Consider the following 456422-nt stretch of genomic DNA (forward strand, 5'->3'; position numbering starts at 1 on the left):
GGAAAAGGAGGGAGCCTGACATGGAAAACCTCTGGGTCCAGATCGGCAACTATGGCTTCCCCATGGTCATCGCCTTTTACCTCTTAGTCAGGGTGGAGAAAAAACTCGACGACCTGACGGCGGCCATCCAAGCCCTGGCCCAATCTTTGAACAGGGCCGCGCCGGGCTAAAGCCGCTGCCGGGGCCGTAAACTGAAGCCCCAGCCGGTGCCGCAGGCCGGCTGCTGCCGTTATGTCGATTCGTGATTAATGGCCGTCTTGATGGGCGAACTTCTGTTCGTTTATAATATAACTTAGGCAGGAGGTGGTATATTTGGCAGCCAGCTGGATACAGAAAGGTCTGTGGCAAAATCTTAATTGCCTGGTGCCGGTCTACGGCACAGGCGACGACTGCGGTAACTACACTGAGGTCTGGCTGGATGACGGCCAAAAAATCCTGGACCGCCGTCGGACAAAGACCGTCCTGAAGGCCCTGGCCTCTCATCTGGGGGTTTCCTGGCGGCAGGAGTATACCGCCTGGTCCAGGGAAGGCCGCAGTCACCTGGCCCCCATTGTCCTGGGGCCGGAAATGGTCCTGGTACCTTTACGCCTGCGCCGGCCCCGCTGCCGCGATGAGGGCGGGACAGGCTATGTGGTCGGTAGCAAAGTAAAAAGTTTTGAGCCTTACGTCGAGGGCTTCTTTCGCACCCGGCTGATCCTGGCCGGCAACCAGGTCCTGCCCTGCCTTTTAAATATGGATACCCTGGCCCTGCGCCTGCTGGACGGAGAAAGGGCCCTCCAGCGCCGCCGGGAAACCTTTTGTAAACTTTCCGCCCGCGGTACCGTCTGCCGTGAAAAAAACAGCTGCTACCTGCTGGTAGAGCCCGGCGGCAGTACTGTCGCCGCACAGCTCATCGATCGCAAGGGTGACGTCATAATCCTCCGCCGGGAAGATAAATTGAGCCCCCTGTGACTGCTGGGGACTGCTTTCATTGCGGGGACCCATCATGCTATCTGCTTTTTTGCCTATAATGTATCACACTACTTAACAAGTTTAAAGCTCATTATAATATTACAGAGGAAAGGGGCTGCACGACTGGCTTTCGTGACAGCCCCGCTTTTTGGATTTGTGCCCTCTCAAAAAATTAAGGTTCGATAATTACGAACCGGACCTCACTCCTGGGAACTTGATCTGTTTCCCTGTTTCTCCACTTTTACATCTCAAAGGGGTCTCTCCATCTCCAGGCCAGCACATTCCCCCCGGTATAAATCAAATCGATAACACCGGTATCGAAAACCCTGACGTCGTTCATTTCCAGATCATATGCTTGGACCTCCTCCCGAACATTCCACATCCAGGTTATGAATTTATTTCCAATAGTTGGTGTAGTGCTGTATCGATGGGCACTATTATTGGTGATCTGGATAGATTCATCAGTATCTAAATTATATTTGACAATTTCGCCGTATTTACCCACTCTTGTGTCTCTGGCCAGCCAGGTAACATTCCTGCCATTTATCCGGGGTGCAAAGCTGCAATGGTTGGATGTTAGGCGAAACTTTTTTCCGGTGACTAAATCTTTAAAGAACACATCGCTTTCCGCCCGTATTTCTTCATATACGAAACGCGCCTGGGACCAAACCAGCTTATTGTCATATATGTCCGGACTGTTTAATATAACTCGTGGAGCGCCGGGCAACTCCTCGATTGCTTCTAGACGCCCTTGGTCGAGGTTATAGATATATATGACGCTTGTCAAATTCCCGTCTATAATTTCATATTGTGCCCATGTAATTTTATTGCCAAATATAGATAGATCCCCGGGTTCATAGCGAATACCAGAAGGCCCGGGGCCTTCGATCTTAATTTCCTCAACCCTGTTCTTGCTGATTTCGATTATCTTGCCGGTAGGGAGGTGTTTGGCTGCCAGGAGCCAATCTTCGGATTCAAAATCGGTAGTCCCTTCAATCCAGGCCACCCAGGGTCCATATTTGCATATAGAATGAATCTTCCTTTTTGAACTTAAGGGACTGGCCAGCTCATAAAGCTTTTGCTCATATGGATCGAAACAATAGTAGGTTAATGATATATCCCCGGGGTTATGGGGATGGGGTAGAGTTACAATAATCTCTCCTTCATGGTTCACGCCAGCGACAGTGATAGCATGGGGTACTGTTTTATAGGGAATCGTTTCTTTCTCCTCAGGGTTTTCTTTTTGGTCTTTACTTTCCGGGGGCTTTATACTTGCCCTTCCTTTTGACTGCTCCCGGGCAACATCACCGTTGTTCGTTGTTGTTCCAGATAATATAAATTTTGACCCCGTCCCCAAAACTAATAGGCCGATGACCAGAAGAGCGATTAATTTCAACTTAGACATATCGATCTCTCCTATTTTGCAACTTCATATAAGTGAAAAGAAAATATAGAGAGGACAAAGGGTGTTTTTAAATTATTACCCTTTGTCCTCTTAATATTATACTAATAGGTCATTCCCCGATCTACAAGCACATCACTCATCACGCTGGCTTTGACCCAATGATTACCATAAGCCTCAGGATTGTTCTCATAAGTATCCCAGTAATTTATTTCATCAGGATCTCCATCGCCCCCTGTTATATACCCCCCGCCTGCCAGGTAATGCCAAACCTCTTTGCCTTCCCATCCAGGTAGATAACCATTCTCTGAACTTGTGTGGGCATCATAATTCACAGGGTAATTTAAATCAACGTTCAGTTTCGTATAATCATGAACTTGCTGGGCAGTTGGAGCCCATTTATTTACATACCATTGTCGTCCCCACCAATCATTTAAGCATACCGGAATCTTGTTGAAATCTGTACCCTGTGTGTTTGTTCCCATATACTTTGCCAGGTTACTCTGAGTTAAAGGTTGGTCTTCAGGACCATTGGTGACACCAAGGTAATCTAGCATCATATATACAGTAGCGGGACCGCAATAATAATTCGTTTCCTGGGGTACTAAGTCTAACACAAGCGCTTTTCCTGAACCGCCCTGGATTGAAATATCCTTGGTAGTTCCTTTGGGACTGGGAAGGTATTTTTCCGAACGCAGTTCCTCTAAGGCTTTATGGTAAGAACCTTTTGGTAACTCACCGCGCTCCTCTTTATAGAAAATGTCCATAATCCGTTTAGTAATAGCTTCTTTTTGCCTTTCCCGCTCTATTTGAGCTTTAGTGCGTTCGCTCAATGGTTGTGTATAATTTGGATCCGTAACGGGACCATCCGCATGCGCAATAAAGGGGAATATTACCATAAATGTAATTAGAATAATTATCTTATTGCGATATAATCTCATGATTTTGCCCCCCTGCTTTGATTTTATTCTCCTTTTTTCCTTACCAAACTACCAGAACGGCACCTACTCTTTAGCTTTTCTGGCTCACAATCACGCTTTAGTCAATTTAATGCCCTCAATAAATCATCCCCCTTTTCATTTTCTGCTTCCATTTTATCATCATTTTACCCAATCCGATCTTTTTTTGGGATATAATGTGGTTTTTAGCGGATATAATGCGGTTTTTGCCAGACGAAATCAGCAGTGCCGGTTCAGGGGTCTTTGACAAATTTTAAAGGGGCAGGTTTCTTCCCTGTCCCCCTTAGTAATTTATTTCAGCAATTCCCGGGGAGCTTCCGGCTGGTACCAGGCCAGCCAGCTGGTCGGCCGGACCCCCAACAGGGCGACAAATATCGCTAAGTTAGCCACTAGGGTAAATAAAAAGCGTCTCCTCATCCGGATCACCTCCCCCCTTTAGTAATAGAGCTGGTAACTTTTATTAATAACATGTCATAATGGTGCATCAATTTATAACCTGCCGGCAGTAGCGTGAATAGCTGCAACAGTAGCCCTAAGGAAGCCGCGAAAATCAAATCGCTTGTAAGAGGCAGTATGTTTACCAACATAAAGTAGGCAAAAGGGTAATAAAAAACCGCCTGACAGCAACGCGTCAGCGTTAGCAATAGAATTGAGTTCACCTGAACCCACTATTCCCTCAGGCTGCCGGCGAAAGCATAAGTGGTATGTCCATTTGCATCTGTCCGTGGTAGTAATCCCATAGTAACGATGAGTGAACGATCTGACCGTTAAGGATCATCCAATCCGGTTCCGGTGTACAACGTCGTCCACCTGCGGGGGGTCTCACAGCGTACTGTTTATTATTTTACGTTAAGTTCAGGTTCAATTAGACTGGGGTCGTATCTAAATAAAGATCTCGCATACGATACGTTAGAGTCGAAAACAATTTTTTTATTAAAACAACGGTTCTTTTGATCCCAGTAATAGTCAGCCAATTGAATATTACTAGTATGCATCACATAAATATGCCTTTCTAAATCCCCGGCGTCAGGGCTAATAATGCGAGATTTGTTAAAGATACCTATCCAGAATTCAATTTGTCCCAACTGCACATAATCGTTAAACAGGGGAAATATTTTCCCTTCTTTTCTTACAAGTAAAAGCCATCGTTGACCATCATCCCACCCCATTAAGCCATCCGGACCCCTTTGGGCTGAGGTATACAATTCGACGCTTTCATCCTTGCCATCACTATCTACGTCCTCATACACTCTTTCAAGGAGGGTAAGGTTTTTAGTCGTAATTGTTCCCTCTGCTGCCGCCTGGATTGTCTCGACTTTTTGTTTCTTGAGGGTTAATTCAATTACTACTAACAGACAAGCGACGGAAAATAGACCCAAGAATATAAATATGAGATATTTATTTCGGTTCATCATGCTACCTGCCTTTTGGCCTATAATGTATCACAATAATTAACGAGTCTTGTGATAAAGATAACGCTGGATCAAATTTCAATATTAGTCAAAAACGAAGAAGGGATATTGTTAGACCTATCCCTTCGGATTTGCTTTCTCTATATTACTTCTATCGCTTGAGTTCACATGAACCCAATCTATCCCCTCAAGTTGCCGGCGAAAGTACAAGTGGCATGTCCATTTGCATCTGTCCGTGGTAGTAATCCCACAGTAACGATGAGTGAACGACCTGACTATTAAGGATCATCCAATCCGGTTCCGGTGTGCAGCGTCGTCCACCTGTGGGGGTAGTCTCACAGCGTACTGCTGGATACAGGATATCTTCACTGCCATCGGCGAAACGAATATACAACATTTCCCTGTGCGGTGGTGCAACCGGGAGATCGCCTACCCCGGACGGTGGTTCTAATTTTTCTACACTGCGTAAGGCCATTACCAAGCGGTTCAGCGCCGGCCAGTCTTCCTTATTATCGCCATTTAAAGTACGCGGCGATTTTCCTGCAGCCGGAGGCCAGCTTTGACGTGCTTCCATAATACGACCACGTTCTGGCATTACGGGCTCGTTAATCTCGGGATGCTGGGTTGACAGGGATGCTATCGGCTGCAAGCGCTGTAGCATCGCGACCATTTGTCCTCTGGTTACGATTTCATTGCCACCGAATCTCCCATCCGGGAAGCCACTGATCAGCCCTGATTTAATCCCTTGCATAACATAGCTTCTTACTTTTTCTGCTACCGTATCCCGGAATGGCCAGCGGATGTTTTCTAATCCCGTGAGCACAGCCGCTTGGGCCTCCGCCGACCATCCTTCCCTTTGGCGCTCTTCTTTAATGCGACGACGCGCCTCCAGGGCGGGGTTTACGGCCCGGGCCAGCCATATGACAGCCTCTAGCCGGGTCGCAGGGGCATCGGGCTCAAACCGGTTGCCCGCCCGGGCATCTTCGGTGGTTACCAGGGAGGCTGAAAAGGCAAGGGGTAAGGAGCCTTTTTGCCCGGCCCAGTGGTCCCGAGTATCCGGGAAATATTCGGCCATCATATCCGGCGGCAAGTTAATATCTGGTAGGTACTGTACCCGCTGCAGAGCTTTCACGATAAAGGTGACCGCCTCGGCCCGGGTGACCGGATTATCAGGACGAAAAGTACCATCCGGGTAGCCGTGCACATAGCCAACGGACGCCGCTGCTTGAATTACGGTCTCCGCCCAATGACCCTGGATATCTGTAAAAGCCGGTGCTGAATTGCCAGTTTCGTTACTCCTTTGGTCGCCAGGGTTCTGCCCAAGTGCTTGCCCTGTGGACAGTGGCACCTGTGTCCAAAGGATTAGCGAGAATAACAGGGTGATGGCAAGCTTGCAAGCCCACCCGATGAACCCGGGCACTTGTGACATTATTTCTTCCTCCTTTTGGCAGAGAAGGAAAGTTGGAATTAATACATAACTCGATCCAATTAGGTTCCCGGTCACCCAGGGTCCATATTTGCTCACCCTTTATAAAACTATTGACTTTGCCACATCTTATTTCCTTTATCATCCAATCCTAGCACGCGTATTTTTTCACCCCTGTTTAGGTAAAACCCTTCCCTAACTACTAAAAATCCTTCACCATTAACCATTTCTTTCATTATTACGCTGTCAGGAAAATGGATCTCTATTACAAATATATTTGGATTATATACAGTTCCATACACTAGAGTATAAGATTTTGCTTCATCTTCACTTTTATACGTATCAATTCCTACATTCATATTGTCAGACGCAGACAGCATTGAAGAAGAAGAAGATATGCCGGGAACTACAACCCAACCGTTTCCTTTATGTTCCACTCGTACTATATAATCATTGTTTTTTTCTTTAGCAAAAAAGATAAAATCGTTTCCTAAAGGTTTTTTGTCAATTATACGCATCCCTTGATTGATAGAGAACAATGCTTCTTCAGGCGTCAAAAAAACCTTGGTCTCTTTATAAAGGCATCCCACTATAATAATTAGAAATACCAATATCAACCCCATAGCAAGTAATTGCCACTTTATATGGGAACGGTTATTATAAAGCATTTTGATCAACTCCCATTGCGGTAAAAATAGGTTTGAGCCCACTTTACATTCGTTGTAAAAGCTCAGACCTAAGGAATAGGTATTCTGTTTACATTAATATATTGAATAAAAATCGATCCACCAATCGTCATATAATAATTGTCCGTTTACATACAGGTCAGAGCCCACTCTGGTGCCCCACGCTCCTGGAGGATCCTTTTGGGTAAAAGGGAAGTCCCAGGTATTATTTGAATAAACTGCAGTTTTGGTACCGTAAGTATTCCAAATTGGCTCGCCTATATCATACTGATAGTTATTTCCTTAGTTAAAGCCTGATTGAGTTTATTTTGTAAGAAGGCAGCAATCACCGGTTGCTCCAACCGTATCAGGTGGCTGGTATTGCCCGCAATTTGCACTAAATGCGAGGCGTACTCCCGGGCCGGGACTTCTTTTCCCAAGGAAAGCAGGGCATAGACAGTGTCAAGATGGTTAATGATATCGTGCCTTTGGGCGCGTACGGTGCGCAAGAGGCTCTGAACGCTGTCCAGCTCCGTTTCTTTTCGCTCCAGGACTTGCTGTTGCTGCTTTAATTCCGATATTTTTTTAATCAATAAGAGAACCATAAGGTAAAATGACAGGCTAACAAGGTTCGCTCCTATGACTATCGGTTTATAGTAGGTATATTGGGAAAGCTGCAGGCTCTGGACAGCAATGTTTATTAGTAAGGACTGACCTAGCAAGGCCGCGATTAACCAGTAACTATGATTTGCGGTAGCCATTCACAAATCTCCTTTAAAACAGCGGTTATCCCTATATAGTAAATATGTTATTAATAATAGAATTATCAATTCCGGTATGGCCATAAGCAGGCGCAATTTGGGATCAGGCCAGGCGTCACTAAACCGGCTTAATCCTAATAAATGACTCTCCACTGGCAGTAAAATTATTTCAATAGCGCCAAGGGTGGCCAGGGTTGCCAGCGATGCTACCAAACTTTGATTGAAATCCAAATTGAATATTAGCCAAAATATTAGAGTTAAAACCGCAACCCCTATCAGGGCATGAACGCCATAAGGAAAAGGCAATCTCCTGATAAAATAGGAAATTATGGAGGAAAGGGCCGCCCCAATTAGTAGCCTGTAAATGCTGGGACAACGTTTAAATAGGCCTGAGCCAAAAAGCAATAACAGGATACTTTCCGGGAATGACTGTAAGGCCAAATTTATTAACGGCATTTTATCCATATTTTTTACCTCCAAGATATTCTTGGACCGGCTTCTCTTTCCTCCCGAATTAGGGCAAAATGCGGTTTTAGAAGGATATGATGCGGTATTTGGCGGATGAAATGCATGGCTTTATGTCTCAGCCTTTCGGACCGGTTTTCCCTACACTGTATTTAATGTCATTATTCGCCATAAACCTAAATTTTCCTGTCATAGAATGGCACTCCGCGGCTGGTTCTATATCGCCAGGAAGGGTAATAAAAAACCGCCTGGCAACAACGCGCCGGGCGGTAGCAATAAAGAACGTGTTTTAGCTAACATTTAACTTATGCTTGAAATGCTTTTCCGGAGCACCATCAGGCTATCAGATCATATGCCCTCCTCCAGGCTGCTCGAAATCGCACTTTAGTACAAAATTTTCCCTTTATAAGGCGCTGTTCGCCAGCTAGACGCACAGCGCCCTCTATTTTTTCCCGATTCATAAGTTGTTCAGTCGGTTTACTGCTTTTAAGTGTGAGGGGTTATTTCTCCTTAATCCTGTTCGTAACCTCTTTAGATATTCTGTCCAATTTTATGGTTATTTCTTCTTGCATTTTCTTCAATCTAAGCAATAAAACAATAATCGTCGTTAATAAGATCCCAAAAACAATTATAATCACTATAGGAATTAGCAATAGGAAGGAGTTGTAGAAACCGGCATACCATGGTGCCTCTGGAGGCATTAGCATATAGACCCCCCGTTAGGTTAAACTAATAATATATCCATTCTTCAGCCCAATTGAGAGAGGGATCAAAGTATCCATAAGCGTTTATTTTTACTGTTTGGCTTGCCCCCATATTTGTTGACCAAATACCCCTACCAGTAACACCAACTGCGTAAGGGCCAACATCGGTTAACACATCTGTTCCAAGCGGATTCACCTGATTACCATAAATAGCAGACCCAGTATCCCATTTTTCCTTGAGAATGGGATTGTTTATAATGGACCCATAGGTTAAGACACAAAAACAAAAAAATTAAGCTATAATGGTGACATGGAAAAGAGAAAAAAATTTACAGCTGAACAAAAAGCAAACATCGTGTTGGAAATGCTCCGTGGGGAGAAGACAGTAGCCGAGATCGCTGCTCAATACGAAGTCCACCCCACCCAACTACACCGATGGAAGGCTGAGGCCATAGAGAACCTCCCTTCCCTTTTCACCCGCGGCGCCAGCGAACTGGAAAAGATGAGAAAGCAGTATGAAGCCGAGAAGGAGGAACTGATCAAGCAGATCGGCCAGTTGACCATAGAGGTCAATTGGTTGAAAAAAATCTGCCGAACTCAACGAGCGCCGTCAAAAGACGTGAAATGGTGGAGCGTCATCACCCCGAAATCTCAGTAAAGAGGCAGGCGGAACTTTTAGACCAACCGCACCTGCATATACTACAAAGGGATATAGGCTATGTAGTCAATAAAAAGCGCGTTCTGACCGGTTTTCCCTATACTGTTTTTTATGTCATTATTCGCCATAAACCTAAATTTCCCTGTCATAGATAGGCATTCCGCAGCTAGTTCATATCGCCAGGAAGGTAATAAAAAACCGCCTGGCAACAACGCGCCGGGCGGTAGAAAAAAAGCTAAAAGGGATATGGTTAGACCTATCCCTTAGGATTTACCATCTCAATATGAATTTTTCTACTGCTAGAGTTCACATGAACCCAATATATCCCCTCAAGTTGCTGTCAAAAGTATAAGTGGGATATCCATAGTCATTTGTTCGTGATAGGTATCCTAGAATAACGATGCCTGGTTCTGATCATCTCTTTGTTTCAACCGGAAACCGAGCATGTTTGTCATATCAAACCATAAAAATTAGCTACAGGAGTTCATATAATCGTTAAGATACAAATAAAATGTCTGCAGTATTTTTTCCTTTGTATTCCTCTCGTTTTCTTAGTCAATCTACCCTGTAGCCTTTCCAAAATAATATCAGAAGGATATATTTGCTTGTCCGCGTGGAGAAAAAACTCGATGACCTGACGGCGGCTATAAACGAGCTGGTCTGAACCCTGAAACCCCCCGGCTGAATTGCCGCTATCCCGAACCGTGATAAATTCCCTTCTTGATTGCCGAGATAAAAGGCCGCTAGAATTGACCTATGACAGCTAGATTACCGCTCGACCACGAGAAAAGCCAAATTTAACATGGCATTTATGAGGTTTTTATTCTTCTCTTTCTAATCCTTATCTTCCGGGGTTCTATTACGACAATATTCCTTACAATATCAACTTCCCTCAAAATACGGAGGGAAGATAACAAAAGCTCGTTAGTTTGAGTTATTGTAAATTCGTTTGGTATTCTAAGTAGAATTTGTTCTTCCACCAGTACATTAGCTGCGTAGCGCAGTGCCGCCAGGATATCTTCTTTTTTGAGGTCGTATTCTGCCATAATTTCTTCATAAGTAAGGCCCCCGGCTAATTTGCCTACGATAAGTTCAACCGGTACGCGCGTACCCTTTATTACCGGCTTACCCCCTTTAATTAATGGGTCAACAATGATGCCTGGCATTACTTCCTGCATCTTTGCCACCTCCCGTTAACTATTCTACCACAACAATATTATTTGATAAGATACTACTTAGCATTTTATTAAGACCTGTTATTACTTAACCAGTTCCTCGATAAACTTCTCCAATTCTTCCCTGCGCCTGGAAACCAGTTTATAGGCCAGCATTCCTTCGCGTTCAGCTATGCCGGCTATGATGACGACCTCTATTACCTGCAGTTCCGTAACCTTCCATATAATCCGGAGCGACCTGTTATCTACATAAACGCTCCGGTATCCTGCCAGGGGCCTGCCGGCCTGGTTTTCCAATTCTTTGCCAAATGCAGAGGGAGCCCGGGATATTTTTTGCAAGGCTTTAATTACTTTTATCTGCCTGCTTTTATCCAATCCCAGGAAATCTGCTTCAGCCGCGGGAAAAAACTTTACATTGGCCGGTACAAGATCAATCATTTTCGAGGTCGACATCAGGAGCAGCCTCCAGATCCTCCGCGGTTATACCGGCCTTTTTAATTACTTCAGCAAGGGGCACCAAAGCCTGGCCGCCCTTTTCATTTTCGAGGATACGGCACAGTAGTTCCAATTTTAGTTCCAGTTCCGCGGCTTCAGTAACCTTTTCCCAGAGTTTTTTAAAATTATCATAGCTTAAAATAGTTGCCCTGGGTTCGGAACCGGAAAACATCATTAAAAAGGGCATCTCATGCAATTTTGGTTCTACGACACTGCGCCATTTGCGCTGTAAATCGCTGATGTTAACAATCTGGTCGCTGGAGAAAAGCGGCTTACCTTTCATAGCCGGTACGAAGCCTCCCACTGAAAAATCCTCCTTTCTATATGATATGCCTTTACGCGTAAATAAATACGTTATTATTTTCGTTTAAATTATCGCGTATTTGGACGTGAAAGTCAAGAACAATTAATATTAAAGTAATCCGCCTGGTACGATATTCCTGCTTTCGTTTTTCTGCTTTATTGGCTTTCCTTAGCAGCCGGTATTAGCGGTTAACGACAGGTTCTGGCTCGTAATTGTATGCAAACATTAGTTCGTTTTTGCAGGCAACCATGCTATGATGTAGCCGTCCGAAGGGAGGTGAAACAAATGGCTGTGATCAGTACCCCGCTGGCCACCACTTTACGCCTGCAGGTGCAGACCGGGACCGACGCCAACGGGCAGCCCGTTTACCGGGTGCGCTCCTACAGCCGCGTCAAACCTTCTGCCAGCGACCAGGATGTCTACGACGTCGCCCAGGCCATTGGCAGCTTGCAGGTACATCCCGTTAACGCCGTCAGCCGCGTTAACGAGAACGACCTCAGTGCCGGCGCCTAAGTAAATCTATAGGAGGTGAACAGTTATGCTTACCAAACGCCTGGAATTGATCTTCCAGAATGCCGCCGGCCGCCGCACCACCCTGGCCGTCCAGGACCCACGCGACAACCTGACCGAAGCTGAAGTCCGGGCCGTCATGGACCTCATCCTGGCCAGGAACATCTTTACCTCGCCCGGCGGCGACTTGACGGCTATCGTCGGGGCCCGTATCGTCACCAGGGATGTCACCGACATCATCGCTGTTTAAGCTTTGCGGTTAGTTATTCCAGGATGGGGTGAGCGGGTTGAGGTACTCGCAGCTCACCCCATCCCCTTAATTTAGCAGGAACCGTTCAAGGTGGCTTTGGAGGAGCCGCTCATGGCGACATACCGCCACCATCGAATGGTGGAAATAAGAAGAGGAGGCTCCTGGTATGCTGCAGGTCAAATTTAGTTATTTCGCCCGGCCCCGGCGGGGACGCTGCAACTGCTGCGACCGCCAGCAGACCCTGGAAGGTAAAATCCTGCTCCTGGAGGATACTGCCCTCATCGGCGACCTTATTCTCTGCGGCGAATGCGTGGCCGCCTGGGGGGAACTCCTGGGCCAGGGCCGGGAAAAGGTAGTCCAGGAGTGGAACTTCAGCGAGGAAAAGGAGGGAGCCTGACATGGAAAACCTCTGGGTCCAGATCGGCAACTATGGCTTCCCCATGGTCATCGCCTTTTACCTCTTAGTCAGGGTGGAGAAAAAACTCGACGACCTGACGGCGGCCATTCACGACCTGGCCCAAACCCTGGGCAGAACCGCGCCCGGCTAAGGATCTACCGGGGAAATAACCTGCGCAACGCTGCTATCCGAGCGATGTTAAAAATCGTACCCATCGTGGCTAGTCAATATAACATTTTGTATCTTTCTTTTACCCCGGGCTTTACGTAGATCAGGCGGCCGACGATAAAAGATCGTTAAAGTACCGCCGGCGATTAACCGGTCCGGCAGGACGATGATACCGTCCTGCAAGGAAAAGTCTCTGGCCGTCGTCATGCTGGACAGCGCCTCCGGCCTTTTCCCGGTCTAAAAACCTGCCGGCGACACCGAGCCGTGATTGGCAGCGCGGATGGCTACCACCCGGCCCAGCTTACCGGCCTGGATTTCCTGGCGCAGCCGTCGCGCCGCCAGGTGAAAGCGGCAGGGAAAGGCAATGCCCACCTTGTTTTCCCGGCAGGCAGCGATCATGCGGGTGGCATCTTCGACGGTGGTAGCAATGGCTTTGTCGCATAGGATATGCTTGCCATGGGCTGCTTCGTCCAGGGTCAGGCGGGCGTGTTCGGCATTGGCGGAACAGATGATAACCCCGTCGATATCTGTTTCTAGGAGGGTGTCAATCGTAGGGAAGTAACGAGTGCCAAACTGCCCGGCGGCAGCGCGGCCCCGCCCGGCGTCGTCGTCCGCTAGGCCAGCGAACTCCACCCAGGCAGGCGGGTAAGGGCGCCGGCGTAACTGTAGGCATGCATATGGGCAAAACTAAAGATCCTTATCTTCATCCCTTCATCTCCTTGACTACGCTAAAGTAAAAACTTATGTAATTCTCTTATATCTGTTATTAAGTTTTAGCAGCACCCCGCTAGTTTAACACCTTCTTACATAGTCAAGAATAATATACCTGTATGAGGCAAATTATACCAGGTGATTTTATATGACTGATGATATAAACAAAATTCTCGGCTCTCTTTCTTACCTCTTAGGGACTGTAGTTGTAATCGAATGTTTCGCGAAATTATTAAGTGGCCGTTCCCGGATACCGCTATATATTGCCCTGGCAATAATTATCGTCGGCCCCGTCGAGGACCTGATAAACGCCTTTATCGAAAAAAATAAAATATGGCGCCAGGAGCGTAAGTTTTATAAGGAATTGGTTAACCAGATCACCAGTATCGCCTTTTTGATTTTAATGGAGCTTTCAATAAGTGAAGCTTAATCTTTTATTTCACTAGCTAAATAGTTGTCCTGGGCTCATATACCCTTTTTCATTTTCATGTTTTATTAACCATCCTTAGCGCCCGGTATAAGCCCTTTTCGGCAAAAAACACCCCCCTCAATGCAGGGGGGTGATTACCTTTGTGCTTCTTTTTTAACGGTAAAGGCGTACTTCATAGTCATTAAGTATCAAATGGTAATCAGTTGACTGAGCTATCATGGGAACCGGCATATATAGGATGCTATCTCGCAACAAGCCCTCACTCGTTGCTTTAATAACTATATCTTTATCTTCTAATTTAACCCAAGCTAAGCGTTGTTCATTATCCCAAGCGACTGTTCCGCCCATTCTGGTGAAAACTTCTCTGACAGGCAGGTATACAACGTCATTAATGGCAAAGGGAGTATGTTTTAAATTAACCTCAGAACCGTCAATGAAAACTTTGAAGTTAGGTGTTAAATCCTGCAAATTCTTTGTTTTTGCTATGGCTTTAATCACTTGCAAGACATATTCCTGGCAATAGGCCCCTGCCTTGGGATCCCAGTTTTCATTTTGGGGTTCGCTATTTGATAAGATGCGAATACCAAGAAAAGGTATATTGTATGCCCGGGCAACTTGAGCCGCCGATGCTGTTTCCATTTCTTCTACTGAAGTACCAAGTCGTTCATGCGCCCATTTTATACGATCTAGTTCCCGGTTCCATTCATCTGCAGTGCCAATTACTCCCCTGACAACCCGACCGTATTGATAGCTACTGGCTACACTTTCGGCTATCTTCAATAATTCCTGGTCGCCCTCAAAACCGTGAAAACTTATCCTCTTGCCATCCAAATTCAATTTTACATCTTCTGGTATCCACTCCAGAGGATTAGTGCCCTGCCCATAATCCCGGTGGTTAGACTTGAACTTTCCGTAATTAATGGCCTTTTCTCCTAAGACAATATCAAAACGGTGTAAAGAAGGGTCGTGGCCCCCTGATGTTCCCTGGTTGATTATAGCCCAAGGATGAAATTTCTCAATAGCCAAGAGCGTAGCGGCGGCAGCGTTAGTAATACCTACTTCAGTACGGGAAACAACAACTGGAAGATTGTCAATCGTTCCTTGCCAAAAAGTCCAGCTGCCAAAGGTTATTTCTTTGGGGTTATCCAATGCTTTCACCAGTTCTTGTATCTCCAGATCCATCGCTCCCTGGACTACAAGCGGTCTGGCATCGATGTCTGCCGCTACCGCATTTGCCCCACCCAGGGCTATAAAGAAGAACAACGCAAACACGAGGAAAAAATACTTTTTGATCATAAAAAACCTCCTTTAAGAGATTTATTTAAAATATTCTTTCCTCATTTGGAAAATCCTTCTGTTAAAATTTCGATTTTTGCCCTCCAGCGCCGCCGGGAAACCTTTTGTAAACTTTCCGCCCGCGGTACTGTCTGCCGTGAAAAAAACAGCTGCTACCTGCTGGTAGAGCCAGGCGGCAGTACTGTCGCCGCACAGCTCATCGATCGCAAGGGTGACGTCATAATCCTCCGCCGGGAAGATAAATTGAGCCCCCTGTGACTGCAGGGGGCTTTTTAAGTCTACTCGTACCGCAGGGCTTCGATGGGGTTGGAAGTTGCGGCTTTGCGGGCCGGGTAGTAGCCGAAGAATATCCCCACCAGGGCCGAAAAACCGATGGCCAGCAGGATGGAGGCCGGGGCGATGACTGCCGGCCAGCCGGCCAGAACGGCTACCAGGCGGCTGCCGGCGAGGCCGGCCAGCATCCCGATCACGCCGCCGGCCAGGCTCAATACCAGGGCTTCGATGAGAAACTGGGTGAGGATGGCCCCGCTGGTGGCACCGACGGCCATGCGGATGCCGATCTCCCGGGTGCGCTCGGTGACGGACACCAGCATGATGTTCATGATGCCGATGCCGCCCACCAGCAGGGATACCGCCGCCACGCCGGCCAGCAGCAGGGTCATGGTTTTGGTGGTGTCGGCTACCGTCTCCATGATGGCCGTCATGTTCTGGATGTTGAAGTCGTCTTCCTGCTGGCTGCTGAGGCGGTGCCGCTGCCGCAGCAGGGCGGCGATTTCTTCCTGCACCGTATTGAGGCTTGCAGCATCCCGGGCCTGGACGTTGATGACCTGGACGTTCTGCCTGCCGGTGAAGCGCTGCTGGGCGGTGGTGATGGGAATGTAGATCATGTCGTCCTGATCCTGGCCTCCCATGCCGCCGCCCTGCTCCGCCAGCACACCGATTACGGTAAATCTTAGATTATTGAGGGTGATGGTCCGGCCGACGGCGCTGCTGCCGTCTGGAAAGAGGTTTGCCTCTACTGTCGGCCCTAACACGGCTACCAGGGCGGCTCGTTCGGTGTCTTCGGGGGTGAAAAAGGAGCCGACTGCTGTCTCCAGGTTTCTTATTTCCGGGTAAGAAGCGCTGGTGCCTTTGACGGTGGTGCTCCAGGTCTGGCTGCCGGCGGCGGCCGTCACCTGCTGGTTGAGTTCCGGGGCGACGTTCCGCACCAGGGGCAGCGCGGCTATGGCCGTGGCGTCGTCCAGGGTAAGGCTTTCGATCCCGGCGGCGCCGCGCACCGGTCCAAACCCCAGCCCCGGCCGCACCATCAATATGTTGGAACCCATGCGGGCTATCCTTTCTGTTACCTGGGCCGTTGCCCCCTGGCCGATGCTGACCATGACGATTACTGCCGCTACGCCGATGATGATGCCCAGCATGGTCAGTAAGGAGCGCATCTTGTTGGCCAGCAGCCCGCGCCAGGCTACGGCCAGCGCCGCCCTGAGATTCATCCTTTCCCCTCCCCTGCCGGCACTGCCGCCAGCTCTTTTTCCGCCTGCCGCGGCTGTTCTATGACCTCATCGGCGACGATCAGGCCGTCCCGTACTCGTACCAGCCGCCGGCAGTAGGCGGCGATGTCGGGCTCATGGGTGACGATGACGACCGTCAGGCCGCGCTCGCGGTGCAGGCGCTGGAAAATGGCCATTACCTCGACGCTCGTCCGGGTATCTAGCGCGCCGGTGGGCTCGTCGGCCAGGATGATGGCCGGATCGTTCACCAGGGCGCGGGCGATGGCTACCCGCTGCTGCTGGCCTCCGGACAGCTGGGACGGCAGGTGGTTTTCTCGCCCTTCCAGCCCTACCTGCCGCAGGGCGGTAAGTGCCCTGGCCTGCATTTCTCGCCGGGGGACGCCGGCGTAGATTAGGGGCAGGGCGACGTTTTCCCAGGCCGTCATGTTGCCGATGAGGTTGAAGCTCTGGAAGACGAAACCAATCTGCCGATTGCGGATGTAGGCCAGCTGGTCCGGTGCCAGCCTGGTGACGTCCTGGCCGTGGAGCAGGTAGCGTCCGCTGGTGGGTTTGTCCAGGCAGCCCAGGATGTGCATGAGGGTGGATTTGCCTGACCCGGAGGCGCCCATGACGGCTACCATCTCCCCGGCGGCGATTTCTAAATCGATCCCCCGCAGGGCGTGCACGCGGTTTTCACCGTTGGCGTAGATCCTGGTTACCCCCTGCAGCTGGATTACTGGCGCGCCCACGCCGGTTACCTCCCCTGGGTCGTCCGGGCCGGCTGCCGGTTCTGCATGGGTGCGGGGCCGAAGAACGACCTGGTCTGGGTGCCGGTGGACGATCTGGCGGATGTGCTGGTGCCGATGATTACCGCCTCGCCGGGCTGCAGCCCGCTCACGACTTCCACGCTGCTCTCGTCGCTCAGGCCGGTGACGATCTGGCGGGGTACCGGGCGGCCGTTTTCCAGGACCAGCACCGTGGCCCGGCTGGCGCCGGGTTCTTCAGCGCTTACCTCGCTCTTCCCCGTACCGGTACCGCCGCCGGAAGATGTGCCACCCTGCCCGCCGCGCTGGCCTGCCGCGCTGCCAAAGCTACCCGCCGCTGTGCTGTTGGCAGGGCTGCCGTTTTTACTGCTGCTGTTCTGGTAGCTGCTGGCAAAAGATAGGGCCGCCCTGGGCACGGTGAGGACGTTGTCCTTGCGGGCGATGATGACATCGACGCTGGCCGTCATGCCGGCCTTCAGGGGCAGACCCTCGTCTATGGATATAACCACGTCATAGAGTTGGACGTTGGATACGGTCTCGGCCTGGGGGGCGATCCAGGCCACCTGCCCGGACATCTCCCGGCCGGGCACGGCGTTGACGGTGAAGGTTACCTTCTGGCCGATCTTTACTTTGTTGATGTCGGCCTCGTTCACCTGGGCCCGCAGCTGCAGGGCCGGGGTAATCATGGTAATAAAACTGGAGCTGGTGTTGTCCGTGCTGCTGCCCACGCGGTAGCCCACCTCGCCGTTGACGGCACTGACGATGCCGTCCCAGGGGGCGCGGAGCTGGGCGCTGTCAAGGTTACTCTGGGCCAGGGTCACCTGCACCCGGGCGGCCTCCACCTGCGCCCGCGCCGCGGCGATGTCTTCCGGCCGGCTGCCGTTCTTCAAAGCTTCCAGGGCCGCCTCAGCCTGGCGCAGCTTGGCGGCGGCGGAATCGCGGTTGGTGATGGCGCTGTCCAGCTCTGCTTTGGACAGCGCCCCGGCCTCGTACAGGGCCTGATTGCGCTCTACCGTGGCCTGGGCGTTGTTATATGCCGCCCGGGCGGCTTCCACGTTGGCCTCCGCCTGGGCGATGTCCGTGGGCAGGGGGCCGGCTTCGAGTTCCTGCAGGTTGGCCAGGGCGCTATTGAGATTGGCCCGGGCCTGGGCCAGCTGCGCCTCCAGGTCGGTGGTGTCCTGGCTGGCCAGGACCTGGCCCGCTTTCACGACGTCTCCGGGCTTGACGTAGATGGCTTTGATGATGCCGCTGTTTTTAAAGCCCAGGTTCACGCTCTTGACCGGCTCGATGGTGCCGGTGGCGTTGATGGTGTTGACGATGCTGCCCTGACTGGCGGGCAATGTTATGTATGTCACCTGCACCCGGCGCCCGTGCTGCCACCACAGAAAGGCGCCGCCCAGAAGCAAAAATAAACAAACCCCCAGCAGCCACTTGAGCTTTTTGGGACGGGGGGGCGCTACAGGGACTGCACCTGCTGTCATGTCAATCTCCTCTCCTGCTGCCGCGCTGCCGGTATATCTAATTTCCAATTATAGCAGGAAGCCGGTGGTCAAACCTTAAAAATTTCTAAGAATTGTTAGGGGCGATCTCCATTTAATAAACGAACCCTACTTTTCCCCAGCCTCATCATCGGTCCAAGGAAATGTCTTGTTGTTATCGCGGATTCAGGGTATAGTTAGAGCTGAGGAGTATGGAATATAATCCAGGGTGGTGAGGGCAACATGGAGCCCATTGATTTTATGGCTATGCGCCGGATGGTTATGGCCGAGGATCAGTTATTGGCCAGTCAGCGGCAGGCGGAAGCCCAGGCCAGGGCCCGGGCCGTGGCTAAATGGCTTAAGGAAAAGTATGGTGTTGACGAGGTATATTTATTCGGCTCTCTTGCCTGGGGCGGCTTTAACAGCCATTCCGATATTGACATGCTGATACGGGGTTTTAAAGATAAGGAACACTACTGGCAAATGCAGGTTCAGGCTGAAAACATAGCCGGTCCTTTCGAGTTGAACCTGCTCTGCGAGGAAGAGGCACCGGAATCCCTGCGCCGGAAAGTTGCTGAAAAGGGGGTGAAATTGGCATGAAATTGCGGGATCTGCTCATCCTGGAGGCAAGGCTTAATGAAGAAAAAGAAAACCTGGAGCGGCTAAAGAAAACCTTACAGGCCAGGGGATTCTGGGCCACACCACAGCAGGAGATAAGCCTACGGCAGGCGGATGAGTTTACTTTGCGAGCCCTGGCTTCGGTCCTACTTGACTACTATACCGGTATTGAAAATATGTTTGAGGAAATCGCTAAGGCGGTAGACGGCAGCCTGCCCTCCGGTCAGGAATGGCATAAGGATTTGCTCCGGCAGATGAAGCTGGATATAAACGGTATCAGGCCGGCCGTAATCACCCGGACGACTTTTGCTTTACTTGATGAATACCGTAAATTCCGGCACCTGGTTCGCAATATCTATGGTTTTAATTTAATACCGGAAAGGCTGGAACCGCTGCTCAACAGGTTGCCCGAAGTGGACCAGCGTTTGAAGAACGAGGTTGACGGTTTTATCAAGCAGATGTACGAGATTATCCGGCGAAGCGTTAATTAAGGATGCCTGTGGCCGGCAAGGGGATAAGACGGCGTAAAAGAAAGGCTGTCGACCTGTTGCCTGGCCAACAGCCTGAAACCCGCTTGGGCCCTTACACCGCGTTTAAGGTTCGCCGCAAGCGAAAACTTAAGAAGCCTCCTGCCGGATACCGGCCATAAGGAGCCCTAATGAGCGTTCGTCGGCGTCTCCCGCGTCCATGACCCTCATGAGCTGTCCCTCATATATTACGGCAATGCGGTCGGATAAGGTCATAATTTCTTCCAGGTCCTCAGAAATGAGGAGTACCCCCATTCCCTTGTCCCTGGCTTCCATGAGCTTCAGGCGGACGTATTCGGTAGCTCCTATATCCAGCCCCCGGGCGGGATAGGCCGCCACCAGTACGGAAGGATTACGCGTAATCTCTCGCGCCAAGATTACCCGCTGGATATTACCCCCGGAAAGGCGGCCGGTCGGGGTATCCAGGCCGGGGGTTTTGACGCCAAAGCTCTCCACCAGCGCAGCGGCCCGCGATCTTATACCCTGGTTATGCAGGAAAATCCCTTTGGCATAAGGCGGCCGGCAGTGGTCTTTGAGGATCAGGTTTTCCCACACGGCAAAGGAAGGTATGGTACCTACATGCATTCTATCCTCAGGGATATATCCCAGCCCCTGCTTGATTATCTTCTCCGGAGGCCAATTGGTGATATCCTTCCCGTCCAAAAGGATCCGGCCTTTAGTTGCTTTTCTCAGGCCGCTTATAACTTCCGCCAGTTCCTTTTGCCCGTTGCCGGAGACCCCCGCCAGGCCCAGGATTTCTCCCTGCCTGACTTCTAAAAATATCCCCCGCAGGGCCGGAGTCCCTTTATCGCCGTTGGCCCAGACTTCCTTAAGCTCCAGGACGGTTTTCCCCGGAGGACGCCGCTTCCTGGCTGCCGGAGGAGTCATATCCCGTCCTACCATGAGCCGGGCCAGCTCCTGGGGCGAGGTTGCACAAGTCTTCCGCACGGCTGCTACCCTGCCGTCCCGCAGCACCGTTACTCTATCGCTGACGGCCATGACTTCATTTAACTTATGGCTGATAAATACTACCGGCCGCCCCTGCCTGGCCATATTTTTCAGCAGCGCGATCAATTCGCCGGCTTCCTGCGGGGTGAGCACCGCCGTAGGCTCGTCCAGGATGAGCAGGCTGGCCCCGCGGTAAAGCACCTTGACTATCTCCACCCGCTGCTGTTCGCCTACACTCAGCTGCCAGACGTAAGCGTCCGGGTTGACGGCCAGGCCGTAGGTGTTGGAAATTTCCTTGATCTTCCGGCTGACCGCCTTGAGATCCAGGAAAGCCCCTTTAGGAGACGGCAGGCCCAGGGCCACGTTTTCGGCCACCGTAAGGGTGGGCACCAGCATAAAATGCTGGTGCACCATCCCGATGCCGAGCTCCAGGGCCACCCGGGGAGAAGTTATCTTTACCGGCCGGCCGTTGACCAGGATTTCGCCCTCATCCGGCTGGTAAAGGCCGTAAAGGATGCTCATCAAGGTGCTCTTGCCGGCCCCATTCTCCCCTAAAAGGGCCAGTACCTCCCCGGCTCGTATTTCCAGGTCGACATGATCGTTGGCCAGTACCCCGGGAAACCTTTTGGTAATCCCGCGCATTGCCAGATGCCTGATTTCTCCTGCCATCCGGTTTCCCCTTTACTTTTTCTGCTGTTCTTCCTTCTTGGGCTGTTCCTTGGGAAGCTCTATTTTCAGGCTACCGCTGGCAATGGCCTGCCGGGCTTTTTCCACGGCGTCTTTGGCTTCCTGCGGTATCTTATCGGCCAGCTTGGGGTTATATTTAAGCTCTAAAGTGCCGTCGGCGATGGACAGCGCCAGGTGCTGGCCGCCCAGAACCCCCTGCTGCCTTAAATCTATCATTTTGGTGACTACCTTTTCCCATTGATAAACCTGGGCGGCCAGGACCGTATCAGGGGCTATGCTGGATTGATCCATATCGGTGGACAGCCAGTACTTGCCGCTGCGCCCGGCCACCGCCCGGATGGCGCCCACGGCCTGCTGGGAAGAACCCGTCAGAATATCCGCGCCGGCATCCATATGCACCTTGGCCAGTTCTCCCGCGCCTACGATATCGTTAAAGGAACCGGTGTAGGCGATGCGGACTTTGACTTCAGGTTTGGCGGCCGCCACGCCCTGCTGGAAACCGTAGTTGTACTTGATGGCATCCCCGGATTCTACCGGGCCGACAATTCCCGTAATCCCGGATTTGGTCATCTTGGCCGCCAGTATCCCCAGCAGATACCCGCCTTCCTGGGCCTGGGGATCGTAGGCAAAGATGTTGGGTGCCGTCTGGTATCCGGTGCCGTAGGCAAAGGTGGTCTTGGGAAAATCGGCCGCGATCTCCTGCAGCACGCTCTGGTACTGGGCGCCGTGGGCGATCACAATGTCATACCCCTGGCTGGCATACTGGCGTATGGCCGCCCCGGCGTCGACGGCGTTGCCCAGCCTTTCGCTCACAGCAATCTCCACCTTATCTTTACCCATCTTCTCCTGCACAGCTTTCAGGCCTTCATACATAGACTGGCTCCAGGCCATATCGTCCACCGTGCTGGGCAGGACCAGGGCGATGCGCACCTTCTCCGGATTCTTTTCCTGCCCTTCTTTCGCCGTGTCGGCCGCAGGTTTGCCGCCGCAGGCGGACAGCGCGGCCAGCAGCACGACAGCCGCCAGGATAGTTAAGATTCGCTTCCATTTCTTCATGCCATAAATCCCCCTTCTTATTACCAAGCTAAAATAATGCTTTTACCCCCGGGTCCCGCGTTCGTAGGGCCTGCCCAGGGCCGCAGGCGCCCAGACGCGGCCGAAGGATACAGCCAGGGCCATTATTGTGATTACATACGGCAGGATTACCGCCAGCTCGTAGGGCACGCTGATGCCCAGCACCTGCACCCACTGCTGGAAGGAATCCGCCATGCTGAAAAGCAGCGAGCCGGCCAGGATGCCAAAGGGGCTCCAGCGGCCGAAGTAAACCAGGGCTACGGCAATAAACCCCCTGCCGGCAGTTATATAGTCGGCATACATGTTGGCCTGGCCCACCGTGAGATAGGCTCCTGCAAGGCCCGCCAGCATGCTCCCCAGGATCAGGCACTGGTAACGGATGCCGTCTACGCTGACACCCAGGGTATCGGCCGCTTCCGGGGTGGTACCTACTGCCCTGACTTTCAGCCCCCAGGTGGTTTTATAGAGTACAAGCCAGGATATGGGGACCAGAATATAAGCCAGGTACACAAGCCAGTTGTGGTTGAAAAATATGGTCCCAATATAGGGGATATCTCCCAACCCGGGAATTTTGACAGGCCGCAAACCCTCAATGGTGGTTATGGCCCCTACGTACAGCCGGAAGAGCAGCCCGGATAGCCCCCAGCCGAACATGTATAAGCCGATGCCGCTTATACCCTGTTCAGCCTTGAAAGTTATGCTTACTATACCCATGAGCAGGCCCATCAGGGCGCCGACGATTAAGCTGATCAGGATGCCGAGATAAATATTGCCGGTGCGCCAGGTTACGAAAAATCCCATAAAGGCTCCCATGAGCATAATGCCTTCAATACCGAGGTTGTACACTCCTGAGCGCTGGGTAAACATTTCACCCAGGGCTGCCAGTAAAAAGGGGGTAGCCAGGCGAATCCCCGTAGCCAGTATGCCAACTATTAGTCCTTGACTGATGACGTCTTCCATTATAATCCGGTGCCTGCCTCCTCCTTTGCCTGTTTGGAACTGGGAAAAATATGGCGGGTAAATATACGTGCCAGCAGTTCGGGTTTCCGCAGCAGGAGGTCGCTGGATACGACAAACAGGATGACGAGGCCCTGGATGGCCATAACTATGGCTGCCGGCACGTGAACGGCCCGCTGCATCATGTCGGCCCCTAAAATAAGGGCGCCTATCAGGATGGCGGCCGGTATTGTGCCCAGGGGATGGAGGCGTCCGAAAAGGGCTGCTACGATCCCGCTGAACCCGTACCCGGCCGAAAGGGACTCCAGGGCGCGATGGTGGACTCCCAGCACTTCCACCGCCCCTGCCAGGCCGGCCAGGGCGCCGGCCAGGGCGATAGCCAAAATAAGGTAAAATTCTACCCTGATGCCGCCGTAACGCGCGGCCTCCGGCCCCGCGCCGACGGCCCGCATGCGGTAGCCGATGGTTGTGCGCCAGAGAAAAATATACACCAGGACGGCCAGGACAAGCGCCAGGATAAAGCCCGTATGCAAGCGCATACCCGGTATTAAACGGGCCAGCCAAACCTGCCTGGGCACCAGGCCTGTCTGCGGCACGCCGGTACCATAGGCCACCTCCTGGGGATCGATCAACGGTCCCCTTATCAGGTAAAGGTAGAGCTGCAGGGCGATTTGGTTTAGCATGACGGTGCTCAAAATCTCGTTTACCGCCAGGCGGGCTTTTAACCAGCCGGCGATGCCGCCCCAGATACCGCCGGCCACACAGCCGGCCAGCAAAACAAGGGGTAAAAGGATAACCTTAGGCCAGTCGGGGAGGGCCAGGGCTACGGCGGCGGCCGTTACAGCTCCAACGAGTATTTGCCCCTCCCCGCCGATGTTGAGGATACCGCTGCGGAAAGATATGACTATACCCAGCCCCACTAAAAGCAAGGGAGTAGCGCGTACCAGGGTTTCCGTGATGCCGAATTGGCTGCCGATGGGGCCGGCGAACATAACGCTGTAAGCCTTTATGGGGTCCGACCCGGCTATAATCAGAAGCACAGCGCCCACCAGCAGGGCGCCTGCTAAAGCACCTAGCAGGATTAATGTTTGTATAAGCCACGATTTAGATGTTTGATTATTCACACGTCCACTCCCCATTAATAATGGTTAAAATTTTAATGTTAGTGTTAATGTATTCTACTTACTTATCTTTATTCCTGCTAAACCAGGGTGGGGTTTAAAATAATTTTTCAGCTGCGCCTTTATCGCAGGCAGCCCGTTCCAATTTTGAAGGAGGGGTGCCGGGAAACCGCCTTCACTTTCCTTAGTAACGGCAAAAATAAAGCCATCTATCTTGGAATAGATGGCCCCTTTGCCTGTAAGCTTCTTTGCTTACCCCTCAGGTGCGGTTTTATTATAACTTCCCGCGATTCTTATGTCAATAGACGGAAAACCGTAGTTAAATGGCTACTTATGAGCGACCAACACCCTTCAAAGACTGCTGCGAGCACCCAGAGAACTTTCACGGTGAAAGGGTCATCCACCGGACGGCGTTCCTTCCAAAGGCGAATCTCCTCTCCGGGCAGGGCTGAGGTCTGGTACTGGAAGCGGATAGGAGATAGACCTTGCCCAGGCAAGGGAGGGAAAAATATTGCCATTACTCCAGTAAAGTTTTATACTGAAAACAAATTTTATCCAAAAAGAGGAGATGAATACGGTGTTCTCTTCCCGGCGTCCCCTTGCTGAAGTTACCCGGGAACTGGTGGCTGCAGCTACCGGGAAAATCCCGGCCGATACCGTCATTAAAAACGGTAAAGTCGTCAATGTCTTTACGGGCGAGATCCTGCCCTGGGATATTGCCATTAAGGATGGCCGGATAGCCAGCGTCGGCGATGTCAGCCGCAGCATCGGCCCGGCAACGGCAATAATCGATGCCTCCGGTTACTACCTCTGTCCCGGTTTTATGGACGGCCATGTTCATGTGGAAAGCAGTATGGTGACGGTAACCCAGTTTGCCCGCGCCGTCCTTCCCGGCGGCACAACGGCGATATTCATGGATCCCCATGAGATCGCCAATGTCCTGGGGCTGGAAGGGGTAAAGTTAATGGTGGACGAAGGCCGGGACCTCCCTTTAAAGGTTTTCGCCACCATGCCCTCCTGTGTCCCCGCTGCCCCGGGCTTCGAGGACGCCGGTGCCGCCTTCGGCCCGGCGGAAGTAGCCAGCGCCATGGGGTGGCCCGGCGTCTGCGGCCTGGGGGAAATGATGAACTTCCCCGGCGTCCTGGCCGGCGATCCCGGTGTGCACGGCGAGCTGGAGGCCACCTTAAAGGCCGGCAAACCCGTTACCGGCCACTTCGCGCTGCCGGGTGATTTCCAGGCCCTGGCCGCCTATACTGCCGCCGGCATCTCTTCCTGCCACGAATCTACCTCTAGTGAAGACGCCCTGAACCGGCTGCGCCTGGGCATGTACGCCATGATGCGGGAAGGTTCGGCCTGGCACGATATTAAGGCCACGATTAAAAGCCTGACGGAAACCAGAATCGACAGCCGCCGTGCCGTCCTGGTCAGCGATGATACCCACCCGGAAACCCTGCTTTCGGCAGGGCACTTAAACCATGTGTTGCGGCGGGCTATAGAGGAGGGGCTTGATCCCGTCCGGGCCATCCAGGCAGTAACTATTAATACCGCCGAATGCTTTGGTGTCGCCCAGGACCTGGGGGCCATTGCTCCCGGCCGCTGTGCCGATATCCTCTTCCTGAAGGACCTGGCCGGTGTGGAGGTAGATAAAGTCATGGTCGACGGCCGGATAGTTGCCGCCGGCGGCCGGTTGTTAATCGAGCTCCCCGCCGTCACTTATCCCGACCGGGTGCGTCATTCGGTCCACTTAAAGGAACCCCTGGCAGCCGCCCACTTCCGCCTGCCGGCCCCGGCAGGCAAGAGCCAGGTCCGCGTCCGGGTGATAGAAATTATCGAGGCTAATGTCACTACCCGCCACCTCACCACCACCGTACCGGTTGCTGACGGACAGCTCCAGGCCTCCCCTACCGGGGACCTGGCTAAAGTAGCCGTTGTTGAGCGCCACGGCGGTAACGGCAGCATTGGCCTGGGCTTTGTCCGGGGCTTCGGCTTTCAAGGCGGGGCCGTCGCTTCCACGGTCGCCCACGACAGTCACAATCTCCTCATTGTCGGCATGAACGATGCCGACATGGCCCTGGCCGGTAATACCCTGGCCCAGTGCGGCGGCGGTATGGTAGCCGTTCGGGACGGCAAAATCCTGGCCCTCCTGCCTCTGCCCATCGCCGGGCTCATGTCAGACCGGCCGGTGGAAGAAGTAGCCGGAGAGCTTACCGCCGTCCAGCGGGCCTGGCAGGAGCTGGGCTGCCGCCTGGTATCGCCTTTTATGACCATGGCCCTCCTCTCTCTGCCGGTCCTCCCGGAACTGCGCCTGACCAACCGCGGCCTGGTGGACACCCTGGAGTTTAAATTTGTGGACCTGATTATTGACTAAATGGACTTTGGTTCTCACCATAAAGCTCTTTCATGAGGCGCTCGCGTACTGTGGCTATTTGTTGTAGGCTGCGAACGAGATATAGCAGCGAGCAGATATATACTGCTGTAGAGGGATTCAATTCCTCATAGGTAGGCTGCGAACTTATGGGCTAATTTTAGGCTAATCGTTTGCAAAAATAGTTTCAATTCCTCATAGGTAGGCTGCGAACAAAGCCCCTGCCGTTCTGGCAGAGTGCGGATTTATTGAGTTTCAATTCCTCATAGGTAGGCTGCGAACAGCTATCGCCCAAAGAGTATCTCCGGGCTTAACTGTAGTTTCAATTCCTCATAGGTAGGCTGCGAACTTATTAGGTTTTTACGGCTTTTGTTAGTTACTTGTGTTTCAATTCCTCATAGGTAGGCTGCGAACGGCGAACCCCGGAAGCATTGGGATTATTACTTCTGGGTTTCAATTCCTCATAGGTAGGCTGCGAACTTTCATCTTCTCACCCCTAAATCAAAAAAGGCCGGGGTTTCAATTCCTCATAGGTAGGCTGCGAACGTATAGAGGGCCTGCAATGGCGACTGATGTTCCAGGTTTCAATTCCTCATAGGTAGGCTGCGAACCTTACCGCCAACCAGGGCCGGCATGTTGGCCAGAGGTTTCAATTCCTCATAGGTAGGCTGCGAACGAACGATACCCTGCGCTTGGTAGCCGAAGACATTGCCCAGTTTCAATTCCTCATAGGTAGGCTGCGAACGCTGGCCGCCGCGGCCAGCATCATCCTGCGACACGCGTTTCAATTCCTCATAGGTAGGCTGCGAACTTGCGATAATATACGGCGACTATAGTGAACGCGAGGGGTTTCAATTCCTCATAGGTAGGCTGCGAACTCAATTAACGGCTGTTTCTGTGGATCAGTCAGTTCCGGTTTCAATTCCTCATAGGTAGGCTGCGAACTTACGCCGAAGAGGCGTATATTTTTTTGGGGTTATTGTTTCAATTCCTCATAGGTAGGCTGCGAACTGTCGTTGACGAGGCCGCTCTTGAGGCGGCGGTATCGGTTTCAATTCCTCATAGGTAGGCTGCGAACTGTCGTTGACGAGGCCGCTCTTGAGGCGGCGGTATCGGTTTCAATTCCTCATAGGTAGGCTGCGAACCACCCGCCGGGACCAGGGTTACCGGAACAGGCCCCATGTTTCAATTCCTCATAGGTAGGCTGCGAACCAGAATGACCGCACAATGGTCGTCACGCATCTTAGCGGTTTCAATTCCTCATAGGTAGGCTGCGAACCGGTGCATGTAGCTGTCAAGTATGGCTGTAGCCCTATGTTTCAATTCCTCATAGGTAGGCTGCGAACTCTTTTCTACATCTCCACCATTCCCACATTACTTTTCGGTTTCAATTCCTCATAGGTAGGCTGCGAACTCGTCGTAAAGGGCGACAGCATGATTGACGCCCGTAGTTTCAATTCCTCATAGGTAGGCTGCGAACTCGTGGGTACAATCAAAATTTTTACAAGGTGATAAGTTTCAATTCCTCATAGGTAGGCTGCGAACTAATGAAGCCCCATCCGTGTCCTCGATGTGGAGGCAGTTTCAATTCCTCATAGGTAGGCTGCGAACTACGCTGCTCCATGCCTTCATAGAGCCGGGCTGCACGTTTCAATTCCTCATAGGTAGGCTGCGAACCGAAGCACCCAGGGCCACAATCACCTGCGGCCTGAGTTTCAATTCCTCATAGGTAGGCTGCGAACCAGTTCGTCTGGATCGACCGGTTTGTAAAACGCGAGTTTCAATTCCTCATAGGTAGGCTGCGAACCCATTTATATACTAGTTTGGCTGCTTTTTTATTATAGCATATTTCCAGCAAAAACTTAATCTAAAGTAAAGGATACAGTAAATTCAAGGATTTTTTGATATCTTCACTGTCGTCGATCCCCAGGGATTTTTACATTATTCAAGGTCGACGACATTTTTCCTGCTTAAATTACAGGTTCCAGCATACCAAAACCCTGGGAATTTTTGGCGCCGATACCCACACTAAAGACCAGGCGAATTAACTGCAGATCACCTGTTAGCATATATTTACCCAACCAGCCTTTGATTACTGTATCCTTATAATAAACTACTTTCATGTCGCTCCCCTTTACGTTATGTAATTCTAGGGGTATATCCGGCGGCAAGTTTATTCCCAGGACTGCAGCCTTCTTGAGAAGATTATTTTTTATCTGCTGGCGGAATTTTTTTCTATAGGATGATAGTAATATGTCTTCTTTTTTCCATCAGGTGCCTGCAGGGTGGAATGTCTGAAACTCTGCCTCCTGTTTGCCGTATGAATAGTTAAGCTTGTTTTTGCCCCACCTTAGATAATAGGTGGGGGGTATTTTACGCTTACAAAACCTTTGTCAGATAACCATACCCTTTTCTCCTATAGAACTATAAATTTAATTATAGTATACCCAGAATAACCCATATGTATTATTTTGGCCGAAAAATTGATTAATCCGCTCCACTGATAATAGTTACAGCCAGATAGAAGGCTCTTGCTCCTTTAAACCGGCTTTGGCTTTAGAATGCGTTCCTGTTATTATGATTATCTGAGGGAGTTTTTTATTACAGCCCGTTAAAAAAGATTATCACCTCTTCCTGGGTCTAAAAATGTGACCCCTAAGAAGAGGTGATAACCCATAAGTCCAGTAAAAGGTCTTTTGAGTAAACCTGTAAGCCGAGTTCTGTCTTGGATGGTCATCTATCTAGGACGCCAGTTGCCTGGCGCCTCCAGCGACCTTACCCGGGGACGGGGCGGGCCACCCCTTTTGTCCCCCTATTCGGTCTTGCTCCAGGTGGGGTTTACCGAGCCGGTTAGTCGCCTAACCGCTGGTGAGCTCTTACCTCACCTTTCCACCCTTGCCCAGCACTCAACTCGACAGATGAAAACTTTTATATACAAACCTGAATTTAAAACATCAGGTTCGCTTATAGTGAAAGAGGTCCAACTGTCGAGTTGAGTGCTGGGCGGTCTGTTTCTGTGGCACTTTCCTTGGAGTCGCCTCCACTGGACGTTATCCAGCACCCTGCCCTGCGGAGCTCGGACTTTCCTCAGGCGATAGGCGCGCCAGGCGCTTATCGCCCGCGACCATCCGGTTTACTCAAAAGCACTTATCCACTTTTCTTCAGCGGATTTAAATATAACACCCTTTATACTATCCTGTCAGGGACGAACGTGGCAACGTGGCCGTGGCTTTATAATAAAGAGAACACGAGGAACCTTCCTAATGATAGCTCCCAAACTCTTTTGCGGATTCTATTAAGGCGTGCAGATTTTCCGGCTTAATATTGTCGATTGCGGCCCCGTTACTAAGAATAAATCCGCCATCTTTACCCGCAGTTTTTATAAGCTTTCTGCAATAATCTTTTATTTCTTCCGGTTGACCAAAAGTCAATAAAGTAATGGGCACATTGCCGGCTATGCAGGCTACATCTCCCAGTATATCCTTGGCTTTTGCCATGTCGGTCTGATCAAAAAGCCATATCGTCTTACCCTTCGGTATATCACGGATGACTTCTAAGCGAGAATTATAGCCCCCTTCGGCAAATAAGTAGGGCACCAATCCTTCTTCAACCAAACCCAAAATGACTTTTCTCAAGGTTGGCCAGTAAAAAGTCCGGAACTGATTGTCTGAAAGGAAACCATCAGCTCCTTTATGCAAAGCAATGAAGACGATGGGGTGGCCGGAAACCCTGGCGGAATATATACCCATCCTTATAGCCAGGTGGGTCATCACCTCCAGGGCCGCCAACAATTTTTCAGGCTGCCTGTACATGTCAACCATAATTCCAATGGTACCCCTGAGGCTATCGCCGATCATATCAAAGGGGGCAAGACTTATTCCTCCAAAAAAGCTAGGATATCCCTTCGCTTGAAGCTCCTGTCCCGCAGCACCAATCACACTCGCCCATTGTAAAAGCTCTTCTCCCGCCTTTAAAAGGTTTTTCATGGCCGCCTGTACCTCCGGTAAACCAAAGGGCACTAAAAAAGGTATGGCAATAGGATCAGTGAGAGGGGCTAGTTTTTGAAAAGGCTTAAGTGCCCCGAAGATCCGTGGAAAATACACCCTAAACCAGAAATCAGTGGGATCCTGGATTAGAGCATCGTACTCATTGGCTTTCATATACTCCCCTTCGACAAATTGGTAAGGAGTATCTGCAGAAAGATTATAGCCAGGCCATTTCAACAATTTATATCTAAGAATTTCCAGGACTTTGCCAGGCCAAACAAAACCCGGGCTCGATGAAACGTCCGGTTCAAAATCCAGAACGTATTTTTTCCAAGCAGCCACCGCTTTTTCATATTCGTACATGGCTTCTTTCATAGTTATCCCCGTATAGTAAATTGGGAAAAATCCAATACCTGGACAGACTGGTACCCGGTCCGGTGTTTTTTGCAATTGAATGGCATCTATTAGTCGGGTTATTCTTTCTTTATATGACTTTTCCGCTTCCTCGTTTTCAAATTTTACCTCTTGCCCTGAAAGCCATTTAGCAAACATTTCTTCTTGTTTTTCGTCCATCGTCATTGTTAAACCTCCTTGTTTCCGAAAGTCAATCTCCGTATAACCGCCTCCATCGTCCAAGATGGTAATTGCACCCATAGCTTTTCACACGTCTGTCCCGTATTCTTTGGTAGCGTCCACCCACACTTTGACAAGCTCAGGATCGCACTCGTCCATTACGGTGCTGGTGGACATGATGAAACCGCCGTTCTTGCCGAGAACCTTGCACATCTTTCTGGTGTGCTCACGGACTTCTTCGGGGGTTCCACCCTCAAGGAGCGACACCGGGAACCCACCTATTATCGTCATCACGTCGCCCAGTACTTCCTTTACCTTGAACATGTTGCTGTTCTGGAACATGCCTGCGGTCTTGCCCATGGGCAGTTCGCGCAGGTACTCAAGGCGCTGATCCCAGACGCCTTCGTAGAACGGACATGGCTTCAGTCCTGCATCAATGATTTCCAACATCATCGCCTTGAGTTGCGGCCAGTAGAAGGTCTCGAACTGCTCGAGGGACATGAACCCATCAGACCCGCGGTGTAACGGGATAAAGACAAATTTTAACCCCGTCATCCGGGCGGTCTGGAGAACATCTTTAACTGTGAAACGCCGGATTTTTTCTTCCGCCGCCAGCAACTTGTCCGGGCAGCGGTACATATCGAAAAATATCCCCCGCATGCCGCGCAAGGTGTCGCCCAGAAGGTCAAAAGGTGCGAGAGCAGTCACCCCGAACATAAGCACATCCGATGGAAAGCCCAATGTTTCCATCCGGCGAGCATACTCGGCCATCTTGGGCATTATCCGGGAGTACCATTCCGCTGTTTTAAATAAAGCGTCCAATGCCGAACGAACCGGCGGTGCGTTGAGAACAGTAAGGTTTCCAAGAGCCACATATCCTCCCAACATAGACGTAAGCGCCGGTAGTGAAGTGAACCCTTCCAGGGCGCCGTAAATACGGGGTAAAAATTTCCGCAGGGTGAAGTCGGTCGGGTCTTCGATGAACTCGTCGTATTCTTCGACTTTCATGTGCTCGTCTTCAACAAACTGAAACGGCTCGTTCGGCCCCAGGCCATAGCCTGGCCACTTGATCTGCCGGTCATTAAGGATCCGGCTGGGTTCCGGGCCACCAAATCCCACCAAGCCAAAGGCCGCGTCCGGCTGATAGTAAAGGGCCCATTTCTCAAGAAGTTCCTGCGCCTTATCAGGGTTTTCGTGCAGTTCCTGCTTGGTGACGCCACCAAGACGAGCCAGCATGTAACTAAAATTCAACATAATAGGAACCCTATCTGGCACCTGCATTGCGTATGCGTCCAGGAAACGCTTACGGCGTTCTTCAAGAAGTTTTTCAGGAGATCCGGACATCCTATTTCACCCCCGTCCATTGCCTTGCCAACGAGACAGCCGCCATGGCATCGGGTCCATACGCATCGGCACCCGCGAAAACCCGCACATGCTCGTCTATCGAGCCGCCGCCTACCATGATCTTGACCCTCTCCCTTAACCCGGCAGCTTTAATAGCCTCCACCGTCTCCTTCATAGTAGTATGGGCCACCGTCAGGAGACCGCTCAAGGCCACAATATCGGGTTCAAAGGACCTTATATGCTCTACAAAGGTCTCCGGTGGTACATCCACCCCTATATCCCTGACGTCGAAACCGTTTACATCCAACATAAAAGTTACGATGTTCTTACCGATGTCGTGAATATCCCCTTTTACAGTCCCTATCAGGATTTTGCCGCCTTTCTTGCCTTCCGCTTCGGCCGTGTTTATGTAGGGCTTGACTTCGGCCGAAACCTGCCTCATTATTTCACCTGCGTAAATCAGGTCAGGTAAAAAGTACACACCCTTCTTGAACCGTTCTCCTACCATTTCCATAGCATCCCGGCATCCCTCCAAGAGTACCATCGGGTCGGTACCGGTTGCCAGCATCTCTTTGACCAGCGCCAGCGCTTCCCCCTCACGTAGATTGGCAATGTTATCTACTAGTTTATTCGTCATTCTGCTCCCTCCACTAGCTTAGTCTTTTATTTCATAATAAACCGTCAATTTCTGCATTGCCCGTCCACCATATCTCCCCCAACAAACTTAAGATATCACCAGTGACAGCCCCTTGTACCTTTAAAGGGCTGCTGGTGCACTAGCACCAGGAACAGTTAGAGGGACTGTGAAGGACCTGAAGGCTTAACAATAGCTTTCCTACCTAATTCAGGAAGGAATAAAGATACTATTCCCAGCAAAAAGATGCTCATGCCGGCCAATCCGAACATCATGTAGTAGTTGTGGCCGGCCAGTGGCGCAATGATAAAGGTAGGAATGGCTACAGCGCCGATTAATTGCAGCGTAGCCATGAGGCCGCCAGCGCTCCCGGCATAAACGGGGCCTATTTCCGGAAGCAGCATGGGGAAGGACATAAGTATCGGTCCGGCAGCCCCTGCCAGCACTCCGCTCAAGATAAGCATCATCCATATCCATGCTCCCAGAGGCGCCTGCCAGGAATAGAAGATAGTGACTGCTCCCAAAGCTCCTGCAGAGAACAAGAATCGCCTCATGTAACCAATACGGTCGCAAATAATCGGGCCCAAAATGCTGCCTAAAAGGGTCCCAATGGTTCCCATGGATGCCAGGAAACCCGCGGTAACCGGGTCTATTCCTCTTACTGAGTGGAGGGCATCGGGGAGAAAACCGGAAAAAGCCATTGCACCGCCCATCATGAACAAGAGAGCCAAGCCGACTAACCAGACGTTTTTGCTTCTAGCAGCTACGCCCAGGTACTGAGCGACCGGCATGGCCGGCAGCTCCGGCGCGCCTTCGGGTTTGTCTTTGGCAAGTGCCACCCATATGACAGCTGTGAGTATGCAGCCTATTCCCGCTGTGATGAAGGCCGCCTTAATAGAGGAAAACATCGCAGTAGTAGCCATGCCAACGCTCATGGCAAACGTAGGTGAAGTAATGTAAATCCCCATAGCCTTGCTGAGCTGTTCCGGGGGAAACCACGCACCTAGAATTTTCGCGATATTAGCATTTAAGAATGCCGAGCTGGTCCCCGCCAGGGCCATCAAAATCAACATCTGCCAGTAGTTTGTGGCGACATAGCGGAAAAAAATTCCCACCGTCGCAAAGATGAAACCCACCGTAACGACCCTCTTTACCCCAAAGCGGTCCGCCAGGGTCCCTGCCACGATGCTGAAGAAAACAGCCGGGAGCATCGGAGCAGTCAGGATACTCGCGTACTGGCTAGGCGTTAAATTTAGTTCAGGCATAAGCTTATACGCCAGCGGGGGTAGTTGAAACTGGGCATAACTTCCTATAAACGCGCCGAGCCACACAACAACTAGAATTATCCAGCGGTACGGCAAAAGAGAAGGTTTGAAGTTGTTATCCATTAGATATTGCCCTCCCGAATTATTTATGGTCATGCTCCAAAGATTTCCGCTGCCACCTTCAGTCCATCAGTAGCCGCAGTGGCAAAATAGTCTGCTCCTGCAAAATTCTTGATGGTTTCATCAATATAATTGCCGCCAATGATAACCTTTGTATCCAAACCTGCTCCCCGGATAGCATCGATGACCTCTTTAAGTGCTCCCTGGCAGCTGGTTAGAAGCACGCTCATACCCACTAAAGGCGCATTTGTTTCCTTAATAGCTTCGACAAACCTTTCTTTGGGCACATCCACTCCCAGGTCGACAACTTTATAGCCGGCGCCCTTCAACAGCATAATAACGATATTCTTGCCCAGGTCATGGATGTCCCCCTTGACAGTGCCGATAACAACGGTTCCTTTATGTTCACCACTTTCCCCGCTTAGCAGAGGCTCTAGTATATCCATAGCACCTCTCATGATTTCACCGGCCATAATTAATTCGCTTAAGAAATAATCGCCGCGCTCAAACCGATTGCCGACTTCCAGCATACCTTCCTGTAATAACTTGACAATCTCTAACGGGGCAACTCCACTTCCCAACAATTCCTTTACTTGTGCAAGAACCTGATCCCTTCTAGTTCAGCCATGGCTTTTGATAATGTAACTGTTGACATTAAAATTTCTCCTCTCTCTATATTCTAATTAGACAGAAATTAGCGCTGTACCCAGAACCAAATAAACGCATATGCAAAAGTATCAAGCTTTTCCCATTCGCCTTTAACGATTTCCTCATTGCCGAGCAGATCACCGAATTCTTCCTTTTTAATCCTCCATGGAACACAAGTTCCCGGGGCTGGAACAAACGCCTTTACCTTACTCCCGCCCATCAATCTTCGCCCCCTTATTGTTAATAAACTCCATATTTTCTCCCTGCTTCGATCATGGCAAAGAGATTTTCCTTTTTAGCGTCTCCCATAACAACCCCGCCAGGAGCGAGGATATAACCTCCATCGCAGGCCAACTCACCTATCAGGCGCTTGACACACTCTTTTACTTGTTCCGGTGTGCCATAGGTCAAGAGCGTCGTGGAAACACCGCCATACAGACAGAACCTGCCGCCAAGGACTTCCTTGGCCTTCTTGGCATCAGTGGTGTCAATGATAAAAACGATACTCTTGTCAGGCAGTTCGGCTATCTTTTCCAGATAAGGTGTCCAATCACCTTCGGCAAAGAAGGTCATCCTCTTGCCTTGAGCCCAGAGACCTTCGATAACTGCTTTCAGGGACGGCCAGTAGAATTTTTCCCATTGCTGCAAGCTCAGGAATGGGTAAGCACCGCGGTGGAGAGGCGCAATACAGGGTAATGTGGTATCGCCACGGGCACCTATCATAGCGTACGCAATATTGTGAGGAACAATGGCGTCACACGCTGCCAAAACCTTATCAGGCCGTCGCCGGAGGTCTAGGAGTATTCCCTTCATCCCCCGCAGGGCATCACCAAGGGTGTCAAAAGGTGCCTTGGTAAAACCACTTGAGCTAGGGACAAAGCCATACTCTTTTGTCCACTTTTCCCAGGCCTTGCCCATCATATCACCGGACATGGCATAAGCAGCCGCACTCTTGATTAATGCTACAGTTGCTCTATACGACTCCGGTTCGGCAAACTCCTCATTGATAGTAGGTAAGTATTTGGTAGCCAACCATTCCGTGGGATTGGCAATAAAAGCGTCATAGTCTTCCGGTTTCATGTATTCTTCTTCTACGTACTGAAAAGTAGACGTTTCTTCTAAATAAATACCGGGAAACTTGTATAACTTAGAACCCATGGCATCAAACATGGGGGGCCACCACAAACCCGGACCGCCACCGAAAATATCGAAATCGAGATCAGGCAAAATCTCATCCAGGACTTGATTGGTTAACCTGGTAGACGTTTCCTGGTTGTAGTATACTTCTTGCAATGTATTGACGGTGTAATTAACAGCCCACTCACCAACTGAAAAGGATATGGGAACCTTATCCGGTTTGCCGCAGTCTAGTGCTGTTAGGTAACGGTTTAATCGTTCCTGAAAAAGCTTTTCCTTGTCACCCATTCGTCCATCTCCCCCGTCTTTTTCTTATAAATTACCAATTCCCTGAGATGTGTATAATCTTCACGCGTGCTTGCTATGCTCACCACCTTCCTTTATTTTTGATCACTCTAATCCTACAGCTCACCCCTCCTAAATGCCTTTAACATGGTGGCATTGTTATGGCTTACAGTCAGAGGGAGTACTAACAATCTTGTATAGTTATATATTCTATGTTTGTTGAAATATTCCTTCTTCTATTATAAAAAATTTGGTTATCGCTAAATGGCTATATCCATCCTTTTTCTCCCCTTTAGCCGTTCGCCAAACATTCCGGGTGTCTGTTTTATCCAAGCCCTCATCACCCAGCCCGGCAGCAAACAGTAGTCGATGGCAAAGGCATTCCAGCCCCAGGAATTAGTTTTAATCGAAGTAGAATATGAAATAAATAGCAAAAGCCGGTACAAACGTGGCTTTGCCCCGGCCAGGCAAAAGGTAAAATTATTGCTATTACCCTACCTCAGGGGACCTGGCTAAAGTAGCCGTTGTCGAGCGCCACGGAGGTAACGGCAGCATCGGCCTGGGCTTTGTCCGGGGCTTCGGCTTTCAAGGCGGGGCCGTCGCTTCCACGGTCGCCCACGACAGTCACAATCTCCTCATTGTCGGCATGAACGATGCCGACATAGCCCTGGCCGGTAATACCCTGGCCCAGTGCGGCGGCGGTATGGTAGTCGTCCGGGACGGCAAAATCCTGGCCCTCCTGCCTCTGCCCATTGCCGGGCTCATGTCGGACCGGCCGGTGGAAGAAGTCGCCGGAGAGCTTACCGCCGTCCAGCGGGCCTGGCAGGAGCTGGGCTGCCGCCTGGTATCGCCTTTTATGACCATGGCCCTCCTCTCTCTGCCGGTCCTGCCGGAACTGCGTCTGACCAACCGCGGCCTGGTGGACACCCTGGAGTTTAAATTTGTGGACCTGATTATTGACTAAATGGACTTTTTTCCTGCTTCAGCCCTAACGGCTACCTTTTTAACAGCCCCGGATCGCGAACCTTGAAAAACTCTTGTACAAGTACCAGTTTTAATTCTCCCGGGGGCAGGCTGTCAAGCGCAGTATATTACTTATCTCGGAGCGCTCTAGTGGGGCGCAGCAATTTTTAAGGGCTCCACCCTACGGCCAGGCGACCGGGTACCAACCCTTGGGTCCATCCGTATCGCAGGTGAGGCCCTTGTTAGCACATCTTCTTTGAGCTTCTTTCACCTTAAACTTATGCACTAAATTTTACCGGTGCTGATTCTCTGGCGTTTCTTCCCATGCCCCATATCAGTGCGATAATGCCCATTATCCCGAACAGAATTGCGCCGGTTATAAAAGCGAACATATTGATATCAGAACTCATTAAAGCCGATATGGGGGTTATGATGTACGGGCATAAAAACGAACCCAGGTTCTGGCCGGCCACCACAATGGAAGTAGCCAGGGGTACGGCAACCGGCTTAACAGACATGGATGTTCCAACCATAATGCTGGCGAAAACAGTGGTCACCGAGAAACCGTATATCAGGCTTCCCAGATACACCAGGAATATATTTGGCGCAAAAGCTACCATCAGATAAGCTATTACTCCCATGAATAACCCCGCTGCAAGACTGTTATTTCTGGTGAACTGGGCTAATTTGCCGTAGATAAGGCCCATCAAAAATCCGCCGATAGCGAAAATCATGGTTGCCTGTCCGGCTTGAGCGGCAGTTCCAAGATTGTGTGCGGTTACCAGGAAGGCCAGATACGTAGCCAGAATCATCCCGCCTATAAAGAATATGAGCATGGTGATCGCCCATCCAAAGGCGGCCCCTGTAAGCTGAACCTTTTCGGCTGGTCCGCCTTCTGCGGCGACAGCCTTGATCGGCTTTGTATACGGTAAAAACGCCGCAACGCATATCAGAGAAATAAGGGAGATAAGGTGCACATAGAATGTTATATTCCAGCCAACCAGGGCCAAATATCCGCTAACAAAAACCATTATGGCACACCCTATCATCTGAGCCGAAGTCAGCTGGCCCATGACATTTGAACGCTCGTCGCCTTCAAAGTATGCTGCAACCAGAGCCGGGGAAAGCACCTGTACCGTTCCCACACCAACACCCAATATACCTCTGAATACAAGTATCATCGGGAAGGAGGTAAGGAAAGCGGGTACAACTCCTCCTACCAGGAAGCACAGTATACCGAACAAAACCAGAGTCTTCATTGAAATGTATTCCTGCAGCTTGCCTACTATGGGGGTAACCACAATAATAATAATGCAGGGAAGGGTTATGAGCAGCTGGATGGAGAGCTGGGATACATCGGTGAAATGCTGGGCAATTACCGAAAGCCCGCTCGCAATACCTATTACGCCCATCATCAATATACCAATACTCAATATGGCCAACTTGATTTTGCCCTCTGCCTGTTTCACAATAATCACTCCTTTCCCTATTTTAAATTGTCGAATCGAAAATAATTTTGGCACCCGGCAGGAAGGGTGGTCCGATCCCCGCGTCAGTGCAGATGGCTCAATACCCTCGATTACCCTTCCCAGCAGAAGAACGGTGGAACTGGGCACGAGGGTGTCGTAACACATCCCAGGATACTGCATCCCACGCCCAAAAATCCCTGGCTAAATATAATGCCCATACACTGCCTATGCTTTACGCATGATAAAAATACACCTCCCAAAGAATTTTTGTGTTTTATAAAAGCTGCGGCCAGCCTCAAGGCATTTTCAGGAGGCCACTGCTTGCGGACCGCAGCATTTGAACCATCTACCCTCCTGCGGCAGGGGGGATGACCAACACGGTGTCCCCCTCCACCAAAGGAGTATCCAGCCCCTGCAGGCCAACTATATCCCTTCCGTTCACCATAAACCTGAAATAAGGGTACGGTTCACATGTATCAGTACGTATAAGCTTCTTTTTTAACGTTTCACCGTACCTGTCTGTCAAGTACCTTACCAGTGTGCGCAGGGTCGACTCTTCAGGAACTTCCACTTCAATTTCTCGCTGTCCTAATACCTGGGCCAGGTCAAGTATTACCTCCACCTTTATCTTCATTTGGTGCCAGACCCACCCTTATAGGCGGCCCTGGCCTTCTCCACTGCCGCTACCGTATCCGCTAAGCCCAGCTCCACCAACTTTTCACTGGACGGCAGCCCCGTCTCCTTATCCCAACCTCTAGCCTCATAATACTCGTCGAGCATTTTATCCAGGTCTTCCCTGGAAATGCGCTGGCCTGCTGAGTTGCCGGTTTTAATGGGCTCTTCCATAAGCCTGGGCGGCAGGGTATCGTCGGCACGGCTAAAACCTTCTCGAGCATTGAATACCCGGGCCAGATTGATTATCCTTTCCCCTGCTTGCCATATATCTTCCGCAGTCAGGGAAAGCCCCGAGGCGGCGTTTATTAGCCCGGACACGATTCTTGGTCCTTCAACGGCCAGGGCCGAATTGAGGAAATTGCAGAAGGTCGGGGAGTCAAAGCAGGATACGGCAAAATCCTGGTTCCACTTGGTGAGTTTGCCCTTGCCTTTTATCTCCAGCCGGTCTACGGGTTCAGGCAGGGGAACGCCAAAAATTTCCTGGAACGCGTAGCCGCGGTTGTGGTCGGCTCCTGTGTAAGAGGTGATATAATTGAGACCATGAGCCTTGGCGCCGCGGATATCATAAGCAGGAAGCTCCAGACCCTTTATGTGGATGGCGTATCTGTCCGCTCCCCTGCCGATACGCTGGGCGGCCAGGCGCGAACCGTCGGCCAGCAGGTCGCCGACACCTTCCCGGGTGGCCATCTTGCGAATGAGTTCCAGGACGCTCTCATAACTGCCAAAGCGCAGTTCCAGCCCGTCGACTTCTTCTTTGCTGATCATGCCCCGCTCATAAAGCTCCATGGCAAGGCTTATGGTGACCCCTGTGGATATGGAATCCAACCCGTACTCATCACACAGGCGGTCGGCTGCTATGACTGCCGGGGCGTAATCTACGCCCACATTGCTGCCCAGGGAATAAATAGTCTCAAACTCCGGTCCCTCGGTTAGCACGTTGGCATACGAGCCATCTTTTGCAATCCTTACCTGGCTGCAACCTACCGGGCACCGGTAGCAAGGATTACGCCTTATGGTAAAGGTGTCCAGGGGCTGGCTGCCCAACTTTTCGGCCGGGCAGAAGACGCCAGTATCCATCCAGTTCTTCGCCGACCAGATGCCCATGGCCGAGGTGACGTCAACTGCAAGGGAGGTGCCGAACTTACCAAGCCCGGGATAAAGGGCGGGATCGTCACGCATCAGCTTATGCAGGTCCTTTAATATCTGAGAAAAAGCCTGGGGATCTTGTACCGGTACCTTATTCGTACCGCGTACGGCGATTGCCTTGAGGTTTTTACTACCCATCACCGCACCGACGCCTTTACGTCCCGCAGCCCTGCGCTCGTTTATGATACAGGCTATCCGGGAAAGCTTTTCGCCGGCCGGTCCTATACAGGCCACACGTAGGTTATGGTCACCCAATTCCTCCTTAATGAAAAGCTGGGTGTCAGTGGTCATCATTCCCCAGAGCCGCTCTGCATTCCTGAACTGCACATCTCCATCCTTTATATATAGATACACAGGGCTCTCGGCCTTGCCCTCAATAATAACTACATCATAGCCGGCAAATTTCAATTCCGCGGGAAAATGGCCCGCGCTCAAGGCCATGGCCACTCCGCCTGTTAAGGGAGAATGCGAAACAACTGCCATGCGGCTGGCGCAAGGAGCATCCGTTCCTGTCATAGGACCCGTAGTAATTACCAACACGTTCTCCGGGCTTAAAGGGTCCACACCCGGTCCTAAGGCATCGTAAAGCAGTTTTATGCCCAGACCGGCGCCACCCAGGTATGAGGCCGCTATTGCCGGGTCCAGATCTTCGACATTCCATTTTTTGTTAGTAAGATTGATCTTAAGAATTTTTCCCCAGTAACCACCTTTCAGGGTAGCCATTACTTTAACCCTCCTCAAAGGTCTTTTATTTGCTATCTATTTTTGGCGGTCCTCCAGGGCATTGCGGCCTGGAGGACCGTCTTCCTTTTATTCCTTGCCTTTAAGCATACATCTCGCTTAACAGCTTGCGCGCTTCCTCGACGGTGATCTTCTTCGGTCCAAAGGCCGCACAGTCATCGGTCAATACGTCCGCAGCTATGGCCTCCAGATCCGTCTTTGCGATCCCTACATCTTTAAGGGTCTTCATACCTATCCGGGCGGTAAAGGCCTGGATAGCCTCCCGGACCTTGCGCCCTATTTCCTGTGGCGACATAGCGTCGCTTACCTCTACTCCCATACACTTGGCTATAATCTTAACCTTCTCGGGGAGTACATCGGCAACAAATTCCAAAACTACCGGCAAAGCTAACCCGCATACCATACCATGATGCACATGGAAGCGGGCCCCCGCCGTATGAGCTATAGCATGCCCGTAGTGCGGCAGGGCATCGTTAAAGGCTATACCGGCCAGCAATGAGGCCAGGGATAGATTAATTCTCGCCTCCATGTCCGCACCGTTTTCGACAGCTACGGGGAGATACTTGTAAATAAGTTCTACGGCCCTTTCGGCTAGGATATCGGAGATAGGATTGGCAAAGCCGGAAGTCAAGGCTTCCGCCGCATGGGAAAAAGCGTCCATACCTGTGCCCGCTGTCAGCGACGGGGGCATCTTGACCGTCAAAGCCGGGTCGACTATGGCCACTGTAGCCATGCAGTAAGGACCTATTACCCCGCTCTTCTTTTGAGTGCGGCTGTTGGTAACCACCGAAATGGCCGTCACTTCGCTCCCCGTGCCGGAGGTAGTCGGAAGGAGAATAAGTACTTTTCCGAGATTCTTAGCCGTAAAAACGCCGTAATAGTTGGTGATTGGAGGGGGATTGGTCAGTAAAACGTTAACACCTTTGGCTGCATCTAGAACGCTGCCGCCGCCTACACCCACAACCCCGTCTACCTGTTCACGCCTGGCAATTTCGGCAGCCTCTTCTATGATGTTGTCCGGCGGATCGGAGGGTACCTTGTCATACTCCACTACTCCCACGCCGGCGGCCTCCAGGTGTTTCCGCACCTCAGCGGCAATACCGGCATTCTTTATGCCCGCGTCGGTAACCAGCATGACTTTGTGGCAGCCATGCTCCTTTGCCTTGGTTCCCACCTGTTCCACCGCGCCCACACCGAAAATGATGGGCGAGGTGCGGGAAATGTTATACACCATAAAACTCTCCCCCTTGTTTAATAATATTTTTTAATTGTTTTCCTCTTCCATTACTTTGGCCGCCGTATCCCCCCTTCTTTCTCCCTCTCACCCCCAAGAGCCCTATTCTTTAAGAAATCTCTCCTAAAATTTCCGGCTGGAGCCACAAAGGGCGTCTTTGGGAGACATTCGCCCTGTTACAAACAACCACCTTTGGCTACTTCTTCAATTTCCGCCACATTCTCGTTGACCACAGCCACCATACTGCTTATCTCTTGCGATGCGGCAGCCTGTTGCTCGCTCATCTGGCCCAGGTTGTTAATCCTTTCCATAACTGACTGCATTACCGCTTTCATGTGTTTGATCCGGCCTTCCATCTGGGATGCGTTCTGTTTGGTTTTTTCTGCCAGATTCCTCACCTCGGCAGCCACCACTCCAAACCCGCGGCCATGTTCTGCAGCCCTGGCGGCTTCAATGGCTGCATTTAAGCTCAAAAGATGCGTCCTCTCCGCCACCTCGCGCACCAGTTTGATAACTTCCTCTAACACCTGTATACCGGAATGCAGTTCGGTGGAAAGCTCCACCATCTCCTGGGCTGAAGAAGCCAACTCACCAGACGCTTGGGCAACACTATCTACAGCTTTTCTGACTTCCGTAGAGACTCTCAATAACTCACCGGCAATGTCTCGTAATCTATCCTGGGTGGCGGTAGGTAAGATCAAATTCAGAGCTCCAGCTACCTGGTTCCCGTCGATTATGGGGATAGCCATCCCGTAGTAACCAACACCGAAACGAGAGTTTTCTTTTGAAACCTGACGTTCTGCCCTTCCCCCGGTCCGGAGGGCTTCCCACGTAACCGTACCCTCCTGCACAGGATGACCGGGTTTAACACCTACGCTCACCGGTGAGCCAGAAGGCTCCTTTATCCACACATACTTGGTAGTATCTGTTACCCCTACTACTCCCCTCGCACCTAAAAGTTCATAAAAGAGAGAACCTGCTGCAGCGACGTGTTCCAGAATATCCTTTGGTCGTCTTTCGTCATATTCCTGGTAGTCGAGGTCCTCCAATTTGACAAGGCTGTATTTAGCGCCACCAGCCAAAATTACCACCCGATTCTTTGTTAATTTTTCTTGGCTTGTACATATTTTTTTACTCTTATTCTATTAGCAACTTTCATGCCGATCCCTTGATTACAAGCCCGGGCTACTTCTTTATGCTATGTCGAGTTGTCTATGGTACTTTTTTTGTAACATTTTGTTATTATATAAACAAAAGACTGTACCTTGTAAGGTACAGTCCCCTTCTTAAGTTTCCCTTCCCGCTAGGGAGGCCCAGGGAATCCTAACCGCCGCTGTTCCGAAAGGTGATCATCAGCTCCAGACAAGCCTTTATCCATAGCTTCTCCGGGACCCCTGCCTTAACCTTTTTTCTCCTTGTAGGACTTAAGCTTCCTGTACAGAATGGTGCGAGATATTCCCAGCCTTTCCGCAGCCTTGCCGATTTTTCCGCCGCATTCGTCCAGGACGTACTTTATATATTGTTTTTCCATCTGCTGCATAACTTCCTTCAAGGTACCTTTCAAGCTTAACAGTTTAAAAATCTTATAAGATACCGTCTGAGAACCATCACTTTCAGCTCCGGGCCTGACGTAAGGCAGGCCTTCTATAGTGGAATTGATCACCATGCGTTCTATAACATTACTCAGCTCACGAACGTTGCCCGGCCAGTCATAAGTCAGAAGCGACTGCAGAGCCTGGTAATCCAATTCACAGTTTGTCCCATAGCTCTTATTGAATTCATCTAAGAAACTGAAGGATAAGGCCAATATATCCTCCGGTCTTTCCCTTAGCGGAGGCAATTTTATGGGAAAAACGCTTAATCTATAATAGAGGTCGCTGCGGAAAATACCTTGACGGACCATCTCCTGCAGATCTTTGTTGGTAGCAGCAATGATCCTTACATCTACCTCTCTTACCCGGTTGCTGCCCAGCCTCCTGACCTCGCCCGTCTCCAGCACACGAAGCAACTTTCCCTGAAGATAAAAGGGCAGCTCTCCTATCTCATCCAGGAATAAAGTACCCTTATGGGCACATTCAAACAATCCCGGTTTACCCTCGGGTTTGGCACCCGTAAAAGCACCTCTTTCGTATCCAAATAATTCCGACTCCACCAGATGCTCAGGCAAAGCTGCGCAGTTGACAGTAACAAAAGCCTCATGGGCCCGCCTACTATGGCCGTGTATATACCTGGCCAGCACTTCTTTCCCCGTTCCCGTCTCTCCGGTGAGTAGGACCGTAGTATCCGTCTGAGCCACTCTGAGGGCTTTGAGCAAAACCTGACGCATGGCGCGGCTTTCAGCTATGACTACTTGTGGTCCTTCGATGTCGTGAGGAAGGTTTAACAAATCACGGCTCTGCTTAGCCCCTTCGCCAGGCCTCTTTACCAGTTTATCTTCCAAGTCTAAAAACTTGCCAGTGATTAGGATGAGCTTCACTTCACCATGCTCGTCCAATATAGGAGTGCTCGTGCTTAGATAAGTAAGATTGAGCCGCGTTTTTATCAGCCCGCCTACCGGACATTTTTTCTTGGCGGCCTCCAGAGCATAGGATTTGTTGTAGCAACCTCTTTCTACCAAGTCTTTCACATTGGAACCGATCAACTGGTCCAGAGATATGCCAAGGGTCAAGGCAGTTGTCGAGTTGGAGAGCAAGACATTGCCCTGAGGATCCGTAACGAATATAGCATCCGGCAGACTGTCAAATAACTGCCTGAGGCTTTGTTTGTTGAGCTCAATATTGCAACCTCCTTTCTGCTTGATAACAGGCAACATCTAATCCTCCCCCTTCCCCAAAATACTATAATGAACCCAAAAACCAGACACAAAAACAGGGGGGGCCTAAACGTCTGACGTCCTTTTTCAGTGATGAGCAAAAAATCTTGAAAACAGACTTTTATGCCGAGGACGGGTAACTCAAACACGAAAGTGAACACCTTCACTTTCGCGACTAAAAAATCGTCTCCTGCACACAATGGTACGAAATAGCTATGTACGGCTTTATGGGATTCTGGTAATCAATTATATCACATGCTTTTTAAACATTCTACGCATAGGTCATCTCATATGGTAAGGCGGCCACCTTGGTGAGAATGCCCGGATATAAATCCTTCCCGCCGAAGGTGGCCAGTTTTATTTCATCAGGCCAGTTCCGCCAGGACCGGCCTGTAGGTATAGTTACCTGGCCGCGTTCAGTCGGTTTGATAAATTGTTCTTCCATAGGTAAGCCCCCCGCGCCCTGCGCCGGGGTTCATTTCCAGGCTTGCATAATGGGAGGACATAAAATACTATGGCAGTAAAGTGGAGCGATATAAGGAGAATGGCTCACTTAAGTGAGACATAACTCCACTCAGTGAGCCATAACTCCGGCCAGCAGTCTATAAGCCATAAAAAATATGCTTTTGAGTAAACCTGTAAGCCGAGTTCTGTCTTGGATGGTCATCTATCTAGGACGCCAGTTGCCTGGCGCCTCCAGCGACCTTACCCGGGGACGGGGCGGGCCACCCCTTTTGTCCCCCTATTCGGTCTTGCTCCAGGTGGGGTTTACCGAGCCGGTTAGTCGCCTAACCGCTGGTGAGCTCTTACCTCACCTTTCCACCCTTGCCCAGCACTCAACTCGACAGATGAAAACTTTTATATACAAACCTGAATTTAAAACATCAGGTTCGCTTATAGTGAAAGAGGTCCAACTGTCGAGTTGAGTGCTGGGCGGTCTGTTTCTGTGGCACTTTCCTTGGAGTCGCCTCCACTGGACGTTATCCAGCACCCTGCCCTGCGGAGCTCGGACTTTCCTCAGGCGACAGGCGCGCCAGGCGCTTATCGCCCGCGACCATCCGGTTTACTCAAAAGCACTTATCCACTTTTCTTCAGCGGATTTAAATATAACACCCTTTATAGCAATCTGTCAAGGAGGACGGGTAATCCCCATGTTTATTTAGAGTACGTACCACGGTTCCTGCTCTTTCTGGGAGGCCAGGACCATCACTTCCCGCTCCTGCAATTGGTCCTGCAGGTAGGTCACCAGGGCCGGGACGATCAGCCTCTCGGTGGCAAAGTGGCCGGCGTCGATTACTGCCAGGCCTAAACTCTCGGCGGCCCGGGCTTCGTGGAACTTTAAATCCCCGGTGACCAGAACGTCGGCCCCGGCAGCCCGGGCGGTGGTCATGACATCGCTGCCGGCACCGCCGCAGACGGCCACCTTCTTTACCTTGCGTTCCCTGTCCCCCACCACGTTGACCCGGGCCGCCCCCAGGGTTTCCTTCACCTGCAGGGCAAATTCCTGCAGGGGCACGGCCTGGGATAAAACCCCCAGGCGGCCGATACCTGAAGCCGGGCCTTCGTTGGCCAGGGGGTAGATGTCGTAAGCTACTTCCTCGTAAGGGTGGGCCTGCAGCAGGGCCTGGAGGACTTCTTTCAGCCTGCCGGTGGGGACAATGGTCTCCAGGCGGTATTCTTTGACCTCTGTAACCTCCCCTTCCTGGCCTATATAGGGCCGGGTGCCGGCCAGGGGCAGGAAGGTACCGGTGCCGGCCACCCGGAAAGTGCAGTCGGAATAATTGCCGATCCAGCCGGCCCCGGCGCGGGTAATGGCTTCCCGCACGATCTTTTCATGGTCTTCCGGCACAAAGGTCACCAGCTTATAATACTTCTCCCGGCGGGTGGGAAGGAGGACCTGGATATCTTCCAGTTCCAGCTTTACCGCCAGGTGATAGCTGACGCCCAAATCGGCGCTGTCTAAATTGGTATGGGCCGAGTAGACCATGATGTTGTCCTGGATGAGGCGCCGGACCAGATCGCCCGGGGCTTTGTCAAAACGTAAGGATTTAAGGGGGCGAAAAAATAAGGGGTGATGGCTGATGATGAGATTGGCCCCCCGGGCGGCAGCTTCCGCGGCTACCGCCATGGTAACGTCCAGGCAGACCAGGATCCGGCGGACTTCCGCTTCCGGCGAACCCAGCATGAGGCCGACGTTATCCCATTCCGCCGCCAGTTCCGGCGGGGCCAGGGCTTCCATAACGGCTATGATTTCGCTGCACCTGGCAACCATGCTAGCACCTCCCGTATCTCTTCCAGCTGCCGGCTTAAATCCATGAGCCTTTCTTTCGCGCGCTCTCCCCGGCCGGCGGCCAGCTGCCGGACGGCTGCTGTTAGCTTTTCCATCTTGTGCAGGAGATAATCCCGCAGCAGGGGGTGACGGCGCTGCAGCAGGAGGGGCCCTATCCTCCACTCCAGGTCGCTGTAAGTCGGGCTTGTACCCTGGCTGGCGGCCAGGATGATATAATAGTGGCCAGCCTCGTAAACCAGATCTTCGTTATATAAATACCAGCCGGTGGCGGCGAGATAGCGGCGCAAAGGCCCGGCTTCCCCCTGGGGCTGGAGGATCAGGCGTTTTAACTCCTGCCGCACCTCCCGCCCCGCCTCCAGGATCCCCTGCTGGGTCAGGGCGCCCAGGCCGGCCATGGTTACTGTGTCTACTTCCCCCGGCTGCAGGGGCGCAAGGCCTTCTCCCAGGCGCACTTCCACCCGCTCCTGGAGGCCGGCGGCCGCCACGGCGGCCACGGCGCGCCGGTAAGGACCCGGCGCCGCTTCCACGGCAATCACCCGCGGGCAGCGGCCGCTGCCGGCCAGGTACAGGGGAAGATAGGCGTGGTCGGTGCCGATATCGGCAACACGGCTGCCCGGCGGCACCATGCCGGCTACGGCCTGCAGGCGGGCCGGGAGCCTGATACCGGCGGCCTTCCCGGCTGCCGCCCTGCCGCTATATGCGTTTTGGCGGTAATTAAAAAAGGCCAGCACTTCACGGTCACCTCCTGACCTCCGCTGCTGGCCTTATTTTCTTTTTTGGTGGGCCCACCCGGATTCGAACCAGGAACCAACCGGTTATGAGCCGGCAGCTCTACCGTTGAGCTATGGGCCCTTTCTGGCTCCCCGGGCAGGACTCGAACCTGCAACCACCCGGTTAACAGCCGGGCGCTCTACCATTGAGCTACCGAGGAAAGCCAACGATTATATTATACCCAGAAATGCCGCCCCGGTCAACAGTCAGATGCTAAATCGGGAACCGACTCCCGCTATTCCAGGTAGTCCTTCAGTTTCTTGCTGCGGCTGGGATGGCGCAGCTTTCTCAGCGCCTTGGCTTCGATCTGGCGAATGCGTTCCCTGGTGACGCCAAATTCCTGGCCCACTTCTTCCAGGGTGCGTGCCCGCCCGTCATCCAGGCCGAAACGCAGGCGTAAAACCCGCTTTTCCCTGGGTGTCAGGGAATCCAGGACTTCCTCCAGCTGCTCCCGGAGGAGCATAAAGGAAGCGGCCTCGGCCGGCGCCTGGGCATCCTCGTCTTCGATGAAGTCCCCCAGGTGGCTGTCTTCTTCTTCCCCGATCGGCGTCTCCAGGGATACCGGTTCCTGGGCGATCTTCATGATTTCCCGTACCCGCTCTACGGGGACATCCATTTCCTTGGCGATTTCTTCGGGCGTCGGGTCCCGGCCCAGTTCTTGAAGCAGCTGGCGCTGCACCCGGATCAATTTGTTGATGGTCTCCACCATGTGCACCGGGATCCTGATGGTCCGCGCCTGGTCGGCAATGGCGCGGGTAATGGCCTGGCGGATCCACCAGGTGGCGTAGGTGCTGAACTTGTAGCCCTTACGGTAATCGAATTTCTCTACCGCCTTGATTAAACCCAGGTTGCCTTCCTGGATAAGGTCCAAAAACAGCATACCGCGGCCGACATAGCGTTTGGCGATGCTGACCACCAGGCGTAAGTTTGCTTCGGCCAGGCGGCGTTTGGCTTCTTCGTCGCCCTGCTCCATCCTCTTGGCCAGCTCGATTTCTTCTTCCGGCGTCAGCAGGGGCACCCGGCCAATCTCCTTAAGGTACATGCGCACCGGGTCGTCAATGGCCACGTTTTCAGGAATCGAAAGATCGAGGTCGGTATCGACGGTTTCGCCCTCTTCTTTTTCCAGTGCTTCCAGTTCTACCGATTCGGGCACGACCTCAATCCCCATTTGGTTGAGCTGCTCGTAAATATCGTCAATCTGTTCGGGGGAGAGTTCGATTCCCTCAAGGGCATCCATAATCTCGCGATAGGTTAAGGCGCCCTGGCTCTTGCCCTTTTCAATCAGCTCCTTGACTTTTTGCCTTTGCTGTTCTTCTTTCACCGCTACTCCCCCCTTCCGGATTTTATCGCTTTTATCGTTTGCTGCAGGTGAAAGATTTGCTCCTGGAGTTCCTGGACCCGGCCGGTGGCGCCGCTGTTTTCCGCCCGGGCCAAAGCAATTCTTATTTCCCTTTCCTGTTTTTGCAGGCGCTGGAGCTTGTAGAGGAGGATTGCTTTCTTGACGGCCTGCTCCTGGACGGGCCCCAGGCCATCGGCCAGGGTAAGCCGGGCAATAAGGGCATCCCACTCCGGCACCCCCCGGCCGGTTAAAACACGGGCCAGGGACGGGCCGGCCAGTTCCGGTGCTTCCCGGCGCTTTTCCCGGACGAAGGCGGTGAGGCTCTGGATCGCCGGGCTGTCACCCCAGTCTTCCCCCAGCTCGCCGTCAATGCCGGCAGCCAGCCCAGGGCTGCTTAAATACGCCTGGAGTAAAAATAGCTCTCCCGGGTTCCCGGCCCGTTTTCCCGGCGCGGGGTCTTCTTTCCGGCCCTCTTTTTCTATGGCTTTTCCTGTCCTCCCGTGCCTGGCCGGCGGCTGGCTCAGGGCTTTCAGGATGGCGGCCTCGGATATCCCTGTATGACGGCTCAACAGCCGGACATAGGCTTCCTGCTCGACGACGTCCTTTACTTGTTGAAGGCTGGGAAGAACTGCGGCCATAATGGCTTTCCTGCCCAGGGGCCGGGTGGGGTCATGGGCGGCTACGGCTTTATTGATGCGAAATTCCATCAGGCTCTGGCTGGTCTCTACCAGCTCTTGAAAAGCCGCTGCTCCCCGGGCGGCCAAAAATTCATCAGGGTCTTTTCCTTCCGGGAGCTGCAGGACGCGCACCTGGAGGCCGGCAGCGGCCAGGATGTCCAGGCCCCTTAAAGTGGCGGCTTCCCCCGCGCTGTCGGCGTCGTAGGCGATGATCACTTCCCGGGCGTATTTTTTTAGCTCCCGGGCCTGCTCAGGAGTTAAGGCCGTCCCCAGGGAGGCGACTACATTATCAATACCGTGCTGCCAGGCGGCGATCATATCCATATACCCTTCGACCAGGATGGCCTGGCCTTTCCGGCGAATACCCGGCAGGGCCAGGTGCAGCCCGTAAAGGTGGCGGCCCTTGTGAAATAAAACTGTTTCGGGGGAATTTAAATACTTGGGCTGCCCCCCGCTTAAAGTCCGGCCGCCAAAGCCAATCACCCGGCCGCGGCTGTCTTTTATGGGAAACATGAGCCGCCCCCGGAAGCGGTCGGCCGTCCCCAGGGGGGGGCGGGAGGCGCTCAGGCCCGCCTGGTCAATGTCACGAGGAGTAAAACCCTGGCGCCGCAGGTAATCTACCAGGGCCGTCCCCGTATCCGGGGCATATCCCAATTCAAAGAGTCGCGCCGTTTCTCCTTTTACCCCCCGCTGCTGGAGATATAAGCGGGCCGCGGCTCCTACGGGGTGGCGCATGAGAAGGCGATAATAAAAGCTGGCAGCTATTGCCCCCAGCTGGTACAGGCGTTCCTTCCATTCCCTCTGGCGCTTGGCAGCAGGCGATTCTTCAGCGCCGGTCAGGTCAATCCCCACCCTGGCGGCCAGGGTTTTTACTGCTTCGGGAAAGCTGAGGCCATCTTGCTTCATCAAAAAAGCGAGAACATCGCCTCCTGCACCGCAGCCAAAACAGTAAAACATCTGCTTATCAGGGCTGACGGTGAAGGAGGGCGTCTTTTCTTTATGAAAAGGGCAAAGACCGACGTAATTGCGGCCGCTTTTTTTTAGCCGGACATAGCTGCCGATGATTTCGACGATGTCTACCCTGTCCTTTACCTCATCGATCACTTCCTGGCTGAAGGCGGCTGTCATGGACACCACCTCCCGGGACCCCGTGTGCTAATACAATTCGCTATTAGAATGAAATATCCTCTTTTTGGGGCCTTATTTTCGCTTTTTCCTATTATTTGTCCCGCTTTACCAGATTATACCTTGACCGGGCTGCATACAGCTTGATGGCAGGCGGTAAACTGAAAACATAAAGAGCACCGGAACTCCGCACCAACCTGTATAAACTAAAGGGCAGGCGCAAAATAAGATTAACAGGAGGTGGGAAAGTGGGCAAGGCAGTGGCTTTAATTTTAATCGCCCTCATTGGCGGCGGCGCCCTCTATGTCCTTTACCGGGGGGTTATCCTGGCTATCTTCCAGCCCTATTTTAAAACCCGGCAGTAGGTGCCCGGCAGCGGCGCGTGTCCTGGCGCTATATCTTTGTTGCGGTGCAGCCATGGTACCGGGGTGCTGACTTTTATATATTTCTATGCTATGCTATATGTTGAAGGGCAACCTTCATCCTTTTCTAAACCTCCCTTTTTACTCTTTTTCTCAAGGAGTACCGTTAAGGTATTCCTTTTTTTGCTCTGTATATAATTCGTATGGTATGGTTAAAATATTATCCGGAAGGTGAAAGGAATCCTGCCGCCGTTTCGTCAACGAGCGGATAGCCTGACGAGCGAAGAGATTCCCGCCACCTTCCCATTTTTATGCCCCGAAAGCCGCTTTGCCGTTTGGTAGAACCAGTTATTTGGCTCGCCCGGCTTTCTCCCTGCTTTCAGGAAGGAAAACCGGAGGGAACAAAGATCCGGGCATACTGGAGGATGGCAAAACGGTCGGTCATCCCGGCAATATAGTCACAGGCCCGCCGGGCCAGGTCGTCACCGGCGTGGACGGGCGGGGGCAGGGCTTTCGGGTGCTCCAGGTAGTAAAAGTAGAGCTGTTTTAAGAGATTTTTGGCCTTGCCTTCCTCCACCTTGGCCGGGGAGCCGATATAGACATTTTTAAAAAGAAATTCGCGTAATTTATCCGTGGCCTGCTGGACCGCCGGGCTCATGGCAATGCGGCCGTGCTCCCAGCTGTAGCGGATTATATCCGTCACCATGGTGTCGATGCGCTGGCGGTGGGTGCTTCCCAGGATTTTTAAACAATCAGCCGGAAGCTGCTCCGGGGTAATGATGCCGGCCCGCAGGGCATCGTCAATGTCATGGTTAATGTAGGCGATGCGGTCGGCATAACAGATAATCTGGCCTTCCAGGGTCTGGGGTTTGACCGGCCCGGTATGGTGGGCAATGCCGTCCCGGACTTCCCAGGTGAGGTTAAGACCGCGGCCGCCTTCCAGGACTTCTACTACCCTCAGGCTCTGAAGGTTGTGTTTAAAGCCCCCCGGCACTACTTCGTTTAGGGCTTCCTCACCGGAGTGGCCGAAAGGGGTATGGCCCAGGTCGTGGCCCAGGGCAATGGCCTCAGCCAGGTCTTCATTGAGGCGCAGGGCACGGGCAATGGTACGGCTGATCTGGGCTACCTCCAGGGTGTGGGTGAGGCGGGTGCGGTAATGGTCCCCTTCCGGGGCGATAAAAACCTGGGTTTTATGCTTCAGGCGCCGGAAGGCTTTAGAGTGGATAATCCGGTCGCGGTCACGCTGGTATTCGGTACGAATGGGGCAGGGCTCCTCCGGTACTTGACGGCCCCTGGTACGGCTGCTTAAACTCGCCAGGGGACTCAAGATAGCTTCTTCCCGCTTTTCAGCTTCTACCCGCAGGAGCATACCCTCACCCCCTAACCGCGGTGACGGCGTAAGGTCATGGTGGCCGCAGCTACCTCGGCCAGGCGCTTACCCGTGAGGCGGACCCTGGCGACGGCAAAATCGTCGTTCCCGGCCGGGGCCTGGCCGCAGCTGCCCTGATGGCCGCAGTCGGCCTCGAAGAAGCCGTCGCCGACAATCATCATGCCCTGGATAAGCATCATGTCAAAAAGGGCTTTGAGGGTCGTTTCCTGGCCGCCAAAGCGGCTGCCGCCCACAGTAACCCCGGCGCCAACGACGTTATACAGGGCTTTTTCTTTGCGTAAGATACGGCCTTTATCCCAGAAGGCCTTGAGCTGGGCCGAGACACTGCCGAAGTAAACCGGGCTGCCTATGAGGACCCCGTCGGCCCGCCGCAGGAGGTCGAAGGCTTCACCCAGGCGGTTATTGCGGGAACAGGCTCCCTGGCAGGGGCTGCTGCACTGGGTGCAGTAAGGGATTTTCTGGTCGGCAAGGGCATCGGCAATGTGGATAAGGGCCGTCTCCGCCCCGGCGGCAGCGGCCGCCGCCAGCCCTTCCCGCACCAGGAAGGCGGTATTGCCTTCTTTCTTAGGGCTGCCGTTAATACCGACAATTAACATAACCAATTTCCCCTTTGCTGGATATTCCTTGCCTTAGTGTGCTCCTTCAGTTCCACTACCCCGGGCAGTTTATATTTTGTTCGCCGCCAAAGCCCCTTCTCCTGCTTAATCTGGTGCCAAAACTGGAGCCCGGTGTTTGCGGACGGCAATAAAGCCGTCCTGATATATTTAAAGCGGCGCTGGCAGCGCCGCCCGTAACCTGCTACAGGGGTTCAAAGTTCTCTTTGCCCAGGCCGCAGTTAGGGCAGGCCCAGTCCCCCGGCAAGTCTTCAAAGGCCGTCCCCGGGGCAATGCCGCCGGCCGGGTCCCCTTCCTGGGGGTCATAGACATAGCCGCAGGCTAAACAGGACCATTTGGCCATTAGAGGCCCTCCTTTCATATACTCGCAGTCACAGGTAAAAGACCAGCAGGCGCCTTGCCCGGAGTGAACAGGCAACGCCAGGGGCGCCGGCGAGAATTAATATGACTATTATTATTCGCTATCAAGATGGAATTTCCTGCTTCAGTAGCCGCCTAATTGCGGCCCGGGCCAGTTCGTCGCAGCGGTTGTTTTCGGCATTGTCGCTGTGGCCCTTCACCTTTAACCATTCCACCTGGTGCCGGGACGCCAGCTGCAGCAGCTCCCGCCACAGGTCCTGGTTTTCCACCGGTTCTTTTTTGGCCGTCAGCCAGCCGTTCCTCTGCCAGCGATCCAGCCACCCCTGGCGAAAGGCGTTGACGAGATAGGCGCTGTCGCTGTAAAGGAGCACCCGGCAGGGCTCCTTTAGAGCCTTCAAAGCGGCGATGGCCGCGCTGATCTCCATGCGCTGGTTGGTGGTATGGGCCTCGGCCCCGGAAATCTCTTTACGTTTATCGCCGTAGATCAGGACGGCGCCCCATCCCCCGGGGCCGGGGTTGCCGGAACAGGCGCCGTCGGTGTAGATGGTAACTTCTTTCATTGATTATTTCAGCCTCACGGATTACTCCAGCCTCACGGCCGTGCCGGCGGCGGTAACCATAAGCATACCTTCCCTTACTACCTCATAGTCGATGTCGACGCCCACCACGGCATCCCCGCCCAGGCGTCTGGCCTTGTCGGCCATTTCCCTTAAGGCGATTTCCCTGGCCTGGGCCAGCTTTTCTTCATAGGCTCCCGAGCGGCCGCCCACAATATCGGTAATGCTGGCAAAAAGATCGCGGACGATATTGGCTCCCATAATGGCCTCGCCGGCCACTATCCCCAAGTATTCCCGAATCTGGTGACCTTCAATTGTATTTGTTGTCGTAATGATCATAACTGCTTCCTCCCTTCAGGCATTGATATCATTTTACCATATATTGCTTATGGTGTAAGCCGGCAATTTGACTTGTACCTTAGAATACAGTTAAAATTGACAGCGGGTGATGTTTCGTGGAAAAGATCCTGGTCAGTGCCTGCCTGGCGGGCGAGAAGTGTAAATACAGCGGCGGCCACAACCTGGTCCCGGCCATCGCCGAGCTGGTGCGCCGGGGCAAGGCCGTGCCTGCCTGCCCGGAAGCCCTGGGAGGCTTAACCATCCCCCGGTCGCCGGCAGAAATCCGGGGCGGTGACGGGTATGATGTCCTGGCCGGCAGGGCTCGGGTGGTGGATAAAGAGGGCCGGGATGTGACGGCTGCCTTCCTCCGCGGCGCGGCAGCCACCCTGACAAAGGCCCGGGAAATCGGGGCGGAACTGGTGGTGTTAAAAGAAAAGAGCCCCTCGTGCGGCAGCAAATTAATCTATGACGGCACCTTTACCGGCACTACCCGTCCCGGCCCCGGTGTTACAACGGCGCTCCTCCGGGAGCAGGGGTTCAGGGTGATCAGTGAGGGGGAGTTTGCTTCTAAAGTTAAGAAATGCGGTAGTGGGGACATTATTCCATGACTGGTACAGCTTTTTCCTTTACCAGCTCTTAATCAGGAGTTGTTCAAAGGGATAGTGTTTTGTATTTCGCGTAACCAAAACTAGCTTCCTCGAAATGGCCAGAGCAGCGTTAGTTACGTCGGCGATGGATAGAGAGTACCCTTTATGAATAACCTTTAAAGGTAATCTTACAGCTGTCATTTTGGAAACCCTGCCGGAAATACTATCCATGACCTACCACTCCTTTCTTGTATTACATATAGTATAACAACTCACGGGTTAAGGAGCAACGATGGTGTTTTTCATCTCCCGGCGGGAAATACTATCTTTGACCCCGCCTTGGGAGGGCGATACCCATGGGAAGGGCCGAGCGGCTGCCGCTTTTAGAACAGATCGAAGCTGAGCGCCAGGCGGCCATTATCTGCTATTTTACCGGCGACCGGGAAAACCTGGGCACCCGCATAGCTCCCGACGTTATCCGGGTTTTTTACCGCCACCTCCTGGCTCTGGGGCCGCGGCCCCGGCTTGATCTCTTCCTCTATACCCGCGGCGGCGATGTCCTGACCCCCTGGCGCTTGGTGAACCTGCTGCGGGAGTTTACTCCCCACCTTAGCGTCCTGGTGCCCTTCCGCGCCGCCAGCGCCGGCACCCTCCTCTGCCTGGGGGCCGATGAGATTCTCATGGGGCCCCTGGGCGAGCTGGGACCCATCGACCCCAGCGTGGCCAATGCCTTTAACCCGGAGGACCCGGCCAATCCGGTCGCCCGCCTGCCGGTCAGCGTGGAAGACGTCATGGCCTACTTTTCCCTGGCCCGGGAGATTGCCGGCCTGGAAAGTGAAGGGAGCCTGTCTGTGGTATTTAACCGCCTGGTGGACAAAGTTCATCCCCTGGCCCTGGGCAACGTGCACCGCAACTACGCCCTGATCCGCTCTCTGGCCAGGAAGCTGCTGGAGCTGCACATGCCGGTAGATGAGCGCGACCGCGTAGAGGATATCATCAAGAACCTTACGGAGAGGCTCTATGCCCACAACCACATGATCTCCCGGCGGGAGGCCGTAGAGGACATTAAGCTTCATGTCACCCGGCCCTCGCCAGGGCTGGAAATGCTCATGTGGCAGCTCTACCTGGATTATGAAGCTGATTTAAAGCTCCTGGAACCCTTTAACCCGGCCGCCCTCTTAAAACCCCAGGAATACTCGGTGGAGTTTGAGGCCACCGGCGGCATTATTGAAAGTATCCCCTGCCTGGATGCCTTCGTTTTTAACGGCACCATCACCAGGGAAAGCCAGCCCCGGGAAGGAGCACCGCCGGTCAACGTCACCTTTTCCCGCCAGGGCTGGCGCCAGCTGATTTGAAAGGAAGTGTAAAGAAGAGGCAATGGCCGGACTAGATTCCTTAACTTCCCCGGAGCCCATCCGGGCCCGCCCCAATATCCGCTTCATTCCGGCCCGCAATCCCTACCGCGCCCTGACGACCTCTTCAGCTTACCCGGCCGCCTTCGGGGCTCCTGCCGGAGACAGCTACCTGGTCGTCCGGGACGACCAGGAAAACAGCAGCAGCTGGCCTTTTTAGACCAGCTGCTGCTGTTTTTATAATGTGAGAAGTGAGAGTTGGGACGTGGGAGCTGCGGTAGACGTACCGGCCGCCATCAGGCAGGGAAGCTTTGCCTTCAATTTCCAGGGCCTGCTGGCGGATCTCTACCCGGACATCTTCCGGCCGGGTTCCGGGGACGGCAAAGGGGTTTTATGCTTTGGAAGCATGATTTATAATTGAAGGGGTAGGTGGTATACTAGCATGGCTGGCTGCCAGGCCTGTGTTTTAACCTGCATGGATTTCCGCATTCAGGCTGCTGTTGCTGATTGGTTGCGGGAAAAAGGGTTGACCGGGAAGTATGATTATCTGTCCCTTCCCGGCGCCAGCCGCAATTTCCTCAGTGAGGGTAAAATAAATCTGGTCGAGGATTCTTACCGGCTCCATCACATAAAAGAAGTATATTTAATTCACCATGAAGACTGCGGCGCTTACAATTTGGGCCACCTGCCCGTAGAAGAGCAGCTGGCCCGCCAGCGCCGGGATATGGAAGCGGCTGCCAGGATATTAAAAGAACGCCACCCGGAACTGAAAGTATACCTTGCCTTTCTCTACCTGGACGGCCGTATGGTGGAATTGGACGGGTGACACTCCACCTGGGCCAGTTTCTCATAAAAGCGGATGATGGCGCCATGGTCGGCATCACCCAGGCCGTCGACCTTGAGGGCCTGGAGGATTTCCATGACTGCCGCGGTCAGGGGCAGGGGTACTCCGACCTCGTGCCCGGCAGCCAGGGCGTTGGCCAGGTCTTTGATGTGCAGGTTGATCCGGAAACCGGGATTAAATTTTCTTGCCATTACCAGGGGGGCTTTGGCATCCAGGACGGTACTCCCCGCCAGCCCGCCGCGGATAGCCTGGTAGACGAGGTCCGGGTCCACTCCGGCTTTGGTGGCCAGGACCAGGGCCTCGGACATGGCGGCAATGTTCAGGGCAACAATGATCTGGTTGGCCAGTTTGGTTACATTACCGGCGCCGATATCGCCGACCCTTACCACCGAGGCCCCCATGGCCTTTAAAATATCATAGCATTCATCAAAATCTTCCTGCCGTCCTCCCACCATAATCGACAAAGTGCCGTCTATGGCTTTCGGCTCGCCCCCGCTGACCGGTGCATCCAGCATCCTTATGCCTTTTTCCTTTAACCTGGCGGCAATTTCCCTGGTAACCATGGGGTCTATGGAGCTCATATCGATAAGGATAGAACCCGGCCGCGCGCTTTCGATTATCCCGTTGTCTCCCAGGGCCACTTCCTTTACCTGGGGCGAATTAGGGAGCATGGTAATAAATTTGTCGCAGCGTTCAGCTACCTCCCGGGGAGAACCGGCGGGTTCCGCCCCGGCTGCAACTACCTCGGCGACGGCCTCTTCAACGATGTCATAAACAACCAGCTGGTAGCCTGCCCTGATGAGGTTTTTGCTCATGGGCTTGCCCATTATACCGAGACCAATAAACCCGATTTTGCTCATTACTCTCTACCCCTTTTTTCAAAAATTTACTCCAAGTTGTACCCATAAGCTGTGATCCAGCCTAAAGAATTTAGAGTATCCGGCTCGGGAATATATTCCAGGGATACGTAGCCTTCATACCCCAGGTTATCAATTTCTCGCAGCAAGAATGGATAATTTATTTCGCCGGTACCGGGTTGATGCCTGCCGGGATTGTCGGCTATCTGGATGTGTCCTACCCTTTGAATGTTTTCGCGCAAGGTAACCGTTAAATTACCTTCTTCCTTCTGAGCATGGTAAAGGTCATATTGCAGGTAGACATTGGGCATGTTTACTTCATTGATCAGTTGCAGGGCCTGGCGCGTGGTATTAAGGAAAAAGCCTGGAACGTCATAATGATTGATGGGTTCTATCATCAGCTTTAAATCGTTTCCGGCCAGGGCCTGCGCTGCATAGCGGACGTTTTCTATCAGCGTCTGCCAGTGCTCTTCCCGGGAAAAAGCCTGGTTCATTTTGCCTGCCAGGCAGTTCAAACGCGGGACATTGAGTTGGTCGGCCCACTCGACTGCCTGCCTGACGCCGGCGCGGAACTCTTCCTTGCGCCCGGGGTCGGCGGCAATGCCCCGCTCCCCGGCTGCCCAATCGCCGGCGGGAAGGTTGAAAAGTACCGCCTGGAGGTTATTTTCGATAAGTAAACTTTTGATGTCGTTTATGGCATATTCATAGGGGAAAAGGAACTCCACCGCTCTAAACCCGGCTTTACGGGCAGCATTAAAGCGTTCCAGGAAGGGCAGTTCGGTAAACAGCATCGTTAAATTGGCGGCGAACTTCGGCATAAAAACATTCCTCCTGTGCAAAGTAACTTTTACAATATAACGGCCGGTGTACCCGTATTATTTCCCGGACGATCACCTCCCGGCTGTTTATTATTCGTATTCCTGGATGGCGTCAATGCTGGTACCCATGGAGCAAAGTGTTGTTCTCTCTACAATTATATCAAGCACATAAGGTATGTCGGCGTGCATTGCCCTTTCCAGCGCCGGTTTTATCTCCTCCGGTCGCGTTACCCTCTCTCCCCTGGCACCGTATCCTTCCGCAACCCGGACAAAATCTATTTTCCCGTCGCCGTACCACAGGTCTACGGCATATTCATAGCCATAATTCTGGGCCTGGTTCTGGCGGATAAGGCCCAGGTAGCCGTTGTTCACTATTACGACTATAATTGGAACACCATACTGGCAGGCCATGGCCAGGGCTTCGCCCTGAAAGGTAAAGCCGCCGTCACCTACGATGGCACAAACCCGGGCATCAGGATTCGCTATTTTGGCACCTACGGCCGCCGGGATTTCATAACCCAGCGTCCCCGCTCCCCCCGAGGGGAGGTAGTACCTGGGCCGCCATATTTTCTGGAATTGCCCCGACCATATCTGAACAACGCCGCAGCCGACCGTAAAAATCGTGTCTTCGCCCAACAATTCGTTTATTTCGTGAAACACCCTCTGAGGCTTAATGGGAACATTATCGAATTGCAGCCGGCGCTCGGTTTGTGCCCTGAGCTCCGGTATCCCGGCTACCCAGCCCCGGGGAATTCTTTTCCTGGTTTTCGCTTTCGCAACTTCCAGCAGCGCCGCCAGTGCCAACCTGGCATCTGCGACTATGCCCAGATCGGTGCTGACGATGCGCCCTATCTGGGTTGGTTCTATATCGATATGGATAAACTTTCGCCCCCGGGTATAGATATCAACGTTACCTGTATGCCGGTCATTAAACCTGCACCCGATGCCCAAAACCAGGTCAGATTCCAGGAAGGCTTTGTTGCCGAACGGTGTATTGCACTGGATCCCTACCTGGCCGCAGTAAAGAGGGTGGTCCGGAGGCATGCTGCCCTTGCCCATATAGGTAGTTACAACTGGCAAAGAAAGGTACTCGGCTAACTCTAAAAGCTCCCTGGTAGCTCCTGCTATGATCACCCCGCCGCCGGCAAGGATAATGGGGGATTTGCTGGCTAAAATCATCTCTACAGCCTTTTCAATCTGTCTGGGATGCGGTTTAGGCTTATCCCATGGCAGGGGAGCGTCCAGCTCCGGATCATATGGTATATCAGTTGTCTGAACATCCAGGGGTAAGTCGATAAGGACAGGACCCGGCCTACCCGACCTGGCGACGCGGAAAGCCTCTCTGATGATACCCGGCGCCCTGGCCGGTTCGGTAATGCACCAGGCGCCTTTAACATAAGGCCGTACCGTACTTACTATATCGACGCACTGGAAAGCCTCTTTACCAAGCTGGGAACGGGTATTCTGGCCGGTGATCGCCACCATGGGTATGGAATCTATTTGTGCGTTGTACAGCCCTGTAACCAGGTTGGTCGCCCCGGGTCCTGAGGTAACAATACAGCAGGCGATCTTCCCGCTGGCCCTGGTGTAGCCGTCGGCGGCATGGGCTGCACCCTCTTCATGTCTTGCCGTGTAATGCCTTATTTTTTCAGACCGGGCCAAATACTTATACACCGGCGTAATGCTGGCACCCGGTATCCCAAAAGCGGCCTCAACGCCTTCGCTTTCCAATATTTTTATGAGAACTTCAGCCACAAGCATTACACTTACCCCCCATCCGTATACTACCCTCTTGAGCCTCTATTTTAAATGGTATACCATAAAAAATAAAGGCTTTGGCCGCCAAAAGTCATCCTGGCCGTTTGAAAGCGTGCCTGGCTTGCTTTAAGCGGCAGGAAGGGAACGGAGGGGTATAAGGAATACAATTTATCCTCAAAATCCGTCTTTTCATCGCCCCGGTCAGACCGGTTAGTTGTTAAAATTTGCACATTATGGGTTACTTTTTCACGCATGTGTTCAAGAATGGTTGACAATATTTACCATATGCATTCATAAAATTTAGATGGAATGGATAAAGATTTAGCGGCAATGCTGGACCCTTTAAATCCTGGGGGTACTGGCTGTTTTAACGGCAGCCCTTAAACCTTTAGTTATAAAAACCATTCTGGTAGGCGGGCGGGCGCTGGAATTTTACACTTTAGGTAGATATGCAACCAAAGACATGGACCTGGTCATCAACGGCAGGGAGCAGGCCAGGGCTGTTCTTGCAAGAATGGGTTTTTACACCGGCCCGGTGAGCGGCACTGGTATCACGAAGAGCTGGACCTGGCACTGGAAATACCCGACGAATACCTGGACGGTTCTTTAGATAAGTTGACGACGGTGGAAATAAACGGCCTGGAGGTTTATATAATCGGGGTAGAAGACTTGATAATTGACCGGTTAGCAGCAGCAGAATTCTGGAAGAGCCCTGCCGACGCTTTTTCTAAACCTGGCCAAGAATTTTTTCAAATTCCTCCAGGGAATTCACCTTGAGGCTCATTTTGAATAATGACTTCAGTGCAGCCGAATCATCTATTTCCTCCAGCTTCTTGCCAATACCAGATCGCAGGACGCCAAAACGTTCTTCCAGGACCTCAAGGATACTATCCCTTAATGCCTCAATCCTGCCCTTTTCCAGGCCCTTTACCAATCCTTTTTCGAGGCCTCTTTCCAGCCCTCTTTCCAGGCCTTCTGCTAAACCTTTTTCCATGCCATCCCTAAGGCCTTTTTGTAAGCCTTCATTATACCATTCCTGGACAAAGCTGGATTCTTTGAGCAGCATTTTAAATTCCTCCCGGAAGATATTGAGCAAAATTTCCCTATCAAAATAACGTTCCGCGACTGATATGGCTACCGACAGGCTGTCGGCTCGCCGTTTGATGTCTTTTTCCTCAAGAATCAATTTCCTGGTATACTCAAGAAGAGCCAGGTCTCTATTAACTGGAATTTCAGGTGCAGGATCTCACCAACCGTTATTACCTTAGGCATTGATTTTTGGTTTTTATGGCGCCTGCCGCCTTCTCCTAGATTTTTGATTAAACGCTTGTAGTTAAAATAGTAGCTGCTACAAAGAGTATTTGTAGCCGGACTTTAGCCAGACCGAAGGAGCGGGCTTTACGGACCCCCATGGAGCACCATCTAGGCTTGCTTTCGTTCTATGGCCGGACGATGCCGGCGGTATTCGCCTTTTAGAGAAGTCAAAGGCTTTGAGCTCATTGGTTTTGTGGTTGCGGCGTACTTTTACGGCTTGATGCCCGGGCAGACAGGGCAGGTTTGGACTTTTAGGTCTATCTAGAAATCGCTCTTTTTGAGAAATCCTTTGGGGGTTTCTGGCTTCGACCACCGGGGATATTACTTCAACGTTTCTATGTCTTGACTGACGGGGCCGGTACCGTAGCAGCTATCTACCAGCATGCCACATCTTCATTCCTCACTTCTTGCGGGTATTTATTTTATCCAGTATTACGGCAATCATAATGATTAAACCCATGGTAATGGATTGCCAATAGGAAGATATGCGCAGCAGGCTTAAACCGTTATTAATCACACCAATAGTCATAATACCGATAATGGTTTTGCCAATACCGCCTTTACCTCCCGAAAGACTGGTACCTCCCAGAACAACCGCTGCAATAGCATTTAATTCATAGCCGCTGGCAGCAGCTGGTTGCCCTGTTGCTAAACGCGATGCCAGAACAACTCCGCCCAGGGAAGAAAGGACGCCACTGATTACATAAACAATAAACTTCACCCGAGCAACATTAATACCGCATAATTTAGCAACTTCTTCGTTGCTACCAATGGCATAAATATAACGTCCAAAACAGGTTTTTGATAAGACAATATGGGCTATAGCCAGACAAAAAATCATAATCAACACGATAACCGGGATAGGGCCAATATATCCCTGCCCAATCCAGTTAAAACTTTGAGGGAGGCCAAAAATAGGTTTACTCTGGGTGTAAACGAAAGCAAACCCCCTTGCTATACTCAACATAGCAAGCGTAATGCCAGCACCATCCTTAAGCAACAATTACCTGGATGCCCCGTCGGGTGAGTTCTTCTATAAAGTCACGAGGAGCATTACTGTCGGTAATTAGAGTATTAACTGCAGAAATAGGTGCAAAGCGTGATAAAGTTACCCGGCCAATTTTTGAATGATCGGCCAGTACTATCACCTGGTCAGCAGCAGCAACCATTAAGCTATTTGTATGGGCCTCGGTCATATTGGGTGTTGTAAGGCCATGCTCGATACTTATGCCATTAACACCCAAAAAAGCCTTCTGGACATGGATTTCACGCAGTACTCTTTCAGTGAGGGAACCCACCATGGCATAAGATTTAGTACGCATATTCCCACCTGTTAGCACAAGGTTGATGCCCTCACTATGCGCCAGTTCCATAGCAATATTGACAGTATTGGTTACAACAGTAAGGTTATGGCGATCTTTTAGTAGTTGAGCTAGGGCAGTAATGGTAGTACCTGCATTAAGTAGAATAGTATCCCCATCTACAATAAGCTCAGCAGCTTTACGGGCAATTGCTAACTTTTCAGCCGGAAATTTATTGACTTTCTCTATGAATGAAGGTTCTTCAGCACTTCCGCCACGAACAGGTACCGCCCCTCCATGGGTGCGGGTGAGGAGGCCCTCTTTTTCCAGGCTGCTAAGATCCCGGCGGATGGTCATTGGCGATACGCCCAGTTCCCGGCTGAGCTCGCTTACGCTTAAGGGCATGCCTGAGTTAATTTTATCGATAATGATTTTACGGCGCTGGATGGAAATCATAAAGCCTCCATGATGTGCTATTTTGTTTGATATCGTTCTTTTGTTATAACATATTCGCCAAACTTCGAACATCTCCTGCTGGTTCATAAAATTTTTTTTAAAAAATTTAGGCTCAGGCTAAGGTGCGAAAAAAGGCTGCCGACCGGTGTAAAGTCAGCAGCCTGTAATTTTACTATATTACCTTTCCTACTATTCTCCCTTTTGTTCCAGTTAGTCCTTCTTTTCCTTCAACGCGGCCTGAGCGGCGGCGAGTCTCGCTACCGGCACCCGGAAGGGTGAGCAGCTGACGTAGTTCAGGCCGATCTGGTGGCAGAACTCCACCGAGCTGGGTTCGCCGCCGTGCTCGCCGCAGATGCCGACTTCCAGCTTGGGATTGGTGCTGCGGCCCAGTTCGACGGCCATCTTCATGAATTTGCCCACCCCGTCGCAGTCGAGGACGATGAAGGGATCCTCTTTCAGGATCTTCTCGTCCACATACTGGTGCAGGAACTTGCCTTCGGCGTCGTCACGGCTGAAGCCGAAGGTGGTCTGGGTGAGGTCGTTGGTGCCGAAGGAGAAGAACTCGGCTTCCCTGGCGATTTCATCGGCTGTGGCGCAGGCGCGCGGCATTTCGATCATGGTGCCGACCTTGTACTCGAAGTCAACGCCCGTCTCCTTCTTGACAGCCGCGGCCACTTCATCCACCAGTTCGTGGAGGCGCTTTAACTCGTTGACATGGATGACCAGGGGGATCTCCACTTCCGGCAGAACCTTGATCCCTTCCTTTACCAGCTGGGCGACAGCCTGGAAAATGGCCCGGGCCTGCATGGCGTAGATTTCCGGGTAGGTGATCCCCAGGCGGCAGCCGCGGTGGCCCAGCATGGGGTTAAATTCGTGCCGCGCCCGCACCTCGCGCAGGAGGGCCTGTTTTTCTTCCAGCTCTTTGGGATCGCCGTTTGTCGCTTGCAGCCGGGTGACATCCACCAGCAGCTCTTCAATATTGGGCAGGAACTCGTGCAGGGGCGGGTCGAGGAGCCGGATGGTCACCGGCAGGCCCTCCATGGCCTTCAAGATGCCGTAGAAGTCGCCCTGCTGCATGGGCAGGAGCTTGGCCAGGGCCGCTTCTCGTTCTTCTTTGGTCTTAGCCAGGATCATCTCCTGGACAACGGGCAGCCGGTCGACCTGCATGAACATGTGCTCGGTACGGGTGAGGCCAATGCCCTCGGCGCCGAACTCCCGGGCCCTCTTGGCGTCTTCCGGCGTGTCGGCATTGGCGCGAACTTTGAGCCGGCGGAAAGAATCGGCCCACTCCAGGATGGTTTCAAATTCACCGGTCAGCTGCGGGTCTATCAGGGGGACCTCACCCAGCATGACGTTACCGGTGGAACCGTCGATGGAGATGAGATCGCCTTCTTTAACCACCAGGTCGCCGATAAAGAAGCGCTTGTTTTCTACGTCAATTTTAATAGCGTCGCAGCCGGTGACGGCCGGTTTGCCCATGCCCCGGGCCACCACGGCTGCATGGCTGGTCATGCCGCCCCGGGCCGTGAGCACGCCCTGGGCCTGGACGATGCCGTGGATATCGTCCGGGGTGGTTTCGGTACGCACCAGGATGACCTTCTGACCGTCGAGGCCCATCTTTTCGGCTTCATCGGCGTCGAAGACCACTTGGCCGCAGGCGGCGCCAGGAGAAGCCGGCAGGCCTTTGGCCACCACTTCGAGTTTCGCCTTCGGGTCGATGCGGCGATGCATGAGCTGGCCTAATTGATCGGCGTCGACGCGGAGGACCGCTTCTTCTTTGGTAATCAGGCCTTCGTTCACCATATCGACGGCGATTTTAACGGCCGCGGCCGCCGTACGCTTACCGTTGCGGGTCTGGAGGATATAGAGCTTGCCTTTCTCAATGGTAAATTCGATATCCTGCATGTCGCGGTAGTGTTTCTCCAGGAGCTGGCAGATATCTTCAAACTGGCGGTAAACTTCCGGCATCTCTTCTTTCAGGGTGCTGATGGGTTTGGGAGTGCGGATGCCGGCCACCACGTCCTCGCCCTGGGCATTGATGAGGTATTCGCCGTAGACGCCCTTCTCGCCCGTGGCCGGGTTGCGGGTAAAGGCCACGCCGGTACCGCTGGTGGAACCCATGTTGCCGAAGACCATGGTCTGGATGTTGACGGCGGTGCCCAGGTCATCGGCAATCTTATTGATTTTGCGATAGACGATGGCCCGCGGATTGTTCCAGGAGTTGAAGACGGCACGGATGGCCATGTAGAGCTGTTCCCGGGGGTCCTGGGGGAAGTCGCGGCCGCTTTGGCTCTTGACGACATCCTTGTACTCGGCAATAACTCCCCGCAACGCTTCCGGGGTCAGCTCGTTGTCGAATTTGACGCCCAGGCGCTCTTTATGTTTTTCCAGGACAGCTTCAAAATTGTTATGTTCGATTCCCAGAACCACATTGCCAAACATCTGGATGAAGCGGCGGTAACAGTCCAGGGCAAAGCGCTCGTCACCCGTCTGGGCGGCCAGGCCCTTAACCGACTCGTCGTTTAAACCCAGATTCAGGATGGTGTCCATCATGCCGGGCATGGATACGGGCGCCCCGGAACGGACGGAGACGAGCAGGGGATTCTCGGGGTCGCCGAGCTTTTTGCCGTTGATGGCCTCGAGGTCTTTAAGGCGGGCGGCAACTTCCTCCTCCAGACCGGGCGGGAACTGCTGGCCCAGGCGGTTGTATTCATTGCAGGCCTCGCAGGTGATGGTAATCCCCTGAGGCACAGGCAGGCCGATGTTGGTCATCTCGGCGAGATTGGCGCCTTTACCGCCGAGGAGGCGCCGCATGTCGGCCCTACCCTCGCTGAACAGGTAGACATACTTTTTACTTGCCATAACCTTCCCTCCGATAATAAATTTGGAGTATTTTACCGGCCGTCTCTTCAACGGCCTTATTGGTAACATCAATCACCGGGCAGCCCAGCTGGTCCATGACTTTACGGGCATAGGCCAGTTCCTGTTCAATACGACTCCGGGTGGCGTAGTCGGCCTGCCCCGGCAAACCCAAGGTTTTCAAGCGTTCCTGGCGAATCTGGTACAGTTTTTCGGCATCTATGGTCAGCCCTATTATCTTTTCCGCTGGGAGGGAAAGCAATTCTTCGGGCAGGGGCACCTCGGGCACCAGGGCGAGATTGGCGGCCCGCAGGCGCTTGTGGGCCAGGTACATACACACCGGCGTCTTGGAAGTCCGGGAAACGCCGATAAGCACCAGGTCGGCATGGCAGAGGCCCCGGGTATCCTTGCCGTTGTCATATTTAACAGCAAAATCGATGGCCTCCATCTTGCGGAAATAATCCTCGTCCAGACGACGGATGAGGCCCGGCTCCAGCCGCGGCTGCACCCCCGTCGCCCGGGCAATGGCATCCATCAGGGGGCCGAGCAGGTCTACGGCCGTCAGACCCCGCTCTGCCGCCAGTTCCAGCAGCCGCTTTTTCAGTTCTGGCAGGACCAGGGTAAAGGCAATAACGCCCTGTTCCTGTGCCGCTTCGTTGATGACCTCTTCCAGGTGCTCGGCGTCGGTCACATAGGGTACCCGGCGGATGTCTAGCTCGCCGCCGTCAAACTGGCTGGCCGCCGCCCGGGCCACATATTCGGCCGTTTCCCCTAACGAATCGGAAATGACGTAGATAACGCCGATGGTAAACCCTCCTTTCCTAGCGGCCGCCTTCACCCAGTTCGACAAACAGCCTGGTAATGGTCGTCTTGGTCAGGCGGCCTATTACCTCTAATTTTTTCCCCTGCCCATCCACCGGGCGGACCACCGGCAGGGCATCGACCTCATGTTCAATTATTTTGCGAGCTGCTGTCAGGACGGTTTCTTCCGGTGTGGTGCAGATAATGTTGGGCATCCGCGTCATAACTACCGAGACCGGCATCTTTTGCAGGTCACCGCCGCCAATGGCGGCTTTCAGCAAATCCTTGCGGGAGATGACCCCCTCCAGGTGACCTTCTTCGTCGACCACCATCAGGGTACCGACGTCTTCGATAAACATGTTTACGATGGCATCATAGACCGAGGCATTGGCCCTGATGACCCGCGGCAGCCCCTTGACGTCGCCCACTTTAATCTTTTTGATCTCTTCAGCCACCAGGGCCTGGGAAGGCTTAGTACTTAAAAAATAGCCTACCCGCGGACGGGCTTCCAGGATGCCGGACATGGTGAGGACGGCCAGGTCCGGACGCAGGGCAGCGCGGGTCAGGTTTAACTCCTCGGCAATCTGCTGGCTGGTAATGGGCCCGGAACGTTTAACTATGGCCACTATCTGCTGTTGCCGCGGGGAAAGCTGCACCTTTTACCCCTCCTCCCGGCCCCCAGCCTGTATACTTTGTAATGTATACCACATGCCCGGTCATTTTCCTTCTTGCTTATCTAAAAATTTTTGCTAGGATACCAGGCGGGAAAAGTCGGCCACCTGGAAGACCAGGTCCACTACCTCCTGAAGCAGGGCCAGGCGGTTGTTGCGAACTTCTTTTTCCGGAGCCATGACCAGGACGCCGTCAAAGAAGGCGTCAATGGGTTCCCGCAGAGGGGTCATGGCCTTTAAAGCTTCCAGGTAATTGCCTGCCTTAAGCTTTGGTTCCGCCTGCTGTCGTACCTTTTCCAGGGCCCGGTAAAGATCGATTTCCACTTTTTCTTTCAATGCATCCGGCTGCAGGACATACCTTTCCCCGGCCTTACGGGCCAGGTTGAAGGCGCGGGTGAAGGCCGTCTGCAGGGCGGCAAAACCTTCTTCTTCCCGGAAGGCGTTTAAATCCCGGGCGCGGTGGAAGACGCCGGCCAGGTCGTCGCTGCCGGCGGCCAGGCAGGCCTGGATGACATCAAAACGAATGCCCTTTTCGGCCAGGAGATGCTCCAGCCGCTGGCGGCAGAACCCGGCCAGCTGCTCCCGGACGGCGGTTAAATCCTGGGCCAGCCGGATGCCGGCCTCCGTATAGCCTTCATAGGCGGCGGCAATGACCCCGGCCAGGGAAAATTGCAAATCGAGCTCCACGGCCATGGTTACCAGACCTGCGGCCTGGCGGCGCAGGGCGTAGGGGTCCTGGGAGCCGGTAGGAATTAACCCGGCGCCGAAGCAGCCCACCAGGGTGTCCAGGCGGTCGGCCAGGCCCACGACCATACCCGTCAGGGAATCGGGCAGGCGGTCGCCGGCAAAGCGCGGCCAGTAGTGCTGGCGGATGCCCTGGCAGACTTCGGGGGCCTCGCCGTCGTGGGCGGCGTAATAGGAGCCCATAATCCCCTGGAGCTCGGGGAATTCATAAACCATGGAGGTTACCAGGTCGGCCTTGGCCAGCTCCGCCGTGCGCTCGACAACCGGGACCAGCTCCCCCGGCAGGTCCAGGGCCTGGACCAGCATCCGGCTCAATCGCTTGATGCGCCGGGTCTTGGCCAGCATGGTCCCCAGGCTCTCCTGGAAAACAATCTCTTCCAGTTTGTTCACCCTGTCTGCAAGAGGAATTTTCCGGTCTTCCCGGTAAAAGAAAGCGGCGTCGGCGAGCCTTGCGGCCAGCACCCTTTCATTGCCGCGGCTGATGGTATCCAGGTGGGCGGCCGTGCCATTGTGGACGGTTATAAACAGGGGAAGGAGCTCGCCCCGGTCATTCCACACGGGAAAATAGCGCTGGTGGTCGCGCATGGGGGTAATGACTACTTCCCGGGGGAGCTTCAGGTATTCCGGGTTAAAACGGCCGGTTAGGGCCGTGGGGTATTCCAGCAGGTAATTGATCTCTTCCAGTAAGTCGGGGTCTTCCTCCACCCGGCCTCCTTCCCGGGCGGCAAGTTGTGTAACCTGCTCCCAGATGAGCCGCCGGCGGCGGTGCTGGTCGGCTAGGACGTAGTTTTTCTCCAGAACCTGGAGGTAGGCGGGAGCAGCCGGTACTTCATGGGGACCGGGGGCCAGGAAACGGTGGCCGTAGGTTAGGCGGCCCGAAGCGAGGCCGGCCAGCTCCAGGGGAACGACTTCCTCCCCGAAGAGGGCCAGGACCCAGCGAATGGGGCGGGCGAAACGCATATCAAGGGATCCCCAACGCATGGGCTTGGGAAAACTTAAACCATCGACTACGGCCAGAAGCAGGTCCGGCAGGACCTCCAGGGCCGGCCGCCCGGCTTCTTTCTTGACGGCAAAGACATACTCCCCGCCGTTAATTTTACGGGTGACCAGTTCCTCTACCTTTACGCCGTTGTTCCTGGCAAATCCCAGGGCGGCCTTCGTGGGCTGGCCGTCGGCAGTAAAGGCTACCTTTACCGGCGGTCCCTTGATTTCCTGCACCAGTTCCTCCTGCTCTTCGGCCAGGCCGCTTATGTAAAGGGCCAGCCGCCGGGGGGTGCCGTAGGTTGTCACCTGCTGGTATTTTAAGCGGTATTCCTCTAAAAGCTGCCCGGCAAGGGTCGCCATTTGTTCTAATGCCCCGGGCATAAAGCGGGCGGGAATCTCTTCGGTACCTATTTCAAATACAAGATCGCGGGCCACGGGCTATCCCTCCTTGACATCGTAGGCGTCTTTACGGTCCTGGCCGGAGACTACAGCTGCAGGAGAAGGGGTTAGCAGGGGATAGCCCAGTTTTTGCCGCTGCTCTAGATACGCGGCGGCGCACAGGCGTGCCAGGTGGCGTACCCTGCCGATATAGGCCGTACGCTCGGTAACGCTGATGGCTCCCCGGGCATCCAGGAGGTTAAAGGTGTGGGAACACTTGAGGACGTAATCGTAGGCCGGCTGGACCAGGCCCTGTTCTACTACCCGCCTGGCTTCAGCCTCGTAGGCATTAAAAAGGGCGGTAAGCATGCTGGTATCGGCAGCATTAAAGTTGTAGTGGGAGTAGTCAACCTCTGCCTGGTGGTGGATGTCACCGTAGGTGATACCGTCTACCCATTCAATGTCATAGACGCTGTTCACCTGCTGGATGTACATGGCCAGCCGTTCCAGGCCGTAAGTAATCTCGGCGCTCACCGGCCGGCAGTCAAACCCGCCGCACTGCTGGAAGTAGGTGAACTGGGTGATCTCCATGCCGTCCAGCCACACTTCCCACCCCAGGCCCCAGGCGCCGAGGGTAGGGGATTCCCAGTTATCCTCGACAAAGCGGATGTCATGCTCGTGGGGATTGATGCCGATGGCTTCCAGGCTCTTTAAGTATAAATCCTGGACATTGTCGGGGGAAGGCTTTAAGATGACCTGGTACTGATAGTAGTGCTGGAGGCGGTTGGGGTTTTCACCGTAGCGGCCGTCGGTGGGCCGGCGGGAGGGTTCGACATAGGCTACCCGCCAGGGCTCCGGTCCCAGCACCCGTAAAAAGGTCGCCGGGTGCATGGTTCCGGCTCCTTTTTCCAGGTCGTAGGGCTGCTGGATAACACAGCCCTGGGCCGCCCAGTACTGCTGCAGGGTCATGATGAGTTCCTGGAAATTCAAGTGCAATTACTCCCCTCTTAATAAAAGAAGCCCCGCCCTGCCAGGGACGGGAGCTAACTTTTCGTGGCAACATAGCGGCCGGCCCCTGGCCAGCCTCACATAACAATAATTTAGCAAAAACCTCCTCTACTTGTCAACTTGGTTCTCCACATCCAGGGTATGTTCTTCCACCCTGCCGTCGGGCCGCTCTACTTCCAGGGTATAGCGGTTAAAGAGGGCCGCCACCGTACTTAAGCCGGCCAGAATGGCCAGCTCGCTGCTGGCCAGGATACCCATGATCCCCAGGGCCCCGACGGTTGCCGGTATTTCAGCCACGGTTTTGCCATCCTTTTTTACTTTAATCCGCGTCACATTGCCATGGCGCAGGATGCTGCGAATGCGCTCCATGAGTTTCTCGCTCCAGCCGGCCAGTTCCTTCTGGAAGCCTTCCTTGGCGCTTTCTTCATACTGGATGAGGGCCTCCAGGACATCACCGCCGGCCCGCTCCAGGGCCTCCCTTGCTTCACGGTAGCTAATCCCTAAGCGCTCGCGCAGCTGGTCGATCTTTTCCAGTTCCGTCATCTTCATTGCCCCCCTATTTCATTAATCAAAGCACGGGATTTAAGTTTCCTGTCTAAATAGTATTCCAAAAAGGCGGGCATAATTTCCTCCAGATCGTTGGCCAGGTAAGGGCTAATCCGTAGTCGCCGGAGATGCCGCCAGTTCATATGATTTAACTGTTGCCAGATCTTTATACTACCCGGCCTTACCTGGTACTCCGGGCCCTCCCGCCCGCGGCATTGCGGGCAAATGGTGCCGCCGGCCGCCGGGGCTACGGTTACCCGCTCGGCACTCCTTAAAGCCCCCCCGCATGAGGCGCAGCGGTCCAGGCGCGGCTCCAGGCCCAGGATTTTTAACGTCCGGGCTTCAAAGGCGCGGGCCACCAGGGCCGGCGGCGCCACGGCCAGCTGCTCCAGCCCCTGCTTCAAAAGGTTGTACATAGCGGGATTCACCTGGCCGGGCATGACGACGCTGTCGGCTATCTCTACCAGGTAGCAGGCATAGGCCAGGCGTCGCAAGTCCTGGCGTAAAGGGGCAAAGATCGATTGCACCTCACACTGGGTGACGGTGGCCAGGCTTTTGCCCGCGTAAAATAAAAAGCGGGACCGGCAGAGCTGCTGGGTACCGCTGCGCAGGCTGCTTTTGGGTTTACGCACTCCTTTGACGATGGCGTCTATCTTGCCGTGGTTGGGGGTCAGAATGGTCAGCAGCTGGTCCGTTTCCTGATAGTCCCTGCTTTTCAGGACTATACCTTCGGCCCGGAAATAACCCGCCATTTCTATGCCTCCGGAAAAAATTTCCCTCCCGCCTAAATTTTAATCCCCGGCCCCGCAGCCGGCCCCTTGCCCGGCCGGAAGCTAACTCTAACCTTGCTGCGGGCTGCCGGCGGGGAGGATTCAACCGGTTCCAGGATGCCACGGTAAAGGAGATAGGCCTCGATACTGCCCGTCAGGGTAAACAGGTGCCACCATGCTTCGTTTAATGTCATAAGTGTCATCCTTTCCGGGTTTCTCCTACTGGTCAGGCACTTATTAGGCTAGCCTGAATGCCGGGTCTTATACCAGGTTTCTACTGGATGAGCCGGCGGTCATATCCCAGCTGCCTTAGAGCCAGTTCCTGCTGGCGCCAGTTTTTCTTTACCCGCACCCTTAAATTTAAAAAAATTTTGCTGCCCAAAAGGGCTTCCATTTCCAGGCGGGCCCCGGTGCCAATCTCTTTCAGCCGCTGCCCTCCCTGGCCGATGATAATACCTTTTTGGGAATCCCTTTCCACGTAAATCACGGCGTCGACGTAGAGGTAGTCATTGGGGCGCTCGGCTATTTCCTCCACCACCACGGCCACCGCATGGGGAACTTCTTCCCGGGTCACCCGGAGGACCTGTTCCCGGATGAGCTCGGCCATGACAAATTTCTCCGGCTGGTCGGTGACCATTTCCGGGGGGTAATACTGGGGTCCCGGTGGCAGGAAATGGCTGATTAAATCGGGCAGGGCGGCCACATTGGTACCTGCCAGGGCCGACACTGCCTGGACAGCTTTAAAATCCAGGCGGGCCCGGAAAAAGTCCTCCCGCTGCTGCAGGGTGGCGGCATCCACCAGGTCAATTTTATTGAGAATCAAGATTACTGGGGTAGCCACCCCTTTTAATTGCTCAATGATATATTCCTCACCGGCCCCCGGGGCGACGGCAGCGTCAACCACATAAAGGATGACATCGACTTCGGCCAGGGTGTTCCGGGCCACAGCTACCATATACTCCCCCAGCTGGTGCTGGGGCTTATGGATACCGGGGGTATCTAAAAAAACGATCTGGCAACTATCTGTCGTCAGCACCCCTAAAATCTTATTGCGCGTCGTCTGGGGCTTATCGGACATGATAGCAATTTTCCGGCCCACCAGCTGGTTTAAAAGGGTCGATTTACCGGCATTGGGCCGGCCTATAAGCCCGGCAAATCCGGAAACATACTCCTCGGCCAAGGAACAGGCACCTCATTTCAAGGTAAAGGTATCCGGTAACAGTTCCTTTAAAAAGCGGCGATGAACGGGTCCACCGGGCTGGCCGGTGATGATTTCCAGGTCGGGAGCAAATTCGGCCAGCACCTGGCGGCAGGCGCCGCAGGGAAAACAGGCTGTGAGTTCCCCGCCGACTACGGCCAGGGCGACAAACTCCCGTTCGCCGGCAGCCACGGCCTGAAACAGGGCCACCCGCTCGGCGCAGATGGTCAAACTGTAGGAGGCATTTTCAATATTGCAGCCGGTATAGACCCTATCCCCGGCCGTAAGCAGGGCCGCGCCCACCTTAAAGCGAGAGTAAGGCGCGTAAGCTTTCTCTTTCGCTCCGGCCGCCGCTGCGATTAGATCTTCGGGATTACAGGCCACCGCAGGTACCTCCCCGATCTAATTTTACCATTCAGTTAAGCAGGCGGTCAATTTTAACGCCCCCTGGCCCCGTCCTCTACCCCTGGGATATAATATTGGCGGGGGTGTTTTGCCATGCCTATGGAACGGAGTTATCCCCTCCACCCAATTGTAGGGGTAGGGGCGGTGGTCATCAAGGAAGGGAACATCCTGCTGGTCCGCCGGGGGACGCCGCCGGCGGCAGGTTTATGGAGCCTGCCCGGCGGCGCCCAGGAAACAGGGGAAACGGCCCGGGAGGCTGTGGAACGTGAAGTTTTCGAAGAGTGTGGCATCAAGGTGGCTGCCGGACCGCCCATCGCCGTCCTGGACAGCATCCATACCGATGACAACGGCCGGATTAAGTACCATTACGTCCTGATTGATTTCTGGGCGGAATACCGGGGTGGGAGCTTATGCCCGGCCACCGATGCTGCTGCCGCCGGCTGGATACCCCTGCATGAAGTAACTGCTTATCCCCTCAGCAGGGGGTTAAAGGAACTCCTGGCTGCCTGGAATCTACTTGATGGTACCCCGCCGGCCGGAATCCTCTACCGCACCATCCACCACCAGGCTTTTTAAAATATGCTGCGCCCGGGTAAGCCGCCTAAAAACCCAGGCGCGGGCCAAAAATGATGTACGCCACGGCTACCGCCCCCAGGGCAGTAATTAAAACGGCCCCGGCGGCGACGTCTTTGGCGATGCGCGCCAGGGGATGGTATTTACTCGTATAAAGGTTTACGGTTACTTCTAGAGCTGTATTGAAGGCTTCAGCAGCCAGGACCATGGTGATGGCTATGGCCAGCGCTACCCATTCCCATGGCCGCACGTGGAAATACCAGCCGGCCCCTATGACGGCCATCATTGCTGCCAGGTGAATGACCATATTGATCTGCGTCCGCAGGCAGTAGACAACCCCGGCCAGAGCGGCCCGGAATTTGGCCGGCATTACCGCTTCAGCCCCACCCGGGCAAGTATATCTTCCTGGCGCGCCTCCATCCTGGCGGCTGCATCTTCCGTGCCGTGGTCATAGCCGAGGAGGTGCAGGAAACCGTGGACGGTAAGAAAAGCCAGTTCCCTGGCCAGGGAGTGGCCGTAGTTTTGCGCCTGGCGGGCGGCCGTGGGTACCGAAACAACGATATCCCCCAGGAGCCTGTCCACCCGCGGGTCAAAATGAGCAGGTTCCTCGGGACTTGTTTCTTCTAAAGCAAAGGAAAGGACGTCGGTAGGGGCATCAATACCTCGGTAGGTCCGGTTGAGGTCCCGGATGGCAGCGTCATCGACCAGGGTCAGGCCCACTTCGGCTCCCGGGTCCACTCCCTCCACAGCAGCGGCCTCCTGGAGGACCTTTTCCAGTAAGGATATCAGTTCTTCCCCCAGAGGGTAATCATCCTGCTGATTGTTTATGGAGCACTCCATTACGGTTTTTTCTCCTTTCCATTTCCTTGAGGACAACTTCCGGGTACTCCACCCGGGTGTGAAAGATGCCGTTTAAGACGCGCATAAAGGCCTCAGCGATAACAGCCAGTTCCCTAAACGTTAAATCGCTGGCTTCCAGCTGGCCGTCATCCAGCTTTTCCCGGATAATCTTGCGCACAAAACCCTCCATGCGGCCGGGTGTGGGCCTGGGCAGGGAACGGATGCCGGCTTCGACGCTGTCGGCCAGCATGACTATGGCAGCTTCTTTGCTCCGGGGGATCGGCCCTTCATAGCGAAAGTCGTTTTCATTTACACTGTCGCCCCGACTGTTTTCCCGGGCTTTGTGGTAGAAATAGGTCATCAAAGTAGCCCCGTGGTGCTGGGCAATAATATCCTGGATTACCTGGGGCAGGCGATATTCCCGCGCCATTTCCAGGCCGTCTTTGACATGGCAGGAAATGATGAGGGTACTTAAAGTCGGGGCCAGCCGGTCATGGGGGTTTTCGGCCGTCACCTGGTTTTCAATGAAAAAGTAGGGCCGCTTTAGCTTCCCGATATCATGGTAATAGGCTCCTACCCGGGCCAGGAGGGAATCGGCCCCCACGGCATCGGCTGCCGCCTCGGCCAGGTTCCCCACCAGGATGCTGTGGTGGTAGGTGCCCGGAGCTTCCAGGAGCAGGCGCTTTAACAAAGGGTGATTGGGATTGGAAAGCTCCAGGAGCTTTACCGCCGTGGTTATACCGAAACTGTTCTCCAGAAAGGGCAAAAAGCCGATGGTTAAGACCGTGGAAAGCAGTCCGTTGGCCAGGGCCAGGACCGCGGCGACGCTCAGCTGGGACAGAGTGGACTTGAGCATCAGTCCCAGCGCGATAACACTTAACAGGTTGGCCAGCATTAAAAAGAGGCTGGACCGGGCGAGATCCGAACGTTGACTTAAATGGGTGACACAGTAAATACCCACCAGGCCGCTGACGGCACCCATGGCCGTAAACTGGTAGAGATTACCGCCGATGATCCCGGCCTCCAGGGCCAGGAAGACGGTAAAAATTACAGCCACCTGGGCATCCATGAGGATGGCTACCAGCATGGAACCGGCGGCTACCGGCATGAGATATCCTACCAGGCGGGTAAATTCTGCCCGGCCACCCAGGCTGATGGCGGCCACAACCCGGGAAAAAATAAGGAAAATCAACCATAATAGACCCAGCAACAGTAACAGTTGGTTGTTGTTATAAATATCCGGTTTAAAAAAGCGTAAATACAGGAGCAGCAGGGCTACCAGAAGGGCCTGGAAAAAGATAAGGCCAAATAGCGCTCCCCAGGAAGCCCCGGAGCGCAGGAGGCCCAGTTTTTGCAGGGCTTCGATATCTTCCGCCGTTACCAGTTCCCCGTCGCTGACGATTTTTTCATTCTGGCGGATGGTTACCTGGACCGGGCTCACCTCGGCGGCAGCTTTCTCCCGCTTTTGCATGGTGGCGGCAACGTCATAGATGAGATTGGGCTTTAATTCCAGGTTCTGGATAATGGCTACCACTGCAGGTTTATACCTGGCCTCTATTCCCGCCGTCTCAACGGCTGCCAGCATCTTGTCCCTGGCGGTACTCACGGCATCCTGGGGTACGGCCTCATTCATTACCTGGCTGACAATATTCTTGGTCATGCCGGCCAGGTTATTGAGGGTAGTGGCATCGGCTGCCGCCAGGGCCTGGAGGGTGGGAGCAGTTAATTTTAACTGGCTTAACCGGTCCTTTAAACGTGCCACCCGTTCGCTGCTGTTACCTGTACTATTATTAATCTCCCTTATCGCCTGGAAAATATTATCTACCTGATCTGTTAAAGTAGTTACTACCGAGCTGTCCACCCGGTAAACGGGAGTTACCTGCCGGGCCGCTTCTTCCCTGGCCTTTTGGGTTAAAACCTCACTTTCGTAAACAATGCCCTGGGGCGCCTTGAAATCCTGGGGGCTGGGCTGCCCCACCTTTAAATCCAGCTTTTGCGGCAGGTAATCCAGGGCCATAATGGTTACGGCAACGGCAAACAGGGCCATTCCACAGATGACCCTGGTTCGCAAAAATTTAGGACCAAGCCGGGCCAGCAGCGGGTGCATTAACCCTTTTAGCCGCTGCCATGGCACATCCGGTCACTCCTCTCATAGGCCTTGATGATCTCCTGGACGAGGGGATGGCGGACAACGTCAGCCTCGGTTAGATACTCGATGGCAATGCCCTCAATACCCCTTAAGATTTGCTGGGCTTCTACCAGGCCGGAAGTCGTATCCCGGGGCAGGTCCACCTGGGTAACGTCGCCGGTAATGACGGCCCGGGAGCCAAAGCCTATACGGGTGAGGAACATCTTCATCTGTTCGGAAGTAGTGTTTTGGGCTTCATCCAGGATAATGAAGGCGTCATCCAGGGTACGCCCCCGCATATAGGCCAGAGGCGCTACTTCTATAATATTTTTTTCCATATACTTTTGTGCCGTTTCCATACCTAAAATATCATAAAGGCCGTCATAAAGGGGCCGTAGATAGGGGTTAACCTTTTCCTGCAGGTCGCCGGGCAGGAAGCCCAGCTTTTCCCCGGCCTCAACTGCCGGCCGGGCGAGTATTATCCGTTCCACACTGCGGGACCGGAGGGCATTGACGGCCATAACTACGGCCAGGTAGGTTTTCCCTGTCCCGGCCGGGCCAATGCCAAAGACAATATCATAACGGCGCATAGCCTGGACATAGCGTAGCTGCCCCAGGGTTTTGGGGCGAATCTGTTTACCCCGGGGAGTAACGTAAAGTACTTCCCCCAGGGCCTGGGCCAGGTCGGTCTGGCCCGCCATGTCATTCTGGTGCCGGACCAGGTTCCACGTGTAGTTAATGATTGCTGTATTAATGGTCATGCCGGAATGGGCCAGTTTAATCAACTGTCGGAAAAGTCTTTCCAGTTCCTCGACTTCCTGGCGCGTCCCGCTTAAAGTCAGTTCATTCCCGCGCGCTACGATCCGGGCTGAAGTATGGCTCTCAATAAATTTCAGGTTTTCATCCTGATGACCGAAAAGATTGACAGCCTCGCCGTTGCTGCCAACTGTCAGCCGGGTTTCGTAATTGTTGGTCAAGGTTTTATCCATCAGCTCCTTGTATAATCTTAATCATTTTATTTTAGCATATACAGCAGCCAGGGTAAATGCCGCCGCCTTGTTTCGGCCTCTTAACCATTGCCGCTAAGGGGAACAACTTGCCCGATGTCCTCTTCCGTTTCCACCCAGGCCCGGACACGCACTACCTCATCTTCGGGTTTGCTTAAGGGAACTATCTTCTGACCCGTAATGCCGGCTCCAGGTGGTAATTTTTCCTTGAGTTCCGCCAGGGCCTGTTCGCCGGCAGCCCTTACTGCATCTTCAAAAGAAAGCTGCCGGTACCGGACCTGGACTTCATAATAGGTCGTAATAATGAGTTCGACGGGCAGGGTAAAATTCCTCCAGGATGGCAAAGCCATAACTTTATTTTCCTTGCGGTAATTGGTATAGGAAGGCCGTTCCGGTCCTTTCAAGATATAGCGGTGGCCGGGAACCTGCACCATTATCGTCGTTTGCTGCCGGCCGGTTGGCACTTCCTGGACCTGCCGGCGACTGATCTCTTTTTCCCCTTCATACCAGACCCGGGCGCGCACAATACCCCGCGCCCGAACCAGCCGAGGTGGGGAGAGGGGCTGCTCAGGAGAAGCTGCCTCGCCCGGCTTTTTTTCCGGCGGGGGGGGTAAAATGAGGCCTGAAATCAGTATTTCTCCCTGTCGGACCGTATCACCGGCCTTTACCCTGCCCTCGCCGTTGATGACCAAGATATCCTTTATTACCCCGTCTTTGGCGGCAATAATACTGGCCGGCCGGTCAGAGGCTTCCTCCCCGGGAGGGGCTGCCTTTTCTACCACGGTGATCTCGGCCCTGGTACCCTGGAAGCGGATACCTACCCAGGCTACCTGAGGCAGACGGCGCTCCAGGGCGTGCTCCAGGACGCGGATATCGAGAGCGCTTTTCCTGGCACCGGGCTTTAAGCCTTCCGCCCTAGCCGCGGCCAGGACCTGGGCCGGCGTTACCCGGCGTAGCGGCCCGCTTTCCGGCCTGACTTCCACCACCCAGATAAAGGTGGACAGGAGGTAGATAGCCAGTAAAAAGAAAATACTACCCAGGAGCAGCACCTGCCGCCCCCGCAGGCGGCGGCTGAAAAAGGGCCAGCCCCGCTTGTCCACAATACGGACCCGGCAGTGGCTCTGCCGGGCCAGGGAGCGCAGGGCGCGGTATTCGCCGGCCTTCATTTTAGCCTGGATACTGCCGTTCCTGTTAATGGTAATATCCCAGAAGCTGATGTTCCTGGCCAGGGCCAGATTGAGAAAGCCTTCCGGGTCGTCACCGCTGATGGTAAGTACCAGATAGCCCTCCACGTAAGTCAGCCAGCTGCGCCAGGCCACCGGTTTCTTCCTCCCCTGTGGAAATAATTACAAAAATCTTAGGGACTGGATGGTACCTTCCAGGGCGATGGCATCCGGCTTGATTTCCCGCAGGATTATGCCTGTCCCCTTGATCTCCAGCTCGCCGGTACTGAGTCTCAGGCGTACCAGGTCCGGCTGGTACTCGCTGATGCCCCGATGGTTTTCCACTACCAGCCGGCTGTTGCCTACCAGGGTCAGGCGCGGCAGGTCCAGGACGGCGTCTGCCGGTAACTCTAAATATTCGGTAACAGCCTTTTCCAGCCGCCGGGCTCTGTCCATTACATTGCGCCGGGAACGATTTTTCCCCATCCTGTCCCCTCCTGCCAATACTTTATGCAAAGGCAGGGCAAAAAAGACCGTAAAAAAGCCCGGTCCTGCCGGACCGGGCCTGTATTTCTAGGAAAGCTGGCCACCGGGAAAATTATTCGCCAGAGGGAGGCAACATACTCTGTTTCATCAGTGCCAGCGACGTTTGCGAGCCGCTTCGGATTTTTTTTTGCGCCTGACGCTGGGTTTTTCGTAGTGTTCCCGGCGCCGGGCTTCTGAAAGAATACCTGCCTTCTGACAGATACGCTTGAACCGCTTTAAAGCGGCATCAATGGATTCATTTTTGCCAATTCTAACCTCGCTCAACCCTTGCTTCCCTCCCCCCGCCACCCGGTGGATGCTACCCTCAAAAGCTCAGCATGATTTTAATTATACTCTATCCTTTCTTGGGCGTCAACCCAGGATTCTCAGCTGCCGGCCTCCCAGAAGATGGAAATGGAGGTGGTAAATAACCTGCCCGCCCTCTTCTTTACAATTATTTACCAGGCGGAAACCGCGCTCGGCCAGGCCCAGCTCGCGGGCAATTTGCACCGCCACCAGGTGGATGTGGCCGAGCAGTTCTTTATCTTCCGGGGTAATGGCCGTGAGATCGGGTATATGCTTCCTGGGGATAATTAAAATATGTACCGGGGCTACCGGTCGGATGTCTTTAAAGGCTACCACCTGCTCATCCTGGTAAACCACCTCGGCCGGGAGCTGACCCCCGGCTATTTTACAAAAGATACATTCCTCGGCCACGTGATTTACTCCCTTCTCAATGCTGTACTAAATCTTTATTTCTCTCTCCAGGGCCATTTTCCTGCTTCTCCTTAACATCTTTTTCTAATCTGCCCCAGATTAAACCTCCCTGTAATTCCTTAAGCCTTACCGTGACAAGTTGTCCTGTCAAATCCATTTCCGCCGGAAAGGCTACGTTCAGGTAATTGTCGGTATGGCCTTCATAAACCCCCGGTTGCCCGGGCAAAGGTCTTTCCACCAGGACCGCCATGGTTTCGTTTAAAAACTCCCGGGCATACTGGCGGGCCAGGCGGCGCCCCAGCTGCAGGAGCCGCCGTTCCCGCTCCTTTTTTACCTCAGGGGCTACTTGTTCAGGCATGGCCGCCGCCGGCGTACCCCGGCGCGGGGAATAAGGAAAAACATGGATCGCAGCCAGGGCTGCCTCCTTGACTAACGCCATGGTATTTTGAAACTGCTCTTCTGTTTCCCCTGGAAAGCCGACCATGACGTCGCTGGTAAAGGCCGCCCGGGGCCGCCTGGAGCGCAAGGAAGCGATTAACTCCAGGTAGTAATGGCTGCTGTAATGGCGTCCCATTCTTTGCAGGATGGTATCATCCCCACTCTGGAGGGGGATATGGTAATGGGGACAGATGACCTCTTCCCCTGTCAGCACGGCCTTCAATTCGGGGGTAAAATCCAGGGGATCAATGGAGCTGATGCGAAGGCGTTGCAGCCCGGGGATCTGGACGATTTTTTTCAGAAGGCCGGCCAGGTCTATCCCTCCGGGAAGGTCGCGGCCATAGGCGCCGGTGTGGACGCCGGTGAGGACTATTTCCAGGTAACCCTCAGCTACCAGGCGCTCCACCTCGGCCAGAATCGCTTCTGGTGCCCGGCTGCGTAAGGGCCCGCGGGCATAAGGGACAATGCAGTATGTACAGAATTCCTCGCAACCTTCCTGAATCTTCAGGAAAGCCCGCGCCCTGCTCACCTCTACCAGAGGCAATTCCTCAAAGGCTTCGCCGGGCTCATGGGCGCGGACGGCGTTAATCGGAGCACCTTCTTCGCGTGCTTTTTCTACTAATTCTACCAGCCGGTGCCGATCCCGGGTACCGACTATTACATCGACGCCGGGGATAGCCAGCACCTCCCCCGGAGCTACCTGGGCATAGCAGCCGGTAACGGCCACTACTGCTTCCGGGTTGGCCCGGAGGGCGCGGCGGATAAGCTGCCGCGACTTGCGGTCGCTGATGTGGGTGACCGTGCAGGTGTGAACGACGTAGACGTCGGCCTTTTCCGGGAAGGGTACGATCTCGTAGCCGGCCTCCCGGAAGAGGTGCCTCATGGCTTCCAGTTCGTTCTGGTTGACTTTGCAGCCCAGGCTCACCAGGGCCACTCGGGATGAGGGCACGAGTTTCACCTCTGATCTACCCTGAAAATAATTTTATCACAGGCTGGCATTGTCTCGCTCGCTCCATGGCCCTTGTGGAGCGCCCAGCACTCAACTCGTTTGTAATAGGTGTCTCTTCGCGAACAAAACCGTTGCGAGTTGAGTGCTGGGTCAGCCAGGGCTTAAGGCGGGGTTCCCGACCTATTGGGCATCCTTGCCTTTAGAATCCGGCCGAAGGCCTCGCTGTCCTCGGCCCCGCTTATCATCCATCCCTCAGCTTCGCCTGGGCCGCTTCACCACTCGGTAGAAGCTCGCTCGCTCCCGACAAATGCCAGCTTGTTGTTTTCAGCCATCTGCTGGTGCCGCGCCAGCGGCACAGGTATCTTGTCTTGCTTGCCTCAATAGCGGGGTTTATGACAGTTCCCCAAGGGCATACATGATGGCAGCCAGGCAGACCAGGCCGGCCGTTTCCGTCCTCAAGATGCGGGGGCCGAGGGTTACGGGTAAACCACCAAATTTACGGGCCAGTTCGACTTCCGCCCGGCTCAAGCCCCCTTCGGGGCCAATAAGCAAGGCCAGTTCCTGTTCTTCCGGGACTGCGGTGAGTATGGACTTGAGGTCACAGGAGCGTTCTTCTTCCCAGGGGACCAGCAACAAGGTGCCGGGTTTAAGCCCTGCCAGGGCTGCCTGTAGCTCCAGGGGGCCGTCCACCGCGGGGATCAGGTGCCGGCGGCTCTGGCGGGCTGCTGCCCGGGCCTTCTGCTGCCAGCGTTCCCGCCGCCGGGCACAGGCCACCTGGTCCGGCCGGGGGATGGAACGTTCCGTATTGAGGACGACAATCCTGGCTACCCCTAATTCTGTACATTTTTCGATGATAAAATCCATTTTATCGCCCTTGGGCCAGCCCTGGTAGAGGGTGACTTTTACCCGCGGCTCGGAGCTCTCCAGGGGGGCTTTGACGGCAGCGACCACCCGGTCTTTGTGGATGGCGATGATTTCCGCCAGGTACCCCTGACCCTGGCTGTCGGCCAGGGAGATGGTCTCTCCCACCCGCAGGCGCAGGACGCGGAGGGCGTGATGGGCGTTTTCCCCTTCCAGGACGGCCGGTTCGCCGGGAACAACAGGCCCGGGCAGAAAAAAATGGTGGGCCATATCGGCTCACCCTCCCACAGGGTAGCTGAACATAACCTTACCAGCCACCAGGGACAGGGCTTTAGCCCATAAAGGCGTCTCTTACTTTCTTAAAGAAACCTTTATCCTGTTCCCTGGTGCCTTTGGGCTCCCAGCCATACAGGCGGGCAAACTCCCGCAACAGTTCCTTCTGTTTTTCATTAAGGTTGGTAGGCGTCTCGACATGAATCCGGACATGCTGATCGCCCCGGCCGGCGCCGTTCAAGCGGGGGATGCCCTTGCCCTTCAGCCTGAAGGTGGCCCCGCTCTGGGTGCCGGCGGGAATATTCAGTTCTACTTTACCGTCCAGGGTGGGCACCAAGATCCTGTCCCCCAGGGCCGCCTGGACCATGGTTACCGGTACCTCGCAGAGGACGTCATATCCTTCCCGCCGGAAAAAGGGATGGGGCCGGACATTAATATAGACATAGAGGTCGCCCGGCGGCCCGCCGCGGATACCGCTCTCGCCTTCGCCGGCCATACGCAGACGGGCACCAGTGTCCACCCCCGCGGGAATTTTGATCTTTATCTTACGGGTGCGCTGGACTACACCCCGGCCGCGGCAGGTGGGACAGGGCGTTTCAATAATGGTCCCCTGGCCGTGGCAGTGGTGGCAGGTGCGTATCGTCTGGAAGTGGCCCAGGGGCGTGCTCTGGGAGATGCGGATCTGCCCGCTGCCGTGGCAGGTGGGGCAGGTCCTGGGCCTGGTACCGGGCGCCGCGCCGCTGCCGTCACAGGCCGGGCACTTTTCCTGGCGCGGTACGCCGATTTCCTTTTCCCCGCCAAAGGCGGCTTCTTCAAAGGAAATTTCTATATCCAGGCGCAGGTCATCGCCCCGCTGGGGACCTTGACGCCTGGCCGTGCGGCCAAAACCGCCGCCAAAGAACATGTCAAAGATGTCGCCAAAGGTGCCGAAATCGGCACCGGCGCCGCCGAAATCAAAACCGCCGAAGCCGGGCCCGCCCGTCTCCATACCGGCATGGCCGAACTGGTCGTAGCGGGCCCTCTTCTCCGGATCGCTCAAGACTTCGTAGGCTTCCTGGACTTCTTTGAACTTTTCTTCGGCCTCTTTATTCCCCGGGTTCATATCCGGGTGGTACTTGCGCGCCAGCTGGCGGTAAGCCTTCTTGATTTCCGCCTCGGAGGCATCCCGGGAAACCCCCAGGATCTCATAATAATCGCGCTTGGCCATGGCTGGTCACCGGCTTTTATTTCTTGTCGTCATCGACGATTTTGTAGTCGGCATCGTAGACATTGCCGTCCTGTTTGGCCTCGCCGGTAGAACCGCTGCCACCTTGGGCCCCGCCGGCCTGGGCACCGGCCTGCTGGTACACCTTCGTGGTCAGGGTATAGAGGGCCTGGGAAAGGGCTTCCATCTTTTCTTTGATCTTAGCCGTATTCTTGCTGTCCATGACGTCCTGGAGTTCTTTCTTGGCCTGTTCGATGCGGTCCACATCGGCCTTGTCTGCTTTGTCTTTAAATTCCTTCAAGGTGCGGTCGGCCTGGTAGATGAGGGAGTCCGCCTGGTTCCTGGTTTCAATTTCCTCCTTGCGCTTGCGGTCGCTCTCGGCATATGCTTCGGCGTCCTTTACCATACGCTGGATCTCTTCTTCCGTGAGGCCGCTGGATGAAGTAATGGTTATGGCCTGCTGTTTGCCGGTGGCCAGGTCTTTGGCCGAGACGTGGACGATGCCGTTGGCGTCGATATCAAATTTGACTTCGATCTGGGGCACGCCCCGGGGCGCCGGTGGGATACCCGTCAGCTGGAAGCGGCCCAGGGTTTTATTGTCGGCGGCCATGGCCCGCTCGCCCTGGAGGACGTGAATTTCCACCGTGGTCTGGTTGTCGGCGGCGGTGGAAAAGATCTGGCTCTTGGACGTCGGAATGGTGGTGTTGCGTTCAATTATCTTCGTGAACACGCCGCCCAGGGTTTCAATGCCGAGGGACAGCGGGGTAACATCCAGGAGCAGGACGTCCTTGACCTCGCCGGCCAGGACCCCGGCCTGGATGGCGGCACCCAGGGCAACGCACTCATCCGGGTTGATGCCCTTGTGAGGCTCTTTGCCCAGGATCTTGCGCACCGTCTCCTGGACCAGGGGCACCCTGGTGGAGCCGCCTACCAGTAACACCTTGTCAATATCCTTGGGCTCCAGCCCGGCGTCGGCCAGGGCCTGCCTGGTGGGACCGACGGTCTTTTCTACCAGGTCGGCTATCAGTTCTTCAAACTTGGCCCGGGTTAAGTTGACATCCAGGTGGATGGGACCGTTAGGCGTCGCTGAGATGAAGGGCAGGTTAATGTTGGTGCTGGTCATGCTGGAAAGCTCGATCTTAGCTTTTTCCGCCGCTTCCTTCAGGCGCTGCATGGCCATTTTATCCTGCCTCAGGTCCACCCCGTGCTCCCGGCGGCAGATGTCTACCAGATAGTCCATAATCCGCTGGTCAAAGTCATCACCGCCCAGGCGGTTATTACCGCTGGTAGCTTTGACTTCAAAGACGCCATCCCCCAGTTCCAGGATGGAAACGTCAAAAGTGCCGCCGCCCAGGTCATAAACAAGGATGGTCTGGTCTTCTTCTTTGTCCAGGCCGTAGGCCAGGGACGCGGCCGTAGGCTCGTTGATAATCCTTAAAACCTCCAGGCCGGCAATGCGGCCGGCGTCTTTAGTAGCCTGGCGCTGGCTGTCAGTAAAGTAGGCCGGTACCGTTATGACCGCCTGGGTCACCTTTTCGCCCAGGTAGGCCTCTGCGTCGGCCTTCAGCTTTTGCAGGATCATGGCCGATATTTCCTGCGGCGTGTATTCCTTATCATCGATTTTTACTTTATAATTGGTGCCCATATGGCGTTTAATGGACATGACGGTCCGGTCGGGATTGGTGATGGCCTGGCGTTTGGCCACCTGGCCGACAACCCGCTCCCCGTCTTTGGTAAAAGCTACAACGGAAGGTGTGGTACGGCCGCCTTCCGCATTGGGGATGACTACTGCTTCCCCGCCTTCCATGACGGCTACGCAGGAGTTAGTTGTACCCAGATCGATACCGATTACTTTACCCATTGTGATCTACCTCCTGTTCTCCAGCTTCTACCCTGAAAATAACTTCGCTCAAGGCTGGCATTGTTTTTGCTCGCTCCAAACAAATGCCAGCCACTTATTTTCATCCTTCTGCTGGTGCCGAGTTAGCGGCATGAGGGTCTTGTTTGTTTTCCTGTTCGGTGGCACCGGCCGCTACCGCCACTTTGACCATGGCCGGCCGCAGGAGCTTGCCATGTAAAGTATAACCCCGGCGCAATTCTTCCACCACCAGGTTTATTTTATCCGGCTCCGGTGTTTCTTCCCGCGCCACTGCTTCATGGAGCTCAGGGTTAAAGGGCTGACCCAAAGCAGCTACGGGCATTAACCCTTCCCGGGCCAAGATTTCCTGTAATTGCCGCAGAGTCATTTCTACCCCCGTCTCCAGGGCCTGCTTTTCTGCCCCCGCAGCTGCTGCCAGGGCCAGTTCCAGGTTATCCAGGATGGGCAAGAGGCTCTCAATGAGCCGGGCATTGGCCAGCCTGGTCAGTTCCTCGTACTCGCGGCGGGTACGCTTGCGGTAGTTGTCAAAATCGGCCTGCAGGCGCAAATAGCGTTGCTGCAGCTCCGCTAAAGCCTCCGTTTTAGCGGCCAGCTCCCCCTGAAGGCGGTTTAATACTTCCTGGCTGGCTTCTCCGACCGTTTCGTTACTTTCCTCGACCGGCTCTGCTCCAGCCCCGGCCGGGCTGCTAGTTTCCTGCCCTGTTCCTTCCCCTGCCTCTCCGGCAGGCGCTTCTCCCGGGCTGGTCAGCCTTTCTTCCATTTCCCCACTTGCCGTTCCATTATTCATTTTATTGTCCTGACTGGCATCCATAACTTCTTATGGTCACTCCCTTTCGTAAAAAAGGCCAGCACCTAAAGGCACCGGCCTTGTCCAGGTGGCCCTCTAACTTTAGCGGTAAAATTGCTCCAAAGCGCGGGACAAACTATCAGCTACACACTGGAGAACCGATATAACCCGGGAATAGTGCATCCGCGTTGGTCCGAGTAAGCCCACTTTCCCCATTATTTTCCCTTCAACGGCATAGCTAATGGTTACTACGCTGCATTTATCAATACCTTCTTCTTTATTCTCCTGCCCGATCCTTATAGTAAGGCCGCTTCCAGGAGCAGCATTAAAAATACGCCTCAACGCCTCTTCCCGCTCAAGAAAAGCCAAGATATCCTTGACCTTCTCTAAATTTTTAAACTCTGGCTGGCTTAGAATATTGAGGATGCCTTCCAGGTAAACTTTCTCCCCGCCTTCCAGGGCCAGAATTTGCTGTAAAAGGTCAATCACCTGTTTGATTAAACCCCGGTGCTCGGCTACTTCCCGGTAAATATCCCTCAATACCGCCTGACGCAGCTCTTCCAGAGCTATTCCCTGCAGACTGGCATTGAGAACCCTGGAGATACGGGTTAGATCCTCCGGCGTTACGTCTTCCGGAATGACAAAAATCCGGTGTTCGACCATACCGGTACTGGTGATTGCTACCAGCAGGGCCTTGTTGGCTGAATGGACAGGTAGAATTTGCACCTGTTCCAGAATGGCATTATTTTGATAGGGACCCAGGGCTACTGCCGTATAGGCGGTCATCTCGGACAGTAAACGGGCCGTTTCCTCCAGGACCTGCTCAATTTCCAGCATTTTTTGGTTGTAACGCCGGCGCACGTATTCCTCTTCTGCCGGGGTTAATTTTTCCGGCGCCATGAGGCAGTCAACGTAGTAACGGTAACCGTAATCCGAAGGTATACGGCCGGCCGAGGTATGGGGTTGCTCCAGCAAGCCCATTTCTTCCAGGTCGGCCATCTCATTCCGGATGGTGGCTGGACTTACTCCCAGGTTGTACCGCCGGGCAATGGTGCGTGAGCCTACCGGTTCGCCAGTAAGGATATAATCCTGAACAACGGCGGCCAGGACCTTTTTTTTCCGCTCATCCATCCGCATGATCTCACCTTCTTATTAGCACTCTTAAGGCCAGAGTGCTAAGAGCTTACTTAAAACATACCACCGGCCTTTCGTTTTGTCAAGGGAAAGTAAAGGCTAGACAAACTGCATAAAAACTTCATTGGCCAGGGGTAAACCCTTTTCGGTGAGCCTTAAATGGCCGTCCTTTTCCTCCACCAGTCCCGCCCGGTAAAGACCGGCCAGTTCCCGGGCATAAACTTCCCGGGCGTCAACGCCGAAACGCTGCCGGAAGTCCTCCAAGTCTACACCGGCCATCAGGCGCAGGCCCATGAACATGGTTTCAGCCATCTGCTGGTGAGGCGTTAAGGTTTCTATTTCCGCCCGGGGCAGCCGGCCGCGGGATAAGACGTGCCGGTACCGGTGCAGCTCGCTATAATTTTGCCAGCGCCGGCCCCGCCAGTAAGAGGCCGCCGCCGCCCCAAGGCCCAGATAGGGCTGGTTTAACCAGTAAGTGAGGTTGTGGCGGCACTGGTACCCCGGCCGAGCGAAGTTGGATATTTCATATTGCTGATAACCGACGGCGGCGAGCATTTGCCGGGCTTCCTGGTACATGGCCAGTTCCAGTTCTTCCCCGGGCAGGGGTAACTCGCCGGCAGCCGCCAGTTTTCCCCAGGGCGTACCTTCCTCCACCTGGAGGCTGTAAGCGGCAATATGCTCGGGCTGCAGGGCAATGGCTTCCTTTAAGGTAGCCCGCCAGCCGTCCAGGGTCTGGCCCGGCAGGCCGAAGATGAGGTCCAGGTTGATGTTGCTAAAGCCAGCCCGGCGCGCCTGATCAAAGGCCTCGTAGATGTCCCGGCGCCGGTGGATGCGGCCCATGGCCGCCAGTAGGTCGTCGTCGAGGGATTGGACCCCCAGGGAAAGGCGGTTAACCCCGGCGGCCAGCAGGACCCGGAGTTTAGCGTCATCCACCGTGCCGGGGTTGGCTTCTACGGTGACCTCCGCCCCCGGCTGCCGGCCGAAGAAGCGGTCCACGGCGTCCAGGACCTGCTCCAAATTACGGGCCGGGAGCAGGGTCGGGGTACCGCCGCCGATATAAACGGTGGCCGCCGGTCCCGGCTGCCATTTCCCGGCAACCAGGTCCATTTCCCGCTCCAGGGCGCGGCAGTAGGCGGCCATTTCCTCCGGCGGCCGGCCGGGATAGGAGACGAAATCGCAGTAATGGCACTTGCGGATGCAGAAGGGGATATGGATGTAAATGGAGCTGGCTTTGTTTTCGCTCGCTCCCTGGCCCTTGCGGATTGGCCTACGGTTCCAGCCGTAAGGCTTAAGGCGCCCAGCACTCACTAAACTCAGGTGCCTCCAAAGGTAGTGCGACTGCATAAACCGAAGAACTGGTTACTGTAACTTGGTTACTGTGAGTGCTGGGCGGCCTATTCGGCGTCCTTGCCTCAAAGGCCGGCCTCGGACCTCCTGTCCTCGGCCCCGCCTTCGCTCTTCGGCTTCACCAAGGCCAATTCGCCGCTCGGAGAAGCTCGCTCGCTCCAAACTAAAGCCAGTCTCAGATACTATCATCAAAGCCTACGACTTCCCTACCTTCAGCACGGCCATAAAGGCCTCCTGGGGGATGTCCACCGTGCCCACCTGTTTCATGCGCTTTTTACCTTCCTTTTGTTTCTCCAGGAGCTTGCGCTTCCGCGTCACATCACCGCCATAACACTTGGCCAGGACGTTTTTGCGCAGCGCCGGGATGGTTTCCCGGGCGATGACCCGGCTGCCGATGGCGGCCTGGATGGGCACGTCAAAGAGCTGGCGGGGTATCAGCTGGCGCAGGCGTTCCACCAGGGCGCGGCCGCGGTGGTAGGCCTGGTCCCGGTGGGTGATCACCGACAGGGCATCCACCACTTCATTATTAATAAGGATATCCATCTTTACCAGTTCCGCCGGCCGGTAGCCCTTGACTTCATAATCCAGGGAAGCGTAACCCCGCGTCCGGCTTTTAAGCTGGTCAAAGAAGTCATAGATTATTTCCGCCAGGGGCAGGTCGTACTTTAAAGCCACCCTTTTCTCCGAAAGGTAATCCATATTAAGGAAAGTGCCGCGTTTCTCCTGGCAGAGTTCCATTACCGGACCTACATATTCTTTGGGTGTCATAATGGTGGCCTCGACGTAGGGTTCTTCAATATGGTCTATCAGGTTAGGTGCCGGCAGGGCGGTGGGATTGTCAACCATCTCCACCCGCCCGTCAGTGCGCACCACCCGGTAGACTACGCTGGGCGCGGTAGTTATGAGTTCCAGGCCGTACTCCCTTTCCAACCGCTCCTGAATAATCTCCATGTGCAGGAGTCCCAGGAAACCGCAGCGAAAGCCGAATCCTAAGGCCACCGATGTTTCCGGCTCAAAACTTAGTGAGGCGTCATTTAACTGCAGCTTTTCCAGGGCGTCCCGCAGGCTGTCAAATTGTTCCGAGTCCACCGGGAACAGGCCGCAGTAAACCATGGGCATTACCCTGCGGTAGCCCGGCAGGGGCTCCCCGGCCGGCCGGGTAGCGCTGGTAATGGTGTCGCCGACGCGGGTATCCTTGACATTTTTTATACTGGCGGAAAGAAAGCCTACCTCCCCGGCGGCTAGTGCTGTAACCTGCCGCGGCGCCGGGGTGAAAATGCCCACCTCATTGACTTCAAATTCGGCCCCCGTGGCCATGAAACGGATGCGGTCGCCTTTCTGCACCCGGCCCTCGACAACCCTGATATAGGGGATAGCCCCCCGGTAGCTGTCAAAGATGGAATCAAAAATCAGCGCCTTCAGCGGCGCTTCTCTGTCGCCCCGGGGCGGGGGAATGCGCCGGACAATGGCCTCCAGGATCTCTTCCGTTCCCACCCCGGTCTTGGCCGAGGCCAGGATGGCTTCACCGGCGTCCAGGCCGATGACGTCCTCTATCTCGCGGCGTACCCGTTCCGGCTCGGCATTGGGCAGGTCGATTTTATTGATGACCGGGATAATTTCCAGGTTGTGTTCCAGGGCGAGGTAAACATTGGCCAGGGTCTGGGCCTCAATGCCCTGGGCCGCGTCAATTACGAGCAGCGCTCCTTCACAGGCAGCCAGGCTCCGGGATACTTCATAGGTAAAGTCCACGTGCCCCGGAGTGTCAATCAAGTTTAGCACATATTCCTGGCCGTCCCGGGCGCGATAATTCAGGCGGACCGCCTGGAGCTTGATGGTGATGCCTCGCTCCCGTTCCAATTCCAGAGTATCCAGGACCTGATCCACCATCTCCCGCTTGCTCAAAGCGCCGGTATACTCCAGGAGGCGGTCGGCCAGGGTAGACTTGCCGTGGTCAATATGGGCAATGATGCAGAAATTACGGATATTTTTCAGCTCCGTCACTAAACAACTTCCTCCCCCACAAAATGGAAGTCAGAAGCAGGAAGTGCCATCCTGTCATCTATACGGGAACATGAGTAACTCCACTAGAACCGGCTCTATTATAGCAGAAAGCGGGCCGGGCTAAAAGCCCGGCCCGCCCCGGCAGTCTATTTCCTAGCGCAGCTCGGTAGGAACAAAGGCATCAATTACACCGATAACTAGAGCCGCCAGTAAAGCACCCAGGATGTTCACGCTTAAGTAGGCGGGGACAATAAATTGAGCAAGATAGATTACAATTGCCGCGACGATAAAGCCGACAATGCCGCGACCATGGGGGGAAATCCGTTTGCCAAGGACGGCTTCTGCCAGCCAGCCCAGGATGGCTATAACCACAGCTGCAATCAGGGCACCGGTGAAACCTGCTACTCTAATGCCGGGAAGGATAAAACCTACCAGCATCAGTACCAGGGCCGAGACAACAAAGCGGACAACAGTACCCACCCAATTGGTCATATTTATCACCTCCTTCGGGTTCGCCTATAGCATTGCCCAAAAAGGAGGTAAATTATACTTTTTTCAGGCGGGTAATGGCCGTGGCCAGGGCGGCAGCGCCAAAACCGTTGTCAATATTAACGACGCCGATGCCGGCAGCACAGCTGTTGAGCATGGTCAGCAGGGCGGCCAGCCCGCCGAAACTCGCACCGTAACCGATGCTTGTCGGCACGGCAATTACCGGCCGGTCCACCAGGCCGGCCACAACGCTGGCCAGGGCGCCTTCCATGCCTGCCACGACAATGACCACATCAGCCCGGCGTACCAGCTCCACCCGCCCCAGCAGGCGGTGAATGCCGGCCACACCGACATCGTAAATTCTCTCAACCTCATTACCCATTACCGCCGCCGTCACCGCTGCTTCTTCAGCCACAGGCAGGTCGGCCGTCCCGGCACTTAAAACCGCCACTCTACCACCGGTAGGCTTGATCTCCCCGGCAGCAACCACGATGGTCCGGGCCAGTTCGTTAAATTCAGCCGCCGGCAGGCGGGCGGCAACCTCCTGGTATGCTTCCCTGGTAGTCCTGGTTACCAGGACCGTTGAGCCGGCGGCCGCCAGGCGGGAGGCAATGGCCGCCACATGTTCCTTTGTTTTTCCCTGGCCGAAAATAACCTCCGGAAAGCCGTTCCTTAAGGCACGGTGATGATCGACCTTGGCAAAGCCCAGGTCTTCTTCCTTTAAAGTTTTTAAATGCCCCATAACCGTGTCCAGGTCAACCTGTCCGGCTTTATAGGCCTGCAAAAGATCCTTGAGTTGGGCCTCAGTCACTGCTCAGCCTCCTCCGGAAATAACTCTATCGCAGGCTGGCATTGTCACGCTCGCTCCATGGCCCTTGTGGAGCGGCCTACGGCTCAGCCTCGGGCTCGGGCGGGGTTCCCGGCCTATTCGGCGTCCTTGCCTCAGAGGCCGGCCTCGGACATCCTGTCCTCGGCCCCGCCCTCGCTCCTCAGCTTCGCCTGGGCCGCTTCGCCACTCGGGCCAAGTCGCTCGCTTCCGACAAATGCCAGCCAGGCATTTTTCATTCCCTCGCTGGTGGCAGCGTACCGCCATGAGGGGCTCCTAAACATTGCCCCTCGTGGTCCCTCCCCAGGTCTAAATTATCCCGCGGAGGAATAAAATGGCTACCAGCAAGGGGGCGGAAAGGTTGCGGATTCACGTTATTACCCGCTGGCAGGCCAGACTCTTTCTATCCCGCCTGGTAAAAGTTCTCGTGGCAGTGGTGGTTATTTTTTCCCTGGCTACCGGTACCTGGCGTTTGATTAAAGCCGGCCGCCAGCTATCCCTGGGAGTACCCGGTTATTCTGCCTGGTTACCACTGCCCCTGCTGGAAGGCATTTTAAGCGAGGGCCTGCCGACCCTTGCTTTACGCGCGGCCAGCAGCCCGCAGGATAATTCCAGTGAAGCCCTGGCGGCTGCCGTCCAGGTCCTGGCCTCACCCCTGGTAGTTTTCCCCGGTAGCGCTGAATCAACACGCCTCTTAACCACCGAAGAAGAGTATGTATTACCCCAGCCCCTGCCGGAGGAAAGTGTACCGCCAGCGCCATCAGAAATGGAGCTCCCCAGCGCCGGAAACCCCCTGGTAGCTATATACAACACCCACAATGCGGAATCCTACCAGCCGAGTGAGGGACAGGCTAAATTTCCCGGGAAAAACGGCGGCGTCAGCCAGGTGGCGGCGGTCCTGGCCGAAGCTTTAAGTAAAGACTACGGTGTCCCGGTAGTACGTTCAACTACCATCCACGATTATCCCGACTTCACCAGGTCCTATGCCAATTCCGAAAAAACCCTGAAAAGAATGCTGGCGGAAAACCCTTCCGTCCTGGTAGCCCTGGATATCCACCGCAACGCCGGCCTGCCGGCACCACCGGTAGTGGAAATCAACAACCAGAAAGTCGCCCAGGTGCTCATTATCGTAGGCAGCAATGCCCGCCTGGAACACCCCAACTGGCGCCAGAATGAAGCCTTTGCCCAGCGGGTGGCGAAAAAAATGGACGAATTTTATCCCGGTTTATGCCTGGGTGTCCGGGTCCAGGAAGGACGCTACAACCAGCACCTCCTGCCCCGGGCCCTGCTCTTCGAAATCGGCAGCGATAATAATACCCTGGAAGAAGCTGAACGCTCCGCCCGCCTGGTCGCCAGGGTTCTGGCCGCAGTTATCGAAGAGCTACGGCGGGAAAACCCGGCTCAATCTGGTTAAATATTGCTTTTACCAGGTTGCCATGATAAAATAAGGCGGGAGGTGAGCTGGGATGCCCAACATTAAGTCGGCCATCAAACGCGTAGAGCTGACCCGCATTCGTACCGAACGCAACAAGGCCGTCAAATCCCGCGTGAAAACGGCCATCAAAAAATTCCGGGCCTCCCTGGAACAGGGAGATAGTACCGCTGCTGAAAAACTGCGCCAGGCCATTCGCACCATCGACAAAGCCGTTACCAAAGGCGTTCTCCACCCTAACACTGCCGCCCGGAAAAAATCAAGACTACAGCGCCTGTTTAACAAAACATCTGCTTAATCCTACGGCTTAATTTGAGCAGCATAACCCCCGCCTATACAGGGGGTTTTTAATTTGACAGCATAAGGGAATGGTCCCAGTTGCAGGCCGGTATTTTCCCCCCTTCAACATGCCATAATAAAAACAGGCTTTAAGAAGGGAGGGACTTTAATTTATGCCGGAAAAACCTGGTGCCGCCAAAGAGCGCCCGGAAAAAGAAGCCACCCGGAAGGGCCTTGCTACCGAAGGTACCCGCGGTACCGCCTATGAATTTGGTACCGAAATTGCGACTCCCGGTACTAATACACCCGGTACTGCCAGGGGTACTGCCGGAGCAGTCCGGGGAAGGGACCAGAAGCGACCCGCTGGTGAAGAGTAAAGCTGGGGGAGCATTAATGCTCCCCTTTAATAATAGTCCAGATGGCTTTTTCCAGCAGGGAACCGGCTCCGCCCTGCCCGGTTTTGATTCCGGTATCTACCTTTAATAATTCCTCCAGGGCCCGCGCGGCAGCAGACAGGGAAAAATTGCGGGCCTGGGCAGCAACTTTCTGCACGACAAAGGGCCTTACTCCCAGCCTGGCGGCCAGCTCGCGTTTATCCGCCGCCAGGTGATACTGGTAAATTAGCCGCAGCTGCCGGGCCAGCATAGCCAGGATACCTAACGGGGCTTCGCCTTTTTCCAGCAGTTGGCGCAGGGAGCTGATGGCCAGGGCGGCATTGCGGTTCCCCAGGGCGTCTACTAACTGGAAAATTGTGGTTTGCGCAGCCGCGGCCGGCACCAGGACCTCAACATCTGCCGGTGTAATGGTACCCGGCTGCCCGGTAAAGGTCATTACTTTATATAATTCATTCATGGCCAGGCGCAGGTCTCCCCTGCTGGCCTGGACCAGGGCCCGGGCTGCCGCCGGAGGTAATATATAACCCTCCTCGCGGGCCTCACGCTGCAGCCATTTTTCCAAGTCCGCCGCCTTAAGGGGTAAAAATTCTACCACCCGGCCGGTCTGCTGGATTAGCCTGACAAGCTTTAAGCGTTTGTCAATACTACCATTAACTGCCAGGATCAGGCAGGTTGTCGGAGCCGGGTTTTCCAGATAGGCCAAGAGTTCTCCCGCCCCGGCCTGCAATATTTCCGGGGCTGGATCTTTTACTACCACCAGCCGTCTGGGCGCCAGGGCCGGCAGGGTAGCGGCCACGAGGACTATCGTTCCGGCTGTCAGCTCCCGGCCGTCCAATTCCTGGTAATCAAAGGCCGCTACTTCCCCCGGGACCAGTTTTTCCTGGAGGGTTTTTAAAGCCCGTTCCAGGAGATAACTTTCGTTACCATAAAAGAGATATACCGGGGCTATCTTACCTTGTTCCAGTTCCCTGTCCAGTTCCTGCCAGTCCAAATGATAAGTCCTCCCTGGCACGAGTCCCTATGGGGGAACCTTTGCTAGGGGCGCTGGCCCCCAAAAGGTTCTCCCTTCATTTTAGCACTTTTCTACCGGCTTGCCCAGGTACTCCCCCACCAGGCGCATGGCACAAAAATCGCCGCACATAGAACAGGTAACGGCGGCAGCTTCGTTGCGGTTCTGGCGGTACTGCCGCGCCTTTTTGGGGTCAATGGCTAGCTCCAGCTGGCGCTCCCAATCCAGGGCTTTTCGGGCGCGGGCCATCTCCCGGTCCCATTCCCAGGCCCCGGAAATACCCTTGACCAGGTCGGCAGCATGACCGGCAATACGGGCGGCAATTACCCCTTCCCGCACGTCAGCCAGGGTGGGGAGGCCCAGGTGCTCGGCCGGGGTAACATAACAGATGAAGTCCGCTCCCGCCGCTGCTGCCAGGGCACCGCCAATAGCCGCCGTTATATGATCGTAGCCCGGGGCGACATCGGTTACCAGGGGACCGAGGACATAAAAGGGCGCCTCATGGCACAGCCTCTTCTCCAGCAGGATGTTGGCCTGCACCTGGTTTAAGGGCACGTGTCCCGGCCCTTCGACCATGGCCTGGACGCCAGCTTCGCGGGCCCGGTCTACCAGTTCACCCAGAATAATCAATTCCTGGATCTGGGCCCGGTCAGTAGCATCGGCCAGGCAGCCGGGCCGGAGGCCGTCGCCCAGGCTCAAGGTGACATCATAACGGCGGGCGATCTCCAGCAGGCGGTCGTACTGGGCATAGAGGGGATTCTCCTCCCCATGGTGCAGCATCCACCCTGTCAGGAAAGAACCACCCCGGCTGACAATGTCAGCCAGGCGCCCCTCCCGCCGCAGGCGGTCGACTACTTCCAGGGTAACGCCGCAGTGGACGGTGATGAAGTCCACCCCGTCTTCAGCCTGCTTTTCGATTACTCTAAATAAGTCCTCGGCGGTCATCTCCACCAGGGCACCGTATTTTTCCTGGGCCTCCACCGTGGCCTGGTAGATGGGCACCGTGCCGACGGCAACCGGGGAATGGGCAATAATCTGGCGCCGGCACGCATCGATATCGCCGCCGGTGCTTAAGTCCATGACGGCATCGGCCCCGGCGTCCAGGGCTTCTCTAAGCTTTTCCAGTTCCGGCTCAATATCCGGGTAGGCCGTGGAAGTCCCCAGGTTGGCATTGACCTTGGTCCTTAAACCTTTGCCAATGCCGCAGGGTTCCAGGTTGCGGTGATTTTTATTGGCCGGGATCACCACCCGGCCGGCCGCCACCGCCGCCATCAGGTCTTCTACCCGGATGCCTTCCTTTGCCGCCACCTTTTCCATGGCCCGCGTTACCTGTCCCACCCGGGCCGCCTCTATTTGCGTCATTTGCGTTTACCCCCTTTTTAATAAAAAACACCTGCGGCAAGCAGGTGATCTTGACATACCTTTGACCCCACTTCCCTACGCTGGTATGACCCAGATCAGGTTCCAAGGGTTAGTGCACGGTTAGCACCTCTCAGCCCTCACGGGCACCCCCGGGGTGAGTATGCAGTTTTCCAGCTATTGCCTGTGCACCAGGTAAGATAGGGTGCTGTAATAAAATATTCGCCCTTAGTTAACTATTTCCTTCTGCACGCCATGGTTCTTTTTAGCAACCAGGTAAATACCGTCAGGGGATGGTGGTATCAACCTGCCAGCGTTCCCCGTCGCTCTTGATTATAATCGCCCCCTGCCTGTCGGTGCGGTAAACGGGGACGCCCTGCTCCTGCCAGTAACTTAAAATTTCCGGCGCCGGGTGGCCGAAATTATTCTTCTCGCCGACGGGAATCACCACCACCTGCGGGGCCACCTGTTTTAAAAACTCCCGTTCCAGGCCGTAGCGGCTGCCGTGGTGAGGCACTTTGAAAACGGTGCTGCGGACGTCTGCCCCGCTGGCCTTAAGATCGGCCATGGCTTCGGCCTCGATATCGGCACTCAGGAGCAAGCTGAACTGCCGGTAAATTACCTTCAGCACCAGGGAGTTGTTATTGCTGTCGGAGTTGCTGCCGCTGATTCCCCGGCCGGGGTGCAGGACCTGGATATTGAGAGCCGGGTCCAGGGCCAGAGTATCGCCGCGGCCGGCTTCCTGCCAGGGGACCCCCCTGGCCTGGAGTTCGGCCAGGAAGGGACGGTAGGCGTCCAGCATGGCCCCGCGGAGGGGCGGGACCACCACCAGGGATACCGGCATTTCCCGGACTACAGCCGTGAGGCCGCCGATATGATCGGCATCAGGGTGGGTGCTGACCACCACATCCAGGCGCCGTACCCCCTGGCGGTGGAGAAAAGGTACCACCACCCTTTCCCCGACGTCAAAATCGCCCTGGCCGTAGGGCCGGCCGCCGCCGTCAACCAGGAGGTGCCGGCCGGCAGGGGTGGCCAGGTAAATAGCGTCCCCCTGGCCGACGTCAATAAAGGTTACCTTGAGTTCCTCCTGCCGTCCTGGATGATAATGAAAAATCAGGAGGGTGGCCAGGGTAAGGATGGCCAGCAGGCCCAGCTCGCGGCGGTGCCACTGCCACAGAGCCTGCCAGCGGGGTTCATGGCGGCGCAGCCAGAATTCCCGCCAAAGGATTAGGGCCAGGTAATAACCGGCCACGGCCAGGGGCGAAGGTGTCGCTAAAGGTAAAGTTATGCTCGGGAGGCCGGCCAGGCGGTTCAGGAAGGCCAGGAGGAGGTTTACCAGGGGTCCCAGGGCGGCAAATATTATGACTGCCGGGGCCGTTGTGATGAGGGCCAGGGTAGAGGCAGCCAGCCCCAGGGTGACAATGACCCCTACCAGGCCGGCGGTAACAAGGTTGGCCGGAAGGCTCAAGAGGGAAACAAAGTTAAAGTAATAGGCCACCAGGGGCAGGGTGGATGCTTGCGCTGCCAGGGGGACCACCAGGTAAGACCGCCAGGGCGGGAGCCAGGCCAGGAGATCATCCAGCAAAGGATAAAAATAAACAATGCCCCAGGCGGCGGCAAAGGACAGCTGGAAGCCGCTGTCATACAGGGAACGGGGGCGGAAGAGCAAGATTACCAGGGCCGCCAGGGACAGGGCGGTGTAAAAGTCACGCCGCTCCCGGCGAAGATAGGCTATCAACCCCAGGCCGGCCATGATGCCGGCCCGGCTGACAGATGGGGTAAAGCCGGTGACGGCGGCATAAAAGATAAGCCCGGCAAGCCCCAGGAATACTGCCCAGCTGCGTTCAAGTCCCAGGAAGCCGGCGATGGCCATCAGTATAAGTAAAACAATGGCCGTGTTGGACCCGCTGACGGCAAAGAAATGAAAGACTCCCAGGTTTTTGAAGGTATCGCTGTCAGTATCTGTTAACTCGTTAACATCCCCAAAAAGGAGGGCCGCCAGGATCCCTGCCTGGCGCGGCGGCAGGGCGGCGGTGATGGCCGTTTTTACCCTGGCTTTAGCTGCCAGGGCCAGGCGCACCAGGGGATGGCCCGGCATGGTTCCCAGCTTGATTATGGCCCGCGGGTCACTTATTACCATCCGGTTATAAATATACTGCCGTGCCAGGTAAGCGCGGTAGTCCAATTCACCGGGATTGCGGGCCGCCGGCGGGGCCGCCAGCTGGCCGTGGACGCGAAGGACATCACCGTAACGGTAAAGTACAGGTTCCCCGCCCTCTACCGGCCGGTAAAGAACAACCTGTACCTTTTCTTTTACCCTTTTATGGTAGTCTCCCTGCCTTATCTCCCGGGCCGCCAGGGTATAGACGACCCGGTTGGCGTAAACCCGGGGTTCCTCTATTACCACACCGGTCAGGTCGAGGAAGGTCTCGCGGTCGCCTGTAAGCTGGCTCTGGTGATGGCTGCTATCCCAGGTGCTAATCAAGAAGCCCAGGGCCATAAAACCGGCCAGGAGAAATACCTGCCACTCTGCCCGCCGCGGCGGCTGCCGGAAAAGGTAAGCCAGAGCCAGGAGGATTACAGCCAGGGCAAGGGACCAGGCTGGCCCCACTGTTATTCGTGAGGCCAGGAGCAACCCGCATATATATGCCAGGGTAGCCCGGACTAAAGGTGCATCAATCATAAGGCAAATTTCGCCAGGATAGGTTAAAATTCCTGCCGGCATTTATCGTTCCACAGCTTGAACTTTATGGTATACTAAAGTTCAACGAGGTAAAAAGTGCCTTGAAAGGAAGGGGATTATGAACTGGGGAGAACAGGTAGCTGCGAGACGGCAAAGGGTATATGAAGAACGGCCATTAGTACATCATATTACCAATCTAGTGGTAACCAATCTTACGGCTAATGTTACGCTGGCGGTTGGCGCCTCGCCGGTCATGGCCTATGCCGGGGAAGAAGTAGCTGATATGGCCCGCCTGGCCCAGGCGGTAGTACTGAATATGGGAACCTTGACGGGAGAGGTAGTAGAAGCCATGCTCCTGGCGGGTAAAGCAGCCAATAAGGCCGGTATCCCTGTAGTTTTCGATCCTGTAGGAGCCGGGGCAACGCCTTTCCGCACCCGGACGGCGCAAAAAATTATCAAGGAACTGCATATCGATATCCTGCGCGGCAATGCCTCGGAGATAGCCAGCATAGGTGGTTTTGGCGGGCATACAAAAGGAGTAGATGCCGCAGGGGCTCCTGCCCAGGTGGCAGACATGGTCAAGCAAGTAGCCAGGGATTTAAATACTGTGGTAGCGGTTACGGGAGCCACCGATTACATCAGTGACGGGGAACGCTTGCTGGCAGTGGACAACGGGCACCCGCTGCTGACTTTTGTTACCGGTACCGGCTGTTCTGCCACCTCCATAATCGCCGCTTTCCGGGCCGTGGAAGATGATGGTGTAACGGCCAGTACCGCGGCCCTCGCCTATTATGGGCTGGCGGCTGAAAGGGCGGCGGCAGTTAGCCAGGGGCCGGCCAGCTTCCAGGTAGCCCTCCTGGATACGCTTTATAATTTAACCGGCGCAGACCTCGCCCGGGGAGTAAAAATACGCGCCTTGTAAACTAATAATCATAGCTATATAAAGTATTCAATAGTCGCCCGGGGTAGATAAGTAGCTACCATTTCTTTGAAAAACGATTCTATCTCTGTTTTTACCTTAGCGGGGTAAACATATTTACCGTAACCGAACTGGCCGTATTTGAAAGTACGGTTCTCTTCATCGAGAGGCAATTCTGTCTTTGGAAATAAAGTTTCTATCGTGGTCTTCGCCTTTTTTGTGAAGCGATGGGTTATCAATTCCAGGGTCAGATCGTTTTGTTCTGCCAATAAAGGTTGCCGGGCAATTTCTTGAAAAAGAGCCCGGTATTGCTCTTGCCAGCCGTCCAGGTAAAAAATGGGGGCTATGATAAAACCCGGAAGGTAACCGGCCTTTACAATTTTAAGGGCTGCTGCCAGCCGCTCTGCCAGCGGCGGCGTACCATGCTCAAAACGCTTAATTATATTTGCGGCGTTAATACTAAAACGAAAGCGGGTATGACCCCGGTGGTCTAATCCCAAAAGGTTGGCTACATCGGTAAATTTGGTGACAACGCGCAAGCGTCCCAGGGGTTGATTACCCATAAATTCAATGGTACGGGCCAGGTTACCGGTATATTTTTCTACCGGAAGGGGGTCTGAAGTAGCTGCCGCTTCAAAAACCGTAACCTCTGGTTTTCTGCGCTCAATATATTCCCCGGCCAGTTCCAGAATCTCGCTCAGATTTACATAAACTCTCTGGTAAGGCCTGCGTCCAAAATGAGTAAACAGGTAACAGTACTCACACATGGCCGGGCAGCTGGTAGCCAGGGGCAACTGGTAGTGGGCCGAAGGTTTGCAGGTTTCTAAATGCCTGCTTCGTCTTACCCCCACCACCAGGGTTCGTTTGGCTTCTATGAAACTTTCTTGCACTGATCTACCCGGGACGCAGGTTACCCGGTTGTGGGATGGAGTAAAGAGTATCTCGAGCCCTTTTTGACGGAAAGCATGATATAGTTTTTTACCCAGGGGATAATTGAGGGCTGCCGGCTCAAAAACAACCCGTTTGATATCCATGCTCGTTTTTATCACCTGCCTGGCCCTAGTCTGTCCAGTTCCAGGCGCGGTAATGAGCGGAGAATATATTTTTCGCCTTTAAGGAGATACTGATAATACATTATCCACAAGGGAACGGAGCGTCAGATGGGTAATAGAAAAGCCGGAAGTACCGATCTCTGGAAAGTGGCCCTGGGTTCGGCGGGCCTCACCTTTTTGGGGCTATGGCTTTTCAGCCGTCCCCTCCTGAACCGCCTGCACGATTCTTTTCTTAAAATAGTGATGACCGATCCGTATGAGGAAAATTTCTGGGAGTTTGTCTCGGCCGCCGCCCGTACCGGTCTCCAGAAAATTGTGGAGACCAATTTGCGCGCCCAGCAGGGGAAGCTCATCCACCGTCCTTTCGGCAGCCCCTGGCGTTCCCCCGGTACGGACGGCCTCATTTTTAACCTGGCGCAGCTGGCCAGGCTTCCTGTTGAGGAAAACGTTCCCGTTGATACAAAGGTAACCCTGGGGCCCCGGGCGGCCAGGCCCCTGAAAATAAGCATGCCCATCATCGTTTCCGGCATGGCCTACGGGCTGGCCTTAAGCGAAAAGGCCAAGATAGCCCTGGCCAGGGGGGCCAGCCTGGCCGGCACTGCCACCAATACCGGGGAGGGGCCTTTCTTGCCTTCCGAGAGAGAGGCTGCCAGACACCTCATCCTCCAGTACACCCGCGGCGGCTGGAATCATCACCCGGACATACTAAAACAGGCCGATATGATAGAGATCCAGTTCGGCCAGGCAGCCATCGGCGGCCTGGGCCACAGCAGCAATTATGAAGAGATACCTCCCCGGGGACACCGCCTCCTGGGGCTCAAGCCCGGCCAGGCGGCTGTTACCCATGCCCGTATGCCCGGCATTAAAGATCCGCAAAAAGACCTGCCGCCCCTGGTCACCAGGTTACGCCACCTGACCGGCGGTGTCCCCATCGGCGCTAAAATCGGTGCCGGCAACGACCTGGAGCAGGACCTGGCCATCCTCCTGGAAGCAGGCGTCGACTTTATTGCCATCGATGGAGCCGGGGCGGCCAGCAAGGGCTCGCCACCCATCGTCCAAGATGACTTTGGCGTGCCCACGGTTTACGCCGTCAACCGCGCGGCCACTTTTCTAAAAAAACAGGGGGTAAAAGACAAAGTAAGCCTCATCGCCGGCGGTGGGCTGGTTACCCCGGGCGACTTTTTAAAAATCCTGGCCCTGGGGGCTGACGCCGTATATATCGGTACCATCGCCCTCTTCGCCCTCACCCACACCCAGGTCTTGAAAGCCATGCCCTGGGAACCTCCGGTCGAGGTGGTTTTTGCCCGGGGGCGCTATCAGGACCGGCTGGATGTAGACAAGGCGGCCCATAATCTGGCCAATTTTTTACGGGCGTGCAACGCCGAGATCATGGAAGGAGTGCGGGCCCTGGGCAAGAAATCCGTCCGCCAGGTCAACAAGACCGACCTGGCTGCCCTGGACCCGGTATCGGCCAGAGCCCTGGGCATTCCCCTGGCTATCCGGCCCGGAAGCAACTTCCTCTCCTGATATGTCCGGGTAGCAGTACGTCCAGCAGGGGCTGGCTGCGGCCGGGCGGCCTTAATGGGCTCAGGGGTAATCGCTGAAAACCCGGCTCCGGAAGACCCGCCGGCGCTGCCGCTTAACCTGCGCCTGGCGGTATAAAAGGAAGAACGCCCCCATTACCAGACTCAGCCGCAGCCACCAATCGCTGAGGCTAAGGGAACGGGCCGGGATGGGCTGGCGGTTGATGATATCGACGCGGCCTATTACTTCCCCATCCTGCCGGAAAACCATCTCCCCTACTCGCTTACCTGCAGGTAGAGGCCCTTTCAGGGAAGATAACTCCAGCTGGCCGGTAGGGGGGCTGCTGTTATCATTTTTGCGGACTACAGCCAGGTCACCGGCGGCGGCCAGTTCTATCTTTTTTCCGTTGCCCGTGTCCACTACGGCTACTATCTCACCCTGCCGGACCAGCTGAAAAGAACGAAACTCCTTAAAGCCGTAGTCCAGGAGGGCAGCCACGTCCTCCTCGGCCGCCCGGGCACTGGGCTCGTCGAGAACAACGGCAATAAGGCTCTGCCCCTCCCGGGTAGCCGAACCTACTAGAGTAAAGTGGGCCTCGGAAGTATACCCGTTTTTGACGCCGTCGGCACCTTCATAGTTCCAGAGGAGTTTGTTCTGGTTGACCAGGGTTGTTTCCCATTCCTGGCCGTGCCAGGGCCGGGTTCTGGTAGCTACTATGCGGCGAAAGGTTTCATTCTGCATGGCGGCCCGGGCGATGATGGCCAGATCCCGGGCGGTGGTATAATGGTTAGGGTCCGACAGACCACTGGGCGTAACAAAGTGGGAATTCAAGGCGCCCAGGGAAGCGGCCTTTTCATTCATCAGCCGGGCAAAGCCTTCCTGGGAACCGCCGTAATGTTCGGCTATAGCCAGGGCGGCATCGTTACCGGAATTAAGGAGCATGGCGTAAAGGAGGTTTTCCAGGGTGACTTTCTCCCCTTCCACCAGGTAGACCCGGGTCCCATCCACCCGGGGCGGGTTTGGTCCCACAGTGATCACATCATTTAAATGGCCTTTTTCCAGGGCAATCATGGCGGTGAGGATTTTCGTGGTACTGGCCGGAGCCTTGCGTTCGTCGGGATTTTTCGCGAAGAGCACCTTTCCCGTAGCTCTATCCATCAGTACCGCTGCCGCAGCCGTAAGCTCGGGAGGGCCGGCGGTACTTGCAGCCAGTGCGGGTACTGGGCTGTTTAAAAGGAGGAGCAAGCTGGTAATGATCAGAAGAGAAACTTTTTTTACTTTGTCTGCAGGTGGCATTTATCCTGGTAAATCCCCTTTCTATGTGATCTCCATCATAGCTGCCTGGAAGCCTGTGTATTAGTATGCAGGTAACATTTTTGAAGGGGGGACCCAAAAATGAGCCTAGGACGCTGCCCCGGCCAGGACCGGCGCTACTGGAAGCCCGACGATATTTTCGAGGAACCCTGCCCCCACTGCGGCGGGCTGATTGAGTTCTGGAAAGACGACGTAAACTTACGCTGTCCCCACTGCCGCAAGCTGGTAACCAATCCCCGCTTTGATCCCGGCTGTGCCGCCTGGTGTTCCTACGCCAGCAAGTGCCTGGGCGAAATGGCCGCTGTTTACCAGCGCCAGCCCCGGGTGATCCGCGATAAGCTGGAAGTGGAAGCCCGGAAAAATCTTTTCCACCACCGGGAATTGCTCAACCTGGCTTTAAAGGCCGCCGGCTTTGCCGAAAAAATAGCCAGGGAAGAAGGCGTGCAGCCCCTGGTGGCCATCGCCGCCTGCCTCTTCTACGACCTGGGTGCAGCCGGAGAAAAAGCAAGCAGCACTGCCCTGGCCAGGGAGATCATGACCAGGGTTGGCCTCGAACCAGAGATTATCGACCAGGTGGTGAAGATTATCGCCGCCAGGGACACAGTCCTGGACGACCCCGCCTGGCAGGTCGTCCAGGAGGCCCGACGCCTGGCAAAAACAGTGGTCGAAAGCCAGAGGCCGGGGCGTCAAGTTATAGCCGCTGCCATGGACAGAGGAGATATTCAAGGAAATTAAGCATCATGTACAGCACCAACCCCATGCCGGCCATGGCTAGTATCCCGGCAAACATGGCGCCGTAGTCGGCCCGGAACAGGCCGTCCAGGATAAAATAGCCCAGGCCGCTGTTCCCAGCAATGGTCTCACTTAAAAATAGAACGGATATAGCACTGCCAAGGGATATGCGGCTGGCAGTAATGATCTCCGGCAGGCAGGCAGGTATTATTACCTGGCGGTAGAGGCTGATTTTCCCGGCCCCCAGGGAAGCAACGGACAGCAGCAGCTGGGGCGGGATCTGCCGGGCCGCGTCCCGGGTTGTAATCAAGATCTGGTTGACAATGACCAGGAAAATGACCAGCATCTTGGTGGTGTCACCAATGCCTAAGAGGACCATGGCTACAGGTAAAAGGGCTACCTTGGGAACCGGGTAAAGCAGATAGACCAGGGGCGCCAGGAAGGAATCGAAGGCCCGGTGGCGGCCGGCCAGGAGGCCTAAAGGTACTCCAATTATAAGGGCCAGAGCCAGGCTTCCCAGTACCCGATAGGTGCTGATATAAAAGTGCCGGGCCAGTTCCGGCCCTCCCGCCTTAACCAGGCTCCGGAGGGCCGACAAGGGACCCGGCAAGCCCGGGTTGTTGATCCATACGGCCACAAGCCACCAGAGGCTAAATAAAAAAAGAATGGACGCCAGGTAGGATAGGGCCCGGCGGGAATCCGGCACGGGACTATACACCTCCCCGCGACACGGTGCTAATATTAGGTGCTACATTTATTTTCGCAGGAGCTGGCGCACGCGGGAGCAAAGTTGATGGAATTCAGGGGTAAAACGGTAATCCTCCCTTCCCGCCCCCGGGTTGGCCAGGACCGCCTTTACCTGTCCCGGCGCTCCTGTCAGGACAATAATTTGCTGTCCCAGAAAAGCGGCTTCCTCGATGTTATGGGTAACCAGCACGGTAGTCAGCCGGCGCTGGTTTTGTATTTCTACCAGGGTCTGCTGCAGGCTCTCCCGGGTCAGGGCATCCAGGGCGGAAAAGGGCTCGTCCATCAGCAGGACATCCGGTTCCAGGGAGAGGGCTCTGGCAATAGCCACCCGTTGTTTCTGTCCCCCGCTCAGCTGGGCCGGATAGCGTTTTTCCAGGCCGGCCAGCCCCAGACCGGCCAGCAGAGGCTGCAGGCGCTCCTGCTGCTGGCGAGCGGTGAACTTCCGCAGGGCCAGGCCCAGGGCCGCGTTCTCCCACACCGTTTTCCAGGGCAGGAGGCCATAATCCTGGAGAATAATCGCCGTCCGCTGCCGCGGCTTTTTTATTCTTTCCCCGCCGATCCATATTTCCCCCCCGGCGGGCTGCAAAAGACCGGCCAGCAGGTAGAGCAGGGTTGTTTTACCGCAACCCGAAGGGCCTATGAGGACACAGGTCTGCCCCGCCGGTACGGTGAGGTTGATGTCAACCAGCGCCGGTACGGCCCCCCCGCCGGTGTAATAGGTGTAATCAAGATTAAAAACCCGGATCACTTATTCTCCCTGCCAGCAGGGACAAAGGTGGGGTCCACCAGTTCTTCGTAGCTGTATGCCGCCGGCAGTAATTTTTTAGCCACCATCCACTCCTGGACATCGGCTACCTCGGTTTTTGCCGGCACCCCTGGTGATGAAAATTTGGGTGACAGGTACGTATCTTTGAGCTCTGCGGGAATCCTGGCCCTGGTAATAAATAGCTCCCGGTACTTATCCGGATGGCTGCTTACCAGACCGGCTGCCTCGGCATAAACCTGCAGCAGCTTCTTGATGGCGGGCCCTTTCTCCTTGATGGTTTCTTCCCGGAAGATAAGGACCACCTGGGACAAATTGCGGTCAATTTTCGTATCGTCCAGGATGACCCGGCCGCCTTTTTTCTCGGCCAGGGTGGCAAAGGGATCGGGCAGCAGGGCTGCTTCCAGCCTGCCCCCCAGGAGCAGCTGCAGGCGTTCCGGGATCTGGGGCACGGCCACCTTCTGCACGCTGCCGGGTTCTACCCCCGCGCCCTGCAGAAGCCTGTCGGCGACATATTCAATGATGGTATTTTCCGAAATGCCCACGGTTGCTCCCCTGAGCTGTTCCGGGCGGCTGACAGCGGAGCCCGGCCGGGTAACCAGGGCGAAGCGTCCTTCGGACGGTGTTGCCCCCATGGTCAGGGAGACGATTTTGACCGGCGTCCCGCCTTTCCGCAGGAGGGCCGTGGCCACAATGTCCGCCACTTCCCCGTCAATGCTTTTGGCCTGCAGGGCCAGGTCGCGCTCCCGGGCGCTGTTGAAGGGTACTAACTCGACCTTCAGCCCGGCCCTGGCAAAAAGGCCTTCCTGCTCGGCGACAAAAAAGGGGAAGTTGTCTTCTACCGGGATCAGGCCCAGCTTCAGGCTTTCCTTTCCCCTGGCCTTACCTCCCGGTGCCCTGCAGCCGGCTGCCATTAAAACCATAAGCAAGGTTAGCAAAAAGAAGATTAAGCGTTTCCCGCGCATTTTTTCACTCCTTTTTCCAGTAACCCTTTACCGCCAGGTTAACGCCAGAAAGGTAAAAACAAACATGAGTACGCTTAAATAGCCATTCAAGTTTAAAAAGGCCAGATTTAAGCGCGACAGGTCTTCCGGGGAAACTATGCGGTGCTCATAGATTAAGATAGCCGCCGCCAGCAATACCCCCAGGAAATAGATTAAACCCAGGTGCAGGAGCACGCCCACCAGGGCGAGCATCAGGATGGCGAAGGCATGCAGGCAGCGGGCGATAATCAGGGCCCGGGCCTTGCCAAAACGGGCTGGTATAGAATGAATGCCGTACTCCCGGTCAAAATCGTAATCCTGGCAGGCGTAGATAATATCAAACCCCGCCACCCAGCTCCCCATGCCCAGGCCCAGGACTATGGCCGGCAGGTCCATGGTCGCCCGGACAGCCACCCACGCTCCCACGGGAGCCAGGGCATCGGCCAGCCCCAGGACCAGATGGCAGGCCCAGGTCCAGCGTTTGGTATAAGAATAAATAACCAGGACAAAAACGGCAATGGGCAGCAGCTGCACACAGAGCCAGTTTAACTGCATGGCGGCATAAAATAAAAGGCCAAAGGAAAGAAGGGTATACAGCCACACTTCGGCTACGGACAAAAGCCCCCGGGGCAGGGCCCGGCCGGCCGTGCGCGGGTTCAAGGCATCAATATGGCGGTCAATGAGGCGGTTTAACGACATAGCTGCCGTCCGCGCCCCGATCATGGCCAAGGTAATCCAGCCAAGCTGGGCCGGAGTCGGCCGGCCGCCGGCCGCCAGGAAAGCACCCAGGTAAGCAAAGGGGAGGGCAAAAATGGTATGCTCAAACTTGATCATTTCCAGGAAGATCTTCAGCTTACGGCAGGCCATAATCGTGCCACTTCCTGTCGATGCGTTCCAAAATCTCCCGGCTCATGCGCGCTTCCCGGGGCCAGGGCCGCGGGTACCCTTCTTCCGGCAGCTTCCGGGTAGCATCCAGCCCCATCTTGCTGCCGTAACCTGTATAGGCGGAGGCATGATCGAGGATGTCCACCGGCCCGTCCACGATTACCGTATCCCGTCGGGGTTCAATGTTGCCTAGAACACGCCAGCGCACTTCTTGAAGATCATGCACATTCACGTCGTCGTCAACGACAATGATCAGCCGGGTAAACATCATCTGCCCCATGCCCCAGAGGGCGTGCATGACTTTACGCGCCTGGCCGGGGTAACTTTTGCGGATGGAGACGATGACACAGTTGTGGAATACCCCCTCGGCCGGGAAGTTAATGTCCACAACCTCCGGCAGCTGGAGCTGGATCAGGGGCAAAAAGAGCCGTTCCGTTACTTTGCCTAAATAGACATCTTCCATGGGCGGCGGCCCCACCACCGTGGCCGGGTAAACGGCGCGGCGCCGCATTGTCAGGCAGGTAAGGTGGAAAACCGGGTAATAGTCGGCCGGCGAGTAGTAGCCTGTATGGTCGCCGAAGGGGCCTTCCAGCCGCCTTTCATGGACGTCCACATAACCTTCCAGGATGATTTCCGCCCGGGCCGGCACTTCGACATTCACCGTTAAGGCCGGGACCATCTCCACCGGTTCCCGGCGTAAGAACCCGGCGAAAAGCATTTCATCAAATCCCGGCGGCAGGGGAGCAGTCGCGGCATAAATCACGGCCGGGTCGGCCCCCAGGGCTACGGCTACTTCCAGGCGGCCTTGGCTTTTGCGCAGGTGCTCCGCCCCGTCCTTGTGGAGCTGCCAGTGCATGCCGGTGGTGCGGTCATCAAATACCTGCATGCGGTACATGCCTACATTGCGACGGCCGGTGACCGGGTCGTGGGTGAAAACCAGGGGCAGGGTAATAAAGCGACCGCCATCTTCCGGCCAGAGCTGCAGTACCGGCAGTTCCGCCAGGGAAGGAGGGTCAACCCGCACCTCCTGGCAGGGGGCGGTTTTGACCCGGCGCGGAAGAAAACGGCCCAGTTCGGCCAGGCGCGGCAGGCTTTTCAATTTCTCCAGCCAGCCGCCGGCCTTTCCAGGTAAATCGAGTAAAGCCCTCAATCGCGCAGCCGGTTCTTCCAGGTCGGCGATCTGCAGGGCCGCTTTCACCAGCTCCTCACTACCGAAAAGATTGGTGACTACAGGTAAAGGTGAGCCCTTTACCCGTTCAAAGAGGAGGGCCGGCCCCCCTTTTTTCACTACCCGGTCGGTTATGGCGGCAATTTCCAGCACCGGGTCGACTTCTACCTTCACCCGGTGGAGCAGTCTTTTTTGTTCCAGGCAGGCAAGATAAGCCTGCAGATCCTCATGGGGCAACTCTTTCTCACTTCTCCTTTTGCTGCATTCTGGCCAGGATGCGGTGGTTCTCCTGGACCTTCTGGGTGATATCTTTGGCCGATTGGGAAGTCCGGGCCGCCAGGTCCCGTACCGCCTGGGCCACCACCGTGAAGGTGCGGCCGTGCTCCCCGGCCCGGGCCGCTTCGATGGAGGCATTGAGGGACAGGATCTTCGTCTGCTCGGCGATATCGCCGATAATCCTGGCTACGGCAGCGATTTCATCATGGAAACGGGTCAGGTGCTGGAGCTGGTCAATAATATAGCTTTCAATGGCCAGCTGCATGTCAAAGACAATCCTTTTGGTAAAGGCCTCCAGCAAGCGCAGGGCCAGATCGGGATCATCGCCATGGTAGTGCCAGATAATGCGGTGAAGCTCACTGAAGTAAAGGCGATAGGACCCCAGGTACCACTTGGGATAGAGGCCGATTTCCTGGTGCTTCTTACCAATGTGCAGGCGCCAGGATATGTATTCTTCATCTATGACCGGCGAAGTAAGGCTGATAAAATAAGCTTTCTGGGTCTTTGATAGTCGTTCTATCGTACTGTGGTTTTTAATTAAAGCATCCAGGTACGGATACTGAACAAGCTGGTCATAAAAGTTTTTAACTACAGTATCAGCTTCTTTCATAAATATATCTCTTTCTGCGTGCATCAGGGCCAACTCCGCCTCGCCAATACCCAAAAAACGCAATTGCTCGGCATAGGTAGCCGCAATGGCCATATTTCCACCCCCGCATTCTCCTGATGAAACATATTTCGCTTTTGAAAACCATATTCCTTCTCCATAGAATTGACTGGCCGTAAGATATATGTTTTAATGACAAAAAACAATGGTAATTCGCCGGGGAGGAAGAATTATGGATAAAGAAAAAATCCGCCAGGCGGTAAGGATGCTCATCGAGGCCGTAGGTGAAGACCCGGAGCGGGAAGGCTTGAGGGAAACGCCGCGTCGTATTGCCGATATGTACGCCGAGATCTTTGCCGGTATCAACCGCGACCCGGGGGAAGAACTGACGGTAGTCTTTGATGAGCACCATGAAGAAATGGTGCTGGTCAAGGATATCCCCCTCTATTCCATCTGCGAGCACCATTTTCTCCCCTTCCTTGGGAAAGCCCATGTTGCCTATATACCGCGTGGTAAGATTACGGGCCTCTCCAAGCTGGCGCGGGTAGTGGACATTGCCGCCCGGCGGCCCCAGGTCCAGGAGCGTTTAACGTCGCAAATCGCCGATATTATCATGGAGAAGCTGGACCCTTACGGCGTGGTAGTAGTCATTGAAGCCGAGCATTTATGCATGAGTATGCGGGGGGTCAAAAAGCCCGGGCACCTGACCATCACCTCCGCCGTCCGCGGCCTTTTCCGCCGTGACCAGGCCGCCCGGGCCGAGGCTATGGCGCTGATCCGGGGCAAATAACTGGCTAAACCTTTCTCCATGGAGGGCTTTATGGTTAAAGATAAAATAATCCTGGACGGGCTGGAATTCTATGCCTTCCACGGCTGCCACCCTGCCGAGGCAGAGCTCGGCCAGCCCTTCATCGTCGATGCCGAACTCTACCTGGACCTCGCCCCGGCCGGGCAGGCTGATGACCTGCAGGCCACGGTTAATTACGATGCGGTTTATCGCCTGATTCGGGAGACCGTCACCGGGCAACGCTTTAAACTCCTGGAAGCCCTGGCGGAAGCTGTAGCGCAAAAAATCCTCACCAGCTTCCCGGTAGAAGAGGTGCTGGTGCGGGTAAAAAAACCCCGGGCACCCCTGCCCGGGACCTTCAATTACGCCGCCGTAGAAATCCGGCGCCGCCGGAAAGGCCCTTAGCCTTCCAGGCAGGCCACCCTTTTGGGTTCCCTTTCCTCATAACGGGCGCAGGTTAGGCCGGATTTTAAGAGGGGAAGCAGCTCCTGCCTGGCTTCTTCCAGGGTTAGGGGTAAGTTTACAGGTATACCCTCCCGGGAAAGATGGGCAAAGAGCTCCACCAGGAGGGGAGGTTCCAGGTTGGCCTGGCGTAAGATATCCAGCCGGGCAAAGACCTCACGCGGGCTGCCCTGCATCAGGATCACGCCCTCGCTGATTACATATATCCGGTCGGCGACCAAGGGCACCAGGTTGATATCATGGTTGGTCATCACTATGGTGGTGCCGAACTGGTGGTTAAATCGATCCAGCAGATGGATTATTTCCCTTTTCGACCGGGGATCCAGGCCGTCGAAGGGCTCATCCAGAAGAAGCAATTCGGGCCGCATGACCATGGCCCCCGCCAGGGCCACTTTCTTTTTCTCACCCCCGCTCAGGTAATGGGGGATTTTATCTTTCAGGTGATAAATGTCCATGGCCTGGAGGATGTTCTCCACCAGTTCCCTGACTTCACCGGGCTTTAAACCGCTGTTCCTGGGAGCCAAGGCGATGTCGTCCCAGACCGTAGGCCCGATAATCTGTTCATCCACGTTTTGGAAGACCACCCCCACCCGCCGCCTCAAGGAAGCAAATTCCCTGACCGGGTCTACCCCCAGGACCTGGACCTCGCCTTCAACAGGTTTAAGCAGGCCGGTAAGGTGAGCCAGGAGAGTAGTTTTTCCCGAACCGTTGGGACCAAGAATCATTACTCTCTCCCCGGCCCGGACCACAAAATCCAGCCCGCAAAATCTCACCTCCGTTTTGTCCGGGTAGACATGGCGCAGGCATTTAACCCTGACCACTTCCGTCATAGCATCACCACCCAGAGAAGGACAGCCAGCCCGGCCAGCAAGGGGCCCAGATCATACCAGGTAGGCTGGTACCATTTACCTTCATAAAAACTCCCCGGCCGGTAGCCCCGCAGGGCCAGTACGTGATACATCCGCTCACTGGTATCCAGGGAATGGATTAGCAGCACCCCCAGGGCAGCGGCCGCATTGCGCATGTTGACTATTAATTTGAGGGGGTTATAGCCGCCCTTAACCTTCAGGGCCGTCAGAAAATTATCAAGCCGGTCTAAGAGAATAAAGAAGGAACGGTAGGTCAAAAAGAGGGCGTCGGCGATGAACGGCGGTAGCCATCTCCGCAAACAGGCAAAGATAGCGGGGACACCGGTAGTGGTTAACAACAGGACCATGGAAGTGGCAGCAGTGATTGCTTTAAGAATTACCAGAACCGGCCCCGTCCAGCCGTTACCCGGCAGGCTCATGGCAAAAACGCCGGCCAAAAAGGCCGGGTAGAAAAGTATGTGTACAAAGCGGCGCAGGGGTATACCGGCCGTGATCAGCAGGGCCAGCAGCAAAACCAGGGTTAAGACAAGGGGTAAAAGCTTGCTGCTCAGTACCACGGCAGCAATTACTGCGATGGTAAAAAGTATCTTGGCCGTGGCCGAAGCCCGGTGCCAGAAACTATGGCCCCGGAAAGCCAGGTAGTCAATATCCGCCAGGTGCATTTTTTCGCCCTCTCTCGAAAAATCTATTCCGTAGCCACCGGTGGAGCCGGGCCGTCGATTAAACCGGGTCTTACTTTTAATAAGTAACCTATGATCAGGGCCGTTACCACAGACTCAACAATTATACCTGCCAGGCTGATAGGCAGGACGACCCGGAGCAGGCGCGCCAGGGATATCCCAGGTTCGTTGTGCATTTCATTCCCGGCAGCGGCTATGTCCGGTCCGCTGGCTTCTACTACCTGTTCTTCATGATGGTCTTCGTAGAAGACCAGGACCGGGTCTATCCGGGTAAGGCCCAGCGTAGCAAACATCAGGGAAAGGGAAAAAACCAGGGCCAGGGAGGTGGCGGCCGCTGCTGCCGTTACCGGGCGGAATCGTTGCCTGAAAGCGAAGAATAAGTAATAACCCATAATCGCCTCACTGCCGACCACCAGGGTATTCAGGCCCACAACAGTAATTCCACCGTGGCCCGTGAGGGCCAGGATGAGATTGACTATAAAAACCGCCACCAGACCCAGCCAGGGCCCCAAGAGAATGCCCGCCAGGACCGTTAAATTCAGGTGCACCGGGAGTAATCCCAGGGGTACGTTCATGGCCAGGAGCATAAAGGCGCTGACGAATCCCAGGCGGGGTAGTTTCTTCCTGAGGTCTTCCCTACCGGCTTGCCTGACAGCCAGGGCTAAAGCAAGGGCCGTAACGGCATAACCCACGACCAGCCAGGCAGGAGCGATGACCCCGTCGGGAATATGGAGGTGACTCATGGCTCTAGGACCCTCCTTTGCACTTCTCACAGTCCAGGCAGTAGCCGTAGGCTTCAAACTGGTGCCCGGTTACCAGGAAGCGGTGCTTCCTGGCCAGACTCTCATCTAGCTGCACCGGACAGGAAGAAAGTTCTATGACCCGGCCGCACCTAAGGCAGAAGAGGTGGTGATGATGTTCGGCCCGGGCTTCAAAGCGGGCGCGGCCGTCGCCAAAATCCACCCGACCAATAAGTTTTAAGTCGGCTAACAGGTTCAGATTGCGGTAAACCGTGGCCAGGTTCAGCTCCGGGCACGTCATTTGTACCCGCTGATGCACCTCTTCGGCGGTAAGGTGCTCTCCGGTTGTGGCCAGGGCCGCCAGTATTGCCTTTCGCTGCCTGGTCAGCTTGTAACCGCTTCCGGCAAGGGTTTCCTCGAGATTATTCCTCCCAGCCATGAATGCACCGCCTAAATGCAAACGATTTGCATCTATAAGATAGCACAATAAGTCCATGAAGGCAAGGGTTTCCCGTCCATTAATGCAAATCCATTGCATTTAACTGCAATAAATATATGCCCGGCTGCACCTGTTTATACCTGCGTCCCGGCGTCAAAGGCAGCTACTCTAGCGGCCGGTAGCGGCTGACGATGGCTTCAGCTACCTTAAGGCCGTCGACAGCGGCGGAGACAATACCTCCAGCATACCCCGCCCCTTCGCCCGCCGGGTAAAGGCCCCCTATGCTGGCCTCAAAGCGTTCATCGCGCCAGATGCGTACCGGAGAAGAACTGCGGGTTTCCACCCCGGTCAGCACCGCCTCCGGCAGGGCAAAGCCGTAAACCTTGCGGTCAAAAACGGTTATGGCTTCCCTTAAAGTGGCCACTACATAATCAGGCAGGCATTTTTTTAGCTCCTGGAGGGTTACCCCCGGGCGATAGGTAGGCCTAACTTTGCCCAGTTGTTCAGAAGGCCGCCCAGCCAGGAAGTCGCTCACCATCTGGGCCGGGGCATGATAATTTTCCCCTCCCAGCTGGAAAGCCAGGCGTTCCCAGCGGCGCTGGAACTCGACCCCGGCCAGGGGGTGATCGCTGCCAAAATCCTCCGGCGTTACTCCCACTAAGAGGGCGCTGTTGGCATTCTCCCCATCCCGGGCGTAGGTGCTCATGCCGTTGGTCACCACACCGCCGGGTTCCGAGGCGGCAGCCACCACGGTGCCCCCGGGGCACATGCAGAAGGTATAGGCCGAGCGGCCGTTAGGTGCGTGGTAGGCCAGTTTATAGTCGGCCGGTCCCAGTCCCTCCAGGCCGGCAAATTGCTTGTACTGGGCAACATTAATCAGGTCCTGGGGATGTTCAATGCGTACCCCGATAGAAAAGGGTTTGGGGCCCACCTGCACCCCTCGCTCTACCAGCAATTTAAAAGTATCCCTGGCACTGTGGCCACAGGCGAGAACGGCCACCGTTGCCGGCAGCTTTTCCGTACCATTTATAACCAGGCCCTGGAGGTGGTTGTCCCCTATTTCGATACCGGTAACCTGGGCGTTAAAACAAACCTCGCCTCCCAGGCGAATTATTTCATTACGCAAATTTTTAACTACATACCGCAGAATATCGGTGCCGATATGGGGCCGGTAATAATACAGAATTTCCTCCGGTGCCCCGCACCGTACCAATTCCTCCAGGACGAAACGGCAGCGGTGATCGTTAATTAAAGTCGTCAGCTTGCCGTCAGAAAAAGTACCAGCCCCGCCCTCACCGAACTGAACATTGCAGCCGGGATCCAGGTGACCTTCCTGCCAGAAGCGGGCTACCACCCTGGTCCGGGTGTCCACATCAGCACCCCTTTCCAGGAGGAGAGGCCGGTAACCCTGGCGGGCTAAAAGCAGCCCGGCAAAAAGTCCGGCCGGCCCGGTACCGATAATTACGGGACGGTGTGCAAGTTTTTCCTCGCCCGGTTTGACGAATTGATAGACCGGGTAGGTAGCCCGGGAGATGGTTTTATCGCCGGCATGTTTCTTTAACAGGCGGCTTTCATTCTTAACCCTGGCATCCAGGGTATAGACCCAGTAGATCATCTCCCGGGAACGGGCATCCAGGGACTGGCGGTAAATGGTAAAACCCTGTAAATCCCGGGCCGGTATGCCGAGCTTTTGCAAAAGGGCGGCCTGCAGATCCGGCACTTTATCTGTTACGGGTATCTTGATACCTGTGACTCTGAGCACTGCTTCACCTTCTTTAATTTATACGGTTATGATTTTATTTTACCATTTGAGCCAGGCTTAAATATCCGGGCAGGGATAAAAAAAGACGGTCCGGCTCCCTCGTCGAAGGGATAACCAAAGACCGCTGGCAAAAGTAAAACGTTACTCCAGCTCACGGGCAAGCTTCTGCCTTAAATAGCTGCTTCACCCATTTCACCGGTACGAATACGGATGGCATTTTCTATATTATATATAAAGATTTTACCATCGCCGATGGAACCGGTACGGGCTTCCCTCAAGATAAGGTTAATCGCCTCATCTACGTCTTTATCCAGGACAACAATTTCTACCTTAACTTTAGGTAACAAGTCAATTGTATACTGGCTGCCGCGGTAAACTTCAGTTTTGCCCTTTTGCAGGCCGCAACCGGTAACATGGGTTACGGTCATCCCATTGATGCCGTATTTACCCAGGGCCTCTTTCACAGCTTCCAGCCTGGCCGGCCGGATAATGGCCTCGATCTTTTTCATTTTTTCCCCGCCTTTCCATTGAACTACGGTATCCTGCCTCAGTGAACTTGCGTACCACGCATGACGAAATCACCGTAGGCCTGGATACCGTGCTCGTAAATATCCAACCCTTCGCTTTCCTCTTCCTCAGATACCCGCAAACCTACAGTAACTTTGATGATAGCAAAAAGGATGGCTGCTGTAAGTACAGTCCAGGCAAAAACTGCTGCCACGCCAATTAACTGGGTGATCAACAGGGAGACGCCGCCGCCGTAGAAAAGGCCTCCCTCGACGGCAAAAAGACCGACCATAATGGTTCCAAAAGCACCGCTAAAACCGTGAACTGAAACGGCGCCAACAGGGTCATCAACCTTTAAAACCTTATCCATAAATTCCACTCCCAGGGCCGTTACGCAGCCCGACAGGAAGCCGATAATCACAGCTCCCAGGGGACTGACGGCAGCCGTCCCGGCCGTAATGCCCACCAGTCCACCCAGGGTACCGTTCAGAGTCAAACTGACATCGGGTTTCCCAAAACGCAGCCAGGGCAGAATGAGGCCGCCAAAGGCCCCTGCCGCCGCAGCCAGGTTAGTCGTGACGGCGATGCGGGCAATGTCCGGTGTGGTACCGGAAAGGGTGCTGCCCGGGTTAAAACCGAACCAGCCGAACCAGAGTAAGAAGACGCCCAGGGCTCCCAGGGTAATGCTGTGGCCGGGAATAGCCCTCACACTACCGTCAGGACCAAACTTGCCGCGCCGGGGACCCACCATGGCCGCGCCTACCAGGGCCGTCCAGCCCCCGACCGAGTGGACTACAGTGGAACCGGCAAAATCGATGAAGCCGCGCTGGGATAGCCAGCCGCCGCCCCAGGCCCAGTGGCCAACTACAGGGTAGATGACGGCACTGATAAAGATGCTGTAAATCAGGTAAGCAACAAACTTCGTCCTTTCAGCCATAGCGCCGGAAACGATGGTAGCTGCTGTAGCGCAGAAGACTGTCTGGAAAATCAGGAAAGCGTAGAGGGGGATCTCCAGTCCCAGGTGTTCGAAGGTGCCTGTTGTTCCCCAGCCGGTGGTCCCGATAAAGCCGCCGGCATCAACGCCAAACATGATGGCAAAGCCAACCAGCCAGTAGATGATGGAACCGGAACAAAAGTCGATGAGGTTCTTCATGACAATATTGGCTGCATTTTTGGCCTGGGTAAAGCCGGTTTCGACCATGGCAAAGCCCGCCTGCATAATGAAAACTAGAAAAGCAGCTATTAAAGTCCAGACGGTATCAAGGGCAGTCGCGTTGCTGGCAGCCGTCGGCTCCCCGGCCCAGGCCACAGAAGGGAGAAATAACATAACGCTTACAAAGAGAAGAACCAGACCGATTCTGCATCTTGAAATTTGCATGGTTTTACCTCCCCCAAACTTTTTTAAACGAAATTACCATCTCTTCCTGACCTGTTTGCCCATGGCTACCCCCTCCCTGGTGTTAAAGAATTAAAAAGTAAAAGGCGCTACCCCAGGGGGCTTTCAATCCACCCTGATTAGCGCCTTTACTTGCTCCCAACATTAGGATAATAATAAAGCCGCTATCTTAAAAATGATAGCGGCTTCATCGCCTTGTAAGCACCATTGCTTACGTTATTTTATTTTGTTTTTATTATAATTACCTGGAACCCCAATGTCAATAAATAAAATTTCTTAGCTATTTTAGCGGCGTAACCATAAAACAGCTACCACCAAGGCGGCCAGGCAAATACGGTACCAGGTAAATAGGAGGTAACTGCCGTGGCGCAAGTACTGGAGCAAAAACTTGATGGCTAAAAAGCCGACGACGGCTGCCGTCAGAACCCCCAAGATAAAGGGCAGGTTGATAGCAGCCAGGGTTAATTCCTTTAACTGCAGCAGGGCTGCCCCGGCAATAATCGGCACCGACATGAGGAAGGAAAAGCGGGCTGCCGTCTCGCGCTGCATCCCGGTAAGGAGCCCGGCGGACATGGTAATCCCGGAACGAGAGACGCCGGGGATTATGGCCAGTGCCTGGGAAATACCAACAATAATGCTGTCAGCCAGGGTAATATCATCCATTTGCCGGGTCTTTCGACCCACCCGGTCGGCCCACCACAGGCCAATACCCATCAAGGTAAGGGTTAAAGCAATGAGCTGGGGCGAGCGGAAAACCGTCGCGGCCTGGTCTTCCAGGAGATAACCAAAGATGGCCCCCGGGATGGAGGCAACAACCAGGTACCAGAAGAGGCGGCCGTCCTGGCTCCTGGGTTGAAACAAGCCGCAAACAACCAATTCTATAAGGTCTCGCCAGAAATAAGCTACCACGGCAATCAGCGTACCCAGGTGCAAGGCGACATCAAAGGTTAAGCCCGGGTCGGGCCAGCGGAAAAACCAGGGAAGCAAAACCAGATGGGCAGAACTGGAGATAGGCAAAAACTCGCCAAGGCCCTGGACCAGGCCCAGGACAATGGCCTGGATGTAGTTCATTCTCATACTCTCCTTAGAATTTAGTCACATAGCAAGTTTATCTTCACCTTCCCCCCGTGTCAAGTATTGCCGTCCTGTTACCCGTGTGTCAAGAATCAACACAGGTGGTCAATAAACAGTTATCAAATCCTTGAGGTCGTTGAACCTGCCCGGCCCGATACCGGAGACATTCTGCAGGTCTTCAATGGTCCGGAAGGGGCCTTTCTGGTTCCGGTAGTCGATGATGCGCTGGGCCAGGGTAGGGCCTATACCAGGTAAACTATCCAGCTCCGCCATGGTGGCGGTGTTAATATTTACCTTACCGCCTGTCTTAGCAGTATCGCCGGCAGTGCCTCCCCCAGAAGTTACCGGGCCGGAAAAATTGCTACTACCACCTGCCGGCCCTGCCTCGCCCTGGCGGGGAACAATCACCTGCTGGCCGTCATTTAAAGGCGCGGCCAGGTTCAGGGCATTAGGATTGGCCTCCGGTAATAACCCTGCCAGGCTGACTGCTTCGTTGACTCTGGCTCCGGCCTTGAGCTCGTAGACACCGGGCCTCTGCACCGCCCCGGCTACATGGACCTGGATGGTCGGTGGTTTGGAACCGTTAGCCCCCTGGTCCTCAGCGGCAGGTTTGTCCCCGGTAAGAGCCGCCGCGGCTTTATCTCCCGGCACAACCCGGGGCAGCTCTTTTGCCGCTTGCCGTTCCTGCCAGCGGCCGTACTGGAGACCGGCGCCGAAGAGGAGGGCCGCCACCAGGGCTGCGGCCAGCCAGCGCACGCGGCCGTCCCATTCCCACACTTCCTATCACCCCGGTAAAAGTTCTTACTCAATTAAAAATACGACTAGAATCGTCTTTTTCCTGCCATTGGCGCCATATTCTACCACTAATAGATATCAAAAGTCCCCTCGCAGGGGTACGAAGCTGCCAGTAACCACCATCTGCTAACGTGGTACCGTCAGGGGAAGTAAATGGATAAAGCCGGTGCTGGAGCACCGGCTTTATCCATAAAAGCTATTACCTGCATGGCAATCCTGTTAAGGGTTAACGGAAAAAGAGGAGGGTGTCCAGGATAAACAGGGGAATTAAAATACCCATCGACCAGGCCATATAGCCGAAGAAGCTCGGCATGCGGATGGCATTCTCTTCCGCTATGGAGCGCACCATAAAGTTGGGAGCATTACCGATATAAGTATTGGCCCCCATAAACACCGCCCCACAGGATACGGCCAGCAACATCTTGGGAGCTACTATCCCTACAGTGGTCGGCACGCCGCTGGCGGCTCCCAGGCTAGCGGCAGTGGTCAAAAACACCAGGTACGTGGGAGCGTTATCCAGGAAGCTGGAAAGGGCCCCCGTGGCCCAGAAAAACTGCGCCGGGTGGGTTAAGCCCAATTCCGCACCACGGGCGTGGAGGATGGCCAGGGCCGGGATCATGGTCATGAAGATACCGGCAAAAAGGGTGGCCACTTCCTTGATGGGGCCCCAGGTGAAGCGATTATCTTTGCGAATAAGCTGGGGAGTAGTTTTTAGAGACAAGAAGGCTGCCAGGAGAATGGCCAGGTCGCGGATTATATTGGTGTAAGGCAGTACCACTGCTTCTTCCCCATGCCTAAACAGGGTGATGCCGTAAAGGGTACCTGTTTTCAGATCGGCAAAGGCAGGGTTCTTGGCCAGGATGCCGCTGGTAATAACCGCAGCAAGAACGATGCCGAGATAAATAAGATTGTGTAACCCATCTACACGCAAGGGTTCCCGCTCGTTCTTCAGTTCCGGGACGCTTTCTTTACGGTAAAAGTAACTATCCAGGATATAATATAAGGCCAGGAGGATAATTACATTAAATCCCATAGGAACAATTAATCGCATTGTCCAGAAGAAGGGAACGCCCCTTAAATACCCGAGGAACAGGGGCGGGTCACCCACGGGTGTCAGGGAGCCGCCGATATTGGATACAAGGAAGATAAAGAAGATAATTATATGGGCCTTATAACGCCGCCACTCGTTGGCCCGGATCACCGGCCGGATCAGGAGCATGCTGGCTCCCGTCGTTCCCACCCAGCTGGCCAGGGCGGTGCCTACCAGGAGGAGCAATACGTTAACGGCCGGAGTTCCCTGCAAGGTCCCGCGAAGGATAATTCCTCCCGAGACTACAAATAGGCCAAAGAGGAGAATGATAAAGGGCAGGTAATCAAGCAGGTATACTTCCAGGGCCTGGAAAAAAGCAGTCCCGCTGCCGAAGGCGATTAAAAAGGGAATAAAGAAAACCAGGGCCCAGAACGCGCTTACCTTACCCATGTTGTGCTCCCACCAGTGGACGTTAACCAGGGGGAAGATAGCAATGGACAGCAACATACCTACAAATGGCAGTACGCTCCACCAGGGTAAAAGATGGCCCAATTCATTTCCTCCAGATGCCCAGGCCACATCGCTCAAGGCGAGAAAAGAACCGAACACCAGCAGCACTAACTGTAGAATTCGTTTAAGAGACATCCCATCCATCCTTTCTCCAGTTTCCCTCGCTACGCGCAACATTTTAACCTAACTAGAGCCATTTTTCCAGCCTTTTTGACGAAAACAGGGCAGGAACCGTTGATACCTTCTTTTACCCATGGGGTGGGATACCGCCTTTTATAATCACGCCCTGTGCTGGAAGCCGGGAGGGTCGCAGGTAGACCTGTGACTGCCCTCCCGGAGCCTACCAACCTTGATGGCCGGATCGCTTTCAACTCGCCCGGCGGGCTACGACATTGACCAGCTTATCCGGCACCACAATAACTTTAACCACTTGCTGGCCGGCAAGCAGGCTGGCCACTTTTTCCCTTTTTAAAACAAGCTTCTTAACTTCTTCTTCAGGCAGCCCCGCAGGAACCTGCACCCGGTCCCTAACTTTACCGTTGATCTGCACCACCAGGGTTACCTCTTCCTCCACCAGGGCATCAGGGTCAAAGGCAGGCCACGATTCCAGGTGGACGCTCTCCCGCCCTCCCAGGCCCTGCCATAGCTCCTCGGCAATGTGGGGAGCAAAGGGGGCCAGCAAGGTTATTAACTTCCGCAAAACCTCACCCATCAGCGGCAGGTTTTGTTCATTTGCAGCAACGGTGTCCTGGTAACGGTAGCAACCGTTGACCAGTTCCATAATGGCGCTGATGGCCGTGTTAAAGTTAAAGCGCTGCTCGATATCCTCGGTAACCTTCTTGATGGTGGCGTGGAGGAGCCGCCAGAGCTCGCGGTCGGCAGGAGTTTTCACCGCGGGGGTGCCGCCAGCCCGGCGGACGGCATCGGCGTAAGCAGCAACCAGACGCCAGACCCGGTTTAAAAAGCGGTAGCAACCTTCCACCCCCTGGTCGCTCCACTCCAGGTCCCGCTCCGGAGGGGCGGCAAAGAGGATAAAGAGGCGGGCGGTATCGGCGCCATAGCGCTCTATTATTTCTTCCGGGCTGACAACATTCCCTTTGGATTTGGACATCTTGCTGCCGTCCTTTAAGACCATCCCCTGGGTCAGGAGGTTCTGGAAGGGCTCCTCAACCCCTATCAGGCCAAAGTCGTACAGGGCCTTGGTAAAAAAGCGGGCATACATGAGATGGAGGATGGCATGCTCCACCCCGCCGATATACTGATCCACGTTCATCCAGTAATCAACCTTATCCCGTTCAAAAGCCCGCTCCTGGCTGCGGGGGCTGGTGTAGCGCAGGAAATACCAGGAGGAGCAGACAAAGGTATCCATGGTGTCCGTCTCCCGCCGCGCCGGGCCGCCGCACCGGGGACAGGTGGTGTTGACAAACTCGGGGCAGTTCTTTAACGGCGATTCCCCTGTCGGTTTAAACTCCACTCCCTCGGGCAGGATGACCGGCAGATCTTCTTCGGGTACGGGTACCAGGCCGCAGCTGTCGCAGTAAATCATGGGTATGGGCGCGCCCCAGTAACGCTGGCGGGAAATCAGCCAGTCCCGCAGGCGGTAGTTCACCCGCGCCCTGCCTTTACCTGTACTCTCCAGGTATTCAGTAACCTTATGAATGCCCTCCCGGTTAGGCAATCCGCTGAAGGGACCGGAATTGACCATGATGCCGTCCTCGACGTAGGCGGCTGTCATGGTAGCGCCGTCAATTTCCTGCCCCTGGGGCTGAATAACTACCTTGACCGGCAGGTTGTACTTGCGGGCAAATTCGAAGTCCCGCTGGTCATGGGCCGGCACCCCCATGACCGCCCCGGTACCGTATTCCATGAGGACGTAGTTGGCAATCCAGATGGGCACCCGCTCGTTATTGACCGGGTTTATGGCATAAGCACCGGTAAAGACGCCTTCCTTTTCCTTCTCGGTAGCCGTCCGGTCCAGATCGCTCAAATAGCGGGCCGCCTGGACAAATTGGTCTACTTCCTTTTCCTGGGGTTTCCCCGCTGCCAGTTTCGTCACCAGGGGATGTTCGGGAGCCAGGACCATATAAGTAACGCCGTAAAGGGTATCCGGGCGGGTAGTAAATACCGGTATTTCCTCGCCACTGCCTTCCACCCGGAAAATAACCTCGGCACCGGTACTCTTGCCGATCCAGTTTTCCTGCATGATTTTAACTTTTTCCGGCCAGCCGGGCAGCTTTTGCAGATCATTCAAGAGCCGCTCGGCATAAGCAGTGATGCGGAAAAACCATTGTTCCAGGTCTTTGCGCATGACAGGGGTATGACAGCGCTCGCAGGCGCCGTCAACTACCTGCTCATTGGCCAGGACCGTGGCGCAGGAAGGGCACCAGTTGACGGCGGCTTTTTTACGGTAGGCCAGGCCGTGCTTGTACATCTGCAGGAAGAGCCACTGGGTCCAGCGGTAGTAGCTGGGATGGCAGGTAGCTACCTCCCGGTCCCAGTCGTAGCTGATACCCATGGCATGGAGCTGGCGGCGCATGTTGGCAATATTGCTCCAGGTCCACTCCGCCGGCGGAATCCCACGGTGGATGGCCGCGTTTTCCGCCGGCAGGCCAAAGGCATCCCAGCCCATGGGATGGAGGACGTTGTAGCCCCGCATGCGTTTAAAACGGGCGACAACATCACCAATGGAATAATTGCGTACATGCCCCATGTGTAAATTTCCGGATGGGTAAGGGAACATCTCCAGGCAATAATACTTGGGTTTGCTGCTATCTTCCGTTACCCGGTAAAGGTCGCTTGCTTCCCAGCGGCGCTGCCATTTGGGTTCAATTTCCTTGAAATTATACCTTGCTTCCATAACCAGTCACTCCCAAAGTTTACCCTAAAATAACTGCGCACCAAACTGGCATTGCTCGCTCCAAACAAATGCCAGCCCTTTATTTTAATCCTTTCTGCTGGGTACCGCAAAAGCGGCATAGCTATCTTGTGCTAAACGGCATCTATTTTAATCACCCTGGCATCCCGCCAGAGGCGTTCCAGGTCGTAGAAACGGCGCTCTTCTTCCTGGAAGATATGTACCACCACCGCGCCAAAATCGAGTAAGATCCAGCGGGCGGCATCCCAGCCTTCCCGGTGCAGGAGCTTTACCCCGTTTTCCCCCAGGAGTTCCTCTACCCGGCCGGCAATGGCCTGAACCTGAGTTGCCGATGTACCGCTGGTGATAACAAAGTAATCGGCAATGAGGGTAATACCTCTAAGGTCCAGGATTACCGGTTCCAGTCCCTTTTTTTCAACTATTGCCCTGGCCGCCAGCTCAGCTACCCGGGCTGCATCCATTAATTAATAACCTCCCCTGGCCAGTAAAATGTAGTTGCGCGCCTCCACCGTGGCCGGATGGAGGGGCTGCTCTTTATCCAGGATGTAAATAATACTCGCTTCAAAGGCTTTCAACAAAGCTGCCTCCAGGTCAGTTGCTGCTATTTTGCGAAGAGCATTGACACCGGCAAACTGGCGCCCGGGTTCAATGACATCCGCCAGGTATATAATTTTATCCAGCGGTGTCATGGCCGGTGCCCCTACTGTGTGTCGGGCCACCGCCTGGAGAATGGCTTTATCGGTTATCCCCAGCTCCCGCTCCAGGAGCATGGCTCCCACGGGGCCGTGGAGTAAAACGGGCAGTCGCCTTTCCAGATCACAGGTTATGAGCCCCGCAGTCCCGGCCAGGTCCAGGAGCTGTTCCGGCGGTAAATCTCGAGCATAATCATGTAACAGGCCCGCCAGGCGGGCCTGTTCCGGGTCAATACCATTTTTTACTGCCAGTCCGGCTGCGGTATCAGCTACACCCAGGCTGTGGCGGTAACGCCCTGCGGGCAGCCGAGCTGCTAGAAGCTGCAGGTATTTTTTCACTTTTTTAACCTCCGCCTGGCAGCTAACAAAAACCCCCTATTTTTTTAAAAATAGGAGGTTAAACTCAATCCGGGTCTTACGAACGGGCCCGGGCTTCGTTGACGGTTAAGACGCGATTACCAAGTTCGGTACCATTCATGGCAGCGATCATGCGGTCGGCATCGGCATCGTTAACTTCAACGAAACCGAAACCCCGGGACCGGCCCGTCTGGCGGTCGGTAATAATCCGCGCGCTCAACACTTCGCCGTGGGCCGCAAACGCCCTGGCCAGTTCTTCCTCAGTTGTGGCCCAGGGAAGGTTGCCCACATACAGGGTACGCACCAATGCACTTCACCTCTTCTTCGATGTTAGTAGTAGTATATAGTCCTAGCTCTTTTCATATACGCCACTGTTCCGGGGCCGGTACAACCCCTGGCAGTGGATATATTCTTCTACCGCCTCCGGGAGCAGGTATTTAATCGGTTTTTTATTTTGTACCCGCCAGCGGATATCAGTAGAAGAAATGGCCAGAGCCGGGACTTCGATGAGATGAATACGGTGCCTACCCTCAACCGGTAACATGGGTCTGGACTCCCCTGGCCGGCTCAACTGAAAACCGGGACGCGTGGCGGCAATAAAATGGCACTCTTGGAGGAGCCTGTCGACATCCTTCCACGTCAAGATCTCCAGGATGGCATCGGCACCGGTAATAAAGAAAAGCTGGACCTCAGGGCCGTAAAAGCGGCGAAACTCAAGAACTGTATCGATGGTATAAGAATAGCCCTCCCGGTCAATCTCGCTCCGGGATACTTCAAAGTATGGGTTGCTGGCCGTAGCCAGGACCGTCATCTGGTAGCGGTGCTCCGAATCGGTGACCGGGTAGTCCTTTTTATGGGGAGGTCGCCCGGAAGGGACAAACACCACTTTTTCCAGGGCAAATTCCCAGCGGGCGGCTTCGGCCGTTACCAGGTGACCGAAATGAATGGGGTCAAAAGTCCCCCCCATAATACCTACCCGCCGGTTGTTGTTAAATGTCTTCATAGCTCCCTCCCGGTTCCCTATGTTGTTATTTTAACAATTACTGACGAATCTGTCCACTACCAAAGATAATATACTTAAAAGTTGTTAGCTGCTCCGGACCCATGGGACCCCGGGCATGGAGCTTCTGGGTGCTGATGCCGATTTCCGCCCCGAAACCGAATTCATAACCATCGGTAAAGCGGGTGGAAGCATTGACGTAAACGGCGGCGGCGTCAACCCGGGCCAGGAATTCCCGTGCTGTCTGGTAATTGCTGGTGACAATGGCTTCCGAATGTTTGGTGCCGTAGGTATGGATATGCTCCAGGGCCGCTTCCAGGCTGTCGACCACCCGGACGGCCAGGATCAAATCCAGGTATTCGGTAGCCCAGTCTTCTTCGGTAGCCGCTTCCGCCCAGGGGACAAGTTCCCGGGTGCGTTCGCACCCCCGCAAAACAACCCCCTTTTCCTTCAGGGCCTCCGCCAGGGAAGGCAGGAATTCTGCCGCCACCTTTTCGTGGACCAGCAGGGTCTCCATGGCGTTGCAGACGCCGGGGCGCTGGGTCTTGGCATTGATAACGATGTTTCTGGCCATCTCCAGGTCGGCTGCGGCATCGACGTAGACATGGCAGTTGCCTACACCCGTCTCAATCACCGGCACCGTTGCATTCTCCACCACCGTCCGGATGAGGCCGGCGCCTCCCCGAGGAATCAGGACATCCAGGTATTCATTGGCCCGGAGCAACAGGTTGACAGCTTCGCGGTCAGTAGTCTCAATTAACTGGATGGCCCCCTCCGGTATGCCGGCGGCCGTTGCCGCCCGGCTGATGACCTGGGTCAGGGCCCGGTTGGAATTAAAAGCCTCGGAGCCGCCGCGCAGGATAACGGCATTACCGGTTTTCAGGCACAGGCCCGCCGCATCTACCGTCACGTTGGGCCGGGCTTCATAGATAATGCCGATCACCCCCAGGGGTACCCGTACGCGGCCGATCTGCAGGCCGTTGGGCCGCGTCCACATGGAAGTAACTTCGCCCACCGGGTCGGGCAAAGCTACCAGTTCCCGCAAACTCACGGCCATATCTTTGATGCGCTTCTCGTTTAAAAGGAGGCGGTCCAGCAGGGCCCGGGAAAGCCCCTTTTCTCTGCCGGCAGCCATATCCCGGGCATTGGCCTCCAGGATAAAATCCTGTTCCTCCTCCAGGGCCCGGGCCATGGCCAGCAGGGCTTCATTTTTTATACTGGTGTTCAGGTTAGCCAGTATGCGCGCCGCTTCCTTGGCCAGCTTACCCTTAGCCTGCACTTCTGCGGCTACATTCATGGCAGCCACTCCTTTGTATATGAGATGTAAGTTCAAACCAGGACTATCATGTTATCCCGGTGTACGATCTCATCGTAATCTTTATAGCCTAAGATTTCGACAATCTCCTTCGTTTTCCTGCCCTGGATGCGGCGAATGGCCTCGGCCGCATAGTTGGACATACCGCGGGCAATTTCCTTGCCGTCCGGATCGATTATGCTGATAATGGCTCCCTGGTCAAAGTCGCCGTAAACGGCCACCACACCCCCCGGTAAAAGGCTTTTTCCCCCCCCGCATATGGCCCTGACGGCCCCGGCATCCACCTGGACCTGGCCCTGGATCCCCGGGCCGTAGGCCAGCCAGCGCTTACGGGTATGGGTGCGGTGTTCCCGGGGGATAAAGATGGTACCCACTTCTTCCCCCCGCAGGACGGCGCTGATTCTTCCACCCTCCAGGCCGCTGGTGATCACTACCGGGATGCCGAAGCTGGTGGCCAGCCGCGCGGCCTGGAGCTTGGTGGCCATGCCGCCGGTGGACCAGGTAGAACCGGCCCCCCCGGCCAGGGCTTCAATCTCCGGCGTAATTTCTGTAACACACCGGAGTAAAGTGGCATCCCTATCAGTCAAGGGGTTAGAGGAAAAAAGGCCGCCGATATCCGTCAACAGGATTAAAATATCGGCGTCAACCAGGCCGGCCACCAGGGCCGCCAGGGTATCATTATCACCAACCCGGATTTCGTCCACGGCCACGGTATCATTTTCATTGACTATGGGTACCACGCCCAGGTGTAACAGGGTGGCCAGGGTGTGGCGGGAATTGAGGTAACGGCGGCGGTCGGCCAGATCGTCCCGGGTTAAAAGGATCTGGGCTACAAGCAGCCCGTAATCGCTGAACAATTTTTCATACATATGCATGAGCAAGCCCTGGCCCACGGCGGCAGCGGCCTGTTTTTCCGGCAGTGTCCGGGGTTTTTCCTTCAATCCCAGGCGACCCATGCCGGCCCCCACGGCCCCGGAAGTAACCAGCACAACCTGGCGGCCGGCATTGACCTGGTCTACCAGTTCCCGGACCAGGCGCTCCATGCGTTCGAGGTTTAATTTGCCTGTTTTATGGGTCAGGGTGCTGGTGCCTACTTTAACTACCAGCCTGCGGGCCTGTTGTAGAGCCTCGCGGCACTCCCTCTCCGTCAAACCCGTCACTCCTACTAAAATAAGGTTCTATCAAAAACGGCGATTGCTGGTTGATCTGTACTCCAGCTTTTTGGGGTGTGGGGGTACAGGCTTCAGGCTCCGGTGGTTCTCGGCTAGCAAACTTTACGCTCAGCCTTGCTCGGCGGCGGGGGTGGCCTGGCTTTATCTCTTTGCACAATCATTACGGGGCGTGGTACTTCTCATCCTTGAAGCTACGTTACGATCCCCATCCCGTTCACCGCCGCCTCGCTGCGGCTTTGCGTAAGTATCTTACGCCTCGAACCAAGTCGCCTTCCGCCTGTACCCACCACCCCCTTGCCTGGCATTATCCCCCTCGCTTCCGCCAGATACCATCTTTATTCATACCTTTTGGGCATTCAGTACCTTTATTCCTCTTCCCTGTACTCAAATTCATATTTACCTATTCTTACCGTAGCGCCGGGGAAGACGCCAGCCTGGCGCAGGGCGGCTTCGAGGCCCTTCTGCTGCAGGTAGACCTGCAGGCGGCGCACGGCTTCGTCGTTATCCAGGTAAGTCATGGCTACCCGGCGCTCGATTTCTCTATTTTTAACCAGGAAGACGCTCCCTTCCCTGGTGATTGTTATCTCTTCCGGGGCAAAGGTTGTCACCTTTTCTTCCCCTGGTTCCAGCAAAGGTGCCGGCGGTGGCAGGTTTTTGAGCATGCCTGCCAGGTGGTAAAGGAGGGCCTCAAGGCCGGCACCGGTAGCGGCGGCAATGGGAAAAATAGGGTAAGCATCGCTTAAGCGCTCTTTAAGGTAAGCCACTTTTGCTTCCCCGCCTGGGATGTCCATTTTGTTGGCGGCTATTAACTGGGGCCGCCGGGCCAGTTCCGGGTTATAGTGTTCCAGCTCTTTATTGACAGTTCGCCAGTTATCCAGGACTTCTTCGGCCGGTAAAGATACGTCGAGGACGTGGACCAGGACCCTGGTGCGCTCGATGTGGCGTAAAAACTTTAACCCCAGGCCGGCGCCCTGGTGGGCACCTTCAATAAGGCCGGGTATGTCGGCCACCACAAAGGAGTTTTCATCATCTACCCGAACCACACCGAGAACGGGAGTCAGGGTGGTAAAGGGGTAGTCGGCAATCTTGGGCCGGGCGGCGGATATACGGGAAAGCAGGGTTGACTTGCCGGCATTGGGCATGCCGATGAGGCCGACATCGGCCAGCAGCTTTAATTCCAGGAGCAGCCAGCGTTCCTCCCCGGGTTCGCCCTTCTCGGCATAGGTAGGTGCCCGGTCTGTCGGTGAAACAAAGCGGGCATTCCCCCGGCCGCCGCGGCCGCCGGCCGCCACCACGACGCGCTGGCCGTGCTCTACCAGATCGGCAAGGACCTGTCCGGTAGCGGCATCCCGGACTACCACCCCTACCGGCACCCGGAGGATGAGATCCGGGGCACTGCGGCCGTGTTTATTTTTCCCTTGACCGTGCTGGCCCCGCTCGGCCCGGTAGTGGGAGCGATAGCGGAAATCGACCAGGGTTCTTAAAGACGCATCGGCTTCCAGGATTACGCTGCCGCCGCGGCCGCCGTCACCGCCGCTGGGGCCGCCGCGGGGGACATATTTCTCCCGCCGGAAGGCGACGACACCATTGCCGCCGTCGCCGCCGCGCACGTAAATTTTGGCTTCGTCGTAAAACAAGGGGATAGCGCTCCTCCGAAAATAACTCTATCGCAGGCTGGCATTGTCTTGCTCGCTCCTGACAAAAGCCAGCCCGCTTGCTTTTTCATTAATTGCCAAAAACAGCGAGTAACGTCATGGGCTACTCCGGCCCCTCACTACCCGCTCCTCAAAAGCAGTCCCATTTCTCCGGTTTCCGGTTGCCAGGTGAAGGGTACCTGGTGGCTACCGGCCAGGTCGGCCAGGTGTTTTACGGTTCCGGCAGGGACTGCTGCCGGAACTCCGACTTTAAAGGATAGGTAATAGCCTTCCTCCTGCTCAATAAGGCTAACCTGAAGGGTATTCCCTTCACCGGCCAGGGCCAGGGCCAGGTCCCAGGCTGCCTCCCAGAGGGCGAGGGCTACATTATTATCCATGGTCAGGTTCTCCATCATGGTATGTACTGCTATTGTCAGGGTTATACCCCTGGCAGCTACCTGTTCCATTTTAAGAAGGCTTAGCAGGGCCAGATCGGGTTGTTTCAGGCGCATGAGCCGGCCTAACTGCTCCAGCTCTGCATTAACCTCTTGCAAATATGTTAAAGCCCGGTCATATTTTTGTAACTGGAGATAGCCGGATATTACCTGCAGGTGGTTCAAGATATCGTGTCTTTGCGAGCGTAGCAAAGATATTACTTCTGCGGCCTGCCAGGTCATGCCAGACACCTCGCCCCTTATTATTTTCGCACATTCACCTGCCGTGGTCCCAGGCGCTGACGGGCCGGTCCATAGCAGAAACCCCTGGAAATTTCCAGGGGTTCTTTTTAACTGGCATAAACGCTTACTTGTTTCTTCTCGCGGCCTTTACGCTCAAAACGGACTATGCCGTCAATCAGAGCAAAAAGGGTATCGTCTTTGCCAATTCCAACGTTCAGGCCCGGGTGGATCTTGGTACCGCGCTGGCGCACCAGGATGTTGCCGGCCTTAACAAACTGGCCGTCCTGTCTCTTTACTCCCAGGCGTTTGGCCTCACTATCGCGGCCGTTCCGGGAACTACCTACACCTTTTTTATGGGCAAAAAGCTGTAAATCCATCATCATCTCGCCCACCCCCTTAGATTTCGGAAGTCAGATGTTTTTATATTCTAATGCTACATACTGCCTGTAATCGCTGGCTATAGCCTTCAGCCCCAGTTCTATAGTTTTGAGAATCACCCGGGCTTTCTCCTGGTCGGCGGGGTTTAAGCTAGCCGGCAAGCGGCACTCCAGAAAACCTTCCCGGATGCTTACCCCGGGTTCCTCTTCCAGATGGTCCTTCAGGCTAAAAACTGCCGTCTGGGCCAGGGCCGATACAGCGGCACAGACGATATCCTCGCCTTTAGGACGGTAACCGGCATGGCCGGTAACGGTGAAGCCCGTAAGGCTCCCGCCCCTTTCCTGCCAGAAGACAATCCTTATCATTGCACCTCAATTTTTTCAATCCGCAACCGGGTATAGGGCTGGCGATGACCCTGCTTGCGCCGGTAGTTTTTCTTGGGCTTATACTTGAAAACAATTATCTTTTTGCCCTTACCATGGGCCTCTACGGCAGCGGTAACCCTGGCGCCGTTCACGTAAGGGGTGCCTACCTGCAGGTCAGCCCCTTCGCCGACGGCCAGCACCTTATCCAGGACTACCTTTTCGCCTTCGGCAACCGGCAGCTTTTCTACCCGGATGACGTCGCCTTCGCTAACCCGGTACTGTTTGCCTCCGGTCATAATAATGGCGTACACCTGAAATCCCCCCAAGCTAAGACTCGCCACCGTCAGGCACCTTATTAAAAAGGTTTTAAAACCTGCGGCGAGCGGTTTAAAACTCTGGTGCGGCTTTTTGCAGTGTAACACATCTTCCCAGCACCTGTCAAGCATCGTTTAAGAGCCGCGCCCGGGCAAAAGTGCGGTAAACCCGGGTAACCTCTACCGTAACTTCCTGGCCGAGGTAAGAGGCGCCGCCGGGTATATCCAGGACAAAGCCGTCCACCCTGGCGATACCGTCACCGTTGTTGGTCGTATGTGCCCCTTCGATGGTAACTTTCAGAATCTGGCCTGCTTTGACGGGGGCGGCATTGTTGATTTCGTCCAGGTCGAAGAGCTCCCGCAGGTTTACTTCTTCCAGGTGAAGATTTTCAGCGCCCTTGATGATCAGCTGTTTCCCGGCCCGCCGCTCCAGGAGGCGCAAGTGGGCTCCCCCTGAGCCAATAAGCAAAGAAGCTACAGACGGATTGGCCTCCACCAGCAGGGCCCTGGCCCGGCTCTCCCCGGCCAGTTGCAGGATTTTTTTCCTGGCCTGGAGGGCCACCGTTTCTTCCGACAGGACCTTGCCCGTACCGTGGCAGTAGGGGCAGTCCTGCTGCAGCACACTCCCCAGTTCCTGCTGGTCTTTTTTCCGCGTCATTTCCAGGAGCCCCAGGCGGGTAAAACCCAGGATCTGGGTTTTCGTTTTATCCCGGGCCAGTTCTCTTTGCAGGACTTTTATTACCTGCTCCTGGTGGGCGGGATTTTCCATATCGATGAAGTCGACGACAATGATACCGCCGATGTTGCGCAGGCGGAGTTGCCTGGCTACTTCCACCGCTGCTTCCAGGTTGGTCGTCAGGATTGTGTCGGCCAGGTTATGGCGGCCGACAAATTTACCCGTATTAACATCAATGGCCGTCAGGGCCTCCATCTGGTCAATAACCAGGTAACCGCCGCATTTAAGCCAGACCTTGCGCTTCAGAGCCTGCTCTATCTGGTTTTGCACGCCGTAGAGGGCAAAAAGGTCGGCACCTTCCCTTAACACCACCCGCCGCCGCAGCTCCGGCGAACGCCCGGCCAGGATGCCTACAACCGTGTCGTAGGTATCCCGGGAATTGACCAGGAGCCTATCGACATCTTCCGTGTATAAATCCCTTAAAATACGTAAAGAGAGTTCCACATCATGGTGAAGCAGCCGCGGGGCCTTGCTCCGCCTGGCCAGCTCACGAATACGTTTCCAGACCCGGCTCAAGGCCCTGCTGTCTTCCCGGAGTTCTTCCAGCCCGGCGCCGGCGGCCGCCGTCCGGACGATTAACCCCATGCGGCGCGGTTTAACCGCTCGCGCCAGAGTTTTCAACCGCTCCCTTTCCTCCTCACTGCCGATGCGGCGGGAGATGCCGATATAGTTAACTGTAGGCATGAGGACGAGATAACGCCCCGGCAGAGTAATCTGGGTGGTGACCCGGGCACCCTTGCTCCCCTGGGGTTCTTTGACCACCTGGACCAGGATCTCCTGGCCTTCCTGGACAACATCACTGATGCGTCTCCGGCTGCGGCCGGGCATCTCTCCCTCCAGGGCTTCCAGGCCGGTGGTATCATCAACAAAAAGGAAGGCGTTCTTCTCCAGACCGATATCCACAAAGGCCGCCTGCATACCGGGTAAAACGTTGGCCACCCGGCCTTTATAAATGTTACCCACCAGATGCGCTTTTGTAACCCTCTCCAGGTATATCTCCATTAAACGGCCGTCCTCCAGGACGGCCACTGCCGTCTCTTCGGCATCTGCCTGGATTAAGATTTCCTTGTTCACCCATCTCTACCTTCTCATAAAACGCTGCATTTTCGCCCCCGGGCCGGAAACTGCGGGTCAACATACTCTTCCGGGGTCAGCAACCTGCCGTCCCGGCGGATAAACAGGCCGGTACGAATCACCCGGGAGGGTCCCTCCAGGGCCATGGCGCCAACCACTTCTTCCGGGCGGACAACCCCCCGGGAACTGCACTCGAGGAGCATTTCCAGGGTGGCTCCGGGTTTAACGGCCAGCTGGAAAACACCCGGCCGGATATCCTTGACCCGGGCGCCTTCTTTGCCCGGCCGGCTCACCCGGACCACCTGCTGAGAAAGAAAGGTTTCCGCTTTTTCCTGAAGGATTTTGGGGTCGGGAGGCTCCTCCCAGGCAACGCGGTAAGCAGCAGTATTAATAATGGCCGTCAGGGCCGGGGCCTGGTCGGAAATGGCAAAGACCAGCAAGATTTCCAAACCTGCCGGCAACTCGGCCTGTAACCTCTCTTTGACCTCAACCGGGTCGAGGGGTGCCGTTAATTCCATGTCCAGGTATTCCGCCAGGCTCTCTATCCCTACCGCCAGGGCCGGACCGAAGGCCAGGCGCGGGTGGGGGTTAAAGCCGTGGCTGTAGGCCAGGGGAAGCCCCGCCCGGCGCATGGCCCGTTGCCACAGGCGGAGCATCTCCAAGTGGCCCAGGAAAACCGCCTGGCCGCCCTTGCTATATTTTATCCTAAGTCGCACTGTCCCGGGGCCCTCCTTTCAGGATCAGGTCAACCCCCAGGCCAGGACAGACGCCACAGCCTGTGCAGCGACCCGAGCGGCAGTCAGCCGTGACTAGGCCCTCCCAGGCCCGCCGGCGTTCCCTTTTTAAGAAGTCCTTAGCTATGCCAAAGTCCAGGTGGTCCCAGGGAAATATTTCTTCTTCCCGGCGCGAACGGTAGGCATAAAAGGCCGGATCAAGGCCTGTCTCCCGGAAAGCCTCCTCCCAGCAGCTGTAATTAAAGTATTCCGACCAGCCCTCTAATCTAGCTCCCCGGCGCCAGGCCGCTACAATCGCCCTGCTCAAACGCCGGTCGCCCCGGGAGAGAACCGCTTCGATAAAGCTGACCTCGGCCTCATGCCAGTTAAAACGCAGACCCGGGCCTTTAAGGTGGGTGCGCAGCAGCTTCTGCTTTTCTTTGATTGCTTCCACCCGGTCCTGGGGTTCCCACTGGAAGGCCGTCCAGGGTTTGGGGACAAAGGAAGAAACGCTGACGGTGACCGTCGGTTTTCCCCCGGGTGCCAGTTTCCTACCCTGATCGAGAATGCGCCGCGCCAGATCAACAATGCCCAGGAGGTCTTCTTCCCTTTCCGTAGGTAAACCAAGCATAAAGTAAAGTTTAATGGCCTGCCAGCCGGCCCGGAAAGCCTCGCCGGTGGCCGTCAGGATGTCTTCCTCGTTTACGCCTTTATTAATCACATCCCGCAGACGCTGGCTGCCCGCCTCGGGAGCAAAAGTGAGGGTGCTTTTACGTACCCGCTGGACGGCTTCCGCCAGGCGCACGCTGAAGGCGTCCACCCGTAAAGAGGGCAGGGAAATGCTGACGCCTCGATCGGCATAGGCAGCTGCCAGGGCCCGCGCCAGCTCCTCCACCCGGGAGTAGTCGGCCGTGCTTAAAGAGGTAAGGGATATCTCTTCGTGGCCGGTATGGCGCACCAGCTCTTCCGCCTGGCGCAGGAGGATGGATAGGTCCCGTTCCCTTACCGGACGATAAATGGCCCCGGCCTGACAAAAACGACAGCCATGGGTGCAACCCCGCATGACTTCCAGCATCATGCGGTCATGAATTACCTCCAGGAAGGGAACAATAGGTTGGGTGGGAAAATAGGCTGCATCCAGGTCAGGGATGACCCGTTTGACTACGCGCTCGGGTACGCCCTCCTCCCGGGGGACAACCGCGGCCACGGTACCGTCGTTGTTGTATTCCACTTCATACAGGGAAGGAACATAAAAACCGGGCATGCTGGCTATGGCCTTTAAAACCCGGCGGCGGTCGTTAATTGCCCCTTCTTTTTTTAAACTGCCCACCATTGCCAGCAGCTCGGGCAATGCCTCCTCGCCATCACCCAGGAGGAAAGCATCAAAAAAGGGAGCCACCGGCTCCGGGTTGGCCACTCCCGGTCCCCCGCCGATAACTAGAGGATGGCCCGCGGACCGCTCCGAAGCCATAAGAGGTATGCCGGCCAGGTCGAGGATATTAAGAATTGTAGTATAACTCATTTCATACTGGAGGGTAAAGCCCAGGACATCAAATTCAGTTAAAGGCCGGTGAGATTCCAGGCTGAAGAGGGGAAGATGGTTTTCCCGGAGCAGTCCCTCCAGGTCCGGTCCGGGGGCAAAGGCTCGCTCCATGAGCATACCGGGCCGCTCATTGACGACGCCGTAAAGTATGGCCAGACCCAGATGGGACATGCCTACTTCGTAAAGGTCGGGATAAACAAAAGCCATGCGCACCGGGTTTTCTTCCCAGGCCTTGTGAATGGCATTCCACTCCGTGCCCAGGTAACGGGCCGGTTTGCTAACCTTGGTCAATAACTTTTCCAACTCAATACCTTGCAATTTCTTCGCCTCGCGCTACTCAATTTCCTGGTCATTAGTATAACAGGAAATCAAAAAAAAATATACCCCGAAGGTTTTTATAGCCATCCCTTCCATTCATCAGGGAACGAAAATTGTATCCAAAGAAAAAGGCGGGGCGAGTCTGCCCTACCTCCGCAACAGGACATCCAGGGTATTATTTCCTCCTTCCAGGAGCTCCTGCATGATTTCCGTTTCCGTTAGGATACCTTCCAGCCGTCCCCCTTTACCGATGACGGCTACCAGGTTGAAAGATCGAGGAGAAAAGGAGCGCGCCACCCTGGCCAGAGTGAGACCCGGGCCGGCCGCCAGCCAAAAGACCCTGGTGGTTTTAAACTGATCCCCTTTAACAGCTTCCTTACCCCGCTGCCGCCAGAAATCCTGCCAGAACATATAGGGTGCCACCTCCCCTTCTCGCCTGGCGGCGTAATAGATAAACAAGGCCAGGGCCAGGCCCTGGAGATCCGCCAGCCGGAAGATAAAACCGCCAATACTCCCCAGGCCCAGGAGGAGAGCCAGGACCTGGCCGCCGTAAACTCCTTCCAAAGTTGCCCGGTACAGCCCGGTATGCTTCGCCCTCAAGGCCCGGTAGATACGTCCCCCGTCCAGGGGAAGGCCCGGCCAGAGGTTAAAAAGGGCCAGGATAAGGTTGACCTGGCGAAAAAAAAGGAGCCAGGCCGGCGTTAAGTTAAGCAACAGGTCAAAAAGGGTTATCCCCAGCGCCAGGAAAAAACTGGCCGCGGGGCCGGCCAGGGCTATCAGAGCTTCGTCCGTAAAATCCCGCCCCTGCGGCCGCCGGAGGCGTGCCACCCCACCAAAGGGAAAGAGTTCCACGCTCTTCACTTTCCAGCCGAGACGGGAGGCTGCCAGGACATGGCAGCCTTCATGCCAGGCCACAGCCGTAAACAAAAGTAAGGCCTGGGGTAAAACCCCCACGAGAAAATAAAGGCCCAGGAGAAGCAGAAAATAATCGTTGAAAATTATTTCTGCCGTTCCCACTCGACCAGCGCGCATGGTTTACATCTTACCTGGGGGAGTTAATAAAGCTGTAGGGTCCACCGGCCGGCCATCCTGCCGCACTTCAAAATGGAGCTGGGCCACCGGGCCTTGAGCCAGGGTAGCAATCACGTTTCCCTTTTCCACTGCCTGCCCCTGGCTGACCTTGACCTGGCCCAGGGTGCCGTATACCGTAACCAGGCCCCGGCCGTGATCGATTTCCACGACCAGCCCCAGGACGGGGTCCTCCCCGGTCCTGATGACCTTACCCGCCAGGGCGGCCCGGACAGTTGAACCCCCTGGTGCCTGGATATCGATGCCATTATGGAAATATTGCTGGCCGTCGGCAACCATCCAACCGTAAGGGCGGCTGATATCCCCGGAAAGGGGTACAGCCATGGCTGGCAAAGCCTGGCCGGCAGTCACCGGGACTGCCTCTGCTCCCGGCTTGAAAAAATGGAAAACCCAGCGGTCGTAAGCATCCAGCCACATCCCTGAACGTACCAGTTGAGCTACGGCCGGGGTAAAGTCGGCCGCCGGGTCGGCCAGGTAATGACGCAGGCCCATTTGCAGGGGCTGGACCACAGGGCCGTCCAGGCGAAAAAGTATGGTTATGGCCAGCCATAACAGGCCGGCAATGATCCCCTGCCGCAGCCAGCGGCGTCGAAACCGTGACGGCGGTACGGTCCGCCCCGGCCCAGCCCAGCCACCCAGGGGAGCCCCTTTAACTTCCTCCCAGTCCCAGCTATCCCGCACCTTGCGTCCCCCCGGACAAGCATATTTCTTTATTTATGTATATGCCCGGACCGGGGAGGTATGACTAATGAAAGTGTTAGAAATGTAAATCTATCTCTCCATGGCGGGTTTGTTCCAGGCGCTTCATGATCTCCTCCCGCAAGTTGCTATCAGCAATGGTAGCTATGGCCGCAGCAATAACCCTTTCCCCTGCAGCCTTTAGCTCCGACGGCGCTTTTGTCACCAGGTACTCCTGAAAACTCAAGATGGCGTTGGGCAGGCAGAAACGCCGGATGTCACCTTCCCGCGCCAGGGCGGTAAAACGTTTACCGGTACGGCCAGAGCGGTAACAGGCGGTACAAAAACTGGGCAGGTGGCCATGTTGCAGCAGCATGGCTACCATGGCGCTCAAAGGCCGGTGGTCGCCCACTTCAAACTGGGCGGCCGGGTCTTCAGGTTCAGCGTAGCCGCCCGGGCTGACACAGGAACCGGCGGAAATCTGAGAAACACCCATATCCACCAGCTCATCCCGTAGTTCCGGCCGCTCCCTGGTAGTGAGCACCAGGCCGACATATGGTAAGGCCAGGCGGTAAACGGCTATAACCTTGCGGAAATCGGTATCGCTTAAAGTATAGGGTACCTCAGTTAAAGCCGCCCCCAGGGCCGGCCGCAGGCGCGGCACCGACATGGTATGGGGACCGGCGCCGAACGCCTCCTCCAGGCTGCGGGCATGGCTGATGGCCGCCAGGACCTCAAAACGGTAATCATACAGGCCCAGGAGCGGCCCCATGCCTACGTCGCCAAATCCGGCGGCCATGGCCCGGTGCATGACCGTCAGGCGCCAGCCGTAGTCGGCCTTGATGCCGGCAGGATGCATTACCCGGTAAGTAGCAGGATGGTAGGTTTCCTGGAAACACTGGTAAACGCCGGCACCGGCCTGCTTCAAGCGGCGAAATCCGGCCACCGTCTGGGGAGCAACGTTAAGGTGGACAATACGCAGGGGCGAATAGCGGTAAACCGCCTCGACGGCCTGGCAGAGGTAATCAACATCGGCACCCGGCCGGCCTTCCCCGGCGACCAGGAGGACACGCTGGAAGCCCTGCTCAGCCAGGGCCCGGGCTTCTTTACCAATCTCTTCCGGACTTAGCAGCCTGCGTTTAAGGTCCCTGTTATCGCGGCGAAAACCGCAGTAGAGACAGTTATTGCTGCAGCGATTGCTGATATACAGGGGAGCAAAAAGAACTATTCTCCGGCCATAAACCCGCTCTTTAACCTCGGCTGCCGCCCGGTAAACCTTTGGCAGCAAAGCGTCATCATTTAAATTAAGGATAGCGGCTGCTTCTTCCAGGCTTAACCCCTTTAAAGAGCGGGCCTTACGTAAAATGGCATCCAGGGCCGCTCCTCCGGGGGGCGGCGTTGCCAGGAGGGCCTCGATGGCTTCGGCATCAACTATCGCCTTCAGCTCACCGTCGTATTCATAAGCCGGCACGTTCATATACAAACACCTCCGAATAGGAAATGTGACGGGGCCCCCGCCCCTCGGCTCGTTGGGAAAGGGTGTCTTTCCTAGCCGCGGCCGATCATGCCCTCGGTGGGACTGCTGGGGCTGGCATAGGTTTTCTTGGGTATCCTGCCGGCGAGGTACCCTAGCCGCCCGGCAATTACTGCCTCACGCATAGCTGTGGCCATGAGGACAGGATCGCGAGCTTCAGCAATGGCTGTATTGATCAGGCAGGCCGAAGCGCCGATTTCCATAGCCAGGGCGGCGTCGGAGGGAGCACCGATGCCGGCATCAACTATCACCGGGACATTAACGCGGTCGATGATGAGCCTGATGGCATCAAAGTTGGGCAACCCTTGCCCCGAGCCGATGGGCGAACCCAGGGGCATAACTGTAGCCGCCCCGGCTTCCACCAGGCGCCGGGCCACAACTACGTCCTGGGTGGTGTAGGGTAAAACAATAAAGCCTTCCTTGACGAGGATGCGAGTAGCCTCAATGGTAGCCACAGGGTCAGGTAAAAGGGTTTCCTGGTCGCCGATAACCTCTAGTTTGACCATGTCGGAAAGGCCTGCTTCCCGGGCCAGGCGGGCCAGACGCACCGCTTCATCAACGGTAGTGGCACCGGCGGTATTGGGTAAGAGGGTTATCTTCTTCAGGTCCAGGTAATCCAGGAGGGATGGGCCCGGAGACTGAAGATTGATCCTGCGCACAGCTACCGTCACTATCTCCGCCCCTGAGGCAGCAATAGCCTGCTGCATGAGCTCCATGGTGGCGTACTTGCCGGTCCCGACCATCAGGCGGGAATTGAACTCCCGGCCGGCGATGACCAGTTTATCATTCATAAAAGATTCCTCCCTGTAGCAATTTGAACTTTTGTATATAGCTGGCATTTGCCTGCACCAGCGACCCGGCCTCAACAGCAAGGTGACTTCGGCCGGCATCAGCCTCCCCCGACAAAACGTATGATTTCCAGTTCATCACCTTCCTCAAGAACAGTTGTTGCGTAGTCCTGCCGGGGTACAACCTGCCGGTTGCGTTCCAGGGCCATGTAACGGCCGTCGATCCCCAGCTCCTGCAGCAGTTCGGCAACCGTCAGCCCGGCCGCTACATCCCGCTCTTCGCCATTCACCTTCAGGCGCATAATAATATTGCCTCCCCCCAAACAACTCTGTCGTAGGCTGGCATTGTCTCGCTCGGCAGAAGCTTGCTCGCTGCCGACAAATGCCAGCCCGGTATTTCCATGTACTTTACCCTCCCGTTTCCCACCTCCCACTCCTCACCTCTTATTCAGGGTCTGCTTTAATTCAGCAACAGCCCGGGCCGGGTCGGGAGCAGCCATGACGGCTGACATCACGGCCACACCCCTGGCCCCGGCGGCAAGGCATTGGCGGGCATTGGCGGTATTGATGCCGCCCAGGGCGATAATTGGTATACCAACACTGGCAACGACTTCCCGCAAGCTTCCCACCCCCCTGGGGGGGATTCCCTCCTTGGAAGCCGTCGGGAATATGTGGCCGAACAGCAGGTAATCTGCACCGGCCTTCTCCGCCTCCCGGGCGGCCGTCACGCTGTGGACGGATACCCCCATGATTTTCTCAGGCCCTAAAAGCCTGCGGGCCACGGCCGGCGGCAGTGAGTTTTCGCCCAGATGCACCCCGTCGGCTCCGGCGGCCAGGGCCACATCCAGCCGGTCATTGATCAGCAGCCGTGTTCCCGGCGGCAGGACCTGCTTTATATCCAGGGCCAGATGGTAAAGTTCCCTACCGGTTAAATCCTTTTCTCGCAGCTGTAGGTAATCTACTCCTTCCAGCTTTGCAGCCAGGTCTACCAGAGACCTGGCACCAGCAAGGCGACGGCTGGTGATGACATAAAGCCAGGCCAGGGTCAACACCTCCGTATATGAGAGGTGCGAAGTGGGAGGTTAGAGGTGGGATTTCTGTGGAAACTGGCCACGCCAGTTTCAGATCTACTTATCTCTCATTTTCTTCGTTCGCCGGTGCAGGGTGCCTTCATGAGAACCTCTGCCAGTAAAAAAACCGGTGTGCTCCTTTGGAGGAGGACACCGGTCGTAAACGTTCACTCTCCCTCCGCAGGCATTACCCTGATCAGGTCAAAGGGTCAGGTGCTCACTAGCCCTTTCTCAGCCCCTAACAGGAGCTCCCCTCCATATTAATTTTGCTATAATTTTACTATTCATAGTTTCTTAACGCAAGGGCTATTTAAGATTATATAAGCCATATTTTCACATTTAACGCCGGCCTGTAGCTCCTGGCAGCAATTTTCACCCGCCTTTATATTTATTTAATTAAAAAGGGGGTAGAAAAAAGAACCTGGAGGACATAACCTCCAGGCCCTTTTCTACTTTAATAATCCATACCGCCGGGCGGCATGGGAGGATTCTTTTCTTCCTTGGGTATCTCGGCAACCAGGGCTTCGGTGGTCAGCAGCATGGCAGCAATGCTGGCCGCATTCTGCAGGGCGCTGCGGGTAACCTTGGCCGGGTCAACAATACCGGCTTTCACCATGTCAACATACTGCTCGGAGACAGCATCGAAGCCGATGCCGGGCTTTTCGTTGCGTACCCGTTCTACAATAACCGAACCTTCCAGGCCGGCGTTGGCTGCAATCTGGCGCAGGGGTTCTTCCAGGGCCCGTTTGATGATCCGGACACCCACAGCCTCATCGCCCTCGGCCTGGAGCTTTTCTACCGCCGGGATGCAGTGGACCAGGGTGGCACCGCCGCCGGGGACAATACCTTCCTCAACAGCAGCCCGCGTAGCGGCCAGAGCGTCTTCCACCCGGTGTTTCTTCTCTTTCAGTTCGGTTTCGGTAGCCGCACCGACACGGATGACGGCTACGCCGCCGGCCATCTTGGCCAGGCGTTCCTGTAGCTTCTCGCGGTCGTAATCGGAATCGGTCTCTTCAATCTGCTTCTTAATCTGGGCTATGCGGCCGTCAATAGCATCTTTCTTACCGTAACCTTCGACAATGGTGGTCTTTTCCTTGGCAATCTTGACCTTCTTGGCCCGGCCCAGCATGTGGAGGTCAACATTCTCCAGCTTGACACCCAGGTCCTCGGAGATAAAGGTGCCACCAGTCAGGATAGCGATATCCTCCATCATGGCTTTACGGCGGTCGCCAAAGCCGGGAGCCTTGACGGCAGCGCAGTTCAGGGTGCCGCGCAGCTTGTTAACCACCAGGGTGGCCAGGGCTTCGCCCTCCACATCCTCGGCTATGATAACCAGGGGTTTACCCGTACGAACTACCTTTTCCAGCAGGGGTAGCAGGTCATTGATAGCCGAGATCTTCTTTTCATGGATAAGTATATAGGGTTCTTCAAATTCGGCTTCCATGGCCTCGGCGTTGGTAACAAAATACGGCGATACATACCCGCGGTCGAATTCCATACCTTCCACTACTTCTACAGTAGTGGCCGTACCTTTGGATTCTTCCACTGTGATGACGCCGTCTTTACCAACCTTCTCCATGGCATCGGCAATGAGCTCGCCAATCTCGCGCTCATTGGCGGCAATGGAGGCTACATGGGCTATGCTCTCCTTGGATTCCACCGGGATGCTTATCTTCTTGATTTCTTCCACCACAGCTTCCACAGCCCGGTCAATGCCCTTCTTGATGAAGACGGGATTGGCCCCGGCGGCCACATTCTTCAAGCCTTCCAGGACAATGGCCTGGGCGAGAACGGTGGCAGTGGTTGTTCCATCACCGGCGACATCGTTGGTCTTAGAAGCGACTTCCCGGCAGAGCTGGGCACCCATGTTTTCATAGGGATCTTGCAGCTCAATTTCTTTAGCTACGGTAACCCCGTCCTTGGTGATGACCGGGGAACCGAATTTGCGTTCTATGACCACATTGCGGCCCTTCGGTCCCAGGGTGACTTTCACCGCTTGGGCAACAGCGCTGACACCTCTTTCCAGGGCGCGCCTGGCTTCCGTATCAAAGGCCAGCTGTTTGGCAGCCATGATTTCTACCTCCTTTAAATTCCTTTATTTTTCCTTAATGGCCAGGATGTCGCTGTCACGGATAATCAGATATTCCTGGCCTTCATATTTGACTTCAGTACCACTGTATTTGGCAAAGACTACTATGTCGCCAACCTTAACTTCCGGCGCTACCCGGGTACCGTTTTCCAGGATCTTGCCCGGTCCGACGGCCACTACTTCCCCTTCCTGGGGCTTTTCCTTGGCAGTATCCGGTAAAACAATACCCCCCTGGGTTTTTTCTTCGCCGGTCAGGACCTTAAGTACTACCCTGTCGGCAAGCGGTTTAAGCATGAAAACTCCTCCTTTCACAGCATTTAGGAGTTGTTAGCACTCACCTGAGCTTAGTGCTAACAGCCAATTACTAATATACACAAGGGGTTACCCCTTGTCAATAGGAACAACTCTAAAAAAGAATTTTTTGCCGCCTGAGGTTAACATTGAGAACCAACCCCAGGGCCAGCATATTGGCCAGCATAGCGCTCCCCCCGTAGCTAAAAAGGGGCAGAGGTATCCCCGTCACCGGCATAATACCTATGGTCATGCCCACATTAACCAAAATATGAAAGGTAAACATGGAGACTACGCCACCCACCAGCAAAGCGCCAAACATGTCCTTGGCCTGGGCAGCAATCCGAATCATGCGGTAGAGGAGCAAGAAATAAAGGGCAAGAATACCCACAGTACGAACGAATCCCAGCTCTTCCCCGACTACCGAGAAGATAAAGTCGGTATGGTGTTCCGGCAGGAAATTGAGCTGCACCTGGGAACCCTGGCGAAAGCCGACCCCCCACCACCCGCCGGAGCCGATGGCGATCTGGGACTGGATGACATGGTAACCGGCACCGGTACCGCCCTGGCCGTCGTTATAGGGATTGAGGACTACCACCAACCGGCGCAGCTGGTAATCCTGCAGGGGCAGGGGCAGGCCGAAATGGAAGTGGGCGTAAAGGGCCAGTCCGACCAGGAGGAGGCCGCCGCCGGAGATTAATAATAACAGCCTGGGGTTGGCCCCTCCTATATACAACATGCCAAAAAGGATGGCCAGCAAAACCAGGGCCGTACCCAGGTCGGGCTGTTTTAAAATTAGCAGCATGGGTACAGCTACATAGGCGAAGGGTACGATTAAATCCTGCCAGCGGTTAAGTTTGCCCCGGCGTTTATCCAGGAAGCAGGCCAGGGTAATGACCGTTATGGTCTTGGCAAATTCGGAAGGCTGCAGGAGAAAAGGGCCCAGGTTGATCCAGCGCTGGGCTCCCTTAGCTTCATGGCCAATGAAGAAAACCGCGGACAATAAAATTAGATTCAAGATATACAGGGGATACTGATAGCGTTTCAGTTGCCCGTAATCGATAAGTAATACTGCGGTCAACCCTGCTAGGCCAACAAAAATCCATATCAGTTGTTTTTTAACATAATAATAGGGATCTGTTGCTACGTTGGCCGCAGCGCTGCTAAGAACAGCCAGGCTAATTAATAACAGGGTGATAATGCTACCCACAAAATAATAATCGAGATTACGCCAGAGGCGGCGCTCCAACATTATTTCCCCTGCCCTTCACGGGAGTCAATGATAGTCATGATAATAAGGGGCCGTAATTATTATATAACAGCAAGCATGGCCGGGCTATAACAAAATAGCGGTAAAAGGAAATCCCCCGGCAAAATCCGGGGGATACTTTTATGCTTTAACGGCGGTCTCCGGACTGGTTTTAAAGGTGCGCTTGACCCTGAGGATGGGGATATTGGCCACCAGGGCCACGGAATCATTTTCGTGATTTAAGCTAACCTCCAGCCCCGTAGTATCGATATCAAGGTATTCGGAAATGACGTTGATTAAATCGTTTTTCAGGGCTTCCAGCAGGTGAGGGGAAACACCGGCCCGGTCATGAACCAGCACCAGGCGCAGGCGTTCCTTGGCAACCTTTTTGCTGGCTGTAATATCTCGCCCGAAAAAACGCAGCAAAAATTCCAGCACCCCGCGTGCCCCCTTCCTAACCCAGGCCAATCAGTCTGCGGAGCCTGGCCATGATGCCGCTCCCCGCGTCCCAGTTCAAGAAGGGAACTTCTTCTCCTAAAAGACGGCGGGCGATATTACGGTAGGCCTGGCCGGCCCGGGAATGCTTATCCAGAACTGCCGGTTCGCCGCGATTGGTGGAAATAACGATATACTCGTCTTCCGGCACCACGCCGATGAGATCAATAGCCAGGATCTCCAGCATATCCTCGATGTCCATCATGTCGCCCTTGCGCACCATATCCGGCCGCAGGCGATTGATAATCAAGCGCGGAGCCTCCATTTCGGCTGCTTCTAAGAGCCCGATAATGCGGTCGGCATCTCGGACGGCGGCAACTTCCGGTGTGGTAACCACCAGGGCCTTTTCCGCCCCGGCGATGGCATTTTTAAAGCCCATTTCAATTCCGGCCGGGCAGTCGATTAACACAAATTCATATTCCTCGCGTAACTGGGCCACCAGGTCAATCATCTGCTGGCGGCTGACGGCTGTCTTGTCCCTGGTCTGGTTGGCTGGTAAAAGGTAGAGGTTTTCCAGCCTTTTATCCTTAATTAAAGCCTGCTTTAAGCGGCAACGGCCCTCGACGACATCAAGAAGATCATACACAATCCGGTTTTCCAGGCCCATGACCACATCCAGATTTCTTAAACCAATATCCGTATCAACTAAAACAACTTTCTTACCCAGACTGGCCAGGCCGGTACCGAGGTTGGCCGTGGTAGTTGTTTTGCCAACCCCGCCCTTACCGGAAGTGATGACAATCACTTCACCCATTTTGTTCCTCCTCTTCCTCAATCATGCTCCTGCTTAACCATCGCTTTTCGCCGCCGGGCTGGTATTTTTCAATGACGACTGCTTCATCCTGGATGCGGGCGATCTCCGGTTCTCCCATGACATCCTGGACCTCATCATCGGGAGCCCTGGTAATGTAGCCGGCAATCCGCAGCTGAGTGGGCTGGAGCCGGAAGGCCATGACCACAGCCTTTTCATTGCCTTCAGCCCCGGCATGGACTACTCCCTTTAAGGTGCCCATGACAATAACATGGCCGCTGGCCACTATTTCCCCGCCAGGATGAACGTCGCCCATAACTACCACATTTCCGGGGTACTCTAACCTCTGGCCGGAACGCACTGTGCGGCAGACCAGAAAGGTATGGTTGTCCGACCCCGGTTTTCCCCTGGCAGCCGGCATCGTTATCCCCTGCTGGGTGCCTGCCCCGGTGTCACTACCAGTTGAAGAAAACACGCCTCTTCTCCTCCTTGATACCGGGCGGCAGAATCCGCTTCGGCTTTATTAATTTTCTACACCAGTGAGGTAAATCCTGCCGCAGCAGGAAAAAAGATGGGGTCTTTTTTCCCCATCTTCTCAGCAAAAAGAGACGCTAGCTGACATTATTCCACGGAAACGCCGTTAAAAGGCTTATTTAAGATATCCGTCAGGCCAAAGTACTGGGCCAGGACTGCCCGGGCCACCACACCGGCGGAATCACCGCCGTGCTGGGCGTATTCGATGATAACCGCGATAGCAATCTGCGGGTCATCGAAGGGAGCAAAGGCCACAAAGAGCCCGTAAAAATCGCTATTTCTGTCGTCACCGGCCAGCCCTGTCTGGGCGGTGCCGGTCTTGGCCGCCACCTGAAGTTCGGGCGGGAAATCGCGAAAGAGGAAACTGGCAGTACCATCACTCGCCCGGGTCACTTCCAGCATGGCCTGCCGTACCTGGGCCATAGCTTCTTGAGAGATCGTAACCCTCCCGGCCACCTCGGGGTGGTATTGTTTTTTTAACGAGCCGTCGGCGCCAATTACCTTATCTACCAGGTAGGGGCGCCAGCGGGTACCGCCGTTGGCCAGAGTGGCTATATAGTTGGCCAGCTGGATGATGGTGTAATTATTATCGCCCTGGCCTATGGAGGTGTTATAGGTATTAAAGGGCTGCCAGGTAGTATTAAAGTTATAGTTTATCTGGTACTCGGCCTTAACCTGCTTTAGTTCCCTTTCCTTCTGCTCAAGCAGCTTGCTTTTTTCCTCTGGGGCGGCTGCCGCAAGTAAACCGGCATACTTCTTTTCGATGCGGTCTTCTTGATTTTTTAACCACCGGTCCCAGTATGGGGCATTAATCTCTTTTTTCCATTCTGGTGAAGGCAGGATGCCCGCTGCTTCACCCCGGAGGCCGATAACCCCGGTAGGTTCTCCCAGGCCGAATTGCCGCGCCACCTCGTCGATTTTATCGATTCCGGCCAGTTCCCCGGCCCACTGGAAATAGGTGTTGCAGGAGACGGCCATGCCCCGGTATAAATTAACATTGCCGTGAACCGCCCAGCAGGTAATGCCACCCGGTTTCCAGTAACGGCCGCTGTCGTAAATGGTATCCTGAGGCTTAACCACGCCGGCATCCAGGGCCGCCATGGCCGTAATAGGCTTAAAGGTCGAACCCGGCGGGTAAATCCCCTGAATGGCCCGGTTGAAAAGGGGTTTCAGGCGCGGGTTGTTATAATAGCCCTGCTTCCTGGTATAGTTGCCGTTAACAAAGTCATTGGGATCCATATCGGGCTTGCTGGCCATAGCGAGGATCGCCCCGGTCTTGACATCCAGGACTACCGCCGCCCCGCCGCCGGCCTTGGGGTTCTTTTTCTTTGTAGCAGCAATCACCTGGTCCATGGCCTTTTCCAGTGTTTGCTGGAGCTTCAAGTCAATGGTGAGCTGAACAGTATCGCCCGGTGTGGGCGGCAGAGTTACCAGGTCCCGGACCTTACGGTTATAGGCGTCAACCTCCACCTGCTCGGCGCCTTTCTTGCCGCGCAGGCCTATTTCCCGGCCGCCCTCGTTACTGTATTCCAGGAAGGCTTCAATACCGCTCTTGCCTATTTTATCGTTGAGGCCGTAATTTTCTTCTTTCCTGTCTTCTAGTTCCTGCTGGGTTATCTGGCCGACGTAACCCAGGAGATGGCCGGCCAGGGGTCCATAGGGGTAATAACGCTGGGGTTCCTCAATAATATTTACCCCCGGCAGGTCCTGGCGGTGCTCCTCGAGTCTGGTCACAGTGGCAATGGCCACCGGGTCGCTGGCCGGGAGCCTTTTGATCTCCGTCGACCGGTAACGGATAGGGTTATTTTTGATCAATTCTTTAATAGCCGCCGGTGTCAACTCCGGGTCCTCCAGCAGGGCGGAGAGGTTGTTAATGACTCCATCCAGATCCTGGTTGGGCATGCTGCGAATGGTCACCACATATACCGGCTGGCTGGTGGCCAGGACCTGGCCGTTCCTATCCAGGATATCGCCCCGGCGGGCTTCAATGGGGTTTATGCGGATGCGATTCTCGGCCGACTGTTTGCTGAATTCCTGGGCATTGACAATCTGGAGAAAAAACAGGCGGGAGGTCAAGAGGATAAAGATAAAGATAAGAATTACCAGGTAGCCATTGAGGCGCCTGGAGAGTTTCAGCTTCCAGTTTTCCTTTTCCTGGTCCCCCATGCTGCTCCCCCTTGATATAAACTGTATCCCAACAGAGCCAGGCTGCCGTTATAAAAGGCCATAGGCAAAACGACGGTTAACATCCCGGCCAGCCAGGGATATTTAAATCCAGCAAGATGCCCCACCAGTAAAAATAAAAACCCCTGACCAATGGTCGCTAGAAAAGTGAGGATACCGGGACCCAGCAGGTTATCATGGTTTAACCAGTCTTTACTTAAACCCACCAGGTAACCGGTAGCCATCCTGGTCAGGGCATTGAGGCCTAAGAATTTAGCCAGATAAAAGTCTTCCAACAGCCCATAGATAAAACCCATGGCAGCTCCCCGGGGTGCCCCTTTAAGGAAGGCAAAAATGGTCAGGAAAACAGTTAGCAGGTCGGCCTTAACTCCTGCCATCTTAAAGGCCGGTAGCAGGGTTGCCTCCAGGATAAGTCCTGCCAGCCCCAGAAGCACCAGCCCCAGGAACTGCATCTTCAATGCCCCCCTTGACCCGCGTAATGACCAGGACTTCTTCCAGCCGGTCAAAATCTACCGATGGTTCGATAATGGCCCGTTTCATAAGCCCGTCGGGCTCGGGCAAAACTTTGACCACCGTTCCCAGGAGTAAGCCCTTGGGGAAAATACCGCCCAGGCCGGAAGTGACGACTACCTGATTTTCCATTACCGGGGCATCGCGGGCGATATGAATCATTTGCAGGTAGCCGCGGTAATCAGGGCTCCCCTCGACGATGCCTGGCGTCCGGTTAACCTGGATCATACCACCCAGGGCTCCTTCACGGTCCAGGATGAGCAAGACTTCCGCCGTCCGGGGTGTGACGGCAACGATCCGGCCGACCACTCCCTGGGAGGTGACTACCACCTGGTCTTTTTGCAATCCTGCCCTGGAGCCAAGGCCCAGGGTAAGGGTATGGTACCAGTTGGAAGGGTTGCGGCCGATGACCGGGGCCACGGTAAAGTCAAAGGCATTGCGGTTTACTTCCGTAAATTTAAGGAGGTTGCGCAGGCGGTTGTTTTCCTGGCGGTATTCTTCCAGCTGGATGTTAGCCGCCTTTAAAGCAGCTATTTCCTGCTTCAAGGCCTGGTTCTCGGCCTGGAGGCGGCTGTAATTCTTGATTGCCGCCAGCCACCCCTCGGTTTTGTTTACCACCAGGGTAATACCCCTTTCGGCCGGAGCCAGGGCATCCCGCAAGCCTCCTTCTAAAATGCTTAAGCGCCCCCGTTCCAGGGCCGTCCAGCGCATGATGAAATAAATACTTAAGGCAGCCAGGATCAAGATGAGAGGGGTAATGAGCTTCCGCCGATAAGGGCCCAAAGCTCCTCCCTCCCTTTAACCTACGCGCTGCGCCGGTAAAAGCACTCGTTTCAGTACTTCAATATTTTCCAGGACCTTACCCGTACCTATAGCCACGGCTGTCAAGGGGTCTTCGGCCATATTCACAGGCATGCCTGTTTCCTGGCTCACCAGGCGGTCCAGACCCCAGAGCAGGGAACCGCCGCCGGCCAGGACGATGCCCCGGTCCATAAGGTCGGCAGCAAGCTCGGGGGGCGTCCTTTCCAGGCAGACCTTAATGGCCTCCAGGATGGCGGCCACCGGTTCCGCCAGGGCTTCCTGGACTTCAGTTGCCGTAATCTCAATGGTCTTGGGTAGCCCGGTGACCAGATCCCGGCCGCGGACGGCATAGGTGCGATCTTTGCGGGCGCTGTCCTCTTCAGTATCACCAAAAAAGGCCGCTCCCAGCTCAATCTTGATCTCCTCCGCCGTCCGCTCGCCGATCATCAAGTTGTAGGTACGCTTGATATACTGAGTGATGGCCTCATCCATTTCATCGCCGCCAATGCGAATGGAACGGCTGGTGACAATACCTCCCAGGGAGATAACGGCTACCTCGGTGGTACCGCCGCCAATATCAACAATCATGTTGCCCGTCGGCTCGTAAACCGGCAATCCGGCACCGATGGCTGCCGCCATAGGTTCCTCAATCAGGTAGGCTTCCTTGGCCCCGGCCTGGAAGGCAGCTTCCCGGACGGCCCGCGCTTCCACAGCCGTAACGCCGGAAGGAACACCTACCACTACCCGCGGCCGAACCAGGAATCCCTTGGAAATGGATTTCTCAATAAAATACCGCAGCATGCTCTGGGTAACATCGAAATCGGCAATGACACCGTCCTTTAAAGGGCGGATGGCAACAATATTACCAGGGGTCCGGCCAATCATCCGCTTGGCTTCTTCACCAACGGCCAGGACATTCCCCGTTCCCCGCTGGATGGCGACCACCGATGGTTCCCGGAGAACAATGCCCTTGTTGCGGACATGAACCAGGGTATTGGCCGTCCCCAGGTCAATCCCGAGATCCCGGGCGAAAAGCATACCTTTAGCTCCTTCCTGCTTAATTCGCACCCATTATAGTACATGATAAATGTAAGGGCAACAGGTTAATAATAGAATTGTAGCGGGTGTACACTATAGTAAATTTCGTTCCTTTAAGCTAATAAAGCGACCGTCGCCGATAATTAGATGATCCAGCACCTCAATCCCCAAAATCTGGCCGGCCTCCACCAGGCGCCGGGTAACCAGCAGGTCTTCCTGGCTGGGAGTGGGGTCGCCGCTGGGATGATTATGGACCAGGATAATGGCCGCAGCACTGCGCCGGATGGGGTCTTTAAAGACCTCCCGCGGATGGGCCGGGGAAGAATTAAGGCTTCCTACAGAGACACTATCTATCCCTATTACCTGGTTTTTAGTATTCAGGGAAACGGTACGGAAATTTTCCCGGTCCAGGTAGCGCATTTCGTCCATGAGGAGGCCGGCTACATCCCACGGGTTCTTAATCACCGTCCGGGATAGGTTAAAGGCGGCCAGGCGCCGGCCAAGTTCCAGGGCGGCTTTCAGCTCGGCTGCTTTGGCCAGCCCAATACCTTTTTCTTTTTGTAACTCTTCCAGGGAAGCAGCGGCCAGGTACTGGAGCCCTTCGGGCCGGGAGAGCAGGCGTCTTGCTACGTCGATGGCCGTCTCGGTCCTGGTGCCCGTCCGAATGAGGATGGCCAAAAGCTCGGCGTTGGACAGGGCCTGGGGCCCGGAAGTCAAAAGCCGTTCCCGGGGCCGCAAATCGGCCGGCATCTCTTTAATGGTCGTCCCTTTCGCTGCTTCCCCGGTCATTCTCTCTCTCTCCTCCCCACACATCCACGCCGAACTCTTCCAGGAGCTCCACCACTTTCACCAGGGGCAGGCCGACGACGTTAAAGTAGTCGCCGTTGATCCTTTCAACCAGCAGGGCGCCGCGTTCCTGGATGCCGTAGGCCCCGGCTTTATCCAGGGGTTCCCCTGTGGCTACGTAGGCAGAAATTACGGCCGGGTCCAGGTGGCGGAAGGTTACTTCGGTGCGCGAGTGGGTAAACTTTTCCTCGCCGCCCGGGGCTCTGACTACCGCCACTCCGGTATAAACGGTATGGGTGCGGCCGCTTAAAAAAGAAAGCATCGCCGCGGCTTCTGCCGCTGAAGCCGGTTTACCCAGAACCTGCCCCCGGCAGACGACAATGGTATCGGCACCGATTACCAGGCCTTCTTTACATGCATGAGCCACGGCCCGGGCCTTGGCCAGGGCCAAGCGCTCTACCCGGGGCGCCGGCGGCAGGTCTCTGAAGTTATTTTCATCCACCTGACTGGGGCGGACTTCGAAGTTTAAACCTATGCGCCTCAAAAGTTCCCTTCGTCGCGGTGAGGCCGAAGCCAGAATTAACCTATTCACTGGAAAATTCTTCCTTTTTCCTTCTTTATACCACACGGCACTCCGTCGCAGCTGGCTTTGTCTCGCTCGCTCCATGGTCCTTACGGAGCGGTCTATGGCTCAGCCTCGGGCTCGGACGGGGTTCACGGCCTATTCGGCATCCTTGCCTCAAAGGCCGTCCTCGGACATCCTGTCCTCGGCCCCGTCCTCGCTCCTCGGCTTCGCCGAGACCGCTTCGCCGTTCGGACCAAGTCGCTCGCTTCCGACAAATGCCAGCCCTAAATTTTCCTGCCATCGCTGGTGGCAGCTCGCCGTCATTACCTGGTACCTGGTTCTCGTGAAGCGGCGGGTTTATCTCACGCCCTTCATACTCCGGCGCAGGGCCAGGTTAAAGGTTAGGAGTTCCAGGTTGACGGAAAGGTCAACATTACGGAGTTCAATATGCTCCGGTACATTGAGCACGCGAGGAGCAAAGTTTAATATCCCTTGAATGTTTGTCCCGGCCAGCTGGTCGGCGACATCCTGGGCATACTCTGCCGGTACGGCAATGATGGCGATCTGGGCCTTTTCCCGTTCGATAATTTCCTTCAAGCGCTCCATAGGGTAGACTTCAACGCCGTTCAAACGGTAGCCAATTTTATGGGGAGAATTATCAAAAATTCCCACCACTTTAAAACCGCGCTCCCGGAAGCCGCCATACATGGAGAGGGCCGTACCCAGGTTGCCGGCACCGATGATGACCACCGACCAGGTGGTATTGAGGCCCAGGATCTTGATGATATGCCAGTAGAGATCCTTTACATTATACCCTACACCGCGGGTACCAAATTCGCCAAAATAGGCCAGGTCCTTACGTACCTGGGCCGGACTAACGCCAACGCCGTCGGCTATTTCCCCCGAAGAGATAGTTGTCACTCCCCGCCGGTCCACCTGGGCCAGGTAACGGGAATAAACCGAGAGCCGGATAATGGTAGCTTCGGGAATTTTGAGGGTTTTCACCTGAATCTGCCCCCTTGATGGCTCAATATGGCCTTGCACAAATAATCTTTAAAAGATATTCGCTACCGGCAGATAGAATCCTCTTTTTTAAGCTTCTTAAGCCATTCTCTGGCATCTGCCACCATGTACAATGATCCTGTTACACAGATGAGGTCAGACGGACCGGCAATATTCAAGGCGCGGTCCAGGGCTTCAGGAATTTCTTCAATAACTTCTACCTGTTCTCCATACCGGCGCACAAAGCCCGCCAGGGACTGCCAGTTCCCAGCACGGGGATTATTGGGCCGGGTAACAATTACCACTGCGGACTTCGGGGCCAGCTCGGCCACTACCTTTTCGCGCTCCTTGTCAGCCAGCATGCCAAGCACCAGGATCAGCCGCCGGTAAGAGAATAATTCTTCCAGGGCCCGACGGAGAGTCCTGGCCCCATCAACATTATGGGCGCCATCGATGACTACCATGGGCTCCCGGTGCATAATTTCCAGCCGCCCCGGCCAGGAGGCCTGCACCAGGCCATGGCGGATATGCTCTTCTGTAACCCCAAGGCCATGGTGGCGCACGGCAGCTTCAACCACAGTAACGGCTGTAGCGGCATTTTCCAGCTGGTGACTGCCCAGCAGGGAGATTTTAAGGCCCTCATAAGTTCCCAGCAGGCCCTGCAGGTCAAACTCACCCCCGGCCAGGGAGAAGCGGCGTTCCTGCCAGGTGACATCCCGGCCCACGCAGTAAAGGGTGGCTCCCTTTTCCCGGCAGGTACGGCTGATTTCTTCCAGGGCCGCGGGGCGACGGGCCGCAGTCACCACGACGCCGCCGTCTTTGATGATACCGGCCTTGACCCTGGCGATCTCAGCTATATTGTTCCCCAGGTACTCCATGTGATCCATACCTACATTGGTGATGCAACTTACCAGGGCTGAAGATATAACATTGGTAGAATCAATAGCCCCCCCTAAACCGACCTCCAGGACTGCCGGGTCAACACCCTCTTCGGCAAAATATTTCAGCGCCACCGCCGTACTTACTTCAAATTCCGTCGGGTGTTCATAACCTGCGGCCACCATGGCCTCTAATACCGGCTTAAACCATGTCAGGAGGGCTGCCAGGCGCTCTTCGGGGATAGGCACGCCATTAATCCGCATCCGTTCGGTATAGGAATGCAGGTGGGGTGAAGTAAAAAGACCTACCCGGTAACCGGCCTCCTTCAGGATACTGGCAACCATGGCGGCTACCGAACCCTTGCCGTTGGTCCCGCCAATGTGGATAAAACGCAACCGTTCCTGAGGCGCACCGCAGCGGCGGGTGAGTTCTCTAATCCGCTCCAGGCCCAGATTAAAGCCAAATTTTGTCAGCCGCCTCAAAAATTCAAGGGCTTCTTTATAATCCACCCCTTCGCCTCCTAACCCTTTAGGAAGCTCAGGCGCTGGCTCAAAGCCGCTATCTTGCTCTTTAATTCCGCCGCCCGGGCTTCTTCCTTGGCTACAATGGCCGCCGGGGCTTTGGTGCGGAAGTCTACCCTGGCCAGCTTCTTTTCCACCTTCTCCAGCTCGGCCCGGGTATTCTTGAGTTCCTTCTCCAGGCGGGCCTGTTCCTTTTCCAGGTCAATCAGGCCGGCCAGGGGCAGGAACACCTGGACGCCGCCGGTGACCGCCGTTGCCGCCCGGGCGGGTGGCTGGGATAAAGCAGCCTTCACCTGCACCGGGCTGGCCGCCGCCAGCACTTCCAGGTAAAGGGAGGCCTGCTGCAATATCTGTCGATCTTCCTCCGCTTCTGCCACCAGGATGACCTCGGCCGGCCGTCCCGGGGGTACATTCATTTCGCTGCGCAGGTTGCGGATGGCCCTGATGACAGCCATTACGAGTTCCATGGCCTTCTCTGCGTCATCGTCATCCCGCTCCGGCAAAGCCCGGGGCCAGGAGCTGATCATGATGCTCTCCCTTTTTCCCGGTAAATGCTGCCATATTTCTTCGGTAATAAAGGGCATAAAGGGATGGAGGAGCAGCAGGCTTTTACCCAGGACTTCCACGAGGACTCCCTGGGCCACCTGCCGGGCTTTTTGATCCTTGCCGTACAGGCGGGGTTTGATTAGTTCAATATACCAGTCGCAAAATTCACCCCAGAAAAAGTCATAAAGGAGCCGGGCCACTTCACCGATTTCATAGGCCTCGAGGCCCTCCGTGACCTCGCGAATAAGCCGGTTCAAACGGCTTAAAATCCAGCGGTCGGGCAGGGCCAGCTCTTTTGCCTCAAGGGGAACGGGTTTAAAGTCCTCTAGATTCAAGAGGGCAAAGCGGGCCGCATTCCAGATTTTATTGGTGAAATTGCGGGTGCCCTCCAGGCGTTCGGGATGAAAACGGAGATCGTTCCCTGGCGTGTTGCCGGTAACCAGCATAAAGCGCAGGCAGTCGGCGCCGTATTTTTCGATAACCTCCATGGGATCGACGCCGTTTCCCAGGGATTTGCTCATCTTGCGCCCCTGCGCGTCCAGGACGAGGCCGTGGATAAGAACCTCCCGGAAGGGCACCTGGCCCATGAACTCCAGGCCCATGAAAAGCATCCTGGCGACCCAGAAAAAGATGATATCCCGGCCTGTTACCAGGACGGAAGTAGGATAGAAGGTTTTCAGTTCCGGCGTATCTTCCGGCCATCCCAGGGTGGAAAAAGGCCAGAGGGCGGAGCTGAACCATGTATCCAGGACATCGGGATCCTGTTCCAGGGCCGTACTGCCGCAGGCCGGGCACTCCACAGGATCTTCTACGGCGCATATTTCTTCACCGCACTGCTGGCAGTACCAGACGGGAATGCGGTGGCCCCACCAGAGCTGGCGGGATATGCACCAGTCGCGAATATTCTCCAGCCAGTTCAGATATATTTTCGTGAAGCGTTCCGGGATAAATCGTACCTTGCCTTCTTTCGCTGCCCGGATGGCCGGTGCCGCCAGCGGAGCCATGCGCACGAACCACTGGGGTGAGACCAGGGGCTCAATCACAGTACCACAGCGATAACAGTGCCCCACGGCATGGGTGTGGTCTTCCACCTTGACCAGGAAGTCCTGGGTTTTCAGGTCACTAACTATTTTCTCGCGGCAGGCGTAGCGGTCCATACCCGCGTAGGGACCTGCTTCTTCCGTCATCACCGCGTCCTTGCCGATGACGGTAATGGCGGGGAGATTATGCCGGGCTGCCACTTCAAAGTCATTGGGATCATGGGCCGGCGTTATTTTGACGGCCCCGGTGCCGAAAGAAGGATCGACGTAGCTGTCGGCGATCAGGGGGATTTCCCGGTTGACCAGGGGGAGGATCAGGGTTTTCCCGATTAAGTCCCGGTAACGTTCGTCCTCCGGGTTCACGGCTACGGCCGTATCGCCCAGCATGGTTTCCGGTCGGGTGGTGGCCACGGTGATACTGCCGCTACCGTCTTTAAAGGGATAGCGGATATACCAGAGGCGGCCGTCCTCTTCCTCGTGTTCCACCTCGATATCGGAAATGGTGGTCTGGCAGCGGGGACACCAGTTAATAATATAGTTGCCCCGGTATATAAGGCCCTTTTCGTAGAGGCGGACAAAGACCTCGCGCACGGCCCGGGAGCAGCCCTCGTCCATGGTAAAACGCTCCCGGCTCCAGTCGCAGGAGGTACCTAAGAGGCGCAGCTGCCTGGTAATGCGGTCACCGTACTCGTTCTTCCAGGCCCAGACTCGCTCCAGGAACTTCTCCCGGCCCAGGTCATATTTGCTCAAACCTTCCTTGGCCAGCTCTTCTTCCACCCGGGCCTGGGTGGCTATACCGGCATGGTCGGTACCCGGCACCCACAGGGTGGCATCCCCCCGCATACGGTGCCAGCGGGTAAGGATGTCTTGCAAGGTATTATCCAGGGCATGTCCCAGGTGCAGGCTCCCGGTAACGTTGGGCGGGGGCATAACTATGCTGAAGGGTTGCTGGCCCGCTGCCGGCAGGGGACCGCGGAAATAGCCTGCTTCAGTCCAGTAGCGGTACCATTTTTCTTCTACGGCTTTAGGATCGTAGACCTTGTCTAGCGCAGCCAAAACGCTTGCCTCCTTACCTACAAAAAACCCCCATCCGCCCGGACGGACGAGGGGAGATAAGCCTTAATGGCGCTCTCTACGGTACTATCTTACTGATTTCTGCCTCTTGCTGTCAAGTATTGTCTGTTATTCTTCTTTCCTCACCAGGGCTTCCTTGAGGACTTCATCCATATGCTCCACCAGGATGAAGTTGAGCTTGCGCCGGATATTGGCCGGGATGTCCTCCAGGTTCTTTTCATTCTCCCGGGGAAGAATGATGTTTTTCACCCCTGCCCGGTGAGCAGCCAGGATCTTTTCTTTAATACCGCCTACCGGCAGCACCCGGCCCCGGAGGGTAATCTCGCCCGTCATGGCCACATCACCTTTCACCGGTACCCCCATAAGGGCCGAGGCCATGGCCGTGGCCATGGTGATTCCGGCAGAGGGCCCGTCCTTGGGGATGGCACCCTCGGGCACATGGATGTGCAGGTCATGCTTCTCATGGAAGTCGGCTTCCAGCCCCAGGGTGTCTGCCCGGGAGCGAATATAGCTGAAGCCGGCGTAGGCCGATTCTTTCATGACGTCACCAAGTTTCCCCGTCAGGGTAAGGTTACCCTTGCCTTTCATGACGGAAACTTCTACATTGAGCACCTCGCCTCCGGCCTCAGTCCAGGCCAGCCCGTTGGCCACCCCTACCATCTCATTCTGGAAAGCTTCTGTGTGCCGGTAACGGGGTATACCCAGGTAATCTTCTACATTACCGGCGGTAATTCTAACTGCTTTAGTTTTACCGCTGACAATATCCCGGGCCGTTTTACGGCAAATGGTGGCAATCTGCCGTTCCAAGTTGCGCACCCCGGCTTCCCGGGTGTATTCCCGTACAATCCGGCGCAGGGCATTTTCTGATATTTCCAGTTGGTCCTTTTTCAGGCCGTGTTCCTTGATCTGTTTGGGCACCAGGTGCAGGGCGGCGATTTTAACTTTTTCCTCTTCGGTATAACCCGGGATGCGGATAACCTCCATCCTGTCAAGGAGCGGCCGCGGGATGGAGTATTCGACGTTGGCCGTGGTAATAAACATTACCCTGGAGAGATCAAAGGGAGCTTCAATATAGTGATCGCTAAACATATAGTTCTGTTCCGGGTCCAGGACTTCCAGCAGGGCGGAAGCCGGGTCGCCGCGAAAGTCGCTGCTCAGTTTATCGATTTCATCCAGTAAAAAGACCGGGTTCCTGGTACCTGCCTGCTTCATACCCTGGATTATCCGCCCCGGCAGGGCGCCCACATAGGTGCGCCGGTGGCCCCGGATCTCGGCTTCATCCCGAACCCCGCCTAAAGATATGCGCACAAACTTGCGCTGCAGGGCCCGGGCAATGGATTTGGCCAGGGATGTCTTGCCTACCCCCGGCGGCCCGACAAAGCAGATGATGGGGCCTTTCATCTTCCTGGCCAGCTGGCGGATGGCCAGGTATTCCAGGATGCGGTCCTTGACTTCCTGTAAGCCATAGTGATCCTCATCCAGGATGCGCTCGGCCACTTTTATATCGAGGCGGTCCCGGGTTTGCTTGTTCCACGGTAAACTCAAAAGCCAGTCCAGGTAGTTGCGGACAACCGTAGCCTCGGCAACCATGGGCGGCATTTTTTCCAGACGCTCAACTTCTTTTAAAGCCCGCTCCCGCACCTCTTTGGGCAACCTGGCTGCTTCAATTTTTTGCCGCAATTCCTCAACTTCGGCTGCCCTTTCATCCTTTTCCCCCAGCTCTTTCTGGATGGCTTTCATCTGCTCGCGCAGGTAGTACTCTTTCTGGGTCTTTTCCATCTGCTTGCGGACGCGCAAGTTGATCTTGCGTTCCAGTTCCAGAATTTCCTTTTCCTTGGCCAGGATCTCGCACAAGAGGTTCAGGCGTTCCTTAATATCTACCGCTTCCAGGACGGCCTGTTTATCCGTCAGTTTAAGGTTAAGGTGGGAAGCTACCACATCGGCCAGCCGTCCCGGTTCCTCCAGGCTAACGACAGCCACTACCGTCTCCGGGGGGATTCTTTTGGACATCTTTACATAGGTCTCAAATTCATCGATCAGGCAGCGCATGAGGGCTTCGATTTCGCTGGAAGTTTCGGCAGGCTCCGGAGCCTCCTCAACTTCGACTTTAAGGAAGGGATCATGGCTCAAATATTCCTTAATCTTTCCCCGCCGGATACCCTCAACCAGGATACGAATGGTGCCGCCGGGTAATTTTAATAATTGCTTTATCTCAGCTATCGTCCCGGTAGTATATATATCATCTTCCCCGGGATCGTCATCCTGGGCCTCCTTCTGCATGGCCAGGAAAATAACCCGGTCCCTTAGCATTGCCTCCTCAATGGCACTGACCGAACGTTCCCTCCCGACATCCAGGTGAATTACCGTGTAAGGAAAAACAATAACCCCTCGCAGGGGCAACAGGGGAAGGATCCGGCTCAAACTTTACACCTCCACGGTGCTCCCTTGTATATACTTTTATCTGTCCAGGTAATTATTCTAATATATTCTACGGCATTATTCGTCTTATTGCAATAGCTTTAGCAGCTTAAAGGATGAGACGGCAAAGGCGTTGCGCTTAAAACCTGGGGACGGGATTTGAAACTTTCATGGCTGCTAGACTTTGTCCGCGGCATTAAGGCCTGTTCCAGGACCTCATTGACTGTTTGAACGGGTATTACCTGGATATCCGTAAAAGAGCGATATATTTCCTGCCAGTTATCTTTTGGAATGAGCACTTTTTTCGCCCCGGCCAGGCGGGCCGCTTCTACCTTGGCCACCACGCCGCCCACCGGCCGGACAGTGCCCCGGATAGAAACTTCCCCGGTCATGGCTACCAGGTTGTTAACCGGTATATCCGTAAAGGCGGAATAAACAGCCGTTAACATGCTGATACCGGCGGAAGGGCCATCTACCGGTACTCCCCCGGGAAAATTGAGGTGAATATCATAATCCCGCACATCTACCGGTAAGAGCTTGCGCAGGACGGTCAATACATTATCCACCGCATTGCGGGCCATGCTCCGGCGCCGCATTCGGCGGCCGTCGCTACTTCCGCTTTCTTCTTCCTCGATGACGCCCGTAACGGTAACCTGGCCGCGGCGGTGGCCGGCAAAATTGACGCTGGCCTCCATCTCTACTAAAAGGCCCATACTGGGACCGTAGACGGCCAGGGCGTTGACCACGCCCACCTGGGGCTCAGATGAAACCCGGCCGTCCTGGCGGGGGGTATAATGGCAGCTGGTTACCACCCATTCCACATCTTCGCGGGTAATCTCCTGGCGCTTTTCCGTCAGGGCCAGGCCGGCTGCCAGCTGCACCATGTTAACGGCTTCGCGGCCGTTGGTGGCATACTGTTTGATTATTTCTACGGCGGCTGTGGAAATGGTTAAGTTTATCTTCCTGGCCGCATTGCGGACAATGATGCCGATTTCTTCTGCCTGCAGGGGGCGGAAAAAAACTTCCAGGCAGCGCGACCGGATGGCGGCCGGGATTTCCTGGGGCAAGCGGGTCGTCGCTCCTACCAGGCGAAAATCGGCCGGCAAGCCGTTCCGGAAAATGTCATGAATATGGCTGGGGATGTTGCTGTCTTCCGTGCTGTAGTAAGCGCTCTCCAGGATCACCTTCCGGTCTTCCAGGACTTTGAGGAGCTTGTTAATCTGGATGGGATGCAGCTCGCCAATTTCATCTATAAACAGGATGCCGCCATGGGCGCGGGTAACGGCACCGGGTTTGGGCTGGGGAATACCGGCCATGCCTAAGGGACCGGCACCCTGGTAGATGGGGTCATGCACGGAACCTATCAGGGGATCGGCAATGCCTCGTTCATCAAAACGCGAGGTCGCCCCGTCCACTTCGACAAACCGGGCTGTCTCTTTAAAGGGGGAAAGGGGGTTTTTTTTGGCTTCTTCCAGAACCAGGCGGGCGGCCGCCGTCTTGCCTACCCCTGGGGGTCCGTAGATAATAACGTGCTGGGGGTTGGGGCCGCAGAGGGCGGCCCTGAGGGCTTTCAGGCCTTCTTCCTGGCCGATTATTTCCTCAAAAGCGGTGGGACGCGTCTTTTCCGCCAGGGGCTCCGACAGGGATATTTCCCGCATACGCTGGAGTTTCTCCAGTTCTTTACGGGATTCCTTCTCGACAGCGACCCGGTTGCCCTGCTGGTTGCGCAAAAGGTTCCAGAAATAGAGGCCGATTACCACGGCAAAAAATATCTGGATAAAACTTAATACTCCTCCCAGACCTTGACCCCATTCATACATTGGTCTTTTACTCCTTTCCGGATATCTCGATTACCTAAAGTTTTATCCGGAAAGGAAGATTTTATCCAAAAAGGCGGTAGCTTTCCCGCTACCGCCTTTATCATCCTTTATCATCAAGCTGTTTCTTCTTTTTTCTTCTTCCTTTCTACCGTCAAAAGCAGGGGCTCTTCCTTGCGCATGACCACATCTTTAGTGACGATACACTTGGTGATGTTGTTCCGCGAAGGTATTTCATACATTACGTCAAGCATTATCTCTTCCAGGATGGCCCTTAAGCCCCGGGCGCCGGTTTCTCGTTTCAGGGCTTCCTTAGCAATGGCCCGCAGGGCATCTTCTTTAAACTCAAGGGTGACTCCGTCCATTTCAAACAGCTTCTGGTACTGCTTCACCAGGGCGTTGCGGGGTTCTGTCAGGACCCGGACCAGGGCATCTTCGTCCAAGGCATCCAGGGTGACGATAACCGGCAGGCGGCCGACAAACTCGGGGATCAAACCGTACTTCAATAGGTCGACCGGCTGGACCTGCTTTAAGATATCGCCTACCTGGATGTCTTTTTTACCGTGAATTTCGGCACCAAAGCCCATGGTCTTCTGGGAGATGCGGTTTTTGATGATCTTATCCAGGCCGTCGAAGGCGCCGCCGCAGATGAAGAGGATATTGGTGGTATCCAGCTGGATGAATTCTTGATGGGGATGCTTGCGCCCTCCCTGGGGAGGTACACTGGCGATGGTCCCTTCCAGGATTTTGAGGAGGGCCTGCTGGACACCTTCGCCCGATACGTCCCGGGTAATGGACGGATTTTCCGACTTGCGGGCGATTTTATCTATTTCATCGATATAGACGATACCCTTTTCCGCCTTCTCCACATCGTAGTCGGCCGCCTGAATTAGCTTTAACAGGATGTTCTCCACATCCTCGCCTACATAACCGGCTTCCGTAAGGGAAGTGGCGTCGGCAATGGCAAAGGGTACATTCAGGATCTTGGCCAGGGTCTGAGCCAGGAGTGTTTTACCGCTGCCGGTGGGCCCGAGCATGATGATGTTACTCTTCTGGAGCTCGACGTCATCCATCTTCATGCCCAGGTTGATGCGCTTGTAGTGGTTGTAAACGGCTACCGCCATGGCTTTCTTGGCTTTATCCTGGCCGATGACATACTGGTCGAGGATTTCCCGGATCTCTTTGGGTTTTGGCAGTTCGCCCATTTCCAGGTTCAGATCCTCGCTCAGTTCTTCTTCGATTATCTCATTGCACAGCTCAATACATTCGTCGCAGATATAGACGCCAGGACCGGCGACCAGCTTTTTGACTTGGTCCTGAAGTTTACCACAAAAAGAACACTTCAGCTGGCCCTTATCGTCCGTGTATTTATACATGGTTTTAGTTCACCTCGCTGTCCCTATTTACCGGGCAACTCGCGCTTGGTGATCACCTCATCAATTAAACCGTACTCCTTCGCTTCCTGGGCGGTCATGAAATGATCGCGGTCGGTGTCCCTGGCAATCTGTTCCACCGGTTTACCGGTGATATCGCTTAAAATACGGTTTAATGTATCCCGGATGGCCAGGATACGCCTGGCATGAATCTCGATATCCACCGCCTGCCCCTGGGTGCCACCCATGGGCTGGTGAATCATAATTTCACTGTGGGGCAGGGCAAAACGCTTGCCTTTAGCACCGGCAGCCAGGAGAAAAGCGCCCATGCTGGCTGCCAGGCCGACACAGATGGTGGAAACATCGGGCCGGATATACTGCATGGTATCAAAGATAGCCATCCCGGCTGAGATGGAACCACCAGGACTGTTGATATACAGGTGGATATCTTTATCGGGATCTTCTGCCTCCAGGAATAGCATCTGGGCAATCACCAGATTGGCTACATGATCGTCAATGGCGCTTCCCAGGAAGATAATCCGGTCTTTCAGCAAGCGGGAATAAATGTCGTAGGCCCGCTCGCCCCTGTTGGTCTGCTCAACTACTACCGGTACCAGGATTGACACTCCTTACCCCACCTCCATGGTAAAAATTCCTTCCACAACCGCTTCTACTCCTTTTAGCCTTCCGTCGCAGCAGTTTCTCCTGTCTCCCCTTCTCCGCCTTCCCGGGGAGGTACGGCCACACTGTGCTCGACCAGAAAATCTATGGTCTTTTTAATCATTATATCGTATTTCAGGAGGGACAAGTCGCCCAGATTCTTCCGTACTTCGGCTGCATCCTGGCGGAAGATCCTGGCCATCTTCTCAATTTCCGCCTCAATGTCTTCTTCCGTGGCCGCAATATTTTCGGCCTTGGCAATGGCTTCCAGCACCAGTTCGGTCTTTACATCCCTTTCCGCCCCGGGCTGGAATTCTTTCTCTAAATCATCCATAGTCTTACCAGTATTATTTAAGAACTCCCCCAGGGTTATTTTCCTGGCATGCAGGTTGCGTTCCAGTTCCCTGAGCCGGGATTCGATCCGCCGTTTAACCATGATTTCCGGTAAATCCACCGTGGCTGCCGCTACGGCCTTGGCCACTACAGCTTGCCTTACGGCAGCGTCAATCTCTTGCCGCTGTCTCTCTTCCAGCCGGCGGCGGATATCCTGGCGCAGTTCGGCTAGAGTCTCGCACTCGCTGACGTCTTTGGCAAATTCATCATCCAGAGGGGCCAGCTCTTTTCGTTTAATGCCCCGGATGGCAACCTGGAAGACGGCTTCCTTGCCCGCCAGGTCTTCTTTGTGGTAGTCGGCAGGGAAGGTAACGGTAACGGTACGTTCCTCGTTTAGACGGGCACCTACCAGTTGTTCCTCAAAGCCGGGGACAAAGGTACCCGACCCCAATTCCAGATGATAATTATTTCCTTCTAAACCTGGATAAGGCTGGCCTTCTACCGTCCCTTTAAAATCAATGACGACAATATCCCCCGCAGCCGCCGGTTCATCTTCGATGTTCTTGATGGTAGCATAACGCTCCTGTAAGCTTTTCAGATAGGCGTCGATATCCTCCTCGCTAACTTTTACTTCCGGCCGTTCCACTTCCAAGCCTTTGTAGGTGCCGAGGTGGACTTCCGGCTTGACTTCTACTCTGGCCTTGAAGATTAAAGGCTCGCCCTCTTCCACCTTGACTATTTCCACTTCAGGGTGATCGATGGGTTCCAGCTGGTGCTCGGCTACTGCTTCTTTATAGGCCGGTGGAATAACAATTTCTACCGCCTCATTATAGATAGGCTCTTTGCCGATATACCGTTCCAGGATAAAACGCGGTGCCTTGCCTTTCCTGAAACCCGGGATGTTTACCCGCTTTACCAGGCGGCGGTAAGCTTGATCCAGGGCTTTCTGTACCCTGGGTGCTTCAACTTCAATTTCCAGAAGTACCTGATGCTTATCTAACTTCTCGACGGTAGCCTTCATTACCTACTTGCTCCTCCCTGCTCCCGACTACTGGACGCCATTCATTATGACCATCCATTTAGCATAAAATACTATCAGCAATTTTATTTCGCCGCTTTGTCTACCTTTTCCTGCCGCGCCTACTAAAAAACAAGCTAGTAGAATAACACCTCGGACAGGTAAAAACCCGATCCGAGGTCCCCCCAAGCCAAAAATATGGAGCGGAAGACGGGATTTGAACCCGCGACCCTCGCCTTGGCAAGGCGATGCTCTACCGCTGAGCTACTTCCGCCCGTTATTCAGGCACTACCACGCTTTCCGTAGCGATATATTAACAGATAGCTCCGGTTCTGTCAAGTTTTCTGCCCACCGGGCTGTGACAATTTAACGCAGCGGCCAGGTTCATTAACGCCCTCGCCATCAACCATTTGTAAAAGATTGTGAACGAGTATGTTAACCTGGCCTTCGATTAACCTCAAAAGATAGTTTTTATAGGTTGCCGGCAAAGTCTTACGGCGCAGGTAATCGTCCAGGAGGGCTTCCAGTACTTCCTGGTTAACGAGTTTATCCCGGCAGGCCATCGGACAATAACCCTATGGTTTTATTCATTAATTTTACCCCTTCCCGGCAATGATCACATGCGCGAAGCAACCCTCATGGAAGACAAAAAATAAAGGACAGCCTCATCGCCAAAGGCCGCCCCTGTCTTCATGCTTAAAAATTGCAGCAGCATCAAAGTACCGGCAGCCTGGCGATCTTAGCTCGTAAAAGCCTTAGACCCATGGCTTTGCGTCCCCCCCTTTCGGTGGGGTTTGCCTTTAGCGGTAACCCTTTACGCTATTCGACATTAATGCTTTTTTTCCTGCAAAATATACCACTTTTTGGGGCAATAAAAAAACAACCCGGGCAATCCGGGTGTGGTAGGGTATATATTAAAAAGGAGGTCAGAGGGCTTTGCTCGCTTTTATAATAGCACGCCAGGGTTATAATTGTATTAAGCCCTCTTTAAAAATGAATTAAATTTATACTCCGGTTTGATTAAGTAACGCATCTTAACGATCATCAATTTGCTTACCCCCGGCCAGGCTCTCCAAAAGCTTCACCCGTCCGGAGACGTTGTCGAGGTGCTCCAGCATGGCATTGCGCGCTTCTCGCGGTCGTCTCTTGCGGATGTTCTCCAATATTTTCCGGTGTTCAGTCACCACCAATTCCCGGTGCCAGGGCAAGGTCCTGCCGTAGCGTAAACTCAAATGAAAATACTGCCGAATAATATGCTCTATAGTGGTAGAAGTCTGGATAAATATAGGATTCTTGGTGGCTAAAGCTATGCTGTTGTGAAACTGGTAGTCAGGTTCGATGGTGATTTCTCCCCTGGTTATCTCCTCTTCCAGCCTTATTTCTGCCGCTTCCATGGCCTCTAAATCCGCCTCGTCGCTCCTTTCGGCGGCCAGGGCAGCAGCCTCGGCTTCCAGCGCCCGGCGAAACTCAACCCAGGAGAGCAACTGCTGGTATTCTACCTCGTTTAATTTGGCCATCAGGTCCTCTGGTTCCAAGGGAAAGCGCTTGACATAAATGCCATTACCGTGCCTTATCTCCAGGATGCCGCTGGAGGCCAGGACAGAGAGGCCTTCCCTTAAAGTGGGGGTACCGACACCGAACATTTCGCTCAATTCTTGAACGGGCGGCAAGCGGTCCCCCACTTTATACTCCCCGCTCTTAATCAACCGGGTAATGCGTTCCACCACTTCTTCATACATTTTCTTCTTGCGGATGATTAGCCCGTCTTTCATGGTTATTCACGCACCTATACCAAAATGTTTCCACTAAGACCTCGCTGTCCTATTGCCCCTCTGGCACCGCTCAAGTTCGGATCATTCTCCACATCATGCCCTTTCAAGTTTTTGGCATAAAGGTCCAGGCGGCTTACAGGCAGCCTGGACCTCGCAAAGGGGGACCACTAATGCTTTCTTGCCTCAACTTGTGCCAGTTTTTCGTAAAAGCGAATGATGGCTCCGTGGTCGGCGTCACCCAAGCCATCAACCTTTAAGGCTTGCAGAATTTCCATAACAACAGAGGTTAGCGGCAGGGGAACTCCCACCTCATGCCCGGCAGCCATGGCATTGGCCAGGTCTTTAATATGCAAGTTAATCCGGAAACCGGGCTTAAACTGACCGGCCAGCACCAGGGGCGCCTTGGCGTCCAGGACCGTACTCCCGGCCAGGCCGCCGCGGATGGCCTGGTAGACCAGTTCCGGGTCAACGCCGGCTTTGGTGGCCAGGACCAGGGCCTCGGACATGGCGGCAATGTTCAGGGCGACAATAATTTGGTTCGCCAGTTTGGTCACATTACCGGCGCCGATGTCACCGACGCGGACCACGGAAGATCCCATGGCCTTTAATATATTATAACATTCATCAAAGTCTTCCTGTTTGCCTCCGACCATTATCGACAAAGTTCCGTCGATGGCCTTGGGTTCGCCGCCGCTCACCGGCGCATCCAGCATACGCACGCCCTTTTCAGCCAGCTTCCCGGCTATTTCCCTGCTAACCATAGGGTCAATGGAGCTCATATCAATAAGGATTGAACCAGGCCGGGCACCCTCAAGCAAACCATTCGGCCCCAGGACAGCCTCCTTGACGTGGGGGGAATTGGGCAGCATGGTGATAAACTTATCGCAGCGTTCGCCCACCTCCCGGCAGGAACCGGCCGGTTCCGCGCCGGCGGCCACTACATCGTCTACTGCTTCTTTAATAATATCATATACGACCAGCTCATAGCCAGCCTTCAGCAGGTTTTTACTCATGGGCTTGCCCATGATGCCCAGTCCTATGAAGCCAATTTTACTCATCTTTTTCTTTTTACCCCTTTCGCCAAAATTTTTACCTGGTTTTAATGTGCCGCCCAAGCGGCATACTCCTTTTATCGGGGCTAACGCACTCCCCAAATTAATCTAGCCTGTACCCGTACGCTGCCACCCAGTCTAAAGACCGGCGAGTGTCCGGTACCGGAATGTATTCCAGAGACACATAACCCTTATAACCGACGTTGTCCAGCTCCCGCAACAAGAAAGGATAATTAATCTCGCCCGTTCCCGGCTGGTGCCGGCCGGGGTTGTCGGCGATCTGGATGTGGCCGATCTTTGGCAGATGCTCGCGCAGGATAGCCGTCAGATTTCCTTCTACTTTCTGGGCGTGATAAATGTCGTACTGTAAATAAACGTTGGGCATATCAACCTCGGCAAGCAGTTGCAAAACCTGTCCGGTCGTGTTAAGTAAGAAACCCGGTACGTCGTAATGGTTTAAGGGTTCCACCATGAGGTTTAAGCCATGTTCTCCCAGAACTCCAGCCGCATAGCGGACGTTGTCCACCAGCGCCTGCCACTGCTCTTCAAAAGTGAAGGCGTCTAACCTCTTGCCGGCCAGGCAGTTCAACCGCGGCACGCCCAGGGCGCGGGCCCAGGCCACTGCCTGCTTAACTCCTTCACGGAATTCTTCCCTCCGCTGCGGGTTGGCGGCAATGCCGCGCTCACCCGCCGCCCAGTCGCCGGCAGGTAGGTTAAAAAGCACCACCTGGAGATTGTTTTCTTCTACCGCGCCCTTTATCGCGTCCATGCTGTATTCATACGGGAAAAGAAACTCCACCGCTTTGAAACCCGCTTCCCGCGCGGCCTGAAAGCGCTCCAGGAAAGGCACTTCGGTAAACAGCATGGTTAAGTTGGCGGCGAATTTTGGCATATTTTTAACGCCTCCTTTTAGATTATATCTCGTCCATTTGATATGGTTCTTTACGACATTTGCTTAACCCCCCCTTTCACTGAAAACCAGGAACCAAACGGGTATAAAAAACCCTGGTAGGGAAGTTAGCTATTCAAAATAAACACCGTACCGCAGTATTGCTCCGTTTAAAGCTAATATATTTTCCGCCTTGCAGTATTCTGTCAAGCCATTAGAACTGGAAATAATATAGCCCCCTCCCTTGCCCACCTTTTCGAGCTTCTCTTTGGCCTCTAATACCGTCTCTTCGGGAGTACCCATTGTTAAGGTATAATGCAGGTCCATGTTGCCAATGAGGCAGAGCTTATCTCCCCATTCTTCCTTCACCTGGAAAATATCAACGGCACCATGCTCTAGATTGGCAATGGCGCAGATGTTTAGCTCTTCCACCAGATCTTTAAGCATGGGCAGGGGATTGCCATCAGTATGGTATATCCTGGGAATAGCTATGTGATCAACTACCTTTTTCATATGGGGCAGCATATATTTCCGGAAGTGTTCCGGAGAAAACATCGGTCCCCATTTAAAAGCTATGTCCTCGGAAATATAGGCTGCATCGAAACCTAAATCATTTACCCGCTCAATAACCTTAATACACCACTCGCCGATCAATTCCATACTTTCTTCAATAAAACCGGGGTCGTCATAAAGGGCGTAGGAGAAGTTTTCATACCCCATGCTGTTGTACGTGTTGCTCAACCCCACCCTGATACCAGCAATGGCCGCCAGGCCGTTTTGCCGGGCAAAGGATAAAAGTTCTTCGGCGCCCCTGTAAAAATCCGGATTCTCAGGATCGGGTAGAAACTCCTTTAAAGCCTTTAAGTCGTCCCTGGTCTTGAGCAGGCCTTCCTTCAATTGTTCTACGTCGCCGTTCTTCTCCATGATGGCATAAAAGGGGGGCCTGAAGTTATACGTTATGGTATCAAGGCAGAGAATTTTATATAAGTCCGGTGGGGTACGCCAGCCCGGCGGCAAATCGGTCTTGCGCCCGACAATCCTGTCGGCGAGACCTCGGTGGACGTAACTCTCAAACCACGGCACCCGGTCGGGCTGCTGTTTTTTCAATGCAGTAAGGAATCTTTCTCGGGAGGACATGGGCTTCATGGAAATATCTCCTTTCAAAAAGTAAAGCTATCTACGGGAAGGGAAGGGTTACAACCTTTTATTGCAATGTTATATTCAGGTCTTTAATCAGCTTGCCGAAATAGTCATAGGCCTCTTTGAAGAATTTCTGAAATTCTTCGGGACCCATATAAAGGATGGGCTGATGGAGATTCTTCATTGACTCTTTAAACTCGGGATCTTCGCTTACCTTTTTCAGTACGTCGGCTAGATAATCAACCACTTCTTTAGGAGTTCCGGCCGGAGCGGCAATACCTTTAACCGATCCCCAGCTGTAGAAATTAATGCCCTGCTCTTTTAAAGTCGGTACATCCGGGAAGGCGGGATCGCGCTCCGGTAGATCTACAGCCAGAGGACGCAGCCTGCCGGCCTGAATATGGGGCGCCACTTCGTTGCCGGAACCGCCGCCCACGATGGCATGCCCGCCGATCAGGTCGGTAATAGCTTGGGCGCCACCCTGATGGGGTATGGGAACGATGTTAATGCCAGTAACTTTGCCGATCCCGCGCATGGTGATATTGACGTTGCCCGTAGCCGTCGATACGCTGGCGGTGACGGGCTGATTACTAGTTTTAGCCCAATCAATAAGCTCCTTCATTGATTTAAACTGGGAGTTGCCAGGAACACAAATAATGGTTGAGTGGATCGACATCCTGGCAATAGGCGTGAAATCCTTCAGAGGATCGTAGGGTACTTTTTGCAACTGGGGACCGATTAGGTCTTCCCCTGAACCGTAGCCTATCATTAAGGTGTAACCGTCGGGCTTGGAAGTTTTGACAAATTCCCGACCTACAACAGCACCAGCGCCCGGTTTGTTAACAATCATGACGGGCTGCGGGCAGTATTTGGTCCAAACCTTTTCAATGGCCCTGGCCAAGGCATCGGTAGAACCGCCTGCCGCATAAGGAACGATAATGGTGATGGGTTTTTCTGGATATTTACTGCTTGTTGCCGCAGCCCCTTCGTTCTTCTCTTGAGAAGGGGTATTGTCCTGAGTAGCAGATTTACCGCCGCAGCCGCTGGCAATAAGGAGCACCAGCAGGGCGACCATCAACAGACCCAATATTCTCCAGGCTTTCTTACGATACATCTTAATTATCTACCCCTTTCCATTAAGTTTATTTCCCGTAGATAGCTTTACGAAGGCTGTATTAAACTTCGCCGGTGCTCATTCCCGGCGAAACCTTCGACCTTTTTCGCTGACATAACGATTGCAGACCTTGTGCAATCACCAGAGCTATAAAGATAGCGAACAAAGTCGCCGCTATTGGCCGGGTAAAAAAGATGGCCATACTGCCGCCCGACATCAAAAGAGACTGCCTTAAAGAATTCTCAATTATGGGGGCAAGTACGAAGGCTAAAGGTAACGGACCCGGCTCAAAATCAAGTTTGCGCATAAAATAGCCCAGGAGGCCGAAGAACAGTAAGGCATATATATTGAAGGTATCGTTGGCGATGCTGTAGACGCCTACACAGGTGAACAATACCACCGCCGGTGCCAGAATCCCAAAAGGAACCTTCAAAAGTTGAACCCAGAGACCCACAAGGGGTAGATTGAGGGCCAACAACATCAGATTGCCTATATACATCGAAGCGATAACTCCCCAAAAGACATCGGCGTGCTCTTTTACAAGGAAAGGTCCGGGTGTTACCCCCTGGATCATTAGCGCTGCAAAAATCATGGCGATAGAGGCATTACCGGGGATACCCAACGTAAGGAGAGGTATAAAAGAGGCACTGGAGGCGGCATTGTTCGCCGATTCCGGGCCAGCAACGCCGCATATGGCCCCATGTCCGAATTCTTCCGGTTTCTTGGAGCACCTTTTTTCCACGGCGTAGGACGCCAAGGAAGCAATTACGGCCCCGCCGCCGGGAAGGATGCCAACGAAAAAGCCGATTAACGAACCGCGAATAATCGCCCATTTCGCTTCTATGAAATCTTTTATGGTAGGAAAAACTTTGCCGATTTTTGTAGTTACAATCTCACCTTTAATGTTTTGTTCGAGGCTATATAAAATCTCACCGATGCCGAATACCCCCATGGCCAGAGTTACAAAATCAAAACCGCCTTGAAGGCCTATAATTCCACCGGTAAAACGGACCTTACCGGTAATGGGATCAAGACCGACGCTCGCCAGCAAAAGGCCGATGAGTAAGGCAATAAGCCCCTTTACTATGGACGATCCCGAAAGAAATACCGCCAGCAAAAGCCCCACAAGGGTGAGGGCAAAGTACTCCGGGGGCCCAAAGCGCAGGGCAAATTCGGCCAGGGGAGGGGCGACTATGCTCAAACCAATCACCCCGATAGTGCCGGCGATAAAAGAGCCAATGGCGGCAATTCCCAACGCCGCTCCTGCCCGACCTTTCAAAGCCATTTTATAGCCATCTATCGCGGTAACTACCGATGCCGCCTCACCCGGCAAGTTAAGGAGAATCGAAGTCGTCGACCCGCCGTACATCGAACCGTAATAAATTCCGGCCAAAAAAATTATTGATGTCGCCGGTGAACTCATTTTATAAACTACCGGTAAGAGTAGTGATATTGTAGCCGCCGGGCCGAGGCCGGGAAGGACACCGATGGCCGTGCCGAGCAAGCAGCCTATAAAGGCAAATAAAAGGTTGTAGCCCTGCAGGGCAATGGAAAATCCGTTAAAAAGACCTTCAAAAATACCCATTACTTGCCCCCCTATAGAGCGAAAATGCCTGCCGGAAGCGGGACTCCCAGCATATGCTCAAAAATTAAATATAATGAAATGGTCCCGAAGACGGAAATAACTAATGTTTTCAACCATTTTTCATGCTCCAAAAGCTTTTCCCATACCAGAAGAAATATAAAAGTAGCGAGTAAATATCCTAATTTTTCCATAATAAAACCGTATAATCCTATAATTATGACAGCTATTAAGGGATTTACCCATTGCAGGGATTCCCAAAAAGGTTGCGGCCGGTCATCAGCACCCAAATTACTGATTACCAGCACCAGGCTGAATATTACCATCAGTAAACTGTACCAAAAGGGCAAAAAGCCAGAATCCGGATTATGATAATTTCCAAGTTTAAGCACCATAACAGAGTCGACCATTATAGCCACGCCAACGATGATTAAAAAGACGCCCGTCGTCCTTATATGTTTCTTCACCGCCACCACCCCCGGCTAGATAAAATTATAAGTGTTGCTGTTTTCGCAAAATGGGCAAAGTAAGAAGGGCATCCGGGATTATAATTACCCTCACACCGGTTCTACCCGCAATTTCCCTGTTCACTGCCTCCTGCAAAGTAGGCATGGCTTCTAAATATACCTTTTTTAATTCTCCTGCAGGAATTTCACAATCGGTCACAACCACCCGCGCCTGTTTTAGAATCCAAGCCAAAATTAGTGCTTTTTGATCCCCGGGGGCAAAACCCTCCTTCGCGGCATGTTCAATAATGTCGTCGGGCCCACCGGACGCGGCCATCCAGTCTACGTAGCCGGGGTGGCCGAAGCCGTCTTCGCAGCTGGCCGGAATAATGATTACCCCGCCTTTTTTCACCACCGGCCGGGGACCGAAGATAGAGGTGTTGGCCGCCCTGGTAGCCTGGTAAAGGTCGCGGTTTTTGGGGTAACCTACGCCGGCAATGACAATATCCGCCTGATGATCAATCTCCACCTCATACATGGCCCGCGCCGTCTTGACGCCTTCCAGGAAAGCCGCCACCGGGTGCCCGGCCACCACCCGGACCAATTCTTTATTGCCGGTCTGGACTACGTTGACGATAAAGTCCAGGCCTATAGCCATAGCGGCCTCGGTCAAGAAATCCCGGAAGGTGTTACCCTCAATCACCCCCAGCCGTGTTTCTGCCATCACCTGGTAATTGTGGGTCGCTGCTATAGTCTCCGCCCCCGCTACCCCGACAGCCACGCTTTTTACGCCGCCGCTGTAGCCGGCCAGGAGGTGGGTCTCGATAACCCCGGTGGAGATTTTAATATCTGCTGCCGCCACATATTTATTGACTACCAGCGGTATGCCTCTTTGAGATTTGCCTAAATAAACCAGTCCTTCTTTATCCCAGGCGTTGTGGTTGACGAAGCGCAGGCGGGTGACGTTTTCCTCACCAAACATATCAACTAACTCTTTGCGGCTATTGGGCCTGTGGGTCCCGGTAGCCACCACTACGGTAATATCATTCACGCAGATACCGCCGGCCAGCAGTTCCTCTATTAAAACCGACAGGATAATGTCCTCCGGTAGTTTCCGGGTAATATCGGTAACGATTATAGCCACCTTCTGCCCCGGTTGCACCATAGCCCGCAGACGCCGGCTGCCAATAGGGTTGGCGACAGCCTCCCTTATCGCCCGTTCCGCGTCGGGAAGGACGGGAAGTTTCCGGGACTCAACGACGGTCACATCTACTCCATCCGGTATCTCAAATTCCACCATTTTTTTACCATTGGGGACGGAATACCTGGCCACTAATAAATTCCCCCTTGCAGTCGACCCGCCACGTCCTATTTTGTCCTGCAAGCAACCCCCTTAAGGCCCTTTGCTTAGCAGGTAAATGTTTTACTACTATTGCTTTAAAACTTCCGTGTTAACCACAAATTGTGGCCTTTTACCAGTAAGTACATCTACTACCCCCCGGGCCGCGCCGGTGGCCATCCTGACCACGCATTCCTGAGTCAGGGCCGCGCTATGGGGAGAAAGCAGCACATTATCGAGCTCAAATAACGGATGATTTCGTGAGGGGGGCTCTTCCTCGAAAACATCCAGGGCGGCGCCGGCAATAACTCCATCTTTAAGAGCGCGATACAGAGCCTCCTCGTCCACCACGCCACCGCGGGAGAAGTTCACCAGGAAAGCCGAAGATTTCATCAGGGCCAGCCTGGCCTCATTTACCAGGCCCCTGGTCTCAGCCGTGAGGGGAGTGTGAATGGATATAACATCGGCTTCCCGGAAGATGCGGTCCAAATCTTCATATAATACAACTCCATTTTTCGCCGCCACTTCGGGCCGCACATAAGGGTCGTACGCGATTACCTCCATGTTAAAGGCGGCGGCAGCCTTCCTGGCCACCATGCTCCCGATCCTGCCCATACCTATCAGACCCAGCACCTTGCCGTCCAGGTCCACGGCCTTGTATTCATTCCTGGCTTCCCAGTCGCCCCGGCGGGTGGCCCGGTCCATAGGGAGCACCCTCTTGGCCAGGGCACCTATGGCGGTAAGGGTATGCTCGGCAACGGAAACGGCATTGGCATCCGGCGTATTGAGTACCAGGATACCCCTTTCCGTAGCCGCCCGAAGATCAATGTTATCCACGCCCACACCATGGCGGGCAATGACTTTCAAGCTGTCGGCAGCCGCAATTATTTCCCGGGTAAAAGGTGCCGTGCGCACGATAACGCCTTCCACACCTTTGATCTCACGTTTAACTGTTTCTACCGACGGGTCGGGAGCGACCCGCACCTCGAACCGGTCGTCAAACACCTTCAGGCCGCTTTCGTGGATCGGCTGGACGATCAAGACTTTCTTCTTCATTTGACTTCCCGCACCACCCTATGCTTTTACTACGCCCATATCCTGCAAGACCTGCCGCAGGCGAGCCCGGTTTTCTTCCGTCAGGGGACCAACGGGCCGGATGGCCTTACCCGCGTCGATGCCGATCATATTCAAGGCTTCCTTGATTACCACGGGAAAGGTGCCCAGTTCAAAGGCCAGGCGCAGCGGTGCCAGGCGGTACTGGGCCTCCAGGGCGCGCCGGTGATCGCCGGCCATAAAGGCTTCATAAATTTCTACTGCTATGCGGGGTTCCACGTTGGCCGTAGCCGTAATGGAGCCTGTGCCGCCGTAGCAGAGGGTGGCATAGATCAGGGTGTCCCGGCCGGCCAGGACAGAAAAATCCATATCCCGCGTGACCCTGATGTATTCGGCCGTAAGGGTCATGTCGCCGCTGGAGTCCTTGATGCCGACAATGTTGTCTACTGCAGCCAGCTCTTTGACGGTTTCTACCGCAATAGGCACCTTGGTCCTGCCCGGATTGGAGTAAAGCAATACCGGCAGGTCGGGGACGGCCCGGGCTATGTCCAGGTAAAACCCGATAACCTCCTTCTGGCTCAGGTTGGTGAAAAAGGGCGTCAGGATGGATACGGCATCAACACCCAGGTCGCGGGCCATTTTAGTAGTTTCTATGGCTTCCTTCGTTGTCAGAGCCGCCGTGCCGGCGTAAACAGGAACGCGGCCCCGGGTTTCGTCAATAACTATCTCAATCACTTTTTTCTTTTGCTCAAATGTCAGGGCAAAAAACTCGCCCTGGCTGCCTACCGGGAAAAGGCCGTGTACCCCGCCCTCAATTAAATGATTGACCAGCTTGCGCAGCGCGCTCTCATTAATATTGCCCCATTCGTCGGTGGGTGTGGCCATGGCCGGGATAATGCCCCTGGGTACAAATTTTGCCATTGCATTTACCCCCATAATTTAGCATCGTAACTAGCACTTTGAGGCTACATATTCTTTTAATTCGGCAGTATACCTGCGGCCTGTATCCACGATCATGCTGATATCGTTGGAGTAGGCTATCAGCCTCATACCAGCGTCGATCCACCTTTTAGCGCTATCCATGTCATAGACGTGAATGCCCGGCGCCACGCCGTGATCATTGCAAACGCGGATAAAACGTTCAAGGGCGGCGGTAATCCGCGGGTCTCCTGTCTGGCCCGGTATGCCGTAGGACTGGGTAAGGTCAGCAGGCCCGATAAAGGCCGCATCCACTCCTTGTACACTTACGAGCTTTTCCAGGTCGCGGATGGCCGTCTCGCTTTCAATCTGGATGACTATTAAAGTTTGTTCATTGGCCAGCTTAATATAGTCGGCCGTTTTCACCGGGGCAAAGTTGGAATGGGCGCGCCGCAGGGCCATACCGCGCTCCCCCAAGGGGTAATACTTGGTGTACTCAACAATTTTCTTTACTTCTTCTTCGCTCTCTACCTGGGGGATTAAGAGCCCCTCCGCCCCGGCATCGAGGGGCCGGGATAAGGCCAGCCGCGACAAACCCGGCGTCCTGACAATTGTCACGATATCTGTGGCTTTGGAGACGGCTATCATGTCGGCCACGGTTTCGATGCTGTAAGAGGAATGTTCCATGTCAATATAGACGAAATCATAGCCGGCCGTAGCCAGCATGGTGATAATACCCGGCCCCCTGACCTCGGAGATCATGGTGCCGATAACTACTTCGCCATCGGCCAGGGCTTTTTTTACTTTGTTCTCCCGCACAAAGGTCAGCTCCTTACTATGAGATCACTTTGTTATTTTGTGATCTGATGTGTCTGTCTATTTTATTTATTCGCCATTGATGGCAAAATTCCTTCTTGACCGGAAAAATATTTTTATTTTATGGCCTGTTAATAGGCATAAAAAATAAAACGAAAAGTGGCCGTTGCTTTTACCTGCACGGCCACAGTTCTGTAAAGGTCGGCTATGCCGCCGCTTAGCAAATTAAACTCCAGTAGAAGCTCCCAACGCTTTTTTAATTAAAGCTAGATCCTTTTGACATGTAAATTACTTTTGCCCTGCTGCTGGTAATATACTTCCGGGTTCAGGCACTGAGGCGGCAGTTCACCCCGCAGGGCAGCCAGCAGGTTGTTTGCGGCCATAAGGGCCATTCTGGTCCGGGTTTCCCAGGTGGCGCTGGCAATATGGGGGCAGAGGACGACGTTATCGAGTTCGGCCAGGCCCGGGGTTAGCTCCGGTTCGTTTTCGAAAACATCCAGACCGGCACCCCAGATTTCCTTTTCTTTGAGGGCTTGGACTAGAGCCTTTTCATCCACTACCGGGCCCCGCGAGGTATTAACAAGGATGGCAGTCTTCTTCATCAGTTTGAGTTCAGGAGTGCTGATCAGATGCCTGGTAGAAGGCATTAAGGGGACATGCAAGGAAATAAAGTCGGCTTCCTTAAGGAGGGTCTCCTTGTCTACATAGGTGCCGCCGGTGGCTGCTTCAAAGGCTTCACTCCTCCGGACATCATGGTAGAGGATCCTCATGTCAAACCCTTTAGCTTTCCGTGCAAAGGCAGTGCCGATGCGGCCTGCGCCTATAACTCCCAGGGTTTTGCCGGTGATTTCCTGGCCCAGCATTAGAAGGGGACCCCAGCCCTTATACTTGCCGGCGCGGGTAAACCTGTCGCCCTCTACTACCCGCCGGGCGACGGCAAAGAGGAGGGCCCAGGCCATATCGGCAGTGGCTTCGGTGAGGACCCCTGGGGTGTTGCTGATCATGATGCCATGACGGGTAGCCGCTTCCAGGTCGACGTTATTAAAACCTACAGCCACATTGGCGAAGATCTTAGCTCCTTTAGCCGCCTTAAAGACCTCGTCATCCAGGATGTCCGTAAGTAAGCAGAGGACACCGTCTCGTCCCCTGACTTTTTCTAGGAGTTCCGCCCGGGTTAATACTCGGTCTTCAGGGTTGATTTCCAGGTCGCAGTACTCCGCCAGGAGATCCAAGGCCGGCTGCGGTACCAGGCGGGTTACGTAAACGTTCCATTTAGCCAATATAAATCCCTCCCACAGATGATTAAAAGTTAAATATGATTTAATTTCCAGCCAATATAATAACTACAAGGGCATAAGTTATATCGCTAAGGTAACTTGCATCACTTTCCAAAACCTTTTTTGATTTGATGCGTCTATTTATAAAACATTGATACGAAAAGTTCCTCTTCGCATGTAAAAATTTTTCTTTAATTGTATCTTGAGCCGCCAGAAGTTGCGGGTTCTCCTATCTCAACAAGCACCCAGATAAGGTTAATGAAAAGAAGGCTGGCGGCCACATAAAAAACTGACCGAAGGCCAAAGTGGGCGGACCAGAAACCGGCAACAAAAGGCCCGGAAAAATTGCCGAAGAAGAAGGCACTGGAGGTTAGACCATAAACACTGCCCCTCTTTTCTGTCGAGGTAAGCAAACCGATTAACGCGTTGACCAGGGGCAACAGCCCGCCCAAGAAAAAGCCCTGGATAAAGCGCAGGGCCATCAACAGCCAGATGTTTATGACCAGGCCCTGGGGTAGATAAAACAAGGCCGCACCGAATAAATTAAAAATCAGCAACCTCTTGTATCCCATCCGAGGGGCCAGCCTCCCAGTCCAAGCGGCGCCCAAGATCGAAGATATACCCTGGACCGCAACTACTAAACCGGAAAAAGTATTTAGGGCCGTGGAGTTACCTACCAAGTTTCGTACATAAAGGGGTAAAAGGGGCTCCACACCCCGGGTGGCAAACTGGGAAAGGAAAATCACCGTGAACATTACGTAGATGTAAGATGGCCAGGAGAAAACGGAAGAAGCCCTGACCCCCTTTTGATCTTTAAATTGCCCGGGTTCGAAACGCTCATGAATGCAATAACTGGCGAAGAGGGTCGCTATAACCGCCATGAGGCTGCCCAGTTGCAGAACGCGACGGTACGGCAGAAAGTCGGAGAGTATGCCCCCTACCAATGGTCCCAGAAGAAACCCCATCACCTGACCAGCCTGCAATAATCCCAATGAGTAGCCTAAATAGTTCTCCGGTACGCTGGTGGCTATAAGGGACATGGCGGCGGGTGAAAAACCGCTGAAGGACCCTTGAAGAATGCGAAAAAGCAAAACTTGATAGACGTTGGTTGCCAGGCTGGTGCAAAAGGTAAAAAGGGCAATGCTGCCGGCCGAACGGATAAGCATGGGCTTGCGCCCGTAGCGGTCGGAGAGATTGCCCCAAAAAGGCGAAAGGAGCCCGGTAAAGAGGGAGGTTATACCTAATAAAAAACCGCTCCACCTGCTCAAAAACCGCGCCTCGGTAACACCCAGTTCGGCGATATAAAAGGGTAAAAATGGGGTAACGATATGGAAAGAGGCCGTCACCATCACCTGGACGGTCACGGCGCTGTATAAATTGGCTCTCCAATTATTCATAAAGCGGGCCCCTTCAATCAACCGGGCTTCCATTTGTCGTGCGCAGTAACATTTTCAAGGAATTCGGTATTACTCGCGATAGATTTCCGGGTTGACTAAATGTTCCGGCCGCTGTCCCTGCAGGACAGCGATAACTCCCCGCACGGCAGCGGTGGCCATGCGGATCATGGCGTCTTCGCTCACCGCCCCCATATGGGGACTTACTACTATGTTATCCAGCTCAAGTAAGGGCTCCTCGGCCGGCGGCGGTTCCACCGGGAAGACATCCAGGCCGGCACCGGCAATCCAGCCCTCTTTTAATGCCTGATAGAGGGCGGGTCCGTCAATAACCGGCCCCCGGGCTGTATTGACTAGGATGGCCGTCTTTTTCATCCGGCGCAACCGCTCGCTATTAATCAGGCCCCGAGTTTCCGGCGTCAAGGGACAGTGGATAGAAATAAAATCGGCCGCCCCCAATAATTCTTCCAGCGTTGCCACCTGCCGCCCCCAGCCAGCGATCAGGTTCTGGTCACTTAGGTAAGGGTCGTATACTAAGACCTCCATATTAAATCCGTAATGACCGATCCGTCCCACCATGCTGCCGATACGTCCACTGCCGATCAATCCCAGAACTTTTCCTGATAACTCCACTGTATGCAGGGAATCCCTGAAATAGTAGTTATTCTTTCTTACTTCGGCATCACAGCGAATAATCTTCTTGGCCACTGCCAACATCAGGGCTATGGCCTGCTCGGCAACCGCGCTGGTTGCGGCACCTGGTGTAAATATCACCGGTATCTTCTTGCTCGTAGCCCACTGAACATCGATGTTATCCACCCCGACACCGTGCTTGGCGATTACCTTCAATTTTTTACAGCGCTCCAGGACCTCGACCCGCAGGGGATAAGTCCGGACGATTATCCCCTCTCCTTCCAATAATAAAGACTCTATTTCCGCAGGTTCCGGGTAACGCTGCGGCAATAGCACTTCCATTCCTGCCGCTAACAGGACTTTTATCCCTGCTTCATGGATGGGATCGACTACTACGACTTTAGCCATAACCGGGTCCTCCTTGCTAACTTTCGCTTGCCAGGACTGGTACCAACCTGTGAGAATTTTTTACTACCAGGATGCTGGCCTGGGTACCATGCTTAGCCAGGGCGTATTCCAGGGCTGCCGCCACAGTGGCCATGGGCTTGATGTGCACCTTGTGCGCAATTTCCGGGTCCAACTGCGTTTCCGCAAAGATGACCTCGTGATCGCACAAGATTTGCGCCGTGGCGTAGGCGCGGTGCATCCCCGGCCGGTCTATTTTCGCCGTCTTAAGTTCCCTTACCACTTCTGACGGTATCGCTTTACTCAAACATTCAAACATCGTTTCATTATATATACCTTCTGCCATAGGAGATACGACGATTATCGTACCCCCCTTCTTAACGCAGGGGTGTTGGACGCCGTTGCCGGCAACTACACCTAAAGCCTCGGCCGCCACATGATAAAGGTTGTTATCTTTGGGATGACCGGCAGAAACTATCACAATGTCTGCCGGTGCGGAAAAAGAGGCTTCATAAACCCTGCGTGCCGTACGCTCGATCAGAGTTCGATGGGCCAGCTCCACCTCGCCGCAGATGACGTCAATAATCTCTTCTTTTTCATTAACTACGGCGTTGATTAACAAATCCAGGCCCGCCAGCCGGGCGGCGTCATAGCCGAACTGGATAAAGAGGTTGCCCTCTACCTTGCCCAGGCCGGTGCGTGGGTCGTCCAGGGTGGCCGGGGTATGGATGCTGCTGATAGTTTTGCTTGATGAAAGCCCTACGGCTATGGCCTTGCCGCCGCCGCTGTAACCGGCTATGGGGTGCGGTAAAATCGTGCCTAGGGCGATTTTGAGATCGGCTTCATAAAAATAGCGATTTACCAGGGCCGGGTAACCGCCCGATGTCCGGCCCAGGTCGACTAACGGACTGGTATCGGAAAAGTGATTGATGACGCGCACACTGTTAACTTTGTCCCCCACCATGGCAGCAATCTCTTCTGTAGTAGCCGGCCGGTGGGAACCCGTGCCTACAATAACCGTAATGTCTTCGTCTTTAATTCCGGCTTCGTTTAACTCCCTGAATACGTGCGGTAAGATCCATTTTTCAATATTGGGGCGGGAAGCGTCGGAAATGGCGATGCTTACTTTCATCCCCGGGCGGGCCAGTTCGCTCAAGGTGCGGGTACCCACGGGGTTTGCCAGCGCGGCTTTAATGGCTGCGCTGGGATCGGCTAAAGGAGGAAAAGAAGGCGGTTCTAGGATGCCTATGATATTTTGTTGCGGGACTTCTATAGCTAGAAAATCACTTCCGTAAGGCATTGGGATTTTCATAATTACCCCTCACTTATGATGGTTTACATGGTTTCTTGCAGGTAGTAACGTTAGGTTGCTATAAAACATACGCGCGGCACTTTTTTACCGGGAGTGGACCCCCGTTTAAGGGATATTGGTGTTATCATCCTTTCTACCTTTACCTTGGGCATTATTGCAGAAGCTTCTATCTCAATCAAATAAGCCTTCATCAGGAGAAAATCAGCTTTTTCTAGCGTCGCTGTCGGAACTGAGAAGGACAGAGCAAGCTCCAAAAGTCTCCTCTCATTACTAAGCGTCCATGCCATCACTTGTTTCTGTAGGAATGTTCTGGTTGCGACGAAAACGCTCCATCAATATTGGCGACAGCAGCGACAGAAGGATCAAAGCTATTAAGATATCACTGAGCGGGCTTGTCAGGAAATATCTAAAAGGATTGCCCTGAGCAAGCTGGAGAGCTGTGCGTAAACCTTTTTCGGCCATTGGCCCTAAAATTATTCCCAGTACTACTGGTGCCGGATGAAAACCGTTTTTTTTCATGTAATACCCTAAAAGTCCGAAGAAAAACATCACGCCAACATCAAACAGACTAAGATTTATAGCATAAGAACCGATAACGCATAAAGCAATAATGATCGGTGCTAGATACTTGGACGGAACGCGGGTAATTATGGGGAGATACCTCGCCGCAGCCAGGCCAACAATGACTAAAACAAGTTGTGCAAGAATAAAGCCAATAATCAACATATAAGTCACATCAGCATATTTAGTGAAAAGTTCACGCCCCGGAATAAGTCCCTGAATCATGATGCCACCAAGCATTACTGCAGTGGTTGCGCTTCCTGGTATCCCCAGGGTTAGAAGAGGAATCAGCGCGCCGCCGCATACAGCATTATTAGCGGCCTCGGAAGCGGCAACTCCTTCAGGATTTCCGGTACCGAACTTATGAGGTTCTTTAGAAAAGCGCTTAGCCTCGTTATAACCCACCCAGGATGCAATATCACCACCCGCTCCGGGCAACATTCCAACGATAATGCCAATTATCGAAGAACGCAAAATGGTTATCCATAAATTTTTTAGTTCTTTTAAGGTAGGGGTAACACGTACATTACCAAGAGAGCCAATCTCAACCGCGTTCGCACTTTTATTCTGGGCACTAAGGGTAAGTACCTGCGACATGGAAAAAAGTCCAATTAAAGCCGGAATAAAACTGATCCCCGATTCAAGAGGGGTCAATCCAAAGGTAAAACGGGGATAACCGCTTATTATATCCACCCCAACTGAACCTACAAGGAGCCCAATGACACCTGATATTAACCCCTTTACTACGGAATCTCCAACAAGGCTGCCAATAATAGTCAAGCCAAAAACAGCTAACAAGAAGTATTCTGCCGGCCCGAACATCAACGAAATCTTTGATAACGGAGGTGCTATAAGGAGCAAGGCTAACCCGCTAATGAAACCCCCTATACCTGAAGAAACTGTGGATACTCCCAGAGCTTTGCCTCCAAGTCCCTTTTTTGTCATAGCATAGCCGTCAATAGCAGTAGCAGCTGATGCCGGTGTCCCAGGTGTATGAATTAAAATTGCCGAAATTGACCCACCGTACACAGCACCAGCATAAATAGAGGCCAGCATAATTAGAGCTTGAGCTGGATTCATGGTAAACGTCAAAGGTATCAGGAGTGCCACACCCATAGTTGCACTAAGCCCGGGCAATGCGCCAATGACTATGCCACCGATAGTTCCCCCTACCAGAGCTATTATCGTTTGCAGATTAAATAAATTAAATAGCGCCTGGAAAATCAAAAACACTCACCCCTTTTTAGATTACGTACGTTCTCGGAAACTTCCAAACGTTGGTGCTTAAACCCTTCAGAAAGGTTTATTTTTTCTCCCCAGCTCCTATGGGGTATAGGGATAAATAGGTGCCGAAAATAGGCGTTTGAGTTAGTACGTGTCCTGTTATCCTGTTATTCTTCTTTTGGCCGCCCGGCTGAGTACGAGCCGGTTAACTTGCTGCGTTCTTTGTTATTGATGACTAATTTGAAGATCGCTGGTATTTCGCAATGGGTCTCGATGCTCAAACGGGATAAGGTCCTGGCTATCCTTTCGGATTTCGAACCGCATAAGACGCCTGGCGTCGGTACTTTTTATGATTTCTTCCACCGCTGTTAGCTGAAGGATAGCACGAAAATTCGTGACCGCCGCCTTAAGCTGTGTCCTTTTATGGCGAAACCTAAGGATAGACTTAAGTCTGGTCAGAAGCTTGCCCCGAAACACCCAGGTGTCGTGGGGAGATTGATGCAGCAAGCTATTAAGGGCCGGTCCTTTAGCCTCAGACCGGAGAGATTGATCCAACTCATCTTTTCCATAGCTAGTGTGGACCGCTCCGTGGCCCTGGGCCTTGTTCCTGACCCTGCGGCTTTAATGATCGCCGGGGATGGTTCTCCTTTGCGCACGGGCACCAGCCTGGCTGGCGTGAAGGTATGCCGTTGCCGCGAACAGAGGGCTTCCGCTGTTCCTGCCTCCGCCGTTACACAGACCCCGACGCCATTTGGGTTAGGACAGCTACCGGAGTACTTATTTCTACGGTTATACTCTTTATGAGTTAACCGCTGCCGATAGCCGCTATGAGTTGCCTCTTTATTGTTACCCTGTCGCCATGACTCGGTCCTAGGACAGAAAGCGTGTTAAACGGGAGATTAATTGTCCTCGTCCTTGCTCGCCTTCGCCTTATTATGGCCGTACTGTTCATACTAAGCCCCATGATGAACGGTGCCTCTTTACGCAAACGCCGCGTCATTCTTTAGCCTGGAAGAAAGTCTACGTCAACCGTTCCGCTGCCGAACGTTCTTTTAAGCGCGCCAAGGTTGATTATGAGCTGGAACGTTGTCGCGTTAGGTGCAAGGAGGCTTAGTTCTGGCGCAGCCATCTGGTGGCCTTGAACCAGCACCTAGGATGCCTGGATTGCTGAGGCTTCAGCTCAAGGCTGGGACATCTTGGCTGAGGTCCTGGGCCAGCCCCTGGCGGCTTAGTCGTCCGGCATAACTTATATTTTTTAGAATCACTTACCTTCGATTGGTTATTTCCCTACTTTTTCCTGGGGTTTTCTAGAGGTTTACGAGTGCCTACATTACCAGTCCTGACGGCATAACTACTTTAAGTTGCAAAACAAAGATAAAGTATATAAAAACTTCAACAGCGACTGTCGTTACCAGAATAATCTTCCAATCTCTTGCGCCCATTACATACATTAGGACGGGAAGAAAAATCAGGGTAGCTGGTAGGAAACTGAATAAAAAGATTAAACCATAATAGCCAAGCGATATGAGAAAGGTAATTATCGCTCGCCAGGGGTTTTCATCAGAACTTTCCCCTGTTTTTGCTTTTGAAGAGTTAAATAACATAATTAACGATAAAAAAACCATCATAACAAGTAAAATGCGCGGGTATTTAGCAGCTTCGGGAATAAAACCGTAGGTATAATAATATAGATAAGCCGCTATCAAGATTAAGAAAATTGCCCAGAGACGGTCTCTACTCAAAACCGCTACCTCCCTCGAGGTTAATATGGAGGAGAGACGGGATGGCCTCCCGTCTCCTTCCTATTACCAACCCATATATTTCTTAACATCCGCTTCGTCCTTTTTAAGTAATTTCATGTATTCATCACCTTTAATCGGAATAACTGCCAGTCCTTGCTGTGCCATCTTTTTAATGTGTTCTGGATTTTTAATTGCTTTTTCCAATTTATCTTGTAAGAAATCAATAATTTCCTGTGGAGTTCCAGCAGGTGCGGCTATACCCCTGGCTGAAGCGCTCACGATATCATAACCGATTTCTTTTAAAGTTGGAACGTCGGGCAGAAACTCGGAACGTTTCTCGCTCATTACAGCCAGAACTCTCAACTGTCCCTCTTTATGAAGAGTGGTAACCTCACCAACATTAGCAAAGAGAATATCAACGTGTCCTCCTAGAACTTGAGCCCTGCTGTCAGCTGCACCGTTGAGATGAATAATCTCAAACTTGCTGCCAATGGCTTCGGCTAATTTTAAAGCTGCTATATGGTCGTCGCTGCCGTATCCAGTCGATGTTACACTAAGTTTTCCAGGATTCTCTTTAGCATACTTAATGACATCCTGGATGGTCTTAAACTTACTATCTGGCCTTACAGCAATAGCACCATAGTCGGTAACCTGATTAATGATTGGGATAAAGCTGTTTAAATTTTCTTTGCGTTTCAATTTAGGATCAAGATATCCCGCCATTAAATTTGGGGTATTAATAAAACCGATAGTATAGCCATCGGGCTTGGCCTTGGCCAATTCACTCCAACCTACCCAACCACCACCGCCGGGCTTGTTGACGATAACTAACGAAGTCCCCAATTCTTTTTCGGCGAAAGGCTGAAGAATACGAGCACCGACATCCGTACCACCACCAGCAGCATAAGACACGATAACAGTGATCGGTCCTTCCGGATACTTCGAGTTGGCCTGTTCGGATTTACCCTTTTCCGACTCAGATACTGGCTTTTCCTGGCCTGAACAGCCGACCAGTGTAAAGGTAAAGATCACCATCATAGCCAACAAAATCGCCATAATTTTAAACCTCTTCAACTTCAACATATCATATGTCCCTCCTTAGTTTTTAATATTCTTGCTGCAGGTAATTTGTTCCAAAACCCTTTTTACCCCATAATGGGCACCTATCCTTTTCAGTTCCTCGAAAACTTCTAGACTCAAGGGTATTCCGTTGGCTAACCGTTCAGCTTTCTTACGCCTCTCCGGTTCACCAGGAAGCATGACCTCATCAAATCCTGACGCAGGCGGGAGAGCTTTGATTTCGGCGATGGCTTGCTTAATTCGAGCGTTATATAATTCGAGATCGATAAAGAGGCTCGGTCGCATAGCAAGGAAAAAATGCCCTACATCCTGCTTGCCATGCGGGTTATCATAGAGCGGCCCCACGTGCGGTCCGAAGGAGGCTCCGGTAATAATTCCGGAAAGAAATTCCACCATGAGCGCCAGACCTGAACCTTTCGGCCCGCTCATAGGAAGCACCATCCCAGCTAGAGCCGCTGCCGGATCAGTGGTGGGTTGACCATCCGGATCGAGGGCCCACCCTTCGGGAATGGGTTTCTTATTTTTGTGGGCAAGGATAATTTTTCCCCTGGCAACTATAGAGGTGGCCATATCAAAAACGATAGGGTCATCCCCTGCAACCGGAAAAGCATAGGAGAAAGGGTTTGTCCCGAACCAGGGCTTACGTGCGCCCCAAGGCACCATAGTCGTCGGAGCGTTGGTCATGGCAAAGCCGATAAGACCTTCGTCTGCTGCTTTGGCGGTATAATAGGCCAGCGTGCCGCAATGGTTTGAATTCTTGACTCCGACCACTCCAATGCCGTTTTCCTTGGCTTTGTGCATAGCCAGCTCCATGGCTTTCAATGCTATGACCCCTCCCGAACCGTTGCCGCCGTCGACCAATGCACTTATACTCGTCTCGCGCTCGATCCTGATTTTGGTTACACCATCCACGAGGCCCTTGGCAATCCGCTCACTGTAGATACCAAGCCGACTTATGCCATGGGAATCAACACCCCGCAGGCTGGCATCAAGCATCAGATCGCTAACGACTTTGGCGTCATATTCCCCACAGCCGGCTGCCATCATTACCTCTTCGGCAAAGAGGCGCAGCTGTTCGGCATCAACCCTTACGGAGCCCTCAGCCAATTATATTGCACCCCCTTTCCATCAAATGATTATTTTACATCCCTTTGCCTGCAAGATTTTATCGACCCAGGTACGATCGACAGTACCTGCGGCGATCTGTTTAAAGATCTCAGCTTCTTCGACAGCTTTTTCTTTCGCCTTAACTAATACCTCTTCCGCTTGTTCCTTAGGAATCACCACCACACCATCGTCATCTCCAACCAGGATATCGCCTGGGTGGACAACCGCACCGGCGCAGCAAATGGGGACATTAATTTCCCCAGGGCCTTCTTTAAAAGGCCCTGCCGGATTGATACCCTTGGCATAAACTGGGAAATCCAGATTTCTGATGCCAGCGGCATCGCGGATCGCTCCATCAACCACAAAACCCGCCAAGCCCCGGGCCTGGGCCATGCGGCACATAATCTCACCCAGTAGGGCCCTACTAATATTACCTTCTCCCTCTATAACAATTACGTCCCCGGGTTCCGCCATGTTTATGGCTTTATGGATCATCAGGTTATCTGACGCAGTAGTCCTTACAGTAAAAGCTGTACCCACCATGTGCAAACCAGGGTTGTTGAAATGCCTAAGGCCTATCGTAGTGTGAAATCTACCCAGCACGTCAGCTATGTTACCTGTACAAAGGCCGCGGAAACCTTCAATGAGTTCTTTAGAAGCCCTTTCAATATTAGCGATGATGCGAAAACCATACATGAAAATCCTCCTTCATTTAATTGAGCAAGGTTAGAAACAATAAAATACTTGTTTGCACGTTTTATTGCATACCCCACATTTAATCGGTTTTACTTTAAGCCGCCAGCTTGTTGAAAAAGCCTGTCCGCTCCAGGATACCCCGCAGTTCTTCCCTTTCAGCCGCTCCCAGGGGCAGCAGGGGCGGACGCGGATCGCCGCCGTAGAGGCCCACCATATCCATGGCAGCTTTCAGACCGGCCACTCCATAACGGGAAGTAACGGCGGCGTTGATCTCGAGAAGCTTCAATTGCAAATCGCAGGCCGCCGCTAATTGACCGGCTTCGTACAGTTCCTGCACCTCGGCACACTGATCGGGTAGAATGTTGGCCAGGGCCAAGGTACCACCCTTAGCTCCCAGGAGCAGACTGGGCAGCAAAAAGCTGGCCGAACCGGCAAAAACGGCAAAGTCTGGCGGTGCATTCTTGATAATTTCCGCAATCTGGACAATATTACCCCCGCTGTCTTTGATACCGATGATATTGGGATGTCCGGCTAGTTCGGCGACAAGCTTCGCCGAGGTATTCACACCCGTGTTGCGTGGCATGTTGTAAATAATAACGGGTACCGGCGAAGCATCCGCCACGTCAAAATAATATTTCTTTAAGGCAGCCTCATTCATGCTTCCCTTGTAATAATTGGGCGTGACCACCAGAACGGCATCAACGCCGGCGGCAGCCGCCGCTTTACTTAAACTGATTGTCTCCCTCGTGGACTCTGCTCCCGTTCCAGCAATGACGGCTTTTTTCCCGGCCGCCTTCTCGCAGCAGAAATTGATCAGCCTCTCTTTTTCTTCCCTGCCGAGAAGGACAAATTCGCCGTTTGATCCCATTACTACGATGCCAGCCATTTTTGATTTCAACCAGAACTCCATGTTATGCTCCAGTTTTTCATAGGCAATTGCATCGCCGTCGAAGGGTGTGGCAATGGGTGCGTAAATTCCGTAAAGACGAAACATGTTTAGCAACCTCCCGGTAAATTTTTTACACTGACGGGTGAAAAATGGGTTTTCTTTTTCCCTGCCTTCAACCACCTCCTCTAAATTTCCGGCTTATATGTCCCCACATTCAGTTATATGATACGCCGGCAGTATAATCACGGGTTATGCAGAACAGTTCATCATGGTACCCAAGTTCGGCTCTGGTAGGTTCTCCGGATGCTACCCGGATCACCTTTTCTAAAAGTTCTGCTCCCACCTCTTCGAGGCGCGCTCCTTCAATGATCGTACCGGCGTTAAAGTCGATGTTTGTCTGCATCCGCTGAAAGGTGGCCGAATTACCGGTCATTTTAACTACGGGTACTCCCGGGAAGCCGGTCGGCGTACCGCGTCCGGTAGTAAAGACCACCACCTGGCAGCCGGAGGCCACCAGCCCGGTGACGGCCTCACCATCATGGCCGACGCAATCCAGTAAATAGAGCCCCGAGCCGGGAACTTCCTGCCCATAGGCCAACACGCCGCTGATAGGTGCACTTCCTGCCTTATAAATCCCTCCCAAAGCTTTTTCTACGACCGTCGTCACCCCGCCGTCTTCATTGCCCGGCGAAATGAGGGCCGAGCGATGTTGTAGTTCCTGCCACCCGGTGGCGGTCCGGAGACGGCCTTCCATGTTGCTGATCACTGTCCGAATTGCTTCGGCTACATCTCGATTAACCGCCCGTCGCGCCAAAATATCTTCAGCGCCGAGCAATTCTGTGACTTCGGTAAAGATCGCCGCTCCCCCGGCTTCGATAAGGCGGTCGGTGACCCAACCCAGGGCCGGGTTGGCCGCCAGTCCTGAAGTGGCGTCGGTACCACCGCACTTAAGGCCGAGGCAGAGCTGGGAGAGGGGAAGTTCTTGCCGTGATTGGCGCGCCGCCTCGCTTACCAGCCTGCCTGCCAATCGAGTGCCGCGCTCAACGGCTTTTAAAGTATCACCTTCCTTCTGGATAATCACCATCTCTACCGGCTTGCCTGCTTCAGCTATAGCGGCGGCGAGTTCCTCAGCCCGAAACCGCTCGCAGCCCAAACCCACTACGACAACTCCGTAAAAGTTGGGATGGCGCCCCACCCCCTTCAACGCCCGCGCCGTCAATTCCAGGTCCCACCCCACCTGGCTGCAACCTACCGGGTGACACAGGGCCACGGTCCCGGCCACCTGCTCGGCAATACGCCTGGCTACGACATTGGCGCAAAATACGGAGGGTATAACGGCGACAAGGTTACGCGTACCCGGCAACCCCCGTTCCCGTGGGTAGCCGAGAAAATGTCTGTTGCTCATAATTTCCCCCCGTTGATGCCATTGACTGGTTTTTTTGATGTATAAGCATATTCCATTTATTTTTCTTATTGATATGCATATTATAGTTTATAATACTTCTTTTCCGCGTTCGCAGTAGACGTTATGAAGATGTACCCAGCTTCCGGGAAGGATAGGTATTCTGGCTTTGCCGATTTCTTCCCCGTATTTAATAATCGCCCCATTTGCTTCTAAAAATAGCAACGCTATCTTGTGGCCGAAGGGAATGTCTTCCTTTGCGGTAAGTTTTAATGTTTCCCGCCCGATAACTTTTACTTCTTCCCCTCCCCGAACATTGCTTAAAACTACCGCCACGTTGTCACGTGGATTTAACTGCAGCGCTTCTGCCATATCTCGCTCCCCTCCGCCGGTATCACTGCTCCAGGATGGCCGGATTTAAAAGGGCCCCTTTATCGGCCTGCCCCACATGCCGGCAATATAATCCCAGGTACCCTTCCTCGACCGGTGCTTCCCGGGGGGACCAACGGCTCAGGCGGGCAGCAATTTCGGCCTCGTCAACCAGCAAATTGAGCCTTTTACGGGCGATATCGATTTCAATCAGGTCGCCATCCTGGACGATGGCTATCGGCCCGCCAACCTGGGCTTCCGGAGTTACGTGGCCGATGCAAAAGCCGCGGCTGGCTCCGGAAAAACGGCCGTCGGTGATCATGGCCACCTTGTCTCCCAGCCCCATTCCGGTAAGTAGGGCGGCGGGAATGGACATTTCCCGCATGCCCGGACCGCCCCGGGGACCTTCGTAACGGATCACCAGGACGTCACCGGCCTTAACCTGCTTGTTTGCTATATGCCGCATCAGATCTTCTTCAGATTCAAAGGTCTTGGCCGTACCTACAAATCGTCGTGGCGCATCCTGAACGCCGCTGATCTTAATTACGGCGCCGTCGGGTGCCAGGTTGCCCCTGAGGATGACAATCCCCCCTCGGGGTTGCACGGGATCCGCCAACGGCCTTATTACCTCCCGCCGCTTTACCGGACGGAAATAAGTACTGATTTTGTCTCCCACGACAGTAGGAAAATCCTTATTAAGGAGTGGCGCCAGTTCATTTAAAACAGCCCCCACCCCGCCGGCCTCATAAAAGTCCCACAGGGTATACTTGCTGGACGGCTTAAATTTAGCCAGGCAAGGTGTACTTTCCGACAGGGTGTCGATATCGTCTAAAGTGAGGCTTATACCGGCTTCGTAGGCAATGGCCGGCAGGTGCAGCACGGCATTGGTGGAACCGCCGGTAGCCATAACAAAGCGTACGGCGTTATGGAAATTGGCCTCAGTCAGAATCTGCCGCGGCCGCAACCCTTCCCGTACCATGGCGACAATGCGTTCACCTGTAAGTTTGGCCAGGCGCCGTTTACCCGCGAAGACGGACGGGACCGTAGCTGCACCGGGCAGGCACATCCCCAGGGCTTCAATCACACATCCCATGGTGTTGCCGGTCCCCATCATGGCGCAGACGCCGGTCGTCGGGCAGGTGTCCTCCTCAATGGCAGCAAAGTCTTCGGCGGAAATTTTATTATCTTCTAATGCGCCCATAGCCTCTTTTATATCTGACATAACACGTTGTTCGCTATTATTAAAATAAGGTAACATTGGTCCCGGCGGCAAAAAAATGGTTGGGATATTTAGCCGCGCTGCGGCCATTAGCATCCCCACCGGCGACTTGTCGCAGGAAGGCAAGAGCACCAGTCCGTCAAAACCCCCGGCGCCGACCATCACCTCTATTTCGGCGGCGACAATTTCCCGGCTGGGTAGGGAGAAATGCATGCCTGCACCTTGGGCAATGGCGTCGCAGACGGCAATAGTATGAAATTCTACCGGCGTACCGCCGGCGGCCCAGATCCCGGCCTTTACGAACTGGGCCAGCTCCTTGTTGGGATAACTGCCCGGATGCATTTCCGACCAGGAGCTGACCACGCCGATTAGCGGTTTTCTAAGCTCTTCTCTGTGATAGCCCGTTGCCTTAAACATGGCCCGAGGATAGGCGCCTTTAACACCTGCAAACAGCTCTGCGGAGTTACGTATTTTTTTCATCTTCTACCTTTCCTTCTTCTTTGTTGCTTTTGTTGCCGCTCATCCCTTCCAGCAACTGAACTTTCCTTATTACATTGGTAATATGCTCCAACATGGCCCGGCGGGCCTCATGTGGTCGACCCTTTTTTATACTATCTATTATTTCCCTATGCTCTTCGATTACCAATTCCCGGCGCCAGGGGGTAGCCAAGGATTGGCGTAAGCTCAGTTCAAAATACTGCTGCAGCATGGGCTCGTTGGTCATGCTGATCTGGGTAAAAATCGGGTTATGGGTGGCCTGGGCGATACGGTAATGAAAAAGATAATCCTCCCGGGAAGCTACTTTACCCTGCCGAATGCCCTCCTCCATCCGGCCCTCGGCCTCCTCGATAGCCCGTATGTCGTTTTCATCCCGGCGTTCCGCGGCCAGGCGCGCCGCCTCTACCTCCACCGCCCGGCGGAATTCCAACCAGTACAGCAGCTTTTCATTATCGACCTCGCCCAGGCGGCTCAAAATTTCATAATGCGGCTTCAGGGGCAGACGTTTGATAAAAATACCGCTGCCGTGCCGGATCTCCAGGGTACCGATGGCAGCCAGCACACTCAAGGCCTCACGCAGGGTGGGTTTGCCTACGGCAAACATCTCGCTCAATTCCTGCAGGGAGGGGAGACGGTCACCGACATTGTAATTGCCGCTTTCAATAAGCCTGGATATTTGTTCCATTACTTCTTCATACAGTTTTTTCTTGCGCACAGCGAATGAATTCTCCACCCGACTTGCCCGCCCCCCAGATTTCAACTCAGTGATTGAGATACTCACCAGATGTGTCAGTCTATATTTACTATTCGCTGTCGCCACGAAAATTCCTGCTGCCGATCTATTTTTTCGGCAAAAATTTATTAACACCTTATCTCCGGGCAAACAAAAAAAGCTGCCCGGCCGGCAGCCTGTCATAAATGCTAATTGGTAGAACCCAGATGCGCTGGTAGCTTTTGCAGGAAAGAAGCGAAGATACTAAGGCCTTTCCGGGCCTCCGGATTGTTTAATTGCCGCAGCAGACTCAATACGCCTTGCGGGGATTTATCCTTATTCTCCTGAACGGCTTCTTGCATAGCGGCGATCATACCTGTCATGAGCCTGTCACCCTTAAGTGTTTGAATCTGGTCCATCATGAATACGGTATTAACTATCTGTTGTAAAGCTCCTGTGACTACTCCCGCTGTTAACGAATCTTTCATTGCCTGGACCACTCTCCCAAGCTCCAGCAAGGTAGTCATCGTCCCCGTCTCCTGCAGATCTCTTATTTCTGCAATTAAGCTGCGAAGGTTGCTGCCGGCCCTGGCGACCTCCCGGAAAAGATCCAGCATTTCCGGGCGGTTGAATTCATCGGCCATTTCACCAAGCCGGACCAAATTGCCAACCATATTCTGGATAACAGGCGGTTCCAGGGAATCCATACCGGCACTGATAAGATCCAAAACTTCCCGCGAGCGTCCGGATAGTTCCGGCTCCGTACTGGTAGTTCCCATTATTTTCCTGGCAGGTTGGGCCATCCTTCCTCACTCCCCCCTTATAAAATCCCCCGGGCAGACAGCCAGTACATTTCATTGTAAGAGAGCTTGAACCAGTGCAGCATCTCTGAAGGCGGCACCGGCTGCGGCGGTTGCTTGTAGTTAAAGGTGATATACGTAGCCTCATTTAACCCGGTTTCAATGAAACAAAACGCCTTGCCGTTATAACGATGGGTGGCCGGCAATCCCTTTAATTCACTGATTAAATTTTTCACGACTACGTCGGCTTCATAATGGGCGGTTGATCCTGCTTTGCTGACAGGCAGGTCGGTGGCATCGCCGATCACATAGACACAATCCTGCCCTTCCATCTTTAAACTGTAACGGTCGGTGGGGATAAAGCTGTCTTCATCGCCCAGCCCGGAATCTTGAATTACTCTAGCTCCCCGGTGGGCCGGGATAGCAATCAGCAAATCATAGGGGTGCTCGGAACCGTCCATGTTGTAAGCAATTCTCTTTTCGGGATCAACCTTTTCCAGATTAAAAAAGGTTTCATATTCAATACCACGCTTTTCGAATTCCTTTACGGCCCATTTAGCAACAGGCTCCAGGGAATGAACGCGGCCGATGGGGTAGGTGTACTTTAACTGCACTTTGTTACGGATACCGGCTTCCCGGTAGTAATCATCGGCCATAAAAATGAACTCCAGGGGTGCCACCGGGCACTTATGGGGCACGTCGATGGTTACCAGCAGGGTGCCGCCTTGGAAATTCAGCATTTCATACCGTAGTTTCTCGGCGCCTTCTGGTGTATAGAAAGTGTGGCCGCCTGCCGCCAGGCCGGGTACTGAATCCATATCGGGGTACGACCCCGTGGCTATAACCAGGAAGTCGTAGTCAAAGGACTGCTTGCCGGTAATAACCCTTTTCCTGTCAACATCGATATGGCGCGCTGCGTCCATAACGAAATTTACTTTGGGATGCAGCAGGTATTTCTCTTCCCTGGCAAACTGCTCCAGGAAGCCTTCATTGAAGGCCATGAACAGGAAGCCCGGCTGGTAAATATGCTTGCCTGTATCACCAATCAATACTATTTCCAGCTCGCCGTTATAAACTTCGGTTTCCATAGATTTTGCCAGCCGGTTGGCCACCATGGTACCGGCCACGCCACCGCCGACAATGATGATGCGCCTGGTCACGTACGACACTCCCTTAAACAGTAAGCTTTAGTAAAGACCCGGCAGGGCGGGCGCAGGGAATTAAACTTTGAGTTTACCTGCGCCCCCTCCGGCCGTTAACATCCGGCCAGCAGCTATTTTGTTTTCTTGACAGCAATGCGCCAGAAATCTCCATCTTTCCGGCAGTATACAAGCTCGTGTCCCATTTTGTTGACCCATTCCGGCACATCTTTGGCCGAACCGTTATCACTGGACAACAATTCATATACGTCCCCTATTTGACCGCGCTTAATCGCTTTTACCAGTTCCATCAACGGTCCTGGACAATAAGAGCCCCGGGCGTCAATAGTTTTCGTGATATTTACTTCGGACATGTTATCCCTCCAAGAATCTAACTTACATTACAATGACCTGGCTGCCGGCTGCTTTACCCAGGAATGCCGTAACGCCGATTACGTCATCAAAAATATCTATGAGGTCTTCCTTCTTCCACTCCATCAAATCCATGGCCATGGCGCAGCCGTATACCTTCAGGTTACCCATGTCTTTCGCGTTTTCTAGTAGCTGGTAGAACAGGTCGACTTTCTTATTGAGCATTTCCCGGCCTATCTCACCGGCGGTTTTAAACTCCCTGGCATTGATTACATCTTTACGAAAAGCTTTTAATGCCTCCATAGTTACGAAAACGTTGACTTCCATCCCCGACATGGAAGCTACTGAGCTTACCAGACACCCTGCTTGTAATTTTTCCAGTTCTCCCGAGAGGAGGATAACGGACAGTTTGGGTTGTTCCATGGATAATTCTCCTTTCTATTTTGTTTATACCCGGTCTTGAACTAGTTGTTATTTTTGCAAACTAACCTTTTACCATCCCATCACAACCACCTCCAGTAAATAATATTCGCCAGGAAAGAAAAATTTCCTCCCATGCTTTATGATTTCTTCGCAAAAAATATTTTCGGCGAAGAAAGAGGCAAAAAAATTACTCCAGCTGGGCCTGTTTAAATACCTCTATAAATTTCAAGAGAAAGCGCAGTTGTTTTTCATTTAAATAACAGATCTGCCTGAGTACTGCCTGCACATTCTCGTTCAGCAGCAGTTCCCTTAAATCCGGGCCCATGGAAGCCAGCATTTCTTCCAGCTGGTCACGGGCTATAAGCAGGTAGCAAGGGGAAATTCCCAGGGCTCTGGCTATTTTTTCTATAGTATTAAGGGAGGGCTGCACTTTTCCTGCTTCAATCTGCCCGATCATTGCCGGCGAGAGGCCGGCCTGGGCTGCCAGGGCGCTCTGGGTAAGCCCTAGGGATTCGCGGACATCTTTGAGTTTTTTCCCGATCCAGTTTTCTGTATGGCTTACCAGCAGGGAGAGGGGGACTTCCAGGGCGGACGCAATCTTACTCAAAGTATCGGCGGCGGGATGCAGGACACCCCTTTCAATTTCGCTTAAATAAGTGAAAGAAATACCTGTTTTTGCGCTCAGGTCCTTGAGGGAAAGACCTTTTTCCTGGCGCACCATCCGGATTTTATCTCCCAGACCGACCCTGTTTTCGGCGGGTATAAGGTTTTCCCGGGGAATATTGAGGGCAGTGCAAATTTTATCCAGGGTTTTGAGGGAGGGGCGCTTATGACCTCTTTCGATTTCACTTAAATATGAGGGGGAAATCCCCGCCCTGCCCGCCAGGTCGTCCAGGGTATAGCCCCTTTCTTCACGGAAATGCCTGATGGTAGAACCTATTTCCATGGTAATTGCTCCTTTGGTGGTAACCGCCTTAGATTTTTTACCAAACCCCATATTAAGAGATGCGTTTAAGCCTCAAAAGAAGTTATTCCATTTTACGCTAATAACCTCTCGGGTTTTACGCTCTCATTTGAACCTTACGCAAATATTATATCGCAATCTGGGAGGTATACAATATGGCAAAGCACGAAGAGAGCTAAGGTTATCTGCACAGCGGTATAGTTCTGTTCCCAGAAGAACTGGGCGCGGTAATCAGGCGCGAGACGTCGTCGATAAAGACGATAAGGTAAGGGCCGTACATGATATCCCCCTACCAGAGCTCATTCGCTCACTGGTAGGCAAAGCACTTGATTTCCTTTTCCCCGGCATCGGCCGCGGAAGATACCGCCAGGTCCGGCTGGGCCAGATAGCGGTAAAAGGTGGATAGAGAAACCTTATCAGGGACAAACACTCGCTATTACGGGCTGGAAGGTACTACCTGTGGTGCAATAGTGGTACAAGAATAAACTCACCGGATCGCCGGCTCTCCGCCAGGCCAGCTTTTCCCCTAGGTCGGTAACGGCCAGGGATCTCTTGGCTAGCAGACGAGTGCTGCCCCACCTGCAGTGGCCTTTCACCACTAAGTTAACGCTCAAGCTGGGCACGAAAAACACGCCTGGTTGGACCGGCCTTACGCCCAATTGAAAAATCGTTTCAGGAAAAAAGCCATCTTCCAGGCGACATCCCTCACTGTCCCAAAAATATGATATAATTACATCTGGAAGAAGGTGTTCCTGTGCCGGAAAATGAATGGAAGCCCCGGTCTTCCCACCACCCCCACGACAGGGTTACAGGCAGCTCCTGACCGACAAAAGGGTATTCCTAGAACTGCTGAAGACCTTCGTCCGGGAAGACTGGGTGGCGGCCATTGACGCAGACTACCTTATCCTGGTGAATAAGTCCTACGTCCTCCAGGATTTCAGCGAGAAAGAAGCCGATATTGTTTATAAGCTTAAGACCAGGGATAAAAACGTCATCTTTTATATCCTGCTGGAGCTGCAGTCAACGGTAGACTACCTGATACCTTTCCGCCTTTTGCTCTATATGGTCGAGATCTGGCGAGAAATCTACAACAACCCGCAGAACTAGCGGGAAAGCAAGAATTTCCGCCTGCCGCCCATCATCTCGGGGGTGCTCTACAACGGGGCTAACAACTGGACAGCAGCCAGCACCTTCAAAGAAATGATAAGCAGTTACCAGGAGTTTGCCGGGTATATTCTGGACTTTAGTTACATACTGTTTGATGTCAATCGCTACAGCGAAGAAGACCTTGTCAAAGCTGCCAATGTAATCGCTAGCATATTTTTACTGGACCAAAAAGCCAGGCCGGAAACGCTGGTAATGCGCCTCCAAAAACTGGCTGAAGCAATAAAGACCATGACTCCCGATGAGTTCCGTCATATAACAACCTGGCTGAAGCACATTATCAAACCTAAAATGCCTTCCGGCGTACAGGCAAAAGTGGACTCCATCCTGGAGGCCAACAATCCCATGGAGGTGGAACAGATGATTAGCAACCTGGAAATAGCTCTGGATGAAATGAAGCAAGAAACTCTATTGCAAGGAAAGTTAGAAGGAAAGTTAGAAGTAGCCAAAAACTTACTCCTGCTTAACGTCGACGTCAACACCATTATCAGGGCCACGGGGCTGAATCTGGAAGAGATAAACACCCTAAAAAGACAACTGGAACATTGATCTTTTCTAGGTTCTTAACTATTGCCGGCAACATCCCCCTGGAGTTTGCCATGAGTTAGGCGGCCCATGCCACTCACCCCAAATCCTGGCGGCAAAGGGGAAGAACCTGGACCCCCGCCATTACCTGAAGGCTCTAAAACGAAGCCGCGCAAGTCTATCGCGCATAGGTAAAGAAAAAATCCGGGCTTTAAACCCGGAAAGCCTTGAATTTATTTTATTAGGTTTGGTGCGGGCGAGAGGACTTGAACCTCCACGGGTGAACCCCACCAGATCCTAAGTCTGGCGCGTCTGCCGTTCCGCCACGCCCGCAAAAAAAATGGTGAGCCATCGGGGAGTCGAACCCCGGACACCCTGATTAAAAGTCAGGTGCTCTACCTACTGAGCTAATGGCTCATAGATACTGGCTGGGGCGGCTGGATTCGAACCAACGAAATGACGGATCCAAAGTCCGTTGCCTTACCGCTTGGCTACGCCCCAGCATGGATAAAAAAATGGGGTGGGAGATGGGACTCGAACCCACGACCCCCAGGGCCACAACCTGGTGCTCTAACCAACTGAGCTACACCCACCATATCTTCCTATCTTTTTTGGCGCGCCTGGCAGGGTTCGAACCTGCGGCCCGCGGCTTAGAAGGCCGCTGCTCTATCCAGCTGAGCTACAGGCGCTTGTTGCTGGAGCGGGTGATGGGAATCGAACCCACGCAACCAGCTTGGAAGGCTGGGGCTCTACCATTGAGCTACACCCGCATGCAAAGCATATTATACCGTAAAAAATGCTTGAAGTCAAAAACAGTTTTTGCCACTAACGGGCAAATTCATTAATATTTTTCCCCTGCGGGGCAATATTTATTATAATCGGCCCTTAGCGCCCTGCAGGGCGTGCTTGAGCCGGCTCTTGCGGTCAAAGCTTTTATCCCCCTGCTTTATCGCCCGGCCACAGCCGGCTTAAAACCGGCCAGAGGTTCTGGACGGCCCGGGCACGGTGGCTGAAGTTGTTTTTTATTTCCTCCCCAAGTTCGGAGAGGGTTTTACCATATTCAGCCAAATAAAACAGGGGGTCATACCCGAAACCATAATCACCTTTTGGTTCATAAGCAATGGAGCCCTCCACTGTACCTTCAGCCAGGTAAATGTCCCCTTCCGGAATAACAAGGGCCAGGGCACAGCGAAAACGGGCCGTACGCTTTTCCCAAGGTACACCGGCTAAAAGCTGTAACAGCTTAGTGTTATTTCGCCGGTCATCAGATGGTTCGCCGGCAAAGCGGGCGGAATAAACCCCCGGCGCCCCTTTAAGGAAATCTACTTCCAGGCCGGAATCGTCCCCCAGGGACGGCAGCCCGGTGCTTTCTGCCACTATCCGCGCCTTTAGAATGGCATTTTCGGCAAAGGTATTGCCCGTTTCCTCGGGAAGGGCCAACCCGGGAAAATCCCTTAAAGTTGCCACAGCAACATTCAGTCCCCGCAGGAGCTCCCGAAATTCCCTGGCTTTCCCTTCGTTACCCGTAGCTACAACTATCCTACTCATAGCCTGTCCCCACCTGGTCCGCCAGGGGCCCCAGGACCTGGCGCTGGATAGCAATCAACCGCGCTATCCCTTCCCCGGCCAGGTCGAGCATGGCAGCCATTTCTTCCCGGCTGAAGGGTTGTTTTTCCGCTGTTCCCTGGACCTCTACCAGCTGCCCGGAACCGGTCATAACTACATTCATATCAATACTGGCATGGGAATCTTCCTCAAAGTCCAGGTCCAGCAGCAGTTCGCCATCGACCAGCCCCACACTGATAGCCGCCAGGAAATCCTGAAGGGGTAACCGGGGTATGGTCCCGGCCGCCACCAGCCCGGCCAGGGCGTCGGCCAGGGCTACGAAACTGCCGGTAATGGCTGCCGTCCGGGTACCGCCGTCGGCCTGGAGGACGTCGCAATCAAGCCAGATGGTTCTTTCACCTAAAACCGCCGTATCGACGACACTGCGTAAAGCCCGGCCGATCAGGCGCTGGATTTCCTGGGTGCGGCCGCTGGGGCGGCCCCGGGTCGCTTCCCGCACAGTCCGCTCCCGGGTCGACCGGGGCAGCAGGGCATATTCGGCCGTAATCCAGCCCCTGCCGCTGTTGCGTAAAAAGGGTGGTACTTTTTCCTCCACGGTGGCACTACAGATGACCCGCGTATCACCTATGCTGATCAGCACCGAACCCTCGGCGTACTTAAGATAATGCCGTTCTATCGTCACCGGGCGTAACTCCCGCGGACTACGCCCCTTTACTCTGGTCAAGGCCATGGTCGCTACTCCTTAATCCAGTTTCAGTTTTCTGGTGCCTTTAAGCTCCGGCCAGCCGACCAATTGCATCCCCACATTACTAAATAATTGGGCATCACCGCTGACAAAAAAACTGTGGGCCTGGGAGCAGTGGGCGCCCCTTAGGCCGCCGCCCGCAGCCAGCACCTCCTTTAACTCCCGTACCGTAGCTGCCGCCGGATCGATTAGAGTTACCCCCGGGCCGGCCACCTCCTGGATAACTGGAGCCAGAAAGGGATAATGGGTACACCCCAGAATCAGGGTATCAATTCCCGCCTCAACCAGGGGTTCCACGTACTCCGCCACTGCCACCTCTACCTCGGGACCGGAAACCAGCCCGGCCTCTACCAGGGGTACCAGTTTGGGACACGCCCGGACAAAAACCTGGACTTTTCCGGAACGGGCGAGGATGGCTTTCCGATGGGCATTACTGGCCACTGTAGCTTCAGTGGCGATGACGCCAATGCGGCCATTTTGCGTGGCCCGCAGTGCCTCTATTACTCCGGGCTCAATTACCCCAATAATCGGGACATGATATTTTTTTTGCAGGTAAGGCAGGGCCACAGCGGAAGTAGTGTTGCAGGCATCAACAATGGCCTTGGCTCCTTTTGCAATTAAAAAGCCGGCTATGGCATCGGCAAAACCTATCAGTTCGTCTACAGTCCGGGAACCGTAGGGTACGTGGGCCGTATCACCATAGTAAATAATGGTCTCTGCCGGCAGCTGCCGGGTAATCTCCCGGGCTACCGTCAACCCCCCAACTCCGGAATCAAAAACCCCCACTGGCTGGACGGGCTGCACCGTCCTCAACTCCTTATCGAGGTCGTTATCTTAATATTAAAGAGCAGTACCTCATATTATATGCTTAAAGGTATACCGTTAATGTCTATTTCCCTTTGCGCCGGTAATGGCAAAAACCACCATAAGTTGTTCTTACTTCATGGACAACCACAAAAGCTTCCGGATCCCACTTGTTTACCATTTGCTGGATGACATTTAGCTGCCTGCGGGGAAAACTAAGGTTTAAAATGGGATGGCAACCGTCCCGGCCCTGCCCCTCGGTTACAGTAACGCCAAAGCCGGCAGCTCGTAAAGTGCCGGCCAGCTCCAGGGGGTTGTGGAGGGTGATTACTTGAGCCGTCACCTGCCCCAGGGCCACCTTTTCTTCAATGAGACTACCGACTATATTGCCTGTGGCAAAGCCCATGGCGTAAAAAACAAGGCTCGCCGGATCGTTTAAGCGGTCAACTACATATTTTAAAGTCACCACAAAGATGGAAACTTCAAAGAACCCGATACCGGCAGCATAAAAGCGTTTGCCCCTGACTAAAAGGAGCATTCTCAAAGTAGCCATGCTGACGTCGGTTACCCGGGCCAAAAAAATTAAAAAGTATCCTCCTACCAGGGCCAGCACCGGTATCCCTCCCCCAGGTTGCTGCTCCCCCATTGTAACAAAGAAGCAGGGAGCCCGCAAGTCACTGCAGGCTCCTCTACGTGGCCAACTGGCGGTAAAATTAATTATCGGCAAAGTAGGTGCTGATCCCGTTAAAAATGCCCTCCGCTACTCTGGCTTGGAAAGCCGGGCTGTTCAAGAGCTGTTCCTCGGTGGGGTTGGAGATAAAAGCCGTCTCTACCAGCACCGAGGGCATGTTGGTATTGCGTAAGACAGAGAAATTGGCTTCCAGGACACCGAGGTCTTTCCTTTCGATGGCTGCCACCAGGGCGGCCTGGATGGCGGTAGCCAGACGCCGGCGCTCTTCCCTCTGCTCCCCGAGAGGCGTACCCGGCGGGGCATAGAAATAGGTGGATGTGCCGGAAGCGTCGGAGCTATAGGAAGCATTAGAATGGATGCTGATAAAAAGGTCGGCACCCACATCATTGGCAAAATAGGCCCGGCCCGCCAGGGTATAGGGACAGTTCTCGCCATTGCGGGTAAGGTAAACGCTGGCCCCCGCCTTCCGGAGCAGGCTGGCAAGTTTCTGGGCTATAGCCAGATTGACGTCCTTTTCTTTAACCCCGGTAGGGCCAATGGCCCCGGGGTCGGGCCCTTCCGGATCGGTGCCATGGCCGGGATCGATGACAATCTTACTGCCCTTAAGGGAAGACTTTTCTAAAAGAAAGATCATCCCGCTTTTGTCAGCAGCCGGCCGGGCGTTCATCCGTGCGGCTCCGTTAAGGTCAAAGACGATGCGAACGGTATCCGCCGTAAACTGCCCCAGGCGCACCCTGGCCACGGGAGGCCGGTTTACTTCCACTGTTTTCTGCCCTTCCGATACGGCCAGGAGGGCGCCAGGAACATCAACAATCAGGCGATTGTCCCAGCGGGAAGTTTTATAATTAAAAACCTCAGTGGCTTTAACGGTAACCTGGATGGCATCACCTGCGGGCGCTACTGTTACCCCGGTAATCTGGAGGCCGGGCGTCCGGCCATCAGGCTCACTTCCCGACGGTTCGTAGGGCGCAAAGGAGGCCAGGGCTCTAGCCAGCCAGCCGCGCCGGCCGTTAGTCATTTCCACCTGCCACCAGTCACCCTTTTGCTGCCAGATGGGCAGTTTACTGCCGGCAGTGGCCGTACCCACCTGCTTTTCCACCGGGCTGGGACCGGCCAAAATTGCTACCGGCCGGCTGCCGATAACCGCCAGGCCCAGGGGTTGTCCGGTCGGCGGCTGGTCGTCGCCGGGCAAGGTGGTCTCGTCCGAGGGCTGAGTTCCGCCCGTAGGCGGGTTTTCACCGGGCGTCCCGCCGTTCCCCGGCAGATTATTATCATAAACCGGTTGGGCATAGGCTGCTGCAACCCACCCCTGCCGGCCATCATTTAACTGGACTTTGTACCAGTCGGGCATCTCCCCTAGCTTTCTTAGCACCGTCCCCCGGGGGAGGACATCGATGATACTGTAATCCAGACCTGGGCCGGAGCGGATATTAACATAACTGCCCGTCAGGCGCACCTGGTTGGCGCCCTTGACTGTTCCCAGGGTGATCCTGACTGTCTGAGAGGCAGCATTCCAGTCCACCTGGCCGCCAAAGGCCTGGGAGATGAAACGGATCGGCACCATGGTCGTATTACCCTTTAATACCGGCGTGGTATCAAGCAGGATGCCCTGTCCATTTACATAGGCCTGGCGGCTGCCAATCCACATTTTTAAAATTGTTGCCCCCCGGTTAACGACAATACCCTGTTCTTTTTCTACCCAATCCACCCTCGCACCCATATACTCCATAACGAAGCGCAAGGGTACCATGGTGCGGCCGTTGTCGTCAATATAAGGCGGTACCGCCGGGTCAACCCGGTTACCGTTAAGGATGAGGGTAACACCGGGGCCAGCTGTGGCCGGTAGGGCCTTTAAGCCCAGCGTTAATATGTACATTAACACTAGTAGTAACAATAAAAGACCCCACCGGCCCGTACGTATGCGCTTGTCCATCACCCTTCCTTTCTCCTTTCATTTTTGCAGCTACCATAACTATTCGCTGTGCCGCAACTCTTTCCTTCCTTCATCGCCATTTTTTGTTGCAAAAACAAAAATGGTGCCCCGATAAGGCACCTCATATTTGTCATTTTTAGACAAATAATTACTGCGCTTCCTTTTTGATGAGGCTTTCATTGCGGCTTATAGCCGCCGAAACATCGACATGTCCGGCAATAGTTTTAACAAATTGGCCGTCGACCAGGAACTGGACCTGTTTGACCGAGGGAAACTGGGTCAGGGTATTGACGATGGAATAGACGGTTAAACTTTCCCCCAGGGAACCACCGCTGTGGTTGGCCACCAGTTCTTTACTGAAATCTACCCTGCACAGGCCATCGGGGCGGATGTTTATATCTTTCAGGACCGTCCCCTTGGGAATAGTCGGCAGGAGCTGCGAACCCGGCCCCGGTCCTTTAATGAGTTCCTCAATGGCTGCCCGGGCAATACCCTCTACCAGCGGGATGGTGCGTTGCTCGGCCACCAGGTAATTCCCGGTGGGGTCGCTGAAATAGAGGACAACCTGGGTAGTTTTGGTGCTTTCTTTCTTTTCTTCGGCCCCGGTTGCCGGCGTGCTGGTTTCCGGCGGCGGCAACTGGATCTGGACCTGGGACCGGGACTTACCCGTCAACCTATCTATTAAACCGCACCCGCTCGCCAAAGCAACTACAAGCAACAAGCTCACTGCAACTGCCAAGTATTTTCTTGCCCGCAAAAAAATCCCTCCTTTCAATCCTGCTATAACATAAATATCAAGGAAAGGAGGGATATATTCCTGATTTTTACGCCCGACCCAAAACTTCCCGTAAGGCTTTGATAAAGCGTTCATTCTGCCGCGGTGTACCTATGGTCACCCGCAGGTAAGTATCATAGCCAAAGATATCGCCGGTACGGACAATCACACCTCTTTTTAAAAGCTCCTGGAAAACGGTGCGGCTGTCCCGCTGGATGTCGACAAAGATGAAATTGGCCTCTGTAGGAACATACTGCAGACCCAGGGCTGCAAACTGTTCGTAGAGGTACTGTTTGCCTTCTATATTTACTTCCCGGCTCTTCTTGTAATGGGCCTCATCCTTGAGGGCAGCAATGGCCGCCGCCTGAGCTAAGAGATTGACGTTAAAGGGCTCCCGCACCCGGTTCAAGTTCCTGATAATTTCCGGCACAGCCACGCCGTATCCCACGCGCAGGCCCGCCAAGCCGTAAATTTTGGAAAAAGTACGCAGGACAATGACGTTGGCCCGTCCGTGGCGGATATAGGCCAGGCTGTCAGGATAGTGCTCGGCCGTTACGTAATCGGCATAGGCTTCATCCAGCACCACCAGGACGGAAGGAGGTACTTCCTTTAAAAAGCTGTCCAGGACCATCTGGCCGACAATGGTCCCCGTGGGGTTGTTGGGATTACAGATGAAGACCATCCGTGTCCGGGGCGTTATCCTGGCGGCCATGGCCTTCAAGTCGTGACGGAAACTACGGCAGGGTACCTTGATGGCCCGACCGGCCATGACCTGGGCGGCAAACTCATACTCGGAAAAAGTAGGATCAGCGACAACTATTTCATCTCCGGGGTTGAGGTAAGTCTCGGCCAGCATTTTTATTATCTCATCAGTTCCATTACCCACAATGAGATTCTCCGGGGAAACACCCAGTTTTTCCGCCAGGGCATTTTTCAAGTAATAGCAGTTCCCGTCGGGGTACAGGTAAACCCTCTCGCTGGCCTCTTGTAAAGCCTGGACGGCATCCGGCGATGGGCCCAGGGGATTCTCATTAGATGCCAGTTTAATTACATCCTTAACCCCCAGTTCCCGCTGGACTTCTTCAATGGGTTTACCAGGTACGTAGGGCTTAATGGTCAGGATGGCTTCCCGGCATTGAGGTGCAGTGGCCACTTGGTTTCATCTCCTTCATAATACTGGGAGGGAGAGGTGGGATCTTCAGAGGCGGTAGATCCTTTCACCCTCCACAATAGTAATTCCCTTATCCTGGAGAATCGTAATAGCTTTATCCAGCTCTTCGACGCGGAAAATCACCAGGGCACCGTTATCGCCCTTACCGATAAAGGCATAGAGGTATTCGATGTTGATGCCGGCTTCTTCAAGGATAGAAAGGATGTTACTCAAACCCCCGGGCCGGTCCGGCATTTCCACCCCCAGGACCTCGGTGAGGCTGACGGTGAAACCCGCTTCCTTCAGGGCGCGGTAGGCCTGTTCAGGATCGTTGACGATGAGGCGTAAAATGCCAAAGTCAGAAGTGTCGGCAATGGACAGGGCGCGGATGTTGATCCCCTGCCCGGCCAGCAGGCGCGTTACTGCTGCCAGCCGGCCCGACTTGTTCTCCAGGAAAACCGAGAGCTGCTTGATTTTCATAGTCTCGCCCCTCTCATATCTTCCGCTTGTCAATTACCCTGACGGCCTTGCCTTCGCTGCGATCGATGGTTTTAGGCTCCACCAGGGTAACTTTCACGCTGATGCCCAGGGTGCTTTCCAGCTCACTGACCAGGCGTTTTTCCAGTTCTTCCAGGCCCCGGACTTTATCGGAGAAAAGGGAATCCGAAACCTCTACCTTGACCTCCAGGGTGTCCAGGGCTCCCTGGCGGTCGACAATGAGGAGGTAATGGGGCTCGGTACCGCCCATTTCCAGGAGGACGCTCTCCACCTGGGAGGGGAAGATATTAACCCCGCGGATAATGAGCATGTCGTCCGTCCGGCCGGTGAAGCGGGCCACCCGGGCGTAAGTACGGCCGCAGGAGCACGTCCCGGGGATTAGAGTGGTGATGTCCCTCGTCCGGTAGCGAATGACCGGCAGGGCCTCTTTCGTGAGGGACGTAATGACCAGCTCGCCCAGCTGTCCCGGCGGTACCGGCTTCTCCGTTACCGGGTCAATGACTTCTACCAGGAAGTGATCGCCAAAAACATGCAGGCCGTTCTTCTCCTGGCACTCAATACCTACGCCGGGACCGATAACTTCGCTCAGGCCGTAGATATCAACAGCGCTGATCCCCAGCCGCTTCTCGATCTCCTGGCGCATGTTTTCCGACCAAGGTTCGGCACCAAAAATACCGCACCGGAGTTTTAATTCCTCCGGGCTGATGCCCATCTCAGCCATTACCTCGGCAATGTGCAGGGCATAGGAGGGAGTACAGGTAAGAACCGTACTGCCGTAATCCTTCATGATCATTACCTGGCGCTTGGTATTGCCGCCGGAGATGGGGATAACAGACGCGCCCAGGCGCTCCGCGCCGTAATGAATCCCCAAGCCGCCGGTAAAGAGGCCGTAACCATAGGCGTTCTGGATAATATCGTGACGGGTTGTCCCGCCGCAGACCAGGGCCCGGGCCATGAGCTCGGCCCAGACGTCAATATCATGGCGGGTATAACCGACCACCGTCGGCTTGCCGGTCGTACCCGATGAAGAGTGGATGCGTACCACTTCGCTCATAGGTACGGCAAACATGCCAAAGGGATAATTGTCCCGTAAATCCTGTTTGGTGGTAAAGGGCAATTTCTGGAGATCATCCAGGCTTTTAATATCGCCCGGTTCCAGGCCGATGGCCTGGAAAGCTTTGCGGTAAAAGGGGACGTTGAAAAAGGCCCTTTTGACCGTTGCCTGGAGGCGTTCCAGCTGGAGTTCCCTTAACTCTTCCTCCGGCATACACTCGTATCTTTCGTTCCAGTACAACCATACTCCCCCCATACTTAGAAGTCAGTGACAAGAAATCTGAGAGCAAAATATTTATTTCTCCAGCCGTACATAATTAAAGATATTTCCACATTAAAAAAGGAAATCCTGCCTGGAAATCAGCGACGGCTATTTTTCTTGCCGTCATAACTAAAAACAGCCTTCTTGCCGTCAATGACGGTTTCCAGGTGGACCGGCCGGCCCCACAACAGGTAAACGTAGGGCAGGGTCTTTTCCAGGTAAGGGACATCCAGTTCCAGGTCTTCATAGCAATGCTTGAGATAGAGCTCGCCCCGGCGCTGGTAGTCGCCATCCTCAACAACGATATAGGGAAAACCGCAGTTGGTGAGGCGGCTGACTAGGCCGTCCCGCACTTTTTCCCAGTCCTTCTCCACAACTACCCATTCCGACCCTACCTTCTGGTAAAGAAAGAGATCCAGCTCTTCCACCAGTTCCCGGGTCAGGTAGTTGCGCAGGAAAGAGATGTCGTTTTCACAGCTGCGGACTTCAAAAATCTTGGCCCGGCCCTCCCCACCCTGGCGGCCGTAGCGTTCTCTTTCTTCCTGGGAGGGTTTATCCCAGCGCTTTTCAATATCCTCAAAGATCTTGCTGCCCACATAATAGGGGTTGATCTGCATTTTACCCGGCTGGGTGACGCTGGCATGGAGGTGGGCAAATTCAATGGTTTCTTCTTCTGTTAAATCAAGTTCCCGCATAATGCGGGCGTGCCAGTAGGTGGCCCAGCCTTCATTTATGATTTTCGTCTCCATCTGGGGCCAGAAATACCGCATTTCTTCCCGGACTATAGCCAGGATGTCCCGCTGCCAGTCCTCCAGCTCGGGGCTGTGTTTCATGATAAAGGCCAGCATATCCTTTGTTGGCCGCGGGGGTATTTTGCGGGTACGTTCCCTGGGCTGTTCCTTCGGTTTGCCGTCCAGGGCCCACAGGTCATCATAGGGTGTCTCCGGAGGGTGGTGATGCCCCGTGTCCTTTTCCCCCTCCTCTTCCGCTACCGGAAAAATGGCCGGGGGCTCGATATGCTCCTGGATGGACAGGGCGGCGTCGAGGAAAATCTCTACCTCCCGGCGGCCGTATTTAAACTCGTACTCTCTTATTTTTGCTGCATGGGCGGCCATGGTTTCCACCATGTGGCGGGAAGTAGGAGCAAAGTGAATATTATTCTTAAAAAAATCGCTATGAGCGAAGACGTGGGCAATGACCAGTTTATTCTGGATCAGGTCATTGCCCTCCAGTAAAAAGGCATAGCAGGGGTCGGAATTGATGACCAATTCGTAAATCCGGCTCAGGTTGAAGTCATACTGGAGCTTCATTTTATAGAAATGCTTGCCAAAGGTCCAGTGGGTAAACCTGGTGGGCATGCCATAGGCGCCAAAGGCATAGATTACATCGGCCGGGCAGAGTTCAAAACGCATGGGAAAAAAGTCCAGGCCAAATTGCCTGGCTTGGTCGTGAATGACTTCGATGGCTCTGGCAAGGGCCTTATATTCTTGTTTCACCGGGCTCCCTCCCTTTTGAGCCAGCAAAAAATTGGCGCAGGGCCTGGTAAACCTCACTTTTATCTTTGATGGCCACTGTCACCAGGCGTTCATCCTTGATGCGTTTCAGGACATTCATCAGGGTGCTGGTGCGGTAATAAGGGTTGACAATTTCCCCGTAGCCCAGGAGATTTACTTTGGGCAAGAGCTGCTGCACGGCCTCCAGGCAGGCCTCATTGTCGCTGGGAAGATTATCGCCGTCGGTAAAATGAAAGGGGTAGATATTATAATCCGCCGGGGGATAGCGCTTATCAATAATCTCCAGGGCCAGCTGGTAGGCCGAGGAACAGCGGGTGCCGCCGCTTTCGCCCCTGGCAAAGAATTCTTCTTCAGAGACTTCCCTGGCCTGGGTGTGGTGGGCGATAAAGACAATTTCCACTTGCTGGTACCTGGTGCGCAGAAAACGCACCATCCAGAAAAAGAAAGTCCGGGCGATATACTTCTCATAGGTCCCCATGCTGCCGGAGGTATCCATCATGGCAAATACCACGGCACTGGTCTCATAACGCATTTTTTCCTCCCAGGTTTTAAACCGCAGGTCTTCCGGGGTGATGCCGCCGATGCAGAGCTTCCCCTTCATGGCATTGCGTTTGAGATTCTCCAGGAGGGTGCGTTTTTTGTCTAGGTTACCCATGAGACCTTTGCGGCGGACGTCGCGAAATTCATAGGTGGGCGAAGCCAGGATGGGTTTTTTCTTTTCCTGAAGATTGGGAAGCTCCAGGTCCCGGAAAAGCATTTCCTGGACTTCCTCCAGGGTGACCTCGGCTTCGTAATAGTCAATCCCCGGCTGATCGCCCGCTCCCGATCCTTTACCGGCACCCTCAGGGGCCTCGCGGCCGATGACCGTTCCCTTCCGGGTACCGCCGCTGCCCTGGCCAACGTTCCGGCCCTGGTTATAATTGAAACGAAAGTGATACTCCTCCAGGCTCCTGATGGGTATCCTGACCACCTTTTTGCCCTTGCCCATGATAATACTTTCTTCGGTAATAATCTGGGGTAGATTTTTCCTGATGGCTTCGCGCACCTTTTCCTGGTGCCGCTGCTGGTCCAGATAGCCTTTCCGGTGCAGGGACCAGTCTTCCCGCGAAAGGATGTACTGGGTATCCATGGTCATCACCCCGGGTCTAGCGGTTTAAGAGGCTGCCGGTGTATTTCAACAGCTCGTTGGCGCAGACCGGGCAATAGCCGTGCTGGGAAATGAGGCGGTCGACAACGGCGTTAATGCGCTTCAACTGCTCCGGGTCCGGCGTCCGGGTGGAAGTGGTAATCTTGATAATATCCTTCATATCGGCAAAAAGCTTTTTCTCAATGGCCTCCCGCAGGCGCTCGTGAGAGTTATAGTCAAAGGTCTTGCCCTTACGCGCATAGGAAGAAAGGCGGATGAGGATCTCTTCCCGGAAGGCCTTCTTGGCGTTCTCAGTAACGCCGATTTGTTCTTCAATAGAGCGCATGAGCTTTTCATCAGGATCCATCTCTTCATCGGTAATGGGATCGCGGACTTTGGTCTTGTTGACATAGGCCTCCACATTATCCAGGTAGTTGTTAAACAGGGCCCGGGCCGATTCTTCATAGGAGTAAACAAAGGCCCGCTGGACTTCCTTTTTGGCGTATTCGTCGTATTCCTGGCGCGCCATGGCAATGAAATTGATGAAGCGTTCCTTATCTTCTTTAGTTATGGAAGGATGCTGATCCAGGCCGTCCTTCAAAGCCCTCAGGATATCCAGGGCATTGATGCAGCGGGTGTCGGCAGTTATCAGGGCGCTGGAAATGCGGTTGATGACATAGCGGGGGTCGACACCGCTCATCCCCTCCCCCTCGACTTCATTCATGAGTTCCAGGACGTCCTTTTGCTTAAAGCCCTCAACATCCTCGCCGTCATAAAGCTTCATCTTCTTCAAGAGGTCCATACCCTGTTTTTTCGATTCCTTTAAGCGTGACAGGATGGAGAAAATGGCTGCCGCATGAAGGGCAAAGGGGGCAATGTGGACGGTAATATCGCTCTGGCGGATCAGTTTTTGATAAATCTTTACCTCATCCCGCACCTTCAGGTTATAGGGAATAGCAATAACCATAATCCTTGACTGCAGGGCTTCATTCTTGGGGTTGCTGATAAAGGCCCGGTATTCTGCTTCATTGGTGTGGGCAATTATTACCTCATCCGCTGAGATCAAAGCAAAACGGCCGGCTTTAAAGTTGCCCTCCTGGGAGAGGCTGAGGAGATTATACAGAAATTTCTCATCACATTTTAGCATTTCCTGTTAGTCTTAGAACCATACAACGCCATTTCCGAGCCTGGCCCAAACCTGTACTGGATGACCACCTTGGACCGGCGCTTCCCATCTTCCTCGATAGTATAAACGTCAATTCGTTTAACCAGGGCCTGTATAATCTCTCCCCTTTGCTCATCAGTAACGTCCTGCAGACGTTTCGCCAGGTCCTCCATAAGAACCTGGGCGGTGAGGGCTTCAGTCTCAAACTGCTGGGCCGATTGCTGCTTGCTGAAAAGAAAATCTCGCCTGGCTACCAGGGTCTCAATCTCACGGCCCAGGTTTTTTAATTCCTCCTCGGCTTCTTGGTCCGAGATTACACCCCGGGCACAGAATGATAGCACCTTGCCCCTGGCCGCCTGTTTCTCGAGGATTGCTTTCTCCAGCCCCGCCAGCTCATCTTTTACCGGGTCCAATTCCTGCTTGTTCTCTTTAATTTTAGCCTCCATAATTTCCCGGACTTTTCCCGGATCCTTAGCAAACTCCTCAATATCCTGCCAAACGGCTTGTTCAATGTCCCTGGCCCGGATCATCTTCGCGTTGCATAGCCGGCCAGCACCTGTGTTTATGGCGCCGGTACAGCGATAGTAAACCCGCCCCTCTTTACTCATGCCTGAACTGCCGACCATCCGCCGGCCGCAGTTGCCGCAGAAGATAAGTCCCCGAAGCAGGTAGTTACGCCCCCGGCTCCCCCGGGCGGCGTCGGCGTTTTCTATAAGCTTGGCCTGAACCGTAACAAAGTCTTTTTCGGACACAATGGCCGGTACTGGTATTTCAATAGTATCCTTCCGGCGTTTAGACCGCTTTAAGTAGGTATAGGTACCCGTATAGGCTTCGGTCCGGAGAATGATAGAGATATGCCCGGCGTGCCACTTCCCAGTACTCTTGTTTTTTGTCCGTTTGGATTTGGCCGGGGTAGGGATGCCGCGGGCATTGAGATATTTGGCGATGTCAATGGTACTCATGCCATCAAGGTAGAGGCGGAAAATCAACCGGACCGTCTCGGCCTCTTCCTTGTAGACCTCCAGGGACCCGTCGGCCCCGATCCGGTACCCGAAGGGAGGCATTCCCGTGACCCATTTCCCCTGGCGCGCCTTTCGGTCTTTGCCCATCTGGGTGCGTTCCAGGATAGTATCCCGCTCCAGGGCTGCTATGCTGGCGAGAAGGGTCATGAAGAACTTCCCAGTCGGGGTGCCGGTATCGAAGGCCTCGGTCATACTTTTGAGGGCGATACCCTGCTTCTCAAGAAGATCATATGTATCCAATACATGCTTTACACTCCGGGCCAGGCGGTCCAGCCGGTAAACGTAGAGCACCTGAAACTTTCCGGCCCGGGCATCGGCCACCAGGCGGGCGCCGGCCGGCCGGTCGGGGAGGGCTACAGTGCCGGAAACTCCTTCATCAAGGTAGAATTCCCATTCTGTTATTCCGGCCTCCGGCCCATGGAGGTCCAGGTATTTTTTTGCATATTGGACCTGGCCTTCAATTGTCCCTCTCTCGGCTTGTTCCTCCGAAGATACCCGGCAGTAGATAGCTGCTTTAGCCATCCCGGTGCCCTCCCGTTACCATTTTATGCCTGTTTTTGGACAACTCATGCCTTGAATATATTATACCAATCCGGCACCGGGGAGGGTGGCCTCATGGAGATGGAAATAGAGAGGATTTATTCTGACGATCCGGCTGATTGGGAAATTGTAGCAGAATTTATTATAAGGTTTCTTAGGCAATTATTGAAAGCCGGGGCATAAACCCCGGCTAGTTTTTAATTAAAAAACAAAACCCCCGGCCGTCCTGGCCGGGGTGGAACCGTGGATAATAGTGCATAACTTGTAGATAACCTCACCGGGGGCTTCCCCGGCGTCGACCTTTATCGTTATATTCTACGCGGCAGGTTTAACTCCTGCCGCTTTTTTATGCAATACTCTCCCACTTCCGATTTCCGCACTCCGGGCAAACCGCTCCCCATCCCCGCGCCTCCAGCTGCGCCCCGCACTCCGGGCACACTGCCGGCTCGGCCAGGCCGGCGGCGATCCACTCGGCAGCGGTATTTTTGTCCACCTCGACCAACTCACCGGCATAATAGAGGTCGCGGCTAGTTTTCATCTGGAGTAGCACCAGCCGCCACCTCCTGCAAGGCTTGATCGAGCTGGCAGTCAGGGCATAGCTCCCCGCCGGAGCCCCCCCACTCGCTACCACAAATCGGGCAAACGTTATTCGCCAGAGCTATTGTCACTACCTGCACTTCCTTCGCTGGTGGAATTATCCCCTTTTGCCCGGGCCACATCCACAACTGCCTCGCCAAAAGTGTATCCCAAGGCCAAAGCTACAAGCTTCCAATAGAGGTCTTTATCAATGTTTAGCCCTAACCCCTCGGAAAGAACAATAAAGACCGCCGTGGCTACGGCAGCCCAGAATTTCCTTGATGTTAGTTTTTGCTTAAGCATTATATGCCGCCCCTTTCATAATTACTGTTATCACTTTCCACCTCTTTCTTTTTAATGCCGGCCAAGAACCATAATTCCCCCGTCGTAAAAGCAAACCATGCTGCTATTAAGGCTGTCGGTTCGGCACCAACTTTCATAAAAGCATACAAAAAAGCCAGCGTGAAAATTATGTTTAATAGTACCACAAGAGTGACGATAAACTTGGAAAACTTCATTTTATCACTTCCCGGGCTTTGTAGTTCACGATTCTACTCAACATAATCCAAAACAAATAGGCAGGCACAGACTTCGCCAGCTCTTCTTCGGAACTCCACCGTTCCGGGTTTGCAATAAGCCCTTTGGCCGCCAGATCTTTTATTGCGGCTTGCCCACCCTCAATCATCCATTTTTCTAGAGCCACGTCAATCGCCCCCATCCGTAAATCGTTAAACAGCCTGTCCCAGGGAAATTTAGGCCCTGGGCAGTTAGGCCGATTAACGCTGTCTATACGGTAATGTCCTATGATGTGCTCAGTGTCTATTGGTATCGAGTACTTATTAATCAGATCACGGTGTAACCACAAGGTTGCTTGATATTGCGCTTCGGTAAGCTCTTCATCCGGATAACCCTCGTGTTCTATGCCTATGGTATAGCAGTTGGGGTTCGTGCCGTCATATAACGACCAGGACGGCTTATTTACCGCTCCGGCGTGCCAGGCGGCGTATTCTTCCTTTACAAGCTGGTAGATTTCGCCATTCCTGGTGACTAGGTAATGGGCACTTGCCTGGGCTTTAGGGTTCTGCATCCAACTTAAGCACCCAGGCATCAGTCCAGCGGTGATATGGTCAACTATGGTAACAATTTTTCTCCCATTGCGGCTACTATAGTTTGGCGAACCTACCCATTTGATTTTGGCCATGCTCTCACCCCTTTTTTCACCGCCTGGCCCGCTCGAGCAGCTCGTCTATCTTAGCCTCCTGCCGGGCTAACGCCACCTGGATCAAGGTAGTTAACTGCTCTAAGGCCTTGGTATTGTTTTGGACCACCTCGGCTAACTCCTGGTCACTCTTTTGCTTGAACCACTGGGCTACCAGGAAAACCAAACCTGCCACCGTGAAGAATGCAATACCATATTGCGCGAGATCAGGCCCAGGCATGGGCCTCACCTCCTGGCCAGGTTATCATCGTTTTTCTCACCGGCATCCCCTCCTCGTACAAAAACAAGGTCGTCAAACAACTTCTTTCGCAGCTTGTAGCTGTTGCAATGCTTGAGCAGCCCGAGGTAGGACTGCACGCTGGCGTTCACCTCGTCAAAGCTGACCTCGCCCCGGGCATAAGCCCTCTGAAGGTATTTCAGGCGCCGCTTCATTTTAAGGGCCGTCCTCTTGCGGAGCTTGCGGTGGGTGGGCCATATCCGGTAGCCACAGAAGTCAATCCCCTGGTCCGCCGTCCGGACGGTAGTCTTGTCGTTGAGCACCAGGTGCAAATGGTCCTGCAGAAAAGCGCCGATCTCTTCCTTGAGCCGCCAGAGATATTTCTTGTCCGGGTGCAAAATGATCACATCGTCCATGTAGCGGATATAATACCGGACTTTCAGGATGTGCTTGGCGTACTGGTCCAGCTCGTTCAGATAAAGGTTGGCAAACATTTGACTTGTTAGGTTGCCAATAGGCATCCCGACCCCCTCGACCCTCTCGCACTCGAAGCCGTGGTCGCCCAGGGGGATGCCAAATTTGGTGTCCTCTGACCGAACGATGGTCTCTAGCAGCCAGAGCATGTCCTCGTCGGCTATTATCCGCCGTAAGATCCCCATGAGAACGTCGTGGTCTACCCGGTAGAAATACTTGCTTATGTCCAGCTTAAGGACGTATACCCTGGGGTATCTTCTGGCCAGATACCGGAGCCAGTATTGAAGTCTGTCCGCTGCCCGGTGGGTCCCGTAACCCACCCTGCAGGCGTAACTGTCCGAGATATAGCGCCGCTCCAAAAGCGGGTTAAGCACCCTGTAGATGGCCCACTGGACCACCCGGTCCTTAAATGGCAATGCCATAATCAGCCGTTTCTTCGGGTCGTAGACGAAAAATTCCCTGTATCGGCCTACCTTGTAGGTTTTCCAGATCAGCTCGTTCTGGATGCTGATCAGGTTTTCCTCGAGGTTGCGGGTAAACGCCAGGACTTCGTCCTGAAACCTTTTGCATTTACGGGCCTCCTTGTAGGCCTCCAGAAGGTTCTCGAAATCGTAGACCTTGGGATATAGCCCCTTAAGTTTCTTCATGTCATCACCTCTAAAAAGAGGCGCCGGGCGTGGCACCCTTCGCCCTCACGGGTTACTAACTGCCTTCCCGGCAATTCAGTTTTTTGCCGGTCCCGAGCTTTGGCGGGAGCGCGGCAGGGAAGAAAGCCCCTTTACCCCTGCGCGCTGGAGGCCGGCCCGTGAGCCGGCCACTTCTGGCTACAGGGCGAAGCCGCGCGGAAGCCGATGTTGTTGTCCGAGTTCGAGCGGGCGTTGTTCAGGTTCAGGGCGAAGACCCCCGCATTGGACCCATTGTCCCAATTCCCGCCCCGGATCGGGAGGCGCTTTGGCTTTCTCCCCAAAATGATTAACGGGCTGACTTAAGCCAGCCGCCAATCATTTTCCCTATTTCTGTGGTCATCTTAGACCAGTTCTCGTACTTTTTGATGGGTAGAAACTCCAGGTCCTTTGCAAGCCGTATATAATGGCGGAGGATTTCTAACTGGACGTCAGCCTCCTGGATTGCGTTCTTCTTGTAGTATCGCCTATTGGCCATGATGATGGCCTTTAGCAACTCAAACATGGCCCGCTTGGTCTCGGCCGCCAAAGTGTGTTTCTCGCTTTTGGGGTACTGCCGCAGGCAAATGTATCCGTACTGGATCATGTCGTAGGTTTTTTGTAGAACCTTCAACTCCTCAGCCAAGGCTTTTACCCCCGTGTTCAAGAACTGGGAGAGCGGGCTGTCGCCCGCCCAGCAGATTTCAGGTTTCAGAACCCAGATTACACGGGAATAAAAGCCGCGCGGAAGCCGAGGCTGTAGCCCGAGTCCGAGCGGCGAAGTTCAGGGACAGGGCGAAGACCCCCGCAGAGGACCCATCGCCCCAATGCCCGCCCCGGATCGGGAGGCGCTCGCCGTAGTTACGCACCCAGAGGCCGTCGCCGCCATGGTTGCCAGCATCGGCTGGGAATATTGCCAAGTATTTAAGAAGATCCGGCACTGTGACGTCTGCTTCTGCAGTTAGCGCCTCAAAATTAACATAACTGTAACCGTAGTAGTCGTTTACATCGCCGCCTGTATACATCGGGTTGGTGCGATCGCTAGAAAGAATGGGGTCACCGCCAACGTCGTGGCTCGTAGTATCTGCGTCACCAGCTGTGGTGTTATCGAAATAGAGCAACATATCCACCCAGCCGTCCACATTCCCCTCACTATTGCCGGTGTCGTAATCGTTGTCATTGTGGACGTAAATCTTGCCGTTTACCAGCTTGAGCCCGTCCACCCACTCCCAGACGTTGCCGCACAGGTCCGCGATGCCTTCTGGCGTACCGTCATGATTCCAGGTCGCGGGCCCGGATCCAGTCAGCGTCCGGTAAGCACCACTTTCATTGGTTGAAGCTAGCACTCCGCGCTCATAGGGTGCATCGGAGGATGCCCCGTTACTCGTATTGCCCCTAGGCATTAATCCAGCCTTTCTGCACCAGAGAGCGATGGCTGCCCACTCGGCGTTGGTCATAAGGTGCCAGCCGGGACCTTTAGCAAAGCAGTAGTTCCTGGCAGTGTCGAAGTTTACGTAATGTGCCGGGTCCTGGCCGGGCAGGGAATATGCACGGCCGTTGTGCACTACATTGAGGTATTTCGAGATCCAGATCTCGGACTTCTCGATGCCGTTAACAATAAACGCCGGGTGCACCTGGTGCGGAGCGCCGGCAATCACTTCATCGAGATAAAACTTAGGTATCCGCACCATGATAGACGGATACCCCTGATCATCATACATAACGGTACATTTTCCTCCGGTGGCCGCCTCCACGGCCTGGCGGTAGGAGTCTTTAATGCTAAACACGAACGGCATATTCTCTACCTCCTTGGTTTATTGCCTGGGCAACGCCCACAGGCGTAGTTCGACTTTGTTCATATCTAACGGCTTCGGTTCTGGCGTCATAACCGGGTTCCCGTTTTCATCCACCTGCCCGGTATCTACTAGGTCGTACTCCCGGGGCGGAATAACTATGGTGGCTACGTACCAGGCCCCCGTTCCTTCAGCAGCCGTCGCAAAATCGGAGCCGAGGCTGATGTCTATCACCGTTTGGACATCTCTCTGCCTGGCCGCCAGGTCCACGGAAACTCCGTGCACCGTTAGAACCGTACCGTTAAGGCTGTATTCCGCCTTCGGGCCTTCGTTTAAGTGCGTAATTATCACTGAGTCCACCTCCTACCTACTACCTAATGGATGGGTTGATGATAGTCCATATAAATGTTACACTTTCCGCGGAACCGGTCATCTTGACCTTAAACCCGTTCTGCGCCTTGTCATAAACGATCAGCTCGCCTATCGCTCCCCAGTCACTGGCACTGATGGGCGTGATTAGCACATCATAGTTCGGCGCGTTCAACTGCGCCAGGGCATCCGTGGGCAAACTCACAGTCACGAACGGCTCGGAATCGACGAAATATTCTCCACCAGATCCAGTAATAGTGGCCTGACCCTGGATGAACCTCTGGCGCTTATACTTGTCCAATTCGCTCAATAGGCTTCTGACCAGGGCGGCCATGCAACCTGCCAGGGAGCCAATGTCCAAATGCGCTAGTAGTAAGGCTGATTCGATGTTGTTTAAATTTACCTCGTTCACCGGCGTGCCCTCTACCAGAACCTCGCCGCTTACCTGGTCGACTACCCGGTCCTCCCACTCAGTGGGTTCATATGCGTGGTTGCGCAGGTCGGCTATAGGCATTCATTCCACCTCCTTAAGCTTCGGAAATAGTAAACCTAAACTCTAAAAGAAGTCCTTTGCCTTCTTCATGCTCTTGCTGGTCAGTTCTTTCTGCCACCACCTGGCCGTCGGCATCTAGGAGCCTGGCTCGCGTTACAGTGCCAACCGGGTCCTCCTGGGTCAGGTAGATATGCTTGCGTACCGTAGTTCCAGAAACTATCGAGCGCCGTATTTTAGTCTGATACGTCTGACCGCCAATTGTGTAGTCAGCCGATGCGACCAGGTCGTCAAGCGCCTTGGCCAAGGCCTCCAGCGCGTGGGATGTAAGCACCTATGCCACCTCCTCCCCGGCATGGTATGGGCCGCACGGGAATGTATAACCTTGCCCGGCTTGGGCGGAGCCAGAAGCAACCGTTCCCGCTGGCGCTAGGGCTCCCCGGGAAGAAACAAAAGGCATCGTTCCCGCCCGAGGAGGATTAGCTTCCCCGGCCGACATGGCTGGCGAAGCCCTAGCAAATACCGAAATCATACTCCCATTGCTATCAGCCCAGGGTACTGTGCCCGCATAAAGCGCATGGAAATACATCAGGCCGCCTCCCCGGCGTGAATGGTACCGCAGGGATATGTGGCACCCCAGCCTGTTGCACCCAATCCGGCAATGCTGGCCGCTCGGGCTGCCAATGCCCCTGCAGCCGCAATTATTGGTAGCTCCGCAGCTCTATACTGTCCTGATCGCGGGAAAATTGCCCCGCCTACACCTACGACTGCGGGTAAGATTACGTCGGAAACCCCCATGCTTCCAATGCTTACTCCTGCCATTGGAAAGAGGCACTCACCGGTGATCGCGGCCGCCCGAGCAGTCACGCTTCCAGTCTTGGCCTGGCCCGCCGTATTCCACCGCGGCCACCTGCCGGCATAAACCGCCCCGGCCTCGGGCTGGAAAGCCACTTTCCCCCGCCCGGCAGCGTGATTGCCGTATATGACATAGCCGCTGGCCTGGTCAGGCGGCAGGAGTTGAAAAGTATAAGCCTTATGGGCCGGCTTGTGAATTTCCAGGGTGGGCACCAAAAGCCCAAAATCGTATTCGCTGGCATTGTGCTCGATGGGACGCACGAAAGGGATAACGTCCCCGCCAAACCGAGCCTCAAGCTCAGGGGCAATCGCCTGCAAAATGACTAGGAGTGGCTGGGCTACCCCCCGACGCTTCGCCAATATCTGCCGGCGTCGCTCATCCACCGGCAAGGTCTCGTTTACTGGTAAACCCAGTAACTCTCCCCAATACCTTAGCCCCCAGGTTGCGCTGACTACAAAAAACTGCTCTAGGGTCTGATCTAACGCTTCAAACAGCTTGTCTATCTCCTGCCCCTGGGCCGATAAAATAGCCTCCATTACTTTAGAGGTTCGGTAGTACAACGGCAGGTATTCAATCATCCGGTCTTTGGCTGGCTCTCGGCTCATGTGTAGATCACTCCCGCCAAAGTTGCCTTTTCATCAACCGCCAGTTCCACGTTTTGTCTGATCCCGTTAATTAGGATGTCGCCGAAGTCAAGCACGCCTGGAGCATTGGCAATTACTGCCTCCAGGTCTTTGACGCGCACTATTCCCCCGGGGGAAACGCTCAGGATGTAAGCCTTGGCCGCCGCCTCCAGATTGGCCTTGACCTGATCCACCGTGTAACCGCTCTCCACGGCCAGGGTCGGAACGGTGATCGTTAAGTTGACTTCCATAGGCGCTTCCACAGTCACCTTGGCCCCAATTGGCGCCTTGCCCATCCCTATACCCTGGCCGCCAGGGTCCAGGTATTCCTGCACCGCGGCCACAAGATCGGGGCTTGGGATATTTCCATCCTGATCAAGGATGACCACCCGTACCGTCCCCGGTCCCCGCCAGAGGGGTTCCACCAGCACGTAGCCGACACCGCTCACCTCTTTGGCCCAGATTTCGTAATCTGCCTTATTGCCATCGCCTTCGTCTTTGTGGGCCAGTTCGAGAATCCTGGCCCGCAGGCTGTCATCACTTTCTTCTTCGAGGCCGCCAGTCGTGGCTGAGGTATTTGTTACTGAGGTGATACCGGCTACTGGCTCTACCAAAAGAATGATAGACCCGGGGGCGACGTTGCCATTGCTGCCAGGTTCTTCTGCAACAACTGGTACATCTATGCTACCGCTTTCGCTTATTACAGCTTCCTCAGTGGTAGAAAAGACAACAGCGGGCGCTGCTTCGGTGCTGACAGTGCTTACCCGTGTACCTTTTGGGATCACCGTTCCGGTTGTACCGGTAAATGTTACGGTTCCAGTAGCTGCGACTGCCGGCCGCCTGGTGACGCCGTATTCCTCTGCCCGTAGGTCCAGGTACTCGCCAAACGTGGTCTGCACAAATCCGCGCCGCAGGACCTCCTGCGTCCAGATAGCGGCAAGGGCCAGTTCGATAGCCGCCGGGGAAAGGGCGTCCCAAATAAAACTGCCTTCCGATTTGTCCAGATCAGAAGGCAGAGCATCAAGCATGCGCTGGAGAATGGTTTCATACGTCTGGTTTTCAAGATAGAGCGGTAGTTGGGCCACTTATACCACCCCCGTATAACCGCTCAAATACTCTGCGCTTCCGTTCTAGCCATCTCGTGGCGTTATTATATAGCCACTGATAGATCAACAAAACCTGGTTTCGTCCTGAAAAACGAACATACCATATATCTCTTTTCACATGCTTAGTTATTGTGCCGCCTAAGATTCCAACAGACGAACGTACAAGATTAAGCATCCACTCTGCAAATGCTCTACTTCCGGCTACGCTTATTGTGGGATCCAGTTTTCTATCCGGTCGAATGTAAATATTCCCATCGCCATCAAAAACACCACGTAAGTAATGATTAGCCAATCCATCATCAATTATAGGGAAAGTACCTAATTCAGTTTTATTAGGTTTAATACCCAACCGCATCAAATCACCAACAAGCTGGCTGGATACCAACTCGCAGGTTGAACGAGCAACTGGTTTCTCATAACAACGTGGAGGCTTATTAGCATTAATATCAAACAAAAACTGCCTAAGATGGTTAATATCCTTCAATGCAACTGTAATGGTTAACGATTGACATCGTGGCTTGATATTAATGCATCCGTCTGCCTGAATAAAACCAAGCCAATAGGCTGATTCTGGGGTTAGATCGCCCGAGAAATACTTTTCATTAAAAAATAGTCGTCTGCTTTTAGGTCCATTTCGCTGTCCATTAATTTTGCCATAAATTGCCGCTACTTCTCTAGCAATAATTGCTAGTTGTTCTCGACGCCACTCCGGATCTTTTTTAAGGTTGTACCGGCGAGCAACGGAACGTATAGCTGTTTCCGATACCCCAAACATTAAAGCCAATTCTGCATTAGGTTTAGTCGGGTACAGGTTACGCAATGTAGCTAAACGCTCGGGTACCCACCTAGTACCACGTCTATCTTTGTAGACATCGGCTAACCAGAGCTCAGCCACTTATCTTCACCTCCAGCCTTTCGGGCGTCCCAATTACCGGAACTACCGTAAAGGCCACTATTACTTCATCTCCTTGCCATGCAAAAGAAAAATCCCGGACCATCTCTGTCCTGGGATCTGCAAGCAAGGCCTCAGTAATTACCCGCTCCAACTCCGCTTCAACCGCCTGGCGCGATGGTTGCCCCCTGGCCTGCTCCAACTCGCAGCCATAACCGGGGCCGTACACCAAATAGCCAAACCGCTCTGTGAGGACGGCCTTGACGCACCAGTGAGCCCAGGCAGTATGGCCGTCGGTCTGCGCCACCCGGCCGGCGCCGTCTACAACGAAGTCCCCCTTCTCAAAATCAAAGAACCAGCTCTTGCCATATCGGGGAGCTGGCTCGGTTTGTTGCTGTTCTACCAGAGGCGGTGTCTCGAAAGCAGGGTATAAGCTCGGCATCACGTCACCACCTTACACAGCACCACCGGGTCAGTACCGTCGTTCACCCAGGCCACCAGCACCCGGTCGCCCGCTTTTATACTCGCTTTCAAATTTAAATGGACCTCCTGCACCTGCCCAGGGTCCCAGGCCTGAAAATCTAGCCGCTGCAGGTTAGAGTAAGTAGTCGTCCCCGGAATATCAGTCCCGTCAGTATTAACCGGAGAAGCCGTTTTTATAACCCGGGAAGCCTGCGGGATTTCCAGGCGCATCTCCCAATCAGCTATAAGGTAATCCCCCGCCGGTATTGGCACCGGGAACCGGTCTAACAGCAGGCTCATATCGGCCTGGATAGCACCTAACTCCAAGACATCCGGCTTCTGTACTTGCTGGCTTATCCTTGATGCTATCACCTGGGCCAGCTTGCTTACCCCGCTGTTAGCCAACGTCCTCGACCTCCAGGCTCATGGTCCGGTCATTTGCGTTGTGTACTACCCCGGCAACCAGGTAATACCCGATTAGTGTCCCGGCTGCAATATGCACTTTATCCCCGCGGCGGAGAAAGGGTAAGTCAGGGGCCGTAATGCGCCGTTTCTTTCTCGGCTGTCCCCGTTCGGCTAGTATATCCTGGGCCGCCGCTTTTGCGGCCGCCAGGTTGTCATATTGCTCCTTGTAGACCAGGTCCTGGAGCACTCCAAACTCAGTTCGCCCGTCTAGCGTAGCCACTACCGGAGCCCGGCCCTCTTTATCTTCTGCACCTACAATTTTTACTCTGGTGACCAGATCTTCTATATCTTGCTGGTCCTCTACTTGCGCTACGCTGTCATCCGCCCCAAAATGATAGACCGGGCTGTTCTGGCCCGGCCTCACTATGTCGATCTTCCCTTGTTTGCTCCGTACTATCCACTTTCCAGCACCGCGCTTTTTCGCCTGGTCAAGCACATCGAAAATCATATCAGCCAGGGTACGGCCACGGAATACCTGTTTGGCCAGTCCTATATCCGGACCTTCTACTGTTCCAAGGGGTATTTGCCAGGCTTTAGCTATGTCTTCAATTATTACCCTGGCCAGGGTCCCAGAAGAGTAGTACCGGTCATCCTTGCTCTTGGCCAGGTAAATCAGGGGGTCATAAGCGGTTATGGTGAAGTGTCCCAGAGGATCCGTCCGGTAATGCCAGTTAAACACTGTGCCCCTGAAAATCTCCTGCCGGTCGGCGCCCCAATCGGCGTACAGGAATACCTGCCCGCCCAAAGGGAGCTGTTGGTGAAGCCATCTCCCGCTGGGGAGCTGCTGGTTTTGCAGTTCGGCCTCCAGCCGGACGGCCAGTTCGCCGGGATTTTCTTCCCAGGTCAGGTTTCGCAAAACCTCGTTAAGGTGGAGTGTTTGCCCTTGCGGCGTAATCGCAACCAGGTCGTAATTAATCTTCGCTGTATCTATCATGCCATAACACTCCCGCTGGTGGCTCCTGGTATCCTTAACACCTGCCCTGGCCGAATAAGATTAGGATCTTTGCCTATCACCGCAGTATTCGCCTGGTAAATCTCCCGCCACCTGCTCCCATCGCCCAGGGTACGCTTGGCTATAGCCCAAAGAGTATCGCCCGGTTTAACCGTATAAGTCCGGGGAGGCGGAGGAGCTGGCCGGGTTGCCGCCGCCAGGACTATCGCGCTTGCCTGCTGCGCCCCTCTATTGGCCCACTCTGCTTCGGTATACACCTTTAAGTCCCTGGCCTGGACCAGCTCAATACGGTATTGTGCATCACCATAGCCACCGCCCCAGGTATGCTCAAAGGTTTCAATGTAGCAGTCATGGTTAATTGGCGTTTCCGTCACCAGCAGGCGCACTTTCTCCCCACTGGCACGGATGGCTGATATGTCCCCTATAATTTCTTTAGGCGGCCGCCAGGACTTGATAAAGGGGAGATTCTTTCTCGCTTCTCCCGGGAAAAAACCCTCCCAGGAAAAGCGGGTTGGAACTATGCCGCGTGGAAGGGCAATGTCACCCAGGGCGATAACCTCGAATGTCTGTATTTTGCTTCCGGTCTGGGCGGTAATACGTTCGGGGTTGATAGGGAAATGAATAAAGCGCCCGGAGGGCGCTATGAGGTAAAAGTCCATGGCGATCACCTGCTATCCTTTTTGCCGGCCTGCCACCATGCTTTAAGTAGAGATTTTAGAGAGGTGTCCTCTGTATAGATCTCTCATTTTCTTCTATTTTTACCTTTTTTGTTTACATCCCACCGAGATTACCCTTTAATCATTTTTAAATAATCGATTTTCCAATACCCCACCATTTGGTTTTCTTTATCTTCTAATTCATAGACAAGTGGAATGAATAACGTCTCTACCAAAGTTGGCTTGATAAAAACAACCTCAGATTTACCAATATTAGGTATCAATTTTACTCTTTTGTGCAAAGCATCATCTTGGATAATTTTTTCGCTAATACCTACATTATTCAAGAAGTTTTCTCCCAGTGAAGCTCTAATAGTTTTCAAAACCGCCTTCAGCTGCTCTTTTATAAAGAAATTCTCTTCGCTAAGACCCTTAAGTTCTTCAAGGGTAAATATTCCTTTCCCATACCAGAGCCCCTTGAAAAATCCTCGCCCCTCCGAGCTTAGGAGCCTCCAAAAAGCACCAACATCATCTTGATATATCGCTTCAAGAAAAGCTATTGCAGTGATATGCTCAGGAGTTTCCAAGCGTTTATCCAAAATTTTCCCTCCTTATCAAGAACCGATGAGGTAGAAATCCATGAGGATCACCCGCTTATGTTTTCACTCAAACGCTTTAGCAGATAAGCTTTATCTGCATTTTTGCCGCACATTATTAGTCGCCCCCTAAATTGTGGTCATCCTTTTTCCCGGCCTGCCACCATGCTTTGAACAGGGATTTAAGCGAAGTGTCTTCAGTATAAACCTCCTCATTTTCTTCTATTTCTACGTTTCGATTCTCTTGCTTTGCCTCTATAAGACTAAATATTCCAGCCAAGATTAAAAAAACAGAACTGATCCCTATAGTAACGTTAACGACACCAAAAAGAAAAACCACTGCGGCTGGTATTATCATAGCCCAACCAGCTATTTTAGGTTTACTTAAGGCAAATGCCGCGCCAACTACAGATACAACAAAGCAAATCATCGTAATCCATCCCAAAGCCTCAATAGTGCCTGGGTCGGTAATTCCGACTAGTCCCCAGTTTTCTGTAAAGTTTACACCCGTCGCTTGTGCCCAGCTTTTAGCTATGCTAATAACATTTGCTACTAAATAACTAGATATCAAACCCAGCAAGCTGCCGATTAGTCCTAAAATCAAAGCAGCAACCCGCATGTTACTAAAGCCACCTCCATAAAAACTTTAAATGGAGGAATTAGCCAAAGAGACAGGAAAATCCTTCTTTTATTTTGGCATATTTTGATAGCTACTCTTTACCCCCTCCGCTATTACTTCCGCGACTTCATTCGCGATTACCCTATAATTTGCCCTAATAACCTGGAGTACATCCTGCCCTTCTGAAGCAGTTACATTTAGCGTTACATTGATTGGCCCAGTAATTATTCTGCCAAAGCCGCCGACGTTCGCAGTAGCAGGAACCGCTACTGGCATTGGCCCAGCAAAACCACTCATGTTGGGCGACATCGGCAGGGTCCCTAATATAGACCCAACTCTATACCATAAATCTATTCCTCTGTTTCTCATACGACCAGAAAGAGGAATTAAAGCTTCTGGGCCAGCTTCGGCGAATAAACCTATATGGGGCCTACTATATATCCCACCAAAGGCATGAGCCGGAACTATGCTTTGCCCCCCAAACAAAGGCTCTGCCTTAGGTGCTGTAGCTCTCCGTTTCTCAAACGTTTCCCAGGCCTCGAGTTGTTGTCTGATTTTAGGCTCTGGATTTAAAGGACTTCTTTCAGCAAGCCAATTAAGTATTTTTAATACCTCTCCTGCTGCCAATAAACTTAACGCAACGGTTATTTTCACCGTAAGAGGTCCTGGCGTAGCTAAGCCAAGGTATCCCCCAACCAACAGAGCAAGCAAAGGATGATTGAGAACTGCCTCTAAAGCAGCTTTACCCATAGAGTTTATAAAACTCGATCCTAATTTACTTCCTAAATCCCTAACCTTTGCCCCTCCCGGGCCGTTCCACCAGGTGTCAAAAACGGCCGTAAGGTCGTCTATGACAAAATTAACCTTCCCCGCAAAATCCAACTGCTGAAACTCAGGGTTATCCAGGTAACGCGCCCGGATATACCCAAATGCACTTTCCAGGTTTCGCATAAGCGCCTCGCCGGCTTCCCTGGCAGTCCGTTCAAGGGTATTACCCCATCGCTCTACGGTATCCCCATTCTGCTCAAACCATTCCACCAGGCGCAGGACCCTAGGCTGAATAGCCTGGCGCAGGCCTTCGCCCCACCGGTATAAAATCTGCATGTTGAAGATGTCTTTAATGGTGCTCCCCAGGCCAAAGAGAGACACACTCTGGTTTTTCATCATGTCCTTGAAACGTTCATTCATGCCTTCCACAAGGGCCTTAATCGCGGCATCAGCGCTAATACCAGCTTTACCTAGATTATCCATCTGTTTTGCGCTGAGGCCGAACTTTTTCTGCAATATATCATAAGCCGGGATGCCTATTTCCGTCAGCTGCATAATCTCCTCAGCGCTAACTTTGCCCTTGGCCCTCATCTGCCCCAGGGCTCTAACAGCCCGGTCAATGCCTTCGGCACCTACTCCCAACCCTGCGGCGGCGTTACCTATAGCTGTCATCATCGGCAGTACATCCTCGGCCGCAAATCCGAAGGCCAGTAGCAGACGACTGCTTTCTTGCAACTGTGGGAACTCAAACGGCGTTTTGGCGGCAAAGAGTTGAAGGTCTTTGACGAATGCTGTTGCTTTCTCGGCGCTGCCAAGCATGGTAGTAAAGCCGATCCGCGCTTGCTCCATATTGCCGGCCAGTTCCAGGGGGGCTTTAATTAGTCCAGTAATTGCAGCGGCCCCTCCAACCCCGACGCCCAGCAACCCCAGGGGTGACGTTATTATGCTGGTAAGCCGCCTGACGGCACCCAGGGCGGTATCTTTAATTCCCAGGGTTATGTTCCAGGCCCGAGACGTTAAACCCCGCAGAACGCTCATTATCTCTCGCGCTTTAGTAATGACCCGCTCTCGCAGGTTCGCCTGCGGTTCCGCTCTTACCTGGTCGAGCTGCCGAGCCACGGCCATCGCCCTGGTAAGCTGCGCAAACAATTTTCCGCGCAGTTCCGCAACCGGCGCGGACTGGACCTTGCTCAAAGCCACCAGCGCGGTCCTGGCCTCGTTGATTTCCTCTATAAGCGGCCCCTTCATGTCGGCCAGCACGTCAACTTTGTTTTTCTCCAGGGCGTCAATTAGCTGGTTAACCCGTAGCACTACGGCAGAAACTTTGTCCTGGGCGGCGAGGACGGGGGCGGCCTGTTCTGCCCCGAGCATCTTAACAAGCCTGTCCGCCTTGAGCACGCCCGCCGTGAGTTTGTCCCTTATCCGCATCACCGGTTCGATTTTAAGTCTGGCTACGTTTTCAAAATGCTTGCGGATCATTTCGTTGCGCTTTCTTGCCTCTTTTTCGAGGCGGCTCACCCGCTCGCGGGCACGTTCAAGCGGCGCTTCGCTCTGGTCGTCTACAATGATGGGTATCTCTACCCTGTAAACTTCACTGGCCACCGCCCCTCGCCCTCCTTTCTATCTCCCGGCGTTCCTCTTCTTCGGCCTCAAGTTGTACCTGCATGGAGGCCAGCATGAAGGACCTCACCTTGTAGGGTTTTGCGTAGAATTCATCGGGGGTAATACTGAGCCGCTGAAAGAGGTGGTGAAGCAAAGCGGCCCGGCCCCCAGCCTTTATGAGTTTTTTAAGGTTTCCTCAAGGTTCTCTTGTTCTTCTGTCCCGTATCCGCTCAAACGCTCTATTAACTCTATAACCGCTTCTTTCTCGCCGCGCCGCAAAACCTTATCTACTACCTGCCATCCAGAAGTAGCGTTAGCCTTTTGCCATAGATCCTTGTTATCCCAAAGCCACTTCCGGTCGTCCGGGTGGGTAGCAGCGTATATCATAAGCGAATTATACTTGGCTGCATTAAAATCTCCAGGCATAGTTAGGCCACCCAGGCGACGGTTTTTAACAACTTTGGTGGCCTGGTCCCGGCATTTCTCCATCTCTTCATCGTCAAGGCCCCGCACCCGGAAAGAGAATAGCTTTTTACCCTCCCGGATTACCTCATAGACTTCGTAATGGGTAATCGTCTCCATAGCCTCCAAGACACCAGCTACGTCCTGGAGGATAGTGTGCTCAGCAGCAAGCAGTTCTTCGCGCCTATCTTCGTTCATTTAGCTGGCCTCCTTTTAAGCATGGCTCCGCAACACGCCCATAAAGTTCAGTACGACATCCGGTTGGCCTTTCTTCAGCCCGGCAATAACCTTCTGGAGCAGCGTGGCGTCGCGGATAACCGTCTCGGTGAAAGTCAGGGTGACGGTGTAGCTTTGTGGTATGGCCCAGCTAATTTTCTGCCCTGCGGCCTGGTAGTCGGTATTAGTAAAGTTGATCTGGGCCTGCCAGGAATTCACCTCGGCCAAAAAGTTGCCGTCGCCGTCGTAAAGTTCACCATCGTAACCCCTTAAAATATTTCGGGGGTCTAGACTTCCACTATCAAGCAACTCCTGGATATCCGGGGGTTCATTCACCCGGAAAGACCAGGCGCGGTTGATTACGTCGCCAGGTGCTACATTAGCTATATCAATAGCCCCATCAGGCACGCAAGAGCGGAAAACATAACGCCCGTCAGACATTTATCCCACCTCCGTTAGCTCTGGGTATCAGGCGAGAAGCGGAACGCAAATGTGATATAAACTTTTTCGGCGCTGTCTAAATCATCAACCTGTACGACAAACCAGGCACTATCGCCGGCGGGCGGGTTGTTTGGATCTTCATAAATCGTCCCCTGGAGCAACGCACCCTCGGCAATCATCTTGTTGATAACGCCCTGGGCAGCGGCAATAAGCGTAGCCCGCCCATCCGGGCTGTTATTAATCTTACCGATGAGCGGATCCCAGATGGCCGCAATGCGGTCCATCAGGTTGTCCCTGGTCCTCACACGGCGGATCTTCTTCCAGCCGGCGTCCATGGTGGCGGTAACGGTGATAAAGGTGTTGATGCCGTACTCGATCTGTACCTGCTTCTGGGCGCTCATGGTAAATACCAGGGCGCCGGACTGGATGGCCTGTTCGATATCGGCATTGGTAAGGGCGCCGACAAGTTCAGTGGCATTTCGTACCACCGCATGAGTAAGGCTTTCCGTGATGCTGGCCGCCGCAATCATACCCGCTACCCTGGCCGCAGCCTTGTAGCCTTCCCGGATCACGCCGTCGGAACCTTTGAAGCCGTTGGCCACGTAGACAATAGCCGGGTCGTTGAAGGCTTTGGCGTTGGTAAGCCTGGTGGAAAGCTGCACGCTGGTCGGCTCACCAACGACAGCGATAACCCGCTTGCCTTCATTACGCACCCTGTCGATGTAGGTCTGCACCGCTACATGAGTTACCGGGTCCTCGCTGTCCACGGCCAGCACGTTCCAGTCGATGGCTTCGATAGCCAAAAGCCCTGCGCTGTAGCTTGCACCGTCTACGGTCGGGTCCTGGCCGCCGGTGAGTGCCTGCTGGGTAACGGCAGCCAGAATACCGTTCCCATCCGCCACCTTTGCAGCGGTAATGTACGGGCTGTTGGAGGCATTAACTGCATCAACCAGGGCCTGCGGCTCTCCGGTACCTTTCGCGAAGGTAACCACCTGCAGCAGCGTTACTCCTTCGTAAAGCAGGAGTTCCCGCTTGGTCGTATCGGTGAGAGAATCCCTCACGGTTACCTTAAAATCGTTACCACGCACGCCCTCGTATTTTGCCGTGATAGTCACTACATCTGCTGGAGTAGCAGCGGTATCTTTAAGAGTAATTGCAGCCTTTGCGCCCCCACTACCCAGGCGGTAGCCAACAACTCTGCGGCAGCCGCCACGGAAGGCCTCAAGCGCTGTGTCAATTGTGCCGGCAGAACCAAAAGTCGCAGTAACCGCGTCCGCATTTTCAAGGTAAGTCACCTGTGCCAGTGGCCCCCAGGAGGCCCGGAATAAAGCCGCTACTATTCCCTGCGGAACAATCGCCTCCGGCGGCTCGCCAATGTTTGTCACTCGGACGTACACTCCGGGGCGTATTTTTTGTTCGCCTACCTGAAATACAGCACCAGCCATCTACCTACACCTTCCTTTCCAAGAATGCTTTAATCGCCTTTTCGGCCTCCGTTCTCGTCATGCTGTCCTTGCCGGCCAGCCGTAAAGCTCCAGCAACTACTTCCGGCTTCACGCCAAAAGAAACAGCCGCGGCAATAAGTTCGTCGCGGCTGTAAACGGACTCTTGTAGCTGTTCAACAACGGTTTTCTTCGCTTCAGCCAAACTACGTCACCTCCCCGGTAAGCGCACCGCCAACAACAGCCCTGCTCAGAAGTACAGCCTGGACAGCAGGCTGCAGCACTCCGAATCTTGCCGTCAGCTGTACCTGCCCCTGCCTCATCGGGTCGGCTTCGCTGTCAGCGGCAACTCTCAGCAGTTCCAGAGGCCCTCCGTCTAGCATTTTAAGCCTGCGCTGTTTCACTATGCCTTCTGTAATCTTCCGCACCCAGGACAGCCGCACCGCCGGGCTTGGTGCCAGGACGTGGCCCGTTATCTGCGCTTCAATCCAGTTCACCGCCTGCGTTTGCGATACCGGTGTTAGCCGCACCAGCCTCCAGTAAACTCCAGGCGCTGTATCTGCAGGGGACCATGTAGCCGGGTCCGTCTGCACTTCCGGCCAGGTCGCCGCAGTCCAGCTGCGCATTACAGACACCGGGTCCGGGTCGTAGGTGAGGCCGTTGAGCCAACCTAAAGCAAAAACCCGGAACCGAAGGCCCCGGGTGATAGCATCCCAATCATCGTCAGCAAAGTCCTGGCCGACGGTGCCCAGGTAATCTATCAAATACTGCTCCCCGCTGTCGGTAAAGCGGGCTCTGTGCAATACGTTAATTACTGCTCCGGCCAGAGCATCAACCTGTTGGAACGTCGTGCGGTCAACATACGGCCATACCTCAACGACGGTTGAAAAAGCGGCCCAGTCGGCGCCCCGGTCCTGAACTCCTTCCCTGACAACGAGGAACGGTTTTCCTGCACCCGGATTGGCAACGTGGGGTTCGTAAACCCGCCCCTGCACCTGGGGTACTTTTTCTATGAGCATCTGCCTGATTGTAGCGCGCATTTTAATCGCCCCAGTAGTCGAGTATATCCCTTGTAATACGGCCGATGTTCGCGTCAACAGTCGGTACGAGCACGGCGTATGACTTTATACCCGGATGCCTGATTTTCCCGGCGAGAGGATGCTCCGTCCCTGCCCAGGACAGGGCCTTTTTGACATCCGGTTCTATTTCATGCGGTTGTGTCCCTTTTTCGAGGAAGCGGGCATACCACGTGGTATGTTCCAGATAAAGGATAAAACCGCCCCTTCTCGTCTTTACCCCAGCGCGTATACCTTTTCTGGCCTCCCCTGTCCGGTCCATCCAGGCAGCATGGGCCTGCGCGTATTCCTGCAGGTCGGCTGCCTCTTCTTCCAGCAGTCCCCACATGCCGGCCATTTTGTTCCGTATGTACTGCCGCGTCTGGTCGCCCAGGGCCATTTACCTCACCTCGGCGCACATGATCTGCATGGACCTCCTGCGACCGTCGGGATCGAGGATAGCTTTTATATCAAAAAACCGACCACCAAACTTCACGCGCATATGCGGATCTATTTCGGGCCGCCACCTGACCGTTATCCTGGATGTCACCAAAGAGGCTTCGCCCAACATTTGCGCCTGAAAGTAGTCGCGCCCGGAGAGGTCTTCTACTTTAGCCCACACCGTCACATAATCTACCCAGCCGGTCAGGCCGCCTGTCGTGGGGTCAATGCCGCGTTTCTGGAATGTCACACGGTGCCTCAGTTCCCCGGCATTCATAGCGGCACCACCCGTTCCTGCCAGAGCAAAGCGTTAACGGTAAACGGTACTTCTGCCGTTACATGCCCTACTGCAGCAATTTCTCTTGTGTCGTACCAGTGGCTTATCAAGAGTAGCATCGCCTGCTTCACCCGCCGGGGCACCTTGTCGGCGCCGCCGTAGCCGGCCACAAACTCGACGCACACCGCATTTGCAGGCCGCAAGGCGACCGACGGCCAGCTTTTTCCGTAGGCCAGGACAATGCGCCCAGGTTCGCCCGCACTATCAACGATGTATTCAGACGGCGGCAGAACGTATTCGGCATTGTCGGCGCCGTAATACTTGACACTGTTCACCGCCTGAAGTGGAGGGCGGGGTATCTTGATTTCGCTGCCATTCGGCCAGGCGTCCAGCCACAATTGCCAGGTCTGGGTGATGTAGGCCCTGTTCTGGAAGGCCTCGCAGTATTCGCGGGCGGCGATAATCAAGGCCGAAATTAAGCCGTCGTCATCCGCGACGTCTACTCGCAGGTGGTTTTTTGCTTCCGCCAGACTGACTGGTTCCTCTGTTGGTGGAGACACAAGCACGAGCCCCCGGAACAAGGCCTACCACCCCCTCCATTTGTCTACTTCGCTTTGGCCTTTGCTTTGACGGGCTTTTCTTCCTCGGGCACGACGCTTAGCTGCTCTTCTGCCGTTGCCTGCGGCTGTCCGTTGCCCTCTTGTTCCGCGCTATCTTCCTGAGCGGCTTCCTGGACGTTTGTTTCTACGGGTTCCGGGTCAATCACGCCGATGCCCGCCAGCTTATTAACTCTCGCAGACGAAGTTATGTCCACTACTTCTCCCGGAAAGCAGCGCCGGCCGGTTTCCTTATCAATAAACTCGGCTATCACTCGATAGCTAGGCATCTGTCCTTACCCCCTAGCCGCGGAAAGCCAGGTCACCGAAAATCAGGATCGCCGCTCCGTTTACAGCCGTGGCGTTGTCGCTGCTTACCTGGACCGCAACATGTGTGTATCCGTTAGCTAGATCAAGTTCGGACGCCTTGGCTTCCGCTGTAAGGAAAATTGCCTCACCAGCCGCGTCAGCAACAACTTTTTCTACGGCGCTTCCGAGGACTTTTGCGCCAGTGCCAGCAGCATCTTTGGCCTGCATAAGCTGGATAGTTGCTTTCTTGGTTTGGGCAATCGTACCAGTAGTAAGCGCAGCAAGGACCCGCCCAATGCCGGTCATGCTGTAGTAAGCGCTGGTCTTGCCGCCGACGATATCCTGGGGGACAACGGCCTGTTTAACCTGGACCAGTTCGGAAAGCTTCATGCTCGTCATTAAACATCTCTCCTTTCAAATGTTGAGGGGAGGGTTTATCCCTCCCCAGTTAGTTTGTTAATTGTTAACTTTAGGCCGCCGGTACGTCCAGCACCACATAGGGGCTAACCTTGGTGATGCCATCTTCCAGCGTGAGCGGTTCATTCACCCAGCCTTTGCCGTCAACGTTCCAGAACACTTTGATAACCGTTTTGTTCTGCTTGAAGTAGACGTGCTCGGAAGCCGCAACGAATGGACCGCTGCCGTCTTTGATCAGGTAGTACGTGAAGTCTACCAGGATTAAGTCGCCCTTCTGGCCCAGTGCAGGGGTCTTGCCAGTAAACCTGATGGGAATGCCCAGCAAGGTGTCAGGAATCCCTCGCGTAGCATCGCCCTTGATGAAGATGTAATTACCCGCAGCGTCCTGCAAGGTGGCAATCTGCGGCAGGGCGCTCTGGTTGGCAATCCATACAGCCCGCTGCTTGGATTCGGGCAGGAGTTTGGCAAGCATGTTGATAACGTCATTGGAGGTTATCTGACCGGCAACAGCCCGGTTCACGGCTATCGTCCCGGCACCGTTCAGGACGCCGATAGGTTTCGCCACGCCGTTACCGCGCAGGAAGGCCATGTCCTCGGCAGCCACGACCGCGCTGCGCAGCAAAGTGGAAATAAAGCTGGAAGCGGCCTGCCAGTTGCGGAGCAGCTTGTCGGTAACCACCGTGTGGGCGGCCACTTCATGCGGCTGCAGGGAAACTTCTCGGAGGCCGGCCCCGGTTTCGGGTTTTTCTTCACCCTCGCCGACCCAGTATACTTCCACGCCGCCAAACACGCCTTTAGCGCCCTGGTCGAAGGCCGGAATGGTAATCATCCCGTCGGGCGGATCGCCGGCAGGAATGACGGTAGCCCTGGGCCGCACGATAGCCTCTTCCGGCCGCAACATCAACATGTCATCGCGGAACTGGGTCGGTACGGCAAAGCCGCCGCTGGCGCCTTCGTCCATCCGCCACTCCGCCTTAAACCGCCAGGGCATGATCTGCGCTTTGAAAGCGTCGGGCACTTCAATACCGCCACCCTGGCCCTGGCCCCGGGGCAGGTTATCTAAGCGTCCTTTCGGGTCACCGAAGCGCACGGCGTGAATAAATTCGCCCAGGCTTTTGAAGCCACCGTCGTCGAGTTTGTCCTGCTGCCTGTATCCAGCGTCAATCCTGGGGTCAAGCGCCGGACGGAAAGGTTTGTCGGCAGGTTCGTTCAGTTTATCCGCCCGCGCCTGGACCGCTTCTGCCGCCTTAATGGTTTCGTTTAATCCGTCAATCTGCGCTTGAAGGTTGTCAAATTGCTTCTTCTCTTCTTCCGTCAGGGCACGGCCCTCGGAAACAGCCTTGTCAACAATCGCCTGCTGCTGGTCGCACAGATTACCGAGTTTTTGCCTGAGTTCCTGTAAATTCATCTTTTTCTACCTCCCGATTTTGTTTTTGTTAATTTGGATTTGCAGCTGTAATAAAGACAGCGGCGGTTGCCGCTGGTTCAAACTGGCATCGGCGTCATTGTTTTGATCGTCGTTATCAGTCGCCAGCTGGTTGAGCACATCATCCAGCAGGTCCCTCGCCTGTCTGATCCGCTGCTCGTTGGCCGCCGACAGAACACGGCCCGCATCTCTGAATTCCGGGAACAGAGACTCACGGAGAGCCAGCCATCTCGCAGCCAGGTCAAAATCGAGATCAGTATGGTCCCGCAAAATACGGCTTACCTGGACATACTCCCGCCAGGCGTCCTCCTGCTCTTCCCAGGGAGGAGTGCGGTCAAATTGCCGGTAGTGGCTGCCGAGATGGGCCTGTACCTTGCCCACGTCCTCATCCGGTATGTCCGACTGCGGCAACCTCGCTGCGGCATTGGCTACCCCCCGCCATACCACGGCGCCGTCAGAGGGACGGTGGTGCGGCAATTTAAGGTCACCAAAGTTTTCAGGCGGCATGGCGGCGGCCCAGGCATAGTGGCCGGCAATGCGGCGCTTTTCGGCGTCGGACAGGTCGCCCCAGGATTCATTTGTGAAATCGGAGAGCGTCGGGGCCTCCCATGGCTCGTTCTCCGGCGCTTTTTTCCGGGATACGTCATTGGGGACCACGCCAGCCTTAAACTTCGGCAGGAAATCCATCTGTGGCGGGTTCTTGAACCGCCGCAGGTCAAACTCCTGGCCGTTTATGATCAGCCGGTCGCCTCTTATTGACGCCGCAACCTGCTTAGCCTGCTCGATTTCGTCAGCAAAACCAAGTTCAACCGCTTCTTCGGCGGTCATCCAGGTTTCGGCGTCCATCATCTCGATGATCTTTTCCCGGTCAAGACCGCTCTTGTCCTGGTAGGCCACTATAAGAGATTCTCTGATTTTGTCCATGTCGTCGGCTAACTTGCGGAAATCGTCGGCTGTACCCAAGGCTATTGTCCAGGGGTTGTGGATCATCATCATGGCGTTTTTCGGCATATAGACCGTATCCCCGGCCATAGCGATTACGGAAGCTATAGAGGCGGCTAGACCGTCCACGTAAACCGTAATTTTGGCCTTGTGCCGCTTCAGCATGCTGTAGATCGCCTGCCCGGCGAATACGTCACCGCCGTCGCTGTTTATGAATACTTTTATTTCATCAACGTCGCCTAGCGCATCAAGGTCGGCCTTGAACTGCTTTGGCGAAACTTCATCTTCCCACCAGCTGCTGTCGCTGATGACGCCATACAGGAGAAGCTCGCCGACATTGGGTTCATCGGCTGCGGCCCGGAACTGCCAGAACTTTCTCTTCACGCTAAATCACCTGCCTTTCCATAGTATTTTTCTAAGCGGCTTCAGTTCGTTTGCCGGCTCTGCCGGCTCCTGGCCGCTCTTTGCCTCGTCCTGTCCGGCAGAACTGACGGGAATCATATTCCCGTTGATAAGGTAAACCTTCCCGCTGCCGTCTTCAATCGGGTTCATTTCCTCCATCTCCCGCCACTCGTCGGCGTTGATTACGCCGTCCTGCCGCATGATGTGCAGAGCCTCGGCCCGGCTCTTGGCATCGCCCCGGAGCAGGCCGGACAGGTTAAACTTAGCATAATAACCCTGCTCGCGTTCCTGTTTAGTAAATAACTTCCAGTTAATTGTCTGCTCCCAGCGCTTCACCCAGGGGAGCATAGTATACATAACAAATTCCAGGGACATATGTTCAATATTACTGAACGTCGCGCGTTCCAGGTTTGCAATCATATGCGGTGGTACCCGGAATAGACCGCAGATCTCATCCCGGTTCAGCTTCCGGGTTTCCACGAACTGCGCGTCTGTCAGAGGCATCGGAATACGGTTGAACTTCATGCCTTCTTCCAGGATGATTGGGCGCCAGGCATTTTTCAGACCCGACCAGCTTTTTTCAACATCCCGTTGCAGGCGCTCGTAAGCCTTGTCACTCAATTGGCCCGGGTGTTCCAGGATGCCGCCTATATTCATGCCCTGGGCGTAGAACCGCGCCGCAAACTCGGTTGCCGCAAGCCCCAATCCGATTGCTTCCTGGGCCATGCGGATCGGGGAATACCCCCTGATGCCGTCGTAACCCAGACCGGGGATATGGAAAACCCTCTCAGCGGGGAAAACTTCGATTTTTCCCCGGTCGTTAATGTGATACTCGATTTTCCCTGTCTCCTGGTTTCTCACCGGTTCGACCAAATGCCAGCCTACGGGGTAAAGGTCCACCGGCTGGCCGCGGCGGTTGGGGGTGATAATCGAGTAACAGTTGCCGGACAGCGCCAGGTGACCCATCTGCGCTTCCCGCCAGGTGAGGGACGTCATCTCGTCGTTCGGCAGGTCGTGCAACAGGCCATAAACCGGGTGATCGCGGGCCTTGTCGCTCCCTCCATCGGAACGCCTCCGGTACACAAACAACGGGAGCGAGGCCAGTGTCTCTGCCAGTACGCGGACGCAGGAATAGACTGTGATATAACGCATTGCCGTCTGTTCGTTCACTCTTACACCGGCCATAGTGGGTTGGCCCGCACCGAACCAGGCTTTTACGTCCCGGTCGAAGTCCTCCATGGTGTAGTTTTTGAACAGCAGTCTTGAAAGCAATCCCATATCACTGCCCACCCTTCGGCGGCTTCGGCGGCATTCCCAGCCATACAAGAATTAAGCCGCCCACAATCCAGGCGGCCGGCTGATAGATTTGCCAGATGCCATATGTCAGCAAACAAAAGCCCGCCAGCAGGCAGGCTTCGCGAATGTGGTCGTCTGTTATTTTGAGTTTCATAAAGAACGCAGCCCCCGCTCTTCATATACCGATTGCTTCGGCTGTTCGTTCAACATTGCCCGGACAAAGGCGTTGATTAATGCCGACATCAGGTCAATCCTCTGGCTGTCGTCTTTATGTTTCTTGGACAGCTTTATATTACCGTCGCTGTCGCTGGTTTCCACGGCATTTGATAGGCACCAGGTTAACAGCGGGCTACCGTCGTGGACGATTTTGCCTTTGAGTGTCAATTCCCGGAATTTCTTGGTCGGCTCTGACAGGATGCCTCTGCGCTGCGGTATCTCAACGCAGGTGTATCCTTTCTTGGTCATGTCGTTTGCAAACTGCCTGGCCCCGTAGGGGTCAAAGCAGATTTCTTTAATTTTCCACTCCTCATCAAACTCTTTTTCGTGGATGTAATTCTTGATGAACTCATCATCTGTTACATCGCCTTCAGTAAGCGTGCACCAACCTTGCTGTGCCCAGGCTTTGTAAGGCACGCGGTCGGTGTGTTCGTGCTTTGTGGCCGCGTTTTCGGGTATAAATCCGTGGGCGGTTACGGCATAGCGACCGTCATCAAGTCGAAAGACAAAACCTGCCGCCGTAAGGTCTATAGCCTTTGAAAGGTCGATTCCGCACCAGCATTCGCGGCCATGGACAAGCCGCAGGAATTCACCTCTCGGTACGGCAAGGGCTTTCCATTTGTCCATGCAGCCGGAGAAGTATTTATTTTCGCTGTCAGCCTGCCACAAATTACACCGTTTGGTCAGAAACTCCCTGATTTTATCCGGATCACCGCTGCCGTAAGCCAGATTGTGTTCGGCCCGGATCTGTTCAAGCAGTATCCTGGAATATTCGTTGTCTTCCTGCAGGACCGGGTTGGCTTTTACCCACTTGCTTTCATCGTGCGGGTCGTCGCCTTTGTCCAGTTCCCGGATCATTACGAAGTAGGTTTCATCAATCAGAGCGCCGTCGAGGATTTTGCAACAGATGTCGTACTCCTTCTTGCAGGGACTGTTTTCAGCGTCCTTGCCGGCAGTGGTGATGATGCACATCAGGGACTGCTGGCGTTTTCCGAAACCGGAGTATAGAACGTCATGAATATCTGATGTTGGGTGCGCGTGGTACTCGTCGATTATCACTATGCACGGGGCACCACTATCCTTGTTCTTTGTGTCCTTCGACAGCGGCCTCAGCCAACCGCCCCGGCTCTGGTGCTCGACGTATGTCCGCCTGATCCGCAATCGCTTCAGAATGTCGGGGCTGGCCTCACCCATCCTCTTGGCATCCAGCCAGATCCGCTTGGCCTGTTCCCGGTCCACAGCGGCGCATTCAACTTCCGGGCTGTCCTCGTACTGCTTCAATTCCGGGTGCCCTGGCGGATATACGCAGTCGCCGCACATGCCGTAAAGGGCAATGCCTGACATCTCGGTGGATTTGACATTGCCCCGGGCACGCATGTTGAAAGACTTCTTAAACCTGCGGCGGCCCGTGTCTTTGTGAACCCAGCCGAACAGACAGCCCAGGTCAAACTTTTGAAAGGCCTGCAACTTAATGAGTTGCCCGGCAAACGGCCCCCTTACATGCCGGCAACATCTCTCGAACCAGTCAAATATGCGGTTAGCCCGGCTCTCATCAAAAACAAAAGGGAACTCGTCGGTTCCCTGCCTTTGCAAGTCTTTAAGGTGTCGCTCGCAGGCCTGCCATTCCCGCTTGCAGGCAGGACGCAGCCCGGATACCACTTCAACGGCGTAACGGGTTGTCGGGTGGAGTTTTTCAAGCTCATTCAAAGAGGTCCGCATTCGGGTCTACTTCCTCGTCGGCGCGTTTCTTGGCCAGCCTGGCACGGGCCTCTGGGGTTAGTCCCAGCGCTTTAGCGTATGTCAAGGACGTCTTGGCAAGGCGGTCGAACAGAGCTACGTTGCCTTCTTGGATAGCCCTCTCTTTTTCCACTTCCAGCTTGCAGTAGGTAGCCAGGGTGTTGGCGTCCAGGGCGTCCAGCAGGTCTAACTCCTTCGCATCCCGGATTACCCTCTGCCAGATGGCATAAACTTCCGGATCGTTGACAACCTTGCCGCGCTTAATCCAGGCTGGCGGCTTGGGTGCTTTCGGCTTTTGACGGGTAATAAGCTGAGCGGCTGCCTTCCGGCGTTCGACCTCTGCCTTCGTCCAGTGTTTGCCATTGCCCTTGCGTCCTACCTGCATTTTGTCAAATGTTACCACGTTTGCTGGCAATCCGCTCACCTCCCTTAAGCATCATCGGGGACATTTTCTCGCAAACGAGCGGGCGCGCGGTCTTGGAGTGAAAAGTAGTAACGATTGGAAGCCCCCTGGTACTTATTTCCACTTCATAAAGATGGTATTTTTCCCTTGCCCTCTGTCTTTCTTTTTCTTTTCTACATTCATCTGAGCAGTATTTTGCTCCAGTTTTTCCTCTAAATAACTTGCCGCAGACTATACACTTAATCTCCCGGTTATTCGCCTTCTCTTTGCATTCATCTGAACAATAATCGCTTTGACTTCCGGTTATCACTTTCCCACAAGTTCTACATTTCTTAGCTTTAGCGGCAAAAGCACATTCCCTTGAGCAGTAAGTCGTTCGATTGGCCTCTTTCGGAATAAACTTCTTACCGCAATACTTACAAACAACTGGTGGATATTTTGGGTTTTCGTAGTCCCATTTGTCCTTGCATTTTTTAGAACAAAACCTTTGCCTACCTCCAGCGTACTTAGAAGGCACAAACTCGTTTCCGCAATACTGGCATATAGCCATAGCCATTCCTCCCTCAAATGGCTTCTCCCAAAATAAAAACCCGCTCAAGCAGGGGTGGGAGTTCCCTTTTCGCTGGCCAAGCTAGCTTGAGCAGGCAATTTTAGCTTTTCTTCGAGTGAATTCTATCATGGCACGCTCTGCACACAGCCATCAGATTCTCCATGTTCAGTACCTCACCACCATGCCTTATCGGTTGCTTGTGGTGTACCATCGTTGCTGGTGTAACCCGGCCCTCTCTCTCGCACATCTCACACAACGGATGCTGACGCAGGTACATTTCCCGCACCTTCTGCCAGCGGGCATCGTAGCCACGCTGGGCGGCTGTACCACGGCGTTCATTCTGCCGACGGTAGTGCTGCGTTTTGTGCTCCGGGCAGTATCGCTCCCCAGGCTCCACAAGATTTGGGCAACCCGGATAATTGCATGGTGTAGGAAGTCGCTTCGGCATAGTCTCACCCCAGCGGATACTCGCATCCTACCCAGGATGTCGTTTCCTCGGGTAAAGGCTTATTGAGCTCGACTGGGCCGATAAAGTAGCGTTCGTTCTTGCATGCAGCAACCGCTGCTTCTTTGGTGGTGAAGATACCTTGTAATTCCCAAACAATGCCTTCTTCTAGCTCAGCCACATTCTTCCCGCATACCCACAGAACCATGATCGTACCGCCACTCCTTTCACCCCCGGCCCCCGCCCCTGGCCAAAGTACGGGGTGTACTGACCCGCCTCGTCGGCTACCGGTTTTTCCGCAAACTAAAAGCCGCCCTCCCGGACGGCTCTCTGGTACCATATTACCACGGCTTGCTTCTTTTAGGCTTGCAAAAAACTTGCAGGTTATCTATTCATTAATTCAATTTTACTTTCAATCTGTTGGGCATAGACTCCAAATATTCGACGAGTTTTCCTAATGGCATGTTAGCCCATTGTTCAGGATTTAGGCCATAGGCCCGGCAGGCCTGATCCGCTACAGCGCAAATCAAACTAGCAAAGTCAACATAGTTTGCAGCATCTCTAACGAGTTTTTTTCATAAGTTCAGCTCCCTTTCTCAGGCCAACAAAGGAGCCTGTGATTATTAAACCTTTCGAAACGTGAGTCCTGCTTTATCACCAGCAAAATACAGTTCTTGTATGGAGGCCGAATAATCGACCTCCTTCTTTTTAGCAAAGTCATCGAAACACGCCAGGCAAACCACTCGGTTTTGGTACTTCGGCGGCACTACAGCCTGCCAAACCTCATCAGGAACGTCAAAATCGAACTTGTCCCGGCACCCGCAAACCTTGCACCTTTGTCTTAATTCGCGCCAATTGCGGTAATGTATTCTGAACCACCTAACGGGGAGAACAAAAAAGTGCTCTGCCCATTTAGCAATATATTCAATCACAATAGATCACGCTCCGGAATGAGTGCCACTTATTTTTTTCTAACAAAAAAGGAACCGCCCTCCCGGACGGCTCCACTGTAGTCATCATAGCAGAATTTAGCTCCTATACTCGGAAAAAATTCGGGAAAAATTCGGGAAAGGCATCATGCGAAACCCGGCCCCTGGGCTATCAAATACCACTGGCCATCCTCTTTGTTATACTCATATGTTTCATCATGCAACGGGCAGTCAAATTTTAGCGTAACGCACTCAGCCGACTGCAATATCTTTTTAAACTTTCTTTCCAGCCACCTGACAGTTTTATCGCCATGCTGCTCACTTATCGTATACCAGACTATTTGCCCATCGGCCTCAAGCTCAATGCTTCCAAACCCTACCCCTAGCTGTGTATTCTTGGGCAACCTTACCTTAGGTAACGTGCCGCACGTCGCGCAACCGTAAAATTTAGGTTCCCTGATGATTTCATGTTTCATATTGTCGCTCCCCCTTTAAGGTTTCACTCTCAGCCACCTGGCCACCTTCTCCACAATCACCTGCCGCCGGTATCTCACAGTACTCTCATCCATCCCCAGGGCCATACCTATCTGCAGGTTGCTACGCCGGTACAGGTATTTCTGCTCCACTATTTGCCGCTCCTCCGGCTCCAGCAAGCCTATCGCAAATTCAATCCCTTCCGTCTCGGTCTCCAGGGTCATTATCCGCAGCTTCAGGCTTATCCGCCGCTTCCCCAGCCGGGCCAGTTCGGCCGCCAGCCGTTCAACCGAGTAAGTATAGGCATCGTATGCCCTGGCTGTATGGTCCGCCGGCGGGCCGTCAGATTTACCTCCTACCACGGCCAGATAATTACCCACCAGGCCAAAGGACGGGATGAAGTCGTCTGCCTCGGCCAGGAGTTTCCTTATTTCTGTGATCCGTTTCTCCGTCCCGGCCAGGGCCTTCTTCTTTCGCTCCAGGTCCTGCAACTTGCGGTAGTATCTATATAGCATGCTCTCTACCTTGCAAAACAGCGCCTCGTCCACCTTGCCACCCCCACCGGAGTATGAGATAATATATTTGCAGAGCGCTTTCCTAACCCTGGTGGGGGTTATTTTTTTATACCGCCTTCTCACCTGGCAATAACCCACCACGCCCCGGCTTGGGCCGCTCCTGCATCAGCATGGCCCACCAGCGCAACGAGTGCCGTTCCACCCGGCGCCAACCCTCCAGTATAGCCAATATTCTCGGCTGCCTCCAGGCCACATAATCCGCCACGGTAATCATTCGTCCCCCTCCCGGCTACGCACTTTCTTTGGAATGTGTAGTTATTTGAAGTCAATAGTTATTGGCTCACCGTTTGATATAGCATTTTTTACCAAGTTATCAAAGCAATTAAGGCAGTATCGTTTACCGGTTTTTCCTTTCTGCAAATAAACCGTATCTTTCGTGCCAAACCTAATATCCCTACCACAAATATCACAACTTACCCAACTACGGGTTATTCTTTTTGTATATATTGCCTCTCCAATAGTTATCTGGTATATTTCGCCAGATGTAATTCTTTTAAAAAGAGCTATAGGGTCAATGATTGTAACCGCCCCCTTTTATTACGCATTCTAAACATTATCCGTAATACGGATCCCCACTGACCCGCCGAACTCTTATTTCCTCTCCCGGAGCCACTGATATCACCATCAACCCAGGTCCCCAGCTCCTTAACCGCGGTATCTTTCTTCCCATCTGCCGGATGCAATCCCTGCCCCATTTGACCCGGCACCGCGGGTAATCCCGGCAATTAGCCATGAGGCACTGTCTGACGCGCTCCTTCTCCCTGTTCACTCCTCCCCGCCTCCTCGAAAAAATAACCTGTCCACTATGGCAAGATAGTCCAGGGCGATCTGGCCCCCCCGACGGACCTCCCACTCGTGTTGCATCTGCTTCACCGATATAGATGCTGGGCCATGCTCATATCGCCATCTCAGAAGACCTTCCCGCCATACCTCCCAGGGCACCACAAAAAACCGTTGCATCCCGAACCCTACCAGGATAAAACTGATGCCCTCGTCTCTGGCCCAGTCCTCGAGAAACTGGGCCTGGTGGTCCTCTACCCGGTCCCACCTGATGCGATCCCCGGAACAATGTTTCGCGTCAAAAGCGAGAGGCCAGCCGCGGTAGGTCCCTAAGAAATCTACCACGGCCTTTTCTTCCACCTTGGCGTTTACTACCCGGCCCCGGCTATCCCGGAGCGGTATCCAGGCTGTAGGTACTTTGTGGATTACCGCCAGGTGTTGCGTCCGGTACTGGCGGTTAGCAAGGATGATCAACTCCTCCAGGGGGCGGCCCCGGTTGGCCTGGGCGCTAATCATTCTGTTGCCTCCTTACTCTCCATCTCGGTAAAAAGCCTTATCTCCAGTTCCTCATGTAAGCAGCCCCTCCGCCTCTAAACTAACTTGCTTCACGGATAACCCCTTCTTTCTTTGCCAGCCTGATTAGCGCGTCATACCTCTTTTCGGCCGCCATCAGCCTATATACCGCCGCCTCCACAAACTCGGGCTCGGCCATCTCGAGTCCCTGCTGCGCCCTCAGCCATTCCGCCCGGGCTTCGTTTAACTCTTTCAAGGTCACCATAAAGCTTTATCCCCCTCTCTTTTAGATAGGCTAGGGCCTGCCCCAGGTCCTCATACCAGGCTGATGCATGATACTGCAGCCAAATGCTTTCCCTGTTGGCCCGGCCAAAAAGAATAATTTCCTTCTTGCGTTCCCAGGCATAGCGAATTTCCATGCTGGTGCCTATATAGGGCTTATCCTTATGGTCCATTTCCACCAGGAGGATGTCCGCCCGGTTGATATCCTGCAGATCGCGCTTGATAATAGCCTCCACTGTTGCGGGCCTGGGCTGGTGCAGGGGATTGAGCACCTCGTAGCCGGCCGCCTCCAGGACGCCGGCCGCGTAAAGGCGCCAGGTCATAGCTTCCTTCAGGGTGCTATGGCCATGGATGCTCCCGCCAAGGTAAACTATTAGCCTGGGCTTATATCCCCAGCATTTGCCTTTGCGCCACATCCAGCCCGGCTCGGTGAAAACCGTGCAGTGGTTAGATTTTTTATCGGCTTTCAGGCAATGCTCGCATTTGCGCACCAGGGTATGTCTAGCCATTGCTTATCCCTCCTGCTGAACCTCCAGGCAACGCCTTGCCTATTTTGTCAACCAGGCTTAATATCTTGGCCCTATTCCCGGCTAGTTGCTTAACCTCGGCCGGCAGAATAGCTTCTTCCCTCTCCCTCTTTGCGTACTGCTCGTAGGCTATCCGGAACTGACCCCGGATTATGTCCGGTTGCTCGCAAAGGCATATCTCATGCCAGCCGATATTCTCCACAACGCGCCGGGTAATGGGGGATAATGAATTCAGGGCTTCCTCCTGCCGGTAATAGCCGTAGTCCCTCACGGCCCGCGCCACTTCTCCCCAGGCGTCCATCGCGCTCGGCAGCTGCGGGTTGATTATTTCCGCCGCCGCTTCGCGGATTTCGGCCACTGTGGGGAAGTATTTTGCTTTGGCCAGTACGCTCATTAGGGCCTTTTCGGCCACCTCGTAGGGTATGTCAGCAAGCATCCTGTGCCATAATTCCGCCGTAGGTCTCATGTCCCGTTCCTGCATGGCAGGAAAGTTTGCTGTCGCCCAGGCCACTAGTTTAATAGCTTCTTTGAGGGTCATAATTGAGCTTCCTCCTCTGCGGCCAGTTCCATCAGGCCCGCAAAAGCCCGAGGTATTTGCTTCTGTTGTTGCCCTTGTCGCGCTCCTTTTCGTTGTTCTTCTTCTTCCAGCCTGGTGATCACCCAGTTAAGAATAGCCCGGTAGTCAGAACGGTATTTCCTGCCGCTGGCCCCCTTGTAGTTGTCCAGGATTTCTATGCAGCGTTTAGCCCGTGTTTCGCTACCGAGTCTCGCTACGAGTGACGAGTATTCTTCTTCGGTGAGGCTGACGAATTCAGCATATTTGATTTTCTTCTCAGCCCGTTTCTTGGAGCATTGGTCGCCGTCCGAGTGCCTCTTGGGGCATTGGTCGTTACCGGTCGAGTGCTCCTGATACTCGTCATTGGTCAAGCTGCCAGAGTCGGTTTTCGGGCTTTCTTTGCCGCCGGTCCCCCCTGGGGGGGATACAGGGGGGGTATTCCCCTTATTTTTGGGATCGGGTACGGGATTGGGATCGGGATCGGGATCGGGAGTATTGTTACTAACGCCGTAGTTATTTGTTTGTAACGGCGTTACATCATTGTTACTTCTTACGTTACTATTGCTTGCGGCCTTTTTAGCTCTATGCTGCTTTACTCTTTCTGCCGTAGCTTTCCGTTCGGCCAGAACCTGCTCTTTACTTGGCTGATAGTCCAAATAGTCATGTATCCGGTAACCACCCTCCACTTCCTCCCATAATCCAGCTGTGATTAAACCATTTACCACCAACTCCCAGGTTATTTTCTGGCCTACACCCAAACTAAGGTTTTCCAGGTTAATTAATCCCGGTACAATTGATCGGGGGATAAAACCATCTGTAAGATATTGATTGCAATAACATAGTGCCGCTATCTGCATGGCCATACCTAATGGTCCGGCTCTTACCACTTTTGGATGCCGTGCGAAACCGTCATCAATCTTAACCCACCCCATTACTGCACCCCCGATACTCCAAAGCTCACCTTACACCCGCCGCCGTAAGTATCGCCAGGCCGGCCTGGCTGATACTATCCAGCCAGATTAGCCGCCAGCCATCTTTACTCCGCTTAAATACCGCCGCCAAATCGCCGTCCGTCTCATGCACCACTACCAAATAGCCCTGGTAGAGCCACCCTGTATAAATTTCCCGGGACAGCGGGCCGAGGGTATCCCCGACCCGCGTGCCGTGTTCTTTAACCTCTGCCGCTGTTACTTCAGCCCAGTCGATCATGGTAAAATCGCTCCTCGCAATCCACTGATCAGTAAACACGTCTTCGTGGCGTTAGCCCAAGCCATACATTGTTCCCCTAAGCAAGGAAGAAAGTTTTCGCTGTCTACCCCCACATAATGGGTAATGGATTTCCGAAATGGACAGGCTTTATATTCACTCATCCCCGATTCACCTCCGGCATTTCATCCCACGTCCGGCCATTCAGCAGGTGATGCTCATGCTACCTTCACCTTACTTCCATCCGGTCCTTTCGTGACCTCAATCCTCTGAGGCAGTGCATCTTGCAACTCAGCTATATGGGTAATGACCAGCACCTTCCCGAACTCTTGAGCCACGGCCTGGATGGCCTGCATTACCGCCTGACGGTTGGCCTGGTCGCAGGCTCCCAGTCCTTCATCGAGCACAAACAGCTTTATTTCCGCTCCCGCCCGGTGGGCCAGGAATTTACTGAGCGCTACTCGCAGGGCCAGGTCCACCATGAAGCGTTCAGCGCCGGAGTATGTCTGATATGGTCTCTCCATACCACCGTCCAGCACCGTAATCCGCAATACTTCCTGCATGGTGCCGGTGGTCTTGCCCTCGGCTTGGGTATCTAAGCGGACCGCAAGTCTTCCGCCGGCCATTCGGGAGAGCATGTCATTAGCCAACCGTTCAATCTCCGGAACTGCGTTTTCGACGACCAGGGCAGGCACGCCGCCTTTTTTGCCGCACGCCTGGTCAAGGACCTCGTAAACGGCCAGCTCTTCTTTAAGCGCATGGGCTTTTTCCTCATGCTCGGCCAGCTCGGCTTCTGCTCTGGCTACCTGCTCTAGAGAGCTCTCAACTCTCCCCAGCTCGGTCCGGAGGGCTGCTTCGTGACGGCGCAGGTCGTTGAGCTGGCTCTGCACTTGAGAGAGCTCCATGGCTATCGGTTTTAGTGCCTCTATCTCCTGAACAATACTGGCCTCACGGGCTTTGAGGTTATCGACCTCAGCGGAAAGGGCCTGGTTCTTTTGCTCCAGGGCGGCAATCTGGTCCTGGAGCTCCGCTATCCTTGCCGTGAGCATCGCCACCTTTTCCGCAGCGGCGTCCAATTCTGCTTTAAGCCGTGCCGTCTTCCGCACGTCTTCCAAGGCGGCCCTGGCGGCTTTATGGGCTTCCTGGTCATATTCCAGCGATGCTAAGGTTTGCTCCAGCTCCAGGCGTTGCTTGGTGTAAGGGTTAGCCTGGGTTTTTAACTGAGCCAATCTTTCCTTGACCTGAGACAATAACTCCGATGCTTTTCTGGCCGAGGCCAGCAAGGGGCAGGAGCTTTTGACTTCACCTGAGCAGGGAACACTCCCGAGCAGCCCGGCCTGTTTGGCTGCGCTCTCGACCTGGGCCTCCAGCCTTGCCACTTCCGCCGCCACCTTCTGGTTCCACGCCGCTTCCTGCTGCTGGAGCCTTGCTATCTCACCCTGAAGCTTCATGTACTCCTGGGCCTGGCGGTCGAATTCGGCCACGTCCTGGGCTATCTCCGCTTCCATCCCCACGGCAACCTCGATTTCTTCCCTGCGTGCTAGGATAGTTTCAGCGGTTTTAATTTGTTGTTCGGCCTGCGCTATTTGCTGGCGGGCCCTGGTCATCTCCTGGTCGTTGGCCTGTATTTCCGCCACGGCCTTTTGCATTGCCCTGCAGGTGTCGGCCAATGCTTGCTCCAGGACTGGTTTCTGTTTTAGCCTGGCTTCCAGGTCAGTCGCTTTTGAAGATATATCCTCGACCTGGGCGGCCAGGGTGCCGAGTTCCTGGTTGATAGCAGCCTGCCGGCTAACGAGTCCGTCCTTTTCGCTTACCAACTCCAGGAACCGCTTGCGGTTGAGCTCCATGGCCTGAGCCTCTGCCCTTAGTTGCCGTACCCTTTCCCGTGCCCGCTCCTGCATACGGTCCCAGAGGTCTAAACCCAGGATGCGGGCTAGGGCCTCCTTCCGCTCCTGGTCGGTCATATTGGCGGTGAATGTATCCGCTTGCCCCTGGAGCACCAGGGCGCTGGCAGTGAATGTCCGGTAGTCCATGCGCAGGGTTTCCTCGATAACCTTCTGCGTTTCAGACAGGGTCTTACCTGATAGGGGCCGCCAGTTTTCGCCGTCTAGGATAAAGAACTCCAGCGTGCTCTTATTCCGGGCTATACTTCTTCCGCGTACCACTTTGTAGGTAGCCCCGTTAAGCCTGATTTGCACCTCAACGCGGGCCTCTTTTTCGCCCCGGGTGACGTAGTTATCCAACTCTTTCGTTCCGCCCCTTGTGCCCTGCCCGAAAAGTGCCCAGGTTATGGCGTCCAGCAGGCTGCTCTTGCCTGCCCCGTTTTCTCCTGTAAGCGCGGCGCAGGTAATGGGAGAGAGGTCCACAGTTTCACGTTTGTAACTGAGGAAATTCTGTAGGTCCAGCAATACCGGTTCCATCTACGCTACCTCCTTTATAAGGCCCTCGGTTGCGGCTATAACTTTGACCTTTAGTTCTGGGCTGAGATCATTTCGCAGGGCCAGCCACTTCTTTAGCGCCTCAATAGGGGAAGTGCTCTCGTTGATGCTTGCCTCCCGGCTGCGCTCGGAACGAATTATGTCGGGATAAATGCCGGCCAGCATGAACGCTCCGCCCTCGTTAATCTTTTGCGCTATCTTTGTGTGGTCCATGAACTTTGCATCTTCTTCGGTGCAGCGGTATTTCACCCGTACCACGGCATCCTTTACGAGCTCGGCCATGCGCTTTTTATCGTCCAAGGTGTTTGGCGGTAAGTTGTTGAGGTCCAGGGTGACGAATTTCCGGGCCGGCAGGGGAATAAATTCTGCTTCCTGGGTATCAAGGTCAACGATATAGCACCCGGGCTGGTTATCCTCTTCACCAAAGTCGTGCCGTTCAAAGAGTCCGGTATGCAGTACTACCGGATTGATTGCAATAATCTGTGGAGTGTGGATGTGGCCCATCACAACTGCCTGGACCGGAAGACCCTGCAGGTCGCCCAGGGGTAGCGTGGGCTCCGTGGCGGCCAGCACATTCCCGGCAGCCAACCGGCAGCCGGAGATGGCCCAATGGCCCATGAGTATAGCGGGTTTGGCCTGGTCCACCATGGCCAGCCAGTAGCGGGCAATATCGATAAGTTGCTGAGAGGTTTCCTGGGCGGCCACGGCAGGGTCAGCATCGGTTTTAACCGACTTTGTGGATGGCAACACAACAACCTGCAGGTAATCCAGGTCCACAATGCCTGGTTGAGTAATTCCCCACCTGTGCCCATCCGGCGCCAGTCGCGCTACCACATCTACGGGGGACGGCTGCCCTGGACCAAGGAGGTCGTGGTTGCCGGCGCATCCCACTACAGGGATGCCCTCATCCTCCAGGCAGTTGAAGAGCGTGGCCACCTCAAGCACCTGGGCTGGCGCTGGCCGGCTGTTGGGGAAGAAATCGCCGGGAAAGATGGCGGCGGCCACGCGGTGCTCGACCGCCGCCTTAATGATGGCTTCGGCGCTACGCCGCCAGTCGGCGAGGCGGGATGGGGTCCCGTCCTCGCCGGTGCGGCTGTAATTCGGCCAGTAGCAATGTAGGTCTGGTGCGCAAAGTATCTTCATTACTGCGCACCCCCGTTCTGGCACTTATAGCAGAGGGGCTTGCCGAATTTCTTCTGGCTATATTCGACTACCTTGGCGCTGGTGATTTCCGCACCGCAATTGGCGCAATAGGTCACCACCTGTTGCTTGCCTTGTCCCCTGTTTTGTGCCGGTGGGTTTGATAAGGCAGGATTATCAAACAACGTTGGGTTAGAGGGTTCCAGATCGTCTTCCGCCGGGAACCCATCAGCCGGTAATTCCTCTTCCACTGAACTCTCATACTCAACGAAGACTTCTTCCTCTGGTTCAGCAGGGGCGGCCAGGGCTGGATGTGAAGCCTCGAACGGTGATCTTCCTGTAGGCATAACTGCGGCTTGCGCCTGCCCAAAAAGCTGTGCCATGGCTGGGATGCCGTTCTGGATAATGGCTTGGCGCACCTCGGGGTCAGAGTAGTCCGGCGCGAAGTCGATGCGTGGAACAATGAACGGCTTCTGTAGTTCCTCACGGGTGTACTGGCTTTTCATTCCCAGGGCTGCCCGGATGACCCGGAGCATGGCCCCGGTCTCGGCTCGCATCAGTTTGTTTTTACGCCACTGGATCATGTTGGCCCGGGTCTGGGCCTGCGCCCACTGCTCCGGCGTCATACCCTTCAAGGCAGCCTGCTTCTTGGGGTCGGAAGCATATTCGAGGGCTTTTTTGAGGTTGGCTTCGTAGGTTTCTTCTTCAATGACAGTGAGGTCAATTTCTTTGGTGGCCACGATGGGCTGCCAGCTACCGTCAGGCAGGCGCAGGGCACCCACAGCCTTGTAGACCACGTAGTCCTTCTGAAGAATCTGCGGGCCGCTCTCGCGCCAGTTCCAGACGATGCCGGCGGCCGCGGCGATCCGCATCAGCGCCGGTTTGGCCGGGCTAAACAGGTCCTCATAACTCTTCTTGGCTTCGTTGTAGCGGCTCCCCACCTTGAACACGTCGCCGGCCATTGGGTCCGGATTAATCTGTACGACGCTGGTCCTGGCCGCATGCCAGGGGCTAACCTGCTGGAGATGTTGGGTTGGAACAAGCATATTAGCATTTTTAGGGTCAATTTGAGTAATTGCAGTTGTCATTACCTAACAGGCCTCCTTTTTCCTGGCCCCGGCCCGCTCCCAGGCCAGCCAGGTCCGCATGGCGATTAAGTAGAGCCGAAAATCCTTTACTTTCCCGGCAAATCCCGCTATTCTCATCCTGCCATCCGCTCCTTCCGTGACTGGCGCCATTGGCGCATGGCCTCTCTCCCGGCTTCTTGCCGCGCCCGGTAGGCCATAGCGGTGTACGTTGGACCGGCGGCTACTGCCTCGCGGTAGATTACTTTTAAATCCTGTCCCCGCGCGAAAACTATTTCCTGTGCTTCTTTACCGGCGAGGGTGATATGCCCATATGCTTCGTAAGCACCTTCTCTATACCGCACACTAACCCGCATGTTGTAACTTGCGATCATATTGCCGGGGTCCGGGTACTCCCAGTTGACCCCCAGATCAATCTCGCCGCCAGCCTTTAATAGTTGCTCCCGGCGGGCCCACTCTTTTTCGTCCGCCTGGAGGTCGGCGTCGAATGCACCGCCACCTGACTTGCTGTAGCAAACCGGCCCCAGGCTCCTTGCGACCGAGTGCGGGTTGGTAAGCTTCCTCTTACATCTGGCGCACGTTCCTGAGCCTTGACTAACAGTTATAGCCATCTGGCTTATCCTCCCTTTGTTTGCCCCGCCCCTCAGCTATGTTTGAGCCAACACCCCTGGGGGCGGGGCCGGATTGACAGTATACAGCCGTGATGATACAATTTAAGTAGAGGTTTTAGCTGGCGGCTTTTTGTGAGGCCGCTTTTTCTTTTTGGTTTGGCATAATGTCCTCAATACTGATGCCGTTTTTTGCCGCGAACTGTCTCATTTCTTCGATCTCTTTCCCCAGCTCGCAAAGCTCTCGCAGGATTTGCCTGAAGTCCCCTTTTTCGTTTTTCTCCAGTCGGCCGTCAGCAGCAATGCTTACCAACCTGGTTCTGACGTTAATGGCGTCCTCCAATTCTTTAAGCAACCCCAGAACTATAGTGGCAATGTTGTTCTTCTCAAAGTGATAGGCAATTTTTTGCCCTATAGGGCACATCATCGCGCAGTAATTTGCCGGCAAGTCTGGCCTCTCGTACACCTCAGCCATCTTCAGCACCACCTCCGGTGGCACCATGGTCTGGCCGGTCTCGTAGCTAGTAAGTGTCCTGCTGCCGATATGCAACCTGAAGGCTGCCTGTTCTCTGCTCAATCCAGCCTCCTTGCGTGCTTCTCGCAGCATTGCTGTCACTTCCTCTCTGATTTATTATGGTTTTAGAGTTGATCAATCTGAGCAACGCGTCTGCTACAATTTCCAGGTCCCGTTCATAATCGGGGTCCTGCGGGTCTGCGTAGCGCCGCTCGATGATAAGCTCAGCCCTGCGGCCCATCTGCAAAACCTCGCCTGATCAGATATCGCACCGCTGTGGCCAGGGTAATGGCGTCAATGCGGTTGTCTATGTCGCAATACTCCATGATGTCCCCCTCGTTGCAGTCCTCCGGCACCAGGCCGGCTCGTTGATAATTCGGCACTGCCACCAAGTAGCCGCCGATTGTCGGCATAAGATACAGGTCCAGCCGGCTCGATCTGCCGCAAACCTCAAAGTATTCCCCGCCCCGTTTGGTGATGCGGACCTCCCAGCTAACCTTGCCGTCGCTGGCCGTTAAGGTTGCAATGAGCTCGGTCAAATTGAGCCGTCGAATGTAGTTAAGGTACTCGGCCTTTGCGGCCTCCCTCGCTTCTGCTGTCAACATGGTTTTACCTCCCCTCCCGGCGGCCCCCAAGTTGCCTGCCGTGGGGCCGCCTAACTTACCCTCCGGCATTCTGGCTCATTATAGGTCGCTACTTCCCTCGGCTGATTTTGCTCCGGCCCCGGCAACAAACCCTCAGCTATCATCTGATCCAGGAACACTTTTGCCGCCGCATCCCAGTAGTGCGAATCGGGCGGGAGCTCCTGTACCACCTCCTCTCTTGCTGTGGAAATTTGACTCCCTTCACGCTTTGCAGTGACTCTAATCAAGTAGAGAGGCATGGGTTCGCCTCCTTGCCCTGGCAGGATTCCCCTTCCCTTCGTCGAAACAGGTAGGTGTCCAGGCTACCAGTTTGAGGAACGGAGGTGAATGAAGTGATAACTGATAAGGAAATTGAGGAAATCAGAATTAAAGTCTTTGAAGAATTTAAATCGAGTATTATGGGTAATGCAAATCAACCTAATGGGCCTTATGCCGAATTGGCCGTGTTAATTATTGAATCGGCTTCTAAAGTCTGCGCAAAAATGTTAACCGAGTTTGCTAAAAGGATTTCAGAGCAGCCTTAAGTTTATCAGTTAATTTTCGCGCCACCTCCTCGTCCATTGTTGCATCCATGTTGATTATTAAGTTGGTTTTCGGCTGTTCTGGAACTCGGCCTTCCAGGGCAGCCACCACCTCATAAAGCCTCCTAAGCCTTTCCTCCAGCCGTGCAATAGCCTGCTCGGCCTGGGTGGTATCCAGTTCGAGCTCGATTTTTAGCTTACTAGTATTTGCTTCCATCCTCCTACCTCCCCTCACTGGTTTAACGCCTCGGCTGGGGCGGGGTCGGCAATATCCAGTATCTTGTTAGCAATTTCCTTAGCCCGTTCAACCTGGTCATAGGTAAGCATTGACACGTTTTGGATGCCAAGGGAATAGCGGATAATAGTTGAGATCGCCGTAATAATTTGGTACTGGGTGTAAGGGTTGCTATTAGCCAGGCGCGGTAAAAAGGCTTCTTTCACTTCGTCCCAGGGCCGCGGGAATCGCGCCTTTGGGGTCTTACTCATCTCCTGCATAAGCTCCGCTTTAATTTGCTCTTTTAACGCGGCTAGCTCGGCTGGGGTCAAGGCGGCACCTCCTTTCAGCCATCTGTCCCAGTATTTAAAGTAGAAATGTGCTTTTGTTTGACATGTCTTACAAGAGGGGTAAAAAATATATCTGTCACGTCACATCCAAGATATTCGGCAATTGCCAACATTACTTCGTCGGACGGACGCTTGACGTGCCCCTTTTCAATTGCAATTATGGTTTGCCTTGTAACCCCTACGGCTTTAGCCAGTTCTTCTTGGGTAATGTCTTTAGCTCTACGTATTTGCCGTAACCGATTATTAAGTTCCACTGGCCTCACCTCCTATGGCTATATTGTAAAACATGTTTAACTCCATGTCAAGCATGTCAAACTTGTTTTTAGTAGATTTTTTTATAATACATGCTTTACAATAAGTAATGTAGGGTTTACGGAAAGGGTTATTCTTATGACTAAATTATCGAAGCTTCTAAGACAGTTACGTGGTGATGAGCCATTACGTGAGGCCGCCGAAAGGGCGGGAATTAGTCATGCTTATCTTAGCCAATTAGAAAAAGGGATCGATCCTCGGAGTGGGAAAGAAATCAAGCCATCGCCAGAAACATTAAAAGGCCTTTCTAAGGCTTACAATTTCCCATATGAAGAACTCCTGGCCGCCGCCGGTTATTTGCCGGAGAAAAAAGACCAGCCCAATTCCTCCACCCCCTCCTGGTGGTACCGAGACACCCCTCCAACCAACGTGGAGCTGGAGGAATTTTTGAAGAAGGCCAATGTCTACTTTGACGGTGCCCCACTGGATGAGGAAGATAAGGAGGATATTATAACGTACCTCAAGGTAAAGTGGGAAAGGGAGAAGAGGAAGCGGGAGAAAGAAAAAGGCGGGTTAAAATAAAAGCCCGATAACTCGGAAAGGGGGCATTATAGTTGCCTTATAAAACTAAATATCTTGATCAATATAAGGAATACATGTTTCTTTACTTCACCGATTTTTTGCAGGCATATAGAGACAGGGTAAACAGTTATTATTCCGAGGTGTATGCAGAAAATCCAGAAGCATTTCCATTTATGAAACCAACTTTAGTGGCTACTATTTTTCGCAATATGGAAATAATAAGCTTCCTGGATCTCTCAAAAACTGCTAAAGATGAGATCGGGCTTTTCGAAGATTTTCTCGAAAGCCAAGAAGAGTATGACCGGGTAAATCACCTACCCCAACATATACAAGAAGATCGGCTTTTAAAAATTGCCGGCCTTGATAGTTATATAGAAAGGGATATAAGTTGGTACGTTCTTGGTGACGATGCCCCACCACACTATGACCCGAGGACACCAAAATACCAAGGCAGTCAACTTGCAGACAGGCACTATTACTCTTTCTTGAAAAAAGAAAAAAAGAAAAAACTTGATTTATATGATGCTGAAGCGGTGATCGCAAAGGTAAATAATGATGAATTCAAGTATGAACTCGAAGAAGCTATAAAAGCCTATAACTATGGCCTTTATCTTGCTTGCACTGCAACCGCGGCAGTATCAATAGAAACATTGCTGAAAATTATTGTGGTCTCTCGTTTAGGAGAAAACTTTTTGCCGAAACAAATATACATTATTAGCTTAGCCGAAGTATTGAAAAACGAAAACATAATGGATGATAGATTTTTCCATCGCTTAAAGTCCTTTAATGAATTGAGACGAAGCGCAGCTCATAGTAAATCAGGAAAACTTGACCAATGGGATGCGGAACAAGCGCTTTCTTTAGTTAAACTTATTGTTGAAACGTTTTTTTAAAATCAAGTATTGCTCGTTGTATTTTATCCCTTACTGCTTGTGTTTCTGGGTCTAGATCATATTCTGCTTCTACAGCGTTAAAGCTGGATAGAATTATCAAGGCTTCATTCAAGGACAAATTTATATTAATGATACCGTCCTGGAAGGAACACATAACTACACCCCCCCTTAATAACAATATTATAACCCATAACCTCTTTTTGTATATAATGGCGAATAAGAAAGGAAGGAAGGAAGCTGAAAAATAAAACAAAAGATAAGGGTGATAAAGTTGCCTTCTCACCGTTTTCTAGTCATAATAGAGCAAGACGAAGACGGCAAATATATTGCCTCGGTGCCTTCTCTCCCTGGCTGCCATACTCAAGCGGATAACCTGGCCGAGTTGGAAATGCGGGTCCAAGAGGCAATCAAACTTTACCTTTAAGAAACGTGTTGTTTCATTAGGGGGTGATCTTAATGAGCCTACCCAAAGAAGAGCTTCACCGCCTGGTTGACATGCTTCCGGAGCAAAACGTAGCAAGAGCCAAAAGGTACCTGGAAAGGCTGGTTAAAAGCGTACATCCAGAAAGCGCAGCTATGCCGCGACCGCATAACAAACCTTTCTATATCGATCCTACCTGTCCTAAATGTGGCACCCCCCTTGTGCTGGCAGACTTTTTAGATGACCCTAACACGCCATGGGAAAACGTCTGGCATGACGAATTCATTTGCCCCATATGTCGCGACTACATTTACCTGGACTGGCCGGAAAGCGAAAGAGCAGCCTTGAATGAGGGGCAAGAGGAAGGCGGCGTTAGCTGGGATGAACTCAAGCGAGAACTCGACCTATAAAGTCCAGCTATTAGCCCAGCCTCGCAGCTATCTTAAACGCGTTGATCGGGCCACCCAAAAACGCATTGCGACTGCAATTGAGGCAATTTCCGCGAACCCCGTAAGCGGGCCAAATATCAAGCCGTTGCGGGGCTTTACCCAAAAGTACAGGTACCGCGTTGGTGACATAAGGATTATTTACAACGTAAAAATCGAAGAACGACTAATAATTATTGAGGTTATTGGGCCGCGCGGAGATGTTTATAAAAAATAAATTTTCATTTGCACTCGGCTTCCTTGCGGGTGAAGATTGAAACCGGGCAAGGATTGAAATGACACCGTTTTGCATGTCCAAGCGGGTGACCTATTTGGACTACATCAGGCAATCTGTTAAGCAATTAGTAGAAAAATATAAAACCAATGACCCATATCGCCTGGCGCAGGAGATGGGTATTGACGTTGACGAATTCCCCTTTCGCAGGATTAAGGGCCTGATCCTTGAAATAGCCGGGAAGGTTACCATTGTCCTTAACTCCAACCTCCCGGCATGGCTAAAACGTGTCATTTTAGCCCACGAATTGGGACACAGGCAATTGTCTCCACGGGGGGCGGGATATTTTTTCCTTGCAGAACATACTCTGATGGAATCCAGGGTAGAGTATGAAGCCAACAGATTTACCGTAGAATTGATTACATGGGACGAAAAGCCGGAACTAAATGAAACCTTGGAGCAATTTGCGGCCAGGGTTGGATTGCCGGTAGATATGATGAGATATAAGGTCATAAAGTAAGAAACCGCCGAACTCGGCGGTTTTGGTGTATAGGCAGGATTCGACAAGAGATGACAAGTCCAGAATATCATTTTTAGATAAATGAAGAAAGTGCAGAAAGGAGGATATCGTGTGGGGTACGGAGATGAGGAAGGCCAAGTGGGAGAATGGGCAAAGGAGAAACTCCGTTATCTGCAGTCCTACCTTCCTAGTTTTACAAAGGCTACCAAAAAGGCAAAGTCCCGTTACTATATCGATGGGTTTGCGGGCACCGGCAAATGGATAGTTAGAGAAACAGGAGAGGAGATCAAAGGATCGGCCCAGATCGCGCTGGAAACGAATCCGCCATTTTCAAAGTGTTTCTTTATCGAAAAGGATGCCTCCCGAGCTGACAAGCTAAAAGAGTTACAGGCACGCTACCCTTCTCGCGCCTCAGAAGTGATTTGTGGCGACTGCAATGAAGTAATGCCGTTGATCCTTCGCCAAATAAGCCCTTATGCTCCTACATTTGTCTTTCTTGACCCAAGTGGTGCACACATAAAATGGTCTACTATCCAACTTCTTTCAAAATATCGGACAGAACTATTCATTAATTTCCCTCTGCAGATGGATTTACAAAGACGGCTACCCAATGATCCGGCCAAATTGAACCCGAATGATATAGATACTCTTAATGCCTATTTTGGTAGCGAAGCCTGGAAGGATATTTATAGCCGTAAATTTTCGCTTGAATATCCCCGCTATTCAGCATTAAGTCTTATGGAACTATATGTCAGTGGTTTGAAGGAATTGGGTTATAAATATGTCCATTACTCTGACGCTATTAGGAATTCCCGTAGGGTTAAGCTGTATTATCTAATATGGGTTGGGAAACATCCTGTAGGTGAAGAGATCATGCGCCACGTGTTAAGGGTCCAATTTAATCCACAGTTAAGTCTATTTGATAATTATTAGAATAAGAACATTTGTACTAAAGCGGCCTGTATGGTAAACTATTGAGGGGAGGTGCAGTAAATGGCAGCAATATCAAAAATAGAATGGACAGAAGCCACCTGGAATCCTGTTACAGGTTGTACTAAAATTTCCAATGGTTGCCTACATTGTTATGCCAGTGTAATGGCTAAGAGGTTGCAGGCCATGGGCAACCCGCGATACAAGAATGGGTTCAAATTAACACTTCACGAAGACCTCATCGACTTGCCACTCACTTGGAAGAAGCCTCGCCGGATTTTTGTAAACTCGATGTCGGACCTCTTTCACGAGGATATTCCCTTGGAATTTATTCAAAAAGTTTTTACCACTATGCAACAGGCTGATTGGCATGTATTCCAAGTGTTGACCAAAAGGTCCCAGAGATTGAGAGAACTGGCCCCTTACTTACCATGGCCTCCAAATGTTTGGATGGGCGTAACCGTCGAAGACAATAATTTTGTCCGACGTATAGATGATCTAAGGGCCATACCCTCTACGGTCCGATTCCTATCGTTAGAACCTTTACTCAGTCCAATCGAAAACCTTAACCTAAGAGACATTCATTGGGTCATTGTGGGAGGAGAGTCCGGCGTCGGCGCAAGACCAATGCGGGCTGAATGGGTTCGTAATATCCGGGAACAGTGTTTGAAACAAAACGTGCCATTCTTCTTTAAGCAATGGGGGGGTATCCAAAAACACCGGTACGGGCGTACTTTGGATAATAGGACATGGGACCAATACCCCGATGTTGCTCCAATGTTGGCCCTGACCAGATAAGGCCTTTGTTTTGCGGTATATTTTCTCGGAGATGAAATCCCATGCCCGGTCATCTTGAAAAGTGCAGCAGAAAACAGCAAAGGTTACTGCATGCTTAACCTCTCTCCGCCCCTCCTGCTAAACGCCTGGAACACCCAGGCACTTTCTATTATTAACGCCTCGTTGTATGGTTCTAAGAGTAAGCTGGAACTCCATGATCCCCCGGTTGGCAATATTGAGTTCACCGTCAAAGCGGTAGGCCCGGGGGTCCGACTCGGAACCGTATTCGGCAATGGTGGAAAAATCGATACTGCCGGTGAGTTCGGCAATATCCTGGGATTTGGGATCAGAAGGGCTGAAGGTGCCGATTCCGATCCGTTTCTCTTCCGAAAGTATGATGCGTTCCACCGGTACCTCCTCCACCCGGCCGTTATACTTCTCTTCGACCATCAGCTGGCAGACGGGACAGAGGCTGCCTTCGATATAGATACCGTATTCCTTCTGGAGCTCCGGCCTGAGTTCCCGTGGGATGAGATGTAAGGGTTCTTCGTGCATGGGACATCCTTTAATGGCGTAGACGGCGCCGGCATCGGTCTGGCTGTACCTTTCCAGGCCCCGTTTGAGCATAGTTACAATGGTCGACTTGCCACCGCTGACGGGCCCCATGAGGAGCAGGATGCGCTTACGCACATCCAGGCGGCGGGCGGCCGAATGAAAATACTCTTCCACCAGCTTTTCCAGGGTACGCTCCAGCCCAAAGATTTCTTCGCTAAAAAAGCGGTAGCGCTTGACGCCGTCGACTTCTTCTACCCCGGCGGCAGCAATCATGTCATATATCCGGGCATGGGCCAGACGAGCCAGCTGGGGATTCTTAATCACCATGGCCAGGTAATCGGCAAATGTGCCTTCCCAGTATAACTTTTTGGCTTCCTGGCGGTATTCCTCCAGGCGTTGCAGGATTTTCACCGGGCCCTTCCTCCTTTCCAGGGAAAAGGAAAAATAGCAGCGAATATAAGGTAGGAGTATTATATAAATATGTATCATGAACCGGAAAAAGAAGATCGCTGACAGAAGCAGGAAAACTAAGGAGCGAAGCCGAATGATTATATAAGGATTGGCAAAAAATATCGCCGAGGTGATGGGTGTGGGGTACAAGTACGAGTTTACCTGGCTGATCCGCCTACCGGTGGATGAACTGCCGCAAAAACCCAACGAGCAAAAAGGCGACGGCGAAAACCTGCTCCTATGGAAGCGTACCAGTGGTAATATTATCCTGGGATTCTTTCGCCAGGGCCATAAGCTGGCCCACCCGGTAGGTATGGAGGCCCTGATTGTGACTAAAAGCGAGGAGGTCCTGGGCTACGGACACATTGTCAAGTCAGAGATTTACGAGCTACCCGATGGTACCCTGACGACCGTGGTGGAATTTTCCGTGACTCGACTGTTTGATGAAGAAGAAAAAAGGGTTATTACCCGCATTTTCCGGGAGATGTACGGGCAAAGGCAGTCTAACTAAATGGCAGCAAAGCGTCCCTGGCCCCAAAAAGGGTTGTTTTTCAGCGCCATTAGGTTATAATGGTAAAGAAAATAATCCGGGGAGGTCATCCTCCATGATTTTAGGGAAGCATTTTACCCTGGAACCCAGTGGTCTTTTAACTTTTACCAGCGGGGTATTAGCCCCGGAACCTGATATCCGGCGTCTCGCTGATGCCCTACCAGTCCTCTATGCCGATGTCCCACCCAGCGACCGGCCCCTTTATTACATGTACCGGGGCGTCTGCCTGGAAAAAGACCGGCAATTGTACCAGCAGCACGACATCCGCTACGATATAACCGTTGTCCTGCCGGGTACCATTGGTAAAGAGTATATTAAAACCGTAGGGCACTTCCACCCGCTGAAACCCCACTCTTCCGAAACCTATCCCGAGTACTACGAAGTACTTGAGGGGGAAGCCATTTACCTGCTGCAGAAAAATAACCGCAGCGGTGAAGTAGAAGAAATTATGGCCGTCGAAGCCAAAAAAGGCGACAAAGTCTTCATCCCTCCGGCCTACGGCCATGTAACCATCAACCCCGGCAGCCAACCCCTGGTCATGGCCAATCTCATTGAGAGCCACTTTTCCTCCCTTTACGGTCCCTTCCGGGAGAAGCGTGGTGCCGCCTATTACTACCTGGAGGGCGAAGACGGTAAAGGTGACTTTGTTAAAAATACCCACTACCAAAATTCGGTAGCCCTGAAGATGGTTGCCGCCCCCAATCTCAACCAGCCCGTTAGTATTGTTAAAAATAAAACATTGTATGAGGCCTTTGTGGCCGAACCGGAGGCCTTTAAAATTTTAAAGTAGTGCCGTTAGCAGTACGCCGGCCACCTGCAACGCATGAAAATGGCTGTTTTCCAGATGGACAATATAAAACCCCGGTAAACTCGAAACCGGGGTTTTATATTACTCCAACGCCCGCCAGCCGTCTACTGGAAGGCCAGGGCCTCCTCAATCTCCCGGCACACCCAGGGGTCGGTTTCTTCCCGGCGGGCCTTTTCCAGGACCGGGCGGCCCGCCGCACCCAGGTGCCCCAGGGCCCAGGCGGCATGCCCACGTAACACAGCGGCCGGGGCCCGCAGGGCCTGCGCTAAAGGTGCCAGGGCCTGAGGGTCACCCCGGTTGCCCAGGAGAAGGACAGCATTGCGCTGAAGCACTGTTTTTCCCCGCCAGCCCAGAGCCGTGGGACCAAAGGTTTGCTTAAATTGATCCTTATCCATAGTAACGATGGCAGCCAGGTCCGGCCATGTTAGCCTTTGCTCTGAACCGGATGTTATTTCTGCGCGTAATCCCCCCCTTTCCCGCCGGTTGGCCGGGCAGGCTTCCTGACAGACATCACAACCCCAGATATATTGCTTAAAAAAGGGGCGCAGTTCCGCCGGGATCACACCCCGCTTCTGGGTCAGGTAGGACAGGCAGCGTTCCGGGTTCAGGCGGCCAGGGGCTACTAAAGCTCCCGACGGGCAGGCTGCCAGGCACCGACCGCAGCCCTCGCAGGCAGCTGGTTCCAGGGGTACACCGGGTTCCAGATCCAGGTCGGTTATCAGGAGTCCCAGGGAGGCACCCGATCCCAGTCCCGGTATAATCAGGTTGCAGCTGGCGCCGTAATATCCCAGTCCGGCTAGGTAAGCGGCCTCCCTTTCCAGCAGGGGGCCGCTATCCACCTGGATGGCGGTCAAACTGGCACCGGCCTGCTGTAAAAGGCCGGCCAGGTCCCGGAGATGGCCCTGCAGTACAGCGTGGTAATCCGGTCCCAGGGCGTAACGGGCAATCAGTCCCTCCCCCGGTCCCGGAGGAACGGCCGGTTCCGGGTGGGGGCTGGCTACCACTACCAGGGAACGAGCCGCAGGGTAAAGGAGCCGGGGCCGGCAACGTTCTTCCAGGCTACCGTTGGCAAAAGGGGTTTTTAGGCCTCTTTCCGCCCGCCATTTTAAAGCTTCCTCTCCAAATTCAAAGGGCCGGACCAGGGCTATTCCCAGGACCAGGCCCCGGCGTGCCGCCCATTCCTTTAGTTCGCTTGCCAGCATAATCCGGTTCTCCTCTACCTAACTTAATTTAACTTTAATAACCTTCATCAGAGGTTTCCATCTGCCGGCACTTATCCGGGCCACAGTTAAAACCGCAGACAGGACAGATAGTGGCGCCGCCCGGGTTGACCTTAAAGGTATTGCCACAGCGGCTGCAGCGGTAACTCAGCGGAGCGTTGTCGGCACCCATCTCGATCTTAATCCCTCCTCACATTTTCCTCCTTAGTATAGCCCGGCAGAGTTTCCCTTATAAGCAGGAATTTTCCCTTCCGTGAAGAAATAATAGTTATTACTACTGGAGGTGATAGAATGGGGGACGCTATTTTTAAACAACGCTCCGGTTACCTGGGAGTAGGCATCGTCGCCAAGTGCGGCGTGCTTACCTCTGCCCAGCTGGCCGGACTGGGGGAACTGGCCCGGAACGTTGATTGCCAGTACTGTAAATTGACCACTCGCCAGACTTTGATATTTGTCATTCCGGAAACAAAGCTGGAAGATTTACGGGCCGGCGTTGCTGCTCTTGGCTTAAGGGTCGGCGTTTTCGGCGAAATTGTGCGCAATGTCAAGGCCTGCGCCGGCAACAAGGACCTCTGCCAGCGGTCTTTAAGCGACGTTTTCGAACTGGGCGGGGAACTCCAGGACCGGTTCATGAACCGTCCCACTCCCTGTGATTTTAAAATCGCCTTAGCCGGCTGTCACCGCGGCTGCACCGATCCCCTCTGCGCCGATTACGGCATTATTGCCACCGGCAGCGACACCTATAACGTCTACCTTGGCGGCCGGGGCGGCAGCCGTAAACCCATCCATGCCCGTCCCATTGCCACCTGCATTACCGGGGAAGGGGTCATAAATCTCCTCACTTTTATCCTGGAACGTTACGATGCCCTGGCCGAACCCCGGGAGCGCCTCTGCAACACCATTGCCCGAGTGGGGCTGGAACCGTTCCTGCCGCCTGAGGATTTTCTGACCCGGTACCGCCCGCCGGAAGAAAATGACTTTCTCGCCTTCGCCGGGTTTTAAGATTGGAGGTCTAGCATGATGACTGCCCGTAATGTCGACCTGGAAAAGATTCAGGGAGCCATCGACCGCTGCTGCAAGACGGTGGCCGAATGCGGCACCTGTAATAAAGCCCATTGCCTGATTGGTTTCGCCCAGACGGCCCTGGCCTATGCCCGGCAGAAAAATACCGTCCGCATCCCCCGGGGACATGAGCTGATCCCCCAGGACGACCTGCGCGTCTACTACCAGCAGGATCTAATTGCTGCCCTGGTTGAAGTTTTAATGCAGTGCCAGGACTGCCGCGACAACCACGAAGAAGAATGCGTGATCAACGTCACCCGCCGCGCCCTGGAGCTGGCCCTCCTCGGAGAAAATTTCGATTATGAGGGGAGTGTTTCTGCCTACTTGATGCAGGTCGGCCGCCACAGCCCCGGCACCGGCGGCAGGTTGTTGCAGGCCTACAAGGAACGCAAGAAAAGGTAAATTTAAAAAGCCACCGGTTTTTTATACCCGGTGGCTTTGCTGTCTGTACCTTCTTCAACCGGCCCGGCGGCTATTGCGTTTGAGAATATCCGGCATGACATCGAAAAAAAGCTGCACCAGGCGGGGATCAAACTGCTTACCGGCCCCTGCCGCCAGCTCCTGGATACCGTCCAGCAAATTCTTGGAATACTGGTAGGCCCGGCAGGAGGTCATAGCGTCAAAGGCATCGGCCAGGGCAATAATCCGGGCTCCCAGAGGAATATCGCTGCCCCCCAGGCCGCAATAACCCTGCCCGTCCCAGCGTTCATGGTGATAGGCCACCAGGGGCTCAATGACCTCAAATTTCTCATTACCGGCCAGGATCTGGACGCCGAATTCCGGGTGGCGGCGCATGATCTCCCACTCCGTTGCCGTCAAACGCGCCGCCTTGTGGAGAATGGCCGCCCGCACCCGCGTTTTACCTATATCGTGCAACAGGCCTCCAAGGGTAATGATGTTCACTTCTTCCTGCTGGAGCCCCAGTCCCTCAGCCAGGGCGCAGGCCAGATTGCCGACATTACAGGAATGCTGGTATGTCGTCATACTGTGTTTACGCAGGCGATCCAGCAAACCTGCCACCTCTGGTGCCACCGACACCGGGACCACTCCTCTTCCCGCCTGTTACCATTTTAACCGAAAAAATGACAGGACTCAAGGTGATTCCCTAGCCCTTCAATAGCTTTTTCAGCACCTTGCCTGTAGGGCTTTTGGGCAGCTCTGCCACAAATTCAAATAAGCGGGGGATCTTGTAGGCGGCAAGGTATTCTTTTAAGAATTCCTGTAACTGCCGCCTGTCGGCAGAGGCCCCTTCCTTCAAAACAATATAAGCCTTTACCGTCTCACCCTTGAGCGGGTCACCGACGCCGACCACTGCCGCTTCCTGTACGGCCGGGTGGGTTAAGAGGACCTCCTCTACCTCCCGGGGATAGACATTAAAGCCGCCCAGGATGATCATGTCTTTCTTGCGGTCGATAATGTAGAAATAACCGTCCTCGTCCCGCCGCGCCAGGTCACCGGTATGGAGCCAGCCACCCCTTAAGGCGGCGGCCGTCTCTTCCGGCTGGTTATAATAGCCGGCCATGACGTTGGGACCCCTGACTACCAGCTCTCCCACTTCATTCACCGGTACTTCCTGGTCATTATCGTCCACCACTTTAACCTCCACCCCCGGCAGGGGAAGGCCGATGGACCCCGGCTTGCGGACGCCGTACAGCGGATTCAGGCAGACCACCGGCGCCGCTTCGGAAAGGCCGTAGCCTTCCACCAGGGGAAAGGAATATTTTTCCTCAAAGCCGCGCTGGACCTCTGCCGCCAGGGGAGCCCCGCCGGAAATAGCAAACTTCAGGGTCTTAAACTGGCCCTTCTCGCCCATACGCAGGAGAACGGCATACATGGAAGGCACGCCGCAGAAGACGGTGATATTTTCTTCGGTGAGGGTTTTCAACGTATCCTTGGGCTGGAAGCTTTCTTTAATGGTGATGGTACTGCCCAGGTACAGGGGCAGGAGGACGCTGGTCGTCCAGGCAAAGCTGTGGAACATGGGCAGCACGCAGAGGAAGTTGTTTTCCGGGCCCAGATTGGATACGGCGTCCATGGCTTCAATGTCTGCCAGGAAGTTTCTATGGCTCAGCATGGCTCCCTTGGGCCGACCGGTAGTGCCGGAGGTGTAGAGGAAAACGCAGATATCTTCCTCTGATGCCGTCACCGGCGGTGCCGGTGGCGCAGCCTGGGCCCTGGCCGCGGTTTTCTCGTCAAGGACCAGCAGGTGTTTCAAGCCCAGAGCAGCCGCCTGCTGCGGCGCCAGGCCCGTACGCTCCACAATCATCCTGTGAATGACCATAGTGCTGCAGCCGGCATCCCGGATGATAAAGGCGATTTCCTCCCGGGTCAGCATCAGGTTCAAGGGTACAACAATAGCCCCCGCCTGCAGGGCTCCCAGGTAGCTGTAGATGAATTCCGGGCAGTTGGGAGAACAGATGGCCACTCTTTCGCCGGGCCTGACACCCAGTTCCTGAAAGAGCCTGGCGTAGGCATCGATCCATTCGACCAGCTCGCCATAAGTGATCTGTTGACCCTGATAAACTAGAGCCGGTTGCCCAATTCTTTCTCGATGTCGCCGGGGCAGTTGCCAGAGTAACATCCCGGGAACCTCCTTACTAAAAGCATACATAAAAAAATTCCCTGCCATTTTGAGTTTTCCTGCCGGGCAGGGAATTTTACTTTCTTTAAAACTTATCACGCTCTAGTTTCTAGCCTCCATTGCTACTTTATGGTCTTCCCTGGCAGGGTCCAGAATACCACCTACTCGTGGCGCCAGCTGGCCAGGTAGCGTTCCTGTTCTTCGGTCAGGGTATCGATCTCCACCCCCAGGGAGCGCAGGCGTAAGGACGCCACCCGGCGGTCGATTTCCTCAGTCACAGGAAGAACCCTGGCGGGCAGTTTGCCGGCATTTTTCAGCAGGTAGTCCAGGGAGAGGGCCTGGAGGGCAAAGGTGAGATCCATGATCTCCGCCGGGTGACCGTCGGCTGCAGCGATATTCACCAGGCGCCCCTCGGCCAGGAGATAGATGCGCCGGCCGTCTTCCAGGACAAACTCCTCGATATTGCGGCGGGCCACCCGGTGGCTCCTGGCCATGGCCATCAGTTCCGGTTTATTTATTTCCACATCAAAATGACCGGCATTGGCGAGGATTGCCCCGTCCTTCATCACGGCGTAGTGCTCGCCGCGGATGACGTCCTTGCAGCCGGTAGCGGTAACAAAGAAATCCCCATACCTGGCCGCTTCCCGCATAGGCATGACCTGGAAGCCGTCCATAAGGGCTTCGTTGGCGGCAATGGGGTTGACCTCGGTGACAATCACCCGGGCGCCCAGACCTTTGGCCCGCATGGCCACACCCTTGCCGCACCAGCCGTAGCCGGCCACGACCACAGTTTTGCCGCAGACCGTCAGGTTGGTGTTGCGCATTATCCCGTCCCAGGTGGACTGGCCGGTGCCGTAGCGGTTGTCAAAGAGGTGCTTGCAGTCGCCGTTGTTAACGGCGACCATGGGGAAAGCCAGCACCCCCTCGGCTTCCATGGCCTTCAGGCGTAAAATCCCGGTAGTCGTTTCCTCGGCGCCGCCGATAATCTCCGGCAGGAGTTCCCGCCGACCGGTATGGAGGAGATGAACCAGGTCGCCGCCGTCATCGATGATGAGATTAGGCCTGGTGTCCAGGACTTTGTTCAGGAAGGTGTTGTACTCCTCCGCCGTACAGCCGTGGCGGGCGTAAACGGCAACCCCCTGGCTGGCCAGCCCGGCACAAACGTCATCCTGGGTGGAAAGGGGGTTGGAACCGCAGATGGCTACTTCTGCTCCTCCGGCCTTGATGACCAGGGCCAGGTAAGCGGTCTTGGCCTCCAGGTGCAGGCAGATGGCCACCCGCTTGCCGGCAAAGGGGCGGCGTTCTTCGAAATCGCGGCGAATTTCATTTAAGATAGGCATGTTGTTGCGGACCCAGTCGATCTTCAACCGGCCTTCGGGGGCCAGGTTGGGATCGCGAATGATTGATGCTTGCATCAACGTTTCCTCCTTAACCTTTACACCTCAATCTTACCGGCGGCCAGGATGCAGCGACAGTTTCGCTCCCAATCTGCAAAGATTTGCCTTCTTTAAACAATGCTTTATTCTTCACCGAGAGGTAGAATCCTGCCTTTTTGGAAATAGGCTGCCCAAATCGTTAAAAAGTAGCCGTAAGCGTCAAACTGTACCCACCTGTCTCATCACTTGGTTTGTAGGGTAATTTTCCTAAGTGTCATCTTCCTGTTATTGTTAGATTAAGGCGCTTTACTTAACCTGTAGAGACTTTAACATATCTCCCTGCTAGTAAAAATCCTCCTTACATCTGTTCTCTTCCCTCTTGCTTTCTTCCCGCCGCCGGAGTTATAATATGCTCAAACATTTGTTCCGGCGGTGAGCTTAAGTGTCTTCCTCCTGCACGGGCAGCTCCAGCCTCCCCACCACCCCCACGACAAAGGTTACGGGCAACTCCTTTCCGACAAAAGAGTTTCTCTGGAACTGCTGAAAACCATCGTTCGGGAAGAATGGGTGGAGGCTATCGAGGCCGACGACCTCATCCTGGTGAACAAATCCTATGTCCTGCCTGCCAGCATACAGGCAAAAGTGGACTGCATCCTGGATGCCAACAATCCTCTGGAGGTGGAACAGATGATTAGCAACCTGGAAATAGCTCTGGATGAAATGAAGCAAGAGATTTTATCGCAAGGAAAATTAGAAGGTAAACTGGAGGGCGAACTAAAAGGCAAACGGGAAGTAGCCCGGAACCTGCTCCTGCTAAATATAGACATTGATACTATCATTGCTTTCTGCTTTCTGTTTGTCCAGCAAGGCCCTGGAAAGAAAACGGGCATACTTTACATCCCATGCAGGCCCGGTGCCACTTTTGCCCCGGCGTTCTTTTTCCCTGACAGCAATTCTACAAAAATCTCCACAAGATGCGGGTCAAACTGCTTTTCCGCACATCTCTTGAGCTCTTCCAAGGCCTCCTCGTGCGCCAGCGCACGGCGGTAGGGCCTCTCCGACGTCATGGCATCGTAGGCGTCAACTATAGCCAGGATGCGGCTTAAAAGATGAATTTGTTCTCCCCGCAAGCTCTGAGGATAACCCCGCCCGTCCCACCGTTCATGATGTTGAAGAATATAAGGAGCTACTGTGGCTAACTCTCCCGAAGAGAGGGCAATACGGTACCCCACCTCAGGGTGCCGCCGGACTTCTTCCCATTCTTCTTCTGTAAGAGGACCGGGCTTTAAAAGGATATTGTCCGGTACTGCCAGCTTACCAATGTCGTGCACGTCCACCAGGAGGCGGAGATTATCAATTTCTTCGCGCGATAAACCCGCCGCTTCTCCCAGCAAGCAGGCAATCTCTTTCATGCGCTCCGTATTGTGAAAGTCTTTCTCCTCTAAGGCTGTCTTGAGGGCGCGGATCACCGCCGCCCGTGGGTCTTTCCCGCTGGCCAGCTTATTCATATACATCGCATCATCTGCTTCTTTGTACACCTCCCGCAGCGGGCGCGAAGCATCTTCCGCCGTCGCCGCCCCCACGGAGATGCTTAAAGGAAGGTCCGGGTGCCGGGCAGAGTCCCTTTCCGCTGCTTCAATTATACGCCTGGCCACTTCCTCAGCTGTTTTCCGTCCTGTTTGCGGCAGGATTATGGCAAACTCGTCTCCGCCAACTCGGGCTACCACCTCAGACTCCCGGAGACAACTCGCGATCACCTTTGCTGCGCGGCGTAAAAGCTCGTCACCCTGCTCGTGCCCCAGCATGTCGTTGACTATTTTTAAGCCGTCGAGGTCACAGAGAACGAGGCTAATGGGATAAGAGCGGCTCTTTTCCATCCGCCGCAGTTCTTCCTCGAAGAACGTGCGGTTGTAAAGCCCGGTGAGGGCATCACGGGTGCTCCAGCGCTTCAATTCCTCTTCCATCCTCTTGCGCTCGCCAATGTCGCGGATACATTGAACTGCCCCGAGCAGGTTCCCTTTATCGTCGTAGATCGGGGCCACTAGGGTCCAGAAGTGAAGCCCTCTGCCACCGCAGGCGAAAGGTGCAAAACCTTCGCCGACAAGAATATGGCCCTTCCTCTCTATTTTCTCGTACTCTTGCTCCCAATCCTTACCATTGCCGAGCAAAATGTTTACGAGGATGGGTCTCTGTTTCCCAAAAAATGGTACCGCGTAAGCGTATTCGCTTTTGCCTAGGATTTCTTCTTTCTTGACCCCTGTCATTTCTTCCATAGCCCGGTTCCACACCAGCACCCTCCCCTGGCGGTCCACAGCAAGGGTGGCATCCGGAAGGCAATCGATGATTCTTTCGAGAAGATGTAGCCTCTCCACTAAGCCTTCTGGCGGAATCCCTCTGCTGTCATTAAGCAGGGGTTCTAGAAGTTTCCTGGCCGTCCCGGTTTTCTCCTCCGGGAGAGCATCCACCAGTTGGTGAAGTTCATCTTTTTGCTGGCTTGGGTTCATGCGCTCTGCCGTCTCCTTTGTGCATCTTTTTTGGGATTATTTTTTCTTTTTCGTAGAAACAGTTCCTATCCCTGCGGTTATCCCCTTATCACAGCTGTCGGTCTTTTCCAGGAGAAGCTCCGCCCCACGGCAGTAAAAGACCGTTTCACCCCTTCCACAGCCGGCTGGCTCCCGGAAGTCCTGGTCGTCTGTACTATCCTGCGGCGTAATCCATATTTACACTTCAGAAGAATAATAGTAGCCTCCCCTCCAGCGCGCCAGCGTTAGAGACGTTTGAACCATTTACAGGTTGGCAACAATTGTATAACAAGATAAGTGAAGCAGTTAGAAAGCTCACTCGGACTACAGTCCAGAATTAACATTTCTTATGCGATGTAAAAAAGTGGACTTTTTCAGTGAACTAATTAAGTAAGTTAGAAATTCGATGCAAACTAATATTTTCCTCCAAGCTCATCCCGTCTTCGACCATTTTTATCCTTATTCGTGACATCCAAAAATTGATTTTTGGCTTGAGCTGTTTTCAAGCTTTAGTATCCCTTCCCCTCCCCCTGGACACCCCTTTACGTCAAGGCAAAGCATATTGTATAAAGTGCTGCCCTTGGCTTTTATGCTCAAAATTTTCCTCTCCACAAAGGAAAAAGGCAGAAACCTGTAGAATAAATGTGCTAGAGAAGGAATGGATCGTGCCCACAGGACAGAAGAAACTCTTGCTGCCGTGCGAGGTAGCGGCATCTTCCGGGTCACTGTCCACACCTTGTGTAGCCGGGAGCACAGGGGCTTCCTGGTTCCCGTCCGCTTGCCGCGGGGCAGAAACGGTCATTGTTTGACAGGGAAACTGTGGGTATGCTGTCTTTGGCGTTAAAGTCTTTATAGTCAAGTTGACGTCGCCCGGAAACGGCTCTGCGAATTATAGTGAGAAGACAGGAGGGGCATATTGGCCGGTGACCCGAATACCTGATTTGCGTGTGGGGTTAGGCTTCAGCAACGAATACGATGCCAGGGCCGCCGTACAATGCGCTCTGGAGCAGGCTTTGGGCCGGACCGGACGACCAGCCCTGACGCTGGTTTTGACCACTGAGGGCTACGACCCCGAAGAGGTGATTGTAGGCGCCGTAAGGGTGGTAGGTAATTCCCCCCTGGTGGGCGCCTGGGTACCGGGTATTATCTTTGGCTTTGAAGTATACGCCAGGGGTCTGAGTGTTTGTACTATCGGCGGAGAAGGAATAGAAGCGGTAACCCACCTGGAAAAAAATGTATCCGCGAGCCCCTTTGCTAGAGGTGAAAAAGCGGGCGAGGCTTTATTAGAAAAAGGCGGAGACAGCCCCGGAACTGTTTTGCTTTTTCCGGACGGATCGAGCGCCAACATTTCTGAACTATTGAGGGGACTATATAATGCCATGGGGCCGGACTTTAAGTATATAGGAGGAGGCAGCGGGGATAATTTGCGATTCAACAGCACTTACCAATTTACCGAAGAAGGGGTAGGCAGTGATGCTGTAGCTGCGGCAGTATTGAGGGGGATAAACTTTAAAGTGGAGCTGGACCATGGGTGGAGCCCCGCAGGCGAGCCTTTTACTATAACCAGGGCGGAGGGCAGGCGAGTTTATGAAATTGACGGAATTCCGGCATTTGAGAGATATACGGCTCTGGTCCGCAGCTGTACCAGAAACGGATTTCCTTACTACGGAATGCAATACCCCTTGGGCTTGCCCGCTGCCGGGGGAAAATTTATCATTCGGGACCCGCTGAAAGCAGAGGAAGACGGAAGCATCTTATTTGTTACAGAAGTTCCCGAAAACACCATTGCTACTATCATGGAGGGTGATGCTGAAAGTCTAGTTGCTGCCGCCGGGGGGGTAGCGGAAGGTGCCTTAAATACCCCGGTCACTCCCAAAGTTCTTATTTTGTTTGATTGCGTTTCCCGCTATTTATTGCTGGGCAAAGATTTCTCCGGGGAAATGGAGGCAATAGCCGGGAGGCTGAAACCCGAAATTCCGGTTTTAGGGATGCTTTCCTTCGGAGAAATAAGCAGTGTCTCAGGGACTCCACTGTTTTATAACAAGACGATCGTGGCGGCCGCGGGGTGGTAGATAGTGTCCTTTGATGTTGCTGAGCTTTTGACCTTATACGAGATAGTAAATTTTGCCTTCCCGGAGCAATACGAAGATCTGATACAAGAAATTGTAGAGAAAGGAAGCCGGCTTCTAGGAATACGCCGGCTGGCCATAATGCTTGATAAGGGCAGCAGGCTTATATGCCTGGGAAAATGGGGTTTTAGAAAAGGCGAGGAATTCACGGAAAGAATCAAGAACCCCGGCGAGAACGGGTTTGTTTATTTGATGTCCCACGGAGTTCGGGGCTTAATATTTCTGGAAGCTTCAGCACGGATTTCCGGTCGGGAAAAAAGGCTATTCAACATTTTTGCCCGCCGCATCGAAGATATGGTTGCGCTCAAACAAATGGAAAATAAAATAAAAGAATCAGACTGGGAAAAGAAGACCATTTTGGACAGTATAGTGGAGCTGTTGATCTACCAGGATGCTGAGCACCGCATTTTGTGGGCCAACACCTCAGCAGAGAAGTACGCGGGAAAAAGAGGTGAGGAGCTTACAGGCGGTCTTTGCTATGAAGTCTTACACCGCAGGAAGGAACCGTGCGCCGGATGTCCTGTTATCAGCGCATTTAAGACCGGCGTGCCTCAGGAGGGCATAGTGACGCCCCACGAAGGCAAGCAATTTTTTGTAAGGGGTTACCCTGTAAAAAGCCAGAAAGGAATAATTGAGGGTATAGTAGAAGTATGTTTCGAGGTCACCGAACGGATCCAGGCGGAGGAAGCGTTTCGGACGATTTTCAACAGCGTCCACGATGCTATTTTTATACATGAACCTGAAGGAGAAATACTGGATGTAAACGAAACCATGTTGCGCATGTACGGTATAACCTCTAAAGGAGAGGCCGTAAAGCTATCCATCGCCCAAGATTACTCCAGCTCGGACAATCCCCTGGAACAGCTCCGCGAATGGTGGCAAAAGGCGGTGGAAGGAGAAAGTCCGCGGTTTGAATGGAAAGCCAGGCGGCCGGTGGACGGCACAGTCTTTGATGCGGAGATATGTTTGAAGAAAATTACTTTTGCGGGCAAAGATGCAATACTGGCCACCGTGAGGGACATCACCGAACGCAAACGCGAAGAGGAGCTATTAAGAAGTATTTTTAGTCTTTCCCCTATAGGGATGTATATAGTCGACGGAGGAAGGTTTCGGCTGGTAAACGCCCGGTTTGAAAAGCTCTCGGGTTACTCTCAGGAAGAACTAATCGGCAAAGAAGCCTTGAGCCTCGTACACCCGGAAGACAGGGAGGCCGTGCGACGCAACGCCGTAAAGATGTTAAAAGGCATGGTTGCCCAACCCTACGAGTTCAGGATTATTACCAAATGTGGTGAAATTAAGTGGGTCGAGGAGACAGTGGCTTCCCTGCAGCACGAAGGCCAGAGGGTGACACTAGGGAACATAATTGATATCACTGAGAAAAAGAAGTTTGCCCAGAAGCTGGAATATGTTAGCCTCCATGACCAGCTGACAGGTCTTTACAACCGCACATTTTTTGAAGAACAGCTCAAGCGCTTGGGTAAGAGCAACAAATATCCCATCAGCATAATAGTAGCCGATGTGAACGGCCTGAAGCTTGTCAACGATACCATGGGCCACCATAAGGGCGATAAACTCTTGATTGCTTGCGCTCAGATCCTTAAGAAAGCCCTGCGCCCCTCGGATATTGTGGCACGGGTGGGTGGAGATGAATTTGTGGCCCTTCTGCCCCGCACCGATGAGGCTACGGGATCGAATATACTGCACCACCTGCGTTTATCCATTGAGCAATACAATCGAAAACATCCCCGGCTTCCTTTGAGCGTCTCCTTCGGCATAGCTACAGCGTACAATTCGGAGGAACTTTTAAAGCAAACCTATAAAAGGGCAGACGATCTTATGTACCGGGAAAAACTATACCTCGGCACCAGCGCTCGGAGCAAGATCGTCAATGCCTTGCTTGCCGCACTGTCGGAGCGCGACCATTTGACTGAAGGGCACGGCCGGCGCCTGCAGCACTTATGCCGGATCCTGGGAGAAAAGATGGGGCTTTCGCCGCAACAGCTGGCCAACCTTTCTCTTCTGGCTCAGGTCCACGACATAGGTAAAGTGGGTATACCCGACAGAATACTCTTCAAAAAAGGCCCCCTCACAGATGAAGAATGGGAGATTATGCGCCAGCATCCGGAGAAAGGCTACCGGATCGCCCTGGCCTCACCGGATTTAGCGGGGATCGCCGACCTGATCTTAAAACACCACGAAAAATGGGACGGCACCGGATACCCCTTGGGCCTCAAAGGGGATGAAATACCCATCGAGTGCCGTATTTTAGCCATTGCCGATGCCTTTGACGCCATGACCTCCGATAGGCCGTATAGAAGAGCTAAAACGGTCGAAGAAGCCCTGGCGGAGATACGCCGGTGTGCAGGCACGCAATTTGACCCGAAGCTTGTGGAGATATTTTTTCAGGTGATCCTTACCCCAGAGGAATTTTCCGAAGGGCAAAAGGTGGCAAATTAATTGGTTTGCGAAAGCCATACTCTGAACGGCGCAGTTGCTGCGTCGGCCCCCTTTTTTTCGCCGGGGGAAAGTGAACTGGTCAGCCGGATTCGGAAAAAGCAAAATGGCCGCCGGGAGAGGGAGTGTAAATCATTTTGTGTAAATGGCCGATCACCTATGGTGACACTAAGCTGGCTTTTAGCCGGCAAGAGGATAAGGAAATGCTGAGGAGCAACCCGAGCGCCTCCCGAAATTCTGCCGGGGATAATGGGGAATCAAGATGACGCTCCCCCTCACTTCTTCCAGATACCAATTATCCCTGGGAGAACTAAAGCGATAAACCTCGGGGGGTTGGGGGCAGACGTCGCAACTGGTGGAAGACATCCCTTTTGAAGTTCCTCATCAGGCGCAGATAGTTATCCCGGGACGGAACGAATAACAACAGTGGCAAAGCATGCGCTATCAGCCCAGCCAACAGAAATCCAGTTAAAACATCAAATCAAAGAGGCGGAGGAACAGATCAAAAGGTTAGAAGCAAAATATAACATAAATTATGAATAATTCCAAAAAAGGCAGTTCCTACTATGACAGACTTCGAAACCAACAGAGATGACACCGAATGGGAGGCCCTCTATCATGTCGAGCGCTCAATCCTTTTAATTTTCGGAAACTTATCAAAATGACGATCGTAAGAATATATCTCCATCCGGTTTCCGGCTGCCATACTGATGGCAACAAAGGCATCCGTCCAATCAACGTTTTTTCTACATACCACTCCAACGCTTTCCTAGCCACCGACTTGCTGGAAAGCCGCATACCCCGGAGAGATAATAGGGGAAGTAATATTTCTTTTATCCTCGCTTTGGGTTGACGATAAAACTTTTCCAATGTTCATACTACGTCAGCAATGACCAGGTCGGGTAAAAATACTTGCTCTGCCCCGCATTCAACCCTTTGTAAAAGGGCTGAACACCGCTCAGCCTTCTCCGGGTTATCATTTAAGAGAAAACGAAATATGATATTGGCGTCAATTGTCTTTGCCTTCCCCGGCAATTTCGCTGGCAGCCTCCCCCATGGCATGCTGACGTACTGCCTTAAAATCTTGTTCCTCAGCAACCGGCACGCTACCCTTCAGAGCGACTATCCCCTGCCCACCCTTTTCAATCTGTACAGTGTCGCCACGGATCACAAAGCGAAGATGCGTACCCGGTGTGACACCTAAAAATTTGCGTATTTCTGCCGGGATAGTTACCTGGCCTTTAGCTGATATCTTGGCGATAGGCACAGTTCTCACCTCATTTTCCCCTACTTTTAATCTAATGTAAAGGAAATGACCCTGGATGTAAAGGAAAGCGACATCTTTGACATAAAGAACCTGGCATCTATCATTTCCGGCACCCGGGCAAAGCCCAGGACGCGCATGACCGCAGCCGGGTTGTGGGATACCTTAACGTCATGCAGCAGGAAAAGGTCAATCTCCTTTTCCGTCAGCCAGACGGTATGGACGGCCAGGAAATTGGCATCCAGGACTCCCAGGTGGGCCAGGTGCTCGACGGTGGTATGGCCGCGGGTGGCTTTAGCAAAGCGTACTTCTTCATCAATCTAGGCCACGTGCATATGGATGCCTACCCCGTATTTATCGGCCAGGTCCTTGGTGCGTTTGATTAGCTCATCGGAATTGTTGAAGATAGTCCGCAGGCCGAACCAAACCTTGATGCGGCCGTTAGCCTGGCCGTGCCAGCGCTTGATATGCTCTTCCTGTTTCCGGAGGGCATAGTTGGTACTCTCCCGCCACTTGGGCGGCAGCCCTTCGCCGCAGTCCATGGTTGAACGAGCCAAAATGCCACGGAGGCCTATTTCCTCAACGGCGCGACCCATACCATCGACCTCCTGGCCGCCAGGCTCGGCAAAGGTCGTCACCCCGGAGTAGATTAATTCCAATCAGCAAGCCAGGGAGGAGATATAGGAATCCTCCAGGTCCATACTGCTTTCATAGGGCCAGATGCGTTCGTGAAGCCAGGTTGGCAAGTCGACATCGTCGCCCAGGCCGCGCCCCAGTTGCTGGGACAAGTGTACGTGGGTATTGACCAGTCCCGGCATGACGATCTTGCCACTGGCATCGACGATTTCGGCATCCTGTTTGATTAGTTCCGCCGGTACCTGCCCGACAGCGACGATCTTATCCCCTTCCACCAGGACATCGCCGCCGGCGAAGACCTGCCGGAGGGAATTCATGGATACTACATAGCCGTTTTTAATGAGAATTTGCTTTGCTGCACGCTAAAACCTCCCTGGCATTAAGATGCTGTTCGGGACTGCATTTATACCTTATCAAAATGCTGTAACGCGTTGACCAATCGTTCATCTGCTGTAATGAAGACCCCTTTTTTGGCCATGGCCAGGACAATATATAAGCTATCATATAGCGTCCGCCTGCAACCATAAGCAATCTCAAATGCGGCGGGGAGCAAAGGACGGCTCCTAACAATTCAAAATTAGCCCCCCTTGCTATCATATTGATAGCAAAATTATATTAGTTACCAATGGATATGACAACCTTCTCCTTTAAAGCACCCTTGCTTTGATTAAAAAGGTTTAATAGTCCCTGCCGATAGAATAAAAAGCGCTACTTCGGGGAATGACGTTCAGAAGATGCTTTCTGCTTGAATTTGAAAGCCAACTATAACCCGCGATTTAACAGTGCCCTGCTGTTCTATTTCCTGGTCCAGGGCAAACTTCCCGTCCCGCAGGCAAAAAACCTGTACCCCTTTATTCCCGGGGTCAATTATCCAGTATTCTCTGACGCCTTCCTTTTCGTATACCTTATACTTGCGACGCAAGTCGTAGTAAGCTGTACCGGGCGAAAGAATCTCCACCACCAGGTCCGGGGCGCCTTTGACGCATTTTTCTTCGATAATGGCCAGCCTTTCATTGGATATGAAAATTATATCCGGCTGGTAGGTTTCTGTTTCTCCGAGGTAGACATCGACAGGAGCGTCTAAAACAATGCCCAGCCCCTTTTCCAGGACATAGCCCGCCATTTTTAACTCCAGCTTCATGGATACCATCTGATGATAGGGTGTTGGCGAAGGCGTCATTACCAGTTCTCCTCCAATAAGCTGATAAGGCGATCCTTCCGGCAGGCGGCAGTAGTCGGCGTAGGTGTACCGTTCCCGGCCTGCCGCCAGCTCAGCCAGGTTAGCGCTCATTTTCCCGCACCCCCTGTTCTTGGCGACTTTTTCTTTATTTTACCTGAAGCATATAGGTTGAGCAAGGTAAACTATAATGGGAGCTAAAAACGCTCCCCAAAGAAAGCGTGATCGATAACATCTTCGACATCAACGACCTGTCCGAACTGGAGCAAGTTCATCCACTCTGGCCAGTTCGGGGTTTAGTTCTATCACCTCAGCTGGCAACAGGGCATCCCACAGGGTGAGTTGCGGATCTTTTAGCCTTAACATAAGATCACCCGGCAGGAAAAGGAGGTGGTGTGGCGAATGTTATTCATAGGAGTTCCTCCTTCTGGTTATTCTTGTTTGCTCTCACTTACAAGATTCGATCCAGAGGATGGTAACTCCTTCTGTTTTGATAAAGAATTATGCGGTTTCCTGTGAATCTAAGGCTTTTTGCCCTGAGTTTTTCAGGGGGAACTAATCAAGCTTGTTTTTGCCCCACCTCAGATGCCAGGCGGGGTTATTTTACGCTTACGGCCCAACGTTGGCCCAAACCTTGGCGCTACCCTTGGATCAACTCGTACTCCCTGCTTGAGCTCGTCACATAACAGCTCGTCTTTTCATGTTGTGCGCCAATCCTTTTAACTTGTTTTCTGCCGGGATAAGCTTAGTTTCATATTGTTCGATTTTAAAATTTAGCCTTTCCAGCGCTCTCGCCATTTCTTCAATGCGGGAAAGAAGTTTCTCCCGTTGCTCGATAAGGATTTGTTTTCTGGCCTCTATAGTTTCGTCGCCTTGCTGGACCAGTGTAACATACTCAATCAGCGTTTCAACTTGAACACCTGCGCTGCGCATACATTTAATGAATTCAATCCACTTACAGTCTTCCTCCGTATAATCCCGGATACCGCTTTCGTTGCGATTTACCCTGGGAATCAGTCCAATACGCTCATAGTAGCGGAGTGTATCCGGTGAAAGCCCAAATTTTTTGCTTACTTCCGCAATCGTCATGTGGTTTCACCTCCAATGTTCAATATTATTTAATACTTGGAGTTAACTCTAGGTCAAGGGTTTTAAAATAGTAGCACTACCCGTGCCGTGCTACTATTTTAAAAAACGAAGCTTCTAAATCAAGTTTGCCCTAATATATTATGCCTCTTCTTCTATTTTAAGTCGCAAATAATATTCATCAGAAACAGGTTCCATCCATTCAACTTCACCCTTTTGAGGATTGGTTGTAATCGCGATATGAGAAAGCCAACTATTTTGAGTCGCTCCATGCCAATGTTTCACATCCGGCTGGATTTTTACAACGTCGCCTTCTTTGATTATCTGTACAGGCCGGCCTTCTTCCTGATAATAGCCTTTTCCTCCGGTAACAAGCAAAATCTGTCCGCCAGGATGTTTATGCCAATTATTTCTTGCACCCGGCTCAAAGTTAACATTATAGATTGGACAATTAAAGATGCTGTCCTTAGAAACCAATGTTTCAACCCAGACTGTTCCTATAAAACAGTCATTTGTAATTTTGTTCCCTTTCGGGAAAATTATTCTGTTGCCTGAGTTTCTTGGTTCGGTTTTGTCCATTCGTGTTTCCCCTTCATTTATGGCATCAAACCAAGTCTCTTAAGCCAGTCTGCAACGTCTTTGTCTGCTTTGTTAACATTGCTTCCTCGAATGGCTAAACCGGGCAGTACTTTTGCATTAGGACAAAGTTTCTTGATGTCGCGCTCACTGCTTCCCATTCCGCTGCCTTCATGTGTGCAAAATGGAACAATGGTCTTTCCCGCGAAATCATAAGACTCTAAAAATGTAAACACAGCCATCGGCATCGTTCCCCACCAATTGGGATAGCCGAGGAAAATCACATCATGAGAATCTATATCATCTAGTTTATCTGTAAGTTCCGGTCTGGCATTCTGCCGTTTTTCTTCCTGTGCTACTTTTGTTGTTTCTGTATAATCTTCCGGATATGGCTTTACTGTTTTAATTTCGAACACCTCACCACCGGTTAGTTCGTGTATTTTCTTTGCCACTACCTCTGTGTTCCCAATCGGCAGGTTTAAAATCCTGCCGCCTACATAATTATTTCCCCTACGAGAAAAATAAGCGATAAGAAACTTTGAATACGCCAATTCCTATACTCCTTTCAAAATCACTGTTTTTCATTTGCCCACTATACATCAAATTTAAGTGTGCCAAGCCATTTCACTGTTTCCGGATCATTATGCGATAAGAACAAGCTCTTTTTTGTGTCTAATGTTGCAATTTTTTCCATATCCTCTTGACTCAATTCAAAGTCAAATATGCTTATGTTTTCAATCATCCTTTCTTTGTGTACGGTCTTAGGGATTGTGACTATCCCTCTTTGAATCAGCCACCGCAAAATCACCTGTGCAACTGTTTTATTGTACTTTTTGGCTATAGATACCAAAACTTCATTCTGAAAGATGTTGTTCCTGCCTTCTGCAAAAGGGCCCCAGGCTTCTGGCTGGATATTGTATTTCTTCATGAACTCGATGCTTTCTGTTTGCTGGTAGAAGGGGTGTATTTCAATTTGATTCACAGCAGGAACTACCTCGTGGTGAACTATTAAATCCATCAAACGATCCGGTTGGAAGTTACTGACTCCTATTGCCCTAACCAATCCTTCACGATAAAGCTCCTCCATAGCCCGCCAAGAACAATGCACATCGCCAAAGGGTTGATGAATCAAGTAAAGGTCGATATAGTCAAGCTGAAGCCTTTTAAGCGATTTTTCAAATGCTTTCTTGGTCGACTCGTAGCCCGCGTCTTGTATCCAAAGTTTTGTAGTAATAAATAGTTCTTCTCTTTTTACTATACCTTCCTCGATTGCCCTCTTAATAGCCTTACCAACCGCTTCTTCATTCATATAAGCGGCTGCAGTATCAATTAAACGATAACCTGCCATAATTGCGTCATAAACACACTGTTCGCATTGCGTTAGGTCGGTAATTTGATAAACGCCGAAGCCCAGTACAGGCATCTCAACACCATTGTTTAAAACGACCTTTTCCATAACTGATCCCTCCTGTTTAATTAATTACATTGCCATACGCAGTATTTCTACAATATCTTCCTTTCGCAGCGGGGGACGACCTGGAAGCCTTCCTTCTTCATCCCGAAGCACTTTCAGGGTCTCTTCTGCATAACGGAAAAGCATTTCCTCGGTAATTTCTCCAATGCCCAATTCCGACAGGCGCGTGGGACAACCTATGGAACGCAAAAACTCTTCAAACCTGTTAATACCTTCCATAGCCAGGCTCAAGCTATCTTTACCTGTTACCGAAAGACCGAAGATACGTTGAGCAAATTGGGCAAAACGTTCGGGACGGACCCTCGCAGCAAAGCGCATCCAAGCCGGGTTCACGACTGCTAACCCTGCTCCATGGGGGATATCGTAGAGTGCGGAAAGTGTGTGCTCGATCATATGCACCGGAGCCACCATGTTTACGCCTGCCTGTACCCAGCCGTTCAGGGCAACTATCGACGCCCACTGCACCTGAGTGCGCGCTTCCAGGTCACTTCCATCGCTAACCGCCTTTGGTCCCCATTCCAAGACAGTAAGGATCACTCCCTCGGCAAATCTGTCCTGAAGAGGAGTCCCGTCTATACCGTTAAAATAACCCTCGGTCACATGGGTTATTATGTCGCACACCCCAAAAGCTGTGTGATTCTTGGGTACTGTCACCGTAAGTTCAGGTTCCACCACTGCCACACGAGGATAGAGAACCTCGGCTTGAACGAATGTTTTTATCTTTTCTCCTTCATCGTCAATCGTGATCACCGCACCGTTGTTCATTTCCGAGCCAGTTGCCGCCAGGGTAGGTACAGTGATAATGGGAAGAGCTCGCTCTGGAAGTCTGGGCGCTTTTCCTGCCCGCACAAGCATATCCCTGGGATGTCCTTCATAAAGGACTGAGGCTGCAATTACTTTTGAGGCATCCATGACGCTACCGCCACCCATACCTATAACCACATCACATGCTTCTTTTTTGGCCAGCTCTGCAGCGCGCACCACAGTTGACAGACGGGGGTTCGGCTCAACACCAGAGAATTCCACCACTGAAACACCCGCTGCTATCAGGCTGGATACTGCTCGGTCAAATGCTCCGCTTTTCTTTACACTTCCTCCACCAATGACAAGCAGTGCTTTTTTGCCATACGGACGTACTGCTTTTCCTAACTGCGCTAGCGAACCCACACCAAAGATGAGCCGGGTTGGGTTATGAAATTCAAAATTCATCATAGGTAACATCTTCCTCCCTAATATTTTGTAAGATTAGTTTAATACTTGGAGTTAACTCCAAGTCAAGCGCTAAATAGTTCATCTCGACCAACAAACCCTTCACAGCCAAGCCCAATCTCACTGACCATAATACCGGTAGAACAGAGCTTACGATAATTCGTGCAACCCCTCAGTTTTTCTGCGTTTTAAAATCAATCTTGAGATATAATAGGCAATAGTAAGTAAGCGTCAAATACAACCCACCTTGGCATCATACTCAGGTTTAGGGGATAATCCTTTTAAGAATACACGCTGAGGAGGTTTTTTGTTATGATCAAAGCCGAACGGCAAGCACTATGGGAAACCCAGATAGCCGAATACATTCTCCTGCCTTGAAACTTTAGCATACTGGATAGGGATAAATGATAATTTTGGGGGTAACTTAAATGTTTTCTCTTCTTATTAAGAACGGTTTAGTTATTGACGGAACCGGCCGCTCTCCTTTTTCTGCTGATGTCGGCATAAGTTCAGACAAAATTGTTGCGCTGGGACGGTTGGATCATGCAGCAGCGGTTACTACTATTGATGCTAACGGAATGGTAGTCGCCCCCGGTTTCATCGATTTTCACAGCCATGCCGATGCTGAACTACTAAAGGATCCAACAGACTGGCCCAAATTGTCCCAGGGAGTTACCACGGAAGTTATAGGAAACTGTGGCATCTCCCTTGTGCCTGGTAATTCTGCCAGCTGTGCGTTGTTTTTTTCTTATACAGCCCCGGTGCTAGGACAAATACCCTTTGATTTTCAGGCTACAGATGTGGGTAGTTACCTGGATATCCTTAAACACCAAGGAGTTGCCGTTAATGTTGTTACCTATGTCGGTCACGGCTCCATTCGCCTGGTAGTTTTAGGGATGGTAGACCGGCAGGCCGACAACCAAGAAATGGCTGCTATGTCAACCATCCTAAGGGAGGCCATGGAGCAGGGAGCCAGGGGCTTATCCAGCGGCCTTCTCTACCCACCTGGTTGTTATGCTACCACTTCTGAACTTATTTCCCTTTCCCGCGTATCCCGCGAGTTTGGTGGGCTTTATGTTACTCATATTCGCAACGAATCTGAAGGTGTTCTGGAAGCCATATCGGAAGCCCTGCAAATTGGCCGGGAAGCCGGCATACCTGTACATATCTCCCATCTTAAGGCCTGTGGGCCCCGCAACTGGCCTAAGGTAAAACAGGCACTGACCATGCTTGATAAGGCCCGGGATGAAGGGCAGGATGTAACTTGGGATGTTTACCCCTATATAGCTGGCTCCACAACTGCTGCCTCCTTATTCCCCACTTGGGCCGTGGCAGGAGGTACAACTGCTTTACAGGAACGCCTACATTACCAAACTGTACGCCAGGCAATAAAAAAAGCCTGGCAGGAAGGCGTGCCCGGCTGGGATAATATGGTGAGTTCTCTCGGATTTGAAAGGCTCATAATCAATAATGTAAAAAACAGGGACAATGAAGATTGCATAGGCCTAAGTCTGGCTGAGATTGGGGCCAAGCGCCGGTGTGATCCGGCCGATGCTTTGATGGACCTGTTTGAAATTGAAGGTGGTAATCTGGCCATTCAAACTAATCACGCTAACGAACAAACCTTGGAAATGATCCTTAGACACCCGGCAACTATCATTGGTAGTGACGGGATTTACTCAGGTAGCCATACTCATCCTCGCTTGTATGGTACCTTTCCCCGAGTACTTGGCCGTTACGTTAGAGATAAAAAAGTCTTATCCTTGGAGGAAGCTGTGGCAAAAATGACATCATTACCAGCTACACGTTTGGGGCTTAATCTCCGGGGGCGAATTCAGGCTGGTTATTACGCTGACCTGGTCATCTTTGACCCTGCAATTATTACTGACCAGGCTACTTTCCAGGAACCTACCCGCACTGCAACAGGCATTGAAGCTGTTATTGTTAATGGACGCGTTGCTATTTGGAAGGGGAAATTTACGGGTGAATTAGCTGGAGCTATTATAACCTCCTCGGAGCCAACCTGATGACCGGTACCAAGGCCTAGACAGTCTTCGGCAGGGGCATTGACGCTACTATCAAGGCCAGCTTGGAAGTCTCTCAAAGCTTATATGGAGGTGCGCTAAAACGTTAACTCCTGAAAGGGAAAGGCGTATTATCGACTTTTGTCGCCGCTTGATTCAGGCTCCCAGTATAACCGGCCAGGAAAAGAATATCGCTTCCCTGGTCCAGCAGGAGATGATTTCTCTAGGCTATACCGAGACCTGGATCGATGAGCTGGGGAATGTGATAGGTCGCGTTGCAGGCCAGGGGCAGGGTCCTGCCATCCTTTTCGATGGCCACCTGGACACGGTGGATGTAACCGAACCCTGGGCCTGGCAACACCCACCCTTCCAGGGCCGACTGGTGGATGGTAGAATCTACGGCCGAGGAGCTGCCGACATGAAGGGAGCCCTGGCCGCCATGGTGTGTGCCATAGGTTTCCTGGCCCAGGATGGTGCAAATAGGGGCGGGGATCTCTACGTAACCGGCACTGTGGTGGAAGAAGTGGCAGAAGGAGTTGCTTTGAGCCACATTCTAACGAAAATACGCCCGGCCGCAGTGGTTATCGGCGAAGCCACCGGACTAAACCTCAACTTTGGCCAGCGCGGCAGGGCTGAAATCATTCTCGAAACCCGGGGCCGGGCGGCCCATTCCGCCAATCCGGAGGTCGGTGTAAATGCCGTGTATAAAATGTTGCCCTTGGTAGAGGCCGTTCGCCACCTGGAGCTTCCCACCGATTCCCTGCTGGGCCCGGCCATAATGGAACTAACAGACATCATCTCGTCGCCCTACCCGGGAACCTCGGTAGTTCCCCATGGATGTCGTGCAACCTACGACAGGCGTCTGCTAGTGGGGGAAGAACCGGACCAGGTTCTGGCGCCCCTTAAAGCCATAATTTACGCAAGCCAGATTGAAGATCCGGAACTTGAGGCCGAGGTCATGCTGGCCCCCCTGGATATTACTACTTACACCGGCAAGACTTTAAGAGGCCTAAAATTTGCCCGGGCCTGGTGTATTGATAAGGGGCACCCCCTGGTGGCCGTAGCCCAAGAAGCCCTCTTCAAGGCAGGCTTGCAGCCCTCCCTTGAAACCTATCGGTTTTGCACCAACGGCAGCGGTTCGGCGGGGAACCTGGCGATACCCACCATCGGGTTCGGGCCCGGCCGGGAAAGCCAGGCCCATGTTAGCGATGAGTATATTGAAGTGGATGAATTATTGGCTGCAGCTAGGGGCTACTACAACCTAGCAGGTACTTTGAGCAAAATGGGCCTGTAGCTGAAAAGTAAGCGTCAAATACAACCCACCTTGGCATTATACCCAGGTTTAGGGGATAATCCTTCTCAGAAAACACGCTGAGGAGGGTTTTTCCTTATGACCAAAGCTGAACGGCAAGCACTATGGGAAACCCGGATAGCCGAATACAAGAAGAGCGGGCAAAGAGTCAGAGAATGGTGCGCTACCCATGAAGACGTTAGCCCCAAACAATTATGGTACTGGCTGCGGAAGTATAAAAACCAGGATGTAGTTTCCTCGGGAAAATCAAATCGGTGGTTGCCGGTAGAAGTAACAGACCAGACATCTATAGAACAGGGCCATACTTTACTGGTCAAAATAGGACCGGCCAGCATCGAGGTAAGATCCGGCTTTGATCCCGCCTTGCTTTCTCAGGTGGTTAAGGTGCTGGTAGCTTTATGCTAAACGAAACAGGCATCGACCGGGTTTATCTCGCCTGCGGTGCCACAGATTTACGCAAGTCCATTGACGGGTTAGCGGTGCTGGTCAAGGAAGGGTTCGAGCTGGACCCCTTCTCTTCTTGCCTTTTCGTTTTCTGTAACCGCAATAGGGATAAACTAAAGATCCTCCACTGGGAACACAATGGCTTCTGGCTTTATTACCGCCAGCTGGAGAAGGGCAAATTCCTGTGGCCTAAAGCAACCACTTCTTCCACCATCACCATAAGCCGCCGGGAACTCCGCTGGCTGCTTGACGGTCTCCCCTTAAAACAGCCTAAAGCCCATCCCGAGGTAAAAGCGCGTACCATCTTGTAATAGAAATCGCCAGAAAGAAATATTTTCTGTTTGTGGTTGATTCTAGAGGAATTTGGGCTGATTCGTCGAATCATTAATGCATGAACACTTCGCAAGCTATCGCCGCCATGACTATAGAAGAGCTGCAAGAGCGCTGTGTTCAGCTGGAACGGGAGAATGCCGAACTAACCGCCAAGCTAAACTGGTTTATGGAGCAGTTCCGTTTAAGCAAGAAACGGCAATTCGGTGTTTCCAGCGAACGGACCACACCTTTGCAAGAGCAGCTTTTACTTTTTAACGAAGCGGAAGCGGATGCCCGGCCGGAGGCGCCTGAGCCTGATTGGGAAACCATCACCTACCATGCCGCAAAGGGCGTAGCCGCCGGGAGATGAACCTGGAAGACCTGCCGGTAGAAGTAGTAGAGCACCGCCTACCGGAAGAAGAACGGGTCTGTCAAAGCTCACGGCGGTCCTTTGCATGAGATGAGCATCGGGGTACGGCAGGAACTTAGGGTCATCCCGGCCTCCTTACCTAGCCCTAACTGCCAACTCTTCACGCGTACGGCAGGAACTTAGGGTCATCCCGGCCCAGGTGAAAGTGGTTAAACATGTGCGCTACGTCTATGCCTGCCGCCGCTGCGAGAGGGAAGAGATAAGTACTCCCGTAATAACGGCGCCTATTCCGGCGTCCGTACTTCCTGGCAGCCCCGTATCTCCCTCCCTCATGGCCTACATTATGACCCAGAAATACGGGGCAGGCCTACCCCTTTACCGCCAGGAGCAGCAGTTTAAAGGCTTGGGTATAGACCTTTCCCGGCAGACATACTCCCCAACCTGGACCTCGAGGATAAAAACGCCCTGGATCAACTCTTGCCGTGGTCGGAAACTTTGCCTCCTGTCTGTCGAATGAATAATTAAGCTTGTTTTAGCCCCCGCCTCAGATGCAAGCATTCCTGTAATGATTTAAGGCAGATGTTGCCAATAAAAAAGCCTCCTGGTAAAAAGAAAATAGATCAAAACAAACAAACCCACCAGGAGGCAAGAAACCGTATGAATGAAGTGCAAAAGAAATTACTGGTCCATGGTGATGTAATAATTGTCGGTATCGACGTAGCCAAACACAATCACTGGGCACGGATCTATAACCAAATGGAACTGGATGTGGTCAAACCCTTCATCAAGTCTCATAATAGCAAAGAAGGCTATTATCGTCTAGTGGCAAAAATGGAAGAAGCCAAAGAAAAAGCCAGGGCAACAAAAGTAGTAATCGGCATGGAACTCACCGGCCACTACTGGAAACCCTTAGCATGGTTTCTCCAGGAGCAGGGCTATACGGTAGTGATAGTCAACCCCTATCACGTCAAAAGGCGGAAAGAGGAAGTAGGTAACTCCCCCACCAAGAACGATCGCAAAGACGCCGGGATAATAGCCAAAGTAGTCAAGGACGGAAATTTCCTCCACTGCCTTTTGCCCAAAGGAAAATATGCCGAGCTAAGGAACCTGACCGTAACCGGCGGCAGCAACGCCGGAAACTAAACAGCGCCTTCAAACAAACTCTAGGCCATCCTGAACGAATACTTCCCCGAGCTAGGGCAAGTATTCAAAAACCTGTTAGGCAAAGCCGCCCAATGGGTCTTAAGGAACTGTCCCTTCCCCAGGTTAATTTTAGCCTATAAACTCGAAGAATTAGCCACTGCATTAAAAGAAGCCAGTAACCACCGGGTAGGGATGAAAAGAGCCCAGGCCCTCTACCAGACGGCCCAAGAATCAATAGGAGTAACCAAAGGATTAACCGGGGCCCAATACAAGCTAAACGCCTGCCTGGACGAAATAGCCTTTTACCAAAAGCAGATCGAGCAAACAGAAGATTGACAATCAACATTTTGCGAACGCTGCCGGTGCCGAAAGTTTCAATCCCTCATAGGTAGGCTACAAATCATATCCTTTAGCATGTATCTCAGGCATTTTATCCTGTTTCAATCCCTTATAGGTAGGCTACAAATTTTAAAAAGTTTGTCCCGCAGGGAGTGTAAATCATTTTGTGTAAATGACAAAGCAGCAATAAAATGGGGATACTATAGCTGGCTCTTAGCCGGCAGGAGGATAGGGCAATGCTAAGAAGCAACCTGAGCGCCTGCCAGTATTCTGCCAGGGATAATGGGGGGCACGATAACCGATTCCATCCCCTCACCTCTTTAAGGCCTCAGTACCAATTATCCCTGGGAGAACTAGCGATAAACCTCGGGGGTTTGGGGGCAGAGCCCCCCAAGAACTCAGTTAATATTCCCTTGCAAGCCAGTTAAATAGTCATTCTTGCTGTCAATCTTTCATCAAAATAGATTACCAGTTGGGGAAGGCATTTGCTCCAATTTCTTATCGGCATAGTCCATTTTCTAGCAATGTCGAGGGTGGCCATATAGACGATTTTTCTTAAAGCCTCATCTGAAGGATAAGCCGTTTTAGTTTTAGTAACCTTTCTCAGTTGCCGGTGATAGCCCTCAACGGTATTGGTGGTATAGATAATCCGGCGTATTTCCGGCGGATACTTGAAATAAACCGTTAATTCCAGCCAGTTCTTCTCCCAGGATTTAATTACAAGGGGATACTTCTTCTGCCATTTATCCTTGAACTCGATGAAGTTTAACTCCGCTTCCTCAAGGGTAAAAGCCTGATATGCCTGCTTTAACTCGGCCATTAGCGATTTGCGGTCTTTGTAAGAAACATACTTGAAGGAATTGCTGATCTGGTGAATGACGCAGAGTTGTACCTCTGTCTGCGGGAAAACCGCGTTTATGGCCTCAGAAAATGCCGTTAGGTCGTCTTTACAGACTATCATAATATCCTCCACGCCCCGGTTTTTTAAATCGTTAAGTACGCCGAGCCAAAAGCTGGCACTTTCGCTCTCGCCAATCCAGATGCCCAGAATATCTTTATGACCCGTAACGATGATACCCAGAATCGTATAGACAGCCTTATTAATAATGCGGTTATCCTGTTTTACCTTGAAGTGAATGGCATCAAGGTAAATGATAGGGTAGACAGGATCTAATGGCCGTGACTGCCATTCAACTATCTGGGGAATGATTTTATCCGTCACCTTACTAACGAGGACCGGTGATACCTCGATCCCGTAAATGTCTTTCATCTGGTCCTCAATATCCCGGGTAGACATACCTTGCATACATGGCTATTATCATGTCTTCCAGCTCGCTGGCGGTAGTTTGGTACTTACGGATTATTTGGGGCTCAAACTCACCATTACGATCCCTGGGAATGGCTTTTTCAGTTTGGCCTGCCCCGGTTTTAACCGTTTTCTTGCTGTAGCCATTGCGGCTATTCCCGGAGTTTATTCCCGCTAGGGAGTGCTTGGGGTAACCTAAATGCTGCTCCATTTCTGCTTCCAGAACCTGCTGAAGGGTGTCCTTGAATAGTTCCTTCAGCTTTTCCTCGATGTCACCGATAGTCCTACATTTGGCCAGTTCTTTGGCTAGCGCATTTCCTACTTTGTCTTGGATAAATGGTCATCTCCTTTATTGGTAGTATTGACCATTTACACAAAACTTCTTGCGTCCTCTAATACTCGCGAATATTGCCCTCTATAGCCATAAGCTCCACGATAGAACCGCAACTTGGTACCTTGGTTTCCCGAGGTTCTATAGCATCTATTATTTCCCGGAGATTCTTTCCTCTTTTGTAATAATAATGTAAAACTTGTCTTATATTGCTAACTGCCCCCAGGACAAACTGCCGCGCCAGCCACAGGCGTTTTTCCCCATCCAGATAGTGCTCCGCCTGTCGCAAAATCATGTGCCCCGAGTTATAGTGTTCGCGAGGATAAAAACTGCCCACATAATAACCATAGTAATCAAAGAAGTGTAACAGTATTTCTTTTTGTGAGAGAAATTCCAAGCATTTCTTGTTTTTATCCACCTCCCCCAAGACATAAATATCGCCCACAGTCTCCACAGGGTAGTATTTGGTGCCCCTCTTCAAGTTCAACGCACAGGGTATTATCCTTTCGCCCCAGCCGTCCGCTAGCAAAGAAGAGTAACTCCCTTTCGGCCCCCATTTCCTTTAACTCGTACAGGTAAAAAGCCAACTGAAGCCGGCAGCCTCACGCGCCCGGGACGATTTTTTTACTTCACCGACTACTACTAAACTCTTGTTACTTTTTCGAAGTACGTTTATTTTTAAGTGCCCTATGTATATCTCTTTCCTATCCCGTTCATAGGCTTGCTCCTGTACCAGGCGTCCTATTTCCAAATACACATTATCTTGGTCAGGTGTCACGTGCCGGGCCTTGAGCCAGGCCTGGCGCGGGCAGATCATATACTATTGTACTAGGGCACCAGTTATTTTTTCCTTCTTTTTCCATGCTTTAAACTCCAACATACAGCTTTCTGGCCAAGTGTTTTTTCACAGTATAATAGGATCATCGTCAAGCTGCCGCCGAAAACCGGTCTCCGGTTCATAGTATTTCTCCAGGATATCGCGGCTTAGGTACAAGGGTCTGGTGACACTGTCCAGCCCCAAAGCCAGCTTGGCCGGGACAGAAAGAATGCGTTCGTAAAAATCGCGTTTGAAGCCCAAGAAGTTGCGCCTTCGTTTTAGCAGATCTTTTTCTTTCAAAACTGTTTCCTGGTAAAACCGCCATATCTCCCGGGCACGCTCATCCAGTTCTACAAAAACGTCTACATACGAAGGCAATTCCTCAATTAGTTTAAAGTCAGATACCGTTATCCTGCCTTCATTATTCAGGTCGCTGAAGTATAAATCCTCCATGGCTGCAATTATTTTTGCCGCCTCGTCTTTGCTCTTTTTCTCCTCCACAATCCGGAAAAATTCTTCCACGAGATCAAAAAAATCTTTTTCCGTGAATTCGCTGTACTGCTCAAAAATCTTCCGGACGACATGGCAATGAATAGCCCCATATACCCTATTAGCCAGGGTGTGCCCCTCTTCATCTACCAGGTGAAGTACGCGTACTAGTCCGCCACGCTTATGGCTGTGCCGGTTGCAGCGCCCTGCCGCCTGTATGATGGAATCAATAGGGGAGAGATCGCGCCATACAATATCAAAATCAAGATCCACACCAGCTTCTACTACCTGGGTCGAGACAACTACTGGCTTTTGTTTAGAAGATAGAGCTTGGTTGATTTCCTCGACCCGTTTTTTTCTTTCCAAGGGTACAACGTTGGTGGAAAGATAAAACATCAACGGCTCGTGCCCTTGTTCCCGCAAAAACTGCTTTATGCATTGGTAAAGCTCCAGGGAAGAGTTAATGGTATTTACTATAAGCAAGTAAGAACGTGAAGGGTCATATTGGCGAGCAAATTCAGCTGCCACCTCTACTACCCGTTTAGGACGTAAATCTACCTGGACCTGCACCCGGTTCAGCCGGTTAAAAAATTGCCTGACCAACTCTTCATCGCCCACCAGTTCTATGGCCTCGCCGTACTTGAATAGCAAGGGCTTAGTAGCTGTCATTAAAATGATGTAAGCCCCAAAGTATTCAGCTAGTCCCTTTAGCACCTCCCGCACTAGCTCCCAGTACTCCACCGGTATGTTCTGGACTTCATCCATAATAACTATGGACCCTAATAGTTTGTTCGATTTTTTTAACATGCGATTTTGAAAGCCTATAAGGGAATGTAATAGCTGCACAAAGGTAGTTACAATTATCTCGCTCTGCCAGCTCTCTATAAGCAATAAAGATTCCTCCAGGCTAAATTCTTCCCCCGCATTTTCCCCTTCCAGCTTATAAATGGTGTCGGCCAGGTAATGGTGCTTGAGGAGGTAATTGCTTTCCTTAGCAGCGAAGTCCTTGAGGGATGCTCGCAAGACATCGCCAAAAACTGTAAAAGTCTGGTCAATTATATTGGTAAAAGGAAGGGCATAAATAATCCTCGCACTATAACCCTTTTCCCTGTGCAAGCGCTCCCTCAACCGTAGGGCGGCGCTCAAGGAGGTCAACGTTTTCCCCGCGCCTGTGGGAGCCGTGAGAGTAAACAAATGCTGATCTAAAGAAACACGGGTGATGGTATTAGTTACTTTCTGGTAAATCTCTTCCCGTAGCGAATTTATGTCATCGCTGGAGGAGGCAGCAAACTTTTTCTCTTTAAAACTATCCACAGCCCCGGGAGGTAGACAGCAACGGGGAACAGCCCCTACTCCCCCAGCTTCCCTCTTGTCAGCATCTATCAGGGCTGAGTACAGGGCCAGCAGGAGGAAATAGGCCTTTCTCCTAGTAAAGCCATCCGCCTGTTTGAAGCGCCGGTGCAGCCGGTAAAGCTGGGCATATATTCCCCGCCAGCTAGAGCAAAACGTCTCCAGTAGGTCGGGAGAAAAAAAGTTAAAGGGTTCCTGGGCATTAAGCAGGCTGGGAAAAATATCTTCGCGCCGAGCAAACAGGTCAGCGACCTGTTCCTCGACTAGTTGCAATTTATACCTTAAGGACGGCTGGACTTCTGTAAGCTCAGGATCTTCTAAATCGCCAGGTCTGACTAGGTGTCTTTCCAGGTTATCTAAGTTGGCATGATGCCGTGTAATCGCCATAAAACATAGAAGGGGTGCAAAGGCTAAGGTGGCTTCTAAGATGGTTTCCTCTTTTTTTAGTAGCGTTGCTACCAGGTAACTTCCCCAAAGGCCTGAAATAAAGGCGTGGTGATGTTTGTCACCATCCCTAACCTTTTCCAGAAGGTACCTTTGAAAAAAGGTAGTATATTTGCCAAAGTCGTGGGTAAATCCCGTTACAGCGGCAAGCAATGGCAGGACATCCCGCCCTGGCCCCGGGATGTCCTGCAGGCATTCCTGCATTTCCATGGCCACTTCCCTTAAATGCAGGTCCAGCGGTTTACCGGGATGGGAGTAAAACTCCATTACCTATACCTCCAGGAAACTCACAACCTCTTCCTCTCCCGCCCGATAGCGCAGGGAATATACAGGGACTTTAAATATACCGCGCAGCTTCTTTTGGTTCTTTTCGTAAATTATGGAAACTGGCGGCCGCAGTTCCCGGCCAGGGCCAAAGCTTTGGGGAGCTTTTTCCCTTATATACTGGAGGTCACCGCCCTCACCATTAAAATTCAACCGCTCTATGGCCTGAGCATTGCATACTGTCACCAGTTCGACCTCCCTCCCCGGCTGCACCTCCTGGATACTCTTTTCACTCACCAAATCTACCAGAATCGGCTTCGCTATGAATTCGCTTAGCCCCAGGTAAAGGGGATAGCGGCTTTTCCCTTCTTCCAGATTTGCTGCCAGCTTTCCTGTAATCTCCTTATCTGCGTGGTAAAAATATACGCGGTAGCGCAAGCTGGTAAATTCCTGAGCAGGCAGAAGTATCTCCAGGGGGATCTGGGTACCACCCCCGCTGCCGTTGACTTCATTGATGTTTTTGGTCCGTATATAATTTACCGTCTGAATGGTCTTCCGCACCGGCGCCTTGATGGCCGCAGCCAAGCGAGCCTTAGCGGGCGACAGTAAGTCATAATAGGAATCCCGCTCCCACCCTAAGATAGCAGCGACTATCCCCATCAAGGCTGTTCTGGGGGGAAAAGCATAGGAGAGGGAGGAGGAATTGGTATAAAATTTACGGAAATGTGCCATGGGACCGACCAGGTCGAAAACCACTATGTCCTGCATAAGCCGTCGTTCCTTCCTGTTTCAGGCCTGCAATACCTGAACTCTGCCCTTACCTATCACTCCTTCTAACCACAAAGGAAGCCTCACTTTTTGTCCCTGGTACAGCGTGCAGAGGTGTTCGTGCTGCCAGCAATATACCCGAGCGACTCGGGGAGCTATGCTTTTTAAGCAGTCAGCCATTCCATCAAGACGCAGCTTCACATCGCTAATTTCCCTTAAACCCGTAGTCTCCTCCAGGCTTAAATATTCACGCAGGTCTCCACAGAAGGTATCGGCATCCCTGTATTCCAGGCGGAGGTAAAGCCGCGGGTACTGGCCGATCTTGCTCCTGGTAGCCAGCAACGGGATGGCCTTGAGGAGGGCTTCATCCAGCAAAGCAATATCGGCTTCGGTCAAGCCCGTCTTCTCCGCCCGGCGGGCGCTTATAATGCCATGAAAGGCAATAAGGGAATAATATACCCGGTAATCTTTACCTATGGTGCCCTGCTCCTTACCGCTTTCGGCAGCAAACTGGGAAGTAATGCTTACGGAATCCACCAGTGTAGCGCGGTTAAGGGAGTATCCCCAGTTGAACTGCACTGGTCCTATGAAAGTCAGGGAAGAACCTATTCTGCCGCCATCGGCTTTGATGGGCATAGTAGCACCGAAGAGCCGCACGTCTATAAGCTTCTCCGATAAGGCCGGTATGTCCTCCTGTCCTACTTTATTCTTGCCCAGAATAACTTTGAGGCGTTCGGTGGCGTTGACCACGCCCTCAGCCTTGGTAATATAAATTTGCTGTTCCTTATCTTTAAACTTATCCTGTAAGTAATCCCTTATGTACCGCTTGAGGCGGACATCGCTTACTAGATTGCGTTCCCGCTCATAGTCCATACGGGGGCGGTTTTCATCGTCGGGATCCCCGTTAGGATTGCACATCTTGGCATCGTAGATGTAAAGGATTTCCCCGTTATTTTTTACTAATTCGGCCATTTAAGCCCATACCCCCTTGGCAAGATGGTTCTATGCCTGTTCTTCTTTGCCCTTGTATGAGGCAGCCCGGCGCACGCCATAGGAATAACCCGACAGGAGATAGAAAACATTTTCTTCCGGGGAAAGAGGCCAGCTGTTCACGTACTGGTCCATAACTTTTTTCATTTCAGCATACAGCCGCTCATTAAAAGTAAGAATCTTGTACTGGTGCAGCAAATTGAAAACCACATTGGCCAAATGCTGGAGGCGAGCTAGGCTCATACCCTGATAATTGATCTTTTCCAGGACCGGCTTATTCTCATGGCCATGCTGGGCCTGGCTCCAGCCCACCTGCTCGATCAAATACCCCAGCAAGAACATAGCTGCTTGCGCCCCGTTATATCCCATTTCCTGCAAGAATGATTTCATATTTTGGTCCACGTTAAGCTGCTGAAAATCCTCACTCACACCCGTCACCCCCTTTAATTGGCCTAATTTACGCAACAGGTACAGGAAAAGGTTGGCTTGCAGTACCGCCATGGCCATACTATATTCCACATATTTCTCATCCTTCACCCTGATATTACTGTTCGAGAAACGCCGCAGCTGATAAATAGCAATTAGCTCGGTAAACTGATTGATGAGAAAGGCATAATCAAACTGCCTCCCGCTAATCAAGGAATCGTAGATGTCCAGTATTTTCTTGTATTCGTTTACGTCACCGGTCTTCAAAGGTATTAAGTAATAGATCTTGTGCAAATCAATAACCCATTCCCTGCTTTCACCCCCCAGTAAGCCTTTACCGACATCGCTAACCTTGTTTATGCTTCTTACAAGCTTCTTAATACGCGTGGGAGAAACATCCTTGATCAAACGCAATACTTTAAATTCGCTTCGACCGGCGGGCTTGTGATAAAATAACAGGTTGAGTATAGCCTTATTGTCCAAAGGACCTTCCTCTAAGAACTCGTCCAGTTCCTTTTCCAGTTCGTAAAGGCTCTTAAGATTATTGGCCACCTTAATAGTATTGATCACGTAGGCAGCCCAATCTTCCAAATCCTTTTTAGCCGGTAAGGCTTCAAAAAGAAAGCCTGGAATGACATAACAATTAAAGTTCCCTATTTGGGTGTTGAGCCAATTTTTGACGAACTTTTCGGCAGCCAGTAGATTGCGGTAGCAACTCGCACAAAGGGTAAGGTTATGGTAGAAACCTTTTTCTGTCACCCCCGAAGCAAAGCTAATTTTGTCAAGTATGTAATACTTAAATTCTAGCTCCTTGAATACATCTACTGCTACTTGGCCCGGCAAGCCGCAACTGGAACAACAACCGGAGATAGTTTCCTCTAAAGCATCCTCAATCTTAATGCGGTAAACAAGGTCTCTATACTCCGAGTGGCAGCTTAAAGGTACTCCATCCACACTCACCACCCACAGGGCAATCTCGTCCTTACTCAGTCCCCATTTTTTCCTAATCCAGGCTTCCACCGCGTCGGTTAATTTCTTGAGAAAGTTTTTTGAATTCCCCTTAACCTGTTCCAGGAGTCCTGTCATGGAAAAGCTCTCTCCCGTCAGGCCAAAACCCTCAGCATCCAGGACCTTCATACCTCCCGGCATATCCCGGTAAAAGTGGGTTATGACCTTCTCCACCTGGGCCCTTAAGGAACTCCCTTCTGGCAACTCTCGGGCTATATTGGGTAAGGTCTGGGACAATATATAGTTCAGTGAAGGAGTAGCTACCGATCTTTGCGGCTTGTTGCCCTTGGCATTGCCGATCCAGAGATATTTCTTAGGAGTTTCTTTTTCCTTAACCTCCTCCACTTCTACATTAATCTTGCCAGCCCGGGTATCAAAATCTAACAAAATTACCTTTCGGGTTTGGCCTTTACGGGTTTGACTGGGTAGAGGCTCCAGTATATTAGATATGAATTCTTCCCTTCCTATGCCGGCCAGCACCTTACCCAGCTCGGACATGGCCTCCAGCATTCTTTCCGCCTCCCCCTTGTTCTGGAATAATTAGTTATTGCTCCTGGGCCGATTTAGCAAATCACTTCTTATGAAGGTCGCGAGTATTCACAGCATCCAAATCCCTGGGAATTCTTGGAACCAAGCCCGGCATTAAGAGCCACCTCTAAAAGCTGAGGATCGCCTCGCAAGCGATAAGTACCCATCCACCCTTTAATTACCGTGCCTTTGTATTTAACTACTTTAAAATCCTTTTCCTTAACCCCGGCTGGCGCAATGCTAAAATCGCGCGTATCACCCGGCCGGCCAAATATTAACAGGTATTTTTTAGCCAAGTTGGCCAAAATGAGCTCGCAAAAACGCGGCTCAAAAGGCGAATAGTAATAAGTGTAACGGCCAGCAGACCTCTCCAGAGTGCTGTATACCACAACGGGGGAAAGCATTTGAACCTGGATCTCCCTTTCCCGTACCACGATATCGATTACTTCCACCCGTTCCACTTCCAGCAGGGCATCCCCCAGCCTGACCTGTCCCTGTTTCAAAAAGCCGTTACCCATTTCCTGCACTACAAAGGAGATGGGGGAGCAAACCGTAAACTTTACTGGCGGAGAAAAAATCATTTTCTGGCCAGCTCTATCGACTCGCAACCGCCCGTGAAGGCGGGAGAAAGTAAAAAGCTTAAACTTCCGCCGGCCTAATTCAAAGCCCTGTTCATGTAAGAAACTCCTCAAGGCTGGTTGCTCTATCTTGTGATAAAGGGCTGCTTGAAGAAGGTGATTGTATTCTACAGGCAATATGAAATCACCGGCTGCGTTAAAGGTAACAGTCAAGCGCATAAATTCACTCCCTCTGCCTCACCGGTAGCAGTACGTCATAGAAATAATGCTAGCGCACCTGCCTAGCATCTATTATAAAAACCTGAACCGTCAAATACTGACGGACATAAGTGTGCCAAATAAATTTTTGACCTCTAATATGACCTTGCGCCCGCCGGAAACGCACAGGTGAACAATAAAATCCTGTTGCCTGGCGCGGCGCACCTCACCATACAGGGTGCGCAGCAGAGCGCGCAGGTCGGCATCGTTGCAAAAATCTTGTATTTTCCCTCTCCCTGAGGCTACTGGAACTGGGCGAAAACCGATACCCTGGTAGCAGGGACCCGCAAACTCGCCGGCAACTATCTCCAGGGCCTGGCGTACCGCCGGGTTCTCTGTATAGATTACGGCGACCTCGCTGATAGATCGACCGCCGGCAAGCAAGCAGTCAAGGGTAATGGTCACTACCTGAGGCTCCACACCCAGGGTGGCAATCAAAATTTCGGGATGCTGCCGGTTTTTCTTGGTGTGTTCCATTTCATCATGCCTTTAAGCTCCAGGATGGCCAAGACTATTGAGTACCAATTTTTTTAACACGAAAATAACCCAACCAAACGATCTTCATCAAGTAAATAAGCCTGCCAGGTAGGGCGTAAAAAGGCAATAATAAACTAGCAGATGCATGAACCTACATCAGCCAGGTTAATCCTTCTTGAAGGTGTAACTGTTAACAGACCTGGGCGACTTCCCTTACCTCGAGCCCCAGCTTCCGGGCCTCAGCAATAATTTTTTTGATCCGAAATCTTTCTTGTTTTTGTTTGGCTTTCTCAAATGCAGTTTCGTCGTAGTCTGTACCGTTTTTTAATAAGTTGTAAATAATCACCAGAAGCTTTCTGGCCAGAGCGATAAGGGCTTTCTTGGCCCCGCGGCGTTGCTTGACCTTCCAGTACCAGGACGATAAATAGCTGTCGCGTACCCGGGTGATGGACCAGGCAACTTCGCAAAGAATCCGCTTTAGATAGGTGTTGCCGTGGGTGGTACGAGTGGACTTTTTTTTCCTGCACTTTCATTATTGCCGGGGCTTAAGCCCGCCCAGGAACAGATATGTTCCGCAGTTTTAAAGCGGCTCATATCGAGGCCGATTTCCGCCAGAATAGCGGCGGCAGCGGTTTTGTCAATACCCGGGATACCGTCCAGTTGCTCCAGTTGTCTTTGGTATTGATTAAGTTTTTCCTCCAGCTTTTGTTCTACCTGGCGAAGATGCTCGTAGTGCTGATCCAGCCAGCCCAGCAAAAGCTTGAGGAACTCCCTTTGGTGAACATCCATTTTACCATTGACAGCCTGCTTGATTTCCGGGAGCTTGCACTTGGCACGACCCTTTACCAAAGTCTCTACTTCCCGGGCGGTTATCTTCCCGTAACGGCAAAGGTGATCCATAATCGCCCGGCCTGATACCCCGAAGATATCGGTGAGAAAGGTGGAGAGCTTGAAACCGCAGCTTTGTAAGTGCTTTTCGATGCGGTTCTTTTGCGAGGCAATCTCTTCGATAATACTTTTGCGGTACCGGGTTAGATTACGGAGTTCCCGGATAGGTTTGGAGGGAATAAAACTTCCTTCCAACAATCCAGCGCGTAAGAGGTTGGCTATCCATTCAGCGTCCTTCATATCGGTCTTCTTACCGGGAACGTTTTTCATGTGCCGGGCGTTGGCAACAATCAAAACCATACTGCCATCAAAGGCTTCTTCCAGGACGTTATATACAGGCTGCCAATAAACCCCGGTGCTTTCCATGGCCACATGGCGGCAGTTCTCCGCTTCCAGCCAGGCTTTCAGTTCATCAAGTCCGGCAAGAAGGGTGGAAAAGGTGCGAATGGTTTTTGTCGGTTCCTCGCCAATATTGCCTTTTAATAGGCAGGCAACCACAGTATCTTTATGGACGTCCAGACCACAACAGGTTTCTAAAATGTCTTGCATGAGCTTCCTCCTGCCTCATTGGATTTCAGGGATGATTGCCCGAGAAAGAAAGAAGTTTAACACCCGTGCTGTTCCCAGGTCCTTAAGAACGAGGGGCGACAATTGGCTGTGCTCAAAGGCAATCAGGTTAGGTTAGTACTCGAGGTTATACCATCAAAATGTACTCAACCTTTGTCCCTGATAATTCCAATGTAGCAGAAAATCAGGCTGTTGTAATCACTTCTTTCTATTTTCATGATTGGTTGTGCCTTCAAGGCATGGCCGGTTAGTAGGAAATTACTACTGTATAACAGTGGTAAGGCAGTAATTCGACACCAAGGGAAAAAATTCCTGCTCCAGCGCTGGACAGAATTAAAGTTTGTTGTCCACCTAAATTCATCCGTACGCCAGGATTGAAAAACCCGGTCAGCAATGGCTATACTAAAGTTAGATTGGTGGCTACCGAAAAGGCCTGCTGGAAAGTCATAATGAGAGGAGGGCACTACAATGGGTATTTACCAGGAAGAAATGATAATCCCCGTTAAGAACAGCTATACTTACGAGGACTACGCCAGGCTGCCGGAAGGAACTCCCTTTCAACTAATCGGAGGTAAACTCATTATGACGCCTGCACCCGATACCTATCACCAGATCATACTAATGCGTCTGATTGAAAAGCTGTTGTTTTTCCTTGCAGGAAAGGATTTGGGGATACTTTTTACCGCACCTGTAGATGTATTTTTAGAGGAAAAAGAAACCTACCAGCCGGATATTATCTTTATCGCGAAGGATAGAATGCATATAATCGAAACAACAAAAATAAAAGGGGCACCCGACCTGGTAATAGAGATTCTTTCTCCCTCTACCGGCTATTATGACTTAAAGAAAAAAGCCCGTGTTTACGCGCGGTGCGGTGTAAAAGAATACTGGATTGTAGATCCCGAAGATAAAAGCATTGAGGTTTTTCAGCAAAAGGAGGGAAATTTCGTCCTTGTCCATCATGTCGAAGAAACGGGCCAGGCTAAATCCATCTTACTGAAAGGATTTGCAGTAGAAGTAAAAGAAATTTTCGCTCCACTTCAGTAGCCCATTTGCTCCAAAGTGGCTGGCTTGCTTCGTTGCTGATTCCTGTTCTATCCACTTGCGGTGCTTTAACATGGCTTCAAGCAAATGACCCCAGAAAATGATTTCTCAAGATCACGTCAGCGAAACATCGGCTGCCAGCACGCCAACGATCCTGCCGCTGCCGTCCCGTATAGGCAAAGACAGGGTGCGACAGGGTTTCCGGGTAATAGCTGACACATACACCGTTGATATATACTCTTCCCCGGCCATGGCCCTCTGCCACCAGGGACGGATCCGGGCGTTGGCCAGGGCGGCTGGCGGCTGCGAGAAAATAAAGGTACCGTCGCTGCGGTTGGAGTAAACCGCTTCCACATCCGGTCTCTTAGCCAGCCATTCCCGAAGAACCACGCAGTGACTGCCGGGGTCTAAAACCTGAATTTCCGGCCGACAGGACAATTCTCGTAAAGCGGCCATCACCGGCTCCATTCTTGCCTCGTCCTGTGTTCCTGGCCTAAATCGGAAATGGTTCCCGCAACCTTCTGGAGCTAGTGAAAGGCAGAAACAGCTTCCCAGAAAGCGTCAAATACAACCCACCTTGGCACCAATCGCAAGTATAGGGGATAATCCTCCTTAAAAATGTTTCAATCCTCACCCGGCATGGAAGCCGGGTGCAACACCTGTGTTTGGGGAGTCTAAGCAAGGGTTGCTAACCGTTTCAATCCTCACCCGGCATGGAAGCCGGGTGCAACACAGCTGGCAGGACAGGCCGGACGAGACAGCGCAGGTTTCAATCCTCACCCGGCATGGAAGCCGGGTGCAACGGGGTGAAGTCATGTTGCCAGGGCGCAACAGTCTGTTTCAATCCTCACCCGGCATGGAAGCCGGGTGCAACGCTATTATGTCTGAAGGGGGTTTACTGTCAAAGTGTTTCAATCCTCACCCGGCATGGAAGCCGGGTGCAACGAGGGTGGAGGTTCAAATCCTCCCTGCTACACCAATGGTTTCAATCCTCACCCGGCATGGAAGCCGGGTGCAACAGCTAGACGAAATTACGCCAAAACGCAAGCAGAAGCGTTTCAATCCTCACCCGGCATGGAAGCCGGGTGCAACGTACTACTATTCGCGCTGTCTTACAAGTAATGAAGTTTCAATCCTCACCCGGCATGGAAGCCGGGTGCAACCGGGCTCACTATCCCGGCTATCCTGGGTCGCTCGTTTCAATCCTCACCCGGCATGGAAGCCGGGTGCAACCGGGCTCACTATCCCGGCTATCCTGGGTCGCTCGTTTCAATCCTCACCCGGCATGGAAGCCGGGTGCAACACGGAAGGAGTGCAGGACTATTCCAGCCTGCTTGTGTTTCAATCCTCACCCGGCATGGAAGCCGGGTGCAACAGACCGCGCAAAAGTTCTTTTTCTGGACGGCTTTAGCGGCCACCCAGCGCGAACCTAGCGGCCCGGGCGTTTTTTGACCAGCCTGGGCTCCTGTAACTGCCCGGGCCGTCCATAAAAATGCCGCATCGCGAAACATCCGGATTTTGTAGCTCCACTGGGGTTTCGCGCACACCATCTTTGGCTCAATCCTTACCGTTTCAATTCTCACCCGGCAAGGAATCCGGGTACAGACGCAACGTCCCGCCAGGGCCTTCACAGAATCAGCGGCCCATCGAAGTCCACATACCGGTCCTGGCCGTAAACCCTGAGGGAACCCTCCCGGCCGCCATGCAATATGTAGATGCGGAGGCTGTCTCGTTTCTCATCAATGACTTTCCGGAGGCTGTAAATGAGTTCTTCAAGCTGGGCCGGTGTTACCCGGCATTCAAAAAGAGAATACTGGACCCGTTGGCCAAAGTTCTTGCAAATAGTGGCCACCTTCCGCAGGCGGGCCTGCCCTTCTTTGCTTTCCATATTTACATCGTAAGCAACGATGATGTCCATCCGCTTCATCGGGCAACAAACGGCGCATATTCGGCCGCATCCTGGCGAAGATGTCGCGCCAGCAGGCGCGCCTGGATGTGGGGAAGAAGCCCGACGGGTATCCGTTGACCTAACAAAGGATGGATGAGTTCTTCCTGTTTCCTTTTCTGATAGGCCTCCAAAAAGGTTCGGCGGGCCTGATCGGTAAGGTGGACGGCGCCTCCCGGCCGTTCCAGGAAATCCTTTTCCGTTATCTGGCGGCGATTCAACAGCGTTAGCACAAGCCGGTCTGCCAGGAAGGCACGAAACTCTTCCATTAAATCCAGGGCCAAAGCAGGCCGACCGGGGCGCAAGGCATGGAGGTAGCCGATCTGGGGATCAAGCCCGACCCCTTCACAAGCCGATATACAATCATTGACGAGCAGTGAATAAGCAAAGGATAGTAAAGCGTTCACCGGGTCTCGGGGCGGCCGCTTTGTTCTTACATCAAAGCGTAGGGCGGGATCGTCTACCAAGATGAGCGAACTTAATACCGAAAAGTATACAGCGGCGGCCCGACCCTCGATACCACGTATTACATCAAGATCCTTGGGCCTGTTCACCTCTTTCAAGGCCGCTTCCAGTTCTCGAGCGGCCGGTTCAAGCTGACAAACCAATTTCGGGTTATCACGCATACCCCTTAGCAACACGTGGCGGGCATTTCTAATTTTACCGGCTACAAAGCGGCCTGCCAGGGCCGAACGGTGGCACGCATCTCTATAGGCCTCGTACTGGGCCCGCCGCAAAAGGACGTTGCCTGTTACCGGTCCTGCAAGGCGGGCCCGGAACTGGCCATTCTGGTCAAACCAGACGATATTCCGACCGTCCTCAGCAAAGCGATGGATCAAAAAGGGGCTTAAGAGCACGTTGCCAAAGACAGCCAGTCCGCCCAGGTGGTGCAGGGGTACCTGAAGCCGCTCAACCCGCTCGACTTCCACCTTTAGCGTGTCGTGATCCAGGTGTATATAAGCGCCCTGGGCTTGGATATACAGTGTATTAAGGAGTTGATGCATCACTTCCATTCACGCTCCAGCCAGGCAGGGAGATCCCGCAGGGCAAAGGGCATACAAGCGTCCACTAGGGAACAATCTCGGCAGCGTTCATCTGCCGTCGGCGGGGGCATTAAACCGTCCTGGAGCAGCTGGCGCACGTCCTGGATCACCCTTTCAACCTGCGAGCGAAGTTGGGACGTAAAGCGAATCTCCCGCCTCCGTCGTGACCCGTGATGGTACAGGGCTCCCCGGAGCACTGGTCGTCCCAGCATTTCCTCAAGGCACAAAGCCTGGGCGCAGAGCTGCACCTCGTCGGCCCTTCTGGCCTTCCGGGGACCGGCCTTGTATTCCACTGGATAGGGAGTGCCGTCCGGCAGAAACTCAATCACGTCCGCTCTGCCAATTAACCCCAGACGTTCCGACCAGAGGGGGACGGCCAGCTCTACTCGAACTCCTTCAGCATTATAGTCATGAGGCAGATCTACATTCTCGTGAACCCGCCGTCCCCGTAAAGTAAAGAGGTTTTCGTCCCAAACTTGTTCCAGGTGGATCAACGCGCACTGCCGGGGGCAATATACATAGTGCTGCAGTGCGCTGATAGGGACGGAATCGGAGGCATCCCAGGGCATATTTACACCAGCCGGACCAGGGTGACGCCGGCAAAACCCATCCCGTCAAGCGACCCCTCAGGAGGAGTAGCGACCATATAGTCTGCAAAGGAACGGGGGGTTTCCACACTTTCCTGCCTCCGCACTTTTACCAGCTCAAACAGCTTGTGTGCCGGGGCGTTGCCTTTCTTATCTTCGTGGCGAAAAACAAAGAGACCACGCACCGCCATTTCACCCCTGGAAGCTGAGCGGTCAAACTCAAAAAGATACTGGAGGGCCTCCCAGAAAAGTTTAAGGTCTTCTTTCGATACGCCGGTCCTTTCGGCCAAGAAGGGGTTATAAAATCCGTGAGCCCGGTAGAGGCCGTATGGAATAAGGGGCTTACGAGCCATCTCTGTTTCCTTGCGCCGCCGGTCCGCTTCCTTGGTTACTGCCTTACGGGTAATAGCCAGGTCCAGGGGCAGGACCGGGTCTACAGAACGGGAAAAGGTGAGCTGGACTGGCCCACGAACCTGTCCGGCATTAGTTCCGCCGGTAAGTACGGCTCCAAACATGCGAATGTCGAAGTATAGGCGGGCCATCTCCTGTTTAACTTCCTCTCTTTTTTCCCTTCCCACTTTAGGGAGGTTTTTGATCCGGCTCGCCAAGGGCTCGGCTATTTTCTTAAGTTTAGCCTCAAAGTCCTTGTTAATTTCTGTTTCGCCCTTAAGAGCCTCCAGGATGTCCTTTATTTTGGTTCCTTCGCCTATGTAACGGAGAAGGCGGGTTTCCGGATCGAAGTCGAACTCGTCCCTTTCTTTCTCTAGAAAGTCGAGAAGTTCCTCGTCCTCCTCTACTACCGCACTGGGAGGTTCTATGCCCTTGTAAAGTACATCCAGGTATAGCCGGTTGAGCGCCACCTTACTTTGGATGAAAATTCCATACTCTGGCTCTTGAGGCCGAGTGAGGGCAACGTAATCCCTTATCTTGCGCTTTAAGGCCACATCGGTAATCAGGCCGTGCATAGTCTCGGGGTCTACCCGAGGTAAGTTACCTGCATCAGGGTCACCGTTAGGATTCCCGTCCCGGACATCAAAAAGAAAGACAAAATCATAGCGTTTTTGGGGATCACAAATAAATTTATACTTGCTGTTCATCAGTTTTTCCCCCTTAGTTTTAGTTGGATTCTTTGATTTTGCTTTTACCTCTTGTTGCACGGAAGTAAGCCCGCTGGTGATAAAAGCCGAGAGCAAACTCCGCCTGCTGGGGCAGTTTGAGAATCCTTGGAAAACCTTCGGCATCATCCAACAGTGAAAGGACCTCTTCTACCATGAGATTTACTTCCATACCTACCTTCGGATTTGGGAGATGAGCTGTGGTACTCAAACGCAGCAGATTTCCAAATACCGAAGCTGGCGCGGTAGAGGCGGCCCCGTAAAAACGATTCACAATGGTGTTGTTTAGCTTAAAACTAGCCGCCCGAAGTTGTGCTTCTTCCAAAATAGCTAGCAAACGACCGCAAAGGTAAGGTTTTGAGCAACGCTGAAAATCCAGCTTTTCCATGTTCACAGCCTCCTCTTTTCCATAAGAAATCACCAACTTTAACAGAGCCGTCAGGGCTTGAATATACTCAAGCCGCTGCCGTTCCTCATCCGGCCTATCTCTCTTCCCTTTGCTCCAAAAAACCCGCAGTTGCGATACTGCCTTGACCAGAAGTTCAGCTGAAGGCCTGTATCCCAAGTAGGCCGCTCGAAGAAGGCTTCGAATAAAATTTGGTTCAGATGAATCTAAGGCTTCTGCCAGCACGGCTATAGATACTGGTCGACATCTATCTCCACTTATAGAAACCAGGGTAAGTGCCTGCAGGAAATTTCTCAGATTTTCTTTTAAAACCTCTAGGGAAACGCTAAACCACTCCCGTAGGGCAACCCTTCCTACATTAGGCGAAAGAACCCCCAGGTAAAAAGCATAGTCATCCAGCCTCAGACCACTTGCTCTGGGCTTCCAGGGCAGATCCAGTAAGCGGTTCATTTGGACCAGATCAGCGGGAGGAGCCTGAGGCTTATTCTGTATTCGTTCTTCAACCATCAGAGACCCCAGGTTGGCCAAAAGATCCTCCATGTCAATGGAACTATCCCCCACCTGCAGGGGAGCAGGGGCTTTAAGCCAGTAAATGGCCATCTGATTAGCCAAGCTATCAGCTTTGTTTTTATCTCTCACCAGATTTTTCCTATGCCTAGGATTGTTTGATAAATAATTAAAAGCTCGGGTAGCTATATCACCACATGCCAGACAGAGACCTAAATGAGCCTGTTTCGAAATGTTCTGCCCGGCAAGATAAGAAACAAATGCATCTTCGTTAAGGCAGTGAAGGGGTGCAGTTCCTTTAAGTAGCTTCACCTGAAGAGGAAGCTTGCCGATTAGTGTTCCAACAGACCCACACACTGCACATTCACCCACGACGGTTACCGATTTTCCTTTTTTATCGTTTGCCAGACACCGCTCCTCGAGTTCGGTTATCCAGAAGTTCCTGACCTCAGAATGCTCAAACAGGTGCTGACCGGCTAAAGGACCATCTTCCAGCATAAAGGAAACCCAATCTTTAGATTGAACCTCACCGAAACGTGGGTCGTTTTGCACCAAACCCTTATCCAGAACTTCTACAACATAGCTAACTGCCTCTCGAAGTGCGAAATCACTTACCAGAGGCGAAAGCAAAAACTTTTTAATTAACTCCCGAAACACCTGATGTTTTTTGGCTGCCCGCTTATCTACCCCTCCTTTTTGTTTAGATACACCCAAGGCATAGCCAGCCTCGTGAACAAACGGTAAAGCCCTTTCTCCCGAAGTCCTGGTCGGGTCATATGGACGGGGTTTATTAGTCAATTCAACCTCTTCCAGCCACACTTTAATTGGAGACCCTGGCCAAATGTGCACCACCCACCGGATGGGCTCCGTGTAATAATAAAATCCTGCTGGGGGAAGCTTATCCTGGGCTTCCAGATCGCGCCCCAGATCCACCAGTTCCTTAAACATAATCCTCGCCCTCCAGCAGGTAAAGCTCCCTGTACCTTTCCGCTGGGACCTTGAGCCAGCCGACCTCAAGACGAGCCGCAAAAAAGAGCGCATGGTGATAACCGAAGGCGCGCCGCGCGCCGCCCGGCCCGTGGCGGACAAACTCCATCTCCGGCCGGGTTGGATCTTCCACATAGGCGATATCCAAAAGCATATTCCCCAGGTCCATGTCCAGCGGCTGCGGCCGGTCACCTTCTCCGGCCGGGGCAAAAAAGGCCGTGAATTCGCGGGTTCCCAGATAGGGTCGGTGATAGCACTGGCCCCTCTCCACGCGGCGGTTAAACTGATCGCGATACTTGTAGACCGGATCGGTAGCCCAGGACCGCAGAACAATTTCTGCCCGAATCAAGTAGGCCACGTTCTTAAGCACCAGGCTGCAACGCTGCTGGCGGGTATCCTCTATAAAAAATGGATTGCTCCCCTGGCGCTGTTCTATTTCGTTACGCAGAATTACCATTTCGCTTCCCTTCTTGAGAACGCCAATGGCTCTAATCTCATAACGGAACTCCGGTTTCCAGAAAATAGCCTCCAGGACACCCCGTGCCGCCGATGGGGTTATGACCGGGTAGCTTACCCTTTCCACCTTGAATTCCGGGCGGGTAAAGCATGCATAATTTCCCCACACTTTAACCGTAACCATTCCTTTCCGCTCCACCTGAACACCTCCATGTTTGTTTCGATCCTCACCCGGCACAGAGGCCGGATGCAACCCTGCTTTACGGTGCGGCATGGGAGGGATCAAACAATCAGATCGCCGGGGTCATAAACGGGCCCTACCAACCCCAGGCGCTCATCGTACCCCCCGGTCCAGCGGTAGAGCCCTTCCGCCAGAGGCTCCAGCAGGCCCTCTTTTTTGAACTTTGCCGTCTCGAATCGAAAAAGGCTGACCAGGTAGGGCTGGAGACGCTGCCAGGTCACATGGCCTGGATCCTTCATCCATTCCTCAAGCCGCTGCCAGGCTTCACCATAAGGGACAACTACCGAAACCGTCTCCTCCTCAATCAAGCGGTAAAGGCGGGCTACTTCCGGATAGTTCAATTCCCGCCGGTATTCTTGGATTTTTTTCCTGTCCAGGTCCACATCTGCAAAGAGCCTCCGGAAATATTGCCGGTAGAGTTCCGGGTCATGTAGGCTTTCGGCCAGGCGTCCTCTTAAAAGAATCCGAGCCTTTTCCAGTCCCGCCTTATAAGGTCCCCGGGGAATCCTGCCCTCAGCCGGCTCAAATACCACCACCCGTCCCTCAGCCAGCCGCCCCTCCCGGTTGCACCTTCCTGCTGCCTGGACCACCCGATCCAGGGGCCCTACCGCCCTATAAACCACCGGGAAATCCAGGTCTACCCCTGCCTCCACTACCTGGGTACTGACCAGGCGCACCGGCCTTTTTCCCAGCCGTTGCGATACTTCGTCCAGCACCCTGCGTCGATGGGCCCCACAAAGGAGGGTGGAGAGGTGAAACACATCCGGCAAGTCATCCAGGGCCTTAAGCAGTTCCAGCACGTCCCGCCGGGAATTGAGCACCACCAACACTTGCTGCAATTCCCGGATCTCGTCCGCCAGGCGCTCCCAAGAGAGCGGTTCCTCCCTCAGCTCGTAAGCCACCCTTTTCAGGAGCTGGAAATGCTTGCGGTACTGGGGTACGATCTCACGCACCTCCAGGCCGTAAAACTCCTGAAGATAGGGCGTATCGTCAAAAGTGGGCTGGGTAGCAGTGGAAAGGACGAGGGTTACCCCATACTCCTCTACCAGTGCCCTCAAAACATCCAGGGTGGGTTTAAGGATTTCGGGAGGCAGGGCCTGCACCTCATCCAGTAGGATGACGCTTTGGGCCAGATTATGCAGCTTGCGGGCCCTTGAAGGACGATTGGAAAAAAGGCTTTCCAAAAGCTGAACCGTAGTGGTTACTATAATCGGGGCGTCCCAGTTTTCAGCCGCCAGGCGCATCCGCAAAGCTGAAGGGTCCTGCCCCTCATCTTCGGACACGGGCACCTGGCTATGGTGCTCCAAAACGGCTTTATTTCCCAAGATTTTCCGGTAAGCATCCGCCGTCTGCTCTATAATGCTGGTATAAGGAATAGCCACAATTACCCGCCGCTTGCCGTACCGCACGGCGTGCTTCAGAGCAAAGGCTAAACCGCTCCTCGTTTTTCCGCCACCGGTGGGCACGGTAAGGCGCCAGATGCCGGGCGGGCCTTCAGCGGCCTGGAGGCAAGCCTCATAAACCTCACGGCGGATCCTGTTTGTGGTAGTATCATCACGGCTCGCAAGAAACGATTCCTGCTTTTTCATAAATCGGATCCAGAGATCGGGGATTTCCGGCCAGTCTCTTCTCGCCTGTGTCAACTCCGCAGCAAAATGCGCCTCCGTGTCCAAGTAATCTGCGTCTACCAGGGCAGAAAAGAGCATACGGATGAAAAGTTCGCGGCGGGTGCTGTTTCGAAAAGGAAGAGCACGAAAAGGCGGCAGCTTGGGTAGCGAAGCCAGGGCCTCTTTCATAATAGGGAGAGAGCCGGGCTCCTTTTGTAAGAATTCCTCCAAATCCTGAGCCAGGCGACCGGCAGCGGCAAGCCCGGAATGGTGGCCACAAACGGGTAGGGCAATATCCTTCCAGCTTTCCGGGTCTTTTGCTAGTTTAAATAAAAAGCAATAAATTAACGCGCCTCCCCACATGGCATGAGGCACGCGGGGATATTTCTCCTTTCGATACTGCGCCTGCAAGTATTCCTGGAAAGAGGGATTGAACTTTCCCAGGTCATGGATTAGTCCGACCCAAGCAGCGTAGGCTTCACCGCCGAAGGGTTGGGCGAAGGCCTCCGCCCACCAAGCTACTTTTTCCAGGTGGGAGGCCAGGTCGTGCCACTCCTCCTGCGCATTTGGTGTATGGGCATAATAACGCCCCATATGTTTGCCTCAACCTTTCAGCCATGATAAAAGACGTGCATAGTATTCTATGAACAATATTCGACATAGGATAGTATAATTCCTCCTTTTTAGGTTATGTTTTCCATGAAAGACTAAAAAATTTACAGACCTCTATCTTGTGGGCCCGCAATACTCCGAGAGCCAAAAGGGGTAGCCACCCCTGCCAGCTCCTCCAGGAGCCTTTCCAGTTACCAGGACCATTTATTACCAGGACCGTTTAGCCCCCAGCCCTAAGAAAGGACCATAATAACCCACCCTTATTTAGCCTTGAGGTTCCAACCTTTTTCCGTCACTTCCGTCTCTGATGGCGACAATGCCAGCTTCTAAAGTAGCTTGCAGCTCTTTTTCTATCACCGCTGCCATAGCCCTACCATATGACCAGCGCGCCAGCGAAAACTTAAAGTCATACCCATCCCGAGCCAGATGGACGTGGGCGTCAATAAGCCTCGGTAAAAAATTTACAGTAAAAGCTAAATATTTTTTCGCCCCTCTCAGTAGTCATGTTTTGGGACGAGAATATAAACCATTTCTCTAAAGTGACTAGCCTGCTTCGTTGCTTAGGTCAGGTAGAAAGAAATGCAGGGACTCCTGTTCTATCCACTTGCGGTGCCTTAACATGGCTTCAAGCAAAGGACGCCAGGAAGCATAGGCGGGATCTGCAGCCAGCCTGGAAAGTTTGGCTGCATATTCGTCGCCAAAAGATATGCCCGCCTCCAGGCTCCTCTCATAAGTGATGACATCCATAAGGTAGGGTTGTAAAGAGGGAAAAAATTTGCGCTTTATATATTCAAAGATACGGATGCCGCCGTAGTCCATATCGCCCCAGTGGTAGATCGGTGGCTTGGTGGAGTCAATAGTATCAAGGTATTCCTTAAGCCTATTTAAAAATCGCTGCACCCCGCGGCAGGGAAAACCGCCGCTATAGATAACCAGGCCGGCCGGCGTAAAATTATAAACTTCCTGAACCACCTGGTAGTAGGTGGTCAGATTCTCTACTATTAAAATCCACCGCGCCGGAACGCCCGTGATTTTCATTGACCGTACAGTTTGAGGCGATAATCCCAACCCTCCGGGCAGCTCGTCCATCCGGAAGTGCGTTTCTCCCGCCCGGAAAGTAAAGGCCCCTGCCACCAGCACCATTTTGGGATTATCGGTCAAGCCGACGCTGTCCAGGTATTCGGCGTCGGTTTCATATTCCTCTGGGCCGTGGGACTTGAGCAGGGCCAGCAGCCGCTTTTTCACCCTCTGCTCGAAGGCCTTGGAATCCCCCAGAACCCGCTGGCTGAAGATGCGCTCAGGTATACTGTCCTCCAATCCCGGCAGGGCCAGGAGCACCTTTACCAGTTCCCCATAACCTTCCGGGTCCTCCAGGTCCAGGCCGGCCGCCCGGCGCCGGGCCAGGGCCGCGTCCACTTCCGCCCACCATCGCCGCACCCACTCCCAGGGGTGGGTAGCCAGGGGTGCCAGGATCTGGCGCAGCCTGCTGATCCGCTCCGCCCTGGGCACCAGGCCCGCCAGCTCATAGGCCCGGGGGATGGCGTCAAAGTTTAAATATACTTTTTCTACCTGCCGGCCTTCCTGGAAGCGGGGCCAGGTGACCTCCACCACCCCGGCAGCTGCCAGTTCGGCCAGGGCGGCGTGGATGGCCTCCCTTTTGCGGTGGTCCATCTCATCAAAATAATCGCCGGCCAGGGGGCTCTTCTTCATGGCGAACTGGGGTCGCTGCTTGCCCGGAGTGCCGGTTTGAAAGGAGCGGCTCCCTTCGTATTTACTGATCAGCAAAGAGAGAATCTTGTACCGGTACTGCGCTTGCAGGTCTCTGCCCGTCCCGGCCAATCCTTACACCCCCTTGCCGCGGCAGGCCGCTTTCTTCACCGTCGGTGCCGCCGGCACGGCGCCACTGACCGTCATCTCCCCCGGGCCCTTCTGCCCGTCCCCCGGCCGTATCGCTGTGGCCATCCGGCTGCCCGTCACCGGTTGGCACCTCATCTCCGGCCAGCACTTCCTGGCGGCTGATCATGTCCACAAAACAGTGGAAGCCGTTGCGGTGCACCAGCAGGGTGGTATCGACTTCCGGCGCCATGTGCTGCATTTTTTCATCGGGTACGGCGGCAATGAGCTGCAGGTTCATGCGCTTGATGAGCCGGAGGCTGGTCTGGATGCGCTCCTCGTCCATTTTGTTGAAGGCCTCGTCAAACACCACCAGGCGGATGGTCTTGCCCGTAGCATAGAGGTGGTTGAAGGACGCCAGGATGGCGACGTAAAAGGGTGTCTGGGTTTCGCCGCCCGATTTTTCCCGCAGCACCTGGGAGAAGGAATAGCGGTGTTCACCGCTGGTGACCACGATATCGAAATCCAGGTAGTTGCGGTAGTCGGTGAACTCCTCCAATTCCCCGGCCTCGCCGCGGATGAGCTTCTCAAAGAGCTCGTGGAGGACTGCCGCCCGGTCGTCCTCGGGCAGCTCAAAAAGGGAACCCTGCTCCATCACCCCGGGGTCCATGATCACGTCGTAAAAACGCCTGTACCTCTCGCTGGGTTTAATCTCAAAGTGGTAGCGGTCCTCGTGGAAGGGAAAGTTTTTCAGGGCGTAGTTGAGCTCGTTGAAATCCCGCCGCGCTGCTTCAATGGCCTCGCGGAGCTTAAAGATAAAATGGGATTTAAATTCTTCTTCCGACTGCTTCAGAGCCTCGGCCAGCTTTTCCCGGTAACGGGGGATATCCACCGTGGCGATTTCCGCCAGCAGGGGCCGGTAGGCTTCATTATCCGGGGCGCCGGGATCGGCGTTGTAGGTGTAGCGCAGGTTGTACTCGTGGCGTAAGTCGCGCAGGCGCTGGAACTCCTGCTCCCGCCTGGTAATATTGCCCTTCTGGCTGTTCTCCCAGTTGACAAGCTTGCCGGCCGCGGGCAGGTCCTGACCCTCCACCTCCCGCCAGCGTTCCTCGGCCCGGGGCAGGAGTTCCACCGGATACTGCTCCCGCCAGGACTGCCAGAAGGCCAGGGCCTCCTGCACCCTCGTCTCCTGCAGGTGCAGCTCCGTTTGCTTTTGGTTCAACTCGTTCTCGCGGCTTTTTTTTAATCCGCTGATTTCGGTAATCTCGTTCAACAGCTCTTTTTCGCGGCGCTCCCAGTAGTAATATTCTTCTTTTAACCGCTCCACTTCCCCCAGGTCCAGCCGTTCCAGCTCCGCAGCCAGGGCGGCCCGTTCCTCCTGTAAGCGCCGGATGCGGGCCGGGAGGTCCAGCTGTTCGCTGATGCCGGTGTAAAGGGACTTCTTGTCGGCCAGGCGCTCCAGCCAGGCCGCCAGCTTTTCCCTCCTGCCCTGCAGCATCTCTATCTGTTCTTTCGTCTCCGCCAGCTCCCGGCGCTTGATCTCTAACTGGCGCGCTATGGCCCGGGCGCCGATATAGGGAACGGCGTAGCGGTGTTTTTCCAGCTGCCTGGCTACCAGGTTGTGATAGGACATGCAGGTCCTGGTGATGGCAGTGCGGTAACGGCGCAGGTCCTGCTCGTCCCGGGCCTTCATGACCCGCCCCAGGAGATGGTCGATGTGGGCCTGGATGACCGGGTTGGCCGTTACCATCTCCTCCGCCAGGGAACCCTCCTGCGCCGTGCCCAGGTACTTCTGCTCCTTCTCCGTATCCACCAGGCCGACTCCTTCTACCTGGTGCTTCCCTTTCTCTCTCTCGTAAATGGCCAGGGCTTCGGCAAAGACCCGGGGTTCCACCAACAGGTCGAAGCGCTGGGTGTACAAATACCCCTCCACGGCGTCCCGCCAGGTTTCATCCTTCAGGTCCATTTCCTCGCAGAAGATCCAGACCGGCGAGCGCCTGTTCAAGCGCTCTTCCAGGAGCCTTTTCAAGTTGAGGACGTGCGGGGGGTAGGGCCGCTTCTTGTTCTCCAGGTCGCGGATCTGCCCCTCCAGTTCCGCTTTTTGTTGCTGGAGCAGGGCCAGCCGGTCTTCCAGGCGGCCGGCGGCCCGGGCGCAGCGGCTGTGCAGGCCGGCCAGGAAAAGACCGGTATCCCGCACCGCGGCCACGGTATCCTCCTCCGGTAACCAATCAGCGTCCCCGGCCGGAACCAATCCGGACAGCAGCTCCAGGGCCCGTCCCAGGCGCTCCTGCTCCCCCGGCTGCCACTGCCAGTATTCATCCGCTTCCATCTCCTGCAGGCCGGCCAGCAGGGCCTTCTCCCGGTCGAGGGTCTGGCGCAGGATCGCCAGCAGCCGCTCCTGCTCCTGCAAATCCTTATCCACGCGGGCCAGGCCTTCCTTTAACTCTTGCTCCCGCTGCCTGGCCTGGTGGCCCTGCCACTTCTGATAGGCCTCCCTGGCCTTCTGCCCGGCTTCAAGGTGCTTGGCCCGCGCCAGGTCCAGCTCCCGACCCAGCCGCTCCACCTCGGTTGCCAGGAAGCGTGTCTCTTCCTCCAGGTGTTCCCGCAGTTCTACCTCCCGGGCGTGCTTCAGGCCCCGGATGACATACTCCTGGACGGCCACCGTATCCCGCAGCCGGGCAAAGGTGTCGAACTGGCGGCAGATGGCTTCCAGCTGCTCCCGGCGCTCTTCTAGGGCTTCCAGCTCCGCCCGGTAGCGCTCGTGTATTTCAAAGTTCTGCCTAAGGAGGTCCAGCTGCAGCTCCTTCTCATCCAGGATATACTGGTAGACGAAATCCCGCACGTTCTGGATGGGCTTAAAGGAAAGGGCCTTGACGAAAACCGGGAAGAAGCGCTCGCTTAACTGGCCCAGGCGGTTTAAAAGGGCCTTCTGGTAGCCGGTTTTGCTCCGCTCGAAGATATGGCGTCCCGGCAGGTTTTGGCAATAGCGATGAAACTCCTCCCGGTTTTTCCAGCGCTCCGCCCGGCTCCAGAAATCCAGGGCGGCCAGCTTCACCCCGGCCAGGATAAAGTATTCCTCGTCGATGGCATCGTCGCCGTAGACGTCCATCACCACGCCGACGACAAAGTTTTCCCTCTTCTGCTGGTCGTAAAACTCGGCGGCGATGTAGCTGGTAAAATCCCCTTCCCGCAGGTACTTCTTGGCTTCCCCGCCGGTTTTGCCCCGCAGGTAGCTGATGAGGGAGCGCCTGGCCTCGTCGTGAGCCGCTGAATTGAAGCGGATCTGCCGCTGGTTGGCCACCAGGAGAACCTGCAGGGCGTCGATGATGGTCGACTTGCCGGCGCTGTTGCGGCCGGCGATGAGGGTCTGGCGGCCGAACTCCAGGGTCTCGTCATAAAAGTAGTGCCAGTTAATCAGCCGCAGGCGGCGCAGCCACTTCATCCAGCAATCCCTCCTCCTTCCCCGGTTCATAACCGGCGATCTTCTGATACAGCTTTTCTACCGTATCCGCCTGGACGGCGTAAAGGAGGGTGTGGAACAGACGGAAGGCGCAGTCGTCGGACCTGATGTCGTCATCCAGGGGTTCCAGGAGTTTGTACTGGGTGCCCAGGCGCACCAGTTCCTGCAGCCTGGTCTTGTTAAACAGGGGCAGGCGGAAGGCTTCATACTTGGCCCGGATCTCGTGGAGGGTGGTCACCGGGAACTCGCTCAAAGAAAGGCCCTGGCGCTTTTCCTGATAGATGAGGCGTAGGACCAGGAGCCAGATACTCTCTTCCCGGGTCAGGTTGCGCCGGCAGCCGGCTTCCGGGGACAGGACAAAGAGGCACTCGTGGCGGTCGTCAAAGACGATCTCCCAGCCGAGGAAGCGGAAAAAATCCTCCAGAACCTGGCGGTGGCGCCGCGCCACCAGGTAATGCTCCCGCTCCTGTTCCTTGTTTAAAAAATTAACGGCCAGCAGGCGGTTGATGACCTCCCGCAGCCGCCCTGTTTCCTGTTCACTGAGGTTTTCCCCGAGATTCAGCACCGGCTTCCCTCCTTCTTTCAAACGGCCCGCCGCTTCCTGCCCGTATCCACCCGCACTACCCGCCGGTCATAGAAGCGATAGCCGCCGATGTCGAGAATACGGTTCGAACCCTCCGGCACCAGCCGGTAGCCGGCCAGGCCGTCGTAGCCGTAAAGGTAAACATAGAGGAGGTACAGGAATTCCTCTATATTGGTGGGCGCCAGCTCCTCGATGCCCATCTCCCGGCGCTCCCCCAGGCGGCCCAGAACGTAGGCGCTCACCTTTTCCCTGGTGATGGCCTGCCGCATCCGCTGCAGGTTCTGCTCCCGCAGCTGCCTTTTCAGTTCCTCGGGGACAGCCACCACCACCTGGGGTTCCGGCCGGTGGGGCGCCCGCCGCCGGCGCGGCGTATACAGGGACTGCTCGTTTAATTGATTGAGGCGCATCAGGTTGAACAGGCCGGGCAGGCAATCTTCCGCCGGCAGGTCGCCTCTCCTGATGCCTGCTGCCATCCATTCCAGGACCCGCGCCAGGTACTGGTCGACGCCGGAGCTGTGCTGGCTTAAATAACGGGCCCGCTCAAAGGAGGCGCGCAGATACTGGTTGTGGCGCAGGTCGATCTGGTAAAAAATCTCGTCCAGGCCGCGGTAAATCTCTTCAATGTCCATGAGGGCGCGGCGCAGCTGGTCCGCCGCTTCTTCCCTGCTGGCAAAAAACTCGTTGCGCAGGGCGTCTTCCACGGCCCGGGCCAGCCATTCCGAGTCCAGGAGCCATTCCTGGACCGTGGCCAGGATCCGCTGCCGGTAACGGGACACGTGGTCCGAGGTCTTGAGGCGGTGGTAGCTGCGGTCGATGATGTGGGCCTTGTACTCTTCAAAATGGTGGTCCAGGACCTCCTGGATGGAAGTTTTAGCCACCACCTGCTCCATATGGTACTTCATATTGTTGGCCAGCACCCGCAGTTCCTCCAGGAACTCCTGGGTCATCCTGTGGGCTTCCAGTATAGCAAAGCCGGGCCGCTGCCTGGCCTCCTCGCCGGAAAGGAGCTGGTAGGTAACGAAGGCAAAGCGCTGGTACTCAACGGTCCGGTTCTCGCATAATTCCTGGAAAACGGCCAGCAGCCGGCTGGCGTAGTGGGGCAGGACGATGTAGCGGCGGAAATTATCCCGCACTTCCACCTGGATCCACTTCAACCTGTCCAGGCGGCGTAAGAGGGCACCGGCCTTCAGCCGGGTCAGGTCCTCGCCGTTGCCGTCAAACAGCCCGCCGGCGGCAGGCTCCTGCTCCTCTTCCTCTTCTACCTCGAAGACCAGGCCGGCCTCCTCCTGGCTTTCGATCAGCTCCTGCATCAAATCCCGCATGACCTCATACTGAATGCCAAAGCGGTTGACCCGGTACTGCTCATAAAGGAGGAGCAGGGCCTCGGCGTAAATATGCCGGTTCCGGCCGCTGAAAACCTGGAACAAGCGCTCCGGTATCACCTCGAAAAGTTTCATCCGGACAGCTCCCCCGGTGACTCGTATTTTAAAACTGCTCGCCGGCAATCTTACAGGCCCGCAGAGCAACCGGGTAGATTTAAACTGTTCGACATTTTTCTTAAAAAGTCCTTTTTATTTTAAGGACTTTATCACCAGGATTCCCAGGACTGTTTGATTTTATTTTAAGACCGGAGCAAAGGGTAATTCCAAAATAGATACGTTCTTATGCGAAAAATGCATATTTTCTTTATGTGTCGGTCCCTTCATGCGGGTATCCTGGCGCAAAAAAATAGACGCTCCCCTTCGACCTAGGCTGTATGGTTCTCCACCAGCCTGACCCGCCGCGCCCGTTTGATGTGACATATGGAAATGGGCCAGGGAGGAAAAGCGGCTTGGCCTTCCCCTATCAGGTTCAGGCGCGCCGCAGGACTTCCCCGGCAGAGCACCCTGTAAGCTGTCCATCTTTTACTGCCACCTGGCCGTTTACCAGCACCCAGCGTACCCCGGCAGCCAGCCGGTTGGGGTTAGCCCGGGTGGCCCGGGAGGCAATAGTTCCCGGGTCGAAGGCTACCACATCGGCTTTATAGCCGGGTACCAGGAGACCGCGGTCCTTCAACTCCATCCGCCGCGCCGGCATGGCTGTCATTTTATGAATAGCCTGCTCTAAAGAGATAACCCCTTTATCTAAAACGTATGTACGCAGGATATGGGGGTAGTTGCCGTAAGCACGGGGGTGAACAGCTCGCCCCAGGTTGTCAAGCCCGCTGTCGCTGCCGATCATTACAGCCGGGTGCTGCAGGGCAAGGATCAAGTCGTCTTCGCTAATCGAGTGGCGTTTGCTTCCCAGATCCCAGCTGGAAAAAGTGTAGCCGTAGACATCGGCGGTTACATCCAGCCCTCCCTGACGGGCATCATCCAGGAGGCCCAGGACCCGCTTCATTTTCCCCCAGTTGCGCTGGAAGGAGGTCTTGATATGAGAATACTGCACCGGGACACTTGCCTGGTGCCCTATTTCTAAAGCCTCTTCTACGGCTTCCAGTACCCGGTCGCTCTCGCTGCGGATGTGGGTGGCATAAAACCCGCCGTACTGTTTTAAAACCTGGCACAGCTCAACCAGTTCCCGGGTCGTAGCCAGGGTCTGGGGCCAGTATTCCAGTCCCACCGATAGACCAAAGGCCCCCTCCTGCAGGGCCACGGCCAGTTTGTCCTGCATAGCTGCCACTTCGCCGGCACTGGCCTGCCGCCCTTCCCTGGCGACAGCCGCCTGCCGCAGGTGTTTGTACCCGGCCAGGATACCCAGGTTGATGGCCAGTTTATGGATACCCCCAAGGAAGGAGCCTACCCTGTCCACCGAAGTGCCGCAGTTACCGCCCAGGTGGGTCGTTACCCCCTGAAGCAGCAGCATCTCCGCTCTGCCGCCGGCGGCCAGGTACTGTTCAGTGTGGGAGTGGACATCAATAAAGCCGGGACAGAGAACCAGGCCCCTGGCATCTATTTCTACTGCTCCCGGCGCGGCCTGGAAATCTCCTACAGCAGTGATTTGCTTCCCTTTAATGCCAACACTGCCGGAGTACGCTTTATCTCCCCTGCCGTCGATAATAAGGCCACTGCGGAATACAAGGTCGCATTCTACCGGCTCGGGTAAAGGGGGGCTTTGCCCTGCCGGCGTTCCTGGTTTCCCTGTCCCGTTTTTATTGCCAGCTGATATAATCCCTGGCATCAACCCCAACCAGGACAGATAACCCAGGGCCATCAAGGAACCGGTTCCTAATAAAAACTGGCGCCTGGATATTTGCTTGCTCATAGTAATACAAGTATTCGACGCCAGCAGGCAAAAATCCTACCCTATTGACAATCTGTTTGAGAGATAATTGCTAATTATGACCAGCTTTGCCTGTAATAGATTGTGAAACGGTTTGCCGGGGTTTCCTCAACACTACATGTTCAAGGAGTATACTTCCAAGGACGCCTACAATAACGCCGTTGCTCAATATGCCTGCCGCCCACCCCGGTATCTGCTCCCACTGCGAGTGCGGCAGGAGCATGACGCCGATGCCAGAAAGCAGGCTCAAGCCAATAATAAAATTCTCCCGTAAAGTAATCTCCTCGCGTACCATATCCCGCAAACCAATTATTGCCAGGGAGCAACCTGATACCAGCAGTACTGCCGCCGCAACAGGTTGAGGCACACTCCCGGCCAGGGCACCCAGCGGGGGAAACAATCCCATGGCTATAAATATAACACAGGAAAGTATAAAGGGCTTTGGCGATTTATTTCCCGAAAAGGAGATTAAACCCGCGGATATGGCGAAAGGTATAGTTCCTATTCCGCCAAAAACGCCTACCAAAAAATTGGCCGTACCGCTCACGGCCAGCCCGCGGTCGTATTTTTTCAGCGGTAAACGTTCGCCTGTGGCAGCTTCCAGGGCGGCAATACTGCCGACAACATTGGGAATCAGTAAAAGGCCAAGCAAAAGGAATGAAACTACGCTTCCAATTTCAAAGCTAGGCGGCCCCCAGAGAAATAAGGGCGGCAGGGAAAACCATGCGCTACCACCCGGCAGGATAACTTCACCTGCCAAAAAACTTAACAGCCAGCCAAAAGCCACGCTCAATATAATGGCGCTGTTTTTAAGCAGCCCCCTGCCATGCAGGGTGAGGTAGATTACCATCAGCAGTACCAAAAGACCGATTATAAAAAGCTTTAGCCCGCCGCCGGCCAGGCCTTTGATCCCCACGCCGCCAATCTGTAAACCCAGCAGCATCAAAAGTATCCCGGTGACGCGGTTGGTAAAAAAAGAACGTGCCCACTTAATCAGGCCGATAGACCCAAGTACAGCCAGGGTCAGGCCGGTAACAATCATCGCCCCTTCAATATCTGTCCGGACGCTGGCCAGGGGTCTCCCCATTTCCTTTGCTATTCCTGCCAAAATTACACAGGCAGCCCACCAGGGAGCCGCCGGACCTTCGATAAGCAATCCCCCGTGGCCAAACCTTATTTGCATTAAGCTGGCAATGCCCGTCAAGAAGAAAGTCAACTGGCTCAGCTTACCGATTTCCGCAGGATTCAGTCCCAAAGCGTTACCCACGACTATCGGGGCCGAGATAATTACGCCGATATGATAGACAATCCATTGCAGGGCGTACAGGACAACAATTCCTTTCTCCTTCAATGCAAATTGCTCCTCCCATCAGCCTTCCGGAGGCTGGAGGCAAATATTGATACTCATGGGCTTTGATAAATTGAAATAAGCCAGTATGAGTTTATAATACCTTAAATTCTACACATCCATCAAGGAAATAGAGATAGGCATCCTTGACACTACGTTTAAAGATAACTGCTACTGCCCGGGCGTACAATTGCACCTGCTCCCGGTAGGCGGCCAGGGGGTCGGGAGGAACTCGGCCCGTCTTGAAGTCCAGGAGCAGAAAACCGTCTTCCTCTTCTACCAGGCAGTCGATGATACCCTGGACCAGGATGATTTCGCCGGCAAGCGCTTCCGCCGGCAGGCCGGGGTAGAGCCCGGCGGCGGGCACGGCCAGGGAAAAGGGGAATTCCCGCTTTACTTTCTCCGGGCGGGCCAGGAGGCGCCGGCCCAGGGGACCGGCAAAGAAGGTGACAATGGCGCCGGTATCGACGGCTGCTGCCTGTTCCGGCGTCAGAATCTCCCGCCCTACCATTTCCTGCAGCAGCCCGGCCAGGCTTTCCCCCGTCACCGGTTTGCTTAAGTCGACGTGCTGCAGGACCAGGTGGGTGGCGGTGCCGCGCTCGGCTGCCGTCAGGCCCTGGCTGGCCTGAAGAAAAAGGGGCCGGCGGGTAAAGCCGTTGCCGCCAGGTCGTATTGGGGTATCGCCTTCATTAAAGACATCAAAGCGCCGCTTCAGGTCGGTGACGGCCAGTTTAACCGGCAACGCCGTCAGGGGCTGCCACGGATATACCCAGGAAAGGCGCCGGTCTACCTCCTGCCGCAGCCGGGCGTGGTCAGCTTCTCCCCCGGCTGCTTGCTCATCCATGCCGGAAGAATTTCCCGGGCTGTATCCTGTAACTGCGGCAGGTTTCCGGGGCACCTCGCCCGTAACGGCAGGCAGGGTCGATGCCTTCACCACTTCTACCTGCCAGCAAGACGGGTCATCCAGGAGACAGCCTTCATCTATCCCCGCCAGCTGCCGCAGGGGCGCGCCGTGGGCATGACGGGCCAGGGCGGCAGCCAGCCAGTCCAGGGGGCTTCGCGCCCGGGCCGTGAGCATGGGGGGAAGCTGCTCTCCACCAACAAACAGGCCGGCGCACCAGTTTTCTGCCTGTTTGGGCAAATTTCTGGCCGAGCCCACCAGGATGAGTTTCTCCCGCGCCCTGGTCACGGCGACGTAGAGGATGCGGACCTCTTCGCTTAAGGCTTCCAGATGCAGCCGGTGGGCTGCCGCCAGGTAAGGCAGGGTGGGGTATTTAATGCCGGCAGCGGCATCAAGGTACAGGGGCAGGAGGCCCAGCTTGCCGTGGAGGAGGACATCGCCGGTGAGTTCCTGGAAGTTAAAGCCTTTGCCCAGGTCGGCCACGATTACCACGGGGAATTCGAGCCCTTTGGCTTTATGAATGCTCATGACCCGGACGACGTCCTCATTTTCTCCCAGGGGGCGGGCCGTACCCAGGTCGCCTTCATTCTCCCGCAGCCGTTCGATAAAACGTAAAAAGCGAAAGAGCCCGTGGCGGGCAAAACCCTCAAACTGGCGCGCCCGGTCCAGGAGGGCGCGTAAATTGGCCTGGCGCTGAGCGCCTCCCGGCAGGCCGCCGGCAAACTCCAGATACCCCGTTTCCCGGTACAGCTGCCATATGAGGTCCCCCAATGGCTGGCGGCGGGCCATAGTCCGCCACCTCTCCAGGCGGGCTAAAAACTCCCGCAGGCGGGCGGCAAGGTCCTGCTGCCTGGTTTCCGGGCCGGAACCATCATCCCCAGCCCCGGCGGCCTTCATCACCGCGGTGAAAAAATCTTCCCCCGGGGCCGCCAGGCGGATACGGGCCAGTTCCGCAGCCGTCAACCCCACCAGGGGAGAGCGCAGCACGGCTGCCAGGGGGATATCCTGGTGGGGGTTGTCGATCACCCGCAGGAGGGAGAGGATAGTTTCGACTTCCGTGGCGGCAAAGTAACCGCTGCCCAGGTCGGCATAGGAAGGGATACCCCACTGCTGCAGGGCTTCCAGGAATACCGGCGCCCGGTCCCTGGTGGCCCGCAGCAGGATGACTATGTCCCGATAGCTTAGATCCCGGTAGGTTTTGCTTTCCGGGTCCCAGACCTGGAACTCCGGCCCGGGCCGTTCCGGGGTCCCGTGAACCAGCTGCCGGATGCGCCGGGCTACGAGCCGCGCCTCCCGCTCCAGGGCCGTTAATTCTTCCAGGTCCATTTCTCCGGCCGCCGCGCCTGCCGGGTCCACCGCCCCTTCCCCGGCGCCGGCCGTATCCTCGCCATGGTCTGCCCCGGCCTCTCCTTCCATCTGTCTCTCCTGGATATATACTTCTATAGCCGGCGTTGCCGCCGCCGGATGCTCCGGATAGCCGGCCCGACCCACCAGGGCCGCGGCGGCGTCGTACTCCAGTTCTCCCACCAGGCGGGAAAAGACCTGGCGGAAAATGAAGTTAACGCCGTCCACTATCCCCTGGCGGCTGCGGAAATTGGCTTTGAGGATAATGCGGCGGTTTAACGCTCCTTCCCCTTCCGGGTACTGGCTGTATTTGGCCAGGAACAGCTCCGGGTTGGCCAGGCGGAAACGGTAGATGCTCTGCTTGACGTCACCGACCATAAAAAGGTTGGGTTTGGCAGCCGGCTGGTTCCCTGCCGGGCCGGAAGCCCCTCCCGGCCCGGCACAGGAACAGGCTCCTTCCTGCCGGGAAACCAGGGTCAGGATGGCGTCCTGGATGCTGTTGATGTCCTGGTATTCGTCTACCAGCACCTCCTCAAAGCGCCGGCGCAGTTCTATGGCTACGGCCGAGGGACGCAGCTCGCCGGAGGCGGCTTTTTCGTCCAGGAGGACCTGCAAGCACAAGTGCTCCAGGTCGCCGAAGTCCACCAGGCCACGGCGGCGTTTCAGTTTTGTGAAGGCCGTGTCAAAGCGGCGGACCACCTCTACCAGGGCGGCAACCAGTTCCCCGGCCCGCTCCAGTTCGGCCCTGATGGCAGCTTCATCGCGGCAGAATTCTTCCTGCAGCTCTTGCAGCAGCTTTTTCGCCTGGTTCCGGTACTGGACGGCCTTTTCCTTCAGCCTTTCATCCACGCTGCTGCCCCGGACGGCTTTCAGCCTGCCGAAAGTAACGGACGAAAGCTTCTGGCACAGCTGGTCCCAGCTAAAGCCGCCCATTTCATCCAGGAGGCCCCTTACCTGAGCTTCCTCCCTTTCCAGGTTGTCCAGATAGACGGCCGGGCCGCCGGGACTGGCTGCCAGCCTCGCGGCCTGGCGCAGGTAATAGGCCGCTTCCTGCAACCGCAGGGCAATTACTTCTTTAATCTCCCGGTACCAGGGCAGCGCCTCCAGGGGGGTACCTTCAGGTACGCGGTAAACTGCCGCCGCCTCCGCCAGCCACGCTTCCGGCCAGGGGAGGCTCCGGGTAAAATGCCAGACCTTTAGCACCAGGTCCACCAGGTTGGCATCACCGCGACCACCCAGGCTGTCGGCTAGGTCGGTTATGGGTCCTCCTTCGGGTTCAGCGGCAAAGCATTCTTCCAGCACCTGGTCCATAACCTCCAGCTGCAGGAGGTCGGCTTCGGCCGGGTCCATGACCTTAAAGCCCGGGTCGAGGTCCAGGCGGTAAAAATAGGTCCGGACGACCCAGAGGCAGAAGGAGTGGATGGTGCTGATGTGGGCGCGGTTCAACAGCAGGAGCTGGCGCCTTAAGAATTCATTTTCCGGCTGTCGGGCGGCGGCCGCTTCCAGGGCGGCCCCTATCCGCTGGCGCATCTCGGCAGCGGCGGCCTCGGTAAAGGTGACCACCAGCATGTTTTCCAGGCTAATCGGCGCTATCGGATCCGTCAGGCGCTGGATAATCCGTTCCACCAGGACGGCCGTCTTGCCGGCACCGGCGGCGGCGGCTACCAGGAGGTTGGCCTGCCGCGCCTGGATGGCGGCCAGCTGTTCCTCCGTCCAGGAGCGCTTCTGGTATTCACCCATCACTTCAGTTCACCTTCCCCTCCGGCCCCCTTCAAGAAACTCATGGCGGCTTTCCAGAAGTCTTCGCCTTGCAAGCGCGCCAGGCGGCGGTAGGTACCTCCTGGTATCTGGAGGTCAAAGCAGCATACCGGCCGGTAGGGACAGAAATCACAGCCCGTTGCCTTATCCTGGCGATAGGGGCTGATCTCTATCCGGCCGGAAAGGATGTCCCCGGCCAGACTAGCGGCCCTGGCCAGGGCCAGGGCCAGGAGCAGCGCTATTTGCTCCCGGGTGGCTGCCGGCGCGCCCCGCCGCAGGCTCCCGTCTTTGTTCAGCCGCACGGGCAGGAGGTCCGGGGTCAGGTCGACTGCTTTATCCATGAGCCTTATAATCTCCGGCTCTGCCAGTAGCAGGCCGCGCATTTTCAGGGCCTGGCGGCGGAGCCTTGCCACCTCGACAGTCTCCCGGACCGGCGCCCGCTGCCTTAAAATGGGGTTTCTGACGGCAAAATAGAGAATGCCGGCCGGTTCGGCGGCTTCACCCAGAAGCGCCGGTGCCGCTGCCAGGGCCGCCTGCAGGTACAGGGGCAGCTGCAGGGAAAGGCCGTGGTAGACCCTGTCCAGTTCCAGGCCGGTCTGGCTGCTCTTGTAGTCGATAACCCGCAAGTAAGCCCGGTCCTGGTAACGGGCGGCGTCGATGCGGTCCACCCTGCCTTCCAGGATGACCTGCCTGCCGGGTACGGCCTCCAGCACCAGGGGCGGCAGGTCTCCCCGCATGCCAAAATAGGCCTCCACCGCCAGGGGCCGGAATTCTCCCCGCCTGGCGTGCTCGTTCAGGACCTCCAGGACCCGCTGCAGGGTCTGCTCGAGCTTTTTGCGGAGGTAGTTGTAGCGGGCGCTGCTGCTTAAAATCTCATGCTGGAGGGCCGGGGCCAGTTCCTCTATCACCCGGCTGAGGATAGCCGCCGCCTCCTCGTCGCTCACCTCGCCCCAGTCGCGGCCGCTGCCCGTTAATTCTTCCACAAAGAGTTTTAAGGCCGCGTGGTAAAACTGGCCCATTCCGGCCGGGTCCACCCGGTACATCTGCCTTTCCTGGAGTTTGAGGCCGTAGGCCAGGAAGTAGCGGAAGGGGCAGGCGGCATAAGTCTCCAGGCGCGAGATGCTGCTCCGTAAAGGCCCGGGGTAAAGCTGTTCTACAAGCCCGGGCTCCAGGGGCTCCACCTGGTTGTAATAATTGACGCCGCCCAGGAGGGCGAGCCACCTTTCCCTGTCCCGGTCCTGCTCCAGCCAGCGGTAAACCTCCTGCCAGAGGGCGGGCAGGGGGCGTCTCCGGCTTAAAATACGGGCCAGGTGGCCGGCCGCCTGGCGCGGTGTGGTCAGATAGACCAGGTCGGCCTCACCGCCCGGTAAATCCGGGCCAATGTTTTCTTCTTCTAAACCCGGCAGCAGCTGGCGCAGCCGGCGAACCAGGGGTGACGGGGCCAGGGCCCGGCCCCCGGCGTCGGCCAGGGGGTAGCTCAACCAGAGAAAACGCCGCGAGCGGGTCAGGGCCAGGTAAGCCAGGAACTCTTCATGGAAAAGCCTTAAAGAACCGGTCGGGGCCAGCTCTACCCCGGCCGCCTGCAGTTCCTCCCTTTCCCGGTCGCTGAAGGTGGCGTCTTCCGGCAGCCGCGCCGGCAGCATCCCTTCCCCCACACCCAGGACCAGGGCCGCCTGGAGTTCCGGCTGGCGGGAACGGTCCAATGTACCCACCACCACCTGGTCCAGGGCCGGGGGAATGAGCCGGAGTTTCAGGCTTTCCATGCCGGCCTCCAGGATGGCGGCATACTCCGCCAGCTCCATGGCAGCATCCCCCAGGGCCGTGATGAGCTCATCCAGCAGGTCCATGAGGCCGTCCCAGACCTGCTCGTGTTCCTGGGCGGCATCGAGGTCCCCGGCGGCCAGGGACTGCCGGTGCCATGCTTCCAGCTGCCGGGGCACCTGGAGCTCCTGCAGCAGGCTAAAAAGAGCGGCCGTGATCTCCCGCACCGTTAACGTCCGGCCCTGGACGGCCCGGTAAAAGCGCCGCAAATGCCGGGCGGCCCGGTCCCGGGCGCTATTGACGGCTGCCGCCACGGCCTCTTCCCTTTCATCCGCGCCTGGAGTTTCCAGGTCGCGGCGGCTTTTAAACTGCCAGGGACGCTCCTCCAGCCACTGGCGGCCGCGGATGCCGTGGGCCAGGACATAATTTTCCAGCAGGTCGACTTCTTCGCGGGAGACGGGTACCAGATCGCTCTTAAGATAGCGGAAGACGGGATCGTAGGCCCAGTTTTCCAGGACGGTTTCCAGGGCCGCCCGCACCAGCTCCAGGAGGGGATGGTGGCCTACCGGCCGGCGGCGGTCAATGAAAAAGGGGATGTTAAAGTCGCGGAAAGTATTGACAATGAGGTCGTGGTAGGGCTCCAGATCGCGCACCAGGACGGCCATTTCCCGGAAACGCAGGTTCTCTTCCCGGGCCAGGCGCAAAATCTCCCTGGCTGCCGCCTCGACTTCCAGGCGGGGGTTGGCCGCCGCTACCAGCCGGATGCCGCCCGGGGAGCCGCGCAAAGGTTTTAGAGGCCACCGGCCGAAATGGGCTTCCAGGTGGGCCAGGGCCGGCGCCTCCCGGAAGCGGGGCGGCGTACCCGTAAGCAAAACGTCGGCCTCGATATTAACCCCGGCGGCCCGGGCCAGGCGCTGCAGGCGGTGGTAGGTGTCGCCGGTGGGGTGGAAGAGCTCCGTCTCGCCCAGCTGCCGGTGCCTTAAGGCCGGGTCCAGGCAGAGGGTGACCGTCACCCGGCCGGCTGCGGCCATTAAAGCCTGGAGGACGGCCTCTTCCTGGGGGGTAAAACCGTTGAACCCGTCGACCCAGACCAGGGCTCCTTTAATAAAGCTTGCTTCCGGCAACCGCCGTGCGAGTAAAGTCAAATAATCGTCGGGATCCAGGTAGCGGCCGGCGAGATATTTTTCCAGTTCGCTGTAAATGAGGGCCAGATCGTGAAGCTTGCGGCCAAGGATGGTTTCCCCCCGGCCGGTCTCCCGGTAATGCTCGGCTACCCGCTTGAGCTCGCCGGGCTCAACCCGGTAGAGCTTTAATTCAGCGATGGTATGGGCGAGTTGCTCAACAAAGCCGGGACTGCCCGCCAGGGAAGCGAAAAGGGTCAAATCCCCCTGGCGGGCATTGAGAATGGCCCGCAGGGCCATACGCTTGCCCATCTCGCCCAGGTGGGGCCGGGCGGCGCCGCCGGCCTCCTGGAAGACCCGCCAGCCCAAGCGGCGAAAGCTTAAGACCTGGGCGCGGCTGAAGCCCGGGCAGGGGACGGCTCTATGTAAATCCAATTCCATCTGCAGGGTGGCCTGCTCCGGGGTAAGGATTATGAGGGCCGGGCCTGCCGGCCCCTCCGCCAGGGCGGCCTTTATTTCCTCAAGGCAAAAGCGCGTCTTGCCCGACCCGGCACGGCCCAGGACGAGACGTAAAGACAAGTTCAACACTCCCTTTTATGAACAAGCGGGTCATTAAGTAGCACTTAACAGGCTTCCCTGGCTTTCGATCTGCACCGGGGTTCCCCAGGCGGCAAAATCCGGGTCGTGGGATAAAAGAAGCAGCTGCCGCTCAAGGGCCAGGGCCGTGAGACTCTCCCGGATGCGCTCGCGGCGTTCAGCGTCACAGTTAACAAAGCAGTCGTCAAAGATAAAGGGCAGGGTTAAATCTGCGCTCAGAAGGTCGCCAATAGCCAGGCGCAAAGAGAGGTAAAGCTGGTCCTGGGCGCCGCGGCTGAGCTGGGCCAGGGCTACGGCTACGCCTCCTTCCCTGACTTCGACCTGGAAATCTTCAGTGATCTCTACCCGGCGCTCCTGCCGGCCCGTAAAGAGGTTAAAATAGCGGCTGGCAGCCAGGGCCAGCTCGCGGCGGTAGTTCTGGCTGTAATCCCGGGCCGCGGCTGCAAGCTCACGGTAGGCCAGGGCCAGGGCACCGGCCTCCAGCTCCAGGCGCTCCAGCTCCTTTTCCCTGGCCGCGAGGGTCTCGGCAACAATGGCTATGTTGGCGATCTGGCCGCCTTCCAATTGGGACTGGCGGCGCAGGAGCTGACGTTCTTCTTCTTCCAGCCCCTGCAGCCGGCCTTCCATTTCTAATATCCCTGCCTGGAGGGCCCTGTACTGTTCTTCCAGTTCCTCCCCTTTTGTTTCCCCTCCCGGCTCGGGCAGGCCCGGGTGCTCCCGGACCAGAGCCTGCCATTCCTGCAGGACGGCCATGGTCCGGTTGGCGGCATCCAGGTAAGCTGCAGCCAGATCTTCCAGGCTGCCTTCGCCCAGGAGTCCGGCCAGCTGCTCCTGCCAGCCCTGCCATTCCCGGGCCAGCTGTTCATAGCCCTGCCGGCGCTTCAGGGCTTTACCGGCATCCCCACCGGCCGGTGCCAGGAGGGCGGCCAGATCTTCCCGCAAGCCTTCCGCCTCAAGTTCCAGCTCCTGGATTTGCCCCCGTAAATCCTTAACTCTGCTCCCGGCAGCCTGCTGCTGGCCGGCCAGTTCCGCCAGGCGCTCTTTTATCCTCGCCGCCTCTGCCAGCAGGGGAGCAATTTCCCCGGCTGCGGTAGCCGCTGTAAAGGGGGCTATATGTCTTTCCAGCCCGGTGATCTTTGCCGCCAGGCGTACCAGGGCCGTCCGCCCCTCTTTATCCGGCTGCAGGAGCTGCTCCCGTTTTTCTTTTACCTGCCGGTCCCGGGCCGTCAATTCCTCCCACTGCCGCGCCCGGGCCAGGAAATCTTCCCAGGCGGATTGGTCCAGTTCCTTTAACCAGGTCAAAAGCTCGCCCACCGTGGCCGGGGCCTGCCCGGCCAGCCGCGCCAGGCGGGCCAGACCCGGCCACGGGGTTCCAAGGCCGGCCAGGGGTACCGTTAAAGCTGCCGGCGGCGGCGCTCCCACGGCCTTTATGGTAAAGGCCTCCATCCCGGCTGCCAGCCGCTCCATCTCTTCCCTGGCAGCCAGGTAACGGCGATAGGCTGCCGTCACATCGTTAAAGCGGGCGCTGATGGCGGCGGTAGCGGCCTGGAAGTCCCGAAGCGCCTTCTCGGCTGCTTCCAGGGCCTGCCGGGCCGCCTCTTCTTCAGCCGTGCCGGGCAGAGAAGCGGCCAGGGCTGCCAGTTCCGCCCGCGCCCGTTCCCGCTCCAGCAAGCGCCGGCGCAGCTCGCCCAGCTCAGCCGCCGCAGCCCCCGCCCAGGGGCCTAATATGGCATCCAGCTGCGCCAGCTGCTCCTGCAGGGCGGTAATTTCTGCAGTCAGGTCCAGAATGTCTCTGCCAGGACGGCCCAGGTAAGCTCCGGCGCCGCAGCCCAGGCCGCCAAGGAACAGGGCAACCGCCGCTGCAAGAAGCCAGCTGCCGGTGGCCAGCCCGGCTGCCAGGCCCGCTAGCAGGCCGGCGCCGGCCAGGGCCAGGGTTAAAACCTGCCTCCGGCGGCAGCCGGCTGCCAGGGCCGCCTGCCTGGCCGCTTCCCGGGCCTGGAGTTCGGCGAGAAGCCCGGGTTTATCTGTGGCGGCGTGGAGGGCTTCCTCTCCTAAAGCGTCCAGGTCGCCGAATTCCCGCCGGTACTCTTCCTCGCGGCGCCGGTAGGCCGCCTTTTGTTCCTCCAGGCGCCGGCAGGCTTCCCGGGCCTCCTTTTTTTCCTTTTCCAGGGCGATCCTGGTTGCCTCATAACTGGCCACCAGGGCTTCCTTTTCCGGCGGCAGCCCGGCAAAGCAGCTTAAATCCCCGGCCAGTTCCGCTTCCAGTTTCTTATAGCGGTTTTGCTGCTCCTGAAAGCGGCCCCAGTCCTCCAGGAGCTGGCGCGCCGCAACTTGTAAACCCTCCAGGACTGCAGCCGGGCTGTTTCCCAGCACGCTGAAATCAGGCAGGTCGGCCAGTTCAGCAGCCACCTCTTCCGCCCGGGCCGCCAGTTCCTGTATCTGCCCGGCCAGCTGCTCCTGCTCTTTGAGGAGGCCCTGGAGGTCCTCCAGGTCCCGCAGGATGTCCGGGTGATTGGCCACTGCTGCCAGCTCACCCTGCAGCCTGGCCGTTAATGCTTCCTGTTCTTCATTTAAATCCCGGAGCTGCGCCTCCCAGTTCGCCGCCTCGCCCTGTAAGCGGGCTATTTCCTGCTCCAGCTCCACCAGGCGGTCGAGCTGGCCGGCGCTGCCTGCCGGGGCCGCGGCCCACTCGGGATACTGCCGGGCTGCCTCCTCCCGGTGCCGGCGGATCTTCTGTTCCAGCTCCCGGGCCCTCTCCTGGACCGCCGCGGCCTGCTGCTGTTCGCGCAGGGCGCTTTTGTACCTCAGCTGCAGGGCCCGCCACCTATCCCAGGCCGCCCGCAGGTCCTGCTGTTTTTTTAGTTGCGCCCGGACGTTCTTAATTTCTGTCGCCAGTTCCTGGAGCCGGGAACGTATGACAGCCAGCTCCTCGATGGTGCTGCCGGCTGCCTGCTGCTGCGCCCGCAAAGCGGCAATTTCCGCCTGCAGCTCCTCCAGCCGGGCATCTTTGCGCCCGTTGTTGCCCACGCCCCGGTCGCCGCAGTAACGGGTCAGGGCCCTTAAGTCGCCGGCCAGTATTTTCAGGGCATCCTGATAGTGGCCGCCGCTGCCGGAAAGAAGCTTTTGCACCTCACTGCTTAAAGCCCGCCCTTCCGGCAGGGGCTGGCCCAGGCAGAAGGTGGCTTCAAAGAGCTCTCGGGAGGTAATGCCCAGAAAAGCAGTAAGGTGTTCGACATAAGCGGGGATTTTCTTATGGGCGCCGGGGTTGTGGCTCCCCCGCCAGACTTCCTCCCAGCCGTGATCGCCCCTCCTCTTAAGGGTTACCCGGTTGGTGCTGAATTGCCGCTTTATGGCGTATACCCGGCCGTCCACCAGAAACTCCACTTCTCCTTCAAACCGGTCCGGCTCTTCCCGGTTGGCAAAACGGGCGCTGCCAAAGGCTTCCGGGTTAACAGTGTTGGGCAGCCCGAAAAGGACGGCTTCCAGGCCAGCAACGAGAGTTGATTTGCCCTTTTCATTGGGGGCCACCAGGACGTTGAGGCCTTCCTGGAAAGTAACAGTCACCTGCTCCCGGTAGCAGCCAAAACCTGCCAGGCTCAGCCGCCGCCAGGTTACAGCCGGCATGACCCGCCGCCTCCCTTCAGGGCCAGGAGCCCGCGAAAAAGCGCCCGGCGCACTACCTCCGCTTCCCCGGGTCCCGTTGCGCCGGCAAGCTTTGCTTGCAGGCGACGGACAAAAAGGCCCCTGATGGTCGGCTCGGCGGCCAGGCTCTCCAGGACTTCCGGTGCCCACCCTTCCGTATCATTCACCAGTTCAAGGTAAGAACAGAGATGGCCCAGGCGGGCCTGCAGGCCCTCCAGATCCAGCTCAAAGGCAATCGTCCCTACCAGGCGCACTTGCATCAGGGCGCCAGGGTCAAGGGATTCCCTGATTGCCGCCTCCAACTCCTCCGGTTCATGAAACGCCGTAACATCCACCTCAACTACCCGCCAGGGCGTTACCTGCGCCGGTACCTGCTCCACCCGCGCCGGGCCGTCTCCCAGGGTGACTATGGTCCAGGAGCCGGTGCCGGGGTCGGCAAAACTCCTCCCGGCCACCATGCCCGCATAGCAGGCCCGGCCCCTGCCAAGCTGCTTTTGTCCCCCGCAGTGGATGTGGCCCAGGGCTATATAGTCGTAGCCGGCGGCTGCCAGGGCTCCCCCATCCAGGGGCAGGCTCCTTTCTCCCCCGTCCCAGTCCAGGGAACCATGGAAAACGGCCAGGTTTACCCCGTCCTCCCCCGCGGGAGGGAAATCCTTTAACGGGCCGTCAACCCGGCTGACACCGCCCGTGTAGGCCATGGCCATCAGGTGACAGGCATCGCCATTAATATTTAAGGTAGCCACTTTCGCCGGCATAGGTTCAGTAACCAGGAGGCCCGGCCAGCGCCTGGCTTCGCGGCGGTAAACCGCATCGTTATATGTAATTTCGTCATGATTTCCCGGCACCGTCACCACCCGGATACCGGCGGCTTCCAGCCGGCCCAATTCCCGGATGGTTTCCTCCACCAGGAAAGCCTCGGGTTGATGGTTGTCAAAGAGGTCCCCGGCAATGAGGACCATACTGATCTCCTGGCGGGGATCCAGGGCCAGATCTACGGCCGCCTTTAAAACCCCGTTGCGCTCCCGGCAGACTTCCTCCTGGAGCGGTGCCGGCAGGTCGGGCCGGTAGCCCAGGTGCAGATCCGCCAGGTGCAGGACGCGAAACAACGGCGCCACCTCCATTTAAATGCGCAACAGCTTTTGTACCATAGTATGCTATATCCTTTCGCCGCCCGGCCTGGAATTCCTGCAAAAAACCGGCCGATGGGAGGGGTACTTATGTTCGCCCCTTTATAGCAGCAAAAAAGCCGCCGGCAGGCGGCCTCCTGCAATTTTTAAACACTCGTCTATCGGCTTAGGTATGTGGACCTGCCAGCAGGCAAGGTCCCTGATGATTGGAAAGCAACCGTCGCTCATTAAAGCGCGACCAATGGTTTAACCAAAGCGACCGGTAATATAATCCTCGGTCCGCTGGTCCCTGGGATTGGTAAAGATATCCGACGTCGGGCCGTACTCTATCAGCTGGCCGTTAAGAAAAAAGGCGGTATAATCGGCCACCCGGGCGGCCTGGTGCATATTGTGGGTCACTATTACAATTGTATACCTTTCTTTGAGCCCTTTAATCAATTCTTCTATTTTCAGGGTGGAAACCGGGTCGAGGGCCGAGCAGGGTTCGTCCATGAGTAAAATTTCCGGCTCCACGGCCAGGGCCCTGGCGATGCACAGGCGCTGCTGCTGGCCCCCGGACAGGCTGACGCCAGAATCCCGGAGGCGGTCCTTGACCTCATCCCACAGCCCCACCATTTTCAGACACCTTTCCACCACTTCCTCCGCGGTGGTCCCGGGAGGCAGGCCGTGCAGCCGAAGTCCTGCCGCGACATTATCAAAGATTGACATAGTAGGGAAGGGATTGGGTTTTTGGAAAACCATACCCACACGGCGGCGTATTTCCGCCGGATCGACTTTATCATCATAGATATTCTCCCCGTCCAGAAGCACCCTGCCTCTGGTACGGGTTCCCGGGATTACCTCAAACATCCGATTCAAGCAGCGGATAAAAGTAGACTTGCCGCAACCCGAGGGGCCGATAATGGCGGTCACCTGGTTGGCGTATACCGGCAGGGTGACGTTTTTTACTACCTGATTCTGGCCATACCAGGCGCTGAGATCCTCGGCCATCAATCTGGTGTCCATACTCTATCTACCTCCTCCGCTGGCCTTGCGGCCGGCCAGCCGCGCTGCGATGCTGGTAACCATGACCATAGCCACCAGCACCAGGGCAGCTCCCCAGGCCAACCGGTGCAGGTCCACGTAGGGAGTGGTGGCATAGGTGTAGATATATACCGGCAGGGAGGCAATACGCTGGTCCAGGCTGGTATGCCAGTAGCGGCTATTTAAAGCCGTAAACAGGAGGGGTGCCGTTTCGCCTGCAACCCTTGCTACCGCGAGGAGGGAACCGGTAATGATCCCCCCCATGGCGCTACGCAGGACAATGCTGTAGGTGGTACGCCACTGGGAGGCCCCCAGGGCCAGGGAAGCCTCTCTCAGGCTGTTGGGTACGAGTTTTAGCATCTCTTCTGTGGTCCGGGTTACCAGCGGTAGCATGATAATGGCCAGGGCTACTCCCCCGGCAATGGCGGAAAAGCGCTTCATGGCCAGGACAATGGTACCATAGACGACGATACCTACAATAATTGAGGGGACACCGGTCATGACATCACAGATAAATCTGACCAGCCACGCCAGTCGTCCCCGCCCAAACTCCGAGAGATAGATGCCTGTCAGAATGCCCAGGGGAATCCCCATTATAGAGGCCAGTCCAACTAAAATTAAGGTGCCGACAATGGCATTGGCCAGGCCGCCGCCGGGTTCGCCAACAGGCTTGGGAAGCTGGGTAAAGAAGTCCCAGTTGAGGGCCATGAGGCCCCTGGTGGCTACATAGAGAAGAATGCTGCCCAGGGGAACGAGGGCCAGCACGGTGGCACCCAAGGCCAGCACAAACATCAGGCTGCTCATAAACTTACGGCGCTCGTTTCGTCCGGCAATCATTCCCTGCTCATCCCTTCCGGTACTCTGTCTATGCGCCACACCAGCAGGCGGGCTATAATATTCAGCAACAGGGTAACAATAAATAGGACCAATCCCGCCATCACCAGGGCTGACAGGTGCAGATCGTCAAAAGCCTCGCTGAACTCATTGGCGATAATACTGGCAATGGTTTGGGCCAGTTCAAAAACCGACGGGGAAATCTGCGGTCGGTTGCCGATGACCATAGTTACAGCCATGGTTTCACCGATGGCGCGTCCCAGCCCGAGAATGACAGCCCCCAGGATGCCCGACCGGCCATAAGGAAGGACGGCCATCTTAATCGTCTCCCAGCGAGTAGCACCCAAAGCCAGCATGGCCTCCCGCTGGGAGACGGGAACGGCCAGTAAAACTTCCCGGGAAACTGCAGAAATAGTAGGTATAATCATGATGGCCAGGATAATGCCGGCCGCCAGCATGCCAAAACCATAATAAGTGCCTTGAAAAAAGGGCAGCCAGCCCAGCGTTTTTTGCAAAAATGGCTCTAAGACTGTCCGTACCCAGGGCACCAGAACAAATATCCCCCATAAACCATAGACAACGCTGGGGATAGCAGCCAGCAGTTCGACCAAGAAAGAAACGGGGGTCCGCACCCATTGGGGCGCCAGTTCAGCAAGATAAATGGCAATCCCCAGGCTCAAAGGGACGGCAATGATCAGGGCGATGAGTGAAGAAACAACCGTACCATAAACCAATGGTAAAGAACCAAAGTTGCCGTGGACAGGGTCCCACCTGGAACCGGTAACAAATCCAGGGCCAAAGCGGGTAAAGGCCAGCTGGGATCCCTTGATTAATTGAATGGCAATAACCACTATCAGGCCTACCATTACCAGGGCCGCCAGTAAGGTAAGGCCGCGAAAGACAGCATCGCCCAACCGCCTGCTTTTGTGGCTTGGCTTTTGCATTTACAATCCTCCGCCAGCTCTAGATATATAAACATTGTTGATATTCGCCGTTTACTGTCTGAAATCCTCTAAATTTGACGTACCTCCAGGGTAAATTCTCCCCGCAAGCAAAGATAGGGGAAATCATGGGCCGGGCCCATAATTCCCCCTGCTGTATGTTTTCCTTAAGAATTACTTATAAAGGGGTTCGCCCTTATAATTGATCTGCTTGATCTTGGCTTCCGCCAGTTTCACGACGTTGTCGGGCAGCGGCGCATAGAGCAGGTCTTCGGCGAACTTTTCCCCATCATGAATAGCCCACCACAGGAATTTAACCAGCTCCGTACCCTTGTCCTTATCCTTCTGGTCTTTATACACCAGCAGGTAGGTGTATCCGGCAATTGGATAGGAGTTTTCCCCGGGGGCATTGACAATGGAAACACGCATATCTTCCGGCATATTGGCGGCGGCACCGGCAGCAGCCGCCGTCGTGGTTTCCAGGGTAGGCTCGACAAATTTACCGGCCTGGTTTTTGATGAAAGCATAAGGCAGCTGATTCTGGACGGCATAGGCGAGTTCTACATAGCCAATACCGCCCGGCGTCTGTTTAACGGTACCGGCCACGCCTTCATTACCCTTGGCACCAATGCCGGCAGGCCATTCCACGGAAGTACCTTTGCCTACTTTTTCCTTCCATTCTTTACTGATGCTGCTAAGATAATCGGTAAAAATATTGGTAGTACCGCTGCCATCCGAGCGGTGGACGACGGTGATCTCTTTATCAGGCAGCTCGACCCCGGGGTTGATGGCAGTTATGGCCGGGTCATTCCATTTCTTAATTTTCCCCAAAAAGATATCGCCTATAACTTCCGGGGTCAGTTTAAGGCCCGTCTTGACGCCCTCCAGGTTGTAGGTGATTACGACTGCACCCATAACCGTAGGAATATGAAAAATCTGTCCCGGCGCCTTGGCCAGCTGCTCGTCCGTCATGGGCGCGTCGCTGCCGGCGAAATCAACTGTCTCCTCGATAATACCCTTGATGCCGCCCCCGCTGCCTATGGACTGGTAGTCGATGGTTACATTGGGAGCCACCTTGCGGTATTCGGCAATCCACTTGCTGTAAAGTGGATAGGGAAAGGACGCGCCGGCACCGTTCAAGGCTACGGTTTGAGCCTTGCCGTCGCTGCTCCCCCCCGGCCCTTTGCTGGTTTCACCGCTATTGCCGCAAGCGGTCACCAACATTAGCAACGCCAGCGCCATTACCAGCACAACTACCCGCTTGCTTTTCTTCCTGGGCACTTAAAATTCTCCTCCTATTTTTTAATGATGCTACCAGCCGTTTTCTGCCTGTCCACAGACTATTATAAAAAACCGGTGTTATATTTAAATTAGCTCCATGTTAATATCTTGTTAAGGATTATTAAAGCCGCGCCACGCGCGGCTTTTCCAACTGGTATGAATCAAGTTTCAGCTTCCAGCCCGTCCAGTAATTACTGCAATTCATCCCCGGCAATATTGCTGAGGATTTACTTATAAAGCGGTTCACCCTTGTAATTGATCTGCTTGATCTTTGTTTCGGCCAGTTTCACAACGTTGTCAGGCAGCGGCGCATAGAGCAGGTCTTCGGCGAACTTTTCCCCATCATGAATAGCCCACCACAGGAATTTAACCAGTTCCGTACCCTTGTCCTTATCCTTCTGGTCTTTATACACCAGCAGGTAGGTGTATCCGGCAATTGGATAGGAGTTTTCCCCGGGGGCATTGACAATGGAAACACGCATATCTTCCGGCATATTGGCGGCGGCACCGGCAGCAGCCGCCGTCGTGGTTTCCAGGGTAGGCTCGACAAATTTACCGGCCTGGTTTTTGATGAAAGCATAAGGGTGATACCCTTGATACCACCACCGCTGCCGATGGACTGGTAATCGATGGTTACATGAGGAGCCACCTTGCGATACTCGGCAATCCACTTGCTGTAAAGGGGAATGTTTTTAGTTGATAGCCGAAGAGTGGCTGTCCAGGCCACTTGCCCTGGCGGAAGGCTTCTTCCCGGCCCCGGCGCATGGCTTTCTTGATTTTCCGCCGCTGGTGCCGGGCGAAAAGATTAAAGATATCGGAAACAAGTTCGCTGTCCTCGTCGTCGAAGTTGACCACTTGGGCGGGCGTGATGATGCTGACCTTCGCTTCCCGGAGTTCTAGGTATTGCCCCCATTCCCGCAAACGTGGTAGAATATGGGCAAGGGAGGGGAGGCGGCTTGGCTGTGGTCGAGGACGAAACCAGAAAGCAACTGGCTGCTGGCAGCGAGGAGCAGGGATTCACCTTCCGTACCTCCTTTGACCCATTCAACATGATCATGCAGCAGTTGGGCAAGCTGGACGACAAGCTGGGCAGACTTGACGAAAAGCTCGATACCAAGATTGATGACCTACGCAAAGAAACGGATGCCAAAATAGAAAAACAAGATACCAGGTTCGACAGACTGGACGCCAAAATTGACGGCCTCCACCTGGAGCTGCACAACACCACTCGTTGGATAATCGGAACCATCGTTGCCGTGGCCGGGGTAGCCGTGGCTCTGGCGTCCTGGCTGTTCCGGTGAACCATAATGGCCCTGTGAGCGGGCGGGTGGTATTTACTCTATACCCCCGCTTTTTTATCGCTCCTGGAAGCTTATGGCGCTTCCTGGGGCCTGGCTGTAGCACATCCCCACTGCCTCCAGCGCTACCTGGAGGTTATCCCGGTCCAGGTCTCCTCTTCCCGACCTCATTGATATGCTGGTCAAGGGGGCCCGGTAAAATGAAAGGCGGGGTCCCGTCTCTGAAGCCTGGACCCCGCCGCTAATATTTTTTAAGCAACTTTTTTGCCCCCACTTACCCCAAAATTGGCCTGAACTTGCTGCCGGCCTTCAAATTCAGCGATTTTGCGCGCCACCTGCTCCTGCATCTGCCGCAGTTCCCGCGGTCCTTCCACTGTCTTTTCCAGGAGCCAGTAACATTCTTTAAGCAGGGCAACTAATTTTTGTCTCAACATTTGTCCTACCCCCCTGAGGTGCTGTGTTCTTTTCAATTGTAATTGTAACGCCCTCAGGTTAAGAACAAATAAAGCTGAGATTATATCTCAATTAAAAATAATCCCTGACAGCGGTGGATAAGGTCATGGCCGGCGACAGGTTGGTCGCTGCCGCTGGCCGCCTTCATCTGCGATACTTTAACCTGGCGGCCCGGCGCGAGCGCCGCATGAAGTAATAAGCGAGAAGCAGGATGGGAGGGGTGGTAAGCTGGGTCAGGGTGAAGAAGCCCAGGCCCCAGTGGGGAACAATATAACCCCACACTTCCAGGGGGTTATCCCGCACTGTTTCCTCAACAACGGCCCGTAAAACCTGGTGATAGAAAATAAAGGACCAGAACTGGTAGCCGTGGGGTGGATTTTTGCTCTGGACATAAAAATAACGGGCCAGTAAAAGGAGGCCAATGGCCGAACCTATGACCTGGGCCGGCCAGCGGCCGAACCAAAAATCCGTAGGCCGGCCTAAGACCTCTTGGTTAAAGATGTTGGCGATACGCACGAGGAAATAGCCGAAGGCCAGACCCGGTACCACCAGGTCCGCCAACTGGTTGGCATCAACTCTTTTCCAGCGGGCATAAAGCCAGCCACCCAGGAACCCCCCCAGGAGGCCGCCGTGCCAGGAGAGGCCACCTTCGTAGATTTTAAGTATCTGGATGCGGTCTGTTATAAACCATGTGGGGTAATTGGCCAGGACAAACATTAACCGCGCCCCAATAACGCCGGAGATAATGACAATAATGGCCAGGTTGAGGAGGAAGTCTTCTTCCAGGCCTCTTTTCATGCCCTCCCGGTACAGGTACCAGGAACCCACCAGGAAAGAGAGGGCCATAAAGATGCCGTACCAGCGCACCGCTATAGGTCCCAGGTGAAAGGCAATTGGATTGAGATCTACTAACAAGTTCATTCCTCCACAGTAAAAAAATGTCGCTTGCTACTTGTAGTATAACCGTTGCTTTTCCCTGACGCAACCGCTAAATAATGATGTCGCTTTTTTTGTCGTTCCGCACTGCCACCCGGCCGCCCTTTATGACACAGACCTTTTCAACCTGCCCAATGATAGCTTCAGCCGGGCTGGTAGCATCCAGGAGAACCAGGTCGGCCCGGTCACCGGCTTTAACACCGTAAGCTTTAAGGCCAATGGCGGCCGCGGCGTTATAGGTGCCCATTTTCATAACGTTTTTGAGCTCCAGGGGCGTTCCCATCTGCAGTACCTGGGCGGTAATCAGGGCCTCCTCCAGCATATTGGCGTTCCCAAAGGGGCGGAAGGCATCGCGGATGTTGTCGGAAGCATAGGCTACATTTACTCCCGCTGCCTGGAGCTCCCTGACCCTGGTAACCCCGCGTCGCACCAGGCCCTTATCCCGGCGGCCCATGAGGTAGAGATTGCAAGATGGTAAAGTAATAACGCTGATGCCCGCCTCTTTCACGGCGGCAATGGTCCGGATAGCCTTCTCCTCGTCCACAGCCGCCAGGCCGCAGCAGTGACCGGCCACCACCCGGCCCTGGAAGCCGGTCTGGATGGTTTTAGCCGCTATATAATCCAGGGAGGCAACCGAAGGAGCATCCGTCTCATCAACGTGGAAATCAATCAAGACATTATAACGCATGGCCAGGTCAAAGATATAATCTACCCATTCCTGCATCCTTTCGGACAGGTGGGGGGCACCGCCCAGGCCGTCTACCCCCAGGCGCAGTGCTTCTTCCATGAGTTCCTTTAAAGGTGGTGCCGGTGCCGGTTCCAATTCACCGGCCATGGCAAATACTTGCAGGTCAACTCTCCCGGCAAATTCTTCCTTGAGTTCCAGGGCCGCTTCAACACCTCGCAGGCCCAGGGCTTCGTTGACGGTAATATGGGTGCGCATGGTAGCCGTCCCATGGCGCAAGGCCATTTTAAGCACCCGGCGGCCGCGGTCGATAAAATCATTTTTATCCATTTTGCGGCTGCGCCGCTGGAAATCCTCAATGGCTTCGGCCAGGGAGCCTGCGCCTTCCTGGGGCGCCGTCAGGGCCTTGTCCAGGTGGGTATGGGCATCGACAAAGGCCGGTATCAGGAGTCTCCCTGCCGCATCGACCATTTGCCGGGCCGAGCCGGCCACTCCTCCCCCGGCGGCAACAATGTATCCGTCTTTAATGGCTACATCAACAGTTCCCGGCTCATCCATGAGCCGCGCGCGCCTGATTAACAAATCATTCAATTTTTATCTTCCTTCCTGATAATTATATTGGTTTATATTTAACCCAATCTTAATCCTACCACAGGAAAATTTAACGGTCAATAAACAAGGATTCTCTTGTTTTATGCCGAATATGCCAGAGATTTTGGTAAATTATGGTCCGGTATCAGGAACGGTGTTACGTTTATTTTATTTGGATTTTAATGTGTCACCGGGCTCCCATCAGGGAGATGGTATGTAAAAAGCGCCGGAATTGCCCGGCGCTTTTGTTTTAAGCCTTAGTCTGTTCTTTCTGGCATCCCAGGTTGGGGTAAAAGAGGGTCCGCTTTTCCCAGGTCCGCAGGATGACCTGGTCGTCATTGCAGGCCAGCACATACTGTGGTAAAATGGGCGTCTTGCCCAGCCCGTGGGGTGCATTGATTATATAGGTAGGTACGGCCAGGCCGGAAGTATAACCGCGCAGCTGCTCCATTATTTCCACGCCTTCCTCAATGGAAGTGATAAAGTGAGTCGTCCCTTTAACCGGCTTGGCGTGGAAGATATAATAGGGCCGTACCCGGATTTTCAACAGTTCCTGGTTGAGCTTCCTCATAACAAAGGGATGGTTATTGATGCCCTTTAATAAAACCGCCTGGTTTCCCAGGACCACCCCGGCCTGCACCAGGCGATCGCAGGCCGCTTTCGCTGCCGCCGTAACCTCCCGGGGGTGGTTAAACTGGGTATTAAGGTAAATCGGCGGGTGCTTGGCCAGTACCCGGCATAATTCCGCCGTAATACGCTGAGGCAAAGTAACCGGCACCCGGGTGCCCAGGCGCTTAATCTCCACATGAGGTATATTATCCAGTTCCGTTAACAGCCAGTCGATTGTGGCGTCACTCAGCATTAAAGCGTCGCCGCCGGTGATCAGGACATCGCGTATTTCTTTGTTGCGGCGAATATACTCCAGGGCCCGCTCCAGCTCCCGGCGGCTGCGGCTCCGGTCAACTTCACCGATATTGCGGCGCCGCTGGCAGTGGCGGCAGTACATGGCACACTGGTTGGTGACGTTAATAATCAAGCGGTCGGGGTAACGCCGGGTAATGGCCGGTGCCGGTGACGTCAGCTCCTCATCCATGGGGTCGAGTACCCCGACCTTATCCTCCAACTCGGCGGCACTGGGTAAGGCCTGCCGCCGGATGGGGCAGCTGGCATCTTTGCCCATGAGAGAAAGATAATAGGGCGAAACGGCCCAGCGGTAGGTACGCTCGACCCGCTTGATGGCTTCCTTTTCCGCTTCGGTTAAGGGAATTAATTCCCCCAGGACGTCAACCGAGGTAATCCGATGCTGCAATTGCCAGCGCCAGTCTTGCCAGTCATCTTCACTGGCACCAAAATAGGCCATAATCCGCTGCCGGCTGGCTTCAATCTCCGCTGCGACTTCCAAACCGCTGGGGATGGTATCTCTGGCGTCCAGGTAATCAATAATCCTGGCCTTTAACTCAGCTGCCCTTTGCAATGCAATTTCCCTTTTGGCTTCTCTACTCATCAGCTTCCCTTTGTTTGGACAGACACTCACGAGTTTCTACCTCCCTTCCTGTTATAAAATAAAACCCCGGCCTGAACCGGGGTTTTGGGTACAAGAAATTAAAGGGGTACGATGCCTCTTTCACTTTCCACGCTTACGAAGTTAGCTGCCGGGTTCGGGTCGAAAGCTAACCCTACCCCGCACTCAGTTTCTCTTCCGTTGCTCCTTTGCTTTATCCAAAATTTCCTTTAGGATAACGGGATTTTAGGGAAGACGTAAAGACTACTGAGCGCGGGGATTCACCCCAAAAGACTGGTTCCCCCGTTCCCTGAAAAGGGATTCAGCGCTCTGCTTTTATTCATTTGTTCTAAATAATTTTAACACAAGATACGGGATTTGTCAAACTTATTCTTTTCCATTTCTTACCATTAGCCGGTACCAGCAATAATAGATAGAACCGGCGGTAACCGCCAGGAATGCCAGGACCAGTAGGATATCCATCCACCAGGTGGCGTAGCGGCGGTAAAGGTACCACCACGCCAGGAGATAATGGGCCCCCTTCCAGCTGGCGTACTGCCAAGCCATAGTCCAGGTAAAGGCGCCCAGGGCTGAATAAAGGGCATAGATGCCGGGATTCATTCCCAGGACACCCGCTGCCAAGATGGTCGGCGTCCTGATGGGGCCAAACCAGCGGGCAAAAATAATTACCGCCGCTCCAAAGCGGTCCAGCCAGTCCCGGGTTGTGGCCAGGCCGTCCGGACCCCAGCCCCGGTGGAGAAAGCGTTCGATTATGCCTCGCCCCGGCCTGGCCCCCAGCCAGTAACCTATCAAGTTGCCCAGGAGATTGCCGGCGCTGCCGACCGTCACTGCCCCCCAAAAGTTCATCTCCCCGCGCTCGATTAAATAACCGGCGGCCAGGAAGACCGGCTCAAAGGGGATGCCCGGGACACCCATACCTTCAACGACCAGCAGGCCAAAGAGAGCCATATAGACATGGACGGCCGTCACTGCTCTGCCCTGCCTGCCGCCCGGTAACGGGCCACCACCGTCCGGGCGCCGTAAACCTGCTGGCCCACCCGGACGGCAAACTCTACATCATCCTTGAAGATAACCAGGTCTACCTGGGAACCACGTTCGATAAAGGAGACCTTCTGGCCCCGGGTAACGGCCTGGCCGGGAGTGATAAAACATTTGATCTTATTGACAAACTTATCGGCAATCTCCACCATGGCCAGCTGCACGTCACGGCCCCTTAAGAAGATGGTCAATCGTTCATTTACCAGGCGGTAGCGGTGGCTGAAAAGATCTACCGCCCGCCGGAGATAGGTGAGGCGAATATATTCCCACAGGTCGACCATGGGCAAATTCACCCTGGCCTGGGTATGGACCATATTCTCCACCCGGGCATCAATGGGAGCATAGTTAAAATGGACATCCAGGGGAGACATATAGATACCAACGATCCAGCCCCTGTTACTAAGGCCCTGAGCTTTCATTATTTCCTCAATGGGAATGGGCCGGCCCAGTTTCTCCGCTACCACCCGGCCATCGCGAAAGGGCTTGATATAGACAACTTTGCCGTCGGCCGGGGCCAGGATGGCCCCTTCCTCTTGCGGCGCCACCCGCACCGGGTCGCGATAAAACCATACCTTGCGCAGGTACCAGAAGATGCCACCGCCGATGGCGGCAAGGCCCGCCAGGATCTTAAAAAAGGTCACCATTCCGACCACACTTTCTTGATATTATAGGGCATTTTGGGTAAATAATAACCGCAAAAGCCGGCCAGCATCAAGGGCCAGCTGACTTTTACCGGTCGCAAGGGCCGGGGCTTCAAGACCCCATTGCGGTAGGCATTGTCCAGGGCGGCATAAGTGGCCAGAGTACCCTCCCGGAGCCAGAGTTCCTTGACGGTGTCGGCCGGGGTACGGCGGAACAGGTCTTCCGGCACCGGCAGGAGCCGGGTTAAGTCCCGGTAAACCGGGCGTAATTCCTCTATGTAACCCTCTCTGGCTACCTTCAGGCGAAGGCCATTATAAACCTTTATATCACCGGGATAATCTGCATCAGCCAGGAGGATGGCCTGGATACACTCCAGGAGAATCCGGATGCGTTCCAGGTCCCACACCGGGTCGAAAACCCGAATCTCCAGGGTACCCAGGCGTTTGGATTCAATAAGATCCTGAAAACGGTAGCGCCTGTCATCCCGTAAAGGGCCGATGGCAAAAGCCTCTGCCCACCGGTAGGACTGGCCGTAACAGCGGTTGCCGGCAACGGGAGAGTTAATTACCAGCAAGGCCAGGAGAGGCAAAAAGTAGACCAGGTTGCGGTAGGCCCGCTCGCGGTCCGGGAAACCGCTGATATGAACGTGCATGCCGCAGATATTGGTAGGCTCCTCCTGGTCGAAGAGGTGTCCCACCGGGACGATCAGGCCGGAGCAGACACCCGCCAGCTCCCGGCGACGGCGCTGCAAATCGGCCAGGAGGTCTGGTATTGCCGCAAAGGCCCCGGTAGAAATCTCAATGCCGCTCATGAGGCCGAAACGCAGGTCCTTGCCCCGGGTAAAGTTACAAGCAGTATGGGTATAATAATCGGCCGGGTCCCGCCAGAGGAGGCGGGCCAGGTAGTACAGGGACTGGAGGGTTGGCCGGTCCGGTTCGGTAATAAAGACTTCTTCTTCCAGGCCAAAGAGGATGGAGGCCATTTACAAACCGCCCCCGCCTACACGTAAAAGGCGCCACGGTATCCGGTCCAGGGGTATTTTACCGATAGATGTGGCGGCGGCAAACATCAGGTAATGCTCTCCCGGCGACACCAGGCCGGGTAGTGCTATTTCAACACTGTGCTCCCGGTAGATTACCCGCACAGCCCCTGGGTTATAACCAGTCGGTCGGGCCAGCCATCTGACTTGCCTTTCACCGGGATCCACCTGCAAGAGGAAGCGCCGGACCTGGCCCTCAGGTTCACCGGGCAACAGGTAGATGCTGGCTGTATAGGTCACTGGAAAGCCCGGCCGGCCCCAGGTATCCAGGCGTACATAGGTAGTTTTACCGGCCTGCAAGAGGTAAGCTGCCTTTAAATCGCCACCATTCTCCAGTTTCCTGGTCAGCTGATCGCCAGCCGGATCTAGTGCTACCCGAGCCGAGTCCGGCCAGTAAGCTGGCTCGCCGTCTCCTCCGGCACTGCTATCATCCTGTACCAACTGCTGGTCTGGTAGGTGAGAGAAAACTTCGTTGGGCCGTTCAAAATTGGCCAGGAAGGTCGGCATGACCAGTTCCTGGGTCCGGTAAGCGGCCAGGGCCTTTTTCTTCCGGGCCAGGGTTGCCGGCGACAGAGGCAGTTGATACCAGGGTGTTCCCCGGCCCAGGAAATAGCCGGGGGGCAACAGGGGTTTAGCCTGCCGCTCGATTACAGGCAACATCTGCCAGGTCCCGGTATGAATAACAAAGGTATAAAGATACGGCCTGAAAGAAGGATCTTCTCCCCGAACTTTACCTATAGCCGCCAGGGTAAAGGCCCCCGTGGCCCAGTGATCAGGGTGGCTGTCATTGGTATCAGTTACATAAATATCGATGGGCCGGTAGTCTTTGAGGATTGCTACTAGAGTATTCAATAAAGCCGGAGCAGTATAGGGCTCACCCGGAGCAAAAGCCAGTTTATAGGGTACCGCCGCCTGGCGGGTATAAACGGAGGTATAGGGCCTGTCCTGCCCCCAGTAACCAAGCCAGATAGGGGCCAGGCCGCCGTCGGGATAACCCAGGAAAATGACATCATCGGCTTTAACTCCCAGGGTTCCCAGGGCGGCGAGGGCTTCCTGCTGCCGTAAGCGCCCGTATTGCAAAAAGTCACTGGACCCTGCCGGCAAAGGACCGTTGAACTTTTCCACTCCCCGCCGGAAACCATCGCCGTTGGTCATAATAACTACCTTTATGGCATCCCCCCGGTCTCTGGCCTCAGCGATGAGGCCCCCGGCACCGAGGGTTTCGTCATCGGGGTGGGGCGAAATGACCAGAATGCGGTTGCCCCCGTCCGGAAGATCGAGAACAGGAATATTCCGGGCTGCGGCTGCCGCAGCCCGCATGGTCAGGATATCATAATTCAAGGCTGCCACCAGGAAAAGCAGTAAAAACAGGATCGCTACCGGACGTGTTTTTATTTTTTTGCGCGTCAGGCGCAAGATATAGCCCAGGATGTCTTTATACATTCCCATACGGGCGATTACACCCCGGTACAACCCCCGCTTTTCTTCCTTCATGATATGGGTCATATTGGCCAGGGGTATTTTCTGTACCCGCCAGCGCCGGGCGCGGGCTTCACTGGTGAGCAATACTTCGACCTCAAAACGGCTTTTTTCTGCCCCCACCGCCAGAAACAGTTCTTTGCGGATGGCCCGCTGCCCGGAAAGGTGAGGAGCCACCACCTGGGCCAGATCCGTAAGCGACCTCCCCCGGCTGAAGATGCCTACCGTCATATCCGCGCTGTCGGTCAGCAAAGGGGCAACCAGGGCCTCGACGTGGGCTGCCGTCAGCCCCTCCAGATCGGCATCCAGGAAAAGCAGAATGTCTTCCCGGGCTGCACGGGCACCGACGGTCATGGCCGCCCCTTTACCGCCATTGATTTCTAGCTCAATTACCCGGGCACCGTGACGGCGGGCAATACTGGCCGTAGCATCTTCCGAACCGTCGCTGACCACGATGATTTCGGCGATGCTGGCCACTTGTTTTAAAGTCTCAATTACTTTACCTACCGTAGCCGCCTCGTTGTAGGCCGGGATAACGGCGCTGACACCCCTTTGATAGCGACCTGCACCTGCCACTGTTTTTCTCTCCTGTACCTTTTTGTCTATCTCATAGTTCCTGTTTATTTCGCTACAAAACAAACCTTTTCCTTCTAAAATAATATTATTGCCCTGGAATTAATCCAGGGCAACACCGGACAGGTCTTGTCAAGCAATTTTTTGTTGTCCTTTCACCTGATCCTCTCCAGCTCTTAGTTTCCGGTACCAGCGGGCATGGTGTTCGCGGGCAAACCTGGCCGCTACCTTACCCGATAGCATGCCGTTGATGGACTCGCGGGAATTGGGGTGACCCAGGGCCAGGTAAATATGGCCCAGGATGACCCCGCCCATGACCAGGGCGCCGGCCGAGTGCAGGGGCAGGGCCCAGGCCACCAGGGCAGGAGCCACGCTGTCCCGCAGAAGCAAGATCCAGCCGGTAGCGGCCATTAAAATAGAGCCGGCAATGGTCAGGAGGGAATTGAGCTTTTCCCCGGCGTTAAATTTGCCCTGCTCCGGGAGCTGCACCTTCAGCCCGAAAAATTCCCGGGGGAAAGCGGCAATAAAGCGGAAGTCGTCCCGGCCCCAGGTAAGGCACTCCTTCAGCCATTGCCATGTACTTCGCGGCGTACCAAAAAGGAGGATAATTACCGTTAGGAAAGTAAAGGGATAGGCCATAACGTGATGAATGCTGCGAAAGAGACGCAACCCTTCGGGTCCTATCAAGCTGGCGTAACCCCGGAAGACCAGGGCTGAACCAGTGAGCAGCAGGACGACAAAGGAGATACCATGGCTCCAGTGACCCAGGCGCTCGGCCAGGTTAAAGCGCTCCACCCTTTCTTCAGTCATTGTTGCCGCCCCCTTTAATATTATTGATCACTAAACCGGCAATTACGGCGCCGGCAGCCAGGCCCATAATGGTCTTCCCGCCCGGGTGGACAATATCCTGCCAGATGCGTACGGCACCGGGTTCTTGGAAATCCGGCGGCAGGACGGAGGTATCCAGGTTCCGCGGCGGTACGTAAAAGATGGAAGTTCCCTTAATCTGGACGGCTTTTTTGGCGGCTATGGCCTGGGATAATTCGCTCCCCTTATCTTCCAGGTCACCAAAAATCCTGGCCGCGGCCATACAGGTGTCCACGCAGGCCGGTTTTTGCCCGTTCTCTACAAAGTCATAGCAAAAATAACACTTCTGGACAATATTCCGTTCCGGGTTAAAGCTCCGGGCGTCATAGGGGCAGGCCGACTGGCAGTAGCGGCAGCCGATACACTCCTGCTCATGAACTACAACAATACCATCGGCACGTTTCCGGGTAGCTCCGGTAGGACAGACCCGGGCACATGGGGGATCGTCGCAGTGCATGCACTGGGTGGTTACCACCCCGCCTTTGACTTTGGGGAAAGTACCCATCTCATAACGGTGGACTTTGGTAAACTGCACCTGGGGTAATAAGTCCCACCTGGCCTGGCAGGCCACGGTGCAGCCGTGGCAGCCTACACAACGCGTGAGGTCTACGAGCATACCAAACTTAGCCATCTAAACTCACCCTGCCTTCCGTACCGTCACCAAAGTTTCGCACTGGGCCGCCGCCCCGGAGACAGGCGCTGTAATAATCGGTATCAAAGCGCTGTCATTGGCGCCTTTGTTATAGGCCAGCTTTCTTAAAGGAACACCGCAGCCAAAGCCATGGGCCAGGAAAACTGCCTCGGGATGGATGCCTTCCGTCACCCGGGCCTTCACTTTAACCTTGCCTACCCGGGAAGTCACTTCGACGAGATCCCCCGTCTTGATGCCCAGCTTGCCGGCCCGGCCGGGATGGATCCAGAGCTCGTTTTCCGGCATGATGGCGTGCAGGTAGGCGTTATTGTCGGTAGAGGTATGGGTGTGCATGGGTACATGGCCCTGGATGAAACGGAACTCGTCTACCCCCGGTTCCACCAGAGGCGGCTCCCAGGCCGGGGTCAGGGTGCTGCCGGCCTTGACAAAGGCCTGGCAGGCCAGCTCAATTTTGCCGGAAGGCGTCTTGAGTTTGGTGTAATCGGGTTTTTGGGCTTCTACTTCGGCTACCCCTACCCGGGCCAGCTGCGCCTGGGTCAGGCCCAGGGGAGCCAGCAGGGCGTCGTTATATTGCTCCAGGGTAAAGTTAAAGTACTCACTTAAACCAGCGGCTTTAGCCAGGCCAGCGATGATTTCTTCAGCACCTCTGGTATCAAAAAGGGGCTCTACTGCCGGCTGGCGCAACACCACTTTGTTGCCCGCCGTCATCAAGGGGTCGTACCTTTCCAGGTAGGTGGCTTCCGGCAACACATAGTGGGCATAGTAGGCCGTATCGTTCATCTGGATATCGATGACCACCACAAGTTCCAATTGCTTCAACGCCTCAATAAAGGCCCCGGAATCCGTACTGGAGCGCACCGGGTTCAGGTGCTGGATTACCACTGCTTTGATAGGGTATGGTTTATCTTTTTTGACCCTCTCAGGGAAAACCTGGATCATGCCGTGGGCTTTATTGAGAGGCCATTTCTCGCTGCCGGCCCCATCCCAGCGCGGCCCCGCCGCCGCCGGCGGTTTGGGGCCCATGATACTGGATGGATCACCCAGCTTAATCCTGGACGGGAAGGCCAGGCCGCCTTTGGCACCCAGGTTCCCCAACAGGGCGTTGAGGGCGGCTACGGCCCGGGCCGTCTGGACGCTATTGTAATACTGGGAACCGGTAACGGCATGCCAGCCGGGATCGACGGCTGCTGCCGGTTTGGCGGCTGCCAGTTCCCGGGCGATGCGGCCGATGGTCGCCGCGTCTATTCCCGTGATTTTGGCCGCCCATTCAGGGGTATAAGCGGCCACCCCGGCTTTCAATTCTTCAAAACCAACGGTACGTTCGGCTATAAAGGAAGCATCATACAGATTTTCATTAATGATAACATTAATCAGGGCCAGAATCATGGCCAGATCGGTACCCGGCCTGATGGGGAGCCATTCATCGGCATAGAAGGCAAAATCACTCAACCTCGGGTCTACGGCCACCAGGTGGGCGCCTTCTGCTTTGGCGGCAACTATCTTTTGAATGTCAGGGTTTTTAATACCTCCTGTGAGGTTACGGCCAAAGGCAACGTAGTACCTGACATTGCGGTAGTCAACCCCGGGAACGCCGCCGTACATTTGCTCAAAAGCAACGTTACGGCTGCTGTAACAGGTCGGCCCATGGCCGGTATAATTGGGGGAACCGAAGGCAGCCATGAAATGCTTCTCTAAAGGAGAAATAAGCTCCGGGTGAGCCAGCCAGACCAGGGTCTGGGGGCCGTAACGGCCTTTCAGTTCCTGTAATTTGGCGCCAATTTCCTTAAAAGCCTGCTCCCAGCTGATGGGCTGGAACTTCCCTTCGCCCACCCTCTTCATGGGACCCTTCAGGCGGTCGGGATCATAGAGAGTTTTGATCCCGGCATTGCCCCGGGCACATAAACGGCCGCTGCTCTGGGGGTCCCTGGGGTTACCGGTAAGACGCCAAACCCGGTCTTCCCTGACATGAGCCAGGATACCGCATTTAACCCCGCACATTTCGCAAATGGTGGGAACGGTCCGGGAAGTTTCAGGGGCTACTGCCCCTGCCGCCCCCGCCTGCTCCCGGGGAACCAGCATGCCGCCAAAGGTGGCCAGGGCCCCGGCCACCAGGGAGCCTTTCAGGAAGGTTCGCCGGCTTATTCTTTGTTCTAACATGCCCTCACCTCCGAAACTGGATGAATGTTTCCTGTTGGCGCTAACACATATCCCCGCCCTGCCATTTGCCCTCAATGTTACTTTCACAATATATTTTACCAGTCAACATTCCTTTCTCCTGCCCCTCGGGAATGCTCCGGTAAAGCGAAAGGGGAGCTGCAAAAGCTCCCCTTAGGCCAGGAATCATGCGGCCTGGCGGTCTTCTGGTTCATGAATTGTCTAACGGTATCTTCGACGGCCACCAGACCTTTCGATAGGTGCAGGTTTATACCAGGAAACGGAGGAGGAGCTTGCTCCCCAGGTAAGCACCGCCGGCCAGGCCCAAACCGAAAAGCCAGCCGTGGAGGGAAAAGGAAGCGATGCCGTTGAAAAGGGCGCCGATGTTGCACCCCATGGCAATCCTGGCCCCGTAACCCATCAACAGCCCGCCTATTAAGGCAGCTGGCACCAGGGGCCAGCGCCGCGGCCAGTGGAAACGAAATTCCGAACCTGCCAGGGCGGCTAAAAAGGCTCCTCCAATGAGCCCCAGGTCGAGAAGAGTTCGGGGCTCAGCCAAAAACCCCAGGCTCAAGGCCCGGCTGTGGGCCGGCAGGGAAAAATAGTACCATCCCGGCGGCGCCCCGGTAAAAGCCTCCCAGAGCCAGGCGCCCCAGTAGCTGAAGGCGGTGGTAATACCCCAGGGCTGGCCCCCGCGCCAGGTTAAAGCTACATCCAGGACTGCCAGTGCCAGTCCCCCGGTCCAATAAGGCCAGGGATGGGTCCACAGGCGGCGCAGGTGAAAGGGCTGCCGCTGTCTCCCGGCGGCGGTAAAACCCGGAAAGGAACGCCTTTCCAGGAGGTTTAAGCCCAGGTACACCATCACCAGGGCTAGGAGCTGGATAAGAAGGGCCGGCCCCCAGCCCAGCACTTCGGGGAGAAACAGGGTGGGGGAACGGCTGATACTTACCTGCTGCCACCAGCCGAAATCATGGGCTCCCCAGAGGGAGCCGCCGATGAAGGCAGCCAGGACCAGCCATTGCAGCAAGTGCCCTTCGCCCACCCGCATTAAATTGCCGCTGGCACAGCCGCCGGCCAGGACCATCCCCACGCCAAAAAGGAGGCCGCCGGCCACAGTATGCCAGCCTGCCGGGTGAACATCTGCCAGGGTAACCCCTGTCCATGCTACCAGGGCCATCCCCGGGACTGCTGCCATCAAGGCGATGACCACTGCTCGGCTCAAGGATGTGTTGCCAGTAATGAAGGGGTCGCGGAAAGCGGCCACAAAACAAAAGCGGCTGCGCTGGAGGACAAAGCCAAAGCCCAGGCCAAAAAGCCAGGCTTCCCCCAGGCCCGGTCCGCGTCCCTGCAGCCACCAGTAGATAGCGGCAGCGAGCAGGGCTGCACCAAGGGCGTAAGGTTCCTGGGACCTGAGATTGAGCTTAACCTGTTTAGCCAATCGTAACTCCTTTTGCAGCTCTGTTACCATGATACTTACCGCCTTATCCTTCAGGTGGTTTCATATGCTATAATAAAACTGTAACCATCAGGCAGGGAGGGCCGGTCCATGAACCTTAACCACCTGCACGCCTTTTGCACGGTAGCTCAGGTAAAATCCATTTCCGAAGCAGCTCGCATCTTGCACATGTCCCAGTCTTCCCTGAGCTATCAAATCCAGCTCCTAGAAAACGACCTGGAAGTCCAGCTCTTTACCCGCACTACCAAAGGGGTGGAGTTAACGGCCCTGGGGGAAATCGTTTACGAGTACGGCCAGACCTTTCTCCAGCTGGCAGAAAATCTAAAACGCGATCTCAACAACTGGAAGAGCGGCCAGGAACGCCTCATTGTCGGCGCCAGCAGCAGTATTGGCAGCTATGCCCTCCCCTGCACCATTTACAGCTTTAAAGAAAAATACCCCGATGCCAATATCAAGCTGCTGGTCGGCAACCGGGAAGAAACCATCCAGAAATTGCTAGATAGAACCATTGATATCGGCCTCATTGAAGGACCTGTCGACCAGCCCGGCCTGGCCACCCGGGGTGTAGCTGAAGATGAACTCCTTTTAATTGTACCTGCCGGCTGGCAGGGCCCGGAAAGGGTGACTTTAGAAGAACTCTGCCGCCTGCCCTTAATCCTCAGGGAAGAGGGCTCCGGTACCCGCGGGGTGATTGCCCGCGCCCTGGCCGGGCAGGGTCTAACCATTGCCGACCTGAATGTCGTCCTGGAGTTAAATTCGAACGACGCCATTAAATCGGCCATTACTGCCGGTCACGGGGTCTCCCTCCTCTCCCGCCTGGCCATCCGGCGGGAAATTCATGCCGGCACTTTAAAAGCCCTGCAGGTGGACGGCATTTCCTTTCGCAGCACCTTTAATATTGTTTACCCGGCCGGTAAACCGGCCACTAGTTTGCAAAAGAAGTTCTTTCGTTTCTTGTTAACTAATAAGAAGGCTTTCTGTTAAACCTTTAGCCAGCCCCCATGTATCTCTTCTTCTGCTTCTCTCTACCTTGAACCCGGGCCAGTCAGGTTAACCCTTCTCAATTACAACTTCCCAGATGCCGTTGGCCACCCCCCTGACCTCGACGCGGTACCCCATTTTTTGCACTGTTTCGGCCAGGGACTGGCTGGTGCAACTGTGGTCACTGGTAACAATGAGAATATCGCCCCGGGCCAGCTGCTTGAGCTTGACCTTTGTGCGCACAATCGGTATCGGGCACATTTCCCCGCATGTATCCAGCCGGTAAACAGCCATACCAGTTCCTGCTTCCATATAGTTTTATAACGTTTTCAGCTTAACATTAAATTTAGCTCTCGACCTACTGAATCCTCCCGCGCGCGGCCGGCCGCCAATATTTCCTAACTTGCCAGCAGGCGAAAAATGCGTTCTGAAACATTGAGAAAGGCCGTAACAATTTCTGGATCATATAAGGTTCCAGCCCCTCGCCGGAGTTCTTCCAGGCAACGGCTGACAGTTAAAGCCCGGCGGTAGGGCCTATTGGTCGCCATGGCGTCAAAGCTGTCTACCACTCGTAAAATCCTGGCACCAAGGGGTATAGCCTCGCCTTTCAGTCCACAAGGGTAACCTGAGCCGTCAAAATTCTCGTGATGGGCAAGAATAATGGGGGTGCATTTGCCCAGCAGGGGTACGGAACGAACTATTTCCGCTCCCCAGACCGGGTGTTGCTGAAAAAGCAAACGTTCTTCCTCGTTTAAAGGAAGCGGGTTGTTTAAAAGTTCACGTTCTATCTCTATCTTACCGATATCATGGAGAAAAGCGCTGAGCCTCAAGGTATTTAACTCTTCTCCAGGTAAATTGAGATATTCGCCAACAACTACTGCATACTCTGTAACCCGTTCGGAATGCCCTCGTGTATAGCGATCCTTGGCCTGGATGACACTGAGCAGGGTCTTCAAAGTACTAAGCAGGTCCTCACCCGTACTGTTATATGCGGCGCAGAGCTCGTCTAAAACGGAAAAATAAATCTCCGTCCTGTTCTTACGTACCGATTTGGCCCGGAAGAGGGCATCATCGGCCCGGCGAATAAGCTCTGTGGATGTTTTAGCATGAACAGGGTAAGTAGCAATACCCAGAGACAGGGTGATCTTTTGGGCCGGTTGATACTCTTGGCCAAAGAAAGAGTAATTCTCGACCTCTTTACGAATCTGTTCAGCAACAATAAGGGCCTGCTGACTGGAGTACCCGGGCAACAGTACCGCAAACTCTTCGCCTCCATAACGTGCAGCTACAGCCCCCTCTGGTACTGCCCGGCCAATAATTTCGCCAATTTTCTTTAAAACCTTATCTCCCTCAAGATGACCCAAAGCGTCGTTGTACGTTTTAAAGTAGTCAACATCGGCAAGAACCAGGGAGAGGTTTAAATTTTCCTTTTTAGCCCGGGTAAACAGGTCTTCCAGGGCGTAGTAAAAATAACGTTTATTCCATAAGCCTGTCAGGTCGTCCCTGTTTGCCATCTCTGCCAGCTTTTTAATGGTTTCCCTTTCAATATCCAGAAATCCCCCGATGAGCCAGGCGGCCATAAAAATAATTAAGCTGAGGACCAGATCGGCTTCCAGGGCTTTATTGACCCCTTCAGGAGAGTAATGCAGCAAGTCAGAAATAATAAGGGGCATGACACATAATAAAGAAAATATAAGGCCATATTTTTGACCGTGATTTATAGCTGCATAGATCACCGGGACAAAGAAAAGGACTTTAAAGGAACTGCCGTGGAAGTCCGATATAAAGACGATAGCTATGGTAAAGGCCCAGATAAGAATGCTTATCAGCAAGCTGATGGTACGTGGCGGTTCGCTCGAAGTAAGAACTGTCACATAATCTTTTTTGGTGAGATAAAGTATTCCTGCTAAAGCGAAAACACCCAGGAAGAGACCGCTTACCGGATAATTTAGATACATCCTTTTAGGAAAATATGTCAATTCAAGGGCGCTTAACAGGGATATAGCCATAACAGTCAAAGCACCCAGGTAAAAGAATAAGACATATTTAGCTATCTTCCGGTTCCGTTCTTCCTTCCATTTCATGTTAAACCTTCTCCATAAATTTTAGAGAGGTGATAAAATCCACCTCTCTAACTTTATGTTTTACTTTCTTAAACTTGGAGGTACCTCACGTTCATACCAATCCATAATAGGCCGAGGCAGCATTTATATAGGCCAGAAAGGTAGCCATAAAAGCAACCGCCGTCAGGAAGACCACCGCCGGGCGCTTCATCCCGGTTTCACCTCCTTCTGCCGGCTTACGCTGGCAAGATAAATAATGGCACCCTGCCAGCTCAGGCCGGCAGCCCCGGCCAGGGCCAGGGTGGGCCGTCGCCCACTTATGTAAAGCAACATTACCGGCACTGTTATCGTGACTCTTACGGCCACCCGGTGAAACTTGCGCCGCAAAGCAGGAGAGTTTATCGGTTTGGCCCGGCTCGTTACCGGGGCCAGCCAGGCGCTGATGGCCAAACTTAAAAAGCCGCTGCCCAAAACCACCCAGCTTATGTGCTAAGGAATTGTCATTTTCTCTTCACCTGGAGGTAACTATTCGACGCATACCGCAAATTTCCTGCCCTTCACGGGGACATTTTTTACCAGCAATGACGCAAGCTGCAGCAAAGGTCGCTCAGGCCAGCTTTACAGGTACGGCAGTACTGAGGCGGGCCGCCACCGGGCTGATGCGGCAGCGATAGGCATAAACTTCGACCCCGGCAGCCGCCGCTTCCCGCAAAGTCCGGGCAAAAAGAGGATCGGTGGCTTCATTGGGAGCAAAGATCAGGGCGTCTTCCCGCTGGATTATAAACACCACCGCCGCCCGGCAACCCCTGTCCCGCAAAGCCATCAGCTCTTGCAGGTGGCGGCTGCCGCGACTGGTGGGGGCGTCGGGAAACAGGGCCACCCTATCGCTGTTTACCAGAGTTACTGACTTGACCTCAACATAACACGGTGGTAATCCTTCACCAGGTAGTCCCGCCTCTTTCTCCCCTCCCACGGTCAACAAAAAATCCAGGCGGCTGGAGCCGACCCGGACTTCCGCCGTTAGCTGCCGGTAGCCCTGAAAGGCCCCCAGTCCGCCGGAACGGAAGGCAGCGGCAAAAAGGCGGTTGGGCAGGCGGCTGTCCAGAGAAATAAAGGTGCCGTTCCGGTGTAACAAAACCACGTCGTAGGCAGTTTTCCGCTTTTCCCCGGCTTGCGCCGGGGCCAGGTAAAGCTCGGTTCCGGGCAACAGCAATTCTGCCAGCCGCCCGGGGTCGGCCAGAAAAGCTGTTAAATGCTGCCCGCCCCTTTCCGCTACTACGGTAAAGCGGTTGGGCCGGATAAGGAAACGAGCTTTGATCAGATTTTCAGGCAGCTTGACCATAAAATCCCTCTTCCCGGAACCTATACTGCTATTCTCCTGTGATAAAAATAAAAGATGCCGCTCCTTATGCGGCATCTTTTCTTTTCTGGTGGAGCTAAGGGGAGTCGAACCCCTGACCTCTTGAATGCCATTCAAGCGCTCTCCCAACTGAGCTATAGCCCCACAGCACTGTCTATTATACTGGCCCTTGATATGTTTGTCAAGGGCCAGTTGCATATCTTTATTCTTCCTCATCCAAATATAAAACTTCACCTTTAGTATCATAACCGATAATCCCGGCATACCGTCCCCAGTCCACAAGGGTTTTAAACAGGAGTTCAGCATCCTCATCAGACATCCTGCGGGCAAAACGGCTGATAACCTGCTCCCGCCGCACCTGCCGTCCACGCCTGGAGTTAATTAGCTCCAGGACCTCTTTAAAGACCGGCAGCTGCTGCAGCCGGCCGGCAACTATGTCTTTACGCTCATTTATGCCGGCATTTAGTAGCTGGGAACCCAGCCCGGTCAAGGTAATATCACCGTTGGTAGTTTCAATAAAGCCCAGCACCTTAGCCGCTTCTATGACCGGCCCGATATCATCCAGTTCCATCGAAAGACTGCCGGCCAGCTTAAAGATATCTTCTCTTCCCCGGACATCCTCCAGCATTTCGAGCAGGCCAATGACCATCCCTATACCTACCTGGGGTAAAGGCCCGGCGTCCACAGTGGCTATGACCCCCTATTTAGATACCATTTTCAGGTACCACTATTTTATCATATTATACCAGATCTTAGAACAGGATTCAGCACCTGATCCAAACTTTTATTACCGGGATTTAGTTAGAAATTAAGTGCATCCAAGGAACAACCTGGGTTTTTCTACCCCGGGCTGCACCAGGCCTTCAGGAGGGGTAGCTTAAGCCTATATTTCCCCCAAAAAAGGAAAACAAGTTTTGGTGAAGAATATATAAGGGATAAATAACTTTATCCTTGTAGTAGAAAGGATGTATTAATGTGCAGATAGAAGACAAGAGCTACCTGGAACGACTTGCTGCACTGGCTGAAAAAAATAATTACATCGAGCCTACTTTATATGAAAAATACAATGTAAAACGGGGCTTGCGCAACAGCGATGGCACCGGCGTGCTGGTAGGGCTTACGGAAATCGGGGAAGTCCACGGTTACATTCTAGATGAAGGCGAAAGGATTCCCGATCAGGGACGGTTGCTCTACCGGGGAATTGACATCTGGGATATTGTCACGAATTTCCAAGCGGAAGGACGCTTTGGTTTTGAAGAAGTTTCTTATCTCCTTCTCTTCGGAGAACTGCCTAACCGTCAGGACCTGGTTAATTTTAGCAATCTCCTGGCAGAAAACCGCAGCCTCCCTGATGGATTTGTTGAAGATATGATTTTAAAAGCCCCTAGTAATGATATTATGAATAAATTAGCGAGGAGCGTTTTAGCATCTTATTCCTATGATAAAAACCCGGATGATTTAAGTATCAAAAACGTCGTCAGGCAGAGTATTGAGCTGATTGCCCGCTTCCCCATCATGGTGGCTTATGGTTACCAGGCTAAAGCCCATTATCATGGAAATCAAAGTTTGTATATTCACCTACCGCAAAAAGAGCTGAGCACTGCCGAAAATTTCCTATACATGATCAGGCCTAACAACCAGTACAGCCGTCTGGAAGCCGAATTGCTGGACCTTGCGCTGGTACTCCATGCTGAGCACGGCGGAGGGAACAACTCAACCTTTACCGTCCATGTTGTTTCCTCGACAGGGACAGATATATACTCCGTTATTGCGGCCGCGGTCGGTTCACTAAAGGGGCCTAAGCACGGCGGCGCCAATATTAAAGTTATGGAAATGATGGATGATATAAAGAACAATGTAAAAGACTGGGCCGATGAAGAAGAAGTTAAATATTACCTGACCAAAATTCTCAACAAGGAAGCCTTTGACAAAAAAGGATTAATCTATGGCCTCGGCCATGCCGTTTACACCCTGTCCGATCCCCGGGCTGTATTATTAAAAGCCAAGGCTGCTGAACTCGCTAAAGAGAAAAACATGGAAGATGAATTCGGCCTCTACCTGACCATAGAAAAAGTTGGACCCGAATTATTTGCCTCTAAAAAAGGAAATGAAAAGATTATCGCTCCCAATGTGGACTTCTACTCGGGTTTTGTGTACAAGATGTTAAATATTCCCGTGGAGCTTTATACCCCAATTTTTGCCATAGCCAGGATCTCCGGCTGGTGTGCCCACCTGCTGGAAGAACTGGTAAGTGGAGGCAGGATTATCAGACCGGCCTACAAAAATGTGATTGGTAAAAGAAAGTATATTCCCCTGGAGCAAAGGTAAATTTCCCTGGCTAGCAGCTAAATAGCCGAGGCTTTGTAAAGTTAAAAGGGGGCGGTTACCCGTCCCCTTGTTTCTTCTTAGAACAAAAGCGAGTATATTTTATCCGTAACCCGGGCGAAGGCTTCATCCTTCATGTTACGCGGGCGAGGCAGGTCTATACGGACATCGGCCAGTATCCGGGCCGGCCTTTTGGACAGCACAATCACCCGGTCGGCCATGAAGACAGCTTCCTCAATGCCATGGGTCACCATGAGGACCGACTTTACGGGAAGCGTTACATCCAGCCACAGGTCTAAAAGCTCCTCCCGCAGGTTCTGGGCCGTAAAGGCATCCAGGGCGGAAAAGGGTTCATCCATGCAGAGGAGTTCCGGTTCCATGGTCAGGGCCCGGGCAATACCCACCCTCTGTTTCATGCCCCGGGAAAGTTCCCGCGGGTAAGCATCCTCAAATCCGTCCAGCCCTACTTTTTGAATATATTTATTGGCTATTCTCTCCCTTTCAGCCCGCGGGATATTTTTAGCCTCCAAACCCAGGGCCACATTCTCCATCACTGTTAACCATGGCAGCAGGGCAAAGGACTGAAAAACAATAGCCATCTTATCCATAACACCGCTTACCTGTTTTCCCCGGTAAAATATTTGTCCCCGAGATGGACGGTCCAGACCAACAACCATCCTCAGCAGAGTACTCTTGCCGGAACCGGACGGGCCTACCAGACAGACAAATTCACCCTTAGCGACGTTAAGAGAGATATCATTAAGAACTGTGAGGGACCGGTTGGCGTCAGTATAGGTTTTATAAACATGGTTTACTTCGAGTAAAGCCAACCATACCACCCCCGTTAATCTCCTATAGTAAACCTGGCAACAGCTATTTCGTACAGGCGCCGCCAGAAAAAGCGGTTGAGAAAGACGATAGTTGCTACCATGGCTATGAGACTGGACCAGATTATTTGGAAGCTGCCGCTCCCATAAATGGCAGTATCCAACAAGGATCCAATACCAAAAGCAGTGTAAATCTGACCGGCATAAACAACATATTCAGCAACTATCAGGGCATTCCAGCCGCCCCCCCATGATGTGATACTGCCTGTTATGAGGGAGGGTACCAAAGCTGGTAAAACTACCCGGCGTAGATACCTGGTTCCCTGGAGACCAAAAGCGGCTGCTGCCTCTTTTAAATCCTTGGGAATGCTTTTTACCCCGGCAATAAGGTTAAAAAGGAGGTACCATTGCATACCTGTCAATACGAGGATAATAGCTGCCAAGTTCATACCTCCTGTGATCCCTACCAGGATAAAAACAATAATAGGAAATAACGCCGTTGCCGGTACTGAAGCTAGAACTTCAAAAACAGGCGTCATGATTTCATAAACCCGCTCATTATGGCCAATCCAGATGGCCGCCGGGACTGTCCAAGCAAGGGAGAGAATGTATGCTGCCAGTAAACGTAAAAAAGAAAAGAAAATGGCCTTGGGGATGCTGAAGACCTCAGGCTGCCAGGGCATCATGAACAGGGTACCCAGGGCCACCAGACCGCGGAATAGGGCCACGCCCAGCAGTAAAATCATTAACCAAGTAATAAAGTGCCAAATCAAGGTGAGATAACGCTGATAATTAAGCCCCTTACCATTCCAGGTATAAATCTTTTGGTACATATTTTCTATTATAATACTTAAGCCTGCTCCCAATGATATAAGCGCACGCCTGAATTCCCGGAAAAAGGGGGCTTCGTGCCAGAGGCGGTAACCCCATCCCCTGGTTAATCTTGCGCCGCCACTGTCAAATTCATACTTAAAATTTTCGGCCCAGATGGAGAGGGGACGCCAGATAAAAATATTCATCAGAGTTATTAAAGTTATCAGGGTTAAAAGTCCTGCTATCGTCAACCCCAAATCCCCCTCTTCCGTAGTCCGGATGAGGTAACTACCCAGACCCGGTAGAGAGTACCTAGCGGGACCAATAGCAATAATTTCAGCGGCAATAAGAAAATACCAGCCCCCGCTCCAGGATAGAATGCTATTATAGACCAGTTTAGGAATACCGGCGGGAAAGTATAGTTTCTGGAAACGGCGCCAACCCGTCAACCGGTAGGCATCAGCGGCCTCTTTAAGATCCCGGGGAATTGTCGTCAATGATTCATAAAAACCGAAGGTCATGTTCCAGGCCTGGCTGGTAAAAATAAGAAAGATGGAAGCCAGCTCCACCCCCAGGAGGCTTCCCTGGAAAAGGGAGACAAAAAAATAAACAGCGGCAGGGAAGAACCCCAGGATGGGCACTGACTGGAGGATATCCAGGATGGGAATGAGCCAGCGCTCGGCTCGTGGGTCTGTCCCGGCTTTGTAGCCATAAGTAAGAGTAAAGATAAAAGAAAGGATATATGCGCCCAGCATCCTTAAAAAGGAACGGAAGGCGTAATAAGGCAGGATGCCTATGCTGGTAACAACTGTTGTCCCTCCTGCCAGGGCAACAGCTTGGTGGCCCTGGTAGGCAAAGTAGGCAAAGGCGATTAAAAGGGCTGCCATAATCATAGTTAAAGCCAGGTTCGTTGCCCGCGCCACGGGGTTCACCTCCCAACCAATAAAATAGTCTTCCCAAGTGGGAAGACATAGAGTTCATCAATAGCCCTATTAACCCCCACTCGTTGAGCTTTGGCACGTGCATAGCTAGAGAAAACTCTCAGCCACATTAGGTAAAACCTTAAGCCGGTAATACCTGTTGACCCATTGGCGTCTTTCGACGTTTCCGGGCAGTGGCGTCTGTCTATGCAGAAGCCTCACCTAACGAAGGATTGTGAAATAACAAATTTTCGCCGTTACATTCATTATAAATATGCTTTTTTTAAGTGTCAAGGCTGGGGATGGGAGGTATTTTTACATTCCCGGCGAATATTTAAAGAAGGTTTTTAAGGTTTTTGGAACTGGAGGTAAAAAATGAAGCGTATTGTCATTGCTCCGGATTCCTTTAAAGAAAGCCTGGACGCGCCCGCAGTTGCGGCGGCTATAGCTGAAGGTATCAAACGGGTTTTCCCGGAGGCAGAAACCGTCACCGTGCCCATGGCCGACGGCGGTGAAGGTTTAACAACTACCCTGGTAGCCGCAACCGGCGGCCGGATAATCACCACCACCGTCACCGGTCCCCTGGGGGAACCGGTTCGGGCCGCCTGGGGTATCCTGGGGGATGGTACCACCGCCGTGGTGGAAATGGCCCAGGCGTCGGGCCTGCCCCTGGTACCCCGGGAAAAGCGTAACCCCCTGTTTACCACCACTTACGGTACCGGTGAGCTCATCCGCCAGGCCCTGGACGCCGGCTGCCGGCGGTTAATTGTGGGCATCGGCGGCAGTGCCACCAATGACGGCGGCGCCGGTATGGCCCAGGCCCTGGGGGTGAAACTTCTCGATGCCAGGGGACAGGATATCGGGCCGGGCGCTGCCGGGCTGGAGGAACTGGAACGCATTGAAATCCAGGGTCTGGACCCGCGGGTAAAGGAAGCGGAAATCCTGGTAGCCTGCGACGTGGACAACCCCTTATGCGGCCCCCGGGGAGCATCGGCGGTCTACGGTCCCCAGAAGGGCGCCACGCCGGAAATGGTCCCCCGCCTGGATGCCGCCCTGGCCAGGCTGGCGGACACAATTGAGCGAGACCTGGGGAAAGACGTCCGGGAACTGCCCGGAGCCGGTGCCGCCGGCGGCCTGGGAGCCGGCCTGGTAGCCTTCCTGGGCGCCGGCTTGCGGCGTGGTATTGAACTGGTTATAGAAACCGTAGATCTCGACGGCATCCTGGCCAGGGGCGCCGACCTGGTCATCACCGGCGAAGGAGAAATCAACCACCAGACGGCCTTTGGTAAAGTTCCCGCCGGCGTTGCCCGGGTGGCCGGGAAATACGGCATCCCGGTGGTCGCCCTAGTAGGTTCTATCGGCGAAGGTGCCGGCACCGTCTATGACCACGGCATTAAGGGCTTTATGAGCATCGTCCCCCGGCCGGTACCTTTAGCATACTGCCTGGAAAACGCCGCCACCCTCCTGGCCGATGCTGCCGAACGGCTGGTGCGGCTGCTTACAGTGATGAATAAATAAAGGCATTAAAAGGCCTCTTCCCCGGCAAAACTAAAGAAAAAGTCAGGGAGGAGGCCCCTTATGCCTGATATTTCTTTAAGGATGGGTACCGCCATTACCAGCAGCGATCTAGCCCGGCTGCGGGACGTCCTGCCGGAACTTAACCCGGGAGACCACCTTACTATTACCATGGAGGCCGCCGATGCCCATCAGGCGGACCTGTTAATAAAGCTTTTAGAGGATTACGGCCTCGACTATCAGGGCCGCGGCGACAGCGACGGCAGGACATACCATGTCATAGCCCGCCGCCGGGAAGCCACTTGAGAGGGGTAAATCGATGGATTTCTTGCAGGCAGTAAAAGAAAGGTATACCTCCGATACCTTTCCCCGTTCCCTAGGAATTGAGCTCCTGGAACTGGCCCCCGGCTATGCCCGGGTGGCCATGACCATCACGGAAAACATGCTCAATTTTCATGGCATCGGTCACGGAGGCGCCATTTTTACCCTGGCCGATACGGCCTTAGGATTAGCCAGCAACTCCCACGGCAACCCGGCCGTAGCTATTTCGGTAACTATTAATTACCTGGCACCAGCCCGGGCAGGAACACGGCTTGTAGCTGAAGCCCGGGAAGAGCACCTCACCAGGCGGACGGGCGTTTACCGGATTACTGTAAACAGCAGCCAGGGCGAAGCCATCGCCGTGGTACATGGTACCGTTTACCGGAAGGATAAAAACCGGGGTCCTTAAAGCTAGGAATCCTGTAGCTCCTAACAAGCAGGTACCTCTTAAGCCAGTAATTGCCTTACCATTTCGTTGGCTTTCTTGCCGTCGGCCCGGCCGCGGATTTTAGGCATCAAGGCGGCCATTACTTTCCCTATTTCCTTGCTCGACTGCGCCCCTACTTCGCTGATAGTCTGCTGGATGATGGCTTTTAGTTCGCTGTCGCTCAGCTGCTCGGGCAGGTAGTCTTCCAGGACTTTGATCTCCGCTTCAGCCTGCCGGACCAGGTCTTCCCTTCTCCCACGGGCAAACTGTTCTAAAGCTTCCTTTCTCATTTTTATTTCCCGCTGGATAACGGCAGCCATCTCTTCGTCCGAAAGGGGATGCATTTTTTCGATCTCGGCGTTTTTGATACTGGCCAATACCATGCGGATAGTCTGCAACCGGATTTTATCATGGTTTTTCAAGGCTTCTTTCATGTCCTGCTGAAGTTTTTCCTTCACTCCCTGATTGGCCTCCCTTAAATTCAGGTAGCTATTGACAATATGGTAAACTATATTTTTACCGGAGTCAATTTCTGCGGTGTTGTCCGAGAATTAACAGAGGCCGCTCAGGTTGTTACTTACTCTTCCTAATTTCCACTTTGCCCTGTCCTTTAACCTCAATTTTAAAGCAATCTTCTTCTTTCCATTTAAGCTCATCCAAAACCCTTCGCGGCAATTGAACCTTTCCGTTGTGCCCTATGTAGGTCAAGTATATTATTCTACCCACGAAAAAAGCCTCCTCAACCCACTTGCTTTAACGTTATCCGACTTAGCACTCTATAAGTAAGGTCGTCGTTTGAATGCAGGAGCCACCCGCGTCGCAAGGCTTCGCTAAGAAACCTCAAAGCACCGCCATCAAGCTTCAGGGTACCGGGTACGAAGTCGAGGACTATACGTTTCCCCTTTGATTCCAGTACACTTACATATTCCTTATATCTCATCCAATCGGTTTCCCGTACTTCCACCATGTACCTAACATCGACGTCTGTTACGTCCGGATATCCAGCTATACACTCATAGAGATCTTGATCCTCCATATCGCCCTCTACAACTACTAGTATGGCATCGGGAACTACCTGCCCGCTGAGCAATTCGTTCTCCGAAGGCCGCGAAAACTTCAATCTGCCCATGTCTTCCAGCCGTTTCAGTATCACAAACCCTCTGGCGGCACGCATTTCTGAAGACCGGTCAAGCCCAACCCGCACGAGCAATTTTTCACAGGTATTGTCATTCTCCCGCGCAGAAATGAAACTTCTGGCAAAGGCGCGCTCAAGCTCGTTCACGATCGTACTGTATTCCGGAGGAACATAATTCTCCAGCCCTTCCTCAACACCATGTATCAGCGCCCTTAAGACATCTCCGGATTGAAGCAAAAGGTTGCAGACACTTTCGCTTATCACCACTTCACCTTTCCGAATACTGTCAAGTAAAGTTTCCATCTTATGGGCGAACTCTGCTACATCTTTAAGTCCTGCACAAGCGGCTGAGCCTTTGAGGGTATGGGCAATCCTGAAAATCGCATCAATGGTCCTATTATCGCTTTCCTCTAACTTTAAAAACAGCTGCTCTAACATGTCCAATTGCTCGTGAGCTTCGTTTAAAAACTCACGCAGCAAGTCAATCTCCACAGGAGTTTACACCATCCTTCCGACGACACTAGTATCTAAAATCAGAGCAATGTCCCCGTTCCCTAGTATTGCCGCACCAGTAAACAACTTCAAATGGTAAAGCTGGGACGGTAGGTTCTTTAACACTACATCTTGTTCGCCTAAAACTTTGGGCGCGGCTATTGCAACACCTGCCAGCAGGACTATTAGTGTAAGTTCATCGCTTTCTACCTCCTCTACCTTAGTGTCAAGTACACGAGAAAGCCGGACCACGGGGTATATGGTTTCCCTCAAGACAACTACTTCACTCTTTTTTAAAGAGTGAAGCCTGGAGGCTTCTACCTTTACGATCTCTTTTACCTCCCCTACCGGGATTCCGTACAGACCGCCGCAATCCAAGAGTACAACCTTTGTTATGCTCAGCGAGATAGGCAGTTCCAGGGCTACCTCTGTGCCACCCCCCACCTCGCTGCGCACCTTTACCTTCCCACCTAACCGTTCTACCGTTTCCCGGACTACGTCCATGCCTACACCCCGTCCGGAAACCGCACCGGCCTCGTCCTTTGTACTAAAACCAGGTGCAAATATGAGTTCCAAAGCCTCGTTAAAGCCCATCATCTCTGCCTGTTCTTCAGTTATTAATCCACGGCTCACCGCCTTACGCTTGACCACCTCAGCGTCAATCCCCGTACCGTCGTCTTTCACCGTAATAACCACGTGCTCCCCCTTGCGTTCCGCTCTCAAAAGCAGTTCTCCTTCCGGGGGCTTCCCTGACCGAATTCTGTCTTCGGGCCCTTCTAAACCGTGATCAATAGCGTTACGGACTAGATGGAGAAGAGGCTCGTATATAGTAGCGGCAACGTTGCGGTCTATGGTAACTTCATCGCCGAGAACTTTAAACTGTACCTTTTTCCCCAGTTCCTGCCCCAGTTCTCGTACTACCCGGCGGAACCGCTCAAACACAAAACCCACTGGCATAAGCCGCATATCCATAATTACATCTTGAATCCCCCAGCTTGTTCGACTAAGCGCCGACTGGTATTCTTTGAACTCCCTTACCATTTCAACCGGCAAACCCAGCTCTTCGAGACGTTTTATTAAGTGAGCGAGCACGTTGGTGCTAACTATAAGCTCGCCCGCCAGAGCTAAAAGCTTGTCTATTTTACCCTGTTCTACCCTGACCGTCTTGGTTTCTACCATCTCCCGGCCCACATCACGCGCTATACGGGTAGTATCGGTCACGACCGTTTTGCCCTCTAAGTAGTCCCTTATTAGCCGCTCGGATGGTTCTATGTTTTGTTCGGACCTGACTACAATTTCCAGGCTGTATTCTTCGCCGTAATCCAAGAGATTTATCTGTTCAAGCCACCCTTTTTCCTCCATCTCCCGCAGCAAAGGCCACACATCGCGGCTCCCAAGCTCGTGAGCCGTAATCCTTAAAGTTTTGGACCCCTTCTCCATATTACGCTCCCTCGCCAAATGCCGGCTTAACCTTCCAGGTTGCTACTTCTGGTATATAATAGCATTTTTAAACCGCACCGGCTTAAAAACAGTTGTTATCCGGCTCATAGACTCTGAATGTCCTAAGAACACATATCCTCCGGGCTCCAGGGCCTGATAAAAGTGCAAGACCACCCGCCGCTGGGAAAGGTCGTCAAAATATATCAGGACATTGCGACAGAATATAGCGTGAAAGCCCTTCATCTTGCGCATTCCAGCATCGTCTACAAGATTTAAGTGGGAAAACTTCACCTTTCGCTTCAACAAGGAAGATATAGTGTATTTATCACCCAAAGGGCTAAAGTATCGCTTAAGATAGACTTCAGGCACCTGGCGGACAGCATAGTGATTATAAATGCCTTTTTCGGCTTTATTTAATACCTCCGTATCTATATCGGTAGCGTATATCTCCCAGTGTATGTCGGGCGCCATCTCCTGCATTACGATAGCCAGGGTATAAGCTTCTTCACCGGAGGCACATCCCGCACACCATATCTTGACGCCGCTGCGTCCTACACCGTTCCGGCACCAGAGAGGTACGATTTCTTCCGCCAAGCACTTCAACTGTTCATACTCGCGGAAAAAGTAAGTTTCGTTAACGGTAATACTGTTCAGCAGTTCCTGCCGCATCTTGCCCGTACTGTCAAACCTCAGGGCTCCCAGGTAAGCTGTAAAATCCTTGAACCCGTACTTCTCCACCTGCTGCCTGGCGCGTTTCTCTACATAGTAGACTTTGCTGTCCTCAAAGTAAATACCTGATTCTTGATATATGTACTCCCGCAGGCGTTCAAACTCTGCCTTAGTCATCGCCCTTCTCCTTTGATACTCCTAGCAGGCAATTTTACGCCCGTCATAAGCTCCCAGGACACCTGCTTCGGCCTAAAGCATGAACCGTTATTACCCTCCATCGCGGCCAGTATCCCGAAGGAGGGCCGCAAAAATACCTAAAGCCTTCTCCCATCAACACCTACCTGTTTCCGACTTTCCGCCGTATAATGTCCGCTATCTCATAACTGGGGGCTACTACGTCCGCGCCCCCACGTTCTATCGCGGCACGGGGCATACCCCACACTACCGCCGTCTCCTCGCTCTCGGCTACAGTCCAGCCGCCGCGCTTTCTTAATTCTACCATCGCATCCGCACCGTCGTCTCCCATTCCTGTAAGGAGGACCCCAATGATACGCTTGGGGTCGAACGCCTCCATCAAAGCGCGCAAGGTTACATCTACTGAAGGCCGAAATTCGTCGTCCTCCGGCCTGAGAGATAAATAGCAGGTAACAGCCCCACCCTGCCGCCTGAACATAAGATGGTAGCCCCCAGGAGCAATTACCGCCAAGCCGTTGCTCAATCTCATTCCCTCCTGGGCTTCACGCACATGCAAGTTGCTACAATGATCGAGGCGTTGCGCAAAGCTGGCAGTAAAGCGCGGCGGCATGTGCTGTACTACTACCACTCCGGCAGGCAGGTCCCCGGGCAGGTACGGCAGTATATCCTCCAGAGTCCTGGGCCCTCCCGTGGATACGCCTATCATTACTACCCAGTCCAGGTCCGTGACAGTAGTTACCGGGACTCGTTTTTCCACACGGGGAACCCTTCTACCAGGCGTTCTCGTACGCACCCGCGCTTTAGCCGCCGCCCGCACCTTACCTATAATCTCATCCGCAAGCCGGCTTATACCCAGCGATATGGTGCCGTCCGGTTTCGTTATAAAATCCACCGCCCCCAGCTCGAGGGCCTCTAGCGTTATAAGCGCGTCCTTCCTGGTTAACGAAGATATCATGACTACTTTGGCCTTTGTCTTCGCGGTTATATGCTGCAGGGCGGTAAGGCCGTCCATCCCCGGCATATTGATATCCATGGTAACCACGTCGGGCTGGAGGGTAATGGCCTTCTTCGTACCCTCCAGCCCATCCCGTGCCACGTCCACTACTTCGATATCGGGTGCTCCCTCTAATATTTGCCTTATAACTCTTCGCATGAAAGCCGAATCGTCTACTACGAGTACCCGTATAGGCTTCATCTGCCGCTATCCGTCTCCTCCACCGCTTCTATAAGTTTGTCGCGCTCTTCCCAGGACAGTACACGCGCCGGGTCTAAAAGTATTACGTTACGCTCGCCGCCAAACTTGGCTATCCCTGCAACGAAAGACTGGATACTGTCCTTCACTAAAACTTGAGGCGTGGCTTCAATGCTGCTCATACTAATTTTGGCTACTTCCTTTACGCCGTCGACCATCAGGCCCATCACTGATGTATTCCCTTCGCAGATTAAAATTCGTACCTGTTCATCTATTTCTCTCTCGGGATAGCCGAATTTGCACCGCAAGTCGATAATGGGCACTATACTCCCTCGAAGATTCAATATCCCCTTCACAAAGTCCGGCATCCTGGGTACGACGGTTATACGGCCTGCGCGAATTATCTCACGGACGCTGTCTATGGGCAGAGCAAACTCTTCCTCATCCAGGAAAAAAGTCACAAGCTGCCGCTCCTCTTCCAACACCCTCCGGCTAGAAGCACCTGCTTCCTCTGTTCCTCCCTGTTCCCATTCCGTAAGAAACGCAACATCTCGTAACAGTCTGGAGGCGTCAAGTACAAATAACATGCGCTCGTCTGCCAGCCGGCATATGGCAGCAAATTCATCCCCGGCACAACGCACCACGGAAGGCACCGGTTCCAATATCCGCTCTGCCACTCTCAAAACTTCAGCTATGCTGTCCACTACTAGACCAACGGCTACTCTCTTGCCTTCCCCTACGTACGCTACTACTATTCTGCCACCAGGAACATCACCCTCCGGAAGGCCGAAAAGCTTCCTCATACTGATGAGGGGTAAAACCCTGTCCCGCAGCGACACCAGTCCCAGGACATAGGGAGGAACATCAGGTACTACATTCCAGTTTTCCGGCAAATGCACTATCTCTTGAACGTCAGCGATGTCCAAAGCGTACTCTTCTTTTCCTACCTGAAAGGTCAAAAGCTGTTGCTCGTTTTCCTCGGCACTGCTTTCTTCTTCTTTAGCACCAGGGTTCTCGTAATCTTTATTGCCTTTGATAGAAGTTATCCTGCTGTCGTTTAAACCTATATCTTTAAGCATATTGTCCATATCTATAAGAAGGGCAAGCTTGCCCTCGCCCACACGGGCTGCCCTGGTTACGTAACCTCCAGTATCACCTTTTTCCCGGAATTCCTCTACGGCCTCCCTGGGAATATCTATAACGCCTTCTACCCGGTCCACTACATAGCCCGCCTGCTTCCCTCCAGCATTAACAACTATCACCCGGTTGCTCTCGTCATCATCCGTAGCGTTTATACCTAACCGCAGGCGGGTGTCATAAATCGGGAGAATGTTGCCCCTCAGGTTGGCGAGCCCCCGCATGTACGGGGGCGTTAGGGGCACCTTCACCACGTACGGAACGCGAATGATCTCCTGGAGGTACTCTATTGCTATGCCGTAGCTTTCCTCGCCCAAGCGAAACACCACGTATTGGTCAGAGCTTGCAACCGACCCACCGGCTACTGCCATATACTTTCCTCCTCGTTTACCCCTATTCCTTTAGCCCTGCTGGAGCTCGTCCGCCATGGCTGCAATCTCCTCGATAGCCTGGGCAAGCTCCTTCATGCCTTCCGCTTGCTGGCGGCTGGCGACGGCTGCTTCTTGTGCCGCCTTACTGGCTTCCTGGGCAGACGTGGCTATCTGTTCTACTCCTTTGGCTGCTTCTTCCACCCTCAGGAGGCTTTCATCAGCCTGCTTTTTAACCGTTTCCACACCATCAACTACCACCCGCATATCGGCTTCGATAAGGTCAAGGTCGGACGTTGTCTTTTGAGCTTTTTCCGCTTCCTTTTGAACTACATCTCCAATAGTAGTAATGTCCCGGAGTACGTTCATTACTTGCTCTTGAATACCCTTTACCATTTCCTTAATCTGTTCAGCATTGCGGGCACTCTCCTGGGCAAGGTTCCGGATGTCTGAAGCTACTACCGCGAACCCCTTGCCGTATTCACCCGCCCGGGCTGACTCAATAGCGCCGCTTACTGCCAGCATGTTGGTCTGGATGCTTACGCTCGCAATGGTGTCTACTATCTTGTCGATCATGCGGGCGTTCCGCTCCAGCTGGTTAACTTTCTGTACGTTCTCAAGGTTGGTTGCTGCTGCCTGCCTGATGCCTTTAATCAGCTCATTTACCCTGACTTTATTTGCAGCCAGCAAGTCGCTGAGCTCCTTTGCTGCCGCTCTGGAATCATCGGCCTCCTTCGCAATTACTCCCATCGATTTTTCGATCTGCTTGATGGCGACGGAGGCTTCCTCGGACGCTGAAGCCTGCTGCTCTGCCGATTTCGCCATCTGATTTAGGGCCGCATTAATCTCTTCTGCCGAACGGCTGGCCTCCTCAATGGCCGAGGAGAGTTCTTCTGCCGCCGCCGCCAGGCCCTCTGCTGACTTGACCACATCGGTCGAATGCTTGAGTTCATCAGCTAAATCTGCTAAATTATTGCTATTATTGCTTATTTCGTTTAGTGCCTGGACCTGTTGTTGAACCCCCTGCAAGGCCTGCTCGGCGGCGCTGGCCTGCTCCTCAGCATTAGCAGCTATCTGTTCACTACCTTTCTCGAACTCGGCTACCGCTTTTTCTACTTCCGTGACCAGCTGCTCGATTCTGGTAGCTCCTTCCACTACATTGGCTACAGAAGCGGCTATCTTCTTAAGCTCTTCCGTGATGGCCTTGCCTTTTTCCGTCTCACCCCTGGCTACCTCAGCCGCCTTGTTGATGGCTTCAGCCACCGTTCGCACGTCTTCCTGCACGCTACCGACTATCTTCCGAATGTCGCTGGCCGCTTTCTCGGAAGTCTCTGCCAAGGTTCTTACCTCGTCCGCCACTACAGCAAACCCGCGGCCGTGCTCCCCAGCCCGCGCCGCCTCAATCGCAGCGTTCAGGGCTAGAAGGTTGGTCTGGTCAGCTATCCTTACCACGGTGCGGACAATCTCGCCAATCTTGGACGCTTCTTCTTCCAGCTTTGCTACCAGCATAGCCGACTCCTCGCTCCTGGCGGCGCTGGCGTCTACCCCTTGTATCAGGACCTCAATATCCTCACTCGTGCGGCTCACCAGGTTTCTAATGGCTTCACAACGAGTGAGAGATTCCCGGGTCTGCTTTACCGACACCTTGGCAGCTTCGCCAATAACCTGAATAGCGGACAGGGACTGCTGGGTAGCACCGCTGGCCTCTTGTGCTCCGCTGGCTATCTGCTCCATGGCAGTGCGCAATTCTTCTACTGCATTGGAAGCCTCTTCTACGCCAGAAGAAAGTTGTTCCGTCGCGCTGGCTATCCGCTCGGCAATCTGTTGTTGCTTCGCAAAAGTACGTGCCTGCCTCCTCCGTAACTCCATTTCCTTTTTGTCACTTTCTTTGACTGCTCCACTCTTACTGGTATCGCTGTATATCCCTCGACTAGCAGAAGGTAATGGCTCTAGTGTTTTGGTGGCATCAATAGCCATGGTTATCAGTCCTCCTGAATTTAACATTTTAAGTGTTATTAAATAAATTTAAATGCTATTTTCAACTATTTATCCGTTTATTTCCATTTTTCATGTAGCCATCCCTCCTTGCCCATTTCTCCAAAAACAATACCTCGGGCAAACTGTCCCGTTAAAAAACTTATGAGCGTTTCTAACCCTAAGTACCGATACTTGTCTGGTTCGCAAGGTATCCCTTCGATATAAACTTTGTTTGGGTAGGATACTGAGTAAAGGAAAATAATTTCCGTCTAACAAAAAAATAAGGGGACAGGTTACCTGTTCCCTCTAAGAGCCAACATAATTCCCTTCGTCTCTAAGAAGGTCCACCGGCAACCTGACAGCCATAGCTTATACAAGCCTTAGGCCCACGGCTTTGCGCCCCAGTCTTTCGACTGGTTTGCCCTTAACGGTGTCTGATAACAACCTTTTTAACTTTTGGTATTACCTGGCTTACTCACAAAAATGTACACCCTTTATTCCCAGGAATAATTCTTATTATTCTTATTTACCGTTTCTTCCTGTATAGACAGATCCGTGAGCGGTAGAACTTTGCCCTCTCTAATCCGGCTTGTTAGTTCTTCATACGCAGCTAACAGCTCGTTAATTTCTTCTTCAGTTAATGGGCCATCAACCATATTTCGCTCCCCCTTAAGATGTCCAACGACTTCTAGCAGTCGACGTTGCCCAGTCTGTTACCCTATTTAAAAAGCTCAGGACTTTATTTTAAGGGTGAGGATGCCGAAGTCCAGCCCATGGTTCGGCTCCAAGGTGTTGCTCCAGACCGCGGCCAGATGCATAATCAGCGGCAGCAATGGCAATATTTACTCCCGACGATCAACCGCCCATCGCCCTTCTCCCGCTCCGAGCACCATGGAAGGCATAGAGCTCGTCGGCAAAGAGCTCCTCAACCGGTCGGTTAAGGGCCCGGGCGATGCGGAGAGCGGTACTCACGGAAGGGTTTTTGTGCCCCTTCTCAATATTGGTGTAGGAAGCACGTCTCAACCCCACCTGGTGGGCCAGTTCTGATTGTGTCAGGCCGGCCTTGAGCCGCGCCTTGCGCAGGGCAGTGCGCATCGGCTGCCTCCTTTTCAGGCGTATCACTCGCCTTTTTGTGCCTTTAGGAAACATTATATGTGCTCTTTTGGGAACTTGTCAATAGAAGATGGCTATCCACATAAAAATCTTGTCGAACGATGAAGGCTCATGAATTCTAGTGGCAGGTGTTCGGCAACCGGCCTCGTATCCTTATTAGCAATGGCACCACTACTGCGGCCAGCTGTGATTTAAAAGGGTTTCTCACAACACTTCTAAAAGGTTATAATTGGATAAGTATATTTATGTTGCAGCTCCGGGACGGTTTTTCATCCTAATCATAATGCTAAACTGTCCCTTTATTAATATTCCGCTGTGAGCGAGCGTTCTCCATAGGTTATATTTTAAGTAAGGGCGGGATTCTATGCATATAATGTTTCCATTGGAAACCTAGGCTCGCAGTAAAATATCAAGACCCTGAATTGGAAATGTTATTGTCTCAAAGTGTAAAAAGGCAGTAGGTAGTGCAGGAGGTGATGAAACTGCCCCGCTATCGGTTCTACCGTGATTGTCCCAAAGGTACCGCAAGGATCAAACACTTTTTACAAAAACATAAATGAGCAGCTGGAAATTTAACCATTGGTCATATCATACAAGCCACGGGTAAAACTCACATAGGCCTTCGTTTTGCGATGCCGCATTATCACAATAACTAGGCTTCATCTGCCCTCTTGGACCTCATCATAAAAAATGAAAATCTAAGAGAGCAGAAGATTTAACAAGCTAGAAGCAAATTATTGAGATAGGTGGTGATAATCGTGCTGAAGTTCGGGGAGTCTCTAAAGCAGTTACGCCAGCGGAGGGGCCTGCGGCAGGAAGATGTGGCCAAGATGGTCGGCGTAGAGCGTCCCACCGTAGCCAACTGGGAGCGCGGGACAAAGCAGCCAGGCCTGGAGACGCTGATTAGACTTGGCCAGCTTTTTGGTGTTTCCTTGGACGAGCTGGTAGGGCTCGGTAAAGCCACCGACCATTTACCCCTGGCCAACTATTATTCCCTGGCCGACGACCCGCTGGTCAAACTACTGGCCGAACGGACCGGCGTCCCGGCCAAGAACATCGCCGCCTTTATCGCCGCGCTCCAGGTCTCAGACGATGTTTTACCGTAACTCTTTAAACCTTCCCATTTCATTTCCGTCCAAGTGTGCTGTTTGCAAGTAATCCCCCTAGAAACACGGCATAATCACCGATGGGACTGCAGAGCACGAATCTCCTCTATAGTAAGTTTCTGCCCATGGTATTTTTCAATTTTTCGCCAGCTATTATTGCTGGTCTTAATGAGAACTTCCGTAATATCGCCATAGATTTGAGGAGTATGCGGGGTGAGTATCAATTTTGGGGGATATCGCTGCTACACGGTTGCCATAGAAGCAAATACTAAGCCCTCTGGTAATCCCCCAGAGGGCTTGATTTCACCACGGGGTAAAATCCTTTGCTTCATTACCCCAAACTTGCCGGAGGTCGACCTCGGTAAGCGTGTCCAATTCCGTCATAGAGGCATCTCCTCAATGGAGCTCTGATGCCAGTTTTGCCCCTCCGGCTTACTTTGCTCCAGATTGATGGCAACTAGTTCAAAAATCCTCTCCAGCCCCGTATAAAAGCTGTGAAGATTAAAAGCTACGCTGTCAAGGTAAAAATCATCGCCTGTAAGTTGATAGCGTTCCTATCCTGTTCGGGCGCGGTCGACGGCCTGCTGGATTTCAGCGAGCTCCTCTCGGATGCGGCCGACCAGGGCAAGGTACTTCTTTTTCATAGCTCAACCCCTTCGCTTTCTATAGCCCTGCGTAAAGATGCGCGGCAGTCTTCCGGGTCAACTAGGTCAACTTTAAACTTTTCACTAAGACCCGTCACCACCCCCACTGCGGCGTAGAACCGGTTGTCCGGGATGCCCCACGCCGCCAGGTCAACATCGGACCAGCGCGAAAAGCGGGATCGATCAACCAAAGAGCCGAAGGCCACCACTTTTTGGGCACCATATCGCTCTTTTAATATGGCCGCAGCTCGGACAGCAACCTGCCAGGCTTCCCTATAAAGCTCGGTTAGGAAGGGGTCAGTTTTTGAATAATCGTCGGTAAAAGTCAAAGGGTATTTTTTCGCATAATAAGCAGCCAGTTCGTCAGGTTGGGTACCCATATTTTAGCCCCCCTGTAGCCGGCAACTCATGACTGCCGGCCCTGGGTTGCAGGTGAACAAAATGTGAACAGCTTCCTGTTTCTCCTAACAGGAAGCTGTTCACGATGCTTGAAGCCCTTGAAACTGCTTAACTATCCTGGTGGGCACGGCAGGGATTGAACCTGCGACCTCTTGAATGTGAGTCAAGCGCTCTCCCACTGAGCTACGCGCCCCTATAAAACCTTGTGGTGGACGTGAGGGGATTCGAACCCCTGGCCTCTAGAGTGCGATTCTAGCGCTCTCCCAACTGAGCTACACGCCCTTACTATCAATGCAGGTTTTATTATAATCTTTTCGCATAAGCCTGTCAAGGTCGACTTAATGGATAAATTTTACATCTTTTTCCATCGACAGCAGGATTTAGCCCTTGCCTGGCGAATATTATAACCGGGAGGGAAAACAATGCGCCGCCGGATAGTTTGGCTGACGATCTTCTTTTTTTTATTGGCCGTTAATATTCCCGCCTCCGGGGCCGTGGATATAAAAGATGCCTTACGGCAGCGCCTTCAGGACAGCCAGAACCAGGAAAGCCGTATCCTGCAGGATATCCTGCGCCTGGACGCGCGCTTACAAAAGATCACTGCCGAGAACCAGGAGCTGGCAAAACGCCTGGAAATTGTCCAGGAAGAGCTGCGGGCTGCCCGGGCCGCACTGGACCGGGCGGAGGCTGATCTGGCTGCCGGGCGCCGGGATTTCGGCCGCAGTTTACGCTTTTTTTACATCTATGGCTCTTCTCCCTTTATAACGGCCGCTTTTTTAAGTAACAACTTGCCTGATTTTTTTATCCGCTGGGAATTATTAAAGCACCTGGCCGGTCATTTCTTCGGTATCGTCCGTCATAACCTGGCCCTGGCCAGCCTAGCCCGGGAAAAAAGCAGCCTGGTGGCGGCCAAAGAAAGGGAACTGCAACTGGCCCGGGAAGCCTGCCTGGCGGCTCAAAAAAATCTGGCGGCACTAAAGGAAGAACAGGAAAAGAAGCTTAAAGCCCTGCGCCAGCAAAATACCACCTGGGCCCGGGACCTGCTGGCCCTGGAGAAAGCCTGGGCCGGAGCCCTGCCGGCTTTGCAATATCTTTTGCAACAGTTGCCAGCCCTGCCCTGGCGAAGCTTACGGCCGGATTCTATTCAGGTTGATTTAGGCCGAGGCGAGGTAGTAGCTGCCTTCAGCCAGCAAAACCTCAATAAAACCCTACTGGGTTCGCAAGCACAACTGCGGGACATCCGCCTGGTCCTGCCAGGTGAAGTTATAAAAATACCGGGACCTGATTTTGAGATCCAGGGTACCCTCCAGGTTTATGGCCCCCACCAACTCCTATTTACCCCGCAAAATGTGGCCTTCGCCGGCCTGCCCCTTGATCCCTCCACCTGGACCGAGCTCCTGCCGCGGGACAAGCTGATCCTGAATTTACCGCCCCCGGATTATGGTTTAAAGTTTAAAAATATATCCCTGGAACCGGGAAAGATGGTACTGATCCTGGAAAGATAACAACCAGTACGAAACCCGGCTTCAGTGCCAAGCCGGGTTTCATCTAAAGCCCCTCGGAGGCTTCCCAAGCTAACGGTAATTCCTGACCCTCATGCTGTTGTAGCACTCCCGGCAGTATACCGGCCGGTCGCCACGGGGCTCAAAAGGCACTTCCGTAATGGAACCGCACTGGCTGCAAATAGCCCTGTACATCTGCCGGGGACCGGATCGGAAATCGTTGCGCCTCTGGCTACCGCCCTGGCGCGCTTTCCGGGCGGCCCGGCAATCGGGACACCGGGACGGTTCGTTGGTAAAACCCTTTTCAGCGAAAAATTCCTGCTGGCCGGCCGTAAAGATAAACTCTTTGCCGCATTCTTTGCAGGTCAAGGTTTTGTCCTGATAAAACATCTTACTTCTCCCCACAAGATAGTCTCCCTAAAGCTAACGGGCATGTACCATACTTACCAGGGCTATCCCAGGGGAGATAGTTAGTAGTAGGCCAGGCCAACGTTCTTTAGAGGCTCTTTTAGTATAGCGCACCTCCTAAAATTTTGCAACTCCATTTAAACCTGTAATCTTAAAATTCAGGGATATAGGCCGTTGTAGCTGTCTCTAGCTCCTGATAATAGCCATTTTCAAGGCCAAGGTTTTCAAAGTAGTCGAGGACTGTTTCATATTCGGCAGCCGTAAGCGTGCAGAAATGCTTTAGCTACCTTCGGCAGATCTCCGGCCCGGCAAAAACCGCATTCACCGGCCAGGCAGTTAACCCCGCAGGCCCGGGGACAGAGGTTGCAGTGTTTTAATACGTCCACCTGCCGCTTTTATCCTTCGGTTAACGGGTTACCCCCATGCCGTTAATGATTTTATCAAGCATGGCGTCCAGGGTGGTAATCATCCTGGCCGCGGCTTCGTAAGCCCGCTGGTACTGGATCATATTAGCCATTTCTTCGTCCAGGGAGACACCGGAGATGGATTCTTTACGGTTGGTTAGCTGGTCCACCAGGACGCCCTGGTTGGTGGTCATGCGGACGGCTTCATGGGCGTCGACGCCCAACTTGGCGGTGAAGTTTTTGTAGTAGTCGTCGAAGGTGGCATTGGAAAGACTTGGTATCAACTTATGTTGCAGTTGGGCTATGGCCAAGGCAATGCTGCCGTCGCCTGGCCCACCCCCGGCGGTTGCTGCTGCAATTTTGGTAACATCAGCTTGAATATTAGGGTTTACTTGGATATTGGCTGCTGTAATCGAGCCTCCATCCTCAGCAACGAAAAAATCTTCTCCTCCTGTTCCGGATAAATCCACACCTTTTTTATGTTCATTATTCACTGCCGTTGCCAGTTCGCCGGCCAGAGTGTCTAGATTTGTTAAATAGGTTTCTACTTCACTCTTGACCTTTTGTAAACCAAACAACTCGCCATTAGAAATAGTTAAAGGTGGTTGAGTGTCCTCCTCTACCCAACTAACATCTGAACCTGAAGATTTAAGTTTATGAATGGTAGTACTGCCATCTACCTCTTCTACTAAGTTTCCTCCACCACCTAATGTAATGGTAATGGTGCCATTACTAGATGTAGTAACAGTAAAATCAATCATCTTACCCAACCTGTCCAGCAACAAATCCCTTTGATCTAGCAGATCGTTTGGCTGGTCACCGACGGTGACGATATTTTTGATCTGCCCGTTTAGATCCGCTATCTGCTGGGCCAGGGAGTTTATTTCTTTGACCTTCAATTCAATAGTCTGGTCAATATCGTTCTTAATCGTTTCTAACTGGGCGGCGCTGTGGTTAAAGGCCTCCGCCAGGGCTTTAGCTGTCTCCACCACTGTGGTCCTTACGGGGGAACTTTCGGCGTACTTGGAGAGTTCCTGCCAGGCGGCCCAGAACTGGCTCATCAGAGTGCTCAGGCCGGTGTCTGAAGGCTCGTTAAAGACAATCTCCACCTGCTCTAAGACATCCTGGATCTGCTCCCACTGCCCCAGGGTTCCGGTTTCCCGGCGGATCTGGGTGTCTAAAAATTCGTCCCGCATACGGCGAGTTTCCTGGCTGTCGACACCGGTGCCGATTTGCCAGCCCTGGCCGCCGGGATGGTTCATGGATGGGACGGGATAGGCTGGCAGGGTAGCCAGAACCACCCGCTGGCGGGTGTAGCCCTCGGTGTTGGCGTTGGCGATATTGTGGGCAGTCGTGTAAATGCCCCGCTGCTGGGCCTGCATGCCGCGCAGGGCAGTGTTAAAGCCAAAAAATGTTCCTGGCACTGCTCTTCACCCTTTACTACGGAACTAATCACAGCCAAGCCGGCAAAACCCCGCCCTCAAGATGCGGGGCAAGTACTTTATCTACACCAACCGGTCCATGACAACGGGAGCAGGGACCGCCGGCATCAGCAAGGCCAGCATCTTCTGCACATAAGCCAGGGACTGACGCGCCAGCAGGCGGTTCGTCTCGTTGGCTTCCTGGAGTTCCCGCACCGCCTGCCTCAAGAGGTCACGCAGTTTTTCTATTTCCTGTGTACCAGGCTGGCCGGCCATCACCTGCTGCCGTTCCTCTTCCAGGACCGCCAGGCGGCGGGCCAATTCTCCTTTTCTCCCGGCTGCTTCCCGGATGGCCGTTATATTGTCAGCCACCAAGGCGTCCTGCTCCTGCCGGCAAACTGCCAGCAGTTCCCGCACTACATCCAGCTCTGCCTGCAACACTGTTGCCAGTTCCCTCACCGGCCTATCTCCTTCAAGATGGCGCCGGCCAACTCTTCCAGCGATACGTTATAAGTTCCTGCGGCTACGGCGGCACGGATGGCTTCTACCCGGCCGGCCCGGGTATCATTTACTTCCTCCAGGTGGGTCCTTAATTCCCGGATAAGCTTGCTTCCGGCCGATAGCTGGACGGTGTCGGCGCTCGCGGGAGCTTTATCCACTCGATCCTGCCCTTTAACGCCGGCAGACTGCTGGTAGGCTGCACGCACCCGGTTCCAGGATACTACCGGTCCCTGTCCTGTAATCTTCAAGCTCTTACACCCCTGTTTGGTGTTTTTCAGCTTATATAAGTTTTATATCGGTAAGTTAGCAATGATCTTTACCCGGCCGGGAACAGGTAAATATCCAGTGCAAGTACAGGAAATTAAGGACGTGACGCAACCAGGGATACAATAGCCCCGGCTATGGCCGGCAGGGGCAGGACCTGATCGGCCAGGCCGGCTTCCACCGCTGCCCGGGGCATGCCGTAGACGATACAGGTCTCTTCATCCTGGGCTAAAACCTGACCGCCCAGCTCCTTAATAGCCTTGAGGCCGCGGACGCCGTCGTTCCCCATACCCGTAAGTACCACCCCCAGGCTCCTTTTGCCGTATATCCTGGCCACGGAGAGCAGGAGCACGTCTACTGAGGGCTTAAAGAGGGTGGGCACTTCAGCCTCTTCAGCCAGCTGCACCCGGACGCTGCCGGCGTGCCGTTCCAGGAGCATTTGTTTACCTGCCGGGGCAATGAGGGCCAGTCCGGGCCGGACAACATCCCCTGCCCTCGCTTCCCTGATTTCCAGGGCCGCCAGCTCATTTAAGCGCCGGGCCAGGGGGCCGGTAAAACCAGGGGGCATGTGCTGTACAATTACGATGCCGGCAGGCAGGTCGCCGGGCAGGGCAGTAAGGATCTGCTGCAGCGCCGCCGGCCCTCCCGTGGAGGTGCCAATGGCTACAACCTCTACACTGTCCCGCCGGGGAGAAATAAAAGGTGCCGGGATAATTTCCCGGCAAGGTTTACCCCGGCAGAGACGCCCTAGCGGCACCCTGGCCGCAGCCTTAATTTTTTCCGGCAGGATCCTGGCCAGGTCTTTTATGTCTCCGGGTTTTACCGGTTTCAGGACAAAATCTACGGCACCCAGCTCCAGGGCTTGAATGGTCACTTCAGCCCCGGCAGCCGTATGGGCGGAGAGCATGATGACGGCCACCGGAGTGCTGGCCATTAGGTTTTTCAGTGTCGTCAGGCCGTCCATGACCGGCATTTCCAGGTCCAGGGTTACCACCTGGGGCTGCAGGGAAGCGACTTTTTCCAGGGCTTCCCTGCCGTTACGGGCATAACCCACTACCTGGATGCCGGGGTCAGCTTTTAAGATGTCAATCAGCAACCGCCGGCTAAAGGCGGAATCGTCAACGACCAGTACCTTAACTGGCCAGTTCACGGCTAGCCTCCACCCCCAGGTCATTCACCAGGCTGCGGACATCCAAGATCAGGGCCACGCTGCCGTCGCCCATGATGGTGGCCCCGGCAATGCCCGGTATCTTACCGATAAAATTCCCCAGGGACTTGATGACAATCTCCTGCTCGCCGATAAGGTTGTCGACAATAAAGCCGATCTGTTTTTCCGCCAGGCCGACAATAACTACGGCATAATTTTCCCCCGCCGGTACAGCCCCGGCCACGCCCAGGGCTTGACCCAGGTATATGAGGGGAAGCACCCGGCCGCGTACGACTACCACCTGCTGGCGATGGACGTACTGGATGTCGTCCGGGGTGATGCTGATAATTTCGACCACATTGGCCAGGGGGAAGGCATAGACTCGCCCGCCGGCCTGGACCAGGAGGGAACGGTTAATGGCCAGGGTCAGGGGCAGCTTTATGGTGAAACACGTCCCCCGGCCAGGAGTGGTGCGGATGTCAATGGTACCGTTGATCTTTTCCAGATGGTTACGAACAATATCCATGCCCACACCGCGGCCGGAAACATCGGTGACCTTATCTGAGGTGGAAAGGCCCGGCAGGAAGATGAGATCCAGGGCTTCCCGGGGACCAAGCCTGGCGGCCGCCTCACGACTGATCAGCCCCCTGGCCACGGCCCTGGCTTTTATCTTTTCCGGGTCCATACCGGCGCCGTCGTCTTCTACGGTTATGACAATCTGGTTTTCCTGGTGGAAGGCCCGCAGGCGAACCGTGCCGTGGCGAGGCTTGCCGGCTTTCAGCCTGGCTGCCGGCTCTTCAATGCCGTGGTCGATGGCGTTGCGCAGCAGGTGGATGAGTGGATCGCCGATTTCCTCAATAACCGTGCGGTCCAGTTCCGTTTCCCGGCCTTCAATAATAAAGTCGATCTCTTTGCCGGCCTTCCGGGCCAGATCCCGGACCATGCGGGGGAAGCGGTTGAAGACCTGGTCAATAGGAAACATGCGCGCTTTCATGATCTCTTCCTGGAGGTCGGAAGTAATGCGGCCAATGTGCAGGGAGACTTCTTCCAGGGTTTCCAGGAGCTCTTCGTTGCCCAGGCGGGCTTTTAACCCGTTGCCCACTTCGGCCAGGCGGGTGCGATCAATGACCAGTTCACCGACCAGGTTCATAAGGTTTTCCAGGCGCTGGACATCTACCCGTACTGTCTGGGTGACGCGCAGCTCCCCTGTCCGGCCATTAGCCCTGGCGCCAGGCGCATCCATGCCCTTGTCGGCGGCAGGGACGGCCGCTGCCGCCTCATGTTCATCCGCGAGGACGATAGGCCGCACCGTTACATCTTTAATTTCTGATATAGACTTGACGATATTGGCCAGGGTGTCGGCATCTTCCCGGCTGACAATGAGCAGGGTAAAAGTATCGTCAAATTTTTCGGCTTCCAGGTCCTGGGTATGGGGGACGCTTTTGATAATCTCACCGGCGTCCTTGAGATTGTTGAATACCAGGTAAGCCCGGGCCGCCTTCATCTGGCAACCTTCTTCGAGCTGCACCCGGATCTCATAAGGCTGAAACCCTTTCACCTGAGCTGCGCGGATGACATTCTCCTCAACATCGTCGAGGGTGAGGGCCTCGCCGCCAGGTGCCTTTTCCCGACGACTGGCTCCCGCCTGGTCGGACAGAACGGCTTCCAGGCGGGCAACTATATCTTCTACCTCGCCCTCTTCTCCGTTGCCGGCAGCAATGCTGTCTTTTAACAGCCGCAGTCTATCCAGGCTGGCCAGGAGGATGTCAATGATCTCCCGGGAAACGGAGAGCTTCCCCTGGCGTAAGAGTTCTAGCACGTTTTCCATGCGATGGGTGAGGGTGGCCAGGCGGTTAAAACCCATGGAGGCAGAAGATCCCTTCAGGGTATGGGCCGCCCGGAAGATAGTGTTTAGCAGGTCAAGGTCATCGGGGGTTTGCTCCAGCTTGACAATGGCTTCATCCAGCTGTTGGAGCTGCTCCCCGGCTTCATCGAGGAAAATACCCAGGTACTGAGACATGTCCAGCTCGCTCATCTTGCATCCACTCCGGCAGCTATTTCCTGCTCCAGCTGGCGCTGCTCGCTCTCACGCAGCACCCGCTCTAGATCCAGGAGGATAATCAGCCGCTCATTCCACTTGCCCACACCCTTGAGATAGGCTACATCAATGCCGCTTATCATGGGAGGAGGCGGCTCAATGCTGGTAGCCGGCAGGCGCAACACTTCAGAAACGGAATCGACAATCATGCCCACCGTCACCCGCCCCAGTTCCACCACCATAATCCTGGTATTATTCGTGATGTCGGCCCGTGGCAGATCAAAGCGTTTATGGAGATCAATCACCGGGATGATGCGGCCGCGTAAGTTGATTACCCCTTCGATAAAAGCCGGGGTCCTAGGAATCTGGGTAATGTTTTGCATGCGGATGATTTCCTGGACGTGGTTAATATCAACGCCGTAAGTTTCACTGGCCAGCTGGAAAACAACCAGCTGGATTTCCGCTGCTGTTTCCGTTGCCATAAGTATCCCACCCCTCTTTATCTCACAGGTAAATTCTGCATTGCTAGGGAAATTCCTTTAAAAGCAGGTATATTTTTATCTCCGTTGGCCAGGCTAAAGTTGCTGGCAAAACCTGATTCCGAGTAACCGGTCGTTCAGACTGAGTTTCCCCGCCCTGATTATAAATAATGGAGGGAGCAATGAATATGCCTCCTCAAGTCAAGTGCCGGGTGGCCAATTGCATCTACTGGCAGGACGGCAACTGCCACGCCGACAGTATTACCGTGGCCGTCCAAGGAACGCCAAATACCTCCAGCGCCCACAACGACCGCGATACCGAGTGTGAAACCTTCCAGGCCCGCGTCTGAAACAGGAGGCGGGAGCAAAAAGTCGTAGACAGGCACTATTATAGCTTGAACCGGGCCACCGCCTTTTCCAGGTTACCTGCGGCAACGGCCAGCTGCTGGGCCGCCTGACTGATCTGGTCCACGGCTGCCGTCTGCTCTTCCGTGGAAGCGGAAACCTGCTGGGTGCTGGCAGCCATCTCTTCAATACCGGCGGCTATACTTTCGACCCGTCCTTTGACCTGGCGGGAACCCGCATACATTTCTTCCGCCTTAACAGCTACATTTTTGATCTTGCTTACCAGGGTTTGGATGGACTGTTCAATGGCGGCGAAAGCCATACCCGTACGGCCCACCACTTCCGTACCCTGGCGGACATCCTTAGAGCCTTCGGCCATGCTGTTGACCACGCGCTCCGTCTCCCGCTGGATCTCCTGCACCAGGCCGACAATCTGTTTGGTGGCTTCGGCCGACTGCTCGGCCAGTTTCCGCACCTCATCGGCAACGACGGCAAAGCCGCGTCCCTGTTCCCCGGCCCGGGCCGCTTCAATGGCCGCATTCAGGGCCAGGAGATTGGTCTGCTCGGCAATGCCGGAGATAACACCTACAATCTGGCCAATCTGCTGGGAACGGGCTCCGAGCTCCTCTACAGCCCCGGCCAGGCTTTCCATGCGCATGGAGATGGCCTCCATTTGCTGGGTGGCTTCGGCCACCGCCCGGGCACCTTCGCTGGCCTTAGCTGCGGCCTGGTCGGAGGCGGCTGCCATATCCTCGGTGTTGCGATGGACTTCTTCCACCCTGGTCACCTGGGCGTCAGTCGCGGCCGCCGTCTCGCTGACCTGCTGGGCCTGGTCTTCGGCGCCTTTGGCCATTTCCTGGGTGGTGGCGGCCACCTGGCGGGCGGCGTCCCCCAGCTCCTGGGACATGCGGGCCAGGTCCTGGCTGGCCGCGGCCACCTGGTTAGTCATCTCCCGCACCTGGCCGATAAGCTGGCGCAGGTTTTCTCCCATAGTGTTAAAAGCAGCGGCCAGCTTGCCCACCTCATCGTTGGTTATAACTTGAAGGGGTTCGGCAGTGAGATCACCGCCGGCGATCCGCGTAGCGTAGGCAGCTACCTGGCCCAGGGATTTACCGACCATGCGCCTGATAAACCATGCTACCAGCAGCCCCAGAATCAGAGCCAGGAGAAGGCCGCTTACCAGTACTGCCCGCGCTCCCGTCACAGCGGCCGTTAGCCGGTTTTCGGCTAGGGTGTTTTTATCGATCATTCCTTTGGCCATGTGGTTGGCGATATTGTTGATGTTATCCAGGGAGGCCCCCATCTGGAAACTCAAAATAGGCAGGGCCGCCATGCGGTCTTCCTGGCTGGTGTTGACGATGCTGTTCTTGAAGGTATCGGTAAAACTCTTGGCAGCCTGGGTCATGGCCGCGAGATACCCGGCCACCTGGCTGTCGAGTTGTTGTTGTTCCAGCCGGGCGCGGGCGTCATTGAAACGCTTCATGGCGTCGTCAAAGGCCGCCACATGGGTCTGGGAACCATTGATTATGTAATCGGTGGCCCGGCGGTAGGCATCCCACACGGCGTTGGTCATCTCGGTAAAGAGCATGTTCTGCTCATGGGCCAGGGTTACTTCCCGGGAAAGCCGGTCTACCTGCTGGAGATTAAAATTGACATAGACCACTACGGCAACAAAAATCATAATGATAAGGATAAAGCCGGCTGTTAATTTCCTTCCCAGCCGCCAGCGGCTGAAAAAACCTACCCGGGCCTTTACCGGGCGGGGTAATCCGGGCGGCTCTTGACCCGCCGGTTGCCCTGCCCGGCCTTTCTTTTTAAATAAGTGCAAACGCATAAATGGAAACCCCTCCTCCGGTTGGTTAATAAATAATAAAAGCTACCCCCTGGGTAGCCCCGTCCCACCCGCGGCAACTGGCTGTCCTGGCCCGTAGCCGGGCTTTAGACCCTGTAGCTTTGCGCCCCTGCCTTTCGGCAGGTTTGCCTTTTCGGGGAATTTTTTCTATTTTCGCCTTAATTATAACGCAGGAAGCCATTATTATGCAAGATATACCAATTAAGAAGTTCTCCTATTGGCTTTCCACGGCAGTAGTACTATTACCGGTTTTTTCGCCCCGGGCTATCAGCTCGGATATGGTTACCAGTTCATAGCCTTTATCCCGTAACCCCTTAATCAGGAGCGGCAGGGCCACCAAGGTGCCGGGACGGCCTTCATGAAGGAGGATAATGCCGCCATCCCGGACATTAGCCAGGACGTGCTGGACGATGGCCCCGGGGCCGGGATTGGACCAGTCACGGGGATCTACGCTCCAGGTAACTGTTGGGGTGCCCAGCCCGGCTGCTGCAGCCAGCAAATTGGGTCCCATGGCGCCATAAGGGGGACGGAAATATTTTACCGGCCGGCCGCTTATTTTCTCCAGGGCGGCAGCCGCCTTGCGGAGGTCGGCCTCAGCTTCAGCCCGGGTCACCTTTCCCAGGTTGGCATGACGCCAGGAGTGGCTGGCTATTTCGTGGCCGCCTTCCAGGGCTGCCCTGACCAGCTCCGGGTGGGCTTCAGCCTGTCGCCCGACCATAAAGAAAGTGGCCTGGGTTCTGGTAGCTGCCAGTACGGCTAAATAACGTCCTGTCCACCGGGGAAAAGGGCCGTCGTCAAAGGTCAGGGCCACCCGGCGGCCGGCCCCCGGTACCTGGCGCAGAGGCTGGAGCCCGCGTTGGGACTGCGGCTCCGGGGCGGCCGGCGCCGGCCGGGGTGGGGGTGGCGGTATAGCCACGGGTTCAACAGGGGCGATAGACATTCCCGGATCGCCACCGGCCATCTGGTAATGTTCTGGAGAAGGCGGGGAGCTTATCTCCGGCCCGGCAGTTCCAGACTGAAGCCAGCCGGCACCGCCAATGGTGGTTACAACCGCCATTAAAGCAGCTATTACCACCAGGTACCCCAGCTGCAGCAACGCAACCGGCCAGACCGCCCGCGGGTACCTGCCAATCCTGGCCACCCAGGGCCAGTGCCCCACCACAAATTTACCTGCCTGGCTCATACCGGTTCGCCCCTCCTGCCCGCTTTTTTTCATGCAGTACTTTCTACTTTATTAGACGTTTTTCAGGGCCGTTAGTTCCGTAAATATGACGTAAAATTGGCTGCCGCCAGTTTGCCATAATATGTAAGAATAGCAATCATAGCTTGCGGAGGGACGATTTCATAGCGGTAATAACGTTGGACATAAGCCAGGGCCTGCTGGAGCCTGGCTGTACCGGCGACAGCTTCCAGCTCCAACCAGAATATGGCTCCCCGGTTATAGACGGCCTGGCGGTAGACCTGCTCATTACCATATTCCTCAAGGGATAAGTTAATAGGTTGAGCTGTCTGTTCCGCCAGGCGCCCGATCTCGGCCAGTTTAGCCTGGTAAAGGACCGGATCGCGCTGGCGGTAAAAAAGGAGAGTGCTGTACTCGGCCAGGCCTTCGTCAATCCAGGCCGCATGGATGCTATCGTTCCCCACCAAGTTGTACCACCACTGGTGGGCAACCTCATGGACAACGGTAGCAGGACTATAATTTTTGCGGTTACTTAAAATAATAAAGCCCGGGTATTCCATGCCGGCCAGGTTATCCAGGGGGACAAAAGCCAGGTGCAGGTAGCTGTAGGGATAGGGTCCATAAATTGCCTGGAAAAATTCTAAAGCCCGGCCGGCTGCCTCCAGGGCGGCCGCTGCCTGCTCATCCCGGGCGGCTGTCACCAATTGGACCGTTCCCACCTGGCGGGTGGTAAACTGCAAGTCAGGAGCGGCCGTAAAGGCAAATTCCCGGATGGGGTACTCGCTGTTAAAGGTCCAGACGGTCCAATCACCCTCTTCCTGCCGCCCTGTTTCCCGGGCACTGGCCAGGACCTGGTAACCGGGGGGCATAGCCAGGCGCACCCGGTAATAAGCATCAGCGGCAAAATATGGGTCACCGTAGGATGTACCGGCAACCCCTGTCCAGGTATCGCCGGTACGCGGGGCAAGGATTGGGTACCAGCCGGCTGCCATCAGGAGGTCCCCGTTGCGGCTCAGGCGCGCTGCCCCTGGCGGTACCTGGGTAGTGAAGGAAAGGGAGAGGAAAAGGGTTTCCCGGGGAGCGAGGTTCAAGGGCAGGAATATTTCCAGGGAACTACCCCGGGAATTGAAGGGAACGGGCCGGTTATTTATATAAACCCTGCTAACTGTTAATTTCGCTCCATTACCATACTGAGCATTGGCCGGGAGATTGAAATATAGTTTCCGCAGAGGTACAAGATAAGGATTTTGGTAAGCCAGGAGGAGTTCACCTGCAAGCTGCCCCCTGGCAGGATCGTACCTGGCCTGAAGGTCATACACGGGATAATAACGGAAATGCAGGCCGGCCCGACCCTTGAGGGGAGGGAGGCGTATATCAGTACTTTCCTGCTCTGGAGCAGCTCCCATTCTGCCGGCGTCAGGCAGTCCCAGTACCTCCAGAGCCAGGTTTAAGGGTATGTAAAGCTTATCGTCTACCAGGACCGGGGCCACGTCAAGCCGCCGGGGTACTCCATCGACCTCGGCTGCCAGGCTGCCGGCGGCTACGGCAGCTCCTTTGCTTCCCCGTAAAATACCCCTGTTCTTGTACCAGTCGGCACTGCCGCCGGCCAGGGGTAAAAAATCTCCCGCCGATACCAGTATATGCCCCCCTGCTTCCAGGGGTGGCGGGTCCAGGACCACCTCTTTAAATGTGATCTCTTTAACAATGATCTCCGGCAGGGATTGAATTGGCCCCGGCACTGCTGCCGGGCCGGAAAAAATGACCAGGGCCAGCAGGCCAATAAGGGCACCGGTGAGGATCTTTTTGGGCATCGCTTCACCGCCTTGCCCTTTATTTCGACAACACCACCCTTTCTCCTGCCACACGCATAGGCAAAAAGGTCAGGTGCATAATAAGTTTAAGCACTTTTTAAGGGGGGAGCCGGGTGAGTATCTGGCGGACTAAAAGCATTAAAGACTTTATGCAGGAAGGCCGGGACAATGAAAAGTTAAAACGTAGTATTGGCACGCCGGAATTAATCGCCCTGGGAGTAGGAGCTATAATCGGCTCTGGTATTTTTGTCCTGACTGGAGTAGCGGCGGCCAATTATGCCGGCCCGGCCCTGGTCTTTTCCTTTATCCTCTCCGGCATTACCGCCGGGCTGGCGGCCCTGGTCTACGCCGAAATGGCCGCCATGATCCCGGTGGCCGGGAGCGCCTATACATATGCCTATGCTTCTTTAGGTGAAATTATTGCCTGGATTATCGGCTGGAACCTGATCCTGGAGTACATGGTAGCCTCGGGGGCGGTGGCTGCCGGCTGGAGCGGTTATTTCACTGATATGCTAAGGTCCGTGGGGATTGCCCTGCCTGCGGTCCTGGTAAATTCTCCTGCCAGCGGCGGCCTCATTAATTTGCCGGCCATCCTCATTACCGCCCTCATGACCCTGGTAGCCATAAGGGGCACAACTACCAGCGCCAGGACTAACAAAATTATCGTAGCCATCAAAATCCTGGTAATCCTGGCCTTCCTGGCACTGGGCATTCCCCGGCTTAACCCGGCCAACTGGCGTCCTTTTCTCCCTTTTGGCATCCCCGGTGTCATCCACGGTGCAGCCATTATCTTCTTTGCCTATATCGGCTTTGACGCTGTTTCTACGGCGGCCGAAGAAGTGCGCCACCCCAGTAAAGACCTGCCCCGGGGGATCATCGGCTCCCTGGCCATCTCTACCTTATTATATATCGCCGTAACTATAGTCCTGACCGGCCTGGTAAGCTACACCCAGCTCAATACCCCCTCCCCGGTAACTACCGGTCTTCTGGCTGCCGGTGTGAGGGGTGCCTCGCTAATTGTCGGCACTGGCGCCCTGGCCGGTTTGACCAGCGTCCTCCTGGTAACCATCTTTGCCCAGAGCCGGGTCTTTATGGCCATGGGCCGCGATGGCCTCTTGCCCCCCTTTTTTGCCCGGGTCCACCACCGCTACCATACTCCCTGGCTGACAACCATAGTCGTCGGTACCTTTATCGCTCTCATCGGCGGCCTGCTGCCCATTGGCCTTATCGCCGAGCTGGCCAATGTCGGTACCCTGTCGGCCTTTTTCATCGTTTCCCTGGGTGTACTCATTTTAAGGCGCACCCGGCCCGATTTGGAACGGCCCTTTAAAGTACCCTTCATGCCCTGGACGTCCCTTTTGACCATGGCCTTTGCCCTTTACCTTTTCTTCAACCTACCCCGTTTAACCTGGATCCGTTTCGCCATCTGGATGGCTCTGGGGCTGGTGGTTTATTTTGCTTACAGCCGCCACCACAGCGTCCTGGGCAGGGTAGAACCGTCACCCCTTCCCCGGCCGAACCCGCGGCCTTTTTCCCCTTCACGGCCGTTTTTTATCTCCCGTCCGGCCCTGGCGCCCCTGTTTTTGCGCCTGCGCCTGCCCTGGCGGCGAAAATAGCCATGGTCCGAAAGACACTACCGCCTGTAAGAAAAATAAAAATCCCCGGGGAGAAATCACTCCCGGGGTTTCAGTCGTCCGGACCACGCTGAATGGTGCCGTCTAACCCGGCCTTTCTGGGCCACATGGCTTCCTTTTTTCTAACCTCTGCCTTTCTACCTGGCGTCACCTGTGATTGGACGCTTACTGGCTCGGCTTTTCGCCCAGGACAACGCTGATATCCAGCAGCTGGCCGCGGCGGAAGACCTGGAGCTGCACCTGCTGGCCGATCTTCAGGGCCTGGACTTTATTTACCAGATCACTGGCATCCTTTATCTTTTGGCCATCCAGCTGCAAGATCACGTCATATTTCTGAATACCCGCCCTCGCCGCCGGGCTGCCGGCCTCTACCTGACCCACCAGGGCCCCTTCGGCAGTCTGCAGGCCCAGCATTTCGGCTATATCCGGCGTGACCGTGGCCAAGGCTACTCCCAGCCAGGGCCGGGCAATTTTGCCTTTATTCATCAGGTCATTAAGGACCGGCTGTACTGTGCTGCTGGGGATAGCAAAACCGATCCCCTGGGCGCTGGCGTTAACGGCGGTATTGATACCAATCACTTCACCCTTGAGGTTTAGCAGGGGGCCACCGCTGTTGCCGGGGTTAATAGAAGCATCTGTCTGCAGCAGGTTTTCATAATGTCGGTCCTGGACATCGATGGGCCGGCCCTTGGCACTGATAACGCCCACCGTTACTGTATGGTCCAGGCCATCGGGGTTGCCGATGGCGATGGCCCATTCACCAACGCGAACCTTATTGGCATCACCGAGGGTTAGATAAGGTAACGGCTTGCCGGTATCGATTTTCAGGACAGCCAGGTCCAGGGGGGCATCGGCGCCCACTACCTTGGCATTAAAGGGTTTATCATAACCAACAACGGTTACTTTGACCTGCTTGGCTCCGTCAATGACGTGCTGATTGGTCAGGATATAGCCGTCCGGGGAAATAATGAAACCCGAACCCAGCCCGCGCTGTTCCTGGGGACCGATATCAAACTGGTCGCCAAAAAACTGCCGGAAAAAGGGGTCGTTAAAGGGGCTGGCCACCCGCGTCTCCGTAATCGTATCGATGCGCACCACTGCCGGGCCGGCTTTATCCACAATGTCAGCAATAGCCTCCGGCCCCAGTCCCGCCGGGATGCTGGCTGATACCGCGTCGCTGGCAGCCACTGCGTGCTGATATAAGGGCTGCTGGGTTCCGGCCGCCGCTCCGGTGATCTGGTAAAAACCTACTGTTGCCGCCACCCCGGCCAGGAAGATTAATAAAACCGCCAGGACGGTGATTCTAGCTCTACCTGAGTGCTGCCACATTTTTCATACCTCCTATCCTTTCTTCCTGGGATAATTATAAAATAGAAATTTAAAAAAATGTTTAAGACAAGCTAAGAAAAACTTAAGAAATTTACTCACACCATAAGAATAACTTGTGTTGGAACAAAAGTTTCTTTCAACCAGCATTATATAGCCGCATTCCTGCCATTGCAACTGGTAAAAGCCTCTGGTATACTTGTTGGCGGGAGTGAAAGCTGCAACACAGAAAGGTTGGGGGGCAATATGAAAAAGTGGCAAATAGTACTTTTCCTGGCCGCTTGGTTGGTCCTGGGTTTCCTAGTAACTGCCGTCAATAATCTGGGCACCGCCGCGGAACACGGACCCACAAGTGCAACTGCTGAAACTGTCCATTAAACTTTAAGCGCCAGTACCTGGGCGCTCTTTTAATTTGGGAGGAGGTTTCCTTTGCTCGCTGAAGCCATTTTCACCGGTACGGAAATGCTCCTGGGCCAGATAATCAATACCAATGCCGCCTATTTGAGCCGGCAGCTGGCAGCGGCCGGCATCAGCCTTTACCGCCAGGTGGTAGTCGGCGACAACCTGGAGCGCATCCGTGAAGCTATCGATAACGCCCGCCGGCGGGCCGACCTGATCATCGTCAGCGGCGGCCTGGGACCGACGGAAGACGACCTCTCCCGCGAGGCCCTGGCCGCAGCCTTGAATTTACCCCTGGTGGAAGACCCGGCCGCCCGGGAAAACGTCATCCGTTATTTTGCCGCCCGCCAGCGACCCATGCCGTCCAGCAACCTGAAGCAGGCCCTGCTCCCGGCCGGAGCCCGGGCCCTGAATAACCCCTATGGCACGGCAGCCGGTGTTTTCCTGGAACATGAGGGCAAGATCTATGCTTTATTGCCGGGACCACCGCGGGAGTTTGAACCCATGGTGGCGGACCGGCTCTTGCCCCTGCTGGAACCCTACGGTGCCCGACGGGAGGTTATCTTTTCCCGGGTGCTGAAGATTGTCGGGATGGGAGAATCTGCGGTGGAAGAAGCCATTAAAGACCTGTTCCACGGCGACAACCCCACCCTGGCACCCCTGGCCGCGCCCGGCGAGGTAACCTTACGCCTGACAGCCCGGGCCGGCAGCGCCGAACAAGCCCGGGAATTAATACGGCCCTTGGAAACAGCCATCCGGGAACGCCTGGGTGAGCATCTCTTTGGCAGCGACGATGATACCCTGGAAGGGGTCGTCGGCGCCATCCTCGCAAAGCGACGCCTGACCCTGGCCATAGCGGAATCCTGTACCGGGGGCCTGCTGGCCCACCGGGTAACCAATATCCCCGGGAGTTCCGATTACTTCCTGGGCGGCATGGTTGCTTACAGTAATGCAGCTAAAATAAAGTTTCTTGGAGTAGAGGAGGAAACCCTGGCCGCTCATGGTGCCGTCAGCCCCGAAGTTGCCGCCGCCATGGCCCGGGGCGTACGCCGGGCTTTTGCAGCGGATATCGGCGTTGGCATTACGGGCATTGCCGGCCCCGGCGGCGGCACCCCGGCTAAACCGGTAGGGTTGGTTTATATAGGGTTGGATATCCAGGGAAAGGTAGAAGTACAACGGGAGCTTTTTGTCGGTGAACGGGAAAACATCAAGTGGCAGTCTACCCAGAGCGCTCTTTATCATTTATGGAAGAGCCTGCGGGGTAACTTGGCCAGCCCCACTGGTTCGTAGCGACTTGACCCCAATCCGGGTTATCTGGGGCCGCGTCCAGATCCAGGCACTAGTGGCTGTGGCAGGATTAAAGAAAAAAAGGGCACCGTTGCTGGGGTCCCATTCATTTAAAGCATCATGGGTAGCCGTCCAAATAATTACCATCTCCAGGCCTTTAGAGTGCTTATCGCTTGTCACTATTTGACTCCCATACATGCTGGTCACAGTGTAAAATATGGCATCAGCCATAGGCAAACCGTATTGAAAACTAATGTCGGCAGCCTTGATAAGGTACTGGGTCAATTACCTTTTCTCGAGCAGTGCTTGCATTTTCTCCCATGCTGAGACGGGCACGGCAACCTTTAACCGGACCTCGCTGTCGTAGTCCGTTTCTACCACTTTCCCGCCGTGGCTGTGAACCTGGTAGAGCAACCGGTCCAGCTCGGCATAACTGCAGGTTACTTCCAGCTCGCGGGTCACGACCCGCTGGATGCTCCCCGCCTCTTCCAGGACCCGGCGCGCCGCCTGGCCGTAGGCCTCGATGAGCCCCCGCACCCCCAACTTTTTGCCGCCAAAATAACGGGTCACCACTACCGCCACGTTGGTCAGGCCCAGGCTGGTAATGGCGCCTAAAATTGGCCGCCCGGCTGTACCGCTGGGCTCGCCGGCATCGCTGTAATAGGTTATTTCTTGCTTCCCTGTCCCCAGCCGGTAGGCAAAACAATTATGGGTCGCCTGGCGATGCTCGGCCTGGATGCGGGCAATAAATTCCCTGGCCGCCGCCTCACTATCTACTTCGCAGACATGGCCAATGAAGCGGGAACGCTCAATTTTAAGTTCGACTACGGCTTCCCGGGCCACGGTAAGGTAGGAAGGGCCATTTTCTGTGGAAGCGCCACTTTTGGCAGCTAAGCCGCGTCGATCTTTTTCTTTCTTCATAAGGCAAGCAGCTCCCTAAGCGCCTCTTGCAGGGTATAAAAAAAGGAAGTGCCTGCCACACTGCCCTGGTATTCTTTGAGCCGGTGTTTATCCACGGCCCGGAGCTGATCCGGCAGGGCCCTGGTTACCTTTCCGTGCAAAGATATTTCTGGCCGGAAGGAAGCAGGTTTAGCCCCGGAAGAAAGTGGTACGATAACTATCGTCGAAAGGTAGTTGAAGGGTTCATCGGAAACCACTACCCCGTAATGCGGTCCTCGCAAGACGTGGCCGGTTCCCTCCAGGCTTACCCTAAAAATGTCCCCCGGGCGTGGTACTTCACCGGGCATCAGAGTTCACCCCTTTCAGCCTGCTCCATACGCCCTGCATAATCAGCCAGATCAGCTTCGACAAGGGTAACCAGGTTTTCTCCTTCTGCCAGCCGCTTGCACTCTGCCGCGATCTTTGCCCGCCTTAATTCCCGAACATATTTCTCAACTGCCCTGCGCACAAAATCACTTAAGGTCGGAAACTCTTCTGGGTCCCGTACTGCTTCAATAGCTTTGAGCAGCTCTGCCGGCATCCTAACTGTCGTACGTAATTGTTCCACATAATCGCCTCCCTTTTGTCTGCCGTTATTTTCATTCTAACATTTTCCCTGTAAAGATCAAGTGGTATATAAATATAAATCCCCACCGTTGGGAAATAACGAATCCAACGGTGGGGATCTGGAGGCATATCCTCTATCAGGTTAAATCCCTTATTTTAAACCCGCGGCTGGCTGGCCGCCAGAACCCAGACTTCCGTTTCCTGCGGCAAACTCTCGGCCCGCAGGTCGATTTTCCCCTCCCCGAAGCGGCGTACATTGGACCGGCCGGCCGTAAATTCCTCAACCCCGGCAATGGGGAAACCCTGCATGCCCGGAACCAGGTAATGCATGGGCAGGACTACCCGCGGCTTTAGTGCCGCCACCACCTGCCAGGCCTGGCCGGCGTCAATGGTAAAGTACCCGCCCACAGGGATCATCAATACATCCACCCGGCCAATTCTCTGCACCTGTTCATCACCCAGAACATGTCCCAGATCACCAAGGTGGGCCAGGCGCAGATTCCCTATTTCCAGAACGAAAACGGCATTTTTACCTCGTTTGGCCCCGGCTGCCTCATCGTGATATGTAGGTACGGTATAAGCATGGACATCTTTGAAGGTACGATTAACTTTAGCCCAATCTCCATCCGGTGTCAAACCCCGCCAAATTTCCGGGTTACCCTTTATATTATCCAGGTAATTGTGGTCAAAGTGCTCGTGGGATATGGTCACCACGTCAGCTGTGACCACCGGTGCCGCTGGTGAAACCTGTGGTCCATAAGGGTCGGTCACCAGCCGCACCCCCGCCGGGGTTTCCAGGTAAAAACTCGCATGGCCTAACCACTGCATCTAACCGGACCTCCTTAAAATATTTAACTGTAATTTGGACAGCTTGCTAGATAAGTTGCGAATTTTAATATCATGCTCCCCCAGCATGGCTGACATTGAATTCTGGCTTTCCCCCAGCTCCTCCAGTTTGTGCAGGACTTCCACCCGGAATTCGCTCAGCATGCCGACCTGATTAAAAGTGGCGTTCAGCCGCTGCTCCATCCTGTTGAGCCTATCTGTAAGATCTCGCCTGGTATCATAAAGTTCCTCCCGGACGCCTGTAATCTGAGCGCCAAGCTCTTGCCGAGTGTTGTGGAGCTCATTGCGGACATCTGTAACCTGAGCGCCCAGTTCCGTCCGGGTACCGGCAATCTCCCCGCGCAGTTCTTCCCTGACGCCGGCAATCTCCACGCGCAACTCTTCCCTGACATTGGTTATTTCCCCACGCAGCTCTTTCCGGACGTTTGTTATCTCCCCGCGCAGTTCTTCTTGTACCCCGGTAATCTGCTCCGTGAGTTCTTCTCGTACACCATTAATCTGCTCCGTGAGTTCTTCCCGTACGCCGGCGATCTGCTCCTGAAGTTCCTCACGAACTCCTGTGAGCTTCTCCAACAGTTCTCCCCTGACGCCGGCAATCTCCCCGCGCAGTTCTTCTTGTACCCCGGTAATTTGCTCCGTGAGTTCTTCCCGTACACCATTAATCTGCTCCGTGAGTTCCCCTCTTGTTGTATTAAGCTCCTGTCTGGTCTGCTTAAGCTCTATAGCTATCTGCTGTACCAGCCCATAAAGGGCATCAATTTTTTCCTCCATTATCTCCATCTCTCCCAATTGCCAGCGCTTTATCCTTATTTTAGCAATTCTTAGTTGGCCTGTCCATCTAGAGATTGATACGGAGCGGTCATTCTTAAAATAAAGCTAACTATTTTCATTGGTTCCCTCTTGTCCGGATTTTTTCTCCTCGCGTATGGCTGCTAACTGCCTGGACAGCGTACGTATTTTTACCATATGTTCGCCTAAAACAGCTATCATCGACCTTTGGTTTTCGTACAGTTCTTCAATTAATGTCAGCAGCCTGTGATAACGACGCTCGCGCCGGCGCATTTTTCTCGTTCTGCCCATCTCGCCATCTCCTTATTCATCTATTTTCTCGCTCTTTGGTAAAACCTCAAAACCCATCTGTCGGAAATGATTGTCAAAAGTAAAAGCCTGGCGGCAGTTCAATCTCTGCATAACGGCGAAGCTGGTACAATCTGTATAACTAAAACCTTTATCAGCATGCATTTGCGCTATTTCCCAGGCTTTTACTTCATCCGCTTCCTCTACCCGTACAATTCTAAGGATTTTACTCGCCTTTAACGACTTTCCTATTGCAATAGCCGCACTATTATTCCGGCAGAAATAGGCATAAACTTCAGCAAAAACAAAGTTCGTAGTTACAGGGATAAGCCTGTAGTCCCGCAAGTTATCAGGGGTAAAAAAATTCACTGCAGACCGGTGATGAAGATCGTCGTTATCATAAAGAGCTATCCAGGCTGAAGTATCAATAAATAGAAATTCCTTTTTCCTCAACTGCTGTTGCTGCATGTTACCTGTCCCCACAGCATTGCCTGTAAATATACCGGTCATGATTTACCGAGCCATCGCTGCGTCCGGTGGAAATACTTCTCTGCCCCAGGTGAAAAATAGGGTCCTCAGGGTCGATCTCTTCCTGTTTGTTTTGTTCTTTAGCTATCAATTGCCGAACTACCTCAGCCATGCTGGTATTATAGCTGGCGGCACGCTCCTTTAAAAATTGATACTGTTCTTCATCCAGGTAAAGCTGGGTGCGATATTTGTACTCCATGTCCATCACCTCGCTATTTACAGCATACAGCATTACAGCGCAGATGTCAAGAAGTATTAAGAATGACGTATATGCAAAAAAAGTAGCCAACTCCACCTTCTGGGAGTTGGCCACATTTTAGCCATCTTCCGGCAACAGGGGCAATGTATCAGCTCCATGGGTTAATACTGTTACCCCGGCTCCTTTTCCCAACCGCGCCCAGGCCCGGTCCAGGGCTTCTTCTACAGTATCAGCGTGCTTAAATCCGAGTTTAGCCGCCACTTCGGCTTTTATACCATCTGAAACCAGGCAAACCTCGGCATGCTGCCGCACCTTGGCCCAGGCCAGGGCCAGGGCCCCGGCTACCTTATCCTTTATAATCCCCTCCTCAATCTGGGCGTCAATATCCTCCGGGCTCTGGCCGGCAAATTCCAGCATCTCCGGGTGGGTGACCGCCACTCCTTCCGGGCAGGGGGTGACGATAATAATTGTCCCTCCCTCTTCTACCAGCATGTCGCACGGATATAATGTCTTATGGGCTTGCCAGAATTCAATGTCGCAAGGATGGGAACTGGCTAAGACAATAGGCGTACGACCCGGCGCCGGGATACCGTAAACCTGCCGGCTGATCTCCACCCCGGCTCGGAAGGCCTGGCGGATATCGCCGAAGAAGGCTTTAACCACTCGCCCTCGGGGGTCCAAAATCGTATTAAACACGTACTTTACTCCCGCTTTATCAGCTATAGCCTCCATTTCTTCCCGTACTTTATTTTCCACCATCCCCAGCATGTTACGCCGGGTCCGCACACTCAATAAATGGGTGGCCGCTGTAGTATCTTCACCACAAATCCCGGGCTGGACGATTTTTGCCCCGCCACTGTAACCGGGGATGTGGTGGGGAACGATACTACCGATGCCAATAACAACATCTGCTTCAAGAACTAAGCGATTTACCTTTACCGGCGTACCGTTGGCCGTAAGGCCGAAATCATAGAGAGCCATCGGGTTGCGGAAGTCATGGTTTATTACTTCTACCTGCCCTAATACTTCGGCACCCAATTTTTGTTGCAATTCTCCCAGGGTCATAGGTCGGTGGGTTCCCAAAGCCATGAGGATCTTAATATTTTCCTTGCGTACGCCACCGCTTGCTAATTCCCTGAGAATGATGGGAACAATGAGATTAGCTGGCGTGAGGCGGGTGTTGTCGTCGCAAAGGAGGACCACATTTTTCCCTGGTGAAATTAAATCTTTTAAAGGGGGACACCCCACAGGATGTTCAAGTGCATAGATTATTTCTTCTAATGGATTATTTACTTTCATACTAAAGGTAGGTCTTAGAATAGCTACCAAGCTATTAAAAGGAATGGTAAAAGATATCTCATTTTGTCCATAGGGCATCTGCAAACTGATTTTTTTCACTTTTACTAACTCCTTTTAAGCGTTAAGGCGAAGCCGCAATCAGACGTAAACTGATGCCGATTTATCTATTTTATCCATTTAGTAGATACCTCTGGGTTATTAGAGTTAGAAACTTGATAGCGTAAATACTGAGATACCATTGCTATCCCACCAAGTACTAGCCCCATTAAGTCCGTTAATATACCCGGATTAATTAACATAACTGAAGCCCCAAATAACAATAACCTTTCCAATAAATTTGTTTTACCACGAAGCCAGCCTTCAGTTGCCGCAGCAAGGAAATAAACACCAACCATAGAAGTTATAGCCGCTTGTACTAAAGCCGCCGGACTTATTCCTATTAACAAAAGAGCCGGATTGAAAACAAACATAAATGGAACAATATAAGCGGCTATACCAAGCTTAAAGGCCGTTATACCGGTTTTAAAAGCATCAGCATTAGCTAAACCTGCGGCCGTATATGCAGCAAGAGCTACCGGCGGAGTGATATTAGCTATATTGGCAAAATAAAAGGCGAAAAGATGGGCGGCTATTGTGGTGATATTTAGCTTGATCAGAGCTGGAACCATCAGGGCAGCTACCACGATGTATGCGGGCGTCGTAGGTAGACCCATGCCAAGAATTAAGGTGGCAACCATTGTTATTATCAATGCCAACGTAAAGTTCCCCTGAGCAACATCTATTAATACCGAGGTAATTTTTAACCCTAGACCAGTATAGCTTGCGATACCCACAATAATACCGGCGCAAGCACAGGCCATGGCTACTTCTAAAGCCCCGCGTACCCCATTTATTAACGATTGCACAATAGCTTTAATGCCCATACGGGTTTCTGGTTTAATAGCGGCGACTAAAAGAATAGACACTAAAGAGACAAGAACAGCATACATAGGGCTAAAGCCCGTTACTAAAGTACCGACGATTACAACAAGAGGAATAAATAAGTAAAGCCGTTTCCACAGGTTACGGATTTTAGGCAATTCATCGCTACTTAAACTTTTTAGACCTGTCTTAACGGCCTCTAAATGCACCATAAACATCACAGCGGCATAATAGAGGATTGCAGGCAGGATAGCGTTCTTTAGTATAGTTATATAAGGTATTCCTGTATACTCGCTCATAATAAATACTGCTGCACCCATCACAGGTGGCATAATCTGCCCCCCGGTAGAAGCCACAGCTTCGACCGCGCCTGCAAAATGGGGGCGATAGCCTATCTTTTTCATCATTGGAATAGTTATTTGGCCTGTCGTAGCAACATTAGCAAGAGCGCTACCGGAAATAGAGCCAAAAAGTCCGCTTGCTACTACAGCCATTTTAGCCGGACCACCTCGCGTTCTTCCAGTGAGCGCTGAGGCGACATCCATAAAATAATCGGCAATACCTGATTTTTGGAGAAACGCGCCAAAAATGATAAAGAGAATAACATAAGTAGCCGAAACACCCAAGGGCACGCCAAATATACCCTCTGTCGTAAAGTAAATTTGGTCGATCATTTCTACTAGATTAAATCCACTATGCCCAAAATTTCCGGGAATATATTGCCCCAAAAAACCATAAGTAATCGCAACTATGGCAACAACAGGAAGTGCTGGACCCATTATGCGCCTTGTACCCTCTAATACCGCAACTACAATCATAGCCCCAAATAAATATTCATACCACTCTAGGGGTGTCACATAATACATCCGGTTCAAAATGGCATTGTGATTTAATAGTAGATAACCAATTGGAGCCAGTATACAAATAAGCATAGTAATGTCAAAAAGTGATAACTTTTTTCTACTGCTTTTTTTACTGGCCGGTACAAGGATGAATACCAACGAAGCTGCAAATAAAAGGTGGATGGAACGCTGCCTAAGGGAATCAAGATTCCCAAAGGCAGCGGTATATAACTGAAAGAAAGCAAACGCTAGACAGATGATATTAAGTAGTTTATTCCCAATAGAACCAAATTGTCTTTTTCCTCCAGATTCTACTGCCATCAACAAAGCCTCCTGTATATTCTGCTATTTCATAGCCCCTACCTCTTTATAATATTTCACAGCTCCCGGGTGAAAAGGAATGCCTATATCTATGGCCATTTTTTCGGGCGTCAGTCCTTTATAGGCGGAATGAACCTCGCCAAGTTTGTCCCGATTCTCTACTATCGCTTTGGTTAACTTATAAACCAAATCGTCCGACATAGTACTGGGAACCATCATATGAATTGCAGATCCAATAGTTAAAATATCTTCATCCTGGCCTTTATAGGTACCTCTAGGAATTATTCTTTCAATATAGCCGTTGTTCTTTTGCTGTAAAATTTGTAATTTATCCTTATCAATACTCAAAAGCTTTACGTCACGTACAGAAGCAAGATCCATTAGTACCGAGGCTGGGGTAGCGGTAGCGAAGGTAAAGGCATCTACTAAACCATCTTTCATCTGTTGCACGGAATCAGCATAACCAACCTGGGTTACTTTTTTAAAATCCTCGTAGCTAAGACCATAAGCTGCTAAAACATCCCTGGTCATCTCTTCGGCTAAATTTCCCTTGGTTTGGGTTGTTAAGGATTTGCCTTTGAGATCAGATATAGAATTAATACCTGAATCCGCCCGTACTACAATGTGAAAAGCTTCATCATAAAGATAACCGATATTCCTAACTTTATCTGTCTTATTCTTAAAAGGTGGAAGCCCCTGAAGACCCTGATAGGTGGCCGCTGCCTTGCCAAAGGCAAAATTTGCCGTTCCGTTTTGAATAGCTTCCACATTGGATTGACCAGCTCCAGGTGTAACAGTTACTTTTAGACCGGGAATTTGTTGGGGTAAAAATTCCGCCATAGCCGCTGTTGCGGGATACCATGTTCCTGAAGGTGAACCACTACGAATTTTTAATTCAATTGTTTCATTCGAAACTTGCTTCCCTGCGTTATCTAACTTTTGACTATTATTACCACATCCCGCAAATATAGTTCCCATTATTGTTAGTAACAAAATACCTAAAAATATACGCCAAGCTTTCACTAAGAAAACCTCCTTAATGATTAAATTGTCTACTTTGCTCTGATTTTTTAAGCAAGAATTACCCCCTGTTGCTGCAAACACGTTTGAAGATAGCGAACATCAACCTCCTTTGTGCTCTTCTTTTCTCTAGTTGCAATGGCTGCAGCGAGACCAGCGGCCTGGCCCATCACCATACATGAAGCGATAGAGCGTACCGAAGCTAAAGCTTTATGAGTTGCTGATATGCACCTACCAGCCACTAAAACATTTTCTACACCTTTTGGAACAAGGCAACGATAAGGAATACCGTAAGAACCGTCGCCGCCAATTTGAGTAAAGGTGACATTCCCTCCATCAGGATCATGCATATCAAGAGGATACGCACCAAGACCAATATTATCGTCAAATTTACGGCCGGCTAAAACATCATCTTCCGTCAATTCATAATCACCAATGAATCTCCTTGTCTCTCTAACACCTAGAATGTAACCCCCTATAAAATTTGATTCGGAAAATCCAGGAATATATTTTTGTAGAAATTTGTATATAGCATAGATTTGAAGCCTGGCTTTGAATTCGGCCCGGTTAACTTCATCATATACAATGCCGTCTATACCCACAAGCCTTGATGTATTGACGACCACATCGGAGACCCAAGGAGCCAGGCAAAATATTTGGTGGTTTTTATCAGTAAATAACTGCTGGGCCTCTTCTGTATCATCCCATGGTCCCAGCCTTCCAGGAAAATAAACTGGCGTCTTTTTATTACTATGAGGTTTATTAGCCCACAAAACAGGTTTGTCGGTTGGCACCTGCTCGGCCATTTTTATTAAGTCGACGTTAGTTAAGCGCATTATTAAACTGACAGGCTGGGTCTTACCATCTTCCCGGCCCTTATTAAAAGGAGCTCCTGCCATAGCGGCTACATCGCCGTCTCCAGTACAATCAATTATCATTTTAGCATTGGCCAGGAAAGTCCCTCCTTTGGTTTGTATAATCAAACCTGTAACCCGCTGACCCTGCATACAAATATCGCGAACCGTCGCGTTATACATCACATCGACACCGGCTTCAGATACCATCTTTATTAAAACAACTTTGAGAACTTCGCAATCGACAGGAGTAACTGTATAGAGATGACCGCCTTCATACCGTAGGTGCCCCAAGCTACCTTCCAGACGAATCAATTCATCTATAATTTCTTGGGCCAACCCCCCTACTGCTTTTTTACCTGTACGGGTAAAAAAAACGTGGGGCCAAAAACCCATTACTGCTACGCCGCCTAAAAAAGGAGTACGTTCAATCAATAACGTTTTTGCTCCGTTACGTGCCGCGGATATAGCGGCCAGGGTACCAGCGGTACCACCTCCACATACGGCCACATCGTATTCACCGCGAAATTCATAAGCCATCCTTTCTGTTAGCCTCCTACTTTTTTATTATTTGTACTGGAATCTCAAGTTCCCTTAAACAAGTCTTATCGCCATTTTCAAAGCATCCACCATACTTTCCGGGTTGGCCGTACCTTTTCCCGCCTTGCCGAAGGCCGTGCCATGGTCTACAGAAGTACGGATGATGGGCAGGCCCAGGGTAATGTTGATGCCGGCAACAGAGCCCCATTTGCCGGTGGCGTCGTCGTACTGGAAGCCGATAACCTTGGTGGGGATATGCCCCTGGTCGTGGTACATGGCTACTACGGCATCGTACTGACCGCCGCGAAGTTTCACAAAGATAGTATCTGGTGAAATGGGGCCCTCGACATGTATCCCCTGGCTACGGGCGGCGGCGACGGCCGGGCTGATCTCTTCGATCTCCTCGCGGCCAAAGAGGCCGTCCTCGCCAGCATGAGGGTTAAGACCCGCCACGGCGATGCGGGGGCTGGCAATGCCCATTTTCAACAGGGCATTATGAGTAAGCTCGATTACCTTCAGCACCCGCTCTTTTTTTATCAGCAGCGGCACCTGGCTGTAAGCCACATGGGTGGTTACATGAGAAACCCGGAAATTTTTATCGATGAGCATCATGCAATAATCCCGTGTCTTTGTTAGATCGGCGAAAATCTCCGTGTGCCCGGCGTAATGATGCCCTGCCAGGTTGATGGCCTCTTTGTTAATGGGACCGGTGGTGACGGCGTGGACTTCTCCCGCCAGGGCAAGTTCGATAGCTTTCGCTATATACTGGAAACTTGCTTCACCCCCCATCCGGGTCACTTTGCCATATTCGAGCTGGCTTAAGTCTACATTCTGCAGGTCCAGGACATCAATGGTACCGTAGTCATAACGCCCTTCAGCGGGACTGGTTACCGCCCTTACGGCCAGGTTTACTCCGGCAATCTTGACGGCTTCGCACATCAATCCGGCATCGGCTATAACCAGGGGCCGGCATTGTTCGTAGATTTCCGCTAGGGCCAGGGCTTTAGCCGTGATCTCCGGGCCGATACCACAGGGATCACCTGCTGTGATAGCAATTAAAGGTTTTACCATTTCCATTCAACTCCGTCTCAGGGTTTTATTCCTGGGTAAGATAGCGAAACACTTCAATAAAAGCTTCCGGGGGACCAAAACCGCCGGCTTTGGTAACAATGGGCAGGCCGTCGGCCGGGCCGCCTTCCAGGTAACCCATGGGGATGCCGGGCAGAAGATCGGCACTCAGATTAATTCCCCGGGCTGCAAGGGCGCGACAGACATGGACGGCAGTATCGCCGCCGGTAACCACCAGGCTTTTTATTTTGCGACTACCCAGGAGGCGGCTAGTGATAGTCCCCAGGGCTGCCGCGATGGACTTGCTGTTTTTTCCCGCGCCTGCATCCGTTCCTGCGAGCTGGAAGAGGTTAGCAACGGCGATTATGAGCAGGTCCTTATTTTCACGGTCTGCAGCCTCCTGCAGTACTCGCTTTATTTCTGCTTCCTCATTACCGGCCAGGATAGCCGCCGTGTCTACCTGTACCGGCAGGCAGGCGCTAAATTCAGCCAGCCGTTGGACCTGGGCAGCAGTAACCGGATTACGTGAACCGGCTACTACCAGCACCGTCCCCTCTCTTCTAAAGGAGCGAAATGTCAAGGGTTTCAGATTCCAGGCCATTGTTAAATGGGCGGCTAAACCGGCAGCACCGGCCACAATGACATCCTGCCGAACGTGGCTGATGGCCCGGGCGATATTCATCAGGTCCTCTTCGCTGGTAGCATCCAGGACCAGCACCTGGCTGTTTGCCCTGGCGGCTTCCAGGGCGTTTGCCAGTTCTTCCCCTCCCCGGCGCACCATCGCCAGGTTAATCTGCCCTACCTGACGGTTCATTTCTTTTTGCAAAACGGTGGGAATATGGCAAAGAACTTGCCCGCTACAATCAGGAATACAATTTGCGGAAGTCGCAGCCATCGCTGTACTTTCACTTATCAACAGGTGGCCGTCTACCACCACCCGCCTGTTGGCCGGAAAGGCCGGTACTACCAGGGCAAGCCCGGCCTGCCAGGCATCCATCACGGCTTCCAGCTCGGCGCCGGGGTGGCCGCGCAGGGTAGAATCAATTTTTTTATAAACCCGGCTGACAGCCGCCTCTTTTAGCTTTAAAGCAATCTCGTAAACGCGTCGGTAAGCTTCCGGGACTGTCATGTGGCGGGTGTCGGCGTTAATCGCCCAAACATCTTTGTCTCTACCCACCTGCCCCACGTTAGCCGCATCTATAATTACCATGGTGCGGAAACCATGCTTGCAAAATTGGACGCCGGTGTCGTTGGCGCCGGTTAAGTCGTCGGCGATGATGGCTATGTGTTCCATTTAATACCCTCGCTCCGGTGCGGCAGTCATCATGATATAATTGCAAGAAGCGTGCCATGGCAGTATTGGCGTGCAATTTTGAAGCAAGGGTATTATGCCATGCTTTATGGCTAAGCGGAAAATTTCATTTTGAAAAGGGCAAAAAACTATGGCCAGATAAATTATTACTCTGGCCATAGATTAGGTAAATTTCATTTTGGATTGACATATTTCATTTTGAATTATAATCCCCCCTGAGAAAAAAATATTTCAACTGCCGCTAACCTGTCGAGGCTTCCCCTCCTGCCAGCTTTTTAGCCGCCGCCAGAGGGTAGTTTTACTAAGCCCCAGGCGACGACAGGTTTCGTCTTTATTGTTATTGGTGAGGGCCAAGGTCCGGCGGATGATCTCCGCCTCCATTTCCTCCAGGGTGCCCCGCAAAACAAGCTGCAAGCCGGGCTCCGGCTTATTTTCCACCGGCCCCAATATCTCCTCCAGATCGGCAGGCTCCACCTCCTGGCCGCTGCGCAGGACCACCAGGCGCTCGATGATGTTTTCCAGCTCGCGGACGTTGCCCGGCCAGTCGTAGGCCTGTAACCGGGCGATGACATCCTCGCTGAATAACGGCGGCAGGCGCCCGGAACGCCGGCTGATTTTTTCGACCAGGGCTTTGATGAGTAACGGTAAATCTTCTAAACGTTCCCGCAAAGGCGGTAGTTTTATATGCAGCACGTTCAACCGGTAATACAGGTCACGCCGAAAGGTTTCCCGGGCCACGGCTTCTTCCAGGTTGCGGTGGGTGGCAGCAATGATGCGCACGTCCACCGGCAGCACCCGGTCACCTCCGACGCGCATAATGGCCTTCTGCTGCAGTACCCGTAGAAGTCGCGCCTGCAGGTTTAAAGACAGCTCGCCGATCTCGTCCAGGAAAAGGGTACCCCGGTGGGCCAGTTCAAAGAGACCCTTCTTACCACCTTTGCGCGCACCGGTGAAAGCTCCTTCCTCGTAGCCGAAGAGTTCGCTTTCCAGCAAGTTTTCCGGCACGGCGGCGCAGTTGACCGCTACGAAAGGCCCTTCCCGCCGCTGGCTGGCATTGTGGATGCTCTGGGCCACCATTTCCTTGCCGGAGCCGGTCTCGCCGGTAATTAAAATCGTGGCTTCGGCGGCGGCAAACTGGCGCGCCCGCTCGATAACGCGGGCCATGACCGGGCTACAGGTAACGATATCATCGAAGGTAAACTGGGCTACGTGGCCTTTGAGATACAATTCCTGGCGGGCTCTGGTTTCCACGGCCTGGAGATGGCTGACATCCTGGAAGGTAGCCACAGCCCCGACAATTTCCCGCCCGGTAATTACCGGAACCACGTTCTCGGCAACCAGGGTATTGCCGGCCCGGTGCAGTTCCCCCAAGCGCTTTTGCCCTGACTTCCGCACCTGGTCCAGGGGAACGCCTGGCAGAACCTCCCGCGCCGGCCGTCCCACTACCCGGGATGCCGTCAGGCCCAGGATCTTTTCGGCCGCCGGGTTGACCAGGGTAATGCGGCCTTCCTGGTCGGTGGCCACAATACCCTCATAGGCGAAATCCAGAATGGCTTTGAACTGCTCGGCTCGGGCCCGCTCGCGGCGGCGTACCAGCGCCACCTCCCGGGCCTCGCGTATGGCCTGGTTGATGGCCTCTTTGCCGGAAGTGACGAGTATCGCCTGGAGGCCCAGTTCCCGGGCCGACCGGACGGATACGGCATCGCCGACGATAACTTCCAGCCCCATAGCCTTGCCTTCAGCAATAATCCCGGCTGCGCCCTCTTCGGCCTCAATAATTAACTCTTCAATATGGACCCCCAGGACTGATTCCAGGCTTTTGGTGCCGTAAATGACGTTACGGAAACCGGCAACGCCGATATAACGGCCCATTTCCCGGGCCTCGGCCAGGGCCCGGACCAGGTCAAAGGCGCTGACGGCAATCTCCACCACCGGCACCTCTACATGGCGGCTGATAAGGGTGGCGGTACCGCCGCGGCTGATAATAACCTCCGCACCTCTAGCTGCCAGTTCCCGGGCCACCTTTACCCCTTCCGCCAGGTCGCCGATGGTAATGGTTACGTCCTCTCCCAGCTCCGCGCACACCTGCCTTGCCAGAGCCGCCAGGCCGGCATAGGGAGCCACCAGGCCCAGGTGAGACATAATACCACTCCCATAGACCCTAATCCTGCTACCATCGAAGTATTAGCAAAACACCATTTTCACCCGCCATTACCATTAACTTCTACTTTCGCCTTCTTTCTCCCGGGCGATCAACCTCTGCTCTACCTGTAACTTGAACTGCTCCATATTAGCAATATCAGTAGCTAAAAAATCTTTGATAAGTTCCCATTTTATGTCCAGGTTAGGTGCCATTTATACCGACCCCCTAATTTTCATCCGCCAGCGCCACCAGTCGAGCAAAAACTGCTGGAAATCCTCGGCTTCACGGGAAATATCCAGCATATACGGGATATAAAAACTTTGATCCCGGATAAACAGGCGCTTCCCCTTTAAAGCCGTCCAGGCCAGGGAGGGCGTTGTTTCATTAAGAACCAGGAGGTCTACTTTAAGGCCCAGCATATCCTCGAGTTCGTTCCACATCTGGTAAATATCCCGCCTGGTATAACCGGGCTCAAGGTATACCCCGATGTCTACATCCGAGTCGGCTCCTGCCCGCTCCCTGGCCCGGGAACCAAATAAAAAGGCCATACGTATATTTTGTTGCTCATTAAAGTAGCTTTTTAATTGCTTATAGATTTTTTTATCCATACTGGTCACCTTACAGTGTAAAGGGGGCCCTGTTATACCCGCTCCTATTTAGCCAGAAAGACTTTCACCAATCCGTAGAAAAAAGCTGCCTGGCCTATCCAGAAGGCAAACAGCCTCCATGTAAGCCGTGTTTCCATGGCCGCAATTCTGGCCTCAATATCAGCTTTCGTTTCTGCCAGCCGACGTTCTATCCGCTCAGCGACAAATTCCACAGTATCCTCTTTACAATACTCATGCAATTTATCACGCTCCTTTTTTTAGTTTAGCATAATTTCCAGCTGAATAAAACGTTACTTACAAACTGAGAGCGGGTCCCGCCCCGCTCTCGTAAGTCACCGCCCTACCATGGCCCAGGTGAAGCTGCCGTCCAGGAAACTGACGATATATTTTTCCTTTACCTCCCGGCCGATAAGGGACTGGAACCCCCCAGCGCCGCTAGGTGGGCCGATAGCGACCATACCGACCAGCCGCCGGCCCTGGAGCACGGCTTTGCGGTAGCAGGACCGCTTTTCGTCCAGGCGGGTCACCACCTCATACCCCTCTCCCGGCGGGTTGACGATGCCGCCGCTGATCACCCCAAGGCCGTTCACCACCAGGGAATTCCGCCCGATGCCGCCGCGGTAAGCCGTATGATGCCCGGCCATGTTGAGCCCGGCCAGGCGGCCCTGCTCCACGGCGTTGCCCCAGATGGCGTTGAGGCGCGGCTCCTGCCAGGCGTAGTCGTAAGCCTGGGCCACATCACCGGCGGCGTAGATGCCGGGAATGTTTGTAGCCAGATAATCATCCACCAGGACACCGCGGTCCACGTCGATCCCGCTCCCCTGAAGGAAGGGCACATTGGGCCGCACCCCTTTGCCCACAACCACTACGTCCGCCGGTACCGTAACCCCGGAGCGCAGGACGGCGGCCGTCACTTTTTCCCGGCCTTCCAGCGCAACGACATCTTCCCGCAGGTGGATGGTAAACCCGGCGTTAGCCATGGCCCGGCGCACCAGTTCCGCGCCGGTATCATCGAGAGCCTGGGAAAGGAGCCGGCCCGATGATACCACCAGGCGTACTTTAAGCCCCCTGGCATGCAAGCCTTCAGCCGCTTTAAGGCCTACCATACCGCCACCGACAATTACCGCCTGCCCCCCAGGCCGGGCGAATTTACGGATGGCGGCAGCGTCGTCCAGGGTCCGCAGGGTAAAAACACCGGCGAGGGTTTTACCGGGAAAGTCAATTTGCTGGGGTGCCGCGCCGGTGGCTACCAGCAGGCGGTCATAGGGAAGCTCCCTGCCGTCGTCCAGGCCTACCCGACGGCTTCCAGTATCGACTGCTACCGCCCGCCGGCCAGTAATGAGCCGGATCCGTTGCTCCCTGTACCATTCTTCACCTGCCAGCCAGAGCCTGTCACGGGTGACCAGCCCGCCCAGGTAATAAGATGTAAGAACACGGGCGTAATAGGGGTAGGGCTCGTCGCCGACAATTGTAATTTCCCCGGCCGGGTCGGCGCGGCGGATGGTTCCGGCCGCGGTCACCCCGGCGGCGCTGTTACCAAGAATTAAATAGCGCATTGCGTCAGCCACCAACTTTCCCTGCCACTCCCCCCAAAAACTCTATCGCAGGCTGGCACTGTCACACTCGCCTCCAGCCAATGCCAGCCAGACATTTTCATGCCTTTTCTGGCGGCCGCGTGCCGCCATAAGGGTTCCTATTAAATTCGGTCTGCTCCTGGAAAAAGAAGGGGCGGGCACCACCAGGACCGCCCCTTCTGTTCCGCCCTGTTACCCGCCGGCAGCCGGCGGAATTATAGTCACCTTATCCCCGGGAACCAACGACGTATTCAGCCCCTGGAGGAAGTTGATATTGCGACCGTTCACCAGGATGGCGATGCCGGTCTTTAGCTTCCCATCCGGGGTCATGAGTTCCCGGCGGAAAGTTTCCCCATAACGGGAGATAAGGGCAGCCAGGAGCTGCTCGATAGTAGCTGCTTCTATATCTACCCGACTTTCCCCGGCCGCCCGCTGTAAGAAACTAAGGAGTTCTACTTCCACTACTTACAGCCCCAGCCGCTCCCGGGTGGCTGCCGTCACCCGGCCCTCCTCGTCCCAGCCGCGCAGCTGGTAGTACTCGGCCAGCATCTGCGCCAGGGCGGAAGTCTTGCCTCTGGCCGGTCCTTCAGGCATAGGTTCTGTCAGGAGGCGCGGCGCCAGGGTATCATCGGCCTTAGTCAGCCCGGCGGCAAAGTTAAAGAGCCGCTCCAGGTTGAAGATACGCTCGCCGACAAGAAGGCCGCTCTCCTCAGTGTAGGGCACGCCGGTAGCCGGGGCCAGCATGCCGGCGACATCCGGCGCTCCCAGGGCAAAGGTGGTGAAGAGGCACATGCCGCTGGCATCCACCAGGGCGGTAAGGTCCTGGAAGGCTTTCACCAGGGCCGCCTTCCCTTCAGCAGAAAGAGGGTCAGCCTGCACCGGTATGCCCATCACCTCCGCGGCGACGGTATAGCCCCGCACGTGACAGCCGCCGCGGTTGGAGGTGGCATAATTCAGGCCGATGCCCTGGATGGCCCGCGGGTCATAGGCCGGGTATTCCTGCTTCTTGCTGCTCATGGAGAGCTCCGGGTGGCCGTAACGCTCGGCCAGGCGGTAAGAACCCTCGGCCAGGAGGTCGCCGATGCCTTCGCGGTAACCCACCTTGCGCGCTGTTTCTACCAGCACGGCGGCGTTACCAAATTCTAGAGGCAATTCGGTATCCTGCGCCGGCAGGTAGCCCTTCTCATAAAGTTCCATGGCGCAGGCCAGGGTAGAGCCAAAGGTAATGGGGTCATAGCCCAGCTCATTGGCCAGGAAGTTGGCTTTGGTCACCGCCGCCAGGTCGTCAATACCGCAGTCGGCGCCCATGGACCAGAGGGCCTCGTACTCCGGCCCTTCACCGTGGCCGGCAAAAGGACCTCCGGGAACCAGAGTGGCGCGGCCGCAGGCGATGGGGCAGGCCAGGCAGCCCTTCTTGCGTACCAGGTAACTTTCTGCCAGGGCCTCGCCGCTGATTTTGGCCGCCCCGGCAAAGACGCCCGTCTGAAAATTGCGGGTCGGGAGTCCGCCATGGGCGTTGATGACATTGACCAGCACGGCGGTACCGTAGGCCGGCAGGCCGCCGTGGGTAACGTCATTGGCCTTAATCTTGGCCAGGGCCGCCAGGACCGCCTCCCGGAAGGCCGGCCCGTCCGCAACCTTAACACCGCCGTGGCCGCGGACAGCGATGGCCTTCAGGTTCTTCGAGCCCATGACGGCGCCCACGCCCGAACGGCCGGCAGCCCGGTGCTTGTCATTGATAACGCAGGCAAAGCGCACCAGCTTCTCCCCTGCCGGGCCGATGCAGGCCACCCTGGCATTGGGGCAGGTGGCTGCTTTGATAGCGTCTTCCGTTTCGTGGGTATTTTTGCCCCACAGCTCCCCGGCCGGCCGCAGTTCGCAAGCACCATCTTCAATCCAGAGGTAAACAGGTTCGGCGGCCTTCCCCTCCAAAATAATCCCGTCAAAGCCCGCATATTTCAGCTCGCCGCCAAAATAACCGCCGGAGCTGGAGGCGGCAATGGCTCCCGTAAGGGGCGATTTAGTAACGACGTTATAACGGCTGCCGGAAATGGCCGCCGTCCCGGTTAAGGGACCGGTCATGAAAATGAGCTTGTTTTGCGGTGCCAACGGGTCGACGCCGGGATCGACCTCGTCATAAAGAATCTTGCTGGCCAGTCCCCGGGCGCCAACATAATCCCGGGCCAAAACCGGATCAAGCTTCTCCACCTTGCACTCGCCGCTGCTTAAATCAACCCGCAGCAATTGACCAACCCAGCCGTACATCTTAGCCCACCTCCCGTAGAGCAGCCTGGACCCTGCGGGCTATTTGTTGCCGCTTGCTCAATGCCTGGCCGGCCGGTTCTTTATACTCCAGGGCTCCCCAGGGACAGTTAAGGACACACTCCGGTTCGCCCCCGCAGAGATCACACTTGACTACCTTTTGCTCGGACACCGAATAATCTGTTCCGCCAAAAGGACAGGCCATGATACACATGCGGCAGCCTATGCAGCGATCTTCGTTGATCACCACGGCATTTGTTTTGCCGTCGCGGCTGATGGCTCCGGCCGGACAGACGGCCTGGCAGGCCGGCTCATCGCAATGCTGGCAGACTACCGGCAGGTAATAATCATCATCAAGGAAGGCTGCCACCGACAGCCGAGCCGCAGCCGGGTTGAATGCACCGGTATGTTTGAAGGAGCATGCCAGCTCACAGCGGCGGCAGGCAGTACATTTTTCCTGATCGACCACCAGAAGCTTCGCCAAAATTATTCCTCCCTTCGGTATTTAGCATATAAATGCGACATCTCAGCTTAAAATCTAAATCTCCCACCTCCCGTATAACATGGTAGAGGAAAGGTGCGGTAGTTTATTCTGCCGTAGGGTCACTACTGCGGACCGGCCCGGTGGTCAGGTCGCCCGGCCCGGAAAAACCTGCGCCAAACAAAAAGGTACTCTTACCTATTTCTAAGAGTACCTTCCTTTGCCCAATAGCAGGTCAAGGGATTGCTCCCCGGCCCTGACGTTTGCCCTTCCCGGAGGGAAGCGGCAACTCGGAAGCAACTTTTCCAGTTGTTAGATATGTATTTCGCCATCCGATAAAAAAATCCTGCCAACCGGATAAAAATTAATTTAAAAATTCAATCTGCCCCCCTGTTAGACTGCCGATCTGCACCAGGGACTCCACGCGAATGCCCTGCTCCCGTAAAGTCTCGCCGCCGCTCTGGAAGACCTTTTCAATAACAGTACCGATGCCCACCAGGGTGGCCCCGGCCTGGTCGATAATCTTTAACAGTCCCCGGGCCGCCTCCCCGGAAGCCAGGAAATCATCAATAATCAACACCCGGTCCTCCGGTCCCAGGTAGCTACCGGCCACTACTATGTCTATGACCTCCTCTTTGGTAAAAGAACGCACCCGGCCGCAGTAAGTATCGCCATCCATGGTGGAAGGTTGCTTTTTCTTAGCAAAAACCACCGGTACCCGGAGGCTCAAACCTGTCATGAGGGCTACAGCTATCCCCGAGGCTTCCACCGTCAGGACCTTGGTAATACCGGTACCGGCAAAGCGGCGGGCAAACTCCTTGCCCACCTCCAGCATCAATACCGGATCAATCTGATGGTTTAAGAAGGAATCCACTTTAAGAATATCTTCGGAAATGACCCGCCCTTCCTGGCGGATTTTTTCTTTTAACAGTTCGACCACTGACAAAGCTACCTTGCTCCTCCCCCTGTTCTTTAAACGGTAGTAAGATAAGGCTATTATAACGTAAGCCGGGCCAAAAGAGAAGGTTGCTCGGCAGGAAAAGCCGGGTAAAAGCAACGATCATTGCTGGAGTTGAATAAAGCCTTGTTACCTGCCTGTAAGCTTGATATAATTATCCAGAACGCCAGCAGATACCAGCAGGTAGAAGCCCACCTGAGGAGGAGATACCCGCCTTGGAGAATCTTTTAGCGCCCATTTTTCATGCCATTACGGAGTTCATTGCCAGCCTCGGCTATACAGGTATTGCCATAGGTATGGCCATTGAAAGCGCCTGCATACCTCTCCCCAGCGAAATAATCCTGCCATTTGGTGGTTACCTGGTAAGCACCGGCCAGCTCAATTTCTGGGGAACCGTCCTGGCCGGTACCATTGGCGGTACCATTGGTTCCATTGTCGCCTACTTTGTGGGGCTCCGGGGCGGCCGCCCTTTTTTAAAAAAATATGGCCGCTATGTCTTTTTCTCCGAAAAAGAATTCGCCGTAGCAGAAAAGTGGTTTCAACGCTACGGCGAAGCAACCGTTTTTTTTACCAGGCTGATGCCCGTTATCCGGACTTTTATTTCCCTGCCGGCCGGCATTGCCGCCATGCCCTTCGTCCGCTTTGTCATTTATACCTTTCTGGGCTCCCTGCCCTGGTCCATCCTCCTGGTCTATGCCGGCCGTGAGTTAGGGGCCAGCTGGGAAGCCCTGGGCTCTATTTTCCACCGCTTCGATGCGGTTATCGTCGCGGGCCTTATCCTGCTAGTGTTCCTTTACTGGCGGCGGCACCGGAACCGGTAGGGTAATCTTAATACCCTGATAGGTATAACTATCTATCCGGTAGCGCAATTCCATGGCCGCCATAGGTGCCGGCTGCCCCCGGTAAGCAGGGGCAAAGGCCATGACGAGGTTGATGACACTCCTGACGGGTAAAAAGGTCCGGGGATTGACGTAAACTAAACCCCAGTAAGAGAAGGAGCGGATAAGTTTTTCCGGCGGGTTAAGATAGGCTGCCAGTCCCTCACCCAGGGTTGCCGGTGGTAGGAGTTCAGTAACAGGCCCAGCTGTATGCAAACGGCTATAAAAACTGATCCCCAGGACTTCCTGGCCGGCAACTTTACTTATGCCCAGGTAGCGGTAGCGTAAGTATGGAAAGATGTTTGCCGGCAGCCCCAGGTTTTGCTGCTGGCGCATCAGGAGGGTAATATCAGGAGCCAGGCTTAACCGCTCCCAGTCACCTATCTGGCCAGGAGCCTCTGCAACCCGGCGATACAGGTTGCCATTGCTAGCGACCTGTTCAATGTGCAGGGCCTTACGGCCTTCCAGTTCCAGGGCAGCAACCTGGTGCATTTGCCCCGGAAGGAGAACTTCATTGAGAACCTCTCCCTTAATTGCCAGCCGGTCTATTTCCGCCGTAACCGGCAAACCCGGCCGGCTGTGAAATTTAATACTGGCCTCCCCCCGGGTAGCAATACCCTGTTGCCTGGCCAGGGCCTGGCGACATTTATCCATTAGATCTTTGGCCCGGGGGTCAGAGTTAAAGACTTCAGCCAACCAGCCGGCGGCGGCGGTCGGCGTTAAGAAGGCCATTGGCCCCCCCGGCGGCAATAACCCCTGGCGATGGAAAAAGGCATACTGGTTGAAGCCGTAGGGTATATCGCCTGGTTGCAATTCGGTAAGGGGCGAGCTGATTTCATTGGGCAGTCCGAGTACCCGGGCTGTAAGAATAACCGCCTCCAGGTTCGTTATCTCCTGATCGGGACGTAGTTTGCCGTAGGGATAGCCATGAATCATCCCCTCCTGCCAGAGGGCTTGTAAAGCCGGGGCATACCAGCTACCGGCCGGGACGTCATCGGGCAGGTTGATGTCGCGAACTTCACTTTTAATCCGAGCTGCTGCCACCAGCATAACAGCAAATCCGCCCCGGGTTAATGCTGGTGCCCTGGCCTTTTCCGGCGGTAACAGGGCCAGAAGTGAGCTCTCCGCCGGCCCGGCCCAGGCTGTTCCCCACGGCAGCAGCATGAAAAACATGATAAGACCGGCCAAACTGGCTTTACGCATTTTTCTCCCCTCCGCTGGATTGTATTTTATTTCTTATTATACCATAATTTACCATATAGCGCCAGCAAAAAGCAGGTATCTATTAAGATACCTGCTTTTAAAATCCTCTACTTTTATCTTAGCTGAGATGCCTCGGGTAATCAGCAAAGAGGTTGCGGGCCTCTTCAAAGGTAGTATCCGGTGCCGGCAGGATAAGATCCGATTCTACCAGTTCCGTATCAGGAATGCGTATGCCCCGCCCGCGGATCAGGGACAGAACCTCCCGGAAGCTGTTATCATATTCCTCAGGGTTGCCTGCTTCAAGGGCATCCAGCAGCCTGTCATCTAGCCGGTCGAGTTCGCTCAAGGCCTCCCCTTCCAGCCGGTACTGGCCTTCCGATAAAATACGGATTATCAAGCTTTGCCCACCTCTCTCTTCAAGCGCTCCAGGTCCGCCTGGACCTGGGTGGCAGCGCCAGCCTGTTTCAGCTCCCGCTCCAGGGGGTCGGCCGGTTCCAGGGCATCTTCCAGGACCCCGGAGTTTACCAGCTCGTCAATGGCTGCCGCCCGGGCCCGCATTTGCTCTGTTTTTTCTTCGGCGCGCTGGATGGCCAGGGAGACGTCGGCCAGCTCTTCCGACAGACCGGTGGCCGCCTCGCCAATCTTGACCTGGGCCTGAGCCGCCGAATACTGGGCCTTGATTATTTCTTTCTTAGTCCGGAAGGCTTCCACTTTGGCCTGAAGCTTGGCCTCTACGGCAGCAAGTTTTGCCTGTTCCGCTTCCAGCCCTTTAATCTGTTCCTGCAGGCCATCCAGCTGCTGCTGGATGGCTGCTTTCCGCTCCAGGGCGGTAGTGGCCAGGTCCTCGCGCCCCAGCTGCAGGGCCTGGCGGGCCTGATCTTCCAGCTTTTTTTGACTGTCCTTCAACTTGACGGCCTGGAGTTCCAGACGTTTTTTGGAAGCAACGACATCAGCCAGGTTACGTTTGACGTTCTGGAGCATTTCCAGCTGACGGTTGTAGGAATACTCCAAGGTTTCCTGGGGATTTTCTACCTGATCGAGGATTTTGTTCATCTTAGATTTGAAAATTGTCGACATGCGCGACAGGATCCCCATAGTATAAAACTCCTTTCGTGGATTATACCGGGCAACCCCAGAGGGGGTACCAGCGAGTGATATCCTTTTCCCAGGGAAGTTCCTTATCCATTAAAGCCGCCAGGCGCATTTCACCAGCATTATCCCGCTTCTTATTGTGCTCATCAACGGGGATAAAGGGATAAAAAGCACCTCTCTTGTAGCTGAAAATGAGATAAAGGACCTGGTCCTTTTTTTGCAGCTTGAAAACTGCCGCCAGCAGGCGGTCGCCGGCACCCTTCTCCTTAAAATTCTGACCCGCCATGTGGGCCAGGGCGACCAGATCCTCCCAGTCACGATCGGCGAAGATGAGCCAGTGGTAGCCATATTCATCCTTTTTACTCTCGAGGCGGCCTTCCATTTCCCGGGCGGCCAGGGATACCAGTTCCTCCGTCTCTTCCTGGGTGGTGGTAAAAAAACTGTCTTCACCGGGCCGCAGGACTACCCCTGCGCGGCCGCAGGGCTGCCAGCCCAGCTCGCTTTCCAGGGTGACAATGGCCGTGCTCAGGGCGAAAAGGGGCTCCGTGCGCGCCGGTGGTACCCGGGTTCGCCCCAGGAGGGCGTCCCAGAAGCTCACCGCCATTCCTCCATTTCCCGTTCCAGTTTACGCAGGTAGGCCAGGCGGCGCTCCAGAGACGGGTGGGTAGAGAAAAGCTCCATGATGCTGTTGCTGTTTAAGGCCGGGATAATGAAGAAGGCGTTAAAGGCCTCGGCCTGGCGCAAATCCCGGTCAGGGATGCGCGCCATGCTGCTGCTGATCTTTACCAGGGCAGAGGCCAGCTGGCCCGGCGCACCGGTAAGGATGGCCGCGCCCCGGTCGGCAGCAAATTCCCGGTAACGGGACAGGGCACGAATGAGGAAGTAGCTGACCAGCCAGACCACCAGGGACACCAGGTAAACCAGCATGGTATTGTTGCGCTCGTCCCGGTCGCGGCCGCCAAAGGCGCCCCAGTAGAAAAAGTTTTGCACGATAAAGGAAGCAACGGTGGCAAAAAAGCTAGCCAGCGTCAGCACCGTCATATCCCGGTTTTTGATATGGCTCAATTCATGACCCAGGACGGCTTCCAGTTCCGGGGGATCCAGGCGTTCCAGGATCCCGGTTGTCACTGCCACGACGGCATTGGCCGGGCTGCGGCCGGTGGCAAAGGCATTGGGCATGGGAGTATCAACAATAGCTACCCTGGGTTTGGGTAAATCGGCCAGGGCGGCCAGCCTTTCCACCAGGGCATGGAGTTCCGGCGCTTCCCGGGGAGATACCTCCCTGGCACCCATGGACCAGAGAACCATGCGGTCGGAAAAGTAATACTGGACGGCCAGCATAATCCCGACAAAAATGATAATACCTGTATAACTCACCCCGGCCTGCCACAAGACGGCCAGGAAAAAGAGATACAGGGCTGCCAGTAAAAACATGGTCAAAAACATTCGCGCCGTTAAACCGGCATCGCTGCCAAGTTGGCGTCGCATAGCCACCCTCCCCCGAAATAGGAAGTCACAAGCAGTGGAGGCGGTTGATGACCGCCATGAAGAGCTCCCCAGAACATGGAATTGAACATATCACTCCCTGAGTTCCTCACGCATACGGTGGTACTCGTCGGTGGTAATTTCACCCCTTGCATAGCGTTCCTTCAATATTGCCAGGGGGTCAGGACGCAGCGCGGGCTGCTGGCCGGTGCGGCGGTTAAACAGGCTTACCAGGCCATAAACCGCCAGGACCAGGATGCCAATTAGTAACACCCACCAGACCAGCATCCAGAGGCCCATCCCCCAGTTGCCATAATATCCCCACATCATATATAATAACCTCCTCAACTATTTTTAGCAAGTTCAGGGTTGAGTTTGACATACCCCCTGCCTGTAGTTGTTTAAGTCCATCTTATTTACTGGCTTCACCTTTGTCAAGGAACTTCACTAAAACTTCAAAATTAGTATATACCGGTGGGCTGTAAATTATATCAAGTATAGCAGCGCATAAAAAGGCTCTTTCAAGGAAATTGTATTAAAAAACAAATCAATTCTTTGGAGGTGCCCTTCATGCCGCGCATTACCTGCAGCGTTAACAACTGCCATTACTGGTCCAGCGGTAACGTCTGTGACGCTTCGCAAATCCTGGTTACTTCCGATGCCATCAGCAATTCTCAACCCCAGAATGTCGATGCCCCTATGGCCGGTAGTATTTCAGCTACCCCCGTAAAGTCTTCGGCAGAAACCTGCTGCAAGACTTTCATTGCCAAGGGTTCTGCTCAAAAGAACGCCGACGGCATCACCCGCAAATAGCTGCCCGGTGAAATTATAGGCAAACGGCAGGTACACCCTGCCGTTTTTATTTTAATAGAGCATATATATTGGACCAGGGGGCCTGCTGCAACCCCGGGAATTCAACTACAAGGAGAGGGAAGCACCATGTCCGCAACTACTCCCATTATTAAACCGCCGGCCCTTCAAAAAGGCGATACGATTGGCATCATTGCTCCGGCCAGTCCCCTGCCAGACCCGGCGTACCTGGCCAGGGGGATCGACTTCTGGCTCAGCCTGGGCTACAGAGTACGTACCGGCACCCATATCAGCAAAGCCACCGGCTACCTGGCCGGCAGGGATGCCGGGCGCCTGGCCGACCTGCACCAGATGTTCCAGGACCCGGAAGTAAAGGCCATAATATGCCTCCGGGGCGGTTACGGCACCCTGCGGCTCCTGGCTGACCTCGACTACAACCTTATCCGCTACCATCCTAAAATTTTAGTGGGCTACAGCGATATTACCGCCCTGCACCTGGCCCTCAACAGAATGACCGGCCTGGTAACCTTTCATGGCCCCATGCTCTATCCCGAACTGGGCAGTAAGGCCCTCCCCCCCTATACTAGGGAAAGCCTCTGCCGGGCCCTGGCGGTTGCTTCACCCCTGGGCAGCATCCCGCCGGCGCCTGGATTACCCCCACCGGTGACCATTACTCCCGGACGGGCCGAGGGAATAGTCACCGGCGGCAACCTGTCCCTGGTAGTTGCCACCCTGGGTACACCCTTTGAAATTGACACCCGGGGGAAAATTCTTTTCATAGAAGAAGTGGATGAGGCCCCCTACCGCATCGACCGCATGCTCACCCAGCTCAAGCTGGCTCATAAACTGGAAGCTGCGGCCGGGATTGTTCTAGGTTTCTGTACCGGATGCGAAAATCCCTCTCTTCAACCCGGCCTCCTGGAAGTTATAACCGACCACCTGGCCCCCCTGGGTATTCCCTGTTTCTACGGCCTGCCCGCCGGCCACCTGGCCACCCAGGCCACCCTGCCCCTGGGTATCCGCGCCCGCCTGGATGCGGCGGCGCGTACTCTGACTTACCTGGAGGCAGCAGTAGCGCCACCCTAGTCGTGGACTTCAATTTTTCCACCCGTTAGGCTGCAGCGGCAGTTCCTTTCCCGGGGTATCCTGGGGATAGTTTGCATGATGAGCTCTCGCAGGTTCTTGCCGTTCTGGTCCATGATCTCCAGGACCTCGGCATGGCTTAAAGGAGTGGCGGAAATACCGGCCGCCATGTTGGTTACCATGGCTATAAGGCCATAGCACAGGCCCACCTCATGGGCCAGGATTACTTCGGGGACGTTGGTCATTCCCACCAGGTCCCCGCCCAGCTGCCGGATCATACGGATCTCGGCCGGGGTTTCAAAGCGGGGTCCCTCCGTACAGGCATAAACGCCGCCGTCGTGGGCTTTGATCCCCAGGGCAGCAGCCGTCTCCACGAGCAACCGCCGCAGCTCAGGGCAGTAAGGCGTGGTAAAATCCGTATGGACTACCCCCGTCTCGCCGCCTTCAAAAAAGGTATAAGTGCGGGTTTTGGTAAAATCGAGGAAATCATTGACAATGACAAAATCCCCCGGCCTGTAGTCGGGGTTGGTGGAACCGACGGCGGCCGTAGCCAGGACTCGTTCTACTTGCAACATCTTCAGGGCCCAGATGTTGGCCCGGTAATTCACCCTGTGGGGAGGTACAGTATGTTTCTCCCCATGGCGGGGCATGAAACCTATTTCCTCGCCTTGATAAGTACCGACCTTAAGCACGGCCGTACCATAAGGCGTCTCAACCCTTTCTTCCCTGATATTGCTTAAAATTCCTGGATCGTAAACCCCGGACCCTCCGATAATGGCTATGCGCACCCGGACCACGCTCCTTCCAACCTGGTATACTGTCCACTATTTAACAATTTTATCATAGAACTAGAAATACTTTAAGAGGCCACCTGCTGCCCAACCGCAAATGGCCTCTTTTTTAGCTACAATTTCTTGATGGACCCGGTTTTCAGGTCGTGGAGGAATTTCTCCCTTTCAGCAGCTATGCCTTCCCTTTCCCGCAAGATACCGCGGGCGAACTGCTCCCTCTTTTGCTCTTCTTCCTCCCCCAGGGCTTCAGCCAACCGCCGCTGCTCGTCGATTTCTCTTTCCTTATCCATATGCACGCCCGGCCTCCTTTGGGGTGAATTTTTTATATTATGCTCATCCGTCGCCCAGGGTAAACGGCTGTCACCTGCTTTCACCGGTTAGCACGCGCGGGATATTCTCTTTATACGGGGGCCTGATAATGCCTTTTTCGGTAATAATAGCGGTCACATAACGGTACGGCGTCACGTCAAAGGCCGGGTTAAAAATGTTGATGCCTTCCGGCGCCGTGGGCCGCAGGCCAAAGTGGCTGACTTCCGCCGGGTCCCTTTCTTCAATGGGAATCTGCTCACCGCTGGAAAGGCTTAAATCAAAGGTAGAAGCCGGAGCTGCTACATAAAAGGGAAGGCCGTGTTCCCTGGCCAGTATTGCCACCCCGTAGGTGCCGATTTTATTGGCCACATCGCCGTTAGCGGTAATGCGGTCGGCACCGACGATGACCGCCTGGACCAGGCCCCGGGCCATGACGGCAGCGGCCATATTATCGGTAATCAGGGTAACCGGGATACCGGCCTGGTGCAGTTCCCAGGCCGTAAGCCTTGCTCCCTGGAGAAGGGGCCGGGTTTCATCGGCAAACACTTTGAGCACCTTGCCCCGGGATGCCAGGTAATAAATAGGCGCCAGTGCCGTACCGTAGCGGGCGGTAGCCAGGGTGCCGGCATTGCAGTGGGTGAGGACGGCTTCGGCATCCTGGAGGAGGGCAGCGCCATTTTTTCCAATGGCCCGGCATGTGGCTTCATCTTCGTCGCGGATGGCCAGGGCTTCTTTTAACACCAGATCTTTCAAGGAAGAAACATCATTGGTGGTGGTGGCGGCGGCAACGGCCTTCTGAACCCGTTTCAAGGCCCAGAAAAGGTTGACCGCCGTTGGCCGGGACGAGGCCAGGTAAGCGGCAGCCTGCTTTAACTCGGTCTCAAATTCAGCCCTGTCCCTGGCCCGGGAATCCTTGATGGCCAGGTAAAGGCCCAGGGCCGCAGCTATGCCGATGGCCGGTGCCCCCCGGACCTTTAGCGTTTTAATAGCATCCCACATTTCCTCTACCGTCCGGGGCCGGATAATGACCAGCTCCTCCGGCAGGCGCGTCTGGTCAATCATTTCCACCTGGCCGTCCTGCCAGCGAATAGGCGCAACAGGTTCGTACTGCAAAAAGGACACCTCCAGGCCAGTTCTGGCTCTTTAATATTTTGCTCGTCCGGGCCGGTACAGGTTAAAACCGTAGCCCCTTTAAGGCGGCCACGTTTTCTCTCCTAACCAAGTTCTTCTACTTTTGCTGCCAGGGCTTTGACTTTAGCCACAATTTCGGGGAACATCGTGGCCCCCGGGAATATGGGGTCTTCGGCAACAGCCAGGCACTCCTCTCCTATTTTAAGGACAGCCGCATCCACGCCCATGCGCGGCCCTACCACTACCTCGGGGCTCCAGCCCCTGCATGAGGTAAAATGGCCTGGCGGAAAAAATCGTCATTGACTTTACCGATCATGCACCGGACTCCCTCTAGCTAATATAATCCGTTGTTAATAACTATTATTATAGCACACCGATGGCAAAAAAAGAGCCCGCTCCCGGGCGAGGCTCCCCTTCGATTTTTTTCCTATGCTTTTTATAAAGGCTGCACGGAAGGCAGAGGTGATTCAGGCCGTTTCTCCTGGCTCGCTGCTGCTACCGCTTGGGGTGCTGATCTTGTCCCGGCGGCCTGGTGGAGAAGGTAGTCCTCATATAGATAAACCAATTCTTTGTCGTCAAGGGAGCGCTTAAGCTGCACCGCTGCCGCCCGCACCCGTTCCAGCATGGCTGCGGCGTCATCCTGGCTCAAGGCGATGCCGTATGCGGCAAACTTTGCCTTGATGGCGGCGGTGCCGGAGTGTTTGCCGATTACAATCTGCCGCTCCAGGCCGACTTCTTCAGGCGCGAATACCTCATAAGTCCGGGGATCTTTGAGGGTGCCGTCGGCATGAATGCCTGATTCGTGGGCGAATATGTTGCTGCCGACGATCGGTTTCCAAGCAGGCAGTTGCCGCCCTGAGGCGCGGGCCACATACGCGGCGATTTCCCGTAACCTTTCCGTCTTGAAGCCGGGATCGACCCCGTGCAGGTGCTTGAGGGCCATGACCACCTCCTCCAGGGCGGCGTTCCCTGCCCTTTCCCCCAGTCCGCAGATGGTGGCATCCACCCAACCAGCACCGGCCTTGACGGCCGCCAGGGCGTTGGCCGTGGCCAGGCCGAAGTCGTTATGACCGTGAAACTCCAGTTCCAGGTCTATTTTTTCTTTCAGCCAGGCAAGACGCTCAAAGGTGGTGAACGGGTCCAGAACACCCACGGTATCGCAGTAACGCAGCCGTTCCGCCCCCAGTTCCCGGGCCAGGAAGGCAAACTCCAGCAAGAAAACGGGGTCTGCCCGGGAAGCGTCCTCCGCTCCCACTGTCACCCGCAGGCCGTGGTCCATGGCATAGAGGCAGGCCTGCCGCAAGCGCTCCAGCACCCACTGGTGACTTTGCCCCAGTTTGTACCGGATTTGAATGGGCGACACGGGAGCGGAAATATGCACATCACGTACCCCGCAGGCCAGGGAGGCGCGGATATCTTCCCATAGCATCCTGTTCCAGGTGCTGATCCGGCATTTTAAGCCCATCCTGACGATGGCCTTTATAGCCTGTTGCTCAATTTCCCCCATGGCCGGCGTGCCGGCCTCAATCTGCGCTACGCCAAGCCGGTCCAGCATCCGGGCAATGGTTACCTTTTCCTCAAGGTTAAAAGCCACCCCCGGGGCCTGCTCCCCGTCCCGCAAGGTCGTATCCACAACCCGCACCCGCATCAGCCTCACCTCCAGGGCAGGGCATAAAATCTCATCCCAGCCTCCCCGCCGCGTCCGCCCGGCAGCGCCGGCAGTGGGACATCTGGTCAATAATGGGCGACAACTTCCGGCGCAACAGGTTGACCCGCGCCGGCGGCGGTGGCAGCAGTCCGGCAAATTCCCCCTGGGGAATCAGGGGAATTATGTTCATGACATGCGCCCCGGCCGCCTTCACCGCCCGGGCCACCTCTTCCAGGTGATAGTCATTGATTCCGGGAATGAGCACGCTGTTTACTTTAACGACCATGCCCAATTCCCGGGCCTGGCGAATACCCTCATGCTGGGCCCGCCACAGCAGTTCCGCCGCGGCAGCTCCCTTGTATACCCGTCCCCGGTAAGATACGTAATCGTAAATCCGGCTGCCTACCGCCGGGGAAACGGCGTTCACCGTCACCGTCACCGCCCGCACCCCTGCTTCCCGCAGCGCCGGCAGGCTTTCGGTCAACAACAACCCGTTGGTGCTGATACATTTTATCAGCCCCGGAAAGCGGCGATGTACCAGCCGCAGGGTATGGATCGTGGCCTTATTGGCCAGGGGCTCCCCGGGACCGGCAACGCCTACCACCCGAATGCACCTGTCCCTTTCCACCAGCCGCTGCACGTGCTGCAGGGCTTCCCCAGGGGCCATCAGGTGGCTGGTCACGCCGGGTCGGTTTTCATTGGCGCAATCGTAGAGCCGGGTACAATAGCGACACTTTATGTTACAGTCCGGCGCTACCGGCAGGTGGATGCGCCCGAACCACCTGGCAGCGGCTTTGTTGTAGCATGGATGTTCCCTGGTTATCTCTTCATAGGCTGGATCTCCCATTCTCCTTTTTCCCCCTCTCCACATACCGTACATATTCAGCCATCTTTTCTTCTCCTTCTTCCCGCAAGAGCCCGTTGTTGCTCAACCGCCACACCGGCGCTCCCACCAGGGCCGCCGCTTCCCGGGCCAGATGCACAAAACCGTTGAAGCCGGCATAAGGGCTTGTTTCCTGGGGAAAGACCAGGAAGGGTATTCCCATCTTATGGGCCACAAATCTCTCCCTGGTACCCCCCACCAGCAAATCCGGCCGGTAGCGGTGCCAGAATTCCTCCAGCTCCCGCTGGTGAGCGTCATCGATCAGCGGCGTTCCCCGGCCCAGGCAGCGGCGGGATTCGGTATAATCTTCCTGACAGCCGAATTGGGAGCCGCATAAAACCACCTCCATACCCAATTCCCTGAAGGCCCCGGCCATGGAACCCATACGGGAAGCGCCAAAAAACAGGGCCACCCGTTTGCCCGCCAGGCGTCCCAGGTAAGGAAGCGCCCTCTGCCTGGTGGCTTCCGCCTCCTTTTCTACCCACGCGGCCGCCTCCGGACGGTTAAAGAAAGCAGCGATGGCCTGCAGTGCCGCCGCGGTTGCGTCCAAACCGAAAAAGGATACCTTCCGCCAGGGAATACCGAAGCGCTCCTCCATCCTCCGGGCCAGCCAGCGCCCGGTACGCCCGCAGTGGACGATGTTGAGCCGGGCCCGGTGAGCCCGGGCCAAATTTTTTACCGTTGCCCGGCCGGAAACGGCGCAGATAATATTTAAACCGAGACGCTGCAATAGCTGCTCAATTTCCTTCAAATCGCCCTGAACATCAAACTCGCCCAGGATGTTCACACTGTTTTCCAGGGGAGTCCCGGCAGAACCGCGCCCGATAAAATGCTCCAGCAGGGCTGCCGCAGCGACATCGTGCCCGTCACCCTGGCTCACCCCGCCAAAACCCGGGCAGTTGACCGGCACCACCGGCAGGCCCAGGGCAGCCGCCGCCTGTTTGCAGATCGCCTCCACGTCTTCACCGATCAGTCCTGCCGCGCAGGTAGTGTAAACCAGCACGGCTGACGACCGGGGATACAAACTTACTGCTTCCCTGATAGCCTCTTCCAGTTTTTCCCCGCCGCCGAAGATAATCTCCTTTTCTCCCAGACCGGTAGAAAACACCTTGTAATTCTTTTGTCGTACCGTCTGGCTGTAGTAGGCACAACCCACCGGCCCGTGGATGAGGTGAACCGCGTCCCTGATGGCCGCCAGCATCCAGCGGGCTCCGTAAAGCAGGCAGGCCCGCTGGGAGATCACCCCGGGTAAGGTACGCCGCTCACACGCGGGCAGGTTCGCCGGCTCCAGATGTCCGGCCCGTTCGGGCATTGTTTCAATGAGCATTTGCCTCCCTCATCTCCTTACAGCTGCTGGGTACGGTCATCCGGGTACTGGTAATCCAGCATGCTGTTGACAATTTCCGCCAGGAGCATCTCCCCACCCCGGTAACCGACAATGGGGCGTTTTTGATATCCGAAGCGGTCATAGATAGGAAAACCTACCCGCACCAGTGGTACCTGCAGCTCACGGGAGATGTCTACGGCCCGGGAATTACCGATGATCAGGTCCAGGCGCGATTGTTTTTTCAGGTACTCCTCAAACTCGAACAGGTCACCGCCGTTGATGATCAGCGGCGGTTCACCTTCATACCCTGCCTCGGCCAGGATAGCCTCTACATCGTGGACGAAGGTCTTACTGGCCGTACCACCGGCCAGGGCCACCGGCTCCATACCCATTTCCAGCACGAAGCGAGTGACACCGAGCACGATATCAGGGTCCCCCATAACAGCCACCTTTTTCATCATGGTGTGATGCAAGGTGTCGGCCAGGGAATCAACCAAACGTCCCCTTTCCTCTAAGAGGCTCCGGGGGATGGGTTTTCCGGTTATTTCCCGCAACGCTTTTAAAAAGGCATCGGTGCCCTGTACTCCCACCGGCGGCGGCCCCACCACGGCACGCACGCCGTATTTGCGCTCCAGGTAGCGGGCCCCGGCCTGGCCGGCGTGGGGCTGCAGGGCAAAGGTGGCCAGCGAATTGGCCATATCTTTAATTTCCTCTACCTCAGTGCCGCCGGGAGCCCAGTAGGGGACGGACGTTGGCGGCTCCAGGGGAGCGTCCAGGGTATCGGAAATATCAAAGAGCACTATCGCTTCTATACCCATGTGGCGCAGCAGGTGTTTGATCTCCCGGATATCGCCCGGGTAGAGCAGGCCGGGGATGATATTTACCTTGCCGTTGGGCTCCCCTCTGGTGGTAGCCAGGGTCTCCACAAAGGCACGGGAGGCGCGGTCATAACCTTCCACGTGGGACCCGGCAAAGCTGGGGGTGTTAACCAGCACGATGGGGATCTGGTCCGCTTTTTCCGCCCCGATCTCTTTGCGCAGGTTGGCCCTGGCCATTTTGATAAAGCTGACCATATCGTCGCCGATAATCTCGCTGGAACAGGTGGTCACTACACCAATCAACTCCGGCCAGTAACGTACCACCAGGTTGCGAATGCCCTCCACCAGGTTGCGCCGGCCGCCAAAAACCGCTGCATCCTCATGGAAGGAGGCGGTGGCGATAACGGCCGGTTCTTTAAAAATACGGCTGAAAGTATAGCGCACGTAGGTGGTACAACCCTGGGCGCCCTGGACAAAGGGAACTGCCTTTTTTACTCCCAGCACCGCCCACATGGCTCCCAGGGGCATACAAGTACGGTTGGGATTGATCACCACACTCCTGCTCGTGGAGGGGATCAGCTCTGCCGGCCGCTCACAATACTCCGGCGTGGCCGGGACTTTGGCGATTTTTATCTGATCGTAAGGTATGCCTGCAATTGGAATTTCCTTTAGCTGCATGCCCTTCCCCCCTCGTCTTTTAATGGAGCACCGTCAAGGCCCCACTGGAATTGCCAAACCGGTGCATAAAGGGCCTGGTAAATATCCCGGGCGAAATTAACCATACCGACAAAGCCGGCGTAAGGACCTTTTTCATAAGAATGGGAGTTTACCGTAGGAATACCCATCTTGCGCGCGATATACTTTTCTTTTAGTCCCGTTAAAAACAGGTCCGGTTTTTCGCTCTTTAGCATCTCTTCGATTTCAAACTCGTTGGGGTTGTCGATAACCAGCATTCCCTCCGGCGCCCGGGCGTTGATCTTTTCATAGTCGTCTTGGTGGGCAAAGGTGCAGGCGACGGCCACCACGGTCATCCCCAGTTCCTCCATCAGCTTGATCCAGTGCCAGACCCGCGGCCCGCCAACGTAAATGGCCACCCGCTTGCCCTTTAACTTTTCCCGGTAGAAAGCCAGGCTCTTCTCTACCCGCTTCATTTCTTCAGCAATTACCTCCTCGGCCCGCTCCTCCAGGCCAAAGAAGGCGGCCGTTTTCCGCAGCGCTTCCGCAGTCTGTTTAATCCCGAAAAGGGAGACGCGAATAAAGGGAATGTTAAACCCGTCTGCAAGCATGTGGGCGATATACTCGGCCGAACGCTGGCAGTGCACCACGTTTAATTTTACGTCGGGCATCTTGACCAGGTTTTCGATGCGCTCGTTACCGCTAAAAACGGCTGCAACGCGCACGCCGATTTTTTCAAAGAGGGGCTTCACCACCTTTAAATCCCAGTCCATGTTGTACTCGCCAATCAGGCAGATGTCATAGGGCGTTTTTTCTTCTTCGCTCATTTTCAGCTCCGGCCGGCGCTCCCTTAACTGCCGTATCTGCCGGTAAAACTGGGTGTTAAAATCGTGGTGACCTTTTGACTGGCTCACCCCGGAGCAACCAGGTGATTCGGAAGTGAAGATCAGCTTGCCGGTTTCCTTCTCAACCTGCCGGGCTATCGCCTGCACGTCGTCGCCGATCAGGCCGGTGGTGCAGGTGGTAAAAATAATCAGGCCCTTTGCTTCAGGGAAGAGCCGGATGGCGTCCAGGCAGGCCCGTTCCAGCTTTTTCATGCCTCCAAAAACAACGTCTTTTTCCTGCATGTCGGTACACACGCAGTAGCGGCGGTTGAAGGCAACATTGGTCAGGCGAGTGGGCGTAGCCCAGAGATAAAAGTCGGACAGATGGCGCCGCGTACCCCAAGTGTACCAGGCACAACCTACGGGCGCATGAACCAGTTGGATGACGTCGGCAATTGGTCCGCCTACGACCCCGCGGGCACCGGCAAAAGCACACCCCCGCTCGGTCATATCCCCGGGAAGGGTGGCGATATTACAGGCCGGAATTATGGATTTCTCCTTTTCGGTGCGGTAAATATGCTTATCCCGCTCGGGAATCGTTTCGTTGCACTTCATTTTTACCATCGGCATGATGTTCTTCTTCCCCCCTAACGGAAAATATCCCCTACCCTCTCAATCAGATGGCCGTCTCTCCCTTTTCCCCCGTGCGTATACGTACTACTTCCTCAACAGGACATATAAAGATACGCCCGTCGCCAATCTGGCCGGTACGGTTGATTTTGATGATTGCCGCCACAACCAGGGACACGTCTTGATCGTCTACCACCAGGGAAAGCATCCTTTTGGGCACGTATTTCATCCCACCCTCCTGGTTTTGCAGTTCGGGGCTGACGGTGAAGGCTACTTCCCCAAGAATGCCTTTCTGCTTACCCCGCCCGACTACCTTGCAGGCGGTCATACCCGGAAAACCTAACACGTCAAGGGCTTTTTTGGTAGCGTTAATTTTATTGGGCCTGATGATGGCAACTATTTCTTTCAAGGAGATCACCCTTTCCCTACAGCCCGGCGGAACCTGTCCGTACGGTGTAGGCTTCTTCCACCGGTGTGACAAAGATTTTGCCGTCACCGAAGTTTCCGGTATGGGCTGACCTGGTAATGATCGCTACCACTTCTTCCACCTGGCTGTCTTCCACTACCAGCATGATCATTACTTTGGGCAGTTCGTCGTAGTAGATACTGCCCATATGAATACCTCTTTGTTTACCCCGCCCGACCACATCCATTTTGGTCAGGGCCACGTATCCGGCTTCAGCCAGGGCATCTACCACTTCTTCGCTTTTTTCGGGACGAATGATAGCCCGGAGCATTTTCATAGCTATAACCCCCGTATATAAATTTTCATCTTCTCTTGAGGCTTCCGGTTTTTAGTCCAGCAGCCCGAATTTGACCACCAGGTTCTCCATTTCGTCCATGGTCATCGGTTGCGGAATGACGAACATATCGTTATCAATGATTTTTCTGGCCAGCTCTTTGTACTCCCGGGCCTGGTTGCAATCCGGATCGAACTGGGTCACCGTCTGGCGGTTAAATTCCGCTTTCTGGACGATATTGTCCCGGGGAATAAAGTGGAGCATCCGGGTACCGATGCGAGAACAAAACTCTTCCATCAATTCCCTCTCCCCATCAACGTTACGGCTGTTGCAGATGATACCCCCCAGCCTGACGCCGCTCTGTTCGGCATACTTGACCATACCGCGACAGATATTATTGGCGGCATAAAGAGCCATCATTTCCCCCGAGGCCACAATGTAGATCTCCTGGGCCTTACCTTCACGCACCGGCATAGCAAAACCGCCGCAGACAACGTCACCCAGTACGTCGAAAAAGATGAAATCCAGGTCCGGTGTATAAGCACCCAGCTCTTCCATCAAACTGATGGCCGTGATTACACCCCTGCCGGCACAACCGACGCCCGGTTCCGGCCCTCCGGACTCGACGCACTTGATCCCGCAAAACCCGGTCTTTACTACCCGGTCGACGGTCACCGCATCTTCTCCGAACTCCCGCAGGGTATCCATCACCGTCTCCTGCGGCTTGCCGCCGAGAATCAACCGTGTGCAATCCGCCTTGGGATCGCAACCGTGAATCAAGACTTTTTTCCCATAGAAGTAGGCAAGGGCGGCAGCGGTATTTTGCTGGGTGGTGGATTTGCCAATCCCACCCTTTCCGTAAATGGCAATTTTTCTGGTCATAATCAACCCTCCATATTTATTGTTTTTAATGCAAAATCCTAAACCTGCATTTGTTTATACACCCCAGCCGCTGCAGTTTCCATGCCTGCTGTAACGGCTGAAGATGACCTGTATCTTATCGTCCGGCCGGACTTTCCTGCAAAACGTAAAAAGGGTGCTTTTCCTGGAGCAGCTTTGCTCCTTTAAAGCACCCTTGCACTCGTTTAAAAAAGGTTTAATAATCCTGGCCGATAGAATGCCAATAGAATAAAAAAGCGCTATTTCAGAAGACGGAACTCCTGAAAAGCGCCTTTACCTTGCTTCCATCATTGGATAACATGTTTGGGCAATATGAAACGCCTCTTGATAGTATCTCCCGTCAACAAGCGTCCTTCTTTGGATCAATACTCCTCTCGTTCTGCCTTAGTTGATATTTTAAGCCAGGGAGGAACTTTTGTCAACCCATTTTTTTCATTCCCCGAGGTGCTTATCAAAGATCGGGATGAAGAATGGCCTCTTGCCCTTAAAGTTACCTCGTCAACTGATGCTTTATAAAGGCTGCACGGCCACCAGGTTGCTGCCGTCATAATAATCTACTTTAGCCTTAAATTTTTCCATGACAAATCTTAAAGGGACGAGGGTACGGCCGTCAACCACCCGGGCCGGGACATCCAGATAAACCGTCGCTCCGTTTACCAGGGCTTTATTGCTCCCTATTGCCAGGCGAATGGTAGAGCCCTTATTGGTAATTACTACAACACCATTATCATAATTTACCTCTGCGCCCAGCCCCTCGGCCAGGAACCGTACAGGTATCAAGACCCTGCTGTTTTCAATCCGGGGAGGAACGTCAAATTGCAGCGCTTTCCCTTTGATAAAAACCTTTACCTGCAGTTCACCGCTGGCCGCATAAGCCTGATCTAATTGCCGGTAAACCTCTTCGTCATCAGGCTCCTCCTCAAGTACGTCTTCCAGCAGTTCCCGGGCATCCTTAAACTTGCCGGCCTTAAAATACATCATGCCCAGCTGCTTCTTAATTTGCGCCCGGGTGGCAGCATCAAGGGTCGTATCGGCTTCGACGGCATTTTCCAGCTGCTCCGTGACGTCAACAATCTCTTCTGCGTCCTTCCAGGTATCAAGCTGCGCCTTGGCTTCATAAACTGCTTCGGCTACGCTCCGTCCCTCCAGGATTGCTGTCAAAGCAGCACGTGCTACCGGATTTTTCACATGTAACAGGGCATTCTCAACGCCTCTATATACGTGCTTCGCCACACTTTTCCCGTTCTTAACCTTTATTTGTTCCCTTTCGCGATCCCTCTCCCTCGTTCTTTCCTGCTCCTGGTCAGCATCCTGCTGTACATCATCCTGTAACCCGGCTTCCAGTTCCAACTCATACTCCCACGTCCTGCCCTTTTCTCCTCCTCCCCTGGCCCAGGCAGGCAGGACAAAGGAAAACACCAGAGCCACACCTGCTATCAGAGCTAGAACCTTTTTGCCTTTTTGCATATTGACCCTCCCAGCTTTTTAAGGTTTCACCATATTTTTCGCCCCGGCGTTCAATTTTAGGAGGGTCCTGCCAGCCAGTTGCGGCCTAAAGCAAGGAAAATACCCGTCATTATACCCAGGACCAGGGCCACAGCCGCATTGAGTAACAGGCGGGGCCTGACCTTTTCCGGCTCGCTGATGTCATCGATAATCCTGGCCGGGTGCATGGCGGCAAGCCTGTCCTGGAGGGAAAGATACTGCCCTATCAGTCCAACCTTCTCCTGGGCCTGGATTCCCTGTAACTGGACCAGCTGCAGGGTATAAAGTTTCTGCTCGACTTCGCTTAAAGGTGCCTTTTCCAGGCCGGCGATAAGCGCATTAATTTTTTCTTTCTCAGCATTGGATTGTTCCAGATCCTGGCTTATTTTTTGTAGATTTTCTTCCAGCGACGCCCGACGCTCCTCATACACTTTATTCCTCTCTTCAATAAAAAGGGCCACCATTTTAGCCGCCACGGCTGCAACCTGACTGGGATCCCGGCCCTCCAGGAAAAACTTGAGGTAGTTGGTATCTTTGATCGCTTCCCCCCGGGTCTTAAAACTTTTAGGGTCCGCCGGGACTGCCAGCTGCTCCAGGGCTGTGGTTAAGAGAGCCTGGCTCTCAAGTATTGCTTTTCCCTCATTTTGTTGCAAGGCTTTTGCGTCTATCCTTTCTAATTCTATCAGAGCTTCTACTCTATAAACCGGGGGCAACACTAGACTGGCAATGATAGAGGCTAATACGGCAGCCAGAGTGATAAAGGTAATCATCCAGCGCTGGCGCCAGAGGACCAGCAAAATTTCCCTTAAATCTATTTCGTCTTCGTATTGCCGGGCGGGTTCTGATAAGGGGACGTCCATTGTTGCTTCTTAGATCTCCTCCCTATTATTCAACAGCCTGTTACTTCCATCACCTAGCAACCATTTCGTTTCTATTCGACAGTTACAGGAAATCTCCTGCCCAGTTAAACATTAATTAAATCTAACCGCTCCATGCCTCTTCCTTATGTGATATAATTCACTAATGTAGCTGGCGTAGAACCGTAAAATGGACTAAAATGGGGTGCCTCCAGCTGCCCGTTAACATTATTTAACGATGGGACCCTCGCCCGTGCCCTGGCCAAAGTTCTTGAAACTACCGGGCTTGACCGTTACCTGACAGGCCAGAACGCCGGGCCGATATTGTTTCACCACAGGTTCAAGGTGGCCGTGGCCGGTTGCCCTATGCCTGCTCACAACGCAGCTTCGTTCCCCCGCTTCCGGCGGTTCAGTGCGATGCCAGGCGCACATAAATAAAGTCAGCCTTAACACCCGGGCTGACTTTATTACATTGATCTGTTTTTCCAGCGGTCAAGTTGCGGTAAAAATACCGGGGTCCTTTAAGTTTGAGTTTGGGTAAGCCCGCGTAAGTTCTCCAACCGGCCCGTTGCATAAAGATAAGACATTATCAACAGGTGGATACCTAAGGAGAGAATGAAAGTTAAGGGCAGGTTCCAGTTGCGATAAAGCAGCATGCCGTTGGCCCGCAGGAGCAGATGGAGCAAGGTGGCACCCAGAGGAAAAGCCAGCAGGATAAGCACCACCGGCAAAATGCTCCTGTACTGGGCCAGGAGATGGCTGAAGACAATTATTAGCGGGAACCAGCTTGCCGCCAGGAAAAGGGGTATGCCGCCGATACTGACCAAATCAACGCGGCGGAAGGTCCAGAAACCGAAGTAGTTTTGCATCAGGTAAACTACCAGGAAAGCCAGGGCTAATCCGCCCACCAACCCGATGAGGGCCAGTTCCTTAACTCGCTCCCAGGGTACAACCAGAAACATGAGAATCAACCCGCCCAGCAAAACAATTGGTCCCGCCAGACCTTCTAAAACCATTTACTATCACCTCAAGGATATTTTCCCCGGAAAATCTATAAATATACATAATGGCGGATTAGCCTCGCACTACTCTGGCGAAATAGGACGCAAACATTAGGCGAAACGTCCGTCCTCATTATCTTCTACCTCATCCTGGAATGTGTAACCACATAAACAGCAAAACCGTCAGAAGGAATATTTTTATCATACAACGAATTATCTTTTAATCATATGCGAGGCTTCGCCAATACTAAATACGTGGACAGGTGATGTAGAATGCAACAGCAAAAGCTGGCAATAATGGACGACACACTTGCTATCTGCAGGCTGGACAGGGATGCTCCACTACCGGAATGGGCACAGAGGAGCAGTTTTTTCTCTTGCACTCGAACCCATTCTGAGCTTTCAATTGTCTGTTCCCAGAAAGATGTACCCGTAAATGTCCTTTGCGAAAAGGGGTGGCGATGCTTGAAAATAGAAGGTCCCTTAGATTTTTCTTTGACGGGAATTTTGGCATCACTGGTTACCCCCCTGGCTAAGGCGGGAATAAGTATTTTTGCGATATCGACCTATGATACGGATTATTTGCTGGTTAAAGAGGAACAACTTGGTTTAGCAATCCGTGTCCTTAAGCAAAGTGGCCACCATATTGAGTGATTGACCGTTTCCTATCGCTCAGACTGACAGTTTTTTTCTCTCCTGACGTAGACTACAGAAATACCTCTGTGGGGTACATCATAAACAACATGCCCCAAATTACCATCTCGTCCTTTTTCTGAGTGCCCAGTTCCTCCTTGGTTTGATTTCGCTCTGCAGCCTAAAAGGAAAAAAGATAAGGGTGTTTTTCTGCATGAAAGCTGTCTTATATATGACAGGTTTTCAAGTAATAAATGCTGATTTGTTTGTGAGGGAAGTGGCGGCGGTGTTTGAGGTAGGAAGGTAAGAGTTGAAAAAGGGATATTTGAGGGAGGAACCTTTATTGCCATCTAACAAGCGTAAGGTTATCCGGGTATTTTGTGATGAAAGCCGGCAGACAAAAGCCAGGTATATGGTACTCGCTGGCATTTGGATACCTCAAAAATATATACCTGAATATGAAGATCATCATAAAAAAACCATTGAAGTCACCTTCAAGGTGTCTGTGGATTCAGATGGTGGAGGCGGACCGTTCCAAGTAGTATGCAGAAATGATTTGCTATCCGCAAAAGAGCTATCAACATGGAATTCTTCTTTAATAGTTTAAGAAATCCCAGCATTTCCCAAAAGTCCAGAACCGGTATTGCAGGGCTTTGATGGTCCTGCTTTTCTCCTTGCCCCCCAATAACTCAGCAAATTCAGCCTGGGTATCTATCATCAGCTGGTGCCGCCAGTATTTTAACCTATTCCGCACCGCCACGCCTATCACTATCCTCTCAATATATTCCACGTGGTAGGCGGTTATTCCTGCCTGCTTTCTCCCAAATAAAGAATTAAAACGCCAACTAACTCTACTATAGTCGCAAATATAATTCCTGATTTTACTCTAAATACCGCTAAAAGCCTTGATATACTAAGCTTTTATGGATATTAGTTTGTCCTTCGGTTGTGCTCCCGGTTAGCCAGACAAACGTCACAACCGAAGGTATAACCGGGCAAAAACAAAACCCCCGGCCACCCTGGGCCGGGGTGGAACCGTGGATAATAGTGCATAATTTGTAGACGCCGGGAGGTGGGCTCCCGGATCGTGTACTCGTATGTTAACTTGGAATATCCGATAATTGTATGCCATTACCCGTTATTAATCCACAAATTATTTCAATGGCTTTTTGTATTAATTTTAAAGCCATAGGTGTAAGATAAGCAGCCGCTTTTACAGTTTCAGAGAAATCTTTTACCCTTTGAGCTAGTTTATTAAAACTAAACTTTTTCTTTTCTGGCGGGCAAGTATATGCTTCTGATAAACTTTCTAACAATTTATTAAGTTCGCTTTTAAGTTCCGTAATATCGGTTAACTGAGCCAATATACTGGCCAGTTCTGGACTATATGATTTAATAATTTCAATATGATAGGTACTTTGATCTAAGTAACCTACATTTTGGGAATTTAAATCTACGTTCTGAGGATTAATAATTTGTATTAATTGTATTACGCTGGCACCAGACTTTATTAGTTTTTGCCATGTTTCTCCATCGATTAACTGTGGCAATGATAAAGCTTGCGATTGCGACTGTAAGCCCCAAAAATTTTCTTGGGTTCGCCTGGATGTTTTTTTTTAGCGCTTTCTTTAATATAGGCTTTGTACTGCGGATTAATTTTAAATGCCGGGAAAACTATCTCCGGTGATGTTATAATTTCATCACCACAAAGATAACAGATACTGGCTTTTGATAAATCAAGGCTAGTTAATTCATTAATGGTTACTAAACACTCCGGACAACGCACTTCCCATATACATATTAACTTTTTTTGGTTAACTAATTCCTGCAGCTTAATAAATACTTCCTGTACAGGCAAACCCACATCTTTAGCAACCGCCGAGGGGTAAAACTTGGCAATAGGCAGTAATGCTACTTCATCAACCCATTTATCTACTTTATCTAAATCCCATTGCCTCATAGCCTTACCCCTTCTTCCTTTCTTAATTCTCAAGCAATATCTTCTTCCTTAGTAAATCAATAGCCTGTTCGGTAGCAAAAGTTCTAAAGCTAATACTATTAGTTTGTAACCCAACCCTTATAGTATGATATTCTACCACACCATTTTCATTTACAGGAAATCGAATAAATCCTCCTTGATATTGTAAATGGGGCCTTAAAGCATTTAGTAACGGCAAAGAACGCACATCTGCTAATTCTTTAACGCTTAAGCCTAATTTCTCCATCCCTGCTAGCAGGATGGCTAAAAACGGAACTCCTTCAAACACCGATAGGGTGTCAATACTCTCGTTTAATACATTTATAAGGCATTCAATATCTTGGTTTTCAAAATAATTATTAATACCGATAAGGACATTCGATATTGCAGAAATTTGTTCTTCAGTTAATTCTCCCTCGAAGAAAAGCTCCGGCCTTGATTCGAAACTAATAAGGTTACCGCCTAACGCATCGGCCATGTCCCCTATCTTACCACCAAAGGGCTCAATAAGGTCGGCAATCCTAAAGGAGTCTATAGCTTCACGACTTGTACCATCGAATAGTTGGGCAATTTCTCTTAAAATACGCGGAACATACTTAGGATCATCCCTAATTTCGAGAATGCAGTTTTCTAAATCTAATAATGCGCTGACAAGGCCACCTATAGTCCTAGTCGAAAACTGTAGCCCGAATGTACGTTGTACCCTAACTTTAACTAAATATCTTAATAAATATCGTCTACCCTCACCATATTGACAAGCACCTACTATCTGGGCTGTTGCTCCAAGGTTATCTGGATTTCTTTCGATTATACGTTCAAATGGGTTAATACCCAACCGCTCCCGCATAGCAGTAACAATATCTAATTCTCTTGCATGTTCGGGAAGTCTATGCCATGTAATGGCCCTTCTGCTTGCAAAGATTTTATCCTTAATATGCTCAAAAACTTTGTTTTTTACTTCTTCCTCGCCGTTCCTCAAGGTATCAAAAACAGCTTCTGCCAAACTAACATCTGGAGTATCATTGGGTATTCCGCAAATAACACATGCTTCTTCTAGCAAACTTTTTGGTAATTTTAATAAGTCTTCAGGAAACACCAAATTAATAGGCTGAAGCATTTAAACCATCACGCTCTTATTGACAAACTCTTATTTTTTTATAGGAAATATTCTCCATAGACCATAAAAATCCTGCAAGGTTACTAAAAAAAGCCCCCGGACCCGCGGTCAACCCGCAGGCCCAGGAGCTTCTCTCATTCCTTCCACCGCCGCAACCCGCACTCCCGGCAATACACCGCGCTCCCGGGCACAGTGCCGGCTCGGCCACGCCAGCGGAGATGTATGCTTGCGCTGAGGCGTCGTCGAGGGAGACGAGTTCGCCGGGGTAGTAGAGATCTTTGCCGGCGATCATCCTAACCAGCATTTTTCCTCAGTCCCTCAAGGGTGCCAAGGAAGTCATGCAGGAAGTTAGCTCCCCGGCTTACCAGCAGGCCGGACAGCACCATGCCAGCATAAGGGACGGCCAAAGGGACACCTACCATGCTGAAAAAGTCCACTCCCGCCGCTACGCATAAAAAAACGCCGAGTACAACGGCGCCAATGCGGTCGGCAGATACTTTCCCCTGCTGCCAGAACATCTTGCAGGTCTCCCACAGGGCCTCTAATACGGCGGCCACGACAAGGAGCTTATAAAAGTCCATTATTGTTTACCTCCCTGAGTAATATTAACGGTTCTGGTAGCCTCATCCCAATCTACTCGATAGTTGAGAGCATCGATAAGCGCCCTTACCGGCGCATAAACCTTACCGTCAACCATAATACCTTCTAGCTCAATGTTGCCAACGCGGATTTTCGGCGCCGGCGGCCGGATCAAAGCGGCCCTGATAGCGGCCACATCCAGGCTACCGGGACAATCCGTTTCGTTTACTTCCTTATGAGCCAGCACCCGGTCCGGAGTGATAGGATACCGCCGCATCAAATCCTTAATCAATCCGTACAGCGCCAGCATCTGGGCGCTGGTAGGCTTGCTCTGTGTAAAGTCTCCTACCAGGCAAATGCCTACCGAATCGTTATTCCTCCCGGGCGCATGGGCGCCGGCAAAGAGGATATTGCGGCCCTCTTGTACTTCGCCGTCCGGGCCGCCGTTACCATTGCAAATCACGTAATGATAACCCACATCCCCCCAGCCTAGCTGGTGGATATGATAATCGCGGAAGATAGCTACATTCCCGTTTGGGGTCCCAGAATGGTGGATAACGATGTAATGGATATCCTCCGGACTACGCCGGGCCATCATTACCGCTTCAGGGACGTTGGCAACGGTCACGGCCGATCACCTCCCAATAAGGCGCAAAAATAGATCTAGCGCCAGGCCGCCGCAAATGCCTATAATCCAAAAATAAAGCTTGTCAAACCTTTCTCCTATCTTATCAATCCGGGCCTCCATTTTCTGGATGGAGCCATTTTGTTTGCGTTGGTATTCTTCATGCCCGTCCACCCTTTCTTCCAGCCTCGCCACAGCCACTTCTAACGCCCCCAATCTTTCTTCGACATTCAATGGGGCACCCCCCTCTCTATCTGGTCAGCGTTATCTTTCGCTCCCCTTCGTTCCACACTACCTTCCAGCCAAGTATCTCGGCTAAAAAACGTAACGGTACCAGGGTCCGGTTGCTCTGCGGGTCAACTTCTGGTGGCTGATCCAGGATAACTTCTTCCCCGTCTACCAGGGCACGGGTACTGTCTATCCAAAGTTCCACTTTAGATGCCGGCTTAGGCGGGAGAATTACATCAACACTGCTCCAGGCCTCCATAAAGAAGGGTATCCCTAAGTCACGGTCTCGGTAGGTCAGAAAATCGTAAGGCAGGTAGCCATAACCGCTGTCACCCCATCCATCACCCCATGAATTGGCTAAACGGAGAAAACCTTTCCTGGTAACACCGCTTTTATAAGTATGGACGAGGTTATCATCCCAGCCATCAAGAAGGATCGCATGGCCACCGCGCCAGGAGCCTTCCGGCAGGTCGATAAATCCACCCGGCTCGCACTCGATAAAGTTATCGCAAACAAAGACGGCCGCCAGAACGGGGCCGTCGCGCATGATGGCAGTTTTTATCTCCTCCAGAGTCTGGATCCGGGCATAGGCGCCTATCTGGAACTGCTTAGCTTCGGTGACGGCGGCCTCCGGCACTGGCGGCAAAGGGCTCGCCATAAGGCTGTAAGGCAGGGTTTGCTCCTTGCAGGTACCAATATCCTTAAGTACAGCCATGGCCACCCGCGGATAAGTGCCCTCCTGGTTAGGAATCCCGTCTCTTTGTTTGCACTCAGCATAAATAAAAAGAGGGCTAAACCTGTAGCCCCTGGACGGATAGTTGACCGACTCCTGCCGGTCTTTGACGCCGGCCGCCGCCTGGCCGACGCAGGTGCCCCATTTACCCTGGTCCCGAACTGGCAGACGGGGCCAGAAGAATGATGCCAGCAATTCTGGCGCCGCAACCATCTGCGAGTAGATATAGTCCCGGGGATCCGGGGGCGACTGGATTGCGCCAGGCACAAACTGAAAACCCATGTTCTTCCCCTCCCAAAATTAAAGCCGCCCCGAGTGGGCGGCCTAGTTAACCCAAGTACTTATTTGCTATTAAATCTAATTTCGCCAAGAATTGCTTTTCCTTTTCGGTGAGATGTTCTTTATCCAAAAGCTCTTTACCAAGTTCAAGACAACTCGTAATAAACTCCTCCATTTCTATATCCATCGGAGCCCTCCTTTCCTTATTAGCCCATTTGCTGCGCATAAAAGTCCTAAGACGCCATTTGAGATGTTGATAGAATTGCCTCGGCTTGCTCCTGCGTTATAAAACCCTTGGTTACCGCATTTTGTACTTGATCAACGGTTATCTTCCGCATAATCCACATGTTTAATAGAAACGTATACATAAGCTGTCTCCTCCTACAACCTTACCTATAACCCTACCAAGGTTAACAATGCTTCTTCAAGTGCTGTTACTCGTTCCTCTAGAGTCGGTGGTTGTCCTGAATTCTTAATCGTATTTATTACTTCAAGAGGAATTCCTTTCTCGATTAACTTTTGTATAACTTCGAAGTCATCCAAGTCGAAATTTACATATTCAATGCCATTATACTTAAAAGAGTAAAGCATATCCAATCCTCCCTACGAGACTGTTGTATTAATCACGGGTACACCCTTAACTTTAGAAAAACCAGTAGGAGTAGAAGTATAGGTAACAGAGTATTCACCAAAGTAAACGGCACCACCATTATAATAAGGGTTTACCCCTCCCTGGCTACCTACAATAACAAAGTTACTGGTAGGATTAACAGTTACTATAGATAGAGTGACTGAAAAAAGTCCTGCCTCACTAAGCGTAGCTCCAGCACATTTTATAAAAGCCCTGGCATTATTCCAATACCATTGATTCCCTAAACCTGAACTAATGAGATCAGCATTCACTGTTAACGTGATGTTACGAATTATTAATAATGCAAAATGCCCAAGGTTAATAGGATATAGTATTCCTGTACCTACATTATTATTACTTGAATCATTTATCGTCCCTATTGGAATATATAGGGTATAACTAGACAACCCGTCTATTATAACCCGTTTAAATAATATGTTTAAAAGACTGTCCATCGTATAATTTGACTGCAAAACTATCCGACAAGTACCCCCTATTGGGGTGCGATTAATAGCTTCTTGGAGGGTTTTTAAAGGAGCCGAACTATCGCCATTATTAGTATCACTTCCGGTTGTTTGATTTACATAATAATCTCTACCAGTAAGTAAAATTTGATCTATGGTTTTTCCTCCCACACTATTAGCATCGCCTGTTATGCTTGCTGGTAGTTTACCGTTCCCATCTAACCGCAAAATTTTATTGGGTTGCGGTGTTGTCACAATCTCGGCCAAATGCGCAGCAAAATCCGCCTGGGCCGCCGCCCCTATATCCCCGGGGGCCAGGGCATCCGCGCCCCCGGTGGCGTGGGTATTTTTATGGGCGCTCGGCGTAAAGCTGGAAGGCTTGTCCGGGATGTCAGCCCAGGCAGGGAGTTGATCCGTCCTGCTGGTTTTCGCTAAATAATAACTCCCTGAGGCACCATGAGTTTGGATAGCCCCTCCGTGGGCATCAACTTTAGCTTGTGCACCGTTCGGTGTTTCAGCTCCTATGTCTGCTGGGGCCAGTGGATCAGCACCACCAGAGGCATGACGGCTGGCGTGTGATTCAAAATCAGCCTGAGTAACGTATATCTCCGATCCCAGAGTAGCAGATATATTGGATGCATTTCCCGTAAGGGTAATAACGTTAATATATCTTTCTACTACGTCAGGGCCTCCACCAGCAGGAATGTATTCAGCATTTGCACCAGCATTCCCGTAGCAGTAAAGTATTTCACCTTCTTGAGGATCCTGGGCGAAAACTCCAAGCTCCCGCCAATAAAAGCCCGTAGTAATGTCTGTATTAGAGAAGTAACTACGAAGTTTGGCCTTTCCTCCAGCCAGCGTTTGAAGGCCTAATATCGTCAGCTCTTTTTTTGTACTGATCAGGTCGGTTAAATCCACAATACTTTGCCCACTAAGGCTTCCGTCGCCTATTTTTATTTTGGTAAAGTTTAACTGCACACCGGTTTGAGCTTTCGCTTGCAAATTCCTTCCTTTGTTTGTAAGGATAAGGCCGCCGAAAGCACCCATTTAAACCACCTGCCTTATCTCTTGATAATCTGCAATGTGGACCGCATTACCAAAGTACATATTGAGCTCATCAGTTGCTGTAATTTCTATGGCCTCAAGAACAGATCGAGCATTCTTGACGGATTCAACAGCTCTTGTAAACCGTTGAACATCCGTGGTTGTTGCTGAAGTATTAGTGGTTAATACCTTAAAATGATACGGCTGGCCGCCGTATTCAAACCACTCCTGAATTTCCCCGTCCCCAAAAATGGCTGTAACCAGTTCTTCAACTGCCGCTGGTGTTCCCTTGCGACGGTGCCAGTCTAAAGTGCCCTTTACCAGGGAACGTTTCTGCTCCAATGGGAGATCCGGCTCGTAGAAGTCAACATGAAACTGCCAGGCCAGCTGATCGATTACCGGCTCAGGCAGCTCATCTATCCTGGCTAAAAGCAGACATTGATCCACTGCAGCTGTTACGGCTTGCAATTCACCGTCCAGGGCCTGAGCCGCGGCGCTTACTTTAGGGTCTTTAGCAATGTTTGGGGGTAGGATATCGGCCAGCCGAATATCCCTGATACTAGTCATCTTCCAGGCCCCCATAGGTGACTGTGATCGTTCCGACGATAGCTACTTGGGCAGGTGTAACCGCAGTAAAAGCGGGCGAGATGATATTTACCCGTTTTGCGCCGGCAGCCATCACCCTAGCAGTCAGTTCTGAGGGATTAATATCCCGGCCCAATTTAGACCTTTGCCAGGCCACGTAATCATCTACTGCCTTATTTACTGCTTCCTGTATGCCTGACGCTATGGCGGCATTTGCCTGGGCTATATAATAAATCAGTTCTATGTTATAGTAGACCACTTCAGGAGCTAAAACTACCACCTGGTCAGTAAGCGGCCTGATGCGCTTATCGTTGCAAACCGCAGCAACGGCGTCCAATATCTCCTGCCCGGGGATCTGGCCATTCTCTAGCAGGGGGCGGATTTCAATTTGCCCCGGTGCCGGCGAAGTAACCGAAACGTCAACAATAGACTGATGCGCCGTCCGGGCCCAATACCGGTATCCTTCCTCTGGTCCGGCGACGGAAAAGCCCTCGGGGGCCTGACGGATACGCTCACGGAAAGCATCGTCAGACTCGACGTCAGCGCCGCCCGAGCTTACGGTAATGTTCTCAACCCTTTGGATCCATGGCAGGGGGTCTACCAGCTTGTTTATCTGCCCTATCTGCCAGCCATTTCCGATTATACCCGGCGTCGTACAAGCCACCGGTATGTCGATTTGCGTGGTCCCGGCCGGCACTACTGTTGCCTGGATCGTTGCAAAAAATATCTGCCCCCCGGGTGTTACCCGGATACCGGCGGGTATAGTTACCGCCTGCGGTTGGGGAGCCGATAGAGTAAAACGGATTATAGTCTGAGCGGCTTTTTCGAGCAGCCTCTCTGTTTTGACCAGGGCCCCTATATGATCCAAATAGTCCCCAGCGGCATAAGCCAGGAGATTCTGCTTGGCGGCATAATTAATCAACACCCTTTGCTGAGAGATTATGGCTGCTATGGCTTGCAAAAAAAGGCGCACCGGATCCCCAGGGGCTAGCTTGCGCCCCGAAATACCCTCGTAGGTAGTAATGACATTAGCCTCAATTTGGCTAACATCTGTAGAAACAAACTCTATTTCAGGCAAGTTGCTCAAGCTGCTCAACCAGCCTCACCCTCACTTTCGGGCGAAGAATACCCTCCTGGGCGTCGCCTTCAAAGGTTACCTGGGTTACTCTTACCCGCGGCTCCCTCCGTTGAACCTCAGCTATTATTTCTGCCGTCAGCCTCGCCTGGGCCACCGGCAGAGGGTCATCCAGCCAGGTTGAAGTAACCCCAAATTCCCGGTTAAGTGGAACCGAATATTTAGGCGTAGTCAAGATAGTACGCACATTCTGCAGGATTTCAGCCAACGTAGATTGTGGGGCAAAGTCAATTTCACCGGGGGTAGCCAGGACCTCATATTCCATCTAAACCGTCACCTCCGGCGGCGGGGGCGGGACATATTCACTCAAGGTTAATTCTACTTCCGCAGCTAAAAGGCGCCCGCGGTTATCTATCTTAGTCCAGCTTTCATTGATAGTTTCAATGACCCATAAGCTTTCATAAGATACAGGCCGGCCATTTAGGACTAAAGGCACTGCAATTCCCTGGTCGCGCAGGAAACGCAAAACAAAAATCTCATCGGCAGGGTTTACCCCAAAGGCCACGTCGAACCGTACCGTAAAGCTTATTTGTTCATCCCCGGGACCTAAAAACTCCCTTTTGGGTTTTTGATGCATTATCTCATGCCTGGCCCAGCGACCGCTACCGGAGCGTTTAAAATTATCAAAGGTCCTTAGTTTTTCACTGGAAGTCTCAAACACCACAGGACCAAGGCTACCGATCATCAGCCTCCCTCCTTCGGCGGGCCAGTGTCGCTGGTGCCAGCCGTAACATCGCTGTGGACGTGGGTTTTTAAACTTATACCATCTGCTATAACGTCCCCCGTCACGTTAATATTGCCGGCAGCTACAATGTTTACTGGGCCGACGGCATTAATGGTCAAAGCATGTGTGCTCCGGTCATATTCAATCCTTGTCCCGTCCTCAAACTGGACTATCCTCTTATCCTGGCTGCTCGCTGGCGGCTGGTCCTCGTCGGAATAGATAGCCCCCAGGATAAACCCCTCAGCGTTGCCGGTGGGCAAAAAAATGCAGACCACATGCTCCCCCACATCAGGCAGGTAGTAATCTTTATTTCGCAGTGTCTGGCGCTGGAGGACCGGTAAATCGTAAGAAACTACACCCTGGGCCTCAAATACCACCCGGGCCGTAGCCGTTGCGGGATTCACCGATGATACTCGCCCTACACGAATTATGCTTTTATCCATCAATACCCCTCCAGCACCCGGCGCAGGTCCAGCTTAACCGTGTATCCCGGGCCGCTGTGTTCGGCTGTCTCCACAAAATATTTACCATCAAACTTACCCCAGCCCTGGAGCATTACCGTCACCCCGGCCACCAGGGCAATGTTGCCCATCATGGTCAGGCTAAACTTTACCTCTTCTTTGTTCTGCTGGCGCAAACGCTTCTTCGCTAAGCGCTCGGCCTCGGCAATGCTCGTAACCCGTTCATTGATTACCAAGGTTTTTCCCGTTGCCGGCCGGTTAGGGGGCCTGTAGGTATAAACAATACTTTCTTTCTTCGTGCCGCCCTGGTACTCAACCCGGCAGGCGGAATAGACCTCCCGGGTCGCAGAGGTAGCTTGATATGACTCTATAGATGATACGCCCCGAATGATCGTCATCACCGGAGCCATCTGTTCATATTTGCGGTCGTCGAAGATTACTATCTGCTGTCCCGTCACCTTGAGTGACAGCCCGGCGTCCTCACAGAGCTTCATCAAAAAGGCCAGATCCGATTGCTCCGTCTGATCTACCCGGTCGTATTCCGGGTCATCATCAGTATCATAAAATAACCCCAGGCCGGCTTTGCTGGCGATATCCCTGACAATAAGCGAAAGTCTCGTTTTTTCCCAGGCCCGGGTCTTATCTTCGCCGCGGAGAGAAGCGGATTCCGGTACAGAAAGGGCTTTTATCGTCACCGTTTCCGGCGGCCCGGCGCACTCTATTTCGTCAACCTCAAACGTTCCCAAAGGCAATACTTCAAATTGGCCGGCCAGGTCCCAATTCTGCACCTGGAGGGAGGCCTGCAGGGTAGCCCCTTTTTCCGGCATCCAATCGGCTTTCCATAATCCAGCCTTATCCTCCAAGTTTATTTGCAGGTCGTCGGCTTTGCCGCTGGCATGGTCGGTATAGGAGAAACCAAGGAGATATTGCGCCAGGTCCTTTGAAATGTCTTTGTTGTTGTAGGTTAAGCTAAGCTTTGCCCGGCGGGCAAACTGCATCAGCTCTCGCCTCGCTTCCAGGGCGGCAGGCTCGAAGGAATTGGAGTTGTAATCTCCGGAACGACCAGCTTAACGCCGGCAGAAAAAAAGACCGTTTTCCGGTATTGGGGATTGGCCTCAATCAGTTTAGTCATATATTTCTCGTTGCCGTAAACGCGCAGGGCAATCAAGTCCCAGGTATCGCCTTGCACCGTCACATACTCATTCATAGCTCAACCGCCTCTCCTGGCGCAGCATAGCCTGAAAACGTTCCATAAAATCGTCCCTGGAATCTTTTAACACTTGCCTGATGACGCCTGGATCACCGCCAGGCGCATGTATTACAGGAGCAAAAGTTATCTGTATAGTACTCCCGGCCGGACTAACACCTAACATCTCACCGGCCTGAGCCCATAAAGATAACGACCTGGAGGAGCCATCAAGGGGGATTGCCGCTTCGGGACCCCTTTCGGCAAACCAGGCGATATGTGGCTTGTCGTAGATACCGCCTGTGGCGTGGCCCTCAATGGCCCGAAAGCCACCAACACCTCCCGAACTTGCTACATCCCCACCACCAAATCCCAATTTTGAGCCTATCCATCTTACTACTTTGCCGACTTTTTCGTAGATCTTTTGGATAAAACTATCTAGAGCAGCTAAGGGGTCTTTCCAAAAGTTAATAAAGAATGTTTTTATCTTCTCCCAGTTCTTGACTAGTAAATATCCAGCCGTAATTAAACCCGAGACAGCAATAATCACTAGTCCTATGGGGTTAGCAGATAGGGCTGCATTCCATAGCCACTGAGCCGCCGCCCAAGCCTTTGTGGCAATGGCCCCCACTCTGCTGATTATCCCAAACTTTGTGGCCAACATATAAATAGTGGAAAATGGAGATATAAGGATACCAGCCGCATATCCCAATGCTGTAAATGCAATGCTTAATCCAAGTACTGCTGCTGTTCCGATGACTATTGCTTGGGTCAAGTTCGGATACCTTTCCGTAAATCCCTGGACTTTCTCCGCCAAATTTGCCGCCGCACCCATCAATTTATTTAAAGGAGGCAAAAGAATATTACCTATAGAAGTTCCTAAAGCCGTCGCCTGGTTCCTCAATAGTTGCAATCTGTTTTCCGAGGTCTCTGACCGGGATTCAAACTCCTTCTGCATACTGCCGGCATATTGCGTGGCATCACCGACCCGCTCAAAATTCTTTTTTAAGGCATCCAGGTTAGTTAAAAGCGGTGCAATAGCCCCGATGCTTTCTTTCCCGAACAGGTCAGAAAGGACCGCGGCTTGCCTATGCTTAGGAAGTTTCTGCAAGGCCTGAAGCACCTTCAAGATAGCTCCCTGGGCATCCTTCTGCATCATTACGGCCATATTTTTCGCATCGAGCCCCAATGCCTGGAAGGCCTCCGCCTGGCTCTTGGTCGCCGCTTCGCCTGCCGTAAGACCGAGGATCAGGTTTTTGATGCCGGTTGCCGCTATTTCTTCCTGAATACCAGCAGAAACCATGGTTGCGCCCAGGGCGGCAATCTGGGCAGCGGCGGCACCGCCAACCTCGCCCAGGGGGCCGATCCGGCGTACCACTTCGGCAATTTTAGGCGCCGAGGCCGCTGTCGTGTTGCCCAGGTAATTGATCTGGTCGGCTAGAGTGTTGACCTGCTCCTGGTTCATTTTAAAGGCCGAACGCCATTCGGCCATAGTCTGGCCGGCTTCTTCGGCGGTAATATCAAAGGCCACACCCATCTTAGCAGCTGCTTCTGCGTAGCTAAGGAGTTCGTCCCTGGCAATGCCGGCCTGCCCGCCGGCGGCGACAATCTGCGCCAGTCCATTTGCGGCCATAGGGATGCGTTTTGAAAGATTGAGGATATCCTTACCCATTGCTTTAAACTGTTGGGGTGTCTCAAAGTCTACAACCTTCCTGACGTCAGCCATGGCGGACTCAAATTGCATGGCCGCGTAGACAGGCGCCCCTATGGTAGTTGCCATCGCAGCTGCATCCAGCAGGTTGCCCCGCATCCTTACGCGGAAATCAGTGACTCTCTGTTGAAGATTAACAGCTTTAGCGAACCTTTTCTGAGCTTGTTCCGCCTTCTGTAACTGAGCAGTAAGTTTGGCATGAGCTGCAGCATATTCTTCGGTGCTGATGGCCCCTTTCTTCTGGTCCTGCTCCAGCTTCCTTATGTCTGCCCGTAGGGAAGATATATGCCGGTTCATTTCCTGCAGGCGCTCGCTGGATGTCATGAAGGCGCGCCCCAGGGAAGAGTTTATTTTCCCGGCAAGCTCAATAGCTATTTCAAATGTACGAGCCATCTTTTAGCGCGCCTCCTTCGGCCTCCGTTTCTTTATCTCGATAAGCGCCTGGATCCAGTCCATTAAATCATTTATCGGCAGAGACAGCCAGAAGGGAACCGGCGTACAGGTATCAATAGAAAGTCTTAAGCATATATCCATCAATTCAAGCCTGAACCGTCCAGGCCGGATGGATAATCGAATAAAAAATTCTGCACCGTCATGGTAACACTGGAAAAATCTTTAACAGGCAAACCTACGATTAAATCCAGTGGAACTTTAGCTGCCTTTGCAGCTAATACTGCTAAGTAAGCCTTAGAGGTTTCAGCTAAAGGAGGATTGTCTCGCAATAGAATTCTCGTTTCCTTCTCAGCCTCTATCATATCTTTGCCCGTTAAAGCTTCCAGGTCCAGGGTCAATTCCGTATACTCCTTGCCCTCAAAAGAATAGGGCCTGCTCAGAATAACCTTTTCCATGATTGTACTCTCCCTCCAAAGTGATTAAGCCCGCTGCTATTTCCCGGCAGCGGGCCTTTTAGTTATTCCAGTCCTAGGGCCTCTCTCACTTTCCTCATATAATCCACGCCGTTGATGATGCAGATATAATTGTACTTGTCGATTTCCACGATAGTTTTCCCATCGATAGAAACTTTCAAGTAAAGGACTTCAAATTCATTCGATGCATCGGCAGTAGTCCCAACGTCCAATTTACCTAATTCCGTAATTTTAGGGGTACACCTTACGGCCACTTTAAGGGCTTGTACACGGTATTCTCCCGAGCCGGCGTTATAAACCTGGGTTGCACCCCGGAAATCCAGGTTATGTGCCCGCGGTTCAGCCAGGTGGACGGTAGGCTTAACAACTGTACGCCAGTTAATGGTGCAAGTCATGCTGTTATAATGGCCCAATACCGGGCTCTCCACCTCTCCAGCGATGCCGGCGCCTTTCACCGTCTCGGTCATGGCCTCCAGGCTAGGGAGTTCCACGTCTGCTATGCCCAGGAGGTCAACCCCATCCTCATAAACACGGAAGTTAATCAGTTTTTCCGGTACCTGGTTCAAGCATCACACCTCCTTACGCGGCAAACAGCGATTTTAGATACTGCGGGTCATATTCGACGATGAAATCAATCTCCCGGGCCGGCGACGGCGGAGTCACGTAAACATGCAGCCTGATGATGCCGTCCATAAGGTCTGTAGTCGGGTTCTCATCCTGAATAAACTCCACCCGGCCACCGAGGATGAACCCCCGGGCTGCCAGGCCGTTGAGCCAGATGTTGGCCGAATCGACAACGGTATCGACCAGGCGCCGCGAAATCGGGTAATCGACCTTCTGCCAGAACATGAGGATCAGGGAGTTAGCGATCCAGTCAAACATGCGCCGCACCGGGAGGAAGGCGTCTTTAGGGTCAGTAATTGCCGGGTAAGCGCCGGTACGGTTGCCCCAGGCCTTCCAGCCACCGATGAAGTTCAGGGCCGTAATAATCCCCTGGCCGTTCAAGTAGGCGGCCTGGTCGGGGCCCAGGGTGATCTCCGTCCCGTCAGCCAGTACAGCGCCGTTGGCCTGGAGGGTCTTATTCGAGGGACTAGCATAGGGAACATCATCGTTTTCCGCATCGGTCCGGCAGATTACCCCGGCCAGCTGGGTTGACAGGTAAAATACCTCATCGCTGAGCTTCACCTTCGGCCAGCATACCGCCTGCCGCGGGGAAGTATAGGTATTGGTCTCTTTCCAATTGGGCACGTCAGTATATTTCTTAACTTCGCTTGTTGACACGTCGGTAAGGGCGATGCACTTGAAATGGCCGTTGATGTTACTGGCCTTGGCTACCATTACCGCGGCCACCGCCGGGTCATGAGACCAGCCGGGCGCCAGGACCATGCCGGGCACCAGCCGGAATAACGGAAATACCTGATTCAGCAATTCCAGGCCTTCATAGGCTCCAGTCGTTGCATCTACGCCGCCAATAATGTCACTACTGGTGACCATGCTCGGATCCAGGTGGTCATAATTGACCGTCAGGGTAGCCCCTGCGGCAATAGCACCGGTCGCCAACCGGGAGATTACTGCCCTCCCAGCATCATCGAAAGCAATCGTATAATCCGTATTAGCGACATAGGTAGTAGCACCATCCTGGCTCTTGACAACTACAGTATCCTTAAGTACTCCGTCATTGGCCAGCGTAGCCTGATCGTCCACCAGGGTAACGCTTTCTGCTGCTACGCTCTTCTTATGAGTTGCCGGATCCAGGATGTTCACC

At 53.7% G+C, this 456422-nt stretch carries 466 protein-coding genes, 12 tRNA genes, 2 other RNA genes, 14 pseudogenes, 2 CRISPR repeat arrays, 7 riboswitches and 1 other annotated feature (1 of these 504 cut by a window edge); of the genes and pseudogenes, 69 read left to right on the forward strand and 425 right to left on the reverse strand.

What is annotated here, in order from left to right:
- Positions 1-20: 20 nt before the first annotated feature.
- Both FLZ89_RS01980 and FLZ89_RS01985 read left to right on the forward strand, forming a co-directional pair.
- A complete protein-coding gene (locus FLZ89_RS01980) occupies positions 21-170 on the forward strand; it encodes a YvrJ family protein (protein WP_141265542.1) in 150 nt (49 codons plus the stop codon).
- Between the two features lie 142 nt (positions 171-312).
- Positions 313-951, forward strand: coding sequence for a hypothetical protein (locus FLZ89_RS01985; protein ID WP_141304228.1), 639 nt, complete (start codon positions 313-315; stop codon positions 949-951).
- 241 nt (positions 952-1192) lie between these two features.
- Here the strand turns inward: FLZ89_RS01985 and FLZ89_RS01990 are convergent, their stop codons facing one another.
- From FLZ89_RS01990 to FLZ89_RS02025, 8 genes are all read right to left on the reverse strand, one after another.
- Positions 1193-2356: a hypothetical protein gene (locus tag FLZ89_RS01990; protein WP_141304229.1), complete on the reverse strand. Its 1164-nt coding sequence runs from the start codon at positions 2354-2356 to the stop codon at positions 1193-1195.
- 101 nt (positions 2357-2457) lie between these two features.
- Positions 2458-3294, reverse strand: a complete 837-nt coding sequence (locus FLZ89_RS01995; protein ID WP_141304230.1) for a C39 family peptidase — start codon at positions 3292-3294, stop codon at positions 2458-2460.
- A 309-nt stretch (positions 3295-3603) separates the two neighbouring features.
- A complete protein-coding gene (locus FLZ89_RS15505) occupies positions 3604-3729 on the reverse strand; it encodes a cyclic lactone autoinducer peptide (protein ID WP_141265536.1) in 126 nt (41 codons plus the stop codon).
- Between the two features lie 422 nt (positions 3730-4151).
- The gene (locus tag FLZ89_RS02005; protein ID WP_141304231.1) at positions 4152-4724 is read right to left on the reverse strand and encodes a hypothetical protein; all 573 of its coding nucleotides are present in this window, start codon (positions 4722-4724) and stop codon (positions 4152-4154) included.
- Positions 4725-4911: 187 nt separating this feature from the next.
- A complete protein-coding gene (locus FLZ89_RS02010; protein ID WP_141304232.1) occupies positions 4912-6153 on the reverse strand; it encodes an S-layer homology domain-containing protein in 1242 nt (413 codons plus the stop codon).
- A 107-nt stretch (positions 6154-6260) separates the two neighbouring features.
- A complete protein-coding gene (locus tag FLZ89_RS02015; RefSeq protein ID WP_141304233.1) occupies positions 6261-6818 on the reverse strand; it encodes a hypothetical protein in 558 nt (185 codons plus the stop codon).
- Between the two features lie 275 nt (positions 6819-7093).
- A complete protein-coding gene (locus FLZ89_RS02020) occupies positions 7094-7576 on the reverse strand; it encodes a Spo0B domain-containing protein (RefSeq protein ID WP_141304234.1) in 483 nt (160 codons plus the stop codon).
- Positions 7577-8041: a hypothetical protein gene (locus tag FLZ89_RS02025; protein ID WP_141265532.1), complete on the reverse strand. Its 465-nt coding sequence runs from the start codon at positions 8039-8041 to the stop codon at positions 7577-7579.
- 1014 nt (positions 8042-9055) lie between these two features.
- Here FLZ89_RS02025 and FLZ89_RS02030 point away from each other — a divergent pair.
- Together FLZ89_RS02030 and FLZ89_RS16490 are read left to right on the forward strand one after the other, a co-directional pair.
- Positions 9056-9403 carry a transposase gene (locus tag FLZ89_RS02030; protein ID WP_141304235.1) on the forward strand — a complete coding sequence of 116 codons (348 nt, stop codon included), beginning with the start codon at positions 9056-9058 and terminating at the stop codon, positions 9401-9403.
- A gap of 595 nt (positions 9404-9998) precedes the next feature.
- Positions 9999-10067 carry a YvrJ family protein gene (locus FLZ89_RS16490; protein WP_373995612.1) on the forward strand — a complete coding sequence of 23 codons (69 nt, stop codon included), beginning with the start codon at positions 9999-10001 and terminating at the stop codon, positions 10065-10067.
- Positions 10068-10212: 145 nt separating this feature from the next.
- Here FLZ89_RS16490 and FLZ89_RS02040 read toward each other — a convergent pair whose 3' ends face one another.
- From FLZ89_RS02040 to FLZ89_RS02050, 3 genes are all read right to left on the reverse strand, one after another.
- Positions 10213-10581 (reverse strand): DUF433 domain-containing protein, encoded by a 369-nt coding sequence (locus FLZ89_RS02040; RefSeq protein ID WP_216363813.1) that lies wholly within the window; start codon positions 10579-10581, stop codon positions 10213-10215.
- Positions 10582-10662: 81 nt separating this feature from the next.
- Complete coding sequence (locus tag FLZ89_RS02045) at positions 10663-11031, reverse strand: type II toxin-antitoxin system RelE family toxin (RefSeq protein ID WP_141304236.1); 369 nt, start codon at positions 11029-11031, stop codon at positions 10663-10665.
- The gene (locus tag FLZ89_RS02050; protein WP_253256384.1) at positions 11009-11356 is read right to left on the reverse strand and encodes a hypothetical protein; all 348 of its coding nucleotides are present in this window, start codon (positions 11354-11356) and stop codon (positions 11009-11011) included. Before FLZ89_RS02050 ends, FLZ89_RS02045 begins: the two co-directional genes overlap by 23 nt.
- 306 nt (positions 11357-11662) lie before the next feature.
- On the opposite strand from FLZ89_RS02050, the gene FLZ89_RS02055 reads away from it, so the two are divergent.
- From FLZ89_RS02055 to FLZ89_RS02070, 4 genes are all read left to right on the forward strand, one after another.
- Positions 11663-11890 carry a DUF1659 domain-containing protein gene (locus FLZ89_RS02055; RefSeq protein ID WP_141304225.1) on the forward strand — a complete coding sequence of 76 codons (228 nt, stop codon included), beginning with the start codon at positions 11663-11665 and terminating at the stop codon, positions 11888-11890.
- 25 nt (positions 11891-11915) lie between these two features.
- On the forward strand, positions 11916-12137 hold the full coding sequence (locus tag FLZ89_RS02060; RefSeq protein ID WP_141304226.1) for a DUF2922 domain-containing protein: 222 nt from the start codon (positions 11916-11918) through the stop codon (positions 12135-12137).
- A gap of 166 nt (positions 12138-12303) precedes the next feature.
- Positions 12304-12534 carry a hypothetical protein gene (locus FLZ89_RS02065; protein WP_141304227.1) on the forward strand — a complete coding sequence of 77 codons (231 nt, stop codon included), beginning with the start codon at positions 12304-12306 and terminating at the stop codon, positions 12532-12534.
- Position 12535: 1 nt separating this feature from the next.
- Positions 12536-12685 carry a YvrJ family protein gene (locus tag FLZ89_RS02070; protein WP_141304238.1) on the forward strand — a complete coding sequence of 50 codons (150 nt, stop codon included), beginning with the start codon at positions 12536-12538 and terminating at the stop codon, positions 12683-12685.
- Between the two features lie 47 nt (positions 12686-12732).
- Here FLZ89_RS02070 and FLZ89_RS15510 read toward each other — a convergent pair whose 3' ends face one another.
- Together FLZ89_RS15510 and FLZ89_RS02075 are read right to left on the reverse strand one after the other, a co-directional pair.
- The gene (locus tag FLZ89_RS15510) at positions 12733-12909 is read right to left on the reverse strand and encodes a hypothetical protein (protein WP_172613395.1); all 177 of its coding nucleotides are present in this window, start codon (positions 12907-12909) and stop codon (positions 12733-12735) included.
- 30 nt (positions 12910-12939) lie between these two features.
- Entirely contained in the window at positions 12940-13335 is a 396-nt protein-coding gene (locus FLZ89_RS02075) for a Gfo/Idh/MocA family protein (RefSeq protein WP_141304239.1), read from the reverse strand.
- Between the two features lie 226 nt (positions 13336-13561).
- Between FLZ89_RS02075 and FLZ89_RS02080 the strand changes: the two genes are divergently transcribed.
- On the forward strand, positions 13562-13843 hold the full coding sequence (locus tag FLZ89_RS02080; RefSeq protein WP_141304240.1) for a hypothetical protein: 282 nt from the start codon (positions 13562-13564) through the stop codon (positions 13841-13843).
- A gap of 153 nt (positions 13844-13996) precedes the next feature.
- Here the strand turns inward: FLZ89_RS02080 and FLZ89_RS02085 are convergent, their stop codons facing one another.
- Positions 13997-15139, reverse strand: coding sequence for a stalk domain-containing protein (locus FLZ89_RS02085; protein ID WP_141304241.1), 1143 nt, complete (start codon positions 15137-15139; stop codon positions 13997-13999).
- Between the two features lie 45 nt (positions 15140-15184).
- On the opposite strand from FLZ89_RS02085, the gene FLZ89_RS02090 reads away from it, so the two are divergent.
- Entirely contained in the window at positions 15185-15397 is a 213-nt protein-coding gene (locus FLZ89_RS02090) for a hypothetical protein (protein ID WP_141265525.1), read from the forward strand.
- Positions 15398-15417: 20 nt separating this feature from the next.
- Here the strand turns inward: FLZ89_RS02090 and FLZ89_RS02095 are convergent, their stop codons facing one another.
- The 3 genes from FLZ89_RS02095 to FLZ89_RS02105 are packed head-to-tail and all read right to left on the reverse strand — an operon-like array spanning position 15418 to position 18919.
- Positions 15418-16629 carry an ABC transporter permease gene (locus FLZ89_RS02095; protein WP_141304242.1) on the reverse strand — a complete coding sequence of 404 codons (1212 nt, stop codon included), beginning with the start codon at positions 16627-16629 and terminating at the stop codon, positions 15418-15420.
- A complete protein-coding gene (locus FLZ89_RS02100) occupies positions 16626-17375 on the reverse strand; it encodes an ABC transporter ATP-binding protein (protein ID WP_141265523.1) in 750 nt (249 codons plus the stop codon). Before FLZ89_RS02100 ends, FLZ89_RS02095 begins: the two co-directional genes overlap by 4 nt.
- Before the next feature lie 5 nt (positions 17376-17380).
- The gene (locus FLZ89_RS02105) at positions 17381-18919 is read right to left on the reverse strand and encodes an HlyD family secretion protein (protein WP_172613396.1); all 1539 of its coding nucleotides are present in this window, start codon (positions 18917-18919) and stop codon (positions 17381-17383) included.
- Positions 18920-19111: 192 nt separating this feature from the next.
- Here FLZ89_RS02105 and FLZ89_RS02110 point away from each other — a divergent pair, with 192 nt between their 5' ends.
- Both FLZ89_RS02110 and FLZ89_RS02115 read left to right on the forward strand, forming a co-directional pair.
- Entirely contained in the window at positions 19112-19468 is a 357-nt protein-coding gene (locus FLZ89_RS02110) for a nucleotidyltransferase family protein (RefSeq protein WP_141304243.1), read from the forward strand.
- Positions 19465-19977: a hypothetical protein gene (locus FLZ89_RS02115; protein WP_141265520.1), complete on the forward strand. Its 513-nt coding sequence runs from the start codon at positions 19465-19467 to the stop codon at positions 19975-19977. The genes FLZ89_RS02110 and FLZ89_RS02115 overlap by 4 nt, the downstream gene beginning before the upstream one ends.
- Before the next feature lie 126 nt (positions 19978-20103).
- Here FLZ89_RS02115 and FLZ89_RS02120 read toward each other — a convergent pair whose 3' ends face one another.
- From FLZ89_RS02120 to FLZ89_RS02135, 4 genes are read right to left on the reverse strand one after another with little or no spacing between them, the layout of a single operon-like run.
- On the reverse strand, positions 20104-21603 hold the full coding sequence (locus FLZ89_RS02120) for an ABC transporter ATP-binding protein (protein WP_253256385.1): 1500 nt from the start codon (positions 21601-21603) through the stop codon (positions 20104-20106).
- Positions 21604-21642: 39 nt separating this feature from the next.
- Complete coding sequence (locus FLZ89_RS02125; protein WP_141304244.1) at positions 21643-22704, reverse strand: BMP family lipoprotein; 1062 nt, start codon at positions 22702-22704, stop codon at positions 21643-21645.
- A gap of 42 nt (positions 22705-22746) precedes the next feature.
- Positions 22747-23682 carry an ABC transporter permease gene (locus FLZ89_RS02130; protein WP_141304245.1) on the reverse strand — a complete coding sequence of 312 codons (936 nt, stop codon included), beginning with the start codon at positions 23680-23682 and terminating at the stop codon, positions 22747-22749.
- On the reverse strand, positions 23682-24728 hold the full coding sequence (locus tag FLZ89_RS02135; RefSeq protein WP_216363814.1) for an ABC transporter permease: 1047 nt from the start codon (positions 24726-24728) through the stop codon (positions 23682-23684). The genes FLZ89_RS02130 and FLZ89_RS02135 overlap by 1 nt, the downstream gene beginning before the upstream one ends.
- Before the next feature lie 640 nt (positions 24729-25368).
- On the opposite strand from FLZ89_RS02135, the gene ade reads away from it, so the two are divergent.
- Complete coding sequence (ade, locus tag FLZ89_RS02140) at positions 25369-27168, forward strand: adenine deaminase (protein ID WP_172613398.1); 1800 nt, start codon at positions 25369-25371, stop codon at positions 27166-27168.
- Positions 27169-27282: 114 nt separating this feature from the next.
- A CRISPR array of direct repeats spans positions 27283-28972; the repeat unit is 30 nt; unit sequence GTTTCAATTCCTCATAGGTAGGCTGCGAAC.
- Positions 28973-29135: 163 nt separating this feature from the next.
- Here the strand turns inward: ade and FLZ89_RS02145 are convergent.
- The 9 genes from FLZ89_RS02145 to FLZ89_RS02180 all read right to left on the reverse strand — a co-directional run bounded on the left by FLZ89_RS02145 (position 29136) and on the right by FLZ89_RS02180 (position 37160).
- Positions 29136-29420: a CRISPR-associated endoribonuclease Cas6 gene (locus tag FLZ89_RS02145; RefSeq protein WP_141265516.1), complete on the reverse strand. Its 285-nt coding sequence runs from the start codon at positions 29418-29420 to the stop codon at positions 29136-29138.
- A 438-nt stretch (positions 29421-29858) separates the two neighbouring features.
- An RNA gene (gene rnpB / locus FLZ89_RS02150) (RNase P RNA component class A) lies at positions 29859-30305 on the reverse strand.
- A gap of 120 nt (positions 30306-30425) precedes the next feature.
- The gene (locus FLZ89_RS02155; protein ID WP_141304246.1) at positions 30426-31730 is read right to left on the reverse strand and encodes a uroporphyrinogen decarboxylase family protein; all 1305 of its coding nucleotides are present in this window, start codon (positions 31728-31730) and stop codon (positions 30426-30428) included.
- Between the two features lie 81 nt (positions 31731-31811).
- Entirely contained in the window at positions 31812-33068 is a 1257-nt protein-coding gene (locus tag FLZ89_RS02160) for a uroporphyrinogen decarboxylase family protein (RefSeq protein WP_141304247.1), read from the reverse strand.
- Between the two features lies 1 nt (position 33069).
- The gene (locus tag FLZ89_RS02165; protein WP_141304248.1) at positions 33070-33705 is read right to left on the reverse strand and encodes a cobalamin B12-binding domain-containing protein; all 636 of its coding nucleotides are present in this window, start codon (positions 33703-33705) and stop codon (positions 33070-33072) included.
- A 155-nt stretch (positions 33706-33860) separates the two neighbouring features.
- Entirely contained in the window at positions 33861-35090 is a 1230-nt protein-coding gene (locus FLZ89_RS02170) for an MFS transporter (RefSeq protein ID WP_141304249.1), read from the reverse strand.
- Positions 35091-35119: 29 nt separating this feature from the next.
- On the reverse strand, positions 35120-35671 hold the full coding sequence (locus FLZ89_RS02175; protein WP_253256386.1) for a cobalamin B12-binding domain-containing protein: 552 nt from the start codon (positions 35669-35671) through the stop codon (positions 35120-35122).
- A 110-nt stretch (positions 35672-35781) separates the two neighbouring features.
- Positions 35782-35955 carry a hypothetical protein gene (locus tag FLZ89_RS15515; protein ID WP_172613399.1) on the reverse strand — a complete coding sequence of 58 codons (174 nt, stop codon included), beginning with the start codon at positions 35953-35955 and terminating at the stop codon, positions 35782-35784.
- Between the two features lie 20 nt (positions 35956-35975).
- Positions 35976-37160, reverse strand: a complete 1185-nt coding sequence (locus FLZ89_RS02180) for a uroporphyrinogen decarboxylase family protein (protein WP_141304250.1) — start codon at positions 37158-37160, stop codon at positions 35976-35978.
- A 366-nt stretch (positions 37161-37526) separates the two neighbouring features.
- Between FLZ89_RS02180 and FLZ89_RS15520 the strand changes: the two genes are divergently transcribed.
- Together FLZ89_RS15520 and FLZ89_RS02185 are read left to right on the forward strand one after the other, a co-directional pair.
- Positions 37527-37673: a hypothetical protein gene (locus FLZ89_RS15520; RefSeq protein WP_172613400.1), complete on the forward strand. Its 147-nt coding sequence runs from the start codon at positions 37527-37529 to the stop codon at positions 37671-37673.
- Positions 37663-38121: pseudogene (locus FLZ89_RS02185) on the forward strand (adenine deaminase C-terminal domain-containing protein); the annotation flags it as partial. The gene FLZ89_RS15520 and the pseudogene FLZ89_RS02185, both read left to right, overlap by 11 nt.
- Positions 38122-38398: 277 nt before the next feature.
- On the opposite strand, the gene FLZ89_RS02190 reads toward FLZ89_RS02185, so the two are convergent.
- The 19 genes from FLZ89_RS02190 to FLZ89_RS02275 all read right to left on the reverse strand — a co-directional run bounded on the left by FLZ89_RS02190 (position 38399) and on the right by FLZ89_RS02275 (position 56021).
- Positions 38399-39589, reverse strand: a complete 1191-nt coding sequence (locus tag FLZ89_RS02190; RefSeq protein ID WP_172613401.1) for an MFS transporter — start codon at positions 39587-39589, stop codon at positions 38399-38401.
- 346 nt (positions 39590-39935) lie between these two features.
- Positions 39936-40223, reverse strand: a complete 288-nt coding sequence (locus FLZ89_RS02195; RefSeq protein ID WP_141304252.1) for a MoaD/ThiS family protein — start codon at positions 40221-40223, stop codon at positions 39936-39938.
- Positions 40220-42133, reverse strand: coding sequence for an aldehyde ferredoxin oxidoreductase family protein (locus FLZ89_RS02200; protein ID WP_141304253.1), 1914 nt, complete (start codon positions 42131-42133; stop codon positions 40220-40222). Before FLZ89_RS02200 ends, FLZ89_RS02195 begins: the two co-directional genes overlap by 4 nt.
- A 100-nt stretch (positions 42134-42233) precedes the next feature.
- The gene (locus FLZ89_RS02205; RefSeq protein WP_141304254.1) at positions 42234-43385 is read right to left on the reverse strand and encodes an iron-containing alcohol dehydrogenase; all 1152 of its coding nucleotides are present in this window, start codon (positions 43383-43385) and stop codon (positions 42234-42236) included.
- Between the two features lie 176 nt (positions 43386-43561).
- The gene (locus tag FLZ89_RS16365; RefSeq protein WP_277997538.1) at positions 43562-44467 is read right to left on the reverse strand and encodes a methyl-accepting chemotaxis protein; all 906 of its coding nucleotides are present in this window, start codon (positions 44465-44467) and stop codon (positions 43562-43564) included.
- A 317-nt stretch (positions 44468-44784) separates the two neighbouring features.
- Entirely contained in the window at positions 44785-46197 is a 1413-nt protein-coding gene (locus FLZ89_RS02215) for a sigma-54 interaction domain-containing protein (RefSeq protein ID WP_141304255.1), read from the reverse strand.
- Between the two features lie 271 nt (positions 46198-46468).
- Positions 46469-46642, reverse strand: coding sequence for a hypothetical protein (locus FLZ89_RS15525; protein ID WP_172613402.1), 174 nt, complete (start codon positions 46640-46642; stop codon positions 46469-46471).
- 178 nt (positions 46643-46820) lie between these two features.
- Positions 46821-47267: RNase P RNA component class A (gene rnpB, locus FLZ89_RS02220), an RNA gene on the reverse strand.
- A gap of 89 nt (positions 47268-47356) precedes the next feature.
- Positions 47357-48469 (reverse strand): Nif3-like dinuclear metal center hexameric protein, encoded by a 1113-nt coding sequence (locus FLZ89_RS02225; RefSeq protein ID WP_141304256.1) that lies wholly within the window; start codon positions 48467-48469, stop codon positions 47357-47359.
- Positions 48442-49218: a tRNA (adenine(22)-N(1))-methyltransferase gene (locus FLZ89_RS02230; protein ID WP_172613403.1), complete on the reverse strand. Its 777-nt coding sequence runs from the start codon at positions 49216-49218 to the stop codon at positions 48442-48444. Before FLZ89_RS02230 ends, FLZ89_RS02225 begins: the two co-directional genes overlap by 28 nt.
- A 46-nt stretch (positions 49219-49264) precedes the next feature.
- Positions 49265-49339 (reverse strand) — tRNA-Ile (locus tag FLZ89_RS02235).
- Between the two features lie 4 nt (positions 49340-49343).
- Positions 49344-49418 (reverse strand) — tRNA-Asn (locus FLZ89_RS02240).
- 75 nt (positions 49419-49493) lie between these two features.
- Entirely contained in the window at positions 49494-50579 is a 1086-nt protein-coding gene (gene rpoD / locus FLZ89_RS02245; RefSeq protein ID WP_141265514.1) for an RNA polymerase sigma factor RpoD, read from the reverse strand.
- Positions 50580-50581: 2 nt separating this feature from the next.
- Positions 50582-52402, reverse strand: coding sequence for a DNA primase (gene dnaG, locus FLZ89_RS02250; protein ID WP_141304257.1), 1821 nt, complete (start codon positions 52400-52402; stop codon positions 50582-50584).
- Between the two features lie 738 nt (positions 52403-53140).
- Positions 53141-54130, reverse strand: a complete 990-nt coding sequence (locus FLZ89_RS02255; protein WP_141265512.1) for a deoxyguanosinetriphosphate triphosphohydrolase — start codon at positions 54128-54130, stop codon at positions 53141-53143.
- An 11-nt stretch (positions 54131-54141) separates the two neighbouring features.
- On the reverse strand, positions 54142-54747 hold the full coding sequence (locus tag FLZ89_RS02260) for a flavodoxin family protein (protein WP_141265511.1): 606 nt from the start codon (positions 54745-54747) through the stop codon (positions 54142-54144).
- A gap of 202 nt (positions 54748-54949) precedes the next feature.
- On the reverse strand, positions 54950-55108 hold the full coding sequence (gene rd / locus FLZ89_RS02265) for a rubredoxin (RefSeq protein WP_141265510.1): 159 nt from the start codon (positions 55106-55108) through the stop codon (positions 54950-54952).
- A 121-nt stretch (positions 55109-55229) separates the two neighbouring features.
- Entirely contained in the window at positions 55230-55685 is a 456-nt protein-coding gene (rnhA, locus tag FLZ89_RS02270) for a ribonuclease HI (RefSeq protein WP_141265509.1), read from the reverse strand.
- A 21-nt stretch (positions 55686-55706) separates the two neighbouring features.
- Positions 55707-56021 carry a YbjQ family protein gene (locus FLZ89_RS02275; RefSeq protein ID WP_141265508.1) on the reverse strand — a complete coding sequence of 105 codons (315 nt, stop codon included), beginning with the start codon at positions 56019-56021 and terminating at the stop codon, positions 55707-55709.
- Between the two features lie 116 nt (positions 56022-56137).
- On the opposite strand from FLZ89_RS02275, the gene FLZ89_RS02280 reads away from it, so the two are divergent.
- The 5 genes from FLZ89_RS02280 to FLZ89_RS02295 all read left to right on the forward strand — a co-directional run bounded on the left by FLZ89_RS02280 (position 56138) and on the right by FLZ89_RS02295 (position 58786).
- Positions 56138-56629 (forward strand): DUF523 domain-containing protein, encoded by a 492-nt coding sequence (locus FLZ89_RS02280; RefSeq protein WP_141265507.1) that lies wholly within the window; start codon positions 56138-56140, stop codon positions 56627-56629.
- A gap of 335 nt (positions 56630-56964) precedes the next feature.
- Positions 56965-57963: an SDH family Clp fold serine proteinase gene (locus tag FLZ89_RS02285; protein ID WP_141265505.1), complete on the forward strand. Its 999-nt coding sequence runs from the start codon at positions 56965-56967 to the stop codon at positions 57961-57963.
- Positions 57964-57985: 22 nt separating this feature from the next.
- On the forward strand, positions 57986-58180 hold the full coding sequence (locus tag FLZ89_RS02290) for a hypothetical protein (protein ID WP_141265504.1): 195 nt from the start codon (positions 57986-57988) through the stop codon (positions 58178-58180).
- Positions 58181-58204: 24 nt separating this feature from the next.
- A complete protein-coding gene (locus FLZ89_RS15530) occupies positions 58205-58381 on the forward strand; it encodes a hypothetical protein (protein ID WP_172613404.1) in 177 nt (58 codons plus the stop codon).
- Between the two features lie 21 nt (positions 58382-58402).
- A complete protein-coding gene (locus tag FLZ89_RS02295) occupies positions 58403-58786 on the forward strand; it encodes a carbonic anhydrase (protein ID WP_141265503.1) in 384 nt (127 codons plus the stop codon).
- Here the strand turns inward: FLZ89_RS02295 and garR (FLZ89_RS02300) are convergent.
- From garR (FLZ89_RS02300) to ilvB, 3 genes are all read right to left on the reverse strand, one after another.
- A complete protein-coding gene (gene garR / locus FLZ89_RS02300) occupies positions 58750-59664 on the reverse strand; it encodes a 2-hydroxy-3-oxopropionate reductase (protein WP_141265502.1) in 915 nt (304 codons plus the stop codon). The genes FLZ89_RS02295 and garR (FLZ89_RS02300) overlap by 37 nt on opposite strands.
- Positions 59665-59690: 26 nt before the next feature.
- On the reverse strand, positions 59691-60479 hold the full coding sequence (hyi, locus tag FLZ89_RS02305) for a hydroxypyruvate isomerase (protein WP_141265501.1): 789 nt from the start codon (positions 60477-60479) through the stop codon (positions 59691-59693).
- Positions 60480-60569: 90 nt separating this feature from the next.
- Positions 60570-62240 (reverse strand): biosynthetic-type acetolactate synthase large subunit, encoded by a 1671-nt coding sequence (gene ilvB, locus FLZ89_RS02310; protein ID WP_141265500.1) that lies wholly within the window; start codon positions 62238-62240, stop codon positions 60570-60572.
- Positions 62241-62700: 460 nt separating this feature from the next.
- Here ilvB and FLZ89_RS15850 point away from each other — a divergent pair, with 460 nt between their 5' ends.
- Positions 62701-62847: a hypothetical protein gene (locus FLZ89_RS15850; RefSeq protein ID WP_216363815.1), complete on the forward strand. Its 147-nt coding sequence runs from the start codon at positions 62701-62703 to the stop codon at positions 62845-62847.
- Positions 62848-62964: 117 nt separating this feature from the next.
- Here FLZ89_RS15850 and FLZ89_RS15855 read toward each other — a convergent pair whose 3' ends face one another.
- The 13 genes from FLZ89_RS15855 to FLZ89_RS02375 all read right to left on the reverse strand — a co-directional run bounded on the left by FLZ89_RS15855 (position 62965) and on the right by FLZ89_RS02375 (position 75651).
- Complete coding sequence (locus FLZ89_RS15855) at positions 62965-63423, reverse strand: hypothetical protein (RefSeq protein ID WP_216363816.1); 459 nt, start codon at positions 63421-63423, stop codon at positions 62965-62967.
- 528 nt (positions 63424-63951) lie between these two features.
- Complete coding sequence (locus FLZ89_RS02320; RefSeq protein WP_253256387.1) at positions 63952-64554, reverse strand: ABC transporter permease; 603 nt, start codon at positions 64552-64554, stop codon at positions 63952-63954.
- Positions 64544-65395, reverse strand: coding sequence for a DeoR/GlpR family DNA-binding transcription regulator (locus tag FLZ89_RS02325; protein WP_172613406.1), 852 nt, complete (start codon positions 65393-65395; stop codon positions 64544-64546). The genes FLZ89_RS02320 and FLZ89_RS02325 overlap by 11 nt, the downstream gene beginning before the upstream one ends.
- A gap of 123 nt (positions 65396-65518) precedes the next feature.
- On the reverse strand, positions 65519-68170 hold the full coding sequence (gene ppdK / locus FLZ89_RS02330) for a pyruvate, phosphate dikinase (RefSeq protein WP_141265498.1): 2652 nt from the start codon (positions 68168-68170) through the stop codon (positions 65519-65521).
- Positions 68160-69005 carry a pyruvate, water dikinase regulatory protein gene (locus FLZ89_RS02335; protein ID WP_253256388.1) on the reverse strand — a complete coding sequence of 282 codons (846 nt, stop codon included), beginning with the start codon at positions 69003-69005 and terminating at the stop codon, positions 68160-68162. Before FLZ89_RS02335 ends, ppdK begins: the two co-directional genes overlap by 11 nt.
- The gene (locus tag FLZ89_RS02340; RefSeq protein ID WP_141265496.1) at positions 68989-69624 is read right to left on the reverse strand and encodes a helix-turn-helix transcriptional regulator; all 636 of its coding nucleotides are present in this window, start codon (positions 69622-69624) and stop codon (positions 68989-68991) included. The genes FLZ89_RS02335 and FLZ89_RS02340 overlap by 17 nt, the downstream gene beginning before the upstream one ends.
- 93 nt (positions 69625-69717) lie before the next feature.
- Positions 69718-71802, reverse strand: coding sequence for a glycine--tRNA ligase subunit beta (glyS, locus tag FLZ89_RS02345; protein ID WP_141265495.1), 2085 nt, complete (start codon positions 71800-71802; stop codon positions 69718-69720).
- Between the two features lie 3 nt (positions 71803-71805).
- Positions 71806-72735, reverse strand: coding sequence for a glycine--tRNA ligase subunit alpha (gene glyQ / locus FLZ89_RS02350; RefSeq protein ID WP_141265699.1), 930 nt, complete (start codon positions 72733-72735; stop codon positions 71806-71808).
- A 126-nt stretch (positions 72736-72861) separates the two neighbouring features.
- A complete protein-coding gene (locus FLZ89_RS02355) occupies positions 72862-73296 on the reverse strand; it encodes a DUF4342 domain-containing protein (protein ID WP_141265494.1) in 435 nt (144 codons plus the stop codon).
- Positions 73297-73298: 2 nt separating this feature from the next.
- A complete protein-coding gene (gene recO, locus FLZ89_RS02360; RefSeq protein WP_172613407.1) occupies positions 73299-74051 on the reverse strand; it encodes a DNA repair protein RecO in 753 nt (250 codons plus the stop codon).
- 32 nt (positions 74052-74083) lie between these two features.
- Entirely contained in the window at positions 74084-74272 is a 189-nt protein-coding gene (locus tag FLZ89_RS02365) for a hypothetical protein (protein WP_141304258.1), read from the reverse strand.
- Between the two features lie 71 nt (positions 74273-74343).
- A complete protein-coding gene (gene era / locus FLZ89_RS02370; RefSeq protein WP_141265492.1) occupies positions 74344-75249 on the reverse strand; it encodes a GTPase Era in 906 nt (301 codons plus the stop codon).
- A 12-nt stretch (positions 75250-75261) separates the two neighbouring features.
- Positions 75262-75651, reverse strand: coding sequence for a cytidine deaminase (locus tag FLZ89_RS02375; RefSeq protein WP_141304259.1), 390 nt, complete (start codon positions 75649-75651; stop codon positions 75262-75264).
- Between the two features lie 114 nt (positions 75652-75765).
- On the opposite strand from FLZ89_RS02375, the gene FLZ89_RS02380 reads away from it, so the two are divergent.
- Positions 75766-76248: an NUDIX hydrolase gene (locus tag FLZ89_RS02380; RefSeq protein WP_253256389.1), complete on the forward strand. Its 483-nt coding sequence runs from the start codon at positions 75766-75768 to the stop codon at positions 76246-76248.
- 25 nt (positions 76249-76273) lie between these two features.
- Here the strand turns inward: FLZ89_RS02380 and FLZ89_RS02385 are convergent, their stop codons facing one another.
- The 18 genes from FLZ89_RS02385 to larB form a co-directional block, all read right to left on the reverse strand.
- On the reverse strand, positions 76274-76615 hold the full coding sequence (locus FLZ89_RS02385) for a diacylglycerol kinase family protein (protein ID WP_141265490.1): 342 nt from the start codon (positions 76613-76615) through the stop codon (positions 76274-76276).
- The gene (gene ybeY / locus FLZ89_RS02390; RefSeq protein ID WP_141304260.1) at positions 76615-77085 is read right to left on the reverse strand and encodes an rRNA maturation RNase YbeY; all 471 of its coding nucleotides are present in this window, start codon (positions 77083-77085) and stop codon (positions 76615-76617) included. Before ybeY ends, FLZ89_RS02385 begins: the two co-directional genes overlap by 1 nt.
- Positions 77054-79219 (reverse strand): HD family phosphohydrolase, encoded by a 2166-nt coding sequence (locus FLZ89_RS02395; protein ID WP_141304261.1) that lies wholly within the window; start codon positions 79217-79219, stop codon positions 77054-77056. The genes ybeY and FLZ89_RS02395 overlap by 32 nt, the downstream gene beginning before the upstream one ends.
- Positions 79201-80202 (reverse strand): PhoH family protein, encoded by a 1002-nt coding sequence (locus FLZ89_RS02400; protein ID WP_141265487.1) that lies wholly within the window; start codon positions 80200-80202, stop codon positions 79201-79203. Before FLZ89_RS02400 ends, FLZ89_RS02395 begins: the two co-directional genes overlap by 19 nt.
- Positions 80203-80282: 80 nt before the next feature.
- Positions 80283-81539 carry a sporulation protein YqfD gene (gene yqfD / locus FLZ89_RS02405; RefSeq protein ID WP_141265486.1) on the reverse strand — a complete coding sequence of 419 codons (1257 nt, stop codon included), beginning with the start codon at positions 81537-81539 and terminating at the stop codon, positions 80283-80285.
- A 27-nt stretch (positions 81540-81566) separates the two neighbouring features.
- On the reverse strand, positions 81567-81869 hold the full coding sequence (gene yqfC / locus FLZ89_RS02410; RefSeq protein ID WP_141265485.1) for a sporulation protein YqfC: 303 nt from the start codon (positions 81867-81869) through the stop codon (positions 81567-81569).
- Between the two features lie 147 nt (positions 81870-82016).
- Positions 82017-82193, reverse strand: coding sequence for a 30S ribosomal protein S21 (gene rpsU, locus FLZ89_RS02415; RefSeq protein ID WP_106004464.1), 177 nt, complete (start codon positions 82191-82193; stop codon positions 82017-82019).
- An 87-nt stretch (positions 82194-82280) separates the two neighbouring features.
- A complete protein-coding gene (locus tag FLZ89_RS02420) occupies positions 82281-82625 on the reverse strand; it encodes a histidine triad nucleotide-binding protein (RefSeq protein ID WP_141265484.1) in 345 nt (114 codons plus the stop codon).
- 16 nt (positions 82626-82641) lie between these two features.
- The gene (gene mtaB / locus FLZ89_RS02425) at positions 82642-84021 is read right to left on the reverse strand and encodes a tRNA (N(6)-L-threonylcarbamoyladenosine(37)-C(2))-methylthiotransferase MtaB (protein WP_253256390.1); all 1380 of its coding nucleotides are present in this window, start codon (positions 84019-84021) and stop codon (positions 82642-82644) included.
- 381 nt (positions 84022-84402) lie between these two features.
- Positions 84403-85143, reverse strand: a complete 741-nt coding sequence (locus tag FLZ89_RS02430; protein WP_141304262.1) for a 16S rRNA (uracil(1498)-N(3))-methyltransferase — start codon at positions 85141-85143, stop codon at positions 84403-84405.
- A gap of 61 nt (positions 85144-85204) precedes the next feature.
- On the reverse strand, positions 85205-86353 hold the full coding sequence (dnaJ, locus tag FLZ89_RS02435) for a molecular chaperone DnaJ (RefSeq protein WP_141265481.1): 1149 nt from the start codon (positions 86351-86353) through the stop codon (positions 85205-85207).
- A gap of 16 nt (positions 86354-86369) precedes the next feature.
- Positions 86370-88211: a molecular chaperone DnaK gene (dnaK, locus tag FLZ89_RS02440; protein WP_141265480.1), complete on the reverse strand. Its 1842-nt coding sequence runs from the start codon at positions 88209-88211 to the stop codon at positions 86370-86372.
- Between the two features lie 100 nt (positions 88212-88311).
- Positions 88312-89016: a nucleotide exchange factor GrpE gene (gene grpE / locus FLZ89_RS02445; RefSeq protein WP_172613408.1), complete on the reverse strand. Its 705-nt coding sequence runs from the start codon at positions 89014-89016 to the stop codon at positions 88312-88314.
- A gap of 102 nt (positions 89017-89118) precedes the next feature.
- Complete coding sequence (gene hrcA, locus FLZ89_RS02450) at positions 89119-90153, reverse strand: heat-inducible transcriptional repressor HrcA (RefSeq protein ID WP_141265479.1); 1035 nt, start codon at positions 90151-90153, stop codon at positions 89119-89121.
- A gap of 96 nt (positions 90154-90249) precedes the next feature.
- Entirely contained in the window at positions 90250-91413 is a 1164-nt protein-coding gene (gene hemW, locus FLZ89_RS02455; protein WP_428846043.1) for a radical SAM family heme chaperone HemW, read from the reverse strand.
- Positions 91414-91692: 279 nt separating this feature from the next.
- Entirely contained in the window at positions 91693-93498 is a 1806-nt protein-coding gene (gene lepA, locus FLZ89_RS02460; RefSeq protein ID WP_141265477.1) for a translation elongation factor 4, read from the reverse strand.
- 153 nt (positions 93499-93651) lie between these two features.
- Entirely contained in the window at positions 93652-93990 is a 339-nt protein-coding gene (locus tag FLZ89_RS02465; RefSeq protein WP_141265476.1) for a phage holin family protein, read from the reverse strand.
- A 52-nt stretch (positions 93991-94042) separates the two neighbouring features.
- The gene (larB, locus tag FLZ89_RS02470) at positions 94043-94798 is read right to left on the reverse strand and encodes a nickel pincer cofactor biosynthesis protein LarB (protein WP_141265475.1); all 756 of its coding nucleotides are present in this window, start codon (positions 94796-94798) and stop codon (positions 94043-94045) included.
- 349 nt (positions 94799-95147) lie between these two features.
- Between larB and spoIIP the strand changes: the two genes are divergently transcribed.
- From spoIIP to FLZ89_RS02485, 3 genes are all read left to right on the forward strand, one after another.
- Positions 95148-96227: a stage II sporulation protein P gene (gene spoIIP / locus FLZ89_RS02475; protein ID WP_172613409.1), complete on the forward strand. Its 1080-nt coding sequence runs from the start codon at positions 95148-95150 to the stop codon at positions 96225-96227.
- A gap of 52 nt (positions 96228-96279) precedes the next feature.
- Positions 96280-96543, forward strand: a complete 264-nt coding sequence (rpsT, locus tag FLZ89_RS02480; RefSeq protein WP_141265474.1) for a 30S ribosomal protein S20 — start codon at positions 96280-96282, stop codon at positions 96541-96543.
- Positions 96544-96697: 154 nt separating this feature from the next.
- Positions 96698-96901, forward strand: coding sequence for a hypothetical protein (locus tag FLZ89_RS02485; protein WP_141265473.1), 204 nt, complete (start codon positions 96698-96700; stop codon positions 96899-96901).
- Between the two features lie 13 nt (positions 96902-96914).
- Here the strand turns inward: FLZ89_RS02485 and holA are convergent, their stop codons facing one another.
- The 3 genes from holA to FLZ89_RS02500 all read right to left on the reverse strand — a co-directional run bounded on the left by holA (position 96915) and on the right by FLZ89_RS02500 (position 101970).
- The gene (holA, locus tag FLZ89_RS02490; RefSeq protein ID WP_141304264.1) at positions 96915-97910 is read right to left on the reverse strand and encodes a DNA polymerase III subunit delta; all 996 of its coding nucleotides are present in this window, start codon (positions 97908-97910) and stop codon (positions 96915-96917) included.
- 81 nt (positions 97911-97991) lie between these two features.
- Positions 97992-99290: a phosphomethylpyrimidine synthase ThiC gene (thiC, locus tag FLZ89_RS02495; protein WP_141265471.1), complete on the reverse strand. Its 1299-nt coding sequence runs from the start codon at positions 99288-99290 to the stop codon at positions 97992-97994.
- A 55-nt stretch (positions 99291-99345) separates the two neighbouring features.
- Positions 99346-99451: riboswitch (TPP riboswitch) on the reverse strand.
- Between the two features lie 122 nt (positions 99452-99573).
- Complete coding sequence (locus tag FLZ89_RS02500; protein ID WP_141304265.1) at positions 99574-101970, reverse strand: DNA internalization-related competence protein ComEC/Rec2; 2397 nt, start codon at positions 101968-101970, stop codon at positions 99574-99576.
- Positions 101971-102088: 118 nt separating this feature from the next.
- On the opposite strand from FLZ89_RS02500, the gene thiM reads away from it, so the two are divergent.
- The gene (thiM, locus tag FLZ89_RS02505; RefSeq protein ID WP_141304266.1) at positions 102089-102892 is read left to right on the forward strand and encodes a hydroxyethylthiazole kinase; all 804 of its coding nucleotides are present in this window, start codon (positions 102089-102091) and stop codon (positions 102890-102892) included.
- Between the two features lie 14 nt (positions 102893-102906).
- Here the strand turns inward: thiM and splB are convergent, their stop codons facing one another.
- Entirely contained in the window at positions 102907-103923 is a 1017-nt protein-coding gene (splB, locus tag FLZ89_RS02510) for a spore photoproduct lyase (RefSeq protein WP_141305269.1), read from the reverse strand.
- Positions 103924-104049: 126 nt separating this feature from the next.
- Here splB and FLZ89_RS02515 point away from each other — a divergent pair, with 126 nt between their 5' ends.
- A complete protein-coding gene (locus FLZ89_RS02515; RefSeq protein WP_141304267.1) occupies positions 104050-105468 on the forward strand; it encodes an FMN-binding glutamate synthase family protein in 1419 nt (472 codons plus the stop codon).
- A 60-nt stretch (positions 105469-105528) separates the two neighbouring features.
- Here FLZ89_RS02515 and FLZ89_RS02520 read toward each other — a convergent pair whose 3' ends face one another.
- Positions 105529-106761 carry a D-alanyl-D-alanine carboxypeptidase family protein gene (locus FLZ89_RS02520; RefSeq protein WP_141304268.1) on the reverse strand — a complete coding sequence of 411 codons (1233 nt, stop codon included), beginning with the start codon at positions 106759-106761 and terminating at the stop codon, positions 105529-105531.
- A 99-nt stretch (positions 106762-106860) separates the two neighbouring features.
- On the opposite strand from FLZ89_RS02520, the gene FLZ89_RS02525 reads away from it, so the two are divergent.
- Positions 106861-107514: a hypothetical protein gene (locus tag FLZ89_RS02525; RefSeq protein WP_141304269.1), complete on the forward strand. Its 654-nt coding sequence runs from the start codon at positions 106861-106863 to the stop codon at positions 107512-107514.
- Here the strand turns inward: FLZ89_RS02525 and FLZ89_RS02530 are convergent.
- Genes FLZ89_RS02530 through FLZ89_RS16370 form a run of 6 tightly spaced genes read right to left on the reverse strand, consistent with a single transcriptional unit; the run spans position 107471 to position 113036 of the window.
- Positions 107471-108217 (reverse strand): ABC transporter permease, encoded by a 747-nt coding sequence (locus FLZ89_RS02530; RefSeq protein WP_253256392.1) that lies wholly within the window; start codon positions 108215-108217, stop codon positions 107471-107473. The genes FLZ89_RS02525 and FLZ89_RS02530 overlap by 44 nt on opposite strands.
- Positions 108218-108265: 48 nt before the next feature.
- Positions 108266-109006, reverse strand: a complete 741-nt coding sequence (locus FLZ89_RS02535) for an ABC transporter ATP-binding protein (protein WP_141265464.1) — start codon at positions 109004-109006, stop codon at positions 108266-108268.
- Positions 109003-109986, reverse strand: coding sequence for an ABC transporter substrate-binding protein (locus FLZ89_RS02540; protein WP_141304271.1), 984 nt, complete (start codon positions 109984-109986; stop codon positions 109003-109005). Before FLZ89_RS02540 ends, FLZ89_RS02535 begins: the two co-directional genes overlap by 4 nt.
- Positions 109987-110013: 27 nt before the next feature.
- A complete protein-coding gene (locus FLZ89_RS02545; RefSeq protein WP_141304272.1) occupies positions 110014-110871 on the reverse strand; it encodes a UbiA-like polyprenyltransferase in 858 nt (285 codons plus the stop codon).
- Positions 110858-112294 (reverse strand): menaquinone biosynthesis decarboxylase, encoded by a 1437-nt coding sequence (locus FLZ89_RS02550; RefSeq protein ID WP_141304273.1) that lies wholly within the window; start codon positions 112292-112294, stop codon positions 110858-110860. The genes FLZ89_RS02545 and FLZ89_RS02550 overlap by 14 nt, the downstream gene beginning before the upstream one ends.
- A gap of 7 nt (positions 112295-112301) precedes the next feature.
- Positions 112302-113036, reverse strand: coding sequence for a globin-coupled sensor protein (locus FLZ89_RS16370; RefSeq protein WP_141304274.1), 735 nt, complete (start codon positions 113034-113036; stop codon positions 112302-112304).
- 136 nt (positions 113037-113172) lie between these two features.
- Between FLZ89_RS16370 and folE the strand changes: the two genes are divergently transcribed.
- Both folE and folB read left to right on the forward strand, forming a co-directional pair.
- Entirely contained in the window at positions 113173-113730 is a 558-nt protein-coding gene (gene folE / locus FLZ89_RS02560) for a GTP cyclohydrolase I FolE (protein WP_141265459.1), read from the forward strand.
- 30 nt (positions 113731-113760) lie between these two features.
- Positions 113761-114132, forward strand: a complete 372-nt coding sequence (gene folB, locus FLZ89_RS02565) for a dihydroneopterin aldolase (RefSeq protein ID WP_141265458.1) — start codon at positions 113761-113763, stop codon at positions 114130-114132.
- Here folB and FLZ89_RS02570 read toward each other — a convergent pair.
- The 85 genes from FLZ89_RS02570 to FLZ89_RS16285 all read right to left on the reverse strand — a co-directional run bounded on the left by FLZ89_RS02570 (position 114129) and on the right by FLZ89_RS16285 (position 201056).
- Positions 114129-115019 (reverse strand): energy-coupling factor ABC transporter ATP-binding protein, encoded by an 891-nt coding sequence (locus tag FLZ89_RS02570; RefSeq protein ID WP_141304275.1) that lies wholly within the window; start codon positions 115017-115019, stop codon positions 114129-114131. The two genes, folB and FLZ89_RS02570, sit on opposite strands and share 4 nt — an antisense overlap.
- The gene (locus FLZ89_RS02575; RefSeq protein ID WP_141265456.1) at positions 115016-115720 is read right to left on the reverse strand and encodes an energy-coupling factor transporter transmembrane component T family protein; all 705 of its coding nucleotides are present in this window, start codon (positions 115718-115720) and stop codon (positions 115016-115018) included. Before FLZ89_RS02575 ends, FLZ89_RS02570 begins: the two co-directional genes overlap by 4 nt.
- 23 nt (positions 115721-115743) lie before the next feature.
- Positions 115744-116481: an energy-coupling factor ABC transporter permease gene (locus FLZ89_RS02580; protein ID WP_141265455.1), complete on the reverse strand. Its 738-nt coding sequence runs from the start codon at positions 116479-116481 to the stop codon at positions 115744-115746.
- 4 nt (positions 116482-116485) lie between these two features.
- Complete coding sequence (locus FLZ89_RS02585; RefSeq protein ID WP_172613410.1) at positions 116486-116917, reverse strand: Fur family transcriptional regulator; 432 nt, start codon at positions 116915-116917, stop codon at positions 116486-116488.
- A 163-nt stretch (positions 116918-117080) separates the two neighbouring features.
- The gene (locus FLZ89_RS02590; protein WP_141304276.1) at positions 117081-118679 is read right to left on the reverse strand and encodes an NAD(P)/FAD-dependent oxidoreductase; all 1599 of its coding nucleotides are present in this window, start codon (positions 118677-118679) and stop codon (positions 117081-117083) included.
- 170 nt (positions 118680-118849) lie between these two features.
- Positions 118850-119188, reverse strand: coding sequence for a P-II family nitrogen regulator (locus FLZ89_RS02595; RefSeq protein WP_054936376.1), 339 nt, complete (start codon positions 119186-119188; stop codon positions 118850-118852).
- A gap of 38 nt (positions 119189-119226) precedes the next feature.
- The gene (locus tag FLZ89_RS02600; RefSeq protein ID WP_141265451.1) at positions 119227-120564 is read right to left on the reverse strand and encodes an ammonium transporter; all 1338 of its coding nucleotides are present in this window, start codon (positions 120562-120564) and stop codon (positions 119227-119229) included.
- A gap of 303 nt (positions 120565-120867) precedes the next feature.
- On the reverse strand, positions 120868-121653 hold the full coding sequence (gene uppP, locus FLZ89_RS02605) for an undecaprenyl-diphosphatase UppP (protein ID WP_141265450.1): 786 nt from the start codon (positions 121651-121653) through the stop codon (positions 120868-120870).
- 108 nt (positions 121654-121761) lie between these two features.
- The gene (locus FLZ89_RS02610) at positions 121762-122433 is read right to left on the reverse strand and encodes a ComEA family DNA-binding protein (RefSeq protein ID WP_141304277.1); all 672 of its coding nucleotides are present in this window, start codon (positions 122431-122433) and stop codon (positions 121762-121764) included.
- A 244-nt stretch (positions 122434-122677) separates the two neighbouring features.
- The gene (locus FLZ89_RS02615) at positions 122678-124126 is read right to left on the reverse strand and encodes a sodium:proton antiporter (protein WP_216363817.1); all 1449 of its coding nucleotides are present in this window, start codon (positions 124124-124126) and stop codon (positions 122678-122680) included.
- Positions 124127-124358: 232 nt separating this feature from the next.
- Positions 124359-126848, reverse strand: coding sequence for a leucine--tRNA ligase (gene leuS, locus FLZ89_RS02620; protein WP_141304279.1), 2490 nt, complete (start codon positions 126846-126848; stop codon positions 124359-124361).
- A 131-nt stretch (positions 126849-126979) separates the two neighbouring features.
- A complete protein-coding gene (gene rsfS, locus FLZ89_RS02625) occupies positions 126980-127327 on the reverse strand; it encodes a ribosome silencing factor (RefSeq protein WP_141304280.1) in 348 nt (115 codons plus the stop codon).
- Positions 127328-127330: 3 nt separating this feature from the next.
- Positions 127331-127897, reverse strand: a complete 567-nt coding sequence (yqeK, locus tag FLZ89_RS02630; protein WP_141304281.1) for a bis(5'-nucleosyl)-tetraphosphatase (symmetrical) YqeK — start codon at positions 127895-127897, stop codon at positions 127331-127333.
- Between the two features lie 76 nt (positions 127898-127973).
- Positions 127974-128219, reverse strand: coding sequence for an RNA recognition motif domain-containing protein (locus FLZ89_RS02635; protein ID WP_141265694.1), 246 nt, complete (start codon positions 128217-128219; stop codon positions 127974-127976).
- Between the two features lie 45 nt (positions 128220-128264).
- Positions 128265-128918: a nicotinate-nucleotide adenylyltransferase gene (gene nadD / locus FLZ89_RS02640; RefSeq protein ID WP_141265444.1), complete on the reverse strand. Its 654-nt coding sequence runs from the start codon at positions 128916-128918 to the stop codon at positions 128265-128267.
- Between the two features lie 37 nt (positions 128919-128955).
- Positions 128956-130212 (reverse strand): glutamate-5-semialdehyde dehydrogenase, encoded by a 1257-nt coding sequence (locus FLZ89_RS02645; RefSeq protein ID WP_141304282.1) that lies wholly within the window; start codon positions 130210-130212, stop codon positions 128956-128958.
- 32 nt (positions 130213-130244) lie between these two features.
- Positions 130245-131381, reverse strand: a complete 1137-nt coding sequence (gene proB / locus FLZ89_RS02650) for a glutamate 5-kinase (protein WP_141265442.1) — start codon at positions 131379-131381, stop codon at positions 130245-130247.
- Positions 131382-131767: 386 nt separating this feature from the next.
- Positions 131768-133039, reverse strand: coding sequence for a GTPase ObgE (gene obgE, locus FLZ89_RS02655; protein WP_141304283.1), 1272 nt, complete (start codon positions 133037-133039; stop codon positions 131768-131770).
- Between the two features lie 137 nt (positions 133040-133176).
- Positions 133177-133713: a Spo0B domain-containing protein gene (locus tag FLZ89_RS02660; protein WP_141265440.1), complete on the reverse strand. Its 537-nt coding sequence runs from the start codon at positions 133711-133713 to the stop codon at positions 133177-133179.
- Between the two features lie 107 nt (positions 133714-133820).
- Entirely contained in the window at positions 133821-134090 is a 270-nt protein-coding gene (gene rpmA / locus FLZ89_RS02665) for a 50S ribosomal protein L27 (protein ID WP_172613671.1), read from the reverse strand.
- A gap of 33 nt (positions 134091-134123) precedes the next feature.
- A complete protein-coding gene (locus tag FLZ89_RS02670) occupies positions 134124-134456 on the reverse strand; it encodes a ribosomal-processing cysteine protease Prp (protein ID WP_141304284.1) in 333 nt (110 codons plus the stop codon).
- Positions 134453-134767, reverse strand: coding sequence for a 50S ribosomal protein L21 (rplU, locus tag FLZ89_RS02675; protein ID WP_141265437.1), 315 nt, complete (start codon positions 134765-134767; stop codon positions 134453-134455). Before rplU ends, FLZ89_RS02670 begins: the two co-directional genes overlap by 4 nt.
- A 9-nt stretch (positions 134768-134776) precedes the next feature.
- Positions 134777-134854 (reverse strand) — a sequence feature (ribosomal protein L21 leader region).
- 40 nt (positions 134855-134894) lie between these two features.
- Positions 134895-136580 carry an Rne/Rng family ribonuclease gene (locus tag FLZ89_RS02680; protein WP_141304285.1) on the reverse strand — a complete coding sequence of 562 codons (1686 nt, stop codon included), beginning with the start codon at positions 136578-136580 and terminating at the stop codon, positions 134895-134897.
- A gap of 14 nt (positions 136581-136594) precedes the next feature.
- A complete protein-coding gene (locus tag FLZ89_RS02685; RefSeq protein ID WP_141304286.1) occupies positions 136595-137296 on the reverse strand; it encodes a TIGR03936 family radical SAM-associated protein in 702 nt (233 codons plus the stop codon).
- Positions 137286-139154, reverse strand: coding sequence for a TIGR03960 family B12-binding radical SAM protein (locus FLZ89_RS02690; RefSeq protein ID WP_141304287.1), 1869 nt, complete (start codon positions 139152-139154; stop codon positions 137286-137288). Before FLZ89_RS02690 ends, FLZ89_RS02685 begins: the two co-directional genes overlap by 11 nt.
- Before the next feature lie 147 nt (positions 139155-139301).
- Complete coding sequence (locus FLZ89_RS02695) at positions 139302-140186, reverse strand: M50 family metallopeptidase (RefSeq protein ID WP_141265433.1); 885 nt, start codon at positions 140184-140186, stop codon at positions 139302-139304.
- A 3-nt stretch (positions 140187-140189) separates the two neighbouring features.
- On the reverse strand, positions 140190-140924 hold the full coding sequence (locus tag FLZ89_RS02700; RefSeq protein ID WP_141265432.1) for a murein hydrolase activator EnvC family protein: 735 nt from the start codon (positions 140922-140924) through the stop codon (positions 140190-140192).
- A 76-nt stretch (positions 140925-141000) separates the two neighbouring features.
- Positions 141001-142398: a [FeFe] hydrogenase H-cluster radical SAM maturase HydG gene (gene hydG, locus FLZ89_RS02705; protein ID WP_141304288.1), complete on the reverse strand. Its 1398-nt coding sequence runs from the start codon at positions 142396-142398 to the stop codon at positions 141001-141003.
- 71 nt (positions 142399-142469) lie between these two features.
- Complete coding sequence (locus FLZ89_RS02710) at positions 142470-143246, reverse strand: thiazole synthase (RefSeq protein WP_141265430.1); 777 nt, start codon at positions 143244-143246, stop codon at positions 142470-142472.
- 98 nt (positions 143247-143344) lie between these two features.
- The gene (gene thiS, locus FLZ89_RS02715) at positions 143345-143545 is read right to left on the reverse strand and encodes a sulfur carrier protein ThiS (protein ID WP_141304289.1); all 201 of its coding nucleotides are present in this window, start codon (positions 143543-143545) and stop codon (positions 143345-143347) included.
- 135 nt (positions 143546-143680) lie between these two features.
- Positions 143681-144292 (reverse strand): thiamine phosphate synthase, encoded by a 612-nt coding sequence (thiE, locus tag FLZ89_RS02720; protein ID WP_253256393.1) that lies wholly within the window; start codon positions 144290-144292, stop codon positions 143681-143683.
- 177 nt (positions 144293-144469) lie between these two features.
- A riboswitch (TPP riboswitch) is annotated at positions 144470-144578 on the reverse strand.
- 189 nt (positions 144579-144767) lie between these two features.
- Positions 144768-146384, reverse strand: a complete 1617-nt coding sequence (groL, locus tag FLZ89_RS02725; protein WP_141265428.1) for a chaperonin GroEL — start codon at positions 146382-146384, stop codon at positions 144768-144770.
- Positions 146385-146408: 24 nt separating this feature from the next.
- Positions 146409-146696, reverse strand: a complete 288-nt coding sequence (gene groES / locus FLZ89_RS02730) for a co-chaperone GroES (protein ID WP_054936265.1) — start codon at positions 146694-146696, stop codon at positions 146409-146411.
- Between the two features lie 112 nt (positions 146697-146808).
- On the reverse strand, positions 146809-147945 hold the full coding sequence (gene rodA / locus FLZ89_RS02735; protein ID WP_141265427.1) for a rod shape-determining protein RodA: 1137 nt from the start codon (positions 147943-147945) through the stop codon (positions 146809-146811).
- Between the two features lie 138 nt (positions 147946-148083).
- Positions 148084-148380, reverse strand: coding sequence for a cell division topological specificity factor MinE (gene minE, locus FLZ89_RS02740; RefSeq protein ID WP_141265426.1), 297 nt, complete (start codon positions 148378-148380; stop codon positions 148084-148086).
- A 16-nt stretch (positions 148381-148396) separates the two neighbouring features.
- The gene (gene minD / locus FLZ89_RS02745) at positions 148397-149191 is read right to left on the reverse strand and encodes a septum site-determining protein MinD (RefSeq protein WP_141265425.1); all 795 of its coding nucleotides are present in this window, start codon (positions 149189-149191) and stop codon (positions 148397-148399) included.
- Entirely contained in the window at positions 149184-149609 is a 426-nt protein-coding gene (minC, locus tag FLZ89_RS02750) for a septum site-determining protein MinC (RefSeq protein ID WP_141265692.1), read from the reverse strand. Before minC ends, minD begins: the two co-directional genes overlap by 8 nt.
- A 200-nt stretch (positions 149610-149809) precedes the next feature.
- Entirely contained in the window at positions 149810-151888 is a 2079-nt protein-coding gene (gene mrdA / locus FLZ89_RS02755; RefSeq protein ID WP_141304290.1) for a penicillin-binding protein 2, read from the reverse strand.
- On the reverse strand, positions 151855-152358 hold the full coding sequence (gene mreD, locus FLZ89_RS02760) for a rod shape-determining protein MreD (protein ID WP_141265423.1): 504 nt from the start codon (positions 152356-152358) through the stop codon (positions 151855-151857). The genes mrdA and mreD overlap by 34 nt, the downstream gene beginning before the upstream one ends.
- Positions 152285-153199 (reverse strand): rod shape-determining protein MreC, encoded by a 915-nt coding sequence (gene mreC / locus FLZ89_RS02765; protein WP_141304291.1) that lies wholly within the window; start codon positions 153197-153199, stop codon positions 152285-152287. The genes mreD and mreC overlap by 74 nt, the downstream gene beginning before the upstream one ends.
- Positions 153200-153214: 15 nt before the next feature.
- Positions 153215-154255 (reverse strand): rod shape-determining protein, encoded by a 1041-nt coding sequence (locus tag FLZ89_RS02770; protein WP_141265421.1) that lies wholly within the window; start codon positions 154253-154255, stop codon positions 153215-153217.
- Between the two features lie 93 nt (positions 154256-154348).
- Positions 154349-155044: a RadC family protein gene (gene radC, locus FLZ89_RS02775; protein ID WP_141304292.1), complete on the reverse strand. Its 696-nt coding sequence runs from the start codon at positions 155042-155044 to the stop codon at positions 154349-154351.
- Entirely contained in the window at positions 155010-155633 is a 624-nt protein-coding gene (locus FLZ89_RS02780) for a Maf family protein (RefSeq protein WP_141304293.1), read from the reverse strand. The genes radC and FLZ89_RS02780 overlap by 35 nt, the downstream gene beginning before the upstream one ends.
- A gap of 330 nt (positions 155634-155963) precedes the next feature.
- Positions 155964-156611 carry a redox-sensing transcriptional repressor Rex gene (locus tag FLZ89_RS02785; RefSeq protein ID WP_141304294.1) on the reverse strand — a complete coding sequence of 216 codons (648 nt, stop codon included), beginning with the start codon at positions 156609-156611 and terminating at the stop codon, positions 155964-155966.
- Positions 156612-156673: 62 nt separating this feature from the next.
- A complete protein-coding gene (locus FLZ89_RS02790; protein ID WP_141304295.1) occupies positions 156674-157996 on the reverse strand; it encodes a bifunctional folylpolyglutamate synthase/dihydrofolate synthase in 1323 nt (440 codons plus the stop codon).
- 11 nt (positions 157997-158007) lie between these two features.
- The gene (locus tag FLZ89_RS02795; RefSeq protein ID WP_141304296.1) at positions 158008-160650 is read right to left on the reverse strand and encodes a valine--tRNA ligase; all 2643 of its coding nucleotides are present in this window, start codon (positions 160648-160650) and stop codon (positions 158008-158010) included.
- A 126-nt stretch (positions 160651-160776) separates the two neighbouring features.
- Positions 160777-163089 carry an endopeptidase La gene (lon, locus tag FLZ89_RS02800; protein WP_141265415.1) on the reverse strand — a complete coding sequence of 771 codons (2313 nt, stop codon included), beginning with the start codon at positions 163087-163089 and terminating at the stop codon, positions 160777-160779.
- A 98-nt stretch (positions 163090-163187) separates the two neighbouring features.
- Positions 163188-164906, reverse strand: a complete 1719-nt coding sequence (gene lonB / locus FLZ89_RS02805; RefSeq protein ID WP_141265414.1) for an ATP-dependent protease LonB — start codon at positions 164904-164906, stop codon at positions 163188-163190.
- 113 nt (positions 164907-165019) lie between these two features.
- The gene (gene clpX, locus FLZ89_RS02810; protein WP_141265413.1) at positions 165020-166279 is read right to left on the reverse strand and encodes an ATP-dependent Clp protease ATP-binding subunit ClpX; all 1260 of its coding nucleotides are present in this window, start codon (positions 166277-166279) and stop codon (positions 165020-165022) included.
- A gap of 23 nt (positions 166280-166302) precedes the next feature.
- Entirely contained in the window at positions 166303-166902 is a 600-nt protein-coding gene (gene clpP / locus FLZ89_RS02815; RefSeq protein ID WP_141265412.1) for an ATP-dependent Clp endopeptidase proteolytic subunit ClpP, read from the reverse strand.
- Between the two features lie 53 nt (positions 166903-166955).
- Positions 166956-168290, reverse strand: a complete 1335-nt coding sequence (tig, locus tag FLZ89_RS02820; RefSeq protein WP_141265411.1) for a trigger factor — start codon at positions 168288-168290, stop codon at positions 166956-166958.
- A 196-nt stretch (positions 168291-168486) separates the two neighbouring features.
- A tRNA-Gly gene (locus FLZ89_RS02825) sits at positions 168487-168561 on the reverse strand.
- Between the two features lie 61 nt (positions 168562-168622).
- Positions 168623-168850: a hypothetical protein gene (locus FLZ89_RS02830; RefSeq protein WP_141304297.1), complete on the reverse strand. Its 228-nt coding sequence runs from the start codon at positions 168848-168850 to the stop codon at positions 168623-168625.
- 158 nt (positions 168851-169008) lie between these two features.
- Positions 169009-169096, reverse strand: a riboswitch (cyclic di-GMP riboswitch).
- Positions 169097-169321: 225 nt separating this feature from the next.
- Positions 169322-170059, reverse strand: a complete 738-nt coding sequence (locus FLZ89_RS02835; protein ID WP_141304298.1) for a FadR/GntR family transcriptional regulator — start codon at positions 170057-170059, stop codon at positions 169322-169324.
- Positions 170060-170226: 167 nt separating this feature from the next.
- Entirely contained in the window at positions 170227-171117 is an 891-nt protein-coding gene (gene garR / locus FLZ89_RS02840) for a 2-hydroxy-3-oxopropionate reductase (RefSeq protein ID WP_141304299.1), read from the reverse strand.
- Positions 171118-171214: 97 nt separating this feature from the next.
- Positions 171215-172003 carry a hydroxypyruvate isomerase gene (gene hyi / locus FLZ89_RS02845; RefSeq protein WP_141265407.1) on the reverse strand — a complete coding sequence of 263 codons (789 nt, stop codon included), beginning with the start codon at positions 172001-172003 and terminating at the stop codon, positions 171215-171217.
- A gap of 129 nt (positions 172004-172132) precedes the next feature.
- Positions 172133-173146, reverse strand: coding sequence for a uroporphyrinogen decarboxylase family protein (locus tag FLZ89_RS02850; protein WP_141265406.1), 1014 nt, complete (start codon positions 173144-173146; stop codon positions 172133-172135).
- 58 nt (positions 173147-173204) lie between these two features.
- Entirely contained in the window at positions 173205-174254 is a 1050-nt protein-coding gene (locus FLZ89_RS02855) for a tripartite tricarboxylate transporter substrate binding protein (protein WP_141265405.1), read from the reverse strand.
- Positions 174255-174315: 61 nt separating this feature from the next.
- Positions 174316-175839 carry a tripartite tricarboxylate transporter permease gene (locus tag FLZ89_RS02860; RefSeq protein WP_141304300.1) on the reverse strand — a complete coding sequence of 508 codons (1524 nt, stop codon included), beginning with the start codon at positions 175837-175839 and terminating at the stop codon, positions 174316-174318.
- Positions 175840-175850: 11 nt separating this feature from the next.
- Positions 175851-176303 carry a tripartite tricarboxylate transporter TctB family protein gene (locus tag FLZ89_RS02865; RefSeq protein ID WP_141265403.1) on the reverse strand — a complete coding sequence of 151 codons (453 nt, stop codon included), beginning with the start codon at positions 176301-176303 and terminating at the stop codon, positions 175851-175853.
- Positions 176304-176328: 25 nt separating this feature from the next.
- Complete coding sequence (gene larA / locus FLZ89_RS02870) at positions 176329-177615, reverse strand: nickel-dependent lactate racemase (protein WP_141304301.1); 1287 nt, start codon at positions 177613-177615, stop codon at positions 176329-176331.
- A 96-nt stretch (positions 177616-177711) separates the two neighbouring features.
- Entirely contained in the window at positions 177712-178677 is a 966-nt protein-coding gene (locus FLZ89_RS02875; RefSeq protein WP_141304302.1) for a hydroxyacid dehydrogenase, read from the reverse strand.
- 18 nt (positions 178678-178695) lie between these two features.
- Positions 178696-179595, reverse strand: a complete 900-nt coding sequence (dapA, locus tag FLZ89_RS02880; RefSeq protein ID WP_216363819.1) for a 4-hydroxy-tetrahydrodipicolinate synthase — start codon at positions 179593-179595, stop codon at positions 178696-178698.
- A gap of 30 nt (positions 179596-179625) precedes the next feature.
- Positions 179626-180411 (reverse strand): HpcH/HpaI aldolase family protein, encoded by a 786-nt coding sequence (locus FLZ89_RS02885; protein ID WP_141265399.1) that lies wholly within the window; start codon positions 180409-180411, stop codon positions 179626-179628.
- Between the two features lie 263 nt (positions 180412-180674).
- Entirely contained in the window at positions 180675-181688 is a 1014-nt protein-coding gene (locus tag FLZ89_RS02890; RefSeq protein WP_141304304.1) for a 2-hydroxyacid dehydrogenase, read from the reverse strand.
- A gap of 188 nt (positions 181689-181876) precedes the next feature.
- Positions 181877-183082, reverse strand: a complete 1206-nt coding sequence (locus tag FLZ89_RS02895; RefSeq protein ID WP_172613412.1) for an MFS transporter — start codon at positions 183080-183082, stop codon at positions 181877-181879.
- Positions 183083-183151: 69 nt separating this feature from the next.
- On the reverse strand, positions 183152-184120 hold the full coding sequence (locus FLZ89_RS02900; RefSeq protein ID WP_141304306.1) for a hydroxyacid dehydrogenase: 969 nt from the start codon (positions 184118-184120) through the stop codon (positions 183152-183154).
- A gap of 16 nt (positions 184121-184136) precedes the next feature.
- On the reverse strand, positions 184137-185429 hold the full coding sequence (gene larA, locus FLZ89_RS02905) for a nickel-dependent lactate racemase (RefSeq protein WP_141304307.1): 1293 nt from the start codon (positions 185427-185429) through the stop codon (positions 184137-184139).
- 50 nt (positions 185430-185479) lie between these two features.
- Complete coding sequence (locus FLZ89_RS15860; protein ID WP_141304308.1) at positions 185480-185716, reverse strand: hypothetical protein; 237 nt, start codon at positions 185714-185716, stop codon at positions 185480-185482.
- Entirely contained in the window at positions 185700-187217 is a 1518-nt protein-coding gene (locus FLZ89_RS02915) for a tripartite tricarboxylate transporter permease (protein ID WP_216363820.1), read from the reverse strand. Before FLZ89_RS02915 ends, FLZ89_RS15860 begins: the two co-directional genes overlap by 17 nt.
- Before the next feature lie 1322 nt (positions 187218-188539).
- Positions 188540-188956: a tripartite tricarboxylate transporter TctB family protein gene (locus FLZ89_RS02920; RefSeq protein ID WP_172613413.1), complete on the reverse strand. Its 417-nt coding sequence runs from the start codon at positions 188954-188956 to the stop codon at positions 188540-188542.
- Positions 188957-189019: 63 nt separating this feature from the next.
- Positions 189020-190039, reverse strand: coding sequence for a tripartite tricarboxylate transporter substrate binding protein (locus FLZ89_RS02925; RefSeq protein ID WP_141304311.1), 1020 nt, complete (start codon positions 190037-190039; stop codon positions 189020-189022).
- A gap of 15 nt (positions 190040-190054) precedes the next feature.
- Positions 190055-191143: an Ldh family oxidoreductase gene (locus FLZ89_RS02930; RefSeq protein ID WP_141304312.1), complete on the reverse strand. Its 1089-nt coding sequence runs from the start codon at positions 191141-191143 to the stop codon at positions 190055-190057.
- Between the two features lie 21 nt (positions 191144-191164).
- On the reverse strand, positions 191165-191839 hold the full coding sequence (locus FLZ89_RS02935; RefSeq protein WP_216363821.1) for an RraA family protein: 675 nt from the start codon (positions 191837-191839) through the stop codon (positions 191165-191167).
- A gap of 94 nt (positions 191840-191933) precedes the next feature.
- The gene (gene dapA, locus FLZ89_RS02940) at positions 191934-192833 is read right to left on the reverse strand and encodes a 4-hydroxy-tetrahydrodipicolinate synthase (protein WP_141304314.1); all 900 of its coding nucleotides are present in this window, start codon (positions 192831-192833) and stop codon (positions 191934-191936) included.
- Positions 192834-192942: 109 nt separating this feature from the next.
- Positions 192943-194133, reverse strand: coding sequence for a UxaA family hydrolase (locus FLZ89_RS02945; protein ID WP_141304315.1), 1191 nt, complete (start codon positions 194131-194133; stop codon positions 192943-192945).
- Positions 194134-194220: 87 nt separating this feature from the next.
- Complete coding sequence (locus FLZ89_RS02950) at positions 194221-194502, reverse strand: UxaA family hydrolase (RefSeq protein WP_141304316.1); 282 nt, start codon at positions 194500-194502, stop codon at positions 194221-194223.
- Positions 194503-194524: 22 nt separating this feature from the next.
- Complete coding sequence (ilvD, locus tag FLZ89_RS02955) at positions 194525-196198, reverse strand: dihydroxy-acid dehydratase (RefSeq protein WP_141304317.1); 1674 nt, start codon at positions 196196-196198, stop codon at positions 194525-194527.
- Positions 196182-196931 (reverse strand): FadR/GntR family transcriptional regulator, encoded by a 750-nt coding sequence (locus tag FLZ89_RS02960; protein ID WP_172613414.1) that lies wholly within the window; start codon positions 196929-196931, stop codon positions 196182-196184. Before FLZ89_RS02960 ends, ilvD begins: the two co-directional genes overlap by 17 nt.
- A 206-nt stretch (positions 196932-197137) precedes the next feature.
- Positions 197138-197731, reverse strand: a complete 594-nt coding sequence (locus tag FLZ89_RS02965) for a DUF1641 domain-containing protein (RefSeq protein ID WP_141265397.1) — start codon at positions 197729-197731, stop codon at positions 197138-197140.
- Positions 197732-197748: 17 nt separating this feature from the next.
- On the reverse strand, positions 197749-198888 hold the full coding sequence (locus tag FLZ89_RS02970) for an NAD(P)/FAD-dependent oxidoreductase (protein WP_141304319.1): 1140 nt from the start codon (positions 198886-198888) through the stop codon (positions 197749-197751).
- A gap of 113 nt (positions 198889-199001) precedes the next feature.
- Positions 199002-199241, reverse strand: coding sequence for a sulfurtransferase TusA family protein (locus FLZ89_RS02975; protein ID WP_141304320.1), 240 nt, complete (start codon positions 199239-199241; stop codon positions 199002-199004).
- Between the two features lie 22 nt (positions 199242-199263).
- The gene (locus FLZ89_RS02980; protein WP_141304321.1) at positions 199264-199662 is read right to left on the reverse strand and encodes a DsrE/DsrF/DrsH-like family protein; all 399 of its coding nucleotides are present in this window, start codon (positions 199660-199662) and stop codon (positions 199264-199266) included.
- 187 nt (positions 199663-199849) lie between these two features.
- Entirely contained in the window at positions 199850-200608 is a 759-nt protein-coding gene (locus tag FLZ89_RS02985) for a helix-turn-helix domain-containing protein (protein WP_141304322.1), read from the reverse strand.
- Positions 200609-200933: 325 nt separating this feature from the next.
- A complete protein-coding gene (locus tag FLZ89_RS16285) occupies positions 200934-201056 on the reverse strand; it encodes a hypothetical protein (protein ID WP_256369487.1) in 123 nt (40 codons plus the stop codon).
- Between the two features lie 324 nt (positions 201057-201380).
- On the opposite strand from FLZ89_RS16285, the pseudogene FLZ89_RS02990 reads away from it, so the two are divergent.
- Positions 201381-202339: pseudogene (locus FLZ89_RS02990) on the forward strand (Rpn family recombination-promoting nuclease/putative transposase).
- A gap of 224 nt (positions 202340-202563) precedes the next feature.
- Here the strand turns inward: FLZ89_RS02990 and FLZ89_RS02995 are convergent.
- From FLZ89_RS02995 to FLZ89_RS03365, 76 genes and pseudogenes are all read right to left on the reverse strand, one after another.
- A tRNA-Leu gene (locus FLZ89_RS02995) sits at positions 202564-202648 on the reverse strand.
- Positions 202649-202656: 8 nt separating this feature from the next.
- Positions 202657-202732: transfer RNA gene (locus FLZ89_RS03000), tRNA-Lys, on the reverse strand.
- 8 nt (positions 202733-202740) lie between these two features.
- A tRNA-Gln gene (locus tag FLZ89_RS03005) sits at positions 202741-202816 on the reverse strand.
- Between the two features lie 15 nt (positions 202817-202831).
- Positions 202832-202908 (reverse strand) — tRNA-His (locus FLZ89_RS03010).
- Positions 202909-202927: 19 nt separating this feature from the next.
- A tRNA-Arg gene (locus FLZ89_RS03015) sits at positions 202928-203004 on the reverse strand.
- A 7-nt stretch (positions 203005-203011) separates the two neighbouring features.
- Positions 203012-203085, reverse strand: a tRNA-Gly gene (locus FLZ89_RS03020).
- Positions 203086-203248: 163 nt separating this feature from the next.
- Entirely contained in the window at positions 203249-203863 is a 615-nt protein-coding gene (locus FLZ89_RS03025; protein WP_141304323.1) for an XTP/dITP diphosphatase, read from the reverse strand.
- The gene (gene rph / locus FLZ89_RS03030; protein WP_373995613.1) at positions 203856-204605 is read right to left on the reverse strand and encodes a ribonuclease PH; all 750 of its coding nucleotides are present in this window, start codon (positions 204603-204605) and stop codon (positions 203856-203858) included. Before rph ends, FLZ89_RS03025 begins: the two co-directional genes overlap by 8 nt.
- An 18-nt stretch (positions 204606-204623) precedes the next feature.
- Positions 204624-205430 (reverse strand): glutamate racemase, encoded by an 807-nt coding sequence (murI, locus tag FLZ89_RS03035; RefSeq protein WP_141265390.1) that lies wholly within the window; start codon positions 205428-205430, stop codon positions 204624-204626.
- An 85-nt stretch (positions 205431-205515) separates the two neighbouring features.
- Positions 205516-206076, reverse strand: coding sequence for a DUF2179 domain-containing protein (locus tag FLZ89_RS03040; RefSeq protein ID WP_216363822.1), 561 nt, complete (start codon positions 206074-206076; stop codon positions 205516-205518).
- A 67-nt stretch (positions 206077-206143) separates the two neighbouring features.
- Entirely contained in the window at positions 206144-208054 is a 1911-nt protein-coding gene (locus FLZ89_RS03045) for an N-acetylmuramoyl-L-alanine amidase (RefSeq protein ID WP_141305271.1), read from the reverse strand.
- A 148-nt stretch (positions 208055-208202) separates the two neighbouring features.
- The gene (locus FLZ89_RS03050) at positions 208203-208811 is read right to left on the reverse strand and encodes a GerMN domain-containing protein (protein ID WP_141265389.1); all 609 of its coding nucleotides are present in this window, start codon (positions 208809-208811) and stop codon (positions 208203-208205) included.
- 67 nt (positions 208812-208878) lie between these two features.
- Positions 208879-209982, reverse strand: coding sequence for a histidinol-phosphate transaminase (hisC, locus tag FLZ89_RS03055; RefSeq protein ID WP_141304324.1), 1104 nt, complete (start codon positions 209980-209982; stop codon positions 208879-208881).
- A gap of 45 nt (positions 209983-210027) precedes the next feature.
- Positions 210028-210459, reverse strand: coding sequence for an ACT domain-containing protein (locus FLZ89_RS03060; protein WP_141265387.1), 432 nt, complete (start codon positions 210457-210459; stop codon positions 210028-210030).
- A 13-nt stretch (positions 210460-210472) separates the two neighbouring features.
- A complete protein-coding gene (locus tag FLZ89_RS03065) occupies positions 210473-211771 on the reverse strand; it encodes a phenylacetate--CoA ligase (protein ID WP_141265386.1) in 1299 nt (432 codons plus the stop codon).
- A 119-nt stretch (positions 211772-211890) separates the two neighbouring features.
- Entirely contained in the window at positions 211891-213288 is a 1398-nt protein-coding gene (locus FLZ89_RS03070; protein WP_141265385.1) for a SpoVR family protein, read from the reverse strand.
- Positions 213272-214435 (reverse strand): sporulation protein YhbH, encoded by a 1164-nt coding sequence (gene yhbH, locus FLZ89_RS03075; RefSeq protein WP_141304325.1) that lies wholly within the window; start codon positions 214433-214435, stop codon positions 213272-213274. The genes FLZ89_RS03070 and yhbH overlap by 17 nt, the downstream gene beginning before the upstream one ends.
- Positions 214436-214451: 16 nt before the next feature.
- Positions 214452-215585 (reverse strand): annotated as a pseudogene (locus FLZ89_RS03080) (protein prkA); the annotation flags it as partial.
- Positions 215573-217141 carry a recombinase family protein gene (locus FLZ89_RS16055; protein WP_277997540.1) on the reverse strand — a complete coding sequence of 523 codons (1569 nt, stop codon included), beginning with the start codon at positions 217139-217141 and terminating at the stop codon, positions 215573-215575. The gene FLZ89_RS16055 and the pseudogene FLZ89_RS03080, both read right to left, overlap by 13 nt.
- A 364-nt stretch (positions 217142-217505) precedes the next feature.
- On the reverse strand, positions 217506-217709 hold the full coding sequence (locus FLZ89_RS03095) for a hypothetical protein (RefSeq protein ID WP_141304326.1): 204 nt from the start codon (positions 217707-217709) through the stop codon (positions 217506-217508).
- A gap of 95 nt (positions 217710-217804) precedes the next feature.
- Positions 217805-218038, reverse strand: a complete 234-nt coding sequence (locus FLZ89_RS03100) for a hypothetical protein (protein WP_141304327.1) — start codon at positions 218036-218038, stop codon at positions 217805-217807.
- Positions 218038-218253, reverse strand: a complete 216-nt coding sequence (locus FLZ89_RS03105) for a hypothetical protein (RefSeq protein WP_141304328.1) — start codon at positions 218251-218253, stop codon at positions 218038-218040. The genes FLZ89_RS03100 and FLZ89_RS03105 overlap by 1 nt, the downstream gene beginning before the upstream one ends.
- Positions 218250-218936 (reverse strand): N-acetylmuramoyl-L-alanine amidase, encoded by a 687-nt coding sequence (locus tag FLZ89_RS03110; RefSeq protein ID WP_141304329.1) that lies wholly within the window; start codon positions 218934-218936, stop codon positions 218250-218252. Before FLZ89_RS03110 ends, FLZ89_RS03105 begins: the two co-directional genes overlap by 4 nt.
- Positions 218937-218952: 16 nt before the next feature.
- Positions 218953-219174 carry a hypothetical protein gene (locus FLZ89_RS03115; RefSeq protein ID WP_141304330.1) on the reverse strand — a complete coding sequence of 74 codons (222 nt, stop codon included), beginning with the start codon at positions 219172-219174 and terminating at the stop codon, positions 218953-218955.
- 5 nt (positions 219175-219179) lie between these two features.
- Complete coding sequence (locus tag FLZ89_RS03120) at positions 219180-220292, reverse strand: reverse transcriptase/maturase family protein (RefSeq protein WP_141304331.1); 1113 nt, start codon at positions 220290-220292, stop codon at positions 219180-219182.
- Positions 220293-220617: 325 nt separating this feature from the next.
- Positions 220618-220953 (reverse strand): diversity-generating retroelement protein Avd, encoded by a 336-nt coding sequence (gene avd, locus FLZ89_RS03130; protein WP_027717310.1) that lies wholly within the window; start codon positions 220951-220953, stop codon positions 220618-220620.
- Positions 220954-221011: 58 nt separating this feature from the next.
- Positions 221012-222103, reverse strand: a complete 1092-nt coding sequence (locus tag FLZ89_RS03135) for an SUMF1/EgtB/PvdO family nonheme iron enzyme (protein ID WP_141304333.1) — start codon at positions 222101-222103, stop codon at positions 221012-221014.
- Positions 222104-222121: 18 nt separating this feature from the next.
- The gene (locus FLZ89_RS03140; RefSeq protein ID WP_141304334.1) at positions 222122-222451 is read right to left on the reverse strand and encodes an AAA family ATPase; all 330 of its coding nucleotides are present in this window, start codon (positions 222449-222451) and stop codon (positions 222122-222124) included.
- Positions 222452-222470: 19 nt separating this feature from the next.
- Positions 222471-222983, reverse strand: a complete 513-nt coding sequence (locus tag FLZ89_RS03145) for a signal transduction protein (RefSeq protein ID WP_141304335.1) — start codon at positions 222981-222983, stop codon at positions 222471-222473.
- A 13-nt stretch (positions 222984-222996) separates the two neighbouring features.
- Entirely contained in the window at positions 222997-223293 is a 297-nt protein-coding gene (locus FLZ89_RS03150) for a hemolysin (protein WP_141304336.1), read from the reverse strand.
- 254 nt (positions 223294-223547) lie between these two features.
- A complete protein-coding gene (locus FLZ89_RS03155) occupies positions 223548-224420 on the reverse strand; it encodes a putative phage tail protein (protein WP_141304337.1) in 873 nt (290 codons plus the stop codon).
- Positions 224417-225523, reverse strand: coding sequence for a baseplate J/gp47 family protein (locus tag FLZ89_RS03160; protein WP_141304338.1), 1107 nt, complete (start codon positions 225521-225523; stop codon positions 224417-224419). Before FLZ89_RS03160 ends, FLZ89_RS03155 begins: the two co-directional genes overlap by 4 nt.
- Positions 225498-226439, reverse strand: coding sequence for a hypothetical protein (locus FLZ89_RS03165; protein WP_141304339.1), 942 nt, complete (start codon positions 226437-226439; stop codon positions 225498-225500). Before FLZ89_RS03165 ends, FLZ89_RS03160 begins: the two co-directional genes overlap by 26 nt.
- Positions 226432-226878, reverse strand: a complete 447-nt coding sequence (locus FLZ89_RS03170) for a DUF2634 domain-containing protein (RefSeq protein WP_141304340.1) — start codon at positions 226876-226878, stop codon at positions 226432-226434. Before FLZ89_RS03170 ends, FLZ89_RS03165 begins: the two co-directional genes overlap by 8 nt.
- Complete coding sequence (locus FLZ89_RS03175; protein WP_141304341.1) at positions 226878-227303, reverse strand: peptide methionine sulfoxide reductase; 426 nt, start codon at positions 227301-227303, stop codon at positions 226878-226880. Before FLZ89_RS03175 ends, FLZ89_RS03170 begins: the two co-directional genes overlap by 1 nt.
- A complete protein-coding gene (locus tag FLZ89_RS03180) occupies positions 227296-228297 on the reverse strand; it encodes an XkdQ/YqbQ family protein (RefSeq protein ID WP_141304342.1) in 1002 nt (333 codons plus the stop codon). The genes FLZ89_RS03175 and FLZ89_RS03180 overlap by 8 nt, the downstream gene beginning before the upstream one ends.
- Positions 228294-228974, reverse strand: coding sequence for a LysM peptidoglycan-binding domain-containing protein (locus tag FLZ89_RS03185; protein ID WP_141304343.1), 681 nt, complete (start codon positions 228972-228974; stop codon positions 228294-228296). The genes FLZ89_RS03180 and FLZ89_RS03185 overlap by 4 nt, the downstream gene beginning before the upstream one ends.
- 128 nt (positions 228975-229102) lie before the next feature.
- Positions 229103-229570, reverse strand: a complete 468-nt coding sequence (locus FLZ89_RS03190) for a hypothetical protein (RefSeq protein WP_141304344.1) — start codon at positions 229568-229570, stop codon at positions 229103-229105.
- Positions 229571-229685: 115 nt separating this feature from the next.
- Positions 229686-230186, reverse strand: coding sequence for a hypothetical protein (locus FLZ89_RS03195; RefSeq protein ID WP_141304345.1), 501 nt, complete (start codon positions 230184-230186; stop codon positions 229686-229688).
- Positions 230187-230255: 69 nt separating this feature from the next.
- Positions 230256-232556 carry a tape measure protein gene (locus FLZ89_RS03200; protein ID WP_141304346.1) on the reverse strand — a complete coding sequence of 767 codons (2301 nt, stop codon included), beginning with the start codon at positions 232554-232556 and terminating at the stop codon, positions 230256-230258.
- Entirely contained in the window at positions 232546-232710 is a 165-nt protein-coding gene (locus FLZ89_RS03205; RefSeq protein ID WP_253256396.1) for a hypothetical protein, read from the reverse strand. The genes FLZ89_RS03200 and FLZ89_RS03205 overlap by 11 nt, the downstream gene beginning before the upstream one ends.
- A gap of 20 nt (positions 232711-232730) precedes the next feature.
- A complete protein-coding gene (locus tag FLZ89_RS03210) occupies positions 232731-233216 on the reverse strand; it encodes a phage tail assembly chaperone (RefSeq protein WP_141304348.1) in 486 nt (161 codons plus the stop codon).
- A gap of 15 nt (positions 233217-233231) precedes the next feature.
- Positions 233232-233675 (reverse strand): endoglucanase, encoded by a 444-nt coding sequence (locus tag FLZ89_RS03215; protein ID WP_141304349.1) that lies wholly within the window; start codon positions 233673-233675, stop codon positions 233232-233234.
- Between the two features lie 14 nt (positions 233676-233689).
- On the reverse strand, positions 233690-235120 hold the full coding sequence (locus FLZ89_RS03220) for a phage tail sheath subtilisin-like domain-containing protein (RefSeq protein WP_141304350.1): 1431 nt from the start codon (positions 235118-235120) through the stop codon (positions 233690-233692).
- 4 nt (positions 235121-235124) lie between these two features.
- A complete protein-coding gene (locus tag FLZ89_RS03225) occupies positions 235125-235322 on the reverse strand; it encodes an oligoribonuclease (RefSeq protein ID WP_141304351.1) in 198 nt (65 codons plus the stop codon).
- A gap of 1 nt (position 235323) precedes the next feature.
- The gene (locus tag FLZ89_RS03230; protein ID WP_141304352.1) at positions 235324-236157 is read right to left on the reverse strand and encodes a hypothetical protein; all 834 of its coding nucleotides are present in this window, start codon (positions 236155-236157) and stop codon (positions 235324-235326) included.
- A gap of 1 nt (position 236158) precedes the next feature.
- Positions 236159-236572 (reverse strand): hypothetical protein, encoded by a 414-nt coding sequence (locus FLZ89_RS03235; protein WP_141304353.1) that lies wholly within the window; start codon positions 236570-236572, stop codon positions 236159-236161.
- A complete protein-coding gene (locus tag FLZ89_RS03240) occupies positions 236573-236863 on the reverse strand; it encodes a phage head closure protein (protein ID WP_172613416.1) in 291 nt (96 codons plus the stop codon). It lies immediately after the preceding gene.
- Between the two features lie 23 nt (positions 236864-236886).
- A complete protein-coding gene (locus FLZ89_RS03245; RefSeq protein WP_172613417.1) occupies positions 236887-237450 on the reverse strand; it encodes a head-tail connector protein in 564 nt (187 codons plus the stop codon).
- Between the two features lie 44 nt (positions 237451-237494).
- Complete coding sequence (locus FLZ89_RS03250; protein WP_141304356.1) at positions 237495-237776, reverse strand: hypothetical protein; 282 nt, start codon at positions 237774-237776, stop codon at positions 237495-237497.
- Between the two features lie 13 nt (positions 237777-237789).
- On the reverse strand, positions 237790-238194 hold the full coding sequence (locus FLZ89_RS03255; RefSeq protein WP_141304357.1) for a hypothetical protein: 405 nt from the start codon (positions 238192-238194) through the stop codon (positions 237790-237792).
- 70 nt (positions 238195-238264) lie between these two features.
- Complete coding sequence (locus FLZ89_RS03260) at positions 238265-239620, reverse strand: phage major capsid protein (RefSeq protein WP_141304358.1); 1356 nt, start codon at positions 239618-239620, stop codon at positions 238265-238267.
- A gap of 6 nt (positions 239621-239626) precedes the next feature.
- Positions 239627-240964, reverse strand: coding sequence for a head maturation protease, ClpP-related (locus tag FLZ89_RS03265; protein WP_141304359.1), 1338 nt, complete (start codon positions 240962-240964; stop codon positions 239627-239629).
- 6 nt (positions 240965-240970) lie between these two features.
- Positions 240971-242260, reverse strand: coding sequence for a phage portal protein (locus FLZ89_RS03270; RefSeq protein ID WP_141304360.1), 1290 nt, complete (start codon positions 242258-242260; stop codon positions 240971-240973).
- Between the two features lies 1 nt (position 242261).
- Positions 242262-242432: a hypothetical protein gene (locus tag FLZ89_RS15540; RefSeq protein ID WP_172613418.1), complete on the reverse strand. Its 171-nt coding sequence runs from the start codon at positions 242430-242432 to the stop codon at positions 242262-242264.
- Positions 242429-244213 carry a terminase large subunit gene (locus FLZ89_RS03275; RefSeq protein ID WP_141304361.1) on the reverse strand — a complete coding sequence of 595 codons (1785 nt, stop codon included), beginning with the start codon at positions 244211-244213 and terminating at the stop codon, positions 242429-242431. Before FLZ89_RS03275 ends, FLZ89_RS15540 begins: the two co-directional genes overlap by 4 nt.
- On the reverse strand, positions 244194-244646 hold the full coding sequence (locus FLZ89_RS03280) for a P27 family phage terminase small subunit (protein ID WP_141304362.1): 453 nt from the start codon (positions 244644-244646) through the stop codon (positions 244194-244196). The genes FLZ89_RS03275 and FLZ89_RS03280 overlap by 20 nt, the downstream gene beginning before the upstream one ends.
- Positions 244621-245232 (reverse strand): hypothetical protein, encoded by a 612-nt coding sequence (locus FLZ89_RS03285; RefSeq protein ID WP_141304363.1) that lies wholly within the window; start codon positions 245230-245232, stop codon positions 244621-244623. The genes FLZ89_RS03280 and FLZ89_RS03285 overlap by 26 nt, the downstream gene beginning before the upstream one ends.
- A 52-nt stretch (positions 245233-245284) precedes the next feature.
- Positions 245285-245632, reverse strand: a complete 348-nt coding sequence (locus FLZ89_RS16495; RefSeq protein WP_141304364.1) for an HNH endonuclease — start codon at positions 245630-245632, stop codon at positions 245285-245287.
- Between the two features lie 4 nt (positions 245633-245636).
- On the reverse strand, positions 245637-245837 hold the full coding sequence (locus tag FLZ89_RS15545) for a hypothetical protein (protein ID WP_172613419.1): 201 nt from the start codon (positions 245835-245837) through the stop codon (positions 245637-245639).
- An 867-nt stretch (positions 245838-246704) separates the two neighbouring features.
- The gene (locus FLZ89_RS03295) at positions 246705-247034 is read right to left on the reverse strand and encodes a hypothetical protein (RefSeq protein ID WP_141304365.1); all 330 of its coding nucleotides are present in this window, start codon (positions 247032-247034) and stop codon (positions 246705-246707) included.
- Positions 247035-247049: 15 nt separating this feature from the next.
- Positions 247050-247580, reverse strand: a complete 531-nt coding sequence (locus FLZ89_RS03300; protein ID WP_141304366.1) for a hypothetical protein — start codon at positions 247578-247580, stop codon at positions 247050-247052.
- 73 nt (positions 247581-247653) lie between these two features.
- The gene (locus FLZ89_RS15550; RefSeq protein WP_172613420.1) at positions 247654-247821 is read right to left on the reverse strand and encodes a hypothetical protein; all 168 of its coding nucleotides are present in this window, start codon (positions 247819-247821) and stop codon (positions 247654-247656) included.
- A 551-nt stretch (positions 247822-248372) separates the two neighbouring features.
- Complete coding sequence (locus tag FLZ89_RS03305; protein ID WP_141304367.1) at positions 248373-248903, reverse strand: Holliday junction resolvase RecU; 531 nt, start codon at positions 248901-248903, stop codon at positions 248373-248375.
- Positions 248904-248982: 79 nt separating this feature from the next.
- Positions 248983-249099: a hypothetical protein gene (locus FLZ89_RS16500; protein ID WP_373995599.1), complete on the reverse strand. Its 117-nt coding sequence runs from the start codon at positions 249097-249099 to the stop codon at positions 248983-248985.
- Positions 249062-249691: a nucleoside 2-deoxyribosyltransferase gene (locus FLZ89_RS03315; RefSeq protein WP_141304369.1), complete on the reverse strand. Its 630-nt coding sequence runs from the start codon at positions 249689-249691 to the stop codon at positions 249062-249064. The genes FLZ89_RS16500 and FLZ89_RS03315 overlap by 38 nt, the downstream gene beginning before the upstream one ends.
- Positions 249684-250247, reverse strand: a complete 564-nt coding sequence (locus FLZ89_RS03320; RefSeq protein ID WP_141304370.1) for a replicative helicase loader/inhibitor — start codon at positions 250245-250247, stop codon at positions 249684-249686. Before FLZ89_RS03320 ends, FLZ89_RS03315 begins: the two co-directional genes overlap by 8 nt.
- The gene (locus FLZ89_RS03325; protein WP_141304371.1) at positions 250244-251197 is read right to left on the reverse strand and encodes a hypothetical protein; all 954 of its coding nucleotides are present in this window, start codon (positions 251195-251197) and stop codon (positions 250244-250246) included. The genes FLZ89_RS03320 and FLZ89_RS03325 overlap by 4 nt, the downstream gene beginning before the upstream one ends.
- Before the next feature lie 25 nt (positions 251198-251222).
- Positions 251223-251474: a hypothetical protein gene (locus tag FLZ89_RS03330; protein ID WP_141304372.1), complete on the reverse strand. Its 252-nt coding sequence runs from the start codon at positions 251472-251474 to the stop codon at positions 251223-251225.
- A 215-nt stretch (positions 251475-251689) separates the two neighbouring features.
- Entirely contained in the window at positions 251690-253891 is a 2202-nt protein-coding gene (locus tag FLZ89_RS03335; RefSeq protein ID WP_141304373.1) for an AAA family ATPase, read from the reverse strand.
- Complete coding sequence (locus FLZ89_RS03340) at positions 253892-255052, reverse strand: metallophosphoesterase family protein (RefSeq protein ID WP_141304374.1); 1161 nt, start codon at positions 255050-255052, stop codon at positions 253892-253894.
- The gene (locus FLZ89_RS03345) at positions 255052-256137 is read right to left on the reverse strand and encodes a hypothetical protein (protein ID WP_216363825.1); all 1086 of its coding nucleotides are present in this window, start codon (positions 256135-256137) and stop codon (positions 255052-255054) included. The genes FLZ89_RS03340 and FLZ89_RS03345 overlap by 1 nt, the downstream gene beginning before the upstream one ends.
- A gap of 113 nt (positions 256138-256250) precedes the next feature.
- Complete coding sequence (locus tag FLZ89_RS03350; protein WP_141304376.1) at positions 256251-256745, reverse strand: DUF6011 domain-containing protein; 495 nt, start codon at positions 256743-256745, stop codon at positions 256251-256253.
- Between the two features lie 115 nt (positions 256746-256860).
- Complete coding sequence (locus tag FLZ89_RS03355) at positions 256861-257349, reverse strand: helix-turn-helix domain-containing protein (RefSeq protein WP_141304377.1); 489 nt, start codon at positions 257347-257349, stop codon at positions 256861-256863.
- A gap of 131 nt (positions 257350-257480) precedes the next feature.
- Entirely contained in the window at positions 257481-257861 is a 381-nt protein-coding gene (locus FLZ89_RS03360; RefSeq protein ID WP_141304378.1) for a hypothetical protein, read from the reverse strand.
- Positions 257862-257911: 50 nt separating this feature from the next.
- Positions 257912-258139, reverse strand: a complete 228-nt coding sequence (locus FLZ89_RS03365) for a hypothetical protein (protein WP_141304379.1) — start codon at positions 258137-258139, stop codon at positions 257912-257914.
- Positions 258140-258232: 93 nt separating this feature from the next.
- Between FLZ89_RS03365 and FLZ89_RS03370 the strand changes: the two genes are divergently transcribed.
- Positions 258233-258424: a hypothetical protein gene (locus tag FLZ89_RS03370; protein ID WP_216363826.1), complete on the forward strand. Its 192-nt coding sequence runs from the start codon at positions 258233-258235 to the stop codon at positions 258422-258424.
- Here the strand turns inward: FLZ89_RS03370 and FLZ89_RS03375 are convergent.
- From FLZ89_RS03375 to FLZ89_RS03385, 3 genes are read right to left on the reverse strand one after another with little or no spacing between them, the layout of a single operon-like run.
- The gene (locus FLZ89_RS03375) at positions 258399-258638 is read right to left on the reverse strand and encodes a hypothetical protein (protein ID WP_141304381.1); all 240 of its coding nucleotides are present in this window, start codon (positions 258636-258638) and stop codon (positions 258399-258401) included. The genes FLZ89_RS03370 and FLZ89_RS03375 overlap by 26 nt on opposite strands.
- Positions 258639-258652: 14 nt before the next feature.
- Positions 258653-258967, reverse strand: a complete 315-nt coding sequence (locus FLZ89_RS03380) for a hypothetical protein (RefSeq protein ID WP_141304382.1) — start codon at positions 258965-258967, stop codon at positions 258653-258655.
- A 14-nt stretch (positions 258968-258981) separates the two neighbouring features.
- Positions 258982-259239 carry a helix-turn-helix transcriptional regulator gene (locus FLZ89_RS03385; protein ID WP_141304383.1) on the reverse strand — a complete coding sequence of 86 codons (258 nt, stop codon included), beginning with the start codon at positions 259237-259239 and terminating at the stop codon, positions 258982-258984.
- Between the two features lie 136 nt (positions 259240-259375).
- Between FLZ89_RS03385 and FLZ89_RS03390 the strand changes: the two genes are divergently transcribed.
- The 8 genes and pseudogenes from FLZ89_RS03390 to FLZ89_RS03425 all read left to right on the forward strand — a co-directional run bounded on the left by FLZ89_RS03390 (position 259376) and on the right by FLZ89_RS03425 (position 264041).
- Positions 259376-259819 carry a helix-turn-helix domain-containing protein gene (locus FLZ89_RS03390; protein ID WP_141304384.1) on the forward strand — a complete coding sequence of 148 codons (444 nt, stop codon included), beginning with the start codon at positions 259376-259378 and terminating at the stop codon, positions 259817-259819.
- A gap of 32 nt (positions 259820-259851) precedes the next feature.
- A complete protein-coding gene (locus FLZ89_RS03395; protein ID WP_141304385.1) occupies positions 259852-260712 on the forward strand; it encodes a HEPN domain-containing protein in 861 nt (286 codons plus the stop codon).
- Positions 260713-260983: 271 nt separating this feature from the next.
- A pseudogene (locus tag FLZ89_RS16290) lies at positions 260984-261133 on the forward strand (type II toxin-antitoxin system HicB family antitoxin); the annotation flags it as partial.
- A 35-nt stretch (positions 261134-261168) separates the two neighbouring features.
- Positions 261169-261543: a hypothetical protein gene (locus tag FLZ89_RS03405; RefSeq protein WP_141304386.1), complete on the forward strand. Its 375-nt coding sequence runs from the start codon at positions 261169-261171 to the stop codon at positions 261541-261543.
- The gene (locus tag FLZ89_RS16505) at positions 261515-261796 is read left to right on the forward strand and encodes a type II toxin-antitoxin system RelE family toxin (RefSeq protein WP_141304387.1); all 282 of its coding nucleotides are present in this window, start codon (positions 261515-261517) and stop codon (positions 261794-261796) included. The genes FLZ89_RS03405 and FLZ89_RS16505 overlap by 29 nt, the downstream gene beginning before the upstream one ends.
- A 73-nt stretch (positions 261797-261869) precedes the next feature.
- Positions 261870-262313: an ImmA/IrrE family metallo-endopeptidase gene (locus FLZ89_RS03415; RefSeq protein WP_172613421.1), complete on the forward strand. Its 444-nt coding sequence runs from the start codon at positions 261870-261872 to the stop codon at positions 262311-262313.
- An 81-nt stretch (positions 262314-262394) separates the two neighbouring features.
- Positions 262395-263246 (forward strand): three-Cys-motif partner protein TcmP, encoded by an 852-nt coding sequence (locus FLZ89_RS03420; RefSeq protein ID WP_141304388.1) that lies wholly within the window; start codon positions 262395-262397, stop codon positions 263244-263246.
- Between the two features lie 60 nt (positions 263247-263306).
- Positions 263307-264041: a DUF5131 family protein gene (locus FLZ89_RS03425; RefSeq protein ID WP_141304389.1), complete on the forward strand. Its 735-nt coding sequence runs from the start codon at positions 263307-263309 to the stop codon at positions 264039-264041.
- A 123-nt stretch (positions 264042-264164) separates the two neighbouring features.
- Here the strand turns inward: FLZ89_RS03425 and FLZ89_RS03430 are convergent.
- A pseudogene (locus tag FLZ89_RS03430) lies at positions 264165-264986 on the reverse strand (protein prkA); the annotation flags it as partial.
- Positions 264987-265134: 148 nt separating this feature from the next.
- Between FLZ89_RS03430 and FLZ89_RS03435 the strand changes: the two are divergent.
- Together FLZ89_RS03435 and FLZ89_RS03440 are read left to right on the forward strand one after the other, a co-directional pair.
- Positions 265135-265536 carry a hypothetical protein gene (locus FLZ89_RS03435; protein WP_216363827.1) on the forward strand — a complete coding sequence of 134 codons (402 nt, stop codon included), beginning with the start codon at positions 265135-265137 and terminating at the stop codon, positions 265534-265536.
- A gap of 94 nt (positions 265537-265630) precedes the next feature.
- Positions 265631-266365 (forward strand): glucose-6-phosphate isomerase family protein, encoded by a 735-nt coding sequence (locus FLZ89_RS03440; RefSeq protein WP_141265321.1) that lies wholly within the window; start codon positions 265631-265633, stop codon positions 266363-266365.
- Positions 266366-266487: 122 nt separating this feature from the next.
- Here FLZ89_RS03440 and queG read toward each other — a convergent pair whose 3' ends face one another.
- Entirely contained in the window at positions 266488-267585 is a 1098-nt protein-coding gene (gene queG, locus FLZ89_RS03445) for a tRNA epoxyqueuosine(34) reductase QueG (RefSeq protein WP_141304390.1), read from the reverse strand.
- Between the two features lie 34 nt (positions 267586-267619).
- Positions 267620-267775 carry a hydrogenase maturation nickel metallochaperone HypA gene (locus FLZ89_RS03450; RefSeq protein WP_141304391.1) on the reverse strand — a complete coding sequence of 52 codons (156 nt, stop codon included), beginning with the start codon at positions 267773-267775 and terminating at the stop codon, positions 267620-267622.
- Between the two features lie 119 nt (positions 267776-267894).
- Between FLZ89_RS03450 and FLZ89_RS03455 the strand changes: the two genes are divergently transcribed.
- A complete protein-coding gene (locus tag FLZ89_RS03455) occupies positions 267895-268605 on the forward strand; it encodes a nitrite reductase (protein WP_141265318.1) in 711 nt (236 codons plus the stop codon).
- A 15-nt stretch (positions 268606-268620) separates the two neighbouring features.
- The gene (locus FLZ89_RS03460; RefSeq protein ID WP_172613423.1) at positions 268621-269067 is read left to right on the forward strand and encodes a hypothetical protein; all 447 of its coding nucleotides are present in this window, start codon (positions 268621-268623) and stop codon (positions 269065-269067) included.
- A gap of 54 nt (positions 269068-269121) precedes the next feature.
- On the opposite strand, the gene FLZ89_RS03465 is transcribed toward FLZ89_RS03460, so the two are convergent.
- The 5 genes from FLZ89_RS03465 to FLZ89_RS03485 form a co-directional block, all read right to left on the reverse strand.
- Positions 269122-269703, reverse strand: coding sequence for an HD-GYP domain-containing protein (locus FLZ89_RS03465; protein ID WP_172613424.1), 582 nt, complete (start codon positions 269701-269703; stop codon positions 269122-269124).
- Between the two features lie 67 nt (positions 269704-269770).
- Positions 269771-271246 (reverse strand): long-chain-fatty-acid--CoA ligase, encoded by a 1476-nt coding sequence (locus tag FLZ89_RS03470; protein WP_141265316.1) that lies wholly within the window; start codon positions 271244-271246, stop codon positions 269771-269773.
- 161 nt (positions 271247-271407) lie between these two features.
- Positions 271408-272661, reverse strand: a complete 1254-nt coding sequence (locus FLZ89_RS03475) for an adenosylhomocysteinase (RefSeq protein WP_141304392.1) — start codon at positions 272659-272661, stop codon at positions 271408-271410.
- Between the two features lie 399 nt (positions 272662-273060).
- Positions 273061-273351: a hypothetical protein gene (locus FLZ89_RS15555; RefSeq protein ID WP_172613425.1), complete on the reverse strand. Its 291-nt coding sequence runs from the start codon at positions 273349-273351 to the stop codon at positions 273061-273063.
- A 164-nt stretch (positions 273352-273515) separates the two neighbouring features.
- Positions 273516-275126: a sensor domain-containing diguanylate cyclase/phosphohydrolase gene (locus FLZ89_RS03485; RefSeq protein WP_141304393.1), complete on the reverse strand. Its 1611-nt coding sequence runs from the start codon at positions 275124-275126 to the stop codon at positions 273516-273518.
- Between the two features lie 941 nt (positions 275127-276067).
- Between FLZ89_RS03485 and FLZ89_RS03490 the strand changes: the two genes are divergently transcribed.
- Together FLZ89_RS03490 and FLZ89_RS03495 are read left to right on the forward strand one after the other, a co-directional pair.
- On the forward strand, positions 276068-277216 hold the full coding sequence (locus FLZ89_RS03490) for an FIST signal transduction protein (protein ID WP_141304394.1): 1149 nt from the start codon (positions 276068-276070) through the stop codon (positions 277214-277216).
- A 3-nt stretch (positions 277217-277219) separates the two neighbouring features.
- Positions 277220-279730: a PAS domain S-box protein gene (locus FLZ89_RS03495; protein WP_141304395.1), complete on the forward strand. Its 2511-nt coding sequence runs from the start codon at positions 277220-277222 to the stop codon at positions 279728-279730.
- 870 nt (positions 279731-280600) lie between these two features.
- Here the strand turns inward: FLZ89_RS03495 and FLZ89_RS15870 are convergent.
- From FLZ89_RS15870 to FLZ89_RS03540, 10 genes and pseudogenes are all read right to left on the reverse strand, one after another.
- Positions 280601-280762 carry a hypothetical protein gene (locus tag FLZ89_RS15870; RefSeq protein ID WP_216363828.1) on the reverse strand — a complete coding sequence of 54 codons (162 nt, stop codon included), beginning with the start codon at positions 280760-280762 and terminating at the stop codon, positions 280601-280603.
- Positions 280737-280994: an AbrB/MazE/SpoVT family DNA-binding domain-containing protein gene (locus FLZ89_RS03505; protein WP_141265310.1), complete on the reverse strand. Its 258-nt coding sequence runs from the start codon at positions 280992-280994 to the stop codon at positions 280737-280739. The genes FLZ89_RS15870 and FLZ89_RS03505 overlap by 26 nt, the downstream gene beginning before the upstream one ends.
- Before the next feature lie 95 nt (positions 280995-281089).
- A pseudogene (locus FLZ89_RS15880) lies at positions 281090-281944 on the reverse strand (amidohydrolase family protein); the annotation flags it as partial.
- Positions 281945-282354: 410 nt separating this feature from the next.
- Positions 282355-282918, reverse strand: a complete 564-nt coding sequence (locus tag FLZ89_RS03515; protein ID WP_141304396.1) for a Uma2 family endonuclease — start codon at positions 282916-282918, stop codon at positions 282355-282357.
- Between the two features lie 129 nt (positions 282919-283047).
- Positions 283048-283170 carry a hypothetical protein gene (locus FLZ89_RS16295; protein WP_256369541.1) on the reverse strand — a complete coding sequence of 41 codons (123 nt, stop codon included), beginning with the start codon at positions 283168-283170 and terminating at the stop codon, positions 283048-283050.
- Between the two features lie 312 nt (positions 283171-283482).
- Positions 283483-283893: a MerR family transcriptional regulator gene (locus FLZ89_RS03520; RefSeq protein ID WP_141304397.1), complete on the reverse strand. Its 411-nt coding sequence runs from the start codon at positions 283891-283893 to the stop codon at positions 283483-283485.
- Positions 283894-284031: 138 nt separating this feature from the next.
- Positions 284032-284469 carry a (R)-mandelonitrile lyase gene (locus FLZ89_RS03525; protein WP_141304398.1) on the reverse strand — a complete coding sequence of 146 codons (438 nt, stop codon included), beginning with the start codon at positions 284467-284469 and terminating at the stop codon, positions 284032-284034.
- A gap of 17 nt (positions 284470-284486) precedes the next feature.
- Positions 284487-285017 carry a flavodoxin gene (locus FLZ89_RS03530; RefSeq protein ID WP_141304399.1) on the reverse strand — a complete coding sequence of 177 codons (531 nt, stop codon included), beginning with the start codon at positions 285015-285017 and terminating at the stop codon, positions 284487-284489.
- 41 nt (positions 285018-285058) lie between these two features.
- Positions 285059-285922 carry an aldo/keto reductase gene (locus FLZ89_RS03535; protein WP_141304400.1) on the reverse strand — a complete coding sequence of 288 codons (864 nt, stop codon included), beginning with the start codon at positions 285920-285922 and terminating at the stop codon, positions 285059-285061.
- A 24-nt stretch (positions 285923-285946) separates the two neighbouring features.
- The gene (locus FLZ89_RS03540; protein ID WP_141304401.1) at positions 285947-287152 is read right to left on the reverse strand and encodes an iron-containing alcohol dehydrogenase; all 1206 of its coding nucleotides are present in this window, start codon (positions 287150-287152) and stop codon (positions 285947-285949) included.
- 425 nt (positions 287153-287577) lie between these two features.
- Here FLZ89_RS03540 and FLZ89_RS03545 point away from each other — a divergent pair, with 425 nt between their 5' ends.
- From FLZ89_RS03545 to FLZ89_RS16510, 6 genes and pseudogenes are all read left to right on the forward strand, one after another.
- Entirely contained in the window at positions 287578-289176 is a 1599-nt protein-coding gene (locus tag FLZ89_RS03545) for an N-acyl-D-amino-acid deacylase family protein (protein WP_141304402.1), read from the forward strand.
- An 82-nt stretch (positions 289177-289258) separates the two neighbouring features.
- Complete coding sequence (locus tag FLZ89_RS03550) at positions 289259-290467, forward strand: YgeY family selenium metabolism-linked hydrolase (RefSeq protein WP_141304403.1); 1209 nt, start codon at positions 289259-289261, stop codon at positions 290465-290467.
- 96 nt (positions 290468-290563) lie between these two features.
- Positions 290564-290890: an IS66 family insertion sequence element accessory protein TnpA gene (gene tnpA / locus FLZ89_RS03555; RefSeq protein ID WP_141304404.1), complete on the forward strand. Its 327-nt coding sequence runs from the start codon at positions 290564-290566 to the stop codon at positions 290888-290890.
- Positions 290884-291240, forward strand: coding sequence for an IS66 family insertion sequence element accessory protein TnpB (gene tnpB, locus FLZ89_RS03560; protein WP_141304405.1), 357 nt, complete (start codon positions 290884-290886; stop codon positions 291238-291240). Before tnpA ends, tnpB begins: the two co-directional genes overlap by 7 nt.
- Positions 291241-291320: 80 nt before the next feature.
- Positions 291321-292086 (forward strand): annotated as a pseudogene (locus FLZ89_RS16065) (IS66 family transposase zinc-finger binding domain-containing protein); the annotation flags it as partial.
- A 182-nt stretch (positions 292087-292268) separates the two neighbouring features.
- Positions 292269-293084 (forward strand): annotated as a pseudogene (locus FLZ89_RS16510) (IS110 family transposase); the annotation flags it as partial.
- Between the two features lie 433 nt (positions 293085-293517).
- On the opposite strand, the pseudogene FLZ89_RS03575 reads toward FLZ89_RS16510, so the two are convergent.
- From FLZ89_RS03575 to FLZ89_RS03620, 10 genes and pseudogenes are all read right to left on the reverse strand, one after another.
- Positions 293518-294733: pseudogene (locus FLZ89_RS03575) on the reverse strand (IS256 family transposase).
- Between the two features lie 61 nt (positions 294734-294794).
- Positions 294795-295287 (reverse strand): annotated as a pseudogene (gene cas1 / locus FLZ89_RS03580) (CRISPR-associated endonuclease Cas1); the annotation flags it as partial.
- A 5-nt stretch (positions 295288-295292) separates the two neighbouring features.
- A complete protein-coding gene (locus FLZ89_RS16515) occupies positions 295293-295547 on the reverse strand; it encodes a Dna2/Cas4 domain-containing protein (RefSeq protein WP_141304407.1) in 255 nt (84 codons plus the stop codon).
- Positions 295548-295634: 87 nt separating this feature from the next.
- The gene (gene cas3, locus FLZ89_RS03590) at positions 295635-298097 is read right to left on the reverse strand and encodes a CRISPR-associated helicase Cas3' (RefSeq protein ID WP_141304408.1); all 2463 of its coding nucleotides are present in this window, start codon (positions 298095-298097) and stop codon (positions 295635-295637) included.
- Between the two features lie 3 nt (positions 298098-298100).
- On the reverse strand, positions 298101-298862 hold the full coding sequence (gene cas5 / locus FLZ89_RS03595) for a CRISPR-associated protein Cas5 (RefSeq protein WP_141264035.1): 762 nt from the start codon (positions 298860-298862) through the stop codon (positions 298101-298103).
- A gap of 21 nt (positions 298863-298883) precedes the next feature.
- Positions 298884-299834 (reverse strand): type I-B CRISPR-associated protein Cas7/Csh2, encoded by a 951-nt coding sequence (gene cas7b / locus FLZ89_RS03600; RefSeq protein ID WP_141264034.1) that lies wholly within the window; start codon positions 299832-299834, stop codon positions 298884-298886.
- Positions 299835-299864: 30 nt separating this feature from the next.
- Positions 299865-301796: a TIGR02556 family CRISPR-associated protein gene (locus FLZ89_RS03605; protein WP_141304409.1), complete on the reverse strand. Its 1932-nt coding sequence runs from the start codon at positions 301794-301796 to the stop codon at positions 299865-299867.
- A gap of 68 nt (positions 301797-301864) precedes the next feature.
- A complete protein-coding gene (cas6, locus tag FLZ89_RS03610) occupies positions 301865-302611 on the reverse strand; it encodes a CRISPR-associated endoribonuclease Cas6 (protein WP_141304410.1) in 747 nt (248 codons plus the stop codon).
- A gap of 90 nt (positions 302612-302701) precedes the next feature.
- Positions 302702-303127, reverse strand: coding sequence for a CRISPR-associated ring nuclease (locus tag FLZ89_RS03615; protein ID WP_141304411.1), 426 nt, complete (start codon positions 303125-303127; stop codon positions 302702-302704).
- A gap of 190 nt (positions 303128-303317) precedes the next feature.
- Positions 303318-304564, reverse strand: a pseudogene (locus tag FLZ89_RS03620) (IS110 family transposase).
- Between the two features lie 486 nt (positions 304565-305050).
- Here FLZ89_RS03620 and FLZ89_RS03625 point away from each other — a divergent pair.
- Entirely contained in the window at positions 305051-305629 is a 579-nt protein-coding gene (locus FLZ89_RS03625; RefSeq protein ID WP_141304412.1) for a Uma2 family endonuclease, read from the forward strand.
- A gap of 111 nt (positions 305630-305740) precedes the next feature.
- Here the strand turns inward: FLZ89_RS03625 and FLZ89_RS03630 are convergent, their stop codons facing one another.
- From FLZ89_RS03630 to FLZ89_RS03745, 24 genes are all read right to left on the reverse strand, one after another.
- A complete protein-coding gene (locus FLZ89_RS03630) occupies positions 305741-306094 on the reverse strand; it encodes a PDC sensor domain-containing protein (protein WP_141304413.1) in 354 nt (117 codons plus the stop codon).
- A gap of 152 nt (positions 306095-306246) precedes the next feature.
- Positions 306247-307001: direct repeats of the CRISPR family, unit length 37 nt; unit sequence GTTTCAATCCTCACCCGGCATGGAAGCCGGGTGCAAC.
- A 252-nt stretch (positions 307002-307253) separates the two neighbouring features.
- Positions 307254-307553, reverse strand: a complete 300-nt coding sequence (gene cas2, locus FLZ89_RS03635; RefSeq protein ID WP_075515614.1) for a CRISPR-associated endonuclease Cas2 — start codon at positions 307551-307553, stop codon at positions 307254-307256.
- Positions 307550-308584: a type I-C CRISPR-associated endonuclease Cas1c gene (gene cas1c, locus FLZ89_RS03640; protein ID WP_253256399.1), complete on the reverse strand. Its 1035-nt coding sequence runs from the start codon at positions 308582-308584 to the stop codon at positions 307550-307552. The genes cas2 and cas1c overlap by 4 nt, the downstream gene beginning before the upstream one ends.
- On the reverse strand, positions 308575-309183 hold the full coding sequence (gene cas4 / locus FLZ89_RS03645) for a CRISPR-associated protein Cas4 (RefSeq protein ID WP_141304414.1): 609 nt from the start codon (positions 309181-309183) through the stop codon (positions 308575-308577). The genes cas1c and cas4 overlap by 10 nt, the downstream gene beginning before the upstream one ends.
- A gap of 2 nt (positions 309184-309185) precedes the next feature.
- Positions 309186-310298, reverse strand: coding sequence for a type I-C CRISPR-associated protein Cas7/Csd2 (gene cas7c / locus FLZ89_RS03650; RefSeq protein ID WP_141304415.1), 1113 nt, complete (start codon positions 310296-310298; stop codon positions 309186-309188).
- Positions 310299-310317: 19 nt separating this feature from the next.
- Positions 310318-312177: a type I-C CRISPR-associated protein Cas8c/Csd1 gene (gene cas8c / locus FLZ89_RS03655; protein WP_172613428.1), complete on the reverse strand. Its 1860-nt coding sequence runs from the start codon at positions 312175-312177 to the stop codon at positions 310318-310320.
- Positions 312170-312871 (reverse strand): type I-C CRISPR-associated protein Cas5c, encoded by a 702-nt coding sequence (cas5c, locus tag FLZ89_RS03660; RefSeq protein WP_253256400.1) that lies wholly within the window; start codon positions 312869-312871, stop codon positions 312170-312172. Before cas5c ends, cas8c begins: the two co-directional genes overlap by 8 nt.
- A gap of 83 nt (positions 312872-312954) precedes the next feature.
- The gene (cas3, locus tag FLZ89_RS03665) at positions 312955-315114 is read right to left on the reverse strand and encodes a CRISPR-associated helicase Cas3' (RefSeq protein ID WP_141304417.1); all 2160 of its coding nucleotides are present in this window, start codon (positions 315112-315114) and stop codon (positions 312955-312957) included.
- 561 nt (positions 315115-315675) lie between these two features.
- Complete coding sequence (locus tag FLZ89_RS03670) at positions 315676-316971, reverse strand: Wadjet anti-phage system protein JetD domain-containing protein (protein ID WP_253256401.1); 1296 nt, start codon at positions 316969-316971, stop codon at positions 315676-315678.
- Positions 316904-320407: an ATP-binding protein gene (locus FLZ89_RS03675; RefSeq protein WP_141304418.1), complete on the reverse strand. Its 3504-nt coding sequence runs from the start codon at positions 320405-320407 to the stop codon at positions 316904-316906. The genes FLZ89_RS03670 and FLZ89_RS03675 overlap by 68 nt, the downstream gene beginning before the upstream one ends.
- Entirely contained in the window at positions 320376-320990 is a 615-nt protein-coding gene (locus FLZ89_RS03680) for a DUF4194 domain-containing protein (protein WP_141304419.1), read from the reverse strand. Before FLZ89_RS03680 ends, FLZ89_RS03675 begins: the two co-directional genes overlap by 32 nt.
- Positions 320991-321007: 17 nt before the next feature.
- A complete protein-coding gene (locus FLZ89_RS03685; RefSeq protein WP_141304420.1) occupies positions 321008-322465 on the reverse strand; it encodes a Wadjet anti-phage system protein JetA family protein in 1458 nt (485 codons plus the stop codon).
- 394 nt (positions 322466-322859) lie between these two features.
- The gene (locus FLZ89_RS03690; protein ID WP_141264018.1) at positions 322860-324251 is read right to left on the reverse strand and encodes an N-acyl-D-amino-acid deacylase family protein; all 1392 of its coding nucleotides are present in this window, start codon (positions 324249-324251) and stop codon (positions 322860-322862) included.
- A 70-nt stretch (positions 324252-324321) separates the two neighbouring features.
- On the reverse strand, positions 324322-325620 hold the full coding sequence (locus FLZ89_RS03695) for a uracil-xanthine permease family protein (protein ID WP_141304421.1): 1299 nt from the start codon (positions 325618-325620) through the stop codon (positions 324322-324324).
- Positions 325621-325711: 91 nt separating this feature from the next.
- Positions 325712-329602, reverse strand: coding sequence for a helicase-exonuclease AddAB subunit AddA (gene addA, locus FLZ89_RS03700; protein WP_141305276.1), 3891 nt, complete (start codon positions 329600-329602; stop codon positions 325712-325714).
- On the reverse strand, positions 329602-333081 hold the full coding sequence (gene addB / locus FLZ89_RS03705) for a helicase-exonuclease AddAB subunit AddB (RefSeq protein ID WP_141304422.1): 3480 nt from the start codon (positions 333079-333081) through the stop codon (positions 329602-329604). The genes addA and addB overlap by 1 nt, the downstream gene beginning before the upstream one ends.
- Before the next feature lie 33 nt (positions 333082-333114).
- Entirely contained in the window at positions 333115-336723 is a 3609-nt protein-coding gene (locus FLZ89_RS16375) for an AAA family ATPase (protein ID WP_141304423.1), read from the reverse strand.
- Positions 336711-337847, reverse strand: a complete 1137-nt coding sequence (locus tag FLZ89_RS03715; protein ID WP_141304424.1) for a metallophosphoesterase family protein — start codon at positions 337845-337847, stop codon at positions 336711-336713. The genes FLZ89_RS16375 and FLZ89_RS03715 overlap by 13 nt, the downstream gene beginning before the upstream one ends.
- A 267-nt stretch (positions 337848-338114) precedes the next feature.
- Positions 338115-338873, reverse strand: coding sequence for a phosphate ABC transporter ATP-binding protein PstB (pstB, locus tag FLZ89_RS03720; protein ID WP_141304425.1), 759 nt, complete (start codon positions 338871-338873; stop codon positions 338115-338117).
- Positions 338874-338876: 3 nt separating this feature from the next.
- A complete protein-coding gene (gene pstA / locus FLZ89_RS03725) occupies positions 338877-339728 on the reverse strand; it encodes a phosphate ABC transporter permease PstA (RefSeq protein WP_141263992.1) in 852 nt (283 codons plus the stop codon).
- Entirely contained in the window at positions 339725-340669 is a 945-nt protein-coding gene (gene pstC / locus FLZ89_RS03730) for a phosphate ABC transporter permease subunit PstC (RefSeq protein WP_141263991.1), read from the reverse strand. Before pstC ends, pstA begins: the two co-directional genes overlap by 4 nt.
- Before the next feature lie 171 nt (positions 340670-340840).
- Complete coding sequence (pstS, locus tag FLZ89_RS03735) at positions 340841-341890, reverse strand: phosphate ABC transporter substrate-binding protein PstS (protein ID WP_141264129.1); 1050 nt, start codon at positions 341888-341890, stop codon at positions 340841-340843.
- 284 nt (positions 341891-342174) lie between these two features.
- Positions 342175-342618, reverse strand: coding sequence for a substrate-binding domain-containing protein (locus FLZ89_RS03740; protein ID WP_141304426.1), 444 nt, complete (start codon positions 342616-342618; stop codon positions 342175-342177).
- A complete protein-coding gene (locus FLZ89_RS03745) occupies positions 342581-342868 on the reverse strand; it encodes a recombinase family protein (protein WP_172613429.1) in 288 nt (95 codons plus the stop codon). Before FLZ89_RS03745 ends, FLZ89_RS03740 begins: the two co-directional genes overlap by 38 nt.
- Positions 342869-342903: 35 nt before the next feature.
- Here FLZ89_RS03745 and FLZ89_RS03750 point away from each other — a divergent pair, with 35 nt between their 5' ends.
- Positions 342904-343248 carry a hypothetical protein gene (locus tag FLZ89_RS03750; protein ID WP_141263989.1) on the forward strand — a complete coding sequence of 115 codons (345 nt, stop codon included), beginning with the start codon at positions 342904-342906 and terminating at the stop codon, positions 343246-343248.
- A gap of 248 nt (positions 343249-343496) precedes the next feature.
- Here FLZ89_RS03750 and FLZ89_RS03755 read toward each other — a convergent pair whose 3' ends face one another.
- The 12 genes from FLZ89_RS03755 to FLZ89_RS03810 form a co-directional block, all read right to left on the reverse strand.
- Positions 343497-343679: a hypothetical protein gene (locus tag FLZ89_RS03755; protein ID WP_141263988.1), complete on the reverse strand. Its 183-nt coding sequence runs from the start codon at positions 343677-343679 to the stop codon at positions 343497-343499.
- Positions 343680-343842: 163 nt separating this feature from the next.
- Positions 343843-344619, reverse strand: coding sequence for a prolipoprotein diacylglyceryl transferase (locus FLZ89_RS03760; RefSeq protein WP_172613430.1), 777 nt, complete (start codon positions 344617-344619; stop codon positions 343843-343845).
- Between the two features lie 67 nt (positions 344620-344686).
- On the reverse strand, positions 344687-345910 hold the full coding sequence (locus FLZ89_RS03765; RefSeq protein WP_141304427.1) for an amidohydrolase family protein: 1224 nt from the start codon (positions 345908-345910) through the stop codon (positions 344687-344689).
- A gap of 250 nt (positions 345911-346160) precedes the next feature.
- Positions 346161-347414 carry a glutamate 2,3-aminomutase gene (eam, locus tag FLZ89_RS03770; RefSeq protein WP_141305277.1) on the reverse strand — a complete coding sequence of 418 codons (1254 nt, stop codon included), beginning with the start codon at positions 347412-347414 and terminating at the stop codon, positions 346161-346163.
- Between the two features lie 116 nt (positions 347415-347530).
- Positions 347531-347749: riboswitch (cyclic di-AMP (ydaO/yuaA leader) on the reverse strand.
- A gap of 49 nt (positions 347750-347798) precedes the next feature.
- Positions 347799-348401 carry a DedA family protein gene (locus FLZ89_RS03775; protein ID WP_141263986.1) on the reverse strand — a complete coding sequence of 201 codons (603 nt, stop codon included), beginning with the start codon at positions 348399-348401 and terminating at the stop codon, positions 347799-347801.
- Complete coding sequence (locus FLZ89_RS03780) at positions 348398-349114, reverse strand: phosphatidylserine decarboxylase (protein ID WP_141263985.1); 717 nt, start codon at positions 349112-349114, stop codon at positions 348398-348400. The genes FLZ89_RS03775 and FLZ89_RS03780 overlap by 4 nt, the downstream gene beginning before the upstream one ends.
- Complete coding sequence (locus tag FLZ89_RS03785; protein ID WP_141304428.1) at positions 349108-350094, reverse strand: hypothetical protein; 987 nt, start codon at positions 350092-350094, stop codon at positions 349108-349110. Before FLZ89_RS03785 ends, FLZ89_RS03780 begins: the two co-directional genes overlap by 7 nt.
- Positions 350095-352206 carry a PIG-L family deacetylase gene (locus tag FLZ89_RS03790; protein ID WP_141304429.1) on the reverse strand — a complete coding sequence of 704 codons (2112 nt, stop codon included), beginning with the start codon at positions 352204-352206 and terminating at the stop codon, positions 350095-350097.
- A 129-nt stretch (positions 352207-352335) separates the two neighbouring features.
- Positions 352336-353013: a formate dehydrogenase subunit gamma gene (locus FLZ89_RS03795; protein ID WP_141304430.1), complete on the reverse strand. Its 678-nt coding sequence runs from the start codon at positions 353011-353013 to the stop codon at positions 352336-352338.
- Positions 353006-353701, reverse strand: a complete 696-nt coding sequence (locus FLZ89_RS03800) for a 4Fe-4S dicluster domain-containing protein (RefSeq protein ID WP_141304431.1) — start codon at positions 353699-353701, stop codon at positions 353006-353008. Before FLZ89_RS03800 ends, FLZ89_RS03795 begins: the two co-directional genes overlap by 8 nt.
- A 6-nt stretch (positions 353702-353707) precedes the next feature.
- Positions 353708-355879 (reverse strand): molybdopterin-containing oxidoreductase family protein, encoded by a 2172-nt coding sequence (locus FLZ89_RS03805; protein ID WP_141263981.1) that lies wholly within the window; start codon positions 355877-355879, stop codon positions 353708-353710.
- Between the two features lie 265 nt (positions 355880-356144).
- Positions 356145-357344, reverse strand: coding sequence for a YeeE/YedE family protein (locus FLZ89_RS03810; protein WP_172613431.1), 1200 nt, complete (start codon positions 357342-357344; stop codon positions 356145-356147).
- A 78-nt stretch (positions 357345-357422) separates the two neighbouring features.
- Between FLZ89_RS03810 and FLZ89_RS03815 the strand changes: the two genes are divergently transcribed.
- Positions 357423-358316: a LysR family transcriptional regulator gene (locus FLZ89_RS03815; RefSeq protein ID WP_141304432.1), complete on the forward strand. Its 894-nt coding sequence runs from the start codon at positions 357423-357425 to the stop codon at positions 358314-358316.
- A gap of 66 nt (positions 358317-358382) precedes the next feature.
- Here FLZ89_RS03815 and FLZ89_RS03820 read toward each other — a convergent pair whose 3' ends face one another.
- The 6 genes from FLZ89_RS03820 to FLZ89_RS03845 all read right to left on the reverse strand — a co-directional run bounded on the left by FLZ89_RS03820 (position 358383) and on the right by FLZ89_RS03845 (position 362421).
- The gene (locus tag FLZ89_RS03820; protein ID WP_062284653.1) at positions 358383-358607 is read right to left on the reverse strand and encodes a sulfurtransferase TusA family protein; all 225 of its coding nucleotides are present in this window, start codon (positions 358605-358607) and stop codon (positions 358383-358385) included.
- Between the two features lie 104 nt (positions 358608-358711).
- Entirely contained in the window at positions 358712-360397 is a 1686-nt protein-coding gene (locus FLZ89_RS03825; RefSeq protein ID WP_141263979.1) for a bifunctional diguanylate cyclase/phosphohydrolase, read from the reverse strand.
- A gap of 186 nt (positions 360398-360583) precedes the next feature.
- On the reverse strand, positions 360584-360853 hold the full coding sequence (locus tag FLZ89_RS03830) for an accessory gene regulator B family protein (RefSeq protein ID WP_256369492.1): 270 nt from the start codon (positions 360851-360853) through the stop codon (positions 360584-360586).
- Between the two features lie 130 nt (positions 360854-360983).
- Positions 360984-361718, reverse strand: coding sequence for a DNA/RNA nuclease SfsA (sfsA, locus tag FLZ89_RS03835; protein ID WP_141304434.1), 735 nt, complete (start codon positions 361716-361718; stop codon positions 360984-360986).
- An 86-nt stretch (positions 361719-361804) separates the two neighbouring features.
- Positions 361805-361880, reverse strand: a tRNA-Ala gene (locus tag FLZ89_RS03840).
- 58 nt (positions 361881-361938) lie between these two features.
- Positions 361939-362421 carry an AAA-associated domain-containing protein gene (locus FLZ89_RS03845; protein ID WP_172613433.1) on the reverse strand — a complete coding sequence of 161 codons (483 nt, stop codon included), beginning with the start codon at positions 362419-362421 and terminating at the stop codon, positions 361939-361941.
- A gap of 296 nt (positions 362422-362717) precedes the next feature.
- Here FLZ89_RS03845 and FLZ89_RS03850 point away from each other — a divergent pair, with 296 nt between their 5' ends.
- The gene (locus tag FLZ89_RS03850) at positions 362718-364064 is read left to right on the forward strand and encodes a citrate/2-methylcitrate synthase (RefSeq protein ID WP_141264123.1); all 1347 of its coding nucleotides are present in this window, start codon (positions 362718-362720) and stop codon (positions 364062-364064) included.
- A gap of 77 nt (positions 364065-364141) precedes the next feature.
- On the opposite strand, the gene FLZ89_RS03855 is transcribed toward FLZ89_RS03850, so the two are convergent.
- Together FLZ89_RS03855 and FLZ89_RS03860 are read right to left on the reverse strand one after the other, a co-directional pair.
- Positions 364142-364891: an ABC transporter ATP-binding protein gene (locus tag FLZ89_RS03855; RefSeq protein WP_141263976.1), complete on the reverse strand. Its 750-nt coding sequence runs from the start codon at positions 364889-364891 to the stop codon at positions 364142-364144.
- Between the two features lie 14 nt (positions 364892-364905).
- The gene (locus FLZ89_RS03860) at positions 364906-366624 is read right to left on the reverse strand and encodes an ABC transporter permease (protein ID WP_141263975.1); all 1719 of its coding nucleotides are present in this window, start codon (positions 366622-366624) and stop codon (positions 364906-364908) included.
- 68 nt (positions 366625-366692) lie between these two features.
- A riboswitch (M-box (ykoK) riboswitch) is annotated at positions 366693-366858 on the reverse strand.
- A gap of 138 nt (positions 366859-366996) precedes the next feature.
- Between FLZ89_RS03860 and FLZ89_RS03865 the strand changes: the two genes are divergently transcribed.
- The 3 genes from FLZ89_RS03865 to paaI are packed head-to-tail and all read left to right on the forward strand — an operon-like array spanning position 366997 to position 368866.
- Positions 366997-368139 carry a glycerate kinase gene (locus tag FLZ89_RS03865; protein ID WP_141263974.1) on the forward strand — a complete coding sequence of 381 codons (1143 nt, stop codon included), beginning with the start codon at positions 366997-366999 and terminating at the stop codon, positions 368137-368139.
- A 60-nt stretch (positions 368140-368199) separates the two neighbouring features.
- Positions 368200-368442, forward strand: a complete 243-nt coding sequence (locus tag FLZ89_RS03870; protein ID WP_141304435.1) for a hypothetical protein — start codon at positions 368200-368202, stop codon at positions 368440-368442.
- Between the two features lie 13 nt (positions 368443-368455).
- Complete coding sequence (gene paaI / locus FLZ89_RS03875; RefSeq protein WP_141263972.1) at positions 368456-368866, forward strand: hydroxyphenylacetyl-CoA thioesterase PaaI; 411 nt, start codon at positions 368456-368458, stop codon at positions 368864-368866.
- A gap of 38 nt (positions 368867-368904) precedes the next feature.
- Here the strand turns inward: paaI and FLZ89_RS03880 are convergent, their stop codons facing one another.
- The 11 genes and pseudogenes from FLZ89_RS03880 to FLZ89_RS03915 all read right to left on the reverse strand — a co-directional run bounded on the left by FLZ89_RS03880 (position 368905) and on the right by FLZ89_RS03915 (position 378584).
- On the reverse strand, positions 368905-369342 hold the full coding sequence (locus FLZ89_RS03880; RefSeq protein WP_141263971.1) for a GatB/YqeY domain-containing protein: 438 nt from the start codon (positions 369340-369342) through the stop codon (positions 368905-368907).
- Between the two features lie 115 nt (positions 369343-369457).
- On the reverse strand, positions 369458-369610 hold the full coding sequence (locus FLZ89_RS15565; RefSeq protein WP_172613434.1) for a hypothetical protein: 153 nt from the start codon (positions 369608-369610) through the stop codon (positions 369458-369460).
- Between the two features lie 13 nt (positions 369611-369623).
- Positions 369624-370511: an Hpt domain-containing protein gene (locus FLZ89_RS03885; RefSeq protein ID WP_141263970.1), complete on the reverse strand. Its 888-nt coding sequence runs from the start codon at positions 370509-370511 to the stop codon at positions 369624-369626.
- A gap of 6 nt (positions 370512-370517) precedes the next feature.
- Positions 370518-371951, reverse strand: coding sequence for a chemotaxis protein CheA (locus tag FLZ89_RS03890; RefSeq protein ID WP_141304437.1), 1434 nt, complete (start codon positions 371949-371951; stop codon positions 370518-370520).
- Positions 371952-371993: 42 nt separating this feature from the next.
- Positions 371994-372797 (reverse strand): CheR family methyltransferase, encoded by an 804-nt coding sequence (locus FLZ89_RS03895; protein ID WP_141263967.1) that lies wholly within the window; start codon positions 372795-372797, stop codon positions 371994-371996.
- A gap of 160 nt (positions 372798-372957) precedes the next feature.
- Positions 372958-374010: a protein-glutamate methylesterase/protein-glutamine glutaminase gene (locus FLZ89_RS03900; RefSeq protein ID WP_141263966.1), complete on the reverse strand. Its 1053-nt coding sequence runs from the start codon at positions 374008-374010 to the stop codon at positions 372958-372960.
- Entirely contained in the window at positions 374007-375515 is a 1509-nt protein-coding gene (locus FLZ89_RS03905) for a chemotaxis protein CheW (RefSeq protein ID WP_141304438.1), read from the reverse strand. The genes FLZ89_RS03900 and FLZ89_RS03905 overlap by 4 nt, the downstream gene beginning before the upstream one ends.
- 30 nt (positions 375516-375545) lie before the next feature.
- Positions 375546-376337, reverse strand: a complete 792-nt coding sequence (locus tag FLZ89_RS16520; RefSeq protein ID WP_373995614.1) for a methyl-accepting chemotaxis protein — start codon at positions 376335-376337, stop codon at positions 375546-375548.
- Positions 376338-376625: 288 nt separating this feature from the next.
- Positions 376626-376958 (reverse strand): annotated as a pseudogene (locus tag FLZ89_RS16525) (methyl-accepting chemotaxis protein); the annotation flags it as partial.
- A gap of 877 nt (positions 376959-377835) precedes the next feature.
- Positions 377836-377922, reverse strand: a riboswitch (cyclic di-GMP riboswitch).
- Positions 377923-377983: 61 nt separating this feature from the next.
- A complete protein-coding gene (locus tag FLZ89_RS15570; RefSeq protein WP_172613435.1) occupies positions 377984-378145 on the reverse strand; it encodes a hypothetical protein in 162 nt (53 codons plus the stop codon).
- Positions 378146-378344: 199 nt separating this feature from the next.
- On the reverse strand, positions 378345-378584 hold the full coding sequence (locus FLZ89_RS03915) for a helix-turn-helix transcriptional regulator (RefSeq protein ID WP_141263963.1): 240 nt from the start codon (positions 378582-378584) through the stop codon (positions 378345-378347).
- Positions 378585-379360: 776 nt separating this feature from the next.
- Here FLZ89_RS03915 and FLZ89_RS03920 point away from each other — a divergent pair.
- Entirely contained in the window at positions 379361-379708 is a 348-nt protein-coding gene (locus tag FLZ89_RS03920) for a helix-turn-helix transcriptional regulator (RefSeq protein WP_141263962.1), read from the forward strand.
- A 380-nt stretch (positions 379709-380088) separates the two neighbouring features.
- On the opposite strand, the pseudogene FLZ89_RS16530 reads toward FLZ89_RS03920, so the two are convergent.
- The 4 genes and pseudogenes from FLZ89_RS16530 to FLZ89_RS03935 form a co-directional block, all read right to left on the reverse strand.
- Positions 380089-380208, reverse strand: a pseudogene (locus tag FLZ89_RS16530) (hypothetical protein); the annotation flags it as partial.
- Positions 380209-380348: 140 nt separating this feature from the next.
- The gene (locus FLZ89_RS03925; RefSeq protein ID WP_141304440.1) at positions 380349-380732 is read right to left on the reverse strand and encodes a nucleotidyltransferase family protein; all 384 of its coding nucleotides are present in this window, start codon (positions 380730-380732) and stop codon (positions 380349-380351) included.
- Positions 380733-380869: 137 nt separating this feature from the next.
- Positions 380870-380944, reverse strand: a tRNA-Val gene (locus tag FLZ89_RS03930).
- A gap of 13 nt (positions 380945-380957) precedes the next feature.
- Positions 380958-381033: transfer RNA gene (locus tag FLZ89_RS03935), tRNA-Ala, on the reverse strand.
- A gap of 140 nt (positions 381034-381173) precedes the next feature.
- Between FLZ89_RS03935 and FLZ89_RS03940 the strand changes: the two genes are divergently transcribed.
- Entirely contained in the window at positions 381174-382256 is a 1083-nt protein-coding gene (locus tag FLZ89_RS03940; RefSeq protein WP_141304441.1) for a coiled-coil domain-containing protein, read from the forward strand.
- Between the two features lie 69 nt (positions 382257-382325).
- On the opposite strand, the gene FLZ89_RS03945 is transcribed toward FLZ89_RS03940, so the two are convergent.
- The 8 genes from FLZ89_RS03945 to FLZ89_RS03980 form a co-directional block, all read right to left on the reverse strand.
- Positions 382326-382643 (reverse strand): zinc-ribbon domain containing protein, encoded by a 318-nt coding sequence (locus tag FLZ89_RS03945; protein ID WP_141263959.1) that lies wholly within the window; start codon positions 382641-382643, stop codon positions 382326-382328.
- Between the two features lie 263 nt (positions 382644-382906).
- Complete coding sequence (locus tag FLZ89_RS15575; RefSeq protein WP_172613436.1) at positions 382907-383047, reverse strand: hypothetical protein; 141 nt, start codon at positions 383045-383047, stop codon at positions 382907-382909.
- Between the two features lie 20 nt (positions 383048-383067).
- On the reverse strand, positions 383068-384489 hold the full coding sequence (flgK, locus tag FLZ89_RS03955) for a flagellar hook-associated protein FlgK (protein WP_141304442.1): 1422 nt from the start codon (positions 384487-384489) through the stop codon (positions 383068-383070).
- Between the two features lie 81 nt (positions 384490-384570).
- The gene (locus FLZ89_RS03960) at positions 384571-384945 is read right to left on the reverse strand and encodes a flagellar protein FlgN (protein WP_141304443.1); all 375 of its coding nucleotides are present in this window, start codon (positions 384943-384945) and stop codon (positions 384571-384573) included.
- Complete coding sequence (flgM, locus tag FLZ89_RS03965; protein WP_141263956.1) at positions 384942-385235, reverse strand: flagellar biosynthesis anti-sigma factor FlgM; 294 nt, start codon at positions 385233-385235, stop codon at positions 384942-384944. The genes FLZ89_RS03960 and flgM overlap by 4 nt, the downstream gene beginning before the upstream one ends.
- Positions 385236-385348: 113 nt before the next feature.
- Positions 385349-386401, reverse strand: a complete 1053-nt coding sequence (locus FLZ89_RS03970; protein WP_216363837.1) for a protein-glutamate methylesterase/protein-glutamine glutaminase — start codon at positions 386399-386401, stop codon at positions 385349-385351.
- Positions 386385-388433, reverse strand: a complete 2049-nt coding sequence (locus FLZ89_RS03975; protein WP_141304445.1) for a chemotaxis protein CheA — start codon at positions 388431-388433, stop codon at positions 386385-386387. The genes FLZ89_RS03970 and FLZ89_RS03975 overlap by 17 nt, the downstream gene beginning before the upstream one ends.
- On the reverse strand, positions 388430-388918 hold the full coding sequence (locus FLZ89_RS03980) for a chemotaxis protein CheW (protein ID WP_141263953.1): 489 nt from the start codon (positions 388916-388918) through the stop codon (positions 388430-388432). The genes FLZ89_RS03975 and FLZ89_RS03980 overlap by 4 nt, the downstream gene beginning before the upstream one ends.
- Before the next feature lie 185 nt (positions 388919-389103).
- Here FLZ89_RS03980 and FLZ89_RS03985 point away from each other — a divergent pair, with 185 nt between their 5' ends.
- Entirely contained in the window at positions 389104-389265 is a 162-nt protein-coding gene (locus FLZ89_RS03985; protein WP_141263952.1) for a DUF1540 domain-containing protein, read from the forward strand.
- Between the two features lie 38 nt (positions 389266-389303).
- On the opposite strand, the gene FLZ89_RS16380 is transcribed toward FLZ89_RS03985, so the two are convergent.
- From FLZ89_RS16380 to FLZ89_RS04000, 3 genes are all read right to left on the reverse strand, one after another.
- Positions 389304-391094 (reverse strand): methyl-accepting chemotaxis protein, encoded by a 1791-nt coding sequence (locus tag FLZ89_RS16380; protein ID WP_141263951.1) that lies wholly within the window; start codon positions 391092-391094, stop codon positions 389304-389306.
- Between the two features lie 69 nt (positions 391095-391163).
- Positions 391164-391252, reverse strand: a riboswitch (cyclic di-GMP riboswitch).
- Positions 391253-391326: 74 nt separating this feature from the next.
- On the reverse strand, positions 391327-392295 hold the full coding sequence (locus FLZ89_RS03995; protein WP_141304446.1) for a polysaccharide deacetylase family protein: 969 nt from the start codon (positions 392293-392295) through the stop codon (positions 391327-391329).
- Positions 392296-392366: 71 nt separating this feature from the next.
- Complete coding sequence (locus FLZ89_RS04000) at positions 392367-394103, reverse strand: M1 family aminopeptidase (RefSeq protein ID WP_141304447.1); 1737 nt, start codon at positions 394101-394103, stop codon at positions 392367-392369.
- Positions 394104-394216: 113 nt separating this feature from the next.
- On the opposite strand from FLZ89_RS04000, the gene FLZ89_RS04005 reads away from it, so the two are divergent.
- A complete protein-coding gene (locus tag FLZ89_RS04005) occupies positions 394217-395719 on the forward strand; it encodes an amino acid permease (protein WP_141304448.1) in 1503 nt (500 codons plus the stop codon).
- Positions 395720-395902: 183 nt separating this feature from the next.
- Here FLZ89_RS04005 and FLZ89_RS04010 read toward each other — a convergent pair whose 3' ends face one another.
- Positions 395903-397066, reverse strand: coding sequence for a trypsin-like peptidase domain-containing protein (locus FLZ89_RS04010; protein WP_141304449.1), 1164 nt, complete (start codon positions 397064-397066; stop codon positions 395903-395905).
- Between the two features lie 426 nt (positions 397067-397492).
- On the opposite strand from FLZ89_RS04010, the gene FLZ89_RS04015 reads away from it, so the two are divergent.
- Positions 397493-398752, forward strand: a complete 1260-nt coding sequence (locus FLZ89_RS04015) for a competence/damage-inducible protein A (protein WP_141263946.1) — start codon at positions 397493-397495, stop codon at positions 398750-398752.
- Here FLZ89_RS04015 and FLZ89_RS16535 read toward each other — a convergent pair.
- The 24 genes and pseudogenes from FLZ89_RS16535 to FLZ89_RS04130 all read right to left on the reverse strand — a co-directional run.
- Positions 398705-398878 (reverse strand): annotated as a pseudogene (locus FLZ89_RS16535) (cell wall hydrolase); the annotation flags it as partial. The gene FLZ89_RS04015 and the pseudogene FLZ89_RS16535 sit on opposite strands and share 48 nt — an antisense overlap.
- A 156-nt stretch (positions 398879-399034) precedes the next feature.
- Complete coding sequence (locus FLZ89_RS04025; RefSeq protein WP_141304450.1) at positions 399035-399670, reverse strand: IMPACT family protein; 636 nt, start codon at positions 399668-399670, stop codon at positions 399035-399037.
- Positions 399667-399996 carry a type II toxin-antitoxin system PemK/MazF family toxin gene (locus FLZ89_RS04030; protein WP_141304451.1) on the reverse strand — a complete coding sequence of 110 codons (330 nt, stop codon included), beginning with the start codon at positions 399994-399996 and terminating at the stop codon, positions 399667-399669. The genes FLZ89_RS04025 and FLZ89_RS04030 overlap by 4 nt, the downstream gene beginning before the upstream one ends.
- Positions 399996-400256, reverse strand: a complete 261-nt coding sequence (locus tag FLZ89_RS16090; RefSeq protein ID WP_253256403.1) for a ribbon-helix-helix domain-containing protein — start codon at positions 400254-400256, stop codon at positions 399996-399998. Before FLZ89_RS16090 ends, FLZ89_RS04030 begins: the two co-directional genes overlap by 1 nt.
- A gap of 155 nt (positions 400257-400411) precedes the next feature.
- Positions 400412-401083 (reverse strand): MBL fold metallo-hydrolase, encoded by a 672-nt coding sequence (locus tag FLZ89_RS04040; RefSeq protein WP_141263943.1) that lies wholly within the window; start codon positions 401081-401083, stop codon positions 400412-400414.
- Entirely contained in the window at positions 401084-401872 is a 789-nt protein-coding gene (locus FLZ89_RS04045; RefSeq protein ID WP_141304452.1) for a hypothetical protein, read from the reverse strand.
- A gap of 105 nt (positions 401873-401977) precedes the next feature.
- Positions 401978-402181, reverse strand: a complete 204-nt coding sequence (locus FLZ89_RS04050) for a hypothetical protein (RefSeq protein WP_141304453.1) — start codon at positions 402179-402181, stop codon at positions 401978-401980.
- Between the two features lie 12 nt (positions 402182-402193).
- Positions 402194-402688 (reverse strand): type II toxin-antitoxin system VapC family toxin, encoded by a 495-nt coding sequence (locus tag FLZ89_RS04055; RefSeq protein ID WP_141304454.1) that lies wholly within the window; start codon positions 402686-402688, stop codon positions 402194-402196.
- Positions 402648-402905, reverse strand: a complete 258-nt coding sequence (locus FLZ89_RS04060; RefSeq protein ID WP_062283066.1) for a CopG family transcriptional regulator — start codon at positions 402903-402905, stop codon at positions 402648-402650. The genes FLZ89_RS04055 and FLZ89_RS04060 overlap by 41 nt, the downstream gene beginning before the upstream one ends.
- Positions 402906-403022: 117 nt before the next feature.
- Positions 403023-404303 carry a nickel-dependent lactate racemase gene (gene larA / locus FLZ89_RS04065; RefSeq protein WP_253256404.1) on the reverse strand — a complete coding sequence of 427 codons (1281 nt, stop codon included), beginning with the start codon at positions 404301-404303 and terminating at the stop codon, positions 403023-403025.
- Positions 404304-404368: 65 nt separating this feature from the next.
- Entirely contained in the window at positions 404369-406288 is a 1920-nt protein-coding gene (locus FLZ89_RS04070) for a TRAP transporter permease (protein ID WP_141304455.1), read from the reverse strand.
- Between the two features lie 24 nt (positions 406289-406312).
- Complete coding sequence (locus FLZ89_RS04075; RefSeq protein ID WP_141304456.1) at positions 406313-407311, reverse strand: TAXI family TRAP transporter solute-binding subunit; 999 nt, start codon at positions 407309-407311, stop codon at positions 406313-406315.
- A gap of 47 nt (positions 407312-407358) precedes the next feature.
- Positions 407359-408702, reverse strand: a complete 1344-nt coding sequence (locus tag FLZ89_RS04080) for an FAD-dependent oxidoreductase (RefSeq protein WP_141304457.1) — start codon at positions 408700-408702, stop codon at positions 407359-407361.
- A gap of 54 nt (positions 408703-408756) precedes the next feature.
- A complete protein-coding gene (pdxA, locus tag FLZ89_RS04085) occupies positions 408757-409773 on the reverse strand; it encodes a 4-hydroxythreonine-4-phosphate dehydrogenase PdxA (protein WP_141304458.1) in 1017 nt (338 codons plus the stop codon).
- Positions 409774-409798: 25 nt separating this feature from the next.
- Positions 409799-411064: a four-carbon acid sugar kinase family protein gene (locus tag FLZ89_RS04090; RefSeq protein WP_141304459.1), complete on the reverse strand. Its 1266-nt coding sequence runs from the start codon at positions 411062-411064 to the stop codon at positions 409799-409801.
- Positions 411065-411313: 249 nt separating this feature from the next.
- Entirely contained in the window at positions 411314-413224 is a 1911-nt protein-coding gene (locus FLZ89_RS04095) for a sigma 54-interacting transcriptional regulator (protein WP_141304460.1), read from the reverse strand.
- 75 nt (positions 413225-413299) lie between these two features.
- Positions 413300-413437 carry a hypothetical protein gene (locus tag FLZ89_RS15580; RefSeq protein WP_172613437.1) on the reverse strand — a complete coding sequence of 46 codons (138 nt, stop codon included), beginning with the start codon at positions 413435-413437 and terminating at the stop codon, positions 413300-413302.
- Entirely contained in the window at positions 413438-413833 is a 396-nt protein-coding gene (mntA, locus tag FLZ89_RS04100) for a type VII toxin-antitoxin system MntA family adenylyltransferase antitoxin (RefSeq protein WP_141304461.1), read from the reverse strand.
- Between the two features lie 44 nt (positions 413834-413877).
- A complete protein-coding gene (locus tag FLZ89_RS04105) occupies positions 413878-414072 on the reverse strand; it encodes a hypothetical protein (protein WP_141304462.1) in 195 nt (64 codons plus the stop codon).
- A gap of 93 nt (positions 414073-414165) precedes the next feature.
- On the reverse strand, positions 414166-415401 hold the full coding sequence (locus FLZ89_RS04110) for an NAD(P)/FAD-dependent oxidoreductase (RefSeq protein ID WP_172613438.1): 1236 nt from the start codon (positions 415399-415401) through the stop codon (positions 414166-414168).
- A 198-nt stretch (positions 415402-415599) separates the two neighbouring features.
- Positions 415600-415869, reverse strand: coding sequence for a MoaD family protein (locus tag FLZ89_RS04115; RefSeq protein WP_141304463.1), 270 nt, complete (start codon positions 415867-415869; stop codon positions 415600-415602).
- A 3-nt stretch (positions 415870-415872) separates the two neighbouring features.
- Positions 415873-417672: an aldehyde ferredoxin oxidoreductase family protein gene (locus FLZ89_RS04120; protein ID WP_141304464.1), complete on the reverse strand. Its 1800-nt coding sequence runs from the start codon at positions 417670-417672 to the stop codon at positions 415873-415875.
- Between the two features lies 1 nt (position 417673).
- Positions 417674-418153 carry a 4Fe-4S dicluster domain-containing protein gene (locus FLZ89_RS04125; RefSeq protein ID WP_141263930.1) on the reverse strand — a complete coding sequence of 160 codons (480 nt, stop codon included), beginning with the start codon at positions 418151-418153 and terminating at the stop codon, positions 417674-417676.
- Positions 418154-418514: 361 nt separating this feature from the next.
- Complete coding sequence (locus tag FLZ89_RS04130) at positions 418515-419096, reverse strand: xanthine phosphoribosyltransferase (RefSeq protein WP_373995600.1); 582 nt, start codon at positions 419094-419096, stop codon at positions 418515-418517.
- Between the two features lie 227 nt (positions 419097-419323).
- Between FLZ89_RS04130 and FLZ89_RS04135 the strand changes: the two genes are divergently transcribed.
- A complete protein-coding gene (locus tag FLZ89_RS04135; RefSeq protein ID WP_253256405.1) occupies positions 419324-419929 on the forward strand; it encodes a DedA family protein in 606 nt (201 codons plus the stop codon).
- On the opposite strand, the gene FLZ89_RS04140 is transcribed toward FLZ89_RS04135, so the two are convergent.
- The 6 genes from FLZ89_RS04140 to FLZ89_RS04165 form a co-directional block, all read right to left on the reverse strand.
- Positions 419891-421189 carry an S-layer homology domain-containing protein gene (locus FLZ89_RS04140; RefSeq protein WP_141304466.1) on the reverse strand — a complete coding sequence of 433 codons (1299 nt, stop codon included), beginning with the start codon at positions 421187-421189 and terminating at the stop codon, positions 419891-419893. The genes FLZ89_RS04135 and FLZ89_RS04140 overlap by 39 nt on opposite strands.
- Positions 421190-421307: 118 nt before the next feature.
- Positions 421308-421586: a PspA-associated protein PspAA gene (gene pspAA, locus FLZ89_RS04145; RefSeq protein ID WP_141263927.1), complete on the reverse strand. Its 279-nt coding sequence runs from the start codon at positions 421584-421586 to the stop codon at positions 421308-421310.
- Positions 421583-422284, reverse strand: coding sequence for a PspA/IM30 family protein (locus tag FLZ89_RS04150; RefSeq protein WP_141304467.1), 702 nt, complete (start codon positions 422282-422284; stop codon positions 421583-421585). Before FLZ89_RS04150 ends, pspAA begins: the two co-directional genes overlap by 4 nt.
- Positions 422285-422306: 22 nt before the next feature.
- Positions 422307-422879, reverse strand: a complete 573-nt coding sequence (pspAB, locus tag FLZ89_RS04155; protein ID WP_141263925.1) for a PspA-associated protein PspAB — start codon at positions 422877-422879, stop codon at positions 422307-422309.
- Positions 422876-423769 (reverse strand): zinc metalloprotease HtpX, encoded by an 894-nt coding sequence (gene htpX, locus FLZ89_RS04160; protein WP_141263924.1) that lies wholly within the window; start codon positions 423767-423769, stop codon positions 422876-422878. The genes pspAB and htpX overlap by 4 nt, the downstream gene beginning before the upstream one ends.
- Positions 423770-423859: 90 nt before the next feature.
- Positions 423860-424096 (reverse strand): SHOCT domain-containing protein, encoded by a 237-nt coding sequence (locus tag FLZ89_RS04165; protein ID WP_141263923.1) that lies wholly within the window; start codon positions 424094-424096, stop codon positions 423860-423862.
- 240 nt (positions 424097-424336) lie between these two features.
- On the opposite strand from FLZ89_RS04165, the gene FLZ89_RS04170 reads away from it, so the two are divergent.
- On the forward strand, positions 424337-424579 hold the full coding sequence (locus FLZ89_RS04170) for a DUF1540 domain-containing protein (RefSeq protein WP_141304468.1): 243 nt from the start codon (positions 424337-424339) through the stop codon (positions 424577-424579).
- Between the two features lie 126 nt (positions 424580-424705).
- The gene (locus FLZ89_RS04175; protein ID WP_141304469.1) at positions 424706-425662 is read left to right on the forward strand and encodes a S66 peptidase family protein; all 957 of its coding nucleotides are present in this window, start codon (positions 424706-424708) and stop codon (positions 425660-425662) included.
- Here the strand turns inward: FLZ89_RS04175 and mtnP are convergent.
- From mtnP to FLZ89_RS04245, 16 genes are all read right to left on the reverse strand, one after another.
- Positions 425659-426447 carry an S-methyl-5'-thioadenosine phosphorylase gene (mtnP, locus tag FLZ89_RS04180; RefSeq protein ID WP_141263920.1) on the reverse strand — a complete coding sequence of 263 codons (789 nt, stop codon included), beginning with the start codon at positions 426445-426447 and terminating at the stop codon, positions 425659-425661. The genes FLZ89_RS04175 and mtnP overlap by 4 nt on opposite strands.
- 116 nt (positions 426448-426563) lie before the next feature.
- Positions 426564-426740, reverse strand: coding sequence for a hypothetical protein (locus FLZ89_RS15585; protein WP_172613439.1), 177 nt, complete (start codon positions 426738-426740; stop codon positions 426564-426566).
- Positions 426741-426810: 70 nt separating this feature from the next.
- Positions 426811-427872: an S-methyl-5-thioribose-1-phosphate isomerase gene (mtnA, locus tag FLZ89_RS04185; RefSeq protein ID WP_253256406.1), complete on the reverse strand. Its 1062-nt coding sequence runs from the start codon at positions 427870-427872 to the stop codon at positions 426811-426813.
- Positions 427873-427973: 101 nt separating this feature from the next.
- Entirely contained in the window at positions 427974-428132 is a 159-nt protein-coding gene (locus FLZ89_RS15900) for a hypothetical protein (protein WP_216363838.1), read from the reverse strand.
- A 194-nt stretch (positions 428133-428326) separates the two neighbouring features.
- A complete protein-coding gene (nifV, locus tag FLZ89_RS04195; RefSeq protein WP_141304470.1) occupies positions 428327-429538 on the reverse strand; it encodes a homocitrate synthase in 1212 nt (403 codons plus the stop codon).
- A 31-nt stretch (positions 429539-429569) separates the two neighbouring features.
- Positions 429570-430385 carry a radical SAM protein gene (locus tag FLZ89_RS04200; RefSeq protein ID WP_141304471.1) on the reverse strand — a complete coding sequence of 272 codons (816 nt, stop codon included), beginning with the start codon at positions 430383-430385 and terminating at the stop codon, positions 429570-429572.
- Positions 430366-431748, reverse strand: a complete 1383-nt coding sequence (locus FLZ89_RS04205) for a nitrogenase component 1 (RefSeq protein WP_141304472.1) — start codon at positions 431746-431748, stop codon at positions 430366-430368. The genes FLZ89_RS04200 and FLZ89_RS04205 overlap by 20 nt, the downstream gene beginning before the upstream one ends.
- Positions 431749-431765: 17 nt before the next feature.
- Positions 431766-433244, reverse strand: a complete 1479-nt coding sequence (locus FLZ89_RS04210; RefSeq protein ID WP_141304473.1) for a nitrogenase component 1 — start codon at positions 433242-433244, stop codon at positions 431766-431768.
- Positions 433235-434695 carry a nitrogenase component I subunit alpha gene (locus FLZ89_RS04215; protein WP_054936571.1) on the reverse strand — a complete coding sequence of 487 codons (1461 nt, stop codon included), beginning with the start codon at positions 434693-434695 and terminating at the stop codon, positions 433235-433237. The genes FLZ89_RS04210 and FLZ89_RS04215 overlap by 10 nt, the downstream gene beginning before the upstream one ends.
- Before the next feature lie 46 nt (positions 434696-434741).
- Positions 434742-435104, reverse strand: a complete 363-nt coding sequence (locus FLZ89_RS04220) for a P-II family nitrogen regulator (protein WP_172613440.1) — start codon at positions 435102-435104, stop codon at positions 434742-434744.
- A 16-nt stretch (positions 435105-435120) separates the two neighbouring features.
- Complete coding sequence (locus tag FLZ89_RS04225) at positions 435121-435438, reverse strand: P-II family nitrogen regulator (protein ID WP_054936573.1); 318 nt, start codon at positions 435436-435438, stop codon at positions 435121-435123.
- Between the two features lie 51 nt (positions 435439-435489).
- A complete protein-coding gene (gene nifH / locus FLZ89_RS04230) occupies positions 435490-436317 on the reverse strand; it encodes a nitrogenase iron protein (protein ID WP_141304474.1) in 828 nt (275 codons plus the stop codon).
- 528 nt (positions 436318-436845) lie between these two features.
- Complete coding sequence (locus tag FLZ89_RS04235; protein ID WP_141263914.1) at positions 436846-437802, reverse strand: copper amine oxidase N-terminal domain-containing protein; 957 nt, start codon at positions 437800-437802, stop codon at positions 436846-436848.
- A gap of 56 nt (positions 437803-437858) precedes the next feature.
- Positions 437859-438680 carry a Wzz/FepE/Etk N-terminal domain-containing protein gene (locus FLZ89_RS04240; RefSeq protein ID WP_141263913.1) on the reverse strand — a complete coding sequence of 274 codons (822 nt, stop codon included), beginning with the start codon at positions 438678-438680 and terminating at the stop codon, positions 437859-437861.
- A 225-nt stretch (positions 438681-438905) separates the two neighbouring features.
- Positions 438906-439055 (reverse strand): hypothetical protein, encoded by a 150-nt coding sequence (locus FLZ89_RS15590; RefSeq protein WP_172613441.1) that lies wholly within the window; start codon positions 439053-439055, stop codon positions 438906-438908.
- A gap of 143 nt (positions 439056-439198) precedes the next feature.
- Positions 439199-439693, reverse strand: a complete 495-nt coding sequence (locus FLZ89_RS04245; protein WP_141263912.1) for a hypothetical protein — start codon at positions 439691-439693, stop codon at positions 439199-439201.
- 282 nt (positions 439694-439975) lie between these two features.
- Here FLZ89_RS04245 and FLZ89_RS16300 point away from each other — a divergent pair, with 282 nt between their 5' ends.
- Both FLZ89_RS16300 and FLZ89_RS04255 read left to right on the forward strand, forming a co-directional pair.
- Positions 439976-440332, forward strand: coding sequence for an ACT domain-containing protein (locus tag FLZ89_RS16300; RefSeq protein WP_256369531.1), 357 nt, complete (start codon positions 439976-439978; stop codon positions 440330-440332).
- 322 nt (positions 440333-440654) lie between these two features.
- Positions 440655-440918 carry a hypothetical protein gene (locus FLZ89_RS04255; RefSeq protein WP_141304475.1) on the forward strand — a complete coding sequence of 88 codons (264 nt, stop codon included), beginning with the start codon at positions 440655-440657 and terminating at the stop codon, positions 440916-440918.
- Here FLZ89_RS04255 and FLZ89_RS04260 read toward each other — a convergent pair.
- The 22 genes from FLZ89_RS04260 to FLZ89_RS04360 all read right to left on the reverse strand — a co-directional run.
- On the reverse strand, positions 440907-441101 hold the full coding sequence (locus tag FLZ89_RS04260) for a hypothetical protein (RefSeq protein WP_141304476.1): 195 nt from the start codon (positions 441099-441101) through the stop codon (positions 440907-440909). The genes FLZ89_RS04255 and FLZ89_RS04260 overlap by 12 nt on opposite strands.
- Positions 441102-441411: 310 nt before the next feature.
- The gene (locus FLZ89_RS04265) at positions 441412-441861 is read right to left on the reverse strand and encodes a hypothetical protein (protein WP_141304477.1); all 450 of its coding nucleotides are present in this window, start codon (positions 441859-441861) and stop codon (positions 441412-441414) included.
- Positions 441849-442271 carry a hypothetical protein gene (locus tag FLZ89_RS04270; protein ID WP_141304478.1) on the reverse strand — a complete coding sequence of 141 codons (423 nt, stop codon included), beginning with the start codon at positions 442269-442271 and terminating at the stop codon, positions 441849-441851. Before FLZ89_RS04270 ends, FLZ89_RS04265 begins: the two co-directional genes overlap by 13 nt.
- Positions 442272-442293: 22 nt before the next feature.
- On the reverse strand, positions 442294-443406 hold the full coding sequence (locus FLZ89_RS04275) for a hypothetical protein (RefSeq protein WP_141304479.1): 1113 nt from the start codon (positions 443404-443406) through the stop codon (positions 442294-442296).
- A 293-nt stretch (positions 443407-443699) separates the two neighbouring features.
- On the reverse strand, positions 443700-443987 hold the full coding sequence (locus FLZ89_RS04280) for a hypothetical protein (RefSeq protein WP_141304480.1): 288 nt from the start codon (positions 443985-443987) through the stop codon (positions 443700-443702).
- Positions 443987-444613 carry an N-acetylmuramoyl-L-alanine amidase gene (locus FLZ89_RS04285; protein ID WP_141304481.1) on the reverse strand — a complete coding sequence of 209 codons (627 nt, stop codon included), beginning with the start codon at positions 444611-444613 and terminating at the stop codon, positions 443987-443989. Before FLZ89_RS04285 ends, FLZ89_RS04280 begins: the two co-directional genes overlap by 1 nt.
- 6 nt (positions 444614-444619) lie before the next feature.
- Entirely contained in the window at positions 444620-444844 is a 225-nt protein-coding gene (locus tag FLZ89_RS04290) for a hypothetical protein (protein ID WP_141304482.1), read from the reverse strand.
- A gap of 16 nt (positions 444845-444860) precedes the next feature.
- The gene (locus FLZ89_RS04295) at positions 444861-445853 is read right to left on the reverse strand and encodes a C1 family peptidase (RefSeq protein ID WP_141304483.1); all 993 of its coding nucleotides are present in this window, start codon (positions 445851-445853) and stop codon (positions 444861-444863) included.
- 46 nt (positions 445854-445899) lie between these two features.
- Positions 445900-446037 carry a hypothetical protein gene (locus FLZ89_RS15595; RefSeq protein ID WP_172613442.1) on the reverse strand — a complete coding sequence of 46 codons (138 nt, stop codon included), beginning with the start codon at positions 446035-446037 and terminating at the stop codon, positions 445900-445902.
- A gap of 206 nt (positions 446038-446243) precedes the next feature.
- Positions 446244-446441: a hypothetical protein gene (locus FLZ89_RS04300; RefSeq protein WP_141304484.1), complete on the reverse strand. Its 198-nt coding sequence runs from the start codon at positions 446439-446441 to the stop codon at positions 446244-446246.
- A 12-nt stretch (positions 446442-446453) separates the two neighbouring features.
- Positions 446454-447992, reverse strand: a complete 1539-nt coding sequence (locus FLZ89_RS04305) for a hypothetical protein (RefSeq protein WP_141304485.1) — start codon at positions 447990-447992, stop codon at positions 446454-446456.
- Positions 447993-448556, reverse strand: a complete 564-nt coding sequence (locus tag FLZ89_RS04310) for a phage tail protein I (RefSeq protein WP_141304486.1) — start codon at positions 448554-448556, stop codon at positions 447993-447995.
- Positions 448549-449661 (reverse strand): baseplate assembly protein, encoded by a 1113-nt coding sequence (locus tag FLZ89_RS04315; protein ID WP_216363839.1) that lies wholly within the window; start codon positions 449659-449661, stop codon positions 448549-448551. The genes FLZ89_RS04310 and FLZ89_RS04315 overlap by 8 nt, the downstream gene beginning before the upstream one ends.
- Positions 449645-449974 carry a GPW/gp25 family protein gene (locus tag FLZ89_RS04320; protein ID WP_141304488.1) on the reverse strand — a complete coding sequence of 110 codons (330 nt, stop codon included), beginning with the start codon at positions 449972-449974 and terminating at the stop codon, positions 449645-449647. The genes FLZ89_RS04315 and FLZ89_RS04320 overlap by 17 nt, the downstream gene beginning before the upstream one ends.
- On the reverse strand, positions 449975-450394 hold the full coding sequence (locus FLZ89_RS04325) for a phage tail protein (RefSeq protein WP_141304489.1): 420 nt from the start codon (positions 450392-450394) through the stop codon (positions 449975-449977).
- A complete protein-coding gene (locus FLZ89_RS04330) occupies positions 450394-450876 on the reverse strand; it encodes a phage baseplate assembly protein V (protein ID WP_141304490.1) in 483 nt (160 codons plus the stop codon). Before FLZ89_RS04330 ends, FLZ89_RS04325 begins: the two co-directional genes overlap by 1 nt.
- Positions 450876-451892: a phage late control D family protein gene (locus tag FLZ89_RS04335; RefSeq protein ID WP_141304491.1), complete on the reverse strand. Its 1017-nt coding sequence runs from the start codon at positions 451890-451892 to the stop codon at positions 450876-450878. The genes FLZ89_RS04330 and FLZ89_RS04335 overlap by 1 nt, the downstream gene beginning before the upstream one ends.
- Positions 451892-452101: a tail protein X gene (locus tag FLZ89_RS04340; protein ID WP_141304492.1), complete on the reverse strand. Its 210-nt coding sequence runs from the start codon at positions 452099-452101 to the stop codon at positions 451892-451894. The genes FLZ89_RS04335 and FLZ89_RS04340 overlap by 1 nt, the downstream gene beginning before the upstream one ends.
- Positions 452094-453890, reverse strand: coding sequence for a phage tail tape measure protein (locus FLZ89_RS04345; protein ID WP_141305283.1), 1797 nt, complete (start codon positions 453888-453890; stop codon positions 452094-452096). Before FLZ89_RS04345 ends, FLZ89_RS04340 begins: the two co-directional genes overlap by 8 nt.
- Before the next feature lie 434 nt (positions 453891-454324).
- On the reverse strand, positions 454325-454639 hold the full coding sequence (locus FLZ89_RS04350) for a phage tail assembly protein (RefSeq protein WP_141304493.1): 315 nt from the start codon (positions 454637-454639) through the stop codon (positions 454325-454327).
- Between the two features lie 62 nt (positions 454640-454701).
- Positions 454702-455223: a phage major tail tube protein gene (locus FLZ89_RS04355; RefSeq protein ID WP_141304494.1), complete on the reverse strand. Its 522-nt coding sequence runs from the start codon at positions 455221-455223 to the stop codon at positions 454702-454704.
- Positions 455224-455236: 13 nt separating this feature from the next.
- Positions 455237-456422: the 3' portion of a phage tail sheath family protein gene (locus FLZ89_RS04360; RefSeq protein WP_141304495.1), read on the reverse strand. Its footprint extends 266 nt past the window's final position; 1186 of the gene's 1452 nt are visible here — the last part of the coding sequence; its start codon lies beyond the right edge, outside the window; its stop codon occupies positions 455237-455239.

The organism is Moorella sp. E306M (assembly GCF_006538385.1).
GTDB lineage: Bacteria > Bacillota > DSM-521 > Neomoorellales > Neomoorellaceae > Neomoorella.

Coding starts and splice junctions, on each gene's coding strand:
- FLZ89_RS01980 (WP_141265542.1), top strand. CDS start 21: ATGGAAAACCTCTGGGTCCAGATCGGCAACTATGGCTTCCCCATGGTC.
- FLZ89_RS01990 (WP_141304229.1), bottom strand. CDS start 2,356: ATGTCTAAGTTGAAATTAATCGCTCTTCTGGTCATCGGCCTATTAGTT.
- FLZ89_RS01995 (WP_141304230.1), bottom strand. CDS start 3,294: ATGAGATTATATCGCAATAAGATAATTATTCTAATTACATTTATGGTA.
- FLZ89_RS15505 (WP_141265536.1), bottom strand. CDS start 3,729: ATGAGGAGACGCTTTTTATTTACCCTAGTGGCTAACTTAGCGATATTT.
- FLZ89_RS02005 (WP_141304231.1), bottom strand. CDS start 4,724: ATGAACCGAAATAAATATCTCATATTTATATTCTTGGGTCTATTTTCC.
- FLZ89_RS02010 (WP_141304232.1), bottom strand. CDS start 6,153: ATGTCACAAGTGCCCGGGTTCATCGGGTGGGCTTGCAAGCTTGCCATC.
- FLZ89_RS02015 (WP_141304233.1), bottom strand. CDS start 6,818: ATGCTTTATAATAACCGTTCCCATATAAAGTGGCAATTACTTGCTATG.
- FLZ89_RS02020 (WP_141304234.1), bottom strand. CDS start 7,576: ATGGCTACCGCAAATCATAGTTACTGGTTAATCGCGGCCTTGCTAGGT.
- FLZ89_RS02025 (WP_141265532.1), bottom strand. CDS start 8,041: ATGGATAAAATGCCGTTAATAAATTTGGCCTTACAGTCATTCCCGGAA.
- FLZ89_RS02030 (WP_141304235.1), top strand. CDS start 9,056: ATGGAAAAGAGAAAAAAATTTACAGCTGAACAAAAAGCAAACATCGTG.
- FLZ89_RS02040 (WP_216363813.1), bottom strand. CDS start 10,581: ATGCAGGAAGTAATGCCAGGCATCATTGTTGACCCATTAATTAAAGGG.
- FLZ89_RS02045 (WP_141304236.1), bottom strand. CDS start 11,031: ATGTCGACCTCGAAAATGATTGATCTTGTACCGGCCAATGTAAAGTTT.
- FLZ89_RS02050 (WP_253256384.1), bottom strand. CDS start 11,356: ATGAAAGGTAAGCCGCTTTTCTCCAGCGACCAGATTGTTAACATCAGC.
- FLZ89_RS02055 (WP_141304225.1), top strand. CDS start 11,663: ATGGCTGTGATCAGTACCCCGCTGGCCACCACTTTACGCCTGCAGGTG.
- FLZ89_RS02060 (WP_141304226.1), top strand. CDS start 11,916: ATGCTTACCAAACGCCTGGAATTGATCTTCCAGAATGCCGCCGGCCGC.
- FLZ89_RS02065 (WP_141304227.1), top strand. CDS start 12,304: ATGCTGCAGGTCAAATTTAGTTATTTCGCCCGGCCCCGGCGGGGACGC.
- FLZ89_RS02070 (WP_141304238.1), top strand. CDS start 12,536: ATGGAAAACCTCTGGGTCCAGATCGGCAACTATGGCTTCCCCATGGTC.
- FLZ89_RS15510 (WP_172613395.1), bottom strand. CDS start 12,909: ATGACGACGGCCAGAGACTTTTCCTTGCAGGACGGTATCATCGTCCTG.
- FLZ89_RS02080 (WP_141304240.1), top strand. CDS start 13,562: ATGACTGATGATATAAACAAAATTCTCGGCTCTCTTTCTTACCTCTTA.
- FLZ89_RS02085 (WP_141304241.1), bottom strand. CDS start 15,139: ATGATCAAAAAGTATTTTTTCCTCGTGTTTGCGTTGTTCTTCTTTATA.
- FLZ89_RS02095 (WP_141304242.1), bottom strand. CDS start 16,629: ATGAATCTCAGGGCGGCGCTGGCCGTAGCCTGGCGCGGGCTGCTGGCC.
- FLZ89_RS02110 (WP_141304243.1), top strand. CDS start 19,112: ATGGAGCCCATTGATTTTATGGCTATGCGCCGGATGGTTATGGCCGAG.
- FLZ89_RS02115 (WP_141265520.1), top strand. CDS start 19,465: ATGAAATTGCGGGATCTGCTCATCCTGGAGGCAAGGCTTAATGAAGAA.
- FLZ89_RS02120 (WP_253256385.1), bottom strand. CDS start 21,603: ATGCGCGGGATTACCAAAAGGTTTCCCGGGGTACTGGCCAACGATCAT.
- FLZ89_RS02125 (WP_141304244.1), bottom strand. CDS start 22,704: ATGAAGAAATGGAAGCGAATCTTAACTATCCTGGCGGCTGTCGTGCTG.
- FLZ89_RS02130 (WP_141304245.1), bottom strand. CDS start 23,682: ATGGAAGACGTCATCAGTCAAGGACTAATAGTTGGCATACTGGCTACG.
- ade (WP_172613398.1), top strand. CDS start 25,369: ATGAATACGGTGTTCTCTTCCCGGCGTCCCCTTGCTGAAGTTACCCGG.
- FLZ89_RS02155 (WP_141304246.1), bottom strand. CDS start 31,730: ATGACGATGGACGAAAAACAAGAAGAAATGTTTGCTAAATGGCTTTCA.
- FLZ89_RS02160 (WP_141304247.1), bottom strand. CDS start 33,068: ATGTCCGGATCTCCTGAAAAACTTCTTGAAGAACGCCGTAAGCGTTTC.
- FLZ89_RS02165 (WP_141304248.1), bottom strand. CDS start 33,705: ATGACGAATAAACTAGTAGATAACATTGCCAATCTACGTGAGGGGGAA.
- FLZ89_RS02170 (WP_141304249.1), bottom strand. CDS start 35,090: ATGGATAACAACTTCAAACCTTCTCTTTTGCCGTACCGCTGGATAATT.
- FLZ89_RS15515 (WP_172613399.1), bottom strand. CDS start 35,955: ATGGGCGGGAGTAAGGTAAAGGCGTTTGTTCCAGCCCCGGGAACTTGT.
- FLZ89_RS02180 (WP_141304250.1), bottom strand. CDS start 37,160: ATGGGTGACAAGGAAAAGCTTTTTCAGGAACGATTAAACCGTTACCTA.
- FLZ89_RS15520 (WP_172613400.1), top strand. CDS start 37,527: ATGGCAAAGGCATTCCAGCCCCAGGAATTAGTTTTAATCGAAGTAGAA.
- FLZ89_RS02195 (WP_141304252.1), bottom strand. CDS start 40,223: ATGAAGATAAAGGTGGAGGTAATACTTGACCTGGCCCAGGTATTAGGA.
- FLZ89_RS02200 (WP_141304253.1), bottom strand. CDS start 42,133: ATGGCTACCCTGAAAGGTGGTTACTGGGGAAAAATTCTTAAGATCAAT.
- FLZ89_RS02205 (WP_141304254.1), bottom strand. CDS start 43,385: ATGGTGTATAACATTTCCCGCACCTCGCCCATCATTTTCGGTGTGGGC.
- FLZ89_RS02215 (WP_141304255.1), bottom strand. CDS start 46,197: ATGTTGCCTGTTATCAAGCAGAAAGGAGGTTGCAATATTGAGCTCAAC.
- FLZ89_RS15525 (WP_172613402.1), bottom strand. CDS start 46,642: ATGGAAGAACAATTTATCAAACCGACTGAACGCGGCCAGGTAACTATA.
- FLZ89_RS02225 (WP_141304256.1), bottom strand. CDS start 48,469: ATGGTTGCCAGGTGCAGCGAAATCATAGCCGTTATGGAAGCCCTGGCC.
- dnaG (WP_141304257.1), bottom strand. CDS start 52,402: ATGACAGCCGCCTTCAGCCAGGAAGTGATCGATGAGGTAAAGGACAGG.
- FLZ89_RS02255 (WP_141265512.1), bottom strand. CDS start 54,130: ATGCTCCTGCGGGTAGAAGCTGAAAAGCGGGAAGAAGCTATCTTGAGT.
- FLZ89_RS02260 (WP_141265511.1), bottom strand. CDS start 54,747: ATGTTAATTGTCGGTATTAACGGCAGCCCTAAGAAAGAAGGCAATACC.
- rd (WP_141265510.1), bottom strand. CDS start 55,108: ATGGCCAAATGGTCCTGTTTAGCCTGCGGCTATGTCTATGACCCCCAG.
- rnhA (WP_141265509.1), bottom strand. CDS start 55,685: ATGAAAGAAGTTACCATCTACACCGACGGCGCCTGTTCCGGCAACCCC.
- FLZ89_RS02275 (WP_141265508.1), bottom strand. CDS start 56,021: ATGATCATTACGACAACAAATACAATTGAAGGTCACCAGATTCGGGAA.
- FLZ89_RS02285 (WP_141265505.1), top strand. CDS start 56,965: ATGGGAAGGGCCGAGCGGCTGCCGCTTTTAGAACAGATCGAAGCTGAG.
- FLZ89_RS02290 (WP_141265504.1), top strand. CDS start 57,986: ATGGCCGGACTAGATTCCTTAACTTCCCCGGAGCCCATCCGGGCCCGC.
- FLZ89_RS02295 (WP_141265503.1), top strand. CDS start 58,403: ATGGCTGGCTGCCAGGCCTGTGTTTTAACCTGCATGGATTTCCGCATT.
- garR (WP_141265502.1), bottom strand. CDS start 59,664: ATGAGCAAAATCGGGTTTATTGGTCTCGGTATAATGGGCAAGCCCATG.
- hyi (WP_141265501.1), bottom strand. CDS start 60,479: ATGCCGAAGTTCGCCGCCAATTTAACGATGCTGTTTACCGAACTGCCC.
- ilvB (WP_141265500.1), bottom strand. CDS start 62,240: ATGCTTGTGGCTGAAGTTCTCATAAAAATATTGGAAAGCGAAGGCGTT.
- FLZ89_RS15850 (WP_216363815.1), top strand. CDS start 62,701: ATGGACCTGGTCATCAACGGCAGGGAGCAGGCCAGGGCTGTTCTTGCA.
- FLZ89_RS02325 (WP_172613406.1), bottom strand. CDS start 65,395: ATGAACCAGCAGGAGATGTTCGAAGTTTGGCGAATATGTTATAACAAA.
- ppdK (WP_141265498.1), bottom strand. CDS start 68,170: ATGGCAAGTAAAAAGTATGTCTACCTGTTCAGCGAGGGTAGGGCCGAC.
- FLZ89_RS02355 (WP_141265494.1), bottom strand. CDS start 73,296: ATGACGGAACTGGAAAAGATCGACCAGCTGCGCGAGCGCTTAGGGATT.
- recO (WP_172613407.1), bottom strand. CDS start 74,051: ATGGCGGGTTATTTCCGGGCCGAAGGTATAGTCCTGAAAAGCAGGGAC.
- FLZ89_RS02365 (WP_141304258.1), bottom strand. CDS start 74,272: ATGACACTTATGACATTAAACGAAGCATGGTGGCACCTGTTTACCCTG.
- FLZ89_RS02380 (WP_253256389.1), top strand. CDS start 75,766: ATGCCTATGGAACGGAGTTATCCCCTCCACCCAATTGTAGGGGTAGGG.
- FLZ89_RS02385 (WP_141265490.1), bottom strand. CDS start 76,615: ATGCCGGCCAAATTCCGGGCCGCTCTGGCCGGGGTTGTCTACTGCCTG.
- ybeY (WP_141304260.1), bottom strand. CDS start 77,085: ATGGAGTGCTCCATAAACAATCAGCAGGATGATTACCCTCTGGGGGAA.
- FLZ89_RS02400 (WP_141265487.1), bottom strand. CDS start 80,202: ATGGATAAAACCTTGACCAACAATTACGAAACCCGGCTGACAGTTGGC.
- yqfC (WP_141265485.1), bottom strand. CDS start 81,869: ATGGGGAAAAATCGTTCCCGGCGCAATGTAATGGACAGAGCCCGGCGG.
- FLZ89_RS02430 (WP_141304262.1), bottom strand. CDS start 85,143: ATGGCCCACCATTTTTTTCTGCCCGGGCCTGTTGTTCCCGGCGAACCG.
- dnaJ (WP_141265481.1), bottom strand. CDS start 86,353: ATGGCCAAGCGCGATTATTATGAGATCCTGGGGGTTTCCCGGGATGCC.
- dnaK (WP_141265480.1), bottom strand. CDS start 88,211: ATGGGTAAAGTAATCGGTATCGATCTGGGTACAACTAACTCCTGCGTA.
- grpE (WP_172613408.1), bottom strand. CDS start 89,016: ATGAATAATGGAACGGCAAGTGGGGAAATGGAAGAAAGGCTGACCAGC.
- hrcA (WP_141265479.1), bottom strand. CDS start 90,153: ATGCGGATGGATGAGCGGAAAAAAAAGGTCCTGGCCGCCGTTGTTCAG.
- FLZ89_RS02465 (WP_141265476.1), bottom strand. CDS start 93,990: ATGACCAATTGGGTGGGTACTGTTGTCCGCTTTGTTGTCTCGGCCCTG.
- spoIIP (WP_172613409.1), top strand. CDS start 95,148: ATGGCTACCAGCAAGGGGGCGGAAAGGTTGCGGATTCACGTTATTACC.
- rpsT (WP_141265474.1), top strand. CDS start 96,280: ATGCCCAACATTAAGTCGGCCATCAAACGCGTAGAGCTGACCCGCATT.
- FLZ89_RS02485 (WP_141265473.1), top strand. CDS start 96,698: ATGCCGGAAAAACCTGGTGCCGCCAAAGAGCGCCCGGAAAAAGAAGCC.
- thiC (WP_141265471.1), bottom strand. CDS start 99,290: ATGACGCAAATAGAGGCGGCCCGGGTGGGACAGGTAACGCGGGCCATG.
- FLZ89_RS02500 (WP_141304265.1), bottom strand. CDS start 101,970: ATGATTGATGCACCTTTAGTCCGGGCTACCCTGGCATATATATGCGGG.
- thiM (WP_141304266.1), top strand. CDS start 102,089: ATGAACTGGGGAGAACAGGTAGCTGCGAGACGGCAAAGGGTATATGAA.
- splB (WP_141305269.1), bottom strand. CDS start 103,923: ATGGATATCAAACGGGTTGTTTTTGAGCCGGCAGCCCTCAATTATCCC.
- FLZ89_RS02515 (WP_141304267.1), top strand. CDS start 104,050: ATGGGTAATAGAAAAGCCGGAAGTACCGATCTCTGGAAAGTGGCCCTG.
- FLZ89_RS02520 (WP_141304268.1), bottom strand. CDS start 106,761: ATGCCACCTGCAGACAAAGTAAAAAAAGTTTCTCTTCTGATCATTACC.
- FLZ89_RS02525 (WP_141304269.1), top strand. CDS start 106,861: ATGAGCCTAGGACGCTGCCCCGGCCAGGACCGGCGCTACTGGAAGCCC.
- FLZ89_RS02540 (WP_141304271.1), bottom strand. CDS start 109,986: ATGCGCGGGAAACGCTTAATCTTCTTTTTGCTAACCTTGCTTATGGTT.
- FLZ89_RS02545 (WP_141304272.1), bottom strand. CDS start 110,871: ATGGCCTGCCGTAAGCTGAAGATCTTCCTGGAAATGATCAAGTTTGAG.
- FLZ89_RS16370 (WP_141304274.1), bottom strand. CDS start 113,036: ATGGCCATTGCGGCTACCTATGCCGAGCAATTGCGTTTTTTGGGTATT.
- folE (WP_141265459.1), top strand. CDS start 113,173: ATGGATAAAGAAAAAATCCGCCAGGCGGTAAGGATGCTCATCGAGGCC.
- folB (WP_141265458.1), top strand. CDS start 113,761: ATGGTTAAAGATAAAATAATCCTGGACGGGCTGGAATTCTATGCCTTC.
- FLZ89_RS02570 (WP_141304275.1), bottom strand. CDS start 115,019: ATGACGGAAGTGGTCAGGGTTAAATGCCTGCGCCATGTCTACCCGGAC.
- FLZ89_RS02575 (WP_141265456.1), bottom strand. CDS start 115,720: ATGCACCTGGCGGATATTGACTACCTGGCTTTCCGGGGCCATAGTTTC.
- FLZ89_RS02580 (WP_141265455.1), bottom strand. CDS start 116,481: ATGAGTCACCTCCATATTCCCGACGGGGTCATCGCTCCTGCCTGGCTG.
- FLZ89_RS02585 (WP_172613410.1), bottom strand. CDS start 116,917: ATGGCTGGGAGGAATAATCTCGAGGAAACCCTTGCCGGAAGCGGTTAC.
- FLZ89_RS02595 (WP_054936376.1), bottom strand. CDS start 119,188: ATGAAAAAGATCGAGGCCATTATCCGGCCGGCCAGGCTGGAAGCTGTG.
- FLZ89_RS02600 (WP_141265451.1), bottom strand. CDS start 120,564: ATGCAAATTTCAAGATGCAGAATCGGTCTGGTTCTTCTCTTTGTAAGC.
- uppP (WP_141265450.1), bottom strand. CDS start 121,653: ATGAACTACATCCAGGCCATTGTCCTGGGCCTGGTCCAGGGCCTTGGC.
- FLZ89_RS02615 (WP_216363817.1), bottom strand. CDS start 124,126: ATGTCTCTTAAACGAATTCTACAGTTAGTGCTGCTGGTGTTCGGTTCT.
- leuS (WP_141304279.1), bottom strand. CDS start 126,848: ATGGAAGCAAGGTATAATTTCAAGGAAATTGAACCCAAATGGCAGCGC.
- rsfS (WP_141304280.1), bottom strand. CDS start 127,327: ATGGATGCAGCCCGGGTAGCTGAGCTGGCGGCCAGGGCAATAGTTGAA.
- nadD (WP_141265444.1), bottom strand. CDS start 128,918: ATGAAGACATTTAACAACAACCGGCGGGTAGGTATTATGGGGGGGACT.
- FLZ89_RS02645 (WP_141304282.1), bottom strand. CDS start 130,212: ATGAATGTAGCCGCAGAAGTGCAGGCTAAGGGTAAGCTGGCCAAGGAA.
- FLZ89_RS02660 (WP_141265440.1), bottom strand. CDS start 133,713: ATGACCTGGCAGGCCGCAGAAGTAATATCTTTGCTACGCTCGCAAAGA.
- rpmA (WP_172613671.1), bottom strand. CDS start 134,090: ATGGATTTACAGCTTTTTGCCCATAAAAAAGGTGTAGGTAGTTCCCGG.
- FLZ89_RS02670 (WP_141304284.1), bottom strand. CDS start 134,456: ATGATAAGGATTGTCTTCTGGCAGGAAAGGGGCGGGAGCCTTACGGGC.
- FLZ89_RS02695 (WP_141265433.1), bottom strand. CDS start 140,186: ATGCGCGCTGGTCGAGTGGGAACGGCAGAAATAATTTTCAACGATTAT.
- hydG (WP_141304288.1), bottom strand. CDS start 142,398: ATGAACGTGCCGGCTTATGAATACGACGGTGAGCTGAAGGCGATAGTT.
- FLZ89_RS02710 (WP_141265430.1), bottom strand. CDS start 143,246: ATGAATGATAAACTGGTCATCGCCGGCCGGGAGTTCAATTCCCGCCTG.
- thiS (WP_141304289.1), bottom strand. CDS start 143,545: ATGCGCCTGAAGGTGAATGGCGAAGAGCGGGATGTAGCGGCCGGGCTG.
- groL (WP_141265428.1), bottom strand. CDS start 146,384: ATGGCTGCCAAACAGCTGGCCTTTGATACGGAAGCCAGGCGCGCCCTG.
- groES (WP_054936265.1), bottom strand. CDS start 146,696: ATGCTTAAACCGCTTGCCGACAGGGTAGTACTTAAGGTCCTGACCGGC.
- rodA (WP_141265427.1), bottom strand. CDS start 147,945: ATGTTGGAGCGCCGCCTCTGGCGTAATCTCGATTATTATTTTGTGGGT.
- minD (WP_141265425.1), bottom strand. CDS start 149,191: ATGGGTGAAGTGATTGTCATCACTTCCGGTAAGGGCGGGGTTGGCAAA.
- minC (WP_141265692.1), bottom strand. CDS start 149,609: ATGCCGGCTGCCAGGGGAAAACCGGGGTCGGACAACCATACCTTTCTG.
- mrdA (WP_141304290.1), bottom strand. CDS start 151,888: ATGGGGGACCAGGAAAAGGAAAACTGGAAGCTGAAACTCTCCAGGCGC.
- mreD (WP_141265423.1), bottom strand. CDS start 152,358: ATGCAGTTCCTGGGGCTGGTGCTTCTGGGGCTGGCAGGACTTATCCTG.
- FLZ89_RS02770 (WP_141265421.1), bottom strand. CDS start 154,255: ATGCTTTTCGCCCGGGATCTCGGGATTGACCTGGGGACGGCCAATACC.
- radC (WP_141304292.1), bottom strand. CDS start 155,044: ATGACCGGGGAAGCAGCGAAAGGGACGACCATTAAAGAGATGCCGGCC.
- lonB (WP_141265414.1), bottom strand. CDS start 164,906: ATGTATGAATGGGGTCAAGGTCTGGGAGGAGTATTAAGTTTTATCCAG.
- clpX (WP_141265413.1), bottom strand. CDS start 166,279: ATGTATAAATACACGGACGATAAGGGCCAGCTGAAGTGTTCTTTTTGT.
- tig (WP_141265411.1), bottom strand. CDS start 168,290: ATGAAGGCTACCGTCGAGAAGTTAGATAAGCATCAGGTACTTCTGGAA.
- FLZ89_RS02830 (WP_141304297.1), bottom strand. CDS start 168,850: ATGGCCTGCCGGGATAAACTCGTTAACCAGGAAGTACTGGAAGCCCTC.
- FLZ89_RS02835 (WP_141304298.1), bottom strand. CDS start 170,059: ATGAAAGACGGGCTAATCATCCGCAAGAAGAAAATGTATGAAGAAGTG.
- garR (WP_141304299.1), bottom strand. CDS start 171,117: ATGAGTAAAATTGGCTTCATAGGACTGGGCATCATGGGCAAGCCCATG.
- hyi (WP_141265407.1), bottom strand. CDS start 172,003: ATGCCAAAATTCGCCGCCAACTTAACCATGCTGTTTACCGAAGTGCCT.
- FLZ89_RS02850 (WP_141265406.1), bottom strand. CDS start 173,146: ATGAAGCCCATGTCCTCCCGAGAAAGATTCCTTACTGCATTGAAAAAA.
- FLZ89_RS02855 (WP_141265405.1), bottom strand. CDS start 174,254: ATGTATCGTAAGAAAGCCTGGAGAATATTGGGTCTGTTGATGGTCGCC.
- FLZ89_RS02860 (WP_141304300.1), bottom strand. CDS start 175,839: ATGGGTATTTTTGAAGGTCTTTTTAACGGATTTTCCATTGCCCTGCAG.
- FLZ89_RS02875 (WP_141304302.1), bottom strand. CDS start 178,677: ATGAAGAAGAAAGTCTTGATCGTCCAGCCGATCCACGAAAGCGGCCTG.
- dapA (WP_216363819.1), bottom strand. CDS start 179,595: ATGGCAAAATTTGTACCCAGGGGCATTATCCCGGCCATGGCCACACCC.
- FLZ89_RS02895 (WP_172613412.1), bottom strand. CDS start 183,082: ATGAATAATTGGAGAGCCAATTTATACAGCGCCGTGACCGTCCAGGTG.
- FLZ89_RS02900 (WP_141304306.1), bottom strand. CDS start 184,120: ATGGCTAAAGTCGTAGTAGTCGATCCCATCCATGAAGCAGGGATAAAA.
- larA (WP_141304307.1), bottom strand. CDS start 185,429: ATGAAAATCCCAATGCCTTACGGAAGTGATTTTCTAGCTATAGAAGTC.
- FLZ89_RS15860 (WP_141304308.1), bottom strand. CDS start 185,716: ATGGCATGGACGCTTAGTAATGAGAGGAGACTTTTGGAGCTTGCTCTG.
- FLZ89_RS02925 (WP_141304311.1), bottom strand. CDS start 190,039: ATGTTGAAGTTGAAGAGGTTTAAAATTATGGCGATTTTGTTGGCTATG.
- FLZ89_RS02935 (WP_216363821.1), bottom strand. CDS start 191,839: ATGTATGGTTTTCGCATCATCGCTAATATTGAAAGGGCTTCTAAAGAA.
- dapA (WP_141304314.1), bottom strand. CDS start 192,833: ATGTTTCGTCTTTACGGAATTTACGCACCCATTGCCACACCCTTCGAC.
- FLZ89_RS02945 (WP_141304315.1), bottom strand. CDS start 194,133: ATGAGCAACAGACATTTTCTCGGCTACCCACGGGAACGGGGGTTGCCG.
- FLZ89_RS02950 (WP_141304316.1), bottom strand. CDS start 194,502: ATGGCAGAAGCGCTGCAGTTAAATCCACGTGACAACGTGGCGGTAGTT.
- ilvD (WP_141304317.1), bottom strand. CDS start 196,198: ATGAAAAAAATACGTAACTCCGCAGAGCTGTTTGCAGGTGTTAAAGGC.
- FLZ89_RS02965 (WP_141265397.1), bottom strand. CDS start 197,731: ATGGCCCAACCTGCCAGGAAAATAATGGGAACTACCAGTACGGAGCCG.
- FLZ89_RS02975 (WP_141304320.1), bottom strand. CDS start 199,241: ATGTCCGAAGTAAATATCACGAAAACTATTGACGCCCGGGGCTCTTAT.
- FLZ89_RS02980 (WP_141304321.1), bottom strand. CDS start 199,662: ATGGAACAACCCAAACTGTCCGTTATCCTCCTCTCGGGAGAACTGGAA.
- FLZ89_RS02985 (WP_141304322.1), bottom strand. CDS start 200,608: ATGGAAATAGGTTCTACCATCAGGCATTTCCGTGAAGAAAGGGGCTAT.
- FLZ89_RS03025 (WP_141304323.1), bottom strand. CDS start 203,863: ATGAGTAGGATAGTTGTAGCTACGGGTAACGAAGGGAAAGCCAGGGAA.
- FLZ89_RS03040 (WP_216363822.1), bottom strand. CDS start 206,076: ATGGGGGAGCAGCAACCTGGGGGAGGGATACCGGTGCTGGCCCTGGTA.
- FLZ89_RS03045 (WP_141305271.1), bottom strand. CDS start 208,054: ATGGACAAGCGCATACGTACGGGCCGGTGGGGTCTTTTATTGTTACTA.
- FLZ89_RS03060 (WP_141265387.1), bottom strand. CDS start 210,459: ATGAAAATCAAGCAGCTCTCGGTTTTCCTGGAGAACAAGTCGGGCCGG.
- yhbH (WP_141304325.1), bottom strand. CDS start 214,435: ATGGATACCCAGTACATCCTTTCGCGGGAAGACTGGTCCCTGCACCGG.
- FLZ89_RS16055 (WP_277997540.1), bottom strand. CDS start 217,141: ATGGCTAAAGCAGCTATCTACTGCCGGGTATCTTCGGAGGAACAAGCC.
- FLZ89_RS03100 (WP_141304327.1), bottom strand. CDS start 218,038: ATGCTTAAGCAAAAACTAACATCAAGGAAATTCTGGGCTGCCGTAGCC.
- FLZ89_RS03105 (WP_141304328.1), bottom strand. CDS start 218,253: ATGAAGTTTTCCAAGTTTATCGTCACTCTTGTGGTACTATTAAACATA.
- FLZ89_RS03110 (WP_141304329.1), bottom strand. CDS start 218,936: ATGGCCAAAATCAAATGGGTAGGTTCGCCAAACTATAGTAGCCGCAAT.
- FLZ89_RS03115 (WP_141304330.1), bottom strand. CDS start 219,174: ATGCCTGGGCCTGATCTCGCGCAATATGGTATTGCATTCTTCACGGTG.
- FLZ89_RS03120 (WP_141304331.1), bottom strand. CDS start 220,292: ATGAAGAAACTTAAGGGGCTATATCCCAAGGTCTACGATTTCGAGAAC.
- FLZ89_RS03135 (WP_141304333.1), bottom strand. CDS start 222,103: ATGCCGTTCGTGTTTAGCATTAAAGACTCCTACCGCCAGGCCGTGGAG.
- FLZ89_RS03145 (WP_141304335.1), bottom strand. CDS start 222,983: ATGCCTATAGCCGACCTGCGCAACCACGCATATGAACCCACTGAGTGG.
- FLZ89_RS03155 (WP_141304337.1), bottom strand. CDS start 224,420: ATGAGCCGAGAGCCAGCCAAAGACCGGATGATTGAATACCTGCCGTTG.
- FLZ89_RS03170 (WP_141304340.1), bottom strand. CDS start 226,878: ATGCCGAGCTTATACCCTGCTTTCGAGACACCGCCTCTGGTAGAACAG.
- FLZ89_RS03180 (WP_141304342.1), bottom strand. CDS start 228,297: ATGATAGATACAGCGAAGATTAATTACGACCTGGTTGCGATTACGCCG.
- FLZ89_RS03185 (WP_141304343.1), bottom strand. CDS start 228,974: ATGGACTTTTACCTCATAGCGCCCTCCGGGCGCTTTATTCATTTCCCT.
- FLZ89_RS03195 (WP_141304345.1), bottom strand. CDS start 230,186: ATGCGGGTTGCTGCTTTGATTTTAGGACTAATCGGCAGCTTGCTGGGT.
- FLZ89_RS03210 (WP_141304348.1), bottom strand. CDS start 233,216: ATGAACGAAGATAGGCGCGAAGAACTGCTTGCTGCTGAGCACACTATC.
- FLZ89_RS03215 (WP_141304349.1), bottom strand. CDS start 233,675: ATGTCTGACGGGCGTTATGTTTTCCGCTCTTGCGTGCCTGATGGGGCT.
- FLZ89_RS03220 (WP_141304350.1), bottom strand. CDS start 235,120: ATGGCTGGTGCTGTATTTCAGGTAGGCGAACAAAAAATACGCCCCGGA.
- FLZ89_RS03230 (WP_141304352.1), bottom strand. CDS start 236,157: ATGCGCGCTACAATCAGGCAGATGCTCATAGAAAAAGTACCCCAGGTG.
- FLZ89_RS03235 (WP_141304353.1), bottom strand. CDS start 236,572: ATGGCCCTGGGCGACCAGACGCGGCAGTACATACGGAACAAAATGGCC.
- FLZ89_RS03250 (WP_141304356.1), bottom strand. CDS start 237,776: ATGCCTAGCTATCGAGTGATAGCCGAGTTTATTGATAAGGAAACCGGC.
- FLZ89_RS03255 (WP_141304357.1), bottom strand. CDS start 238,194: ATGACGAGCATGAAGCTTTCCGAACTGGTCCAGGTTAAACAGGCCGTT.
- FLZ89_RS03260 (WP_141304358.1), bottom strand. CDS start 239,620: ATGAATTTACAGGAACTCAGGCAAAAACTCGGTAATCTGTGCGACCAG.
- FLZ89_RS03270 (WP_141304360.1), bottom strand. CDS start 242,260: ATGGGATTGCTTTCAAGACTGCTGTTCAAAAACTACACCATGGAGGAC.
- FLZ89_RS15540 (WP_172613418.1), bottom strand. CDS start 242,432: ATGAAACTCAAAATAACAGACGACCACATTCGCGAAGCCTGCCTGCTG.
- FLZ89_RS03275 (WP_141304361.1), bottom strand. CDS start 244,213: ATGCGGACCTCTTTGAATGAGCTTGAAAAACTCCACCCGACAACCCGT.
- FLZ89_RS16495 (WP_141304364.1), bottom strand. CDS start 245,632: ATGCCGAAGCGACTTCCTACACCATGCAATTATCCGGGTTGCCCAAAT.
- FLZ89_RS15545 (WP_172613419.1), bottom strand. CDS start 245,837: ATGGTTCTGTGGGTATGCGGGAAGAATGTGGCTGAGCTAGAAGAAGGC.
- FLZ89_RS03295 (WP_141304365.1), bottom strand. CDS start 247,034: ATGAAACATGAAATCATCAGGGAACCTAAATTTTACGGTTGCGCGACG.
- FLZ89_RS15550 (WP_172613420.1), bottom strand. CDS start 247,821: ATGATTACCGTGGCGGATTATGTGGCCTGGAGGCAGCCGAGAATATTG.
- FLZ89_RS03305 (WP_141304367.1), bottom strand. CDS start 248,903: ATGATTAGCGCCCAGGCCAACCGGGGCCGCCCCCTGGAGGAGTTGATC.
- FLZ89_RS16500 (WP_373995599.1), bottom strand. CDS start 249,099: ATGGCCGAGCCCGAGTTTGTGGAGGCGGCGGTATATAGGCTGATGGCG.
- FLZ89_RS03315 (WP_141304369.1), bottom strand. CDS start 249,691: ATGGCTAGACATACCCTGGTGCGCAAATGCGAGCATTGCCTGAAAGCC.
- FLZ89_RS03320 (WP_141304370.1), bottom strand. CDS start 250,247: ATGACCCTCAAAGAAGCTATTAAACTAGTGGCCTGGGCGACAGCAAAC.
- FLZ89_RS03325 (WP_141304371.1), bottom strand. CDS start 251,197: ATGGGGTGGGTTAAGATTGATGACGGTTTCGCACGGCATCCAAAAGTG.
- FLZ89_RS03330 (WP_141304372.1), bottom strand. CDS start 251,474: ATGATCGACTGGGCTGAAGTAACAGCGGCAGAGGTTAAAGAACACGGC.
- FLZ89_RS03335 (WP_141304373.1), bottom strand. CDS start 253,891: ATGGAACCGGTATTGCTGGACCTACAGAATTTCCTCAGTTACAAACGT.
- FLZ89_RS03340 (WP_141304374.1), bottom strand. CDS start 255,052: ATGAAGATACTTTGCGCACCAGACCTACATTGCTACTGGCCGAATTAC.
- FLZ89_RS03345 (WP_216363825.1), bottom strand. CDS start 256,137: ATGACAACTGCAATTACTCAAATTGACCCTAAAAATGCTAATATGCTT.
- FLZ89_RS03350 (WP_141304376.1), bottom strand. CDS start 256,745: ATGGCTATAACTGTTAGTCAAGGCTCAGGAACGTGCGCCAGATGTAAG.
- FLZ89_RS03355 (WP_141304377.1), bottom strand. CDS start 257,349: ATGCTGCGAGAAGCACGCAAGGAGGCTGGATTGAGCAGAGAACAGGCA.
- FLZ89_RS03360 (WP_141304378.1), bottom strand. CDS start 257,861: ATGTTGACAGCAGAAGCGAGGGAGGCCGCAAAGGCCGAGTACCTTAAC.
- FLZ89_RS03365 (WP_141304379.1), bottom strand. CDS start 258,139: ATGCCTCTCTACTTGATTAGAGTCACTGCAAAGCGTGAAGGGAGTCAA.
- FLZ89_RS03375 (WP_141304381.1), bottom strand. CDS start 258,638: ATGGAAGCAAATACTAGTAAGCTAAAAATCGAGCTCGAACTGGATACC.
- FLZ89_RS03390 (WP_141304384.1), top strand. CDS start 259,376: ATGACTAAATTATCGAAGCTTCTAAGACAGTTACGTGGTGATGAGCCA.
- FLZ89_RS03405 (WP_141304386.1), top strand. CDS start 261,169: ATGAGCCTACCCAAAGAAGAGCTTCACCGCCTGGTTGACATGCTTCCG.
- FLZ89_RS16505 (WP_141304387.1), top strand. CDS start 261,515: ATGAACTCAAGCGAGAACTCGACCTATAAAGTCCAGCTATTAGCCCAG.
- FLZ89_RS03415 (WP_172613421.1), top strand. CDS start 261,870: ATGTCCAAGCGGGTGACCTATTTGGACTACATCAGGCAATCTGTTAAG.
- FLZ89_RS03420 (WP_141304388.1), top strand. CDS start 262,395: ATGAAGAAAGTGCAGAAAGGAGGATATCGTGTGGGGTACGGAGATGAG.
- FLZ89_RS03425 (WP_141304389.1), top strand. CDS start 263,307: ATGGCAGCAATATCAAAAATAGAATGGACAGAAGCCACCTGGAATCCT.
- FLZ89_RS03440 (WP_141265321.1), top strand. CDS start 265,631: ATGATTTTAGGGAAGCATTTTACCCTGGAACCCAGTGGTCTTTTAACT.
- queG (WP_141304390.1), bottom strand. CDS start 267,585: ATGCTGGCAAGCGAACTAAAGGAATGGGCGGCACGCCGGGGCCTGGTC.
- FLZ89_RS03450 (WP_141304391.1), bottom strand. CDS start 267,775: ATGGGTGCCGACAACGCTCCGCTGAGTTACCGCTGCAGCCGCTGTGGC.
- FLZ89_RS03455 (WP_141265318.1), top strand. CDS start 267,895: ATGGGGGACGCTATTTTTAAACAACGCTCCGGTTACCTGGGAGTAGGC.
- FLZ89_RS03460 (WP_172613423.1), top strand. CDS start 268,621: ATGATGACTGCCCGTAATGTCGACCTGGAAAAGATTCAGGGAGCCATC.
- FLZ89_RS03470 (WP_141265316.1), bottom strand. CDS start 271,246: ATGTTACTCTGGCAACTGCCCCGGCGACATCGAGAAAGAATTGGGCAA.
- FLZ89_RS03475 (WP_141304392.1), bottom strand. CDS start 272,661: ATGCAAGCATCAATCATTCGCGATCCCAACCTGGCCCCCGAAGGCCGG.
- FLZ89_RS03485 (WP_141304393.1), bottom strand. CDS start 275,126: ATGAACCCAAGCCAGCAAAAAGATGAACTTCACCAACTGGTGGATGCT.
- FLZ89_RS03515 (WP_141304396.1), bottom strand. CDS start 282,918: ATGAGCGCTAACCTGGCTGAGCTGGCGGCAGGCCGGGAACGGTACACC.
- FLZ89_RS16295 (WP_256369541.1), bottom strand. CDS start 283,170: ATGTTAAGGCTAAAAGATCCGCAACTCACCCTGTGGGATGCCCTGTTG.
- FLZ89_RS03520 (WP_141304397.1), bottom strand. CDS start 283,893: ATGACGATTGCGGAAGTAAGCAAAAAATTTGGGCTTTCACCGGATACA.
- FLZ89_RS03525 (WP_141304398.1), bottom strand. CDS start 284,469: ATGGACAAAACCGAACCAAGAAACTCAGGCAACAGAATAATTTTCCCG.
- FLZ89_RS03535 (WP_141304400.1), bottom strand. CDS start 285,922: ATGGAAAAGGTCGTTTTAAACAATGGTGTTGAGATGCCTGTACTGGGC.
- FLZ89_RS03540 (WP_141304401.1), bottom strand. CDS start 287,152: ATGATGAATTTTGAATTTCATAACCCAACCCGGCTCATCTTTGGTGTG.
- FLZ89_RS03545 (WP_141304402.1), top strand. CDS start 287,578: ATGTTTTCTCTTCTTATTAAGAACGGTTTAGTTATTGACGGAACCGGC.
- tnpA (WP_141304404.1), top strand. CDS start 290,564: ATGACCAAAGCTGAACGGCAAGCACTATGGGAAACCCGGATAGCCGAA.
- tnpB (WP_141304405.1), top strand. CDS start 290,884: ATGCTAAACGAAACAGGCATCGACCGGGTTTATCTCGCCTGCGGTGCC.
- FLZ89_RS16515 (WP_141304407.1), bottom strand. CDS start 295,547: ATGATCTGCCCGCGCCAGGCCTGGCTCAAGGCCCGGCACGTGACACCT.
- cas3 (WP_141304408.1), bottom strand. CDS start 298,097: ATGGAGTTTTACTCCCATCCCGGTAAACCGCTGGACCTGCATTTAAGG.
- cas5 (WP_141264035.1), bottom strand. CDS start 298,862: ATGCAGGACATAGTGGTTTTCGACCTGGTCGGTCCCATGGCACATTTC.
- cas7b (WP_141264034.1), bottom strand. CDS start 299,834: ATGGCCGAATTAGTAAAAAATAACGGGGAAATCCTTTACATCTACGAT.
- FLZ89_RS03605 (WP_141304409.1), bottom strand. CDS start 301,796: ATGCTGGAGGCCATGTCCGAGCTGGGTAAGGTGCTGGCCGGCATAGGA.
- cas6 (WP_141304410.1), bottom strand. CDS start 302,611: ATGCGCTTGACTGTTACCTTTAACGCAGCCGGTGATTTCATATTGCCT.
- FLZ89_RS03615 (WP_141304411.1), bottom strand. CDS start 303,127: ATGGAACACACCAAGAAAAACCGGCAGCATCCCGAAATTTTGATTGCC.
- FLZ89_RS03625 (WP_141304412.1), top strand. CDS start 305,051: ATGGGTATTTACCAGGAAGAAATGATAATCCCCGTTAAGAACAGCTAT.
- FLZ89_RS03630 (WP_141304413.1), bottom strand. CDS start 306,094: ATGGAGCCGGTGATGGCCGCTTTACGAGAATTGTCCTGTCGGCCGGAA.
- cas2 (WP_075515614.1), bottom strand. CDS start 307,553: ATGAAGCGGATGGACATCATCGTTGCTTACGATGTAAATATGGAAAGC.
- cas1c (WP_253256399.1), bottom strand. CDS start 308,584: ATGGAAGTGATGCATCAACTCCTTAATACACTGTATATCCAAGCCCAG.
- cas4 (WP_141304414.1), bottom strand. CDS start 309,183: ATGCCCTGGGATGCCTCCGATTCCGTCCCTATCAGCGCACTGCAGCAC.
- cas7c (WP_141304415.1), bottom strand. CDS start 310,298: ATGAACAGCAAGTATAAATTTATTTGTGATCCCCAAAAACGCTATGAT.
- cas8c (WP_172613428.1), bottom strand. CDS start 312,177: ATGTTTAAGGAACTGGTGGATCTGGGGCGCGATCTGGAAGCCCAGGAT.
- cas3 (WP_141304417.1), bottom strand. CDS start 315,114: ATGGGGCGTTATTATGCCCATACACCAAATGCGCAGGAGGAGTGGCAC.
- FLZ89_RS03675 (WP_141304418.1), bottom strand. CDS start 320,407: ATGAAGTGGCTGCGCCGCCTGCGGCTGATTAACTGGCACTACTTTTAT.
- FLZ89_RS03685 (WP_141304420.1), bottom strand. CDS start 322,465: ATGAAACTTTTCGAGGTGATACCGGAGCGCTTGTTCCAGGTTTTCAGC.
- FLZ89_RS03690 (WP_141264018.1), bottom strand. CDS start 324,251: ATGAGCAAGCAAATATCCAGGCGCCAGTTTTTATTAGGAACCGGTTCC.
- addA (WP_141305276.1), bottom strand. CDS start 329,602: ATGGGTGAATACCAGAAGCGCTCCTGGACGGAGGAACAGCTGGCCGCC.
- FLZ89_RS16375 (WP_141304423.1), bottom strand. CDS start 336,723: ATGCCGGCTGTAACCTGGCGGCGGCTGAGCCTGGCAGGTTTTGGCTGC.
- pstB (WP_141304425.1), bottom strand. CDS start 338,873: ATGGACACCAGATTGATGGCCGAGGATCTCAGCGCCTGGTATGGCCAG.
- pstA (WP_141263992.1), bottom strand. CDS start 339,728: ATGATTGCCGGACGAAACGAGCGCCGTAAGTTTATGAGCAGCCTGATG.
- pstC (WP_141263991.1), bottom strand. CDS start 340,669: ATGCAAAAGCCAAGCCACAAAAGCAGGCGGTTGGGCGATGCTGTCTTT.
- pstS (WP_141264129.1), bottom strand. CDS start 341,890: ATGTTGGTGACCGCTTGCGGCAATAGCGGTGAAACCAGCAAAGGGCCG.
- FLZ89_RS03755 (WP_141263988.1), bottom strand. CDS start 343,679: ATGTTGAGACAAAAATTAGTTGCCCTGCTTAAAGAATGTTACTGGCTC.
- FLZ89_RS03760 (WP_172613430.1), bottom strand. CDS start 344,619: ATGAACTTGTTAGTAGATCTCAATCCAATTGCCTTTCACCTGGGACCT.
- eam (WP_141305277.1), bottom strand. CDS start 347,414: ATGAGTAGAGAAGCCAAAAGGGAAATTGCATTGCAAAGGGCAGCTGAG.
- FLZ89_RS03780 (WP_141263985.1), bottom strand. CDS start 349,114: ATGGTGACCTTTTTTAAGATCCTGGCGGGCCTTGCCGCCATCGGCGGT.
- FLZ89_RS03785 (WP_141304428.1), bottom strand. CDS start 350,094: ATGGCCTCCATCCTCTTTGGCCTGGAAGAAGAAGTCTTTATTACCGAA.
- FLZ89_RS03795 (WP_141304430.1), bottom strand. CDS start 353,013: ATGACTGAAGAAAGGGTGGAGCGCTTTAACCTGGCCGAGCGCCTGGGT.
- FLZ89_RS03800 (WP_141304431.1), bottom strand. CDS start 353,701: ATGGCTAAGTTTGGTATGCTCGTAGACCTCACGCGTTGTGTAGGCTGC.
- FLZ89_RS03805 (WP_141263981.1), bottom strand. CDS start 355,879: ATGTTAGAACAAAGAATAAGCCGGCGAACCTTCCTGAAAGGCTCCCTG.
- FLZ89_RS03810 (WP_172613431.1), bottom strand. CDS start 357,344: ATGGTAACAGAGCTGCAAAAGGAGTTACGATTGGCTAAACAGGTTAAG.
- FLZ89_RS03815 (WP_141304432.1), top strand. CDS start 357,423: ATGAACCTTAACCACCTGCACGCCTTTTGCACGGTAGCTCAGGTAAAA.
- FLZ89_RS03820 (WP_062284653.1), bottom strand. CDS start 358,607: ATGGCTGTTTACCGGCTGGATACATGCGGGGAAATGTGCCCGATACCG.
- FLZ89_RS03825 (WP_141263979.1), bottom strand. CDS start 360,397: ATGAAATGGAAGGAAGAACGGAACCGGAAGATAGCTAAATATGTCTTA.
- sfsA (WP_141304434.1), bottom strand. CDS start 361,718: ATGGTCAAGCTGCCTGAAAATCTGATCAAAGCTCGTTTCCTTATCCGG.
- FLZ89_RS03865 (WP_141263974.1), top strand. CDS start 366,997: ATGAAGCGTATTGTCATTGCTCCGGATTCCTTTAAAGAAAGCCTGGAC.
- FLZ89_RS03870 (WP_141304435.1), top strand. CDS start 368,200: ATGCCTGATATTTCTTTAAGGATGGGTACCGCCATTACCAGCAGCGAT.
- paaI (WP_141263972.1), top strand. CDS start 368,456: ATGGATTTCTTGCAGGCAGTAAAAGAAAGGTATACCTCCGATACCTTT.
- FLZ89_RS03890 (WP_141304437.1), bottom strand. CDS start 371,951: ATGGAGAAGGGGTCCAAAACTTTAAGGATTACGGCTCACGAGCTTGGG.
- FLZ89_RS03895 (WP_141263967.1), bottom strand. CDS start 372,797: ATGACTAAGGCAGAGTTTGAACGCCTGCGGGAGTACATATATCAAGAA.
- FLZ89_RS03900 (WP_141263966.1), bottom strand. CDS start 374,010: ATGAAGCCTATACGGGTACTCGTAGTAGACGATTCGGCTTTCATGCGA.
- FLZ89_RS03905 (WP_141304438.1), bottom strand. CDS start 375,515: ATGGCAGTAGCCGGTGGGTCGGTTGCAAGCTCTGACCAATACGTGGTG.
- FLZ89_RS16520 (WP_373995614.1), bottom strand. CDS start 376,337: ATGGCGAAATCGGCAGAGCAGCAGGCTTCAGCGTCCGAGGAAGCCTCC.
- FLZ89_RS15570 (WP_172613435.1), bottom strand. CDS start 378,145: ATGGTTGATGGCCCATTAACTGAAGAAGAAATTAACGAGCTGTTAGCT.
- FLZ89_RS03915 (WP_141263963.1), bottom strand. CDS start 378,584: ATGCGCACTGCCCTGCGCAAGGCGCGGCTCAAGGCCGGCCTGACACAA.
- FLZ89_RS03925 (WP_141304440.1), bottom strand. CDS start 380,732: ATGGGTACCCAACCTGACGAACTGGCTGCTTATTATGCGAAAAAATAC.
- FLZ89_RS03940 (WP_141304441.1), top strand. CDS start 381,174: ATGCGCCGCCGGATAGTTTGGCTGACGATCTTCTTTTTTTTATTGGCC.
- FLZ89_RS03945 (WP_141263959.1), bottom strand. CDS start 382,643: ATGTTTTATCAGGACAAAACCTTGACCTGCAAAGAATGCGGCAAAGAG.
- FLZ89_RS03975 (WP_141304445.1), bottom strand. CDS start 388,433: ATGAGCGAGCTGGACATGTCTCAGTACCTGGGTATTTTCCTCGATGAA.
- FLZ89_RS03980 (WP_141263953.1), bottom strand. CDS start 388,918: ATGGCAACGGAAACAGCAGCGGAAATCCAGCTGGTTGTTTTCCAGCTG.
- FLZ89_RS03985 (WP_141263952.1), top strand. CDS start 389,104: ATGCCTCCTCAAGTCAAGTGCCGGGTGGCCAATTGCATCTACTGGCAG.
- FLZ89_RS16380 (WP_141263951.1), bottom strand. CDS start 391,094: ATGCGTTTGCACTTATTTAAAAAGAAAGGCCGGGCAGGGCAACCGGCG.
- FLZ89_RS03995 (WP_141304446.1), bottom strand. CDS start 392,295: ATGAGCCAGGCAGGTAAATTTGTGGTGGGGCACTGGCCCTGGGTGGCC.
- FLZ89_RS04000 (WP_141304447.1), bottom strand. CDS start 394,103: ATGCCCAAAAAGATCCTCACCGGTGCCCTTATTGGCCTGCTGGCCCTG.
- FLZ89_RS04010 (WP_141304449.1), bottom strand. CDS start 397,066: ATGTGGCAGCACTCAGGTAGAGCTAGAATCACCGTCCTGGCGGTTTTA.
- FLZ89_RS04025 (WP_141304450.1), bottom strand. CDS start 399,670: ATGAAGAAAGAAAAAGATCGACGCGGCTTAGCTGCCAAAAGTGGCGCT.
- FLZ89_RS04030 (WP_141304451.1), bottom strand. CDS start 399,996: ATGCCCGGTGAAGTACCACGCCCGGGGGACATTTTTAGGGTAAGCCTG.
- FLZ89_RS04040 (WP_141263943.1), bottom strand. CDS start 401,083: ATGCAGTGGTTAGGCCATGCGAGTTTTTACCTGGAAACCCCGGCGGGG.
- FLZ89_RS04045 (WP_141304452.1), bottom strand. CDS start 401,872: ATGGAGGAAAAAATTGATGCCCTTTATGGGCTGGTACAGCAGATAGCT.
- FLZ89_RS04050 (WP_141304453.1), bottom strand. CDS start 402,181: ATGGGCAGAACGAGAAAAATGCGCCGGCGCGAGCGTCGTTATCACAGG.
- FLZ89_RS04055 (WP_141304454.1), bottom strand. CDS start 402,688: ATGACCGGTATATTTACAGGCAATGCTGTGGGGACAGGTAACATGCAG.
- FLZ89_RS04060 (WP_062283066.1), bottom strand. CDS start 402,905: ATGGAGTACAAATATCGCACCCAGCTTTACCTGGATGAAGAACAGTAT.
- FLZ89_RS04070 (WP_141304455.1), bottom strand. CDS start 406,288: ATGGCAGTAGAATCTGGAGGAAAAAGACAATTTGGTTCTATTGGGAAT.
- FLZ89_RS04080 (WP_141304457.1), bottom strand. CDS start 408,702: ATGGCTTATGAATTTCGCGGTGAATACGATGTGGCCGTATGTGGAGGT.
- pdxA (WP_141304458.1), bottom strand. CDS start 409,773: ATGGTAAAACCTTTAATTGCTATCACAGCAGGTGATCCCTGTGGTATC.
- FLZ89_RS04090 (WP_141304459.1), bottom strand. CDS start 411,064: ATGGAACACATAGCCATCATCGCCGACGACTTAACCGGCGCCAACGAC.
- FLZ89_RS04095 (WP_141304460.1), bottom strand. CDS start 413,224: ATGTCTCACCTGGGCCTGGTGGCTCCCTATGCCGGCCTGGCGGCTCTG.
- FLZ89_RS15580 (WP_172613437.1), bottom strand. CDS start 413,437: ATGGCACCTAACCTGGACATAAAATGGGAACTTATCAAAGATTTTTTA.
- mntA (WP_141304461.1), bottom strand. CDS start 413,833: ATGGATAAAAAAATCTATAAGCAATTAAAAAGCTACTTTAATGAGCAA.
- FLZ89_RS04120 (WP_141304464.1), bottom strand. CDS start 417,672: ATGTACGGCTGGGTTGGTCAATTGCTGCGGGTTGATTTAAGCAGCGGC.
- FLZ89_RS04140 (WP_141304466.1), bottom strand. CDS start 421,189: ATGCGTAAAGCCAGTTTGGCCGGTCTTATCATGTTTTTCATGCTGCTG.
- FLZ89_RS04150 (WP_141304467.1), bottom strand. CDS start 422,284: ATGGGGATCCTGTCGCGCATGTCGACAATTTTCAAATCTAAGATGAAC.
- htpX (WP_141263924.1), bottom strand. CDS start 423,769: ATGCGACGCCAACTTGGCAGCGATGCCGGTTTAACGGCGCGAATGTTT.
- FLZ89_RS04165 (WP_141263923.1), bottom strand. CDS start 424,096: ATGATGTGGGGATATTATGGCAACTGGGGGATGGGCCTCTGGATGCTG.
- FLZ89_RS04170 (WP_141304468.1), top strand. CDS start 424,337: ATGCCGCGCATTACCTGCAGCGTTAACAACTGCCATTACTGGTCCAGC.
- FLZ89_RS04175 (WP_141304469.1), top strand. CDS start 424,706: ATGTCCGCAACTACTCCCATTATTAAACCGCCGGCCCTTCAAAAAGGC.
- FLZ89_RS15585 (WP_172613439.1), bottom strand. CDS start 426,740: ATGGATAAGGAAAGAGAAATCGACGAGCAGCGGCGGTTGGCTGAAGCC.
- nifV (WP_141304470.1), bottom strand. CDS start 429,538: ATGCGGGTGCGGGTTGTGGATACGACCTTGCGGGACGGGGAGCAGGCC.
- FLZ89_RS04200 (WP_141304471.1), bottom strand. CDS start 430,385: ATGGGAGATCCAGCCTATGAAGAGATAACCAGGGAACATCCATGCTAC.
- FLZ89_RS04205 (WP_141304472.1), bottom strand. CDS start 431,748: ATGCTCATTGAAACAATGCCCGAACGGGCCGGACATCTGGAGCCGGCG.
- FLZ89_RS04210 (WP_141304473.1), bottom strand. CDS start 433,244: ATGCAGCTAAAGGAAATTCCAATTGCAGGCATACCTTACGATCAGATA.
- FLZ89_RS04215 (WP_054936571.1), bottom strand. CDS start 434,695: ATGCCGATGGTAAAAATGAAGTGCAACGAAACGATTCCCGAGCGGGAT.
- FLZ89_RS04225 (WP_054936573.1), bottom strand. CDS start 435,438: ATGAAAATGCTCCGGGCTATCATTCGTCCCGAAAAAAGCGAAGAAGTG.
- nifH (WP_141304474.1), bottom strand. CDS start 436,317: ATGACCAGAAAAATTGCCATTTACGGAAAGGGTGGGATTGGCAAATCC.
- FLZ89_RS04235 (WP_141263914.1), bottom strand. CDS start 437,802: ATGCAAAAAGGCAAAAAGGTTCTAGCTCTGATAGCAGGTGTGGCTCTG.
- FLZ89_RS04240 (WP_141263913.1), bottom strand. CDS start 438,680: ATGGACGTCCCCTTATCAGAACCCGCCCGGCAATACGAAGACGAAATA.
- FLZ89_RS04245 (WP_141263912.1), bottom strand. CDS start 439,693: ATGGTTTTAGAAGGTCTGGCGGGACCAATTGTTTTGCTGGGCGGGTTG.
- FLZ89_RS16300 (WP_256369531.1), top strand. CDS start 439,976: ATGGACGACACACTTGCTATCTGCAGGCTGGACAGGGATGCTCCACTA.
- FLZ89_RS04270 (WP_141304478.1), bottom strand. CDS start 442,271: ATGAGGCAATGGGATTTAGATAAAGTAGATAAATGGGTTGATGAAGTA.
- FLZ89_RS04275 (WP_141304479.1), bottom strand. CDS start 443,406: ATGCTTCAGCCTATTAATTTGGTGTTTCCTGAAGACTTATTAAAATTA.
- FLZ89_RS04280 (WP_141304480.1), bottom strand. CDS start 443,987: ATGGACTTTTATAAGCTCCTTGTCGTGGCCGCCGTATTAGAGGCCCTG.
- FLZ89_RS04295 (WP_141304483.1), bottom strand. CDS start 445,853: ATGGGTTTTCAGTTTGTGCCTGGCGCAATCCAGTCGCCCCCGGATCCC.
- FLZ89_RS15595 (WP_172613442.1), bottom strand. CDS start 446,037: ATGGATATAGAAATGGAGGAGTTTATTACGAGTTGTCTTGAACTTGGT.
- FLZ89_RS04300 (WP_141304484.1), bottom strand. CDS start 446,441: ATGCTTTACTCTTTTAAGTATAATGGCATTGAATATGTAAATTTCGAC.
- FLZ89_RS04305 (WP_141304485.1), bottom strand. CDS start 447,992: ATGGGTGCTTTCGGCGGCCTTATCCTTACAAACAAAGGAAGGAATTTG.
- FLZ89_RS04310 (WP_141304486.1), bottom strand. CDS start 448,556: ATGACTAGTATCAGGGATATTCGGCTGGCCGATATCCTACCCCCAAAC.
- FLZ89_RS04320 (WP_141304488.1), bottom strand. CDS start 449,974: ATGGAATATGAGGTCCTGGCTACCCCCGGTGAAATTGACTTTGCCCCA.
- FLZ89_RS04325 (WP_141304489.1), bottom strand. CDS start 450,394: ATGATCGGTAGCCTTGGTCCTGTGGTGTTTGAGACTTCCAGTGAAAAA.
- FLZ89_RS04330 (WP_141304490.1), bottom strand. CDS start 450,876: ATGGATAAAAGCATAATTCGTGTAGGGCGAGTATCATCGGTGAATCCC.
- FLZ89_RS04335 (WP_141304491.1), bottom strand. CDS start 451,892: ATGCAGTTTGCCCGCCGGGCAAAGCTTAGCTTAACCTACAACAACAAA.
- FLZ89_RS04340 (WP_141304492.1), bottom strand. CDS start 452,101: ATGAATGAGTATGTGACGGTGCAAGGCGATACCTGGGACTTGATTGCC.
- FLZ89_RS04345 (WP_141305283.1), bottom strand. CDS start 453,890: ATGCGGGGCAACCTGCTGGATGCAGCTGCGATGGCAACTACCATAGGG.
- FLZ89_RS04350 (WP_141304493.1), bottom strand. CDS start 454,639: ATGGAAAAGGTTATTCTGAGCAGGCCCTATTCTTTTGAGGGCAAGGAG.